This is a genomic window from Neobacillus niacini, assembly GCF_030817695.1.
In the GTDB taxonomy this organism is placed as follows: Bacteria; Bacillota; Bacilli; order Bacillales; family Cytobacillaceae; genus Neobacillus; species Neobacillus niacini_F.
The window spans coordinates 3195121-3656493 of record NZ_JAUSZQ010000002.1; the positions used below are offsets into that span (position 1 = coordinate 3195121).

Sequence of the window (461373 nt, forward strand, 5' to 3'; positions counted from 1 at the left end):
CAAGAGCGCAAAGACCTCTTAGAGAATAAGTAATCGCAGGAACTCCTCTATCCCACATGTCAGAATCTGAAATGATCACCACATCACAGGCAAGTTTTTCTTTATTTTCTGCTAAAAACTGTGGAAGATTGGGACTTCCGATTTCTTCTTCTCCTTCGATACAAAATTTAAGATTTACCGGTAGTTTATTTTCTACTTTCAGTAATGCTTCGACGGCCTTAATATGTAAGAACGTCTGACCTTTGTCGTCTGTGGCCCCTCTGGCAAAGATTTTTTCATCCCGGATGTCTGGTTCAAACGGAGGGGTTTCCCATAGGTGAATCGGGTCAACGGGCTGTACATCATAATGACCGTATACTAATACAGTGGGCGCATTTTCCTGATGAAGCCAGTCGGCATAAACAATTGGATGACCTTTTGTTTGTACGATTTCAACGTGTTCCATACCAATACTTTCTAACTTATTGGCGATCCAGGAAGCTGCTTTTTGAATGTCCTCTTTATGCTCAGACAAGGAACTTATGCTAGGAATACGAAGTAATTCTTTTAATTCCTCAACATTTTGATGATGATTCTGGGATACAAAATCGGATAATTGACTCATGTTCTCACCTATTCTTTTTTATTTTCAATTCTATTTTACACAAATTTTAGGAAAATAATAGAAAACCAGCACTAAAAAAGGAGAGAGTTTATTTGAATAGATTATAAATGCCTAGCCCTGCAAGATAGTATCAAGGATATTTATACCGGATTTTGGACCAAGCCTTTTCTAGAGAATTGATTAATTTCAAAAAAATGCAGCCAGTTTCCCAAGGCATGGGACTGACCGCGTTTACTGCTTCTTGTAAGAAAATCACCATTTAATATATTTTGCTAGGTTCCAGCAAGATTAAAAGCTTTTGTTCTGAATCCTTGTACTATCTTCATTTAGAATTCCCATTTTTCTAATATGTTCCCTGGTTTTTTCATCACCTAATTCATAAAGCGTCGTATAGATCCACAGCATTCGCTGGTCATATTCCTTATTTTGAGGCTGATGATGATATTCAAGATAAGGAATATGTGAACGAAAATAACTTTCCCAATCTGTTTCATCCATTCGATTAAAAAGTCGTTCAATGAAATTTATTTGAGATTCTGTCGCTTCAATTTTAAAATCCCACTCTCCCTCGAAAGGTCCTGTGAAAATTTCATTAGATTGAATATTGATATAGTAACTTTGTTTTTGTCCATCCATTCGATCATCTCCTATCTTTATGGATGTTTACCACAACTTTCAATCTTTTAAACATTTTCATACTTTTAAATATTACCAATGGTTATCAACCGTCCTTAACTATATGCTTTATATTTTATTATTTAGCTTTTGTTGGAGATTTCAAGTGGAAGGAAAATTATGTTCAAAATAAAAATAACCCGAAAAACAACATATTTAATGACGTTTTTCGGGTTATTCCTTCTATTTAGTCAGTTACAAGCAACCCATTATTCCTAAGGGTAACAACCACATCCATCTGGTAATTATGTACCTTTTCTTTTCCTCCAATCACTTCATTCCATAGGTGATTAATATCATCAGCTAACTTGGCATCTTTCCTGATCAGTTCAACAGCTTTCATTGCATATTCTTTATTTTTCGAATTACTTTTATAAGAGTATTTCCCTTCTGGTATACCTTGAATTAATCCTTCTTCACACAATCCAATAAATGCACCTCTTGGGCATCCTTTTACTTGACTAGAAGTTCCTTCTCCAAAAATTTCAATCGTGGCTTGATTCCATGCATTTAATGGTGAGGCCATTTTCTTCGAGTTTAATAATGTTACTGCACGGACTGCAGCTTGTCCATATTTCCCCATTTAATTTTCCACCTTTAAATTTAGTATCTCATTTCTTCTTCTGACTTTTCATATAATTTTAAACGATTTTGGATGGTGCTTTTTTGTATGTTAAAGCCACAGTAGAGACTGCACTTTTACCTGCTTGAATTCCAAGGAGTCAGGGTTTCACCTCAATTTTTGCCAATATAACCTTTGCTGCTTCTACAGCTCCTCCTGCATTTCGAAAGGTTCTAGAAAGTTTCTGTGCATTTTCCGGAAATGTTTGATCCTCTATTAAATCAGCGGCTGCTTTTGCTAAATGTTTTGGTCTGTTACCTTTTAGTTCTATACCTGCACCAAGTTCTGCCACTATCCTTTGTTCGCTATGTAACGGGAATAATACCATCGGAACTCCAAAATACAGGCTTTCATTGACACTATTCATACCGCAATGGGTAATAAATACATCCGCCTTCTGTAATATGGCAATCTGTTCTACATGGTTTCTAACTATAAAATTGTCAGGTATGCGGCCAAGCGAGGCAATGTCTGTCTTTTCCCCAACTGACATCACAACATCATAAGAACTGTCTGCAAATGCTTGGATGCAATTTTGATAGAAATCCTTATTTTGATTAAGCACCGTTCCCAATGAAATATAGATCAACTTTCTGCTCTTTTTTCCTTCGAGTACCTCGTGTGATTTTAGGATGCTAGGACCTATAAAGGCAAATTTATCAGAAAACGTTTCTGCCATGGGCTGGATTTGTTTAGATGTATAAACAATGGTATCCGTTTCATTATCATTTTGAATAACCGATAGGAAACTATCCACTTCATACCCATAAGATTATAGAATGCTAGCATGGTAGCTGCCATAATGACAGCTACATCACCCATCCGTTTTTTCATGAATCTCTCCTCTTTTCTATCAAACCTTCATCACCCCGTGAATAATATCCCGCAATGGCAGGAAAACTCTCGCATTCCCTCCTCATATCCCGAAACGAAATTACATCATTTCCTCTATAAAACTGGAAATCTAGTAAAGATTCATGACAGTTCCATGGTTTTTGATGAAATGTTTTTGTATAATACTGGATTGCCTCTTCCTCGCTGGGTGCAAAGATAAAAACAAAATCTTTTTGGTTCATCTTAAGTGAGTAGACTCGAACCTTATAAATACCTAATACATTGTTTCGAATCATTTCGGCAACTTTCTGGTGATTTGCTAGATCAAAATTTAATTTGGATAAGTCATCATCTAATGAAATTTTCTTCTCTGCCAGTAAATGGTGTATATAATGGGCTAATGAAGATTCTTCATATCGTAAACTATCACTGTAAGCTTCTTTTATTAACATATATACACCCTATTCTTCGTTTTTTTATCCTATTTGGTCTTCGTTCTTAACTGGGTGATGAAAGATTATATTCGGGGGAGACTGCCTTCCTTTTGGTCCTTTACTATTAAGATTTTTTTAAAATTTTTACAGTTAAAATATTGAATTTTCTATCGTTTTTTTATATATTAATATTGAAATTAGCACTCACCATGATCGAGTGCTAATAAAATAAATTAAGGGGGTGTGTTCTATTACACTTTTTTCTTAAAGGTTCAAAAGGACTAATAATGATTAAATACACTACAAGGAAGGTGTGTGATTAATGTCATTTGTCCATTATGACAAGGTCTATGAAATTTGTTGTGCTGCTTCTTGTATTGACTGGGAGATAGGACAGATAAAAACGCAGGAATGACATTGGAAAAACACATGAAACTTTCGTTAATATTTCACCATGATCTTTCGGAACATAACCTATGCCAATCCTTATGTGTGTTTCCAAAATATATTTGATGGTTATCATAGCTTATTTTCTGAACTGTTTTGGAAATTGTTTTGAAGGAGGAATTCTTTATGAAAATGTTGGACCTTGTGTGCATTTATTGTGGTGAACCACTTTTAAAATGGGAAAGTACTAGAAGTTATTGCTGGAATTGTAATGAATTAACGACATCTGAAGCTTTTCACGAAGAAGTTGACTAAAGTTGGTTTGACTTAATCTTCCAATAGTCTTAAGTCACAAATGAATGTTTTTCAGGAGAATTTTTTATGACTCACAAAACAACTGAGCCAAAAGGCACCATGCAAATGAAATACTAACACTAATACAACAGATACGTGGAGGTTTTCTATATGAAAATAAAAACAGGTTTATGGATAAAACTCCCACAACTTCTGCGATTACGTATGTTAGCTGCTGCGATAGAACAACAAAAAGAACGAAAAAAAATAACGCAGCTGTGCCTAAAGGGGTCGGGTGAGAAGGAGAAAACTAAAATAACATATTAAATAACAGCATGGTTTTTATATGTAAAAAGTTTACATTTTATAAAAATCGGAATAAAATACTTTTTGTTAGATTTATGCAAGAAAGGAAACAAAGCAGTCATTAAGGGAGAATATTGAACTACATGACTATTTTATAAATTAGATATATGAAACCAAGGTAAATTAATTCCTTAAGAAAAAGTGCCTGTCACTAGTCGAAATTGTCACATTCGACTAGTGACAGGCACTTTATTTAAAGGCTTCTAGTTGATGTGGAAAAGGTTGTTTACCGATAATTTCATGGGTTTTTTCTAGTTGAAAACTTGTGTATCCAGTCATTTTCTTACTCCATAGATGTGAGATTTGGACTATTTCCAATCAACTACTATATCCATAAAAGGAGCAAGATCCCCCTAACGGGTTCCGTTCCCTATCGCAAAACTTGAAAATGCAGGCGAAAATGTAACCCAATTTGTACTGTGTTTTGTATCTGTTTTCACAATAAAAGAAATGGCCTATTAAGAACATTTGCCCCTAAAACAATCTTTCTTCTGTCATTTGATACAGCAAAAACTTGCGCAGATTCCCCCTATAGCGTTTGGACAACTTTATAACTATAAGCATCTAAATTCAATAAAAAACTAGTGCCAAATTCATATACAATTTGGCACTCATTTTACGTTACATTTTTAATGTATGCGATAGGAAACGGAACCCGTTAAGACCCCCTGCTTCTTTTTATATGAATTGATTAAATAAATTTTAACTCTTCAGGATTTCAAAAAAGTGCCAGGCACCTTCCAAGTTTATAGATGGTGCCTGTTGCACTTAATAATCGGATGCTGCCATTTTCTCTTTAGTATTAGTGTAGGATGAACAAAGAAACCATACCTTGTTAGCTTATTTATTCAAAGAAGTTATGAAATACTCAGGTTGAATTAAGTATATTATCGAGGAGTTCCATTGGAGAGGTTTAATGGTTTTTTAGCTTATAAATTTCCCTAGAATGCTCTGAAATCATTTGATCATAGTATTCGAGGTCATGTTTTGTTGCCATTTTCGCCTTTATTTCTTTAACCTCATCGAAAACGGAATCTAGTTTTTTTTCAATTATAGCCACTCTTCCGTCCATTTCGGTAAGTTTTACATTTGTTGCTGCAACAGCATTAATTAATTGATGCAATAAATCACCTTGTCTTTTTTGTTCAGCCAAAATCAAATTGAGTGTTTTTTCCACTTTTTCTCACCACCTTTTTTTTCACTTATTATTATAGCAGATTTATGTTGAGAATTGTCGATGTGAACGACCATGGGGACGGCTCTATTCGCCAAACCTTTTGAACTAAAGTGGTAACAAGCCAAAGAGTTACTCTTTTTGTTTATGACAATGTAGGATTTGGCGGCTAATCTAGGCAGACACATAAAAAAGTCACTTGTAAACAATCTCTTGTACCATTAAACTCCCCGTTATCGTGTCAATAATTACAGAACCATCCATTATCAAGCTTAAAAATAGAGGTGGTTTAGTAAAACCATTTCCCTGTCCGTTAGATAAAGCTATAAACAGTATTACCATGTAATGATATTCACTAGGACTCTAATAAAAAGACCTCCTGAAGAAGCCCTAAACATCTTTATTCTCGTATAGCAAAACCAATGAAAATTGGATTAATACATTTTATTTCCCGCAGCATTTTTTATATTTTTTGCCGCTACCGCAAAGGCATGGATCATTTCGGCCGACTTTATTATCGTTACCTACCGGAGCAAGTGGGAGATCACTCCCCTTCTGTCTAAAGTCCAATTCTCTTTCCAGTGCGACTTGTCTCCAGTGAGCTAGTTCACGATGATCTAACCCCAGAATTGAAAAGTAGCTATAGACGGTCTGTTCAATATCCACAAGGCCAGAGGTGTAATCTAGCTTCATATGTGCGTTAATTTCAGGAAGAGCTTCTTCCGAAAGCTGGTGACAAAGTGCTTCGATTAGAATATCTTGATCATTCAGTTGTTTTGCAGCACGGTATGCTTCTCTTAGAACCTGGACCGAGAAGTCTGATTTAATGTTTTCAACAATGGAAGCGGCGTAAATGATCGAATTATCTTTCCTAAGATAAGGAGCTACTTCCCTTACCACTTCATCTGATTGGAAACTGATTAACGTTACAGACAGTTCTTCTAACAAACCGTCATCATCGTGGTCCAATAAGCGAACCAATAAAGGAATATATCTTTCTAGTTCCAACAATCCAATCATATAGACCGACAAGATTCCATTAAATGAGAACCATTGTTTCTTAATCTCTTCTTCTAGTATATATGACAAGATAAAAGGAGGAGGTTAAGTGGGTATTAGACCACCATTAAATAATGATGTAGTTGGTTTCCCAATAGAAGCAAGTCAAGTACCAACCGAACAATCCCCAGGTTTTTTGATTTTATTGGTGTTCAAGCTTAGTATTTACCTGGAGCAGAGACAACTCGAAATGGAAATGACCGCTTTACTGAAGACATAAGGGGTGCTACGGCGGTATGGGGATTCCCTATCGTTCCAAATAGTGCACCCATTACACTTACAGAGCCAACTTAGGTAGTAGCCTTTCTTTACATAATGATAAAAATGGTATGTATTGAAAAAGAGACACTTTTTTAACTTTCTCTAGTGTATCATAGCATTTTATATTTGTATTCTGACGATTATAAAGTTCCCGCTAAACCGCCATCAATATTCACAGAGGTACCTGTAACATAAGAGGCTGCATCTGAGACAAGGAATGTAATCACTTTCGCTGCTTCCTCCGTATTTCCGATGCGTCCAAGTGGAATTTGACGGTCATTCTGGGAGAATTCTTCCCATGAAAGTTCTGGTGCTTGTTTCTTCCACATTTTTTCGATTTGTTCGCTCCGTATTAAGCCAATGCAAACGGTGTTGACTCGAATATTGTCTGGACCAAGGTCCTTGCTCATTGCTTTTGTAAGAGCCATCCCCGCCGCTCTGCTGACGGAAGTAGGCAGTGAAGAAGCAGGGGGAGTTTTGCCAATAATCGCTGTCACATTGACAATCGCCCCTTTTCCCGCTTGGCGCATATACGGGACAGCGTAACGGGAACAATGAATCGCACCAAATAATTTTAAATCTAGATCTTGTTGCCAAAGTTCGGTTTCTACATTTTCAAACCTGTGCGCTTGGGATGTACCAGCATTGTTGACTAAAATATCTAAACGTCCATATTTTTCTATGGTCGCCTCAACTGCTTTTTTACATTGATCGTCCTGTGTAACATCGGTGACAATATATAATACTTCTTTTTCTGTTTGTTCAAAAATATAGGCAGCTGCTTCTTTTAAGCGATCCTCATTTCTGGCACAAATTGTGACTTCTGCTCCTTCTTTTACCAAATAAAGAGCCGTTTCTAATCCAATTCCCCTGCTCGACCCGGTGATTAATGCGACTTTTCCTTTTAAACCTAAATCCATGATAATCTCCTTCCTGGAACATACGAAACTTCAATCTTCTTGTTAATACTAGTATACCCATCACCGTACATTCTTTTGAAAGGAAAATGCTCAATAACTCTTCCAATTCCTCTTTCATCCCTCTCTCCTATAATATTGGCCATTTATTTTTAGAGGTTTAGCAACAAAAAGCTCCTTCTGTAATGACCAAACTAATAAGGATCTTTATCAAAAAGATCTCGGTGGGAAAACCATCTGCCTCCCCTACTACCGGGGCATGATTCTTCAATGTACAGCAGATAGAGGAATCGGTCCTGCTGCTATGCTTTATTCAAATCATGTAGATTCCATTACAGCGGCAGGAATCATCCTTGCTGATGTATGGAATAATAAAAAAATAATCGCGATTGATCAACTTGGCGATGAATTCTTAGACTATGTCCAAGATGGTCAAAATATTGAAGTTAAAGAAGATGGATCCGTTATCGTCCTTTAAGTAAATAGAGTAAGATGAGTATTTTGATGATTGGAGAAATCTATTCTGATGGAAATCTTGAACCATTTTTTTATTAAACATTTAACGGAGGGATTATGATGCCAAACGTAGAAGTTAACTGTACCGTATCCAATTGTACCTTTCATGCAGAAGGCAATATATGTGGAGCAAGTCAAATAACAGTGGACATGGATTATCAATCAAAGTATGATACCGAATTTTCTCAAGAATTTGACATTAGAAGCCGTAAGGAAGAGGCCAATCATTCAGGGGATACGGCCTGTAGAACATTTAAACCGAAGTCTTCTTAGTCAAATTTTGTGGCGACGTTTCCAACTAATATTTAAGAACTTGCTTTTTAAAGAGGCCATTTGAAATTCTTGTTTCATTTGAATTCTGAATGACCTCTTTTCTTTTAATAATACAGAAAAAACCTTTTGGCTAAGACAATTAATGCATTTTCAGCTTAACATGTTAATTTGCAATAATTCAATTTTATAATGTCCAATTGAAAAAAACTCTCTGGGTCCCTCATCTCTTGGATTAATCCTGTGGAATATAAAAGCGGTAAATTTAAGAATAAGGCATCGCTACTGAAAACCAGGTAAAAAATCCTCTACTCTACAAAGAATACAAGTCGAAAACGCATCTGCCAGCTTAATAGCTACTATCTGCCTCCGTGTTTCTGGATGTAAGATGTATATCGCTTAAATAATATGTCCTCAGTAAGGAAGGTCTCGTGACAGCCGGCGGATGGTGTTAGTGACGCGATGGTTTTTGCAGAGTACGGCCTCCCTTCTGTCAATCTATCCGCCGGTTACCAAAACATAAAGAAACGGAAACAGTAAATTACAAGTCGACCTTCGAAACAGTATTGCTAGTGGAGTCGGTTTTATTTCTTTCCTTCATGTCATTTCCTCCATTTGTTTTCATACATCTTTTTATTTTCTCGCACTAACCTGTTAGCGGAACAGAAAGTTCTATCGAAAACGTATGAATTTCAATCCTAGCCGATGACTATTTTGTTACAACATTGGGAGCTCAGGGCATAACACTTTGGTTAATAGGAAAAATAAAACAGGAAAAGATAAAAGAAAGGGAGATCGGTTTGTCCTACACATATAACTTATATAGTTCCGACCAATTGGGATTTTCAAAGTCCTACCACATCAAAACAGATTTACCGCCGCATAAGTTTCGTTCAATTATGATGGAGTTTCGGCGTGGCGGGAAACAAGACCCGCAAGCCTTTATCCACTATATGACCGAACAATTTCCAGGCAGTTTCCACTTATTTGACTATGACGATGTTGTCCAATTTGATGCCGATCAGGAAAATTCGGCTATTTTAGCCAACTTGTTGGATCAAACAGACCAAACCGTCTGATTGATATGTTTATGGGCTTTTTGCTACTTAGACCAATTCAATGACACAGACCTGGAATGAATCCCAGGTCTTTTTAAATTAAACAAAGTTATTTCGTTTCACCTTTTCAAAAAAGAAAACTGGTCCATTTTGCTGGTATACATTGTTGACATAAACGCCTAATCTTCCATAAAAATTCGTGCGTAGTATTCCGTTTCTTCGTCTAATTTGTTGTCTTTTCTCAATTCCTCAATCGTTTCTTTTCGGTTATCTTCAATCACTTGAAAACTTCCTGAGACATTTGGTGTTTTCTCTTTGTTTTTATCCATACTACCACTCCTACATTTATCTTATTTATATTACGGTATTTATTTCCCTTTTCATTTTGTGCTTAATTTATCACTTTATTCAGAGGACTCAGAAATTCGAAACTGGTTCTTCTTTTTACCTTCTGGTTCTGATTACAGTAAGAAATATAATGTTCAAAACCACAAAAAAATAGGACCTCCAAAAGAAGTCCTAATCTGTTAATAATCTATATTAAATTTTTCTTTGACCTCATAAACAATAAAGTTGTAATAACGTTTAACGTGAAGCTTTTGGCGGTTCGCATACGTCACATTTCCGTTGATTATTATTTTTGAATTTGGTAAAAGTTTTTTCAAAGTTGCTGCCACACGCGCATTTAAATTGTAATTTTTGAGAAAAACCTTGATATTCTGTCGTTAGCAACTTACTTTCAGAGTTGTTCTCAACAAATTCTTTAATTTTACCAATCGTCCATCGCTTATTCATTCTCTGACACCTCCATATTTTATCCTAGCGGAGGCTCTTTTTGGCTTCCGACAATTCCGAGTAAAAATCATTATTATCCAAGTTCTCCATTATAACATGAGCTGATATACAATTAAACTGTATTTAGCAATTAAATGCTACATAAATGGTATAAGGTTCGGTTGGGAGGTGCAAAACGCCAATTCGTAGCCGAATTCACATAGTAAACCGCATATATTTGACAATAAATTTGCAATAGAAAAAGCAGTTGAATTGGTGTCAAACTGCTTTTGTTTTTTGCTCTGTTAAATTCCATTGTTGATTTTTGTTCAAAGAAGACCGTCGATGAATGTTTTTTTCTGCTAATGTTCATTTCTAGCATTACCTAAAAGGTAGCATAACCGAATAGGTTCGCTAACGGAAAAACACCTATAATAACGAACAATATAAATAATACTAATCCTATAAAAAAATACATTTTATCCATTTAATTCCTTTTAAAGAAAAGCGTTATAAACCAAATAGGCATAATAATTATGCAATTGATTACATATATCCAAGAAACAAGTCCCATAAATAATGGCACAGTCTTTTCTAATGAATTATTGAAATTCACAATATAATCTGTTGCGGATAAAATAATAATCACTGTTAACAGAAATATATTATAACTAATCCAAAAGTTTTTGAAAAATCATCACCCACCACAACTGAAATATATCCCATTCTCATTCCTATTATAAATAAGTTTTTATAGAAGGGGGTATTATCCTTTATTATCGAGAAAGTATCAGAAAACCTTAACAGTTTGTTGCGAAAGTATATCAACACTATTTTTTACATCAACATTTTTAGCAGCCATTTATTATTTTAGGTAAAATACTTTGTTTTTTGAATGGAGGTATCATTCACACAGAAATTATCATATGAAATAACATCTATTTTCAACACTGTCTGTTGTCCAACAGACTGGGTGGCTAATTGATGTGTTAACTGAGTTGCTAATTAGCTGTATTTGGCAATTAAAAAATGCTGTTTATGGCAGAATGTTTTTTGAATGTAAAAAAGCCGAAAATATGCTAGAAATGAATAAAAACTTGCATATTTTCGTCTTATTAATAATTTGGGATATTGAACAAAAGCACCCAGTTCAACAAAAAGCTTCATTACTGAGGTCATGTATCTGAAAAAGCTGATTCCTTTTTTGTTTCTTGGACTTTCTGGGTACTAAGGACAAAACTAAGAATTGCTGCAATGCTACAAACATACGGAAGGAAAGTGTATCCCCAATTAGAAACAACAAAACCACCAATCATTGAACCGATAGTAATACCAATATACAAAGCCGTATTATTCCACGCCATAACAATTCCACGTTCGTTTGAATATTCGACCGCTAATCTTGCTTGGTATGATGTAAATCCTGCATACCCAACCAAAGCCCATATGAACAAGAAGAAATAAATCCAAGCACCAGATGAGAAGAATATACCTAAACAAATGAATATTAAAGTCAAGAAAATGAGCGTTACTTTCGAAATCTTCCTTTCTCCAAATCTATCTGTTAATTGTCCACTTATAAGACTTCCTAAAACAGCACCGATACCATAAAAGGTAATAGCTAATGCGATTTCTGATGATGAGAATCTATTTTCAGAATAAAGAGCCGCACCTAAGTAAACATAAAGAGCATACATTGAAATCGCCCAAGTGGTTGTAACACTTACCGAACCAAGTATTCTTAGCAGATTTCCTTCTAATAGATTCCTTGTTATATCGCTTTTAGGAACATTTTTCCATGTTTTGAAATTTACTACCGCCAATATACCCCCTATAATAGCCATTACAACAAATACTGAACGCCAACCAAGAAAATGCTCTAGTAACGTACCGAATGGCGCTCCCGCCCAAAGAGCTGTTAAGTGCCCTGAAACAACAATTGAAAGCCATGTCCCTCTCCGATTTGGTGGCGCAGTATCTCCAATGATTGCGTATATCAAAGGGGTAATTGAAGCAACGGACAAACCAGCTAAAATACGACTAACAATTAACAAAAAAAATGAAGGGGCAAAAGCAGTTAATATGTTAGAAATAACGAACAACAATAAGCCAAATGTAATAAATGTTCTCCGTCCATTTTTATCTGAAAGCCACCCAAAGAAAGGAGCGAAAAAAGCATATGTAACCCCAAAAACAGTTACCATCCATCCAGTCATCGCTGAACTAACATTATAGGCTTCCGAAATGAACGGTAGTAACGGAGACACTACAAATAAGTCAATACCCATAAGAAATAAAGTTATCCAACCAACACTTAAACTGAGTTTCCCTCGTAGTTCCATTAAATCCCCCCATATGATATGTATATTCTCAAAGGAGAAAGAGCAGGAGTTATGATTAAAAAAAATTACCACTATAAAACGACATTTCTTTCCAAATTTTTGAATTTACAATTGCGGGCATGTCTTAATTCCTGTATGATAGAAAAAAATAATATTCATAATATTTCGTTTTTTTATAAAAAGATACTTTTAGAGAGGAAGATTAAATATGTTGTTATACTTAGTAAAATATACTTTAAAAGGGAATGATAAAGGGGCACATTTAAAGCCTATTCATGTTGATTATTTAAAAAAACTATATGATGAAGGAACATTACTGACGGCAGGATTGTTTATAGGTAAGGTTGGAGGGTATCTTTTGTTTAGAACAGAGTCTTATGAAGAAACGCAAGCATTGATTGCGAAAGACCCTTATATCGTTAATGGGGTGAGAGACTTTGAAATTGAATCTTGGGATGTCTCGCCGTTTCCTCTTAAAGTTACTGAGTAACCATATTTTTGGAGCATGTGGATATAATGATAGTGTTACAGTACCTGCATCTATAACATGGTGGGGTATAGAGGTAACCAATTCCACCCCATACCCCTTTCTCAGACAAACCCATGATATTTCGTGTTCAAGTCACTAATGGAGTTGGAATGGCAAACAGCTATTGTATTAAGTTTAAGGTGAGTTGTAGACTCCTATAAAGGCTGACCGAGATGAACTTGCCAAGATAGACAAAAGGTAAGGGTTCCCTACTTTTTGTTACTCTGCCTTTATTCAACGAATCTGCCTTTTTACTTTAACAAGAATAGAGTTGCTGTCACCAGCAACTCTTGTTCCACTCTTGCCCCATTAGTTTAATAATCAACACTTTAATAATACGCGATTATCGTAGCATACTCTCCAATTTATTCTTCACTAGCACCCATTCTTTGTCAATTACACTGTAAAACACAGAGTCTCTTAAATAACCGTCAGGCATAACCATATGATTCCGAAGCACCCCTTCTTTTATCGCACCCACCCGTTCAATTGCCTGCTGAGACCGCACATTTCGACCATCTGTTTTCAACTGAACTCGAATTGTCCCAAGTGTCTCAAAGCAGTGTTTCAAAAGAAGATACTTACATTCTGTATTTATTCTAGTTCGCCAAACAGTTGGAGCCAGCCATGTCCAACCAATTTCTAAGTTACGGTTTGGTATCGATATATTAAGAAAACGAGTGCTTCCCACAATTTTCCCCGAATCCTTATCGAAGATAACAAAAGGAAATTCACTTCCTTGCTCTCTCGCTTGAAGCGCTCCATTCACAAGGTGCTTCATATCTTCAATCGATTGAACCTTCATCGGCATGTGTGCCCATATATCTGGATTGTTTCCCGCATCAAATAATTCCTGTATGTGATAAACTTCCATAGGTTGTATCTTTACTCTATCCCCTATTAATACTACTGGTGTTATCTCCATAATTCTTCTCTCCTTTTCTTCCATGGTAGAATTATTTAAACAAACTGTCCAGTATCAGGGTCAAATAAAAGAGGGAGGTAAAGCAACTCTTCTTCCACTAATCTGCTTCGTTAGTGCAGTAAGCAGCGCTTCACATAGATGAATAAATATTAGTGTTTATACAGGTTTACCCTTAAGTAATGATTCAAAAAGATTAATAAACATACTGCCAAAACATACATCAGTTAATTGCCAGAAACACTTATTCAACAACCGTAACCGTTTGTTTAGGTACAATATTTCACAAACTTTTTTTAATCTTGAAAAAAACTCCCTTCAAATTTTTTTATAACCACATTAGAATGCAGCTATCCACCTCTTTATAAAAAAAGCATGAAAATTCTAAGTGAATTACCATGCTTTTTTAGCTGTTATTTTCATTTGCTTTTGGATTATTTGAACCTCAACTTCAAGTTTTTGTTTTTGGTATGCCAAATCTTTTTTTTATATATTTCTCTTAATATTCTAACCAAGCTGATTATAAGTCATTAATCTGTGTATATGCACTGCAAGATAGGCTAATTCCTCTTTCGGGATTGTTTTTCCATTAACTTGTTCTATATATTCTTTAATTTTAAAAGCACCAGACATAGCCTGTGGATACAGGTTAGCTATCTGCTCGAATAATAGATTATCTTTATCATCTATCATCTTATCTGAGTAAAAACGTTCTACAAAAAATTTTACATGGGTTATAAACCGGGTATAATGTATGTTTTCATTATCCATGTTGATATTGAAAGTATATCGGACCAAGTTGACAATACTTCCAATCATTTTAGCATATCTCATACCATCCTTTGATGATTCTTTTTGTTCCCCATGAGCGTTAATTATATGGAATGCGATATTTGCGGCTTCTTCAATTGGTAAATCAATTTGGAGTTTTTCGTTCATTTGCTTTAGAGCGAATTCGCCAATTTTAAATTCTTCGGAATAATAATTTTTAATTTCCCAATATACTCGGTTGGTGATGTTGATATTTTTTTTATATCTTTCTACGGCGAAATTTAAATGGTCCATTAAGGTAAAATATATACCTGTATTGAGTTTAGTATTAAGTTTCTCTTCAGCATAAGTTACGATTTGCTGGGTGAGTTCTACAAATATAGGAGGAATAGCATCCAATAATCCTAGAAACTCTTTAACTTTTATATTTTCTATAGGTATAAACATTTGATCAACTTGGTGCTCCTCAATGATATTACCAGTTTTTTGACCGTAGCCAATTCCTTTACCAATAAGAATGAATTCTTTTTTTTGTTTATCTTCTACTAAAACAACGCTAGAATTAAGCACTTTTTTGATTTTTATCATCCTAATCACCTTTCTCTTAAGGGTCCATTCTAATCTAAATCTTTTCCAACAAACCTGTCTGTTAATAAAAATTACACAGGGAACCTCTTACCTAGTTTATGAATTAAATAATAAGAAAGAAAGATACATAAAAATCAAAAAAATAAGAAGCGAAAATAAAATAGAAACAAATATTATAGAATGATTAGACGGAATAAACAGCCCCTCCTGGATTTCCCTTCTTTTCCTTGTGTATTGAATCGTACACAAGACACCCGTTATAACACCAACAACACAAGCAAAAATACCTAGAAAAATTGCCAAAGTATTAATATTAGAATTTGAACTAATTTTAATCGTAAAGTGTAGCGAAGTAGTTAAAAAACCAACACCTGCAATAGATATAGCAGTCCGAATCCATGCAAGATAGGTTCTTTCATTTGCTAAGTGTTGCTGCGCATATTTTACACTATCATCTGGTAGTTCTCTTTTTATTTTTATAGCTTCCATGGTTAATTATATCTCCCTTTCAAGACATTTTTTCAGTCACAACAAGGAAAAATGTAGCTACCAGTATAGTTAATTTAACCCCTTACTAGTAGCTACATAGCCATTTTATTCTAAATTTTCCCCATTTGATTCAATAACCTTTTTATACCAATAGAAGGAGTCTTTTTTAATACGTCTAAATGTACCATTTCCGTTATCATCTATATCTACATAAATGAATCCATATCTTTTTTTCATTTCACCTGTACTAGCTGCGATGATATCCATTGGTCCCCACATGGTATAACCCATGACAGGAACTCCATCGATATCAATTGCCTTTTTCATTTCTCTAAGGTGATCTCTTAAATAATCAATACGATATGAATCATGGATGCTTCCATCTTCTTCAACTTTATCAACTGCTCCTAGACCATTTTCAACGATCATTAGAGGTATTTGATAACGGTCATATAAAAGATTTAATGAATAACGCAGACCCTTCGGATCAATTGCCCATCCCCAATCACTCGTTTGAAGATAAGGATTCTTGTAACCCGTTTTAACACCATTAAGTCCTTTAAAATCTAAGTTTGTATCCTTTCCAACCACATGAGTTAAATAATAACTATACGATAAGAAATCAACTTTTCCTTTCATTAGTTCTTGTAAATCACCGTCTTGAATAGGTAAAACGATTCCTTCACGTTCAAATTCTTTTAATTTATAGGCTGGATAATAACCTCGGCATTGAACATCACAATAAAACAGCATTTTATGCATAAAATCAACAATTGCCTGCATATCCTCCGGGTCACAGCTAGCTGGATAAGCAATGTGTCCGGCATACATCATACCAACCTTATTATTAGGGTCTATTTCATGAGCCATTTGTACAGCCTTAGCACTAGCTAAAAATTGATGATAGGCAGCGGTCATTCTTGTCTGCTCATCGTCAGAATTGATCCCACCAGCCATCCAAGGCTTTGTTGACATAACATTGATTTCATTAAAGGTAAGCCAATATTTAACTTTACCTTTGTATCTATTAAAAATCGTTTCGCAATACCGTATATAAAAATCTATCACTTCACGGTTTTCCCATGAGCCATATTTCAATAATCCTAGTGGTGTTTCAAAATGAGAGATAGTCACTAAAGGCTCTATTCCATATTGAAGGCATGTATCAAAGACTTCATCATAATGCTTTAAGCCTTCCTCTTTCGGTACCTCTTCATCTCCATTTGGAAATATCCTTGACCAGGCAATGGACATACGGTAACATTTAAATCCCATTTCAGCAAACAATGCTATGTCTTCTTTAAAAAGACGATAATGATCAACAGCATTATGGCTAGGATAATATTTATCTTCAACTACACCATCTGTAATTTCTCTAGGAACACCATGAACTCCTGCTGTCATCACATCGGCTGTACTTAGTCCTTTACCATTTGTCAAATAAGCACCTTCACATTGGTTAGCTGCTGTAGCCCCACCCCATAAAAAATTCTCTGGAAATTCTTTAGCCATATCTATTTTCCTCCCACTTAGTTTCCTAACGCGGTTACGAACATTAAAGTATCATCATTATTGCCCGTATGCTTTGATTCTGCCACTTTTACTGAGTATTTGTCTTTATTAGTTACTACCGCAATTGTGACGGGATCAAATCCTTCTTCAACTATCTTTTTAAGATCAAACTTTACTAGTAAATCCCCAGCCTTCACTTCATCTCCAACCCTTACTAGAGATTCAAAGTATTTTCCATCTAGTTGAACTGTATCGATACCTATATGGAATAATATTTCAGCTCCATTAGTTGTTTCCATTCCTAATGCATGGTTTGTATTAAATATCATTCTAATTTTCCCATCAACCGGTGCGTATAGTTCCCCTACTGAAGGAATGACTGCAATTCCTTCACCCATGACTTTGGTTGAAAAAACAGCATCCTTAACCTCAGTAAGAGGAATAACTTCTCCTTGAACTGGTTGTTTAATGTGAACGATCTCATCAATATTGACACACTTATTAACTGTATTTTCAATTTTCTCTTTATCTTCTTTCCATGAAATTAGAGTGATTATAAAGCCTGATACAAAAGAAATCACTAAACCTACAAGAGCGAAAATAATATTATTACTGTCTTTTGGATCTATAAACATTGAAATACTGGCAACACTAGGGCTTACAGGTGTAGATCCTGCTACAGTGAATAAGCCAAGACTTAAACCGCCTATTAAACATGATATTACAACACTGTATAGAACACGTTTTCTTTGCAATGTAATACCATAAAGTGCTGGTTCTGAGATACCAAATAATGCAGAAATTCCTGAAGATAATGCAATAGATTTAAGTTCTGTTTCCTTAGCACGTAAAGCAACTGCAAAAGAAGCACCACTTTCAGCCATATTATGCGCTAATAATGCTGGTAATAGAAGAAATTCCTTTCCAGTAGCAGAAATTGTATTTATTGCATATGGAGTTAATGCTTTGTGCATACCTGTAGCAATCATAAATGGAAGAATCGTTGCAAGAAGACCTACTGCAATCCATCCAGCTTTATCAAATACAAACAAAATAGCAGTCGTTAATAATGTTCCTGCCTCAAATCCAATTGGTCCTAAAACTAACAGTGTCATTGGAACTGTAAAAAGCAGTGACATCATCGGTATAAAGAAAACCCGAATAGGCTTTGGTGAAATCTTGGTGAAAAATCTTTCCATATAAGCATAGAAAATTACACCTAGAATAGATGGAAAAACCTGTGATGCATAGTTAACATTTGTTATTGGAATAGTGAATAGGCTTGCGCCCTCACCTAAAAGTTTGGTCAAATCAGGGAATAAAAGAATACTCATAGCTGCTGCCGCAACTAAATGATTTGTCTTCAACTTTGTTGCTGTAGTAATAGCAACCAATATTGGTAAAAAGTAAAATACTGCACCACTAATAGATGTTAGTATAATATAGGTCTGACCCTTCTCATCTATCAGATTAAGTACCGATAAAAGTAATAACATTGATTTTAATATTCCAGCACCCGCCATTGCAGGAATTAAAGGTTGGAATACACTAACTAAAAAGTCTAAAACTGTAGCACCTATTTTCTGCTTACCTTTTGCAGTGATTTTATTATTATTTTGCTGTCCAAACTTACCAAGTTTAAGCAATTCATCATACACTTCAATCACATTGTTTCCTATAATTACTTGGAATTGTGCTTTATTAACTACATCTAAAACCCCTGGAATTCTTTTAATCTCTTCTATGTTTACCTTACTATCGTCTGCAAGTGTAAAACGTAATCTTGTTGCACAATGTCCCAGGTGAACAACATTTTTCTCACCACCAACATATTTTAGAATGTCGGTTGCTATTTTTTTGTAATCCATTTAAAATTCTCCTTTACTAATTTAAATACGCTTACATTTTGCGCAAAATAATAAGCTAACAAAAAAAGACAGGACCCGTAAAAACAATATAATATCGTCTAGATAAAATATCGTCTTTATGGATCCTGCCTGCATTACCAGTAACATGTCCGGTTTGTTTTTATTTTGTTATCTTGATTATATTGCCTTAAAATAAAAAATACAAGGGGGGAAATAATTACCATTACAAACTTTTCTTAAAGAAGACTTCTACTGTTGGAGAATATAATAACATAATATAGTCTATGTATTAACTTAAGTCTTTAACTTTATCTGTTAAGCAAGTTTTAACAAGTTTATTCCACCCCATATGATCCTATGCTACTTACTTTCCTATTTAGGTTGCTTTTGGCATTTAGTCCACTATATTTTACTTTTTGTTTCCCTAATTGATTTTTCCATTATACTGAACTCCATATATTAAAATTGCAGTAAACAAACTAATAAAATACCACGTAATATTATTCATCCTTTTAAATTTAAATACTCCAACTACTTTTTGTGATATAAAGAAAAAAGGACCAACATTAATAATACCCAACACAATGTTTGTAAGTAAGTATTTGGGTAAATTTCCGTAAGTTTGTTTAAATACCCACAATGTGCCTACAAAATAAGGACCTAATATGTATGGAAAATCAACAGGAATTCCTGAAAATAAGGGTCTTTTAGTTATCCACCATTTTTTCTTATTAGCCATTGCACTAAATACAGTTAAGAATAAACTGGTAAAACTTGCTACAGGTAAAAACCTAAAAAATGATTGTTTTCTAATAAAAGGAACAGTTAGCCACGGAATGATTAACACTGCTAAATTGAATACCTTTTTTTATCCAGCATAAAACTCTCCTTAAATTGTATTTTAAGCTTATTATTAACTTTTTCCTTGTAATAATGTGTTGTCGGACAAAAACAGTTTCAATAAAACTGTCCTTTACCTTAATAAGGAAACGCGTCTCCACTTATTGTAGAAACACACCCATTTGTTTATGTCCAAAATTCATAAATCTTTTTAAAAAGGTAAAAGGCTGTTCCATCTAAGGAACAACCTTTTTTTGTATCAATCAGACTCCCATACAAAATATAGTCAATGGGGATAAATTACATCACTTTGGAGCATTTGTTTCACTTTGCTTTTGTGAACGGACAAACAATAGTGCTAATACTGCGCCTGCAAGAGCCACTATACCGGACCACAAGAACGCTTGTTGAAAGCCCTCGTTTAAAGCGACAATCGCATCTCCTGCGGTTCTGGACTCCGTTGTTGCTGCAGCAATGGCAACCATGATGGCTAATCCAACCGCTGAGCCAATCTGGTAAGTAGTATTGTATAATCCTGATGCAAGACCTGACTCCTCTGCTTTAACATTTGATACCGCTGCTGTGGTAGCCGGAAGATAGGCAAGTGCATTCCCAAGTGCAGCTAATAGCAAAGCCAATAGTACACTAGTCCAATAGTCTCCATTTACCGGTGTGTTTAAGGAAAACAAGAGCCCCGAACCACCGAGTATAAGGAATCCGATAACCATAGTAATTTTCAATCCAAGTTTCTCCATTGTTTTTCCAGCTACTGCAACCACGAATACTGCCATGAATATTGGTGCAGGCAATAAAGCCATTGCCGCCGAGAAAGGAGCAAATTTCAATACCAGTTGTAAATACAATACAAGAAAATAAATAATTGGAACCCACGCGGTTGATAGCAAGACGAGCGAAATGTTACCAATAGATAAGTTTCGGGTCTTGAATATACGAAGTGGCACAAGCGGCTCCTTTTTGATAGCCTGAATAACAATAAATATGATGAACAACATAGCCCCAACAGACAATGACCATACAGTCGAGGATGAACCCCAACCACTGTGTTCTGCGTTTGCAATACCATAAACCAATAGAACTAAAGCGGCTGTAACGGAAATAGCTCCAGCATAGTCAATACGTCCACTCAGACGCTTTCCTTTTTGCAGTAGTCCTGGTGACAAGAGCAAAATGATAATACCAATAGGAACGTAGATTAACAACGCCCATCTCCAACTTAAGAACTCTGTAAGGATTCCACCGAGGACAATACCAATTGAACCGCCCGCTGCACCTGAAAGTCCCCATAAAGCAAGTGCTTTACTTAGTTCTTTCGGATTTGCAGAAAACAGTATCATGACAATAGAAAGAGCAGCCGGTGCAATCAATGCGGAACCAACTCCTTGAACTGCTCGTGCGACGTTAAGCACTACATCATCCCATGCTAAACCTGCGAGCAAGGAAGCCACGGTCAAAATTGAAAACCCCCACATAAAGATGCGACGGTGCCCGAACAGATCGGATAGCCTCCCTCCCAATAACAGGAGCCCTCCGAAGAAGATAAGAAAGGCGGTCATTACCCATTGCAAATCTTGTTGTGTATAGCCCAGTGTCTCTTTGATAGCTGGCAAAGCAACCTGTATAATGGCGCTATCCATCATAACCATGAAATTCGCAAAACCTAACAAAGCAAGTGCTTTCCAGCGCTTTGGGTCGGCTTGCGCAATCGTTTGTGAATTTGTTGACATGATTCAATCCCCTCCAATTTTATAAAACACAAAATTTATATTAAACTAATTAATTGTTCTCTACCTATTCGCTTCAAAAATTTATAGAATGTCTCCCGCTTTTTACCCATTTGTGAATATACAGTAATAATCTTTTCTACCGTATCGTACAACTCATTCGGAGTAAAATTCTCCATCAGCAAGGAACCAACCTCAGCGTCTTTCCCTTTTGCTTTTCCTCCAACATATAAATTGTAATGTTCCCCAATTTTCATAATACCTATGTCACTTAACATGGGTTCACCGCAACCAATAGGGCAACCTGTATAAGCAACCTTTAAGGTAAACGGTACGGCTTTTCCTTCTATACGGCGATTAATCTCTTTTGCCACCAGCATTCCTTCCTCTTCTTCCCCTTTACAAAAATTACAGGTTCTCAAGCTCTTTACGAAATTTCCAACTGGATAACAGGCTAATCCAACCCTTTGAAATTCTTCTATGATTTCTTCTTTTTTATCTTCCGGGATTTCTATATAGAGTTGTTGGAATGTTGTTAATTCAATTTCCTCATCTTCATCCATATATTTTGAAATCGTCACAAGTTGTTTTGAATTGAGTTTAGCCCCAAAACCTATTCCTCCATTTATGGCGATCTTAATTTTTTTAACATCGTTCTCCATATTAAATCCCCTCTCTTTTTAACCATTACCTTACTAAGGTAAGGTATAAAACTAGCCAAAATTATACCTGCAACTAAATATAGCAACAGGTATTTTAGCTACTTATATTTAATATCTTCCTTATTTCATCTATATTTTGTTCAAATCCAATCAGAACTTTCGGTTTTCTCATTAATCCCAACATAGATTTATTCTTTAATACAAATGTTGGCACAATTCTAGTACCTATTATTTTAACTAAATCTTCTTCTTTAGAAGGCTGTTTCGTTAAATCAAATTCAATATACGATACGTTATTTTTGGAAAGAAACTCTTTCCCTGCCTGACAATCAGTTCAGGTAGGTCTCGTATAAAGCTCAAGTTGAACTTTTGCCATCATTATCGCCCCTTCGCCTTTCATTATTTAACTTCGATAACAAATGGGTAGGCATTGACCTGACCGTGAAACTTAAATTCAGCCCAAAGTTTATAAATACCCGGCTTATCAAATTGTGTTTGAAATACAGTTTTATCATTTGAAACTGGATGGACATGGATGAATTTTTCCCCATCTTCATCCAGGATTACAACGTGACCTAAAGCACCTAAATACTCTTCAGGTTTCTCACCCTTTACATCAAAATTAAGGGTAACCTCTTTGTTGACCTCGAATGAATGAGTGGTTAATTCAACCGCTTGACCATTGATGGTCTTGGTAAAATCCGTATCTGGAACGAGTTCATTACCGCCGTGTGCATGATGCGCTTCACCAGCATGCAACTCAATAGGTTTTATCGCATATTGAATCCCTTTTGGTTTGATATCAACGAAAGCTTTATAAGAATTATCTGCTAAATTTGCTTTCACTTGATATGTTCCTTCACCATTTTGTTCTGGGTGTAAATGATGATACTCTTTTAAATCTGAGCTTACGACAATTAAATGCATATATTTTTCATGAGAAACTTCCAGTTCCGGAGCATGATTATTTTTATCTTTTAATTCAATTGTGAGTTCTCCATTTGCATAGGATACTTTTGGTGTAACCTCACTGGTAGTGTTTGCACCATGATTCTCGTAATCTTGATGACTATGTTGATGATTCATGTTTTCTTCCCCCTGTTCAGTAGTTGTATGATTATTGCTTTCCTCTGATTTTGGATTAATACTTGCATACACACTGTAACCAGCTATGACGATCCCAAGGTACACGATAGCTGAAACCGCCCAAATCATTATACTTTTTTTCATATAAGAATCCTCCTCTCCATTCAAGCCTTTAGCTTAATCCTTTGAAGTCTTAGGGCGTTGAGAACAACTGATACAGAACTAAATGCCATTGCTGCACCGGCTAACCATGGTGCTAAGAAACCTACTGCTGCAATTGGAATTCCTATGACGTTATATGCAAGCGCCCAGAAAAGATTTTGCTTAATATTAGTTATAGTCTTCTTACTCATGAAAATCGCGTCCGCAATACTATTTAAATCTCCTTTAATAAGGGTAATATCTGCAGCTTCCATCGCTACATCGGTACCTGTACCGATTGCCATACCGATATCAGCTGTCGCAAGTGCCGGAGCGTCATTAATTCCATCTCCTACCATTGCTACTTTTTTACCTGCTTGCTGAAGCTTTTTCACTTCTTCAGCCTTACCTTCTGGTAATACTTCCGCTATGACTTTCTTAATTCCAACTTGATCCGCAATTGCCTGTGCGGTTTGGGTATTATCCCCTGTAATCATTACTACTTCTAAGCCCATTTTGTGTAATCGGGCAATAGCTTCTTTAGATGTATCCTTAATGGTATCGGCAACAGCAACAATACCTGCATAGCTCCCATCAATAGCTACTAACATGGCAGTTTTTCCTTGCTTCTCCAAGTTCTCCATTTTTGCTAATTCCTCTTGTACATTGATGTTATCTTTCGCCATGAGTCTGCGTGTACCGATTAATAACTGCTTACCACTCACCGTTGACTGGATCCCGAAACCAGGGATAGCTTCAAATGTATCAGATGACCCTAGGTTAATACCTTTTGCCTTTATGCCTTCCACAATCGCTTCTGCAAGTGGATGTTCCGAGTTTCTCTCAGCCGTACCAACTAACGTTAGAAATTCCTTTTCATCCATACCTTCTGCTAAAATAACATCGGTTAAAGATGGTTTTCCGTTTGTAACTGTACCTGTTTTATCAAGAATAATCGTATCTAAGCGATGGGTTGTTTCTAGATGTTCCCCGCCTTTAAATAAAATTCCAAATTCGGCAGCCCGACCAGAGCCAGCCATGATCGAAGTTGGTGTCGCCAAACCAAGTGCACAAGGACAAGCGATAACTAATACCGCAATAAACTTCTCAAGAGCATCCGCAAAATCGCCTGGATTCACAGCGAAATACCATACAAGGAAAGTAATAATTGCAATTCCTACAACAATCGGCACAAATATTCCTGAAATCACGTCAGCTAAACGTTGGATTGGTGCTTTTGAACCTTGTGCTTCTTCAACCACCTTAATAATATGAGCTAATGCTGTATCTTTACCAACTTTTGTTGCTTTAATTTTCAGGAAACCATTTTTATTAATGGTTGAACCAATAACGTTATCTCCAATTGTTTTATCAATCGGAATGCTTTCACCCGTTAACATCGATTCGTCAACAGCCGATTGACCTTCCACAATTTCACCATCGACCGGTACTTTTTCACCTGGTTTCACATAAACAATATCCCCTTCTAATACTTCTTCGATTGGGATAATCATTTCTTGACCATCACGAACAACCGTTGCATTTTTTGCCTGTAGTCCCATTAATTTCTTAATCGCCTCAGACGAACGTCCTTTAGCCTTTGCTTCAAACAGTTTCCCTAACAGAATCAAGGTAATAAGGACGGCACTTGTTTCATAATAAAGCTCAACCATATAAGCGCCGAAGCCAATCGACCTAATACTTAGATACAAACTATAAAAATAGGCAGCTGATGTACCTAGTGAAACCAGCACATCCATGTTTGCGCTCTTATTTCTTAACGCTTTATAAGCTCCGACATAAAACTGTTTTCCCACAATAAATTGAACAGGTGTTGCAAGGGCTAGTTGTACCCAAGGATTCATAAACATTTCAGGCAGCCAAATGAATGACGTAAATTCAAAGTGACTTACCATTGCCCACAATAGAGGGAATGATAAAATGGCAGAGAAAATAAACTTTCCTTGTTGCTTTTCAATTGCCATTTGTCGATGGTCAACTTGCTCTCCTGCACTATCTTTCTTTTGTTCTAAGATATAGCCTAATTTTTTGATTGACTCTTTCATTTCAGTGACAGAGACTTGCTCTGGATTATACTCGACAACGGCTGTTTCTAACGCTAAATTGACAGTCGCTTTTTCAACGCCATTTAATTTGTTTAGTCTTTTTTCAATTTTATTGGCACATGCTGCACAGGTCATTCCTGTTATATCAAATTCCACCTTTTCCTTTACAACATCATATCCTAAAGATTGAATTTTCTTTTGAAAATCCTGTTCAGATACAACTTCAGGATCATATTTTATGGTGGACTTTTCAAGTGCTAAATTAACATTCGCCTCTTTCACGCCCTCGATTTTTTTGAGTCCTTTTTCAATTCTTGTGGCACATGCCGCACAGGTCATTCCTGTGATTTGAAAATTTGTTTCTTTTATTTCATTACTCATCGATATTCACCTCTTTCATACGGGTAGGGGGTATATATTTTTGATTAAGATAACGTGCACTAAAATGCACGTTATCTTTACATCCTATTCAACATCATAGCCATGGTCATCAATTGTTTCTTTGATCTTGCTTAAGGGAACTTCAGCAGGGTTAAATTCTACATCTACTGTCCCTTCTGCTAAATTAACTTTAACAGAATTAACACCTTGTAACTCTCCGACGCTTCCTTCAATAGAATTTACACAATGACCACAAGACATTCCATTTACCTTTAATATAATTTTTTCCACCAATATTCACTCCTCGTTATTTTTTCATTAATCTTTCAATTGTTAAAAGAACTTCATCTAAAACCTCTGTATCACCTTCGTTTATTCGTTCCAATACACAAGTTTTTAAATGCCCTTCTAGAAGAATCTTTGCCACACTGTTTAAAGCAGACTGTGTAGCAGAAATTTGTGTAATGACATCATCACAATAAGTATCTTTTTCGATTAAACCTTTTATCCCGCGAATTTGTCCCTCAATTCGATTTAAACGAGTAACCAAGTTTTTCTTCACTTTATCGGAATGATGACTCTTTCTTTCTTCAGAAAGATGACAATCATGATTTATGTTTTCATCCATCTAACCTCACCTCCACACTTACAATTTACTATACCCCCCTATAGTATGTCAAGGAATTTTTAAAAATCCTTTTTACCATACAGTAGAGTTATTATGTAGGGAATTTACAGAGATTTATCCTTCATTTTGGTTTTTGCCCTACAAATTGTATGACATGGGATAAACCATTATGGAGCTTTCCTTCATGCCGGGTAACCTCCCCCGTAAAAAAGTGGATAATCCTCCAATCCGAAAAAACTTGCAAAAATTCTTCTGGATTATATAAAAAGTCCAAATCCTTAGGTCCGCCACTTGAATATGGTATTTGGTATATTGAATATACCTCTGTTACAAAATGACCACCTGGCTTAATCGTTTCTTTAACACCTTGGAGTGTTTTCTTGCGCAACTCTGTTGGAAAATGCTCGAAAATGCAAACAAGCTGATCCCACTTCTCTACCATACTCTTTTTGTTAACAACCCAAGAATAAAGCCACTTTAGGCAAGTACCTTTTATGATATTATAGGCTCACTAGAATCTTTATGGCTCCAACTCAAATAAAAAATTCATGTCCAATCTACAGTTTAATCCGTCACTCCGTGTTGTCTTATTATTATCCCTGATAACTTTGTTCTTCTTTTGGTATTTTTGTTCTCTCACCAACAAAAACGATTATCCCTAAAATCAAAAGAACTATTGAAGGCATTGTATCTCCAATACCCTGATCTGCATTTAAATGTGTAAACGCGGCACCTGCCATCAGTAACACTGCCCCTCCAGAAGCCAGTAAAGCGAATTGTGAGTTCCAAAACCCAATTAACAATCCAAGCGCTCCTAGAATTTCACATACGCCGACTATGTACATAAATTCTACTGAATAACCGAACGTTTCTGTAAACACATGAACTTGTTGTTGATTACCAGTTACCTTCTTAACACCAGCAAGAATAAATGCAACGGAATAAAATCCTTGAATAATACGTAACATCCATATCATATAAAATCCCCTTTATATCTAGCCTATTTCTTCAACGCTTAGGTTTAAAAAAATCAGCCAGGATTTTCTCTACCCATCTCGTTTCAATTCTATCGAGTTAGTTCGTCACGTCTTAATCCACATCTCCGATAACAAAAAGCTATATAACTGCTTACTGTTATTAACTACTTTAAACTTTTTCCTAAAAAATGTTTTATCAGATTAGCAATAACATCTAAGTCCTCCTCTAAAGTAAAATGCCCTGTATTTAATAAATGAACTTCGCAATCTTTTAGATCTGTCAGAGCCACACCCTATAGTTCTTTGATCATACCGGCACCGGCGATTGCAGGCAAGATTGATGTGAATACTCCAGAGATCACATCAAAAATCTATTTGATAACGTTTTTCTTTCTTCCTATTGTCTGTTATGTTAATTAATTTCATCTAGGCTGCTATTTTCTTGAATGGCTTTATACAGCTTTGACACATCATTTCTGATAATAATTTGGAACTGCTCGCCACTAATGTTTGTCCCCTGTGCTTTTTCAATCGCTTTACGATTTACCCTTCCTTGGTCTTGTAAAGTGAAGCGCATCCGGGTCATACAGTGAATATTTTGAACATTTTCTTCCCCGCCAATGCTCAAGAATGCCTTTAGCTGTTTTATAATAATCCATCAGTGTCTCCTCCCATTTTCATTTTGTAAGTATCACTACCCACCATAAAACCTATTATTCTTATATAACGTAATAAAGATTATTTTGGCTATACCTCACCTCCTCCAAGAAATCCACTCAGGCAATAAAAAAACCTAAATTACAGTCAACGTAAGAATACATAACTTCCCCTACACTTTCTGTAATTTAGGCTTTGCCTGCTTAACCAGTAACAATCCTAACTGGATATTTAGGTTTTGCCTGCTTAACCAGTAACAATCCTATTGGATATTTAATTTAATTACTTTGCCCCACCTATTTTAATCGTTTTCCTAAAAATTGCTTAATCAGATAAGCACTAGTTTCTAATTCTTCTTCTAAAGGAAAATGCCCGGTATTTAATAAATGAACCTCGCATTCTTTAAGATCGTTTTGGAAAGCTAACGCTCCTTCTGGTCCAAAGAAATCATCATTTTTCCCCCAGGCTACTAATGCAGGAGGCTGATAGGTTCTAAAGTATTCCTGCCAACTAGGATATTGTTTAATGTTGTTTCGATAATCATAAAGTAGAGCAAGTTGTATATCTTTATTACCGGGACTATCCAAAAAGAATTGATCCATATTCCATGTATCGGGATTAATTTGATCAGGATTACGAGTCCCATGCGTGTATTGATACTTTGTACCGTCTAATGATAAAAAGGATTTTAAATTATTCTTATTTTCCTCAGTGGGAACTTCCCAATAAGTGCGAATAGGATCCCAAGCAGGTAATAAACCTTCCTCATATGCATTTCCATTTTGAGTTATAATGGCTTGAATTCTTTCAGGATGTTTCGTTGCTAATCTAAATCCAACCGGAGCACCGTAATCGTGCACATAGATACTAAATTTCTCTAATTTTAATTTCTCTACAAATTTATTTATTAGAAGAGCTAAGCTATCAAAAGTATATTCAAATTCATCCATTCCGGGTTGATCGCTATTTCCGAAACCCGGATAATCTGGCGCGATAATGTGATATTCATCCATAAGTTTATTTATTAAATTTCGATACATATGAGAAGAAGAAGGGAAACCATGAAGCAATAAAATTGTGGGCTTGCTTGTATTACCAGCTTCTCGATAAAAGATATTAATGTTATTAATATTTATTGTTTTGTATTGTACTAACATAATTTTCACCCCATGTTATTGGAAATGCTATTTTTATCGTAGTGAACCCAATCTAAATTATAGCAATTAAACTCGGATCACTTTAAATTGTCCGCCACCGAATATGGTCTTTACATAGTCAATTTTTGTATTTTCAAAATAAACCTTATCTCTTTTATTAACTAGAAACTGGATCCCACTTTCTTCAGTAATTTCATCACTCTCTAAAGCCGACTCTTCCAGAGCCAGACGAAGTTGCGGTCCTCCTCAGCCAATCCCCATTGATAAACGGATTAATGGCTTCCTACCTTCATTAATAAGGTCTTTAACTTCTTTGGTAATTTCCGAAATTGCAGCCTGCGTTATTTTAACCATATATTTCCTCCAAAAGAATACTTATTTTATAGTTTTATCTGCCCTATTTTTTTATGTTATATAAGCTTAAAGTAAATCATTCAAATCTTTATAGCTGTTGCTAAAATTAGTAAGACTAATTCTATTCCAAGATCTTAGTGCCTACCAGATTATCCGGAATTATCCACGTATTAACTAACTACATTTTCCTTAGATAATAAAGAAACTTTGCCTTGAACACCTACTTGAACATCTGCTTTTTTCAACATGTTTCCGACTGCGCATCCTTTATCTGCGGCTACAATTGCTCTATTAGCTGATTGAATCTGCTCTTCTGTTGCATCAGCAGATAAAATAATATGAGGATAATGCATAATTTTGAATCCTTCTTCCTTTGAATTGGTTGCTTCCGAATCCATTGTCAAACCAGCTACAGGTAATTTTCTTGTTTCAAGCATAGCGGCAAGGGTCATCGTATAACAGGCTACAGCAGAAGTTACAAGTAATTCTTTAGGCTCTGTACCTTCCCCACTGCCACCCAATAATTCAGGTATCGCTATTTTTGTTTCAAGATAATTTGCTTTAATAATCCCATTACCTTTTGTGTTTCCATTCCATACAGTCTTTAAATTTATTTTTGCATCCAAGTAATTTCACTCCTTAACCACATCATTGACTTAGTTGACTAATTGATTAGTTAACTATATATTTAACTATAATTTTAATAATAATGTTTGTCAACTCTTTTTTATCAGTTGGTTACACGCATTTTTGCAGAACTTGATTTATTAAATTTTCTTCATTAAGCTAAACATATGTAGACTATTAGTTAACTAAGAAAGTTGGTTGTTTAAATATGGAACATTCAGGCTTACTTTTTAAAATCGATTCCGACTCTCCCATACCCATCAACGTACAGATCAAGGAACAGATTAAATGGTTAATCGGAAAAGATTTACTCAAACCTGGAGATACCCTTCCTTCGACTAATCAGTTAGCGGATCAACTATCCATTAACCGAAATACGATTCAAGGAGTCTATTCTCAACTAAAAGAAGAAGGTCTTTTGTCTATACAAAAGGGGCGGGGAACGCAAGTTGCCGGCGAGGAAGAAATTACGCGGTTTAAAATACAAAATCCCTATTTTTCTTTTGTGGAACAAACAATTAAGGATGCCTACGAATTAGGTTTCACTATCGAAAACGTGTTGTTGTCCGGATTTGCCTACATGCAGCTTTTCGGACAGCCTCTGAAACGGAAGTTGAGTTATCTCTTTATTGAATGCAAAGTAAGTTCGTGCATCTTTTATTTGGATGAAATAAAACGGATGACATCTGCAGACATTCATACGATTGATGTGTCATCGTCACCAGAAAATATCCTTATTGAGTCCATTCACAATGCGGATGTGATTGTGACGAGAGCTGATTTAGCTGAGAAGGTGAAGAGGTTTGCCGACGCTGCTCAAAAAACGGTTATCTCCGTTGGTTCCACCAACGATGTGTCGCTGTTACTCAACATGTTGAGCCCACAATGATATTTTGTGGGGATGTAAAAGTGAAAAGTCCAATTTTCACAGGATGAACGATGGATTGTTATTTTGGGTGCCCTTGTTTTTACATAAAAAAGTAGACGAGATACCCCGTCTACTTTTTCATTATTAAACTACCGAATTTTAGTAAATCTGAATTTAAAGGAATCCGGAAGCCATGATATGGCTTACTGGCGCAACAGTTACTTTGATTTATAATTGTTCACCATTAGTAGCGATAAAATTTTTATACCAAAAGAATGATTTTTTCTTTTTACGCTCAAGCGTTCAACTTCCATCGTCGTGTTTGTCAACATAAATAAAGCCATATCGTTTGGACATTTCTCCTGTTGAATAACTTACTAAGTCAATACATCCTCATGGTGTATATCCCATTAGGTGCACGCCATCTTCAATGGCTTATTCCATAGCTTTTATGTGTTCTCGTAAATATTCAATGCGAGAATCATCATTGATTGACCCATCTTGTTCTACTTTATCGTAAGCCCCTAATCCATTTTCAACAATAAATAATGGTTTTTGATAAGCAGCTGTTTTTGATTTTTTCTCTGTACGGGACATATAATAGCTGAAACCAAAATAATCAACCGTTCTGCCTCTTATAATTTCTAGATCACCCTCTAGGATTACGAGTTCGATATTATGTTCTTTAAAATACCGTTTAATATATGAAGGATATTCACCCCTCACTTGAACATCTGCACAAAAATAATTGAACACTCGTTCTTCCTCTAAGGCATACAATATGTTTTCTGTTTTGAATCATAAGAGTATGTTGGGGCAAAACAATCATATTTTAAAGTAACCTCCCGTTAGCCATCCATGCAGAGGAAAAATCGTCGATGGACCACAAAGATGAAAATTTAATCAAATTCGCAAATTTCTAAACCCCTGTTATATATGGAATTTACCGAGATTTATCCTTAATTTTGATTCAATGTTTTTGCCCTACAAATTGTATGACATGAGACAAACCATTATGGAGCTTTCCTTCATGCCGGGTAACCTCCCCCATAAAAAAGTGGATAATCCTCCAATCCGAGAAGACTTGTAAAAATTCTTCTGGTTTATATAAAAAGTCCAAATCCTTAGGTCCGCCACTTGTATATGGTATTTGGTATACTGAATATACCTCTGTTACAAAATATCCACCTGCCTTGATCGTTTCTTTAACGCCTTGGAGTGTTTTCTTGCGCAACTCTGTTGGAAAATGCCCGAAAATACATACAAGCTGATCCCACTTCTCTTTTTCCCAGTTTACATCATTTAAATCAACAAGCTCGGTACTAACCGTTACACCTCTGCTATCGGCAAGTTTTTTTGTTTTTGATAAGCCGGATTCCGCATAGTCCCAAGCGGTTACTTTCATTCCTTGTTCAGCTAAAAAAACTGCATTGCGCCCTTCACCTTCTGCGATTGCCAGAGTATCACCGGATAATTGTAGCTTTATCTGGATATCTGCTAAAAATACATTGGGTTCGCTTCCATAAACATAATCCTCATCCTGAAATCGAATATTCCATTGATTCATAATAATTCTCCTTTTTAATCAATAGTGTTTATTAATTCTGTCATCATTTCTTTATCCATTGGACCGATTATTTTTTTACGTATGATGCCTTTCGAATCGATAAAATAACTTGTTGGAATTGTAATAGCCTGATATCGGTCCCCTGTTTCTCCCTCTTGGTCAAGTAACACTGGAAAAGTTATGTGATTATCTTTAATAAATTTCTCAATATTTTTTATATTTTTTTCAGATGTGGTTAAATTTACGGCAAGTATTTCTACGATTTTGTTTTGTTCTTCATAAAAATCTTGCATGTGGGGCATTTCTGCTTTACATGGCGGACACCAAGTTGCCCAAAAATTTAATATTACTTTCTTTCCTTTTAAATCAGACAGCTTTATATATTCCCCTTCTATTGTTTTCATTTGAAAATCGGAAGCTTTATTACCTTCCTGAACTCCGATTTTTATATTTTCTTCACCTGTTGGCATTGTACTGGCTGAATTCTCCATTTTTACTTTCGGAGTTTTGCCGGAGGAATAAAAGATTCCCAAAGCTAACAATCCAGCCAAACTTATAATTAATAACCCTTTTTTCAATGAAGATACCGTCTTGGAAAGACTCAATATATATAGCAAAAGGGAAATTAATCCTACGAAGAGATGAAAAAGAATATTTTCCTTAATTAAGAAAAGTAATAATAAATGATACCCACACAATGTGGAAAAACTAAATATGAATGCCGATTGCAGCGTAATAAAAAAAGAAATGTTTAATTTCCTAGCTTTATAAAAGAAGTAAGTAAATGAGCCAATAATTCCTAAAATTAATCCTTTGTCCCCGCCTGTAAAATACAACAACGATAATGGACTTTTAACTATTAGTTTTAGTTCCAGCAACAGCAAACTGCCTTTCCATATAAGAAATCCTAAAAAAACACTATTTGATACTAAATCAAATAATGTTTTATCTAATTCATTTCTTTGAGATCGCAGCAACCATAGCTTTAGAAAAATAAATCCTATTAGAATTGCTATTCCAAGAACAATCCATTTCATCATGATGGTAAAAGATCCAATTTGTACTACGTCGATTCTCGGTTCCTCCCTTCATTTATCAAGAGTTACTAAAAAAGTAGTATTAACTCTCGCTTATTTTAAAGTATTTTTTGTATTAATATGATGACTCCTACCAGGAGCCAAATGAAAACCCCAGGTCATATGGGAGGTGAAAATTTCGAACGGGGTTTTTTATTATTTATTCCTCAAGTACCGTTACCACAATTCTTAGAGCTATTATTATTCATATTTTATCTCACCCTATGGATTTTTTAAAATTTATAAAAATCAAACTCTAAGCACTTTAAATTGTCCGCCTCCGAATAAGGACTTAACATAATCGATTTTTACATGTTCAAAATAAACTCTCTTTCATTCACTAAAAATTTTATTCCATCTTGTTCTGTTATTTCATCCGTTTCTAATGCTGACTCTTCCAGAGTCAGACGAAGCTGTGGTCCCCCTCAGCCAATTCCCATTGATAAACGGATAAAGGGATTTTTCCCTTCATCAATAAGATTTTGAACTTCCTTAGTAATTTTTACTATTGCAGCCTGTGTAACCTTAACCATGATAATCCCTCCATAAATTTATAAATGAAAAAATTCAACAAAAAACAGCTTGGTTTAAGCCCCATTTAATCGGTACTAGTACATCAGATACTAAAAATAGTTTTATCTTTTTTAAATATCGCTAAAAGTGTGACCTTCATTCTCTAATACGACTTTTGCCTTTTCAATTGAATTGCTTTTAATAAGCAGGTAATCCGTATTAAAGGTTGAAATAGCAAAGATACTGATTTTATTTTCGGCTAATGGATTCGCTAATGAAGATAATATTCCAGTTAAGCTAAAGTCTAAAACTCCCTCTACTTTTATACACTTCCAATCATTTTCAACATCTTTAAATACTTCGTTCATCGATAAACATTCGGAAGGACACACGATAGACAGTTCCTCATCTGTTCGGGTAATAGAAAATACATCGGAGTTTAATGCCCACAATGGTATTGTTTCAGTTGGTGGAAATTTCACAACGGAAAAAGTTGAATCTAAAATTTTTAATTTCATATTTTCAGCACTCCTTTTAGAAGTTATTATACCATTTTTTCTTTCAAACCTTGTTAAACTAACCTGCCACCACGTTAGCATTCCTGTAGATCCTTAAATTTCAGGTTTGAAAAAAATAGAACCCCTCAGTAAGATACGAGTATAGAGACCAATCTAACTCATATTCTTAAGGAGGAGTCCTACTATGAATTTTAAAATGCAAGACAAACAAAATCAACTAATTGAAAGAATTTCCGATACACATCTTATTGTTGGTGTTGATATCGCTCAACAATTACACGTTGCAAGAGCAGTTAACTTCCGTGGAATTGTAGTTGGAGACCCTATTACATTTGAAAATAATGAAGAGGGGTTCCTTAAACTATTAAACTGGATTCATGATTTAAAAAGATTAAAAAGCTTAGATGCCGCAATAGTAGGTATGGAGCCTACAGGCCATTACTGGATTAACCTTTCAAAATGGTTATATAACCAAAACATTGAGGTTGTAACAGTCAATCCCCACTTAGTAAAAAGGAATAAAGAGAATCGTGATAATACCCAATCTAAGAGTGATAAAAAAGATGCGCTCGTTATCGCGGATATGGTCAAAAACGGCTACTATTCCTTTATTCGTCCATCATCAGAATCATTTGAGAAGCTTAGAGTTCTAATGTCTAATCGTGATGTGATTGTTAAACGTCTCGTAATGTCTATTAATCAAATAAATCGATGGGTAGATGTTGTCTTCCCAGAGCTGCGACAAGTGTTTAAAGATGTTTCGTGCAAAGGAGCTATCGCAACCCTTCGCTTATTTCCAACTCCAGAGGAAATATCTTCAATGGAGCCATTAGATGTCATGAGGGGGTGGAAGTCATTAATGAAAAGACAACCAGGGTCTAAAAAAGCTCAATTACTGATCAATCTTGCAAAATCTTCTATTGGAACTGGACAAGCACTCGATGCTTATAAATTCCATCTAGAACAATTATTAGAAGAATATGACCTCGCTGTAAAACAACTCGAAAGAGTTGAACAACAAGTTAAAGAAGTTCTCAATAAAATACCATTTGCAAAAAAACTACTTTTGATTAAAGGAATAAGTGAAATTTCATTAGCTGGGATACTAGGTGAGTCAGGAGATTTAAGTGGATTCTCTCACGGAAACTCTCTATTACGTCATGCGGGATTACATCTAGCTGAAGCAAGTTCAGGCAAATGGAAAGGTCAGATTGTTATTTCAAAGCGTGGAAGGTCAAGACTACGACGCTTCCTCTACTTAGCAACTATGAGCCTTGTGATGAATAACCCTGAGTTTAAAGCCGTCCATTCCCATAATGTGAAAGTAAAGAAGATAAAGAAAATGAAGTCAATAATGAAACTGATAGGTAAACTTGCGAGGATTTTTGTAGGTATAGCACGACGAAACGAGACTTACTGTCCAAATAAAGTCCATGTATTAATCCCTTTAGCAGCATAGAAATAAAACATAAGTTATATATAATGTATGGTTTAAAATAGTAAAACTTTATTTTGAATGTTGTCTTATTCGTAGGATTTCAAATATGTACGGAGTACCAGGTTTATTGAACAAAAGGGCACTGTGACCCATCAGTTTAGCATAACTGGCCTCCACCCCTTGGATAGGCATGACGAAGGAATGATAGGGCAATTGACCCGTTGAGACATGGGAGGGAAAGCCTCCAGGGGCGGCGTGGAGATGTACATTATATGGTAAAATATGGAGTGGTAGCTGACTCCTTTATTTAACTATGCCTTCACGAAGCCAAAATGATCTGATCTCATTTCAATTACCCGGAAATCCAATAACAAGGGTTATGAAATCCTGCGAATAAGTGAGCATTCGAGAGATATTCGTATCAAACTGAGGGAGTTCAATAAGAAAAAAGCCAACTAGATTGAAGCCAGATTTTTATGGAAAGCTACCAGTAGTTAAGTACAATTCTTCAAATTTTTGCTGCTTCAGAAATAAGGGTATTAAAAGTACAGCTGTAATTACATATAATGGAGATTTTAATTCATAATTATATTAAGGAGGTTTAAATTTATGAATTTCAGCTGGCTGCTAGGGCTAATAATTTTATCTCAACAAGTGAATATGCCAGGAAGTTTATTAATTACGAATAACGGTCATCCTATCTCAGTTGTTAACCGTACTAACTTTTTGATACACCCTGTATTACCCATTATGGATACAGAAAAGTTTAAAAATTTTATGGACGAAATCGACCAGCAGTTAACTAAAAATCCTAAAAATGCAATTATAGATAAGTATGGGGAAATTATACCAGAACAAGTCGGTTACCGTTTAGATCGCCAAGTTTTCACAGAAAAATTTTTTTCCTTTTATTTTAATAATAATTCAACTAAATTAGAAGTCCCCTTACTAGCCATTTATCCAAGGGTCGACAGTGAATTACTTGGAAATATTAGAGCAGAAAAAATTGGGGAATATATAACATTCTTCAATTCAAATAACAAGGAAAGAAACAATAATATTTTTCTTGCTGCAAAAGCCATTGATAATTATGTTCTTTTTCCAGGTGAAATATTTTCTTTTAATAAAGTGGTTGGAAAAAGAACAGCAGGAAAAGGATATATGCCTGCTACTGTAATCGTTAATGGGGAACTTTCAGAAGACTTTGGCGGTGGAATTTGTCAAGTATCATCTACCCTATTTAATGCAGTTGATAATGCGGGTTTAAAAGTTGTACAGCGTTATTCACACAGTAGAGAGGTTTCATACGTTCCATCAAAGAGAGATGCCACCGTTAGTTGGGATGGACCTGATTTAATCTTTAAAAATGAATACAATCAACCTATACTCATTCTTGCAAAACCATTGGAAAACAAAATAAAAATTGAAATCTATTCTTCTGATGTAATCACATTTACACCTAAGGAAGTTCCATACCTTCCCTATGAACAACATCCCCCAAAGTAAAGATATTCTTTGGGGATTTTTCGTTTCCATAATGAAAGGGATAGGGTTTTTCTTCTTTCACTAACCTCCCCGTTAGTACCACAAGAATAAAGACCGCCGTAGCGATCCCCGTCTTAAACTCTTGCACCCGTTAGTTCAACAAATGCAGACTTCTTCCTATTTTTTTTCTGCTAATGCTTTTCGAACTGTGGCTTGAGGAGGTTGCTCCATCCACCCATTTTTTATCATAATATTAGCAGCATCTTCTAAATATTTGGCAGTTTCCGCCAATAAACGTGAAAAATGTAGCCCGATATCTCGTCTGTTACATAAACCCATTGCAGTACCGTACCTACCCATGAACACAGAACCTAGTGCCATAATGAAAAACATCATCATTTTATCGCTAAAAGGAGGTTTGGTTGAGGTCGTTACTTCAGATTCGTAAGTTGTTGGGGAAGGCAAATCATTTTCTCTTAGTAACGATGTAAATACCTCAATATGTTTATCATACATTTCCTTTCCTCTAACAAAAAATTCACGAAGCTCTTTTGATTTTGCTATTTGACTGTACGACATGAGCTTTGCTCCTGCGAAAGCTTCCCCTCTAATATTAAAAACTAGTTGATTGATTTCAATTGCATTTAAAGGTCTCCTATCGCCAAACCATCCCGTTAAAAATCCTTGATTATGTACAAAATCTGTTTTTTCGGGTATAGGAATCGTTGGTGCGGAATTTGCCAATCCTCTTTTTACCAATAAATCTTTACTTTGATTATAAAGTTTTGTCGTTAAAGAAACACAATGAGTAAAAAAGTCACGGACATCCAATCGAGTTGAATTCACTAACGAAAGACTGTAAAATCCTAATCCATTCTCAGCTAAAGCATTATATTGAATAAGAGCAAATTGGTCGGAATATAACCGAGGGGCATTTAAATCTACCTCTTCTTCAGTAAATCCGAACGGCAATGGAAAGTTTTCTTGTTTTAATATTTCTTCTACCTTGACAACAATCTCCTGCGAAATTTCTAATGCTAATTCTATAATGGAACGAATCTCTTCATCCTCACATTGTTTCATGTAATAAGGTATAGAAAAAATATACACTAAATTATTCATATACGTTGTCCAGAGATTTGCAATTTCTGAAGCATTTAATTGTAGTTTCATCATGAACCCTCCATCTGTATCAATCTATTTATTAATTTACCCATTTCTAAAAAATAAAAAACGAAGACAGGAAAATGTGTAGTTAAAGGGATGAAACATTTTTGTTTTTGGTCGTTTGGATATTATTGAAGTAATCTGCTTCGTTAGTGCAATAAAAAAAATAGCCGCCAAGAATGGCAGCTGGATTTTGAACTCTTGCATCCGTTAGAAGAATTTTTATTATTGATATGGATTTTTAAGTACCTTTTGCATAAAAAGTTCTGGATTAACAATCTGTTCAAAACCGTATTGGTTATATAATGAATGTGCATCATTAGTAGCTAACATACATCGACGAACTCCCTGTAATTCGGAATGGTTTGTGATAATACCCATTAACCATTTTGATAACCCTAATTTCCGATAATCTGACAATATAAACACATCACATAGATAGGCATAAGTTGCTAAATCAGAAATTACCCTTGCAAAACCAACTTGTTCAATAACGTCTTTACCTACTACACCTTTATAAACTCCATAACATAACGGAGAATTTTCAATTGCCTTTTTTACTATTTGCTGGGGTATCCCCTTTGACCAGTAGGCTTCTTGACTCAAGAAGTTATGTATTAATGTTAAATCTAAATACTCTTTATTTGTAGAAATTGAAAATCCTTTATTAATCCACATATCCAAATTAAGTCCCCCTGTTTTTTTGAATGTTCTGTAATAAATTAAACTAATGATTTAAATTTTGTTCAACAAAACTGCTTCGTTAGTGGAACAAGAAAAAGGGCTGCCTCAGCAACCCAATCTTTAACTATTGCACCCGTTAGCTATAATGAACGAAAAAGCTCCCATCGTTTAACGTAGGTTGACTTGGTTATAATAATGTTACTACACAAAAATAAAACCATGTGTAGAGCGACACACGACCAGGAGCCGTATATAGGAATGTACAAAAATTTGTTGATTTAGAAGTAGAAGCTAGAAAAAGAATTATGTACCATTTAATCCTTAATCATTGGTCTGAAGATACATTTGTGTTGCTTCAAAGATCTCCTGCTCAGTGGAATTTATTTTTTGCAGATAATACATATATTGTTGCTCACGTGTAAACCACATGTAATATTGATCATAATCTAAGAAAAACATGTACTCCCAATGATTTTCATTAAATAAATAGCCTTTTACTTTTTCAATTTTAGAATTTTCCTTCCGGTACTGAATCCGCTTGTTACCATCTACACAAATAAAAGGTTTATTATTTCCATACATTATTGTTAAAAAAGGAAGTCTTTGATCCTTAAATTTATCTCTTACAATTGGGGTCGTTGGATCAACGTCAATATCCTCTATAGGTATTTCCTCAATAGGGATTGTAACATTTTTATGGTGTTGAACATATTTCATTTTTTCAACATCAAAAGTGAGATAAATGGAACCGCCGGCAGTGCTGAACTCGTACGTGAAAATTTCATAACTAAATCCTACAGGGACACCAGGTCTTTTCATTCTTTCAATAGCAGGATTTGAACCGGGATACTTATTTATAAATTCAATAATTTGTTGGTCTTGATAACGAAAAATATCAATCCAAAATCGCTTCCAGTTTGAAAAAAATGATAATCTGCCAAATGTTTTTTCAAGATAGTTAAAATAAGCATCATAATTAAAATCTACAAATTTCATTGGCGTTTTAGATGTAAAGTATGCCGGCATTGTTATTTCTCTCCTTTAAAAAATTTTAAATTTCTCTCAAAGTTCATTTTCCCTATTGTAAGAAGACCAAACAATATTGTAAAAGTAGTGAGCTTATAGATTGGATTAATAAAATCATTTTCTTATTCAACTCTTCTGCCCCGTTAGTACAATAAGCATAGCTTCACAAATATGAATAAATATTAGTGTTTATACAGTTTTACCTTGATTAATGATTCATAATGATTAATAAACATACTACCAAAACATACATCAATTAATTGCCAGAAACAAATTAGCCTGTTACAACATTAAAAATCTTTATTTACCAACAAATAAATGGGAGTTTATTCATATGCGAATCAACCTCCCAATTTTAGTATTATTTAAGTTTTTGCACCTTTGCACCTTTGAACCGAACCCGTTACATAAATGGCAGTATCTTTTTTGAATGTAAGAAGAGCAAATACGAAAATAGTGTAAAAAAATTCCAACAACACCTGCAAATGAAGACTTATTCAGAGTGACAATAGTGAGTAAAACTACTTCAACTGGGTAGTATATATTTAGGATTGTGTATGTTCATATTTAGCATATTCCCTATAATTAAACGAGGAAGTGATTAGATGGATCACGGTAACGAACGCAATAACTTTGGTGAAAATGCAGAAGAAAGGGTCAACAACCAAGCTGGGAGTAATGCTAATCAAGGTACCGGTGACTTTGGTGAAACTGTTGGAACTGTTACTGATGCCGTTGCGGGTGCTATGATAGGTGCTCAATTTGGACTAATTGGTACTGTTATTGGCGGTGTATCAGGCGGTGTTATTGGTAACCAGATAGTGGAGACAGCTGAAGTAGATAATTATACAGATTCCAATAAACGTGATGTGAACAATAATAATAACCCTATAAATAAGTAGCTATTTTTCATAAGGATTCCAATCAATTTAACAAGGAAATGAAAATTCTCCGTTAACCTCAGATTAACGGATGAAATGTCTTGAGAAAGAACTCAATAATGGGTTCTTTTTCTTTTGATATTATATACACCAAGAACATTAAAAAAATAAAAATGCTTGGCCCCTAGTGAAAGAGAACCAAGCATTTAATAATTCTTACGCGGCGATAGCTGATTTTTGTCTTTTCCCTTTTCGTGCCCACGCAATAACAATCGCTATGTCCTTTTAATCCTTTTATGTATTTTTCATTATTTATAATCTTTTGTAACACCATGTAAATTTAATTTTTCCTCGCTAGCAATTGGATGCCTCTTTTCTTGCTTCAAAACCATGATATGTCAACAATATTGATTATCCAATAATAGGCGTTTTCCACTATTCGGACAGCCCATTATTTACCTCAGCTTTTATTATACAGAAAGACTGAAACAAATAATAAAACAATTGCGGTCATTTTTTAAACATCAATTGGAATTTGATGACCATTAAAAAGACCAAAATGATCTATAACAGCACCTAATACAATTTGCCCGGTAATGATCGCCATAAATGTCCCAACGACACCTAATTTTGGAATAACTAGAATGGTGGTGATGACATATATCGCCCCCAAAAATGCCCCGTTTAATTGCCATTTTGGAACAGTGATAGCAGCTAACAGATCACCTTTTCCAAAAAATAAAACAATTAAAAATAAAGCGATTGAACCAATTGAAAATGAGATAAATGATGCTTCAATTACGCCAACCTTTTTACCTAATTCACCATTAATTTGTCCTTGAATGGCTAGAGCTGCACCAGCAATTACGGCTATTAATGGAAGTAAAAGTTTTTCCACAAACTTAATTCCCCCTAAATTTCTAATAATTGTTTTTCACTTGGCACAGCTTTATAAATCTACTAATCTATAAATTATCTTTGTGTAACAATATTCTATACTTTTCCAAATATAAACAGCAATCTCGATACAGTCAACTACTCAATTTATTAACTTGACTCTTCCTTTTTTAGAATTGCACCTAAAAAAGGGCTTACAGGTATTGTCAGACGATTTTCATTTTTTTAAACCGCCAACTTTAGGTCTTTCAGCACATCCAGCAGTGGTGTTTTCGACAATGCTTGTTCATAAGAGTATACAACAAGCTGACCAAAATGGCCTTTTAGTATACTTAGAACGACATCGTCAATGGTTAGAGGGAGTTCCTATTGCCACTCTTGATGTTGGTACTCTAGCTAGTTATAGGTTAAGAACTTAATGCAACAAAAACGTTTCCCTTTTTGCATTGTGTATCGTCTACGATGAAAAGACAATTGCACGGGTATTGTCAGTTTATCCTATATTTTATACGAGTTCCCGATACTTACTAGGTGTAAGAATTGTTATCCTTTTAAAAACACTAATGAAATATTTCACATCGTTAAAACCAACAGTTTGACTAATTTCTTGAACTGTTAAATTAGAATTAAGAAGCATTTGTTGAGTTGTAAAATTAACACCCTACTCCTGTTTAAACATCGACGCAGTTAAACAAGCCACTCCTTTAGGACGTATTGCAGAACCTGAAGAAGTTTCATATTTAATCTTATATTTAATTTCAGATGAATCAACATTCTCGACTGGATCGGAATTTGTTGTAGACGGTGGATTTACAGCTCAATAATTTTAAAAATTTGGTGTAGGTTATGTTTTCTATCATAAGCAAAAGGGACGCGATTGTGGAACAACAAAGATCGTAAATAATCAAACTTTTTATTAAAATTATGCCACACATAGAAGGAATCCGTTTTAAATCTTTTCAAAACGGATTCCATTTATTTAACACAGCCTGTATGTTTACATGGGTTTTTTGATTAAATTTTTTACTTTTAAAATTGTTTTTCTTTTTCATTTTTTCTTTCGTCCCTTAAATAAAATTTCATATAGGATTGCTTATTCCTTTATCATCACTTGCACATATAGACAGTGTAACCGTCCCTCCAATTGTCTGAACATCACTTACAATGAGAGAAACCTGAATGCTGCCCAATTGTGGGGGTTGATTAATTGTCGGTGTGGAAGTGGTAAATTATTGTATTACTAGCTGCAGAAACATTTCCACTTGTATCACGTGCTTTAATGAAGAAGCTGTAGGAAGTATTAGGACTTAAATTTCCCACTAAATTAGACGTTGAGGAAGTATTTCCGAGATAGACCATGGTTCTTGTAAACTTTAGGGATTTGACCTTCTTACCAAAATATTCTAAGTTTACCTATTACTAACTTAGTAATACGGCGAAAAAAGGCAACGAATTTACCGCTGCCTCTAAATGACTCATACCACTAATATGAAAGATAATGCTTCATTCTATTTTTCAATATATAAAGCCTTTTTCCTTTTTCTATAGAAATAAATAAAAGCAATCGAAATAGAAACAATACCTAACCAAATAATCCCAAGTTTAAGATTTCGCTCTTTCCTGCCTTGTTTAAAATGTTTCCGGTATAGTTCTTCTCCACCGTTATCGTTTATCTCATTTTCTATTCCAGATAATTTGCCACAAGAAATCAGAGAAAGTGCACAAAAAAACTATGACCTTCGTTTCGAAAAGGAGATGCAGCCTCTTCCGGCATTTTATCCCATTTTTTCTTTTGACCCTTTAGAAAGGCATTTTCAAATAACTCTTGAACTTCCTTTGTTATTGTATATTTTTTTGGTATCACTTTCTCATCGGTACTTAGGCCTAAGTGATATCCTTCTACTTTTGCTTCATTTTGGACTATTTGTAATTTTCTTCGGTTATAATCACCGTTACTTAAGATTTCCTAAATGCTTCTTTCAGTAATTCATTGGTCCATTCTTCTGGCACATTCGGATAATCATGCAGAGCGTGCAGAACTACCTCTTGGATTAAAATATCATCCTAATCATGTGCGGCTTAATTTTTTCTAAAAATGTCATTATGTATCCTCTCATTCCATTTATCAGTACAATTATTGTACGTTATTGGCAAGACAAAGTAAAAAACGAGTAGAATTTGCCCTTTTTTTGTTTTTTAACAATAATTGGGCTTATTTATTAGAATCGAAACAGAATTTACCTCGTCAAAATAAATGAGGTGATTAGAAAACATGAAAAAATTTAAACGTTTCATGCAAGTTGTTCTCTGTACAGTGTTGTTGGGGTCGGTATTTTATTTCGGTAATGGCAAGGCATTTGCCGAGGATCAATATATAACAATAAAGAAAGGTGATACATTATATAGCATCTCTAAGAAATACAATATTTCTATTGAAGATTTAAAGGAATACAATCAATTAAAAAGCAACAAGATTATTGCTGGTCAAACGTTAATCATTCCAGACTTTGAACAAACCAAACCAATCTATGTTGCCGTCGCGGGTTCTTTTAGCAAGAAAAGTAATGCAGATAAGCGGATGGCTCTTTTGAAAAAGAATGGGATTGAAGCACTCGTCGTTAAAAAAGTTATAAATGGTAAAACGTATTATCGCGTTCAGACTGGTGCCTTTTCAAGTAAATCCAAAGCGGAGAAAATGATCAAGAAGTTAAAGAATAACGGGATAAAAGATGCTTTCTTTTTAACGGAGAAACCTCTTCATATTAATGGAGTCACAGTAGGGTCTTCTTACAATCAGCTTGTTCAAAAATTCGGGCAACCAACGAAAACAGAGGATGATAAGAATACAAGGTCTCTTTATTATAAAAATGAAGGTGCCGGAGTTCGTGTAACCATCAATCCAGCCAATGATTCCATTGAACAGTTGCAAGTGTACCCAGAATTTTTGAAAACAACTTCCATCCCAACTGAGAAAAACAAAATCCTCAATGCTTATGGAAACCCAAATGAAGTTAAAATCGTAAGCTGCTATGAAAGTGCCAGTTGTGAACAAATCATTTATCGATTTAATAAAAACAAATTAATCGTTCAGATTGATCGAGATGGAAAGACGGTTCAGTATTTAGATTTACAAAAAACGAAATAATATAATAATAAGAATTGCGTCGTTCATCCCCCTCCCTGAATCTGGATACTTCAACGTAATACAATCAAATCTAAAAAAAGCCGATTTTCAACGGCTTTTTTTAGATTTGATTTGTTAATTCATTTATCCCTAATTTCCCATTAAGTTTTCAAATATAACAGAGATATTCCATTCCATCATTCCAATATAAGAATCTCCATCTTCACCTGGTTTTCCAAGAGAGTCTGTAAATAATGTCCCACCAATTGGAACACCAGTTTCTGTTGAAACCATTTCCATACTGCGAGGGTCGATACTCGTTTCTACAAATAATACTGGAATTTTTTGTTCATTGATTAAATCAACAATTTGCTTTACTTGTTGGGGTGTTCCTTGATTTTCTGCATTGATTTCCCAAATGTATCCTGCCTGAAATTCGTATGCATCACTAAAATATTTAAAAGCTCCCTCGCTTGTAACTAAAAAACGCTTTTCCTTAGGAATTTTATTAAAGCTTTCTAACGCTTCTTGATGAAGTTTTTCTAATTTCAAAATATATTCTTTAGCGTTTTTTTCGTAAATATTTGCATTCGCTGAATCTATTTCAATCAGTGCATCTCTTGCATTTTCTGCATACTTAATACCGTTTCGGATATCAAGCCATGCATGTGGATCCTCTTCACCTTCATTTCCTTCTGATGTTAAAAATTTAGGATCTACTCCTTCACTAAGTCTAAATACAGGCGCATCCTCACCAGTCTTTCCCGCAGTTTGGATAAGTTTCTCAAACCAAGAGTTACCCGCTTCAAGATTTAAACCATTATAAAAAACGACATCTGCATCTGTTGTTTTTTGAATGTCTAATGGAAGTGGGTCATATTCATGCGGATTAGATCCTACTTTAGCTAAACTATGAATCTCTATTTGATCGCCACCAATATTTTTTACGATATCATAAAGAATTGAGTAAGTCGTAACCACCTTTAACTTATCATCTTTATGTTCTTTTCCTGCTTCACTACCGGTTTCCTTACTTACACTACATCCTGCAAGAATTACAATTGCCAAAAGGCTTGTTATTATTAATTTTAAAATATATTTCATTGCTATTCCTCCTAAGTTTTTATGAAAGGGCTTGTTTTTTCCTTCTTGCTTTTAAGAAACGCCATAAGATACCTTGTTTTGGTGAAAAACCAAAGGCTAATAGGAAGAGGGCAGTTGAAACTAAGACAATGGTTGCTCCTGAGGCTAAGTTATAAGTGAAGCTAAAGTATAAACCCACAACCGATGCAATCACTCCTAAACCAGCTGAAAGGTAAATCATTACCCATAATCGATTGGTTAATAAGTAGGCTGTTGCAGCTGGTGTGATTAGCATAGCCACTACCAGTATGATTCCCACCGTTTGTAGAGAAGCAACAGTTACCATTGTCAGTAGCGTCATTAAAAAATAATGGATGATTTTAATTGGTAGTCCGTACGCTTCTGCCATGGTTGGATCAAAAGAAGTTACAAGCAGTTCTTTGTAGAACAAATAAATAGAAATTAACACAAATATTCCTATTCCCAGTGTAGTCCACATATCTGATGGTCGGACTGCTAATACATTCCCAAACAAGATGTGATAAAGGTCAGTACTACTTTTCATAAGGGTGATCAGAATAATCCCTAATGCAAAAGCAGCCGTAAACATAATTCCAATGGAAATATCATTTTTAATACGACTATTTTGGCTAACAAAACCGATTGACATTGCGGTCAAAACACCTGAAATAACGGCTCCAGCAAAGAAATTAATTCCAAGCATGTAAGCAATTGCCACCCCTGGAAGAACAGCATGAGAAATCGCGTCACCCATTAGTGCCATTCCTCTTAAAATGATAAAACAGCCCACTACTCCACAAATAATTCCAACCATTATAGAGGTTAAAAGAGCTTTTTGTAAAAATCCGTATTGAAACAAAGCCTCAATAAAAGACATTTATACCTTCACCCCCAATTTATCAAGAAACGAAAACTCTCCAGAATACGCTTTAGCCAAAACTTCCGCATTTAAAACCTGATTTATATCTCCAAAACCAATAAGTTCTTTATTTAACAGAACAAGTTGGTCGAAATAATCACTGACTTTACTTAGATCATGATGAACAACAAGAATCGTTTTGCCACTATTCTTTAATTCTTTCAATATAGTAATAATGGTTTCTTCACTTGATACATCTATACCAACAAAAGGCTCATCCAGAAAGAGCATTTCAGATTCTTGAGCAAGTGCCCTTGCTAAAAAAACTCGTTGTTGCTGTCCCCCTGAAAGTTCTCCAATTTGACGCTTACTAAATTCTGCAATACCAACCCTTTGTAAACATTGTAGCGCCCATTCTTTTTCTGACTTTTTTGGTCTTTTGAATAAACCTAGTTTTGGATACGTTCCGAGTAAGACAGTGTCTAAAACAGTGATTGGAAAATCCCAGTCAATATTGCTCCTTTGCGGGACATAGGCAACGGATTTTCTTAGCTCATTAAAACTTTTTCCGTATATTTGAACTTCGCCGTTATCTTTCGGGATAAGGTTTAACAATGCCTTTAATAACGTTGATTTCCCAGCTCCATTCGGACCAATAATCCCAACTAATTTACCTTGTTCTATTGAAAAACTAACATTTTTCAACGCTTCATTACCATGGTAGGACACAAACAAACTTTTCACTGAAAGCGCTGGATTCATTAATAATCATCTCCTTCATATCTAATGTTTTCTTTGTATAAAAATGTTGACTTAGTGCAACTTTTAATTAAAAAAATAAAGTGGAAATTTACCACATCTCACTTTAACTATATATATGGCATAATCCATAAAAGTTTCCCTTAGTAAACATTTTAATCTACAGTAAAAACCATGTCAATTAAAAAGACTTTTCTTTTGTATTCTCATCGAAGAATTCAAAGATGAAGTAGATGTAACAAAAGAAAATCAACGAATAAACGAAGATATCATTCTACAATTTATTGTCACCTCTTACGTAGGGATAGTGGAATGGTTGTTGAAGAATGGATGCATTATTCACCCCGTGTCAGTTTTACAGATACCTCTTGCATTGGTTGCACATTTTATATCAAAATTAACTAAAAAAATCCCCTTATCCTTTTTGGATTTGGGGATTTTCTTTATTACGTTAAAAGTGATAATGAAGGCAGTGTATACGAATGCTTCATTTCAGGCTTATAAATGGATTGGTCCTTCAGGTCCAACTGGGATTCCCAATAGGTACCAGATGACAACAAGAATGATCCAAAAGATTCCAAAGAATAATGTGTATGGGAATAGTGCTGAAATTAATGTTCCTAGACCAATCTTATTATCAAATTTTTTGGCGAATGATAATAACAATACGAGGTATGGAAGCATTGGTGTAATAGGATTTGTAATCGAATCACCAACTCGATAGATGGCTTGTGTAAACGCAGGATGATAATCCAAATACATAAACATCGGCACGAATATCGGCGCTAGGATAGCCCATTTTGCTGAAGCACTGCCTATTAATAAATTGACAGAAGCGACAAAAATAATAAACAGGACAATTAATGGAACACCCGTAAATCCTATATTGTTAAGGAAATTAGCTCCTTTTATCGCAATGATTGGTCCTAAGTTACTAGACGCGAAGAAAGCAAGCAATTGAGCTGCAGCGAACACCAACACAATGTATGGACCCATTGTACTCATAGCCTTACCGACCATATCTCCGAAATCTTTCGAAGTTTTAATCGACTTGGAGCCAATTCCATAGAAAAGGCCTGGAATGAAGAAAAAGATTGTTAACAGTGGTACGATTCCAGTAATGAACGGTGAACCATCAATGATTGAACCTGTTTCTGGGTTGCGTAGAATGCCGTTTTCGGGAATAATCAATGCTAATATTACGATTAAGAACACGAGTGCAGAAATCCCTGCCCATTTTAAACCACGGTTTTCTTCAGGTGTGATTGATTCCATCTTCTCTATATCACCTGTATAAGTACCGAAGCGTGGGATCGTAAACTTATGCGTCACCCATAATGAAACAAATAATAACACAATGGTTGAAACTGCGATAAAGTAATAGTTCATAGCAGGGTTAGCTGTATATTCAGGATTTACTGTTTGGGCCGCAGGTTCTGTGAAGCCCGCTACAAGCGTATCTGACATTCCAATAATAAGGTTAGCTGCAAATGCCCCTAAGGTGGAAGCGTAAGCGACTACTAAACCAACTAGCGGATGATAACCAAAAGCCATTAATACCGATGCTGCAAGGGGCGGTAAGACAACAGGGCCGGCGTCACCTGCAGCATTCCCGACTATAGCAATTAATATAATAGTTGGTATGATGACTTTCTTAGGTGTTGTCATAACCGCGCGCTTCATTAATGTTGCAAAGAAGCCGCTTTGTTCAGCAAGCCCAATCCCAATCATCATGACAAGTACCATGCCAAGCGGTGGGAACGCACTGAAATTGGTGACCATTTTTGTTAGGATTTCCACTAATCCTTCACTGTCTAGAAGATTATTAACAACCACCTTTTCTCCTGTAACAGGGTGAATCGCTGATACATGAAATAATGACGCTATAAAAGATGTCAGTAACGTAATTCCGCAAAGTATAAAAAACAATACGATGGGATCAGGCAATTTATTACCCGCGTACTCAATGGAATCTAGCATTCTGTCAAAAAATGATCTTTTCTTTTTCTCTGTATGTTGTTTCATTTTACCCCTCCTCGTAGTTGACTAATCTTTTGTTAGTGTTAAGGCAGTAAGAACGTGAAATTTTAATCCATCCTTTAACGCATTTTCATCAATATCAAATTTTGGATGATGATGTGGATAAGTGATGCCTTTTTCTTTATTTCCAGCCCCAATCATGACATAACAACCTGGCTTTTCGTCACTGAAAGCAGAAAAATCTTCTCCTCCAAGCATAGGGTCCACCCAATCAAGATGATGTTCAGTAAAATGTTCCTCAATCATATTTGCTATCTCTTCAGTTACTTCGATGTCATTAACGACAGAATTATAGCCATATGTGTAATTAACTGTAGCAACAGCACCATTTGATTTAGCAATTCCTTCGGCGATGTCAGTTATTCGGTTTTTGATTAGTTCACGTGTCGACTGAGAAAAGACTCTTACTGAACCACCAATTTCAACACAATCCGGGATGACATTAAGCGCTTGTCCCCCAGCCTGAAATTTCGTAACCGAAACGACCGCTGCATCAAGAGGAGCGACAGAGCGAGAAACAATATGATTGAGTCCAGTCACAATTTGTGCACCTGTTGCAAGAGGATCGATTGTTAATTCAGGTGTTGAGGAATGACCACCTTTCCCCTGAACAGTGATTTCAAATATATCACTATTTGATGTGATCGCCCCTTTCCTTATACCAATCGACCCATATGGAATGGTCGTCATTAAATGAATGCCTACCACCTGGTCCACACCTTCAAGAACTCCTGCAGCAACCATTTCTATCGCTCCTCCAGGAGGCAATTCTTCTGCATGTTGAAAGATAAAAACAATCTCACCACTCAATGATTCTTTCTGTTCAATTAATAGTTTTGCCGCACCGAGCAGCATGGAAGTATGGCCATCATGCCCGCATGCATGCATAACTCCATCATTTTCTGACGCAAATGGCAATTCAGTCGCTTCCTTTATTGGCAGAGCATCCATATCGGCACGGATGGCAATGACCTTCCCTGGTTTAGCTCCCTTTAACCTTGCTACCACGCTGGTTTTTGTCGGTCTTGATAATTCTAAACTACCAAAACTCTCAAGTACATCATAGACATATTGGGCTGTATTATACTCTTGAAAAGATAATTCTGGATGTTGATGCAAGTATCGTCGCCATTCGATAACGTCTTGAAAAACTTCTTCTATGCGTTGCAATACAGTTACATTTTCCATCTATATCCACTCCTATTTAACGAATAATTAACGTCATTGCGTTAATGCTTTATTATACTATAATAAATTTATAGAAAATTTTCAATACAATAAAAAAAATAGCTATCAATTAGCTATTTTTAAGAATGAAAACGATATAGTTTCATAGGTCTCCCTTTATCACTACTTTTGGTTTCGCCCACTTCCTTGACCAGCCCAGCCTTCCTAAGACCAAGGAGAATCCGCTGGGAATTGCGGAAGCTCATGCCAAGCTCTATGGCAATATCTCGTGAAGTGAATGTATCCCAATGTTTTTGTTCAACATAACTTCTAATTTTATTGTATAGCTGAACGCTAAGTTGAAACTCACTGAGCTTATGGACTATTTCGGGCTCATCACTTTTACTTATATAAGACAAGATTTCTTGATTACTTCTGTATTCTTCCACTATACCCTGTTCATCAACAATCACAATCATGTTATGGTTTGCAGCCCTGGAACGCTGAACTGCCTTTCTGGCATTATATTCAGCCTTAAGAACCGAATCACCAAACCCTACTCCCGCAGCAATAGGCTGTTTCCATTGATCATGCATTTTTTGAATGGTTTCCTGAAGGATATTGATATGATTTGTTACATCTCCCCTGGAACTAAATATCATGTAATCGCCTTTGCCTGCTTTTTGAAAAGAACCATTCAGTTGGCGGCTAACACGAAGAAGAGCTTCTTCCATTTTCAAATCTGCATATTGGATATCATAGAGTAATTCTTCCTTCACCTGCTCTAAATCTGGTTTCTCGGCTTCAATAAAACAAATAGCAACCTGTGTATTTTGATAATATTGTGCTTTTGCTTTTTCAGAAAGGGATATTAAGGTTTGTTTGGTTCCAAGTCTTGTGGTTGTTATCCATGAGACCGGTATTTCCTTCTGCTCCAGCCGTTCCTTCACGTTCGGATAACATGTAAGTACACCGTCAATTTCTCCTTTTTCCCAAAGCTCGTGATGAAACCTATAGATGTCCTGTTCATTCACATCAGCCGGGAATTGTTTAATCAGCAGGTTTTTGATAGGTGCGTCTAGCTGTCTCACCTCTGCAGTACTGATCGCATCGGGAAGGTCAATGCTTATCTGTTTAAAACCCGCTTTCTTTTGTAAAAGGAGACTGATTAGCGAATTATATAATCCAGTCTCCCAAGATAATATGCCATGAAGGCTATCGTCTTCTCCGATTACACTCTTTGCAATCGCATAAGGAATGGGCCCAGAAAAAAGCCAGGCATCCACACCTTTTCTATGCTGTAACACAATCTCTTTCGTTTCAATGGCCTGTTTATAAGGAAATGGAAGAAACATGATATTTTTCTCAAACTCTTTGGCAACGTCTAAAATACGCTCAATCGAAAGTGCTGGTCCTACCACTCCTACCTTATACAATAATATCACCTTCCTCTGATAAAATAGGGTTTGTTAAAAATCATAGCACAAAAAAAGCCTTTAGCCCAAAAACTCGCAGACTTTTCTAGTAATGGTTTAAAATTTATCCGGACCCAAGCGAATATCCCTATTCGTACCTGTTATGCTAATTTAATAGATTTCAACTTTAAGTCACATGCGGTTTAGTAAGAAGATAATGGGAGAGTTGGTGACCACGTAATGGACATTTAAAAAAGACATATTGAAAGCAGGGATCTTCCTCGATCCCTGCTAATTTGTTTCGTTTTTTTATTGAATGTTTTATTTTAAATCATTACTTCAATAATAACACTCTATTGGGATCCTGGCTTAGCTCCCACATCTCCAGTCGAATACCGGACTCAGGTCTTAGAAGCTGCTTAAACTTTTTGTCTAACTTTATTGGGTCAGATCAGAATGGCCCTGCTTTTTAATTGACTATTACCTTTCCAACCATTCCTTCCTTGAAATGGTAACTACATATCAGCTCATATGTACCAGTCTTTTCCGGTTTCACGGTAATGGTTTTTTCTTTTCCCGGCTGGACTTCTTCGTCAATTCTAAGCTCTTTCACTGTAAAGGTGTGTTCTCTCTTACCAACGTTTTTCAATATCAACGTTGTCGTTCTTCCATTGGGAATAGTGATGACTTTTGGATTAAAGTAATCATCGTTCAACTCGACCTCAATCGCTTTCACCGTCTCCAAAGGCTGTGTTGCAACACGGGATTCGGCAAATACGCCTAGTGAGCCTGAAGTTGTCACAACCACAATCATTGCAAGTAAAAACACCAATCCTGTTAACCACTTTTTCACAGACATTCTTAATCCCTCCTTTCCTAATCCCTATTTTTTACCACTTCATTAAATATTATCAATGTAAATTGGGTTCCAGTGTGCATTCAAATAGTAACTCCTTTATCTGAAAGAGTTACAAGAGAAAAGGACCGACTCTAAAACGATCTTCTGAATCCATTCTTATTCAATTAACCTCCCTCTATATAGAAAGAAAAAGCCGCCAAAAGGCAGCTAGGTCTCCAAAACTTGCTTCCGTTAATTGAAGAAAACTATCAACCAATAAATTGCCTTAACAGCTGGTTAAACTTGTCACGTTCTTCCCAAAAAGAACCATGTCCGCTGTAACGAAACGGAACAAGCTGTGAATTACTTATTTTTTGGTTTAGTTCCTGAGCCTGTGTAAATGGAATAACTTTGTCGTGAATACCGTGAACTATTAAGGTAGGGACAAGTATTTTTTGCAAATCTGTATAAAGCTTCTCATCTCTTAGTGTAATTATGATTGCTGCCGTTGACCAACCTGCTGCTTGTAACCCTAATTGAAAAAACCATTCAGAGAATGTACTTGTGATATATTGAAAGAAAAAGTTGTCTGTCACTTCTCGCATCATCTTAGGACGGTCATTTAACGCTTGAATAAGGAATCTATTCGCAGTTTCAGTAGAAAACCCTATTGGAGCTGCAGCGTCTACTAGGACGAGGTTGGATACTCCGTAACCATTATGTCGGGACATATACCGAATTGAGATTGCTCCACCTGTAGAGTGACCTACAAGAGTGAAATTGTCTAATTGAAGTACATCAACTATTGTACGTATATCATCCGCCAATCGGTCAAAATTGTATCCACTTATTGGCTTATCCGAATTTCCAAATCCTCTCCAGTCAATTCCGATACAGCGGTAACCCATAAAGTGAAGAACATTAAATTGATACTCAAACTGTTTATGGCTTAACGGCCAACCATGTAAAAACACTACCGTCTTATTGCCCACGGGATTTATATCCTCTACAAATAAATTCACGCCTGATTCTACCGTAACATAGTATCCCACACCGATTCCCCCTAAAAATGGCTCTACCTATATGATATTCATTTAGGCAAAAATAGGTGAATGCCTATTACTTATTCAGCGTGCCGAGTCATCGGTGATAATTGACGGTTCTTATTGAACTATAAGTGGCAGTATAGTTGAATAAAAATTTTTCTAGGTTCCCAATGAATAAAACGGGCAATAATTCCTCTAAAAACAATAAATATTGGAGGCGTAAGGGATGCTAGAAGAGTCCTTTATCAAATAGCTTTAATCGTCTTAGCAAATGGACAAAAGCATCCCACCGTTTTTAAAGTTTACTATGACCGCAAGGTTAACGAAGGAATGAACAAGAAAAAAGCAATCGGGCATCTTTGCGGTAAAATAGCTGCTCTTATTTACACAGTTCTTAAAAACAAAGTGAAATACGATCCGATAGTCCACGCTAAGGCTTGTGGTATTGAAATAGATAATCTTTATATTAAAAATGGTGAAAGCGAACCCAAGTTATTAAATGAATAAAAGCTTAATCAAAATGGATTTTTATTCAACACTCCTAAGTATAATAAAAAGACCGAAATCACCTATTATTTTGTAAATTTTAGGTGATTTTAGTTTTTAAAACCATTTATTAATTTTAATAAAGCACTACACTACGTTTAAGTGTAATTTTTCACAAATTTTTTAGCCCCCTCCAATCTGTTATGCGTTGTATGCGAAGAAAATAGATCCAGTCCAGATAATTTAATTCTTTGTAATGATTGTAGTGAAAACTTAAAACAACGATGACAAGCATTGTTGCATAAATATGAAAAAATAGAAAATCAACTTTTAATTGAAGGAGGTTTTTATGATGGGTATTTTAGCGAAAATCATCTGTAAATTAAAAGATCACGTTTATGAAGAAACAAATCAGAGACCCGATGGATGGGGATATATTGCAACTTGGTTTATATGTAACCGATGTGGTCATGAAAAAGTAGTTACTATCCGAGAGGATGAAGTTTAATTTATGTCATCAAGTAACGGTGTCTACTACGGAAAAAGGGCAGGTTGGTTAGTTTAATCTGTCCTTCTGCCCTTTCATCCCTTCTTCAATTCTGCGCCGTTACTTGAATAAGGAAAAAGCCTTGCTGCTTTACAGCGTTAGCATATTAAGACAAAAGTAACCAAATGGCAGCAGTATCTTAGACTCTTCCACCCATTAATTAAAAAGCTCATTAATTTCACATTTGAATCGAAAGATGACGTAATAATAAATTTATGAATTTGGTTTAAACTACTAAAAACTGAAACAGGAGCACAAAATATGACTAACCGATTTGAAAAAAGGTTTTAAGGATATTATTTGTTTTTGGAATCGTCACATTTATAAATTTAGTTAGAAAGCCACCATTAAAAGATTGGTTGATTATTTTTTTATTAAAAAGCTACATTGCTTCAATATTTGATAATGTTCTAGTGAAAAAAGGCTACCTTAAATATCCAGTTAATTTATTTAAAACTTTTGACATTAGTGTTTTATTTAGTTACTTACTATTCCCTGTAAGCTGTATTTACTTTAATCAATTAACCAGAAAATCAAGTAACTTAGGAATTATTATTAAGGCGTTATTATTTAGTGCCCCATCTGCATTAGCAGAGGATTGGATTGAAAAAAACACAAAGTTAATTAGCTATAAAAAATCATGGACATCAATCCATAGTTTTTTTTCAATCGCCTCAACCTTTATTATGGTCAGGTATCTTATGGGGTTAATTAGGAAATTATCAATGAAACAAACTGAAAACACCCAATAGTTCACATCCGAAGCGTTATAAACGCTTCTTATTTATGTCATCTTTGGTGTCTAATGCGACATAATCACTTTAGATTCTTACAGAACTTACCTGTCCGTTAGTGGACCAAGAAAAAGGGAGGGGAAAATAAATACGGAGAAGCTAAAAAGCATAGAGGCCCCTATTTGAAGGGTTCCGTACACAACATGGATTGCCATTAATACAGTAACCATAATAAATAAAACGAAATCCTTACTCACTCCGTCGCCCCTCTTGTCTTCTCACATTCCCTTTTTTATTCATGACTCGTACGAAATACCTTGTTAGGGAAATTATAAAATCAATCAAATTACTGTATATTCCCTTACCAAAATTTAGGGTTACGATCATAAACAAAGAAAATCCCAGCCTTTTCTTAAAGATGGGATCCCGACTTGTTAAGGGTGAAACGTTCTTTAATTCAAGTCATTATAAATCTTCGACACTAACACTCTATTAGGATCTTGGCTTAGCTCCCACATCATCGCACCACCCAGGCTGTTTGCCTTGATAAAGGATGTTTTATATCCGATTGATTCTGTGTCATCATAACTGATAAATTGAGATCCATTAAACAGCCAAGGTACTTTGGAATCCGGTTCCCAGTATCGAATGAATCCATTTTTGTTAACATAGTTCGCTTCTAGATTCGCATAACTGATGGCAGATCCACCGCCCGCGAAGGACTGGTATAACCCGTTATTACTATTTGTTACCTGGTTATAGGCCCTGCCGTAGAAGGGAATTCCCATGATGAGTTTATTTGCAGGTACGGTTCCTAAATATAGACATTGGTGGATATTACTATCTATATGTTCTTATGGATACTATCTATCCATTTAGCACGCAAAACGAACAGAGCTTTTTGCGAATCACGTTAGGGAATCACGCCCTAATTCTAGAATGGAAACATCCGTCTTAAAAAGTCTTTCGACTCTTACAAACTTCAACGCTTCCGTCGCAATGCCATGTCTTCCATCCATTCGATAAAATCCACGTCACAGGATACCATTAGATACTCTAGACTGGCTGTTAGCCACGCTCTTTCTTACTTAAATAATCATAAATTGGAGTACGTGGTCCTATTCTTCCTTGCAGGTAAATAGGAAGCGTTGCTCCAATTTCTCTAAGGATTTTGTTAAATATCTGCCTTTAATAGTTCAATTTTATCTTTAAAGGTATATTGTTTCGTCAAATGTCTGGTGATCGTGCGCCAATTGCTAAAATTAGATTTTTTCTTATCAAATTTCTTTGGAAAAGATAGCACAGTATCATATTTTGGTTTTTCCGTTTTAAAATAATAGCCTCTTCTCGCAATCATACAGGCAGCCGAACTATGGGAACTTAGTCCATATCTCGCCATAAATTTCATCTGCCCAATTTGGCTCGTATAAGCAGGGTTCACCTTTCGAATTCTGACTCCCTCTTTTTTTCCTTTGGCTTCGATTAATTGATTAAATGAAGAATAGGTAAAACCCGAAAGCATTCGTGCATATTTAGGTCCCAGTTCACGTAATTTGGTTTTCTTCTTGGAAAAATCTAATTTTTCGATGACAACGTCTTTTTGTACCAAAACGGCATAACCAATAATCTGTTTAATCGCATCACTCAACGAAGCTTTTACCTGTTCTGTTCGCCGATTGTACATAGGAACATTTATGCGCCAACTTTTTATCGGGTTACCGAATCGATCTATTTCACAGATGGATAAAAAACCAGCATTGAGGTCGACTCCTATCAATCCATTTAGGTTTGATGTTCCTATTTTTGGAATATCTCTCTCCACTGTTGCGTTCACATACCAACCTTTTTTCTGTTTTAAGAAACGAAATGTGATGGCGGTGTAATATTTTTGAGGTTTACCGGTTCGGGTAACCCCCATATAAGAAACTTTCGCCTGATCAATCATTTCCTGCCCGTAGGGGAACTCCACCTCCGGAAAGGAGATATATTTTCCAAATTCCGAAATAAACTGATCCGCAACACGTAGACGTAACGTGTTATGCAAATCGTAGGTAGCTGTTTGATTCCCAAATGTTTCATCCTTTGAACCGATGACTAAAAACCGGGAGCTTCTTGCGGCAATCCAGTCCTCTTTCCATTGTCTATGGTCGGTATATTTATTTTCTTCTAAGTGAAATTGTTTATGGAATAGCTTCTTCGAACCGAAACAGAGACGAATCTTTTTAATTACTTCATCTGACTTCAGCTTTTCTAATTTTTGCTGTAAATTTCTAAGTTTTCGGTTTTTCTGATGAAGATAAAATTTGAGATTTTGATAGGTTTTAATTTTTTGGAGAAAAATAGTACTCGCTTGGGGAATTCGTAGGAGTTTTTGGTGTAGTTGTTCCTTTTGTGTGGTTTTCTTTCTGATGATTTTCTGTAAATATTCAGTTTTTGTTTCAAGTTCTTGAATTTCTTGTTTTCTTTTTTCTAAGATAGAAGAGACCTTCCCGTCCAATTGTATTCTAATAGAATTAAATTGCCGTGCCGTCAAGCCATTTTGTTTGGAAAAGTTCTTTTTTAATTGGGATGAGGAAACGCCTTGTATATGAGTTAGAACGAATAATTTCCGCTCTAACATTCCAAAAAATTTCCCATATTCAGAAAGATACATATCCGATGTACAATCCGTATTTAGAAAATGATTACTAAGTTTGGTCTGGTAAGTTTGGTCTGGTAAGTTTGTAACATCCCTTCAGATCCCTTCAATTATTAAATACATGAGAACAAAAAAAGAATCAGAATCATACTAAAAAGAGGAATCACCTGATGTAAGATTATCTTTTGTGGTAAACGCTTTACGAATAAATAATGTGGTAAAATAAGTAATAATACAAACATATGTTTCTATATAATAATACCACATAAGTCCCCTATTGTCTATCAATAGACACTTTTTTGGAAACTGCTAGTAACCCCTTTATTGAGATAAAGGTTGACTGTATCTTGTACACTCCACTCCCAAGTGAATCCAGACTCGGGATCCCGGTACAAAGGAGCATTCATCCCTGTCATACTCTCCCAGGATCCGTGAATATCATAGGTCATGAGTTGAATGTAATCGACATACTGGTGAATTACGTTTAGTTCTGTGTTTGCAGCATAGGAACTGCCTGCTCCAGCGGCAATGGTTAACAAATACGTTTTCCCATCCTTAGCACTTTGAGCATCCAATGTTTCTCTTATTTTTTTCAAAAGAAGCGTAAAAAATCTGCTTGTCCTCAGGACGGTTGATATTGTCTGCCTCTCCCCCGCCTACTGGATATTCCCAGTCCAAATCAATGCCATCAAATCCATATTTCAAAATGAATTGCAGGCAGCTTTCAGCGAAGATCGCTCTCGACTGCTCTGTCAAGGCTACATCCGAGAACTTTTCTGACCAAGTCCAGCCACCCACAGAAATTAATGTTTTCAAATATGGGTATTGCTGTTTAAGCTTGGTTAATTGATAAAAATTCCCCTTGGTAAGGCTGATCGGCTGTATCTCCTGGAAATGGCTTTTCAACATCGGCCCAAGAGTCGCCTAAGGCAATTTTTCCATCTGAAGAAATGTTGGCAAATGCGTAGTTAATGTGGGTAAGTTTACTTGCATCAATATCTGCTGCCTGAAAGTTTGAATACGTGGACCAGCCCGTATAATATCCGACTTTTTTATAGGCCGTTGGTTCAGGGGTAACTGCATTTTTGACAATGACTGTTTTGGAAACCTGCGTAGTTTGATTAGCAGTATCGTACACAATCACCTTTAATGTTTGACTGCCATCCGGGACCCATGGATCGGTAGCCCAATTCAAACTAAAGGGCGCTGACGTTCGCGTTCCAATTAAATATCCCCCATTATTGCTGTAAAACTCTACCTTGCTTATTCCTTTATCATCAATTGCATTTACAGACAATGTAACCGTCCCGCCTATAGTCTGACCATCACTCGCAATCGGAGAAACCTGAATGCTGCTAACTAGCGGTGGCTGGTCGACTGCCGGTGCGGAAGTCGTAACATTTATCGTATTACTAGCTGCAGAAACATTTCCACTTGCATCCCGCGCTTTTGACAAAGAAACTATAAGAAGTATTCGAAGCTAAATTCCCCACCGTATAAGCGGTTGAGGAAGTATTTCCGAGAGTACCGCGGGGACGGTTCTCACGGTCTTTTTTCAAAACTTCTACCAGGAGAACCGTCCCTCAGTCCCTCCCAGAGCTATATACCGCACTCACATTAACAGTTCACAATACTGTAACAACTTCTCACAAATCCCCCTGTCCTTTTGCCCTCCTGATTTATATATAGAGGGTAGAAAGGGTGGTGCATTTTTATGAATTTGAAATCTGGCAGAATTGAAGGGTTTGAAGGATATTCTCAGTTTAAGAGTGTGAAGGAGTTTAATACGCATATAGAGATGTGGTTAGCTGAGAAGAAGCAGGAGTTCTCAAAGGGAGAGCTTGTTGGATTGAAGCGTTTGGTTCGTTTTTCTGCAAAAGTCCCTGGGGTTTGTAATGCAAAGATTGGGACTGTGCTAAAAGCGATTAATGAACATTATCAAGGTAATGGGATCTCTCGCTCTACTTTTAAAAGGATGATCATCAAAGCTAAGGTGTTAGGAATCCTGACCATCTATGAAACGGAACGGAAAAATGGTTCACAATCTAGCAACCTTTATAGCTTTAATCGCTTCCCACAAAGTGAACCACCCAAAGCGAAAAAATTGGACCAGCCTAAAGAAACTAATAATCTTTTAAAGCTAATAATCAAAAGAATAATAAACGTAATGAAGCGCCGATTGAACTCGATCACACTTTTGTTAGTGATAAAGTTCCTCAAAACTTTGTTCAAGCCGTAAAATACTTCTTTTCTGATGCTAAAACAATTGAAGAATACTGGCATATGGTCCAAATCGCTGCTTTTAGATTTGAATTTGATCAACATTCAGAAGACATTCTCAGTATCGCGATTCAGTCCTTTAAGCAGTTAATCCGTAAACTGAAATCTACTAAATCGGTATTAAAACCAATCGCCTTCTTTTATGGAATTGTAAACAACAAATTAAAAGAACTGTTTCTCAATCAATTAACTGAAGTTCGTGAAAGTAAGCTGATACGCTATGTCCTCGAAACAGGTGAAGTCATGTACTTTGATTGGCTGCACAGTTAATCATAATATTTGGGTGTAAACCTTTTGGATTGTGCTTTTCCATTGAAAAATATTGATAAATTACTATCTGGTTTAAAAAAAGACATGGTATAGGCCGAAACCATTCCCACGTCTGCTTTGGTAGATTAATCAAGAGAACACAAACTACATAATTAAATACTTCTCCCCTTTTTCATCAAATGCTTGCTTAAAATCAAAAGCAAAAGAAGTGGGACCATGCTCTAAATAATAGTTATATCTTTTAAAAGCCTCCTGCCAAGAGACATCCTTTACCTTTTCTGTCCACCAGACGACATACGAAAGGTGTTTCTCTTGATAAGGCACCATCCATTTGCTCCTGTCTCTCATTGCTTGCCTGTGCTGACCCGCATAGGTGAAACGATGCAAGCCTTGAAGGCTTTTCCATACGGTTAGTGTAAGTACAGGGAACCCATCCCCTTTGGTGGCTTCTTCGGGGATTGGGACTCCATAAGGTGAAAACTCCTCAACTAGTTGCCCTGTTTTGGAAGCCTGTCGCATTACTTCGTATCCTACTTCAAAAAATTCACGAGAGGCAGGGTGGTCATAGGGGTAATTTAGCCTGCCCACAGTATAAATCGAAACGAAAGCCATATGTATCCCTCCAATTACAGTCTTTACCTAGATATATTCATGTATAGAGGGAGCATATTACTGCTAGTTACCACAAGAAAGATCGCTATATCTATGACTTTCAAAAATAGAAATCTTTCTTTTATTTATTCTCTGATAAAAGTATTCAATTTGCTGTTGGACTATTTTTTCAATTGCCATTTCTTCAACCTCTATTTATAAATGTGTATTTTTAACGCCTTTGAATTTTGAATACAGTTGACATAATATAATTATGTAAAAATGATTAGTAATGCATTCTTCAAGAGGATGAATTTTATTTGTTTGTTTCAATTTTTCTCTGACTTAGACCCATGCTTTATGACACTTCAAATGTCATTGCCCTAAAATCCTCAAATGCTCACACATTCAATGGTCTGCTTATCTACCATTACTCCTCAGATTATTGCGAAATCCAAGATTCATTTTCTCAATTTACTATTCTCCTAGTTCACATCTCCGAACTTTCTTCAATAGAATGGATGGTGCCTGGCACACGAAAAAGCCTCGCAGTTATACGAGGCACTTCAAAAGACAAATAATGATCAGTTCGGATCAAAATCAAATGCAGTAAAATTAGTGGGTTGACTAATCGCGGTATCCCATTCGCTGTGTTCTTCTTTGTCATAATAAATTGGATTTTTTATTCCTAATGCCTTTGCCAACGATTTAATTTTGCCCCTCTCTCAATTTCAAATGATTCGTGGTAATGAGTGAACTCCTGTTTCATCTCACCCCTCTTTTCACAAGATTCTGTTCGTTCTTGATAGATTTGCCATTTCAAATAGATTACCAATCGGAATGTTCAAATTCTTAAATCTTTCGTCGTCCGAGGCTCCTTTTTTCCACCGGTAATAGAGCTGTTGCAGGATAACCGCAAGCTTATAAAAACCAAATGCTACATAGTAGTGGATGTGCGGAATATCCCGACCACTCTCCTTTGCATACATTTCAGCCATTTCTCTTCTCGATAAGAAGCCAGGTTGGTTCGTTACCACCGAAATGCCGATGTTAGGATCACTTATTTCCCCCCAATAGGTTAAAACTGACCCGATATCGCTCATCGGGTCCCCAATGGTTGCCAATTCCCAGTCCAGTACTCCATTTACTATAGTTGGGTCAAACGGGTCTAGAACGATGTTATTAAGTTTAAAATCATTATGAACAATTGTTGTATCAAAGGTTGTTGGCATTTCACTTACTAGCCAAGCTTCTAATTCCACTACTCCTCTCATTTCATACGTTTTTGCCATCCTGTAACGCTTTATCCAGTTGTGAACCTGCCTATCTAAATAACCCTCCGGCTTTCCAATATCCACTAAGCCCGCATTCTTGTAATCGACATGTTGAAGTTCTATCAAACTTGTAATCATACTTTTTGATAGAGCTGGGCCAACCACCTCAGATGGTCCATATGAGTCAGGAAGAACCTCGTTAATCACAATCCCTTTCTTTTTTTCCATGAGGTAAAAATGTCTCCCCATTATCGCTGGGTCGTCACTGTAGAAATACGGTTTTGGCGCAAGGGGATAAACACAATGTAATCGATATAAAATCGTATATTCGCGTTTAATATCATGAGCTTTTGCAGGAATTTCACCAAATGGCGGTCTCCTTAACACAGTTTCCCAATCACCAAAGGATAGTAAATATGTGTGATTGGAATAGCCTTCGGAAAACTTTCTAACTTTCATTTCTTTATTAGGAATATTAGGAATCTGTTCTCATACAAGCGTTTCTAAACGATTCCAATTTATATGTTCGTGATCAATATATCGGTTGATTGCATTCATATTTTTATACCACCTCCAATCCAACTTAAGGGGTTTCACCTATGGGTCCGAACAACTAATTTCCCCCAGGTTTTCCGGCTGCCCAATTGATTTAATGCATTGGGGACTTCTTCGAAGGTACAGTTTTGATAAATTAGCGGCTTAATTTTTTCTGTTTTGTATAATTCCATTAACTTGACATGACTTGCTTTAACTTTTTCTGGAAATAGCTTTCGGAAATAGCCAAAATGTACACCGACAAGTGAGTAATTCTTAATTAATGCGTGGTTCATCGGTGCCTCAGGAATGGTTCCACCTGCAAACCCTATTAACAACAACCTGCCATCAAATGCTATACATTTTCGGGACTTATGGAAAACGTCTCCTCCAACTGGGTCAAAGATTACATCTGCTCCATGCCCAGCTGTTTCTTTCTTTACCAGTTGAACAAAGTCTTCTTCCTTGTATTTTATTACTACATCTGCACCCATCTCTTTACAGATTTTGATTTTTTCTGCAGATCCAGCAGTTGCAATCACCTTTGCCCCAAGTGCTTTCCCAATTTGTATTGCTGCAGACCCAACCCCTCCAGATCCAGCATGAACTAGAAGATTCTCGAAAGGTTGGAGTTTTGCCTTAGTAATTAGCCCATAATAAGCGGTATGGTAGGTGATGAACATGGCTGCTGCCTCTTCGTACGCCATCTCATCAGAAATTGGGAACACGTCCTCTTCTTTTACAACCACCGATTCGGAAAAGCCTCCGTTTGGAAGTAGAGGAAGCGCGAGGACTCGCTGGCCAATGGAAAAGGAGGTATTTTCACCGACTGCTTCAATTACTCCTGCTACTTCTGCACCCGGCGTAAATGGCAAGGCTGGTTTCTCCTGATATTTTCCTTGGCATTGCAAAATATCAAAGAAATTAAGGGCAAACGCTTTCACGTTTATAACTACTTCTCCTTTTGCAGGAACTTGCCTCTCGATTTCTTTCATTTCAAGAGCCTCATTCGGTTCTCCTATCCTTGTCACAAACCAAGACTTCATTTGATGCATCGTCCCCCTATATTTGTTCTCTAATTTCCATTCTGGCAATATCTCTTAAATAAACTTTGTCAGGTCCATCGACAATCCTAAGTGTCCTTGCATTGGCGTAGTGAGCAGCAAGAGGGAAATCATTGGTAACACCAGCACCGCCAAACACCTCAATAGCACGATCAATGACACGAATAGACACACGTGGCACTGCAACTTTTATCATTGCAATTTCTTTTCTTGCAGCCTTAGCCCCTTCTCGATCAATCTTGTTTGCAGCATGCAAGGTTAGAAGTCTAGCTTGCTCTATATCAATCCGGCTTTCAGCAATTTGCTCTCTTATGGTCTCCATATCAATTAATTTTGAAGAGAACGCTTCGCGGCTATTGGCACGTTTAATCATTAATTCAAGTGCCCGTTCTGCAGCTCCGATTGCTCGCATACAATGATGAATTCTACCAGGACCTAAGCGTCCTTGAGCTATTTCGAAACCTCTTCCTTCCCCTAGTAAAATATTAGAAATCGGAACACGTACATTTTTATAGTGGACTTCCGCGTGTCCATTGGGTGCATGATCATAACCAAACACCGGCAAATGCCTTATCACTTCAACTCCTGGTGAGTTAAATGGAACAAGAATCATCGATTGCTGCTTATGGCGTTCAGCACTTGGATCTGTTTTCCCCATAACGATGGCTATTTTACACCGTGGGTCTAAGGCCCCAGTAGACCACCATTTTTTTGCGTAAATGACATATTCATCACCATCCCTAAGAATGCTGCTTTGAATATTCGTTGCATCAGAGGATGCAACAGCTGTTCTGTCATGGAGAAAACTGAACGTATTTTCCCTTCTAAAAGCGGCTCAAGCCACTGCTTCTTCTGTTCTTCCGTCCCATATTTAAGGAGGACCTCCATGTTCCCTGGATCAGGAGGATTACAGTTGAAAATTTCAGGGGCCATCAGGGAACGGCCCATGATCTCACATAGTTGAGCATATTCATCATTTGATAGTCCTTTTCCGTATTCTTTATCGGGAATAAATAAATTCCATAACCCTTGAGCTTTTGCTTTTTCCTTCAATTCTTCAATTAAAGGCGGAACTACCCAACGATCTTCCTTACGGTTCAACTCCTGTTCCAATACCTTTTCATTCGGGTAAATATGATTCTCCATAAACTCAATTAATTGTGTTATTAAGTGCTTTGCTTGAATTGACAGTTCTTTAAACACGCATCCCCCTTCTTTCTATCAATGCATCTTCAAATTTACCTCGTGAAATTTGTGATTTTAGAAATAACGTTCCTTAAAGGTGTATAAATTTAGGACTGCGTTTCTCAAGAAAAGCTTGCACTCCCTCTCTAACATCTTCCGTTTGAAAAACATCTAGAAAGTGATTTAATTCAAGGTCGAGAGCAGCTTTAAACTCTAACTCCATACCATCATTTACAGACCTTTTGATTCGACTTAAAGCTTGTAAGGAATACCCGGATATTCTCTTAGCCATCATTTGAGCAGCGTTCAATCCCTCACCTGTTGGGACGACTTTATTTATTATGCCAATTTCCTTTCCTTCTTTTGTCGAAAGTGGCTCTCCCAAAAACATCAATTCTTTTGCTTTTGCCTCACCTACAAGCCTTGGTAAACGCTGTGTACCACCGCCTCCAGGAAAAAGTCCTAATTTGACCTCAGGTAATCCAATTTGCACATGTTCCTCAGCAATTCGAATATCGCATGCTAATGCCAGTTCACATCCACCGCCAAAGGTGATCCCGTTAAGCAAAGCAATGGTAGGTTTGGCGATTTCATCAATAAGATTGAAGACTCTATGAGATTGTAAAACAACTTTTTTTAATTCCTCTTTAAATGTAACCATTGTGGAAATTCTTTGATATCTGCTCCTGCCATAAACGCTCGTTGACCTGCACCTGTTAAAATAATAACAGTTACTTCCGAGTCATCTGAAATACTAGTAAAAACCTCTTCTAACTCTTTTACCACTTGATTGCTTAAGACATTCATAGGGGGATTATCAATTGTTACGGTAGCAATGCCATTTGCCCTTTCCATTTTTACTAAATTACCCATTTCCCCTTCCTCCTTTGGTTATGTTGATACTTTTTTATCTTTTAGCCATTCGAATAGCTCCATCTAAACGTATGGTTTCACCATTTAACATTGTATTTTCGAAGATAACTTGAACTAGTTGGGCATATTCAGACGGATATCCTAATCTAGAAAGAAATGGAACTCGTTTTTACCGAAACAGTATGTTTATGGTTATCTAAAATCTTGGTTTTACTGAAGGTCAAAAAATCGAATTATTATATCTCCCTTAAATCATGGTTATTCAACCATCTCCCACCATCCATTGTGATACATTCTCCATTAATGTATTCTGCATCAGGTGACAATAGAAAGTGTGCTAGTTTTGCTATCTCTTCGACTTTACCTAAACGTTTAAGGGGGACCTGATTGATTGCTTTTTGGTATCCATCCTTAGAGTCTATTAATCTAGTCACCCCTTCGGTATTTTCGATGGGTCCTGGGGCAATACAATTGGCTCTGATTCCATATTTACTTCCCCACTCAACTGCAAGGGTACGGGTCATTGCCAGAATTCCAGCTTTTGCACTGCAAGCATGCACATTTCCTGGTGCAGCACCCCATGCCATCGTAGCTACGATATTGAGAATGCTTCCGTTTTGGTTGTTTTGTATCCAATCTTTTGCAACTGCTTGAGAACAATACCATGTACCATTTAAATCAATATTAATAACGGTGTTCCAACCATTAACAGAAAGTTCCTCCGATGCACAGATAAAGTTTCCGGCTGCATTATTTACAAGTGCGTCGATTCTTCCAAATGTTTTCTTTGCGGTAGCAACCATGTCTTTGACATTCTCAGGTATTCTAACGTCCATTTGAAAGTCTAATACTTGACCTTCAAAGGTTTCAATTTCCATTTTTGCACTTTTTAAACGGTCAGCATTTCTTCCTGAAATGACAACATTTGCTCCTTCTTCAGCAAACTTCTTTGCCATTGCTTTCCCTATACCACTCCCACCACCTGTGACAATAATCGTTTTTCCATTCATAAGAACTTCCTCCCTGAAAATGTTTTTTTCAATACTTTTTCTAGTAGTTATTCTTATTTATCTCGGAGCCATACGAATTGCACCGTCTAAACGGATGGTTTCACCATTTAACATCGGATTTTCAATAATGGATTGAACTAGTTGGCCGTATTCAGATGGGTACCCTAATCTTGAAGGAAATGGAACTTGTTTACCAAGAGCCTCGATTACCTTTTCTGGCAATGTGCTAAACAATGGGGTTTCAAAAAGTCCTGGAGCAATGGTTAAAACTCTTATGCCATGGGTGGCTAAATCACGAGCAATAGGCAATGTCATTCCAACAATTCCACCTTTCGACGCACTATAAGACGCTTGACCCATTTGCCCATCAAATGCTGCAACGGAAGCGGTATTGATGATGACACCTCGCTCGCCTTTATCATTTGGAATATTCTCTACCATTTTTTCTGCAGCTAATCGAATAACATTAAATGATCCAATAAGGTTCACATTAATAACATGGATAAAACTTTCTAAATCGTGGGCTTTCCCTTTACTTACTGTTTTTTTGGAGTTACCAATTCCTGCACAGTTAACAACAGCATTAAAACCACTAAATTTAGCTGAAACTTCTTCTAATGCATTCTGGAGACTAAACTCATCTGTAACATTGGTCTTAACAAAGACAACATTTGGTCCTAGCTCCTCCACTAGTCGATTACCATTTTCCACTGATAAATCAAGAATTGCTGCTTTTCCTCCATTGGCTACAATATTCCGTACAGTTGCCTCGCCTAATCCAGATGCCCCACCCGTTACAATAGCAATACACTCTTGAATCTTCATCTATAAATCTCCTCCTATAAATTTATTAATTTGGATTTATTAAAAAATAGAAATCATAAAGATCGATATTCAATCGTAAGACCTGCCTAGTTGCTTCAAATGATCCAGTTACCATTAATGTTGGGTCTGACCTGATAAACTGAACGAGCAATCACTCAGAAGCGGGGAGAAGTCCCAACTCAATTGCTTTATCCTTTGACATTATTTGCCTGACCGCCACACCATCACTACTTCAGCATATTAATTCCCGTTTAATACTAGATACCCAAATTCTTAGAAATGATTTTTTTCATGATTTCATTCGTTCCCGCAAATATTGAGGTAACAGCAATATCCCTATAGCGCCTTGCTATTTTATATTCTTCCATGTATCCATATCCACCATGGAGCTGCATACATTTTCCTGCGCATCGTTTCGCCATATCCGTAATCCACCATTTAGCCATCGATACTTCTGTTACCACATCTTTTCCTTCAATATGTTTTACAACCAAGTCATCTACGAATGTTCTTCCTATTTGTATTTCTGTGGCCAGTTCTGCAAGGGTAAATTGTGTATGTTGAAACTGATTGATGGTTTTTCCAAATGCCTCCCGTTCTTTAACATAATTAATTGTTAACTGGAGCATGTCTTCTGCCGCCGTTTGTGCATTGAGGGCAGCAATAATCCGTTCTTGCTGAAGTTTTTGCATCATATAAACAAATCCTTTTCCTTCTTCACCCAGCAAATTTTCAGCCGGAACAATCATCTGATCAAAATAGAGTTCGGCTGTGTCAGAGCTGTGGTGACCAACTTTTTCAAGCTTTTGTCCTCTCGTAAATCCAGGTATTTCACTGTTAACCAAGAACAAGCTGATTCCTTTGTATGGAGGAGTTGCTTTCGGATCCGTTTTACAAGCAATTAAGAATAAATCTGCTTGAATACCATTTGTGATAAACGTTTTTGCACCATTAATAATATAGTGATCTCCTGTTTTCACAGCAGTTGTCTGAATACCTGACAAATCAGACCCTGCCCCAGGCTCAGTCATAGCTACTGCACTAATCATCTTTCCAGTAAGAAATTGAGGTAATAATTTCCTTTTCTGCTCCTCTGTTCCAAAAGAAGCAATATAAGGTGCAACGATATCCGTATGCAATGGGATCCCCATTAAGCCCGACCCCACTCTTTCCAATTCCTCTGTTAATATAATAGAAAAACCGAAATCAGCTCCCAATCCTCCGTATTGCTCGTCAATCCAAGCTCCTAAAAAGCCATTCTCCCCCAACTTCTCCCAAAAAGTTCGAGGGATTAACCGATTTTTCTCCCATTGATCATAAAAAGGGACTGCTTCTTTTTCTAAAAACTTTCGTAATGAATCTCGAAATAATAAGTGTTCTTCGGTAAAAAAAGGACGTTGATCAGCCATAGAAACCTTTTTGGAACTCTTAACTGTCATAATTTCACCACCCTAATCTACTTTTCATTTTTGTAAATGGCATTATAAAAAAAGAAAACAGTTTCATGTCTATTTCAAGTATAAAAATCATTTAGAAATATCCTTTATGACTATCTGTTTGGTTTTCTCTACATGATATTCCATTACTTTCATGGCTACTTCCACATCCTTATTCATCATTGCCTCAAGTATCGCTTGATGATGCTCCGTTGCTTCTGAAACTCGTTCACGGATTTTATCGATAATCAGAAATCCGAACCAACTGATTTGGGCATTAAGCGTTTCCATAATATTAATGATTCTTGAGTTATTTGAATAGTTGATAATGGCCTGATGAATGACACGATCTGAATCTAAAAAAGCTTGGAAATTGCCACTTTCTTGAAACTTTTTTTTCACTGCTTGATTTAATTCCAATAGCTTTTCCAATTCTGATTGTGGAATCTTGTCAATAGCAAGTTCAATTGATTGACGTTCAAGTGCCTTTCTCACATCATAAACTTCTCGAACATCCTTTATGTTTGGGATACTCACGAATGTTCCTGAGCGAGGTTTAATCTCCACTAGCCCTTCCTGTGATAGACGGTTGAATGCATCACGCAAAGGAGTTTTACTGATCCCCAGCTCTTCACTCAATTCATCATAGTTGATTCTACTTCCTGGTTTTAATTGATGGCTAATGATAAGTTGATGTAAATACCAATACGTTTGTTCATGTAGGTTTCGAATATCCGGTTTTAAAAGGTTTATGATCAACACTTCCCCGCTACTATTTCTCTATTTATATAATAATAGTAAACTTCACCATACCTCCACCCTTTATTGTAAATTTAATATATTACATAAGAATAAGCGAAGGTATAATCTCATGTTTATTAAAAACTGGAGCTTCATATATTACTCATTATGAAACAGTTTCAATGAAGCCCCAGGTGATAAAAGTTAAATTATTATTAGAAAGGAATTTCTATTCCTTCTTCTTGTAATAATTTTTTGAATTCTGCCATCATTTCTTCACCAGGATAGCCCTTTTCATTTGCCTCTTCTACCCATTTTTCCCAACTTTTCTCGGCAGGAGCCTTAAATTGTTTTACTTCCTCTGGAGAAAGCGTCGTTACTCCACCTGGAAATAATGAAAATCATCATAGCTGTAAATGTCCTTTTTTTCATTTATCCATCCCCCTCTAACCGTTAAATATTATTTAACTACCAGTGAACGGTCGAGACTTTTAATTGAATGGTAACCTGATAACCCTAATGATACTTCAGTTTCAGTAATTAAATTGCGAATTACCTGCTTTACACCTTCTTCTCCAGCTACAGCGAGACCATACGCAAATGGCCTTCCCAATAGTACAGCACTAGCTCCTAACGCAAGCGCTTTAATGACATCTGTACCTGTGCGAATCCCGCTGTCCATTAGGACAGGTATTTTACCTCCAATTACATAACAAACTTTTGGCAGAGCATCAATGGCAGCAATGGACCCATCTAATTGCCGGCCGCCATGGTTGGAAACGATGATACCATCCACCCCGTGGTCAAGTGCAAGTTTCGCATCTCTTGGGTCAACAATCCCTTTTAATAAAATCGGCAGCTTTGTATTCTCTCTTAAAAATTCAAGATCCTCCCAGGTTAAGGATGCACTCGTGTTAATTTTTGAAAAAATAGAGAATGCAGCAGCAAAATCCTCTGCTGGCGGTTTCACTAATTTAGAACAAAATGTTGAATCTGAAAAATAATTTGCCAAGCCTATTCCTAATCTAAAAGGAGAATAATTATTTTCTAGATCTTGAACGCGCCAGCCCATCACGGATGAATCTAAAGTAATCACAATGGCTGAATACCCACTTCTTTCAGCCCGTTTTATGAAGCTTTTAGTGATTTCTTTATCTTTACTGCAGTACAATTGAAACCAGCGTGGTGCATCTCCCATGACACTAGCAATCTCTTCCATGGAATAAGATGACATCGTACTTGCAATAAATGGAATCCTGCTGTCCGCTGCAGCACGAGCCGAAGCCAGTTCTCCCTCTGGATGCATAATCTTTTGAACCCCAATGGGGGCAAGTAAAATGGGTGTAGAGAATTTTTTTTCGAGTAATTCAATCGATAAATCACGTTTCTCAACGTCTCTGAATACCCTTGGAACAATCTTCCACTCCTTGATTGCGGCTCGGTTGGAATTTGCTGTTTCTCCCATGCCAGCATTTCCTGATATAAAAGAATACGGTCCGATTTCCAACTTTTCACGTGCACGTCTTTCCCACTCCCGATGGGTAAAGGGGAGCATAGCTTTTTCAGATTCAGGCAACACTTGATTATTCACTCAGCATCAAAACTCCTTTCATCCAAACCACTTATAAGGTTCCGGCCGTTCCGCCATCAATATTAACAGAGGTACCAGTGATATAAGAGGCCGCATCAGAAACAAGAAAGGCGATGACTTTTGCTGCTTCCTCTGCTTCGCCAATCCTGCCTAAAGGAATTTGATGTTTTGGATCATGCACAAATTGTTCAAAGGTTTGATGCGGCGAAGTTTTTTGCCAAATCTTTTCCATTTGATCACTCTTAATTAGACCGATACATACGGTATTTACCCGTATATTATCAGGACCAAGATCCTTACTCATTGCTTTAGTTAAAGCCATCCCTGCAGCCCTGCTCACTGTAGTAGGTAATGAGTTGGCGGGAGGCGTTTTAGCAATTGCCGCAGTTATGTTTACGATGGCTCCCCCTCCAATTTTCCGCATAAAGGGAATAGCGTTTCGAGAACAATGGATCGCACCGAATAATTTTGAATCCAGATCATATTTCCACAAGTCTGAATTGACTTTTTCAAAATGATGCCCGGCATGGGTTCCCGCATTATTAACTAAGATATCCAACCGGCCAAAGTGATCGACTGTTTGTAAAACAACCTTTTGACAATCTGCCTCTATAGACATATCGCCGGTTACTTGAAATGCACGAACACCTGTCTTGTGATGGATTTCCTCCGCCGCAGCTGCCAATGAATCTTCGTTCCTGGCAACCAACGCTATATTGGCCCCCTCTTGGGCAAGCTGAAGGGCAGTTGCGAACCCAATTCCCTTACTTCCACCAGTTACAATTGCCACTTTTTCTTTTAAACCCAAATCCATAAATATCTCCTCCTGAAATGATATAATTTAATGGTCTTAGAACATTTTACTAGGTAAATAAAGTGCGATTTCCGGGATAAAATACAGCAGAGTGACAAGTAATAGTATCGGAATGACAAATCGTAGTGCACCTTTAAAAATCTCCTCAATTTTTAATTCGGGTGCAACACCATTGAGTACAAAACAATTCATCCCTACAGGGGGTGTAATTAGCCCTGCTTCTACAACTAAGACTATAATGATCCCAAACCAAATTAAATCAAAACCCAATCCCTGAATAATTGGCAGTAAAATAGGGATGGTAATAACAATCATCGAAAGTGAATCCATAATCGCACCAAGAATCAGATACATGATAATAATTAATAGGAATATTACTCCTGGAGAAAGGCCAGAATCTGTAATAAAAGTAGCAATTAAATTTGGTAATCTAGTAATGACTAAAAAATAGTTTAAAACGAATGAACCCAAGACAATCGCAAACAAAAACCCAGTCGTTTTTAACGTATTGGAGAACACTAAAATCCCATGTCTCCAAGTCAATTTTTTTCTGATTAAAGCAATAATTAAAGCACCCAATGCCCCTATACCCGCTGCTTCAGTAGGGCTGAACCAGCCCAAGTACATTCCGCCAATAACGACTGCAAATAAAAGGATGATCCAAACTGTATGACGCAAAGAATAAATCCTTTCCTTCCATGTGCTCGATTCTCCAAGGGGAGCCAGGTTTGGATTGATTTTTACCGATATCGCAATCGTTAATATAAAAAAGAGAGTCAGTAATATTCCTGGAAAAATACCGGCGATTAATAGTTTCCCTATCGACTCTCCTGTTAACATCCCATAAAGAATAAGAATGGTACTGGGAGGAATTAAAATACCTAGGGTTCCTCCAGCAACAATGGAACCGCCTGTTAATGTCTTCGCATAGCCTGCCTGTAACATTTCTTTGGAGGTAATAACCCCCATCGTTCCAGTTGTGGCGATGCTCGAACCTGAAGCTGCAGCAAAACCGGCCGAAGCTGCAATGGTGGCCATTCCCAAACCGCCTCTTAATCTGCCAAACCACGCACGAAAAGTAGTGAATAATTCATTGGTAATCCCAGCTACAAATAGTAGTTCCCCCATTAGGATGAACATTGGAATGGTACTCAAGGCATAACTGGTGCTGTGCGTCCAAACGATCGATTCGATTGCTGCGGAGAGAGTCCCAAAGCCCTTTAAATAGATGATTCCAACTAGTGCAGGAACACCCATCGCTATGGCAATCGGTACCCTAAGTACCATTAGAAGAAACATTGCCAAAATAGCCAATAGACCAATCGTTTCTACAGCCATAGTTCTTCACCTCCCTTTTCCGTTTTACTTGCCTCAAAGGTACCTTTTATCAATTTTATAAAGGTTAAGATAATCTTAAACAAACTCTCCAGACCCCATAGAAATAATCCAATGGCAATAATATACTTAAAAGGATAGTGAGGAATACTTAGCAAGGTAGATTTAATAACCGTTCCTGTCATCTCATTAACCGCACCATGATAAAAAACGAAGCTGATCAGCCAAGAAAAAACAATGGTTAAGATTAAGGAGAAAATATCAAGGATGGTTTGCACCCGTGGTGATAACTTATCTACTAGAAGACCAATCGAAACATGAGCCTCTTCTTTTTGCGTATAAGCCAGGCCAAACATAATAAGGACGATCATCGCAAATTGCACCAGTTCAACATCACCCAATATTGGTTTCCCAAAGGCACGTACTATAACAGCTAAGGATATTAGCGCCATCATAACGAAAATAATGATCATTGCAATCCATCGAGTGGCTTGTGTAAGAGATTGTAAGGTTTTGGTTAGGATCCTCATGCTATACCCTCTTTTAATATTATTTTTTTGTGGTCTTGTAGAATGTTATCTAGAAGATAACAATCATAAACCCCCGCCTAAATTTCTCCAATGACGGTAATCAAGGCGGACGGCTCATGACCATTGTTGTTACTTAGTTTACTAGAATGGTAATTTAACTCCTTCCTCTTTTAAAATATCTTTAAAATCGTTCATCATAGCTTCTCCATCATAGCCTTTAGCATTGGCATCCTTCACCCAAGTATCCCAGATATTTTTACTATCCTTTTGGAATGGTTTTAGCTTTTCTTCAGAGAGGGTTATTACTCCACCTTTAGGATTTTTATCAAGATTATCTATTGCTTTGGCTGTATATTCCTGATAATGATCGGACCATAATTGAGCTAATGCAGGTCCAAGCTCCTCTTTAAACATTTTTTGTAAATCTTCTGGCAAACTATTAAACGCTTCTTTATTCATGGATGGCATAAATGTAGGAGTAGATACTGCTATATTCGTAATGAATGGTGCCACTTCTCCAAACTTCCAAGCTTCTCCGCCTACCATTGAGAATACAGCCCCGTCTAATGTCCCTTTTTGTAGTGATTCGTAGAGATCGGCCACAGGAATGGCTACTGGAGATGCACCCCAGCTTTTTACTAACTCTACATGGACATCACTGATTGCCCGAATTTTCTTCCCTTTCAAATCTTCTACACTTTCAATCGGAGAAGTACTCCAAATTACATAAGGATCGGCATTACCCGTTGCGAGTATTTCAATTTGTTTAGATGTATTATATTTTTCTAAGAATTTAGCCATAACCTTTGTTCCTGTTTCTGAATCTGGTAACGCAAAAGCTAAATTGGAAATGGTATACGGGAACATTTCAGTGTCATCGAAGAGAATCGGACTAATAGTTGCAATCTCAAACACTCCCCCAGCGAGATCCTGCAGCATAGTATCCGCGGTCCCTAATTGATTGGCGTGATAGCTTACGATTTTTACCCGTCCGTCCGTTTTCTCGCTTACAAGATCTTCCCACTTTCCGAAAACCTGCTTCACGAGTGGATCGTTTGTTGGATACCAAGAAGAAAAGCCTAATTCAATTACTTCTTTATTGTTAGAGGAATTGCCGTTTCTATCAGCTTTAGAACCATTCGTTTGATTAGCGGAACAGCCCGCCATAAAAACAACTAAAATGAATAACAAACTAATCATTTTTTTCATATTTAAACATCTCCTTAAATTTAAATAAAAAAGACTATTTCAATATGGCTCCTGTATTTGCTGATGTTACATTACGGGAATGTCAACGCCGCGTTTAATCATGTCACTTCTCATCGGTTTCATTTGAACACCTCATTTGTTATTTTTCCCGACCATCCGCCAAACAAGTTTTCATCCAGTAAGCCTGTTCGTTAATCAAGTTTTTCGGCCTCTCCCCTGTTAATCCTTGAATCAAGTTTTCGGCAGCTAGTTTCATCATGTTCAGCCTCGTCTTTTTAGTCGCACCGCCAATATGAGGCAGTGTTACTACATTGGGGAATTTTAACAAAGGATTGCCAAGGTCCACTGGTTCTTGTTCATATACATCAAGTCCGGCTGCCAGGATCCATTTGTTTTGCAAGGCAGAAATTAAGTCCTTTTCCCTGATGGTTTGACCGCGTGATACATTGATAAAAATAGCCGTCTCCTTCATTAATTTAAATTCTCTTTTACCAAGTAAGTATTTTGTCTCACTCGTAAGCGGTGTCATTAAGCAAACGAAATCCGATTTTTGTAATAATTCATCCAGGCTGCAATATTTGCAGGAATAAAGATTTTCTGCTTCTATGTTACAGCTGCGGTTATGGTAAAGAATGTTCATGTCAAAACCAAGATGTGCCCGCTTCGCAATGGCTGTTCCGATCCGCCCCATCCCGATAATCCCCAACGTTTTACCATATACATCGACACCAAACCATTCATCTTCAACCAATCCATGCCATTTTCCGGTTTTAACATATTGGTCCAATTCTGGGATCCGCCGGGCAGTTGCTAGCAGTAATGCCAGCGCCGCATCAGCGGTAGTATCATTCAATACTTCTGGTGTATTTGTTGCCATCACTCCACGACTAGTCATCTCCGCAAGATCAAAATTGTCATAGCCAACGGAAACGTTACTCACTATTTTTAGCTGTGGAGCGTGGTTTAAAAGGAATCGATCCACCTTTAATCCCATAGAAAAAATCCCTTTCGTATCCGATAACTGTTCTATAAAGGCGGGATAGGTTTCCTCATTTAATTCATTAAAATAAATAACCTCACAATTTTGATGCAAATACTCTAATACTTCATCATAAATTTTTGCCGTTACAATGACTTTTAGTTTCATTTAACACTCCTTTTCGAAAAGAAGTTCGAATTTAATGATGTTATCCAAAATATTCAGTTAATTCTGAACGTAAGCCAATGTTTGAGTTAGGTGCAGCGTTAGTAGTAGGCGTTTCCAAAGTTGTGTATTGGAAGGTTATTCGAAAATTTTCCCCGGGTTTAGAATGCCTTTTGGGTCCAATACCCTTTTGAAACTCTTCATTATATCTAATGCGTCTCCGTGTTCTCTCTTCTGATATTTCATTTTCCCTAAACCTACCCCGTGTTCTCCCGTACACGTCCCGCCATGAGTTAGAGCAAAATCAACTATTTGTTCGTTCACCCGATTAGCTCTTGCCATATCGAAAGGATTTTTTGGGTCAATAACAATGCCTGCATGGAAATTCCCGTCGCCAATGTGGCCGGCAACAGTTCCATCCAAACCTGATTCATCAATAAACTTGCGGCTTTGCTCCACTGCCTCTGCTAGTTTGGATAATGGAACACACACATCCGTATTCATCATTTTCTTCCCTGGATTACTATGAAGGTAGGCATAAAATAGATTGTGTCTTGCATCCCAAAGTCGTGCCCTTCCATTCGAGTCTGATTCAAATTCAAATTGATAGCATCCCGAATCGATGAATAATTCTTTCGTAAGATAAACCTCGTTTGCCAAACTGTCCTTTATTCCGTGGAATTCTAAGAATAATGTCACGTCTTCAACATATTTGCTGCCCGTTGCCATATTGATCTGTTTTATGGACCGAGCATCTAGTAATTCGATTCTGGCGATTGGCACCCCTAAGGAAAGAAGGGATACCGCTGCTTGAACTGCCTGTTTAACAGAAGGGAATACCGCACGTGCAGCAGTTATCATTTCCGAGATTCCATACACCTTTAATGTTATTTCTGTGAAGATCCCGAGAGTTCCTTCTGAACCAACAAATAGTTCTGTTAAGTGATACCCGGAGGACGACTTTTTCGCCTTTCCTCCGGTTTGGATGATCTTCCCTTCAGCCAAAACCACTTGAAGATTACGGACATTTTCCTTCATCGAACCATATCTTACAGCAGTTGTACCGCTTGCATTAGTAGCTGCCATCCCCCCTATACTGGCATCCGCTCCTGGGTCTACTGAGAAAAACAATCCATATTTCCCTAATTCTTTATTCAAATGTTTTCGCATGACACCTGGCTGTACTCGTACCAATAAGTCGACCGGACTTATTTCTACGATCTGGTTCATCAACTGAAAATCTAGAGAGATTCCCCCTTTAATTGGAATAACCTGCCCCTCCAAGCCAGAACCTACTCCAAAGGGAACAACAGGAATTTCATTTTCATTTGCAAATTTAAGGATGTTTACTACTTCTTCCGTATCTATTGGAAAAACAACAACATCTGGCTGACGCGGAGTATGAAAGGACTCATCTTTGCTGTGAAGGCTTAGTACGGTCTCATTCTTACTTACTCTGTCCTCTGAGACGAACCTCTTTAATTCCTTTGTAAGATTTATTTCCATTACCTCCATTTCAAATTAATCTATCACTCTACTTTTACTGATAGTTCTCCAACAAGATCATATACTACCCGGTAAACACCTTTTTCCAATACTTTCGGATTCGTAAAAGTACCTGATGAAATTATCATTCCTTTTTTCAATGTTTTCCCCTGCTCAGCCAATTTTCCACTTAACCAACAAACAGCATTTACTGGATTACCCATAACAACTGATGAATATCCTTCATCTATCTTGTCATCATTGAAATAAAGGGTACCTTTAATATTCATCCAATCAATTTTTTCGGGAATATTGATTGATTTCCCCGATACAATGTAACCAGCAAAGGTATTATCCGAAATGGTATCTGCAACAGTGTGAGTCTTGGAAGGAGGAAACCAATCGGCATATCTTCCTGTTGGGATTTCAATGCCGGCAGCGATTTTTGACTTTTCAACAATTTCTTCTGCAACAGCTCCTAAAGATACATCATCTGTTAATTCAAAGATTATCTCCGGTTCAAGCAAATATTGATATTTTGGATCCATTTGGATCGTTCCATTAGAGAGACTTAAAGATGTGAAGGTTCCATAAGCAGGTTCAGTCGATTTGCCAAGCTTTCTCATTTCTTCACTTGTCATACTGATTTTATATCCAATGATTTCTTCTTGGTTATCATGGATTTTTAAATTTGTTACCAGCTCTTGAAGCTTATATGCAGTTGGAACATCTATAAAAATTCCCCGATTACTTAAAAATTCAACATTCTTTTTTTCTTTGTAAGCCTGATAAAACTCCGATGCCAGCTCTTCAATATTCACACTTTTTCCTCCTTTTTTAATAGGCTAATAGTTTTTCAACACCACTTTTTACACGATGTTCATTCGGCAGCCAATCGTCCTCTACTGTTTGGACAGGATAAGGGGTATCATATCCGGTTACTCTTACCACAGGGGCAGCTAGTGAATACAAGGTTTCTTCACTAATTAACGCGATGATTTCTGCACCGACGCCTCCCGTCTTGACTGCTTCATGAACGATCATCAATCGCCCTGTTTTCTCTACTGACTCATTAATCGTATCGATATCAAGAGGGCTTATCGTTCTTAAGTCGATGACTTCCAAACAAACACCCTTAGCTTGGAATTCCTCCGCCACTTTCTTTACCATTGGAACGGTTCCGCCGTAGGTAACAATCGTCGCATCTTCTCCTTCTTTTATTACAGCCGCTTTTCCAATCGGAACTTCGTAGGATTCTTCCGGAACTTCCGCACGAAACGCCCTGTAAAGCTTCATCGGCTCAAAGAATAAAACTGGATCTTCGTCTCGGATTGCAGATATAAGAAGACCTTTTGCGTCATATGGATTGGAAGGTATGACTACCTTCAAACCTGGTGTATGCAGAAAAAGAGCTTCTAAACTATCAGAATGGAGCTCTGGTGACCTGACATTGCCGCTGAATGGACTGCGGATCACCATAGGTACGGTATATTTCCCACCAGTGCGGAATCTCATTCTAGCTGCCTGTGCACAAATTTGGTCCATCGTTTCATAGATAAAACCTAGAAATTGTATTTCTGCAACGGGACGGAGCCCATTAATCGCTAAACCGACTGATGAACCAATAATCCCTGATTCTGCAAGCGGCGTGTCAAATACACGATTTTCTCCAAACTGTGATTGAAGACCTTCGGTAGCTCGAAAAACACCACCATTCACACCCACATCTTCACCGAGAACAATTACGCGGTTATCACGTTCCATTTCTTGTTCCAGTGCCTGCCTGATTGCTTCAACCATGGTCAATTTAGGCATTATGATCCCTCCTTGTAGCCTCAATTCTGTTTTTTAGTTCTTCTTTTTGCTTGAGTAATTCTGGATGGGGGTGGTCGTAGACATGATCGAATACTTCGTAGGCTGGTGGTGGTGAGAGCTTTTCAAATGCTGCAATTTCTGCTTCTATCTCATCCTCAAACTGGGTAACTAATATTTCTATTTGCTGCTCTGTCAGTAAGCCACGTTTCTTGAGGAACTTTTCAAACCGGATAAATGGATCTCTATAATTAACCCAGACTTCCACTTCTTCTTTTTTTCGATATTTGGTCCAATCATCTGCTGTGGTGTGTGAGCCTTGACGATAAGTTACTGCCTCAATTAAGGTTGGACCTTCTCCTCTTTTTGCTCGTTCAACCGCTTCCTTCATTACTTGATAGCAAGCAATCACATCATTGCCATCCACTCGAATCCCGGTCATCCCGTAAGCAATGGCTTTTTGGGCAATCGTTTCACTGGCCATCTGTTTTTCAAAGGGCACGCTGATGGCCCATTGATTGTTCTGACAAAAGAAGACAGCTGGAACCTTCATAACAGAAGCAAAATTTAACCCTTCATGAAAGTCACCCTGTGACGTGGCTCCATCCCCAAAATAGCAGGCCGTAACTCGATTCTCTCCCTTTAATTTTGAAGCCCATGCAATCCCAACAGCTTGTGGAATCTGGCCGGCAATAATAACTTGTATAGGCATTAAGTTCATATCTTGAGGAGTACGATTTCCGCCAAAGTGACCTTTTAGATACATGAGAAAGGTTTTTAAATCTAAGCCATGTACCATCGAGACAACTGCTTCACGATAACTGGGGACAATCCAATCTTGTTTTTCCAGAGCTAAGGCGCTTCCAACCTGTGCTGCCTCTTGCCCTCGATATGAACCGTACGTTCCGATTCGTCCTTGCCGCTGTAAATTTAGAAATTTCTTATCAATGACTTTTCCTTTCAACATCCAGTGATACATTGTTTTTAACAGTTCATTATCAATTTTTAATTCCTTAAATCGGGATTCATCTACCTCGCCATTTTCATTGATAATTTGGATCATATCGGTTTTCATACCTAAGGTATTGGACATTTTTTCCTCCCCTTTTCAATTAGAAATTTACCAGATGGATTGCCTTCTTGAGCAATGCTTCCGATGCTTCGAGCAGCCCTTCCGTCAAGGTCGGATGCGGATGGATGGTCAAGCAAATATCCTCTACTTTTGCTCCCATTTCAATGGCAAGCGCTGCTTCTCCAATTAGATTGGAAGCTTGTGATCCAATCATCTGAACACCGATCACTCGCTCGTCTTGATCGGCGATGATTTTCACATAGCCTTCTGTTTCGTCCGAACTGAGTGCTTTACCATTTATGGAAAACGGAAATTTACCGACTTTAACTTCATAGCCTTGTTCTTTTGCTTGCTGTTCAGTCAGCCCGACACAGGCAATTTCCGGATCTGAGAAGATAACGCTTGGCATCGCTACATAATCGATAACCCGATCGATTCCAGCAATCACTTCTGCGGCCACTTTCCCTTCATAAGCTGCCTTATGGGCCAATGCAGACCCCTGTGTTATATCACCTATTGCAAAAATATTTTGAACATTCGTTTTACACTGCTGATCTGTTTCAATCAATCCTGTATCTGTTAGTGTAATCCCGATTGTTTCTAATCCTAGTTGCCTTGTATTTGGAGTCCTGCCGATGGTAACTAAGCAGTAATCAGCTGAAATGACTTCTTCTTTATCTCCAATTTGGATTGTGATATTTACCCCATCATCGGTCGCTTCACTCTGTCTAACTACTGATTTAGTATGGATGGTGACTCCCAATCGTTTAAGGTTTCTCTTAATCAATTCCACCATGCTTTTTTCAAAACTAGGCAGAATATTTGGTGCTGCTTCTAAAATAGTGACTTTTGATCCTAACTTTGCAAAAGCTGTTCCCATTTCGATCCCAATATATCCTCCGCCGACAATAATTAATTGTTTTGGAATCTCCGTAAGCTCTAATGCTTCTGAAGAAGATAGGATTCTCTCCCCAAAAGGCAGCATGGGAAGTTCCAATGGGCATGAGCCGGTTGCAAGAATGCATTGTTGAAAGTGGTAACGCTGAGAGCCGTGTTCTGTCATAATGCGAACTTCTTGATGGTCTGTAATAACAGCTTCTCCGTAAATTACATTGACTTTATTTTTATTGCATAAGGCAGCAACACCATTTGCCAGCTTTGAAACAACATCCGTCCGTTTCCATTTTTGGAATTTTCGGAAATTTAAACTTGCTTTCTGAACTTCAATTCCTCTATCTGCCAACTTTTTTAATTTATAAAATTGATCCGCTTGCGCAATCAATGCTTTGGATGGGATACAGCCTTCATTTAGGCAAACACCGCCAAGAGCCTTTTTCTCCACTAAGGTCACTTCTTTTCCTAATTGAGCAGCTCTAATAGCTGCAGTATACCCCCCGGGACCTCCACCAATTACTAGAACTTCTGTCTGATACAAAAAGTCTCCGACAACCATTTATCGTACCTCCAATAGCAAGCATTCAGGATTTTCTAGAATTTGAGTAACAGAATCCAAGAATAATCCTGAATCTTCACCATCAATCAAGCGGTGGTCAAATGATAATGAGGTTCCCATCATACTGCGAATCGCGATTTCCCCATTTACTACTGCTGGTTTCTCTTTGATTGCATGCACACCGAGAATCGCAGCCTCTGGGTGATTAATGATTGGTGTTGCAAAGGCTCCTCCAATTTTGCCAGTACTGCTAATCGTAAAAGTTCCATCTTGCAGACTCTTGGCATCTATTTTTCTTTGGCGTGTTTTCTCAGTCAAGATTTCCAATTCCTGAGCAATTTCCAGAATGGATTTTTGATCTGCATCTTTAACAACGGGAACAATTAAACCGTCTTTTGTCGCTGTGGCAATGCCGATATTGTAGTACTTTTTCAAAATGATTTTACCCCGTTCTTCATCAAGACTCGCATTTAGGTAAGGATATTTTTTTAAGCTCTTGGTAACAGCCTTGATTATAAAAGGCAGGTAGGTTAGTTTACAGCCTTGTTCTTCTGCAAAAGGTAAAAGACTTTTCCTTAGTTCAACCAATTTTGTTACATCCATTTCTGTCATACCAGTGGCATGAGGTATGGTATAAACCGATTTAATCATTTTTTCACTAATTTTTCTGCGAAGCCCGACAAATGGGACTTCTTCAACCTTATTCTCGCTTACTTGTTCTACCCTTTTTTCAGTAACAGGATCTTGAACTGTTGAGGAGGTTGATAGAGTTATAGTGTTATTGACTGTTCTAACATCTTCTTCCAAAACTCTTCCGCCAGGTCCGGTTCCTTCAATTTTTTCTAGGTTAACACCTAACTCACGTGCCAATTTTCGTACTGTCGGTGCAGCTAAGGCTCTTTTGGCGGGTTTCGTTAGAATTTGTGAAGCGCTTTCATTTATAACCGAATTCACTTTGCTAGCCATTGAAGTTCGATCTGGATGAGATTGATGAGCAGAATGAACATTCTGTTTATTCACTTGTTCAATCGTGATAAGGACCTCCCCAACTCGAATAATTGAACCTTCTTCTCCTGCAAGTGATACTACTTTTCCTGCAACAGGTGAGGGAATTTCGACAACCGATTTATCCGTTTGTACCTCTACCACAGGGTCATCTGCTTTAATGAATTGATTTTGACAAACAAGCCAGCGAACGATTTCTGCTTCATGTAATCCTTCGCCAACATCCGGAAACTTAAATTCATAATTCATTACTGAATTCACCGTCCTTATCTTTTAAAGAAAATTATGTTTATGATATCTGATATATCAGTTTTATAATTTAATATCTGATATATCAGTTTAAGCGCAAAAAAAATTTGGAGTCATTGATTAATACTTTCAACTTAGCTAGTATATTCCACTTTCTTAAAAGAAATTTTTAATAGCATTATCTGTGTTATGTAAATATCCCTTATTTACAGTAATAGATGACATTCCTAGCAAAAAAAACCTTTACTTATTGAATATGACATTAATTATCACAAAAAATGCATATCGAATAAACTTACAACTCTGGGTGGTGTTTCAGTTTATTGGATATGCAATTTTATTGCAAACGGTTATTTTATTTTGGTCATATAAGATCTTGAGTTTTATTCTACTATTTCACGTAAGTATCTCTAATATTAATTTAACATAATTTTCGGATAATTCAAATATTTTTTTGATTTTTAAAATCCTCTTAAAATTTTTATAGTTGTACATCACTAATTTGTTAATTTTATCCAATTAGTAGTTCGAGGATATATAATAAATGACCTTGTTTCCGACGATGGAACGATTCTTAATTTCAGCAAACATTTTCTTTTTGAAGGTTTCGGTATATCTTTCAATCAGTGCCTGCTTGCCACTTAAGGTGATGGTATTATCCGGGAAGGTGTAAACGGTAATATCATCGGCCATATGTACTCGCAAAGCCCTCTATATCTGACTTTTGTAGTATTCAATTTGCCGTTGGACTACTTTTTCAATGGACATCATCTACACCCCTATTTCCATTTTGCGAATGATTCTTTTCCACCTGCTCATTATCTGACATTTTGCTAACTTTATCCGTAATATAACTAAGCTATAGTGGAACAATAAATAGAGCTATATTCTTGAAAAGGAGGGGAAACATGAAAAAACAAAACATCTTATTTAACCTTGATGATACATTGTCGTATTGTAATCGGTATTTTAACCTAGTTATAGATGAATTCGCTGACCAAATGACGGCGTGGTTTGACTCGATTACTGAGGATGATATAAAAAAGAAGCAGCTTCAACTTGATGTTGCAGCGATTAGTCAGCATGGTCTAAAGTCAGATCGGTTTCCTGAGTCATTTGTTGGTACTTATCATTACTATTGCGATTTGACTGGGAGGGAAAAGAAAAAAGATGAAATCCACTATTTAAGAGAGTTGGGTTTTAAGGTATTCGAGATTCCTGTTGAGCCTATTCCATTCATGAATGAAACGCTACAACGTTTAAAAGAAGATGGACATGAACTGTATTTGCATACAGGAGGAGATGAAGCTAATCAGCGCAGAAAAATTACTCAGTTAGAATTGACTACATTTTTTGAACATCGCATTTTTATTTCAGAACATAAAGATACAACAGCCCTATCTGATATTTTAAAAACGATTAAAGCGGACCCTACTGTAACATGGATGGTGGGAAATTCATTAAGAACTGATATTGTCCCTGCATTGGAATTGGATATCCATGCCATTTACATTCCAGCAGAAAGTGAATGGCAATATAATATGGTTGAAGTTAACGTTGATCATAGAAGTGCTTTTTTAACGGTAGATTCACTTCACGAAGTTCCTGATGTAATTAATAAAAGTATCCAAAATCAAATAATTTAGGTTAAATAAATAGCCCAGTTTTTAAACTGAGCTTTTTAATTTTTAAAATTGTTCTCTTAGGGTGAATTCATTTCCCGTACTAATGACCTTGTTTCCACAAATCCTACGCTCTCTTTGGGAAGCTTTTTTTTCATCCTGTTGTTCAGTTTCGAACCCAGCTAGCTCCGTTAAAAATTCTATTTGTCCTTTGTTTTGGAAATATATCTGTCCTTATCGTAATTTTTCAGATAGATAGTATATACCATATCCTCAGTATGTTATTATGTAAAAAGAAAAAATAGAATGAGAGGCTTTAAGAATGCTTGTAAGTAAAGACCTGATTCATAAATTTATAAAATACAGTGTTGTAGGGTGTGTAAGCATACTCATCTATTATCTTTCTGTTTTCGTTTTAGTTGAGATTCTTGGCAAAAGTCCCCTTTTCGGAACAGCTGTCTCATTTGTCATCATGTCTTATTTTTCATTTCTACTTAACAGAAAGTATACCTTTGGCAGCGACTTCTCTTACGATAAATTGTTACGCTTTCTCGTTGTTTCAGCCGTTGGTTTCACATTGAATTTTTTAATTATGTATTTAGTCGTTACTATTCTGTCTCTTCATTATTCAATAGGAGAGATAGTGACAACATTGGTTATTCCTATCATCAATTTTATCTTAAATAATTATTGGACATTTAAAACAGTTGGAAACCAGGGGTCTTAATCGATCCCTGATTTTTACGTAAAATTTCTCTATCCCTTCCTTTATACTCTTGCTTAATGAATTAAAAAAGAGCAAGAAAAGTAATGCAGATAAGCGAGTCGCTTTTTTGAAAAAGATTAAGATTGAAGCGATCGTTGTGAAAAAAGTTATCAATGGTAAAACATATTATCGCGTTCAGTCAGGTGCCTTTTCTAGTAAATCCAAAGCGGAGAAAATGATCAAGAAGTTAAAGAATAACCAGATAAAAGTCGCTTTCTGTAACTGAGAAGCTTCTTCATATTAATGGAGTCACTGTAGGGTCTTCTTATGATCAGCTTGTTCAAAAATTCGGGGAACCAACTAAAACAGAGGATGATAAGAATACCAAGTCTCTTTATTATAAAAATGAAGGTACCGGAGATGCGTGTCACGATCAATGCAGACAAAGACTCCATTGAACAGCTGCAAGTGTATCCAGAATTTTTGAAAACACCTTCCAACCCAACTGAGAAAAATAAAATCCTCCATGCTTACGGAAACCCGAATGAAGTTAAAATCGTTAGCTGCTATGAAAGTGCCACTTGTGAACAAATCATTTATCGATTTAATAAAAACCAATTAATCGTTCAGATTGATCGAGATGGAAAGACCGTTCAGTATTTAGATTTACGAAAAATGAAATAATATCAATAACTTGTTGATAAAAGAAGTCCCAGGAATTCTAATTCCTTGGGACTTCTTTGGCTAAACCAACTTATGCAGTCACTGTTGTCGCGTATTTCAAGTCATTTCTTTTAATTATGTATTAGTGTGTGGTAAACCGACCTGAACTCTACATTTCTTTAAACATGTTATTGCTGAACTCCAAATTGTTCCTTTACTAGCTCGGCTTCTTCGCTTGGGCTCAAGATTCCATACGCTTTTCCAACAGAACCATCCTTCATTTTCCATATTGAGTTATGTTCAGCGACAATATTACTAAAATCATTATTTAACCAATCCGTGACGATAGCAAGCATTTCAATATTTTGACTAAATGTAGGATTCTCCCGAAGAACTTCTTTCACGGCTAAAAGGTTCACTTCTGACATATGAACAAATCCCCATTTTTCTTCTGAACGAACTTTTTGGTGAGTCATATTATGAAGGATCTCTAATACGTCTCCTTCTGACGGTGATTTATCTAAACCTAAAGAGATTATGGCTTGATTGATGTCGTCTTCTAATTCTGCCAAACGTGTTTCTTCTTTGACCTTTAGATTTTGATCAAACGCTTCTTTCACTATAGCTACCCTATCCAATAGCTCTCTTTTTTCCTCGCTTTCAGGCAATAAATGGACTGCTTCTTCAGCAGCTTCTATATTCTCTTGTATCGGATTCATTTCCGCACTAATAACCTTCGTTTCTGCAATTCCAATCCCTTCTTGGGAAGCTTCTTTTTCTACTCTTTGTTGAATTTTGATCCCAGTTTCATTCTTTTCTTCTTGGTAAAACTTATAACCTTTCATTCCTCCACCGGCTAACACTAAACCTGAAAGAACAATGATGGCAAACTTTTGCTTAGATATACCCATGATGAATCCTCCGTTATTTATTTAAAGACATACTTCCAAATCATTTTTTAATATAAGGAATTCATATATTCATAGTATTATTCATATATTCTAACCCAATTTTTCTTATTTCGTCTTGACTTCCTACATCCACTCCATCAGGTGCCAATTCGTGTTTCCATTACAATACTCGGAGTTTCAGGATTTTGTTTGAAGTCGAAACATATTAAATCCCCGGTAATTTTATATCAAAAGGAATAATTCCATCCGGTAAGCCATCCTTCACATAATAAATAATACTTATAAACTAGTTGGTTCATTCAAAAGAGTTAGTAAGCGATCCATTACGTATCCTTTTCTTTTAGTAGTATCAAACCTATTTGGCTCTGGATGTCCTCCATTATCTAACAGGACAACATCAACATACTCCTTTGGAAACTTATAGTTTAATAGACTCTCAATCTCTAGAACTACTCTTAGAATCATAGGAGTATCGGCCTCCGTTACACTACCATGATTTGCCGTATGTTAGTTGTTAAAGATAAAAAATCCATAGCTCCGCTAAAAATTCCATTCATTCTTTATTTTGAAATATATCTTAACTTATTGCAACTTTCCAGCTGGATCGCAATAACCATATCCTTAGAATCCTTCTTGTTTATACAAATTAGATTAATTTTCAATAAGATCAGTCTTCAGCAACGGGCCATTCTCCAAGAGGGTCCGCACTTATCGGTCGGGGATCATGTAAGATTAAGCATCCTCACTTATAAATAGACGGAAAAATTTCGCTTAATTGGTAATTATTATTTAAAAAGGCTTAAATAGACGGAGAGATTCCGTCTATTGGCTCAAAATATTCGAAAATAGGAGATTTAGCTTTGTATAGTCGGAAAACCTCCACTTATATCCCCCGAAACGAGCTCCATTCTGAATTTAACCGAAAAATCTCCGATTATTTTACTTTTTGCTAGAAACCATCGGGACGGTTCTTTTGGTCTACTTTTAGTCTAACTTGAACACAAGCGAACCTTCCCTATGGAGTTATTTAACCAAACATTTACAGTACCTTAACATCCACATAGCAGGCTCTTAACATTGATTTATTATTCTATTACTAGTGGGGATAGCATGTGTGGCTGTCATGGTATTTGGCGTAGGTGGAGCCAATACTTGTAAATTAATCTATTAAAGTTCCATTTAAAGGAGTGTTCTACTTGAAAAGAAAATTAGTTCGGTACAATGGTAAGAAATATATTCTTCTACACCATTACTCCTCAGATTATTGTGAAATCCAAGATTCAAATTTTCTATATAATGTTCTCCTAGTTCATTGCTCCGAGCTTTCTTTATCGGCAGATTAATTAGCAATGCTTATAAATTTGGAGCGTCGGGACGGTTCTTTTGGTCTACTTTTAGCCTAACTTGAACCAAGAGGTCCGTCCCTATGGAATCAATGGAATGCTTTTGCTCCTATATCTGTCCGGTAATGAGCACCCTTAAAAGATACCTTTTCAACTGACTGGTAAGCTAATTCCCGTGCTTCTTTAAGCGTTTCTCCGATCGCCGTAAGTCCTAAAACTCGGCCGCCATTTGTAATAATCTGGCCATCCTTCTCAGCAGTACCAGCATGGAAAATCATCGTTGGTTGCACGACTTGGTCCAATCCAGAAATCACTTCACCTTTTTCGTAAAGGCCCGGATATCCTGCTGAAGACATAATGACGCAAACCGCCGCGTTGTCCTTCCACTTCACCTCAACATTTTCTAATTCTCCAGTGAGACTTGCAGTTACAATTTCAAGTAAATCTGTTTCTAGTAAAGGCAGAACAACCTGGGTTTCCGGATCGCCAAAGCGTGCATTATATTCAATGACTTTTGGCCCTTCTTTCGTCAGCATCAACCCCGTATAGAGAATCCCCTCAAAAGGTACTCCCTCCTCTACCATCGCCTTGGCGGTAGGTTCGACGATTGTCTCAATAATCCGCTCAACCATTGAAGACTCAATATGCGGTAAAGGTGCATACGTTCCCATCCCGCCAGTATTTGGCCCTTTGTCACCATCATACACTGGCTTATGATCCTGAGAAGCTACCATTGGCTTCACGGTAGAACCATGGACAAAAGAGAGCAGGGTCAACTCTTCCCCCTCGAGAAATTCCTCAATCACCACCCTGACTCCTGCCGAACCCAATGTCACATCTTGCATCATACTTTTAAGGGCATCCTCAGCTTCTTCTAAACTTAACGCCACAACCACACCTTTTCCTGCAGCCAGTCCATCCGCTTTGATCACAATGGGTGCTCCTTCACTGCGTACATAGGCAAGTGCTTCCTCATAATTTGTAAAAGCCGCATATTTCGCAGTGGGGATTTGATATTTTATCATTATTTCTTTGGCGAATGCTTTACTCCCCTCAATCCGTGCGGCTTCCTTTGATGGACCATATACCGCTAACCCCTGTTCTTTAAAATAATTAACAATACCATTCGAAAGTGGCTCTTCTGGTCCCACAAAAGTAAGATCTATTTGTTCTTTTATAGCAAAATCCGCTAATTTCTCTATTTCTAAAACACCAATCGAAACGCACTCGGCTAATTGTGCAATTCCAGGATTACCAGGAGCGCAATACAATTTCCTTATTTTAGGACTTTGAGACAGTTTCCATACGATCGCATGCTCACGGCCGCCTCCTCCTACCACTAACACCTTCATTCCGTTTTACCCCCTAGTGTTTAAAATGCCTGATGCCCGTAAACACCATGGCGATTCCATGTTTATTTGCGGCTTCAATCGATTCATCATCCCGAATCGATCCACCTGGTTGAATAATCGCCGTAATACCTGCTTTCGCTGCTTCCTTAACGGTGTCAGCCATCGGAAAAAAGGCGTCGGAAGCAAGGAAGGAACCAACTGCTTTATCACTCGCTTGCTGAATAGCAATTTTCGCCGACCCCACTCGATTCATTTGGCCGGCACCAACGCCGATTGTTTGAAAATCCTTTGTTATCACAATGGCATTCGACTTTACATGTTTCACCACTTTCCAGGCAAAGAGAAGTTGTTCTACTTCTTCTTTGGTAGGCTTTCTTTCGGTTACTACTCGAAGATCCTCCGCACTAATTTGTTTTACATCATCTTCTTGTATTAACACCCCACCTGAAACAGAAGAAAGCAGCAATTCAGGTTCCGGTTCCATTTTCACATCACCGATTTTAAGCAAGCGAAGGTTTTTCTTTTCCTTCAATACAGCCAATGCCTCTTCATCAAAATCAGGTGCCATAATGATTTCAAGAAATATTTCCTTCATCTTCTCTGCTGTTGGTCGATCAATTTTACGATTGGCGGCAATAATCCCGCCAAAAATTGAAACAGGATCTGATTCATAAGCCTTTTGATAGGCATTAAAGATGGTGTCTCCGACACCTACTCCGCATGGATTTGTATGTTTCACCGCTACGACAGCTGGCTGCTCAAATTCTTTTACCAATTTTAAAGCGGCGTCTGCATCATTGATATTATTGTAAGACAATTCTTTTCCGTGCAATTGTTCAGCCGTGGACAATGTTCCGGACTTGGCTAATGGGTTTCGATAAAACGCCGCTTTCTGATGAGGGTTCTCTCCATACCGTAAATCTTGGGCTTTCTCGAAGGTAACGGTGTATTGGTCGGGCCATTCTTCCCCTATTTGCTTAGTTAAATAGTTAGAAATTAAGGAATCATAAGCAGCTGTATGGCGAAACACTTTCGCCGCTAACCGTCTTTTCGTTTCAAGGGTGACACCGCCATTTTTCATTTCGTTCAGAATGCCAGGATAATCCAAAGCATCTACTACAACCGTCACGAAAGCGTGATTTTTAGCGGCTGAACGCAGCATGGTTGGACCGCCAATATCAATGTTTTCAATCGCTTCTTCATAGGTAACATTCGGTTTTGAGATGGTTTCTCTAAAGGGATATAAATTCACAACCACTAAATCAATTGGCTGAATGCCCAGCTCTTCAATTTGCTGTAGATGTTCTTGCTTATCCCTTATGGCTAAAAGACCACTATGAATATTGGGATGAAGGGTTTTCACTCTTCCGTCTAATATTTCCGGGAAACCAGTAACCTCAGATATCCCTGTTACCTTTACTCCTTCTTCAGCCAGCATTTTGGCCGTGCCGCCTGTTGAGATAATTTCAACTCCAAGGGCTTGTAATTCCAGTGCAAATTCCAAGATTCCGGTTTTATCTGACACACTTATCAGGGCCCTTCTCATTTTGCTGCCTCCTTTTTCGCAAGACTTTGGATCACTTCTGGTAACAAGCTGTGCTCCTGCTCCTGAATCTTTTTTGTTAATGTTTCTCTTGTCTCATCCGGATCAATTGTAATCGCTCGCTGGGCAATAACCGCACCGGTATCCATTCCCTCATCCACATAATGAACGGTGACACCCGTCACCTTTACCCCATAATCGAGCGCTTGGCCGATGGCATCTTTGCCTGCAAATGCTGGTAATAAGGACGGGTGAACATTAATGATTTTTCTATCATAAGCCTCGAGTAAAACATGACCCAACAGTCTCATATAGCCAGCCAATACAATGAAATCAACCTCCAGTTGTGTTAGCTGTTTAAGAATGTCTTCTTCATAAGATTGTTTGTTGGGATAATCCTTGGCATTAAAAATAAACACTGGGATCAATTCATCCTTAGCTTTCTGGACTGCTAGGGCTTCAGGGCGGTCACTAACTAGTAAAACTACTTCAACGTTCGTAATTTTTTGGGATTGGATAGCTTGCAAAATTGCTGCAAAATTAGACCCCGTACCCGAAGCAAAAACAGCAATTTTCATATTTACCCCTTCTTGAATACGACTTCTTCGGTTCCTTTTTGCACTGAACCAATTTCAAACGCCTCTTCACCTATCGATTGTAGGTGCTCCAAAATTTCACGTGAGTCTGCAGAATCAACGACTAGAATCATCCCGATTCCCATATTAAAAGTTCGGAACATATCATAATCAGAAATTTTACCGACATCTTGGATAAAGGAAAAAACCGGAGGGACCTTCCAAGATCCATCCTTTATTTCAGCCTGTAAACCTTTGGGTAAAATTCGTGGAATGTTATCGTAAAAGCCCCCGCCTGTCACATGTACCAGACCAGACACATGATATTTCCGTACTGTAGAAAGGACCGATTTTACATAAATTTTAGTTGGTTCTAGTAATACCTCTCCCAATTTAGCTCCTAGTTCAGCTACATGATCATCTAACGAAAGCTTAGCGTCTTCTAATAGCACTTTTCGGACAAGCGAAAACCCATTGCTATGTACACCACTAGACGCTAACCCAATGAGGACCTGGCCTTCCTTTACTTTGGATCCATCAATGACATGTTTTTGATCCACCATTCCCACTGTAAAGCCGGCAATATCATATTCTTCTGCGTCATACATCCCCGGCATCTCGGCTGTCTCGCCGCCAATAAGTGAACATCCTGCCTGCAAGCAGCCATCTGCAATTCCTTTCACGATGGCTTCAATTTTTTCCGGGATGATTTTACCGCAGGCGAGATAGTCTAGAAAAAAAAGCGGCTCGGCCCCTTGGACGATGACATCATTTACACACATGGCAACCGCATCGATTCCAATGGTATCGTGTTTGTCCATCAGAAAGGCAATTTTCAATTTGGTCCCTACACCATCCGTTCCAGAAACAAACACTGGTTCTTCTATCCCCGTTAAGTCTGGTTTAAAAAGAGCTCCAAAACCTCCTAATCCAGTTAATACCTCGGGTCGGAAGGTTTTTTTGACATGTTTTTTCATTCTTTCAACTGCTTCATTTCCTGCGTCTATATTGACTCCTGCTTGGCGGTATGCGTCGCTCATCTTTTTCCCCTCCTTTACGGTAAACTTGCAGAGATTTCCTGCATGTTGAACTTTTTTAATAATCCCGAACGCATGATGTCTGGAATGGCATTCCTCCATGCTGCATCCAATTCAGAAACCGGCTGAGAAATGACGTTCTTACCATGATGTGTAATCAATAATTCCGTACCTTTAACGATGCCGATTTCTTTTATCGGTACCTGAAGCTCATTCGCCATTTCCTTTATCCTTTCCACATGTTCCGGTGAGACAGAAATAATAATACGAGATTGAGATTCGCTAAAAAGAGTAAAGTCTGATCGAAGTTCTTCCGTTAATTGAATGTCCGCTCCCAGTTTTCCGCCTATACAGCTTTCCGCTAGAGCCACTGCAATACCACCTTCGGCTGTATCATGGGCGGAATGTACCAATCCTTCTTGAATGATTTTTAGAGTGAAATCTTGAATTTTCTTTTCCAATTCAAGGTTGATCCCAGGTGGACGCCCTTCAATTTTTCCTGTCACGATTTTCTGGTATTCTGAACCGCCTAATTCTGATTTGGTTTCCCCAATGAGAAAGATTAAATCTCCTTCTTTTTTGAATTCTTGCGTCGTGATATGATCGATATCTTTAATTAACCCCACCATTCCAATCGTTGGTGTTGGAAAAATCGCTTCGCCTTTTGTCTCGTTATAGAGACTAACATTTCCGCCAATGACCGGGGTATTAAGCTGACGGCACGCTTCACTTATGCCATCTGCCGCCTTCTCAAACTGCCAGAAGATTTCCGGTTTTTCCGGACTGCCAAAGTTTAAGTTATCGGTAATCGCTAATGGCTCCGCACCGGAACACACGACATTACGGGCTGCTTCTGCTACCGCAATCGCTCCTCCAACGTATGGATCAAGATAAACATATCTTCCATTACAATCGGTCGTCATCGCCAATGCTTTCCTTGTTCCGCGGATGGCTACTACCGCAGCATCTGAACCCGGTATGACAGCTGTATTGGTTCTCACCATATAGTCATATTGTTGATACACCCACTCTTTGCTGGCAATTGTAGGTGATGATAGCAACTGCTTCAAGACGGTATTATAGTCATTTGGTTCTGCTATTGTTTGAGTCGGGTCTAATGATGAATATTGTGCGTAATAAGGAGCCTCTTTAGAGGGCTTACAATAGACCGGCGCGTCTTCTGCCAGCTTGTCTGCTGGGATTTCCGCCACCACCTCTCCTTTGTGAAGTAAACGGAGTTGGTTATCATCTGTTACCCGGCCAATCACAGCAGAGTGAAGTCCCCATTTGTCAAAAATCTTTTTTACCTCTTCTTCTTTTCCTTTTTTCGCAACCACCAGCATTCTTTCTTGTGATTCTGAGAGCATCATTTCATAGGCACTCATTCCTTTTTCGCGTTGTGGAACGAGATCAAGATCCAATTCAACGCCATTTCCCGCTTTACTTGCCATTTCGGAGCTGGAGCTGGTTAAGCCTGCTGCCCCCATGTCTTGTATCCCTACCACGTGACCAGAAGCAATCAATTCTAGAGTCGCTTCCAGCAGCAATTTTTCCATAAAAGGATCGCCCACTTGGACAGCGGGACGCTTTGCTTCGGAATTCTCGCTTAACTCTTCTGATGCAAAGGTCGCTCCATGAATGCCGTCTCTTCCAGTAGCCGCGCCAACATAAATAACTGGGTTACCAATCCCTTTCGCCACGCCTTTTTGAATTTGATTATGATCTATTAAACCTACACACATCGCATTAACAAGGGGATTTCCTTCATAAGAAGAATCAAAGTAGATCTCGCCGCCAACCGTAGGGATGCCCATACAATTCCCATATCCAGCAATACCGGCGACCACATTTTCAAATATATATTTGGTTTTTGGATTATCAAGTTCGCCAAATCTTAATGAGTTCAATAGCGCAATCGGGCGCGCACCCATGGAAAAAACATCACGAATAATACCTCCAACCCCTGTAGCAGCCCCTTGATAAGGTTCAATGGCCGATGGATGATTGTGGCTTTCAATTTTAAACACGACGGCTTGTTGATCTCCAATATCGACAATCCCCGCTCCTTCACCAGGACCTTGAAGAACGTGAGGGCCGGAAGTCGGAAAACGCTTGAGGACAACCTTCGAATTTTTATAGCTGCAATGCTCGGACCACATCACACTAAAGATGCCCGTTTCTGTATAATTCGGTTTCCGCCCGAGAATCTCGATTACTTTCTCAAACTCTTCGTCCGTCAAACCCATTTCCCGATAGACCTTCTGCTCCACGATTTGTTCAGGAGTTGGTTCTTTATGCTGTGCCATATCGTTTCCTCCAGTAACTTAAAATAGATGAAAACATCCGTTTTCCGTCATCTGTTCCCAGCCATTTATGAACGGCACGTTCCGGATGGGGCATTAATCCTAACACATTGCCTCGCTCATTGATTACCCCGGCAATTTCAGAAATCGAGCCATTTGGATTCGTCCCTTTATACCTGAATACGATTTGATTATTCTTTTCTAACTGATTCAGAGTCTCTTCATCACAATAATAATTTCCGTCACCATGGGCAATAGGAATGCGGATCGTTTCGCCTTCCTGATAGTCTAATGTGAACGGAGTTTGGTTGTTTTCTACTGTTAAATCAATCGTGTCACAATGAAATTTTAATCGTTGATTTCTTCTTAAAGCACCTGGCAGAAGATTCGCTTCGGTCAGAATTTGAAATCCATTGCAGACTCCCAGAACCAATTTCCCCTCCTCCGCTGCGATTTTGACCTGCTCCATGACAGGAGACAGACTCGCTACAGCCCCCGGCCGCAAATAATCGCCATAAGAGAATCCTCCAGGAACAAGGATCGCATCATATTTTGATAGGTCCGTTTCTAGATGCCATACATATTCAACAGGCTGTTCAATCGAATCTAAAATAGCTTTATACATATCTACATCACAGTTTGAACCAGGAAAAACCAGTACAGCAAAGTTCAACTTACTCCCCTCCTATCCTTCCAGCTTGGTAAGATCAAACCTAAAGTCTTCAATTACGGTATTGGCTAACAGCTTTTCACACATATCCCTGACCCGTTCTTCTGCTGCCTTTTGATCATCGCTTTGTATTTCAAGCTCCATGTATTTCCCGATTCGTACATCCCCAACCTCATCGTACCCAAGCGAATGCAGCGACTCGTGGACGGCATTCCCTTGTGGGTCTAACACGCTTTCTCTTAATGTTACATACACCGTTGCTTTAAACATTAACACTACCCCCAATTCTTCGTAGGATTTCCTGATAGGCTTCCTCTACATTTCCTAAATCCCGTCTAAACCGATCTTTATCTAATTTTTTCTTTGTATGGGCATCCCAAAAACGACACGTATCCGGGGAGATTTCATCCGCTAATATGATATCTCCAGCTGGACTTTTGCCAAACTCCAATTTAAAATCAACCAAGATTAGATCTTTGTTTAAAAGATATTCGTTTAAGATTTCATTGATTTTCAAAGCTTGGTTTCGAATGTCTGCTAATTCTTCCTCTGTTGCTAAGCCAAGAATGGCGATGTGATCTTGGTTAATCAAAGGGTCCCCTAGTTCATCATTTTTATAGTAGAATTCCATTATCGTTTGAGGGAGTTCCTTCCCTTCCTCCCATCCCAGCCTTTTTGCAAGTGATCCTGCCGTAATGTTTCGAACCACCACCTCAATGGGAATAATTTCCACCTGCTGTACAATCTGTTCGGTTGATGAGATTTTTTTTATAAAATGATTGTCCAACCCTTTTTCTTTCAACAAACTAAGAAAAATGGCACTAATCTCGTTATTTAACGTTCCTTTTCCGGCAATTTGCCCTTTTTTCTCGCCATTGAATGCAGTGGCGTCATCTTTATATTCAATCCAATACGTTCCTGACTCGGATGTTTTAAATACCTTTTTCGCTTTACCTTCATAAAGCATCTCTAATTTTTCCATTATTTTTCTCCTTTACTCAAGCCCAAGCCGGACGACTTCTTTTATGTCCAGATTTGAAGGTCATTGATTTGTTGGTTCACCTGTTCAAGAGTTGCACCCAAAAAATTAATATGGCCCATTTTCCTATTTTCCACGCTTTCCTTTTTACCGTATAAATGGATTTTGGCAGTTGGTGGAAGCTGGTCGATTTTATCTAGCACTTTACTTACATGCTGACCTAAAATATTCACCATAATAATCGGACTCAAAAGAGTAGTATCTCCTAAAGGCAGTCCACATATTGCCCTAATATGTTGTTCAAATTGAGACGTTATACAGGCATCCATTGAATAATGTCCAGAATTATGTGGTCTTGGTGCTAACTCATTCACGATGATTTTACCATCATTCGTTAGGAACATTTCTATTGCAATTAATCCTACTACTTGTAAGGACTCAGCTATTTTCAAAGCGATTGTTTCTGCTTGAATCGTTTGCTCATTTGTAATTCTGGCAGGAACGATGGACTGATGCAGGATATTATTAATATGTACATTTTCCGCTGCAGGGAAAGTCTTCGTTTGACCTTGTACATTACGGGCAACAATCACCGATAATTCTTTGCTAAACGGGATAAATTGTTCAATGATCATGTCCATACCCGATTTATTCCAAGCCTCAATCGCCACATTTATATTATCTTTACTTCTAATAACCCACTGCCCTTTCCCATCGTAGCCCCCTGTTGCGGTTTTCATTATACAAGGAAGTCCCAGACGTTCGGTAGCGGAGTAAATGTCTTTTTCGGTTTCAATGACCTTGAAAGGAGCAACAGGCACACCGAAGGACTGTAACGTTGTTTTTTCCCGAATTCTATTTTGTGTTATTTTAAGGAGTCCACTTCCTTGTGGTACGTAAGATGTTGTTTCTAAGATTGAGGCTACATCAGAATCAACATTCTCAAATTCGTACGTAATAACATCTGAGAGATCTGCTAATTCTTTTGCAGCATTTACATCGGAAAACGGAGCGAGCAGTTGACGATCTGCAACTTGTCCACAGGGAGAATCTGGTGTCGGGTCTAACGTGTTGAAGCGATATCCCATATTCCTCCCCGCAATTACAATCATTCTTCCTAGCTGTCCTCCCCCTAAAATACCAATGTTTGAGCCGGGTTTGATTACTTTCACAGCATTTTCCTCCTAAAATCAGACAAGCTAATAATCTTAAGTTATCCTGAATGACGTTCCTTTACTTTTAATACCTAATAAAAATTTTATCTTTACACGGTGATTACTTGAAAATAAATATAAAAGGATAGAAATTTTTCTTTCGCCAAAAATAAGGGAATGAACATCACGGGAGGCAGACAAAATGGATTCAGAAATGCAGGAGAAATGTGGGGTATTTGGAGTTTTTAATCACCCCAAAGCGGCCGATTTAACCTATTATGGACTTCATGCACTTCAACACCGAGGTCAGGAGAGTGCCGGAATTGTGGCGAGTAACGGGGAATCATTCAGGCACCACAGAGGAATGGGATTAGTTACCCAGGTATTTTCACGTGAGATTCTTGATGGATTAACCGGAAATATGGCCATTGGCCATGTCCGCTATTCCACATCTGGTGCTAGTTTATTACAAAACGCACAGCCCCTCGTCTTTAAATATAGTGAGGGTGATTTGGCCGTTGCCCATAACGGGAATCTTGTGAATGCCAATATCGAACGGAAAGTGCTCCAGCAACAAGGTGCCATTTTTCAGACAACAACGGATACAGAAATTATCGCCCACCTCATCGCACGGTCCAGTAAAAAATATTTTAATCAAGCTGGACCCGAAGTGCTTAAGCGGATTGACGGTTCCTTCGCTTTACTGATCATGACAGAAAAACAAATGCTCGTTGCCCTAGATCGTCATGGGTTACGCCCTCTTAGCCTCGGAAAAATAGGTGATTCCATTGTCGCGGCTTCCGAGACATGTGCATTAAATGCGGTAGACGCTAAGTTCTGGAGAGACGTTGAACCGGGTGAATGGCTTCTTATTGATGACAAGGGAATACAAACAGGAAGATTTGCGGAAAAAGGCGAGGTTTCCCTTTGTTCTTTTGAATTCGTTTATTTTGCTCGTCCAGATAGTGTGATTCATGGAAGAAGTGTTTTAGCGATCAGGAAAGAGTTGGGCCAAATTCTAGCAAAGGAACATCCGGCACCAGCGGATGTTGTAGTTGCCGTGCCAGAATCTAGTGTCCCTGCAGCGATGGGGTATGCCCAACAATCAGGAATTCCGTATGAAATGGGAATCATCAAAAACCCTTATGCAGGCCGTTCCTTTATTGAACCGACCCAGGAATTACGTGACTTGGCCGTCCGTCTAAAATTAAGTGCCGTACGGGAAATTCTCGAGGATAAGAGAGTCGTGCTTATCGATGATTCGATTGTTCGGGGAACGACAAGCAAACGCATTGTTCAATTGATTCGTCAAGCAGGCGCCAAAGAGGTCCACGTACGAATTAGCTCCCCTATGGTTAAAAATCCATGTTTTTATGGAGTGGACATGCCAACAAAAGATGAGCTTTTTGCCAACAAACATGAGCATGAACGAAAAATGGGAGAAGTGATTGGAGCAGATTCTTTAGCGTTTTTAAGTACAGAGGGGTTATTAGAGGCCGTAGATGTAGATTTAGCAGACACCAGCAGCCGCTGCATCGCCTGTTTTAGTGGGGCATATCCAACTAAATTGTATTTGAAGTGAAAGATGGCAATATAAGTGGTCTTTGACCAACCTGCTGTTCCGTTTGGACTGTAAGGAAATCTGTCTTATTTAACGTAACGGGGGATCTAATAAATTCCTAAACGACGAGAAAAGCCAATGATTCTAACACAATCATTGGCTTTTCCATTCTCTAATTAACAAACTTCTTAGTAACATTGAAATAGGTATTTACTTCAGAATTTTCTCATAAAAATTTAATCTTTGCAGCGCATTCTCTTTTATGATAATGTCGACACCGCTATCCACGAAGGGTTCGATATTTTCTCCTTTAATCACTTTCATGGCGGTTTCGACGCTTAAATAGCCCATATCATACGGGTTTTGGGCCATGGTACCAGGGAGGGTTTCGTCTGCAATAAACTTAAGCATTTCGGTGAGACCATCCGGGCCAATGACTGGTATTAAGAGCCCTTGTTTCTCTAATTCCTTGACAACGGGTAACGCAATCGTGTCATGTGAGGTTACCACACCCTTAATATCTGGATGGTCACGCAAAACCATTGAAATCGCCTTTTGGACTTCTTTGGGATCATCCGGTATTCCTGTTTTGGTATAGGCGATTTCCATTCCTGCATTTTTTAATGATTGGCTTGCACCATCCACCCGTTCCCTAAACACCGAGAATGAAATATCACCACCGATAATTGCAACCTTATCGCCTGGCTGCAGCTGGGAGGCTAAGAAGGCTCCTGCTTTTTTACCTAAGTCATTATTATCGGTTCCGATATAAGCGGTTTTGTTTTTTATGGTAAGGTTTGTATCTACTAGTAGAATAGGTATATCCGTGAATGTTTCTAGTATCGGTCCAACTGATGAATTGTAAGGAGCCGTTATGATTATATCGGGCTTTTCATTGTAGGTCTGTTTTAATAATTCTACTTGTTCTTTTGGTGAGGCTTCTTTGGGTACCAGTACCTTTCCATCAATCCCAAAGTCTTTAAACCCCTTTTCGATACCGGCCTTCATAATTTCCCAATATTGTGAGTCGGCTGCTTTTAACACAACGACCACCTTCGGCTTTTTATCAGCAAAAGATACGGATATAAAACTTAGAACAATGACAGAAATGACTGCAACAATAACCAAGATACTTTTCCCTTTCTTTAACACAGCATCCTCCCCCTCTCTCTTTGTTAAAGAATCAACCTAAGCGTTGGGTGAGCTGGGAATGAGCTGAAATACAACAGAGAAAGTGGTTCCCTTATCACCTGTTTCAATATCAATCTGGGCGTCATGTCGTTTGGCTACACTATAACAAATGGCTAACCCCAAACCTGTTCCTGTTTCCTTTGTTGTAAAAAAAGGTGTCCCTAATTTTAACAATACCTCTGGGTCGATTCCCTTGCCTTCATCTTTTATTTGCAGGACTACCGTCTCTTTGTCTTGATAGGTTTTAATGGTCAAAATTCCATTAGAGGTCATCGCATCTAATCCATTTAAGGCAATATTCAAGATGAGCTGGCGAATTTCTTTTTCGTCGAGCGAGATGTCAGGACATTCTCCTAATTCAAGCGAAAGCTGTTTATTCGAACGTAACGCTTCCGCTTGAATTAAAGGAGATAAAGCTTCAATTATGGCGTTCACGTTTTGCTTCTTTTTGACACTGATTTTATTTTTTGCTAGATTCAAAAATTCGGTAATAATCGAATTTGCTCTATTCAATTCCTCTAGCATTAAATCGATAAAATCAGGAGATAAGTGATCGGCTTTATTCCTTGATAACTGTAAAAATCCTTGAACAGTTGTCATCGGGTTTCTTATTTCATGAGCAATACCAGCTGCCATCTCGCCAATTAAATTTAATCGGTCCAACCGGTACATTTCATTCTCGAGATGGACCCTTTCTGTAATATCATTCAATACCACGAGCGTACATGGTTCAGAATCGATATCAATGATCTCAGTGGATAATAACCCTGAGCGGACTTCCCCGTCTTTCGTCCCATACTTTATTTTCTTGTTTCGAATCTTCTTATAGAAATCAATAGATTTCCCGGTTGTTTCATCAATAAAATGCTTACAATTAATTTTTTGATGGATCAACTCGTTACTTCTATAACCGGTGAAACTTGTCCAGCTGGCATTGATGTCGATGAATGTAAGATCCTTCTGTAAAAGAATCGCCTTTAATAAGGGGCTGGAATCAAAGATTTTTCGAAACCTTTGTTGTGAACGTAACAGATGGTCGGCCATTCTTTTTCGTTCATCAATTTCTTTTTGCAGTTTCTCATTTGACTTGGTTAGCTCAAGCGTCCGCTCTTCGACGATATGTTCTAGATTATGAAATTGCTGTTTTTTCACTTCTTCGATTTGCTTTCTTTCGGTTACATCTCGAATGGTACAAACAAAAATCTGTTCATCCTCAATGATGGTTGAAGCAATTAACAGATCCGCGAAGAAGCAGCCTTTATCCTTTCGGCAAGCCACTACTTCAACGATCTTTCCTACCGATTGTCTAATCACAGAAAGGAATGTGGATAGGTCACCTAACACTTCATCCTCCCATTTAGGAAAAAGCTTCATAACATGTTTTTCCAGCAATTCCTTTACCTCGTAGCCAAACATGCTAGTGACGGCCGGATTCACGGTAAGAATACAACCTTGATTATCAAACGTGACAATGGTATCGGTGATCGTTTCACTTATAGCCTTTGATAATGCCTCTGTCCGCCGTAAATTGAGAGTGGTTCTATCTAACCTTTTGTTGACCTTATTCAGCTCAAGCAAATGTCCTAGATCCGTCTGAATAATGGTTTCTTGATGATTCTGATGGATTTTCACAAACTGTTCAATTTTCTTTTTCAATGTTTCTGGCTGAAAAGGTTTAAAAATATAATCGATCGCACCTACGGAGTATCCTTGATGAACATGTTCCATCTCTTGACTTATCGCTGTAATAAAAATAATCGGGATATTTTTTGTTTTTTCTCTTGCCTTTATAAGCTTTGCCGTATCAAAGCCATTGAGTCCAGGCATTTGAACGTCTAGTAAAATGACCGCAAAATCATATTGAAGCATGCATTTTAATGCTTCTTTTCCTGAGTAGGCGCTAATAAGATTGTAGTTTGGTGAAGTGAGCACTGCTTCTAATGCCAGAAGATTTTCTGGATGGTCATCCACCATTAAAATATTCACCTTTTGAGGAGGTGTATTATTTAATTTTTCTATAAAGCCTTTCTGGTCCATCAAATTCTCTGTAACAGTCTTCATAACGTGTAAATTTTACCCCCTCTCTTTTTCCTAGGCCAAGAAAACCTGATGTGCTTAGGCTTTCATAGATTAATTGATGAACATCATTTTGAAGGTTCTTATTAAAATAGATAAGAACGTTTCGGCATATAATCATATCAAACTCATTAAAAGAATGATCGGATACCACATTATGCTGGGCAAAAACCATATTTTTCTGAAGAAATGGGTGGAAACAAACCTTATCGTCAATGGCTTTATAATATTCAGAAAAGGCCTGTTTTCCTCCTGCTTCAATATAGTTTTTTGTATAAAGCTTCATCCCTTCCAACGGAAAGGTACCCTGTTTTGCTTTGTCGAGAACATTCTTATTTATATCAGTTGCATAGATTCTTGTTTTATCGTATATGCCTTCTTCATGCAGGAGGATTGCCATTGAATACACTTCCTCACCTGAAGAACAGCCAACATGCCATATTTTTATCGAGGGAAAATCCTTTAATAAAGGCACCACTTTTGTCCGGATACTCTTAAAAAAGGAAGGATCCCGAAACATCTCCGTCACATTGATAGAAAAGTCGGAAAGTAACTTCGCTATCATACTTGGGTCACGAAGAATTTTTTCCTGTAGCGCGGATATACTTGATAGTCTTTCAATCTGAACGCGGTGATTAATCCTTCTTTGAATAAAATGAAAGGCATAGTTTCTAAAATCATACCCATATAAGCGAAAAACAGCCTCAAGTAATAACTCGATTTCAATCCTCTCAATTTCTTCAGTCTGAACTAGACTACTAGATTCTTTTAATTTTACCTGTGCGATTTTCTATTCCTCCTTTGTAAACAGCCAAACTTGCATCAATGAGAACAGCTGATCGAGGTTAATCGGCTTGCTAATATAATCGGTAGCTCCTGCTTCCAAGCATTCTTCTTTGCTATGTTTCATCGCCTTTGCGGTAAGTGCGATAATCGGTATTGTTTCAAAGAGCCTTATTTTACGTATATGTTGGATGGCTTCAAACCCATCCATCTCCGGCATCATAATATCCATTAGTATTAAGTCCGTATTGTGATGTTCCTTCAGAACTTCCAATGCTTCCCTGCCGTTTTCCGCAACTAAAATCTCCATATCATGATTTTCTAGCGCAATCGTTAAGGCATAAACATTACGGATATCATCATCAACAATAAGAATTTTCTTGTTTTTCAGGATTGATTTCCTATGATTAATCATTGGCTCTTCTTTTAAAACTTGAACATCACTGTTTAGTAAATAGTTCTCTTCCAAACTGACCACTGCTTCCGTTCTAGCGGTAGGCATTTTTACTATTTCATTATTCATTTGACGGTTTGGCAAATATAACGTAAATGTACTTCCCTTACCTATTTCACTTGAAACTTCGATAAACCCTCCTAATAACTGAGCAAGTTCCCTGCATATCGAAAGACCTAATCCCGTCCCGCCATATTTCCGACTTGTCGTCCCATCTGCTTGTTTGAAAGCCTCAAAAATGGTCCCTTGTTTTTCTTCCTCAATACCAATACCCGTATCCTTTACCGAGAAAGCAAACATTCGTTCCAATCGTTTTCCTTCTCCCCCATTCCCGGAGATGTTTTTCATGACACCACGGATTTGTAAGGAGACACCCCCGCTTACCGTAAATTTAAACGCATTGGCTAGTAGATTTTTTAGGATTTGCTGCAGTCGTTGTTCATCCGTAAAGAACGTCATTGGCAATGCTTTGTCCAATTCAATTGAAAAATGAACTTTCTTTTGATTTGCAATCGGTGCAAACTGACGATAGATAAAATCTCTCAACTGATTCAATTCTACTTCTTTTGATATTACATCTAGTTTACCAGATTCAACTTTGGCCAAATCTAAAATATCATTGATTAAATTCAATAAATCATTTCCCGAAGAGTAAATGGTTTTAATGTATTCCTGCTGTTTCGATGTAAGATTACCTTCTCCATTTTCAAAGAGGATTTGTGCTAGAATGAGCAAACTGTTCAGAGGTGTTCGTAGTTCATGAGACATATTTGCTAGAAACTCAGATTTATATTTAGAACTAAGTTCGAGCTGCTGGGCTTTTTCCTCAAGCGCTGCACTGACCTCCTGTATTTCGAAGTTCTTTTGTTTAGACGCTTCATACTGTTCCTCTAGTTTTTCATTTGTCGTCCTTAACTCCTCTTGCTGCATTTGGAGTTCTTCTGATTGGGATTGCAGTTCTTCAGTCAAGGCTTGTGATTCTTGCAATAATTGTTCAACCTTCATGTGGTTGATGATCGTATTGATTTTAATACCTAAATTGTCATTCACTTTTTCAAGCAGTTTTATTTGTATAGGGGTTAAGGTCTCAAAAGAGGCAATTTCAATTACCGCAAGTACTTGGTCTTCAAATAAAACAGGTAAAATCATAATCGTTTTAGGGGAAGCTTCTCCCAAACCTGAACCGATTTTCAAATAATCATCGGGAACCTGGTTTAAATGAATGGGACGCTTTAAAAGTGCACATTGCCCAATTAATCCCTCTCCTATACGAAATTGCTTTCTTTCTTGCTCACCACCCATTGAGGCAAAGGAAGACATTCTTGTTAAATATTCATCATTTTTGTTACCTTCCTTTAAATAGAAGACACCGTAACTCGCTCCGACCATGGGTACTAGCTTTGTGATAAGCAACTGTGCGAGCATCTGTACATTTTCTACTTCCGGATACAGTGTAGCAATTTTAGCAATTTGTCCATTCAACCAACTCAGTTCTTCTGCTTCTTCTTTTACATGTTTCTCCATTTTACTATGTTTCTCAAGTGCTTGGGCCATTTTATTAAAGGCCACTGCGATTTCACTCAGTTCCCCTTTTGTGGTAATCTCAATACGCGGCAATGTATCAAAATCACTTGCCGCTGCCTGTTTCATCACATCCGTTACCTTGTGAAGGTTCCTGCTGGTGCTTCTTATGATCCAAATGGTAAAACTAATACCAATGATTAAGCCGATGACTAAGTAGATATATATATTTTCAACTGCCCAATTATAGGTGTCTTTGGAACGTAACAGTTCATTCTTCATCCCTTGTTCTTGTAGGCCATGAAGCAGTTCTGCCATTTGATCCATCCTTTGACTGAATCGTTCCAAGTCAGTCAAAAAAGCAGGAGTAAGTTCGGCATTTGGATTAATTTTCCTTTCTAACAACGCTTGCTGACCCAAATTCCGATAGGATTCATGTAAGATTCTAAATTTACCAATAAGTTCCTGAGATTTCTCTTGGGTGTCCCTTTTCTCTAGTGCATCAATCGCCACTTGTAAATTTGAATTTGAATTTTCCCATGCATTCAACAGGTCTAGATTAATTGTCTCTCCACGATCTCTCAGCATGGTATTTAATACTCCTGATATGAGTGAAGTTTCTTCTTTTATCGTTGAGGCAATTTCAATTCTCTCATTTAATTCACTAATCACCACGTTCATTTTAACGGTCGATTGCTCAAGCATGTTCATAAGTATCACAACAATAATCGTAATGAACAACAATAATGACCCTATGCTCGTATAAAGCTTCGTTCGAAATTTCATACTTCCTCCCCATAAATACGATAAACTAGTAAAAATTTTCTCAATTTTAATCATACTTTATAACCCTTAGTACCGTCCATATGATATTTGTAGAAATCTGGGGACTTGGGGGACTGGGGGTCGGTTCTTGTGGTATTTTTTGTCAGTGTTCAACATTATTGAACCGTCGGAACCGTCCCATTGTCGTTCAATGTCGTTTTGGTTCGTCGTTTTAAAAACTAAAAAATACTCACAATAAGTATTTGTGAGTAATTAAGATTGTAGTATTTGTAATCTTTTCTTTTTGTTATTGTATGTTCATTTAGAAGTTTATCAACTTTTCTTCAGGTAGAATCTATCAGTTTCTCACTATTAACGGTCCTTTGATGACCTGCATGATGTCAGAAGCGGGTAGTTTATGTTCGAGTAATTGGACGATGACTTTCATGTATCGATGAATATGAGAGAAATATTTTTTATAACCCACACATAAATAATTTAATCCGGGCTCGCCATCATCAGAGAGAAGGAAGCGATGTTTTGGGCATTCACCATGACAAGCAAAGCGTACTTCACAGGTTTGACATTGCTTTGGCAAGGTATCTCTTTTAATGTTTCCAAATTCTTTCTGTTGTGGAGAACTCATCATTTTCTTTAAAGAATCTTCGGAGATATTTCCGAGTTTATATTCAGGGTACATAAAATGATCACATGAGTAAACGTCCCCAGTGTGTTCGATAATCCCTGCATTCCCGCACGTTTCTGAAAATAAACAGATGGGCGAAGGAAGACCAAGCCAAGACGCAAGTGCCCATTCAAAATTCATCACATGAACTTTCCCAACATCATTTCGAACCCATTCATCGAAGACCTCAATCAGAAAATCGCCGTATCGCTCGGAGCCTACCGTCCAAGGAGAAACGGCCTTCTGTACCTCCGATTGTGTCAAAGACGGGGGTGTTGCATGGCGAAGTCCTAATTTCAATGCTTTTGCATCTGGCAGTCGTTCTACAATCGGGATAAATTGAAGATATTGAACCCCTTTTTCTTTAAAATATCGATAGATTTCGAGTGCCCGCGGCGCAGAATCCTTTGTTATACAGGTGAGGACATTATAGCTAACATTGTATTTTTGCAAGAGCGATAGACCAAATAGCACCTGGTCTGATGTCGGTTTCCCCCCACGGTTTACCCGATAATGATCATGGATCTCAGGCGGTCCATCGATGCTGAGGCCGACAAGAAAATCATTCTCTGCTAGAAATTTACACCATTCATCATTGAGCAACATGCCATTTGTCTGTAAAGAGTTTAGTATTTTTTTGCCTCCGGCATATTTCTTCTGGAATTGGACGACCTTTTTATAAAAATCAAGACCCATTAAGGTTGGTTCTCCCCCTTGCCAAACAAAAGGGATTTCTGGGGCTTTTTGCGATTTTATGTAATTTCGGATAAAGTTTTCTAATGTTGCATCAGACATTTTATAGCTTGGTTGTCCTGGAAACAGGGCTTCCTTTTCTGTATAAAAACAATAATGGCAATCCAAATTACATAGTGGGCCGCTTGGTTTTGCGATGATATGAAAATTATCTTCTCGTTGTTTTAGCAGATTCATTCCTTGTCCCCCGCTTCTACTATTTCTCTAATGGATAAGGTACAGAGGCATTGCCTCTGTACCCCTAACATTCCTTCTATATTTATGGAATCGTAACCATGGCTGCTTCTTCAAACGTATAAACGACTTTCTCTATGCTCCCTGTATAAGGGAATGTCCCTAGGTTTTCATATTCTGGGCTCACCGGGTACAGCAAATCTTCCCCAATATCTAAGCCTTCAAAGGCCATTTTGAATGGAAGTGTTTTGATTTGAGTCTTCCCTACTTCCTCATCATTCATATACAGGGTGCCAATCCCTTCATTATTAGCCATTTTATCGAATTGGAAGCGAAGTGTCAGTTTTCCTTCGGTTAGCTCTTTGTCCGAAACAATGTTATAACGAGCAAATCCAGAATTATGTTCATAGATTAAATGATTGTCCTTAATATAGAATGTATATCCACTCTTATCATTTCCAAGGGCTAACAGTACCCCTTGATCACCTTGTTTATATTCGAACGGTATTATAATCTCGTATGAACGATTGACCGTAAAAGGTGCTGCCGATTCACTTACGTGTGTCATTTCTGGAAAAAACGTGAACGTTTTTCTTGCTCGTTGAGAATCTTCCGGCAGATTCGTAAATGAATTGAGAAAATGTTCGGTAAGCGGGAAGACATTATTCTCCTTGGCTTCCTTCTCCCATAATTTCACCAACGTTTCCAATTTCTTCGGTTCTCGGTCTGCAAGATTATTCATTTCTGAAAAATCTTCATCCACGTGGTAGAGTTCCCAAACATCGTCTTCAAAGTCCTGGCCTTTTTTATGGTAGGCAATCGCTTTCCAGCCCTTATGATAGATAGCGCGATTTCCACTCATTTCGAAGTATTGCGTTTTCTTTTTAGACTCGGCATTGCCGTCCTTGAAGGTATAGGCAAAGCTTGTCCCAGTGACTGGCAGTTGTTCGACTCCTTTTAAGGTTTTAGGCGACTCGACACCTAGTACATCATAAATCGTTGCCGTGATATCACTTACATGCGTAAACTGGGTTCTTACTTTTCCTTCTTCTTCGTCTTCAATTCCTTCAGGCCAGTGTACAATCATAGGTGTCCGAATTCCACCCGCATAGGTTGTATTTTTCACCATTTTAAATGGCGTGTTGCTCACTTGTGCCCAGCCGGCAGGATAATCTGCATTGGTTGATTCCCCGCCGATTTGATTAAGCTTTCCTTGCACCGTTTGGAACTCTTCTTGCAACGCGTTGTAAGCAATTGCTTGGCTAGTAGAACCATTGGGGCCACCAATTGAACTTGCACCGTTATCTGATATTAACACAATGATGGTATTGTCTAGTTCTCCGGTTTTCTCTAAAACATCCATCATTTTTCCAACTTGTTCATCCGTATGCGTTAAGAACCCGGCATACGTTTCCATGAAACGCGTATACACTTCCTTCTTATCCTTAGACAGCTCATCCCATGGTTGAACGCCTGGATTTGGCGGAGCTAATTCAGCAGCTTCTGGAATAAGACCGATTTCTTTTTGTCTTTCAAAACGCTCTTGTCGTACCTTTTCCCAGCCTTCATCATAAACGCCATCGTACTTGTCTATGTACTCTTGCGGTACTTGGTGTGGCATATGCTGCGCCCCAAATCCTAGGTACATAAAGAATGGCTTCTCAGGTTGAATAGAAACATGGTCAATAATATACTGATTGCCCTTTTCTACAATCGCTTTGGAATAATGAAAGTCTTTCTCAATAGGTGTTTCAATATGCGTATTGTCTTCGACAAGCTCTGGACGATATTGATCCGAGGAATCTTCTAGGTTTCCAAAATAACGATGGAAGCCCTTTCCTAATGGCCAGTTATGATACGGACCCGCAGGCGTCACTTCTGTTGTTGGAAGGATATGCCACTTCCCAAGGGCGTAGTTTGTAAAATCGTTTTCAGAGAGCACTTCGGCAACAGTTCCCGCTTCAGGGACAAGTTCTCCTCTTCGATTTGGAAAGCTTGGGCCAAGGTCAAAGTTGGAAACCTGGCCCATTCCTACCGCATGATTGTTCCTTCCAGTTAACAACGAGGCCCTTGTTGGCGAACAAAGCGGCGTCACATGAAAGTTATTGTACCGAAGTCCATTTTCAGCTAGCCGGTCAATGTTCGGTGTCTTAATCTCTGAACCATAAGCACCTAAATCTGAATAGCCAGAGTCATCCAAAACGATGTAGATGACATTTGGTTTTTCCCCTTGTGTTTCATCTTTAACGGACTTCTTATCATTAGATGATTTATCTGAATTCGAATCCGCCTTTACTACCTTTTCACCGGTAAAATTCGCCGAGCAGCCAGCTATCATCGATAAAGCTGAACCAAAAACGGTTGCTTTAAAGAGATTTGGAAATTTGGACTTAAAATCACCAATCATATAATCAACTTCCCTCCCCTTATATGAATCTATCTCTTTTTACGTAGGATCCGACTTGAGAATTATTCTAGAAAGCGATTACAAAATATGATTCTATGAATCCTCTTTTATTTACGAGGTTTACGAACAACGACAGATTACGCCAACTGTTCGTTACCTCATAAATGCACTTAACCAAAAGAAACCTCCACTTTTCCTAACTGGCTAAACTCAGCTGTAAAGACATCTCCCTTTTGAGCTGCAACAGCTGCAGAAAGGGCCCCAGATAAAATGACTTCCCCAGCTTTTAACGAAACATTATATTCTACTAGCTTATTTGCCAGCCAGGCAACACATGCTGCTGGGTGACCTAACACATCTGCGCCAGTCCCTTTATTCATGATCTCACCATTTTTATAAAGACTCATTTCGATTTTCGTTAAATCCATACCCTTTGGATTGAACCTTTGAGATCCTAACACGAAAAGGCCACAAGAAGCATTATCGGCCACTGTATCTTCTAATTTAATTTTCCAATCGGTAATGCGGCTGTCAACAATCTCTATAGAAGGAACAATATATTCGGTGGCTTCTAGGACATCTTCTACTGTAACAGTTGGGCCGTTTAAATCCTTTTTCAACACAAAAGCAAGTTCGCCCTCGACCTTAGGGTTAAAAAGGGTATCCATTGGAATGGTACCGCCATTCGGAACTTCCATACTATCCAATAAATGACCGTAATCAGGCTGGTCCACTCCTAATAGTTTTTGCATAGCAAATGAAGTTAACCCGATTTTCTTCCCGACTACATTTTGTCCATCCTTAACCTTCTGTTCAATACTTTTCATTTGAACTCGGTATGCCTCATGGATCGTGATTTCAGGATACAAATCTGTAAGTGGAGCGACCGACTTTCTGTCTTTTTCTGCTTGAAGTAAATGCTGATAGGCTTCAAGCACTCGATTCGTTTGTTGAATATTCATAAAAAACCTCCCCCGTTTGATCTCTTTCAGTCCTCATCTGCCGATTCCAGACGATGGTCAAGTTTCCTTCAAGCCATAATGGAACTTGATTTTTACTCGTAAGCATTACGCTTTTCTCGTTTACAACCACTTCGGTCTGCAAAGAGTTCCACTTATTTTTCAAGGTAACTTCATAGCGCCCAGGAGCAGGGAGTGTATAATTCGAATAGGGTGTTAAAACAAATCCAGCACATTCACATTTTATTTCATAAGAGTGCCCGATTAGATAGGGAAGCTCTTCGACCTTACCGTCTAACAGTTGTTGTCTGATACGAGTCGAACTGATTTTTTCCCCTTTATACTCCACCTTTTCGACCGTAGTTACATCAATCATATCTCCGGAATCTTGTTTCAATGTTTCCATATTCCCTGCTCCACGGCTGCCATACGAAAAGTCATAACCTGCTACTGCATGAGTAACACCCAGTTTGATTAGGTATTCCTTAATAAATGCTTGAGGTGACAATCCTGCAAAGTCTCTATCGAACTCCACAAGGTAAAACGTATCCACACCTAGTTCACAAAGCCTTTTTTCTTTTTCGGACTGCGGCATTAAATAGTGAAAACACTCCTTCCCCCCGATGACCGTTTTCGGATGAGGAAAAAAACTCATGACTGAAAGTGAGACTTTTCTTTCCTTTGCTACCTGCAATGCGGATTGAATCACTTTTACATGCCCACGATGGAGACCGTCAAAACATCCAAGTGCCAAAACATTTGAGCTTGCCATGTCCTGATAAGCAGCCAAATTCCTCTTATTCAAATAGATGGTTTCCATACAGTCTCCTTTCATGTTCCAATAATGAAGTCAGCTTATACCAGCCAATGCACGATATTTTCCGTTAACGAAAACTAGAGGTTCCTTTTCTTCAAGGTGAATATCGGTTACTTTTCCAATAAATAACGTATGATCTCCTTCAACATGCTCCGTCGATACTTCACAAGCCACCTGTGCGCAGGCGCCTGCTAACACTGGTTTCCCATCTAGCCGATCAAAAACAACTTCACGAGGTTCCTTGATTTGTCCCGCAAAAATCATCGATAGCTCTTGTTGATCCGCAGCCAAAATATTTACGCTAAAGATCTTGCCCTCTTTGATTTTATTTAAAATTTTTGCTTTTTCTCCAATTGAAATCACAACAAGCTTGGGATCAAGGGATACCGACATGAAGGCATTTGCCGTCATCCCATGTACATCTCCATCAAGTTCTGTGGTAATCACGGTTACACCTGTCGCGAATTTTCCCATTGCCGTTCGAAATTGACGATCATCCATTACTTTTACCTCCTAAGATTTTTTTAATAATGGCTCTGTTATTATTTATTGTTGATTTTCGTGTAGGGTTGAGAATTCATAGGCGGAGAATTTCCGGCTATTGTATATAAAGGAAGCTTAAGAAGCAGATATAAGCGGAGATATTCCGGTTAACTGCTTTAAATAAGACAAAACTCAAGGATTTGGATACAATAAGCGGAAAAACTCCGCCTATTTTTAAGGAAATATGGGTATTTCCTAATATAAACGGAAATTCTCCGCTTATTTCCAAACACAGTGAAATCAACATTCAGTTTTACCAGAGCCTTAATAATAGTAGATATATAGAAATTACACTTTGCGAGTGAAATTTTTAAATTCATCATTTAATAAATCTTAAGATATTCTCCACAAACGGCTCAGTTTTTTCAATTTGTGTCCAATGCCCGCACTCATTAAATACGTGTAGTTCTGCATGCGGAAGCAATTCAATAAGACGGTAGCTGGTATCTTTAATTGGAATAACCCTGTCATTCAAACCATGAAATAATAGTGTTTGGACATTAATGCTTTGTATTTGTTCATCACTTAACGCCAATTCATCCAGTTTTTGTTGGCGAGGCTCTGGGAACATTGCCGAAAATGCCTCTTTCACATCAGGTTCTATACTAGCTTCATAGCGAAGTCGGACTAATTCTTCATTTTTCGCTGCTTTTTCATCGTACGAAAATAATTCAATTAATTCGCGCATTGATTGCAAACTTGGCTCATACCCCCAAACACGGTCTAACCCTTCTGAAATTTGGTGCTTGATGCCAACACTGCCCATTAAAATTAATTTTTTAACCAGGTCCGGTCTTTGATAGGCAACATGGAGTGCTAATGCGCCGCCCATAGAGTTGCCGACTAAGTGAACAGGCTCATCAGACACAGATTCTATAAAGCTAATTAAATGTTGTACCCATAATGCAACGGGATATTGGTGATCGGGCAGTTTATCAGTTTTACCAAAACCGATAATATCTGGTGCAAATACATGGTAGGACTCACTTAATTTCGGGATAATTAAGCGCCAGTTTGCGAAGGCAGATACACCAGGTCCTGACCCATGTATTAAAATAATTTTTTCTGCCCCTGTCCCTTCTTCATGATAGTGTGTATTTATACCATTAACATCCATATATTTTGATTGAATCGTCATCACGCATTGCTCCTTCCATCTATTAGAAAAAGATAGAGGAAACTATTGAAAGCTTCCTCTGGCTTGTTTGTTTCCATTCATTGTGAGCTTGTACGTTAGTGGGCAGTCCATGTTTCCCATTTCAACAAGCTCACCTTTAATTAGTCACCAACGTTTATTTTATTGGTGCAACTTCCTTTTTCTTCACTGGTGTTCCATATTCAAAGAACTCTTGTGGTAAGTTAGAGCCGTACCAAATAATTGCATGCTCTAAATCTTTCCCTTTCCATTCAACTGTTTTCCAGTCTGGGTCAAAGATTTGATAACCCGTGTCTCCGAATAATTCAACACGATTACCCCCAGGTTCGATCACGTATAGGAAGTAAGCCTGAGATACACCGTGCTTGCCAGGACCTGCTTCAATTTTATAGCCGTGCTCCACCAATAATTCACTTACATCCATTAAATGTTGAGGATAGCCGTACCAGTAGCAAATATGGTGCAATCTTCCCTTTTCAGCTAATGCGTCTCCCATAATGGCAACTTCATGCACTAATGAGTTTGAACTTAACCATGCTGCTACATCTGTATTATCATCATTTAAAATACGTTCGCGCACTTTAAATCCAAGAGCATTTTCTAAAAACTCAACGTTTTTATTTGTTTCTTTCGCCAGTACATTTACATGGTCTAAGCGACGTACTGGTACACCGCGACGCGGTCGTTTTTGCGGACGACTTAGAAGTGGTGTTGCTTGCTCTTCAGTCGGTTTGAAATAGTCAACCTCCCAAAGAATTTCCATTTTGTGCCCATCTGGTGTTGTAAATTGATAGGCTGGTCCATGACCGACATCGCCTTCACTCCACCCGATTCCATAACCTGTCGCTTCAATTTCTCGTACACGACGCTCTAGCGCTTGCGGAGAAGTGGCCCGCCAGGCAACATGACCTAGACCTGCTTCATCATTTTTGGTAATAATCAAGGTATGATGATAAAAATCCTCGTACGCTCGCATATATACGGAATCACCTTGTCGGTGCGATTCTTCCATCCCTAAAATTTCTTTAAAAAACCACACAGACTCTTCTACTTTCGGACTATAAATTTCAATATGTGCTAAGTGTGCGACATCAAAAATAGGTTCTTTCATCATTTCCATTCCCTCCAAAGTTTTATTTACCAAATTGGGTTTCCTTTAAAGCCAAAGATCGACTTGCCGTATGAAGCCATTGCATCTTCGTAATGGTGCGTTGGATGAGAAGCCGCTGTCATAAGGTCACGTACAAACAATTCAGTTGGCTGCCCTTTAAATACGGAGTTTCCACCTAAAGTGAGCAAAATACGGAGCGCCATCTCTGAGGACGTCTTCGCGATATGCCCACGGATCCCGAACAACTTTTCACGTTCTTCTTCATCCAAGGTTGTCATGCCATTTTGCTCGTAATACGTTAACTTCTCACAATATTCATTTGCTAAGCCTTTTAAAGAACTTAGTTGTAGCTTTAATTCTGCCAGTACGCGCTGACTGCTAGCTGCTTCTTTTTCATTTGCATTATTGTTGAAAACACGAATCCTGTTTTCTGTTTTTTCTTGGAAAATTTCAATCAATCGTTCAACGCCGCCAATCTGAATAAATTGGAACCCCATTAAAAACCATGGGATATACGGTACATTGAAAATTTGATAGTCCGGTTCAAAATTGCCATCTACTGGACCTTCACCTTTAATAACACGAGTTGCATGGAAGATACGATTCGGCGGTATGTAAACGTTGTCAACTTTTACCGCGTTACTACCTGAGCCGCGCAAGCCCATGGCATCCCAGTTATGGATAATTTCCACTTCCTCTTTATTCAAAATAAACATGCAATATTCCGGCTCTGTGCCATCCTTTAACTTGGCAATTGCACCTAAACCAATCCAATCACTCCAAAGCACACCACTGCAGAAGTTCCATTGACCTGATAGGCGATAGCCTTCGCCATCATCTGTTACTTTCCCGACAGGAGCAAATACGTCTGCCATTAATCCCCCATGATTGTATAATTCATCACGGCTTTCTTTTGGTAAAAAAGCAACCCAGGTTTCATGAATCACAAAGAAGTAACTTAACCAGGCAGCAGCGACACTATGATTGGCGATGGTACGGATGATTTCTCCAAACGTAAAGTAATCCAAATATTGACCACCATAAGCTTTCGGCCGCATAAGCTTATGAAAACCAGCTTCTTTAATTTTTTCAATCACTTCATCTGGAAGCTTTGAATCTTGATCTGCCTTTAAAGCATATTTTTCTGCTAATAATCCTACCTCCTTTGCCTTCAAAAGAAGTTCTTGTTTGTTAGGAGTCTTTTTAACTTCTAATAGATTAACTGCCATATACCTTCCTCCTCTTAAGTAAACGTTTTCAAGTTATATGAAGCACCTGCTGTTGATTTAAATTATAATATTTGGAATATTTTAAATATACCTACATTAAATACTGTATTTGGATTGTTTTTAACACGTTTTCTATTAAATAGTTTTTTTATATAGTTAATTGGATTGCGTAAATTGGTTTTAAAAGAAAGGATGTAAGCTAGATTATTATTGTAAAATGATGAATCAAACTAACCATTTTTATTTTTAACTAAGAAAAGCCTTGTCCATTAAATGTAAAGGGTTCCGTTTTGAGGTACTTTTCTAAAAATAAGTGCCAAAATGGTAGTCGTTTTGACTTGGTTATTGGTATATAAAAAAACTCGCCAGTTGGCGAGTTTCTTTATTAGGAAGACCTAAACCTTATTTAACTAAACCCTATAGTTTTAGTACAATCCTTCTCAAACTCCATTGAATCATCCTTCTTGTATGTTTCATAATGCTTTCTTTTTTCGAGTGGTCATGGAAGGTTTTTTACGTCCATTTCCCCCTAATTCCCTATTCCCTTTATAGTTTCTCCTTGATTTCTCTTGTATTTTAGGCTTACTAGCATATCGCGGTGTCTCGGAAGTTAACTGAACAGGAATATCCCTCTGTTCCTTTGACAACAATTTCAAGGCAACTGAAACTAACGCGATCGAATCGTACTGATCGAGCAATTCGCCTGCAGCATGTTTAAACTGTGTATACTGCTCCTCTTCAACCAATTGAATCATCTTTTCTACTGCGGTTTGCTGTATAGACTCCCTTGCCTCTGCTACCGTCGGTATTGATTTGCGCTGGATATTTCCTTTCGATGCTTTTTCAATACTTTGGATCTGTCCGGTTTCCCTCGGTGTAGCAAATGTAATAGCTAACCCCGTCTTACCTGCTCTCCCCGTTCTGCCGATTCGGTGAACATAACTTTCCGGGTCTTGAGGAATGTCAAAATTGTAGACGTGTGTAACCCCTGAAACATCAATTCCCCTCGCAGCCACATCGGTCGCAACTAAAATATCAATGTTTCCCTCACGAAATTTATTCATCACAACATCTCGCTGTCGTTGATTTAAATCTCCGTGTAATCCATCAGCAAGATACCCTCTTTTATTCAATGCATCACTTAATTCATCCACGCGCCTTTTTGTTCTTCCAAAAATCACGGCTAATTCTGGGTTATCCACGTCCAGCAGACGGCAAAGCACTTCAAATTTATCCCGTTCATTAACCTCATAATATATTTGTTTTACATTTGGAGATGTAACTTCCTTCGCTTTCATCTTTACTAACTCTGGATCGTTCATAAACCTTTCCGCAAGATTTTGAATCGGTTTTGGCATGGTTGCGGAGAACAGCAAGGTTTGTTTTTCTTCAGGGGTCTCTTTTAGGATTCGTTCGATATCCTCCAGAAAACCCATATCTAACATTTCATCAGCTTCATCCAAAACCACCAATGAGATGCGGTCTAATTTTAGCGTTTTACGTTTAATGTGGTCCAAAAGTCTTCCGGGTGTTCCCGTAATAATGTGAGGTCCCTTTTTTAATGCCTTAATTTGGCGATCTATCGACTGCCCTCCATAAATAGGGAGAGAGGTTATGCCCATGTATTTCGCCAGTCGATTGATCTCTTCTGAAACCTGAATAGCTAATTCTCTCGTAGGTGCAATTGCAATCGCCTGAACAAATTTTTTGCTCGTATCCACTTTCTCCAAGATCGGTATGGCGAAGGCAGCCGTCTTTCCGGTCCCTGTTTGTGCTTGACCAATAATGTCCTTCCCCGACAAAGCTATGGGAATGGCTTTCTCTTGAATAGGAGATGCTTCTTCAAATCCCATATCCGTAATTGCTCTTTTAATCGGCTCACTAATGCCCATTTCCTGAAATGTTGTCATATTTAAAAACCCCTTCTATACGTTTACTATTTTTTATATTGGACTAAACTCCTTGATTGAATGCACATCTGTACTGATTTTTAAAAGCAAATTAGGAAAGTAAGGGATCCACCCCTCGGGTGCAAGGGAAATACAGACAAAAGGCATCACGGTGATATAAGTATCGAACCATCCCACTGTAAGTGATCTGCCAAAAAAGAATAATCTTTTCAGGACGACGTTTCATTCATTTAATAATCTTAAAAGGAATATCGAAGAAATTTATTAAGAAGATGATAATAAATAAAGAGATGATATAAGCTCGGAATGGTTTAAACTGATGTATTACAATTACCGAAAACATGACAATATCAAATAAAAAAGAATACCAAAATTTCCATCCATTTTGATAAGAGATTCTTCCGAAGTTATACAATATCCACTCAATAAAAATATAAATTCCAGACCAAAGCAATATGTAAAATGATCTTTTAAACCATCCCTCTGGAAAATAGGAAAGAAATAGTAAAATACTAATAGGCATCGTGATTAAAGCATATACAATTACGACCATTTCATGTCCGTATAAAAAATCTGGGTGGAACTTCCATAAGGTATTTTCTTTTACAATATATTCGTACAGTAATCCTCCTGTGGCAATAAAAAACATACTTGCATGGTATTTTCTCCAGTTTTTCCAGTTCCCCCACTTAAAGGAAGCTATAATGGTTAGCACCGCAATGGCAACGTGCATTCAAACACAAACCTTTCGTGTGTTTTTATAACAGTTTCCCCTTTTTCATTGTGAAATAATGTAATTTCATCAAACTATTTAATTTCCCTTACAATTTGGTAGTGAACATTGTACTCTTATTGCACTATTCATTTAATAGTCGAATAAAAAAAGGCAGTATTTTTAGGCAGCCAGATCTTTAATGAAAGCATCCGTTAGCTGAAAAGAAGAACAGCTAATACCTTTTAATTTAGAGAATTAAGGTTCACCTTTCTATCTTTAACTGTTACCCTTTTTCTGTATTTTAATAATTTTTAAAACTAACCCTTTAGAGAAAACTCCCATTAAGAAAAAACCGAAAAACGAATAAACATGGTTCCATTTAAGTGGTTTATAAAGGTTCAGCATTTCTGCAAGAGGTTCCCAGACGAAAGCAAAAATGAAAGACATAATCAGAAGAACTATAGAAAAGGATTTCCAGTTTGAAAAATATTGATAAACTAACATATAAAGTATTGGGAGTAACGTATAATCTATCGGTACTAAAGGAGTACAAAGTGGAAGCAGGGTATCGGAATAAACCCACATTGAAAAATTCCAACCCATGACATCAAGAAAAGTTGAAATAGAGATGATAAAAAATCCATATAATAAAATTTCTAAAATACGGCTTTTATCAACTATTTTCCACCAAAAAAACCACGGAACAATTGTCAAAGCAAGTAGAATCCACCATTTTAATGAAAAAACAAAATTATGTATCCAATAATCCATCATCATTTTATTTAACTCAATGGTATGTTGTTGTATTTCTATAGGTGTTGGAATTTTCTGCAAATATTACACCTCCTATTTACTGCAGTTAGTTTTATCCGAAATTTTTGTCATTAAACATACTTTCATCGTACGAATTTCTACATTCGTTTATATAAATATTATATAGCTATTAGTGTAATCCTCCCTAAACAATAATTGAGTCAAAGTTTAGTCCAATATGCCATCTTATTAGAAATACCAAGTCCTTACATTAAATGGACAAGGCATTATAGTTAAATCTCAATTTTCCCTTTTGCTTTTAAAATATTGATGGCTAGATAAAGTGTGAAGGCATATTGGGTGTCATTAAGATCATGGTTTAAAATCTCACTAATTTTAGCCAGCCGGTAGCGTAATCCGCTAATCGACATGGATAATTCCTTCGCCGTATTGTTAATACTGCTTCCATTATCTATATAAGTAAATAACGTTTTGATTAACTCAAATTCACTACTATCTGCTTCTAACAACCTGCCAATATGTTGGTTTACAAACCGCTCAATCAACACATCATCCTGTAATTGGAATAAAACGCTTTCAATTCCTAGTTCTTCAAAGTAATATACATTTTTTCGATTGTTGGTTGCACGTAATGCCGCCAATGTTTCATTGTATAGCGTGACCGTTTGTGAAAACTCCTGGATGACAGAACTAACACCGACAGAAATCCTATATTTTGGGAAGCGCCGTGAACAATGTCTTAGTAATTGCTCAATAAACGTGGACTGTGGTATATGCAGTCTTTCAAAACTAGGGTACTCAATTAATATAATAATTTTGTTGAGTTTTTGTGAAACGATTGAGTTGATCGACCGTTCTTTTAAAAACAGATGAAGATGACCAATCATTTCTTCATTAAATGCTAATTCATTTTCAATACTTAGTTCCTTTACAAATCGTTCAAGCGTCAGCATCCAATAGCTCGAAGAAGGATTGAAATCTAAATAATAGGCGATTTTATACATTTCTTCCTTTGCTAATCGACCTTCCAAAATATCATTTAAAAAGCTCCGTTTAATTGTTTGCTCCGTATTAACCTTGATGCTTTCATTGAATAATATCAGCGAAGACGTTATGGCTGCATTTTCAATAATCATATAATCAAGCTCATTAGGCTGATTGTCTCCTGTATAAATGAAAGAACAATAGCCTTTAATTTCTTGTCCATAATAAATTGGGGTCCTTAACAATGAAATTTTTTCGGAATAACGTATAAACGAAGTGTTCGAATCTCTAAATCTATTTAAAGTAAGCTGGTCCGGAAGGTTTCCTGATTTTACAATGATTTGATTATATTCATCTTCAATAAAGACTGTTAAACCTGTCGTTTCAAATAAAATATTAACGACTTTTTGTATTCCATGGTTCGACAGAAGTTCTTCAATTAAACGCCTGTGTATATCACTCGCTTTACTTAAATGGTCCCGCTCCATTTTTAATTTCGCTGTTATTTCATCAAGTTCCTTAATCATGCTATTTGCTTGATAGTAACTTAGGTCGCTCGTAATTTCTTCTCCCCATTTGTCAATTGGCATACAAATGCATTTACAATGCTCGTGTCCCATTGCACGGCATTCAACTTCCTTAACTAGGATAGGCTGCTGCAAAACTTTTGATAAGTAACCGCTAGCATAACCACATAGGGTGTGACAAACTGGCTCTTTACTGAGGCCTTTAGCTTTTAAATATTGAGATGCTTCAAACGTATTAATCCAGAGCACTTCTATAAAATTGCATTTCTTTTGCTCATCAAAGCTCATTTCTAAAATTTCCACTTTATCTAAGTAACCATGTAGCATGTGAAATTTAGGACCTGCCAATGCCAAATCTAACTCATCGTCCCATTCCAACGACATGGCTTTTTCCGCGTCACTCACACCACAATGCCAGCCGTAGCGAATAAACACGCCCCTCGTTCGTTCCTCGCCAATTACCGTAATGAGCTCATTTTTCAAATTTGTTCTTGCTTCAATCGGGATCGTAATAATTCGTTCATAAAATTGATTTACAACTTTTTCTCTCGGTAATTCAAAAGCATTCTTTATGTGCATTTGCATTATTTTTACTACACCCCTTTGTCTGTACTCAGTTGGAAAATCAAACATTTATCACATAACACTATGTAAATTCTATTCTATCATTTTAACATACTCTTCTGAAAATTCCCTTTACTTTCATCTTCATACTTTAATGATTTCTCTGAAATGGCCCATTATTCTTTTATGGCTGCTAATAAGAAAGCAGGCTGCTAGAATAGCAACCTGCCTTTTCTCTTACTTCTCGTTTTTCTTTAATACGCTAACAATCTCAGCCTCACTAACATTTCCAGCAGCGTCTGTTGCCGTCACGGTTAATAGATTCTTATGTTTTTGCTTTGGCACAGATATCGTAAACTTACCGTCAGTATCTGCTACAGCTGAGCCTAGTTCTACCTTATCCAACATGACCCTAACACTTGCACCAGCTTCCGTTGTTCCTGTGATAACCGTATCATTGTGAATGACAGGATATATTTTTGGTTGATCTGGTGGTGTTACGTCTACTACCTTCACTACCGTCGCATCACTGACATTGCCAGCACCATCTGTTGCAGTAACGGCAAGCTCCGTTCCAGCTGAATGCTTCGCTATTTCGACTACAAAACTACCATTTTCTAATGCCGTGCTTGAACCAATAATGGTTCCATTAATCGACACTTCAACTGTTGCACCTGATTCTGCCGTTCCAGTAACCTGTGTCGATTGGTCTGTTACTTCATTTACGGAAGGAGGAACTGGGGCTTCGTTATCCTCAACTTCTTGTACAATTCTACCTTCAACCACTGGAGAAACAGGGTTGACTTTTTCTAAATAGGAAGTAAACACTTCAAAGTCTACAATGTATAACTCTGCGATACGACCTTCGTCCTTCGCTGTTTTAAACATACTGTAGCCATCGCCGCCGTCGGCAGTGAAGGCATTCGTCGCTACGCGATACATTTTATCCAGTTGGAGTTCTTCATATCCCTCAGCCGTTAATGCCTGAACATGCCAGACACGTTCACCTATAGGTTTAGCTGGATCATACTTGAACTTTAAACCTGATACCTGCATGAATCCACCTGCACCAGGTGCGCTCACACTGTGCTCTAAGGCAGCAAGAATTTCTTCACCTGTTAGGTCTAGAGTCACTAAGTTGTTTCCAAATGGCAGAACCGTTAATACTTCTCCTAATGTGATATCTCCTTGATCAATGGAGGCACGAATTCCTCCTCCATTTTGCATCGCAATATAGGTTGGGATAAACTCATTTGCTTTAGCTGCCATCCCATCGGTAATTAAGTTTCCTAGATTGGTTTCCTTGCTGCGAACATCTTCACGGACTCCATTTAATGCAACCGATGTGCTGCCTACTACCTGTTTTTGTAGTTCTGTTAATGGAGCTTTGAATTCCTCCACCTTAACTTTAGCAGCAGCATCCTCCGTAAACTTACTTAAATCCTTTAGTTCGCCCGTGTAATTCGCTATTACACCATTTTCGTCAAATGTTACATCCAGAACACCAAGGTATTTTAAATACTCGTTTGCTTGGACGATTAATGTCGGCTCCGCTTTTTCTACAACAACTGGAGCGTCTAGTTTTGTATGGGAGTGACCGCCGACAATGACGTCAATGCCGTCTACCTTTTCAGCTAAATCCAAGTCGGGTTGATAGCCTAAGTGGGATAAGGCAATAATTTTGTCTACACCTTGTGCTTCAAGCCTATCAATTGTCTCATTGGCTTTTTCGACTGCATTTTCAAATACAATGCTGTCTCCAGGGTTCGCTAGAAAAGCTGTATCTTCCGTTGTTAATCCAAAGATCCCAACCTCTTCTCCATCCACTTCTTTAATAATCGCTGGGTAGATTTCTCCTTGTTCATTCGTTCCTCCAACCGAGGTATTGAATATTGGCCCTAGGTCAGGATCTTTAGCCATATTAACGTTAGAAGACACAATTGGGAACTCAGCCTGCTTAATAAAATTCGCTAGTGTCGCCGAATCCTTATCAAACTCATGATTTCCAAGGGTCATAGCGTCAAAGCCTAACTGATTCATAAAATACAAATCTGCTAGACCTGAATACTGTCTAAAATATAAGGTTCCTGAGAACACATCCCCTGCATTTAACAGCAGGCTGTTTTCCTTCTGGGAACGTAATTCGTTTACAGCTGTTATCAACTTAGGGAATTGCTCCACATAGGCATGGGTATCATTTGTATGAAGAAGTGACATTGTAAAGGGTCCTTCTTCTACAGCTAAATCTAATTGAGCCACAAGTGCATCATGATCACTAGTGCGTCCGTGGTCTTCCATATATGGAGAGTTAAAGTTTACTATATCTAGTGTCGCTGCTTCAGCTAAGTTATTGGAAACTAGAATATGATCCAACACTTGTGCGTTTCCTTGATAGTTGTATGTGTATCTTTCAGAAGCAGGCAATGTTTCAACTAAGTTCGTTAAATCATCACCTTTTAATGCCGCTAATGGTGCAGAAAACTCAAAATCGTTTAAATCGCCTAGTACCACTACATTTGCATCCTCGTTGTTTTCTTTTATGTCAGACACAAAGTTATTAACGATTGTGGCAATTTGCATACGTTGTGCTTCACTTTCAAGGTACGGCGGTTGATTTTTTCCAAATAAAGGCTCATCCCCGCCTTTTGAGTTGAAGTGATTGTTAATCACAATAACTTCTTCACCTTGGAAAGTAAACTCAGCTGCCAGTGGCTTACGGCTGCTGTTGAATGCTGCATTTGTTGGGTCAATGCGGCCAGGGTTTAAGGTTAGAGAACCATTTTCATATTGAACCGCACTTGTAGCATCGCCCTTTGGTGCCTCGTTTAACGTTACACGTTCAGGATTGTAGAGATAACCGACACGGATGTTTCCACCAGGAACTCCACCATCTTTACCGTCTACTGGAGCAATCTCTGTCCAGGCATAGGTAGGTCCACCAAAGCCTTGGATCGCATCACTTAATGCCTTGTAATTTGCATCGCCCTTTACAACACCATTATCCGTTTCTCCACTTTCGTCAAGCACTTCAACTAGATCAATGATATCTGGAGAGCCTAAGTTCTCAACCATTGATTTTGCCAGCTTATCGCGTTTGACAGTGTCTGAAGCTGCGAAGTTTTCGATATTGTAACCTGCGATGGTTAGTTTATCTTCTTCTTTTTGTATTGTCGTTACTTCATTCGTTCTTTCACGTTCTACTAGTTCAGGTAAATCAGCTGCTTTTGTTAGAATCTTAAAGTTACTAAACGTGTAGCTGACCACTCCTGTGACTGTACCATTAAATGAGTCACCCGCTTTTGTTACAAAGCTGCGATCATCAAGCTGCAGGAGCATTTTCTCAGGATTTTGATTTTCTTTTGTTAATAGAGGTGTTCCTTCTTTTGTATATGCTTTACCATCTACTTTACCCGTAATAACAGGTACTTCACCATATTTCTGTGGACCTGTTACTGTTGGACTTTCAATAGAAACAAGCATTCCTTCAAGGCTTTCATAAAAATCAATGCCATCTTCTGCTGGGTCAAATGTGGCGAATTGATCGTTATCAATGACTGACGTTGGAGCAATCACGTCCTTGCCGATGACAAGTGGAGTCGGAAGCTCAGTTCCACTTGAAATCTTTGTGATTTTTCCAGATTGGGCATTAATTTCTGTCATCGCTAAATCGGTTTGGAGTTTCTCGTCGTAACCATCTAGTACCCACTCTTTTACTAGTCCTGATACGGTTACACTATCGCCGACAGCAACACCGTGAGACGGCCTGTAAACAAGAATTCCTTCTGAAGTATTTGAATTGTCATCCGAATTAGGGTCTTGCATGTAGAAATTGCTGCTGTTTTCTACATAGGTTACTACCCCGGGTACATCGACTACATTTTTATCTTTATAAGGTGAGGTATGAGATTGACCTTGAATGTCGCGAATTTTTAATCCTGTTTCGCCCGTTACAGGAGGCTCATCTGGGGGCGGCGTTGTGCCATCAAACGACATGGCCGTTGGATTTTTTAGACCAGGTACTGAATAATATACTTCAAGTGAACCAGTAACAAAAACCTTTTTACCAACTATTGAAGGATTCGTTAATAATCCAAAATTCTGGCGAAAACCTGATGATAAAGGTATTTGGATGGGTAATATTTTCGTTGCGTCTCTTTCAGTAGGGCTATCTGCGATAGCGATGTTTGTATCATCTTTAAATGGAACTTCAAAATCATATGTAGCTTTACCATTCCCTCCACCAGTGGTATAACCTACAATATAACCTGCAACTGTGGCAGTCCCCGTATTGTTAGCAATTGCTTGGGCAACGGTAATTGGTTCAGCTGCCTGCGCCCGATATGGGAGAACCATCCCTATCAACATGACCAATATTGTCGATAGTGCAAAAAACTGTTTTGTAAGTTTCTTCAAGAGTATACCTCCTATTAATCTAGTATATCTATATAAGTAGTACTTCCACATAATCTTACAAATCTAATAAACCTATCCTCCTTTCTTATAGGGGGAAGCACCACAGATATATTCCTAACTTACCATTTCTCTTTGTTTTTTCGTTCTGTTTAACGAAAACTTTACTGACGTGATACAAATCATTAACAATATTTACATAATAAAATATGGAACTAACACTAGCACCTCTATCATACTATTTATTAATTTTTCTTAAACGAGAACAAATTCCTATAACCTTCCTCCTATTTTTTGGATAAATTCTAGATTAGAGGCTTCTACTGCTCACCCCGAATGAATCCAAATTAGCAGGTCCATAAAAAAACGCTCCTTACAAAATGTAAGGAACGTTTCATTCAATTGATAAAGTTCACGAGAGAAAACTTACCCATTACTCCTGGAGTTTCACTCGTACATTTCTTTGTCTTTTTCCATCTGCTTCACCCTCTGCCTGGCGTTTATGCTTAATGAAAAAGGAGAGAATTACCCCTATTAAGGAAAGAATCGAAACCACCATAAAGGCGATGTTCGCTCCGTGTATATCTGGATATGCAATGTCCGGTCGCTGTTTTGCCGTTTCCGCTGTTGTGGTCATAACAGTAACAAGAATGGCGGTTCCTACCGAAGCGGCAATCATTTTCATCGTATTATCCATGGCCGCACCATGGGGAATTAATCGTTTTGGTAACTGATTCAAGGCAGCTGTTGCGACCGGCATCATAACCATGGAAAGACCCAGCATTCGTATCCCATAGAGGACCGTAATATAGGTCAATGTGGTCGATGGACTTAAGGTCGTAAACGCAAATGAAGCAGCAGTCATGATTGTTAATCCAATCATCACGAGCCATCTTGCCCCAACTTTATCAAATATTCTTCCAACAATAGGTGACATAATCCCGCTAATCACTGCACCAGGTAATAAAGCAAGCCCGGCCTCAAAGGCAGAAAACTCTCTCATATTCTGCATAAACAGCGGGATGATTGTTTCTGCTCCAATTAAGCCCATAAAGCTGATCATTCCAATCGCTACGGCAAATGGGAAAATTGAAAACGTAAAAACACGAAATTCCAGCATTGGATGTTCTAGTCTTAATTGGCGGAAAATAAACACAATCAGTGATATACCGCCAATTGTAAGGGATAGCAAGGTTGCAGAATGTGACCAACCGTAATTTCCAGCGCTCGTAAAACCATAAAGCAGCCCGCCAAAACCAAATGACGATAATAAGATCGAAATGACATCAACTTTTGGCTTGGAAATCTCTGTGACATTTTTCAAGAAAAAGAATGCAACAACAATATCGATAAGAGCTATAGGCAAAATAATAAAAAATAACACTCTCCATGAAAATTGCGATGTCACCCATCCAGACAATGCTGGTCCGATGGCTGGTGCAAAGGATATCACAAGGCCGACAAGACCCATCGCTGCACCGCGCTTATTAACCGGGAAGATGAGTAAGAATACGGTTGTCATTAATGGCAGCATGACACCGGCCCCTACAGACTGAATGACTCTGCCTGCAAGAAGAATTTCAAAATTAGGAGCAATTCCACTAACAACCGTTCCTAACGCAAAAACACTCATTGCGGAGATAAATAACTGTCTTGTGGTAAATTTTTCTAATAAAAACGCACTGATGGGAATCATGATCCCATTCACCAACATAAAGACTGTGGTAAGCCACTGTGCACTATTTGCGGTAACGCTCATTTCATCCATAATTGGAGGAATTGCTGTTATCATCAGCGTTTGATTCAAAATCGCGATAAAAGCCCCTGCTAACAACAGGCCCACGATTAACGATTGCTTGTTCTCTGAACTCTTCATTCATCCAACTCCTTATTAAAAAATATACTGTTACAGATTACCTTGTTTTCCTTTTAAATTCCAATAAAATGTTCGAGAGAAGCTTAATGCTTATGAGAATACTATTTGACAAATTAATTTTGCGTTTGCCTTTTTTGTAGAAACTGTATGTTTTTTCGAAATGGAATTACTTAAAAAAAAAACAGCCATCGGATAGGATGACTGCTCTATTTCTAACCTATTAAAATAGCCTACTTATCAACCCTTTAATATTGCGCATAATAGCGTGTAATCGCTACTGCAAAATCCCCTCTTGTTACATTATTTACTGGGTTAAATTTAGCTGTTACCGTTGGCAATAGATCATAAGGGCCTTGTGTTATTTCGAAATAGGCATTTAAAATATTTAAGTCTAAAGCAAGCTGAACATGGCCGCGAAGGTGTGCCGGTACCAAAGAACTATCAGAAATGGCAATTCTTGAGTCACCATATTGCACTGTTAATGCCTCGTTCATCTTTGATTCTGCATCTGCTCCAAGCCCGAGATTTTGTACAAGGGTATATGCCAATTCAGCCCGTGTTACAGCTTGTTTTGGAGAGAATTTGCCAGCTGCAGTCGTAACCAGGACCCCTTTCCCTTTGTATGCTGGATCCCGTAGAGCAGCCCCTTTCGCTGCCACTGCTTCAGCAAATGCCAAGTCCTCCCCTTTAACATCAGAGAAAGTAGTGGTGCCTGTCACCGGCAAATACTGTCGCACACCCGCCCCCATCACCACATATTTAGCTAAATCGATACGTGTTAAGTTTTCATTTGGACGGAAGCTTCCGTCAGCATAACCATCTAGTAATCTCTCACTCACACCAATCTTGATGGCTGATTCGGCAGGGTGTCCTGTTATATCCGATAAACCTGTGAAACTGCCGGCTTTCTTGGTTGTTAATTCACCTTGCACTTCTTCATCAAGGGCAATTCCGTCTAATCCTTCAAGTTTCATTGTCCATTGGCCTGCTTTTGGTGAAGTAACCTGTACCGTACGATCGGTGTAAAGCGGGAAGAGCAAATAGATTCCGGAACTATATTCGTTTCCGTCTGGGTCAACTAATACAAGATTAATCGTGTTCCCAGTCTGACCTAGTAGTCCGGTTGCGTTAATCCGGGCAGTTAATTCGGTTACGCCTTGTTCAACATTAAAACTATGGATACTTCCATTCAGGTTTAGGTTGCTATAATTAAGCGTTATTGGTGTTCTTTCCACATTTAGATTAACATTCGAGTTAAATGCGCGATCTGCATTCACTGTCGTGCCATAAGCGCGGCCACTAAATGCCGCATCAACAGCAGCATAGGCATTTACATAGCCTGCTCCAACTTCCCATTCTTCATAGCCTGACATATTCGAAGCCGTTTTTTGTAAAATCTCTTTTACTTCCGCTGGTGATAATCTAGGATTCGCTTCTAGTAAAAGTGCCACAATACCTGCTGCATGCGGGGCAGCCATGGAGGTGCCGCTCATCGTTGTGTAATAAGGAAGATGCGCGGGCTCAATATTTTCGACATCGTCGGTTGCACCAAGACTTGAAACGGGTGCTACGACTCTAGTAGAAATAATTCCTTCTCCAGGTGCAGTGACCGTTGGACGATCCTCCCACTTAAAGGTTTCTCCATCTACAACAACTGTTCCGCCTTTACCGCTAACTCCACGGGATGAGAATTCGGCTAATTTCGCTTGTTTTGTACCTGCAGCAACCGTAATGACCCAAGGGGCTTTTTTATAATTTCCAGAAATGGTCGATTCACCTGGTCCTGAATTTCCAGCAGAGAATACCGTCACAATACCGCGGTCATATAACTTCTTCGTAGCAATATTTATCGGATCAAACGGGTCAAATTCCGTCCCCGCGTCGCTTGTTGTACCCCACGAATTCGTAATCACGCGAATGTTATATTCCGTTTGATGTGTTAACGCATAATCAAATCCGCCAATTGTATCGAGGATTGCTACAGCCGCGCCAGAACCATAGCCAATGATATTGGCACCAGGCGCTACGCCTTCATATTTTCCACTAGACATTTCTCCTGTCCCGCCAACAATACCGGCAACATGGGTTCCATGACCGCCAGTGCTGTCTGTATTTGGAACATTTTCAACGTATGAAATCGGCAGCAACTCACTTAGAGCATGTAAATTAGTGGAGGCCATGACATTCTGGACAACATGATTTCCAAATTCTAAATCAGGGTGTGTGCCATCTATTCCACTGTCGTTCACCACAACGCCAATCCCTTTACCTGAAACCGGCAGGCCTCCATTTAACTTACGGAAGGTGTCGTCTTTCCGCAATTGGTCGACCCCGGTTAACTCTGTTCCTGTTTCATTTTCATATGTTACTTTTTCATTATCATAGATGGACAATACTTCTGGGTTTGCTGCCAATGCGCTTATTTGCTCAGGCGTGGCAACAATACCTGTGATCGGTAAACTTTGAAATGACATCCCCTGCTTGATCCCTAGTTTTTCTAGCACATCTAACTGAGACGCAGTTGGTGCACTATCACCTTTGAAGGTAACAACCGCCTGGATTGAATCAACTGATTTTTGCAGCAGTTCCGTTAAATCTGGATCAATATGCGCTCCAGCCTGAGTGGTCGCGTTGGATACCGACGCCATTGAAAAAATAGGTGAGATTGCTAGTATACACGATAGTAAAAGTGCTTTCGTTTTCAAAATTAGACCCCCTAGTGAATGGTTATTTTCTTTCATTATCTATTAGAAATTGGAAGATAACTATTCTGCAAAAGGGGTATCTTGTATTGCCTTTATACCTATTTGTTCTAGTACATAAGTAGTAACCACTCTAAGGAAAAATTACAATTAAATTTTATTCCTTTTTATTCAGCAGTTTGACCAGGATTTTGGTAAAGGGATTGTACTTGATCTGCCGGAAGGGCTAATTCATCATAAACACGTACTTCATCCATTAATCCTTTAAAAGGAATATCCCAGTAGTTAACACCTAAACCAAATTCAGCATCAATGGAGGTGAATACATTCGGGAAGTTATCACCAGTATATTTCGCTTCACCATTGATATAAAATACAGCATGGCCTTCATTGACCGTAAAAGTAAGATTTGACCACTGACCTGCAGGTATGACTGTATTGGTTTTTGCGTCGTACCACTGGTCACCGTTATGTGACCATACCATTGTATTACCAAAAGGTGTTTTCGGTACGACACTAATCCAATTATTGGCTGTTTCAGTCCCAAAGAATGTTGTTGTAAAATCAGTAATTTGGTCTGGTTTTACCCACAGTGATACAGAGTAAGTATCACCCGTAATTAAGCCGTTCGCTAAACGCAGTCCAGAATTCCCGTCAAATTTAGCGGCTTGACCCACTTTACCTTCTTCAAACGTAATATGTCCGCCTGTATTATTTAATCGGTCTCCTGTCACGGTTGCGTCCGCTTTTTTTTCAGAAGTGTCTTTCAAACCATCATTAAAGTCGTATAACGCCGATAAGCCGCCTGGTTCCTTTTTGAGTACGGTAACACTAACTGTTAATGATTGAGTTGCTTCACCTAATGTAATGGTCGCGGTTAAGTCTACCACCGCATCTTCAGAATCTGAACTTGGTCTTGTAACCGTTCCCTCAACTGACACTACGTCTGTATTAGAAGATTCCCATGTAATTTGCGCTCCTCTTGTAGCTGTGGTTGGCAGCGTTACATCACTTATTACAGTAGATTGAAAACTAGTACCTAACTCTTGTTTGATCGCCTGTACTAATTCTTCATCTGACGAAGCGTCCACATGACTACCCCAAATGACGATTCCTTCATCGGACATAGCACTAAACGTCATCACCCATTGCTCCGAAGTTGGGTCATATTGGCGGATAAATACACCATCATACGTACCTTCACCATCAATGGTTAACTCTGCTCTATAATTCCCATAAAGCTTCCATGTTCCTGAAATGGCACCAGAAATGGTATGATCACTGTTTAATTTCACCCAAGTGGACTCTGTTAAGCTGCCAGTGATTTCTTTTCCATGGTTAATGTATTTATAGTCACCTGTTACATCACCTTCTGAAACCTGTTTAATGGTTTCACCAGCATAGCGGTACGGTGTTGGTACCGGCCATTGATCACGGTTCTTAAATGTTTGATGTACACGAACTTCGTGCATTTCCCCTTGCTGCGGGAAACGAGTATGCGTAACGATAAATTCCTTGCCTAATTCTTCGTCAATTAGATAAGAGTTATGACCTGGTGAAAGGTAGCCTGTCCCAATTCCTGTGCCCGCTTCGCCAAGATCTCTTTTAAATAAGAAATTACCAATCATTTTATTACCAATATCCTTATGATCGTCATTACCTGGGAAGTTTCCTACTCCTCTATCAAATGTCTCTGGGAATACTGCAGGGTTGCCCTCAGCATCCACATATGGACCATCAGGATTCTCTGATCTAAACTGTCTCATTTGATAACCGCCATCAGAAGCTAAACCGCCATAGGTAATGTATAGATAATAATAGCCCGTATCTTTATCATACACAGCATATGTTCCTTCAGCAGAACGGCCGTAGCCAGAAGCAATTTTTGTACCGAAATATCTATCGATCATTCGGCCATCTTCTGTTTTTCCATCTTTACCTGGATATTTTGGGAGTCCTGTTTTCTTATCTAATTCTAAAATGTAGGTACCGCCAGACCAGGAGCCGTATGTCATATATAACTTATTATTTTTAGACTGAAGAATATTGGCATCAATGGCGTTGGTGTACAGTTTATTATTGTAATCTCCATTTGCCGTAAACCAATCTGGATTTACTTCGTCAATCACACCATCTTCAATAAGCTCTGCGATATTCGTATTTTCCCAGTGTTTATTCACGACGCTGTTTCGATCATATACTTCTTTGTTGGTAAATCCTGAATACATAATGGTGTCGACATATTTAAATGGACCTTCAATATTCTTTGAAACTGCTATCCCGATTGCAGAACGGATATACGTGGAAGACACACTATAGTAAATCATGTAGGCACCCTTTGTACCATCTTCATTTACATAATGTTTATTCCAAAAAACATCCGGCGCCCAAACGGCAAAGCCGCCTCTTGAGTCTGAATCATTTTCTCCTGCCCATTTAAAGGACTCCGCAAGATTTGCTGATAAATCACCGTAAACTTTATTATTTGGGGTTGTATAGCCATTGGTAAATCTATCCCAATTTATTAAGTCTGTTGATTTAGCACCATCAATGTGTGAACCATACACATAGTAGGTACCCGTTTTTGGATCTTTAATGATTGAAGGGTCATGAACGGAGGCATTTCTAAACTCAATTGGCTCGGAATTACTAGTAATACTTGCTTTCTTTTTGCCAAGGACACCGCTTGGAATTAATAACAGCAATGCTAGAGAAATAAATATCAATTTTTTTAATCGAATCTTCATTTTCGTTTTCTCTCCTCCTGTGGTAACGCTACCATTATTGAACACGCTATCTACCAAATTCATAGACTAGCGTATAGACATCGACCTATAGATAATTTTACTTAATATTCTGATTATGGAAGGTATTTCTAACCTAGATATAAGTTAGTAGAGTAGAAAAAATACTATTTATGTAGATTCATAGATGATTAAATATACGTACCACTCATATTAAGAAACTTAACTCATCCTTATATTACCTCCTGTTCGTAAAAAGTTGTACTTACAATTGATAAACCACTTATAATTCACCATAGGTAAGTTACCTTCTACTAAACAATACTATAACTTTATAAGATTCTCAATAGTCTATTTCAAAGTTATCGAACAACTTTTAGTGGATTCTCCCACAAGATGAACGTACAAGCTGCAACGACTTGTTTAGAAACGAATTTTTTATATTTTCATACAAAAAACTCACCGCAAATTATTCGCAGTAGGTTTTTTAACAAAGCAATGCTTCCTAATGTATCTGTGGTACCATTTATTCCAACTATTTTTACCATAGATTGGATAGTTCTTGAAATTTTGTTGTAATAATAAACAAAGATTCCCTTTCACCAAATGACTTAACCACATGTTGAGTAAAGAAAATTAAACATTGTTTTATAAAATGCAATCTCCGTTTGAATAAATACAGGCGTGGTAATATTCAGTAATGTCATCATTTCATCTAATAAATCACCATTCCTGTAAAGACTTGAAGAATAATCTCTTAACAGTGGAATAGCGTTGAAATTTCGGATATTCACTAATAAAAGAATATAATCAAGTAAATATTAAAGTTGATACCTATATTTAACAGTCTCCTCATTTTCAATGCTTCAGTACTTATTATTTTAAGAAGGTGTATAGATGTGGACTTTCCGACGATACATACAAACTTTTGGGATGCCGTGATTGCAGTTCCTTTAGTAATGGTAATTACCCAATTGATAAAAGTTTTTTTAAAAGTTAAGAAAAAATATGTTCCAACAATAGCACTGATCCTCGGTTTAAGTATTTCCATTTTTATCAGTCATCGCCACCATTTTTTCGCTGGTCTTTTTATGGGTTGGTTTTATGGATATGCTGCAATTGGTTCTTATGCTTCATTAAAGACAACATTATTAGCATTTAGAAATAAAAGGTAAGTGAAAAAAGTAAAAATCTGGGGTGTCTAACCTGTCAAAAACATATAAAGAAAAAGTTATAGATTTGCTATTTATAATCATTCAGATCGTCTGTATAATTGCTCTTTTTAAAGATAAAAATTTCGACTATATGAGAATGGCCGCTGGCAATCTTTGCTTTTGGGTAATCTATATGATTCTGGAGAAAAAAGCAAACTGGAGTATTCCTCTTTACATTAGAACAATTACTTTACTTTCCATAACTTTTAATGACTACTTAGGGGAATATTTAAATCTGTATGTTACCTCTAGTCTATATGACCGATTGCAACATATTTTTGGGACCTATGCATTAACACTTTGGATATTTTTTGTCATTCAGCAATTTGCTCAATTTAAATTAACAAATCAAAGACTGACCATTTTATTTATTATAAGTCTGGCATTATCATTGGGAACCATTTATGAATTATTGGAGTTTATCGAAGATGAAGTTTTTAAACCGAAGATAAAAAATCAACCAAGCCTCTTAGACACGAACCTTGATTTAATTTCCGACTTGATAGGCGGAATTTTTGCCGAATTACATTATCGTTTTTCAAAGCAAATGAAAACATTTTTATTTCCATTTGAGCAACGTACTTCTATTAGATAATTTTTTTATCAGTCTAAAGAAAAGGTTTCCAATGTAAAAACTGCTACAATTGAATGCGATGGAGGATTAGGTTTTGAGTTAATGGAGGATGCTCAACCTATTACCCGTAAAGAATTATTAGAAAGTCTTCACGAATTTCAAAAAGGAAATATACAACTTAACCAAAGAATAGAGATGACAGTATATTTAAGAAGGTTCGGAAAACTAAATAATGTCCTTTTTAGACCTTTAAGTAAAATTCACTCAAAAAAAACGACCTACATTCCATGCAGGACGCCATCAAATTATCTATTCAATTGTTCCACTTTTATAGGCTTAGTCGCCTTACTTAGTTTGATGATTTCGCCGATTATACTAATGGCAATTTCTTCTGTCGTTTCCGCGCCAATTTCCAATCCGATCGGAGAATGAACCTGTTCCAGCTGTTCAGGTGTGACACCTTCAGCTTTTAGTTTATCAAATATGGTTATCACCTTACGCTTTGAGGCAACCATTCCTACATAAGCAATCGGAAATTGGAGTGCTGTTTTTAATACGATATCATCACGATCTTTCGTGACAATGATTACATAGGACTTTTCATTTAGATTGGCCGCGAGTAATGCCTCTTCAATATACTCATTAACAAAAAGGTTTGTCGCATTGGGAAAGCGATCCTTGGTTGCGTAACCCACCCGGTCATCGACAATGCAATAAGGAAGTTCAAGGGTATCAGCAAGCTTTGATAACGCGTGTGCTAAATGGCCTGCTCCAGCCAGAACGAGTTCAGGTCTGCTTGTATAGACCTCTATAAACACCCTCAAGGTACCGCCACAACTCATTTGAATGCCGTCTTTTGCGTGTCTATTCAATTTGTATTCAACAATTTTTGATTTACCGCTTTGGAGCGCTTTTACACTTTCTTCAATGATATAATGTTCTGCAAGTCCCCCGCCGACAGTTCCTTCAATGGTACCATCTCGGTAGACAATCATTTTTCCAACATGCCTGGGAGTTGAGCCTTTTGATTCTATAATCATAGCAAGAGCAAAAGTTTCGTTTTGTCGATTCAGCAATGCGACTTTTTCCATCAGTAGCAAGTATAGCTCCCCCCTTTTTTATAGAGTTTAATTGTGTTGATGTTGGTGTTTCAGGCTAAGAAAATATCGTAAAAGATTTAAGGCGACTGTTTTTCTGTATATAGCGGTGGAGCGTTGATCGTCGATTGGTTTGATGATTTTATCAAAAGCTGCCACAACCTGCATGATGTCTGCATCTGCTAATGGTATGGTCTTGCCAAGCAGCTTCTTCTCAATATCAATCGAACGAACCATGGTAGACCCTACCGCTCCGAAGGCAAAGCGAACATCCTCAATTACAGCACCATTTGTCCGGATATATCCCGCAAACCCTACTTTAGCAATGGCATCAGCGTTGCGGTTTCCGACTTTTTCAAAAACGACATGAGCACCTTCCTCTAATACTGACGGCAAAATAATTTCAGTCAGAATTTCATTCGGCTCACGTTGAACTCTGCGCACACCTTGGATAAAATCGCTAATCGCGACAATACGATCACCATTTAAAGAGCGCAGCAAAAGTTTTGCGTTGTAGACGTATAATAAGGGCAGTGTGTCACCAGCCGGCGAAGCGTTGCAAATATTTCCTCCCAATGTCCCTCTGTTTCGAATCGCCGGTGCTGCAATCGTTTTGATAGCTTTCTTTAAAGGTATTGGGATTAACGGGTCATCGAGTAATTCGCTATACGTGCAGCAGGCACCTATATGGACATCCTGTCCATTTTGATACACCTGTTTTAATTCAGAAAGATGATCGATAAAAATAATAGGTTTCGTGATTTTCGGGGGTACTCCCCTTCGACTTTTGTACATCACCATGACATCGGTGCCTCCAGCAATAATGGCACAGTTTTCTATATTCAATTGACTCAAGGTTTGGTCTAAACGATCAAATCGATAGGCGGTTATTTTTTCTGCCATACGCCGTCCCCTTTTTTAGCTGCTAGGTTAATCGCATCGACAATCATATTGTAGCCCGTACATCGGCATAGATTTCCGGATATCCCTTCACGAATTTCTGCTTCTGAAGGATGAGGGTTTTGAGATAATAAAGCTGCACTAGCCATGACCATCCCCGGAATGCAGTAACCGCATTGCACTCCTCCGGCTTCGGAATAGCAATCATCTAAAATCTTAAATTGTTCCGATTCCATGATTCCTTCTATCGTTACAACATCGTCTCCATCAATGGAGCCAATGGGAATTAGGCAGCTGTTTTGCAGGAGGTTATTGACAAAAACGCTGCAGGCTCCACATTCTCCTTCACCGCAGCCTTCCTTTGTACCAATTAAATTAAAATCCTCTCTTATTACATCTAGTAATCTTGCTGTCGGAGGGGCGTCGGTTTCTATTTTTCTTCCATTTAGGGTAAACTTTACCATCCTTCTTCACCTTCTTTCATCCATAGACTTTCTATAATGACTTCAGGTGTAATCGGAATTTGCTGAAAAGGAGTTTGCAATGCATCTTCGATTGCAGCTTGGACTGCCGGAGCGCCCCCAATTAACGTCAATTCACCTGCGCCCTTTGCCCCGTATGGACCATCCGCATAGGGATTATCAAACACCTTACTTTGTATAGAAACTACGTCCATGGAAGTCGGGGGTCCATAGTCCGTTATACTTTTTTGTTGGATTCTGCCTTCTTTTGACGTCATTTTTTCTAGATACCCGTACGCTAATCCCTGCACTAAACCACCGTCAATTTGCCCCTTCATCACCCGGTCATCGATGACTTTCCCTACTTCATAATTGGCATAGACTTTTTCCAGCTTTACATTTCCTGTTAAGGTATCCACTTCTACCTCAACAAAATTCACGCCCCATGAATAAGCAGGATAGGCATCTCCGGTGAAGGTTTTCTCGTCCCAAGGAATCATTTCACGATGAACATAGTCCTCCGTTACTTCCTGTTCCACTCCTGTCTGCCACTGAGCCTTTAGTTTTTTTGCAGCTCGTTCAAGCAATTTTCCAACAATCATGGTTGTCCTTGAGGCTACAGTCGGACCGGAATCGGGAACCTCTTTTGTATCGGGATAAGGGTACAAAACTTCGTCGTATGGGAGGTCTAGTTCTTTAGCGACAATTTTACTCAACGTCGTCAAAATGCCTTGTCCCATGTCAGAATTTGAGATTTTAAGTGACACCAGATTGTCTTTGGATTTATAGAGCTTGACCTTTGCTTTTATATGATCTCGTTCACCACTGCCTGTAAATCCACAGCCATGGAGGAACAACGACGTTCCAATACCTTTTTTATAGCGCTGATTTTGAACATTGAAGGTTTGAAACTCTGCCTTTTTCTTTTTGTAATCGGACGTCTTTAGCAAGTCCTCAATCATATCTTCCATTAATATTGGGTCGCGGAAATTTCCTTTGGTGATGGTGGGGTCTCCCTGCTTGACGAGGTATGTTCGTTTATATTCTAGTGGGTCGATGTTTGCTAGTTTACTAAGATGACCGATATGACTTTCGATTCCAGCAAAGCTTTGCGGCGCACCAAAGCCTCTGAAGGCACCGTTCGGTACGGTATTGGTTTTTAAGACATAACCTTTTGCATGAAAATGTGGGATTTTATACACACCGGCACTATTTAGTAAGGCACGCTGCAGCACGACTGAGCTCAATCCCACATTCGCTCCGCCATCGAGATATACCTCGACACACATGCTCAAGATACTCCCTTTCTTATCAATTGCTGTTCGATATTTGAGTTTGGCAGGATGTCTTTTCGTGGTAACGACCATATCCTCAGAACGGTCGAACACGAGCATGACAGATTTTTTTACTGCTTTTGCGGCAACGGCAACATGACACGCCATCATTGAAGGAAACTCTTCTTTGCCTCCAAACCCTCCGCCAGTTGGGCTTTGAACCACTCTGACGTCATCGTCGCCACAGGCTAAAGCGCTTAGCAAGGCATTTTTAATATAATAAAGACATTGCATCGAACCCTGAACGACAATTTCATCGTCCTTATAAATTCCAAGCATTCCCTGTGGTTCAAGGTAAACATGCTCTTGATAACCGGTATTATATTCTTCTTCAATAATTTGGTGGGCGCCCTGCTCTATAGCTGAAATATTATCAAGACTTTCTCCAAATTCATAGTTTGCCATCGTAACACCAGGTGCTGCCTTTTGTTTGATGGCTTCGTCCAGTGTATAAATAGCCTGATGTTCCTCCCATTCAATCTTGACTTTATCGAGTAGACTGTACAGGATATCAAGGTCTTTACCTACGAGCATGAGAATCGGTTCACCAATATAATTGACCCATTCATTGGCAAAAATCGGCTGATCTTCTTTGATAATTTTGACATAATTCGGTCCGGGGATATGCTCTGCACCAATCGCTTCATATCCTTCAGGAAGGTCTGGTAATTGTATAGATTTGATTTTTCCATAAGCAATGGGCGACCGATACAAAACGCCATAAACCATATTTTCCACTTTCACATCACTAATATAGGCCAACTGGCCAGATACCTTGCCTTTATGGTCCTTTTTGGGCACTGAGGTGCTTATGTCTCTTAGATTCATTCCAACAACACCCTCCGACTCTTTTTTAAAAGAATACAATAATAATAGAAACCTCTTCCTACGATTTTATAAATCAGCCTGATGTTTTATGATTAATTTCATTCAAGAAATTCGTTCTTTTCATTATATTTTAAAGTCGGAAGAATTTACCTTACTATGTAAGGTATCTAGACAAAGAATTTTGATTTAACGTGTCAGGTTCCAGTTAGCTACTAAGTCTAAATAGGTTTAACTTTTATTTTTCATTTCATAACCCTAAAAGTTAATAGTGAAAACGTTCACAAAATAATGTAGTAATCGCTTTCAAAATCGTATATAATTATATTGAAATTACAACTTATGAGGTGAACCAGCATGAAAGAATATATTTTTCTTCTAGAAGAACCGGTGGGTAACAAAGAAATAAAGATCATAGCATCAGGAATGACGGAAGCCTTCAAAAAAGCGAAGCAATTTCGAAAAAATATTGTCCAAGATACTAAATTAAAGGTCAATATGATCTTAAAAGGTGTTAGATATACGGATTAACCTTAAATAAAAATTTATTGAAAGGAAAATCCTATACTATATGTTCTTAAGATTAATAGGAGATAAATAAAGGAGAACACATTCACTTGTTACCGAAATGTGTTCTCCTTTATATTTAGGGACAGTTCTAGTGGACTACTTTTTGTCTAGCTTGTACCAACAGGGCCGTCCCTGTGAGTTAAGTTATATTATAATAAACAATCGCACGTTGGTAGTCCTCCTGTGTATCCACATCCATGAGGACTCCCGGGTCATCTACATTGATGTAGTCCTTTTTAAAACCACTCAAGACAACACGTAAATTACTCTCCGGGTCGGTTTCGAGAATTTTTTGTTTTACTACTTTTGATAATTTGATCGGGTGTCCACCTTTATAACGGAAGCTGGGAATCACTACGTCCCCTTTATGTTCTGCTAATAGATTAATTGTCTCTTTTTTCACAAGCGGACAATCCCCAGGTGTAATAAAGAAGCTTGAAGCTTTTACTTCGTTGCATCCCTTTTGGATCGAATTAAACATCCCCTGGTTAAAGTTTTCATTGTAAACAAACTTAATCTGAAATGAATAATTATTGAATTTTGCGATTTCCTCTTTGATGAGGTCCGCTTGAAACCCAGCAACGACGATGACCCTGCTGCATAATCCTTCAAATTTAGAAATTGTTTGCTCCAATACACTCATTTGCCCAAGTGGCAACGTCATTTTAAATACATTTGCTCGACTGGAATATCCAGCAGCTAAGACAATTGCTTCCAGTTTTATCACCCCTCTTAAGACTATGGGGACGGTTCTATTGGTCTACTATTTGTTTAAATTGAGCCAAGAGAACCGTCCCTGTAGAGTACCCTCTACATTATTCTATCATTTACAATTTTGACCTCCAAAAAATATAGTCGGCACCTGGCACTTGTTTCTAATTTGGGATACCTTGAGCTTTTTGCTATCATTGAATATAGGCATGGATCAAGGAGGACCCAGGAATGAACAACCTAAACGAACTATTCCGAAATAGAGTAGGTATATCTCAAGATGCAGTAATTACATTTCAATATTTAGATACGGTTCTTAAAAAGACTGCAGAAACCATTCCTTTTGAAAATTTATGTATTATTGAAAATCGAACAAAGGAAATTTCAAAAGAAAATTTAGCGAGTAAAATGCTTCAACAAAACGAGGGCGGGCTTTGTTACGAACTAAATACAATTCTTTACCTTTTCTTATATGAAAATGGCTTTATCCCCTCCTTAGTTCGCGGAGTCACTTATAATCATATGAATCAACAATGGAGTGGGACTGGAAATACTCATGTGGTCAATCTTATTACTCATAATGGGCAGGCCTATGTTGTTGATACCGGTTTCGGAGGGAATTTACCATTAAAGCCCGTTCCGTTAAGCGGAGAGACTGTTGCGTCAAGTAATGGAGAATTTAGAGTGGAACGTACAGACAGTGAACATGGGGATTATATGTTGTACATGAAATTAAATCGGAAAGACGAGGATTGGATAATAGATTACGCTTTTAATTCTAAAGAGCCGATTCAAAATATATCTGAATTAAATGAAGTGCAAAGAATTATCATGGAACACCCTGAATCTGCATTTAATAAGAAGCCTTTAATTACGAAGATAACAGATAAAGGGAACATAACATTAACCGACACTTCGTTTACACAATGGGTCGATCGCGCATTGAAAAAGGAAACCATTGATGAAAAACGATTCCATGAAATTCGAAAAGAATATTTTAACCTATAATGAAGAAACATGGGGAAGTTCTTTTGGTCTAACTTGAACCAAGAGAGCCGCCCCATTGGATTCCCTTATCTACCACAGCATTTTTTATACTTTTCCCCGCTTCCACAAGGACACGGCTGATTTCTGCCTATTTTCATAACCTTTTCGCTATCATTAGAGGTTGGCAGCGGTTTTAGATGTTTTTTCTCCAGTGCACTCAATTCAGTCGACGTATATCCTTTAAGAAACCATTCTCTCGTGTTATTCATCAAGAAAACAACTTTATCCATTAACGCCTTAATGGTTTCTAAACTATCAAATTCGTATTGATGACTTAAATACTTTAGAACATCATTAGGTCCATGACCAATCCTCGTTGCATACACACACTCTTCTACAATACTATCTGCTTTCACTTTATTTATTTCGAAGTTTTGCAAAAGAAAGTTCACTAATTGCGTATAGCTTATATTCCGGTCAACAAAACCTGGTTCACCCGCTATAAGGAGTTGTTGTTTGGTAAAAGGATAATATGGTACTGTTTTTCTCGCTCCCTGTTCCTGTATAACTTTTTTCGGATCAAATACTCTAATATTAGAGTAACCTTCCACATTACTATAGTTTTCCTTACGGAAAGAATTAGCTTCATATATTACGTCAAGGTATTCCCTAATGTTTATCTTTGTTTTTGTATAATCTTCTAGCATCTCTAGCAGTTTCGTTAAACTTAATGTCCCATAATAAAATAAAAGACCGTTTGTAAGCTTGATCCACTCAGTATTTCTAGTTATTTTCGACTTTATTTCTATATTATCTTTTATTGCTTTGATTGGGTCAATCAGTTCACTTGGGACAGCCATTATTTTCTTTCCTTCAAAAGTCCCCGTGTAAATCAAACCGCTATCACGAAAATACTCAATTTGCTCCCCTTCTATATTGGGTGCATTGATTTGCCCGCCATTATTGGCTATATTTGTCAAGATTTTAAACCGTTCCATATCCCAAAAAGATATAAGGTTTTCAAGATTCTCAGGTATCTTTTCTATCAACAAAGTAATTAAATCTGATTTTTTCAAACTACTAGCGTTTTTAATATCTAACTTTTTTCTAATATCGTCTAGGTCTGCTTTTGTAAAGGAACTTAGACCTTCAAATAGCGTAAAAGGAACCTTCCTTTCCACCCAATGTTTTTGGTATTGCTTCTCCTCCATATCTCTTTCCAATGTTTTTAGTCCATTTAACATTTTTACTAACCCTTTTTCCAATTGCTTATCCATTTTATCACTCATACTATACACCTACTCTAATACCTAATATATATAGTGAAGGATACACCAAATATAGTTACTCTACAACTGTCACTGTGGAATTACCGCATGATATACTTACATTAGATTATATTAAAAAGCAAAGGATTACTGATTATGGTGGTTGAAAAGAATATATACATAGATGATATACTTGCCCAGTACTTTCCGGCAGACAGCTGGGAAACATGGGTTGGGCAACGTGGTGCAAACAATACGACCCGATTTGTTCGTGTTGATGATAATCCATTTGTACTCCGCGTTTACGAAACCCATCAGGATGTAGATAAGGTAAAGTATGAGCATGCAATTCTAGCTGCATTAGCGGAAATGCCTCTAACTTTTTCTATACCCAAACCTATCCGAACAAGGGATGGAAAAACAATTGTCAGAACCAGAGATGGAAAGATTGCCGGTTTATTTCAGTACTTGGATGGAGTAAACCCTGCCCTGGACGAATTAGCAGAAATACAATCTTACGGGAGAACGGCTGGTCTATTATCAGCTTCGCTAGCACATGTACAAATCCAGCAGCGCCCTGCCTACAGACCATATTATGAGATTGAAAGTACTCATCCTAGTTGTTCTTTAGAGGATGTTTTGAGCTTTTGCAAAAAACCTCCAAGCGAATTTTCAGAACACACCACAGATTTATTTGTGATTTATGAACAGCTCACTTCCTTTACCGAGCAAGTTACAACATTAAGGCATTTGCCACATCAGCTTGTTCACGGCGATCTAAATGCGTCCAACATTCTCGTCAATAAAGATGGAATGGTGTCAGCTGTTCTTGACTTTGAATTTGTTACGAACGATTTACGGGTGATGGAACTGGCTGTTTGCTTATCAGACTTCATCCAACCTAGCGAAGAAGAAACCATTACCTGGGCAAAAATTGATGCATTTCTTTCCGGTTATGGTAAATCTCTAATATTGACTGAAGCTGAAATCGAAGCTGTTCCTGTCCTCATCCAACTAAGAAGTCTTGACGTTTTCATTCATTTTCTGGGTCGTTATTTGGATCAGGTTAGCTCCATTGATATCGTTAAAGAATATATTCAAAAGTCTGCGATACGCTGTAATTGGATTATAGATAATAAAAACAAGTTGATTACTTTTTGTACCACTAATTTGTTAGATGGCAATAGTTGAAAAACCATAATAGAGAAATAAAAGCAGAGACCCCACTTAACGGGTTTCTTTCCCTATCGTAAAACGTGATTGTATAATGTAAATAAAAAACATATCAAAAAGCACCACAATTTAAAACTGAGGTGCTTTTTGTTTTTAAAAAATAAATAGCCTATTCCAAATTGAACTGAGCTATTTACTGCATTTTTTGGCGCCTATTCAAAATACTCCTGGTCCACTAGAATCAACAATACATTTAATCCTGTTTTATATAATGTCTTTACCCCCTGAAATTCCTCAGCATTAATAAAACAACATAACAAAAGCCACTCAACAAATTGAGCAGCTTATAAATTAGGGATTTATATCATTAATAAAGCCTATGTTACCTAGTTCCTTACAGCTTTTATTATCTTAACAGTTAGAGATGTTCTTATTGCTGATCTAATACTCCAGTTGTCTCTTGTGAAGACATTTGTTTTTGCGCTTTGGCAACTAGATTGCGTTCATGGTTGAATTCGTTGACTTCACTGTATTTTTTAATGTTATCTTTTTTCTGTTCCTTTTTAGTAACAGCTTCCGACTTATTCATACTTATCCCTCCCTCTACTACCATAACTTTTTGAATTTGACCTGAAAAAAATCTAGTAATACTATGATTATTAGAGCAACTTTGTCCTAGAGTTAAAAAATGTAATCAATTGTGTATTGTCTTAGCTTCATCATAAAACCAAGCGAGCTGTTATGTACTTCGCATTGGTGTTGTTTGGAATCGAATGGTTTCAAGAACACGAAAGATCGCAACTGCTGTATCAAGTGAGGTTAAACATGGAATCCCATTTTCAACTGCTTCACGGCGAATTTTAAATCCATCACGAGCAGGCTGTTTGCCCTTTGTTAGGGTATTGATGACAAGCTGTGCTTTACCATTACGAATGACCTCTAACAAGTTCCCCTCTTCGGATTCGATTTTATTCACCACATTTACAGGAATTCCTTCTTCCTTAAATGCAGCGGCAGTTCCTGCTGTTGCCAGGACACGGTACCCAATGTTGTAGAAACGTTTAGCCAATTCAGCTGCTTCCGCCTTATCTTTGTCAGCAACGGTAAACAAAACATACCCATGGGGCTTGATGGAAGTACCGGAAGCAATAAATCCTTTATATAAAGCTTTCTCTAATGTCGTGTCTTGTCCCATCACTTCCCCGGTTGATTTCATTTCGGGTCCTAGTGTAATATCTACTTTTCTAAGCTTTGCGAATGAGAATACAGGGACTTTCACAAAAACATTGTTCTCCTCAGGATGAATGCCTGATTCATATCCAAGCTCTGGTAACGTTTTTCCCAGCATGATTTTCGTAGCAAGATTGGCCATTGGCACACGGGTAATTTTACTTAGGAAAGGTACAGTACGGCTAGCACGCGGGTTAACTTCCAATACGAACACTTTACCTTTTGATAAGACGAACTGAATATTAAGTAATCCTACAATATTTAAACCTTTTGCTATTCTTGTGGTATAGTCAATGATGGTCGCCTTTGTTTCTTCTGACAGGATTTGTGGCGGATACACACCAATCGAGTCACCTGAATGGACACCTGCACGCTCAATATGTTCCATGATTCCCGGAATAAAGACATTTTCCCCATCTGAAATAGCATCTACTTCCATTTCCTGCCCTGTTAAATAACGGTCAATCAATACCGGCTGATCCTCGTGTACTTGAAACGCATTTTTCATGTAATGAAGTAATTCATCTGTTTGATAGACAATTTCCATTGCTCTTCCGCCTAGGACAAAAGATGGCCGAATAAGTACAGGGAAGCCAATTTTCTCTGCAATTTTCACCGCTGCTTCTACAGACGTTGCAGTTTTCCCTAAAGGCTGTGGAATATCCAGAGCCGCTAAGGTTTTTTCAAATTTTTCACGGTCCTCTGCTGCCTCAAGACTCTCAAGCGATGTTCCTAAGATTTTCACACCTCGGCTCGCCAGTTCTGTGGCCAAGTTAATCCCTGTTTGCCCGCCAAATTGGACAACCACACCAAGTGGTTTTTCTAAATCGATAATATGCATAACATCTTCAATGGTTAATGGCTCGAAATAAAGCTTGTCTGAAATACTAAAATCGGTTGAAACGGTTTCGGGGTTATTGTTAATAATAATTGCCTCGTAACCGGCTTCACGAATAGCCCAGACAGAGTGAACCGTTGCATAGTCGAACTCCACTCCTTGTCCGATACGAATGGGTCCGGAACCGAGTACGATCACACTCTTCTTCTCAGTGACAACGGATTCGTTTTCCTCTTCATATGTACCATAAAAATATGGCGTTTCAGATTCAAATTCAGCTGCACATGTATCCACCATTTTATAAACAGGGATAATTCTATTCTTTTTCCTGTATTCATAAATGTCACGTTCTGTCATACCCCATAGTTTAGCAATTGTTTTATCTGAGAAACCGATTTTCTTTGCTTCAAGGAGAACTTCTTGATCACCTTTGCTTTCTTCCAAAACCTTTTCGAATTTGACTATATTGTCAAACTTCGCAAGAAAGAAAATATCAATTTTGCTCCACTCATGAATTTGCTCAATGGTTATTCCTCTGCGGAGTGCTTCACCTATGTAGAATAAGCGCTCATCCCCTGCTGTACGGATACGTTTTTCAAGCAATTCATCATTGATTTGATCGGCATCTTTTAATGCGAGATGATAAACTTTTAATTCAAGTGAACGAACGGCTTTTAATAAGGACTCTTCGAGCGTACGTCCGATTGCCATTACTTCACCCGTCGCTTTCATTTGTGTACCAAGCTTCCGATTGGCCGATTCAAATTTATCAAATGGCCAGCGCGGAATTTTGGTTACTACATAATCCAGGGCAGGTTCAAAAGATGCATAGGTTCTTTCTGTTACAGGATTCATCATTTCATCTAACGTCAAACCAACAGCAATTTTCGCCGAAAGTTTCGCAATCGGGTAACCTGTTGCTTTTGATGCCAGCGCGGATGAGCGGCTCACACGCGGGTTTACTTCAATAATATAGTATTGAAAGCTGAAGGGATCTAAGGCAAGCTGAACGTTGCATCCACCCTCAATCTTCAGGGCACGAATAATCTTTAAAGATGCATTACGCAATAATTGATACTCACGATCGCTTAATGTTTGACTCGGTGCTACAACAATTGAATCACCTGTATGGACACCAACAGGATCGATGTTTTCCATGTTACACACAACAATAGCATTATCGTTGCTGTCACGCATTACTTCGTACTCAATTTCTTTAAACCCGGCAATACTTCTCTCGAGCAGGCATTGGGTAACAGGACTGTATTTTAAGCCGCTCGTTACAGTTTCAATTAATTCTTCTTTATTGTGGCAAATACCGCCGCCCGTTCCTCCAAGTGTATAGGCCGGACGTACAATAACAGGGTAGCCAACTTGTTCCACGAATGCATATGCCTCTTCCAGCGTATGAATAATTTCACTGTCCGGAACTGGTTCATTCAGTTCGTTCATTAATGAACGGAACAATTCTCGGTCTTCTGCTTGTTCAATCGCACTTAATTTTGTTCCTAATATTTCAACGCCCAGCTCGTCTAAAATACCTGATTTGGCCAATTCTACAGTAAGATTTAACCCTGTTTGCCCACCTAGAGTCGGTAAAATGGCATCCGGGCGTTCTTTATGTATAATGGAGCTAACGAACTCAACAGTTAACGGTTCGATGTATACTTTATCTGCCATTTCCGTATCAGTCATAATGGTCGCTGGATTTGAGTTAACAAGAATGACTTTGTAGCCTTCTTCTCTTAATGCGATACATGCCTGCGTACCTGCATAATCAAACTCCGCCGCTTGTCCGATCACAATTGGTCCAGATCCAATTACTAAAATGGTTTCAATGTCTAAGCGTTTTGTCATCGTTCGTCCCTACCTTCTTCCTTGCTTCCATTAATTCAATGAAATGGTCGAATAAATAATTTGAATCTTCTGGTCCCGGGGATGCCTCCGGATGGTACTGGATAGTAAAAGCTGGATATTTATTATGCTTTAACCCCTCAACAGTCCCGTCATTTAAGGCAATATGTGTTACGGTTAAATCCGTTCCTTCTAAAGATTCCAAACGGACTGTATACCCATGGTTTTGCGAGGTAATTTCTACACGATTGGTTTCTAAATTTTTAACAGGATGGTTTGATCCGCGGTGGCCAAACTTCAATCTTTCAGTATCTGCTCCACATGCAAGTGCAACCAATTGATGACCTAAGCAAATGCCGAACAATGGTATTTTCCCAAGCACACCTTTAATCATTTCAATTCCTTCTGTTATTTCTTTCGGATCCCCAGGCCCGTTACTTAACATGATGCCGTCCGGGCTTAGGCTGAATATTTTTTCCGCCGTTGTATCATACGGAACGACTATAACATCACAGTTACGCAGCGTTAACTCACGTAATATACCGTGCTTCATTCCGTAGTCAACTAGCACGACTTTAAAACCTCTTCCAGGACTCGGATAGGAACGTTTTGTTGATACTTGTTTCACCTGGTCTCTCGTCCATTCTGCTTCCTTTAATTCTGCCACTACTTCTTCAACCATAACTTCCATGCTGCAGATTCTTCCTTTTAGAATCCCGTGCTCTCGGATTTTTCTTGTAAGCTTCCTTGTATCAATTCCCGCTAAACCTGGAATATCTTTGTCTTTTAAAAATTTATCAAGTGGAAATTGACTGCGGAAATTTGAAGGTATTTCACAAAATTCTTTTACAATCAAGCCATTAATTGTTGGTTCAATGGATTCAAAATCATCACGATTAATTCCATAGTTACCAATAAGCGGGTAAGTAAGTGTAACAATTTGACTGCAATAAGAAGGATCCGACAAAATTTCCTGATAGCCGGTCATCCCTGTGTTAAATACTACTTCACCTATCAATTCCTTTTCACTGCCAAATCCTTTTCCAACAAATACAGTACCGTCTTCTAAAATGAGTTGACGTTTCATACCATTACACTCCTTTCTTTCATACGTAATATCCTTCTACCCCGCAAGCGTTTGATCAACGCCTGTTGACCTTTTCTACCTCGTAAAAGGAGGATTCATTTTATAGTATCTGTAGGATATCACGAGCAATTCCAATGATTTACAAATTGAAGGATTTCCGCTAAAAAGGTTTTTATTTATTTTGTATTTTTACAGGTCATTCCCTATAATCCCCTTGTTTGCCACTATAATGTATTATATAAAAAAAGAAATATTGTCCATTATTATTGGGTTCATCTTTTATATACTGCCAATTTTCAGGGTTACCTATATAAGAAAATTAAAAGTACCAATGGACACTTAAACTTCTATACTCGCGTGTTGCCAAATATACAAATAGAAGCTGCCCAACATTTTGAGCAACTCATTAAGTACCAAAAGACGCAGGTCTTTTCCATAGTCACCTGCCATTTTAGATTAGGAAAAAATATAGATAAAGTGGTAAAAATACGGATGAAAAAGGATAAGAAACAGAATTGAAAGGAAAATGCAGAGTTTTTGGAGTTTAGTGTAAATATGGAAATACTGATTGAAAATTATATTATAACTAACTAGATTTTAAAAGCGCGAAGAATCATGATCCTAGTTCCCTAAAACTACCAACTATTGAACACTTCATATAGTGAATTAAGCAATATACCAACGGCAAAAAGCAGCAACATGATATGTATGTAGTTTACCGTACGCTTTCGTTTATTTTGAAGAAAAATCCATATCCAAAGAATAGCTAAAACGATATGAATAAAACCCAGTAAAAGTTCATTTCCTGCCAATAGCCTCATCTCCTATGATTTTCGTTTACATGTAGTTTCGAATATCCCCCTGATATCCCATCTTCCTTATCTTTTGAGCAAGCTTTAGGCTACTATCATCCTATACCGCATGATCATTCAAACAGGGTAACCACGAAAAGCAGCCATGGCTTTTGAAAAAGCGCTTGGCTGCTTTTGTATCATTCGTTTCATTTCATTAAGGAAAAAGCCAATCTTGTTCGCGAACCACCTTATGAAATCAACTCATGCAAATACAATCGTTTTATTACCATGAACGAGTACTTTATCTTCAACATGCCAGGAAACGGCTTCGGCGAGAACTCTCTTTTCCACATGACGTCCCGCTGTCTTTAAGTCCGCTGCTGTATAGCGATGATTAATACGCTGTACATCTTGCTCGATAATTGGTCCTTCATCAAGATCATTCGTTACATAATGTGCCGTTGCTCCTATTAACTTCACCCCTCGGTTAAATGCTCTTACATAAGGATTTGCCCCAACAAAAGCTGGTAAGAAAGAATGATGAATGTTAATGATTTGTTTCGGAAAATGGGAAATGAATTTAGGAGAAAGAATTTGCATATACCTGGCCAGAACGATAAAATCCACTTTATCTTTTAATAATTCTAAGGCTTTCTGTTCAGCTTCTTCTTTCGTATCTTGTGACAGCGGGATATGATAAAAAGGGATGCCGAAACCCTCAACCATTTCTTTTAAATCAGGATGATTACTGATTACCATAGGAATATCCACCGCTATTTCATTCGATTTCCACCGCCAAATAAGCTCAGTGAGACAATGGTCTGCTTTGGAAACAAAGATTGCCATTCGCTTTCTTCTTTCATTACTGCTTAACTGCCAATCCAACGCATAATCCCGTGCCAATACATTGAGATCATTTTCAATTTTTTCATAAGCAGAATCAAAATCTTCCAAATCAAACTCAATCCGCATAAAAAATATACCAGATTGTGGATCCGTTGTATGTTGGTCAAAATGGACAATATTGGCTTTGTGTTCTAATAAAAAATTCGTTACTGTCGAGATAATCCCTGGCTTTTCTGGACAAGAAATTAATAATTTTGCTCGTTTCGGCTTTACTTTTGTGTTCATTGCTCTGCCTCCATTGTTAGCGTTATGATTTATGAATGAATTGCCTTTCCATCTACCGCTAGGGCTGCTTCACCAATGGCTTCAGCCAATGTCGGGTGAGGATGGATTGTATGAGCAATATCCATGGCCGTTGCATTTAATACTCGAGCGAGGCCTACTTCTGTAATCATATCCGTTACATGCGGACCTACCATATGCGCTCCTAACAGCTTGTTCGTTCCTTCTTCCACCACTAGTTTGACAAAACCATCTGATTCACCAAAAACTAAAGCCTTACCGATGGCACGGAATGAAAACTTACCAGTTTTTACCTGATATCCTTTTTCCTTTGCTTCCACTTCTGTGAACCCCACACTCGCTACTTCCGGGCTGCTGTATACACATTTAGAAACAAGAGTCGAATCAAGTGATACTGGGTTTTCACCTGCCATATGTTCAATGGCGATTATTCCTTCGTGGGAAGCAACATGGGCAAGCTGCAAGCCGCCAATCACATCACCAATCGCGTATATGTTTGGTTCGTTCGTTTGATAAAACTCATTTGTTTTAATAAAACCACGATCGAAATCAATCGTCGTTTTTTCCAGACCAATGCCTTCTGTATTTGGCAGGCGTCCTACAGATACTAAAAGTTTATCAGCAGAAAACGACGTCTCTTTTCCTTTATGCTCCGCCTTAATTGAAACAACATCACCTTTTTCAAGTGTCTCAGGCAGCACCTTTGCACTCGTAACGATTTTTACACCTTTTTTCTTCATTAAACGCTGGATTTCTTTTGATACATCAAGATCTTCTGTTGGTAAAATTCGATCGGCATACTCAAGTACGGTCACCTGTAATCCGAAGTCCACGAGCATAGACGCCCATTCCATTCCAATCACTCCGCCACCAACAATGATAATTGAATTTGGAAGTGTCTCCATTTTCAATGCTTCATCCGATGTCATCACATAGCTTTCATCTACCTCAAGGCCTGGCAGTGTTCTTGGACGAGAGCCTGTAGCAATTAAAATATTGCGTGGGCTTAAAATGATTTCACCTTCATCATTGTTCAATTCTACTAAAACATCTTTTGACTGCAAGATACTGCCTTTCCCGTCATAAACATCGATCTTTCCTTTTTTCATTAAATGCTGGACACCTTTAAATAGCTGAGCTGTAATTTCTTCTTTCCGAGCCTGTACTTTTGAGAAATCAAGTCCCACTTCTGGAGCAATGACACCATACTTATCTACTTTTTTTGTTTGAGCGTACACTTCTGCGCTTCTTAATAAAGCCTTGCTAGGGATACAACCAGCATGAAGGCATGTTCCACCAAGTTTTCCTTTTTCAATCACTGCCGCCTTTAACCCTAACTGTGAAGCGCGAATGGCAGCAACGTACCCGCCTGTTCCGCCGCCGATAACCACAACATCATATTCTTTTGTCATGTTCCGAGTCCCCTTTATAAAAATATGTATATGTATCTATTAATCTATTTCAATTGCACATGCACTAGAGGCAAAGCTTTCTCCTACTAGAAAACCGTTTTCGTCATTATAATCAATATGTGTTTCTTCATCTAAATAACGTTTTGTAAAACGATCTAGTCGAATCTGAATCCCATCCATCTCAATGGTATAGTCGTTACGTCGTGGTTCATCAAATACAATGGAAAACTTAACAGTCACGCCGCATCCACCAGCCACTTCGGCGTCGATCCGGGGAGTCTGCTCTCCATTGACCACCATTTCCTGTAGCTTATTCTTCGCCGATTCTGTCATTTTTATCATCATAGGACTTCACTCCCCTAATTCGCCTATCTTAATGGGATTACGCATTCGCTTTTGCTGCATTGACCTGCTCATCAGCGTGATAAGAGGAACGAACGAGCGGACCTGCTTCACAGTGGCTAAAGCCTTTTGACATCGCAATGATTTTTAGTTCTTCAAATTCTTGTGGACTCCAATATTTTTCAACTTTTAAATGATGTTTGGTTGGCTGCAAGTATTGACCGATTGTCATAATATCTACATGGTTAGCACGAAGATCATCCATCGTTTCGATAATTTCTTCTTTCGTTTCTCCCAGCCCGATCATAATGCTTGATTTTGTTGGAATTTCAGGATTCATTTGTTTTGCACGTCTTAGAAATTCAAGGGAACGTTCATATGTTGCCCGAGCACGAACTTTGGGTGACAAACGTTTCACTGTCTCAATATTGTGATTTAAAATATCAGGCCGTGCATCCATCAGTGTTTTTAAGTTGTCGTATTCACCCTTCATATCTGACGGGAGGACTTCAATACTGCAAAATGGATTGCGGCGTCTTACTGCCCGTACGGTTTCGGCAAATACTCCTGCCCCGCCATCTTTTAAATCATCACGAGCAACTGCGGTAATGACGACATGCTTTAGTCCCATTTGTTCTACTGATTCCGCTACACGTTCTGGCTCATCCCAATCAAGCTCTGTCGGCAGCCCAGTTTGAACCGCACAGAAACGGCAGGCACGGGTGCATATACTTCCTAAAATCATAAAGGTTGCCGTTTTACGTACAGCCCAGCACTCATGGATGTTAGGACATTTCGCTTCTTCACAGACTGTATGAAGCTTTTTTTCGCGCATCATTTTTTTTAGGCCCGTATACTCTTCATTCGTATTTAATTTTATTTTTAGCCATTCTGGTTTGCGAACATAATCGATTGACATATTTACCACTCCTATGAACTGTCATGAAGCTTAGGCTATTTTGAACCACCAAGAATGATATAGTAAGAACATCTATTCATTCTTGATGGTTCATGTTTAAACATTCAGTTATGACATTACGGTTTCTTTATTTACTGCTTTTTCTTTTGTATAGCGCAAGATTGGTTGTCTAGCAGCCTGTACTTCATCTAACCGGCCAATTACTGTCGTATGTGGTGCGTCTAATACGACACCTGGATTTTCTTCCACTTCTTTTGCAATTTGAATCATGACATCCGCAAAAGCATCTAGTGTTTCTTTTGTCTCTGTTTCTGTTGGTTCAATCATCAAACATTCCTCTACATTTAGCGGGAAGTAGATGGTAGGTGGATGGTAGCCAAAATCTAGCAGGCGTTTGGCCATATCCAGTGTTCTGACACCAAGCTTTTTCTGTCTTGATCCAGATAACACAAATTCATGCTTACAAATTTGCGAATACGGTGCTTCAAAATATGGTTCTAGTTTTTTGCGCAGATAATTGGCATGAAGTACTGCACTTTCCGATACTTGACGTAACCCCTCTGCCCCCATAGTTCGAATATAGGTATACGCTCGTAATAGAATACCAAAGTTTCCATAGTATCCTTTTACACGGCCAATAGAAAGTGGCTGGTTAGAGTCTAGTACATATACTTCATTTACTTTCTCAACACGAGGTACTGGTAAAAACGGAATCAATTTCTCTTTCACACCGACCGGGCCTGCACCTGGGCCGCCCCCGCCATGAGGTGTTGTAAAGGTTTTATGAAGATTTAAATGCACGATGTCAAATCCCATTTGGCCAGGAGTTGTTTTCCCTAAGATGGCATTCGCATTGGCTCCATCATAGTATAGTAAGCCGCCTGCTTCATGAACAACCTTAGCAATCTCTACGATTTCTTTTTCAAATAGACCGAGAGTATTTGGGTTTGTCAGCATTAAAGCTGCTGTATTTTCATCGACATGTTTCTTTAATTCTTCTAAATCGACTAGCCCATGCTCATTGGATGGAATCGTTATCGTATCAAAGCCAGCAACCGTTGCACTTGCAGGGTTTGTTCCATGTGCGGAGTCTGGAACAAGGACTTTGGTTCTTACCTCACCTTTTTGCTTATGATAGGCTTTGACCATCATTAACCCGGTCCATTCTCCTTGAGCACCTGCTGAAGGTTGTAACGTCACGGCATCCATTCCTGTAATGACAGCTAATTCTTCCTGTAATTCATATAAAACTTCTAATGCGCCTTGGACCGTTTCAGTTGGCTGGTAGGGATGAATGCGGCTAAACCCTTCCAAACGTGCTACGTCCTCGTTTATTTTCGGATTATATTTCATCGTACAAGAACCAAGTGGATAGAAACCATTATCAATCCCATGGTTCTTATTCGAAAGCGCGGTGTAATGTCGAACAAGCTGTAACTCTGATACTTCTGGGAGTTCTGCCGGCAGATCACGAATCAAATGCTTCGGTAGTTTATCATTGAGATCAACATGATCAACATCACTCTCTGGAAGACTTGAACCAACACGTCCCTCACGACTAATTTCAAAAATTAGATCATTATATTCAACCATTTACAGCTGCCTCCAATACCTCGATAAATTGGTCAATCTCTTCTTTTGTCCGCTGCTCTGTTACTGCAATAAGCATTTGATCTTCTAAGCCGTAATCATTTCCTAAATCAAACCCGCCGATGATACCAGCTTCAAGGAGTTTTGAATTGACTTCCTTTACTGGACGAGGAAGCTTGACAACAAATTCATTAAAGAATGGAGCTTTATTCATAATAGTAAAGCCTTTTTTATCTAACGATTTTGCCATGTAATCTGCTTTTTCAACGTTTAGCTGCGCCATTTGACGAATTCCTTGCTTTCCAAGTGCACTCATACAAACCGCAGAAGCAAGTGCATTTAATGCTTGGTTTGAACAAATATTAGACGATGCTTTATCTCGGCGAATGTGCTGCTCACGTGCTTGCAGGGTTAATACAAATCCACGTTGTCCTTTTTCGTCACGCGTTTGCCCTACAATTCGTCCAGGGATTTTTCGCATAAATTTCTTACTTACTGAAAAATAACCGCAGTGCGGGCCGCCGAAGGACATCGGGATTCCTAATGGCTGCATATCCCCGATCACAATATCTGCTCCAAGTTTACCGGGAGATTGCAAGAGTGCTAGTGCCAATGGATTGGCGCTTACAATGAAAAGCGCTCCTTTTGAATCAGCGATATTCTTAATTTCTGCTAAATCCTCGATGGAACCGAAAAAGTTTGGGTATTGTACAATAACTGCAGCTGTGTTTTTATCAATTTGTCCTTGAAGCTGCACTAGACTTGTTTCATCATCAGTAAGATTGACGTCCTCAACGTTATAACCTTGGCCATCTGCTACCGTATTTAGGATGGCACGTGATTCAGGATGAACTCCCTTCGACACAAGAACTTTGGAACGTCGTGTCGACGCTACAGCAAGTGATGCAGCTTCTGCAAGTGAAGTAAAGCCGTCATACATGGAAGAATTAGCTACATCCATTCCTGTAAGCTCACAAACCATGGTTTGAAATTCAAAAATCGCTTGTAATTCACCTTGGCTGATTTCCGGTTGGTATGGTGTGTATGCTGTGTAAAATTCGGAACGTGATATCATATGATTGACCACACTTGGTATGTAATGATCATAGGTTCCCGCACCAAGAAACGTCGGGTAATGATTCGCATTTTTATTTTTAGAAGCAAGCTGATTCATTTTTTTCGAAAGAAGTGATTCAGGGACACCAGCTGGGATATTTAGCTCTGATTTCAGCTGGATTTCTTCTGGAATATCTTCAAATAACTCATCTATCGAAGAAATATTTAAAAAAGATAGCATTTCCTCTTGATCTTGTTTCGTATCAGGGAGGTAGCGATAAGTGGAAGTCATTTTATTCCTCTCCTTCATTAATAAATGCTTGGTACGCCTCTTCATTTAAAAGTGATTCCAATTCATCTGGATTCGACATTTCCACTTCTACTAACCATCCTGCTTCATATGGATGTTCATTGATCGTCTCAGGTGCATCTCCTAACTCTTCGTTTACCAGTACAACCGTTCCTGATACAGGAGAATATAGATCTGAAACTGCTTTAACTGATTCGATGGTGCCCATTGATTCATTTGCTGTTACTTCATCATCCAATTCTGGGGTTTCAACGAAGACAATATCTCCTAATTGCTTTTGTGCAAAATCAGAAATTCCAACGCGTACTCGATTTCCGTCTAATTGTAATACCCACTCATGTTCTTTGCTATATAGTAAAGTTGCTGTCGCTTTTGTCATTGTTTCTCTTCCTTCCAATTTTAAATTGATGTGAAATGCAAACTATAAATCTACTTTATTAACCCTTTTTATAAAAAGGTGCCTTAACCACTACGGCTTCAATCAACTTATTTCGAATTTCCACTTTCAATGGTGTCCCCACTTCTGCATGTTGTGCTGCAATGAGTGCAAGACCAATGCTTTTCTTTAAAGATGGTGATTGCGTTCCTGATGTCACTACACCAATAGCCTCTCCATCTTCTGAAACTACTTTATACCCATGACGAGGGATTCCCCGGCCAGTTACTTCAATTCCTACTAATTTTCGCTTTAATCCGGTTTCTTTTTCTGCTAAAAGTGCGTATTTACCGATAAAATCATTCGCTTTGTTCGTTTTTACTGCAAAGCCGATTCCTGCTTCAAGGGGACTTATATCAGGTAATAACTCTTGACCATAGAGCGCAAGACGTGCTTCTAAACGAAGGGTGTCCCGTGCACCGAGTCCACATGGCTTTAAGCCATCATTAGTTCCTGCTTCCAAAAGCTTTTCCCAAAGTGCCTCTGCTTGAGAAGCAGATAAATAAAGTTCAAAACCATCTTCCCCTGTATAACCAGTACGAGATACGAGCACATCAGTAATTCCGTCGAGGTTGACATGTTGAACAAATTTAAAAGAGCCAATTTCAGATAAATCGATTTCTGTTAACTTTTGTAAAACACCTTCAGCCTTGGGACCTTGGATGGCAATCTGAGCAACCTCATTCGAAATATTTTTTAGTGTCACATCACCTTTTACATGCTGCTTCATCCATTCGTAATCTTTCTCAATGTTTGAGGCATTAATAACCAGTAAATATTTTTCCTGATCTAATTTGTACACCAATAAATCATCAACCGTTCCGCCGTCAGGATAGCACATTGCGGTATATTGTGCTTGATTGATGCTAAGCTTTGTTACATCGTTCGTACAAAGGTAGTTGATGTAACTTTCTGCCTCTTTCCCTTCAACAAGTACTTCACCCATATGTGAAACATCAAAGAGGCCTGCTTTTGTACGAACTACCTCATGCTCATCTAAAATGCTAGAAAATTGTACAGGCAGTGCCCAGCCTCCAAAATCAATGACCTTTCCACCATACTTTCCATAAACCTCAAAAAGTGGTGTTTGCTTTAATGCTGCTGCTATCTCCATTTATAGATCCCCCTGCCTAAGATTTCCTACAAAATAATCGTTCTTTTACCTGTTTACCTGTTTCTGTTGTGGCTAGACCTCCAAGTGCTGTCTCCCGAAGTGTCCGAGGCATTTCTTTTCCGACCCTATACATCGCTTCAATTACTTCATCACACGGAATGCGACTTTCAATCCCAGCCAGCGACATATCCGCCGCTGAAAATGCAATGGAGGTTCCAATTACATTCCTCTTAATACATGGCACTTCAACAAGTCCTGCGACTGGATCACAAACTAAACCCAAGAGTGACTTCATGGCAATGGCCGTCGCATTCACTGCTTGCTGCGGCGTGCCCCCTTTTAACTCAACGATGGTTCCTGCGGCCATGGCGGTTGCAGATCCTACCTCTGCTTGACATCCTCCAGCGGCCCCTGATATGAATGAACGGTTCGCAATAACAAACCCGAGCATACTTGCTGTGAATAACCCCATAACTAAATCTTTATAAGGTGTGCCATCATTTTTATGAAGTGAAAACAATACACCAGGCAATATACCGGCTGCCCCAGCAGTTGGCGTAGCGACAATTACCCCCATCCGTGCATTGCTTTCAGAAGTTGCCAATGAAAAGCTCATTGCATTGCTTACATAATTTCCTGACAGCGATTTACCTTCTTGCACGTAATCATACATTTTCACCGCATCCCCGCCAGAAATTCCACTCGGTGCGGTTGAGGCATCGTTGATACCACTATCGACTGCTTCTTTCATCTTGATCAATCGCTCTTCCATCATGCTAATAATGGTTTCTTGGTCTCTTCCTGATTTTTCTGCTTCCATCATCAGCATGATTTCACCAATGGATTTTTGTTCTCTTTCACAAGCTTCAATCAGCTCTTTCATGGACTGAATCTTCATCCTATTGCCTCCATGAGTACTTTCCCTCTTGGTTGATAAGCACTTGCAAGGACTGTAAAGTCATCGCCTGCACTTAAACGAATATCTACCATCTTCTCATTAATCATAAAGATCTTGGATAAGCCGCCGCCAAGTGACGCACCGCCAACCTTTACTACACGATCACCATGTTTCACTGTTACAATTGTTGTATTCGGATGATCATAGTACTTACAGCTATCTTCAAATTCGAATTGGTACTGCATGCCAGCCTCGTTTGCCCACTCCAATGAATGTTTAATACGTGTATCATCGGTGTCCATTCCAAGCAATCCACCCAGTAGTGCTTTATCTGTTCCATGTCCTTGATAGGTTTCAGCAAAGGAATCATAAAAAACAATATTGACCTCTTGAGGACAATCTCCTACCAGTTCATAAATAAATTTCCCGATCGATACGACACCTGCTGTATGTGAACTCGACGGTCCCACCATAATAGGGCCAATAATGTCAAAACAACTCTGAAATTCCATCCTCATGCCCCCTTCTTACACTGTAATTGCCTGTTGAAATAACGGATAGGCACCACAAATTGCTTTAGTAGTTTCTTTTGCTTTTTCAAGAACGGCTTCGTCCCCTTTACTCTTCAGTACAGCTGCGATTACTTCCCCGATTTTCACCATTTCATCCCGCTTCATACCACGTGTCGTTAAAGCGGCAGTTCCCATACGGATACCACTTGTAACAAACGGCTTTTCAGGATCATAAGGAATCGTATTTTTATTGACCGTAATGCCCGCTTCTTCTAATAATTTTTCCGCTGCTTTTCCAGTTAAGTTCCATGGACGCAAATCTAGAAGGACTATATGATTATCTGTTCCACCAGAAACAAGGGCTGCACCATGGTTTTTTAATGTTTCTCCTAAAGCCGCCGCATTTTCAATGACTTGTTTCGCATAATCCTTAAAGCTAGGCTGTAATGCTTCGTTGAATGCAACCGCCTTCGCTGCAATGATATGCATGAGCGGCCCGCCTTGAATTCCTGGGAACACCGATTTATTCATGGCTTTTATGATCTCTTCATCATTCGTTAAAATAATGCCGCCGCGCGGTCCTCGGAGTGTCTTATGCGTAGTGCTTGTTACAACATCTGCATATGGAACCGGTGATGGATGAAGACCAGCTGCAACTAGTCCTGCAATATGTGCCATATCCACCATCAATTTCGCGCCAACTTGATCTGCAATTTGTCTAAACCGTGCAAAATCAATCGTTCTAGGGTAAGCACTGGTACCCGCGATGATTAATTTCGGTTTTTCTTTTTTCGCGATTGCTTCCAGTTCATCGTAATCAATCATTTGAGTATCTTCTCTGACACCGTAGGAAACTACCTCAAACCATTTTCCAGAAACACTAACAGGACTTCCATGTGTTAAGTGTCCGCCATGTGAGAGGTTCATCCCCATCACTTTATCACCAGGTTGAAGCAGAGCGAAAAATACAGCGAAGTTTGCCTGCGCACCTGAGTGAGGCTGAACATTGGCATATTTCGCACCAAACAACTGAGTAAGGCGGTCAATGGCAACTTGTTCTGCGACATCGACAAATTCACATCCACCATAGTAACGCTTCCCTGGATAGCCCTCCGCGTATTTATTCGTCAACACACTTCCCATTGCTTCTAATACATCTTGACTAACAAAATTTTCAGAGGCGATCAGTTCCAACGTTTGAAGCTGACGCTGTTTCTCTTTCTGAATTGCTTCAAAAATAGTGGAATCATTTTGTTGTAAACTCATTCCCGTTTCCCCCTTGATTGTTGGATTAGCTACCTTTATCTCTGATGAAATCAACTTTTTTGCACGCAAAAAAGGACAGAAAAGGGTAGCACTAAGCTTTCTTCTACCCTTCTCTGTCCTTTTACCTGAGAGTTTTAGTTCGATTAAGAACCTTCCCCTTTGGTGGCATATAACGTATATGCGCTCTCCAGAGTTGCGTCCAATTGTGGTTCCATCTACCTGAGAGATTTGTTCCAAGGGTCTTTTTGGAACTTGCTCCTTCGGTGGCGTGTAAACTTGCACTCTCCCACAACCATCTTCCGCTTATTCATTTTTTATTATTTTCAGAATAATAGTAAAAAGAATCTAAGTCAAGCTTTTTTTGAAAGCGGAAACATTATTTTTTAATAAAGATTATATTTTTGAGTTTCCACTTAATTCTGCTACTTGTTGATTCTCCTGATCCGAATACTTCGCTTTCGTTATTACCATTTTATAAATGGCAATCAGCATGATAAACCAAACAGGTGTGACGAACAAGGCGACACGAGTATCTTCCGCAAGTCCAAGTACGACAAGCACGAACGCTAGGAAAGCAAGGATCAAGTAATTTGCAAATGGGTAAAGCGGCATTTTAAACTTATTCACTTTCGCTAGATCTGGTCTGGTTTTGCGGTATTTCAAATGGCTGATGACAGTAATTCCCCAAATAAAGATGAAACATACTGTAGAAACGCTAGTTATCAGCGTAAATACTCCTTCTGGCATTATATAGTTTAAAACAACGCCAATTAAAACAACAACAGTTGAAAAGAACAATGCATTGGAAGGTACTTTACGGGTAGTAAGGTTAGCAAATGATTTAGGTGCATTTTGATTTTTTGCAAGTGAATATACCATGCGGCTTGTACTGAACATGGCACTGTTACATGCCGAAGCTGCGGATGTTAGAACAACAAAATTGACAATACCGGCAGCTGCTGCGATACCAACGGCCACGAATACTTGGACAAATGGACTTTCCGAAGGTTTGATGGCGTTCCACGGGTAAATACTCATAATGATAATTAGGGCGCCAATGTAGAAAATCAAAACCCGGATAGGAATATTATTGATTGCTTTCGGTATTACTTTTTCTGGGTCTTCAGTTTCACCTGCTGTAAGTCCGACAAGTTCAATGCCAACAAACGCAAAGACTACCATTTGAAAAGAGAGGATGAAACCATTCATGCCATTCGGGAACATACCTTCGTGGCTCCATAGATTCGTGAAACTAGAAGGGCCTGAATCTGTAGAAAAGCCTTTAATAATCATAAAGGTCCCTATTATAATTAGTCCTAGTATCGCGATGACTTTAATTAATGCGAACCAGAATTCCATTTCGCCAAAAAGTTTTACGGTTGCAAGATTCATCATCAGCAAAATAACAAGGGCAATTAATCCTGGCATCCACTGTGGCACATTTGGAAACCAATACTGGGTATAAATTCCAACTGCTGTTAAGTCTGCCATCGCAATCGTAATCCAGCAAAACCAGTAGGTCCATCCTGTAATAAAGGCTGCCATATTACCAAAATAATCTTGTACAAAGTCAACAAAAGAATGGTAGTCCAAATTACTTAAAAGTAGTTCTCCAAGTGCGCGCATGATTAAAAAGCAAATGACCCCTGTAATCAGGTAGGCAAATAAAATGGATGGTCCTGCTAGATGGATTGATTTTCCCGCTCCAAGAAATAATCCTGTTCCGATAGCCCCGCCAATAGCGATAAGTTGAACGTGCCTATTTTTTAAACCACGTGCCAATTTTTGTTCCTGCAAATGAATCCCCTCTTTCTTCTTTTCCAGGATAGGTAATATCCCTATAAAAGTTTAATTTACGATTAGTCAAAACGGCAGAAATAAGCGCTTACATTTTTTAACAGTAAATACCTTACCTGATCCACTTTATTGGAAACCGAAATATATGGACTCCCTAACTATTTGTTTTGTGTTTAATACCCTCCTTTTTCAGTTATTCTCTATTTTTCTCCACAAAAAAAGGCAGAGAAAAATAGGCGTATACCTATTTTTCTCTGTCCTTTTACCTGAGAGTTTAACTCCTTTGGTGGCACATGGCTCTCTCCAGAGACGCGTCCTATTGTGGTCCTTTTACCTGAGAGATTGAGCCCAATTTTGGGACTTGCTCCTTCGGTGCTAAACAATGCGTTTAGTCTCTCCCACAATACTCATCCGCTAGTATGAATATAAATATATACTAGTTTATCAACATCAAGATGTCAAACTAATTTTCAGAATTTAAATACTATTGTAAATTAACAGAAACAGCCAACTAGCTTTTTTCGGGATTATGACGCTACTTCAACTGTGTTAATCTCCGATTTTTCATTAGATTCTTTCAAGTATTCTAAAACTCGCTGGGCCATTAGTTTGTAGCCACTAGTGTTTGGGTGAAATTCATCTTCCGCCAACAAGTCCATGTTAGAATTACTGAATAGGTCTTTTGTAGGAATGTAACTTACATTTTCATACTCTTCTGAAAGTGATTTTCCAGCGTCGTTCCAACTGTCAATGATCATGCCTAATTCTTTTATTTCACCAAAATGCCGTTCAAATGGATTGTAAAAACCTATTAAATAAATTTGGGTACTTGGATTCAAATCCTTTAATTTGTTTACAATGGCCTTTAACCGGTCAATATATTTCACCCTTTCCTCTTGGAAGGGTTCCATCGTAACATTCATAAAATTAGATTTAAACACATTCATAATGTCATTTGCACCAATCGTGATTAGAACAATATCAGCCTCTTTAATGGCGGAAGCGACGTCTTCATTTTCCAGCCTTTTCAATAATTGATCTGTCCGGTTTCCTTTTTTACCAAAGTTTTCTACGGTGATATTTAGGTTATTGTCTTCAAACGTGTGATTCAGAATTCCCACATACCCGCCGTTCTCTGTTTCATCTCCACTACCTTCGGTGAGAGAGTCACCGATAGCCACAATCTTCTGATCTTTCTTAACAAAGTCTAGTGCAACTTCCACTACTTCCCTGACCTTATCCTTAATATTTTCCGTAATTGGCTTATCACTCGCGTCTATTTGTTCTGTTTGTACCTGTTCTTCAGCTTTAGTATCTTCAACCGACTTATCTTCTGTTGTTTGTTCTTTATTGACAGAAGCAATCGCCTTGACACTTTCCACCTTAGTTTGATTACGATCTGGCAGAAGTAAATATAGACAACCACTAAATACTAAGATACCAATTATAATACTCATCAGCGTTTTTTTTCTCTTCAAAATCCATCACACCTATTACTATAGTAAAATTATAATCTCAGAAATAAATATCTTGATAATATATAGTTATTCATTTTATCATGCATGGCAACATTCCGAAAGAAATCTAAGGTAGTTTATTCCTTCCAAATACCCTATAAAATGGATTGTTAAACATACATAACCCCGTTCTAAAAAAGAACGGGGTTCGATTACGTTTATAAAGTTGTATTTAGAAACATCTTTCGTATTGTATTACTCTTCCACTGATGGCATTTCGTTAAAGAATGCAACATCCTCGATTGGAAGGCGTGTCGTAGGATGTCCTGGTTTCGCTGCTTTTCCGATCGCAATAAGCATGACCGGCACAAACCGCTCAGAAATACCGAACGCTTCAACAAACTTCGCCTTATCGTATCCACCCATTGGTACAGTGTCGTACCCTTTGGAACGTGCGACAAGCATAAGCTGCATCGAGATTAGGCCGCCATCCGTAAATACAATTTGGCGAGCCACTTCAGGCGATAAGTTTGAATACATGCCAATTGTCCGTTCAATGAATGATTTAGCCGTATCTGCTGGCATAAAGCCTGCCTCAACAGCCTGTCCATATATTTTATCGGCTTTCTTGTAGCTTTCTACATCGCCAAGTACCGCAATCACGGCTGAAGCTTCGACTACTTGTTGCTGGTTAAATGCGATGGGTAAAAGCTTTTCCTTTAACTCCGGTTTATCAATGACTAGAAAACGCCATGGCTGCAGGTTTGAAGACGAAGGTGCCAACGTTGCCAGCTCAAGTATTTCAGTCATTTCCTCACGTGAAATCTGCACGGCGGGATCGTATGCACGAACAGATCGACGTTCACGAATAACATCTAAGAACATTTGCTGTTCGAGCTTATCTATAGTTTGAGAGTTTGACATTATAATTCCTCCTAGTACAACATGATAGTTTTGTTCAACTCTACTATGAACATTTTAAGAAATTCTTATAAAAAATACAAAAAGATTCTTCTGCCGCTAATCCAAGTACCTTCCTAGGTTACCTTACTCACATTGAAGAAAATTGTCAAAAGAAATGCATTCGTAACACTTTATCGTACCAAAGCATTATCTCCATATAACAAAATAAAAAATGAGTCAAACCATAGCAAGTTCTGGCATGACTCTATCAGGGTATGGTATTTGTACCTTTTCTAACACCTTACATATTTACGTTTGAAACCAAGCTTCCCTCTATCGATTTCCTTTTGAATATTTTCAGAAGCAATCAGAATATTAGTTTTTTTCTTGTCCCGTCTGATTTCGACTGGACCTACACTCTTTGCGATTTCAACTGCCTTTTCATGGAGCGGTAAATATGAAATGGCAACAGTGTAGATAAAATTATTCATTGCAGATTTTGTTCGTTCAGCACATGCGTGAATCGTATTATTCACCTGATTAAGGAAACTGGCTATCTTGTCTGTACTAAATTCACTGTCTGATCGGTTCCCTAAAAGCCAGCAATAACAACTCCACCCTGCAGACATTCTAAGTTCTTCACCGCTCGCAATCCATTTATCAGCAACCATTTGAGCAATATCGGCTTCTGCCAACGTTACGGCCACTACATAATCGGACAGCATATAAAAATACGCCCCATCCATCCAACGCTCAAAATCCGCCTCCGTCATAATCATCGGATCGGCAATAATACCGGCAAAGTACATGGCATCATAATTCCCAGTGGCATAAAGCTGCTCGGCCAAAGGCTGATTTTTCTTAATCTTCTTTGCAAGTGGTTTCATTGCACCTGTAGCCACGCCGAAAAGAGGTTCGTGTGCACCATTGCTTATGTAAGTCTTTTTTATTCGTTCTTTCCCTAGCGCTTCCAGTTCCTGCATTACTATATCAAAATCCATCGTTTTGCACTTCCTTCCTTTATCATCATATCAAAATCGCCGTGTTAGTTGCCACATAGCTAACAGTAAGACTTAAGTCGTAGAAAAAATTCAGTCTCCTCAAAACAAGATAAATATGGGATATTTAGGTAGCAGAATCGATGAAATAGCCAAATAGACCTACCAATGGAGGCGTGGTAATTAAATTTATTAAAAAATTGTTAAACTTTTGAAATTTTATGGTAAATAATGGCTGGTTTTACAAAAATGTGTTAAGATTCATTTTGGACTTTCTATCTATATCAAAAAGGGAGATGTACCTATGTCGATGTTTACGAAATGGGCTTTTCAAAATAAAGCCGCGGTCTCTTTGATAACGATATTTGTGTTACTCGTTGGGGTCGTTAGTTATTTTAGATTACCGATGGAGTTCCTGCCTTCCGCAGACAATCCGCAAGTAACCATTATTACGATGGGGCAAGGAACAGACTCAAAAACAATGGAAAGTGATGTTACTTCTCCTATTGAACGGGCTGTTTCCGGAATTAAAGGGAAAAATTCGATTTATAGCTCAACGGGAGACGGATTTTCCAAAGTAGATTTATTTTTTGAAGCTGGCTCAGACATGAAACAAGCAAAATTAAATGTTCAAGAAGCATTATCAAATGTGGCACTTCCAGCTTACATATCAAAGCCCATCATTTCGCAGCTAAATACCTCCATGATTCCTATCTCCAATATCGCTGTAACCTTTAAAGATGGCCTCACGACTGAAAACCTAGAATTGGTAAAAGAAAAAATTGAACCGTTATATAAAGACATTGACGGTGTTGCTCAAGTTCAAACCTATGGTTTAGTTGACCCTGTTATTTCGGTGAAAATTGATAATCAAAAGCTAGCCCAAAACCAGGTATCCTTGCAAAGTGTGATGGGGATTCTTCAAGGTCAAAACACCGCTATAGCAGTCGGTGAAAAAAATATTGATGGCAAAACCAGTAATATTAAGGTGATTGGTGACTTATCTAGTATCGATACATTGAAAAGCCTCCCTGTCGCACCTAATGTAACCCTTAAAGATATCGCCACGATTAAGGAAACGAATGAAACCAATTTTCTTAATCGCTTCGATGGGAATGAAGCATTAAGCATCAGTATTACAAAGGACAGTCATTCAAACGCTGTAACCATTAGTAAAGAAATTGAAAAAGTAACAAAAGAAATTAACAAAAAATATGATTCACAAGAATCTACCATTTATGTTGCTTCGGCTGATATGGTGGAAACCTCTGTGCAAACGATGATGAAAGAAGTGCTTCTAGGTGCTTTATTTGCAACGATAGTGATAATGATCTTTTTACGCAATATCAGAACAACGTTTATTACGATTGTTTCTATTCCGTTATCACTTTGTTTTACCTTGTTCTTATTGTCACGTTCCGGGGTTACGTTAAATATTTTAACACTTGGCGGTGTTGCCGTTGCGGTTGGACGGCTTGTAGATGACAGTATCGTCGTCATTGAAAATATTTACCGCAAAATGCAAACAGAGAAATTCTCCGTTCAAATGGTAATTGACTCAACGAAACAAGTAGGTGTTGCGATAACCGCCTCCACTTTAACCACGGTCGCGGTTTTCCTGCCAATGAGTTTATTAAACGGCGGACTGCAGGAATTCCTATTACCATTTGCCTTAACGGTTACCTATTCCCTGCTTGCCTCGTTATTGGTTGCCTTAACAGTGGTGCCGTTAATGAGTGCTGGTTTACTGAAAAATACGAAACTTCCAGAACATAAACCAGCGGTACGCTTTCCAAAAGCTGTTCAATGGTCTTTAAATCATAAATGGATTGTATTTACGATTAGCTTCCTATTATTTGCCGGATCGATTGGTGCTTACTTTGCCGTACCGAAGGGTGCCGTTGACAATTCTACTGCCGACTTTGTTACAGCCACCTTGAAATACCCAAATGAAACACCTTTTGAAACGGTCAAAGAAAAGGCTATTGAGCTTGAAAATTCAATAACTGAAATGGATGAGGTTGAATACGTTTTTAACCAAGTCGGTTCTTCGGCGGATAGCGCTCAGTTTGGCCAAATCGGTTCAGCAACCGAAGCGGTCATTAGTATTCTATTAAAAGATAAAGACGATACAGATAAGGTTTTAAAAGAAATTGAAAAGAAAAAGGAAGACTATAAGGATGCTGTATTGGAAGTTGCCACTGCTTCGTTTATGATGGGCGGCTCAGCAACGAACATTACCATCGATGTGGTTGGTGAGGATATCGATCAGCTTGAAAAAACAGCAAACAGTATTAAAGAAACCGTATCTGATATTGACGGTGTTGAAGAAGTTACAACGAATCAAGATGAAAAGAAAACCGTCTACTCTCTCGTCATAGATCCTGCAAAAGGTAATACACAGCAAATCGCTCAGCAGCTTGGGGTAATGCTTAATCAAACACCTCTTGGAACGATCACGGTAAATGAAAAACAAACCATGGTTGTTCTTGAACCTTTACTTGACACAGAATCGCAAGAAGATTTAAAGAACATTCCGATTGTGACAGAAAGCGGAATGGTGCCGGTTACTGAGGTTGCAGCCTTAAAAGTGGCTGAGAGTTCAACTAGCCAATTCCATAAAGATGGAGAAACCTATCTTCGGGTCACAGCAACCGTCGATCCTGCTAAGCTCTCGGAAATCTCGACCAAGATTAACCTAGAATTATTCGGAGATCAAAAAGACAAGGAAGGAATGGACCTTCCTGAGGATGTAGAAGTTCTCATTGGAGGAGCAAGTGCTCAGCAAATGGAGGATTTTACTGATTTATTCTTAACCATGCTTGTTTCCATCGGAATTGTGTTCTTGATCATGGTTATCACGTTTAAGTCGATTAAAGCACCAATCGCGATTTTAACGTCCCTGCCGCTTGCGGCCATCGGTGCTATATTAGGAATCTTGATAAGCCGGATATCCGTTGATATCACCGCATTACTTGGAGCGCTTATGCTGATTGGAATTGTCGTGACCAATGCGATTGTTCTAATTGACCGTGTGAGACAAAATGAAGAAAATATGACGATTCGTGAAGCACTTGTCGAAGCAACGGCTACTAGAATGAGACCGATTTTCATGACCGCCGTTGCAACCATATGTGCGATGATTCCGCTATTGCTTAAGGAACCTCAGTCCGGAAGCTTGGTTTCCCAGAGCTTGGCTGTTGTTGTCATTGGCGGGCTGGCCCTCGCTACCCTCTTGACGCTGATCGTCATCCCATGTGTGTACGAATTATTGTATTTTAAAAAATCAAAGAAACAAAGAATGGCAGAATCAACACAACAGCACATTCAAATGTAAAAAAAGTAGTCACCTTTTCAATAAGGTAAGTATTTTTCAATCTACAAAGCCGAAACCATGCAAGAGATCAATAAAAACTTGCATGGTTTCGGCTTGTTAATTTTAAAAGTAAACAAACCTAATAAAATTGAATGAATCGGTTATAGACAGCTCGTGCTTTTTTCGCTTCATTCGTACCGTGAATAATAGCACGGCCATCCTCAAAGAAAACGATTCGATAATCCTCAAATTTACATGAAAGCAAATATCCATTTAATACAGGATTAGTAACGTGATTATCTAATCTCTCCAACAAGTGAGAGAGGGAATACGTTTTCGGCATCAGCCCTGGACGAAGCTGAACAGCATCTCTTCCACATAATACATCTGTTTTCATCTGGTTTTCAAACTGTAAAAATGGATAGGATGGATGTTCTCCACATGTTGGACAAAGTTTATTTTTTAACTGAGTCACATTGATGTCCGCTTTTTCATTTTTCCAAATATCCATTGATTGAAGCATCGGAGAAAGTGTTTCACCTGAAAGAATCTTTAAAACCTGTGTAACTTGTAATGCCGCAGTAATTTGAACGATTGGACTTATCACGCCAACGGTATCGCATGTCAGCCCATCCATTGGCAGATGATTTAATAAACAGTGTAAACAAGGTGTTTCTCCCGGAATAATCGGATATGTAAGTCCATAGCTTCCAACACATGCTCCAAATAGAAATGGAATTCCATGTTTCACAGCTGCATCATTCACAATTAAACTAGTTTCAAAATTATCTGTAGCGTCCACGATCACAGAATGATCTTTTATCAATTCTTCAATATTCAGTCCGTTAACATCCTCTATGAAACTATTAATAATAATTTCGCTGTTGATTTGTTCGAGTCTTGTTTTGGCAGCAATGGCCTTTGGTAATTGATTTCTTACGTCTACTTCCGTATATAATTGCTGCCTTTGTAAATTTGTCAGATCCACATAATCTCGATCGACGATCGTCAGAACCCCGATCCCAGCTCTTACTAACATTTCAGCACTTGCAGATCCAAGAGCTCCAGCACCAATGATGATTACACTCGCCTCATTTATTGTGGCTTGTGCCTTACTTCCTAAAAATAACTCCTGTCTTGCATACCGATTTGTCAAGATGTCACCATCCCAGTTGTTGGACTGCTCGCTACCGCATACTCCTTTTCCTCTATTCTTCCAGCTTCAAATCCTAATCTCCCTGCTGTTACTGCCAGCTTCATTGCCTGAGCCATTTTAACAGGATCTTTCGCACCTGAAACGGCTGTATTTAGTAACACTCCGTCCGCACCAAGCTCCATCGCAAAGGCTGCATCTTTAGGAGAACCAATACCCGCATCAATAATCACCGGAATCGAAGACTGTTCAATAATAAACTTTAAGTAAAGTGGATTGATAATTCCCTTACCAGAACCAATCGGTGATGCAGCTGGCATAACAGCGTGTACCCCAAGTTCTTCAAGACGTCTTGCTAACACAACATCATCAGATGTATAAGGCAAAACAATAAATCCTTCTTCCAATAACATTTCTGAGGCTTTTAATGTTTCAACAGGATCTGGTAAAAGTGTTCGATCATCTCCAATTACTTCTACTTTAATCATGTCACATAATCCAGAGGCTTTTGCCAGTTTCGCAATCCGTACCGCCTCTTCAGCTGTTTTTGCGCCAGCCGTATTAGGAAGAAGCGTATATTTAGACAAATCTAGTTGTTCAAGAAAATTTGGCTGCTTATCTGAAAAAATATTCATTCTTCTAACAGCAAAGGTTAAAATTTCTGCTTCGGAAACTTCTACCGCCTTTTTTTGAATATCAAATGATGGATATTTACCAGTTCCTAATAAAAGTCTTGATTGAAACGTACGATCGGCTATTTTTAACATGTTTCATCCTCCTCCTACAAAATGAATAATTTCAACGACATCCCCATGTGAGAGACTCATTGTTTTATAGTTTTCTTTCATGACAATTTCCTTGTTGACCTCAACTATGACAATACGGTTTTCTAATTGATAGTGGGAAAGTAATTGTTCCACCGTATTGACTCCCTCTAGAAGGTCAACACTCTTTCCATTTAATGTAATGGACATTTTTTCACCTACTTAACAGCAATGGCTGATGGCGGTCGATTTTAAAGGCCTCCACCCATTCGCTTTTTATTTGTCTTTTAAGTATCAAATCACGAATCATTTGCCCCGTTGCAGGAGCAAGCAGGATTCCATTTCGATAATGCCCAGTAGCAAATAAAATCCCTTCTTCTTCAGGATGGTGCCCAATGAATGGTTTTTGATCAAACGTTTGCGGACGTAATCCAGCCCAAAATGAATCCATTTTCATATTTGCAACAGTCGGAAGCATCGTTTTTGCCTTCGCAATGATAGTCTCAATCCCACTGAGACTAACTCTTTCATTCCAGTCATTCTCAATCATGGTAGCTCCAATCACAAGCCTTCCGTTATTTCTCGGCACAATGTAACAGTGATCATGAAAGATTGTATGCTTTAAAGTTGCATTTTCATCTATTACAGAAAGGCATTCCCCTTTTACAGGAGTGACTTGATGGTCTAACCCAAGCTGTTTAAAAAATGTTGTACTCCAAACCCCGCTGGCAACCACAACATGCTTAGCTTCAACATGACTTGTTGCTGTTTGAATCAAGAAGCTATTATCTTTCTTTTGAATATCTAGTACAGGGGAAAATTCGAAAAGAGAAGCCCCCAGTTTTTGTGCACTTTTGGCAAATGCCTGGCAAACAGCTGTTGGCATAACATTGACATCTTCTTCAATGTAGGCTGCTCCTACTATATCGGAAGAAACATCAGGTTCCATCTCCCATACAGTCTCTTTATCGAGCCATTTTACAGTTGGTTGAGATAAGATAGACCGAAGCCCATTTGTATCAGGTTCATTATAAGCAAGCTTTAAAATCCCCCCTTTTCTGTACCCTATATCGAATCCGCTCAAATGATTTAATTCTTCTTTAAGTTGTGAATAGGCATACTGACTGCTTCTTGCAAAAGGGAAAAATACATCAAAATCCCCGTCACATTCAGAGTGAGCTCCAAGCATACCACCTGCAGCACTTGTCGATTTCGAACCAATTTGATTGCCCTCAAACAATGCTACATTCATCTTTTCCTTTGCTAAATAGTAAGCAATTGAGCAGCCAATAATTCCGCCGCCAATTATGGCTACTTCAAATTTTTGATTCATGATTTATCGCCTCATAATACTGTTTTGTTGAAGAGAATGGTTTTTCTTCGGAAAAAATTCCTGACATCACAGCTATACCATCTGCTTTCACTTGTTGCAAAGTTTCTATATTATTCAAAGTAATACCACCAATAGCGTAAACAGGAATCCTTAACTCCTCTTTCATTTCGTGAATAGGTTGAATTCCATTTGGAGTCTTTCCTTTTTTACTATTCGTCTCAAAGCAATGACCATATAAAACATAGTCCGCGCCGTCTCTTTCCGCTTTCTTTGCTCCCTCATAAGAATGAACAGAGCGTCCAACCCTTATAAGAGGAAAATTTTGTTTAACCATTTTTACAGGAAGACCTTTTTCTGGTAAATGAACACTTTTGATACCCATTAACAAAGCAATATCCAAACGGTCATTTAGGATGATTTTATCTTTTTCAACACCACCTTCCTCCATATATTGGAGCAAGGTGATGATTTCATGAGCTGTTTTTGTTTTTTCGCGTATTTGGACAAAATCAATCTTAGCTTTTATCTCAATGATCTTAGATGCCAGATCACGTACTGATTGCCTATCATCTGTTACAGCCATTAGCTTCACGTTATCTCTCCTTAAATCCAATTAAAAAAACGTCAGACACCTCCTTAAAAAAATCATATAGTATCAATCCTATTGGCATTTTTCTCAATAAAAAAACCACTTTCCTAAACAGAAAAGTGGTTTGGTTTGAAATTTGTTCACATGCAAACAAGTACAAACATTCACTACTTTCCTACGCAGGTTCTAACCTGTTCAGGTTTTGAGGGTTTAAAAGTAACTACTTTATTCTCAGCCCTTATCAAGGGATCCCCTAGCAATTGAATTATTCAGTTTATTTGATTATTCAGAGTACAAACGTAATTTTAATACATTAATTAGAATGTTTCAAGTGAATTCCATTCTATTTTAATCCAATTTTAAATAATATTTCCTCAGATTATTGTATATCGTTGATAAATCAACATAGAAAATCCTTATTAAATGCGATTATAGTTAATACAGAAGCTTACTCTCTTGAAATAACCTTACAGAGGAATATCTCCTGATTACCTAATAAACTTCACTTAATCTATACACTGAGTTTACTAAGCTTTAATATTGAAATGATATGATTGGCTTAACAACCAATGAGGGGGCCGTAAAAATGGATGTGCGTGCAATATTTATTGATATGGATGGTACATTACTTAAAGCCTCAAACTGCATTTCCCGCCGAAATATGCAAGCTATTTATGGGCTTATTAATCAGGGCGTCAAGGTATTTCTAGCCACTGGTCGACACTATGAAGTAACAGCTCCCTACCATAAAGAATTAGGATTACGAACTCCGATGATTTGTTTGAATGGTGCTGCCATACACGATGAAAAGACAGGAATAATTACTGAGATGAAAACTGTCCGATTGAACGAGGAACGATTTCACCATCTTACCGCTGAAAGTCCTTATAATGTTATGATCCATACAGCAAATGGGCTTTATTGTAAGGAAACAAATGAAGAAATCGATTATTGGACAAAAGTTGGGCAAATACCGCCGAGATATATTGGAGATTTAAGACAGGCGAATTATCAAGATGTTCTTAAATATAGTGTTCGAACTGGTGAACCTAGTCCCGAATTGTCCGCTTTATTTAAAAAGGAAGCTGAAGTGGTCGATTGGAATGACGGTTTTGAGTTACTTGCACCTAACGTTTCCAAATGGTCTGCTATTAAAAGCTTACTTACCGAATATCGAATTCGTCCCGATGAAGTCGCAGCCATTGGAGACGGACCCAATGATATAGAGATGCTTCGACATGTAGGTACAGGTGTGGCAATGGGCAACGCTAGCGAAAAAGTAAAAACTGCAGCTGATTTTGTTACAGGACACCATGAAAATGATGGATTAGCGGAGTTTATAGAACAATATCTTCTGCAGCCATATAAATCAAATGCGATTTAGATGGTTGTACTGAAAACGGATAGGTGTGATTCACACCTGTCCATTTTTCCTCAAAGGATGTTCTTCTTAGGCATTAACTTCCTTAACAAGCTGAGTCATTGAATTCAATTTGGCTGATAGCTCATTAAACCATTCTTCATCTCCGGTTGATAACGCCAAGTCAATTAGGAAAAGGATTTGTTCCTTATTGGATACATTTGCAGCAGGCAGACGTTTAAGCTGATTTGTTAATAGCGCTATTGTTTTGCCATTAATGTCTTTGTTATCACTAGTTACAATCGTGACCTTAGCCACTCCTTCTACATTGCTCAGTGATTCTACATAACCTATAATTAATTCCCCACTCAGCAAATTTCCCTTAACCCAATCACCTGTTTCTAACATTGGAAAATTATTAATACTAAACATAATATTTCACCTGCTTTGAAAAGTATAGTACTACTTTAAACATGCTTTATTTCAGTAAAATCCCCCTAAACTGTAATAGGTTTTATTACAGTTTAAATAGGAAGAGGCCTATTGCAAAAGCCCAACCAATTCTTCTTATTGTTTTTGATCGATAAGATCAACAATTTCTCTAATGGTGTAGTTCTTTAAATATTCACCCAGGTGGTCTTCAGCACCTAAGAAAATGGTAAACAAGACACTTTGCATATTTGCCCCAACAATGCACTGTTCATTTGATTCAGGACATTTAGGCTGAAGTGCACCATCAGAAGTTATCTTATAAATGTCCCAGAGATTAACCTCACTAAGATCCAAAGCAAAAATAAATCCGCCGCCCGTTCCTTCTTTTGATTTAATAAAACCATGTTTTTTTAATAAACTTAATACTTTTCGTATACGAACTGGGTGGACACCGGCACTTTCTGCTATATATTCACTTGTTGACATCCGGTCTGGCTGTAATGCAAGTAGAGTTAAACTGTGAATGGCAAGTGTAAAATCACTGTTCATAACCTGCCTCCTATACATTCATCATTTTTCTATTACAGATATTGCTACTTTTAACTATTATATCATTTACATACTGTAATGATAAACGATACAGATTGGATGCAACGTAACTTCAATTTATCTCCCTATTAATTAGCCGCTTCTTGAGATTCGATGTTTACAAATGTACGCAGCCTGCGTGGTAAAAACCTACTTATTTCGTCCTCGTTATATCCAACTTGTAATCTTTTTTCATCTATGATGATTGGCCGTCGCAACATTTTAGGGTTGTTGATGATTAATTTATATAATGCATTAAGTGGCAGGGATTCAATATCGACATTTAATTCCTGAAAAACTTTTGAGTTCGTTGAAATAATTTCGTCGGTCCCTTCCTCTGTCAGACGAAGAATCGATTTAATCTCATCGATCGTAAGCGGATTAGCTATTATGTTTCTTTCAATATAATCAATCTGATGTTCATCAAACCACGCCTTTGCTTTTCTACAAGAACCACAGCTTGGTGTTGTAAATACAGTTACCATACCTTTACACACTCCCTTTTATCATCCAACCATTGCTTAATACACTAAATGTAACAAAAAACATTACAGTTAAGAAGCAATAACACATGTTATTTACAAAGTAATTTAGTAAGCTAAATTCAATGACTATACTGTAATATTAATTTTTACAGTTGAATAAGTCAAATGTAATTTTATGGGTAAATGAATTAATTTTTTCATTAAATAAAATTTACGGGTCTAGCCATATTTCTTTCTGTTAGGCTAGACCGCTTTTCCATTATTTTATTATTTCCCATTTCTTATCATTGGCTAATTCTAAAAGACGGGGTTCCGGGTTAACAGCAACTGGATTTCCTACTAATTCGAGAACATTTAAATCCGTGTAACTGTCCCCATATGCAAAGCTGTTTTTCCAATCAACCTTCATGTTTGATAAATGGTTATTAATAAATTCGGTTTTTCGTTCACCGTATATATAATTTATTGAAGCATTCTTCCTCAGTTTTTCATTCTCATAAGGTATACTGCTTCCAATGATACAATCAAAGGTAACATCCTCCGTGACTGAATTCAGGAGCGGCTCATATGCACCTGAGACAAGCATGGTATAGTATCCATCTTTTTTATGTTGTTCCAGTCTATGTAACATCTGATTACTCAGGTTTTGACTCATCATCCCGCCAATTTGAGAAAAAAACTCATCAATCTCTGCTTTTGAAGAAGAACCGAAAGCAGAAATATATGACCACATAGAATACTCTTTCATTTTTTGTTCAGGGTAAAGTTTACATTTGTATGCTAAGTAGACCGGTAGAATTCTAAGGAAGAATTTCCGGTACTTTTGAAAATGGATAGGATGTTTCTTTAAATGACTCATCAAAAGCGGGAAAGTCTCCTCAGGAAATAGCGTTCCATCAAAATCAAAAATTGCAACCTTCATATCATCAGCCTTTCATTATATACGTTCTGCGTTTTTATCTTCTCCTCTACTATACATGAAAATGCTGGATAGACCACACAAATACAAAATTTGCTGCTTTTTACTCATTTTCATCATTTAGTATCCGTAAGAAAACTCCCTTTCACTTTAGGGAGTTTTCTGTATTGATCCCTTATAATGAATTAGAAATGGGTAACTCCTTTACTTTAGTTCAGATCCAACGTTAACCTCTTTTTGATTAGAATACGATTCGTCAAGTAGATTTTTCCACTGTTCATACAAGGTATTAGCTGTTTCATAGTCTTCGTATTCCAATGGCAGTTCTTCTTGTAATCTCTCTTTTAATTCGGAATACATTCCTTCCCAAATCTCTAAGGTTTCAGTATCAACAAGGTTTGAAAACCTGTGTTTACTTTTATTCCAATTTGTATATAGGTTATTACACCATTCTAACAAATTTTCTCGGTATTGGTTTAGTTCCTCCAAATCAATAGATTGTTCAGATTTAATCCCGATCTCCTCACGATGAGCGTTCGGTTGTAAATATTCTTCATCGTTTTGGATTCGTCCATCCTTTTCCACATGATTGTCAGAAACAACTTCAAACTCTTCTGGATAAGCAATTGATTCTCCGTATAGAAGTTCCCATTGTTCATATAAATTTTTTGCACTTTCATAGTCCTCGATGTTTGCATTTATTTCTTCCGATAACTTCGCTTTTAATTGGCGGCAAGATTCTTCCCATTCCGTTATAATTTTGTTGTCATAGAGTTTTGAAAACCTCGGTTTTAAACTATTCCAATTTTCCTCCACAGCATAACACCATTCCAACAAATCATCTCGGTAATGTTTTTGTTTATTCATTTTCATTCATTCCCCCACCTAATTTGTTTATTTCAATATTTTCATTCACGAATGAATTGGTTATTTGTCACTACTAAATAACTCACAATCTCATACTATGTACCTTGATTGTCCTAGGAATAGACAAATACCCATAGGATATATATGACTTCATTTAAAGGAAAAATAAGAAAACTCCCTTGATGAAGGGAGCTATGGCAACGACAATCTTTTTAAATTATTTTCGAAAGTGAAAGGCACTGGAAGATGCCTGGAACTTTTTTATTGGACTATTAGGACTTCATCATCATTGTCGCCTGTTCCCAAGTAATCCGTTCCTGACGGTTCGGATCATTTTCTACTGTACTTTCTAAATTAAAAATCATGGTTGATCGTTCATTAAGGTTATACATTGGCCATTCAGGAAGGTTTTCGGTGTTTGGATTACTCCTACGCGCAAAGTTTATCCAAGCTTGGTGCATTTGGTTGGCTAGCAATTGACGTTCTGGAGAAGATCCAGTGAAGTTTTCCGTATTTGGCGTATTTAGTGTATTGAAAACAAATGGAATCTCTAGAGCATGAGTGGATTTTAGTGCACCTCCAAACACCGGTGTTTCCCAATCAAAGCGATACATCCAAACAGGAGCACCTTGTTTTACCTGCAGTTCGGTTAATTTTTGTGCAGGATATGTAAAGATACTCATGGTTAGAAGTTTGTTATAAAGTTCTAGTGATAGTGGCTTGTTTCCTCCGAGGTAACTTGAAATAAGCGGCACCAGCGGGCCAAAAGTTTTTTCAAAAAGCTTCGTAACCCTAATCTCATCTGCGTTTTTCCATTCAGGGTCAAATGCACTAAAAATGTTGTATTCATCTTTATTTGTCCCAATTAGTATGGAGACATTTTTGGCGGAACCATCTGCTATTGCCTCTTCCGGGTGTCTTGGCAGTAAAATACCGTCAATCACTGGCCCTAAGCTCATTGAAGGAACGAGGTCTGATGCTTTAATTAGCTGTTCCACTGGCAATTCCTCTAATTTTGATAGATTCGCAGGCTCTACTTGTAAAGCAGCTAAAAGATGTCCCGCAATTTTTGTTGCTTTTGCCGAAGAGTGTACATTTGCTGCTGCACCACTTTGGAGGATTGCTTTATGGAAAAGACCTTGTGCTAAAGGGAATCCTAACAACACTCCAATGCTCATTGCCCCCGCTGATTCTCCAAATATTGTTACATTATTCGGATCCCCGCCAAACGCTGCGATGTTCTCCTGTACCCAGTGCAATGCCGCGACCTGATCCTGAATGCCGCAATTTCCTGAAGTCGCGTATTCCTCACCACCAATTTCCCCGAGATGAAGGAAACCCAAAATTCCTAATCGGTAATTAATCGTAACAACGACGACATCACCTTGCGCAGCAAACGAAGCACCGTCATACCAACTGCTAGATCCTGAACCAGAGACAAAAGCACCGCCGTGAATCCAAACCATTACTGGGCGCTTTTTATTATCTGCGCCTTTGGACCATACATTTAGGTACAAACAATCCTCGCTCATATTCGAAATGTCATTTCCGAAAAACTCCATTATTTCTCGTTGTGGTTGCGGGGCAACAGGTGAGAATAAGGTCGCATCCCGAATACCTTCCCAAGAATCTGGCCGCTCTGGAGCACGAAACCTACGTGATCCAATTGGAGGCTTCGCATAAGGAATCCCCTTCCATGCAAATACACCATCGATTTTCTCTCCTTGCAATTTACCATAAGTGCTTTCTACAATTGTGTTAGACATTACCCTTCTCCTTCCAAATTTAGAAGTTTCCGTACTAACTATGGTGTGCTAACTAAAAGTATTCGAGCAGGAGTAGGTATTTTCCTGTTATTTACAAAGAAGTATTTAATTAAACACTTTTCAGTTGTGCTTTATTTTAACTGTATAGTTAATTGTAGAACCTGTACGCTTTTTTGTATAAACTGTATGGTTTTTTGTAAAAGCTGTACACTTTTTTGTAAAAGCTGTTCTGTTTTTTCGTAGAAATGGTACATTTTTTTGTAAAAACTGTATTTAAAATAAATTAAAAGCCCCAAACTCGAATAAATGAGTTTGGGGCTTTAACTTAGTTTGCAACTGTATTTTTGCTCATGTTATTGGTTTGATGAATGATTAACGCTGCTATTCCTTGAATGATGGTTTTCACAATGACTTGACCTAGGATTGCTGCTGGAACAGCTTCCCATGGAAGAAAGTTTGCGCCTAATGGGCTCAGACCGAGAACCACGAAAATCGCTGAATCCAAAATTCCTCCGACTATTCCACTATAAAGAACACGTAAGCTCATTGGCAATTTTAGTCTTGAATAAATTTCTGTATCGGTTGTTTCTGCTATCGCGAAAGTAACGGCAGACGCCAAAACGATGATTAAAGTATCACCTAGGATAGATGAAACTACTGCCGATAATAGTAGTGCTATTCCAATAAACAAGTACGTCTTCTTTCTGCCGTACTTGTTTTGTACCAGGTCACGGAAGATAAATGTTGCCCCGATTAAAAATGTTCCCATTGGAACAATGAATATCCCCATAACTAATGGCGCGAATGCTGCAGTAACGACGTTGGCAGCAATAATTGAAACTAAATACAACAGTATCCTCACAAAAAACACTCTCCCTTTATACTCTAAGATGAACAACAAAAAAACAGCACCTCTAAGAGAAATGCTGCTTCATCTTAGTTTTTTTAACGAGGGGTGCTACAACCTCGACCACAGCACGTGGATTTTTATTTAGGATTCACTTATTTTACACTTTTCCAATCAATCTGTCGATAACTTTGTAGATATTAATTTAGTTGGAGTTAGAGATGTTTATATGGGTGAAATTTGCTGTTTTCTCTCCGTTCCAATCCAAACTAATCCAAGAACAATGACTAAACCACCAATGATTTGTGTAATCCAAATGGATTCATTAAAGAATAACGCACCTGCCACAGCCGCCGCAGCTGGAACGAAATAACGGAAGAAATTTGCTTTGGCTGCGCCTACCTGTTTCATACATATATTCCAAACAACAAAGGCAGCCACTGTGCATAGGAACACATTGTACGCAACAGCTCCCCATGTGACGATAGAAAGATTACCCCATTGGATACTACTCCATTTATCAACGGTAAACGGAAATAAAAATAGTGAACCAAATAAAACATACCAAGTGGTTACACGCAGAGGTGAGTACTTCTTCATCAGCGGCATGCAAGCTAAATTAAATAGTGCACCAATTAAGCTGATCGCTAAAGCAATGTAGTTTCCTATCATATACTTTGAACTAAGATCGAAGCCATCTTTTCCCCCAAGGATAATTAGGGTTACTCCCACTAAAGCAATAAAACCGCCAACTGCCACTCTGAAGCTTATTTTTTCTCGAGTGAATAAAGGTGCAAAAAGAGCAGCAAAAATTGGCCATGGGGCAACATTTAATAAAGATGCATTCGCAAGGGTTGTATATTTAATAGAGTACATAACCATGATTTCTAGTGCCGTCACACCAATCAAACCAATAACCGCTAATTTTACCAAATCACGTTTTTCCACGCGTACACTGCCTTCTGTCCATTTTAAAAAAAGAAATAAGACTGGCAACGCTAGTCCAAATCGAAGAAATACAAAAACCTCAGCAGGAAACACGTCCATTGCCCACCGTGAAACCCCAAAATTGATTCCCCAAATAATTGAAACCAATATTAATCCTAAATAATAAAACATATTTGATGTCATGTTTTCGCCATCCATTCGTTCTAATAATGAACACATGCAAATATTATCTCAAAACCCTCTGCCATGCACTAGTAAAATTTTTGATAACAGCAAAAAACATATAAGAATACATTTATTAGTTCCAAGTCAATCAGATTTTCCCTATTTCTAATATAAAATGACTTAATAATATGTAAAGTATGTACAACATGAAATCGCACAATTATTTTTTTCATTAAAAAAGTGCCAAACACTAAGTGATTGGCACTTACAATTCATAAATTTATGTGATAATCGCGGAAGTTACCAAGTCCAATTTGTAATGGATAGTAACATTAAAGCAGCTGCGGCTAATGCAATATTCTTTAGGAATTGATTCATTTCGCCTACTTTTGCATTCTGATCGTTTTCCTTCCAAAAATTATGCATCATAAAAGCGGAAACCACTAGGAATAATACCAATAAATAAAGTCCCCATTCAATCCAGTATGCCGTAAGGACGCTTAATCCTCCTGCTAGGAGTATTAATCCGGTTACCACTACCGATAATCCAGGTGCTGGAACCTTCTTATAGGCTGCATACTGCTTTAAACCTTGAAATTGGATGAAATGATTTAGACCAGAATAAGCAAAATAAAGACCAAATACCGCCCGACCAACCAGCCATAGCCAATCCATTCAGACATCATCCTTTCATTAGGTTAATAACTTTCTCTATACATATATACTTTTAATTCAAGAATATTCCACCTTTTTTAAAATCTTTATGGTTGTTCGGAGAACTAAGTTTTTTTGTATCAATACTTAGGCGAATGTCATAGGATGTATTCTTCCCAGAAAAAGGAGGTATTCAAATGAGTGAAGGATTCGAACTAAGTTTTCCGTTAATAGTCGTACTGTTCATCCTATTAATTATTATTTGTGCAGCTTGTTGTGATTTCGGTTACGGCGTTTATTATGGCGGCAGCGGTTATGGTGGTGGCAGCCCTTGGGGTGGCTGATTAAAGAAACAACTCCGGAAAGTAACCAGACAGTAAAAAAACCACGAAGCTACTTGGAGCTCGTGGTTTCTAATTTTAATCGTTACCTGACAATTCCGTGTTTGATTATTTCAGCTTCGACAATGGTATTAAATTTTATATTCTTAAAATATTCCTTTTTATCTTGAACTTCCCAGGTTTTGGGGTGAAACGCGATCAGTCTCCTTCCAATTCCAAATGCGTCACAATTCGCCTGCTGCATTTTTGCTATAACCTGTTTCGCGTCTTCAGTAAGCTCTTTTGATAATAACTTATTTAGACGTTCTATATCCTTTGGAACATCCCCCTTTGGGTACTCTTCAACGCTTATCTTTAAATCTAACTTTAACGAAACAAATACCTCTCTATCTTTAACTTGAACCTTTAATTTTCTTTTCATATCTTGGACATTAAAGGACATATAATCATTTACTACGTGCTGCTTATCATTATTTACTTGTTTTGTAAATCGTGCGTTTTTTCCTTTTTTGTTATTCAATAAAAGCAGGAGGGTTGATTCTTGTGGTGGTATATTTGCTTTATATTTTTTATCATCCATTAGGGCTAATCCTACAACCACTGCGCTTTTCTTTTTATTCATTTTAAGGAAAGGCAGGACGGTATCTTCTCCCGGATCAATCAATTCTGAAGCCAGGGTCTGGATCGTTTGATTTGGAATGACCGAGTTTTCTTCTGCGCTGGTGAGAGCGTCTTGTATATATTCGCTTACGTTTGTCTCATGTTTTGGTTTAATACCAAGTAGATCAACTGCCTCCCCTTCCACAACCCCTAGTGTAGCACCCAGTGAATTTCGTGGATCTCTCCAAATGACATCCAACGAGGAATAAATACCGGTACCAGCCATTCGTTCGCCGAACAGGATCAATTTATTTTTAGACGTATCTAATATTCCAGCAATTTCACGGTCGATTTTTAGACGGCTGTCCCTTGGTGTATGACCGCTAGCAGAAAATGTTTCACTTTTCACCATGGCTTGCGGACCCCCGGAGGACTCCTCAATGACAGGAATGGAGACCCCTAATAAAAGTTCTTCTTTCGGAGTTAAATCAAAACTTAAAATCTGAACCAATACCGCATTTTTCATCAGGTGCTGGTCCCAGCAGCCAGTAAGTAATAAACATATAACTACCAAGATAGGCTTTTTGCCTTTCATGTCTTATTCACCACTTCTTTTTTTGTCAAAATAAATGAAAGAATGAATAGAAGTACAGGTATAATGACAATAAAAATATAGTGCGAAGGCCCAAGTACCTGATTAAAACGTTCAAAGTCCTTTCCTTGATCGGGGATAAGGGCCAACACTAAATAGATCCCACCAACAATCGGGAGAAAACGAGTATAGTGTTTTTTTCGAACAAGGCTGGCCAGCCCCATTGAGGATAATAATAGCCAGTTTGCAATGGAAGTAGCAACGATGACAAGCCAGAGTGATAAGAAAAATAAATCTGTCCTTTCGAGAACCTGAAACGAATAAGCTTTAATCATATACAATAATGGCTCAGGAGTCAGTGCAATATCCACATTGGGTTCGAAATAGATAATACTTGCTATCACCATAAAGGTATAAAAGATTGTGACAAAGATATTTGCTGTCGTGATGGCGATTAGCTTCTCTTTTCCGGAAGAATGAACATAGGGATGGATAAAGAGAAAAAGTTCAAAGCCCAACATTGAAAAAGCCGCTTCTTTTGAACCTCTCAATATTGTTGGTATGCTATGTCCCCCTATTGGAAAGAGATACAGTAAGTTCGCATCTTTCATCGCATACGAAATCAACGCTACTAATACAATCAAAATTGGCGATACCAGTACGTAGAATCTTGCAATACTGGTTAAACCTGCACTGACGATGTAAATGCAGGTTAAGAGCATTAAAAGCATAGTGATCCAATTAGGGGTAAGCGGCAAAATCCATTTATCAATAATGTCACTATATCTCGCTAGAACTAAGCTCCCTGTTACCATAAAGTACAAGGAATAACTGAAAATCAGTATTTTCCCGAAAACTCTCCCTAGTAATTTCGGAAATATTTGATACAGTGAAAGATCAGGAAATTTCCTGCAAAGTCCCCAAAGGACAACAATAATCGCCTGGGACAAGACTCCTGCTATTATAGTTGAAATCCAGGCATCCTGTTTAGCTATTAATGCTACATCATGTGGCAATGATAATATTCCTACACCAATTTGCGCCTGAATAATCATAAATACTAGCTGTTTATTTGTGATTTTATTCGCGGTTCGTATCATTAGTCTTCCACCCTCTTGACAAGGATTGCTGTCTCAACATTTTCGGATTTGAATCGAGCGGACGCGTATTAAATTTCCACAGTGGTAAACGAATAAAAGTATCTTTTATATCTTTTAATCGAAATGGTGCCCAAGGTGCAAAATAAGGTGCACCAAATGACTCTAACCGGCATAAATGAGCTAGAGTAAACATAAATCCAAAAACAATCCCTACAAATCCAAAGGTTGAAGCAAGAACCATAAGGGGAAAACGCAAAAATCGAACAGCATCGCTCATTTCTGTTGAAGGGATGCTGTAGGCTGCAACCGCCGTAATCGCTACAACTACAATCATGGTATTCGAAACCAGTCCAGCACGGACAACCGCATCACCAATAACAAGCCCCCCTACAATACCAATTGTTTGGCCAATTCTAGCTGGCAGCCGTACCCCGGCTTCACGAATCAGCTCAATGGTCAACTCCATGACTAGTGCTTCAATTAATGGAGGAAATGGAATATTTCGAATAGAACTTACAACCGGGAGAACTAAATCATCCGGCAGTACTTCGAAATGAAAACCAATGACGGCAATGTAAATAGCAGGTAAATTAACAGCAATCGCAATACTCATAAGTCTCATGGAACGGATAAACGTTCCAATCATCCAACGTGAATTATAATCATCAGGTGAGTGAAAAAAGGCAAAAAATGTGACGGGTATTAGTAAACTAGAAGGACTTCCTTCCATAAATATCGCAACTCTTCCTTCATTCAAATGACCTATTACACGATCTACTCTCTCTGTACTTAAAATCTGTGGAAAAGGTGACCAGGTAGAATCTTCTATTAATTCCTGAAGAGATCCAATACTGGGTATATGATCCATAGAAATATAATTGATCCTGCGTTTAAATTCTTTAATTATTTCTTTATTTGCAAGGTTTTTCATATAAACCATGGTTAGTTTGGATTGAATATGCTCACCCACTGATAAATTTTCCATCACTAAGTCTGAAGTTCTTATCGATTTTCGAATTAAATGGAGATTGATCAATAGATTTTCGATAAAACCTTCATGAGATCCTTGTATCACTTGTTCATTATTAGGTTCTATGACTGCCCGATCTTTGGAAATAGCCACGTCCAACCTGTAAAATTCTTGGTCTTTATCAAAGAGGATGATACAGGATCCATTTAAAAGTTCTTCTTTCGCTTTGATTAAGTTATTTGATTTTAGAAATTTAGTTTTAAGTACACTTTCGAGCTTGTCAACATTCACTTCCAGAACAGGGCTTAAAATATTATTTTGAATCTTATCCGAATCTGTCATCGTATTTAAAAAGACAAGAATTCCCCGTTTATTTCTTACAATGAATTCCTTGATTATTAAATCATCTGAACAAGAAAATGTATTTTTAATAAATGAAATGTTTTCATCTATTGAAGCAAATACCCCTACAAAGGGTTTGGGCTTCTGATCAGAAGGAACCTGTTTCAAGTCTTTTTTTATGTGTCTCTTTATACCACGAAAAATAGATTTCATTTTTTTCTCCATTTGACCTTTTTTCCAATACTTTCTCCCAAATATGGTAAATCTATGTCAATCTCCTTTTTCTTTATGACTGCGTACCCTAATGGCAATAATATGGCATATTGATTACTAAGAAAGTTTTTGTCATTTAAACAACCCTTTATATTCCATCTCTGGAGCAGTTCTCCTAATGACCACTTTATCTTTCTTATGGTATATTGATTAACGTAGTCGATAACAAAAAAACATGAAATGGTGAGTAATCGCGGCTCATGTTTACATGAGTTGAGGAAAGTCCAGGCTCGCCCGGTGCTGAGATGCCCGGAGTGTTCGTGCCATCTGCAAAGGTGGGCAGCAGTCTTTATACTGCTGACGGCGGGGAAATTATGCTAAGTCCTTGATGGATATGCTGAGAGTACCCTGAAAGTGCCACAGTGACGAATTCTTCTGGAAACAGAAGAAATGGAACGGGTAAACCCCACGAGCGAGCAACCCAAACTTTGGTAGGGGCACCATCCTGAGGGAATTATGAACCAAACGGATGGATCAGTCTTCGTGACTGATAGTCATATGATTACACCTGATGTGCGAGATTGGCATCGTTTGAGCACGCAGGAACAGAACCTGGCTTACAGCCATTTCATGCGCCGGCACTACACAAACAAACATCCAAACATAAGCAATAGTCTAGCCGATACATACCGTGCTAGACGGGGAGTTGGCGGTGCCCTGTAACCCGCAATCCGCCATAGCGGGGTTGAACTCCTGCCCGAGGTTTGATTTGGTAAGGTCTGCCTTGTAAAAATAGTGTTGAAAAACTTGGTCCTGCGCAATGGTACCTATGAATCTGGTCAGGTCCGGAAGGAAGCAGCCATAAGTAGTCACTACTATGTGCCGCGGGGGAGCCTAGTTTGAGCTAACTTTTACAAGTAACGCTTGGTTGTTCGAATCAAAGGCAGGTGCACGGTGTTAACTTAATTAAAAATTTACTAATTAAAAAATAAAAAACAGTGCCAGGCACCATTCGTATTGAATGGTGCCTGGCACTGTTTTTATAGTTTTCGTACTTACATAAAAAAGACCTGTTTCTATAATGAATCAGGTCTTTTTATCTTGAAACAACTTTAATTAAACCGCCTTTTGATCTTCTACTTGTTTCATTGTATTTATAGATAGTTGGTGAAGTGTTATCTCAGGACGACTGCCAACTCTAATATTAACGGATGTTTGTCCTAATCCTTCACTAATATAAAAAGGTTTATCCTCATAATAATGCAGTCCTTTAATCATATCCATTTTCATCATCGATCTTCCTAGTTTCGCTAAATGATATGGCTTTGGCCAGTAGATTTGGCCACCATGGAAGTGTCCTGATAGAAGATAATCAAATGACCAATCTTTCATCTTGAGAACGATGTTAGGATCATGAGTTAAAACTAAATGATATCCCTCATTTAGCCCAGCGTATGATGATGACAGGTCGCTTCTTTTTGTGTGTAAGTCGTCAATTCCAATTATATGAAGGGGTTTTCCTTCTACAAAAATGGTCTTATTCTCATTTTGAAGCGTAATACAGCCATGCTCTTCCATTAAGCTCCTCAATGATATAAAGTCCGTTTGTTTTAATTTGTAATCATGATTTCCAAACACAGCATAAATACCATAACGTGGGTTCAAATCGTTAAATACCTTCAAGTATGGAATTAGTCTTGGAATACTGCGTCTTTTATCGAGATAGTCCCCAGTTAGAGCAATTAAATCTATCTTCTCTCCCGCGAGCTTTTTGTAAAGTTGTTCTGGTGAAATAGAAATTTTCTCCAAATGCATATCTGAGATTTGTAAGATATTTAATTTTGGTCCCTGTAAATGATTAAGATGAATAGTAGGTAAATTAACTTTATTTAAAGCGACTTTATGAGTATTTTTATAAGCTCGATTGAAAAGGAGCAAAGTACCTAAAAAAACTAGAATTAAAAAGAATAATAACAATAGTATCTCCTCCTCCGTTTCTATTATAAAGGAATAGAGAAGGAAATATTACCGGGAATTAATGGAGTTCTTGTTGGATGTAAATGGCAGACATAAAAAATCGTTATCCAACTTAACCTAAAATTGTTCTTTCAAAAAAGGAAGGATTAAAAGTAAAACTATAAAACAGACCGATAAACCTATCGAAAATAAAAGTGCAGGTGTAGCCGATTGCAATTATCACCAAGAATTTATCACTCATTGATTCGGCCTAAATGGCTGACAAAAATCTATATTCAAAATAACATTGAGCAGCATTTTAATTTTACAGATAAAAAAGTGCTGGATTTTGGTGCAGGAACCGGGGCAAATTGCACCCTATGTTCTCCTGATTATTACTTTGGGATCGACCCAGATTCGTATCGTATCGAATATGCTAAACGTTTGTACAATCAGTACCGCTTTGAAGCATTTAAAGGGAATGAACTTCCTGCAGAAAACAATAGCTTTGATTATATTTTAATTATTGCCGTACTTCACCATATACCTCCAGAAATGATCAAAGGCTATGTAAAAGAATTCAAACGTGTCTTAAAACCCGATGGCAGAATTGTAGTATTAGAACCTTGCTTTTTTGAAAAATCACCGGTCAGCAATTGGTTCATGAAATCAAATGATAAAGGTGAGTACATTCAATGTGAAAAGGAGTATCTTAATTACTTCACAAAGGAAAATTTTCGGTGCCAAATTCTAAAAAGATTTAAAAAATGTTTTTTTTACAACGAACTGTATTTTACGGCGACCCTTTAAATTTATTTATACATAAAAAAACACACCCTGAAAGCTAGATTTCACTCTAACTTTCGGGGTGCATCTCAAAATGGAGGGTGCCTGGCACTTTTCTTAATTTTATTACTGATCAAAATGAACGGATGTAACATTGTCTAATAACATGTCCGATAGCAAGCTCCCATATAAATACAACCTATGCATAGGTCTTGTCATGGCCACGTACAACAATTTGATATCTAACTCTTCTTCGGAATATGCTTCTTCCAAGGTGACAATAAGTACCGCATCAAATTCCAATCCCTTTGAAAGGTAAGATGGTACAATCACAACGCTCCCCTTTTTCATATCTTCTTTTTCTTCTAACAGCTGAATTGGCAGATTGCTATTTTCCAGCAGCTTATATATACTTAGGCATTCGCTGTCGTTTTTTCCAATAATTGCAATCGAGTTGAGTTCTTGTCCCTTGAGAAAATGAATATCTTGTTCTAATAATTCTTTTACATCTTGAAGGTTACTAGTGTCAATTTTTGTAAAGCGCGGTTTGTCACCATGCCGGATAACTGGTTGTACGATTGGCAAGTCTTTGCCCATAATCGCAAGAATGTCATTCGCTAAATGCATGATTTCAACGGTGGTTCGATAACTCTTTTGTAAAGCATGATAATTTGCATTTGGAAAAATTTCCGTGACTAATGGCTCCCAGCTGTTTAACCCTCGATAGGAATGAATCCCTTGGGCTAAATCCCCCACAATCGTAAACAAGTCTGTTTCGAACCCTTCTTTCATTGCAGCAAATTGGAAATAGCTGTAGTCCTGTGCCTCGTCGATGAATATACTTTTCATTTTAAATGGTTCATCAATGCCCTCTAGTTTCGACTTCATATAAAACAATGGAGCTAAGTCCTCGAGTTCGAGTGCTTTTTTGGCAAAAATCTTTTGACTATATAGGCTGAGTTTCTTGCATTCTTTTTCTGTGAGAGTGTGTGAGTATTTTTGTAAAAGTTCAGCTGATGTCATCAGTTCCTTATATAATATAAAAATATCTTTTCTTGCAAAAGGATCCATATACTTTTTTATCGCCGCCTTCGATTCCTGCTCTACGGTACGAATGCGTTTTTCCTTTATATCCATGATGGTGACGACTTTTTCTTTTCTTTTATCAGCATTCATCCTGGTGCTGTAAAGTGCCTTTTCTAAAGCCTCATCATATTTACTATTAATCTTGGTTAAGATGATGGATTTTTTTAATCGTAAATCATTTGCTAATAAATTTTTTATTTTATCTAGTCTTTTATAGATGGGTAAGTAGTTAAATTCCTTTAAAAATAGTTTATTGATTTTTTGCCCTCTCATCAGAAGCGATTTCTCAATAATAAAATCCTTTGTTGGTGCTAGATTATGTTCGATTTCTTTTACATAATTGTCGATCAGTTCTTTAAAATCCAGGGATCCTTTATAACCCGAAACCCACTGTAACCATTTTGATTTTTCTTCCCCTTTCATGAGGGCCATTAATTTTGAGTTTGGGGTTAATAATTTAATTTTCTTCCCGAGACAATTTCTCATAAAATCTATGTAGGTAGTTTGTTTAATCTTGTTTACACCTAAATCAGGGAGTACGGCGGAAATGTAATCAATAAATAATCGGTTTGGAGCAAGAATCATTAATTTTTCTGGAGGAAATCGATATCCGGAAGAATATAAAAAGTAAGAAATTCTATGGAGTGCGATCGTTGTTTTACCGCTGCCAGCAGCCCCTTGAACGATGATCGGATGTTTAAGAGAGGCTCGAATGACGTCATTTTGTTCATTTTGAATGGTCGCGACAATTTCGGTTAACCGGTTGTCCGCTTTACCAGATAAGGATTTCTGCAATAGTTCATCATGTGTGGTTAAATCAATATCACTTATCTCTTTTAGAAAACCGTCCTCGATTTCATATTGTCTCTTAAGAGATAAAAAACCACTTTGGGTTTCGCCATAGGCATCATAGGTAACTTCCCCTAGCCGGCCATCATAGTAAACATTAGCAATCGGAGACCGCCAATCCACTATAATAGGGATTTGATTGACACGGTCGAACAGTGAGGCTTTCCCAATATACAGAATTTCTTCATCGGTATCACCGCTGCTTTTAAAATTAATTCTCGAAAAGTACGGTTTCCCAATGACGCTCGCCAATCTTTCCAATTCACTCTGTGCCAATTCTAAATACTGAGCATTCGTTAGTAAGGTCATGTAACTTAAACTGCTGTCTGAAGTGTCCAGTTCGGCAAATGCTTCCTTCAAGTTTTCTACGAACTGTTCTTTATTACCCTTTGACATTTCCAAAACATTTTTTATGTATTCCTTGGTAAACTCTAAGCGCTCAATTTCTAATTGATAATCTTTATGGTCACGAACTGATTTTTGTTTTTCTGAACTCATTCTTTTAGACCGCCACCTCTCCAAATAAAAGTTTCCGACTATCGAACAGGCACAAAAAGAAACATCTACATTTTTTTTGCAGATGTTTTCTTTCACAATGGAGCTATATTCTACCATTTTAAAGTTATAAATTCAAATTATTTGTTAAATTCCTCATCCTTTGTAATATAGGAGGACAATCAGGAAAATGATCAATCCAATGACAAATATAGGACCAAGTCCTGTGCTGTACACAATATAAATTTTAATATGAAGAATCGCATGAACGATCAGAATAATGAGTAAGCAAAATAGAAGAAAAATAGTTAATTGAACATTTCTATTTCGATTCCGATTCAAAGACTTTACTCCCTTCTAGAATCTTACAGGGATGGACAGACTTACTTTTAATATAAATATTTACATTTTGCTTGAATTATTCCTTCGTAAATATCTGTATAAATGAAGGATGAAACTTTGTAAATGTTTTACCGTATATACAAAGGAACCTATTTACAATTATGAAGATGGAGTGGAAATATATTGAATCAGGTAGAATCGATAGATTATTTAAAGGATGAATTGAAAAAGATTGAAGCTTGGGAAAAGGAACAGAAGGATTTATGGTTTTGGGAAAGAATTGGCCGTTTGCCTTTCATGCTGCTTGATAAGCTAACCCCAAAATTCATTCAGGATAAAATCGGCTTGGCCATCGATGAAATCGGAAACTACATCCAGACAGGCGGGCAGTATTTAATTAAAGAAGAAAATATATTGAAGAAATTTGCACCTAATTCGTCATCCGATGAACTTCACATTGGTTTACTTGAACGGGTTCCCATTAGCAAAATGGATGAAATTGCGGATGAGCTAAGAAGTTCAAGAACGAAAATGGCAACGGTGCAAGGCGCAACAACTGGAATCGGCGGGCTTTTTACGCTGGCCATTGACATTCCCGTTTTATTAGGTTTATCGTTGAAAGTCCTACAAGAAATCTCCATTTGTTATGGATATGACCCTAAAGAAAAATCTGAAAGAATTTTTATTGTGAAATGTCTGCAATTTACTTCCTCGGATATTGTTGGGAAAAAGGCTATTTTAGAGGATCTTTCTTCCTTTAGAAAAGGGGGACAAAACCAACAAATGATCTCTCAATTGCAGGGATGGCGAGAAGTGGTTACAACTTACCGAGATTCCTTCGGATGGAAAAAGCTATTTCAAATGATTCCGATTGCTGGCATGATTTTTGGCGCGTTTATTAATCGTTCTTCCATTAATGATGTTGCCGAAGTAGGCAAAATGTTATTCCGAAAACGAAGAATATTAGAGCGACTTCATGACATCGAGCAGAGTTAACTCGAACAGTAGTGTCCGAGTGTCAGGCACCATCCAATGTATTGGACAGTACCTGGCACTACCTATTAACTTCTTCTATTATGGAACTTCCCTCAGCATTTTCAGTGTCAAGCCATATCCATTTTTCATATAGTCTAATTCTTCCATCAGGCAAGATACTAGGAGTAGATACACATTTTCCTCCTCTAATTTCATCCCTCGAATTCACATGATTGTATCTGAACTCTAAGCAACCATCTTCCCGAATCAATCCAATTAATGCACCCTGTATGATTTCTCCACCACTGTAGGTTGCTGAGATTATTTTTCCTTCCTGTTTATATTCAAAGACTGTTTGTGAAGAAACCTCTCCATTTTCTGTATTTTCAATCGAAACAAACTTACGGCCATTATAATTTATCAAGATTACGCACTTCTCCTATGATATATTTTTTACATCATACCATTTATTTCCTTGATTTACCTCTAGATACAAAAAAATAAACCGTTGCAGCACTATTTAGACATGATTTCCAGTATCTTGTCTCCAATAAAAACAAATAAAACACTACATATAATAAAATCACCTTCACCAGTTGAAGCTATTACTCTACCCTTTAACGTTGCTCTCTACGATTTCCAACTACCTTCTCCCCCCTTTTGATTTTATACTCATCTCCTATTTTATTTTTGAATAGACTGAAAACACATAGGTGCAGACTTGAATTGTCTGAAAATGGTTGATTTGTGTTAATCTAATAGGTGAAAAGGGGGAATTGAATGCAGAAACGTTGCCTTTTTGCTCTATATAGCTTCATTCTTATATTTCTCTTAAGTGGATGTGGCCAAGAACACCATGAATCAAAAGATATAGCGCAACGGAATGAAAACATTATAGAAAAGTCAGTTCCAAGGGAAAAAGATGAAACACCTGAAGAAGGTAAAGTAGCACCCTCCGAATTATCAGGACTTAAAGCTCACTTCATTGACGTCGGTCAAGGTGATTCAACTTTGTTTCAGTTTTCTGAGGGTAATGAAGACTTTACGATACTTATTGACGCAGGCAACTGGACTGGTGATGAGGTCATCCAATATCTCAGGTCACATAAGGTATCACAAATTGATATTGCGATAGGAACACATCCAGACGCCGATCATATTGGGCAATTAGATCAGGTCATTAACACCTTCAATGTTGGTGAGGTATGGTTATCAGGGAACACCAATCCTTCTCAAACGTTCCAAAGACTGTTAAAAGCGATTGATACGAAAAAAGTGGACTATTATGAGCCGAGAATGGGAGAACAGTTTGAAGTTGGTCCGCTCCACATTGATGTCTTATATCCTAAAACGATTAGTGAACAGGATAATGAAGAGTCGATTTCGTTAAAACTAACCTATGGTGACGTCAGATTTATTTTAACAGGGGACGCGACCACGGATGATGAGTTAAAAATGCTTCAAAGTGGTATCGATGTTAAAGCTGACATTCTGAAGCTTGGTCATCATGGTTCTTCTACATCGACGCACCCCAATTTTTTACGGGAAGTGCAGCCAGCTGTGGCGATTTACAGTGCCGGATTGAACAATACATATGGACACCCCAATGAAGAAGTGGTGAATCTTGTTCAAAATTCTACTATCCAGCTCTATGGGACAGATGTTCACGGGACTGTAATTGTAGAAACAGACGGAAAAGATTTTAAAATACTGACGAAAAAAGATGGAACCATTACACCTTCGAGCAGCGGAAGTGCAACAAAAGATGAGGTCAAAGTGGAACCTGCTCCGATTGCTGGCAATTGTATCGACATAAATACAGCATCCATCGAACAGTTGCAGGAAATCATGCATATTGGGCCAGCCCGTGCACAAGATATAATTAACTTAAGACCGTTTTCCTCGGTGGATGATTTAGGAAGAATTAAAGGAATTGGACCGGCAAGGATTGCAGATATAAAATCGCAAGGACTTGCTTGCGCAGGAGGTTAGGATCATTAAGGGCTACTTAGACAGAATCGAAGACAATCAATTTGCTGTTATTTTAGCAGAGGAAATCAAAAAAGAATTTATTGTTCCAGTCGAGGAATTGCCGGAAGGAAGCAAGGAAAAGTCCTATTTCGAGATTACCATCGAAAATAACAAAATTACATTGATGAAAATGGACGAGCAAACTACTCAGACAAAACAGGGGGAAGTAGATGATCTGATGACTAAGCTACGTTCCAAGAGTAACGGCAGCAAATTCAAAAAGAGCTAGTAACGTTTAATCGCAAACAAATTTATAAAAATGGAAAACTCACCACGATTTTTCAGGGAGTTTTCCTTATTTTCACTTTTAAACTTCTATCCCATGGATCAATCGAACCTCACTGTATCTACTCCATCTACAATATCCTCTAGTTCAGTAAGAAAATTAAGTTGTACAGGAGCTGGTATTCTTTCCATCCACTTTTTTATTTCAGGTAACTCTTCAGCCTCTTCAATATCTTTTGGCTTTGGATTAAGTGTGGTCCACCATTTCTTTAATTCATTGATAAATTCATAAAAGTAACGTTCAAATCTTTCTGCCCATTCTGCCCCTTCATCACCTGTAGTCTTTTGCATCATACTCCATGCCTCCATCGATGTTTCAAAGTGTTCATCAATCCTTTTCATGTCGCAACTCCTTTCACCCATTTATTACGATATATCGCCTACTTTTAAAGACAATTTCATTATCCCCTTATTAACATAACACTTTTCCTTAATATTACCATTTACCAATAGATATTGAACTACTTTATCTTTCATACATGCTGAAATTCCAAAAAGTAAACATAGAAATTAATCCTTTTCTGCTTTAAAATAATATAGAGAATTATTTAAATACTGAGGTGAGTCATCATTTTTGAATTATCCTACATCGAATGGTTTATAGTTATTTTAAGCACCGTGTTTATTGGATTTACAAAAACAGGTGTATCTAGCATGGGTATTCTAGTTGCCACAATTCTAATGTACGTATTTCCCGCAAAAGAATCTATAGGAATTTTATTACCTATGCTAATCGTCGGTGACCTGTTTGCAGTCATTTTTTACCGTCGAAATGTAGTTTGGAAATATCTTATTTCATTAATTCCCTGGGTATTGATTGGAATCGTTATCGGTTATTTTGTTCTAAATCAAATCAACAGTGATCAGTTAAAACCACTGATTGGTGTCATCGTACTAGCACTCATTATTTTGCATATCAGCCGTGAACGATTTGGCGAAAAGTTTACAAAGGCACTGCCGAAGTCCTTATGGTTTACTCTCTCCATGGGAATCTTGGCAGGATTTACAACGATGATCGGAAATGCTGCAGGCGGTGTAATGGCCATCTACTTGTTAATGAAAGGCTTGCCGAAAAAAGAGTTTGTTGGTACAGGGGCATGGTTTTTCATGTTCGTGAATTTGATTAAAATACCGTTTTATATCAGTTTAGGTTTAATTACGTTTGATTCGATTACCTTTAATATGTGGTTGATTCCTACTATTTTAATAGGTGCTGTGATTGGAATTAAAGTGGTCCCTCTCATCCCGCAAAAAGCCTTTCAAACACTTATTCTTGGATTTGCCTTAATTGGAGCTTTAAGACTTATATTAGTTTAATAGCTTAAAAAAGTAACCAGTCCTATTGCATTGGTTACTTTTTTTGCTACTTATTTATTTTAATTTCCATTCATAAAGAATATCAGGTAAACCTTCTTCGTTTTCATATCCTCTGCCGATCATCTTAAATCCATGTTTTTCATAAAAGTGTTGTGCTTTCTTATTCACTTCAAAAGTATATAGCGTTAATCGCCCAGTTGATTGTTCCTTAGCTCTTTCTAGTAAAGTTTGACCAATACGCATTCCTTGATAGTCTATATGAATATAAAGCTGGCTTATTTCTCTTTCATTATAAGCAATCATTCCAACTACTCTATCACCCATTAATGCTAATTCTACTTGAAATTGTTTTGCTAGGATTTGATTTAAAAAATCAACGTGATCATCAAAGCTATGTATTTCCTTCTGCCCCAGTGCCTGTTCTTTACTATTCCGCCACATTTCAACGGTTTGATCAGCATAAATAGGGTGATACGGAATGATTTCCATTTTGCTTTGGTTCATACCACTACACCTGCCAAGTTAAAGATAATAGTTCTTTACCATTTCTCCCATGACCCAGTTGGTTCTGGAACCTGTATATCCTGTGCTAGGACATTTCCTGCTTCCACTGGTTAAGTCAGATATAATGGTTTCTACTAGGGGTTGATGAACATGCTTTGGCGGTTCGAAACTCCACTCTTCTGTTCCCTGAGAGGTTGTCAATCTAACTGGTTCATTTCCAAAAGTTGAAAAAGTAATTTTCCCTTTGCTTCCTACAATTTCATTTAAATCCTTATTCTCAAATGCAGTAAAACACCATTTGCCTATACCATGTACACCAGATTCAAATAAATATGTACCTGAAACAATATCTTCAGCAGAATAATAACCCGCTTGATTTGCTGCAAAGCCCTGTACATTCTTTATCGGTCCCAGTAAAAAGTCAAATATATCTAGGGTATGACTTGCTAAATCAAAAAATAATCCTCCACCCGCTAATTCAGGTTGAACACGCCATGAGAGCTGTTCAGGTTTTTTTCCGGCTTCCAAATCTTTTTGATACTGTGTGGCAGATATAAAACGAATATCACCGATAGCCTCATTTTCCAACAACTCTTTTATTTTTAAAAATCGTGGTTGTGCTCTGCGGTAATATGCCACATATAAAGGGACTCCTGCTCGTTCGCATGCAGCCATCATTTCTTGGCATTCAGCGAAATTGCGTGCCATCGGCTTTTCTACATAAACAGGTTTCCCTGCCTTAGCTGCCTTTAGAGTATATTCCATATGCGAACCAGGAGGCGTAGCAATATAGATGGCATTTACATCAGGATCGTTTATGAGTTGGTCTGCATCGTCATACCATTTGGGAACATGATGGCGTTCCGCATAGTCTTTCGCAAGCTCCCCTGTTCTACGCATTACCGCAACAAGCTCAGAGTTGTTAACTTTTTGAAATGCCGGGCCGCTTTTTACTTCTGTTACATCCCCGCACCCGATAATGCCCCAACGAACTTTGTCTAACTTCATGACGTTTCCCCCCACTCTACCACCACGATTATTCTACTTCTCTATAAATGTTAATTTCAGTACTCTCCCGCATTTCTCTAAGCCCCGGCACAATTCTTTTTACATGATCTCCTAAATTATGTTGATTTAGAGCTTCTTCATCTACCCATTCTTCAAGCATAGTAACGATTGAAGGGTCATTGATATCCTGATGAAGCGCATAAGTGATACAACCCTCTTCTTTCCTGGTTTCTGCCACTAATTCTCTTGCCTGAAGTAAATATTCCTCAACCGTTACACCTGGTTTCAATTTGGCTTTTGCTACTACTTTTATCATTTCAATTACCCCTCTCGTTTTTAGGAAAACTTTTCATATCCTATTTTGAACAATTTTCTCACAATTAACAACTTCTTTGACTAAAAAAGGGAAAGCGGTGGATTAGTTTTGCCATCCACTGCTTTCCCTTTCTTACATTTTATGTTTTCAAAGTTAACTTAATTTTTCTTGAAAATTCATATATTGATTTTTTGTTGCCTTATAGGTCTGATGAGTATAATATACTTTTGCAGATGCGCTTTTTTCACATAGCGAGCATTTAATTTTATAGGGAGCTTTTCTAATATGTGGTAGATCTAATCTTGTCAACACTTCTTTCATATGCGTGCTACAGACCCACATGTTCTCACCTCAAGTGATATAATCGAGTTTTATTATTATCCTTACTTATTCGCAGCCACTTCTTGCTTTAGTTTATCTGGTTTTCTCATTTTTACTTGATTGGTAATTTCATCATCCCATGAGATTTCAATATCCCCATTTGTAACAAAGGTCTGGCACCCTAAGCGATACCCTTTCTCTAGCCATTCCTCGCCCAACTTCCTTCTTTCTTGAATTTTAACATTGTCAAGGAATTCAGCACCTTCCTCCGCCTTAAAAACGCAGGTGCCGCAAATCCCTCCTCCACATCGATTCGGGAGCTCTCCATCATAGCGAAGTGACATTCTTAAAATATTGGAATCCTCCGGAACGTCTAACTGCTTATTACTATTAATAAATCGAATTTGTGGCATCTATGAATTCCTCCTTTAAATGTTCTTCTTGGTATACAATATACCATAAATTTAATTTTCAGACAATGTGTAAATTTAAAATATTCTAAATATTTGTTTTGTATTTTTTATGATCCTATTAAAAATGCTAAAAATAAAACAGGCTGCATAAAAATTTAGCCGCCTGCCTTAACTTTTATTTCTTAGAAGTTTCTGTTGGATACTATCCATATACGTGATATATGCCTTTTTAGAGTTTTCAATATGAATCCTCATCAAGTATTCTGCCAATTCCGTTTCTTGATTACGTAACGCCTTCATAATATCTATATGTTCCCTTAAAGATACTTTCCTTCTTCCTGGTGTCTCATAGCCCATATTCGCTGCCATATGGATATAGTCGATTAAACCTGAAAGTATCTCTAGTAATTTAGGACTCTTCGATGCTTTGTTTATTAAATGATTCATTTTAATATGTTCAAAATTAAAATTTTCTTCTTCATTCTCTTCAATTTCTATCAGTTCTTTTATTTTTTGATCTAATTCATCCTTAGTTTTCTGATCCATTCTTTGGGATGCTAATTTTACTGCAAGAACCTCTAACGAAGCAAGAATTGTAAACACCTCAATGACCTCATTTACCGATATATCAGAGAGTACGACCCCCTTCCTCGGTACTGTTTTCACAAACCCTTGTGATTCTAACCGGAACAAGGCCTCCCGTATCGGGGTACGGCTTATTTTCAATTTACCAGCAAGTTCTCTTTCAATTAGACGGTCGCCAGCTTTAAATTCACCTTCAAGGATCATCTTTTTTAAGTATAAATAGGCATGTTCTCTAATCGATAAAAGATTATTTTCCTCCCATTTGACTTCCATCTATACCACCTGCTAATTTAATTTAATTTATTTATAGAATTATTGCATGAATTCCTAGATTAAGATAAAAAGATACCGCCATAAAGTAGTGCACCAATAATCACAAGAGATGGATGGATTTTCAATTTGCTTAAGGTGAAAAAGCTGAGTAACGTTAAAAGTACAAGGTGAAATATTCCGCTATTTTCAAAGGCTGTTAAAAAGAATTGGTACGCCATCACAGCAAGTAAGATCGCGATGATTGGCTGAACAGACTTTGTCATTAGTTTAACTTTTGGTGAATCCTTGAATAAATTTACAAACTTAAACAACAAAATAACTGCGATAGCCGATGGAAGAATCGTAGCGGCAAGTGCAACTATCGAGCCTACAACACCACCTATTTCATACCCGATAAAGCCTGCCATCTTCGTTGCAATTGGTCCTGGTAAAGCATTGGCGATTGCTAACAGGTCGCCGAACTCTGATAGAGTCATCCAGTCTCTTTCGTTTACTACTTCGATTTGTATTAATGGGATAGTAGCCGGCCCGCCTCCGTACCCCAACAGATTAGCAATAAAAAACGACCAAAATATTTCTAAATAAATCATGAGCTTTTCTCCTTTAGTTCAACCACATCTTTTGGAGTAGTGTTTGCAGCCTTTTCTTTTCGGCTAGCAATAAAAAAAGCAGAAATTAAAAAAGTGGCGATTAGGATTCCTGGGTGAAGTCCAACCAATTGAATAAGGATAAAAGAAATGGCAGAGAACAAAATCATCTTCGACAAACCCAAACCTTTTTTGCCATTTTGGAAAAAACGATACGCCATTTCCGCTAGCATAAACCCTATAACAGGTGTAACCCCTTGAACCATACCACCTACAATAGGCGAATGACTAAAGGAATAAAGAACTCCTAGCAAACCAAGCATGGCAATGACGGATGGAAGAACGTGGGTTAGAATTGCTACCACAGCACCAATGTTACCTTTCACTTTATAACCGATATAGGCAGCCATTTTTGTCGCAATCGGACCTGGGAGCGTATTTGCTAGTGCTAAAACCTCACCAAACTCTTCTTCTGACATCCATTTATATTTTTTCACAGCCTCGAATTCAATTAACGGGATGGTAGAAGGTCCTCCACCATAACCTGTAACTCCTGTGCGCGCAAATCCAATGGCTAATTCCAAATATTTATTCAATTGATTCCCCATCCTTCCTTTGTTGCTAGCCTTTGAAGTGTTAAGCTTAATAAGGACCCCATATAGTTCCTAGTCTTACACTATATGAGGTCCCTATTTTCTTAAATTTTAATATCGGCTTGTGTTAAAACGGAAAGGCCTTCACTTTCTACATGCTTTTGTAATGCTTCAAGCGCTGCTGTTCCAACGGCTATATCCTGCTCTCCATTCCCCCCGCTTACGCCAACGCCTCCTACAACTTCACCATTCACAACAATGGGGAATCCTCCCACAAAAATGGCAAATTTTCCAGGAAGCATCTGTTGAATACCAAATGCTTCGTTTCCAGGCAATGCAGGACCATTTGGCTCTTTATTAAATAAATGAGTAGAACGTTTATGACCAGAGGCAGTGTAAGCTTTAGCAATCGCAATTTCAGGACCGGTAATTCTTGCTCCATTCATTCTTTCAAGGGCGATTAAATTCCCTCCGTCATCCACGATCGCGATGGTTTCAAGTACATTGATGTCTTGAGATTTTTTCTTTGCTGCTTCAATCATTAATTTTGCTTCTTCTAGTTCTAATTTTAATATGGTCTTCATTTATTTATTCTCCTCAAACTTTCTATTTTAATATCCGATATACACGGTCTTTAATTGAGTGAAAAATTCCAAACCAACCCGTCCGGATTCACGGAATGTGGATGTACTTGATTTTTTTAGCCCGCCAAATGGTGCATTCATTAAATTCCCGGTGGTGGTTCGATTGACCTTTACGGTTCCGGCTTGAATATCTTTTGTAAATTTATTAGCAATCTTCAGACTATCTGTAACAATCGCTGCTGATAAACCATACTCAACGTCATTTGCAACCTGAATGGCCTCTTCATATGTATCTACTTCAATGACCGCCACTACAGGACCGAAAATCTCTTCTTTTGCAATTCGATGATCAGGTTTTACATTGGTAAAGATAGCTGGCTGAACATAATAACCCTGTTGAAATTTGCCTTCTGTAAGTTGTTCTCCGCCATAAACCAATGATGCTCCATCTTCTTTCCCATATTCAATGTACTTCAGGACATTTTTCAATTGCTTTTCATTTGCCAGAGGTCCGATTTTCACACCCTCCTCAAAGCCATTTCCTATTTTCAACGCACTCGTTTTTTCAATTAATTTTTCCACAAATTGCTCTCTTACATTTTTCAAAACGATTACTCTGCTTGTTCCCGTACACGCCTGCCCCGTTAAGGAGAAACCACCGTTAATCGTTAATGTAGCGGCTAGTTCAGTATCTGCATCATCCATGACGATTAAAGGATTTTTTCCACCTAGCTCCATTTGTGTTCGAGTGGTAAAAGAGGATTTTTTATGGATATCTTCCCCCGCCGCAGTCGAACCAGTAAAGGTAATAGCCTTTATGTCAGGATGGGTAACCAAAAGATCTCCAATCTCTGAAGCTTTTCCTGTCACAAAATTTATAACACCTTTAGGTATACCTGCCTGTTGTAATGCTTCAACAAGACGTAAAGCGATTAATGGGGTATCGGATGAAGGTTTAAAAACCACCGTGTTACCCGTGATTAATGCAGGTGCAATCTTTCTTGCAGGAATGGAAAGCGGAAAATTCCATGGCGTAATGACACTAATAACCCCAAGTGGTTCTCTTTCCGACGAAACTTTCATATCTGGATCATCATTCGGATAAGTTTCTCCAGTAATCGTCTGACCTTCTACGGCATAAAATCGAAGAGTTTGTGCAGACCTTATCACTTCATTCTTAGCATCCGTAACATGCTTTCCTTCTTCCCTTGTCAACTCTTCTGCGTATTGATCAGCATTCTGCTCCAATATGCTTGCTGCTTTATTTAAGATCGCTGCACGTTTTGATGGAGATGTCTTTGCCCAATTTGGAAAAGCATCTTGGGCTGTTTCTATGGCTGCACGGACATCTTGTTCATTGGAAGCTTGGAATGCGCCAACAATATCTTCTGTATTTGCAGGATTCACACTTAAGAACTGTTTTTTGCTTACTGATTCCTGCCATTCACCATTAATATAGTTATTGAACGTTTTCACTTTTGTTGTTAACAAACGATCACCTTTTTCTTTTTTAATAGAAAATGGCCGTCATTTAGAACCTCGATTTTACAAGATTAATATGACGGCCTGGAAAGATTGATTCTATCAAAGGAGTGTTATCCCTAAGGAATCCCATCTATTTGTATGAAACTAAGTATTTTAGTTGGTTTGAACTAAAGACCCTAAGTCCTGCTCAAGATACTCTCTCCATAAACCATCCATGTACATACGGCGCATTTTAGCACCCACTCTAACAATTTCAAGACAGCGTTGTTGTAATTCTGGAGTATCAGCGTGGTCAAGAACAATCTTATAACCACGTTCACCATGAATTTCATCTGATACAATGTGTAAGTCGAAGAATTCAATTTCTTCATCTGTAAATCCGTATTGTGCACGTAATGCTGGTGTTTGCTTTCTATAGATATCAGGTACTTGAGATTCTAAACCTACTACTAGTGCAGCTGTGGCAACAACGAAGTGTTCACGTGCCGCTACTGCGAAGCACCAGCTTTGAAGACCTAATGTGGTTGGTGCCATATTATCTGGGTTAATGACTCGTTCTGCAGTGGTGCCACATGCTTCCGCAAAACGAATCAATAAATCTGTATGACGATCTGCTGCAATCTCTTCTTCATACATGTTTTGTAAAGTGAAGTCTTTTGCAGCTGCAAATTTTGGATCGCTTGGAGTATTGTGATAGATATACGCAAGGTAATCTGCGAAAGGTCCTACATAGTGGTAATGATTTTCTGCCCATCTTGCAAAGTGTTTTCTTTCAAGTTTTCCTTCAGCCCAAGCGACTGTAAATGGAGCCTTCTGGCTATGGTTTCCTTTAATTGCTTCTTCTAGTTCTTTACGAAATTCATCTTTTGATAATAATTCTGTCATTTTTACTCCTCCTGTTTCTTGGGCATTCTTTGCCTTTTTTTGTATTTGATATTTTGTATACCAAATCAAGAATAAAAAAATATAGATGTAATCATTTACACGCTATAAAATTTATTTTTTTGTATTTGGTATACCTTAATAAAAATATTAACCTATTATTTTTTAATTGTAAATACAATTTTTAGAATTTTTTAAAATATCAATCAACTAAACATTAAAATAAGGTTTTATATATAAACATCCATATTTAGATTTAATATACTGTTTAGTTCCTTAGAGAGATTCTCCAATGCTTCCTCAACGATCTGCCGACCCAATTCCCAACTTGCCTTTGTAGCATCTCCAATACAACCATTTTTGGTCATTTCTTCATAAAAATAAAAGCCTTGAATTGCCTTTCCAGGTCTAAGCTGCTTCCACCTTCCAGTTTCTTGAATATCACCTTTCTCAAGTTGATCTAGCCTTACAATTTCTGGAGCTAAATACAAGGCTTCTGAAACTTCTCTTTCACAACTGTGCCCAAACAAAGGTGAAGTGATGAAATTTCCGATTGTTTCTTTAGCTGACGCTGTGGTTTTAGCGTAGTAAATGTCTACATTCAACTCTTTTGTCAGGGTCATAGATGCAACATTTAAGGTAGTTTGGTTTCCACCATGGGAATTTAGCAATAAAAAATTTTTTATTCCATGATGACTTAGGGACGAGATTATATCCCTTAGTATTGCAATCAATGTATTGGGCTGGAGCGAAATGGTCCCTGGAAAGTTTAAATGATGCGGCGAAACTCCCATATTAATGGTAGGAGCAACCCATGCATGCGGAAACATTTTTTGACCAAGCTTTTCGGCCATCTTTTCAGCTAGTACTGCATCACAGCTTTCTGCCATATGAGGACCATGCTGCTCATGGGCTCCAATGGGAATAATCGCAAACTTAACAGTCTTTAATGATTCTTCTACTTCCTGCCACGTCATTTTTGTTAGATGATAACAATCCAATAAAATCCCCTCACAATCACTTTATTCCACTAGGTTTTTTGTATACCAAATAATTGTATAAAAATGATCTGCTATACTTGTGTAGCAGATTGCTTCTTTGGCGGCTGAATCGAAATATTTTCTTGAGAAATTTCAATATCCTGTGCAATGGTTAATTGGCAGGTTAAGCGATATCCTTCCTCTACCTTGTCACCTAACATTTTAATTTCTTTCCAATTTGGAGGTGCGATGGATTCTCCACCGCGGATCACTCGGCACGTGCACTTCGTACATCGACCCATTCCACAACCATACTTTAATTGAGGAAATTGACGTATACCCGCTAAAACTACTAGATTCGCATTATCCTTTACTTGCTGTTCGACAACAGTCCCATCGACATGAAGAATTACTTTCGGCATAACATTACCCCTTTCAGTATGTGCAACATTTTGATACTTTTCTGAATTATACAACCTTTTTAGGTGAGAAGAAAAGAAGTTTTTATAATTTTTCAAAAAATTAGAATATACCATTGAACAATTTGACAACTTGAGATAAACTACTCATAAGATATTTTGTATACAATATATCAAGTTGAGAGGTGATCATTCGAACCATTTTTTCCTACGAAACTATTTTATATCAAGAAGAAAAGAATAATTAGAGGGAGTGTCGCAAATGGGGAACTATATTGTATTAACGAATAAAGATACTTTTCAAACCATCCTTGAAAACGAAGGGTTACAGATAGTTGAAACCTATGACTTTTATTTCTTTGAAAAATTAAAGGCCAAATACACCATTGCAAAAGTTATCGATGAAACTATTAAGATTCAATTATTCGAAGAATATGAAGGAAAAGAATATGTGAACCACATTGCTGTGAAGTTTTTCGAAAGATTTGAAACGATAGAAGCTGCACGAGAAGAATTAAATGAAATTGTAAAAGCCTCAGGGAATAGTGAAGATTCGATTCACTCGAAGCTGGTAAAAACAGCAGAAGTAGTTTTATAAGCTAGATGAATATCATATATTGATCATGTAAAAACCGGAGCACACCCATCTCACCTCCGGTTTTTTATTTTGAGTATTTTTCAATACGTCAAAAACCGCCACTATGGAGTGACGGTTATTTTTATTCATATGGGAAAGTTAAAAATTTAATGTTTTTCTAAGCCGCGCTAACTTCTTTTCAGCTTTTTCCATAGCTTTCTTTGAGCCAAATAGAAATTTAAACATCCCCATTACCTCCTATTTTTGTATTGCTTACTCTTATTCTATTACGGTATTGAAAAAATCACAACAACATTGTATACCAAATACCAAAAAAATAGTGTATAATATGTATAAATGATGAACAAATCACATGGAAACTTAGATTTGGTATACCGAAATAGTATCGATTAAATGATTAGTAAGCTGAACAAATTCTATAAAAGCAGGGTGTTGCTATGTTGAGATTCTTATTTTTATTGGTTATTTTTATGTATTTACTATCTACCTTACTACCTCAACAAGACTTTAGCGTCCTGCTATCGATTCTATGTTTTATTATTGTATTATCTACATTTTTTCTTGCTAAACACTCTGTTCAACTACTGGGTAGCGCTTTTCTGCTCCTTGGTGTAGTGCTGCTTTGGAAAAGTGGATCACATTGGCACCATTACATATTATCTTTTGGTCCCATGCTGGACTTGATTACTTTGTTTACTTTAGTTCCCATATTAGGTATTCCCATTAAAATAGGCGGGTATAGGTGGGGGCATTCAATCTATTATTCAAAAAAAGATAAAAAATTCTGGTCAGTTATATATGATAACTTCAGGTATTTCCTATTTCTTTAGTATTTTTATGAATCTTGCAACTTTGCCAATGGCGTATTATTCCATTCGTCCAGCTTTGAACATGTTTTCAGTCGGGAATAAAGAACGATTCATGAGTAGAGCCATTTCCAGAGGTTTTGCAATGCCATTACTGTGGGCTCCTGTTACCCCTATAGTCGGGATTGTTATTTCTGTAACCGACGTAAGCTGGGTATCCATTATACCCTATGTTGTACCACTAAGCTTCTTGGGCTTGGGGATGGATTGGTTATTAGGAGCACACAAATCTAAAAAAATGCTCGATCCCGTTCAAAACGTATCTGTTCATGAAACAGCAGCAACGATTGAAGCAGGACAACTAAATTCTCCTGGCAGAGTAATACAAATTTTCTTGGCAATCATTATTTTTATCGTGGCCATTTCCATTGCTGAGTCCCTGTTTCATTATTCCTTTTTAATACTCGTTTCATTAATTGTCATTCCATTTGCATTTGCTTGGTCCCTCTTCCTAAAAAAAGGAGGGGAATTTGGCAGTCAATTACTGAAGCATTTTCAAATGTTCTCAGTGAGTATGAAAGATCAATTTTTCATTTATCTATCAGCAGGTTTTTTTATTTCTACAATCAATATCTCCAACACAAATCAACTATTGTATGATTGGATTATGAAGTTTATTGGAGTGGCAGGCGTGGAAACCTTTTTGATTCTACTTCCCTTGGTTCCTTTAGCTTTTGCGTTTTTAGGTCTTCATCCTGCCGTTACCCTGGCATTGATGACAGAAGGATTAGATTTATCGGCAATTGGAATTAATCCTCACATTCTGACAGTGGCCATGTTAGCTGGAGCAGTCTCTGCCTTCCTAGTAGGTCCTTATAATGCGACACTCGGTCTCATGGCAAACCTAGTAAAAAACACTTCTTATAAAGTATCAAATTGGAATATTACATTTACGGCATTCTATATCAGCATCGTTATGGGTTACTTGTTTCTTTTGCAAGTATTTACAGGTTAATGAGGATATAGAATATATAAAAACCAGGAGTTGTTTTTTCATCTCCTGGTTTTTTACTATACTTTTACTCCGTTGACTTTTTTCCCGTCTCTGCCTCTATTTCTTTTATGATTTCCTTTGCAAAGTGTCCAAGGGTCCCATTACTATAGGAACGGATGACTTCAGGCGCAAGTGATGTTAATGCCCTTTCAACATATTCATCTGAAAATTGTTTTTTAGCAAATTCCTTCTCAATTCCCATAGCTGTTTTCAATGCGTAATAGGTTGCCAATCTATTTACTTTTATCAAATGATCCTCATGATCTATTATTACTTTTCCTAAAGGTAGAAATAATTCCTCTATATGGTTTGGCAAAGAAGCTTCTGTAATAAATAGGCCATTGCCATTCTCCAGTAAATCGGTCGAATGCCCCATATATTTGACACCTACTACATTTAAGGATGGAAAATTATTTTTTATCTCTTGTGTATTTAAAGCTGTTGCCATATTAATCATATATATAGAAGATAAAGAATGCGTTTTTACTATTTCATTTGAAATAAATGGGATGATTTCTTTTGCCGGAAGGGCTAAAATGAATACATTTATTTCTTTGAATCCTTTTTGGGGCACGATATGACTATTTTGATAGTGCAAAACGAATTGTTCCGCTTTCGCTAATGTAGGATGATAAACTCCTATTGGAATGTTCGTTTTGTTCCAGTGTTCCATCAATGCTTTACCCAATTTACCAATACCCACTAAACACACTTTCGCTTGCTTCACTAAATTCACCTCTCTTTATTATACATACAAAAAAAGCGCTTACTACAAAACACATAGTTTTCACGCTCATAAAAAATAAGGTCCATCAGCATGTCTGTTTTGACTTCGCTGATAGCCCCCCCATTTTTAACAATCAAAACTTTCTGGATCTGTAGTTGAGGCTATTTATTACCAAATTAATAGAGCTATTAATGTTGCAATGAAAAGACCAGTCATAACCGGGATAAAGTTCTTTCTGGCGAGCTCGATTGGTGATAATTGCAAGAACCCAGCCACCGCAACAAGAGAAGACCAAGCAACAATCGTTCCTCCACCCCAAACTGCGCCCATTTGACCTATTGCAGCCATAGTCGATGGATCAATACTACTTCCGTTAGCTAAAGCTCCAGACAAAGCGCCCGTCAAAGGAAGCCCTGAAAACCCTGAACCGTCTAAGCCAGTTATTAATCCAACGATTAAAATTCCAAATCCAGCAATAAAAGAGTTTTGAGGTATGAAAGACTGTCCTGCCTGAATCATATCAAATAGAAATGCCGGTTTAGCAGCGTTTGCGTCCAGTGAAAGAATGCTTGGTGTGAAATCTCCACTACCCATGAAGAAGAAACCTGCAATTGGGATAACTGGGGCCATCGCTCTGAATGCGAATACAAACCCTTCAGTAATATGATCACTAATCTTATCTAAAGCATGGATGCGGTTAAATGCAATCGTTGCTAAAATTAATAGAACGGCAGCCACTCCACCAACAAAAGCTGCACCATCTGTTCCCTCAAATCCAGCGCCACCTGAAAATTTGGATTGGAACATATAAATCATTACAGCCAACATGGATAATGGTACTAAAACTGCAAATCTCTTACTCCATTTATTTTTTCTATTTACCATCTCAACACTTTCTTCAGCAGTAGCAGCAAGTTCATCCGCTACATTAAAAAACCCATTATCGGTTGAAAAATTCATATTAGAGTCTAAATCGGTACTTTTCACGATCGATTTACGATGTGCAATATAGACCATTCCTAATGCACTGATCCCTGTTATCAATGAAAGAATTAATCCTTTATCGGTAACGAATCCTTTATCTATTCCTGCTGCTTTTGCACTTAGCATAGGTGCAACTTGCATAATATAGTCGGATGAGAGTGCCATCCCTTGACCAGCAATAACAACTACCATAGCCGCTGTCATGACCGGTAAACCTGCACGGACTGCAGCAGGTACTAACAAAGCACAAATAAGAGGAACAGCTGGTGTTGGCCAGAAAAATAACGAAATCACATATGTCACGAGCATTAATACAAAATAAGAGACATGCCCGTTTACCATTATTTTTTGAATTGGAATTATTAGCTTTTTATCTGCTCCTAAATCTCTTAAAGAATTAAGTAGTGCAATCATAAGGGAAATAATTAAGAAAATGCTGAATAGCTCCTTAGCAGCAACAAGGTTTGCATTAAATACAGCCTGGAATCCTGAAATCAAGTTCCCTTTATATACTACCGCTACTAAAAATGTACCTATAATGACAGGTAATACTACACCTTTTCTAAACAGCATCGTAGCAATTACAGAAACAGTGACAAGTGCATACACCCAATGAGCTAATGTTAATTCCATATATTCCCCTCCGACTCTCCGCATTTTTAAGATCTAGGATCCTTTTATAAACATCAAGAAATATGATTTTTTCAAAAAGACTTGTAGATGAGGTATTTAGTAAGTGGGCTAACAAATTTATGTATTTCCTCATTTACAATAGATTCATTGAACTATTGGCATTTACAAGTTTTGTATATTGTGTATTGTAGATTGTATACCAAAGTAAATTAAAATTTTTTCTTCTTTTATAAAGAATATGAGTCCCTACTTAAAACTGCTGATTTCTAACGAAAGATCCCCAAAATACTCTAAGATAACGCTTTCATACTTTATTTAGAAGCTATCCCACCTCCTCATTTGCATTACACACACCTTATAAACCATATTACCATTATCACATTAAACATGCAAATAATTTTAAATATTTTGATATTTTTGTATTTTAAAAATACTACCTTGCTAATCATGATAGACTTCGGTAAAATAGAGTAAAAATTGTATATCGTATACCAAGAAAATCAATTTGTTTCATCACTCCCTTCCATTTTGTAGTTTTACTCTCTATCTACCTTTATATTATGTTTACAATATCATGTATTAATGGTTCGTACTAGAAAGTTGTGAGGAAGTCTGTCAAAGTTTTTACTATGTTGGTTATTAATTGCCTCATTCTAAACAAAAGAGAGTAAAATTGAAGATTCTTATGTAGTGCTGCTCGACTTTGAATCAACTATGAATTAGCAACTTTTGCTTAAAAAAACAAATAAATCTGAGGTGGTTTTAAGTATGCTTAAAGCTGGAATTATTGGTTATGGAACAATTGGAAAGAGTATTGCGGAGTTAATACAATCACAACAAGCTGGAAACATTGAACTTAAAAGCGTTCTGGTCAGGAACCTAGATCGAACTGAGGAGCTGACGAAGAACAGTTTTTCTATCACTAACGATGAAGAGGTTTTTTTTCATCAAGATTTAGACATTGTTATCGAAGCAGCTGGTCATCATGCCTTACAATTATACGGGAAAAAGGCCTTGGCAAGAGGTAGTCATTTGATGATTATCTCAGTAGGAGCGTTATCCGACAATGAGTTTCTGGATACCTTACAAAAAGCAGCTCTGGAAAATAATAAACAAATTTTGATTCCTTCTGCTGCTATTGGTGGTTTAGATCGAATTGCTGCTGGGGCTTTAGGTGAAATTGAAGGGATTACCCTTATTACGAGGAAGCCTGTTAAAAGTTGGTACGGAACCATTGCGGAAGATAAAGTTAATCTTGAAACGATTACTGAGCCCTATTGTATTTTTGAAGGGAATGCTCGAAATGCAGCCAAATTATTCCCTGAAAATGTAAACGTTTCAGCCACATTAAGTCTTGCCGGAATCGGATTCGAAAAAACCACGGTTCAAGTTTACGTAGATCCTACCATTAAGCGTAATATTCATACTATTAAGGCTAAAGGCTATTTTGGAGAAATCGAGATATCTGTTCAAAATGAACCATACAAACAAAATCCTAAATCCAGTCCAATTGTTGCGATGAGCGTCGCAAAAGTATTAAAAAACTTAACATCTTCCATCGTAATCGGAGTTTAAATGATAAGGAGAAAGAGTTGGAGTCAGCTCTTTCTCCTTAGTATAATCATTCTTTTTCTCCCTTTTTAACAGATTCAATGTAGGCTTTTCTAGAATTTTCTATATGAATTTTTGTTAGAAATTCTGCCATCTCTGTTTCTTGATTCACTATGGCTTCCATAATTTTTATATGCTCTTCCATAGACTGTTCTGCTCTTCCCGTTTGTTTATATCCTAGCTTTGCAAAGGCTTTTATATAATCTGATAAACCACTAAGTATTTCAAAAAGCTTAGAATTTTTTGCAGAACTGTATAGTAAATAATTCATCTCGAAGTGTAAATCTGAGTAATCAGATTCCCTTTTATCTTTCAAGCAAGCTTCCACTTTTTTAATACAAGAAATAAATTTACTTTTTGTTTCATCGTCTAACTTTTGAACAGCTAATTTTGCTGCCAATACCTCAAGGGATGAAAGAATCGTAAATACCTCAATGATTTCTTTCTCAGAGATGTCTGCAACAATAACACCTTTTCTAGGCACGGTTTTAACAAACCCTTGTGATTCTAAGCGAAATAATGCTTCACGAATAGGTGTTCGACTTATGTTTAACCTTTCTGCCAGTTCCCTTTCCAATAATCGATCGCCTGCTTTGAATTCCCCTTCTAATATTAGATCTTTAATGTGGATATAAACCCTTTCTCTTAACGAGATAAGATTATCCTCAGTCCAGTTACTCATTATTTTTTCTCCCTCTTCCTACACGTAAACGGTATACTATATACCAATTATAACGTATCCTTTTTCATAACATCAATTTTTTAGGTATATTTCACCAGCAGGGAAATTTCAGATAACTCTTCTTACTTTAAGAATCATTATGCTCATCGGTCATTTTATGGGTTCTCTAACATCAAATGCAACCCTAGTGATAATTTCGGTTATTATTTCTGCAAGAATTGTAACTGTATACAAACGAGTGCTATTTAACGACTGTACCGGTGAGAATGGATCAAGATAATTTACGATTGCCTTCATATGGTAATTACCCACACTTGGCAAAACCTTGTTAACAGCATTTCCTGGAATAAATGGCCCCTCTCTTATAAAAATATACCCTATTTGACCTTCATCCCCCAAGGAGGCATCGATTCCAAAAATGAATGCTTCCCCATATTTTTTATGGATTTCTTTCAACACATTCTTTATATTTAATGCATGAACAGGCTCCTCCAATGTTCCATAGACTGGAAATGGAATATTCTTTCCCTTTATCATGGTCCCAACTAACGGCCCGAGTGAATCACCTGTAGACCTGTCTGATCCAACGCACAAAAAGATTATTTCCTTAGGCGTTTGACTAAGAACTTCCTTAAGTTTATTTGATATTTTTTCAATTTCTGATTCTTTGGAGTATTTTTGAAGGGACAACATTTTTGTACTATCTAACTCGTCTTTACTCTTCTTATTACGAAAGAAAGACCACATCTTAATCCAACTCCTCAATTATTATTGCATAGAGAGTCGAAATTCAATAGGTATATATTAATAAATAAATCTGTGACTTTTCCCGTTTTGATAATGAAATCAGTTAAATTTAAAATGATTTAGATAGTATTTTATACCAATAAATTTATTATTATTTGGTTCTAGATGAGATAGATACGAAATACGGAATTCCCATCATAAAGTTTCAAAAAAAATATTAGAATATTTGCCTAAAGAAACCTTTTAGTTCTTTTTCAGATAGAATGATTTTGCCGTCTAAATTCTTGGTTTGTAAAACATACTCTTTTACACCAATAAACTCAGATTCGGATATTAGAAAGAAAATGGTTCCCTTATTATATATATCTCTGTAATCTTTTATTAATCTATACCTTTTCATAACCATACCTCAATCTATGTGATTGATAGTAATTTTACAGCCCGTTCTCAAAACATACAAGAAAAGAGCAGTAGCCAACTGCTCTTTTCTCAGAAATGTTTCTCATTTTCCAGCTTCAAATTGGGGAGGCTGCTCCATCCATTTTCTTTCAATCATCAAATTCATTCCGTCTTCCCCGAAAGTACCCGTTTTGGTTAAAAAATTTGCGTACATGGCGCTGATATCTCTGCGCATGGTAGTTCCTAAACCAGCACCATATGCTGCCATTCCTAGATTTGAAAGCATTCCAATGACATATAGCATTTACTGTTGCGAGAACGGAGCAACCGTTGAATTCGTCACACCGTGATCCCATGAATTGGCCGCGGGGACTTCACTTTCTTGCAATACATCATGAATGGAGCTGACGATATGTTTACACAAGTTCTTTCCCCGAAGGAAATATTCACGAAGTTCACGATCCTGTGTAACTTGTGAAAAAGCGGTGCATATTTGCATCCCCATTTCATTTTGCATGGCATTAATTAATAAATGTGTGACCTCGATACCTAACAACGAACGTCTACGTCCTAACCAACCTGTCAGAAAATTTTCTTTGTTAACAAAATCAACTTCCGATGGATAATTCATGTAAGGCAATCTAACATATATCCCTTTTTCCTGCATTTTGCTTACTACATGATGGTATAACTGAGCCACATCATCCATAAGGGTATTAAATAACTTTCGCACGTCTTCCCTTGAGGACACGGTTAAACCCGTAGTATGCGAAGCAACTCCAAATTTACTCATTTGAATGACACACTGTATGTAATAGAGATCAGAAAAAAGTTTAGTTGCTTTAGGGATCACATGTTTCTCCGTTTTGAAACCTTCAGGTACAACGATTTTCTCCTTTATAAATAACTGTTCAATCTGACTCTTATGCTTTTCAGCTAAATGCTTCGTTTCTTCTAATAGCGTTAGAATCTCAGGATCCGCGCAGGTTTCTATAAAGTGAGTCATCATGCAGATTACTACACTAATATTTATATTTGCTGCCCATAATGCTGATATCTCAGCACTTGTTAATTTAACAATCTCTGCTTTATTCGTCATTAAATATCCCTCCATAACTCTAGATTTCCCAATTAGAGTTAGATATTTAATGTTCAATTTCATAATTCCAAAAAAAGACATACTGTCCGCCTGAGGCGGACAGTGTCCACGAGCGGTGCCTGTCACCGAGCCTTCCTATTTTCCGCCCCTTTTACTGTTTTTGTAAAACATGCTCTTTACCTTCTGCATATAATAATATTGAACTTCCATAGTGAGGGGGTGAATTACATGAGTAATGGTCATTCTTCCTGTGGGATTTTGGGACTTTTCCTTGGATTTTTAACAGGTGTTTTTTGGTTGCTGCTTGTTACTTTAAATATTATTACTGATTTGCTTGCGCTCCTGACTTTAGGCACCCTTGCCCCTATTTTAAACATCCTAATTGGATTAATCGGCTTCCTAGTTGTTATAATTTTTGGTTTACTCATTTTCAAAAAAGTATGGCGCTGGTACTTTAAAAAGTGAAGTACGCACCACTTTTAATAAACCAAACTTTGTTCTTCAAACAGTCTCTTTAAAGGGGCTGTTTTTTGTTTTACACCTTCCTTAACACTTTGCAACAATAATAGCTATTCATGCCATTTCTGTGGATATATGGTAGAATAGAACTAATATCTTCCAACAGGTAAAGAGGTTTCGTCCTCTTTATTGTACAGGAATACGGATAACGCCACTTTTTAATGTGAGTTATCTTATTTTCTGTAAGGAAGGTTTATTTTTTATATTTAGGAGGAGTTATAAATGAAACATTCAATGAAGTTTTGCAAACAGTTCAATCCAAGTTTGGGGGTTATCTACTATGAACCATAGTCTACACCTCACTAAGGATTACTACGTTCAACAGTTAAATTATATTGACGAAAACATTAAGGAATTAACCAATCTCTATTTTTCTTCCACCCCTGTACAAGAACGATTAAAACACTTTTTTAATCTATATGTATTAGAAGTTGAGGACTTATTAAAAAGAAATAAAAAACATGACATGATTTCATTTTTCCCAAAAGTGTATATCGGTACAAAGGTTACCGTATTATACGATGAGGAAGATGAAACAGAGGATTATGTTATTTGTTACCCAGAACAATCAGATCCGGATTTGGGCTATATCTCCTTTTTATCTCCCGTAGGCAGGCAGCTTCTTTTTAAAAGTCTTGGTGATAAGGTATCCATAAAAATTCCAACCGGAGAACTTTTGGTAACGATTAAAGAAATTTCATTTGTCGGCCAACTTTTAAATGATGAGATCAAGACAAAAGAGGCTTAAGAAATGAGAACAAACCTTCCACCAAACTAGTGGAAGGTTTTAGTTTATTTAAGTTCTACTGAGACTAGCCTCAAACATTTCTATGATTTCGATGAATCTTGAAGCTTCCCTAAATGTATGGTCGGCTAAGAGAGGATGAATAATGCTCTTAATCCGACATTCTTCTATTAAGTCTCTTGCCGTTTTCTTAAAATCCCTCAATGAAGCAACGGATACTTTATTTTGGTTTAAAAACTGGCCGAGTAATGGTTTGGTTTCGGATTGTGGTCGCATATAGTCTAAGTCAACTGCCTGAAACAATAATTGGTCAAAATCATGACTAAACTCTCTCGCCTGGTCCACTAATTTTCTTTCCGAAGGGTCTAATAGATGCCCGATGAACTTAGCATGGTCAGCCATAATTTTTAGAAAAAAAACATTTTCTTCTATTACTGCATCTGGTGTTGGGGCTAATTTTCCTTCATTTAGTTCTTTTAACCGATTGGCAAAATAGGCCGCTTCTCTGCTAACATGGTCAATTAATAAAGGGAAATTGTTATGCCTAATTTGACACCGAAGTGTTAAATCTAATATCTTCCTTTTATACCCATAAATAGCTGCTGCTGCTTGATATACCTCGGTATTAAAAGCTTGAACCTGACGTAAATCCGAATTTACCGTAAATCTTGATAACTTTTCCTCAATTCTCTCAAATAAAGAAATGAAACCATTTGCTTCATCAATAAGCTGTTTTTGCTCATAAGTGAAGCCAAGACTTAAAAATAAGGCATGTTCCTTCATAATCCTAGACCAAAATTTAATTTCGTCCAATGATCTAGCAACAATCTGATTCGTTGCCATGTTGTCCCTCCTTTCATATCCACTCCTTCCCATGTATATGATATGAATGTCAGTCCCTATTACCTAGTTCTCCTTAAGTAAGATTAATAAAGGATTTAACATCATTAAGGTAATAAAAAAAGCTAAGGCAATTCACCTTAGCTGTAATAAATCATTTTATTAATATGTTAGTCCATGACCAAGTTTATAGACATTTCCATCACTATCTTTATAAGCATAAGAAAGTCCTTCAGGCATATATTTGTCCTTGTCATAACCTGGTACATCATTTGGTGATACACAATCACCATTTTCATCGACAGCAATTACCTCTTCACTCGCTGGCAATGTAATTGGTAATACACCAACTGTTTGGAACTGACCAGCAATCACTTCAAATTGTGGTTTAAAGAAGGTATCGTAACCAGCAACCAATGCATCTGCTAAAGGTTCAACATTTCCAAGAATCCATGGCAATGTGACATTCACACTAACAACAACTTTCCCACCACGATTACGGATGGTATTACTCACTTCTTTTAGGTGTTCAATTTTACTTAAAGTGGTTTCTTGGTACTCACTACCATCTAAAGCTTTTATCGTTTTATTCTCGCATAATTCAAGTTCTAAAAGTCCAGGTGTCGCATTGAAATAGGATCCGGATTTTGGCTGCAAGAACAAAATAGCTACATCTGCTTCCTCATGGTTCTCTGTTAAAGTGAAGGTTCCAAGTTCTTTACATTCTTTTCTAGCTTGTTCGGTATAAGTAGTTGCAAGTTTTTCATCCTTATGGAAAACTTCAACATAAACTTTCTTATTTGCAAGCTTTTCAGCACTTAATGGTAATGTCGCATTTGAATTTTTAAGAACGGTTACCGATTTCTTGTGTGCTTCATACGCCGCTTCCCAGTGTGATGGGGTACTAACAACCTTAGTCGCATTTTCAGGTGAAACATACGTACGATCATCAAATATTCCTAATGTAAACATTTCAGTAAGAAGTCGTACATTTGCTTCATTAATACGTTTTTCACTAATCCAACCTTTTTCGATTGCCATTTTCAGGTTTTCAATATCATTGGTATCAGCAACAAGATCAGTCCCGGCATTGATTGCTTTAGCAAAACGTTCTGCTTCACTCTTATCTTCAACGCCCCAGCTCATTTTATTTGTGATGCCGCTATCACTATTGATATAACCTTTAAACCCTAATCCTTCTCGAAGGATACGTTGTAAGAAATAATGATTAAACGTAAAGCCGACCTCTTCGAATGGAATGTCTTCACCCTCGAATTCTTGTACGACACTCTTACTTATACTTGGTATAGAATAATATGGCATAATCGAGGAAGTTCCGTGTTCAACCGCTGCTCTAAATGGCGGTAAGTGATATTTTTCTAAACTTCCTGGGGTTGGATAAAGATTCCATTTTCCTTCTGCATAATGAGGATCAAATCCATTTTCCCTTGCACCACCGCCTGGGAAATGCTTTGTTGTCATAGCAATACTGTCTTTCCCTAACTCTTTTCCTTGGAATCCGTCTATGATACGGCCAATTGCGTCTGAAATAAATTCCGGATCTTCCCCAAATGTACCATAGGTACGCTGCCATCTAGGATCTGTAGCGGTATCAGCCATATACATATAACCTTTTCTGATTCCGGTAGCTTCCCACTCATCGTGTGCAATTTTAGCAAATTCGCTGATAAGTGACGCGTCACCGCCATTTTTGATATCACCTTTCGCTGCAGCAGCAAGCCCTAAAGTCCCTGGCCAGGTTGAAAAAATCCCAACTGCATCGTTCATACCAAAGATAGATTCACCATTTTCATTTCGTGAATTGGATGTGATTAAACAAGGAATGCCAAGACGAGTTCCCTCAGCTACTTCATTCATCTTATTGATCCACTCTGCCATTTCAGCAGGACTGTGGTTGTCTCTATGTATGAAGTGACGTAAATGCATATTTTCAATCGTATGCGTAGTTCCATATATTTTGGAAACCGCAAAAATGTTTTCACCTTTTTCAACGATTGCTTCATCAAGTACTCCATCATGACTTGTCTTACTCTTATCTTCTTGGGATAAACCCATCTTACGTGTATTAATCAGCATCATGCCGACCTTTTCATCGATATTCATCAATGAAACTAGATTCTCTGCACGTTCTTTAGGACTTAAACGCCAATCTTTGTAAGGTTCTAGTTTCCCGCTATTATTTAAATCTTTAAATTTTAACCCATCGACCTCAATAATGTTTTTAACTCTGACTTCTAATTTCGGTTGTTTATGATTACTTTCCAATTTATTGCCTCCTAAAAACATGTGTAAATCCCCTACTGTTAATATTAGCAATTTGATGAGGCTTTCACACCCAATATTGTTGTCTTTTATACAAAATTGCAACAATGGTTGAAAAAATTTTTTCATATAAAAAGTCAATGATCTTATTTCTAAAAAAATGAAAAGAGGCAATGCCTTATTATGCATGTGCCTCTTTTTCCACTTGTTTGCTGCGTTTATACTCCGTAGCTGTCATTCCTGTTATTTCTTTAAATACTTTACAAAAATAATTATAACTGGTAAAACCCACCTCTAAACCAATTTCTGTTATCGATAACCGACCAAGATTAATTAGAAACTTTGCTTCATCAATACGCTTTCTTTGTATATAATCAATCACCGAAAGATTCATTTCTGTTTTAAATTTTTTCGCGAGATATGTACGATTAAATCCTATTTCATCTGCAACGGATTGCAAATTAATTGATTCATTAAAATGCAGGTTTATAAACATTAACGCTTTCTTTACAACCGGACTATACCCTTTGATAGCGAAATTTTTTACACCTTCACAATATTCATCTATCATACTAACGTCAATCGTATTTAATTCAGACATTGTCACCGCTGCTTCAATCATAAGTGCAAATTTTTCCGAAATGGCATGTAAATATTGTGGTTCAACCCCGCCTCTTCCAGCCGCGATTCTATACATAGTATTACCTGAAAAAGTAATATTTTTTCTCGCCCGTAACGGATTCCCAGGCACTCGATATAAAAAATCACCAGTATGATGATCAAGCATGGCTTTCATTGCATTTTCTTTATCACCGATTTCAATGTAGTGCAATAATTTCTCTTCTGCCTCATACCTTTGTTTTATTACAATTCCACTTTGATCATAGTCCTCAGGCTCGACATCAAGACGATATTGCTCACCACTGTTATAAGAGGCAATGATTTGAGCTTTAACAAGTGGATGAATAACGATATTTACTACCAAATCGCCGATAGCTAAAAAGGATTTTGCTAATAATGGTAATGATTTATAATAGGTTTCTAAAGGCCTCACCCAATTATTCTCAAGATTGTTGTCCATTATAACGTTCCAAATCATCTGGTCAGTGACCCGTTCATTCAGGAATGGTCCAACAACCACCATTCCGTTATAGCGTTCATCCTTGTGTATAGGTACTGCCAAATAAGAAAGTTGAAAAGGATCGGTTTGATAACAAAAACTATCTTTATTTGCGTGTCTTAGTTCTTTTTGCATGTCTACTAACATTTTCTTGCGGGCTTCAATTACCATCAAGGGTTCATTATCATCGGCAATATGTATGATGGTCTTCAATTCATCATCTACTGCTTGTACACCTATATCAAACGCTTTAGTAATTTGCCAACATTTGCTTATCAGCTCTTCCATCTTAATCACCTAAACAAATGATATCAAATCAGCAACTCAGCTAACAAGTGGAACCTTATTAAACAAAAAAAGTTGGTTCCTACCACTAGTAGAAAACCAACTTCAAGTATCCCGTGCAATACTCCTTAGACTATTTCAGATTCTAATGTGAATCCTTCCACCACTACATCATCATCAATTTCCAACATTAAACAACGTTTTCCTTGAAACATAATATATTTTACATGTTTCAGGTCTTTTGGGCTAAGTGATAAATTTGCAACCTTTGTTTCAATTTTTATAGTTTTAGGAAGTAAACTGCTCGCTTTAAGTTCATGTTTTTCATCATCCAAGATAGCTTTGAAAGCATGTTCCACTTTAGCAGTATTTACATTTTCAACCCCGCTGACCGTTAATATGCGTTCGATATCCCGAGAATCCAACATCGGAGCTTCACTTTCTTCATTTTCTTTGCTCTCCTGGACCACCCTGTCAATTTCCTCATAAACATTCGATATGATCTGCGACTCTACTTTGTCACCGATTACTTTATTGAGGATGATTTCAAAGCTGTCCTTTTCTTCTAATGCAGTAATAATTTCCTCGCAATTAAGTACTTCTTCCATAAAAGTCTCATCTGGTTGATTCGCTTTACCTGCACAATAAAGAATATGGTTCACATCGGCAGCATTGTCATTGAAAGCAGGAAACAAAAATCCTGACATCGGAGAAGCTAAATTAATGATTGGATCAAAGGCATTATTAGATCTAAATTCTCTTTCCACATAATCGAACACTAAGGCTCTTTTCGGCTGATCCGTTTTATTAAGGCTGCAGAGGATAAATTCATTTGAATAAACTTCATCATCCCCGCCTTCTTCAGATTCTTGATCTCGTTTCTTTGTTGCTTTTCTATACTCACCGCGTATGAACGTCACCACTGTATCAAATTCATACACCGTATGAGCGAACATCTTACCGACGATTTGGTGCATGCTGTCAATCCAATCATCGGTGGTTGCTGCCTGTAATCCGTCGAAGAGGATGATTTGGGTGCTGTCTTCCACATCCCGTTTAAATTTCAATTCAAATAGTTTTGCATCGAGTTGTCCCGTTAAAACCTTTTTGAAATTCATTAAAAATAATTCTTGTGACTCTTGGTCTAACATTTCGAAGGGTGAAATGACGGAATGATAGATTTCACCTGATTCTTTCTGAACATACACATTTAAAATCTCTCGAATTTGCATGAGATTGTTGTTTAACTTAAATTGCTTTCGGATATTTGCGATATCTTTTGCATTCATATTCTCAACTCCCATCCCTGATTATACTGTTCAAAAAGAAAAATAGTAATACTTGACAATTGTACACTTTATATCATTCTCTCGAAGTAACTATTCTGCTTTAGCTGATTAAAGATTATTAGCCTTATACGCCAAATTGACACAATTTTTTATTTAAGGATATCTATTTATTTGTGCTAAGATAGTAGTAACAAAAGAATGTATACGATTGCAACATGAAAAGAGGGACCTATAATGCAGGTAAGAGATTGCATGATTACAAAAGTTTTTACTGTAAAACCTTCAAATACTGTCAAGGAATTGTTGCATATTCTCAATTCAAATCGAATTGGCGGTGTACCCGTTGTTGATGATAAAAATCATTTGGTAGGTATGGTATCCGATGGCGACGTATTACGCTACCTTGCTCCAAAACCGCTTGGCATTGCTGGTCTAGTATACATAATAGAGGATGAAGAACTCGAGGAAATCATTCATTTAAAATTAGATACACCCGTTAAAGATATTATGACTAAAAGGAATATTCTCTACGTTTCACCTGATGAAGAGTTTGATAAGACAATCAGTTTACTATCCAGACATCATTTAAAAAAACTTCCTGTTGTGAATAGAGCTGGTCGTGTCATAGGTGTTCTTAGCAGAGGAGATATTATCAATAATATTTCAAAAAAAATTATTTCCTCATAAAAAAACCATTCGTAAAACTTTTACGAATGGTTTCTCTATTTATATTTAATAGATATCTACCTGTAGAATTATTGGCGTACAGGTTCTGTTGATTTGACTACAGCTGGAGTTTTTTCCGTTACTTCGCTTGGTTTTTTCACAAAGAAAGAACCTATTAAACCTACTACTGATATCCCTGTAGTAAAGTAAAATGCATATTTAATTCCAGCAGCTAATATTTCAGGCTGGGAGGCATTTGGAAAATCCGTGACATAACTGCTTTGGCCACTTGTAAATACCGTAATCGCGATCGCTGTACCAGCTGCCCCTGCTACTTGATTCAATGTATTCATAGCTGCTGAACCATCGGCATATAACTCGCGTGGTAATTGATTCATTGCATTTGTTTGGGCTGGCATCATTACCAACGTTAATCCAAAGAATAAAATCATAAACGCTACAACGACTTGCCATGCAGGTGTTTCGCTTGAAATTGTGGCTACAAAAACGATATTTCCAATCAATACAAGGATAAAGCCAACAATGGTGAAACGACGTGCTCCGACTTTATCAAAAAGCGCTCCTACAATCGGTGACAGAACAAAATTGACGGCATTACCAGGAAGTAATATTAAACCAGCCATTGCAGCACTAAGTAATAAAGCGCCTTTTAAATACATTGGTAATAAAATACCTGTTGATAAAATGATTAATATACCAAGAAACATCGTTAATGTTCCTAATGTGAACATTGGATATTTAAAGACACGTAAATTAACCATAGGTTGAGCCATATTATTTTGACGAATACCAAATAAAATAAGTGCAATAATCCCCACAAGTAATGGTGCCCACACTTTTGGCGATGTAATAGCTACTTCAGCCATCGTACTTAATGCAAAAATTAATCCTCCAAAACCGATGGTTGATAATAGAATGGAAGAAAGATCAATTTTAGGTTTCGAAATTTCCGAAACATTGGCAATTTTAGCCACAGCAACCAGAATCAATAACACATAGGCGATGGCGCTGAACCAGAAAATGTAAGGCCAGCTTAAGGTACTAATAATGACCCCTGAAAGTGTTGGTCCTAAGGCTGGAGCTAAAGTAATAACAAGACCCATAAGTCCCATTACCACTCCACGTTTCTGAATAGGGAAAATAAGAAGCATTACACTTAACATGACCGGTAATAAAAGACCTGTTCCAATCGCTTGAACAACACGCCCAAGCATTAAAATAGTAAAATTGAAATTTAACGCTGCTAATATTGCTCCAAATAGCGATATAATCAGTCCCCCAATCACTAATTGTCTTGTCGTAAACCATTTCATTAATAATGCCGAGACTGGCACTAAAATCGCTAATACTAATAAATATCCCGTTGTCAGCCACTGCGCAGTCGCAGCTGTAACTGAAAATTGTTCCATAATGTTTGATAATGCCATATTTAATGCTGTTTCCCCGAAGAGTCCAAGAAACGCTCCTAACATTAAGATAAATGCCATTGTTTTAGGACTCTTAACCTGAATTTGTGTACTCATAAAAATCTCCTTTTTAATAAATTTGTTTCGTCTTTGGAAATACAAGAGAAATAGAATTAGCAGCTCACTTAGTATTGATTTGATTTTCAAATTACATTTACCCCTACTTTTTATTCCTTTAGCTGTAATGATTTATCGTGATTTCCATTATCAGCGATTATCCGATACCCGTTGTACACCCCCACTTACGAACGAACATTTTAACTATATCAAGATTTTTTTCTTAATGTCAACCTGGTTGACAAAATATTTTTTTCGCGTTATTATCAACTTAGTTGACGAAAAATCAGGAGTGAATACATGTATAATATTGGAGATTTGGTTATTTATTCTGCACATGGCATTTGTGAAATTGATGATATTTGCGATAAAACCGTTTCGGGTATTACAAGAAGCTATTATGTATTACATCCAATGGATAATAAACATCATTTAACCATAAGTATTCCTGTTGATAATGAATTAGTAGCCATCCTCGATCTGATTCAAAAAGAGGAAGCCCAGGAAATACTAGAATCCTTTAAATATCCAGGAGTAGAATGGAATGAAAAACCAAACCTGCGTCTCCATTTGTATTCCGATCTTTTAAATACAGGAGAAAGAAAAGAGATTGCTAAAGTAATCAACACACTTATGAGAAAAAAAATTGAAGCGGAGCTTCGTGGAAAAAAACAAAATGAACAGGACCGCAAACTTTTAACCAATCCACAAAATATATTATTTAAAGAATTAGCCTTATCATTGAACACCACTTATGAGGTTATAAATGAAATGGTCATTAAGTTGATAAAGGAAAACTCCTAGAAATTTCATTCCCTTCACCATAAAAAAACCCCTGCTTCGATCATAAGAAGCGGGGGTTTTAGATATGTATTATTTGATGTCCCAATCTAACTTTAATAAATCCTTAAGAAGTTTTACTTGCTCAAAACCTATTTTTTCGGCAATTTTATTCTCAAGTTGGGCTTTAAGAGATTCGTTTTTTTCGTAGCATTCTTCACCTAATGCGGTTAACTGAATACACTTTTCCTTCTTGTTGTTTTCAACATTATTGATTTCGACTAATCCCTTTTCGGCAAGTTTATTGATAAACTTATGTATTGCTTGGCGAGAAATTTCTACATTTTTTGTGATATACGAAATGGTTGGCTTCTTTTTATAAATTCTAGCCATGATATACCATTCAGAATTAGAAATATGAATCTCACTTTGATTGTTCCATGCTTTCTCCGAGATTCTTCTGACCAAAGTATGACGTTCGCTCAATAGGTCAATCAGATCTAAATTTTGTAATTCAGAAGTCGGGATCAACTGATTCACTCCAATCATAATTTACATCCCCTACTATACAAAATCCCATATTAGAAGTCAATTTGGTTGACATTAAACACCTTAATATAGACGCATGTTCATGAAAAAATAAGAGTATTTCCTTAGCTAGAAATGCTCCTATGTCTTCCATCATTTTATTATTATCTTGATAACGTCTTTTTACTGCAATTGGGATGAAACTGATTTCTTAAACGGTAATCATTCAAATCGAATGATTACCGTCCTCCATTTATTGTGGAGTGGCTGATTCTATTTTATGAGAGCTACTTGTGCTAAGGGCTTTCCACCAGGAATTAGATACTGGGAATCTTCCATTTAACATAACAGTTTCCCCAATTTTTGGCGTGATTAAATTTACCTCTTTCGTATTGGCAGTACGTATCGCTCTTTCCACTGGATCTGTCCAGCTATGATAAGCTAATGTAAAAGCTCCCCAGTGAATCAGCATCATGTTTTTACCTCTTACATCAATATGAGCCTGAACAGATTCTTCTGGCTGCATATGAATCGCCGACCACCGGTTATCATATTGGCCGCCTTCCATTAACGTGAGGTCAAAAGGACCATATTTTTCACCGATTTGCTTAAAATGCGGTCCATATCCGCCATCTCCACTCGTATAAATTCTCTGATTTTCAAAAAGAATGACCCAGCCGTTCCATAAGGTACTATTTCGATTGAACAATCCTCTGCCGGAAAAATGCTGTGACGGAACAGAAACGATTGTTAATCCATCCCGCTGTTTCTCATCCCACCAATTACATTCTGTTATTCGTTCTTCTTTTACGCCCCACTTGATTAAATGAGCTGCTACACCAAGTGGGACAAAAAAGTGCCCGACTTTATCTTTTAACTTGATGATGGATGGATAGTCCAAATGATCATAATGATCATGTGTGATTAACACGACATCGATTTGTGGTAATTTCTCAATCACATATAATAAATCCTCACTGTACCGCTTGCTTCCAACAAACGAGACAGGTGATGGAGAAGGTCCAAACATTGGATCAATCAGGATTTTCTTTTTGTTTAATGTGAGCAGCATCGTTGAATGACCAAACCACGTTAGACTATCTTCAGTACTGTTAAGCTTGTTCCAATCGATAGAAATCGGTATAGGGTTAGTGGGACTACGGTCCTTTTTCCCTGTTACGGAATCTCTCATTAAAGAGAGAATCGTAGATACACCTATCTTCATTTCCGTTGGGTTTTGATTGATAAATGCACTATTTTTATAATGGTCGAAATTACGATATCGCTCACGTTCCTGCTTACTTGGGCTTCCCCCAAACGTCTGGTGTATGGTAATAATAAGTATAATTCCAATTCCTAGAACACCCAAAATGATAAGTAGATATATCATAATGATTTTTGGTCCCCCTTTAAATACGCTAACCTCTTAAAAAACGATACTTCCTTCCTATCATATCTAACTAGGTTATATCTATCAAATTTGTCGATAGTTAGTGTTAAAAAATAAAAACACCGCCAAATTTTTCTGGCGATGTTTAGGATTTTACTTTATTTCTGTGACTGCAAAATAATTTTCTTCATTATCTGCAAAGTTAAACACTCTTCCGCCAGGAATATTTACGATTTCTCCGACGGTTATGTTTTTATCATTGAAGTCCTTGTATAGTTGATCTAGATCTTTTGTAAAAAACATCAGTGACGGGGTTCCAAAATTAAGTTCTGGTGAGAACTTAGCAACCACTTCCTTGTTATGTAGGACGATACTTGTTTGAGCGTCCTTCGATGGTGCAATAACAAACCATTTCATGGCACCGTTATCATTTTCAGAAAGTACAGTAAACCCCGCTTTCTCTGTCCAAAACTTTACGGACTCCTCCTGGTTATTCACATAAAGCATAATTTGTCCTACTATATTAATCATTGTTCTCTCCCTTTATACTATTCATATATTAACTACTTTACATTTTAATCAATTTTTCACTATATATTCATGGCTTTTGTCACCAAAGAAAATTATTTAACCATTCCTCTAGCATCGACTTTCCAAACGTCGATTACCCGTCCATTTTCATGAACCACATACTCTTCAAACTGATTTACGACCGTACAGGCATGGTTTGGAATGATTTGTACTCTATCATTTAACTTAATATGCGTTTCTTGTACGAAAACTCCAACTCCGTGCTCTTCAGATAAACGTTCGATGATTACCTCAGGGTGCCCGATGATCTGGCCGAACCCGCTAACCGTCTGGTTACCGTGTGCACCTTTGTCTAAACATAAAGACTTACTGCCTGTATCTAAAATAATTCTATTTTTGTAGACTCCGACAACCGAGGCTAGTAGCGTTACGGCACAATTTTCTATGTCCGTTACACCAAGACCTGCTTGAATTCCATCGAAAAACACCGCATTACCTGGCCTGATTTCTGTTACGCCGGGTACTTTTCCAGCAAACTTGAAAGTTGGTGTAGAACCAACACTTCGAACTGAAATCGGAATGCCAGCTTGTTCACATTCCGCTGCACTTTCTGCTACTGCCAAACCTTCCTGCAGTCCTATGGCTTCAATTTCTTCATAGTTTTTTGCACCAAACGAATGTCCAGCATGTGTAAAAATACCACCGAGTTTAAGCTTGGAATGAGTCATAATGGTCTTTGCTAAACGAACAGCTTCCTCCCCAGGTTCCACTCCACATCGATTGAGTCCAGAATTTACTTTTATCCATACTTCTAGAGTAAATGGTGTATGTTCTAGTCCTCTTTGCAGATAATCTAAGGATTCAGGATTGTCTACGGATACTTTCAGTCGAATCCCTTTTTGTAATAGCTTTATTAATCTATTAATTTTGTCTGGATTTGAAATAGGATAGGCAATTAATATATCTTTAATTCCTCCGTCCGCCATTACTTCTGCTTCACTAATTTTAGCCGTTGTTACTCCCACTGCTCCTGCTTCTACTTGCATTTTGGCTATTTTCACAGATTTATGTGTTTTAATATGAGGGCGATAAGATAAACCTTGTTGATTTGCAAAGTTAGCTATATCACTTATATTCTTTAACAGCTTTTGATAGTCCAGCAGCAAGGTTGGAGTGTCTAATGTTTGTATGTTGGTCATGATTCATTCATCCTTTAGTAAATACTTTTCCATTCGGATATCAAACCACATTTTATCCGCCCAGTAAGTGAAATTTTCAATTCGGCCAATCTCTTTGTATCCTAACTTTTCATATAGCTTTCTAGCATGTGTGTTAAATTCAAATACACCCAATTCTACACGAATTAATCCAGCCTTCTTAATTTCTTCCTCTAAAAATTGAATCGCCTGGTATCCAATCCCTTTCCCTCTGCCTGCAGGCTCTCCAATGGTAATGCCAATCCAAGCAGTTCCCTCTTCTTTCTTGTAAAGGTGATCGGGGTCAACCATATAGTTCATTTCACCGACCAACTGGTCATCAAGATAAATCAGATAAGTGTGATGGTGTTCTAGTCTTTGTTTCAAATCATCAAGTGTCATCGTGTCATGTCGTTCCAATGCTGCTTGGTTAAGGTTGGGGCGGGTTAACGGGATTAAATCAGGATTGTTTTCCCAACGGTTAAATACGTCAACCAGCCACTGGGTTGGTTCTGTTAATTTGGAGAAATTAATCCTCATGATGGTCTCCTCTTCTGGTATTCAGTATAAATATATTTATAACTGAAATCTCTCTTTTATGACTTTCGCTGCTTCTTCCGCACTCAAGTTTGTATTATTAATTCTGATATAGTCTGGTTTGGTAATTTCGCCTTCTAGAGAATTCAACCGGTATTTTTCCATCGACCTCTTTAGATTATTTTCAGACCATTCAACATTTCTTTTGGTCGGTTTATGCTCTAGACGGTGAGGACTCTTATTGCGCTCCAGTCTTTCATTCAAATCTGCTTCCAATTCGACAAAATAAACATTGCCTCCTCTTGACTCAAATATCTGGCAGACTTTATTTACATATTCCCAATCAGATGGATGATTGAATGCCCAAACATAGGTAAAGATTAAACCTTCCAAATCACTTTTTGCTACTGCCTCGAATATTTCCTCTCGAAACAAGGTTACTAATCTTTGACCCTCTTTGGTACCGAAATCAAAAATCGGCGTAACCAGTTCAATGGTCATATGATTATGAAAAAGCTTTAGACCCGTAATTTTAGCTAGTTCTTGCCCAACTGTCATTTTTCCAACAGCCTGTGGACCAAATATCAATACGAAGTTCATAAACTCCCCCTAAAAATACCTATTACTTTGAAGATATTAAATTCTCTCTTTTTGTCAAAATTCCTTCTTTTACTACTCACAAACATAAAGTAATTCAGTTGTTTTGTGAAAATTAAATAAAATAGCTGTTGACGTTCCTTTTAGAAGAGCTTTTCTAAAATACAGTTGTATTGGCATCGTTGAATAACCGGAAATTTTCCGGTTATATTTAGAATGGGAATTTCGGGCTAAATAGGCGGAGCTTTTCCGCTTATGCAAAGCAAAATCCCCCTTTTTTTATAATATTTACCAATTAACCGGAATTTTTCCGTCTATTTATTCTCGGATGCATAATCTAACCTAATTCCCCAACCGATACGTGTGCGGACCCTATTAGATCCACTTGATTGGAGATTCCATGTTGATTATTACAATCCATTAATTAGTATGTCTTTTCACTTTTTGCAGACATTAAAAGTAGTGTTGTTTTTAACACTCAATAACTCATGTAGAGGTGACTGTTATGAAAAAAGATAACTATTCAAAAGGGGAACCCACACTTGCAGAGGGCATTAATACAGAGGATGTCTTAAATCAAGATGCCACACAGGAAGAAATTGAAAAAGGTGAATCCACGAATGTAACGGTTTTGACATTAGATGAAAACGACCCTAGCTAAAGGTAACATTATCCAACCCGAGCGAAAGCGATGCGCATTTAAGCATCGCTGTTTTTTTTCCTCAAATCAAATAAAATACCGAAAAGTATCTTAAATTTTCCTAATCGTTCAGTGGTTTCAACAAATGAATTAATAAATGAAAAAGTATACAATAGTTTGTAAGAGACCTAATTTAAAGGATGTATCAAATGGATTGGAAACCAGATAGAGACTCGACAATACCTATTTATAAACAACTTGCTTTATATATTGAGACCGGAATTGCTGACGGTACTTTTTCACATGATAAACCTTTGCCTTCTGAAAGAGGTTTGGCTAAGGAACTTGGTGTAAATAGAAGCACCGTTATTGCTGCCTATAATGAATTAGAATCAAATGGGCTGATTGATCGAACTAGAGGAAGCGGCACAACAATCAGTAAAGACATTTGGGGAATTTCGAAGAAACGGATTCCTAGCTGGAACCGTTACATAGAGGCTGGTTCATTTTTGCCCAATTTGCCTGTAATGCAACGAATACATAAAGAAATGGCGGAGCAAAACCTTATTAATTTAGCCAGTGGTGAATTGTCTCAGGATCTTTTTCCTGTAAAATCACTTAGAGAGATTACTTCCAACAGATCGTTTATTGGATCATTAGGATATGACCATCCACAGGGTAATGTTGTCCTTAGGGAAACCCTTACGAATCATGTCAAACAGTATCGTGGTATAGAAACGAACCCAACCTCCATATTGATAACGTCAGGTGCACAACAAGCTTTGCATCTCGTGGTTCAATGTTTGTTAAAGCCTGGAGACGCTGTAGCTATCGAAAACCCTTCCTATCATTATAATTTGCCTGTTTTTAAATCGGCGGGAATCAAAACGTATTATTTAAACGGCGATGAAGAAGGAATAAACCCAAATGATATCACTACATTGTATAAAAAACACAGAATTAGAATGATTTTTTTAAATCCTATTTTTCAAAACCCAACAGGTACCTTATTGTCTGTAGAAAGGCGCAAGAAGGTTCTAGAAATTTCATCTGAATATGGAATTCCAATTGTCGAGGATGATCCGTATAGTTTAACCGCGTTTACCGGAGAAAAAATTCAAACCCTTAAATCATTGGATCAATATGGGAATGTGCTGTATATTAGCTCTTTAACAAAAATCGTTGCTTCAGGCTTAAGAATCGGCTGGATTATTGGACCTAAAGCAGTAATCGAAAGGTTATCAGATGCCAAGCAACAGGTTGATTTTGGCCATGCGAGCTACACACAATGGATGGCAAATGATTTTTTAGAATCCAAAGATTTTGAGTCCCATATCCATCATTTAAGAAAACAATTAGGTAGTAGAAGAGATCAAATTGTCGAAAGCCTTCAGTACTTTTTAAAAGAACAAGTAGAGTTTTATATTCCTGAAGGTGGGATTCATATATGGTGCAGGATAAAAAGGGAATTTAATGAAATTCAATTATTAGAAGAATCGATTAGAAGAGGCGTAATCTATGTACCTGGGTCTACAATGGGTTCTGAGAAAGGATTTGTCCGTTTTACCTTTTCACGAGAGAAAGAAAAAGATATTCATGAAGGCATTAGAAGATTTGCTGAGGCTTTTCATGCTGTTTCAAAATAAAGGATCAGATTTTATTCTGATCCTTTACCATTAGGTTAACCAAATGTAGATACCTAGGGCAACCAATGCAAAAAAAATAATCACTACATATATTAAGGTCAAGTTTGTTGTATTCCTTTTGGTAGAACTCCTGTAGTTTTCATCCGGCTTCCCCGTTAACGAAAGGGTTGAGACTACCGCAATGATTAAGATTACTATTACTAAGATTGATAATATCTTCATGCTGCACCTCGTCTTTTTATTTAGTGCTATTAACAACTTCTATCATAGCGCAACTGGAACCATCTTTAACCATCCAATCCAACTAAAAAATAACCATCCACTTTAAACATTTAACCTAGCCATTAAAATGGTATGATAGTACTTTCCGTCTGATAACCTTTTATCAAACTTTAACGAACCTTCCACTTCGAAGCCATATTTTTGATATAACTTTATTGCTTTGTCATTGGTTTCTAATACTTTCAAGGAGATTTTCTTTATCCCACTCTCATCTGCCCACTGAATAGATTGTTCAAGTAACTTTCCTCCAATCCCATATCCCCAGTAGTCTTTCAAGACACAAACTCCAAATTCCACTTTATGAGAGGACCGTTTTAATTGGTTCCCCTCACATCGGGAAAAACCTACAATTCTATCATTCACCTCAGCAATCAAAAATAGGTGATTAGACCGTTCGGTATCCTCATTAATTACCTTTTTAAAACCTGATTCATCTATGTATGCCTCGCCCTGTTCTCTATCCAAATTCTCTGTTTCACCGTCAACCTGGACTCGGACTTGAGACAAGCCTTTTGCATCTTTCTCCATTGCCGACCTGATCATATATCGCAAACCATTTATTGTAAATTCTTTCGAATCAATAAGCACTAAAAGGTTCCTCCCTATGTAAAAATAAAGAAAACTCATTCATTTATTCTAATATTCTGTAGCAGACTGTAAATTAAAAAGCGCAATGGACGACACTTCATCCATTGCACTTGATTTATTTTAAATACTTACAGATTCAGGCTGTAGTTGCAACGCTTTTTTCAATGCTTGAACATACTGATTTTTTGCTTTCTTCCCTATTTCGGAAGTTGGATTCAATAGTTCAAAACCATGGTAAGCACCTGGATACAGGTGGAATTCCACAGGAACTCCTGCTTGCGCCAATTTTGCTACATATTCTATGGTTTCATCACGGAAAGGATCTAACTGACCTACACATGTATAGGTTGGCGGCAGATTAGAAAGACTTTTTGCACGGGCAGGTGCAGCATAGGGTGAAATTTCTCCGTTTGCATGTTCACCCAAATACATCCTCCAACCCGCTAGATTATTTCCACGGTTCCAGATTGCACGTTCATCCGTAATTTCGTAACTGGAAGGTGTTGCATTACGATCATCAATCATTGGGTATAATGGCATTTGGAAAGATATCGCCGGACCTTTTCGATCACGAGCTAACAAACATAAAGCTGCAGTCAAGCCTCCGCCTGCACTTTGACCCGCAACGGCCACACGCGTTACATCAATATTCAACTCATCCGCTGCCTGTGTCATCCAAACCAATGCAGCATAACAATCTTCGAGTGGTGCCGGATACGGATGTTCAGGTGCAAGACGGTAATCCACGGAAACGACGACACACTGTGCTTCCTGTGCAAACTCTTGGCAGTCACCGTCCGAACCATCTATATCTCCTAATATGTAACCTCCTCCATGGATAAATAACAGAGCTGGAAGCTTTGTCCCATTTCGAGGTACAGGTTCATAAATTTTAACCTTCATTGCTTGGCCGTCACCGCCAGGTATGCTGCGAGTGGCAATGTTAACGCTTTCAAGCTTTTCAATCGGAATGGCTGGTGCTTGTCTTGCTGCCTCTAATCCCTCTGGCAGACGAAGGGGTGGGAAAACCGTAAGTATTTCTTTTAATTCTGGTGCTACTCTGTTCATAAAATCCATTCAAAAGCCTCCTATACAAATCTCTATTTCTATGAATAATCATAGCTTGTACATTAATCTATGCACTTACATATTTGGTTATAACACTATTCGACGGTTAATTGTTATTTCCCTTCTTTTCTTAATGAAGTGAATCTACTTGATAAGTATCGCTGGATATCCCTTTGCTTTCAACTCTTCTACCAAGCCCTTAGCATTTTTGATATCTGCAAATGCTCCCACTTGGACACGATAAAGTACATTCGTGGATGGGTGCTCAACTGGTTTCTTTTTTAGACCATACTGAGAAACAAGTCCCTCCACCACCGCTCTCACTGCTTTTTTCTGGTACTCCGTTGTCCTCATCTTCATGGCTTCATTATAGTTTGTCATAAAGGCAAATTCGATTATTATTGCCGTCATGTTTGTTTCTCTTAATATCTGAAAATTTGCCGCTTTAACTCCACGATTTCTGAACCCTAATTCTCTCACTAAATTGGCTTGTATCTTTTCGGCGAGTGCCGATGTCTCTTTTGGCCACGTCGCATATATATACGTTTCAGTGCCACCCGCATTGTTCCAATCAGATTCGTAAGCATTCAGATGGTAGTCGATATGGACATTAGCTCCCCAGGTATTTATGGCATCGACACGTCTATTTAGTGTTATATCACTTCTCCCAGTCGGGTCATCAATCCGCTTTTGCGAGACTCCTTCATAATTATCTAGTTCCTTCATTACCAGCTCCACAATTTTATTCGTAACCTGCCATTCTTTATATCCATCGGGTGACTGCTTTCCTGGTGTGACAAGTGCATGTCCTGCAGCGTGAGATATTTTCAACATAAAGTACCCTCCTTTTTTTTGAAAAAGGAACTTTTTCTAGCTTATTGGACAATCACAGCCCATCTATTAGTTCCCTTTCATACACCCTTTATATATGGATAAGAAACCAAAATGGACAGGGTCAAAAAGTCCACTAAAGCAAAATATTATATTATGTAACAAAATTTAATAGCGAAATCCTTTATAACCTGTTATTTTTATCACACCTTCCTCTTTCTCACGAATGTAAAATGATATTGAATCAAAATTTAAAGGAGGGCATGTATTGTTAAAGTTATTTATTTTCGTATTAATCCTTATTACTTTGGTCGTGTTAAGTATGTTTATTGATGGTGTGCTTGAGTTACATAAGCAAGAAAAGGAAGACAAAAAGAATATCATCAGAGACGGAATGGAAGGATATTTGGACAAGACGTTTGGATTTGGAAATGTAACCATCTTCAAATTGATCCTTGATGCGGATGGCAATACTAGATATTTAGTGTATTTGCCTAAATATGAATGGTTTAAATCTCCCCAATACGAATGGTATGAAGTCTACGCCACACAGAACGGTTTCAAACATGAAGCAATAAAAGGATAATGCAATAGAGCACCTCCATTTTCTCGAGGTGCTCACTTTTAATCGAATCCTTTAGTTATTATCTATCTATAGCCATTCTTCATCTATTGTACTATTGTCGGCGAGTGAGAATGCTGCATTGGTTATCGCTTGTGCTAAGGTTTTACCACTCGCGCAAACATCATTAAAACAAACCTCATGTTCACCTGCTGCTGAATATGTATAGCCGAAACTTTTTAATCGCTCAACAATTAAAAGTGCATGTTCAAGGTATTCATCCGGCTGAAAATCATAAATAAATACCTCTTTTTCTGCGTCATACCATCTGTCATACCGATTTAATTTCCACCCAAGTATTCTACGTGCAATAACCTCTGTTTTGTTCATATCTGACTGACCTCTTTTATACTCTAGATTATTATATTTTACCATTCATAAATACAACCATCTGTTTCAATATTGTGTCACAGGTTTTCTCATAGGTGCAAAAAAAGGACCAATATGGCCCTTTCAATTTAAAAATTATTTTAGTAACTTCTCAATATCATTTTCCATCTCTTCAGGCAGGGTACTTGGGAAATAGCGTTTAACAACATTTCCATTTTGATCAATTAAAAACTTAGTAAAATTCCATTTAATATCAGAGCTGTCTAGAATCTGAGGGAAATTGTTACTCAGATGCTGGTATAATCTACTATCGGTATCCATGTTACGATCCTCTGGTGCCTGCTCACGTAAATACCGATAAAGCGGATGTGCATGCTCGCCGTTTACATCAATTTTTTTAAACACTGGAAAACTTACATCATAGTTGACCGAACAAAATGCTTGGATTTCTTCATCCGTACCAGGTTCCTGCCCTCCAAATTGATTACAAGGATAGGCTAGAACAGAGAATCCCTGATCTTTGTAAGTCCTAAATACTTTCTCTAAACCTTCATATTGCGGGGTTAAACCACATTTACTTGCAGTATTAACAATGAGCAATACTTTTCCCTTAAAGTCCTCTAAGCTAATACTTTCACCATTTGAAAGCTCAGCTTGAAAAGCATAAATTGACATATGTATACCTCCAACTTTTCCTTCGTAAATTTTGATAAAACTCCATACTACTATTCCACAATAAACTGTAAGAAACCTGCTAAAAACACAATTTTATACTAGACGAACCTCTTTCCATTTACGGACACTATTAATAAACCAGACTTTTGTAGCTTTATTTAAATCAGCGTGTGTGAGCGTTTTTTCGTGTATTTCTCCCTCATGGATTAATCTGTTACGAAAAGTTCCAGCTAATAAACCGCTGCTTACTGGTGGGGTCCACTGTACACCGTCAATATCCAAGACAACGTTGCCATTTGTAAACTCGGTTAATTCACCGTCTTGATTCCAAAGCAAGACATCAAAAGCTTCTGCCGGCTTCTGTTTTTGAAACTTTTCGTAGATCTCGCGATTGGTGGTTTTATGATATAGAAATGGACTGGTTTTATCGACTGGCTCATTCGATATGACTACCTTTAATACTGTATCCTGTTTGGTGATAGGTTGTCCTTCAATCATTAACTCTCCATCTTTGGCCAATAGTAATCGAACCTTAATCATCCCGTTACCATTTTTTTCTCCAAACTCCTTTAAAGATTCTTTTATTCTCTCAACCTGGTTTGGAAATCCAAAATACCGAGCTGAATTCGCTAGTCGTTCAAGGTGCTCTTCAAGCAAAAAATAATCCCCATTGTCTAGTAACAAACTCTCTAATAGTTGGAAATCTAATGGTTTTTCCTCTAACAGCTTTGCTTTAGCCAGAATCTCATGGTATTCCCCTTCCGATGTGGAATCCCATGTAACGCCTCCGCCTACACCGTAAACGGCGTGGTTTGTTGAATGGTCAATCAGGACTGTTCTGATAGGCACATTAAAAATAGCTTCTTTATTTGGTGTAATATAGCCAATGGCACCGCAGTAAACCTCACGTGGCTCATTTTCTAAGTCTGCAATGATATTCATCGTACTAATCTTTGGTGCTCCGGTAATCGACCCGCATGGAAAAATAGCCTTAAAGATATCTACTAAGGTCGTTGTATCCGATACCTTTGCAGTTATAGTAGAGGTCATTTGATGGACCGTTGGGTATTGTTCAATTTCAAATAATTTCTTAACCGCAACCGTGCCAGATTGGGCAACCATCCCAAGATCATTTCGCAGCAAATCAACAATCATAAGGTTTTCTGCACGATTTTTCTCAGAATGAAGCAGCCAGTTTGCGTTAGCAGCATCCTCTTCAAATGACGCCCCTCTTTTAAACGTCCCTTTCATTGGCCGAGTTGTGATTTCCCCATTTTCCAAGTGGAAAAACAACTCTGGTGAAGCAGACAAAATACTATGTTCGCCAGTATATATGTAAGCACAATAATTAGAGCTTTGTGCTTTTTTTAGCCTTGTATAAAAAGCAAGACCATCACCGCTAAAATGTGAATGGAGCCGAATGGTATAATTCGTTTGGTATGTATTTCCGTACTGAATAGATTTTTTAATTGAGGCTATTGCTTGATTGTACTCCTCCATCGTAATGGTTGGTTCCCATTTAGAAACGGAAAAATCTCCATCACTGCTTATTTGTGCAGGCTCGGGTTTTGAAAAAATACCAAACCAGAGTAAAGGAAAAGAACCCCCGCTCTTGACATTAAAAGCTGAATCAAATGAGGGAGCACTCTCGTATGATAAAAATCCTGCAGCGTAATACCCTTGTTCCACAGCTTCTTGAACAAGCTCAAAGCACGGCAGGACATCCTCCACCTTGTGTGCGGCAATCACTCTGACTGGATGTTGAAATGTTAATGGTTGTATTTTTCCGTTTGAATCGGCAAATTCAAATGCTAAAAGAGGTTCTTTTTGATTCATGATCTATGCTTTCACCCTTAAGTTTTCTGATTTTTATAAAGAAAGGAAACCTCTTTTAGTTTATTTATCCTTGTTTCTTTCGTCAACTCTTTCGGATAATTCTCTTGCTAACTCGGTGGCGTAGTTTGGCCGGAATTTTCTAGGTGATACATCTTCTTTGGCTGTTTTATTTGCTCTTGTACCCCGCAGGTTGCTCATGACGAAATAAATGAGGGAGTAAATGACCACCATACTACTTCCTGTGATGAGCCCAGCTGTCTGACCTGGAATCAAAGGCATACATAATAAAACAATGATTAAGCTTATTAATGCAATCCAAGAAGTGAGAGGGAACCCCGGCATTTGACAGACCCCACCTGGTGGACACCCTTCCCTTTTACGAAAGCGGATATGACTTGCCATAATTACAGCATAGGTAAAGATTAGAGCGAATCCGCCTGATGTAATTAAAACAAGATAGGCTCTCGGAAATAAAAGACCGAAGAACAATCCAATCAGCATGGACAGCCCTGAAAATAAAATACCTTTGTATGGAACATCACTTTTGTCCTTTAACCAATTGGGTGCATGACCTTCATCAGAAAGGGAGCGGATCATTCTTCCTAATCCAAAAATACATGCCAGCATCGCTGAGAGAATGGCTGAAATCAATACCAAATTTAATGCCGTTCCTGCCCAGCCAATCCCCCATCGATTTAATGAAGCAACCATCGGACTGACGTTTTCACTAAGTTCTGCTGTAGGAATAAGTGGCAGCAGCACTGCCGCATACAGGATATATAATCCGACCAATGAAAATACAGTATAACGAATCGCTTTCGGAATCGTTTCAGTTGGATTATCTGCTTCAGTTGCCGCTAATCCTATGATTTCAAACCCTGCATAGGCAAAAATAACCAGGAGCATACTTCCGGCAATCCCCTGTATCCCACCAGGCATTAAGGGTTCCCTAGCCAGCTCTCCGGCACCAATTGCCGGAGTTCCGGGCATTAATCCTGCAATTAATACCAATGCCGTTAGGATAAAAAAGATAATCGCAAAAATTTTAACCGCAGACAACCCGCTTGCGAGCTTACCTATTTTATCTGCACCTAATAAATTCAGCAGGGTAACAGCTAAAATAATCGATCCACCTAACCAAGCAATTGATACATTCGGAACCCATTGACGAATTAATAATGAAATCGCTGTTGCCTCACTCGACATCGAAAGAACCGTTCCTGTCCAATAAAGCCAGCCCACAACAAATCCTGTTCCTCGTCCAAGTTCCCTTGCTGCAAATGTACTAAAGGAACCTACAGTTGGTGCACCTACCGTCATCTCTGACAAGGCATAAAGGATTAGATACACAAGCCCGCCAGCCAAAATATACGATAATAAAATCGCCGGTCCAGCTGCATTAATCGCCACTGATGATCCAAGGAAAAAAGAACCCCCAATAACGCTTCCTAACGCCATCATCGTTAACTGCCATGCAGACAACCCTTTTCGTTTGCTTTTCATTACATTATCAGCCATTTTACATATTCACCCATTTTCTAAAATAATCTAACGTTATTGTTTACTTTATTTAGAAAAGGATTCGATGGGATATCCTGCTAGTATTGTAAACACAATTCGAGTCGAGAGGGACCACACAATTGACAAATAATTTACAATACAACAACTGTGTCTTAACAATTCTCTCCTATAATTAATGTAACTAGTATGATTTCAAGAAGGAGGAAGTTGCATGCGTGAGTTCATGTTTAGAATCGTCATTTTGATTCCGATTTGTACTTTTATGTAACCTTTATTAAAACTCTACCTATCCTACTAGAACCTACAAAAATACTCCTCCAATTTCATTCCAAAGAACTTGGCAGCTGTTTATAAGCTAATTTCATAATGATTTCCTTGTGTTGCGGGTAAACCTTCAACAGTTCATCTTGTGTAAACAGTTCAAAGTCTTGAAATTCAAATCCCGGGGAAACCATACATCCCACTAGTGAACAAGTATCCTTCTCTGAAACGGAAGACCCAAATATTGAATTTTTCTTCACTAAGACTTGAGGTACTTCGCCTGCATCTAGATTCATTCCTACCTTTATTTCTTTATATTCACCACTTTCATCAATCACATGGATACTCAAAGAGCTGCCACCATGATAGTACCATAGTTCATCTGATTTAAGACGGTGGAAATGGGAAACATCTTCAGAGGGTAAAAGGAAATAAATACTGGTATAAAGCTTACGTTTCCCCTCATAATTTACCGATAGTTCGTTATCACTAATTTGTTCTTCTGACTTAAAAGTTTCTTTGTAATAACCGCCTTCAGGGTGAGGTGTAAGGCCAAGTTTCGAAACCAGGTTATTCAAATCATAAATTTGCATGATATAATCCCACCTTTTCTTACATCTTTAACTTACTATCCTTCTTTACACAACAATAAAAGCTGCCTTCATGGCAGCATATTTTCACTAGATTTGCCTTTGACTTCAGCCACTTAATTAAAAAACTTTCTAAACAAAAAGATAACATTATTTTTTTTCTAACTTTTCAAAGGAATTTAAGCGGCTAAACCAGTGAGCCAGTAAATAGAACGAGGTTAGGATTAAGAAAGAATATGTATAAGACCAATCAATTTTCTTGTATAAATCAAATTTAGCCAATACTGGCATACCCACATATGCACCTAGGACTCCGAAAAAAACTGCTTTTAGATATGGATTAAAGTTAGGTTTATATTGCAACAATAGCATGACAAACACTGGTAAAACAGAAAGTCTGTACGAAAAATTTATTGTGGCTACGGGGACTACCTTCACCGGATAAGCCCACTTTCCAAAACTAACTCCAAGCGTATCAAGGATTTCTGATAATACCATCACCAATAAACCTGCAGAAAATAAACGAGCTGAGCTTTCACGATTACGGAATATCCCCCAAAAAATCCAAGGTGCCACGATCATAGCTAATGCAGCCCACCATTGCCCAGTAAATAAAAAAGCATTCATGACTGTTTCAACAATTAATTGGTTTGCTTCCGTTATCATTTGAGTTGCTTTATCTACTTGTTTCAATCCATCTTGGTAAGTCATACTGCCCACCTCATCATGTTTCTATCTCCTATTATTTTATACTATAGATACTTTAGCTATTCTCTTCCATAGTTAAATCAGTTTTTGCACAAAGTGCAAAAAAAGCACCCATTTAAGAGTGCTTACTGAACTATAACAGTTGTATTAGACCGACACATTATTATTGCTTATCTTATAGTTTTTAATGCTTTACTCCATTGCTCTACTTCACCAAGCATGGCATTGACATTATCAAGGTGTAGGTCCTGCGGTTTGAATTCAGACCCATTCACAAAATCGGTAAATAAGCTCAATGTTGGATGTGTACGAACGTCCGCAATTTTTAATTCACCGCAAATTCCGCGTAAATGCTCAGCAGCACGGGCCCCGCCAGTAGAACCATAACTTACAATACCAGCTGCTTTGTTGTTCCAAGCTTCACGAGCAAAATCAAGAGCATTTTTTAAGGCTCCTGTAATACTGTGATTGTATTCTTGAACGATGAAAACAAATCCATCTAGTTCTGCAAGTTTCCCATTCCAAGCAGCAATTCCTGGTTCTGATCCATCGGTAGTTCCTAAAAACGGTAAATTGAAATCAGCGATATCAACGATTTCATAATTTGCGTCAGTGCGTTTGTCGGCAATTCCTTTTACCCATTCACCTACTTGTGGACTAACGCGCCCTTGACGTGTGCTTCCTAGAATAATTCCAATGTTTACTTTTTCATTTGTCACTGTTTCTTCCTCCTTCATTTGTTTCCCAAATAGGTTGTCTAAAAAACCCATCAATCACACCTCCTATACTATTATCATGGTACTTTTTACCCCTAAAAATTCTTCATTCGTTCAATCCTAAAAATTTCTTCTATATTTATACATGGATTTGTTCAAAAAAAAAAAGATACATTCAGGCTAGACCTTTACCTGATTTGTATCCCTTTTTTTCTTTGTTATCTTACAAGAGCTTTTTCAGATCCGCAATAAGACTGTTTACCTCTCCCTCTTTTGTTGCCCATGATGTGACGAGCCGAATAGCAGATGAATCAGAATCTACCTTCTCCCAGATATGAAAAGCATATTTGGTTTGCAGCTCCGTGATGACAGCATTCAGCAGTATCGGAAAAATTTGATTGGACGGTGAGTGAGTTAGAAACTTTACATTCGCCTTTTCGAGCTCGTTTCTAATCCTACCAGCCAGCTTATTCGCATGGATAGCCAGATCAAAGAACAAATTATCACGGAAAAGTTCTAAGAACTGTATGCCCATCAATCTTCCTTTTGCAAGCAGCGCCCCCTTTTGTTTAATATGATAACGAAAATCTTCCTTTAAAGATTCACGGCAAATCACTAAAGCCTCACCAATCAGAGCTCCATTCTTTGTTCCACCAATGTAAAATGCATCCACTAGGGTAGGGAGATCACTCAACTGCAGGTCATTCTCTTCCGAACATAACGCAGAACCAAGCCTCGCACCATCCATATACAATATAAGTTGATTACGTTGGCAAAAGTTATGTAACTCCTGAAGTTCGCTCTTAGAATATATGGAGCCAATTTCAGTAGAATTTGATATGTATACTAATTTCGGCTTCACCATGTGTTCATCTGGATGAATATCAAGGACTCCTTGCAAATCTGATGGTGAAAGTTTTCCATCTTTGCCCTCAACTGATAGTATTTTATGACCGGTTGCCTCGATGGCACCTGTTTCATGCCCAAGGATATGTCCACTGCTAACCGCAATTGCCGCTTCATGTGGTCTAAGAAAGGCTGAAATTGCGATAATATTTGTTTGTGTTCCGCCTGAAATGAAGTGAATATCTGCGTTTTCGCTTCCGATTTTTTCCTTTATCCTTTCAATTGCTTTTTTCGAATAACGATCCAGGCCGTACCCCTCATCCTGCTCCTGGTTGGTTTCTAATAGTGTATTCAGTATTTTAGGATGTGCCCCTTCACTGTAATCGTTCTTAAAACTGTACATTTTATTGCCCCCGTTTATCACTTTTTCTAATTATACCTATATATCTTACCAAGATTTTTTATAACCCGCCAAAATAAAGAAATATGTCTTAACAAAAAAAGAAGGAAGATATTCACTACCACTCACTTGACTCTTTTTGATATTATTACCATTAACAGAATTTCATTATGGATTATTAAGGGAGACTAAAAAAGTGAAGACCTATAAAAGGAAAGGAAATTTAATTACCTTGCACCCTGCCCAAATCCTAGTTCTCGGCTTCGGTGGTCTAATTTTATTGGGGTAAAATATGCAGAAGAAAAAATATTAATTGGATGATAGAAAACACACCGTTTATGCTTTAAACGGTGTGTTTTGCTGGTTTATCGCTTATCTTTCTAGGATTTCCTTGATTTTTTTCAAATCTTTCATGTTCGCTTTTTTCATCATAGTAGACATGAACGGCGAGATTATTTTTGAAAAGCCAGTTGGATTCCCTTTATTTCTTAAAGTCATACGTGTTTGATTATCATTAATAACTTGCCATGTATAAATAGTCTCCATTGTAAAAGGTCCTTGGGCGGTTTTCATCACTAACTTCTTACCTGGAACAAACTCTACAATCTCATACACATAGGCAAGTTCTCGCCCTATAAACTTCGCCTTAAAAGCAATTTGAGAACCAACCGCGAGTGGTTTTGGCGATCTCCACTCTGCTGAATGAATATTTACATACCATTCTGGTGCATGATCAGGGTTTGATGCATACTCAGATACTTGTGATATAGGACGATTAATCATTATTTCTGTAACTACATCTACCATTGTCAATTTACTCCACTTTTTTTGGAATTTCTTATAGATAAGTTACCCATATTTTGTTCCGTTTAAGCAATAAAACCTTTACCTATTAAATTAATGTGAGCTTTTTGTCTTAGTAATCTGATCTTTTGATTTTTGGTTAATCTTCTCCAAATCCTTACCTTGAAATACATAAAAAGCCCTCCTAACTATGAATGGAGTTACTCCGAATACTTCTACACAATTCTACTTTTTTATCTAATGAACACTTATTTTATATTTTTATGATTATGTTTTCATTTTATCAAACATATTGTTGATTGGAAATTTAAAAAGGTCGACCAATTCTAACGTAATATTACAAAATTCACTGTTAATTTCATGGTATTCCCTCTTTGAAAAAGAATATTACAAGAAATCATCCAATCCATGTCGAAAAGTATTTTGAATATTATGAAAATATATGTCAATTTTGTGAACTTGTAAAATAAGAGAATAGCCCTCAGGGAAGTAACTGAGGGCTTCTAGTTCATGATTGTTGATTACAAGAAGGAAAAACTTTGTCCATTCGTGCGGAAGGTTTCCTTAACAGGCTAAGCCGCAGGTACATTTATTTTTTCCAAAATACAATGAATAAGCCGCCGGAAATTCCTGGTTCACTCGCTGTACCTCTTTTGCAAATTCTGCCTCCGTTTTTGGGACAGTTGCTAATGAATTCGCCTTATCCCGGGTGTCGATGTTAGCTCCAGGTGGTACAAAGCTGTTCGGTTTCAACTCTACTCCATTGGTAACCACAGATCCAGAGGAAATAAAGCTTCCCTCCCCAATAATTGCATTATACACGATTGACTTAAAGCCGATAAAAACGTCGTCATCCACTTGGCATGGGCCATGTACCAGGGCACCATGCGCAACAGAAACCCTGTTCCCAATATAAATGGAATACTTTTTATTGTTCTTTTCAAAATACTTGTTTTTTAAGCCGTGAAGGATAACACCGTCTTGAAGATTACTATTGCTTCCAATATAAAAAGGAGTTCCTTCATCCGCTCTGATACTTACAAATGGACCGACGAAGGTATTATTTTGAATGGTTACATCACCAACCACATACGTAAAAGGACTTAAAAATGCTTGATTATGAATAATTGGAAACCGAGGATATGGATTTACCGAAGTTGCTGGATTATAACCCACATAGTAACTATAAAGATTGAATGGTCCATTATGATATCCTTGATGATTCCACATTGCTACCTCTCCTTTCATATATTCTAAGCACCTTTAAATTTTATGTTTTCACTTATAAAAAAGACCGTTGAATAAATTAGAAGAAATATAGGGAGTAAACATCATCAAAAAAAAAATACAAAAATGCTGCATAATCGGCTATTTATGTATAAATGGTGCCTGTCACCGAAACAGCCAGATGCCTATTCGGCCTCTGGCTGTTTCGGTTTAGGTTCTCCGTTGTTGGTTTGCTGCTGATTGGTTTTGAAGATATCCTTTGATAGAGCGTTTAGTTTGTTTACGAAGCGGTTGAATCCAAATCCTACGAAGAAGGCTAAGCTTATTTGTGCATAAGGGGTGTCTTTAAAGTCGACGAATTCGATTAGTAGGATTCCGCTTTGGATTAAGGTAACTGCCACGATAGCTGTACCGGTTGCGAATATCGGGTAGAAAATGTACATAATCCATTCCCTATAGTCGTTTAATTCATCTTTCATGTAATGAGAACAAAACATATATAAATGTCGCAGTGAGCCCCCAATGGATCCAGCGAAGAAGTAATATAAAAAGATTTTAATATCATCAATAAATGGCAGTGATTCATCAAGTGCTCCAGTCCATACGATACCTATTGCTATAAAACTCCCAAAAAACAGCAGTGAAAGATATAGTAAAATACCGGCTTTTAACCAATTATTCACCCAAATCACCCCGCTTGTGATACTCCATCCTATGTGGTAACAGCTAAGGGGGTGACTAATATAGTGTACATAAGCCCAATAATTTGTTATTTTACTAAATACGAATGGCTGGAAAGTGCAGGATTACTTACCTTCCACTACTTCTTTAAATATTTCATAAGAACGTTTTTGTTTCTCAACATCGTAGATATATGACACTGCCATAATTTCATCAACACCGTAGTAGTCTTGGAAGCTTGTCAACTGCTGTCGGATGGTTTCTTTGCTTCCGATTAAGGTCACGCTGGACATGGATTTTGCCATCTCTTCCTCCATCGGGGTCCAAATTCCATCCATGCTTTCAACTGGCGGTTGCAATGGATTTCGTGAACCACGGACAACGTTTAGGAAAAACTGATGCATTGTAGTTTGTAAGATTTTAGCCTCTTCATCCGTTTCTGCTCCTATGACATTTAAACATACCATCATATATGGTTTATCTAGGTACTCAGAAGGCTGGAATCGCTCACGATAAATTTTAATTGCTTCTCCCATGAATTTTGGTGCAAAATGTGATGCAAATACATATGGCAGACCTAAGCTTGCAGCTAAATATGCAGAATCGGTGGATGATCCTAGAATATAAATTGGTACGTTGGTATCCACACCCGGATAGGCTTTGACATACCCTTGATGCTCTTCTGGCCCAAAATAAGTAAGGAGTGCCTGAACATCCTCTGGAAAGGTATAAACGGAATCATTTTTTGAGCGGCGCAATGCATTAGCAGTCATCATATCTGTTCCAGGTGCACGTCCGAGTCCAAGTTCCACTCGATTAGGAAATATAGTTGCCATTGTCCCGAATTGTTCGGCTACGACAAGCGGCGAATGGTTTGGCAGCATAATTCCACCAGAACCTACCTTGATTGTTTTGGTATGCTCCAATGTATGTTTGATTAGTATGGCTGTTGCTGAACTAACAAGTGTTGGAGTATTGTGGTGCTCAGCAATCCAGTACCGTTCATAACCCATTGCCTCAGTTGCTTGCGCTAGATCAATCATTTCCTCAATCGCTTGCTGCGAAGTCCGTCCTTCGCGGATCGGAGCTAGATTTAAGACTGATACAGGTATATTAAAAGTTCCCATTATATTTATTAGTCCTTTCTTTTTAAAGGTATATTTCTATAGTAACAATAGAAATACAAGAAACAAACTTATATGCTTTCGTTAATAATTCTAAAATTATCCTTTGTCACTTCCAATAAAATGATTCATTACATGATTCAATTACCACCCCATGTTTTAACTCCTCCACTAACACCCTATCTACTAAATTGGAAGATACCCCCATAACATTCATAGACTTCAAATTGTCCTCTCTATGTAATTTAACTGTAATACTATTCTATTTTTTCTATTCATAGTAATAGTTTTAAATACATTAAACCAACTTGGAGGACTAGAATAATGAAAAAACTTATCACTTTAGTAACAATCGCCGCTTCACTACTTTTTGCTTCCCCCGCTTTTGCTTATACAGTAAAACCTGGAGACACGATGTCAAAAATTGCTAGAGAGCATCATTTAACACTTCAGGAATTAGCTGATGATAATCCTCAAATTTCCAATCTAAATCTCATTTATCCTGGTCAAGAGATCAATACAAATAAAACTATTAGATCTAATGAACCGAAAATAGCAGAACCCGTGAACGTAAATCTATCAAGCGAAGAAATAGATTTGCTGGCGCGATTAGTAAGAGCAGAGGCGCAAACGGAATCCTTAGAGGGCAAGATTGCCGTCGCTTGTGTAGTACTTAACAGAGTCGAAAGTCCCCAATTTCCAGACACCATTAAGGAGGTTATCTATGCCCCTGGCCAGTTCCAACCAGTCGCAAATGGAGAAATTAATAAGCCAGCCGATGAGGAATCTATTCAGGCCGTAAAAGCCGCTCTAACAGAACAACGCCAAATAGCTCCTGGTGCTTTATTCTTTTATAATCCTGCTATCGCCACCAGCAGATGGCTCGATTCAAGAACCACCACACTTGTCATTGGACAACATGTCTTTAAAAAATAAAAAAGGATCAGCTTTGGTCCTTTTCTCGTATTATTTATCTTTTTCCCTAAATTATGAAATCTAGAATAAAAAGGCCTATCATCGTCTCAAAATAGATAGGAAGGATGTGAGTGCATGTCGAAAGAAGTAATTATTGAGGAGTTAAATACTTTATTAAGAGGTACATATATGGGTATTCGTTCTTTTGAACACTATATCCAAAAGGCAGAAGAAAATGAATTAAAGAAGGTCTTTCAATCCATGCAGCAAGAGGTTAAGCTGAATGCTCAGAAACTTGCTGTGCGGATTCAAAATCTTGGCGGTGTTCCAGCAGATGGTGAAGGTTTCTCTGGTTCAATCCACAGTTTTATGCACAAAGCCATGCATCCGGATGATACAAAGGAAATGATTGAAGACGCTTTGAAGAGCTTAGATCATTATGGAGTTCATTATTCTGAAGAGCTTGTCAGGGGTGACCTCGACTCTGAAAGCAGGCAGCTTGCCGAAGATGTCATTGACACGAGCCGTAGACAAATCGAACAACTGAAACAATTACTTCATTAATAGTAATCAAAAAAAATGACGTGCGCATACACACGTCATTTTCATGTTATTTTTTCTATGTTGTTTCTTAGAACCATATCCTTTTATAATAATCATACTCATATAAATCCATGTTCTCATCATTATCTTTTTTTGGGGCACACTCTTCACAAGGTTCTTCTGACTTGGTATGTTCACATTGTTCTAATAAAAGTTCCATGGTTTGTTTCCCCTCCCCTAGTTCTTACTATTATTATAATGTAAACGGTTACAAATGTCTCCTATTAAATACTGGAAAATAAATATTTTAGTAGTATATAGTGTCAGATGGGCTTGATGCACCCCACACTATTAAAAATTCATTTTATAGTAATCTTGGGAATGATAGCTCCTGAATCCACAGAATTCATATAGTCTTAATGCGTGGGCATTTTTAGCTTCGACCTCTAGAAAAATTGATAACCCTTTTTCGTCCTCCATTTGAACCACTTCTGTTAATGCTTTTCTGCCGATCCCTTTTCCCTGGAGTTCTGGAAAAACAGCAAATCCATAAATCCAGGCTTCACCATTCATTTCGGAGAGTCGCATTTTCCCTGCAATTTTTCCATCTGTTTCTATAATTAATCTTAGATCCGTTTCAAGGTCTTTATTTTCTTGCTTATACTGGCGTGCTTCCTTTTCATTTAACCCAAAACATTGTACATCAAGTTGAATTTCCGCCTCCGTATCTTCATCCGAAATAGACGGTCTTACAGTAACGGAGTGATTTTTAGGGAACTCCATTTTCTGCCATTTCATTTGATACTCCACCATAGATAATTCGCAAGGGATATTCTTTAAAAACCCCTTTGCAGATTGAGATTCGGATGGTGCATTTAACAAAATAATCCTCGCTTCACGTTTCATGGCTTCCTCAAGTGCTTCTACAAGTAACTTCGAAAAGATTCCTCTCCTTCGGTAATTCGGGTGCACCATTCCGCAAATTTCTACCTTATTTCCAAAATAATAGCTTCCAAGGAAACCAACAAGCTTCCCCTCATTATAATGGAAAAAATCTTCCTTACGATTTTCAGACCTGCTTTCAAGCATATCAAAATTAAGCTTCAGCTGAAGCTGTCCTTCTTCCTCGCAAATTGCCTGAAGCACTTTTATATTTTTCAATTCTTCTTTCGTCAGCATTTTTTTGCTCCTTTTAAATGTAAAATTTGGGATCAAACAAAAATTGCCTTGAATTCAAGCCTAATTACCATTAAAAACTAAATAAAATATCCCAGCCAACGGTGATTGAATTGGATAAGTCAGAAAAATGGAAGAAATTATCTAAACCTATTATAATTGTTTTATTCTAAATAATGAAACAAAATATCCACAAAAAAAGGATAGATTTGGAATCTACCCTCCTTAACTAATTTACTTTTCCTGTTTGTTATTTTCAATACCTTCTTTTTTTCCTTTTGTTAAGGTTCTTCTGTCGCTTGCTTTTGGCGGTTCTTCCATCCAGCCATTTTCAATCATGAGATTGGCACCGTCTTCAGCATATCTGACGAGTTCTGTCGTCATTGCCATATATTTTTCTGCAATGTCTGCCCTTGATGTAACACTCAAAGCCGTGCCATAAAAGGCAATTGCAATCTGTGACGACAGTTGGACTTGATACATCAGCCATTTATCTGAAAAAGGAGAAGTGGTAGAGCTTGTAACATGGGATTGCCAGGATACAGGAGAATTGAGCATTTCCTCACGAAAAATTCTTTCAAAAGCCGTGATATGTTTAGTGGAAATTTCCATGCCCCTATTAATATATTGTCGGACTTTTTTGGATGCAGCCACTTGGCAAAAACCAACTTTTAATGCAACATGCATATGCATCTTGTTCATATTAAAGGTAATATCCCCTATTTCAATCCCAGTTAATGGTCGACGCTCCCCAAACCAGCCAGTCAAAAAACTTTGATGTTTTACAAAGTCAATATTTTCAGGTGCTGGAAGGACTGGCGGCCGCGAGAAAAGCCCTTTAGTGAGAAGTGCTTCAATGTTTTTTTCAAATAGCGACATCGTTTCTGTATTACAGTTAATATAATATTGCCGTAGATCAGCGCGAATAGAAGTACTCAGAGAAAGAGAATAACCTGTTAGCCCCTGAAGAGTCATTATGTACATATAGTATAAATAGAAAGGATCTTGGAAGAGACGTGGTGCATGGATGTTTACATCCTCCTCTGTAAAGCCCTTTGGTATTGGATAACCTTCCCCTTCAAAAAACTCCTTCACCTTTTGAACATGACTTTCTGAAAGCTCAAGTGACTTTTTATAAATCTTTATAATATCTGGGTCTTCCAAGTGTTCAAGTGCATATCGAATAAAACATATAGACATGGTTTCAAACATAAATTGAGTCCATAAACTGGAAATCTCTGGAGCCGTTAAAGATATTCGGGTTGGTTGCATAACACCCTTCCTTTACGTTAAAAGATCATCCAAGATATCAAATCAGACTATTTAGATGACAATTCATCACGATCAATGGCTTTTGGAGGCTGTTCCATCCACCCATGATCAATCATAATATTTGCCCCGTCCTCCACAAATAAAGAAACCTCAGAAAGTGCTTTCAAATACATTAAACCAATATCTCTACGTCCATTTACGGCCATTGAGTTTGCGAATGACCGAATTTTAATCGAAAACATATCTACTTTGTGAAATACCATAAGTCTATCTGAAAATGGCGAAAAAGTAGACGCAGTCACCAAATGGTCAATCTGGGATGGAAACGGCAAATTTTCCTTATGTAGTTTATCTTGAAAATTCTGAACTTCCCGATCGGTAATCGCTTTTCCTCTTATAAAAAATTGTCTTACTTTCTCCTTTTTTGCAACTTGGCTAAAACCAATTAATAGAGCTTTACTTGTAATATTGTTCTCAATATTATCATAAAGATGAGTGATTTCGAGCGCATGTAATTGTCGAACATCACCGAAGAAACCATTCAAATAGTTTTCCTTTTTAATAAAGTCCACTTTTTTGGGCACTGGAATGGTTGGCGGTCTCATGATATAACCTTTCTCAATCAAAACGTTGTTAATCTGCCCCAACAGAATGGTGGTCGTTTCATTACAATGGATGAAAAATTCTCGTACGTCCTCTCTCATCATCATAGGAATGGCAATCGCATATAAACTAAGTCCCGCTTTGGCAGCATATTTCAAATAATGCACATAAAATTGGTCTTCGAATAAGCGAGGGGCACCTAGATTTACGTCCTCTTGTGTAAATCCTACAGGAATTGGGAAGTCATCTTTTTTTAAAAACTTCTCAATTGTTTGCATAAAGTCAACAGTGAGTGCAAGACCATTCTCTAGTAGTGTTTTGATATGCTCATCTTCAACATGCTTTAGAAAATACTGTAATATCTTATGAGACATACTATTCCCTACATAGGTAGCCCATAGCTTTCCCATTTCGACAGCCGTAAACGGGTTTTCTGGAGCTAATTTATCTGAGCTAATGTTAATTGGCTTCATTAAATCCATGTTTATACCCCTTAACCTTATTTTCCCTTTAGTTTTTTCTACATTGCGTAATATATTCTCATTTCTGTTAATAAATCGGTACTTTAAAAAATATGACAAAGAATAAAATGATTGGAATGGAGATGATCAATGCTGCAATGGGACGTTTATAATGTAAAAGCAGCATAGAAAAAATGATCAAATTGAATAAAACGGACCATGCCATTGTCCAGCCGTTGTGATGCATAACTAAATCAAAGTAACGCAAATTTATGTATTCTACTAGTGAAAATAGAGCGACCCAGAAAAGTAACCACAAAACCACTTTTATTGTCTTTTCTGGTAAATTTCCCAGATAAATTAACACCGATGCTGGATAAGCAACAAACATGATTAATAATGAAACAGTAAGATGATTAGGTAAGAAATTTTGACCAAAGATCGTCTCCTTGTACTCCCACATAAGATGATTTTTACATAGAACATTATAAAGTAAGTCACCAAACCAAAAGAATAATATGGTGGCATGGTATTTAGACCAGTTCCTCCAATCACCCCATTTCAATCCGGCAATGAGAAACAAGCTATTCAAAAATAAGTGCACCTCATCAGCTCCGTTTTTTCTATTTACATTAATTATTTCGGTATAACATATTATTTACTGGAAATAAATTGGATATTCCGTAATTATTTCAGTCACCATATAGTCAAACAATGGACAAAGAAAAAACGTCTCTGCTTTGCACAGAGACGTTCCATTCACTATTAAGAAATTATTTGATTAACATATATAAGTTCGTCTGCCTCTTCACAAAAACCAGTTTAAGAAACAATTAGACTGATATCTTCATTTCTTCTGGTTGAATGCTATCCTTTCCTAATTGCACCTTCTACATTGACAATAAACATTGATTTTATCCCCTCTTATCATTTTAATATTTCATGTAGAACGGTGCGCCCTAATAATTTCTAGATATTGTACATCGCCTAATCCATACTCTTTGAAATTTTCTAAGAGGGCATATACAAGTTCTTTTTCCGTCATAAGTTGGTTATTTTTAATATACATCATTAGGTTACTGTCCTCATGAAGATAAGTTAAATACAACTCAACGCCCCTCCTTAAGGGGACTAGATGGATTGATTCAGGGAGCGTTTTATGTACCAATACTTCCATAAAAAGTTCATAATAACCTGCTGCCATTAAAGTGTAATTTTCAATAGGTTCAAACTTATCGCCAACAATATGCAGGTCAATGGGCTTACTGTGACCCTTTTTGTCAAGCCAAGCAAGAATCGTGAGGATATTGATTTGACAAAACATATCCATGTCAAACCAGAGTTCTATGTGGGTAAAACCATTACTAAAGAGTGGCTTTAATGGGTTTAACGTAATATCAGTATATTTTTCTGGAGATACGTGATGAACCTTTGCACGTTTTTCGACGAATTCCGGTGTGAATAGGTCTTCTGTTGTTTCCCCAAAACACATTGCTTCGTTAAAAGGAATCATCTTTTGACCCTGCAGGAAACTCTTCTTTTTAAAAATATCGTACATTGCTCGTCCATTTAATATATGTAATGTTGTTTCTTGAACCATCGCTACCAAACCTGCCCTTTCTTTAACCCTTAACTAAGCACTCCTTTTTGAACATCAGTTATTGCTCTAATAGTTTTTCCATCACAACTATGCTCACTGGGAATTTATCAGGATTCGTAACCATTTCCTCTTCCGTAACGGTATAACCAATAGATTGATATAAAAGCACATTATGAGTCAGGCTGCTTCTAACTTTACATTGTAGTTTATGAATTCCCTCTTTTTTAGTATAATCCTCGAGCCAAGAAAGCATTGATTTTGCTATTCCTCTTCCTCTCGCATAAGGTGGAACCGATACTCTAGAAAAATATAAAGTTTGACCTTTCGTTTTAAATCGTAAAGACCCAAGTGGATTCCCATCTATGTAACATAATATAAATTTTTCTGAACCATTACGAAAAGAATTCCTCAAAGAATCGACAGGTTCATTAATCGCACTTGAAGGTACTTCAAGAAATCGATACTCTTCAAATGCCTCTTGCATTAGTTTGTGCGCAATGACAATTTCCGCTTCATTTCCCAGTTTTATCATTAAGTTTAACCCCCGTTAAGTAAGAAATTTCTCTTTAAATATTGGGCTAAGTTCACTCCACACATCGAATTTATTACCATCAGGATCATAGAAAACAAAGTTTCTTCCGCTATGTCCTCTATTCTCAATAACTCCCACTTTAATTTCTTTTTCTTTAAACTCCCGATGAATGTCTTCAAGAACATTTAGTCCATTCACTTCGAATGTCATGGAGAAACACTCTTCACCGTAGGAATTATAGAAGTTAGCGCTTTGATTTTCCTGTGCCTTTACGAGAAAAATACTTTGATTGGCAAAATCAAGTATAGCTTTGTCTTTATCTTTATAGTTTAATACTGCACCTAAATTGGTTACATACCATTCAGATGAAAGGTCTACATTACTGACTGGTAAATAAGTAGTACCAACTCTAAGTAATTTTTGTTTCATTGCATATTTTCCTTTCAATCTTCCTCATTAATATAAAGTTTTTTTATATCGTAAAAATCTTTTGGTTTCAGTTCAACCAGTACGCAACTTCCTGTTTTAAGCAAAAGCATTGTTCTCCTTTAATATGTTTTAATAGTTATAGCCTATTTTAAATAAAGTTTGACAGTTCATGATCCTCAGACTATTTACTGTTTTGTCTCTTTTGATAAGACTCTCCAATAAAAAAAGTGACTAAAAAAAACAAAATTAACAAACAACAATACTCCAATCAAAAGATGTTACAAACATAGGAAGAAGTATTTCCAGAACATTCTACCCCCTTTTTTGCCTAATCTTATTCTTATTCGCTTTTTAATTAAAATTTTCCTTTTTCCACCATTTAAAGAATAGACAAAAGGTATTTAAACTTGGTAAGATGTCTAGTAACATAATTCATTTATTGAAAAAGGAGCTACACATAATGTTTTTGACAAAGCTTCAACAAGAGGAGAAAGAAGCGTTTCTTGAGTTAGCATATCTAATGGCCACCATTGATGGGAAATTCTCGGTATTTGAAAATCCTGTTATCGCGAAGTATAAAAAGGAAATGGATCTTGATGATTATAAAATCAAAGGCTTAGCGATTGATGATATTCTTAAGGTTTTTAAAGAGGAACGCTCCAAACATATTGTTCTAACTGAAATCCTTCGCTTAGTATATTCAGACGGAATTGTTCATGAAACTGAACTTGAATCCATTACTTTAATTAAAGAGCACTTTGGTTTTGATGCAAACAAATATGCTAATTTCAAGGATTGGATTGAAGGAATCAAAGAATTAGCTGATTACCCAGAGCATGAATAAATAATGAGAAAAAGCAACGCTCAATGACGTTGCTCTTTCTCATTTTCGACCTTTTCGCAAAAGATAAAGGTTTTTCTTTATTTCTTTTTCTACACTCAGAAAAAATTTCTCTATTCCCTTGTTTGCTCCTCCACTTATGACTCGCTCTGCTGCACCAGACAGGGTTCCTGAGACTTTCACTTCGGCACGTATATTGAGCTGTGTGCTTCCCTGTTGGTCATTGAAAAATATCTCCCCGTTGCCGCTGATCTCCCCTAAATTACCTCTACCTTTCAGAAGCAATTGAAAATATGACGGGACCTGTTCCTTTTCCAAACTAACCTCGAGTGTAAAAACATCCTTTAATGGACCTATGTTAACATCAATTTCAGCTTGGTAAAATCCCTTTGAGCTTTGAACAAACGTTCTGCAGCTAGGGATTGCACTTCCTAGAACCTTTTCATCCTTGATGTACTTCCAGACAACCTTTCTCGGCAAACCAAAAGTATGCTGGTATTCAATTTTCAAAGGATCCCCTCCATTTTGAAGGTCTTTAAGTTAAAATACCTACTTAACTAATATTCATTTTACAAATGAATATTCAAAATTTATTTTTAGTGTGAAGGGACCCTTTAAACTAAAAAAGACGATAACCAAAGTCATCGCTATTTTAACGATATTCAATTTCTTCGTCTGATCGATACATGATATAAAATGGATAAGTTCCATCATAATAGTAGCCTGTTTCATTATGATACCTTTTGGTTTGTATCATGGATGGAAATCCTTGCTGCATTAATTTCCGACGCAGTCTCCCCACATTTGTAATATACGTGTTTGGAATAATCGTATCGACAACTGATAAATCATGCCTTGTGGCTGGCACCGCTTCTGAACTATTTAATAGAAAGTAACTCAGCATGTTTCCTTGATCCTGAGTGAGTGAAGCTTCCTTCCCGTTAAAAAAAGCCATAATCGTCCGATCACTAAAATAAACTAGCAGGGTATCATGCGGCGGCCTGGAAATTAGTTTCTCACATTCTGCTTTAGAACAAGTCGTTCTTCCATCTTTATTCACCTTATAAAACGCATGGCGCATTAAATATTGTTCATTTTCTATTAAACTGCTGAACAATGGAGATAACTCCTGTTTCGGTATTTCCTGCGTCTTCGCAAGTGGTAATTGATTCATTTTTTCATACGTTTCCTTGGCAATATGCAACGCACAATTGGTTAAGTACAAATGGGCATTTAACTGCTGCTGTTCATTTAATTGATAGAGATGCTGTTTATGGTAATGATCATTATCCAATGCATTTCGGAAATATTGAATCGCTTTTGTATAATCATTAAATTTATAAGACAAGAAACCTAGTCGATAGGCTGCCAATGGATTTGTTTTATCGTACTTTAACGCTTCCTCCAAGCAGCGAGTCGCCAAGTAATCATCTTTTTGATATTCGGTCTTCAAATACGTTCCATAATGAATGAGGCAGTAAATCAATTTTCGTTTTACATAATCAAGCGAGCTTTGAACATCCTCATTGTGTTGCCGGACAAGCAGGGAGAGTTTTCGGTACATTTCCTTGTACACATCAATTTTCATTGAATAATTAGTATAACCGTGCTCCTCTTCCTGCTCATTCAGTTCCTCTTCTATCTCTTCTAATTCTTCAATCGTTTTATCTCTTAAACTCATTATTGTCCCTCCCCCAAAGTTTTATGATATACGTTTTTCGCCACATCTTGATAAATTCCTTCTATTCCCTACATGAAAACATTTTGCAATTATCCCAAATAATCCTATTCTCAAACTATCTTATGAGCGACTTGAAAATCAAATTAGCCAAACTCACAGAATCAGTTACATACACCTTAACTCATACATAGACTAATGAGGAATTTACTAATTAATTATTAGGGAGATGACTGTAATTTGTATAACCCTTATCAATACAATCCTTATCACTTTAATCAAGCTCATCAATATGCCCCAAACCCAAATAAACACACGGTACTAAGAACTGTCGAGCCTTTTGTACAATATGGATTACATGAAGCAAAACACACTTCTTATGCTCATGCATTAAGAGAGGTTGCAGCTATTACCTACCTTATGGGTATGGGCTATAATCCTAACATTGCCCACAGGATAGTTGAGTCTTGGGAGATCAACGAGGTATTTTATCCGGGGCAAAGATTTAATTCCTAACCTTTCAAAAGGTAATAAACAAGACCAAATCGGATGTGATTTGGTCTTTCAATTAATAAATACAAAAGATGTTACACCGCAAAAGAGGAACTACTCCAGCACAGCCTTTTAAACCACTAATTAACTTTTATTCATCCTCATCTTCTTCATTTTCATCTTCTTCATCTTTATCTTTATCCTTTTTCCCCTTGTTCTTTTCCTTATTGCCCTTTCCCTTTCCATTGTTTTTCTCTTGCTTTTCTTTTTCCTTTTCCTGCTCTTTCCTTGCTTTTTCTTCTTTTTCTTTCATCTTTTTGATTTCATTTTTGTATTTTTTTTCAATGCTTGTTAAGGCAAATTTTTCATTAGATAGCTCTGATTTTGCTTTTGATAGTATTTCTTTAAAAATAACTGGTGTGGTACCACTGCTGGATGTGGCTAAGTAGTGATTTTCATCGGTTTGATCATAACCGAGCCAAACTGCTCCGACGATGTCAGGCGTATATCCAACAAACCAATGATCCTTTGTTCCCGCGTCGATTGCAAATGGCAGCTGTGTGGATCCTGTTTTACCGGCAACATCAAAACCATCTAAGAAAGCATTCTTCCCAGTACCTTCTTCAACAACACCTTTTAGCATGTAGGTGATTTTTTGAGCGATTTCTGGTTTTATCACTGTAGTTGATTTGCTCTTCCATTTAGCAATAACCTTGCCTTCTGCGTCTACAATTTTTTGGATAGAGTGTGCTTCCACCATGTTTCCATTATTAGCAAAAGCACTGTAGGCTTGTGCCATTGCTAACGGTGAGGTTCCATCGTGCATACCACCTAGGGCAATCCCAAGTGCTCGATCTTCTTCTTGTAAAGGTATACCGAATTTTTCCACAGCCTTCGTGCCCTTTTCCAAGCCAATCTCATTTAATAACCAAACAGGAGGAACATTGTACGAATTTACGACCGCATCATACATTGTTACCTGACCTCGATATTGCTTATCATAATTCTGAGGCTGGTATCCGCCAATATCCAATGGTTTATCTTCCAACAGATCAAATATTTCATAACCTTGCTCTAACGCAGGTGTGTATACAGCTAATGGTTTCATAGTCGAACCTGGCTGTCGAATTAATTGGGTAGCCCTGTTGAATCCTAAAAAGGTATGCTCACCTCTTCCTCCAACTAGTGCTTGAATACCGCCATTCTCAGGATCAATTAGTATCGCCCCGCTTTGAAGGAGTTGATCCTCTGGACTCTCTGGGAAAAGATTACCATTCTGATAAACTTCCTCTGTGGCCTTCTGAATTGCAGGATTTAATTCTGTATAAATATGAAGCCCGCCTGACAGAACTTCATTTTTGGTCAGCTGATATTTCTTCATGGCTTCTTCGATAATATGGTCAACATAATAAGGATACTTGCCATCATACTCGTCTTCCACTTTATCTTCATTTAACACAACAGGCTGTTCCTTTGCTTTTTCAACATCGTCTTGGCTAATATATCCTTCCTTTTCCATCAAGGCTAATACAAGATCTCGACGCTCAACAGACTTTTCCATATTTTTAAATGGTGATAGTATAGAAGGTGCTTTAATTAGCCCCGCGAGCATGGCAGATTCGCTTAAGGTTAGTTCACTTGCTTCTTTTCCGAAGTAGGTTTTAGCCGCACGTTGTATCCCCCATGCTCCCTCGCCAAAATAGATTTGATTTAAATACCTCTCCATGATTTCATCTTTTGAGTAGGTACGTTCAATTTTCTTCGTAATAATAACTTCTTTGACCTTCCTTGTATAGGTACGTTCATGCGTCAAAAATGCATTCTTGGCCAGCTGCTGTGTAACGGTACTCCCTCCGGCAACAATGTCACCGCTCAACATATTTTTGAAAAAAGCCTTCATAATCGCAAAATAATTAATTCCATTATGCTTGTAAAAACGTTGATCCTCTGTTGCAACAACAGCATGAATCATTTCTTTTGGTATTTGTTTAATCCCCACACCTTCAATACTCGAATTGGAAATCTTACTAGCAATCTTCCCATTCTGATCATAAATAATCGTCGGCTGTGGAGCTGGTTTGTTTAATTTACTTACATCACTGGTCCAAATAAAGATATTTACGATGAGAAATCCGCATAAAGCAGCAACAATCCCTGCAATGAGCAACTTCTTAACTAAATCCTTTTTTAAGAACTTACTCCAATCCCTTTGTTTAGACGCCCTTCTTTGCTGTCTTTGTTCCATTCGTCCCACGTCTTAACCACCTTTAATTCTACTAACTTACATTATCTTTTTACGTATTGCTCTATTTTAAAACGAAATTTATGAAAGTTAATGAGAAATAAGCCTTACATTCTATAGGACTAAACTATCATTAAAAATTAGAGCACCTGCCTCTCTTATGGTTTTCTGCTCAAAAAAGTAACAATTTTTTTGCAGAAACAATCATACATATATTTGTTATTAAAGGAAATGATGGAAGTAGGTATCCGATAATTGGAGGTGGAATAATGGAAATAGATAAGAAAGTAATGATTACAGCTGCAGAACTTGCTCAGCTTTGGGCTCAATACATGAATGACAGCGGCAGCGCTTGTGTCCTTACCTTTTTCTTAGAAAAGGTGGAAGACCCAGAAATTAAACCTATAATTGAATTTGCATTGCAGTTATCAACGAAACATATTGAAAAATTAACGGTCTTTTTTAATGAGGAGGATTTTCCTGTCCCTTATGGTTTTAAAATAGAAGAGGATGTTGATTTAACGGCTCCGAAGTTGTATACCGACAGTTATGTTCTTCAATTTATCCACCAAATGGCAAAGATTGGTCTAACCACCTATTCAGCAAGCGTCGCATCAGCGGTACGATCCGATATTACTGATTATTACATGGAATGTCTTTCTGAAACGATGCAATTGTACAAAGTTTCAAAGGATCTTTTATTGGAAAAAGGGCTGTATGTAAGGTCTCCTCATTTACCAATGGAGAAGGTGGAATTTGTCAATAAGCAAGCCTTTCTTTGGGATGCAATCGGTGAAAAAAGACCATTAATTGTCGCGGAAGTAGGCAATCTATATGCAAATGTCGAGCGCAACATTTTAGGAGTGGCCACATTAATTGGATTTAGCCAGGTCGCACAGGACAAGGATGTTATACAATTTTTGTTAAGAGGGATCGACATTGGTAAGAAACATATAAAATTATTTGGAAAAAAATTAGAGGAATGTAACCTCCCCGTTCCGGCAAGCTTATCCGCTGAAGTAACAACAAGTACAGCGTACACATTTTCCGATAAACTAATGATGTTTTTTACTACTGGGTTAATTGGCTTAAGTATCGGTTATTACGGTACTGGTGTTGCTCAAAGTCCTCGAATAGATTTGGGAGTCATGTATAACAGACTATCATTAGAAATTCAATTGTATTCAGAGGATGGCGCTAATATCATGATTAATAATAAATGGATGGAACAACCGCCAATGGCTGCAGATCGTGGTGAGTTAGGTACCGAAAAAACGTAAATTCATATGGAAATGGCCGGTCATGTAACCGGCCTTGTTTGTGTTTATCTAAGTATATAAACATTATTGTTGTAGTTGGTTATCTTGGTCCATCTTTCCCTTTGCCAGACTGCTTGTTTCAATATACCTGAATTCTTCCTCTAGGTCACTTAAGGTCCATTCATACAGATGTCGATCTTCTTTTTTGAACACACCCACTTTAAGCAGTTTATCTATAAGAAATTGCCTTCTTTGCTGGACTGCGGTTCGAAGAATGTTCTTCATACCATGTCACCTCCAGTTTTTTTATTGCTCCTAAGTTACCTATCCGATTGTAAACTTTTCCTGGGTGGGTGTGTGTCGATTTTTAGTATTTTTACCTACTCTTAAAGCAAACTTCATCTTAACTTAATAAAAGAAAATAAACTGTATTTTTATTAATGGTCTACGGTGTTAGCCTAGCAGTAGTTAATAACATGCTGATAAAAACACATAATAAAATAAGCGGAGATTTTCCGGTTAGAGGCAGAGTGGAGCTCGTTTCGGGGTAAATAAGGGGAGGTTTTCCGCTTAATCAAAGGAAAATCTCCCATTTTCAAATTTTTCAAGTCAATAGGCGGAATTTTTCCGCCTATTTTTCAGCTCAGGTGCTTAACCTGATCCCTCAACCAATAAGTGCGGACCCTACCGCTAACCTAGAGGCGGGAATCAGTAGCTTTTTATCGACCAGCCCATAAAGATCAATAAAATTGGTACTCAAAGGCTTTTCGATTATACACCGCGTTTATTACCCCATAGCAGGGCATGCAGTTGAGGCAGTACTTTGACATTGTTTAGCTGACTGTCTTCGACTACCCGATTGACGAGCCACTCATATTTATTAAGCAGCTTTTGAATTAGTTCTTGATTATTTCCATTCGTAATGTCGTCATTCCCTACCTGTAAATAAAAAGGTATGCCTACATAACGCTTATGAACCATTCTTGCATATTCGAGATCAGCTTCATCGAAAATAACGACTTTTAAACTAACATTATTTTTAAATTGGTTATCATCTAAATTTATAAAAATAGAATCTAAAATTTCAAAATTAGTTTCCATTTTTGAACTTGGAGGTTTTGGCGAGATGGTGAGTTCATCAATCTTTAAGAACCAATCCTGCCATCTGCTCCCCTGTGTTTCAATTCCAATATTAATCTTGTTTTCTTTTACATAAATCAATTAGGGAATCTAGGTTTTTTAAAAGTGCAGGATTCCCCCCTGAGATGGTAACAAAGGAGAAATTGTCCCCGCCAAGGCCCTTTAGTTCTGTCCAAATTTCTTCTGCGGTCATCTGTCTGATATCATCTTTGGCGCTGCCGTCCCACGTAAAGGCTGAATCACACCAGCTGCAGGAGTAATCGCAGCCGGCTGTTCGAACAAACATGGTAACCTGACCAACCACCATTCCTTCGCCTTGAATCGTGGGTCCGAAAATCTCTAGTACAGGAATTTTGTTCATTCCTCCATCCACTCCCTTCTTGCTTCTGCATAGCTCGTTGGCGTTTCAAAAAGGCGGACAAATTCTACTCTAGCTCCAATGTAACGACCCTTGTTTTCTTCTTTGGCTAATTCTTCTTTCATTTTTTCATAAATCCAAACTACGATATTTTCAGCCGTAGTATTCATTGGTGGAAGGGTTTCATTTAAATAACGGTGATCAAGGTGAATTTCAATTTCATTTTTCCAAATTTCCTTGATATCGCCAAAATCCATCAGTAATCCTCTTTCATCTACATAGCCGCTAATTCCGAAGACTACTTTATAGGTGTGGCCGTGCAGGTTCTTGCATTTACCTTCATAGCAGTGCAGGTGATGGGACGCGTCAAAAGTAAATTCCTTGCTGACTAATACACGCTTATTATGATACTTCAACTCTGTGCGCTGAATATCTTCATCTATTTTTTGTAGTTTATCGACGATTCTAAAGCCGTACATATCTTAAAACCTCCTACTAAGAAAGTCATCGAGTCCGCGTTTTCTTAATACACAGGCAGGACATTCGCCGCAGCCGTCAGAAATAACACCATTGTAGCAGGTTAATGTTTTTTCACGTACAAATTCAAATGCATTTAATTCATCCGCTAATGCCCATGTTTCCGCTTTATTGAGCCACATTAATGGTGTGTGGATGACAAAGTTATCATCCATGGAAAGATTCAAGGTAACATTTAAAGATTTAATAAAAATATCGCGGCAATCCGGGTAGCCGCTGAAATCTGTTTCACAAACACCTGTGACTAAATGCTTTGCTCCAACCTGACGGGCTAGTACTCCGGCAAAGGTAAGGAACAAAAGGTTTCTTCCTGGAACAAACGTTGAAGGAAGTTCACCCTCTTCTCCGTCTTTGACTTCAATATCAGAGCGTGTTAACGCATTGGGTGCGAGCTGATTCAATAAAGACATATCTAAAATATGGTGTTTTACACCTAGTTCATTAGCTATATTTTTGGCACATTCAATTTCTAAACTATGCCGTTGATTGTAGTCGAATGTGACGGCTTCCACCTCTTTAAATTGTTGTAATGCCCAAAATAAACAAGTAGTGCTGTCCTGCCCGCCGCTAAATACGACAATGGCTTTTTCATCTTTTAACATGTTTAAGGAAACTCCTTCCAAAATAGAAAAAGCAGTACCCCAAGATAGAAGTACTGCTTCATCTTAGTTTTTTTAACGAGGGGTGCTAGAACCTCTATTATTTTCTATTTGTATGATACCATAATAAAAGTAAAAGGTTAATCTTTTAAATATTGGGATTATTTTATGTCCAACATTTTTCAATTGACGTTTAGCAAAGTGTCCTTTATCATATGGAGAAGATAATACCCGTACTTACACGGGAGAGGTTCATAGCTGATACCCTCTATAAAAAACTATGGATACATGACTCTATGCCATGTCCATACCGGACATGGCTTTTTGTTTTTATCACATTAGTTGTTATAGATTGATTGCTTGGACTTACTGGAATATACATTACTACTGGAGGTTTTTTTATGTCTGGCCGCACCCACGAAGAAGGATTAAAGGATTTAACACTACTAGGAAATCAAAATACACAATACTCATTTGAATATGCACCTGAGGTGTTGGAGGCAGTCGATAATCTCCACCCAGAGCGTGATTATTTCGTAAAATTTAATTGCCCGGAATTCACTAGTCTTTGCCCACTTACTCATCAACCCGATTTTGCAACGATGTATATCTCATACATTCCAGATAAAAAGATAGTTGAGAGTAAATCTCTAAAACTCTATTTATTCAGCTTCAGAAATCATGGTGATTTCCATGAGGATTGCGTTAATATCATTATGAACGATTTAATTAAGCTTTTGGATCCCCGCTATATTGAGGTTTGGGGTAAATTCACGCCACGCGGCGGTATTTCCATTGATCCGTGGTGCAACTATGGCAAGCCAGGTACCAAGTTCGAGGAAATGGCTACTTTCCGCTTGATGAACCATGACCTTTATCCTGAAAAAGTCGATAATCGTTAATGAAAACTTTTTTTAACATAAATTAAATAGTCTTGTAAACCTGTAACATTTACCATGTGATACATTTGTTTAGTAGACACTAGACGAATGTAGAATGAGTTGATTTGATGTTAAATGTTAAAGAGGTTACCGAACAGCTTCGAGCGGAGGGTATTACTGACAGTGAACAAGTTGTCATTCGTTGGATACTCGATGGAAAAATTAAAGCTAGAAGAACGAAGCACCTAAATCTCGAATACTCGATAACTCCCATTGATTTAGCTTCTTTTATTTTGGAAAAAAAGATTGAGAAGAAAACGAAGCAGTTTGGAGTCGACTATCACGAATGGGAAAAAACGTTCCGTGACAACCAAAAGTTGAAAGAAGAAATTGAGCAGCTAAAAACAACGATACGAATTGAACAAGCAAAAAATCGCTCCTTAAAAAGAATGCTTAAAGCCGAGTATGAGCTTACCGATACTCCGCCATTGACCTTATCCTCGATATTAGGATTAGCTCCTGGGGCAGATAGTGACACTATCAAAAAAGAATTGAAGAAACTATTAAAAGCCCTTCATCCTGATCGAGGCGGAGACGAACGACTATTTAAAGTATTTTATGATCACTATGACAAAGTAAGGGATTCAGCCAAAAGCTGAATCCCCTTTTTTATAATACTTGATTTCCTTTTACCCCATTAATAGAATAACTTGCAACGATGTTTGCGCTTAATGAATGGGATACGGAGCAGTATTTGTCTTTTGACAATTGGATAGCACGGACTACCTTGTCTTCTGTCAGATCCCCTTCGACTGAATAGTGAATATGAAAATCAGTAAATTTCTTCGGTTCTGTGTCGGCACGTGCTCCCTCTACTTCCATAGCAAAACCCGTTAACTCTAAGCGCATTTTCTTTAATATCATCACAATATCAATTCCTGTACAGCCTGCAAGCGAATAAAGCAGCAGTTCTGTCGGTCTCGGACCGCTATTTTGACCTCCAACCTCTGGTGCAGCGTCCATCCTTAATTCATGTCCCGACGGTGTTGTACCCGTAAAAGCCATATCTCCTGTCCATGTAATCGTTGATTTCATTTCTACCATCCCTTCCTATATGTATTCCACCCTATTTTACCTTAAAAAAAGGTTTTGAACCCATAATGGAGTTCAAAACCTTTCGTATTACTTCAATAATGACAAGTCGATTAAGCCTTTAATATCACTGCTTGGAATATATCCAGCTTCTTTGCTGATATCTGCCATTTCTTGAATGACTTTCTCATTAACATCTGTTGTGACTGCTAAACGAGAGAATGCAGCATCTACTTCATCTTTATTTAGCTCTTTACCTGTAAGATTTTTCAAATGTTTCATGACAACTTCTTTGCTCTCTTCAGGATTGTCCTGAATAAATTTTACCGCCTTTTTATGAGCATCTACATACTGCTTTGCTATGTCTTTATTTTTCAAAAAGTCTGCCCTAGCAGCAACGACTGTATTGGTAGATTCCTTACCCCATGCAAATTCATCCCAGTCTAAAAGGAGTTTACCATTTGCTTGGTTTTCTAGAACATACCCCCAAGGCTCTTGTGTTGCAGCTGCGTCCACTTGCTTTTGAACAAATAGAGAAGCTGTATCAGCAGGAGCTGCCGCAAATAAATCCACTGTACCACCGCTAGTTTTCGCTTTTAAATCTGCTTCTTTTAGTGCTTTACGTAACATTACATCCTGTGTGCTTCCTATTACCGGTATTGCTACTTTTTTGCCATCTAAATCTGCTAATTTTTCAACTCCGCTGCCTTCTGCAGCTACTAGAACAGCACCGCCATTTACGGCACCTGAGATGAGGTGATATTCTTTGTTTTTTACATAAAAGTTAAGTAATGGACCAGGTCCGACTGTACCAACATCAATTGCTTTGGTTGCCATTGCTTCCATAAATAGTCCGCCATTTGCAACAGTTTTTGTTTCAATTGTAACATCCTTACCGAAAGCTTCTTCAAAATAGCCGTTTTCAAGTGCCACGATTGTTGCGATATGAGTTAGGTTTGGAAAATAACCAATCTTAACGGTTTTCACTTCTCCACCATCGCCATCGCCTTTATCTTCGTTGGAAGATTGGGCACAGCCGCTTAAAAGCCCTACAAATAAAATCGTGATAAATAGATAAAGCATAGATTTTTTTAACATTTTTTTCTCTCCTGGCTTATTATATTTTATTAAGCTCTTTTTCGAATACCCCATTTTACTTCAACATTTCGTTCAAGTCTTGAAAAAACAACATTATCGACAATAGTCCCAATTATCGCAATGATGATCATGACAGAAATAACTAAATCCATTTGACCGAGTGAACGACCCATTTCAAGCAGCTGTCCAAGTCCGCCTCCGCCGCCAAGAAGTTCACCGGCCATTAGGGCCCGCCATGAAAATGCCCATGCAATCCGCAGACCTGAAATAATTTGCGGTACTGATGCCGGAAGGATAACAGTCCGAAGGAAATGAAAACCACTTGAACCATACACCTTGGCAACTCGCTGATAAAGCTGAGGTACATTCTTAAAACCGCTCGTTGCATTAACCGTCATGGTCCACGTGGCACCAATCGTTACAATAAACAAGATGGAAAAATCATTTAAACCAAACCAGATAATGGCCAGCGGAAACCAAACAATACTTGGAATCGATTGAAGAGCCGTCACCACAAAACCAAGTGTATCTTCGACCAGTTTGTATCTCCAGATGAAGTACCCTAATATTAATCCCACAACAATTGCAATCGTAAACCCGAGGAGAATCCGTCCCATACTTTTTCCAATTGCCAATGTGATTTGACCACTAATTAAGCCGTTAAAAAGGGTTTCGAGTACTTGGGATAGGCTGGGAAACATAAAATCCGGAAGGGAGGAAAATCTAGATGTGACTTCCCATATCACCGCTATCGCCGCGATGAAGATGATCCGTCTTAAAGCTGTAGTCATCACCCATTTCCTCCTTTAATACTTTTTCGATTTCTTCTTGCAAGATGGATAAGATTCTTTGCTCCGTATTTAACGTTACACTATCAGGTGTAACTCCATCCTTCATGGTTGGAACAGGAATGATTTCCTTGATTCTTCCGGGACGTGTGGCAAAAACAACCACTTCTTCTGATAGAAGAACTGCTTCCCTAATATTGTGAGTAATAAAGAAGATGGTAACTTTCGTCTTTCTCCAAATTTCTAGCAGTTCCTTATGGAGGACCATTCTTGTTTGTTCATCTAGTGCTGAAAAAGGCTCATCCATTAACAGGATATCAGGCTCCATAACTAACGCTCTAGCAATGGAAACCCTTTGCTTCATCCCGCCCGATAGTTCGTGAGGATAGGAATTCACATACTTACTGAGGTGAACCATTTTTAAAACATCAAGTGCCTTAGCTTGCGCTTCTTCTTTTGGCATTTTTTTTAGTAACAGCCCGTAGGTTACATTTTCTAAAACAGTCAGCCAAGGAAATAAACCCGCTTCTTGAAATACTACTACTCTTTCAGGGCCAGGTTTTGATACCAAGTCTCCATCGACACGGATTTCGCCGTTATCTGCTTTGTCAAGTCCCGCCACAAGGTATAGTAAAGTTGACTTGCCACATCCTGATGGTCCAACGATCGAAACAAAGCTTCCTTTTTTAACATTCAAATTTATTCCATCAAGTACTTTCACTTTTTCTTTTCTATCATTAACAAAACTTTTCTGGATATTTTCTATCGTTAAATACATCGTTATTTCACCTCTTTTTAATCCCTAGTAAATACATTGGTTTTATTATATTACAACCATTCCTTAAGTCAACTATTATTCTTTGATTCTGAATACTTTTTATTCATTCCTTTCCTCTTTGTTAAGATAAGGATAGCATAAATAGTTTTTTATAGAGGTTGATTGTGGTATCAGTTTTATATTAACTGAATTTTCTTTAAATATTTTTCTACAAAGGTCTAGCAGTCTTGATGGATTCCCGTCGTTATTTGCTAGAACGTTGCTGTTTCTAAAAGAATCTGGTGATTCATGTAGACAAGTTTTTTACAGTCATGGCAGGAGAAACAACCTTCTGCCTCAAACTATTAAAGTAGACGAAAAGCCAGTCTAATGAATAAGTTGAAAGGTGGTCATTGCTATGAGCCAAGATATTACCCTACAACAAATCGCTGAAGGAGTTCCAAAGACACTTTTATATGCATCTGATAGAGATATTGAAGGATTCCAAAAAATCATCGAAGAAACAATTAAACTAAGAGAAGCACATCGAAACCTGCAGAAAATGGTAAAAAGCTTCTCTTCCTCTACGATCCAGCGTACGTAAGATTTTTTGCAAAAAAAAGACCCATCATGGTCAAATGGGTGGGTCTAAACATACCTTTATTAGCATACATATTAACTTAGAAGAACCTATTACTCTTATAAGGAAGTAATAGTTTGTACGGTCTCATCATTAATTTTTGCAAGTTGTGAATAAAGGTTAAAAGTTCTTCTCGAAATAAAGGAATATTAGACCGTCCTTGCATGGCTGTTAACCTTCTATAGTCATTGAGCAATCTATCTAGTTCCTGGCTGCATAGTACCGTTTCTTCACTAGACAGGCCTTTTGCCATCCCTAATTCTATCATCTCAGCTCTCTTCTCGTTTATTGCCTCTTCTAAATCTACTATCCTCATTACAAAATACACCTCTGAAAAAAATAAAATTACCAAGATGCTTTAATCTTTTAATGTCATGAAATGAATTATAGCATTTTTTTTATTCTATTAAATCGTTTCGATAAAACAAGTTAAAAAGTGACAAAACTAGACGAAATTCAAAAATTCAGAAAAATAGCCATAAAAAAAAGAGACAGGAAATCTGTCTCTTTTCGTCGTTAATTATGAAAATTAGTACCGTCTGTTGTTGCTTTGATAATACCTGCACGGATAACAAAATCACCAAAGTGCTCGTCTTGCTCACGTTCTTTCGCATAATGGGAAAGAACGACACCTAGTTCACTCAATATTTCTTCTTCACCAATGTTTTCTCGGTACATTTTACTTAAGCGGCTGCCATCATGAGCGGCTCCTAAGTACATATTATATTTGCCAGGCGCCTTCCCAATAAAGCCAATTTCCCCTAGTGCATGTCGTGCACAGCCGTTCGGGCATCCTGTCATACGAATGGTTATTTCTTTATCTCGAAGACCGTTTTCGTCCACAATATCCTCGATTTTGTCGATTAGACGTGGCAAATAACGTTCAGCTTCTGCCATTGCTAAACCGCATGTTGGCAGAGCAACACAGGCAATCGAGCTGCGACGGAGTGCTGATATATGCTCACCATCCGTTAAACCATATTGTTCAACCAATTCATTAATTTTCTTCTTTTTCTGGTCTGATACATTGGCAATGATTATATTTTGATTGGAAGTCAGACGGATATCACCTGTATGTATCTTGGCAATTTCCCGTAGGCCTGTCTTCAGTTTATAATCATCAAAATCAGCCACACGTCCACCTTCAATAAAAAGTGTTAAATGCCATTTTCCATTAATGCCCTTCACCCAGCCATAGCGATCGCCATTGTTATCAAAATGATAAGGCTTTGCTTCACCAAGACTCCAGCCAAGGCGCTCTTCTAGTTCTTCCTTTACAGTCTCTAGTCCTAATCTGTCGACAGTGTACTTGAAACGTGCGTTTTTACGTTCTGAGCGGTTTCCGTAATCACGTTGAATGGTAATCACTTTTTCAGCCACATCATAGATTTGCTCTGGCTTAACAAAGCCTATTACCTTGGCAAGCTGCGGATAGGTCTCTTTGTCTCCATGAGACATACCCATTCCGCCGCCAATTGCCACGTTAAAGCCTACAAGTTTATCCTCTTCAACAATCGCAATTAACCCAAGATCCTGTGAGAAAACGTCAATATCATTTGATGGCGGTACAGCGATACCGATCTTAAATTTACGCGGCAGATAAAGCGGTCCATACATTGGTTCTACATCTTCTACGTCCGGTGTTCCAGCCACTTTTTCTTCATCCAGCCAAATTTCATGGTAAGCTCTTGTACGCGGCAATAGGTCATCACTCAATTTTTTCGACCATTCGTAGACTTCCGCGTGAACCTCAGACTGAAAGGGGTTTGAGGCACACATTACATTACGGTTTACATCTCCGCAAGCCGCAATCGTGTCTAGAAGAGCTGCATGAATTTCCTGAATGGTGCTTTTCATATTCCATTTCAAAATGCCATGCATTTGGAATGTTTCACGCGTAGTTAATTTTAAAGTTCCATTTCCATACTTTTCTGCTAAGTCATCCATGACAAGCCATTGTTCCGGAGTAGCTACACCACCTGGCATACGAACACGAAGCATAAACTGGTATGCAGGCTCTAACTTTTGCTTTTGTCGCTCGTTGCGGAGATCACGGTCATCCTGTAAGTAGCTGCCATGGTGCTTCATTAGGCGGTTATCATCGTCTGGAATTCCTGCACTGATTCGGTCGAGCATTACTTCTTTCAATGTTCCGCGTAAAAAGTTACTTTCTCTTTTTATACGCTCTACATCACTTGGCGCGCCTTCAGGTGCCTTTAATTTTTGCTTCACCATTTATGAAAAATCTCCTTCCACTACTGTATCAATAGGGCTCTTTTCTTATACTTTGTTTCTATATGGAACAAAGTATAATGATTATGCTAAGTTTCCGCAGAAAATAGAATACCTCCAATAAGAAAAGAGCCTGCACACTATATTCTAAAGCGCAAAATAACTATTTCCACGTTAAAATCGGCTTTAAGATTTTAACAACAATCTTTACGAAATCAACCTCAATAGACATCGCGCTGGTATCGTTTTTGCTGCTGCATATCTGCTAAGTAGGCTTCTGCCTCTTCTCGGCTCAAGCTTCCTTCTTTTTCGATAATTGCAATAAGTGTTTGATGGACGTCATGTGCCATATGTTTCTCATCACCGCAAATGTAAACGTGAGCACCTTCTTGAAGCCATTGGAACAATTCTTTGCTTTGTTCAAGCATACGGTGCTGAACATAAACTTTTTCAGCAGTATCACGTGAAAAAGCAACATCCATCCTAGTTAATACACCGTCTTTCAACCATTTTTGCCATTCAGTTTGATATAGGAAATCCGTCACGAAATGCTGATCTCCAAAGAACATCCAAGACTTACCTTCTGCCCCAGTTTCTTCACGCTCTTGCATAAAGGAGCGGAACGGTGCCACACCTGTTCCTGGTCCAACCATAATGATTGGGGTTTCAGGATTCGCTGGGAGTTTAAAGTTTTCGTTGTGTTGAATGTAGATTGGCACAGTGTCACCCGGCTGTAAACGTTCTGCAGTAAAAATAGAGCAGACACCTTTACGGTCACGTCCGTGCGCGTTGTAACGGACAGCACCTATTGTTAAATGAACTTCATCCGGATTTGCATTTAAGCTGCTTGCAATCGAGTAGAGTCGTGCAGGCATTTTTCTAAGAATCGCTAAAAACTCTTCAGGAGAGCTATTCACCGGTCCAAAATCGCGAACCACATCAAGCAAATCATGTCCTTCAAGATAGGATTTTACTTTTTCGCTATCATTAAGCAGTTCCTGTAAGTCGCTGTTTAACGTAAGTTTTGCTGCTTTTTCAAGCAGTGGTTTTGTTAATGTTGTAATCTCATAATAAGATTTTAGCGCGTCTTTCAAGGAAAGTACTTCACCTTGTTTATTAATGGTTACACTTTCTTCTGGGTTCCATTTCAATTCTTCTAAAAGAAGGTCAACTAGTTCAGGATCATTTTCTGGATAGATTCCAAGCGCGTCCCCTGGTTCGAAACTAAGGCCAGACCCTTCTAGCGATAACTCGAGATGGCGTGTTTCTTTATTTGATCCGCGGCCGTTTAAATTGAGATTATCAAGTACTTCTGCTCTAAACGGATTGGTTCTTGAGTAAGTTGATTCTACAGATTGCGTAGATGTTACCTGAGTTAATGCAGGTATTCCAGCCTTTGCTTCTCCTAGGCTGCTGATAACTCCTTCAAGCCATTCCGCTGCTGGTTCATCGTAATCAAGATCACAGTCGAAACGCGGATAAAGTCGAGTACCTCCTAGTTCCTCCAAGCGTGCGTCAAATTGTTTTCCCGTTTGACAGAAGAATTCATAAGAGCTATCTCCGAGCGATAAGACTGAAAAGTTTAAGTCCTCAAGCTTCGGAGCCCGCTTGCCATGTAGAAACTCATGGAATGTTAAAGCATTATCCGGTGGATCGCCTTCTCCATGCGTACTAACTATAATAAGTAGATTTTTAACTTTCTTAATATTGTTTGGCTTAAAATCACTCATGGCGGAAACACTTACTTGGAACCCTTTCCCCTCAAGTGTCGTGCTTGCCTTTTTTGCTAAGCCTCGTGCATTACCTGTTTGTGATCCGTACAGAATGGTCACTTCTTTTGAAGCTGTCCCCTCTGTCGTTCCTTGCTGGCTTGGTACTCCTAGGACTGAAGCCAATGGCGCTGAAGCTGCTCCAGCAAGATACCCACTCAACCATACTTTTTGAGATTCAGTAAAAGTAGGTAAAAGACGATTTAGGAGTTCCGCCTGCTCCTGATTAAACGGACTGTTCATTACCTGAAGTTGCAACGTTGTCCACCTCACTATAGAATATAAACTTTATCATACTGTATTTTTTTAGAGGCTGTTAGTTTTAAATTAGTCTTTTTAGTGACCCAGTTCTCTATAAAACAAAATTTACTCACCTATTGCACGTTCAATTACGATATCTTCAATCACGCCATGGTTGCTTAAAGCTGCGGTACAAAGGATTCTCTGCCCTTCTTTTTGGCGCGATCGTACCGTTTTGTTCAGATCTGCAAGGAGGAGACCAGTAAAAAGCATATATGGCACGATGATTACTCGGCCTTTAGCTCCTTCAGATATGGTCTCCAACCCCTCACTTAACTTTGGTTGTGTTGCTGCTAAAAAGCAAACGGACACCATTTCAGGTCCAAGCCGCTTTCTGATGCCCTCTGCAATCTTAGCAAAGTTTACATGAACATCGGGGTCACTGCTGCCCACACCGACGATTAATAGCCTATCTGCCGGGGCAACTTCACCTGCTGAATCCTTAATTAACTCAGCAACCGCATCCAAAATAACTTCCTGTACGCCAAATGGATTCTTTATTTTTACCGGAATAGTAGGATATTTGGCACTCAAGGGTGACAAGGCTTCAGGGATATCCCGCTTGATATGTCCCGCTGCCAAAAGAAACAGAGGAACTACATCGATTTCCGTGGCACCTTGTTCAACACATGTTTCAAAGCCTTCTTCAATCAGCGGCTCTGTCAACTCTAGGAAACTGAGTTCCTGTATCGGTACATCAATTCGTGCCTTAACCTTGTCGATAAAGGCTCTGATCTCGACCGCACCTTTTTTTGAGCGAGTACCGTGGCCGATATAAAGAATTGCTTTCATACAATGTGCTCCCTTCTGCTTTTACCGGTTGGCTACTGGTATATTTGGTACAATTTCTTCTTGAAACCAATTCAGTTTTTTATGCAAAGTCACAACCTCGCCAATCACAATCATACTCGGATTAGTGATTTGTTCCCTTTTCACCACTTCTTCAATATTCTCAAGCGTTCCAACGACTATCCTCTGATCATTTAGTGTGCCCCAATGAATCAGAGCAATCGGAGTCTGTGGTGATTTACCATTTATGATTAAATGTTGGGTTATCGTTGGTAGATGCGCTACTCCCATATACACACAAATCGTATCTACACCCTTTGCCAAATGTGCCCACTGTTGTTCTGCTTCCACATCACCAGCCTGATGTCCAGTGATAAATGCGAAGCTTTTACTCAAGGACCGATGGGTAACAGGTATTCCTGCATAAGCTGAAGCAGCGATTCCAGCCGTAATGCCTGGAACAATTTCAAAGGGAACGTTATGCTTCGCGCATTCTTCCGCTTCTTCGCCGCCGCGTCCGAAAACAAAAGGGTCTCCACCTTTTAAGCGAACAACCTGATACCCCATTTTGGCGTATTTAACCAAGAAATGATTAATGGTCTCCTGCTTCATTGTATGATAATGTGGAAGCTTGCCGCAATAGACAAGTTGAGCTCCCTTTTTCGCATTCTCCAAAAGTTCAGGATTTACCAGCCGATCATAGAGGATGACATCAGCTTGCTTGAGGCAGCGCAATCCTTTTACTGTAATTAATTCTGGATCTCCAGGACCCGCACCTACTAAATAAACCTTGCCAACCATTGATCAACCATCCTTTCTTATCAACTCATGTTAGAGAATGTTCTTTTCTTGGAGGTAACTTAAAATTTGGTTCACTGCCTCTTCCACTGTTAAAAGGTCGGAACGTACTGTAATTTCTGGAAACTCCGGTGCTTCATACGGGGAATCAATCCCGGTGAAATCCTTTATTTCTCCGCGGCGAGCCTTTGCATATAACTGCTTCGGATCTCGCTTTTCACACTCATCAATAGGACAGTCAACAAAAACTTCAATAAACTCGCCTTCTTCAAAAATAGCCCGGACCTGGTCGCGGTCGGAACGGAATGGCGAGATAAATGCCGTCGTTACAACGGCACCGCTATCTACAAATAATTTGGCAACTTCGCCAATTCTTCTGATATTCTCTGTCCGGTCATGGTCTGAAAAACCGAGATCCTTGTTTAATCCGTGGCGGATATTATCACCATCTAGAACATATTCATTAATCCCCTGACGGTACAATGCGCTCGATACGGCGTTTGCTATCGTCGATTTACCAGAACCAGAAAGTCCTGTAAACCATAGTACACAGCTTCCATGACCATTTTGAGCATGACGGTCGGACTTTGAAACGGTACTAGCATGCCAAGTGATATTCGTTGCTTTTGTCATGATTTCTCCTCCTCAAACCGTCGTTTCTTCTTTCATTCCTTCAATTAACACTTCGACAACCTCTTTACGGCTGAAAGTGGATGGTGGAAGCTGTCCTGCGCGAAGCAATTCTCTTACTTTTGTTCCAGAAAGGATCACTCTGTCTTCATTGCTATGCGGGCAAGTTTTATCAGAAGCCATTCCTTCACACTTTGTGCAATAGAAGCTATGTTCAAAGAATAATGGTTTAATGCCTAGTTCCCCTTCAGGGAATTCATTAAAAATTAATTGAGCATCGTACGTACCATAATAATTACCGACACCTGCGTGGTCACGTCCAACAATAAAATGCGTGCAGCCAAAGTTTTTGCGGGCAATTGCATGGAAAATCGCTTCTCTCGGTCCTGCATATCTCATCGCAGCTGGGTAAACACCAAGCTGTACACGTTCTGCTGGGTAGTAATTTTCAAGAAGGACACGATAACTTTTTAGACGAACATCAGCTGGTATATCGTCAGACTTTGTTTCCCCAACAAGCGGGTTCACGAAAAGTCCATCAACTGTTTCAAGTGCTGCTTTTTGAATGTACTCATGTGCACGGTGAATCGGATTTCTAGTTTGGAAACCGACAACTGTTTTCCAGCCTTTTTCTTCAAACAATGCACGTGTTTCTTTCGGCTCGAACCAAACATCGCCAAAGATTCCTTTTTCCGGCTTTTTTACTAACACTACTTCACCAGCCACATAGACAGGTCCTCTTTCATACAGACGCTTTACTCCTGGATGAGCGGTTTCAAGTGTTTTATATACTTCGACTGCTTCTCTGTCTAAATTCGGTTCATACCATTCTGAAACGGTAATAACTCCATATACCTCTTTATTGTAAGCAAGCTTGATTTTCTCCCCAACTTCAAGTGTTGCTGCTGTTTCATAGGAAACAGGAAGTGTAACAGGAATTGACCAAATTGTATTGTCTGCAAGGCGCATGTTTTCTACGACATTTTCGTAATCGGCTTTCCCTAGGAAACCAGTTAAGGGACTAAATAACCCAACCCCAATTAACTCAAGATCACTTAAGGCAATGGCGTCAATTTCGAGTTCCTTTACAATAGATGTTACGTCATAGTTTGGATCAAATGCTTGGATAAGTTTACCTCCATGAGGTGCTGGTAAAAATGACAACAGAATCATACCTTTCTTCATTTAATTTGCGTTTTAGTATCCTCTTAACAGAGATTTATATCAACGATAAATACTATTTATCGGTGAATAGAAAATGGTTTATTGCGAAACTTTCAAACTACTTTTCCGCTGCTTCAGCAACGGGTTGATTGGACTTTTTCATTAATGACGACACGCCGAATACGGAGATTAAAACGCCTGCCATCGCAACAATCGGATAGAAGTTATGTTCAATGAGCATTTGGATAAGGGTGTAAGAAAGTACCATTGATAAAACAGGTGACACGATCCATACCGTAAGCAATTGAACTACTATATCCTTTTTTAAGACTGACTTGCCATGCTTTGCAAAACCGATTCCGATAATCGAAGATGTTGTAATCTGTGTCAGTGGTACAGGAATGCCGAAAACAGAGGCTACAGTAACGATTGCTGCTCCCGTTCCAGAAATGACACAGCCTTCTTCGAGCCGAAGAGTAGTAATTTTCTTTCCATTTGTTTCAAGAACACGATGTCCTAACAGAACGGCACCGGCTGCGACAAAAAGCCCGCCCCAGAAAATACCAGCACTTGTTGACATGATGTCAGCCCCGACTAGCGGTCCAACCGCATTAGCGACATTGTTCATCCCTGCTGAGAAAGCTTCAAATAACCCCATACATACGACAAGAACGGAAAGGACCGGAATGGCTTTCGGTGCTTCCATCAAACGTTTCAACGGTTTTATTTTTAATAGATTAGCAGCTAGTATGGCAATCACGAAAGCCGCAAAAGGAGTAAGCAGCCAAAAGAGCATAATCCAGGCAAGGTTACTTACAAACACAGATTGATAAACAATTCCGGCCCCTACTACTGAGCCTACTGCTACTTCACTTGTCGAAAGTGGTATCCCGAATATATTCGCTAAGAATAAAGACAGTGCAGCTGAAGCTAACACGATTAGAGCGATGGGTACCGTAAAAGTACTATTTGGAACAATTCCGCTTCCAATCGTTTTAACGACTTCACCGCCTCCAAGCCAGGCTCCAAAAAACACGGTAATACCGCATAGTAACAGTGCAAGCTTTTTCTTCACCACTCCTGCTCCGTAGGATATTCCCATCGAAGCAGCTGCACCGCTTGCACCAATATTAACTGCAAAAAATAGCCCTATCGTAACTGCTATAATTGTGAGCAAACTAAAAGCCCCCTTTTAGGATGTGTGTAAGCCACACTCCGTCTTGCCGCTTCCCGCCCATCGTCCTGCACGCGAATCTCCATCTGCCGTAACTGGCTGTGTACAAGGAAAACAGCCGATACTAGGATAATTTTGATCATGCAAGGTATTGTACGGGAGATCCTTTTCCTTGATATAGGCCCAAACTTCGTCCCATGTCCAGTGAATAAGCGGACAGATTTTAATGTTCTGAAATTTATCATCTTTATTAAGAAATTGTGTGTTTGCTCTCGTTGGTGATTGCTCTCGGCGAAGCCCCGAAATCCACGCTTGTTTTGCCGTCAACGTCTCTTTTAATGGAATGACTTTGCGGATATTACAGCATTGGTTAGGTTCCCTCTTCCACAGTGCTGACCCATATTGTTCGCGTTGTTCATCTAATGTTAGCTTTGGCAGTTTTCGCTCAATTTTTAATGAAGGAAAACGCTCTTCAATTTTGTTAATAACCTCATATGTTTCCGGAAAGTGTAAACCAGTATCTAAGAAAACGATATGAGCGTCTGGCTTAACCTGTTGGATGAGATCGATTAAAACAATCGCTTCAGCACCAAAGCTCGAAGCATACACAATTTGATCTTCTGGATAAGAGCTATAAGCCCATCTCAATACCGAAATTGCCCCCTTCGTTTTATCCTCAAATGGAAAAGTATCGGATATTTGAATCCAGTTTTCATACGTTACCGGTGTAGTCATTACTGTAAACCCCCTCTGTTCATTAAAAAAGCCTTCCTAAAAAGGAAAGGCATTTCACGATTGTTTAACGCCTTATCTCCCAAAATGAAGATCATTTTGCTGGAATTAGCACCTTGCTCAGCAGGTTGCCGGGCTTCATAGGACCAGTCCCTCAGCCTCTCTTGATAAGCTATGGTTATTGTTGAGATTAATCCTACCATACCAATAGGTTTTATGTAAATAAGAAAAACAAAAATTTAGAAAAATAATTTTACCGCCATTTTCCCATTAAAAAAAACGCTCTAGACGCTTATACCCGCCCAGAACGTATTTGTTAGGAAATAATATATTTATCCTGACTTCGTTTCCATTTTTCCAATTGACTTAAACCTCGTTGTTCCATTAGTTGTTGTTTCGCGATCTCTATACCTTCACCAATGTCTTTGACGGCACCAAACAGGTAATACCTAATACCCGTATTAAATAGCACTTGATTGTAATAGGGCTGCAGTGATTTAGATTGTTCCCCGCTGAGAATCGCCTGCGTAATTTCAGACTGTTCTTGTGCTGCCAGTTTGACATCTTTATCTAACTCTGGTACCAATAGACCATATTCCTCTGGTTTTACAATGAAAGATTCGATTTCATTGTCGGTTATTTTAAAAATAAAGCTGTTACGGTGAACGGGCAAGTCCTCCGAACCTTCCATTCCTTGCACCACATAAACATTTTTATAGGATAGCCCTTTAAAGATAGGTGCAATTTTGTTTATCGCTGTCCGATGATAAGCACCCATCATTAGTGATTCTGCATTCGCTAGATTTAATAACTTCTCTACTGTATTAAAGAGAGTTCTGACCCCCAGCTCTTTACGAATCCCGCGCAGCATACCTAGACTATGGCAGTATTCCTCAGTATTTGCGAAAGCAATCCCTGCTTCTCCGATTGTTTTTGTCAGCCCTTGCGGCGTCTGAGAAACATTCAGACCTAATTGTAAAAGAATTTCCTTGATCGCAGTTCCATATTTCGGCGGCAGTGAATCACTTCCATGTAAAAATACGGGCAACCCGTATTCAGACATCAAAATTGCCGTTGGAATACTTCCTGTAAAAGAATTCCTTCCATTATACGGACTGGCTAGATCAATAATAGAACGGTTTGACCGTTCTAATTTATTACTAACATCCTGATAGGCATGAACAAATGCCAGCAATTCCTCCGGCGATTCCGTTTTTAAGCGGAGGGCAATCAAATACGCTGCAATTTGGGCATCTGTTGCCTTGCCGCTAATAATGGTTTGAGCGACTTCTTTTGTTTGTTGATAGTCTAAGTCTTTCGACCCTCTTTTTCCCCTTGCGACTTCTTTAAGCCATTGTTGCATAGCTTTCCAACTTCCCTCCTGTTTCTAGTAAATTTATTCTATCACGGAAGGTGACTACTTCTCCAACAACAATCATAGCAGGATTTTGAATTCCTTCTTTTTCCACCATACTAACAATTGAACTTAGTGTTCCTGTAACCGTTCGCTGATGCCTAGTTGTTCCTTGCTGAATGACGGCAACAGGGGTATTTTCCCTTTTTCCATGCTTGATTAGTTCCCCACAAATATACGAGAGGTTCGTGATTCCCATATAAATTGCCAGCGTGTCAACACCTGCAGCCAGGCTCTTCCAATTAATATCGGTTGGTTTCCCCTTCGGCTTATGCCCCGTGACGACTGCAAAAGAGCTGCCTAATTCTCGATGTGTAATCGGGATTCCAGCATAGGCTGGAGCAGCAATTCCTGCTGTTATCCCTGGAACCACTTCAACTTGAAGCCCTTTTGCGACCAAGGCTTCGACCTCCTCCGCTCCCCGTCCAAATACGAAGGGATCACCGCCTTTTAATCGGACAACGTTTTTACCCTGTTTGGTGTACTTGACTAATAGATGGTTGATCGTTTCTTGCTGTAATGTATGATAATTTGGTTGTTTCCCACAATAAATGAGATGGCAATCCCGTTTTGCCTCTTTTAATAGCTCCGGATTAACCAGACGGTCATAAAGAATAACATCTGCCCTCTGGATACATCTTAATGCCTTTACCGTTATTAATTCCGGGTCACCTGGACCCGCTCCAACTATATACGCTTTCCCCATAACCATCGCTCCTTCTTATCGCTGTGTACTCGGTACCGCGGTTCTTGTTTTTGGCAGCTCCAAAACCATTTTCGCTTCTTTTTTCCCATGTGTGTAATAGAGCGCAAATCCGGTAAAAAGAACCCCGCTGACTAAATTGCCAATTAGCACAGGAATTTGATTCCAAAGCCACCAATCAGCGATACTGATATCGGCGCCAAGAATGATGCCAGCTGGGATGACAAACATATTAACCACAGCGTGCTCAAAGCCCTGGGCAAAGAAGATTAATATCGGCAGCCACATGGCAGCAATTTTTCCGATTACTGACTTTGTCGTCATCGCCATGACAGCACCAAGTGTCACCATCCAATTACAGAGCAGCGCTTTTACAAAAACGACGAGTAAACCCTCTGAACCAAGACTTTTGTACCCTAGCGTTTTGGCTTCCGCCACAGCAAGAATCTTTGCTGCAACTGCATGATTGGTGACCTGTCCAAGCTGCGTGACTGCTGCAATATATAGAATAGCGTAAAAAACAGCTCCTATAATATGACCAATAATGACCCAAAACCAATTCTTTAACATCTGGGCTACTGAAGCTTTTTTCGCCAGTACCGCAACGGGAATCAGTGCGAAACTACCAGTTACTAATTCTAATCCAAGGAGAATAATAATAACAAATGCAGCTGGAAATAGTAATGCCCCGACAATCCCTAGTCCTGTTTGAACCTCAGCTGTAAAAGCTAATGTCGTTCCAAACCCGAGCAACGCGCCGCCTAGTGCTCCCCTGATAAGTAAATCCTTTACAGGTAATTTCGCCTTCACTTCTCCTGCTTGTATCATACTTTCCACTACTTGATTGGGACTCACAATCGCCATCTTGTCACTCCCTAATTCTACTAAATTTCTTTATTCGTTCACTTTGTACTTTTATTAGTGACCTAACTAGAGAGATTTCATAGTGACCGAGACCACGACAGCTGCCCTGACTCGGTTACTATGAATCTATCGAAAGAGACAAACATCCTCCAACTATTCTCTAATTAAGATATAGACTTGCTCTTCCTTAATTTCTACAGGATAAGTCTGAACGCACCCTACATCCGGTGCCTGAACCTTACCGTCTTTTACGCTGATCTTCCAATCGTGCATTGGGCAAAATACATATTCCCCGCTTAGTATACCTTCCGCAAGGACGCCGCCTTTATGGGGACAGCGGTTCTCAATGGCTCGGATATCGCCATTTTCCGTTTTAAAAACGGCGATTTCTTTATTGCCGACTATGACTGTTTTTCCCAACTTTTGTGGTAATTCTGCTAATTCCCCGATGAAGACGCTTCGTATTGTTTTTTCCATCAGATCCACTCCCCCCATTATTTCGTTTCCACTGGAATCTTTACATTTTGATATAAGTCTTTTAAAAGGTTTTTATTATTAATCGCTTCCTTCCATGGGTCTTGAACCACAGACAAAGCCTCATCGATTCGATTATTGTATTCCTTTACCATTAATTCATCCGATAGCACTTCTCTGATATGGTCGATTCCTAAGCGCTCTACCCAAGCTGAAGTTCTTTCTAGGTATTTCGCACTTTCACGATAATATTGAAGGAATGCTCCAATCATCTCGACCAACTCGTCACCTGTTTTGAACTTAAACAACAAATCCGCTTCCCGTAGATGAGTCCCGCCATTGCCGCCGACATACATTTCCCAAGCACCTTCCACACCGACTACTCCAACATCTTTAATTCCGCTTTCTGCACAGTTACGCGGACATGCTGACACAGCCATTTTTACTTTATGTGGAGTGTTTAAGCCTTCGAACTTCCTTTCTAGTCGGATTCCCATTCCAATTGAATCCTGTGTTCCAAATCGGCAGTAATTTTCACCCACACAAGTTTTAACTGTTCGAAGTCCTTTTGAGTAAGCAGATCCAGACGGCATATCAAGTTCTGCCCACATTTTCGGCAGATCTTCTTTATTTACACCAAGTAAATCGATTCTCTGACCACCGGTAACCTTAATCATGCCAACCTTATATTTATCGGCAACATCGGCTATTTTTCGTAAGTCATCTGAAGTTGTAACGCCTCCATACATTCTTGGAACAACCGAATAGGTCCCGTCTTTTTGGATATTCGCGTGCATTCTTTCATTAACATATCTGGCTTCGTGCTCGTCTTGATATTTCAGTGGATCAATCATTCCTAGGTAATAATTTAAAGCTGGCTTACATTTTGAACAGCCATCCGTTTTCCACTCCAGCACGTTCATTACCTCACGAATATGTGTCAAACCCTTATCACGAATTTCTGCTAGCACTTCATCTCTTGATAAAGTGGTACACCCGCAGATCGCTTCCTTTTGGTCCGTCTGATATTGGTCACCAAGTGTACAAGCGAGTAAATCAGAGACAAGTGATTTACAGCCCCCGCATGAACGGGAAGCGTTCGTACAGCCTTTCACCTGGTCAACTGTCGTTAATCCATTTGCTTTAATTGCCTCTACAATACTTCCTTTAGTGACACCATTACAGCCACAAATAATCTCCTCATCAGACATGCTGGCAACTAAATTTACCTCTGAATTATCACCTTGAGAGGATTCTAAATATTCCTCTATCAGTGCCCCCTTTTTTAATAAAGTCAAATAACTTATTTCCATCCTTTGTATCACCAAACAGTACAGCACCTGCAATCTTTCCGTCTTCAATGAGTACTTTTTTATAAACACCATTCCAATCGTCATACATTTTAAATACTTTTGTACTTTCATCCTCATTGATTTTTCCTGCTGAGAAAACATCGACACCAGATACCTTTAATTGGGTCGATAATACAGAACCTTGGTAGCCTTCATCGTTTATCCCACAGAGTCTTTTCGCTAATACTTGTCCTTGCTGATAGAGTGGCGCCACTAATCCGTATGCAATACCGCGGTGCTCGGCACATTCCCCAACCGCAAACACATTCGGGATGTCTGTCTCTAAATAATCATTCACAAGGATTCCTCGGTTAACGGGTATACCTGCTTCTTGCGCCAACGCGACATTCGGTTTAATCCCGACCGCCATCACGACTAAATCTGCTTTAATTCTGCTGCCATCCGTAAACTTTAATCCTGTAACATGTTTTTCGGCCGGTAATTTCTGCAGTATTTTTTTGTAAAATAAAATTCATGCCCTGTTTCTCTAACTCTGTTTGCAGCAATTTCCCTGCCGTTCGATCTAACTGACGCTCCATTAAGTAATCGAAAATATGAATGACATCCACCTCCATCCCAAGGTTAAGAAGTCCTCTTGCTGCTTCCAATCCAAGTAAACCTCCGCCAATGACCGCTGCCTTCTTATGCTTTTTCGAGTATTCAATCATTTCTTCGCAGTCTTTTATATTCCGAAATGCCTTAACCCCTTCCTTATCTGCTCCTGGTAATGGAAGCATGAATGGATTAGAGCCTGTGGCAATAATTAATTGGTCATAGGATTCTATTCGCCCTTTATCGGTACTGACAGTTTGTTCTTTTGTATTAATTGAGGTTACTGTCTCTCCTGGATAAAAACGGATCTTATTATCTTCGTACCATTCCCAATCATTTAGGGTAATGTCACTCACTGAAGTACCACCCTGCAGGACCTTTGATAACTGAATTCGGTTATAGTTCGGATAGGGCTCAGTGCCAAAAATCGTAATTTCAAATCCATTTGGGTTTATTTTCAACACTTCTTCAATCGCTCTAACCCCTGCCATTCCATTTCCTATGAGAACTAGCTTTTGTTTTATCATGTGAACACCTTCCTTGGTTGGTTTTAAATTATCTGAATTATTTATAACATTATGGCAACTTTATTAACATGATTTTGGAAGGTTATCTTACACACTATTTCATTGCTTTAACCTGTTAAAGTGTCTTACAAACCCATATTTAACAAGTGTGATAACGGATACATTTTTCATCGAAATTCATAAAAAAATTGGACCTCAAAATAGAAGTCCAATAACCAAATTACCACATGAAATGTAAGTATATGAAATTCGTAGTAATTAACCCAAAGCCAATTGAAATATTGACCCATCCTAAAAATTTTGACACCTTATGTTCTTTTTTGAGAGAAGCATTTTTGTATGCTTTTACATCGGTAAGTAAGATTAATCCCCCTGTCACCCAGCAGATTAAGATTACATATGTTAAATAGCCGATATACATGATTAGACTCCTGCCTTCCAACTATTTCGATTTCATGCCAACTCGGTGAATATGGGCATCAACCTTTACATCAAATGTAACATTTTGATAGATTTCATCCCATTTAGCTTTTGTTTTTACATTTTTGTTCCAATATTGCGGTAATTTAGCTCGAAAATGTTCACCAAATCCAAATATATCAGCCTTCTTTTTTTGAGTGCTTGCTATAAATTTTTCAACCATCCCTTTGATCTTTTTAGATGTTTCCTTTTCAATTATTTTCAATATAGCTGAGTCTGATAGCTGTATTTTTACACTTTCCTTTTCATCAATCTCACTTTCATACTGAATCTTGATGGAGATAAGTGGTTTTTCTTTTCCGATTAAATGTTCAGGTTCATACATGAGAGGCTTCAGTATATCCTTATTTAGAGAATCCTTATCAACTAAGCTAGAAAAATACACGCAAGCTGCTGAGAATTGCCCGAAAATTTTAAAGTGCTTTATTCTTAGATCTTCATTGTTACCAAGAATTTCTTTTATTTGTTTCTCTGTCTCCGTTAATGAGCTAGAAGTTGGTGTGTTTTCCTTTTGTGAAACCAATTTACTCGGAGTTAACAATTGTGGTTTTTTAAGGGCTCGTTTCTTTTTTCGAAATAAGGACACACTCCCACCTCCTAACTAATAATTTTTACCAATTCCACAATTTTATTCCTCCATAACCATTGCATATAGCGATAAAAAAACAGAGATCTAAGCGACCTCTGTTTGAATGTATTATTTTAATCTGATGAAGAACGGACACACGCATATCACTAAACCTATTATGGTTATACCGAAAGCACCTAGTTTATTTTTATCCCTAAGAAGGAAATAAACATGTGCGAAACTGTAAAGCCCACCAAAAAGCACCACTGTCCATAAAATGACTTTCACTACTAATCCCTCACCTTTTCCATTTCAGATTCCTTCATCTGCTTACCGAATCCGATTATCTCCACCTGGACATTTACATCAATGTCTGAAAATGGATAATTTTTATTTGCCCAGTCCCACTCCTCGTATTCTTTTGTGGAGTTGAAAAGAGGCCGAACATATAACGACCAGTAGAAGGGTTCAGACTTGTATTCCTTTTTTGTTTTTTCTATCAGTGGTACCATTTTTTTCTCTATTTCATTGGCGATCCAATTTTTTAAAATCTTTTGCCTTTTTAAATCACCCGCATAATCAATCATACTGGGAACAGATAAAAGTTCAATTTCAATTGGTACCTTCACATCAATTTTCGGCGGACCCTTTCTCTTCTTGATTTTTACATCCGTGGTTATAGAGTAATATTTTTTTGTTTCAACTTTGTTTACATAATATATTTATGTGATTTTTCAATTTTTCAAGATAAGCTTCACTTAAAAACCCGGTCCCGCCTCTAATGATTTCCTCTGAATAATGTTTAGGCGGCGCTGTTTCTGCTTCCTTACTGACAACAGTAAAAGTCAAGACATCTTTGTATAAGGATCCATTTATGAAGAGGTCCACAAATGTAGGCCGATATAGACATGAACCTACTCCTTCTCTTCTATAAAGATAGGTAACACAATCCGGTGGAATCTCATATACCTTTCCTTCTACTATACCGCCTTCCTCGACAATGTCCGCACGACCGCCATCCGCCACCTTCACAGAGTATCGTAAAGTATAGCCATGGAGGATGCCAGTGCCTGTCACCTTTTGAAAATATTGATCCACTTTTGCGAGTTTAAAACGAGCATCATCCATGCAGCTTCCATATGCAAAATAAAGGATTGGGTCTTGTTTGCGAAGGTGAAGGTTATATTCCTTCCAATCACCGCTCACGATTGGAGTTTTCAACATATGATTATTGGGTTTTGCAATCGTATACACAAATGCTTCAGTTTTACCAGTATCATGGAAGATCAGTTGTTTCTTACGATTATATAAATTATCTTGCCCCTCTACACTATACCCTTCCAACTCATCTAATCTATAAAGCTGACCCTCTGTAACGAGATACAATTCTCCATAAACGACATCACTACTGGACTCTTGTAAAGCAGGATACCCAAAACCCGTATCAAATAACTTCCCTTCCGTCCAAGCCTGCTCCGCAACAAGCTCCGCTTCCTTCAATAAATAATAATTTCGCTCATGCCTCCTAAGCGTCCCATAAACAAAAACAAAAAACCGCTCCATCCTTATCCCTTCTCTCTAATTAAGATTACAGCCATTATCCCATAATCCCGATGACAACACTGTCATCGCGATGCTCCATTACGGTGCTCCATTGCGGTGCCTGTCACCGCTCGTGGACACTGTCCACCTCAGGCGGACAGTTGGTTTAGAAAAGTCCCCATCACCTTACGAGAGTGATGAGGACTTTTGGTTGCTTGTTAAACTGTTTCTAATTTTTGTGTGTCTATGAATTTTCGTTTTTGGATGTAGATTAGCCTCCATGATAATGCTATTCCAGCTGCTAACAATCCTACGGTAAGACCAAGCCAATATCCTGTCGCACCGAGACTGGTAAAGTGGGCCAGCACATATCCAACTGGAAGACAAATCAACCAGTAAGCAATTAAGGTCATGATAAAGGCAAGATTAACATCCTTATAACCTCTTAATGCTGCTTGTGCCGTTACTTGAATGGCATCGCTTATTTGAAAGAACAACGCATAAATTAAGAAATGTGCTGTTAAATTAATAACTTCTACTTCGTTTGAATAAAGTCCTGCCACTTGATAACGAAAAAGAACTACTAACACCCCGGTAATGAGAGCAATTAAGATAGCGATATAAACTCCTATCCAGCTGTAGCTCTTTGCGTCTTTGTATCTTCGCGCCCCTACTTCATACCCTACTAGCACCGTTTGCGCCATTGAAATACTTATCGGAATCATATAGAGGAAAGAAACGATGTTTAGTGCCGATTGATAAGCTGCAATGGTTGTAACATTAAATTTACTTAATAGAATGGTTACCACTGCAAACATACTTGTTTCGAAAAAGGTTGACAGACCCATTGGGACACCAATCTTTAAAATTTCTTTACATTCAGCGAACGAAAATTGTTTCAGATTCTCAAACACTGAAAAACTTGAAAAAGGATTCTGTGTTTTTACAACAAACACGGTCATTGCGGTTATCACCCATTCTGTGATGGAGGTGGCAAATCCAGCCCCTGCACCGCCAAGTTCCGGGAAACCCCAATGTCCAAATATTAGTACATAATTCAAAAAGAAATTGATGGGTAAAGACAAGAGCAAGATATACATCACTACCCTTGTTTTTCCTAACGCGTAGATAAATGACCTAAGCACGTTAAAGATAAATAACGGAAGAATTCCATAGCTAAGGCCAACCAAGTAGTCAAAAGCGGTTCTTTCTACTTCACTCGGTAGATTCATTTTATCTAATAGTGGATTTAAAAAGATTACACCAAAAATAATCACCACTATGGTGATCATAACGGATATGTAGAGTCCGTGTCTGACAACCGAAGCCACTTCACTGCTCCTTTTTTCTCCAAAACGCTGAGCTGCAATCGGAGATACCGCTAGTAGTATTCCGCTTATTCCGGTAAATATCGGGCTCCAAATCGATGACCCAATGGCAACAGCTGCAAGGTCGGTTGAGCTATATTTTCCAGACATAATGGTATTGAAAAACACCATTGAAAACATCCCTAGCTGAGTGATTAATATTGGTATTAACAAGACAAAAATTTGTTTTGTCTTGTCTTTTAATGTAAATGTCTGATTCATATAAAAACTCCTAGAAAAAACTGAAATATAAAAGCCAAAGATTCATTATACTGGATTTTGGCTGACTTGCGTAATATTTGTTACTCTAACAGTCTATTTTTTGTTAAATAATTTTCAAAAGTATTCTATAGAAATTTCGGATACCGTAGTATAATAGTATCGTTATTGATTAATAGAGAAACTGGTGACAAACGTGCGCACATATAATGAAAAAATTAGTATCTATCATGGAATGGTTTCTACCATTGCTATCAACCTTGCAGGCAACTTTTATCCCATCTTTGCAATTTCAATTCTTGGAGCAACCAATTATCAAGTTGGGTTAATCAGTTCTCTTCCACCTTTAATTGCCCTCCTGATGACCATTCCTGCTGCCATTCTGTTGAATCGATTGCAAACGCAGAAAAAAACGGTTGCTATGTCAGTTTTGTGGGCTCGACTATTATTTTTGCTGCTTATAGGAGTTGTTTATATCTCCTCTCCATACCAGGCGTGGGTATTTTTAATCATTATTGCATTCATGAATGTACCGGCTACTATTTCTAATGTAGGTTGGCAAACATTGATTAGCGGCATGATTAAGGATGAACGAAGAGGTTCTTTTTTTAGTGATCGTAACCGGTTATTGACGATAGCTGGAATGATTTCCACACTTATTATCGGGATCATTATGAAGAACCAAACAAATAACGCAAGTGCCTATCAGTGGTTATTTTTCACAGCCTTGCTTTTTGGATTACTTGAAGTATTTTTCTTAATGAAACATAAAGAGACAGTCCAGGCCGTAACAACTACAAAAAAATCGTCAATGGATTGGTCCATTTTTAAAGATCATGGTTACAAGTGGTTCCTGATTGCGGCTCTCTGTTTTAATTTCACGTGGCAGATGTCCTGGGGGATATTCAATATTTATCATGTTAGAATCGCAGAAGCCACTATCCTTTGGATTAGTATCTTTTCTGTGGCATGTCAATTGGTGCAGATTTTCACTTTCCCTTTGTGGAAAAAATGGGCAGAGGCAAAATCTAATACCCTCATGCTGGTATGGGCCGCGCTGGGAATGGCGCTCGTCCCTTTTCTAACCGTTCTGTCTACCAATCTTTTTTATTTAACTTGCGTCCAAGCACTATCCGGATTTTTCATTTCCGGAGTTGTGCTCCTATTGTTCAACCCTTTTGCTGGAACAATCACCAGAAGAAACAAGAACGTATTGTATCACTACCTATAATGTACTCCTTTCATTTGTCGCCTTTATAGCTCCTCAGATTGGTATTTTGCTCTTAGAAGGACTAGGAGTCCAATTATCAATGGAGTTGAATTCAATGATGAGAGTAGGCAGCGCCTTTGTATTTCTTCTCATGTATTCTCGTACCAGGAAATCCGCGAAAATCTTGTTATTAAAAAACTAGCAATAGCACGAAAAAAATGTAATGGACATCATTTCCATTACATTTTTTTCGTGCCTGTCACCATTTATGCATTTATTCATAGTTTTGCTGCATATCTCTCTCTTCCTTTAAAGTACACCCATTCTTTGAAGCCTATTTCTTTGAGGCGTGCTTGGACGATTTCGAATTCGTCTCCGACTCGTGCTGGGTCATGGGCGTCTGATCCAAAGGTGACTTTTACTCCGTGATGGAGTGCCATTTCTAAAATGTCATCGGCTGGATACCAGCCCCCCACGTATTTGGTTTTTCCTGAAGTGTTAATTTCAATAGCAACATCGCATTCCGCTATGACCTTTAGAGTGTGTTCAACTGCAGCAGTTTGAATCTTTGAAAAGTCAGGATAGAAGCCTTTCATAGCATCAATATGACCAAGAATTTGATACATGCCGCTGCGCGCTGATTGTTCAATTAATGAATAATAGGTTTCTTTCGTACGTATTTGTTCTTTAGAACTCAGCCCTTCCCAGCGGTCCTTCTTAAAAATGCTCACCCCATCTACATGATGAACAGACCCTATAATATAATCAAATGGATATCGTTCAAAGTACGGACGATATTTGTCTACATCTTCAGGAAAAAAATCTGCCTCAATTCCTAACAGAACATCAATTTTTCCAGAGTACTCTTGTTTTAACTTCAGGACTTCCTCCACATATTCCGGAAATTGACTTGTTGCCATAGTTATGTGAGGAAAGGGATGGTCTTCTTTACTAGAAAAATACGGGGTATGGTCCGAGATTCCGATAATATTTAACCCCTTTTCTATACCGGCTTCGATATAATCCCGAATGCCTCCCCTTGCATGACCACACCGCTCATGATGTGTATGTAAATCAAATTTCAACATAATATTTATCACCTCGCCATATTTTCCCATACTATCGTACTTTCAATCAAATCCACATTACTAAAAGTTTAATTCTAATAATGGTATTAATTGTATTTTCCATTTTACTCCATTACTATCCAAACCAAAAGACAAGCTATTACATATATATAAGGAAAAGTGTGAATAAGAGGTGTTTTATGGAAAGTTGTAATTGTCGTGCAAAAGTAACCGCTACCGCTGTACCGGTCGAAACCTTAATCGATCGTTTTACATCCAGCGGCATAATTACTGTATCTGCACGAATTTGTGATGTTAATTGTACAGCCAATAACAGTTTTATTTCCATTCTTTATGGTGACAATATGAATCAAAATAATAGCTTTGTTTTTAAATCCGCTGCACACGATTTACCAACATATGAACCTGTATCCGGAGGCGGTATGGGTATGATTGTAACAGCGGAAGGACAAGCCTCTGGAGTAAACTTTCATGATAATGCCGTTCTATCAAACATCCATTTTCTTCATGAGACCATCATCGGCACTGCCATCTGTTCCATCTCTTTAACTGCAAATTGTCGGACTTTTGAAGTTCCCGGATGTATCTTCACTAATCCTGAAAACAAAAAATGAGCAGCTTCTATAATGGAAGCTGCTCTTGGTTATTTTTTTAAATGATATGGTACTGTTGTGATGATAACGTTTCTTTTATATAAAAGGTATGCTTTAATTAATAAGCTTGATTGGTTGTGAAGGATATTGTGCCAGCCTTTTTTCGGTATGAACTGTGGAATAATCACCGTTACCCTGTAGTTGGCTTCACTTGCTTTGTGCTGCACCGTATCAACAAATTTAGTTAAAGGTTGAATAATACTCCTGTAATGAGAATGAAGGGTTACAAGTCTTATATCAGGCTGCCATTTATTCCATTTTTCTTCGAATTTTTTCTCATCATCACGCTCAAAGGAAACATAAACTGCAAGGACTTGATCCGCTCCAAGCGATTTTGCATAGTTAATTGAGTTTTCTACCACTTGCGTAATCCCTGCAACAGGAACAATAATTACGTTCCCTTCAATTGGCACTGCAGGCTCGTCGCAATTTAATCTAAGCTGCTCCCCCACTGCTTCATAATGCTTTCTGATTCGGTAAAACACGAACACAATCACTGGTAAGAACACTAAGACTGGCCAAACTTGCGCAAACTTAGTTAAAAAGAACATGATCGTTACAACAAAGCAGATAACAGCACCTATCGTATTAATGATAAGCTTAGACATCCAGCCCTGCGGCTTTTCACGAAGCCATTTTAACATCATCCCCGTTTGGGACAAGGTAAACGGAATAAAGACTCCTACCGCATATAGTGGAATTAAGTGCTCCGTTTGTCCTTTGAAAAAAATGATTAGCAAGATTGAAGCTAAACCTAATGTTATAATTCCATTAGAATACCCTAATCGGTCACCTCTTATTTTGAACATTCTAGGTATAAACTTATCATTCGCTAGATTTACTGCCAGCAATGGAAAAGCTGTGTATCCTGTGTTTGCAGCAAGAATTAAGATTAAAGCAGTTGTTCCTTGTATAAAGAAATACATAAAGTTTCGTCCAAATGTTTGCTCCGCAATTTGAGAAACCACTGTAACCTTTTCATTCGGAGTAATACCATAGTAATAGGCTAACAATACAATTCCCGAAAATAATATCGCCAGTAATCCTCCCATTGCGGCTAAAGTTTTAGCAGCGTTATTTGGAGCTGGATCTTTAAAGTTAGGAATTGCATTCGAAATTGCCTCAACTCCGGTAAGAGCTGAACTGCCTGAAGCAAATGCCCTTAAGAGCAAAAATAAAGATATCCCTGCAATAGGAGTTCCAATTGGTGTATGCAATTCTGGCGGAACCTGCCCGGTTACAATATTAAATATTCCTACGCCAATTAAAATAAATAAAGCGAGAACGAATAAATAGACAGGATATGCTAAAATAGAAGCAGACTCCGTTACACCTCTTAAGTTTAAAGTAGTGATTAATATGACAAAAATAATCGCAATACCCACATTATGGTCATGAAGTGCAGGAAAGGCTGATGTTATCGCATCTGTTCCGGCTGACACACTAACTGCCACCGTTAAGATATAGTCAACAAGTAGTGAACCTCCCGATATTAGCCCATAATTCACACCCAAATTTTCCTTTGACACCACATAAGCTCCTCCGCCATGCGGGTAAGCAAATATTATTTGTCGATAGGATAAAATTAAGGCTACTAATAAAACTAAAACACCGAATGCGATCGGAATAGAATACCAAAATGCCGCAGCACTAACTGTTACGAGCACGATCAGTATCTGTTCCGGACCATACGCCACCGACGATAATGCGTCTGACGAGAGAATTGCCAGCGCCTTTGTTTTATTGAGCTTTTGTTCCCCTAATTCTGTTGACTTTAAAGGTCTGCCAATTAATAATCTTTTGACCGAAGAAACCATTGTTTGCACCACCGAATTTTCTATAAATTTATGTAATTCAACTAAAAGGCACAAAAAAAATGCCCACAAGTCAAAGTTTAATAGACCTGTAGACATTTAAAAATCAGTCTCACAAGCTCCACTTTTTCCTTCTCATTAACGCTTACGAGGTTAGCTGTCGGATTCGGGCCATTGAGTAGCCCTACCTATTAAAGGATTCACCCCTTGGATATACTTATCCATATGAATGGTTCCCCCGCACCAATTTGGTCTCAGCGATTTAGAAATATGAAACTGTGATTATCATACTCCTGTGTTTCTTAAATGTAAATCAAAATTTTTTTAAAAATAAAGATTGGAGAATTATATATGTCTAAAAAGAAAAAGCCGCTATTATCAGATGAATTTTTAGATGAATTAGCTAATGAAATCAATGAGCTATATGGACGCCCTGCTGAAGAAAACGAAGATATAAATAAACATCAACAAGATGATTAAGCATCCCGAACATATTTCGCAATAACAATGGTGCACTTGTCCAAATTGTAAAAAACCCCCCATTTCTAAGACAACCTTAATGATTTGTACATATAATAACTTATCCAATATTATGGTTGGGGGGAATAAAAATGGATAATGTTATTCTGCTATCAAGAAACACCTCTAACAGAGGGATTTTAACGTTACATCCCAAGTTAGCAGAATCAATGGGAATTACTCAAATTACGGCTAGAAAAATCAGATTTGGAGCAAACACCTATCAATCTATTGTAGACATTTCTGATGAACTGCCTCTAAATGGGGCAAGCCTATCTGAAGATATTTTGGACATGCTGAATATACCACAGCATTGCAGCCTTGAAATCAAGCAGAATGGCAACGAACTACAAATTGGTCCCTTTATCGGTTTACTTGCAGGTTATTATCAAAGCTCGATTAAGAAATATCTCGATCATCTTCGTGACTATGTTTTACTTTATCGTGAAATTAAGGGTGCCATCCTTGTCTTTTCTCTTGACCATGTTGATAAAGTCAACCATCTCGTGAAAGGCTATCTGTATAATCCTCAAACAAAACAATGGGAAGAAGGAACCTATCCATATCCAGCCTCTATTTTTGTGATGACTTCTTCGGTGAGCACTGCCTGGATTCAACATTTTAAATCGATTATCGGGAATGCCATTTTTAATGATTCCTTTCTTAACAGATGGAGTATTCATAAGAAATTGGTAAATTCTATCGGGGTAAAATGTTATCTTCCCGATACAAATCTTTATGGATCACCACAAGATCTATACTACTTTTTAAAGAAATTTCCTAATTTAACGGTGAAGCCTATAAACAGCGCCAACCGACAGACATATAGAGTATTACTAAAAGATTCAAACTCTCTCGTTATAACGAATTTAGCAAATATGGAATCAAAGAATTATAGATTTAATAATCGGGACCAAGCCTATTCTATCTTTAGTAAATATTTTAAAGAGGGAGAAAACATCATCCAAGAATCCATTGATGTAACAGGCTATCGAACCATCACTATAAGGTTTATTACGGTTAAAAATCACTCAGGTGAATGGCAGGTAATGGGTTCGTTTACGAGAGGCGACCAATCGGTAAAAAATGATGGCAGATTACTGCCATTGGTGAAATTTGAAAAAGAAATCGTAAGAGATTTCTTGCAGCAAAGTGATTTGCATGCTTCTTTAACCTATGAGGAACTGCACCATATTGCCATTGATTGTGTAAAAGAAATTGAAGGTATGGACGTACATTTTGCAAACGCAGCTGTTGATATTACGGTAGGAGAATTAGGTGATATTTGGCTTACAGAAATTGACCATTGCAACCCATCACACGATATTGCGTTAGTAGCAGGATATCCGGGGCTTTACTATGAAATTTTAAAAACCAATATGCTTTATGGTAAAAAACTAGCCGGTTTTTAACCGTTAAAAAAAGAGCTAATTTAGCTCTTTTTTACTGTTTCGATAATTTCCTTTAATTTATTCGTAAATCCCTTTACAGCTTTATTTCCTAACACCGTTACTGGAACGCCTAGATAGCCGTACTTTTCCACTTCTTGTTGATATTCCGCGTTAATTGATATATCTCTAACTTGAAAAGGAATGCCTTCCTCAGTAAGTACTTTTTTGACCATCGTACACTCGATACAGTCGTTTGTCGTATAGACAATAACTCCTTTATCCATTGGTTCCTCTCCTTCCAACCGTTACTGCTGTTCATTAAAAAAAATGTGTTCTGCCGTTATTTTATCACTTAAGCTAATTACCCCAAAGGAAAATAACTTTTGTCTTCTTTTGTCGGTTGGCGAACCGGGGTTAAAAATTAATAGATCCTCTTCATACCTCTTGACAGGAATATGAGAATGTCCAAAAATTATACAGTCTACTTTCTCCCCTTCAAATGCCGCAATGGCACGTTTCTCAGTTGTTTTTCCCTTCCCATGTCCATGTGTAATACCAAATCTAAAACCGCCCGCTTCCACAATCTTTTTTGGTGGTAATAATCCGATTATTTCCTCATCATCCACGTTCCCATAAACACCCTCAACGCTTGCATACGACAGCAGCTCATGATAGATATCAATTATTTGCCAGTCTCCCGCATGTATGATGAGTTCGACATCCTTTAATTCTTCTAATAACCTAGCAGGCAATCCTTTTTTTCTTTTTGGAAGATGTGTATCCGAAATTACGACAATTTTCATACCTATTCCTCTCTATTTTCGAAAAACACTCAATTCTTCTTGGCGGTATCGATGAAAATCGCTTTTTCCCGCCTTTATTACGACAACAACAATTGACAACACAGCACAAGAAATGTCTGTTCTTGCGCTTTCCCAAGAAATAGAAAAATTTCTCGAATTTTGTAATAATTAAATCAGACTCTCTGTTTAACCGAGCCAATTAACTACGGAACAGAAATCACGTTTTTACAAACTCACATTAGGTCTTATACTGTCCATCTTTGCTTTCCTAGCAGAGCTATCACATATTTGGATGGGACAGCATTATCCTTCAGATATTATAGGCAGTACTTTAATAGGAAGTATAGTTGCTACAGGTGTTAACCTATCTTCGAACCTTTGGAATCCTTTAATAACCCGAGTTATCCATGCCAACGATCGTTTCATATTTTTAAAATAATTTTAGGATTCAACTCTTATTGTGTAAGTGCACAAAATCTATTATTAATTGATTCAATTGTGGCGTTGCTTTTGTGGGTATTTGATGTTTTTCATTAGATAAAAACTTTAATTCATTATATCGCAATTTTTCGTGCAAAAGTTTAGCATATTGATGAAATGATTTGTCTTTCTCACCATAGATCAATAATACGGGTAGTTCAATATTTTCTAGCTGTTCCGTACAATTATATTCCAAACTATATTGAAAATATTGATTAATATTTTTGACGTCACCTTTTTCGGCTGCCCAGTACAATGTTTTAAATGTCTCCATTGAATCAGCATTACCAATAGTAATCGCTTTAGCCAGGATAGAAAAAGTAGCTGGATTTGCGAGTTTGATGGATAAAGAAATCCTCTTACGATTGTAAAAATCACTTGCTTCCGACATTCCGCTGACTAAGATACTTCCAAATGCTCTGTCTGGATAAGTCAGCATAAACTCCAAAGCCACGGAGGAACCAGTTGAATAACCGCAAAGAAATGCTTTTTCTATTCCTAAATAATCTAAAAGATGAGTTATATCCTCTGCAATTAAGTGATAAGTAATTGGCTTGAGAGAATACTGGCTCCTTCCATGTCCTCTTATATCAAAAGAAATAACTTTAAAATACTGAGAAAGTTCTTCCATTTGATATCTGAAATTTTCGCAGGTAAGTAAAGGAGGATGAATAAAAACTATGGGCAATCCATTTCCTTTAACATTATAATATAAGCTGACACCTTTCAAATCCAGCATTGGCATTGATTAGTTCACCTCAAAAAAACATGATGAATAACTTAACTTGTAGTCGAAAAATTATTCCTTTTGTTATTATGTATCTTTTCATAATAAAAAACTGTTCCCCCAATTAAAAAGGAACAGTTATTTTATCCTAAAGAATTAAATAAGCAATAGGTGCTGTAAGGAGAATGGTGAAAACTACCCTTTCGAACCAAATGACGACGAGCTTTCCGATCGTTAGTGGAATTTCTGTCGATAAGATACATGGTACTACGGCAGAGAAGAAGATAATGGATGATACTGAAACAACAGCGATCACAAATTTGGTAACAATAGCTGCCTTGGTAACTAACAACGCCGGCAAGAACATTTCTGCAATTGAGACAGCGCTTGCTTTTGCAGCAAGCATTGGATCTGGTAATTGAACGAGTGCTGTGAAAGGATAAAAAATATAACCCAGCCAATCAAATACAGGTGTAAATTCAGCCAATATTAGTCCAAGTAACCCAACAGACATGATGGATGGCAATATTCCCATCGTCATGATAAAACCATCTTTAAGGTTGTCCCAGATATTTTTGCCTAAGCTTGAAGATTGGTCAGCAGTAATCATTGCTTCTTTCCATGCTGTTTTAATACGATCCTTCTTGATAATGACCTCTTCGTCACCCTCCATATCCTGGTAGTAAGAGTCGCTCATTTTATTCAGCGGCCAGATTCTAACAGTAATAGCCGTTACGAGGAAAGTCACTACAAAGGTAACCCAAAAATATGCGTTCCAAACCTCCATAAGATTCAAAGTTTTCGCGACAACGATCATAAAGGTTGCCGAAACAGTTGAAAAACCCGTTGCAATTATTGCAGCTTCTTTAATTGTATATTTACCTTCTTTAAAAACCCTGTTAGTAATTAAAAGACCTATGGAGTAGCTGCCTACGAAGGAGGCTACCGCATCAATGGCTGATCTTCCTGGTGTTTTCCAAATCGGTCTCATCACAGGCTGCATGAATATTCCAATAAATTCGAGCAAACCGTAACCTACTAGGAGAGCAAGAAAAACCGAGCCAATTGGTACTAACAGGCCAACAGAAATCACGAGTTTGTTAAACAGGAATGGTGCCATATTAGGATCAAAAAACCATTTAGGACCAAAATTAAAGACGAGCATGATAGCAGCAACTAATCCAAACAATTTCAAAATTGAAAAAACAGTAGTTACAACATCCTTATTCCAGGACCTCGTCACAAAGGGATATACAGCACCTAACAAAATCACCAATAATGCATAATATGGTAAGACACTAGGTACAGCAAGTTGAATATATGAAACAAAATGATCCAGCATAATCGAAGACTTTCCATTCAAAGTAACAGGAATAAAAAATACAAAAATACCAATCGCACTAAAAACAAAAAATTTCATAACATTCAACAAATTACTATTCTGCAATTCTGGCTGCTGCACCTGTTGTAACGGTCGATTTTCCATACCCAATCCCCCTTGTTCAAATTAATTCCCTTAGCTCATTATTCGCACCCTCCGTTTGTCCACCCAGGGTGGACAAATGTATTTTAGCGGTGCCTGTCACCATTGCTAGCAATTTAGTATCACCTGCTATCTAGTTGCTAGCACGTTGTCGAAGCATGACTCCTGTTAGGAAAGTAAGGAATACGTGGGTTCCTAGTTTAACTGTTGCCTGGGCATTTGTGTCTTTTAATGGATCAAGACAAACGATGTCCATTGCTTTGACTTTTGGATGCTTCGCTACTTCTAGTACCCCTTCTAGAAGTTCTGCGGTCGTCATGCCCCCCGGTGTTGAGGCCGGTACGCCTGGAGCATAGGCAATATCCAGAACATCCATATCTACAGTCAAATATATGGTATCCACCTTCGAAGATAACTCGTCTAAACATTGTAGAACTGTCTCTTCTATCCCCTTTTTTCTTGCCTGACGAAGTGTAAAATAGTTGACTCCTTTTTCATCTGCATACTGTTTTAAATCCTTCGTATTAAAAAAACCATGCAGACCAATGTTGTACATATTCCTGCCTTCTACTACACCGCTCTCGATTAAATTGCGCATAGGAGTCCCATTTGAAGGTCCATTATCGGACATGTCTCTCAAGTCAAAATGAGTATCAAATTGCAGGATTCCTATTCTTTCAGACGGATTGGCCTTGTGCATTCCTTTCACCATCATCGCTGTAATCGAATGATCGCCGCCAATGGCACACACCTTCGAATTTCGGAAATCACCATGAATAGCAGCTGAAGCCTCGACAATATTTTCATGGCATTTACGAATATCTGTGACGTGCATTGGAACATCTCCAGTGTCAAGAACCGACATTTCAGACAAATCAATATCATCATCTAGATTATAAGTAGCAAAGCTCCGCCAAGAACGTCTAAAGGCTTCGGGAAATTCAGATGCACCTGAGGCGCTAATAGATGACCGAGATAAGGGAACACCGAGGATTACCACCTCGGCGTTTTTAGCTTCTTCGGGGTCAGTTATAGCTGTTATGGGCTGTATCCATTCATGAACTTTACTCATTACCCCGTTTTCTGGTTGTACCCACATAAAACTAGGAGGGTTAATTTTTGGATAAAGAAAGCTCTTCAAGTAATTGACCTCCCTTTACTACTACCTTTCCGGACTTCACGACGGTATGCGTATGATTCACTCCGTAGGAGTATTGAAGTTTCATATAATTATCCACATTAAAAATTGTAATATCTGCCTTTTTTCCAACTTCTAAACTACCTATTTCTCGACCTCGATTGATTGCATGTGCAGCATTGATTGTTGCAGCGGTAATAACCTCAGCTGGCGTCATTCCCATTTTCAAGCAGCCCAGATTCATAATAAACGGTAATGACACTGTTGGTGAGGAACCAGGATTACAATCGGTCGACAATGCGACAGGCACCCCAAGGTCAATCATTTTACGGCCATTTGCGGACTCAGCCATTAAAAAGTATGCCGTCCCCGGAAGTAATACACCTACCACACCTTTTTCAGCCATTGCTTTCATCCCTTTTTCAGAGGCCCTTAATAAATGATCAGCTGATATCGCTCCAACCTCGGCTGCTAGCTCAGCTCCTTCATACGGTTCAATTTCATCCGCATGAATTTTCGGTATCAGCCCGTGTCTCTTACCTGCCTCCAGAATTCGCCTTGATTGCTCTGGGGTAAAAACACCATGCTCACAAAAAACATCATTGAATTCTGCTAATTCCATCTCAGCTACCTTTGGAATCATTTCATCAATCAGCAAATCAACAAACACATCAGGATTCTCTTTATACTCTTTTGGTACAGCGTGAGCGCCCATAAAGGTAGGAACTATATCAATGACATGCTTTTCGTTTAGCAATTTGGCAACTTCAAGCTGTTTAAGCTCCGTTTCCCACTCCATACCATAGCCGCTTTTGGCTTCGACTGTTGTCACACCGTGGCGTAAAAATTGATTTAAGCGTTCAAAGCTTTCTTTGAAAAGCTCTTCATGAGAGGCAGTCTTTGTCCTTCTAGTCGTGGCATGAATGCCGCCGCCGCTATTCATAATTTCCATGTAAGTGGCACCTTGAAGCCTCATATTAAACTCATTTTCCCTGCTTCCTGCAAAAACAAGGTGGGTATGAGGATCGACGAGACCTGGTGTGACAAGCTTCCCACTTGCATCCACTACTTCTACCTCACCCAGGCGCTCTTTATATTTCTCAAAAAGGACCTCATCTTTTCCAACAGCACAAATGACTCCGCTTTCAATCCAAACACTTCCATTTTCAATAATACCAAGTTCAGACATCGCTTCCTTGACAAGGGGAGCATGAGAACTCCCCTGTAAAGTCACGAGCTGAGAAGCATTTCTTATAAAAATTGGTTTAACCAACCCTATCACCTCTTAGTCTTGATTCAACATTGGCATTTTGATGCCTTTTTCCCTTGCAGTCTTAATTGCAAGCTCATACCCTGCGTCGGCATGTCGAACAACGCCCATACCAGGATCTGTTGTTAATACTCGTTGCAAACGGATGTCTGCGTCCTTTGTACCATCTGCTACAATAACCATTCCGGAATGCTGAGAATACCCCATTCCTACACCGCCGCCGTGGTGAAGTGACACCCAGCTGGCACCGCCGACTGCATTGATCATGGCATTAAGAATTGGCCAGTCAGAAACCGCGTCACTCCCATCCTTCATTCCTTCTGTTTCCCGATTTGGAGAGGCTACCGAACCCGCATCTAAGTGATCACGTCCAATTACAATCGGTGCCGATACTTCACCTGAAGCAACCATGTCATTGATAATTTTACCTAAGCGGGCACGATCTCCATATCCAAGCCAACATATACGAGCGGGAAGCCCTTGGAAGCTGATTTTTTCCTGTGCCATTCTTACCCACTTACACAGGTGCTCATCATCCTTAAATTCACGAAGCAGGACTTCATCAATTTTCCGAATATCCTCAGGGTCCCCTGACAATGCCGCCCAGCGGAAAGGTCCTTTTCCTTCGCAGAATAATGGACGGATATAAGCTGGAACGAAGCCGGGGAAATCAAACGCATTTTCTATTCCCTCATCCTTCGCCACCTGACGTATGTTGTTGCCATAATCAAAGGTTATGGCACCTTTTTGCTGCATGGTCAGCATTGCCTTTACGTGGATTGCCATGCTTTGTTTTGAAAGTTTTACATATTTAGAAGGATTTTCTTTTCTAAGAGTGGCTGCCTCTTCTAAACTAAAGCCTATAGGAACATAACCATTTAACGGATCATGAGCAGAGGTTTGGTCTGTTAGGACATCCGGGTTAAACCCTTTTTCAATCATAATTGGTAAAATTTCAGCTGCGTTTCCAATAAGACCAATGGAGAGCGGCCTTCCGGCTTTCTTTGCTTCCTTTGCAAGATTAATAGCCTCTTCTAAATTGCTCGTTTTCACATCAAGGTAGGCGGTTTCAATCCGGCGGTCAATTCTTGTTTCATCGACGTCAATTGCTAGACAAACACCATCATTCATTGTCACAGCTAAAGGCTGTGCTCCTCCCATTCCCCCAAGTCCAGCAGTTAAGGTAATGGTATGCTTTAATGAACCGCTGAATTCCTGACGAGCCAACTCTGCAAATGTTTCATAGGTTCCTTGGACAATTCCCTGCGTTCCAATATAAATCCAGCTGCCTGCGGTCATTTGTCCGTACATCATTAATCCCTTTTTATCTAACTCGTGGAAATGCTCCCAGTTCGCCCAAGCAGGTACTAAATTCGAGTTTGCCAGTAATACCCGTGGTGCGTCCTTATGGGATTTAAAAATAGCCACAGGTTTCCCAGACTGAATTAACAGTGTTTCATCATTTTCTAGTTCAAGCAGTGATTTGACAATCGCGTCATAAGATTCCCAGTTCCGTGCAGCCTTTCCGATTCCTCCGTAAACCACTAGATCCTCTGGCCGCTCCGCTACTTCTTGGTCAAGATTGTTCATCAGCATCCGAAGTGCGGCCTCTTGAATCCAGCCTTTAGCATGTAATTCAGTCCCTTTATAATTGTTAATTACTCTTGATTTTGATGTACTAGCTTTCATACTATTCACTCCTCTATGTCTTTTTATCTCCCCTTTATTATAAAATTAAAATCTTTTGAAAAATACAAATCATTCATTAGAAAAGTAGCACTATATATTTGTATAACTCGGTTATTTTTAGCCTAAAACTAGAATATTTTTAGAAAATGGTAATTTTTTTAGAAAAAAATAAGATTCAGCTAACACTGAATCTCTTCAACTTATCCTTTTTTTATCCGAAACTCTCTTGGCGAAACCCCGACTATTTCCTTAAAAGTTCTACTAAAGTAGTTCGGATTATGATAACCAACTAAGTGGGAAATTTCCTTTACCGGCTTACTTGTCTCAAGAAGGTATTTTTTCGCTTCTTTTATTCTTATACCTGACAGGATTTCCGTAAAACTGCGGCCTGTTTTTGTTATTAGCAAATGACTAAAATAGGAGGGATTCCTGTCGACGTATTTAGCAACATCCTCTAGCTTTAGGTCATGGTTTGAAAAATGGGACTCAATATAGGAAATACCACGCTCGATTGAATCCTGTTTCCCCATCTGTTGGCTGGAGTCAGCACCTAAAAATATCTTTTGGATAAACAAGATTAGATTTTGTACGGACCGATATAGAACACTATCATACAAAATCGAATGAAAGATATCTCTGTACTCTTTTTCATAGCTATGTTGTTCATCTAAATCATAGGTTTTCATGAATCGTCTTATTTGGGCGAGAATACTCGTCAGCCGAATTCTTACCAATCCCGGATCGGGATACGGATCCTCTAATTGGAGAAATTCATTGTATAACCATGTTTTTATCCCTTCTATGTCATGATTTGCGAGCATGTCCACCCAAGCTCTTTGTTCCGGAGGAGTCAAAAAAGGATCAATATGTACCCAGTCGGCCGTAAACGTAAACTCAACAATTTGCCGATAACCATGATAATAGGTAAACTCTAGCATTTTCTTCGTTTCTAGAAACTTTTTATTGAGACTGATGTGTGGTGACTTTTCGTTCCTGATAACAATTGCAAGCGGATCAGAGAACTCATCTTCCCATTTTCTCATCGCCTTTTGACATTGCTCTTTACTATTTTGGCAGGTTTTCTTAAATAGAAGAACCACCCTATCGCTTAAAGGGTAAATACCATGTAGTTCCTTGAAAGGAAAGTCTGCTAAGAAGGAAAATAACATTCCAACATTCTTACTATTTTCTACTTTAATCGCAGCGATGATAAAGTCTTCATCTAAAAAGGCCGAATCGGAAATAAACAGTGACTCATATGTTGAATGGCTGTGAAATTCAGGAATGGCTCTCTCTTTAGAATCATGTTTTTTATCAAGTGCTTTTGTCGCTTTTTGATAAGCAGATTTTACCTTAGTTGCAGAAAACGGTTTGATCATCAACTCCAAAGCTTGAAGGTCAATCGCCATCCTAGCCTTTTCAAAAGTAGACTCTGCACTCGTTAACAACAGAATAGGCTGATAAATCTGCATTAATTCTCGGAAGGTAGTCCAATTCTCCCGGCTAACCATATCCAGTTCTAAAAGGATGATATCTGGGGTTTCTTTTTCAAAGGTAACGATAAAATCCTGGAAATTAGAGGCTAGTAGAATCCTCGTTACAGGAATGGAGGATGATTTTAATAGCCATTTTAGTCCTTCTCGTTCATTTAAATCACGATCCGCAATCATCCATTTCCCTTCCATGATACTCTCCCCCAACTAAAAATAGTGCTACTAATATAATAAAAGTATACATCCTATGCAGGAATCTTCAAGCATCATTACTTCTTATATCTTATTCATGAATTACAATAAATTTAAATCGAATTCATAGGTTCATTATGAGCATAATAATTTTTGTGACTATTGAAGAGAGGGGAAGATACAGACGTGAAATGGCACAAAAATTTGCTTAAAATTATACAGGACCGCAAAGGTAAAAAACTTGCTTTAATCGTAGATACCTCAACAACTGAAACAAAAACTGACCTCATCGCAAACATTGTAACTTTTTTCAAAGAACTTACTCCTGAAACAACTCTTGTTCAAGCTGATTTCAAAATCCGCAGTACGAATCTGATTACAGAAGGAACGGAAATTAAATATCACACACACGGTAAAGCTTCCTACACCTTGGCATTGGAATGGGCGGAAGAGGAGAACATCGAAACGGTTTTCTATATCACCGATCTGACTGGCTTTTTACCGGAAGACATGCAGGTGCCTTATGAGGTGTATTGGCTTGTGCCGACTGAATTCGTTCCAAAAGCGCCATTTGGAAAGGTTATGAAAATTGTGTAAGCCTAAAAAAAGAAACTCCTCACTTGTATGTTGAGGAGTTCCTTACATTAACCTTTTACAATTTTTGATGGGTTGTTTACTTTATATAAAACTGCGGTGTCAACAATGAACTCTTCTTCTACATCTTTGCCTTTGGCCAGTTTCTTCTTGGCTACTTTTCCGTCGAACTCAAGCGTATCTCCTGGTTGCAGCTCAAACTTCTTTAGTGTTTTACTGTGACTGCACCAAGCTAGTCCTAACTCAATCGGCGGCTCTTGTACGATAACCACATTTTCAAGGACCACTACTTCATCGTTTTCTTCATTAAATGGATTGTATGTAAGGGCAAACTGTTTAACACATGCTGTAAAGTGAACTTTATCTGCTGGAAGTTCAATTTTCGGCTCTTTCTCTTTTTTCGGTTTGGCAGCTTTAGGCTTTTTCGGTTCAGGATTTGCTTCCAATTTTGGCTCTGGTTTTTCTTCCTGCGCTTCAGTCTCTGTACCCTGTTCTGCAGTACTGAAATCCTTTTCCTCTACCTGCAGCATGCTCTCCTTGCCAAAGCTTGAAGCCTGCATTTCTTTTAGAAAAGCAGGGTGGATGCAGCACAAATTTCCATCCTGAAACTCTATCACAAGTGTATTAAATTCTTCTGACTTCCCGTACGTTTCAAATCCCTTAATCGTAACCACACGCTGGTAGTTCCGTTCCTTAAACAAAAACTCCCGCTTGGCCCCCTTCCCCGCAGAAAGCCCCCACTCCTTCAATTTCTCCTTATAATGATCCTCATCACGAAACCCGATAAAGTCCCCTTTAGGTGGAACATAACGAGTCAAACTGCTCCGTTCTAACTGCTCATGCTCAATAGCCATATTTTCACACCTTCCTGTGGTGTTATGTATTTTGTGTTGATACCTTTTTTATTGTATCAAAGTTTTCCGCTAATGAAAAAATCAAAGGCATGATTTTTGCAGTGAAACATTACTGCAAAAGTTCATGCCTAGTGTTAGATGATGATCGGTGGTTTTCCAATCGGATAGTATTCTACTGAGCTGCATGCTCGGATTTTCTCTTCTGGAAGACAGTTTCTGCCGTCAAAGATGATTGGTTCTTTCATTTTCTCTACCATCTTTGATACATCCATACCTTTGATTTCGTTCCACTCTGTTACAATCAACACGGCGTCTGCTTCAAAAATCGCTTGATCAATTGATCCTGCATATTTAATCTTATCGCCAATAATTTTTCTCGCGTTCTCAGTGGCAACAGGGTCATAGGCGACCACTTCTGCCTCGAATTTGGTTAATTCCTCCGCAATCGGAATAGATGGGGCTTCTCTCATATCATCCGTTTCTGGTTTAAAAGCTAGTCCAAGCATCGCAATTTTCTTCCCTTTTAATCCTCCAAACCGTTTTACTGCCTTTGTTACCAACAATTTTCGTTGATATTCGTTGATGGCAATGGTTTCTTTTAATAACGGAAATTCTACTCCATTTAATCCTGCAGTGTGGAGCAACGCTTTGACATCCTTTGGAAAACATGAGCCGCCATAGCCAATGCCAGCATTCAAAAATGCCTCGCCAATTCTTTTATCCTTCCCCATTCCTTTTGCAACATCAGTTACATCTGCGCCTACCGCTTCGCATAAATTGGCTATTTCATTGATATAACTAATCTTCGTAGCTAAAAACGCATTGGAGGCATATTTAATCATTTCAGCACTTCTTGTACTAGTTAAAATTACAGGCACATTTAATGGCTGATACATGTCCCTAATTTTCCCTGCTGCCTCTGCATTTTCGGAACCAATAATAATCCGGTCCGCCTTCATCGTATCCTCAATGGCAGATCCCTGACGGAGAAACTCGGGATTCGAAACCATTTTAACCGGAAACCCACATTGGTCTTCAATCATTTTTCTAACAAAATCGTTCGTGCCGACTGGCACCGTACTCTTAATCACAACAATCGTATCACTCGTAATATAGGCGGATATATCTTTAGCAGCTTGTACCAAATAAGAAAGGTCAGCTGCCCCATCATCACCCTGTGGCGTTCCAACTGCTACCACAATAATTTCTGTACCAGCTAACGCCTCATTTAGTGAGGTGGTAAAATGCAGCCGGCCTGCTTCCATATTCGCAGTTAGTAAATCTTCAAGACCTGGTTCATATATAGGAGAAATTCCTTGAAGTAATTGGTTAATCTTTTGTTCATTAATATCGATGCATGTGACATGATGACCGATTTGTGATAAACAAACTCCTGTCGACAGCCCTACATAACCTGTACCTAAAACAGCAATCTTCATATCAATCAATCTCTCTCTTACTATTTTGAAGGGTTTCTTTCGTCGTAACTTCTTGCAAATAGGCTAACACTGATTCTCTAATATCCTCGCGGCTTAATGCGAAATCAATTGTTGCCTTAATAAAACCAATTTTATCTCCGATATCATAACGGCTGCCATCAAAGTTATAGGCAAAGACAGCCTGGTGTTTATTCAATTCATTAATGGCATCTGTCAGTTGTAGCTCATCCCCTCGACCTACTGGAATTCTCTCCAAAATTTCAAATATTTTCGGACTGAGGACGTAACGGCCCATAATGGCATATCTAGAAGGTGCCTCTTCTAAACTTGGTTTTTCTATTAACGAATCAATATGGAATAAATCAGACTCAATCATCGTTCCTTTAGGTTTAATAATTCCATATTTGCTGACTTCTTCATCTGATACTGTCTGTACAGCAACAACCGAACTATTATAATATTCGAAAACATCCATAACCTGCTTTAGGCAGGGAATTTCCGACATGACGATATCATCACCTAGTAAAACAGCAAATGGTTCGTCACCAATGACGCTCTTTGCACAGAGAATAGCATGGCCCAGCCCTTTCGGCTCTTTCTGACGAACATAAACGATATTTACTAAGTTTGATATCTTTTGAACATCTGCTAACATATCAAGTTTGTTTTTTCTAAAAAGTGTATCTTCAAGCTCATACGATTTATCGAAATGGTCCTCAATGGACCTTTTTCCTCTGCCGATGATGATGATAATCTCTTCAATACCAGAAGCAACAGCTTCTTCCACGATATATTGAATGGTTGGCTTATCAACAATCGGCAGCATTTCTTTTGGCTGGGCTTTCGTTGCTGGCAAAAATCGAGTACCGAGGCCAGCTGCTGGAATAATGGCCTTTCGGATTTTCATATGCTGCCTCCTTTCCTTTTCCCCTTTATCCTTTATATGCAGAGGGACAGCCTCCGGTCACGTTAGTAACCTATTAAAATCGTTTATTTAAAGGACATTTTCGATAAAATAAAACTCCCTTCACAAAGATAGCCAAGGGAGTCATTCGTCACGTTCATGTATTGGCCGGTAAACTCGTTTAATAAACCTTTCCATTAATTTTCTTAGTATTCTTTTCCGCCGCATTACTAACGTACTGACGATGGCTTTTCTTTCTTCACTGGTAACGTGCCAATCTTCTGGAATGACTGCGACAATTTCTTCTATTAAATGAATGGGCAGCGTTTGAATGATTTCTAGCTGCTCGTAGAACGCCTGCTCATCCTCGATAAAACTGGCCATAATTTGATGGGTTGCACTTTTTAGAATTGTGATCGGCAGTGATTCAATATCCTCTAGTGTCCAATTATAGGAAGCGAACACTTCGGCATGATCGATGATCCACAAGTGATAGGAATGTGCTGTGTCGTCGCATAGAATAATATTTTTCCTAGTTCGATCACGATTGCACAGCCAGTAATCAAATAAAATAATACCTGCTAGATTTTCTTTGTTTGTAATAGCTGGAACTTCGGTCACTTGATGTCCATCAAAACAGTCTGGCACGTATAGACTTGCAAATTGAAACTGTGTTTGTGCCATTTGAGAGAGTTCAGGGTAATGTGAGGAAAACTCCTGGGGAATTTCTACTAATTGTGCAAAAGGTATTGGCAGTCCAAGGTAGCGTGCAAGGCAATAGCCGACCCATTCATTGGCCAGTGTTTTTTCAAATCCAGGCTGGAAATATTTCACAGCATAGTCCCGGCCATCATTAAATGTTATTAAGTGAGCATTCGATTTTCCTTCTAGTGTTTTCTTGTATGCGACTGGTTTAATCATTCCCTATCACCTCATTGGAGTCGCCATTCTGCCTATTTTTTTCAAAAGATGGACATATTGTTCTGCCACAACCTCTATCGCAAATTTCTCATGGACGCGTTCGATTGCTGCCGTTGACATTTGTTCATGAAGGATTGGATCATCCAAAATAGTACGAAGCTGTTTTACAGCATCCTCTACGTTTTGACCGCGAAAAAGCAGCCCGTGTTCGCCGTGGACGACCAACTCTGTGACCGGCATCATATTAGAAGCCACTACAGGTACACCGCAAACCATTGATTCAATAAAGGTATTTCCAAACGATTCGGTTTTAGTTGTTGCCAGTGTACAACCTCCTGACTGGCGAATTTTCGCATAAACATGCGGCATTTGTTGATAGGGGATTACAGGAAACCACTTGACTATGTCTGTAAGCTGCTCCTCCTGCCATTTTGCTGCAAATTCCTCGCGCTGCACACTTTGTGCACCTCCGATGACCCAAAATTCTATATCATCACGCTGATTTTTCATGAGTTTTGCTACTTCCAATAACATTTGCCAGTTTTTACGTTTGTCCAATCTGCCAATCCAGCCAATAATTTTTTTACCGTTAGGGAGGATCGGATCACTATTCAAATTTATCTCTTCGTATGCCAATGCACGGTAAAATGACGTATCGATGCCGTTGTAAATGACATGGATTGGGATTCCGTCCGTTAGAATCGATACTAACCGTTTTTGATAGTGGGAGGGAACAATGATGGCTTTCGGCTCGATTCCTCTAAAGGATTTTAAATGTGGCCTAAGCTTAATCAGTTCCGGGGTGCGTGCCTCTACCAATACTGGTCCTTGATATTTTGCTTTCTTAATCCATTTAAAGGCAGCACCCGTATCAACGACAATGATGGCGTCATAGTTATTGTATTGGATGATTTTGATAATTTCCTGTTCATCCTTTGTCAAATAAACCGGAGCAACATCTTCCATAATATGGAGCCCGCCGTGATCGGTCGTATACAAAAACTCTGTATCAATTCCATGCTTTTTAAAATAAATTGAGCGATTGCGCCAGCCGGCATTCACCCCGCCTACTGTCAGCAGACGCCAGATTACTAATACTTTCATAATATTTCCCCTCGTTTTCATTCTGGCTCCTCCCCAGCCTTGTTGGGTCTCTTTATTCAACCTTATAGCAGCTTAACGTCCTTTTTTATTTTTATCCTTGTCTTTCTTCTTGTCTTTCTTTTTGTCTCGCTTCTCATCATAGCGGTCTTGGGTCTCGTATCTATCTCCTGTGAAGTGTCTGCCGCCTTTTGCGCCTTTTGCGCCTTTAGCACCTTTGCTGCGTCGATCTCTATCTCCCTCAAAGTGTTTTCCTCCACGGTATTCACGATCACCTTTAGAGTGTCTATCACCTTCAAAACGTTTAACCCCGCCATAGTCGCTCTCGCCTTCTGGGTATCTTTCAGCATAATTTTGTTCGAGTTGGTCCCAATGCTCATCGATTTTGGCCATGACCTCCTCCGGATCTACGCCTCTTGCAAGCATTGCTTTTACCCATTCTTCCTTGAAAACCTTATGCACCAACCCTTGCAGCTTGGTCACATAATTTTTCTCATCTGCTGTTGTCAATAGGGTGTTACTTATATTTTTTATCTTATTCCTATCCGGTTCCTGCGGAAGAAGTAACGCGGTGATTTGTCTGGATATTTCCTCCATGTGGATATAGTGAAGCCATTCCGCATATAATTCCGGTGCCAATTCTTGTACATGTGCCAAAAAGATTGCTTTATTTTTTTCCCCTAAAGAAGTTAATAATTTACGCGGATATGGATAAACACGATCACGCCAAATGGTTCTCGCTACATCAATTACCTTTAAACTGCCGTCAGGCTGAAGGTAAATTTGCCGTTTATGATGGTCAATTCTCTCGTATCCAATTTTTTTAAATGTAAATAACATTTCAATTAATTTTGCAGATAGTGCCTTTGTTAGGGGCTGTGATTGTAAATATTCACGCAGGTCAACACCCCGGATAATTTCCATCACAATATAGAGTGGCCCTTTTCCGTAGAGCTTTGGAAAAAGAGTGGTCTGCTGGCCAAGCGATAAAGCATAATATTCACGGTCACAATCCTCTGTATTCCCAAACACCTTCACACAGATGTCATTCGTTAATTGGAAGACTGCACCTTGGCGTCCTTTTCCCATCATCACCAATGGTGAGTTATTGACTACTTCCACATCTGCATTGACCATATTTGTCACTTTAATATTTTTCATCCATTTTTCTAAATTTTTAATATTCATATATTCCCTCCTTCCTTTTTAAGTTTGGCAGCTTCATTCAGTTAATAACTTGGCAGTATTTTATAAGTCTGCTTGTCTGATGATAAAATCTTGGAAATACCGCCTACTATAATAGATTCAATTCGGTCATAAAGTGTACGGGCACCTGTCTGCAAAAATAAAATATAAATCGTCGAATAAATGGCCCTTCAGAGATGACTGTGTTTGATTTACGAAAACTGTGAAAAAATTAACAATTACGTCCTTTTTTTATTGTAAAATTGAAATAGCTAGGGAAAATTATTGCTGCCTTAGATAAATAATTGAAAGGCCTATTGTAAAAGTTGTGATGGCTCCGCATATATTTATGTAAAAGACAGAAATCATTAAGTAACTTTGTAAAACTAAGTAGGAGGAACCTCTATGAGTCGTTTGACGAAGCAAGAAAAGAGCTGGGTTTTTTATGATTGGGCGAATTCTGCATACTCCATCTTAATTACAACCGCTATTTTTCCTTTATATTTCAAAGCGGCTGCTGATGGTGCAGGTCTTGCTGGTTCTACCTCTACTGCATATTTGGGGTATGCGAATTCCTTTGGGACTCTGCTTGTATCCATTTGTGCACCAATTTTAGGAACCATTGGTGATTTTAGAGGATTAAAAAAGAGATTATTTACCTTTTTTGTCATTCTGGGGATTGCTTTTACTGCACTGCTGGCAGTTGTCCCAAGTAATCAATGGCTTATTCTCTTAATCTGTTATGTTATTACCGTCATTGGTTTTGGAGGGGCCAATATATTTTATGACGCCTTTCTGGTGGATGTTACGAGTGAAGAACGAATGAATAAGATATCCGCCCGCGGGTTTGCAATGGGTTATATCGGAAGTACGATACCTTTCATCATTGGCATTGCTCTTATTCTATTATCACAGCAAGAGATACTGCCCTTGTCTGTAACCGTCGCAACGCAAATAGCCTTTGCTATCACTGCAATTTGGTGGGGAACCTTTACGATTCCAATGTTAAAAAATGTTCAACAGGTCTATTATGTCGAGCGTGTGGCAAACCCGATTTCTACCAGCTTTAAAAAGGTTTTCCAAACACTTAAACGAATTAAAGCTTACCGTCCTTTATTTCTATTTCTTATCGCTTATTTCTTTTATATTGATGGGGTCCATACGATTATTACCATGTCTACTGCGTACGGAACAGATCTTGGTATTTCATCAACAAACCTATTAATCATTCTATTTGCCACCCAGGTAATCGCTGCCCCGTTTGCGCTTCTTTATGGTAAATTAGCAGATAAATTCACAGGTAAAAGAATGTTATTAGTTGGCATTTTTATTTATATCATAATCTGTATTTATGCATATTTTATGAAAACTACCTTAGATTTCTGGATTTTAGCTATGCTTGTTGGTTCCTCCCAAGGCGGGATTCAGGCTCTTAGCCGTTCTTATTTTGCTAAGTTAGTACCAAAGGAGAATGCAAATGAGTTTTTTGGATTCTATAATATTTTTTATAAATTCGCGTCAATCCTTGGACCAGCTTTAGTCGGTATCACCGCCCAAATCACTGGTAATACAAACGCTGGCGTATTTAGCTTAGTTATATTATTTATACTAGGCGGGGCTGTTTTAATGCGTGTTCCAGAAACAACTGATAAAATCCAAGTAATTCATAAATAACAAACATAACAAACAACGCCTTGGGAATTCCCCAAGGCGTTATTTGCTATCATGCAAAAAGATCTTTATCCAGTATCATTTCCTTCTCGAGATGACTCGCTCGAATACCAAATCTAGGCTTTAATTGGCCAATTTCTTCACCCAGCAAAAGTTTAATTCCCAGGTATGGAAGGTTAAGACCTGTTAAGCAGCTAAAATGCATTCCTCCGCTCATTCGCGGATTAATTTCAAGCAGCTTAGGGACACCTTGATTATATTTCACCTGAATATTAAAGAGATACGGTATTTGATAGTGTTGATGAAACCTCTGGGCAAGTTGAATAAGTTCATGATGATTGATGATTTCTCTTATTCTTCCTTCCCCTTTCATCCTTGGAATTGCCGCATACAGCTGCTCAGCCGATGACACACAGTCAATACTGAATTCAGGTCCTTCTAAATACTCTAACACCATTAAATCAGGGAAAACCTCTTGCTGGCTTAAAATCTCACATGCATAATGATAAGGGAGACGGCGGCTGCTAGCCCTTCCAAAAAGCTGGTCAATACTCTCTATTTCGTCCTCAATAACGCGGAAACCAGTGGCGCCTTCACCTACAACGGGTTTAAAACAAACCTTGTGTCCTTTCGCCCGTAAACTTTCATATGCTGATTTGAAATCATAAATATTATTGACGACGTAAAAATCTGGTATCGCTACAAGTTCTGCCCCATCCTCTTCCTTCTGCAGGATAGAGTGATAGGCAGCTGCTTTATTGTCTAGTGTCTCCATTAATTCGGAATCTGGACATACAAGCACTTTAACACCTATGTTTTCAAAATCGGCCAGCCTTTTCGAAATGAGGACATTTTCTTTCCTTGGGATAAAAATATTTATCTTATGCTTCCGACAAAACTCAAGACAAAACTCAATATATTCCTCACCCGATACGGTGGGTTCTGTAAAGGCATAATCACAATACTGCAAATAGAGAGCGTCCTTATTTGAATGCGTGCCAAAAATTTCAAACCGCCGCCCCTCGTCATTCGAACGAATCATCTCCATAAAATGCGTAACCGTCGTAAACCACCTATTAAACCAAATTCTCATAAGCAACCTCCTTCTCGTTGAAATTTCCAAACTAAAAAACCTTAACCAGTATTAACCTAAAAATTCCACTTTATACATTTTTCCTGCTGTAACGATGCATAAATTGGGGTAAAATGAATAAATAGTGACAGGCACCAAAAGGAGGTATCCAGATGTGCGGTAGGTTTACGTTAACTGCCACGGTTGATCAGTTGATTGATCGGTTTGATGTTGAGTTTTTTCTGCAGGAGGAGGAGTATAATCCTAGTTATAATGTGGCTCCTTCTCAGTCGGTGTTAGCGGTGATTAATGATGGTACTCGTAATAAGATGGGGTTTTTACGCTGGGGGTTAATTCCGCCGTGGGCGAGGGATATGTCGATTGGTTATAAAATGATTAATGCTCGAGCCGAGACCTTAACAGACAAGCCCAGTTATCGAAATGCTTATAAGAAAAAACGCTGTTTGATTGTCGCAGATAGTTTTTATGAATGGAAGAGGATTGATAGTAAAACCAAGATTCCAATGCGGATAAAACTTAAATCCGATGATTTATTTGCGATGGCCGGACTTTGGGAGAACTGGAAATCTCCTGATGGAAAATCGATTTACTCCTGCTCTGTGATCACCACCAGTCCTAATGAGCTAGTTCAAGACATTCACGACCGGATGCCAGTGATATTAAAACCAGAAGATGAAAGATATTGGCTCGACCCTGCCATCACAGACACTACTCAGTTCAGCCCCTTACTTAAGCCGTTGGACCATGCTTTGATGGAAGCCTATGAAGTGAGCCCACTGGTTAATTCACCGAAAAACAATTCGATTGAATTGATACAAAAAATCTGTTAACTCTAGAAGAAAGGCCTGACCCGCAACGGTAAGGCCTTTTCTACTTTTCTATACATGTGCAATTGTTGCATTAATTTTCATAACAAAGGTCATGATGGCCGTCGTATCTAAATTCGATGTGTCCACTGTAATTCCATTTACTTTTTTAACAATTTGCCTTTCAATAAAGTTCATTTTACTGACTAAAAATTCTCCGCCAAAAATACCATTAGCCATGGATATTTTCCTTAATTCCTCAGGGAAGGCAGCGTCAAATTGTTCAAGAGCAGTTTGTCCGTCGTGCCAGCAGCAAAGGAAAAGACCCAGTTTTTTTGTTAATAGTTCATCATAATGTTTTGCGATAAAATGCTTAATTTTCCTTTGAATACTTCCGGCATGGATGGAGCCTCCGATAATTACGAAGTCAAAATCGCGTACTTCAAAAGTAATTTTATCTCGTTTTAAATCAACCGCAAGGACTTCTCCTTCCATCCACTCACTCACCAATTGGACAGCTTTTTCTGTTGTGCCATGAGATGAGCAATAAACAATCAATGTCTTCATAAATCATCCTACCCTCCATGGGAAAATTTTTTCGCAATCATTAATCAAAAGTTACTGTCGTCTTTTTGTTGTCTTACCATCATTATAAAGAAACAATTATCATTATCACGTTAAAATTTTGGCAATATTTCTACAATTTAACAACCTTCACAAGTATCGCATTGTCAACACCAATTTCTAGACTCATGAGTACGAGGAGAATATAAAAATAGTGCTCCACCATAGGTGGCAGCACTATTTTTCAATGATTTCGCCTTTTTCCGTAATAAAGAAGACCTTCGCCCGTTCATTCATTTCATCTTGATAATAGCGTACTTTCATTAGAACCGGAAAATTTGCTTGCTGCAGAAATTGACTAAGCTTCTTCATGTTCTGTATCTCGTTTTTTTGATCCACTTGTGTCCAATTTGCTTTAATATCGATGGGTATAGAGGTTGAAAGAATCGAAATGTTTGTTTCTTCATAGGTAGGTATATTAGGACCAAAGATTTCTCCTTTGTCCTTAATTTGCAGGGCTTTAAACGTTCCTTCATCCAATTCCGGAAAAAGGTCTTTTATTTGTGCTTTAAGGTTCGAAGCTAACTCACTACCTCCCACATAACTTTCGGATAATTATCGGAATAGCCAAGAGGGGTATCACGATCTTGCTCGATGATAAATAAGAGGTTCGGGTGCTCTTTGGGATAGGCATATCCTTGGTACGTTTCACTTAGAAAATTGTAGCTAATTTTAGTTAGGACAAAATCCGTCTGATATTTTTCAGAAATGTAGTTGTCCATCTTTATTTCATGTTTTTGTTTTCCCCATGGTGTCCCGTAAAAAACAGTATAAGCATACACACTAAAAGAAAGTATAACTCCAGCAAATACGATTAGGATTATTTTCGTCGCCTTTATATTCCTCACCTCTTATAGTTTTCAGAATATTATAACTATAATATTCTTCGTACTATTTTCTTATTCCTGCTAGAAAAGAACTATATTAGAAATAAAAGAGTGATGGCAATCTCCTAAAGCAACAAATCAGCCTAAAAAAAAGACGTACTAATAGTACGACTTGATAAATGCTGCTATTTCTTCATTAACTTTTGTATGGTTACGAGGACCTCGTCTAAAACTTCATGGTCCCCTTCTTGAATTCTGTCAATTACACATGTTTTCAAATGACCTTCCAACAAAAGTTTTGCAACACTATTCAATGCAGATTGCGTTGCGGAAATCTGCGTGATTACATCATCACAATAGGCATCCTTTTCAATCATCCCTTTTATTCCGCGAATTTGTCCTTCAATTCGGTTGAGTCTTGTTACAAGATTACTCTTCACCTTATCCGAATGATGGCTTTTTCGGTGGCTGCCTGAAGTCACGCAGCAGGAGTCATCATTCATTTCTTCCTCAAATTCTTGTTCAAAAGACATTCCATCACCTCATTTTTTGTTATTATATCATACCCCCCTATGTAAAGCGATAGACCATCTTTGAAAGTAAAAAAGAAACTGACAAGCATGCTGTCAGTTTCCTCCCTTTTTTAAGTTAACCTATTTTTTCAACCGATTCAGCTTCAGGATACTTATATTCATGTTCCCAGAAATCAGCATCTTTAATACCTAATTTTACCGGATCAAATACAGGATCTTTTCCGTCTTTTAACTGAGCTTCATAGTCCTTTAGAACTTTCAAGGCTGGTTTCGTTAAAAGAAGTATTGCAATCAGGTTTAGCCAAGCCATTGCACCAACACCAACATCTCCCAGTGCCCAAGCGAGACCTGCTTCTTTAACGCATCCGTAGTAGACCATTCCTAAGATAACAAATTTAAGAACATATTCCGTCCACTGATTCTTATTTTTTCTAATATAGGCAAGATTCGTTTCCGCCATATAATAGTACGCCATAATCGTTGTAAAGGCGAAGAACAACAGTGCAATCGCTACAAATGGTGCACCAAATCCTGGTAAAACCGATTCAACGGCTGCTTGAGTATAGCCAGGACCTGCTTCGACATCTGTTAGATTTGTAACGATAGGTTCTTTTCCTTCAGGTGTTACATTATACATCCCCGTCATAAGAATCATAAAGGCTGTTGCCGTACAAACAAACCAAGTATCAATATATACTGAGAATGCCTGGACAATTCCTTGCTTGGCAGGATGTGATACTTCCGCAGCTGCTGCAGCATGTGGTCCAGTACCCTGTCCTGCTTCATTGGAATAAATACCTCGTTTTACTCCCCAAGATATAGCAGCACCTAAAATTCCCCCATATGCTGCATTTCCGCCAAATGCACTTGAAAAAATTAAAGAAAGGACATCAGGTATTTGAGAGAAATTTGCAATAGTAATGATTAGAGCCACAATAATATAACCAACAGCCATAAATGGTACAACAAATTCGGCTGTTCGTGCTATACGTTTTACTCCACCAAAAATAATAGCTGCTAAGGCTAAAATTAATACGATACCTGTAATACTTGTATTGATCCCGAAAGCATTATCAATACTGACAGCGATACTATTTGCTTGTACCCCAGGTAAAAGGGCTCCAGTCGCAATAACAGTTACAATCGCAAATAATACGGCATACCATTTCAGCTTCAGCCCTTTTTCTATGTAGTAAGCTGGACCGCCGCGAAATTGACCGTCTTGTTTTGACTTATATACCTGACCAAGAGTGGATTCAATGAAAGCTGAACCTGCTCCTAGAAACGCGATTAACCACATCCAGAACACAGCACCTGGTCCCCCGAAAGCTATCGCGGTCGCAACACCAGCAATGTTACCTGTACCAACCCTTCCGGACAAGGCAAGGTTTAATGCCTGAAAGGATGAAATTCCGGCTTCTGATTTTTGACCTTTAAACGTTAGCCTAAAAATATCCTTCATATGCCTGATTTGAAGAAACCGAGTTGATAACGTGTAAAATAAACCTACTCCTAAACATAAATAAATAAGTGCCTGGCTCCAAATAATTCCATTCAACCAATTTACAACTTGTTCCAAGTAAATCCCCCTTTTACTCTTTGATGTTTTCTATTATATAACAGCTTATCTATAAAGTGAAAGAATTTTTTGAATACTTTGTTAGAAATCCTTACATAAAAAAGTAAAAAACCTATTACCAAAATAAGTAATAGGCATTTCTTTCTTATTTGATCCCCAGTTTTTCTTCAATAAAAGCCTCTAAGGATTTAAGTTTGTTGTTTCCGACTCCAAGTGGCAGAAGGAACTCACCAGCTTCATCGTCTTTCTTCATTTTATCCATATCTAAATGCAGTTTCTCCATTTTCCGGTCCAAAAGCGCTGCCATCTCAGCACTTGCTTTTAATTCATCAAGCATTTTTTGGGGAATTTCTTTGTTGTACTTATAATAAATTTTATGTTCTAAGCTTGCCCAGAAATCCATCGCAATCGAACGGATTTGAATCTCAACCATAATTAGTTCCTCACGGTCGGACATAAAAATCGGTATTTCCACAATCATATGCAGACTTTGATAACCATTCGGTTTTGAATTTTTTATATAATCCTTATATTCTGTAATTCGAATATCTTTTTGATTCGCAATCATCCTGCTTATTTCATAAATATCGGAAATAAATGAGCAGGTAATCCTCATTCCGGCAATATCTCTAATATTTGTTTTAATACTATCTAATGTAAAGTCACAATCTTTTCTTTGTACTTATCTAAAAATACTCTCAGGTGTTTTTAACCGTGAATTAACGTGTTCTATTGGGTTATAATTATGAATATAATTAAACTCATCTTTAAGTATATTAATTTTTGTTGTCATTTCATCGAGGGCAAATTTATAGTCCATCATAAAACGAGTCAGTTCAATTTTCATTGCCTTTAATTTTTTAAAATCAAGGGTCTTTTCTATTCCCGGCGTTTACATCCTTTCAAAGATCATTCCTATTCTTCTGCCTCGGACTTATCTAATTGTAATTTTTTAATCACTTCTGGTGGAAAAACGAAGCGGCAAATGACTTTTGCTACTTCACGATAATCTGTCACATTCCCACATAGTTTCATTTTTTCGGGTGCATGCTCCGCCAAAGTCATCAGCGACCATGTAACCGTATTTAAATCTAAATCTTTCCAAGTTAGTCCCTTCTCATAGGCCATTGTTAAGCCTAAAAGAATACGAGTAAATATTTTTCGTTTTGCTGCTGCAAGTACCTCAACAAATTCTTTATCCTTAGCCAATAATTCAGGAAGCACTCGCTGCATTCCCATCTCCTTAATACGCTTATCATATGCTTCTAAGAGGGCAGTCAGCGTGCTTTCTGGGTCTGAGACACCCCATTTTGGTTCAGGCGGCATTAACATTTCAATTTGATCCTCTAACAGAGACATTAGTAGCTGTCGTTTATCCGAAAAGTACCGATAAAAAGTACCGGTCGCTACCCCTGCATGTGCTGCGATTTCCTTTGCCGTTGTATGCTCATATCCTTTTAAGATAAATAATTCATGACCACTTTTCAGGAGCAAATCTCTTTTAAGCTGAGCGCGTTCCTGCTTAGGTATTAATGGAAACTCACCCACCAGATGGTCTTCTCGGTCTGACATTTTTCTCACCTCAACCCTATTATAACACAAATCACAAATATTGAACCCTAGTTCATGTTTCTATTGACAGAATCTCTTAATCATGTAATACTTGAACTATAGTTCATGTTATTTTCAATTAATGTTTACACCCCTTGGCATTGATTGTAAATAACATGAACAAATTATTTATTTTTGGTTTTTTTGAGACTTTTTACTCGCTTTTTTTGCTTTTATTCATATATAATATTTTATAATTAACTTTGGAAGGTGTTGATTAATAATGGCAAACCAATCTGATAAAAAGGATATCTCAATCAACTCAAGCGTTTCACTAAAGGGAATTGTAAAAGCCATTTTCAACGATACCGTACACGTGCAAATTGGCGGCAAGATTATTACTTTGCCAAAAGCTGATTTCCTGTTAGATAAATCTATGAATTAAAAAAGATATTATATAGAAAGCCCATTGCTGCATAAGCAATGGGCTTTCTTTTTGTATGTTTAAAATACATTACAAGCTCTTAATCAAAGGATATGGCTTCTATTTTAAGAACGTGTGAGTTATTTTCACGAGTATCCATGTCAGCAAAGCTGACAGCTTGATAAGACGTTTTTTCGACTTTGTATGGAAAAATTTACAGTGTTATCATTAATTCTGTATTAACCATAAAGCCGAATTAACGGTAAAAAACCGGAGGGATTCATTATCCATTATTTGAAACTGAAGTACACAAATGAAATGGAAAAAGCGTTGCTTGGTGCACATGGGGTATGTTATGAAGTCTATAAACGTAAATTAAATGTGAGAATGGAAGTTGAAAAACAGCGTGAGCGGGAACATCTTTTATGTAAACAGCTGTACGCCAATTTTGTTGGAAGACTGAACCGTTGATATATAAGAGGAGCCTCTGTAATGGAAGCTCCTTTTTTTTTACCGTAACAAGCTAATGATTTTATAATTTGGTCTTGTGATCATACGCATAAGGTAGGCAGATTCATCAGCGTTTTCTTTTCTCTTTCCGTTTAAAAAATTTATAATTGCCTTAGAATCTCTAATTCCAATCCCATGCCCATAGAATTTATCATTGCCAAAAAAGATTGCATTTTCAGCCCGCCACCACGGCTGCCTCGGGTCAAAATCTGGATTTTTAAAATGTAAAACATCCCCAATAAGAAAATCCTCACCATCTTTTTGATACACCGGGAGATCCTCGTCAAATTGCCAATCCATTAAGTATAGACGCCTAAAATACGTATTAAATGCCCTCGGTCCAATCGTATACAGGACAGCGATGTATAAAACGATAGCAATTGCAGTTGCACATTCAAAAGCATAGAGCTCCCCATTTTTTACGATATCTTCGATTCCTTCGGAAGGATTCACTCCCTCACGTAAAAGAAACCCTCCGTTTGGCAATCGATACCAGTATTTTCGGTTAGGAAAGGAATAAGCGAAAGTCGTAAACTTTGCACCACTTTTGTCTAATGCAGTTGCTGCTTTAACAGTATTTACTCTGAATAGTAATTCAAACTTTAGTTGCTGTATGGATTCATAGTGATAAATCATAGGGTAACTCACCATTTGTTTTATAATCACCTTTTGTTCGGTGCTTGTAATGTCTTTACTAAGTTCCTCAGGCTTAACAATTTGGCTATTTAAACTAATCATTTGATACCTCCTTTTTTACACCATATGACTCTATTCCTAGTTACATGCAGATAGGAATCAAGAAAAAAGCCAGAATCCCTGCTGTGGACCTGACACCGTAATTAAGGTTATTTATTTTCTGAAAAAATGTACGATTAGTGCACCAACAATCGAGCCAATCGCGATCAATCCAAAAATGATAAAGTAAAGACGCTCCGCCAAATCAGCCATTCCCTCTCCTGGAAAAAACGCTGACTTTCCATAAATAAAAATGGCAGCTATAAATAACACAAATGATGGTACCCAAACAATCCAGCTCGGCTTAACCTTTATTAATAAAAATGGAATGAGCAACCCGATAAGAAATACCACTAAGAATAGCATATCTTCAACCCTTTCAGGACCTTTTATTCATTAGACGTATAAACGGCGGCTTCCGTTCCGTTAAACAGACGGAGATTAAGCCCATTTTTCTACAAGTATTTTTACAGACAAAAAAACCTCTTGTCGTATAAACAAGAGGGGTAGGTTTAGGCTATAGATTCGTGTTTCATTAGTCTTACAATTTCTAATAATTTAATATGGTACCCATCAATTTCAAGGACCTTAAATTCATAATCACCATAGTTAATTTTATCACCCTCGACGACATCCATTTTTTCAGAGAGGATCCATCCGCCAATGGTATCCATTTCATCATCATGAATATCTAGACCGAATAAATCATTTACTTCATCGATTAATACTTTACCGTCCACCACGGTTTTATTTTCGCTGATTTTGTTGATTTCTGGTACTTCGTCTTCGTCAAATTCATCGCGAATTTCCCCAACAATTTCTTCCAGAATATCTTCAACTGTAACTAATCCTGCTGTACCACCATATTCATCCATTAAAATGGCCATATGAACACGTTCTTTCTGCATTTTAAGTAATAAATCATGGATGGCAATTGATTCGATAACTTGAATTACCGGTCGAGTATATTCTTCAATGGATGTATCAAGGTTTTTACCGCTGATATAATCTGTTAAAACTTCCTTCATGTTCAACATACCAACAATGTTATCCTTTTCACCATCAATGACTGGATATCTAGTGTAATTTTCTACCTTTACAATCTCTAAACATTCTTGTAATGTTTGCGATTTGTCAAAAGCGACGATTTCAGTTCGTGGAACCATGATTTCTTTTGCAATCCGATCGTCAAATTCAAAGATATTGTTTACATATTTGTATTCAGACTGATTAATTTCACCGCTTTTGTAGCTTTCAGAGATAATTAATTGAAGTTCTTCCTCTGAGTGAGCCTCTTCATGTTCCGAAGCAGGTTTTAAGCCAAAGATTCCGACAATAATACGAGCCGAACCATTTAAAGTTTTAATAAAAGGGTACATTAATTTATAAAAAAGGATCATTGGTTTTGCAAAAAGTAACGTTACAGCCTCGGCCTTATGGATGGCGATCGTTTTAGGCGCTAGTTCCCCAACTACAACATGAATAAAGGTTACAGATGCAAAAGCGATAATAAAGGACAAGATTCCTGCTGCGGATTCAGGAATGTTAAAATGAGTAAATAATGGATGAAGTAAGTGTTCAACGGTTGGTTCACCTAACCAACCTAAGCCTAACGCAGTAACTGTAATACCTAGTTGACAGGCTGATAAATACTCATCTAAATTTGATACAATTTTCTTAGCTGCAATTGCTTTTTTATTGCCTTCTGCTACAAGCTGATCAATTCGTGTACTGCGGATTTTTACGATGGCAAATTCGAAAGACACGAAGAATGCCGTAAAAGCAATCAAAATTGCAATTACAATCAAGTTTATAATGGTCAATGGTCTCCTTACTTTAAGTGAAAAGTAAGGAATACACCTCCTGGTTTTTGTAAATGTAAGTTAACTCAGTAATAATAATAAGGTTTGAGCTAAAGGTACACCTTGCGAAGAAAGTTTATTTTTCACCATTTCTTTCTGACCGCTGTTTAGTTTATCAAGAATTGGCTCGATTGCTTCTATTTCTTCTTTTAAGTGACGCATTAGGATCCCAATCTGTTCAAAATGCTTTTCTACCTTTTGTTTATCCACACAGTTTTCCGTCTTAATTAACTCAATCGAAGATTTAATCTCCTCAAGCGGCATATTAAGATTTTTATAGTGTTCAATTAAATGCATAATTTGAATACAGTCTTCTCCATACAATCGATAATTAGAATCCGTCCGAATAGGGTTTAGTAAGCCTATTTGGGTGTAATAATCGATTGTTCTTTTGGAGATGTTCATTAACTTAGCTATTTCGCCGATACGATACAACTTCCCAACTTACTCACCCCTTCCTATTATTATATAATATTAGCATATCCGAAACTGTACAGTCAACGTAATAGTTTTGATTACAAGAATAGGCTGTTGATTTGTGCTCCAGGCACTTCGCTTTCCACAGGCGGTTCGGGAAGCCTCCTCGGCGCTAAAGCGCCTGCGGGGTCTCCCCTGTCCCGTCCTCCTGCAGGAGTCTCGCGCCTTCCGCACAAATCAACAGGTTCTATAATCAACATTTTTCCTTTAATTCAGCTAAAAAACCGTTCCTATAATATAAGAACGGTTTCCTTTGATATTAAATCCCTTGATTAAAAATATCAGTCAGAACTGGGACGATTTGTTTCTTACGGGAAACGACGCCCTTTAGGACTGCTGTATTATTCTCTAAGGTAACATTGTACGCTTTTTCAACTGCATGGGTTTTACTGCCTAATGCTAAACCAACAGAGTCATTTGTTAAGATATCCGTAACGACAAATAAGAATAGGTCCAGGTTCTTTTCTGCAATATTTTTTGAAATCGCAGCTTCTAATTCTTCCTGGCGGGCTAAAACCTCAGCAGTATCAACTGCGTTTACTTGAGCGATTTCTACCTTGCTTGAACCCATTTCGAATTCTTTTGCATCTAAGCTGATTAATTCTTCTATGGTCTTGTCACTTAGATCTGCTCCAGCTTTTAGCATTTCCAGGCCGTAGCTTTCTGCGTCAACACCTGCAATTTCAGCTAGTTCTTTTGCAGCTGCAACGTCTTCAGCTGTACAAGTTGGCGATTTAAACAGCAATGAGTCTGAAATAATGGCTGATAACATTAGACCGGCAATTTCCTTTTTGATTTCCTTGCCATTTTCTTTGTACATTTTATTTAGGATGGTTGCTGTACATCCAACTGGCTCACAACGATAGTACAAAGGATCACTGGTTTCGAAGTTAGCGATACGGTGATGATCGATTACTTCTAATACACGAACGTCCGCGATATCATTGGCACTTTGCTGGCGCTCATTGTGGTCAACTAAAATAACTGAATTCACTTCAGAAGCTACGTTTTCAACTAAACGCGGCACCTCTCGTTTAAACGTGTCTAACGCATATTGTGTTTCACCATTCACGCTTCCTAAACGGACTGGTTCTACATCCATTCCAAGCTGTTTTTTCAAATCTGCATAGGCAATTGCAGAACAAATCGTATCTGTGTCAGGGTTTTTGTGGCCGAAAATAAGTACTTTTTCCATTGTAATAACTCCTAATCGTATTAATATATGTAGACAAGCTCCATTACTCGAGTTTGACCCTAACAAAAATTATATATGATTCTCTCCTAGTATTCAAAAAAAAAATAAAAACCTAGCCAACGAATATCCGTTCGCAGGCTAGGCAACAAAGTTATTTTACTCCAAGTGGAACAACTCTTTGCCCAATGGCTTCGATTAATTCCTTTGGCATTGCGAAGCTCAGTGCAGCTGGGTCTTTCATGACGGCTGGTACAGTTTGTGCTAGATTTTCTTCCGTGATATTGTACTGAGTGAAATCAGCAGGAAGGCCGACTTTATGCTGCAGCAAACGGACTTTTTCTACTACCTTTGCTAAAGCCGCTTCAGCAGTATCACCTTTCACGTCAACATTTAATGCTTCTCCTAACTCTTTTACCTTTGGCAAATATATTGACATCACGAGTCCAAACACCTGCCGCCAATCCATAGATACTATCATTGGCCATCTTAATGGCTTCGTCTAACTCAGCATAGCGAATCAAACATAAAACAGGTCCGAAAATTTCTTCCTGTGCAATTTTCATATCATTTGTTACGTTGGTAAAAATCGTTGGTTCTACAAAGTATCCATCTTCACAGCCCGCTACCTTAACTTCCTTTCCACCGCAAACAAGGGTTGCCCCCTCTTGTTTACCAGCTTCAATATAAGAAAGAATCATTTCTTTCTGTTTCTTAGAAATAGCTGGTCCTACATCTGTCAAAGGTTTCTTGATTGCTTGCAGGCTCCCACTTTCCATTAATAAACAGCGGAAAACTTTGAGCTTCGACTTTTACTGTCATTTTCCTTCCTCCTTTTTATAAAGACCTTTATAATACGCCTAATTCACTTTCTGAGAATCTATAAATCTCTTCAATTTTTTTGCCTTTTGCACGTGCTAGAATTTAGACCACCCATGAATTCCCCCTTGTGCTAACCACACGAGGGAGCTTTATATAGATATGCCCTGCTCTACTAAACTATCGCTATTAATCTACTTTGATTGGAACAATTTTGCCATCTTCAACTGCGGCTACTGATAAATCAAATTCAAATCCGCCATCTTCACCAATTTTGTCAATCGTATAGATCTTTTTATCGTCTGCTAAATTGTCTAATCCAGCCTGCATATTAGCACGGATTTTTTCAACATCATCCACCGAACCAGCAGCTTTCATGGCTTCAACAAATACATGCATGCCAATATAGTTGAGACCCGCTTCAGAACCAGGATTTTCCCCATACTTATCATTATATCGTTTCACAAAATCAGGAATCGCAGCTTCTTGTGAATCTACTAGCGGCATAACACCAATCGAACCATTCAATAAGTCATAGGATCCAGTTACTGACTTCATTTCATCAAATTTCGCCTGGTCCATAACGATAAAGCCGCCTTTGAAGCCAAGCTCACGAGCTTGTTTTGCTACTTTCGCAGTAGGCTCAGAGGCACCACCGATGAACAATACATCTGGCTTCTCTTTTAGCGAATTCGTTAAAATCGTGAAGAAATCTGTTTCTTTGGTAAAATCGATCGCAGAGTCATAAACCACTTTACCGCCTTCTTTTTCCCAGTAAGTCTTTAGGTTGGCTGCCCAGTCCTTACCATACTGAGAAGCAGTTGGCAGGAATGCAACATTCTTACCAAAGTTGTCCATTGCATACTCGGTGAAAGGCTGCAAATACCCGTCATAACGCGGCGGGATTCGAACCGTTAATTTATTTCCAACTTCAGTAATTTGCGGTTCACTTGAATAAGCGCCAATTATAAATTTATCCAGCTGATTAAATACCTGTAATGCGAAAATTCCGCCGCTGTGCGGTGTAAAAATAATCGGCGGTTTATTTTCTTGAACTAATCTCTTGGCGTTTGCTCCGGCTTCATTTGGCAGGTATTTATCGTCTAAGGAAACGATATTTAATTTGTACTTCTTTCCGTTCACTTCAAAGCCGCCAGCCGCATTTACTTCATCAGCCGCCATTTTCACACCATTTAATGTTCGCTCTCCATAAAAGGCAGCTGGGCCGCTTAATGGACCTGTATAGCCGATGTTAACGGTTCCTACTTCCTCTGAATTATTGTCATCTTCCTTTTGATCATTATCTCCGGATGTATTGGTTGAACTATTGCAGGCTGCAAGGCTGAAAATTAATACGAATACCATACTGAACATAAAAAGCCACTTCATTTTTTTCATGTTTTCCCCCTTGTATTTTCATAGAATTTTCAGTTGCACTACGTGGTGAATGTGAACCATCACCCCCTTAGAAGGCAAACAAATTTTAAGCTCCTATGTACGCCTTCCTAACCTCATCATTAGCAAATAATTCTAGTGATGTACCTTGAAGGACAATGGAGCCATTTTCAAACACATAGCCTTTATCTGCAATTTTTAATGCAGCGTTGGCATTTTGCTCTGCCAGGAGAATCGTCGTCCCCTCACGATTTATTTGCTGGATGACCTCAAACATCTGCTCGACAATCAATGGCGCTAGACCAACCGATGGTTCATCGAGGAGCATCAATTTTGGTTTCGACATTAACGCCCTGCCGATGGCAAGCATTTGCTGCTGCCCACCGCTCAATGAACCAGCAGCATCTTCCTTTTTATCATGGAGTATCGGAAAAAGTTCGTAGACGTGCTGTAAAGACTTTTTAATTTCATCCTTCTTCCTTCTGTGAACAAATGCTCCCATTCTTAAGTTTTCCTGTACAGACATCGCTGGGAAGAGCTTTCTACCTTCTGGACATTGACCAATCCCTAATTGAACAATTTTGTCCGCAGACACCTTGTTTAAAGATTTTCCTTCAAAAAGAATTTCACCTTCTGCAGGCTTGTTTAATCCGCTAATCGTACGAAAGGTAGTGCTTTTGCCGGCACCGTTTGAACCTAATAGGACGACGATCTCTCCCTCATTCACTTCGATGTTTATGTCATGAACCGCGGCAAAACTGCCATATTTGACAGAGATGTTTTTCAAACTAAGCAATTTCCCCACCTCCCAAATAAGCCTTTATGACAGCCTGATTATTCTGGATTTCTTCAGGTTTCCCCTCGGCAATCTTTTCTCCATAATTCAATACCATGATTTTGTCAGCTAGTTTCATAATCATTTGCATTTTGTGTTCAATCAGACAAACGGTAATTCCCTTAGCAGCCATTTTTTTCATTAAAACCGCTAAACCCTCGGTCTCATCGGGATTGACTCCTGCCGCAGGTTCATCAAGAAAGACGATTTCAGGGTTAGTGGCCAGTGCCAATGCAAACGCTGTTCGTTTTTTCTCCTCCTGTGTTAAACCTGCAACAGGTTTATGTGCTACTTTTTGTAGATCAACAAACTCAATTACCTCCATAGCTTTTTCACGGCAAAGATCTTCTTCTAATTTAAGCCGCTTTGTCCGGAAAATCGCATCAAACAAATTAGACTTTGTCCGTAACCTATGCCCGACAATGATATTATCCAACACACTGGATTGCTCAAATAGATTCGTAGTTTGGAAGGTCCTCGCAACCCCTAGCTGTGCGATTTTATTAGAAGGTAATTTAGTAACATCCTTCCCTTTAAAGATAACCTGTCCCGAACTTGGAGGATGAAAGCCGCTGATTAAGTTAAAAAAAGTAGACTTACCAGCACCATTCGGACCAATGATGGCGTTAATTTTTCCTTGTTCAATCGTAAAGTCAACATTGTTAACAGCCACTAATCCACCAAATTTTTTTGTTAACTTCTTCGTTTCCAAAAAAATCATCCTTACCCCTCCTTTACTTGTTCTTCAGGCAGTTTCTTAGCACTCATGATTGATTGGTGAACCGAGGTTTTTCGTTTTTGAGTCCAGCTTGCGACGGCTCCGACAATTCCGCGCGGATAGAAAATAATTAACAGAGTTAACACGGGTCCGAAAACGAGCATCCGATAATCCTGTAAAAACTGAAGCCGCTGCGATAGGACAACAATCAGGATCGTACCAACAATGGGTCCACTTAAGGTGCCAATCCCTCCAACAAGTAAATAGGTTAGAAAATCAAACACAATCATAATTGAGCCGATATCAGGTCCAATAAAACGGACAAAAGCTGCATACAGTGCGCCGGATAGCCCCGCTATCACCGCGGAAATGACAAATACTGTTAGTTTATTTTTCATCGTGGAGATCCCGATGGTTTGCGCCAAATCTTCGCTATTTCGAATGGCGATATAGGTTCTGCCTGAAAGTGAGTGAACAATACGATACATGATGAGGACGACAAGGAGCAGGAAGAACAAAACTAAGTAGTAGTGGCTTTGTAAGGTTTCAAAAGAAAGTGGTCCGATGTTTGCCGGTGCAGGAATACCTATCAGCCCCCGAACTCCTTCGGTTAAGCTGTCCCATTTATCAATGACAAGATAGATAATATAGCCGACACAGAGCGTATAAATCGCAAAAAAATGCTCTTTTGTTCTAAGAGAGATGAGGCCGACAAAGAATCCTATGACACCTGTAATAACCAGGGATAGAAGAAGTGCTGGCCAGAAATTCATTTCTGCTTTGGTGGTTAATAAACCTAGTGAATAGGCTCCTATTGCAAAAAAACCGGCATGTGCCAAGGAAAGATAACCAGTATAACCCGCAAGCAGATTAAGGCCGTATACACCAATCATCCAAATAAAGGAGAGAGTCATCACGTGGATGAAATAATCATTTTGACTGATTAATGGAAAGACAATGGCTAGTAAGATAAGAAGTAGAATAACAATTCTTTGAATTTTTGACATTAATGTCCCCCCTTTGAAAAAAGACCTGTAGGTTTAACAGATAAAATTAGAACGAGGAGGACAAAGGCAATAATGTCCTTATAGTCATTGGAAATATAGGTCGCCCCTAAGCTTTCACTAAATCCTAAAATATAGCCTCCTAAAATGGCTCCCGGTACACTTCCCATACCGCCAAGAATGATAATTACAAATGCTTTTAAAATGACTAACTGCCCCATTGCAGGGAAAACGAGATTAATAGGTGCACTTAACGACGCAGCTATTGCCGCTAAACCACCAGATATCATGAAGGTAAGCATAGCGACTTTATTCGTGTTGATTCCAACAAGGTTTGCTCCTTCACGATTTTGTGACATCGCAATAATAGTTGAACCGGTAAAGGTTTTTTTCAAGAATAATGTTAATAGAATCATAACGACGATAGCTGATATGACTATAAGCAAGCGCTGCATTGTAAAGGTCAATCCCAAGATTTCAACCACCTGACCATATGGAGTTGGCATACTCTGGAATTCGGCCCCCCAGACAAATTGAGCGAACGCTTCTAAGAATAAGAGAATACCAATGGCAGCAATTTTATCATGGATTGGAGGTGCTTCTCTAAGAGGATGGAATACGAATCTTTCCATTAAAACACCGAGAATACCAACAACCAAAATCGATACAAAAATAGCAATCCAATAATGTAATCCATACTTGGTCATCATCATTAACGTTATGTATCCCCCCATCATGTAAAGTGCACCATGTGCGAAATTAGGAATGTGCAGGATCCCATAAACAAGCGTTAAACCTAAAGCTACTAGACTGTAAACGCTTCCAATTGTTAAACCATTAAATAATTGCTGAATAAGAATCTCCATTGGTTCCCTCCTTTGATTATCTAACGATTTTACAAGGGAGCAAACGTGAGATTGGCTGCTCCCTTGAGCGCGTTACTGAACCTGATTAACTATTTTTAAATACATGTTATACTTTACATTGCGTGTGCGCCGCCATCCACAACAACAATGTCCCCTGTGATAAAATCAGATGCGGGTGCTGCTAGGAAAAGTGCAACTCCTTTTAGGTCGGTATCTGAACCAAACTTACGCAATGGAGTGCCTTGTAGAATACCTTCGCCGCCTTTCTCTAGCAGTCCTTTTGACATTTTCGTAGGGAAAAACCCTGGCGCGATTGCATTAACATAAATACCGTGCGGACCCCATTTAACTGCTAGATCCTTTGTAAAAGTAATTACCGCTCCTTTGGAAGTGTTGTAGCCAATCGCATTCATAAAATTAGGATTACTTCCCTTAAGACCCGCTACCGAGGCAATGTTTATGATCTTTCCTGATTTCTGCTCTAACATAACTTTTCCCACAGTCTGTGACATAAGGAATGTTCCTGTAACATTGACGTCGATTACTTTCTTCCAAGCCTCGAGTGGCATATCTTCTGCCAGGGCCCCCCAAGTAGCGCCGCTATTATTTACTAGGATATCGATTCTTCCAAACCTTTCTAACGTAAGGTCAACTACATTCTTTACATCCTCTGGATTGGTTACATCACATTTTATGGCAAGGCTCTCGACACCGATTTTCTTTAACCCTTCACTTACTTCCTCACACGCCTCAAGTTTCCTTGAACAAACTACTACATTAGCACCAGCTTCCGCAAATCCTTCAGCAATTTGCTGACCTAGACCTCGTCCACCTCCTGTAACGATTGCGACCTTTCCAGTTAAATCAAATAACTCTTTCACATGCATTGCCGTTTCCTCCCATTGTGAATTTACTCTATCTATTTAAAAATTTTACATACTAACTGGTTGGTATGTTGCTAAAGACATAGTATACAAAATATTTATAATATTCAATACTATTTTTTCACCAAATTTCTCTTTTCTACATAACCCGCTTTCGAATAGTAATTAACCCAGCCAATAGATAGAGCGCTCTTTTGGCCGGGTTATCGGTGATTAGTATTGGGTAAACAAAACTTCCCCTTTTAAAACTTCATTTCCATTTTGGTTAACAGCCTGAACTTGAAATCGAAGATTAGTTCCATTTATTTCCTTCAATGTTGCATTTAGTGTAATTACATCATTTAAGAAAACCATTCCTTTAAAGCGGATGGAATAATCCTTAACGAATCCTTCTTCAAAATATCGCGTAAAAAGCTTAGCAAGATTGCCCATTGTCCACATACCATGTGCAATAATCCCTGGCAGGCCCGCTTTTTTCGCTTCCTCGTCGATCGTATGGATGGGATTAAAGTCGCCGGAGGCACCTGCATATTTTATTAAATCAATCCGTGAGACCGGGTCTAACTGGATTTCTTTAAGTGATTCACCAACTTGTAATTGCGTAAGAGTACTCATTTTGTCAGCACCTTCCTCACAGCTTCAGAAATAACAATGGTTGATGTTGAACTAAAAATCACGTTACCAGCCAAATCTTCACCAAAGCTTTCTAAGACAAGAAAACCCATTTCGCCAAAATTTCCTTTTTTCTCAAAGTATCGCTTCATTTCGGAATAACAATGAAGTTCCTCACCAACAACTAAGGGACGCTGGTAATGAAAAGTTTGCTCCCCATGGATTAATCCTTTATTCGGCAGATGTAATCCCTCAATCTCCCCATAATCAAACGTTCTTGGGAATGTTGGTGGAGCAATGTTGTTTTGATAGCGTGAATTTTTTCCTATTTCTTCATCAAAATAGATAGGATGAAGGTCTCCAATTGATTCCGCAAATTTCTTTACGGCACCTCTTTCCACCACGTTTTTCACTTTCGTGGAACGTTTACCAACCTGTTCACTGAACAATTTATCTTCCCCTCGCTTTTAACGTTAATTTTTTGGTCCACCGGCCACATAAATAACCTGACCGCTCACAAAAGAAGATTTTTCATCGGCAAAGAAAACAACCGCATTGGCAATATCTGCAGGCTTTCCACTTCTTCCAACAGGGATATTGGCTACACTGTGCTGGATTAATTGCTCAAATGGAACACCAATTCTTTCAGCTGTTTCCATAGTCATTTCAGTCTCAATAAACCCTGGTGCAACAGAGTTTGCCGTAATTCCATATCTACCCAGCTCAATCGCAAGCGTCTTTGTGAAGCCCTGTAATCCTGCTTTTGCAGCAGCATAATTCGCTTGACCGCGATTCCCAAGTGCTGAAGTAGAAGATATGTTAATAATTCGGCCGTATTTGTTTTCAACCATGTATTTTTGGGCCGCACGTGCCGCATTAAACGATCCTTTTAAATGAACGTCCATGACAGTCTGCCAATCAGAGTCTGTCATTTTGAATAGTAAGTTATCTCGGATTACTCCTGCATTATTAACGAGAATATCAAGCGATCCAAATGCTTCGTATGCCTCCTTGATCGCACCTTCTACCTGATCAGCGTCAACTACATTCGCAACCTTTGAAAAAACTTCATACCCTTTTTCTCTCAGTTCATTTGTTGTCTCTGCTAATGCTTCTTCATTTAAATCTATAAACGCTACCTTTGCGCCTTCTTCCGCAAAACGTTCAACAATTCCTTTTCCAATCCCACGACTTCCGCCGGTTACAAATGCAACTCTTCCTGTAAATCTACCTGCCATATCAACTTCCTCCTAAACAAAATCAATTAATCTAGTATTTTTTAGATAACGCTTTCAGAATTAATTATACGTATTGCCCAACTTTAACATGTCCTTTAATTAGATTTCTTGCGATAATCATCCGCTGAATTTCATCGGTACCATCATAAATCCTCCAGAGTCTTGCTTCACGGTACCAGCGCTCGATTGGTAATTCCTTTGTATAACCCATTCCACCATGAATTTGCAGAACACGGTCGACAACATTATTCCCCATATTCGCTCCATAAAGCTTTGCCATCGAAGCTAGGTGGCGATTATCTTCTCCGTTGTCAAGCGTGAAGGCTGCATTTAATACCAGCCATTTGGCTGCTTCTATTTCAACTGCAGAGTCAGCAATTTGCCACTGAATGGCTTGTCTTTCTGCAATTGGTTTCCCAAAGGTAATTCGTTCCTTTGAATAATCAATGGCCATTTGTAATAATCGCTCCGCTGCACCTACGGCTCTGGCACCGACTACCCATCGGGCAAATCCTATCCATTCCAATCCTAGATTATAACCCTTGTGTAATTCACCAAGAATATTCTCTTCTGGTACTCGAACATTTTCAAATACAAGGCCGGCTGGTCCCCATTCTCCCATGGTATGTATATACTCCGATTTCCAGCCCATATCTCGGTCGACAATAAAACAGGTAACCCCTTCTCGCCCCTGTGTTGATTGGTGAAGGTTTTTATCTGTGATAGCAATCGCCATAACAAAGTCTGCTTCATTACCACCTGTAATAAATGTTTTTTCGCCATTCAACACCCAGTCATTTCCATCTTTAACTGCTGTCATTTTAATATTTCTCGTATCGGACCCTGCACCTGGCTCCGTCATCGCAAAGCAAGATTTTTTCTCACCATTAATAGTTGGAATTAGATATTTCTTCTTTTGTTCTTCGTTACCGTAATAAAGGATATTGTCCGCCGATCCGCCAAAGCTAAATGGAACAAAGGTCTTTGAAACCTCCATCAAAACGATGGCCATCATCATTTGCCCTAAGTCCGCTCCACCATACTCCTCTGGTGTATTTATGCCCCAGAAGCCAGCTTCCTTTGCTTTTAATTGGAGTTCTTTAAGTATTCCTGGAGAAAGACTTGGCTTTCCTTCTCTCTCATTTCTTAACACATCATTCTCTAGGGGGATTAATTCTTTTTCTACAAATCTTCTAATTGTTTTTTGAACCATTTTTTGCTCATCTGTCAGACGTAAATGCATACCTTTCACTCCATTCATTTTTTAGAATTTAGGATAGTAGCCGCTAAATATAATTATGCTGGCAAAACCGGATACATACCTACCGGTTGGTATGTCTATTTAATTTTATTCTGAACTTTCAGATAAAACAAGTTTTTTATTCATAAATTTGATTTACTTTTTTCAACATTAGACAACCAAAGCTAATATGGATAAATTCAAAAGAATTCGTCCCACGTGAATGTTACCAGTTTTATAACCTTTTTATTGTGATTATGCAGATTTCCAGGTTTCTGATATTCCATATTACCTAAATTTTTAGTAGTATAGAATATGCAATTAATTTTTTTGAAAATCTAGGAAACTTTCCTTCCAAGAGAGGATAGGAGAAATAAATGAAGAAAACAAAATTAGTAATTCTGTTCTTGATTACTAGCTTAATTTGGATTTACGCAAGTAACTATATACTGGCACATTATATCCCTTCATCCCTTGTAAATTATGTCGAAAGAGGGAAAGAAATATTCTATATTCTTGTAACGGGTGGAATCTTTTATTTTTTTATCCTAAAAAAAGAAGAACTTGATACGACGAAAGAACAAGAAAAACGCTTATCTACCCTCATCAACTCAATGGTAGATTTTGTAAACTTCAAAGACGGTGAAGGGCGCTGGATACAAGCCAATGATTTTGGTTTGAAATTATTTCAGCTTGAGCATGTTGATTACCTAGGAAAAAAAGACTCCGAATTAGCAGAATACACTGAGTTCTATGCGGAAGCACTGAGATACTGTGAAGTATCCGATGAGGAAACATGGGAAAAGGGTACCATCACACGCTGCGAAGAGGTCGTTCCGCAGCCAGATGGAACACCGAAAATTTTTGATACGATTAAAGTCCCCTTATTTCATGAAGATGGAACTAGGGAAGGTTTAGTTATAATCGGACGTGATATTACGACCCTAAGGCAAACAGAAGAACGTCTTAGCAGAACAGAAAAGCTATCCGTTGTCGGTGAGTTATCTGCAAGCGTCGCCCACGAGATTAGAAATCCACTAACCTCATTAAAAGGATTTGTTCAATTATTACAAATGGAAGATAATAAACACCAAGATTATTATCAAATTATGCTAGATGAATTAAATCGAATTAATCATATTGTAGGCGAACTCCTACTCTTAGCGAAACCGCAGCATTTAAAATATACAAAATTAGCGATTCAAAAAATTCTAAATGATGTTATTTCATTATTAGCTGTCGAAGCTACCCTATACAATGTACAGATTGAATCAAATTTTCCAAAAGAGGATATCATCATTGAGTGTGAGCCAAATCAGTTAAAACAGTTATTTATTAATTTAATCAAGAATTCAATTGAAGCTTCGAATAGTGACAGTAAAATATCGATTTGTCTTGGTCTAATTGAAGATAACCGATTAGCCATTACCGTCAAAGACCATGGCTGTGGTATTTCAAAAGAACGACTCCAAAAGATTGGTGAACCCTTCTATTCATCAAAAGAAAAAGGGACAGGCTTAGGATTAACCGTCAGCTATAAAATTGTTCAATCACACAAAGGAAATATCGTTTTTGACAGTGAAATGGGTATCGGAACAACCGTTAACATAACTCTGCCACTGGTACAAAATTCTTCAGCTGACACTAGACAGTCAAAAGTAACTGCATAAAAAAAGTTCCTTTACGGATTGTAAAGGAACTTTTTTATGCAGATTGTTTACCTAGACTTCCTTTTTGTGTATGTTTTCTTCTGATTTCTATTATGTGCAATTGAATGATAAAGGCGATTCCTAAAATAATATTTTTCCAACGTCTTGCTTTTCGCTCTTTTGGTTCGTAGACATAGCGATTCCAAAAGTAACAAACAGACTCCTCAAGGATAATAAATAGCATATATATTCCTGCTGCCATCGAAATCCAGTACCACATATCAAGAACCCCTTTCTCAGGAATTACTCCTTATCTGTCCTTGTTCCCAACTTCATTATACCGCCTAGCCCTTCGACAATTCAGAAGTTTCAATCTCCTTATAACGACAAAATTCTACCTGAATAAAAAAACACTCGAACTTTGCCATTATTTAGGCATTTAAGCGTTTCTTCACTCTATATGATTAGTTTGGTTCTTTATATGTTTTTGCGCGTTCACTGTCACTCATACCTTTAGTGGTAGGATCCTGAACGATACCCATCAATGATAATAAAATAAATACTGCATTTACAAAGGTAAGAATGGATTGCTGAACCGCATCTGTAAGTTGAAAATCGGTAACCCCTAATGCGTTTAATCCTTGCAAAAGCATTTGCGCCACGATCATCAACTGAGCAACAAACGCCATTACCCAGCTTCTGTTCTTAAAGCGGACTTTCCAGTTGATCATTCTCACATCCCCTTTCTTTGTTTTAGACCGGTCTTTCTATTAACATATGCTTGGAATGAAAATGGTTGTCCGCCAATATCACAGAATTACAATTAAACTTCTCTATTCCTTTGTTTTTGACCATAAAAGGCTATTATTGGTGTTTTTTTGCTAAAAATTTTATAATGAATAAAACAGAAAACCTTTTGAAGGAAAGGAGACACAATGGAAAAATTACGCCCATATTGGGAAATGATTGTCCGTTTCTGGAAAAAGAAGCACATCACACAGCTATTATTATTAGTCATTTTAATTGTTGTTCTCGTAACGATTGTTTACTTCGGCTGGCTTGCAACAAGAGCAAATGTCCAGACATTAAAGGAAGGTCTTAGTCAACCGACCGTCATTTATGATCGTAATGACAGTGTCGCTACAAATGTCGCGACTAATCGGACTCAGGGGGTTAAGATTGAAGATCTCCCGAAATATGTTCATGGTGCAGTGGTGGCCATTGAAGATGAACGCTTTTATGAACATAATGGATTTGATATTAAAGGCATTACGAGGGCTTTCTTCAACAATTTATTTGCAGGAGATATTACCGGCGGCGGCAGCACTCTTACACAGCAATTAGCGAAAAACGCTTTGCTTTCCCCTGAACAAACCTATAAACGGAAAGCGGAAGAGTTATTTTTAGCCGTAAAGATAGAGAAAGTCTATAAAAAAGATGAAATCCTACAAATGTACTTAAACCAAGTATATTTTGGCGGTGGTGCATGGGGAATCAGTAATGCGTCAAAAAGATATTTTAATAAAGAGATTACGGATGTTACGATCAGCGAGGCAGCATTGCTCGCTGGGCTGCTGCAATCACCGAGTTACCTTGACCCGACCAAAAACTATGACGTAGCGATAAAACGAAGAAATGTCGTTCTTAGTAAGATGAATGAACTTGGGATGATTACGAAGGAACAATACACTGCGGCAAAGGACGAAAAGATAAAAATTAATAGCGGCAGTGGAAGTGTTGTTGAGCGTAAGTATCCTTATTATGTGGATGCGGTCCTAAACGAGGCAATCAATAAATACGGATTAACCCAGGAAGAAATTTTAACTAGAGGTTATCGGATATATACTGAATTAGACCAAAACCTGCAAGCAGGCCTCGAAAAGGTAAACAATAATAAATCACTATTCCCGAGAGGTTCTGGTGAACGTATTGTTCAAAGTGGTTCTGTTCTGATGGACCCGGCTTCAGGAGGTGTCCTCGCTCTTGTTGGCGGCCGAGGTGAACATGTGTTTAGAGGCTTTAACCGCGCTACCCAATTAAAGGCTCAGCCAGGTTCAACCATTAAGCCGCTCGCGGTTTATACACCTGCTCTTGAGGAAGGCTACACATTCGACTCAGAGCTCGTTGATGAGCCTACTTCTTTTGGGGAATACAAACCTGAAAATTTCTCAAAAACGTATCAGGGAAAGGTTCAGATGTACAAAGCCCTAGAGGAATCATTAAATGTCCCAGCGGTTTGGCTCCTAAATGAGATTGGTCTTGAAAAAGGATTAGACAAGCTCAAAACATTTGGGTTGCCTGTCGAAAACGAGGATAAACACCTTGCTATTGCATTAGGCGGAATGAGCAAAGGAATATCTCCGCTTCAATTAGCAAATGCATTCTCTGCCTTTCCAAATGGTGGCAAGCGTCAAGACAGCCATCTCATTACTAAAATTGTTGGTCCTACTGGAAATATCATTGCTGAACGTGAACCGGAAACCACAAAGGTAACTTCAAAAGGGAATGCCGACAAGATTACAGCCATGCTTTTGAATGTGGTAGAATCTGGTACCGGAAAAAACGCACGAATTCCTGATGTTCAGATAGCCGGGAAAACAGGTTCAACCCAGCTTCCCTTTACTGATATAAACGGGACGAAAGATCAATGGATGGTTGGTTACACACCTAACTTAGTAGCAGCGATATGGATCGGCTATGACCAAACCGATCGACAGCATTATCTCCCAAGCAGCGGTTCTGGTAATGTCGTTCCGATTTTCAAAGAAATTATGAAATCATCGATCCCTCATATACAAAAAGAAACGTTTGATGTCGTTTCGATTAATGACCAATTAGCTGGTAAAGCACAGACAAGCGAAGAGATAAAGGAGCAGGCAGAGAAAATCAAAGAGGAATTAAATCAAAATGCCCAAAAACTAGGTGAAAAGATTCAGGAACAAGCTCCCGTTTGGAAAAAGAGTTTAGAGGAGACAATGTTTTCAATCGGAAAAGGCATTGATACGATTATCCAAAAAATTCAAGGTTTAAACGAATAGCACGCCGTAAAGGCGTGCTATTTTATTTAACAGTAATGAAATGATAAAACCCAGCTGCGATTTTTTTCAATTTCTCTTCTTGATCTTGTTCAAACGCAATAATAAAACAGGTTGCAGGTCCAGATGATTTTATTACGTCAAGTTTCGTATGAAGCATTTCTTTCGTAAATTCTTTATTTGTAAACATCTGATTCAACTCATACAGGATTCCTTTTGAGCCAACAGGCCAAACGATTATTTCTTCAAGTTTATTGACTTCTCTAAAAACTGATAAAGGTACGACCTGATTAGCATGGTCCAAGACTTCATTCCCTACTAATGGGCTGCCAATAACGGCGAACATCAGATGATTAGAAAAAATATTCTCCGATTTTTTAGATAAAGACCTTTTACCGAGAACAATTAATCCAACCGCGGATTGTTGTAAATGAAAATTACTCTCTGTACTGCCAGTTATCGGGACATTCTCTAGATTTAATTCTGCTAAACCTTTTTGAATTCCCTTTACAAGCTCACTCCATGTGTTATCTCCACAAAAATTATGAAGAACAACTGAAAATGGAACTCCTCCTGCTGCCATACATTCCATTGCTGCTACTCTAAATGAATAATAGGCTACCGTTTCGTATGAAACCTGTACATGATCTTCTGTTTTCATACCAATACCGCCGCTATTATCACTTGCGATGATAAGCGACTCGGTACTAGTTATCGGGATGGTAATGATATCCCTCATAATTTAACATCTTTATTAATTAAATTTTGTTTAAATAAAGCCCTTAGCCGCCGGATTGCCACAATAGCGATGAGTGTATTAATCATAGAACCGATTAATAATGATGGCACTAATGCAACATAAAATGCTTTACTCATTAAAATAATAAACGGCAATGGTGCTGCAAAAGTATTCATAAGAATAAAGAGAATACCAGCAGTGATTTTTTTATTTTTCTTATAAAGAACACCAAAAAGAAAGACAAGAAGTGCCATTTCGATTGCAATTAATACATGCAGCGGTCCTAATGGAAAACCTGAAATTAGGGCAGATAACAAATGCCCTAACGCACCGACCATTGCTCCTGCCCCGCTGCCTAACAAGGCTGCAGCAAGCAGCGCTGGAAACACATCAAAAGCAACACTGCCTACGATAGCAGGAATCTTAATCGCAGCGCCAACTGCGGATAGTGCTGAAAACAATGCTAGTAAACTTAGCATTCTACTTTTCATCTTTGCGTTTCCCATCCCTGAATACTTTTGCACTTCGAACATACTCTACATCTTTTACGTTGAGTCGAAAATTTACCACTCTTGCTAATGCAAAGAAATAATCGGAAAGACGATTTAAATATTTTAATGCTAGTTCAGGAGTTTTCTCGTCGGTCTTCATTAAGGAAACCACTAATCTCTCTGCTCTTCTCGTCACTGTTCTAGCAATATGAATCGAAGCTGCAGGTTTCGTTCCACCTGGTAAAATGAACCTTTCCAGCTCTGGAGCTTCTTGAATATATTCATCAATTTTGGTTTCTAAATAGTCAATGGCGTCCTTCTGCAGCTTATACTCAATCTTGTCTGAAATATTGGCTAAATCCCCGCCACAATCAAATAATTCATGCTGTACTTTTTCAAGATCTGCCAAAACATCCTTAAAAATTTCCACATCTAGCTCGGTCATAACCTGGCCGACAAAGCAATTTACTTCATCAACTGTTCCATAAGCTTCCACTCGAATATCATCCTTGTCGACTCTTCCTCCAATAATACTTGTCTTTCCTTTGTCACCAGTTCTTGTATAAAGTCTCATAGCTTCCCATCCCCCGTTTTTTTGATTGTTTGATTTAATCCATACCAAATAACATCTACTGTATCTGCTTTTGCGGCAAGATCTTGATAAGCCCAGCCTGTTACATCCCGCCATAGTCGATTTTCTTTCTCCAACGGGACAATTCCCTTCGTAATATCCGTCCCAATCACCACAAGCTTCCGGTTAGAGTCTGTTTTTTCCCAGAAAAGCCAATCGTTCATGGTACTATTCCAGATTTCACGACATCTATAAGGATCTTGGGATTTAGTTAAATTCTTTAACCAAACTTCGATACCTTCTAATACGAGCAAATTACCTTCTATTTGGTTACTTTCAGCAATCATATGATGGTCCTGATAGGCTGAAAGCCAAGTACCACTTAGCCCATAATTTTCCTTTACCCAAGCCCTTTTGCCGTTAAAGGCACCTCCCGTAATAAAGTGCAACGGTCACGCCTCCTTAATGCTTCTTTTTCAAAAACAAGTTCATATCCTTGATGATGTGGTACTTGCCACTTCCAAAAATCCCTGTGCTGAGGTGCAAATTCTGACAATAAATATCGAATGACACCGCCATGAGTAATCATTGCACATCGTTGAAAATTTTGAGAAAGAATGTGTTCAGTAATCTTTTCCCATCCAATAGAAACCCTTCTAGTGAACTCCAAAAATGACTCTCCTTCTGGAGGACTATAAGATATAGGATCCGAAAGCCAACGCTGGTAAAGAGAGACTTCTTTTAAGTCTTCATAAGTCTTTCCTTCCCATTTGCCGAAATTCATTTCTCGTAAATGACTAAGAAGGTGCAACTCTTTATTTGGAAATAGTATATTTGCAGTGCTTATACATCTGGGTAAGTCGCTAGAAAAATAGCCATCATAATCGCATTTTGAGCTCGACTCCCTTGACTCAGGACATAAAGGGGAATCATTCCACCCTAAATAGGCTTTCCGTTTATTCTCCTCCGTTAGGCCATGACGAAATAATGCAACAACCACAGTGTCATCCATAGAAATAACTCAGTCCCTTCAACGGCTGCCCCTAAAATGTCGCCCGTAATTCCACCAAACCACTTTAAAGCTTTTCTGCGGCAAAGAAGCAAACTTATGAATGCTATAACAAGCAATATGGAGACATAATAGAAACCACCATCAAACGATATCACAAGAGCTAGGAATCCTATTATATATACAGCATAGATCCATAAATCCTTTAGTGTGGCCGCACTTTGAAAAAGTGCTCCAAGTCCTTCTTTTTTTGCAGTCTTTACTGTTAATAACAACAAACCCATAACGCTTTTACTTAATAGAGGGATTTCAGCAATCATCAGATAGGAAGCAGCATGTACATCTACGGTTATCTCATATATAAAAAGAAAACGGCTGCTTAACAAAACAATAACCGAGATAACCCCAAATGCACCGGTTCTAGGGTCGTTCATAACCTCCAGTCTCTTTTGTTGATCTTTGTAAGAAAAGTAGCCGTCACTAGCGTCCATCCAGCCATCCAAGTGTATTCCGCCTGTTAATAGAATACTCACCAGCCAAAGCAAGAATGCCGCTGCGAAGTTCGATAAAGGAGTATATTCTAGCAATAGATAAAATAACCCAGCATATATTCCCCCTTGAAGAAGACCTAGGATCGGGAAAACTTGAACAGCGCTTTTTAGATGTGGTTTGTCCATTGGTATTTCAAGATGTACGGGAATGGCAGTGAAAAATTGCAGATTGATTAAGAATCCCTTTAGAAGTTTTCTCATTTCGAACACCACTTGTTAATGATGTCATTTAGCAGCTCAAAGTTTAAATGTTCCTTCATTCGAGCGGCAAGCTCATCATATCTTTTATCTAAGTGTTCTCTTATATTAGTTGTGTCTTTCCTATGAATCCCTTTGCTTTTCCGAATCAGGTTTAACCAAGTATTTCTCCATTCGTCATTGTGGAAAAGGTGATGTAGATACGTCCCGATGATTTGACCATTCCTGCCAAAATAACCTTCTACTTTACCATTTTCAAGCGATAAAAATGAGCTTCCTTCCTCGTGTAATGCCGTTTTTCCTAAATGAATTTCAAATCCTTCCAGCTTTTTATCAGCGGCCAAACCTGTATTTTCATGGTACACTCCAGCCGCTCTTACCGTTTCTTTTTCTTCATAAAAGATTGTCCTCCCAGGAATACAACCCAAGCCTCTCATGGTATTGTTCACTATCCCTGTATCTGAACCAGCCTCATCAATAATTTCTTCCCCAAGTATTTGATATCCGCCGCAAATTCCGACAACATAGCCGCCATTTTCAATATGAGCTTGTATCAATAAGTCTAACTTTCTATCTCTTATACTTTTCAAATCATTGATTGTACTCTTTGTCCCTGGAATAATAACTGCGTCGGGATTTCCAAATTCAGAAGCCTGTTTCACCCAGCGGATCGACACATCTTCTTCATATAAAAACGGTTCTAAATCACTATAATTTGAGATAAATGGAAGCTGAATTACTGCAATATCCAGATTACCCTTTTTGCCGACTGCAAACTTATCGTTTAATGACAAAGAATCCTCACCATCAATCATATGATTCTCTACAAATGGTAAAACACCTAAAACTGGAATCCCCGTTTTCTTTTCCAGCCAGTGAATACCATCCTCAAATAAGCTGATATCCCCGCGGAATTTATTTATGATTACTCCAGCCACTCTTTGTCTTTCTTCTGGCTCCAAAAGCTCAAGTGTACCAACAATACTGGCAAAAACCCCGCCTCTATCAATATCGGCTACAAGAACGACTGGAACATTCGCCAGTTCGGCAACCTTCATATTCACCAGTTCTCGATCCTTCAAATTGATTTCAACCGGACTTCCAGCCCCCTCAATGACTATTAGATCGTATTCATTTGATAACTGGTCTAAAGACTTCTTTATCACATCGAGTCCATTTTCGTAGAAGGTATCCCGATACCCTCTTCCCGAAAGAGTTTTTAACGACTTTCCTAAATAGACAATCTCTGAATCTTGATTCGAGCGAGGCTTTAATAATAGCGGATTCATCCATACAGTGGCCTCAATTTTTGCAGCCTCCGCCTGAATTCCTTGTGCCCTGCCAATTTCTTTTCCATCTTTTGTCACATAAGAGTTATTGGACATATTTTGAGATTTAAAGGGTACAACTTTTCTGCCATCGTTCGCGAACATGCGGCAAAGAGCTGTTACAATAAGGCTTTTACCGACATCGGATGAGGTTCCTTGTATCATAACTCCTTTCATTTCCTAACCCCCTTCATGTTGATGGGTATACCTGCTTCAACCAAAAAGGCTTGATCAGCCTCCTTCACCAGCTGTTGATGGATTTTTCCAAGAATTCGTGAATAGGAGAAAACAAGATCATTCTCTGCGATTGACTCATAGAAAACTTCATTACTCACAACAATTAACACTTGTGATCTTTCTCGTAATTTATTTATACCTGTTATTATCATTTCGATTACATGTGCTAAAAAGGACTCATCCCATTCCTGTTTGGAAGAAAACAGTTCATTATTTAAAAGAGTCGTCACGCAATCGACTAGAATAATATCTTCTTTGTTAAAATAATCTGCACTCTCACCAATATTTTGTGACTGTTCAATGGTTCTCCAACGTGACTTTCCAGATTCCCGGTCGTTCTGGTGTTTTGCAATTCGTTCCCTCATTTCTGAGTCAGAAGCCAAACCGGTCGCTAAATAGGTTAATTGCCCGCCATTTTCCTTTGCGTGTTCTACAGCCATTTTTTCGGCAAAATAGCTCTTCCCGCTCCTTACTCCGCCCGTAATAAAAACTAATGAAGCTGCCGCCATTCCAACAATACCTCCATTAATTTACTATTTTCTTGCTTGTTTTTTATAGCAAAACGCAGCCATTTTCCTTCCAAACCAGGGAAGTTATAGGTATGGCGGGGAATGATTCCCTTGAGTAATAGAAATTCAAAAAAGTTATTCTGTTCCTTTTGATCTGAATCTCGTAACAAATAAAAATTAACCTGTGACGTAGTCATCACAAAATTATGCTTCTTAAAAAACGCTAACAATCTCTCCCGTTCTTCCGAAATATAGACTTGAGTCATATTAATAAATTCTTCATCTTGTAAAAATAGTTCCCCTGCCAATAAGGCAATACTATTGATACTCCAATGAGGCTGGTACTTGCTAATTTCTGCAATTAAGGCTGGAGCTGCAGCCAAATACCCTAGTCGAATCCCCGGGATAGCATACATTTTTGTCATCGACCGTATAATGATTAAATTTGAAAACTTATTTAAATACGGGATAAAAGATTCGTAGTTTATTAAAAAATCATAAAAAGCTTCATCTAGAACCACAAAGCAATTTTGTTTTTCACATTCCTGTATAATTGAAAGTACCGTTGACACTGGATATTGAATACCAGTAGGATTGTTCGGATTACATAAAAATAAAGCATCTGCACTCGATAAGCTTGGAAGTAACTGTTCCATACTTAATTCAAAATGAGGTTCCAGTAATTGATGGTACTGTATTTCACAATCTGTTGCACGACAGGCTTTTTCATATTCAGAAAAAGATGGCTCTACCACTACAACCTTTTTTCCAGAAAGAAATCTGGCAACAAGTGTAATAAGTTCGGCTCCTCCGTTTCCAATGAGAATATAATCAACTGGTATTTGCTCCCGGTGAGCAATCCTTTGCCTTAGTTTTTCAGCGAATGGATCTGGATACACGGTTATTTCCTGATAAAAATCATTCCATTTCTCTTTCAGGGCACGAGGTGGGCCAAGTGGATTAATATTTGCACTAAAATCAATATACTTCTCTGGGAACGAAAGTCCCAGCGATTTAAAAAGGTGCTGCGGATTTGAACCATGTGAAGGCAAATTCAACCATCATCCCACCTATCCATAACAATAGTAAAAATAAAAAAACCGTTCTATCCAAGATTTTATTGGCTGATAAAATATGATTTGCTTGGATGGGGACTAATGGATCCCCCATCTTTGCCCGGTTTGAAACGATTCCTTTGTAATAGTTGATGCCGCCAAGCTGAATCCCCAAAATAGCAGCAACCGCCGCTTCTCCCCAGCCGCTATTGGGGCTCGGGTGCTTCTTTGCATCACGGAATAATATTTTCCATGCCCTCGGATACTTTATTCTAAAAGGCTTTGTTCCTATTAGCATTATGATTCCTGTTATCCTGCTGGGAATCCAATTCATCACATCATCCCATTTAGCAGAAGCCCAGCCAAAATCTTTAAATCTTTCATTCCTATAACCTACCATCGAATCACAGGTATTTGTTGCCCGATAGACCATTGCCAGCGGAGCACCGCCTATAAGCGCCCAAAACAAGGGTGCTGTTACCCCATCACTGGTATTTTCTGCAACCGTTTCGATTGCACCGCGTGCGATTTCACTTTCATTTAATGTAACTGTATCTCTGCCTACAATGTAAGATAGTTTGATTCTTGCGTCTGCCAAGTCTCCTTTTTCTAATGGAACATACACATTTAAAGAAGCTTCCTTTAAACTTCTTTGAGCAATGGTTGTCGCAATAATCATACTTTCAACGACAATCCCAGCAATTGGGTGAACCCGATAACTAATTACTACAATTAACATTACGATAAAAAGTACTATTAATAAAACAAAAAGGAGCATTGCGATCCCTTTTAATCTTGTATTTTTTCCATGATTTAAGCGTGTTTCAAAGAATGAAATCATTGTTCCTATCCATCTAACTGGATGTGGCCAATGGGGTGGATCTCCTACAACCTTATCAATGAAATACGCTACGGTTATGGCAGCTAAGTGATAGATAATCATACTACTTTCCTTTTTTGAGATTTTCGAATACCCTCTAACGTGCATTCATATACAGCTTTTCCAATTAGTTTACCTAAGTCTGTTATCGTCCCAGCATACTCCAGCCTTTCACCAGCTTGGGTAGCAGCTATTAGAATACTATCGGTAGAAGTACCCGTCGCAATGGTGCCTGTCACCGAATCCATAATGTTTAAATCATGCAGCGCTTTTGCTTTTGCCTCAGTAGCCGTCATAATACTTTGAATAAAGGCCTCCTCGGTTAATTCACCATTAACGAAGATCCATGTATTGATGGTGCCAGGCACCTGTTCAAAGGTATGCTGTACACTTTTGGAAGCATCTATCGCGTTTCCAACACCTGCAGTTACCACAACAAATAATGAGAATCCTGTTCCTTCAACGTACGTAAATGTAACATCATTAAGGAAGACTGCGGTCATCATTCCAACTGTTTCTGAAGGTTCAAAGCCGTTTACTTTTAAAAAGGAGGCCATTTCCTTTCGATGATCGCTGCAGTTATAGTCCTTTCTAACATGTCGATTAACAAAAGTTTGGTGCCAGCCTGTCCCTGATCCAACGACTCCCGAAGACATCGTCCTTAATGGAGCAGGTGATCTTAATTCAATAAACTCATTTGTGACGCGTAACAAACCTTCATCTATTTTAATTTTCTCCTTATCCTGCCTCTCATCTGGTATTAACACCATTTGAGGTGCTGGTACTCTTGGATGAGGAAGCTTCTGAATATCGGTATGGTAAACATCTCGTATTCTTTCTTCTCTAAGCACTTCGTTCGGGATATGGTTGATATTAATGGTGCCATTTTCAAGCAAAAGTAATCGATCGCAATATAAGCCTGCAAGATTTAAATCATGAAAAATAGATACGACAGTTAGACCTGTTTCAGATGTCCAATTCTTTAATAAATCCAATAATTCTTTTTGATAGGATAAATCTAAATGGTTCGTTGGTTCATCTAATAGAAGAATTTCAGGTTCTTGAGCGAGTGCCTGAGCTAAAAATACTCTTTGTTTTTCCCCTCCGGATAACTCTTGTATCGTTTTATTTTGTAATGACGTAATGCCTGTTTGCTTCATAACCCGTTGTACAATTTTTTCATCCTTTTCTCCCCAGGTCTGAAACCAGCCGGTTTGATGGGCATACCGACCAAGAGAAACCGTTTCTTTTACGGTATAGGAAAATGATTGCGAAGAATGCTGCGACAAAACAGCTACGATTTGAGCAAGTTGTTTTGTATTATATTCCTGCAGCGCTTTACCTTTTATAAAAATATCACCTTTTACAATCGGCAAGATTCCGCTTATCATTTTCAATAAGGTGGTCTTACCGCTTCCATTCGGTCCCAAGATACCGAATAATTCACCTTTTTGAACTTCAAAAGAAATATCCTTCAGGACATGTTCATCTGAATATCCGCCTGCAACATGTTGAATGTTAAGCATCCCTTTATCCACTTCTTTCCATTCTTCTTCTCTGTATTAGGATTAATGCAAATACCGGGGCACCAATTAATGCAGTTATGACTCCTATTGGTAACTCAGTTGGAGAAATAATCGTTCTTGAGATTAAATCTGCTAAAATTAAAAATCCACTTCCAGTAAGGATTGATAACGGGAGCAGGTGTCTATGGTCCGGTCCCCACAATAATCTTGAAAGGTGTGGTATGACTAATCCAACAAAACCAATCGTTCCTGAAACAGCAACCGCCGCACCAGTTAAGATTGACCCAGCCGTTAAGATGATTAGTTTCCTTTTTTGAACGTTTACTCCTAAATGGTGGGCACGTTCCTCACCAAAGGACATGGCATTTAATTCTTTGGCATTGAAAATAAGGATGATGGAACCTAGCACAAAAAAAGGTAAAATAATTCTTATGTATTCCCAGCCTCTCATTGATACACTTCCCAATAGCCAGCCTATAATTTGTCTAAGCTCATCGCCTGTTAAAGCAATCATAAGTGAAATGAATGCACCGAGAAATGAACTAAAAATGATTCCCGTTAAGATAATGGTTTCCACTCTCATTGAGCGTTCAATTTTCCTTGCGAACGCCAGCACGAATAAAATGGTAGCCCAAGAAAACAAAATGCTGAGTAATGGAAGGGTAAAGTTGCCGATGTGGGGAATAGATAATTGAAAAAATAAAGTGAGTACTGCCCCAACGGACGCACCGGATGATACGCCTAAGGTATATGGATCTGCTAAAGGATTTCTTAATAATCCTTGAAAGGCTGCTCCTGCGATCGCGAGAGAAGCCCCTACTAAACCAGCTAAAATAACTCGTGGCAACCGGATATTCAAAACAATACTCGAAAACATGGGGTCAATATGATCCAATGAAGTAGACCCAGAAAGCTTCCACATTATAATTTCAATAATGGTAAAGATAGGAACCGAAACGGTTCCTATCGAAATTCCTAACAAAACTGAAAAGAGAAGAAAACTTCCCGCAAGTAAGTAGGCTATTATTTTATTATTTAAAAACTTCTGGATAGACAGCCTTTGCAAGTTCCTCTACTCCTTCAACAATCCTAGGGCCAGAGCGGGTCACACGATCAGAGTCTACATCGATGACTTGCTTATTCTTAATGGCATTGACATTTTCCCATCCTTGTCTGGCTAACACTTGTTCAGCAGCATTTTCCGTATAAAAACCATATGTAGTAATGATGACATCTGGATTTCGCTCAATCATCACTTCTTGATCGATTTTAATCCAGCCCTCTTGGTCATCTGCAATATTTTCAGCATTAATCAAACTAATCATTTCGTCCATAAATGTGTTTTTTCCGGTTGTGAACACTTCAGGAGCAGGAGATACCTCTACAAACACTTTTTTCTTTTCTTTAATTTCTCCGGCCTTGGCTTTAATATCTGCTAGTTTATCTCGCATACTCTTAATTAGTTCTTCAGCCTTCTTGTTTTCACCTGTCGCCTTTCCAATCATAGCAATCGAATCATATATCTGCTCAAAATTTTGGGCTTCATTTACAACTAAAACTGTCAGCCCGGCATCCCTTAATTGTTGCAGGCCTTCTGTCCCATTCATTGCGGAAGCATGTGCTAACACTAAATTGGGCTGCAATGAAATTATTTTTTCAATATTAATTTCCATTCCGCCGATTTTCTCTTTTGTTGTGGCTTCTTCAGGATAATTATCAAAATCAGAAACACCTACCACTTGTTCTCCAAGTCCGAGGGCAAAAGCGATCTCTGTATTGCTTGGAATCAATGAAACGATTTTTTCTGGCTTTGCCTTAATCGTTACCTCATTGTCTAATGCGTCTTTAATCGTTACAGGATATACCGTTTCCTCTCCTTTTTGCTCAGTGCTGCTGTTTCCTTCATCCTTTACCGTATCTTTTTGTTCACCACATGCTGCTAGCGCACCAATTGTTAACAAAAGAATTAATAATAACGCTGATAATTTTTTCAAATTTCTTCCCCCTATGACTTCTGTCAAAATACATCACAAAAAAATGCATCCTCAAAAAAAATTCAAACAAAAAACATCTCTACGTAAGGTAGAGATGTTGGTTTGATTAAATGTCATTAAAAATGACTCTAGTCGTCCACACCTCCCTATCCTCGTAGGTTCTTTTTGGGGCACTAGAATAAGGCAGGTTTCCTGGCTCATGGTCATCGCTTCCTGCGTCTTCCCATCAAATTGACAGTGACATTTTGCAGGTTGCTCCCATTTACAGTGGCGGGACCGCGTTGGACTTTAACCAACTTCCCTTTTAAGCTAAAAACGGTTAAGATTTTCAGCACCTATTCTTCGATAATTTTTTTATGATAGACTTATTATATAGTAAATGAAAATGAAAGCTATGTTTTTTTAGCAAATTTCGCCAGAATACTTCTTTTATTCGAAACTTCTCAATAAATTCGCCATTTCAATAGCACCGTTTGCAACATCCCAGCCTTTATTTCCAGCCTTTGTTCCTGCACGTTCAATTGCCTGTTCAATCGATTCTGTAGTCAAAACTCCAAAAATAACAGGAATGCCGGTATCTAGATTAAGTCTTGAAACACCCTTGGCAACCTCATTACATACATAGTCGAAATGTGGTGTAGACCCACGAATTACGGTTCCTAAGGTAATAACAGCGTCATATTTTTTACTAATGGCCATTTTTTGAGCCACTAACGGAATTTCAAAGGCACCTGGAACCCATGCAATATCCACATCATCTTCGCTTACACCATGTCTTTTAAGGGCATCCTGCGCTCCGCTCAATAATTTACTGGTTATAAACTCGTTAAAACGTCCTACAACAATTCCTATCTTTAAACCTGAACCTACTAAATTACCTTCATAAATATGTCCCATAATAATACCTCCAACAATTTTTGTAATACATGTAGTATTTATTTCACCTTTTCCTCGTTGATCTCCATTTGTAATGGAACACTTTCAACGACTTCAAGATCAAATCCCTTAATTCCTTTTATTTTTCGCGGATTATTGGTTAACAATTTCATTTTGCTAATCCCTAGATCCTTTAATATTTGAGCACCAATACCAAATTCACGTAAATCTGATTCAACAGCATTGTGACCATCCTCTAGTTGCTCGTGTGCCCGCAATTTATTGACTAAACCATTGCTCTGACGCATATAAAGAAGAACTCCGTTTCCGGCTTTTTCAATTTGACTTAATGCGGCATGCAGCTGCGGCCTGCATTCACAGCGGTAAGAACCGAAAACATCACCGGTTAAACACTCGGAATGAACACGAACAAGGATTGGATTCTCAGGATTAATTTCCCCTTTTATTAATGCTAAATGCTCTTTCCCATCAATAACGTTTGAGTATCCTGCAGCCTTAAATTCACCAAATTCTGTGGGCAAATTGATTTCTATTTCACGTTTGACCAGCTTATCTTTTTTGTTGCGATATTCAATCAAATCTTTAATGGTGATCATCTTGACGTCAAGTTCATCGGCAATTTTCCGCAACTGGGGAACACGTGCCATGGTTCCATCCTCATTCATAATTTCACAAATGACTCCTGCAGGCTTAGAACCACATAGTCTAGCTAAATCCACTGCCGCTTCAGTGTGTCCAGTTCTCCGTAAAACTCCTCCTTTTTTGGCAATCAAAGGGAAAATATGCCCTGGACGCTTGAAATCAGAAGGCTTTGATTCCGGGTCGAGCATACTCAGTACGGTTGCGGAACGCTCAAATGCTGATATCCCTGTCGTTGTAAATTTATGGTCAATACTGACGGTAAATGCCGTTCCATGCGAATCCGTATTGTTTGCGACCATTGGAAAAAGTTCTAATTTCTGTGCTAATTCCTCGTCAATAGGAACACAGATTAAGCCTCTTCCATGTGTAGCCATTAAATTTATTACCTCTGGCGTAGTTTTTTCAGCAATTGAGACAAAATCTCCTTCATTTTCTCTGTCTTCGTCATCACAAACAATAATAACTTTTCCGTTTTGTAAATCAACCAAGGCTGCTTCAATTTTATCAAACACGTGTAATCTCTCCCTTCTATCTAATTAAGCAAATCCATGCTCTTCTAAAAAGCTCGTACTAATTCTGGATGAACTTTTTTTGTTACCATTATTTTGTCTGCTCGTTAAGAAATGCCCCACATACTTTCCAATCATGTCGCATTCTAAATTAACAATATCACCTGAGTCTTTAAGACCAATAATACTTTCAGTCAAGGTATGGGGGATTAGCGATAGAGTAAAAGCTTCATCTGTTACACCAAACACTGTAAGGCTTGTTCCATCAACCGCAATGGAACCTCTTTCAATCACATACTTTAGGATCTCTGGTGAGGCTTCAATTTCATAATAAACGGCATTTTCAACAGGTCTCTTACTTTTTATCCGGCCTGTACCATCGATATGTCCGGAAACAAAGTGACCGCCAAATCTTCCACCAGCTGCCATTGCTCTTTCTAAATTCACTTTTGAACCGCGCTTCAAAGACTGTAAGCTTGAAGCTTTGACTGTTTCTGGCATAACATCTACCGTAAACTGGCTGCTAGTAAAGGTAGTGACGGTAAGACATACGCCATTAACTGCGATACTGTCACCTAGATGAACATCCTTAAGTATTTCTTTAGCTTGAATGGTCAGAACAAATGATTCTCCAGTTCGCTGGATATTTGCTATTTCTCCTAATTCTTCAATAATACCGGTAAACATAGCTTTTGTTCTCCTTACCTATTTTTTGCAAGGTCATGAAAAATTTTTTCATACCTTGCAATCATAAAAGAATAAAAAGGACCCTGAAGAGTTGAAACACTTCAGGGTCCTTGGAAAAGGCAATAAGAAAATAGGGCTTAAAAAAGGGTAGACTGCTCCCTTGGTTAAACCGAATTTTTTCCTTCTCCCATCCAGACTTTAACTGTCGGCTCTGGAGTTTCACCAGATCCACCGTTTAACAAACGTTAAACGGGTCACGGACTAAGAAGCTGCGCTTCATCACCGCCGGTTAGGAATTTCACCTTACCCCGAAGGAATTATTCAATTATATATTTTTTAGTATACCTTATACTTGTAAGAATTGCTAAAAAAAAGAGCGGAAGATTAAATTCTTCTCCTTCAGTTCATGATTAATAATCGTTTCCATATGTTTTTACAGGCAGATAAAGGTCAAATTGAATACTTCCGTCGTTATCGAAATCATTTTGTTTAAAGATTTCTAAGCTCAAGGCATGGTTATCCAAATCATAGCCATACTCCTGCATCCACGCTAACGTTTGTCTATATGTATGTTCCACTTCTTCCAGGCTGCCTTTGTGCGAAGTACAAACATAATTTTTACGAGGGATCGTAAACCCTACCATTCCCTCTGGGATATTTTCCAGTTTTTCCACTGGTGTAGTTACATAATAGGTAAATTCAGTTTCTCTGCTATGAAAAGGAGCAATTAAGATAGAAGTATTCGTTTGATTAGGTACCTCATCAATCCGCTCTTTCATCACATCAAATAATTCAGGAATGGTATTCAGTTGCGAATAGGTACCGCTCCACGAAATTCCAACTACCTTCATTTCTTCTTTTTCAAGCACTTGGATATCCAAACATATCCCTCCTCACATGTTGTTCATATATCTATTATTCTCACTGTAACCCTGAAATTCCTTCCTAAAAACGACAACTTCATGAATACTTTACAATGGACGCTGCTTAACTAATACTATTTTTTGAACAGTTTACTTATGATAATTTTTTCCCATATTCTCCATGGTAATAAAACCTTCAAAAATATAGAAGTTTTAACACCACGGCCAATGGGGTACCTCATGCCGGGTTTTTCCATTTCCGCAATTTCGGCTATTTTTCTTGCAACTTCCAGAGGGTCTCCGAAGCTGTTTTCACCTTTTGCAATATATCTTTCAATGCTTTGCAAATAATCTTGATAAGGAGAATTTGACTGCAATGATTCAACTGCAATCTGTTTACCACTTGACCAAATATTTGTTTTGTAGGAACCAGGTTCAATCAATACCACCTTCACTCCAAATGGCTGCATTTCTAAACGAAGACTCTCACTCCAGCCCTCAATGGCATGTTTTGAGGCAATATACGGTGACAGTCCGGGGAACGCTACCTTACCGCTTATACTGCTGACATTTATAATACATCCATGCCTTTGTTTCCTCATTACAGGTAAAAAGGCCTTAGTGACGGCAATAACCCCAAAGACATTTGTTTCAAATTGACTACGGTATTCATCCATCGATATTTCTTCAACAAAGCCTGCACCTGCATATCCAGCATTATTAATCAAAACATCTACTCTTCCATACTCATCGAGGACTTGCGTCTGGAATGCTAGAATTGAATCTTCATCCGTAACATCTAATTCAAAAACAAAGATTCGGGATTCTACTCCATGCTTTCTTGCCTCTTCCAACAAGCTGCTGCTTTTACGGCTGTTCCTCATAGCAGCAATAACGGTAAAACCCTTTCGTGCTAATTCAACAGAGGTACTCAATCCAAATCCGCTGGATGTACCGGTTACTATAGCTGTTTTGTTATTCATGCATTAATCTCGTCCTTTCACTACTGCAAGAATTAGTTTAATACGGGGAATCAGGAAAAGCTGTCGAAACTGATTCTTTTTTAGAATTATTAAGAAATAACAAAAGGACTTTCAATTGACCAGTGCATTTTTTACCATTTGAAACTTTTTCGAAAAAGAATATTCTGTGAATTAACTCTCTAGTATCTATCCGGATTAGATTGTTAATTTAAATGTAAATAGATTATACTGAGGGTATGAAAGTACATTTTTTCAGGAGGATCCAAATGTCAGAAAACAATCAAACAAACCAGAATGAAGAACCAAAAAAGAAAATGAGTTTGCAGGAAGCTATGAAGCAGCAGTTAGCGAATAAGAAGAACAAAGCGGCAGCGGCGAATAACAACCAGGGCGGTCTTCAAAATAGCCAAAAAATGAAAAGCCAGCAGACAAAAAAAGTGAGTAATACACGCAGGAAAATGGGTGTTTAATGAACGGACAAAATAGAAAAGACATCACTGCCGGTACAGAGGTTAAAATTGTACTTAAGGCTGATCAAAGAACTGGAAAACTTACAAGTGGTGTTGTAAAGGATATTTTAACCAACTCAAGCTTCCATCCTCATGGAATAAAGGTAAGGTTAATGGATGGTCAAGTTGGCAGAGTGCAAGAAATAGTGAATTCAAAGTCCACCTAACAGGTATTAAATTCTACCCTTAGGTATGAATTTTATATATTAACCCCATACTATAAATAACCATTTTACTTATCACATATTGAACTCCACTTGTTGTGGAGTTTTTTTTATGATCCCTTACAGGAAAATAAAAAACAGACCCACAATTGGAGTCTGTTTTGTTTAGAAGGTTTATTATGCTTTACGAACGTTAACCGCTTGTGGACCACGTTGTCCATTTTCGATTTCAAACGTCACTTCTTGACCTTCATCTAAGGTTTTGTAACCTTCGCCTTGAATAGCTGAGAAATGAACGAAAACATCGTCTCCACCTTCACGCTCAATAAATCCAAAGCCTTTTTCACCGTTAAACCATTTTACTTTACCTTGTTCCATTTTTGTAGCTCCTCCTAGCATGTAACAATTACATGAAATTGCAATATAGTCTTGCCCAATTATTATACCCAAGAGAAATCATTTTTAAACAATTTCATCTTGTATATAAAGTATTTCACAATGGGTTCCATTTTATTTCAGAAAATATATATTTCCAGCTGAATAATGATTAAGCGTCCGTAAATGATACTATTACAACACCCATTTCTGAATTGCCTTGGCAACACCATCTTCATTATTAGTAGATGTAACCCAAGCAGCCGCTTCTTTTACGGTATCCTGAGCATTTCTCATTGCAACGCCTAAGCCGGCTTCTTTTATCATCGCCAAATCATTAAGACTGTCTCCAACGGCCATGACATTTTTCATATGTATTCCGAGACGCTCACAAACTAATTTCAGTCCTTTGGCTTTATTAATCCCAGCGGGGTTTACTTCTATATTAGTTGGAGTAGAGTTGCTTAATTCAAACTCTCCACGTGTCTGCAGCTCATTTAAAATTTTGTCTCTGGTAGGGACATCTTTAATGTTAAACCCAAATTTCAGCCATTCCTCTCCATGAATATCCTCCGGCATTTCATCAAACCAGTTTCGGCTCGTACTGATTGCCCAGTAACGGATCTTGTGCTTTTGGGTAAGTTCTACCATCCATTGAATGGAATCAGTATTCACAAGATTCCTTTCCACTAGCCCTCTTTTGTCATCCCAAATTTCACTGCCATTTACCGTCACCAAATAGGATGTTAATGCTAGAGAATCCGCATACTTTTCACATTTTCTAAGTGAACGTCCAGTGCTGAGGACTACATAAATTCCTTTTTCCTGAGCTTCCTTAATTGCCTGACGGTTTGCTTCTGATATCTCATGATGATCATCCAAAAGTGTTCCATCCATATCAAGAGCAATTAATTTGATTTCAATATCACTATTGAGTTTTTCCATCTCTAATCAACTCCTTTAATACCATACTATTATTAGAGTACACCATCATTCGTTTATCCTCAAATATCGTTACAAACAAAAAAATCCATACGATGATTCGTAAGGATTTCTCGTTTTTCTAATGATGGTGATGATGTCCGCCTTTTGTTGGGTTGGTAATTACCCATTCTTCTTTTGGAACATGGAACAGTTGAATCCACACTCCATCTAGATATTCATCACGGGTATCAAGGATAAAATCAATTTCTTTATCCGTTTTAACGACTTCATCATGCTCTGTTGGAGTATCTAGCATTAAATCATAATGGGCATGGTCGCCATGTATATTGGTAACGTACACTCGGTACAATTTCCCCTCTGCTTCTGGTCCTTCCAACATTTTTTTCAATGCTTTTGCTGCGTGGCGATTGATTTTGACTTTCATGGCTGTCTCTCCTATTCCAGTAGTTTACATATACATTATCCCATTAATATGCAATAATAGACAAATTATTTAGTACTGGTGTGGTCTTCCCTTGCCAACCCATTTTATCTTGGAATATTAAACCTTAACAAATTTGTCACAAATTTTTCAAAAAACGTATACAAACATCACAACTATGTTGTTAATATTGTGGTAGGGAAAATAATTACACTAATTATTATTAGTTAGTAATTAATTTATTTAAGAACACATGTACATCCGTTTTAGATTGTGAACAAATTCACGAACAACCACAATAGTTTTAATGAGAGGAGAATTTAAACATGCACAAAAAGGGCTTAAAAGTGGCTTTATACTCAGTGATTCTCTCGATAATCACCTTTTTATCTGGATGTGAGCCATTACTAGTTCTGGACCCTAAAGGTCCTCAAGCAGAAAGACAGGCAAGTGACATTCTATTATCGATAGGAGTCATGGCTGTAATTGTCATTGTTGTTTTTGCAATGTTAGTCTATATGTTAGTAAAATATCGTGCTTCTAAACAAAGAGCAGATTATGAACCGCCTCATATTGAAGGAAACCTTTGGGTTGAGGTCATTATGGTAGGTATTCCAGTATTAATCGTTGCTTTTCTATCTTATGTATCCGTTCAAAGTAACTATATTGTTGAGGCAAAACCAAAAGGATACGAAGATAAGGAACCATTGGTCGTTTATGCTTCATCTTCAAACTGGAAGTGGCACTTTAGTTACCCAGAAGAAGGTATTGAAACAGTAAATTACTTATATATCCCAACAGACCGACCACTGGAATTTAAACTATATTCATATGGACCGATTACTAGTTTTTGGATTCCACAACTTGGGGGACAAAAATATGCAATGGGTGACCATGTAACAACTTTACATTTAGCCGCAGATGTCCCTGGTGAATTCATGGGCCGAAATGCTAACTTCTCGGGTAAAGGATTTGCTGAGAATACATTCAATGTTACTGCCATGTCCCAAGAGGATTTTGACGACTGGGTAAAAGAAGTAAAAGAAACTGCAAAACCGATTACAGAGGAAAAATTCGAAGAATTATTAGAACCTGGTCATCTTGGGCACCAAACATACACTGGGACTCACCTAGAATTTTCACCGCCGCCAAGCGGACATGATCATAGTGAAGAAACACCTGAATCAGAAACTGACACAGAATCCCATACCGGACATGAAGGTATGAGTCATTAATATTAAAAGTAATCTTCCCTTGAAAGGAGATAGTATAAATGGATTTCTTTGATCGATTTGCCGTTCCACATCCAAGTCTTGCGATTTATGCTTCGATGGCTGCCATCGGACTTACAATCATCGCCGTCATTGCCGGATTAACTTATTTTAAAAAATGGGGCTACCTATGGCGTGAGTGGTTGACAACTGTTGACCACAAACGAATTGGTATTATGTATCTGCTCTCTGCCCTCCTTATGCTTTTCCGAGGCGGAGTTGACGCCATCATGATGCGTGCTCAGCTGGCAGTACCTGAAAACACCCTGCTTGACGCACAGCATTATAACGAGATTTTCACGACACACGGGATTGTTATGATTCTCTTCATGGCCATGCCATTCATCATGTTTTTTATGAACTTTGTTGTTCCACTACAAATTGGAGCACGTGATGTCGCATTCCCACGTTTGAACGCATTAAGCTTCTGGTTATTCTTTATGGGTGCCATGTTATTCAATATTTCATTCGTTGTCGGCGGCTCACCTGACGCAGGCTGGACATCTTATTTCCCGCTTGCAGGCAATGAATTCAGCACATCTGTCGGTACCAATTATTATATGATTGCGATCCAGATTGCTGGTATTGGTACATTAATGACCGGTATTAACTTTATTACTACCATTCTAAAAATGAGAGCACCCGGGATGACATTAATGAAAATGCCAATGTTTACGTGGTCTGCTTTAATTGCCAACGTCATCATCGTTTTCGCATTCCCAGTTTTAGCCGTATTACTTGCAATGGGAACACTGGATCGTCAATTTGGAACACATTTCTTTACCATGGATAATGGTGGGATGGATATGCTTTGGGCAAACCTTTTCTGGGTTTGGGGACATCCCGAAGTTTATATTTTAATATTGCCGGCATTTGGTATTTATAGTGAGATTATCTCAACCTTTGCACGCCGTAACCTTTATGGCTATACATCTATGGTCGGTTCGATGGTTATTATCTCGCTGCTTTCCTTCTTAGTATGGGCGCACCATTTCTTTACCATGGGGCAAGGTGCTTTAACAAACAGTATCTTCTCGATTACAACTATGGCGATAGCCGTTCCGACTGGAGTTAAGATTTTCAACTGGCTGCTGACGCTGAGAAAAGGAAAAATTGTTTTTACGACGCCAATGCTTTATAGCTTACTCTTTATTCCGTTATTTACACTTGGCGGAGTTACCGGGGTAATGCTTGCGATGTCTGCTGCAGACTATCAATATCATAATACAATGTTCTTAGTTGCTCACTTCCACAACGTTATTATTCCTGGTGTTGTCTATGCAATGCTTGCAGGACTGCATTATTATTGGCCAAAAATGTTTGGTTTCATGTTAAATGAGAAACTTGGTAAATGGACAGCATGGCTGCTTTCAATCGGCTTCATCTTAGCCTTCATGCCTATGTATATTTCAGGATTAGATGGCCAGGCACGCCGGATGTACACATACTCTGAGGCTGCTGGGTTTGGCTTAATGAATATGATTTCGTTCGTCGGAGCGGCAATTATGGCTATTGGTTTTGTGTTAATCGTCTACAATATCTACTATAGTACTCGATATGAATCAAGAGATATCAGTAATGATCCATGGGACGCCCGTACACTTGAGTGGTCTACACATACACCCGTACCAGAATATAATTTTGCAATTTTACCAGATGTACGTTCCAATGAAGCATTATGGGACGCGAAGAAAAATGGCCATGTACTATTTAAAGGCGAATACGAGAAAATTCACATGCCAAATAATAGCGGTATACCATTTATCATGAGCTGTATTTTCTTTGTTTGGGGATTCTCGTTTATTTTCAGCTTGTGGATTCCTGTCATTGTGACTACTCTAGGAATTTTCGGATGTATGGCTCTAAGGTCATTTGAACAAGACCATGGACGTTATATCTCTGTAAAAGAAATTGAAGAAACAGAAACAAATTTGCGAGGTGCTTAAAAAATGAAAATAGATAACTCGCTTCCATTAGAATATAGTACCGAGGAAAACAGCTTAAAAATCTTAGGATTTTGGATCTTCCTTGGGGCCGAGATAATGCTTTTTGCCACTCTTTTTGCCTCATATTTCACATTAGTGGATCGCACGGGTAATGGTCCTACGGGAGCAGAAATTTTTGAAATTACACCAGTGTTAATTGAAACGATTTTACTTTTAACCAGCAGTTTTACCATTGGTCTAGGTATTCATGCCATGCGAATCGGTAACAAAAGAGCAATGATGGCATTTTTTGCGATTACCTTAGTACTTGGACTTGGATTCTTAAGTGTTGAGATTTATGAGTTTATGCACTATGTACATGTTGGGGCCGGACTTCAAACCAGTGCATTTACATCGATCCTTTTAACAACATTAGGCACACATGGAGCGCACGTTACAGTTGGCCTTTTTTGGGGATTATTCATAATGTTGCAAGTTAAAAAACGTGGACTAACTCCACAAACAACCAATAAAGCATTTATCTTTTCCCTTTATTGGCATTTCTTAGATGTCGTTTGGATTTTCATCTTCAGCTTCATCTATTTGAAAGGAATGATGTAATATGAGCCAATTATTTCCGATGAAACAAGTACTTGGTTTTGTATTCTCTTTACTCCTTACAACTGTTGCATTAGCAGTTTACTTCCTAGATATGTCCTTTGCAGCAGGCATGACAATCCTTCTTGTCACAGCATTCATTCAAGCGGGACCTCCAGTTAGTTGTCTTTATGCATGCCGGAGAAACAAAGGATAAAGGTGCCATCTACACAAATGTGTTTTACGGTTTAATCATAGCACTCGTAACAGTATTCGGAACATTACTGGCTATGATTTGGGATATGTAATGAAGAAAGGAGTACCTATTGAATAGGTGCTCCTTTTTTTGATTTAATCGGATCTACTTTCGTCCCTATAAATGATTTTTCTAACATTTCATCTGTTACAACTAAGAATACACCAATTAGAAAAATAAATACGGCACCAACGGATGTTCCAATACCAACAGGAATCAAAATGCTGTAACCGTTTACAAATAACCCTGCAATAAAAGCCAATATTCCAATAGATAAAACAGTTAGGCCAACATACTTAACAGCATTAAGTATTTTCTCTCTTCCCCTCATAACAACGTATCCCCTTTCTATATATTAATTATTGACTGTGTTCACAAAATTGTCAAACTTTTTTTCAAGAATTAACACACTATTCTTGACATTGTTGAAAAAGCAATTCCCCAATAGGCGGAATTGCTTGTTTATGTTTTTTGTTCTGCCGTAAAAACCTTTCTTGCTTCTATTAATAGGATATGATGTCCTTGAATTTCTTTTACAGTGAAGATGATACCTTCTTCCTCAATCTGGTCGCCCTTTTTTGCATCAAAGTTTCGAGTGAGGAACCAACCGCCAATTGTATCCACTTCCTCGACCGATAGATTGGTACCTAAGATGTCATTTACTTCACCCACTAATACTTTGGCATTGAATAAATAGTGATCCGGATTGATTTTTCGAATTTCTGCTACTTCATCGGTATCGTATTCATCACGAATTTCACCGACGATTTCCTCTAATATATCCTCAACGGTTACCAATCCTGAAGTCCCTCCATATTCATCTAGCAGAATGGCCATATGGGATCGTTCCTTTTGCATTTTAACCAGCAAATCATGAATAGGAATGGATTCAATGACGCGAATTACAGGTTTTAACATTTGCTGCAAGGTGCTTTCCTTCAGGATTTCTTCCCTCTTAATTTCTTCCGTTAAGATTTCTTTAATATTTATAAGTCCTAATATATGATCCTTATCTCCATCAACCACGACAGGGTATCGTGTATATTTCTCTCGTTTTATAACATCCCTCACCGTTTCAATACTGTCATTCATATTCAAAGTAACCATTTCTGTTCTTGGAACCATGATTTCTTTGGCAATTCTTTCATCAAATTCAAAAATATTGTTCACGTACTCCAGTTCGCTTTTGTTGATTTCTCCACTTTCATAGCTTTCAGACAATAGAATTCGAAGTTCTTCCTCTGAAAGTCCTAATTCATTTTCAGAAACGGATTTGAACCCAAACCAGCCCACCAAGACACGTGCGGAATTATTTAATACCCAAATAAATGGATACATGATTTTATAAAACCATATCAATGGCTTAGACGTCCAAAGTGTAATTTGTTCTGCTCTTTGGATAGCAACTGTTTTAGGAGCAAGCTCCCCAATTACGACATGCAAAAACGTAACCGAAGCAAATGCTAAACCAAATGATAAAACATGGGAAATCGCCTCATTTAACTCCAGCCGCTTAAATAAAGGAAACAACAGACTCTCAACAGTAGGTTCTCCCAGCCAGCCAAGACCTAAAGCTGTAACTGTGATTCCAAGCTGACAGGCTGATAAATATTCATCAAGATGGGTGGTTACATGTTTAGCTGCTTCAGCCCCTTTTTTCCCTTCTGCGATTAATTGTTCGATCCTAGATCCCCGTACCTTCACGATAGCAAATTCAGTCGCGACAAAATATCCAGTTAACGCAATTAATAATGCAATTAATAGAAGATTTATGATTGTCAATGGCTCACCTTACATGGTGTAAGGCTTACACCTCCATAAAAATATATGTATACCTTATTCATACCCATAATCAGCTTTTTTTACTGAAAAAAAAAGCTGCACTCGATTTGAATGCAGCTTCCTTTCGAATCTTATTATTCTAAGTTTCCTTTATCACGAGTAAATTATGAGGCTTTCGAATCTAATTTTGCCTTCTCTGCAACTTCATCCTTTGAAAAGAACCAGCCAGCTGCTGCAATTCCCACTAACACGGCATAAAACGTTATTTTCCATTCTGTAGAATGGGCAAATTCTTCACTTAATACAGCGAGCGACGGATGTGAAAGTGTGTAAACAGCAAGCTTAACACCAACCCAGCCTACGATACCAAATGCCGCTATTTCAAGACCCGGTCTTCTTTCTAATAATTTAACAAATTGATTTGCTGCAAAACGCATGATCACAAGACCGATGATTCCACCGGCAAATATAACCAAGAATTTGCCACCATCTAAACCGCCAATATTAGGAAGCGGTGTGTCTGGAAGTACGACTGCAAGTGCAACAGCTGCTAAAATGGAATCTACTGCAAAGGCAATATCTGCTAATTCAACCTTAAAAACAGTTGACCAAAATCCACTTTTCTTAACTGCCTTCTCTTTTTGGGTACTTTCTGATTTTCCTTTGACAACCAATTTTCTGACAATATGATTAACTGCCATAAACAAAAGGTAAAGTGCTCCAATGGCTTGAACCTGCCATACATCGACGAGGAAAGAAATAATAAATAGTGACGCAAATCGAAATACAAACGCTCCGGCTAATCCATAAAACAGTGCTTTTTTACGATCTTCCTCCGGTAAATGCTTAACCATGATGGCAAGCACTAAGGCATTGTCTGCTGCTAATAATCCTTCAAGTGCCACTAACACCAACAATACCCATCCGTATTCCAGCAAAAGAGAAAAGTCCATTAATAAATCCTCCTATAAAGTAAGTTTTTTTCTAAAATATCCCTTTGCTGCAATAAAAAAGCCTTTACCTACGATAAAAGCGAATTTCGCTTTTATCCCGGTAAAGGCCTCATAAACACAAAAAGACCTTTACCGTTTTGCAGTAAAGGTCTTGCTAACAACGTCACGTTGCCAATAAAGCCGGAGAAAATTACTTCTCGGAATGACGACTTTATTGTCCAGCTACTCCCCTTTAAAAGGAAATATTTTATTACTAATACTATATGATATATCCACTCAATCGTCAATACTAAATTTTTTCTATAAACCATAAGCCTCGGAATGTTTCTTATCAATTTTACATAATTAGCATTTCAAATCCTCTGTATTATGAGAGGTCACAATCGAGGAGGAAATCCTTTACATTTCTTCAAATATAACCGTAAAATAATAAATAATTACCAATTCTCTTATGAGGACATACTAACCAAAAAGTATCCAAGGATGTGAAAAAATTTGGAGAAAAAGAAAAGGAAGAAATCTCATTTTCCAATCCGCCTCAATCTGCTATTTTTCAGTGTATTTTTGTTATTTTCCATCCTCATTTTGCGTCTGGGATTTGTTCAAATTGTGTACGGGGAAAATTTCAAACGAGAGTTGGAGCGAAAAGAAGATATTACGATTAACAACCCAGTACCCCGGGGAAAAATGTTTGATAGTAATTACCGAGTCATCGTTGACAATGTTCCAAAACGAGCAATTACATACACAAATATGGGAGCCAGCCAGAAAGAGATGCTGGATAGTGCTGAAAAATTAGCACAATTAATTGTTAAGAATCATGATAAGATGACACAGCGAGAAAAAAAGGATCTTTGGATTCTCAAAAATCCGGAAAAAGCCGATGCAAAAATCACCAAAAAAGAAGTAGATTTATTTAAAGAAAAAAAATTAAAAGATAATGATTTATATAAATTAAAGATTGAACGAATTACCGAGGAAGAATTAAGTACATTAACCCCAGAAGAGTTAGAAGTCTGGTCTATCTATCTTGAATTTTCGAGCGGTTATAAATTCACCCCGCAAATCGTTAAAAATGAAGATGTCACACCTGAGGAATTCGCAATTGTCAGTGAAAATCTACAATCTCTTCCGGGTGTTGACACTACGACAGACTGGGATCGTTCCTATACTTTTGATCAAACATTGAAATCAATCCTGGGGAACGTCACGAAAACCGAGGAAGGTCTGCCTGCGGACCGGCTGGATCATTTTTTATCATTAGGGTACAACCGGAATGACAGAGTTGGAAAAAGCCAGCTCGAACTGCAATACGAAGATGTCCTCCATGGACACAAATCAAAGGTTAAAACGATAACAGATAAGCAAGGGAATGTGATTGAAACTGAAGTGGTTACGGATGGGAAAAGAGGAAAGGACCTTGTCCTGACCGTTGACATGGATTTACAAAGAGCGGTAGAAAAAATCATTGAAGAAGAACTTTGGGGACTGAAAAGAACACCTAATACCTCACTTTTGGACCGCGCCTATGTCGTGTTAATGAATCCGAATAATGGCGCCGTTTTAACCATGGCGGGAAAAAGAATCGTTAAGAATCCAGAGACCGGACAATTAGAAATGCAGGACGACGCATTAGGCACCATTACCACTACCTATAATGTAGGTTCTGCTGTCAAAGGTGCTACGGTTTTAACAGGTTTTAAGACAGGTGTTCTTAAACCAGGAACTCGTATTAATGACACAGGTATTAAAATCAAGGACACTCCACTGAAAAAGTCTTATTCCTATTTAGGGACGCTGAATGATGTCGATGCGTTAAAATTATCATCAAACGTTTATATGTTCCATACTGCCATTAAAATTGGTAAAGGGAATTACCAATATGAGCAGCCTTTAAGTCTTGATCCAAATACGGTTGAAATCATACGAAATTCTTTTGCAAGCTTTGGACTTGGTTCTAGAACAGGTATTGATTTACCAAATGAATCTAGTGGACTAAAGGGGCCAAGCCGGCTCCCTGGTCATATAATGGACTTAGTTATTGGACAATATGACACGTATTCTCCTATGCAGTTAGCACAATATATTTCAACGATTGCAAATGGCGGAAAACGGATGAAACCGCATATTGTAAAGGAAATACGTGAGCCTATTGATAATAATACAGATGAAATCGGTCCAGTTTTTTCAAGAAATTAAACCGACTGTCCTCAATACCATTGATGCTGAACCTGAATGGATGGAGCGGGTCCAATTAGGCTTTAAAAAGGTATTCCAGGAGCCAGGAGGAACAGCCTTTAAACGGTTTGCCGGCGTCCCTTATTCTCCTGCTGGTAAAACTGGTACGGCTGAGGCATTTTACGATGGGCCAGAACGCGCAAAGTTTGGAAAGGAGCCGCCTCCGGTTATGAATTTAAGCTTAGTTACTTATGCACCAAGCACCAATCCCGAAGTAGCAATGGCTGTAATCGTCCCTTGGGCTTATCAAGGAACAACCGATAACGGAGCAAACTTCCTGATCGGGAGAAGAGTGATGGATACCTACTTTGCGATGAAGAAAAATTAATGAGAAAAAGGCGTCGGATCATTTTAGTAAAGTGTTACAATTTCGGGTGCATTCTTATTAATAGGCACTAGAAAAGACGTATGAATTGGCATACGTCTTTTTCTTTATGCTGAGGGATCAGGTAAAAACACCCGAGCTGATAAATAGACGGAAAAATTCCGCTTAATAAGTAAATATTATTAAAAAAAGCATAAATAGACGGAGAGATTCCGCCTATTGACTCGAAAGATTCGAAAATGGGAGATTTTTCTTTGAATAAGCGGAAAACCTCCGCTTATATCCCCCGAAACAAGCTCCATTTTGCATTTAACCGGAATATCTCCGCTTATTATACTTTTGCTAGTTACTCAATTAAGAACAAGATATCACAACTAAAAGAAAAAGTACCTCATAACGGAACCATTATACATTTAACCAGACGCCTTTTTGAATCCACTATTTTATTGGTAATACATAAAACAATACGCAGAAAAAGTGAAGCACTGTACCTGCGATGACGAATAAATGCCAAATTGCTTGGTGATAGCGGAAGCCGCGCCATACATAAAAAATGGCCCCAAATGTGTACAGGAGACCGCCAATCATTAAAAATATCACCCCCTCAGAAGGAAGCCTAGCTGCTAATGGATTCCACGCAAACACCATCATCCAGCCCATTACCACATAAAGAATGGTCGAGGTAAATAAGTATTTCTTTGCAAAGAAACATTTAAAAATGGTACCGGCAATTGCCAGTCCCCAGACTACCCCAAACAATGACCAGCCTAAAGGACCTCTGATCACAACGAGCAAGAATGGGGTATACGTTCCTGCAATAAAAAAGTAGATAGAGGAATGGTCAAAGATTTCAAATATGTCTTTGGCTTTACCTTCTGGAAAACCATGTACCAATGTAGAGGATATATATAAGATGAACATGGACGCTCCATAGATTGTAAAGCTTACAATATGCCAAGCCGTTCCATACAGGGAGGAAAAGACTATTAGTATGACCAAAGCAGCAATACTTAGCATTGCACCAATGCCGTGCGTAATCGAATTAGCAACCTCCTCTTTACGTGAAAATACGTGTGTATTTGCCATTTCGCAAAACCCCTTTTTCAACTCTTCTTTAATTTCTCCATTAACTCTATTATGCTCTTTTTTGGACTCCAGCAGTTAAATTTATAATTTGTTTTCGTTTCATATCCTAAACGACTACAATAATAAAACATTGAATTTGATTTTCTTTCAGCTTTAAAATGTCTGCAGGTAGCACAGCAATGGAAATCTTTCATTGTTTTCTCCTCCACAGATTTACGAATCTATTCATTTTTCCTTCATAATTTGTTCATATTTTCCCCCTATTATAGTAATAGGTTCAGTAACAGAACCAATCCTCCCCCCTTTTATTTTATAGATTATTTCCATCACCCGGCAGTTTGCCGGGTAAAATTTTTTAAAACGAAAACATTAGATACACTGCAGTTCCCCACATGATTACTGCAGATATTTTATTTAACGTATTAATGAATTTGCCACTTTGATCCAGTTTTCCTGCCAATCTACCTACTATCGATAATCCAATAAACCATAACCAAGAAACGAAAATACACACAATCGTAAAAATTGTCTTTTCTATCCCTGTGTACGTTAGTGAACTAGTTCCGATTACACCAATCGTATCCATAATGGCATGTGGATTTAACAATGAAACAGACACGGCAAAGGTAACTTGTTTCCGCGCTGAAAATAATTGAACGTTATTTTCCTCTGAATTAGGTATACTTTTCCATGTTACATAGCCCATATAAAGTAAAAAAGCAATTCCAATGATACTCAACGCTACTTTTAAGAAGCTGATTTCTAGCACCACTGCAGAAATTCCTAGGACCGCCAATGAAATTAAGAGTGTATCACATAGTGCAGCTGTTAACACCACTGGTAATGCGTTTGTCCATTTCGACTGTAGCGCTCCCTGATTAAATACAAAAACATTTTGTACCCCTAAAGGTAAAATCAGCCCAAAGGCTAAAATAAATCCATGAATTGCGGCACTTAACATTTTGTCTCTCCTAATCATAATAATACTGGCTGTCTACCAATTAGCAGACAGCCGTTTTTACGATATCCTATATTTTTCTTTGCATAAAAATTTCTGGGTCATCGAGTGTCTGAAAACCATATTGTTCATATAATCCATGTGCGTCGTAGGTACATAACATCATTTTCCGAACATCTTTTAGTTCGGATTGCTCGACCATGGTTTCCATCATCCATTTTGATAAGCCTCTTCCCCTATATTCGGGGAGGACAAACACATCCATTATCCAAGCAAATCGTACAAAATCGGTAACCGCCCGGACAAAACCAATTTGCTTTGCCTCCCCTGTTGCAGGGTCTCCCTCATACATTCCAAAGCATATCGAGGATTTCTCAATCGCTTTCTTTACTTTTTCCATCGTAATCCCTTTGGCCCAGTATGAATCAACACTTAAAAAATGGTGAATCACATCGGTATCAAGATATTGCTTATTAGTACTAAGAGTAAAACCATCTTTTTCCCAACTAGACATGTTCCATCACCTTCCAAAATTAGGAATAAACTACTATCTTATTGGTCCTGAAGTATACTTCGCTTCAACCCTGTCAATAACAATACCAAACACTAGAAGAAAGAGGTGTCATGGTATGAAGGGAATATATTTTATTAATGATAGGATCAGTTTAAATGGGCTGTCGAAGGAAGAAAGCTTTAAACTTCAAGAACAATCTATTTTACCTTACATTCAACAACATAAAATTGAAGTCGTAAAGTTAAATCCTTACCAACTTTATGACTACTACACCATTCCGCATGCACTATTACATGATCTGAAAAAGCATAGAAACTATCTTGATTGTTTGATTCATTACTCACCAATAGTAATGGAAGATTTTATTAATACCTATCCAGCACGATGGTTCATTTTAAAAAGCTTTTTTAAAGAAGTCATTACGATTGAAGAAAAAGAGCTTCCAGTAAAATACATTGTTTAGTCCACAGATTTCATTTTACGATACATGATGATAAAGTTAACGATGAAAATGATCAGAATATAACCTCCATATAACGCAACAGAGAATATTTTATTGCTGCTAAAAGACGCACCAGCATAGGACAAGATTAGGATGTTTGGAATTTTTCCAATCGTGGAGGAAGTAAAAAACGTTACCCAATTCACCTTGCTTAATCCGCAAATGATGTTAACAACAGGCGATGGGATAATGGGAATCAAACGGCAGGTTAGAATCGCAACAAAAGAATTTCGATTAAGAAACTCTTCGTATTCCTGGACTTTCGGATAGTTGATTATCTTAGATTGTGCGTAATCCCGGAAACCGTACCTGCTTAAAAAGAAGAAAGCCATTGTTCCCGCCATGGCTCCCGTCAAGGAAACGATTACTCCTTGAGTGGTTCCAAAAACGCCTCCGATGACCCCTGCTAAGACAGGGAAAGGTATGACAGGAAAAAACACACATATGGCTACAAACAGCATGCTAATGAAAATAGAAAGCATTCCGCCTTCCTTGATTAATATAAGTAATTCATCTTTTTGTAAAAAGCCAATTGCAATGACTATCAATAATAATGATATGCTTAGGATTCTTTTAGACATTGATTTCTCCTAATCTAATTTACTCTACATTTAAGTATAAAGGTAAATGCACCTTTCATAAACCATAAATATTCAGATATTTTGACAAAAAAAGACCTTTATCGCTTGATAAAGGTTAATGTAGATTCTATTAAAATGCTGTTCTAGCTCCTAGGTATCTAGGTTTCCAATATGGATTATTCATGTCGGTAATCGTTACGCCTGTTGATGTACCAGCATGGATAAATTTGTTATCTCCAATATAAATTCCTAGATGAGACGGACCAGGTGCATATGTGGTAAAGAAAACAAGGTCACCAGGGCTCGGGCTGCTAACAGGTTTTAGGCCTGAAAATTGTGTTGCTGCTGTCCTAGGAAGAGAAATTCCTACTTTTTCAAAAACGTATCTTGAGAAGCCGCTGCAATCAAAACCAGCTGGAGTAATTCCACCCCACAGGTAAGGCGTGCCAATATATTTCTTAGCTTCTGTAATGACCATTTGCGCTTTTGAAACAGTAGAAATTGGCGCTGGAGCTGGAGTTGCAGCTGCACCAGAAACTTTAAGGACTTGTCCTGCATAAATGGTATCACTAGTCATGTTATTTAAGAGTTTAAGCTGTGTCACTGTCAGCTTATGCCGCGTGGAAATCCCCCATAAAGTATCCCCTAATTGTACCGTGTAAGTAGAAGCAGATTGAGTTTCATGCGAGTGAGGTGCCAATAATGATAGTGTTTGATTCACATAGATGCTGTCGCTAGAAAGTTTATTCCAAGCTTTTAGATTTGAAACTGATATATTATTATTTTGCGAGATTCTCCAAAGCGAGTCCCCTGATTTAACTGTATAGACATTCTCATGTGCACTTACAGATCCACCAAAAGTTGTAAACATAATGCCGGCAGCTGCCGCGACTGTCAGTAAATGTTTTTTCATTGTTGCACTCCTCTATTTGTTGATAAATTTATCATAAAGGAGAGAACCTATTTGTTAATATCCTCAACATATGGATATCTAGGAAGTATATCCCTGATATGGAAATGAAAACCCTCTCGTAACAAACAATAGAAATGCTTCTAGCCCTTATACACCAAGGATTTCCGTACACTTTACCAATTAAAAACAAAATAGATAGTAAGAGTTTGGTGTTTTTTTGAAAGTGAGAATGTAGAAAAATTGTAACAAACCATATGAAATATTGTAACAATCCTTTCATGCACAACGAAAAGTCAAATTTATAATAAACCTATAGAAACATTTTTAATGGTTTTTAATTGGTTTTAAAAATATTATGAATTTTGGTGATAACTATGCAAGGAATAAGTAAAGGACATCCTCATGCAATGGGGCATCCGCATGGAATGAAAAAAATTGATTATGACGTTAACCCATTTATTGTAATCTGGGAAGTAACACGTGCATGCCAATTAAAATGTGTTCATTGCCGCGCTGATGCCCAGCTGACTCCAGATCCCCGTGAATTAACGCATGAAGAGGGAATTAACTTAATCGATCAAATCTATGAAATGGATAATCCGATGCTTGTATTCTCAGGCGGAGATTGTATGATGCGAGAAGACCTTTTTGAACTTGCTGACTATGCAGTGAAAAAAGGGATGCGCGTTAGTATGACTCCTAGTGCAACTCCGAATGTTACGAAGGGAAAAATGCAGCGTGCAAAGGAAGTTGGTCTTTCACGCTGGGGCTTAAGTCTTGATGCACCGACAGCAGAGATTCATGACAAGTTCCGCGGAGTACCAGGTTCCTTCGATCTGACGATTGAAAAAATTAAGTACTTAAACGAATTGGGAATGCCTTTGCAAATCAATACTGTTATCTCTCGTTACAATTTTGACCATCTTCAACAAATGTCTAAACTAGTAGAAGACCTTGGTGCGGTCATGTGGTACATATTCTTACTAGTTCCAACAGGACGCGGTCAAATGGATGCGTGTATCACACCTGCAGAGCACGAAAAAGTTTTCCGTTGGTTATATGAGCTAAGCAAAACGGCTCCGTATGATATTAAAACAACGGCTGCTCAGCATTATCGCCGTGTCGTTTTACAGGAAAAAGCACGTGATCAATTGATCAATAGAGGTGAAATTCACTACGAAGATTCCATCACAACGGATTTTGCTTCAATGCACGATGGCTTAAAACGTGCACCTAAGGGTGTAAATGATGGAAATGGCTTTGTATTCGTTAACCATATTGGGGATGTAATGCCAAGCGGCTTGCTTCCTATTGTTGGCGGTAATATCCGTGAAACTCCTTTGGCTGAGATTTATCGTGAAGCAAAAGTCTTTAAAGACCTAAGACAGCCAGACAACTATAAAGGTAAATGCGGAGTCTGCGAATTCAACAAAATCTGCGGCGGGTCTCGTTCAAGGACATTTGCAGTAACCGGTGACTATATGGAAAGTGAACCATTCTGCGTTTATATCCCGAAGACTATGAGAAAAAAATCTGAACAGACAGTATAGAAATACTTATGGCATTCCAATTAAGGAATGCCTTTATTATTGCACTAATCCTGTGTCTGATATATTAATGTCGATATTAACTTTAAATTTTATGGTTGGGTATAATTTCTGCCAAGTTTTCCAATCATCATTTCCCATATTCCTGCTGCGGTAGCGCAATCCAAAACCGATGGGATCAACATTTTCCTTTTGCATTTTTAAATATAAAAAATATCGATTCATACCCACCATCCAATTCCGATAAGAGCCTGTACTATACTTTTTCCTCTCTAAAGGTTAATCCTATCTTTGAAAAAAGCGCCATATATCGTTATGATTATGTAATGGAATACTATACAATCGAAAATGAAATAAGGTGTTTAACATGATTAAAACCATTGCCGTCGATCGAGATTTTCAATTAATACACGGCCTAGAACCAACAGAATTAATACAGGGAGATTATTTATGGTATTGGATTGATTTTCAACAACCAGAGGAAAGTGAAATTAAGGTTCTTCATGATCCCCTTCACTTCCATCCACTAGCTATTGAAGATTGTATCTTCACCCTTCAGCGGCCAAAGTTAGACTACTATGAGGATTATACTTTTTTTGTTACACAAGCTTTAAATCCACGCACCTTAACAAAAGAAGAAATTGACTTTTTCCTTGCAGAAGATTTTATTGTTACCTTTCACCACCACCCATCTCCTGAAATTGATGAAGTATGGGACAGACTATCTCTTTCAACAAAGCCTAAAAAGTGGAGTCCTTCTCAAGTGTTATACCATGTTTTAGACAAAATGGTGGACAATTACTTCCCACTTGTCTATCAAGTGGAAGATACCTTAAATGAAATAGATGAGAATTCTAAGGGGAGATCAATGGAAGCCTTGTTAGAGAATCTTTTTGATACAAGACATGATCTCCTATCATTAAGACATACAGTGACTCCAATGAGAGATCTGATTTATCGAATCATAAACTCGCAGCGGATGACAGGCATGAAAATAAAAATTGAATACTTCTCTGACATTCATGATCATCTTTTAAAGCTAACGGAAATGGTTGAAGCCAATCGAGAACTAGCAACAGATATCCGTGACAGCTATATTTCTTTAAATGCACATCAAACAAATCGTGTGATGAAGGTCCTTACTGTTATTACTACCATTTTTATGCCCCTTACCTTTATCGCAGGCATTTATGGGATGAACTTTAACTATATGCCTGAATTAACATGGAAGTATGGTTACTTTGTTACCTTATTCTTAATGTTCCTTGTCGGTTTGGGGATGGCGCTGTGGTTTAAGAAAAAAGGCTGGTTCAAATAAACAAAAAAGACTAGGCTCCTAGTCTTTTTTGTTATTCCCAATTTTCATACGTAACTGTTCCTCCAGTTAAATCAATCGTGTTACGCTCTCCCTTATAGTAAGTCCTTCCGTCCTTTTCAAATATATAATTTTCATAAGTAAAAACCTCTTTTCCGTCTGGAAGATGGACAACCACTTTGGAACCTAGATTTTCCTCTGGCGATTCAATTTTGATTGAACTTTGATAATAATATCGAAACACGAAGAAGCCCATTGTCACTATGAGAAAAGTAAGAATGAAAAAAAATGGTCCCTTCCAAGGAAATTGCTTCGTCTTTTTGTGATACAGTTCAAGCCTGGTCATATTTCTCCCCCACAACCCTTTAATTATTTGATAATTTAGAAACATCCCTTATATTCCCAGTTCCCTAGGTTTCTAACCATACTTCCAGGGAATAATCCATCACTTTCAAAACTATGCAGAACGAACGAAAAAGTTGACGGTTTTTGTTTTTTAGATTGATTTTTAAATATGATGTTATAATAGGTAAGAGTGTTAACCAGAAAGGGGATTTAGCTTTGACAAATAAAAACACAGAAGAAACAATGAAATTGCTTGTGGATTTAGTATCAATCCCGAGTCCATCAGGAAATACCAATGAAGTGATTTCCTACGTAGAAAAATACCTCGCAGAATTAAAAGTTGAAACAAAAAGAAACCGCAAAGGCGGTCTAATCGCAACATTAGATGGAAATGATTCAAGTCAACACCGCATGCTTACTGCACATGTGGATACACTTGGTGCCATGGTCAAGGAAATAAAGTCAAACGGACGATTAAAAATCGACTTAATCGGCGGATTTAAATACAACTCAATCGAGGGTGAATATTGCCAAATCGAAACGAGCAGCGGTAAAAAATTCACTGGAACGATCCTTATGCGCCAGACCTCTGTCCACGTTTATAAGGACGCTGGAAAAGCAGAGCGCAACCAAGAAAATATGGAAGTCCGAATTGATGAAAAAGTACATAATGCGGCTGATGTTAGAGCCCTAGGAATTGAGGTTGGCGATTTCGTTTCTTTTGATCCACGGGTAGAGGTTACTCCAAGCGGATTTATTAAATCACGTCACTTAGATGATAAAGCCAGCGTGGCGATTCTTTTACAATTAATCAAACAATTAAAGGAGGAAAATATCCAATTACCATACACAACACATTTCTTAATCTCAAACAATGAGGAGATTGGATATGGCGGAAACTCTAATATCACCCCTGAAACGGTTGAGTACTTAGCGGTTGATATGGGGGCTATGGGTGATGGCCAAGCAACCGATGAATACACGGTTTCTATCTGTGTGAAGGACGCCAGCGGACCATACCATTACGGACTACGTAAAAACTTAGTACGGCTTGCAGAAGAAAACAATATTGAATACAAACTCGATATCTATCCTTTCTATGGGTCCGACGCCTCAGCAGCGATTCGTTCTGGACATGATATTGTACACGGCCTAATTGGTCCAGGGATTGATTCTTCACATGCTTTTGAACGCACACATGAATCATCGATTGAAAATACCGCAAAGCTTTTGTACCATTATGTTCAATCTAATTTAGTTATATAAAAAGGAGAACTCGTTATGCTTTCAAACATTGGTGTACCCGGATTAATCTTAATCCTAGTCCTTGCTTTAATTATCTTTGGACCGAATAAACTGCCTGAGATTGGTCGTGCTGTCGGTAAGTCGATCCGTGAATTCAAGCGTGCAACAGAAGGAATTACAAATGACATCAAAGAAGAGTTTCAGGATGACTTGAAAGAAGCACAAAAAGAAAAATTGACCTAAAAAAATAAGTGCAAGCTGCATGGGCAGCTTGCATTTTTTATCTCCGCGACTTATCAGCAAATGCTTGAAGTTGATTGACTAACTTCTTCCTCGTTTTATCATTTCTAAGTAAATAAGCTGCCCCTAAAGCGGCTGTTGTCAAAAGCATGCGATTTCTTGCCACCCGCAAATCCCTCCTTTATTACATCACTCCTTAAATGTTCCCTTAGATTTATCTTTTTAACAGGAATTAATTATTTCAATTTACGATACCAAGAATTTATAGTATTCTAAATATATAGACAATTATAAAAATACACCATTCCATCCCCATAAAAAGAAGGTGTTCTTAAATGTATGTTCATTTATTTGCTGCCCTTTTATTTTTCGGAATTTCCATTTCGATTCCCACCATCCCTGAAACCTACATGGTGGCAGTAATACTCTCCGGCTTTATTGCACTGCTAATCTTTTTAAGAAATTTATTTCAACAGGTAAATAACAAATTCCTTCTTCAAGCAAGAAAAGCAGAAAACGAAAATATCAAGAATCTCTCCTCATTCAAAGGAAAGTTTGTAAGTATTCGGAGTGAAGAATCTCCTTTATCCAATGAATTTACTTTTATGATCTTTCATGACGGCTCGATAGATATTCCCCTTTTTTGCTGTAACCATAGCGTTATCCAAAAAGCTGTACACTCCACGAATGAGTTAATCGTGTATTATAAGGATTATATCCTAGTGAATGTAGAGGAAATTGAAAAGACACCAAATCGATAAAGGGTTTGGTGTCTTACTTTGCTATCCAGATTATTCTGCTAACATTGCTTTTATCTTCTCGTTATGTTGTTTGGATTGTTCTAGCAATTGATTTAATAGCTCAGCAGCCTGTTTATCGTTCCTCGCCTCAACAGCAGCCTTAAGTTCATGGAAGGTTTTCCAATGCCCCATAGCCTTACCGCCATGTGCTTTTTGAACAAATTCCTCTTTTGTGATTTTTCCCTCATCTAATTGTTTCTTTAACTCCTGGATTTTGGCCATTTTCTCTTGCTTCCACTTTTCGCGCTTCTGTGCATTTTCTGGACTCAGCCACTTCGTTCTTAATTCTTTTTTCTCTGCTAAAACCTTTGTCCATTCTGCTTTTTTATCCGGAGTATATTGGTCCACCCACCCTAGCAATTTTTGTTCACGCTCAGCCATTTTTGCTTGCCAGTGTTTGTGACTATGCTCTTGTTTTTCACAGTCACATTCTTCTGAATCCTTGTCCCCTTCTTTTTCCTGTGAGCCTGGTACAGGTCTTTTTTCAGCTGGTTTTTCACTGATATCCGGCGTCTGAACATTGGCTGATGTAAAACCTGGCATAGCGAGTAACAATCCTAGCATCATGATTAACAATCTAAATTTCATTTCAATCTCCTACTTTCTTTACTTTATTCGTTCAAAATTTAACCAGTAATTAAATTTGCACGAATATATCATTCCCTTATGTCGAAAAAAAATTTACCAATTCGACAAATTTTAATTAAATAACCTACTTGTTTATTCCTTTATTGTATCGTATTCTATGAATATAGCAGGTATGTGAAAGATTTCACAATGTATTGAGCAGAAGTGCTCTATATTTTTTAAAATCAAATGTGAAGGATTTCACAATATGAATCGTAGAGAATTTTTTTATTGTTGGGAGAGGGATTAATATGAATAAGCCAAAAATCGTAATCTTAGGAGCCGGATACGGAGGTATCATCACTAGTAAGAAGCTTGAGAAACTTCTAAAATCTGGAGAAGCAGACGTTACTTTAATTAATAAACATGAATACCACTATATTACGACACAGTTACATAAAACTGGAGCTGGTACTGCAGCCGATCGTCAAATTGCGATGGAAATACCAGAGTTGATTAATCCTGAAAAAACCAACTTTATTAAGGGCAGTGTAACGGGTGTTGATGTTAAGAAGCAAGCCGTACACCTTGAGGACGGCCAGACTGTAAAATATGATTACCTCTTAATTGCATTAGGTTTTGATATTGAAACCTTTGGTATCCCTGGTATTGAGGAACATGCCTTTGCTATCCGAAGCTTTAGAAGCACGAAAGCCATTTATAATCAAATCATAAGACAATTAAATCAATATAAAGAGGACAAGGATTCTTCACGTCTAACCTTTGTAGTCGCTGGCGGTGGATTTACAGGAGTTGAAATTCTAGGTGAACTAGCTGAAGGACTTCCAAAGCTTTGTAAAAAGTACGATGTCCCATTCGAAGAAGTAAAAATTGTTGCTGTCGAGGCAGCTCCATCGGTTATACCGTTTTTCCCTAAAGAATCTATCAAATATACAACCGAAGTATTAGAAAAGTTTAATATTGACATGTATATGTCTACAAAAATAGTAGAGTGTACCCCTCGGAAAGTGGTTCTGGAAAATGATATCGAGATTCCAACATGTACTTTAATTTGGTCATGTGGTGTGAAAGGTAATCCAATTATTCAAAACTGTGGTTTACCAGTTGAAAAAGGTAAACTCCCAATTGATTCGTATCTCCGCGTTAAAGGTATGAAAAACATCTTTAGTATCGGTGACTGTTCCTTATTTATGAAGGATGAAAAAAATACACTGCCTCCAACTGCACAAGTTGCTCTGCATGAAGCTGATGTGTGTGCAAAAAATATTGTTGCTGCCCTGAGAGGAGGAAGCTTAAAAGCTTTTGAATATCATCACAAAGGTTCTGTTGCCTCAATTGGAAACTTTGCAGCTGTAGGCAAAGTTGGTAATTTTAGATTATCTGGATTATTTGCTGCTTTTATGAAACAAGTAATTGAGGCCCGTTATTTATTAAACCTTGGCGGTCCTTCCCTTATTATTAAACAACACTTTGGTGTTAGTAAAGAGCCAGTGAAAATGACTGCTAATCAGTAATTTAGTTTGAAACAATGGAGCAGGATTCCCTCCCTTTTCCCATTGAAAAGAACATCCCTAACTTATAAACTTGCCTGTATCCCCCAATGTCAGGCAGCAAACCACCTTTCAATGTGAAAGGTGGTTTTGCATTTACAAGTATATTCCATTGAAACCCGAATGCGTGATTCTGGTATTTATACCAGTAACCAATTTAATAGACATCCTTTGTTGTAAATACATAAAAAGAAACAAATAATCCGGCAGCCCACCAGACGAGAAGAACCATCATTGAAAAGGACAATGTCATCCCTTCGATTGGAGGTGGATTGCCATTCATGTAGTTTGTTAATTTTAAATTTACCATAAAGAAATATTTGGCTGACTCCCAAGAAGATACCATATTGCTAAGAATAGCACCTGAAATTAGAGCTGCTAACATCACGCCCATGCCGGCCGCTGTACTTCGAATGAGAACGGATAACATGAATGAAAGTGTCCCGACTACGATGGCCACTAGCCAAACGAGTCCAAAATCCATTAATAAAAACTGCCATTGATCGATTAACTTCACGCTTGCAGTATCTAAACCCGAATCACTTACACTAAACCCAGTCAATACCGGCGCTCCCCAGCCTTTATAGCCAAAAACCAGCCCCGAAATACTATAGGACAACAGTCCAGCAATGGCAACAATTAACGAAATCGCTAGAATTAGGGTTATGTACTTACTTAGAAGGACCTTCCACCTCTTAACTGGTCTCGTCAACAGGAGCTTAATAGAGCCTTGACTGTGCTCAGAAGACACGATATCACTGGCAATTACCATAACCATTAAAGGAATGAATAATTCAATGGAATTCTCTAAAAAGATCCTCATAAACGTAGGAGCACCTGGCTCTGATGGGTTTATATCGTGATCTAGATAATATTGATTTTGCTGTAAGGCAATTTGGAGCTGTTGTTTCCATTCATCAGAAATCCTTGGGCTGCTGATTCGGTTTTGCTGATCTATAATCGTTTGTTGTATGATGGTCCGCCAATCGTCGGTTCCTAACTTTTCTCTTTGCCGTTCAGTCTCTTTATATTGTGCATACGTAAATAATGCCACCAAAATACCGATGATAATTGCAATGACAACTAAACGCTTTTTAGCAATCAGTTTCATCATTTCATTTTGAATGAGTTTACTCAATCGAGTCACCCCCGGTTAGTTCGAGGAACAAATCTTCTAATACTGGCATTTTGCGGTGCATCTCCGTCACGGATACTCCCGCTTCCACCAGCATTTTATTCCACTCAGATGTCTTCCTATCATTGTATTCCGTCGATATCGTACCATCATCCCTTTCTTCAATGGTTGTGACGGAACGTAACACCTCTTTCCCCTTTTCAAGCGGATGGAAACGCCAAACTACCCGTTCACGATTGGATAACAAGTTATGAACTGTATCGGTCTTAATCACGGTTCCTCTAGATATGATTGCCACTCGGTCACATAATAATTGAATTTCACTTAATAGATGGCTTGAAACAAGAACGCTCATTCCTTCCTCTTCCGCAAGAAAACGAATAAATTCCCTCATTTCTCTAATTCCAGCAGGATCTAATCCATTCGTAGGTTCATCAAGTATTAATACCTTAGGTCTTCCTAAAAGGGCCTGTGCAATCCCAAGTCTCTGTCTCATCCCTAAGCTATAGGTTTTAACTTTATCATGAATTCGATCTCTTAGACCTACTAGTTCGGTCACCTCACGGATTCGCTCTTCACCTATTCCATCAAGCATACGTGCAAAATGGAGGAGATTGTCATAACCAGACAAATAAGGATATAGTTCAGGGTTTTCAACGATACAGCCAAGATGCTTTATTGCTTCCTCAAAGTGCTCGACAATATTATAGCCGTCAATATGAATACTTCCGTATGTGGGTTTAATTAATCCGACCAGCATTCGGATGGTTGTCGTTTTCCCTGCACCATTAGGACCTAAGAAACCAAATACCTCGCCTTCCTTTAACTCAAAACTAATTCCTTTAATGATTTCTTTTTTGCCAATGACTTTTTTTAAATTATGTACAGATAACGTAATATTCTCCATATAGCCGGTCTCCTTACCAGGTTAGCAATGAAGCCACTCGTTCAGCAATTAAACGGTACCCTTTTGTATTCGGATGGAACTTGTCAGTATACAGATAATCATTTACCTTTAACTCAAAAAGATCAAATGTTGGTACAAAGACGATCTTCGGAAAGGCTGCACTTAATTCAGCACTTTGATAGTTCCAGTGTCGAACAACTGCTGACATCTCTTTTCCCTGCTCTAATTCAATAAAGGGATTATATAAACCGATGAAGAAGACATTCGCTTCTCTATTGCTTGCACGGATCTGTTGAAAAATAAAATTCATATTCTCGAGGAATTTTTTTTCAATATCCGCAATATCAGCAGTTTCAAACTCTAGTAAAGCTTGTCCACCTCTAAATAAATCATTGCCGCCCATTGTTACTAAAATCATATCAGCACTTTGCAGCTGCCGCTTCACTTCGGTTTGCTGAATTTGCTCCTTAAGTTGGTCAGACCGTTGACCGCTTACGCCGAGATTGGTCAGCCGGACATCCTGCTTTGATTTTTCCTTTATTTCGTCCATAAGGACACCTACATAGCCCTTTCCGGATTCATCACCAGTTCCTCTAGTTAAGGAATCACCTAAAGCAACAATATGCAAGCCATCCTTTTTCTCTGCTGTCTTTTCTATAGTGGGTTTCTCAGGGATTCTATCCGGTTTCCCTGCATAATATTCGGCTACAGCCCAGCCAAGTCCCACCAGCCAGAGGAGGCAAAAAAATACTGATACCATGGTTACAGATCTTATGACATTTTTATTCACACAAGCTTCATCCTTTCTGGCTATTTCTACCTTTTATTTAATCACAATTACCGAATGAGTCAAATTTTCAAGACAGAAAAAAAACGATTTCCTAAACGGAAACCGGTTCTATCATCACGCTTTCTTCTAAACTGCCTTTTGGTCCAAAAAATTCAAAGTGAATTCTTTCTTCCACAACTCCTAAATTCTTTAAAGAAGAATTAATTGATTTCATAAATGGCACGGGACCACAGAAGTAGAAGTCTGCTTCTATTGTAGGAATGTTCTTAACAAGCCAGTCCTGAGTTACATATCCTTCAACATCAAAGTTGTTGTTCCTACGGTCTTCTTCTGTTGGTGAATCATAAAAGAAGTAAGAGTTTACATTTTCAACAGAAGTTAGGGATTCAACTTCCTCTCTTAGTGCATGAACATTACCATTGGCTGCAGCGTGAATGAACGTTACGTTTCTTTGCGGCTGGACTTCAACCACCGTTTTTAACATACTCAACATGGGTGTTAATCCAACACCTCCGCTTAATAACACAACAGGAGTATTTTTTTTGGTATCGAGAACAAAATCCCCAGCGGGAGCACTTACCTGTAATACTTCTCCCTCTGTAACTGTGTCATGAAGATAATTAGATACCATTCCGTCTGGGTTTACTGGCCCTGCCTCACGTTTTACGCTAATACGGTAATAATCTTTTCCTGGAGCATCTGACAGACTGTATTGACGAATGTGTGTATATTCCTGACCCTCAATTTCAAGTTTAATACTAATATACTGACCTGGAAGAAAATGAGCAATTTCTTTATTGTCCGCGGGTTTTAGGTAGAAGGATGTAATTACATCGCTTTCTTTCACTTTCCGATCAACAATAAAGCTCCGGAAATCATCCCATCCGCCTTGTTGTGTGGAAGCTTCCTCATACATTTCAGCTTCAACACTGATAAATACATCTGCAATGACGCCATATGCCTTACCCCACGCATCAATAATTTCATCGGTAGCCGCCTCACCAAGTACATCTTTAATCGCTAATAAAAGGTGCTTTCCTACAATCGGATAATGTTCGGCTTTAATTCCAAGACTTCTGTGCTTATGAGCAATTTGATTCACCACAGGAAGGATTGCTTCAAGATTATCAATATATTGTGCTGCAGCATAGACCGTACCAGCAAGCGCTTTTTGTTGTTTCCCTTGTTTTTGGTTGGCATGGTTAAAGATATTTAATAGTTCAGGATGATTACCAAACATCAATTGATAAAAACGTGTTGTAATGGTTTCCCCGTGTTTTTCAAGTACCGGAACCGTGGATTTAATGATTTCAATTGTATTATGATCTAACAAAACTATCACTCCTTATGTAATTATCACTGTTTATATAGTGATTATATGAGAAATCACACTTAGAGTAAGTGATGCAAATCACACACCATTAAATTTGGTTAATTCGAACCAGAACTTCATTAACACAGCCACAAAAAACTCACTCTCTTTTAGTTAAGATGTCTTGTCCTTAATCGAGTAACCGGCAAAAGTAATATAAGCGGAGATTTTCCGGTTAAATGCAAAATGGAGCTCGTTTCGGGGTAAATAAGCGGTGGTTTTCCGCTTAATGCAAAGCAAAATCCCCCATTTTCGAATTTTCCGAGCCAATAGGCGGAATCTCTTCGTCTAATTAAGCTTTTTTTAATACTAATTACTAATTTACCGGAATTTCTCCGCTTATTTATAAACTCAGGTGCTTTACCTGATTCCTCACCGGTAAGTGCGTACCCTATTATACCTACGTGTATCAATCCAATAACCGATTTCAAACCTCGGAATGTCCCATTTAATTCTATGTAAGCCGGATGAGCCGATAAATTCACCTGTATCTTTCTTGTAGAGGTGCAGTCGTAAGTCTTCTCGGGTTAAAAACTTAGCATGTGCATCACGCATATTTGCTTCCATATCTTCTGCCGTTTGGGTTTTATGAGCCCAAGGCATCTATCGTTTTAGTTCATTCAAAGAAGTTTGAACTGCCTCATAGACTGCTGTGCCATCTCCTGGTAACGGTTTACGGATAAACAATCTTTCTGTCTCGAATTCTTCTGGAAACTCTAGTAAAATCGGATTTATTTTTGCTCCCCATTAAATAAATTATTTGTCTATACCTAGAACTAATGGTATAGCAAATCAAAGTATTCCCTTGCTTTTAGCTTCGGTTAACCACGCTGGGAATTCATTTAGGAGATTGTTATACAATTCTTCATCTGAAACTTTTTCAATATCTTTGATATGAAAGAAATTAGCGTTGTCTAATTTGTCATGGTGTATCCCCTTTCAAAAATTCTATTACTTCCATAATTATACTATACTGGATAAATATAAGTATTAATTGATATGTACTTTAAAGCTCTCATATAAAAAAAGAGTTTCCAAGACCTTAAACTCCCGGAATCCTCTCTTATTAAATAGTATTATTTTGTTTTTGCAAAAACACATGTATCTCTTGGTTCCTTACTTTCTACTGAGATACCATCATTTTTTAAGATTCCCTCAAGAGTAAAACCTAATTTTTCTGGAATTGCACGACTTTTGGTATTTCGTGAATCACAACGAATCTCAACGCGTTTAGCATTAAGTTCGGTAAAGGCAAATTTCGTAATAGCTTCTGTCGATTCCGTTATATATCCTTTTCCAGAAAACCGAGTATCTATCCAATAGCCGATCTCAAACTTTGGTATATCCCAATTAATTCTATGAAGCCCTGATGAACCAATAAATTCACCGGTTTTCTTATTGAATAGATGTAATCTTAAATCTTCACGGGTTATAAACTTTGCAATACTATCTCTTATATTCGCTTCTACATCTTGCTCTGTTTGATTCATATGTGCCCATGGCATCCACGGTTTTAGTTCCTTCAGTGAGGCTTGTATTGCCTCATATACAAATTTTCCATCTCCAGGCAAAGGCTTGCGGATTAGTAATCTCTCTGAAGTAAACTCCTCTGGAAATTCTAGTAATATTGGTTTCACTTTTTCTCCCCCTTTATTGTAATCATGAGGACTATTTTCTCTTTTCTTTTTCGACTTTGGTTTCATGAATCCTTCATGAAGACCACTTTTTCATTTTCCCTTAGATTTTGGGCTTCATGAAAGTCTATTAATAAAGACTCTTCCAAAAAGGAAGAGCCTCCACGAACTTATTAGTATGCTTTTGCCCAGTAAACCATTTTATCTGCTTCTTTTCCGCAGCATACACAAGTTTCAGAAACTTGTTCTTGTTCAAAAGGAATACATCTAGATGTTGCTGTCGTTTCTTCTTTGATTTTCTCCTCACACGCAAGCTCTCCGCACCACATAGCTTTAATGAAGCCTGGTTTGGCTTCAAGCTTTTCCTTTAATTCAGGCAGCGTTACAGCTACAGATGTTCTTTCTTCACGGTGCGTCAAAGCTTTATTATATAAATTCGATTGGATATCATCGAGTAATTCCACAAGCTTGGTTTCTAATTGATCCAAAGGAACGAATACTTTTTCTAATGTATCTCTTCTTACCAATACTACCTGTTTGTTCTCAATGTCTTTTGGTCCAACTTCTAATCGAACTGGAATTCCCTTCATTTCGTATTCATTGAATTTCCAGCCTGGCTTTTTATCGCTTGCATCGATGTCTACACGAGCAACACCGGATAGTGACTTCTTCAAATCATAAGCGAAATCAAGAACTCCTTCTTTGTGCTGTGCGATTGGCACTATCATTACCTGAGTTGGCGCCGCTTTTGGAGGAATAACTAAACCACGGTCGTCGCCATGGACCATGATTAAAGCTCCAATAATTCTTGTTGTGAAGCCCCATGATGTTTGATGGACATATTGCAATTTGCCCTCTTTGTCCGTGTATTGAATTCCAAACGCTTCTGCAAAACCTGTTCCAAAGTGGTGAGAAGTTCCGGATTGAAGGGCTTTACCATCATGCATTAAGCTTTCTATCGTAAAAGTAGCTTTTGCCCCAGCAAACTTTTCCTTTTCCGTCTTCTGACCTTTTACTACAGGAATAGCAAGAATTTCTTCACAAATTGCAGCATAGACATTCAGCATTTTGATGGTTTCTTCCATCGCTTCTTCATCGGTCGCATGTGCAGTATGACCTTCCTGCCATAAAAACTCTAATGTACGTAGGAAAGGACGGGTTGTCTTTTCCCAGCGGACAACGTTTGCCCATTGATTATAAAGCTTTGGTAAATCTCTATATGAATGAATGATATTGCTATAATGCTCGCAAAAAAGAACTTCAGATGTTGGGCGCACGACTAAACGCTCAGCAAGTTCCTCAGAACCGCCGTGTGTAACCCACGCCACTTCAGGTGCAAAGCCTTCAACATGATCCTTTTCTTTTTGGAGCAAGCTTTCAGGGATAAATAATGGCATATAGACATTTTCATGCCCAGTTTCTTTAATACGGCGGTCTAGTTCATTTTTTATATTATCCCAAAGTGCATACCCATAAGGGCGGATAATCATTGATCCACGTACACTTGAATAATCAATTAAGTCTGCTTTTGTTACAACATCGGTATACCATTGGGCGAAATCCTCGTCCATGCTGGTAACATCTTTTACAAATTCCTTAGCCATGTTGACACCTCATTATTTTTTTAAAATATGGCTGTGTTAAACTGGACTGTTGATTTGCGCTCCACTAAGGATTGCTTCTTGGAATAATCATCGCAGGGACAGGCGGTTCGGGAAGCCTCCTCGACGCTAAAGCGTCTGCGGGGTCTCCCCTGTCCCGTCCTCCTGCAGGAGTCTTCGTGCCTTCCGCCCAAATCAACAGGGTGTATATCAATGATCTACTTTTTAACACAGCTTTAAATATAAAAAGGCCTTGGCCCCAAAAAGGGACCAAGACCTGGCGATACCACCCTAAATTCATAAAGCAATTGCTTTATACTCTCGACATGATAACGGATTTTATCCGCATGTATCTTCAAAAAAGAATCCGATACAGAACTCCGAGGCAGGTTCAAATGTCTGTCTTAAGAAACCTTCCACCAATGGTTTCCTCTCTTTGTAAGACACCTTACATTTTACTAATCCTCATCACAGTTTCAAATAGTATTTTTGAAAAAATTATATATTTCTAATACGTAAATGTCAAATATTATTATGGAAAAATATTCTGATTCCATTACTTTATTCCCCCTAAAGTTTTCATTAAACGTTCATAAACATCACCAAAAAGACAATCCATATTTTAATTAATGCATTTATAATGTACGTATATTGTTTATTAATAGTTAGAGGAGATTGTCTAATGTTTATATTATCGATTTTCACAATAGTTATAATGAGTTTATTGACTGGATATTCCGTTTTCCTTTTACATCGGAAGAAAAATAAACTAGCCAACTTTTCAGGTACGATTGTCGTCATTGTCCTAACCATGATGGGAGGACTATTATCTGGATACATCAGTGGAATTCTTTCGGGAGAGTTATTTTTCCCTGTTAGCTTAGGTACTTTAATCGGTTTTGTCCTAGGTTTTATTGCAGGTCAGCCTGTTGGGATATTGGCGATTTTATGCGGGTCTGTTTTTGGAATCATAAGTGGAATTATCGGTGCCCTCCTTGGTGCAATTCTTCAGTTCGATAACCCAACGATTATGCTTGGAATTTTACAAGGTTTGTATGTTATTATTCTAGGTCTTGTTATCTTATATATAATCGTTGATACAAATGGTAAGCTTTCACTCGATACGCAAGGAATTTCACCATTTAATATTTTTTCAGCAGGACTGGTTCTAATTGCCTTATTTTTATTTTTATACAGCAGTGATTTTGTTAAAATTCCTGGTCAGGCGGCGGCTGCTCAAACACAGGAGACAAATACTCCTCCAGCACAAACAGAACTTGATATTACGGATGAAACCAATCCTAAAATAGACATGATGGTAACACCAACTGGCTATTCTCCAAATGTGATTAAAGTTAAAAAAGGTGTACCAGTGGAATTAAACATTACAAATCCAGGTGACAATAGCTGTTTTTCAACCTTTATGATGCCGGATTTCAATTTAAATAATGTAAATCTAAAGGCTGGTACGACAAAATTAACCTTTACCCCTGACAAAGAAGGAGAATATACCTTTACTTGTGGGATGAATATGTTTAAAGGAACTGTGATTGTTGAGTAGATAGAGAAAGCACGCTGAAATTTATCAGCGTGCTTCTTTTATTACATCTGTGTTGCTACTTTATCCTTTTGGATAAAGAATCTCATCGATAATTCCATATTCTTTGGCTTCTTCTGCACTCATAAAGTAGTCGCGGTCGGTATCTTTGGCTACTTTTTCAACACTTTGACCTGTTCTTTCGGAAATGATTTGATTAATATGTTCTCGTAATTTTAAGATACGTTTTGCAGAGATTTCTATTTCTGTCGCCTGCCCCCTGACGCCTCCAAGCGGCTGATGAATCATGATTTCACTATTTGGCAATGCATAGCGTTTACCCTTCGTCCCAGCTAACAGTAACATAGCACCAAATGATGCTGCCATTCCAGTACATATTGTTCTGACATCAGGCTTAATATATTGCATCGTATCAAAGATGGCAAACCCCGCTGAGGTCGAACCGCCTGGACTGTTGATATAGAGAGAAATTTCTTTATCGGGTGCGTCGGCTGCTAAAAATAATAATTGCGCAACAACGCTGTTCGCGGTATGGTCATTAATCTCTTCACCAATTATGATGATTCGATCCTTTAATAGACGAGAATATATATCATAAGAACGTTCACCGCGGTTGGACTGTTCAATAACATATGGTATTGTACTCATAGTAAATCCTCCTTAAAAGCAAGTAATTGGCTATGCAGCCATACAGAGAGTGCTTAAAGGAGCTGAAGCTTTGAATGGTATTGTATTTCTAGAAACTGCCTTAGGGACATCAATCAACCTATTAATAGACGGTATGGCTTCAATCAGGACTGTTGGGTCTTGCTCGACGAGTGAATCATGGAAAAGATTCCAAAGCTTTTCTCGTTCCTCCTCTTCCCAAAAGGAATCCAGGGAAAAATGTTCTCTTCTATTTTCAATACGTTTTTTTGCCCTGTTTAGACTTGCCTTTACAGCCATTTCTGTCGTATTTAATATTTCTGCAATTTCCTTCGACCGATAATGAAACGCTTCTTTTAAAAGAAAAATAATTGCTTGCCGCGGAGTAAAGGTGTCAATTAATAAATCCACTGAAGCAATAGTATCTCCGACGGAGGAATAATTCTCCTCACGCATTGCTTCATCACCGAATTGTTCGTTTTTTCTTTTACGAAGAGTATCCAGCCATTGATTGTGGGCTATTTTATTTAATAACGCCGGAGTTATTCTCTCTTGGCTGTAATAGGATATAGCTTTTATCATAGCCTCTTGGGCTACATCGTCCCCATCCCATTTGCTTTGGGTAAGAAAATAACAATATTTCTGTAGTTTTAAATAATATTCATTCCAAGTGGAGTCCTCAGACCCTTCATCATGCTGCACAGCACCTAAGGTGTACAGGCTAAGTTTGTTGGACATTATTTTCACTCCCTTAACACTCTCTACACTATAAACGTTTCAACGGAATAAAAAGATACGGGCAGAAAAACTTTTTCTTATTTTCTACTATATACAATTTTGAAACTTTTTCGCCAAGTTTTGCGTAAAGATAAGCTGTAGGAAATTTATTGCTGTAGAATTCGTTCTTCTACATTGCTTGCTTTATAATAAAATAAGACTAGTAAACATGATTAGGAGTGAAATACGTGGGAGTTACACTTAGTAAAGGACAAAAAGTTGATTTAACAAAGTCACATCCTGGTCTGCAAAATGTGGTTGTTGGTTTAGGATGGGATATTGCACATAATGGTTCTAACTTTGATTTAGATGCCTCGACGTTTTTATTAGGAGCTTCTGGAAAGGTTCAAAGCGACCAGGATCTTATTTTTTATAATAATCCATCTGGCGGTAATGGCTCGATTAATTATAGCGGTGATAACCGAAGTGGCGCTGGCGAACGCGATGATGAACAAATCCGAATTAATTTACAAACAGTGCCAAGCCATATCCATCGAATTGCATTCACCATTACGATACATGACGCTCAAATGAAACAGCAGAATTTTGGACAAATCTCTAATTCATACGTGCGCATTTTCAATGAACAAACAAATGAGGAACTGCTTCGTTTTAACCTAGGCAGAGATTTTACTGTTGAAACGGCCATTGTTGCAGCCGAACTTTACCGCCATAACGGGGAATGGAAATTTAATGCGATTGCCAGTGGTTTTCAAGGCGGACTAGCTGCTTTATGCCGCAATTTTGGCGTAAGTGTGGATGAACCGGCACCAACAAACACACCGCCTGTTCAACAAAATTTATTTAACAACAATCAAAATCAATTTAATAATCAGAACCAATACAATAACCAAAATTCATACAATCAAAATCAATTTAACAATCAAAATCAATATAGTTCTAACCCATATCAGCAAAACCAACAGCCGCAGCGAATCCATTTACAGCCGGAATCATCCTATTCACAGCAGCCAGCTTTTGGCTATCCGACCCAAACCTCACACGGAAGCACAAATCGTACATATGGGGACGATATTCATTGCCCGCGCTGTCATTCATCAAATGTTCGCACAGGACAAAAGGGATTTGGATTGGGTAAAGCGGCGATTGGAGGTTTAATTCTTGGTCCTGTCGGATTGCTGGGCGGTTTTATCGGTAAAAATCAGCTGAAATTTACATGTAACAGCTGCGGCAACTCATGGTCCCCAAATCAAAAGGACTATGCGGAATGGGCAAATCAATCAAAACGAAAAGCGCAGGAATTGTTTAATCGTTACAAGAGTCAGGATGTATTAGAAGCAGTCGTAGCCGCCTGCGCATTGGTTTCCATGGCAGATGGGTACCTGGATGCAACGGAACGACAAAAAATGGTTGAATTTATTAATTCCAGCGAAGAGTTACGCGTGTTTGACAGTAATAAAGTCCTCCAGAGATTTAATTACTTTGTATCCCGGATCGAAGCTGATCGTATGATTGGCAGAGCAGAAGCTTTCCGTGCGCTTGGTAAATTAAGATCGAAGCCTGAAATTGCCCGTTTAGTGGCTCGTTACTGTATTGCGATTGGCTATGCAGACGGCAATTTTGACCACAATGAAATGCAAATGGTCAGCGATATTTGCCGCGAACTCGGCTTAAATCCTGGTGAGTTTCTTTCATAATAAAGTAAAAACCTCAATCCGCTCATTTGGATTGAGGTTTTTGCGATTATTTTTGCCAGATTCGCTTGTTTTCTACTCGTTTTGTTATACCCTTGGAGTCTAACCTTTCTAAAAATGGAATCATATATTTGCGTGAAAGGTCTAGAATTTCTTTCGCGTTGCCCACTTCAAACTCTTCACCTGTACCTATTCGGAGTTTTTCAACTGCTTCTTTAAAGACGTCCCCGTGATAAGCAAATTGCTCGTCCAAATGAACCACTAATTCCTGTTCTTCCAGAAAACGTCTTAAATCAGCCTCAAGAGAGTCAGGTATACCAGAATCTGAAAAATAATCCTTATAATAACGAACTTTTAGCCCGTCCTTCTTAAGGTCACTCAACATGTTTTCCGCACGCTTTTGCCAGCTTTTTGGTACATTCGGTACAAAGCCTGTTAACGAAACAAACTGCTCTTTTCGATAAAACGTGCCATTTGCAATTGCGTTTTCCACCACAAAATCAAGGAGTGATTTTGGGAATCTTTTTTGCATGGATTGCAAAAGCTCAGCCTTATTCAAACCAAGTTTCATGGAATGCGTTTGATGAAATTCTTGCAAACGGTCATAGATGTCTTCCTCAATCGAATTAATTAACATTTTGAGTGTATACTCTTTACCGTTATATAAAACAAAAGCATCATCTTCTAGAAACTCTTTTAATGTTTCTTCATCCAGCGCGGTGCGTTTTATTAATTCACCCAGCGTTAAGCTTTTCGCTTCAAAGATGGCAGCGGAAATCCGTTCCTTTGGAGATCCTGCTTTTTTCTTCTCCAACTCTTCAATCGTTTGATTTCCGAATCGGTATTTATTTCCTCTTGGGTCAATCACCCAGCCGCCGCCAATTGTTTCTTGCGGGCTTGGACGTCGTAAAATAAACCGATCACCCCGTTTAGTAAGAATTTCTTCCTCCAAACGAAGCTGACATAGTATTTCACCATTTTCTTCTTTAAGCTCATTCCTGTCAAAAAAGACGATACGTCCCATTACCTCCGTTGTTCCAATATGGAGTTTAATCGGCATCCTCTGTTTAACCATATGTTCAAGGTCTTCAACCACACGTATGGCAACATCCACTGTTTTGGTCACAATAAAATGCTCCGACGAAACCAAAACATCACCGCGTTCTAGGTCATCTTTCGAAATCCCTGAAAGATTAATGGCCGTCCTCTGCCCGGCATATGCCTTTTGCGCTTGCTTATGATGAACCTGAATCTGCCTTGCTTTTACTTCCAGACCTTGTGGCATGATCGTAAGCGTTTGTCCCTCTTCTACCGTTCCTTCGTAGACTGTTCCACGAACAACAGTCCCCTGACCCTTTACGGTAAACACCTGGTCAATCGGCAGGCGGAAAGCCCCTTTTGCATCTCTCATTTCTTGCTCTTTCAGCGTTGTAATGATTAAATCTTTTAATTCCTCAATACCCTTTTTGGATAGGCTGTCCACTAACACAAACGGGTCACCCTCAAATACGCTCCCTTTGAGTTCTTCTAAAATATCATCCTTCACAAGCTCAATAAATTCTTCATCGACCCGGTCAATTTTTGAAATTGCAACCAGCCCGTTTTTCACGCCTAAGAATTTTAAAATATCCAGATGCTCTCGCGTTTGCGGCATGACACCTTCATCTGCTGCAACAACCAGTACAACTAAGTCTATACCCGCAACCCCTGCGATCATTTGCCGAATAAAGCGCTCATGTCCTGGAACGTCGATGACTGAAATTTGTATTTCCTGATCCTCGTATAATGGTGCAAATCCGAGTTCAATCGAGATTTGTCGTTCTTTTTCTTCTTTCAATCGGTCCGTATCCACATTGGTCAAGGCTTTTGTCAAAGAAGTTTTACCATGATCAATATGTCCCGCCATGCCAATTGTAAAATATCGTTTTTCCAAAGTTGCCACCTGCTTTTTTACGTCTTCCTATTTACTTTATCTTTAACGAACTAATAGTTCAAGAGAACATTTTTAGACAGATATATGTGCTCCAATTGCACCGCAATATTCTCCTTTTTCTAAAAATACTAAGGTTACACCTACCATATTCATATAAGACTTAAGAGCCTGTCTTAATGGATTATTGCCAACAGTAGCACTGCCTATGATGACAGCGCTTTTAACCTGATGAATAGTTGCTGCCTGTGATGTTAACAACACAATCGTTTCTGCTATCATATTGGATAATGAAGCCAGCCGGTCAGCGTCTGAATGTTTCAACCGATTGCCTTTTGCAAAGTTTGCAGCCGTTAATTCTTCATTAATGGGACCTTCAGCTGATTCATAAATATCTTTTACAAGCATGTCGATATGCCCCTTATTTCCTTCTTCCGCGAGGCATGTGAGTTGATGGTAGCCTCGTACTTTTGTTAATAGAGACCCAAGTCCTGTAAATGTTCCCCCTCCAATTCCGCTGCCGAGAATCCGCTCCGCCTTATCGCCTTTTACTACATGCCAAGAGGTTCCGGTTCCAATGTTTACGATTAAATAGTTATCTTCAATAGTTTTATTTTCAGCTTCTAATAAAAAACGTGTACCCTCACAGGTTGCTTGAAACTCAGGAATGATTTGACTTTCGGGAAAATACTTCTTCTGTATGACACTTGCTTTCCCGCCAGTTAAGGAAACTTTTAAAGATGGCACAGACATTTTTAGCCATGAAATGGCTGAATCCTGTTCGTTAATGGGGAATTTTTTAAAGTGCATTCTTCCATTTTCCTGATAAACCATTTTGATTAATGAACCGCCAGCATCAATTCCTGCAGTATTCCGCAGCATCCTTCCCACTCCTTTAAAACGACTATTATAATTACTAATTTGACAATTGTCCTCATTTTCCTGCTTTTCATTTCACCATTCCTCCACATTCATTCCGTTCCAACTGTCTAGTAATGTGCTATGGTGAATAAAAGTACTTTTACAACGAAGGAAGATTCTAAATGAAGAGAATATCTTGGCCAATTTTATTAGGAATGACCCTGTTAGTGGGATGTCAAAATGCTGAAACGAGGGTAGAAACTAAGTTATCAACTGAACAAACGGAGCAAAAAGCACCAACAAGTAAGAATACGAATACCACTTTCCCTTATCCAAATCTATTATCTAAAAGCGAACAATCGTTTGCACTTTTAGTTGTTGGGGATCAGGAAACCCCCATTGAAAATGACAAAAAGATTACCGATAAAGTACAAGATATTTTAATCTTACCTGAGCTTGAAATGGCTCAGAAGGCATATCCTGTGCTAAACATTAAGACAGAACCAGCTTATATCCTCTTTGACCGGGCTGGGGTAATCCATCAATCAAAGGATATAAATGAGCTGACAACTTATCTAGAACAAAATAATCCAAAATAAAAGCCAGAATTTTTTTCTGGTTTTTTATTGCTTTGTTTCAATCATTCGAAAAGTAAAATAAGCGGAGTTTTTCCGGTTAAATGCAGAATGGAGCTAGTTTCGGGGGAAATAAGCGGAGGTTTTCCGCCTATGCAATGCAAAATCTCCTATTTTCGAATTTTTCGAGCCAATAGGCGGAATCTCTCCGTCTATTTAAGCCCTTTTTAATAATAATTTCTAATTAAGCGGAATTTTTCCGTCTATTTATCAGCACAGGTATTTAATCTAACCTGATTCCCAGCCCATAAGTGCGGACCCTCTTAGTCAAAGTTAATGAAATTTCGTGGAAACCTTGATAAATAAAGAAAAAGACGTATGCCAATTCATACGTCAATCTTTTAATAAGGAAGCACCCGAAAACGAAGCCCTTTATTTAAACTTTCGTGTTTTTTTGAGAGACTATAAGCACTTATTTAATTTGTAAAAACAAATTCTGTCCGGCTTCCGGTTTGTCCTGCGATAACTTCTAGTCTAATATCGATTCGTTCTTTCAGTTCTGGGACGTGCGATATGATTCCAACCAAGCGTCCGCTGCTTTGTATGTCCATTAATGCTTCAATTGCTTGATCGAGGGATTCAGGGTCAAGGGTGCCAAAACCTTCGTCAATAAACATCGTTTCTAATGAAACACCGCCTGCATAGTTTTGGACTACATCGGCAAGCCCAAGGGCTAGTGATAGTGAAGCTTTAAAGCTTTCCCCGCCTGATAAAGTCTTTACATGACGCTCTTGGCCAGTATATTGGTCAAAAACTAGAAGCTCTAAACCACTTTGAACATTCCCTTTTGAACGGTCCGTTTTCCTTAAAAGTTCGAATCTTCCTGCCGTCATTTTTCTTAGCCGGACATTTGCTTCCCGTAAGATATCATCTAAGAATGCCGCAAGAACATAACGTTCGAATGTAATTCGATACGTATTTTGTCCTTTAGCAATTTCGTGCAGATGTCCAATCAGCTTATACCGTTCCTCTAAGACCTTCATTTGCTCATTAATTCTTTCAACATTGTTATAGATTTCAAGGTTATCCCGTCGCTTAACAAACAAGTCCGTCCGTTGGTTGGTTAGCTCTACAATTTCAAGTGCAAGCTTCTCTACTAATGCCTTTAACCCCTCAACATCAGGCGTCTTTACATCTTGTAAAAGCTCAGTTAGTTCTTTTAAGCGATCTGAAACAGAGCGTAACTCTTCACGATAACTGCGAATTTCACCTTCAATAGTGCGGATTTCATTCTCAGTTTTCTTAGATAAATGATAGAGAGTGTAATTTTCAAATCCTTGTTCAGCAAGTTTAGTAACAAAGATTTCCTTCTCTGCTTTAAGCTCTACCTCTTTGCTCGAATGGTGTTTAACTGCGTCTTGCAATCTGGCAGTCTCAGCAGATAGTTTCTCTTTCACTGCTTGTAATAGCTTTTGTGCCTCTTCAAGCCTTTTCACCAACATTTCATGACGCTTTTTTGAGGTTGTCAGCGCCTCTTCGTATGCAGCCTGTGTTCGAAGATTCTCTGGGATAACCTTCATCATCCTAGTTAGGTTCGTTTTCTTTTCTGTAACTTGTACAGTCAGCTGTGTTACATGAGCTGAAAGCTGTTGGATAGCATTTTTTAATGCCGTTTTTTCAGAATCACTATTCTCTAAGTGTTGGTTAATTTGACCAAGCATTTTGATTTGTTCTTTTAGCGTTTTTTGGGCATTCTGGAGATGATTTTTACCAACAAGTATCTCTGATTTTGTTGCATGTAAATCGGTATCCTTAAAGTCTGCCCGATAAGAGCGTATTTCTTTTAAAAGCTCTTCACAGTTTTCCCATTGTGTTTTTTCAATAGATTGAGCCTCAAAAAAGAGTGATTCCGCTGCTGCTTTTTCTTTTTCCAAAAGTACTGCCTGCTGCTTGGCAGCTTTAAGGTCTTCTTCATTTGGGATAAGCGCCTCATCTGCTGACGCCGGTGCAGGATGATGCTCAGAACCGCAAACTGGACATGCTTCACCTGTTGAAAGTCGAGCTGCTAAGAGTGACGCTTGTCCATGCAGCCATTTATTCTCCAATTCTTCTACAAATGCTTTTGCATCCAGATACCTCGCACTTGTATTTTCGAATTTTCCAGCTTTCACTTTAAGGTCCTTTACAGCATTTTGATGGCGTCCAAGATATTGTTCATATTTTTCCAAGCGGTCTAGCTCGGATTGCATTTTTTCCAGCTTTCGTTCATTTTCTAAAAATTCCAGCTTGCCCTTCTCAATTTCTGCTTTTTTGTCCTGCAGTTTTTTCACCTTGTCTTCCAAACTCTGAAGATTATTTTCAGCTGCTGCTTGCTTTTCCTTCGCACTTTTGAGAGAAGCTTCAACTGACGCTGACTCCTTTACTAAAGCAGCAAAAGAATAAACATCGTCCTTCATATTGATTAGTTGATTAACGACTTCAAGTGCTTCCTGGCGCTCCCCTTCACGCTCTTGTTCTGTCTGCCATTGTTGTTCGTACTGTTTTGAGAGGACATGCAGTTTCTCTATTTCACTTTGTATAGAAGTAACATTTCCCTTTAGTAGATCCAAATCCCGCTTTAATCGGTGGCATAGCTCTTCTTGCTGTGCCAATAGTGCGGCTTTATGTGCAAGCTCCACCTGTTTTTCCTTTTCTGCAAAAAGATCTGCTTGTGAGTCGAGCTTAATTTTTTCTTCTTTTAACGCTTCTCTTGTTTGGATTTGTTTTAATATCGTTTCAGCTTCAAACAGCTTGCCTTTTAAGATATCTTGTTCCTGCTCCTTTTCTTTCAAGGCAATGATTAATTTTTCAAGCTGACTTTCCATACCATTGATTTCTTCCTGTAAAAGCGGCATGAGTATCACATCATTTACACTGTCTGCTTCTAAATAACCTATAAGCTCTTCGTTCGTTACCGCTTGAATCCGCCTGAGGTTTTCACTTCTAGTCTGAACCTGCATTTCTACTGAATTTTTTAACTCCGTAGACTCCGTCTTCAGCCTTTCTTCGACCATCTTATAAATCTGAGTATGGAACAAGCGCTGTAAAATAACTTCTTTATCCTTACTATCAGACGTTAACAGCTTTCGAAATTCCCCTTGAGGAATCATTAAAATTTGGCGGAACTGATTGCTGTCAATCAGCATAATTTCTTTAATTTTTTCCTCAACATCATTGATTTTTGAAGCTAGTAATTTCTTTTCCCCGTTCTCATCCCAGCTGTATAATTCCGCTTTTGCCGGTAAAGTTGTGAATCCTTCACCCTTTTCCTTTTTTTTAGGCTGCTGCGGAAGGCGGGTAATCGAATAAACTTTGTTACGGATCGCGAAGTCGAGTGAGACCTCTGTTACCAAATCTGCTCTTGCAAATTGGCTTCTGAGTTCGGGTCCGTTACGGTCCTCACCGCTTGCTTTTCCATATATCGCATAACTAATCGCATCAAATATGGTTGTCTTACCGGACCCTGTCTTCCCTGAGATCACAAACATGGTGCGATTACCCAGCTCTGTAAAATCAATGGTTTCGACATCTGCATATGGACCAAAAGCCTGCATAGTTAATTTTAATGGTCTCACTTAACTGCCTCCTCTCTTAACACCTTTTCAATCACGTCTGCCATAACTTCCTTTTTATCGGAGGAGAATTCAGAGGTTGTCATTTCCGTATAAAATTGCTCAAATAGGTCGAGCTCAGACTTTTTCTCATTTCGTGTGATATTAAATGACTGCTTTTTCTTCATATCCGTTATATCTATTTTGCGTTCTAGATGTAAGACGTTCGGATATACTTGACGTAATTTATTGATTGGGTCAAGCAGTGCACCCTCATCAAGTAAGGTGATTTTCAAGTAATCATGCAAACGTTGTTTTTCATAAAAGAAAGGATCTAGTAATTCCTCTAGATGTCCCTCAAGTTCACGCATGTCATGTGTTGGATTCAACGAGCGGTATCGATGAGAAAAGTTTCCTTTTTCGTCCATCTCGATAATAGAAATTGATTTATTTTGTTTCGCTTCTGAAAACGAATATTTTAATAGAGATCCTGAATATTTGACCTTGTCATGTTTAATGGCGTCTGGGCTGTGGAGATGACCAAGGGCTGTGTAGGAAAAAGGTTCGAATAGCTCAGCACCTACACATCCAGAACCTCCAACGGATAGAACACGCTCGGAGTCTGATGTCTGTCCCCCAAGCACGAAAGCATGTCCTACCAAAACGTTTGGTTCATTAGGATTCAAGTGTTCCTCCATTTTTCCAATCAGTGCCTTCATCGCGTCCTGGTGGGAATGAATAGAATCATCCTCTAGCAGCTGACGTACCACCCCGGGTTCTGCAAACGGAACTAAATAAAAATTAACGCCGTTAACCTGTACGGGCTTAAAACTTTTCGTTAGCTTGCCAGATAAGTAGAATTGGCTGTGCTTATACCATGAGCTGCCAAATGACAATCTTTCAGCACTGTCATGGTTTCCAGCAATCGCAACCACTGGGGTACTAAGTTCTACATTGATTTTAAATAATATTTCATCTAATAGATCAACGGCATCGGTTGGCGGTACGGAACGGTCATATAAATCACCGGCAATGACGACGGCGTCCGGCTTTTCTTCGGCAACAATTTCTATGAATTGATTTAGTGCTTCCCTCTGGTTTTCTGTCATGTACACACCATGTACTAACTTACCTAAGTGCCAGTCAGCTGTATGGATAAATTTCATATATTTTCACCCCATCTTTATTCACTCATAAATACTATTATAGCAAAATACCATCTTTTGTGAGGTTGGAAATCGTAGAAATAACAGGTAATACTGGGTGGAGTTTTTTTCGTTTAAACGCAAAAAACAGCCCGACGCTTTGGTCGGGCTGTTAAATCATTGGCTTCATTAATTACTTTTTAGTTACGTTAGCAGCTTGTGGTCCACGAGCACCTTCAACAACTTCGAAAGATACTTCTTGACCTTCTTCTAGAGTTTTGAAACCTTCTGTTTGGATAGCAGAATAGTGAACGAATACGTCGTTACCGTCTTCAGCTTCGATAAATCCGAAACCTTTTTCAGAGTTGAACCATTTTACTTTACCGTTTTTCATGTAAAAAAATCCTCCTATTGGCTTAGAAGTAGCCATGTGTAAAATTCACCAAATTACAACGTGATAGCTTTACTTCCACTTTCTTATCCAAACTTCAGTTTAAAACTTGAACAAGCTTTGTAACATAAATCTAATCTCGTGCAACGGCTGTCTAAAATTTAACATTTTTTTAGGTGAACGTCAATAAAGTACGATAGACAAAAGTCTACAAGATTCGAGGTTTGTAAAGGGTTTCAGACTCACACTTAAAAACCGAAGAATGTTATTTCTTCGGCATGGTCATGACTTCTTCTTCCTCGTCTCGAAACTTATCTAAAATAGTAATCGTGTCAACTAAATGATTATTAAAAATTTGACGAGCTACGGCTAAAAGTTCGACAATCATAGGGTCTTTAAGCGTATAAATGACTTTATTTCCTTCCTTTGTACCAGAGACAATGTTTTTTGCCCTCAAAACTTTTTTAAAAATTTTCCAGTTGTGTTGTCCGGCCTTCCTGTGTTATATTAACTAAGCGATGAGCTGAATTGTGTAAGTCGAGAAACATTCCTTTATGGAACGCACTATGTGGAGTGTGGTTTTTCGCCTCAATACGCAAAAAGACGTCTTGCTATATGCAGGCGTCTTTTTTATTTGCTTTTGATAAAAGCACTTTTTTCCTATTTCTATTAAAATAGACTTATAAAGGATTAGGAGGGATATTGCAGTGAATAACCATGAAATTGATTACAAAATTTATGGGGATGATATGCAGTGGTTATTTTTTGCGACTCTAAGAGGTCCTGGAACGGTTTGGATTCAGTCCCTTCCATTTAGCCGACTTGCCGCCGAGTCTTTGCAGCTGCACCAAACCGTGGTGGAGGAAAAGATGAAGGCAGCAGCGCAAGAGGTATTTTTGATATGTTCAATGGCGATTAACTTCATAAAAAGAAAGGGGCATATCGATTGTGCCCTTTTCCTTTTAGATCGTATTTCCCCCAAGGTAATCAGATAGTGCCACCTGTAAGGTTCCCTTTAACTCCGCAACGTGCTCGAAAGTAGTCCCCGAGTTAATGATGAGTTTTACAATTTCTGGTCGTAGTCCAGTAATAACCGTCTTACAGCCCATCATCGAGACACCATTAATAATCCTGATGAGGTGCTGGATGACATCGATCTCCATCACCGCTGCACCAGAAAGATCTAATATTAACGTATGAATATGTGAATTACCAATTTCCGTGATCAATTTATCTTCTATCGTACTTGCTCTAAAACAATCAATTGCCCCAATTAATGGCAGGATACTGATATCGGGTGAGATTGGAATAATCGGAACAGACAGATTCTCCAAAAGTTTTCTCTGTGCATCTAACAATTCATCCTTGTACCTGCTATATTGGATAAAAAATGAATTCAAAAATTGGTCAAATTGTCGGTTGATATTTTTTTCCAAAGTAAAATAAAACTCTGAAGAATGATCATTATTTTTAGTAACATCAAAATTATAGAGGAAATCCCATACCGTTCTTCTTATCGCTTGAATCCACTCCAATTTAAATGCAATGGTTAATGAGTATTTAGCCCAAGCACTCCCTTCCTGTTTTGCGAAAGAGATTAATTCATGTTCACGTTCCTCCACTATCAGTACCACGAGTTTATGTGCGTTGCTTAATAGATTAATATTTCCAATTCTATGTATCTCATCAATTTTATCTTTCACATTTATGGCTTCTTCTAGTAGTCTATCCTCAAAAGTATCCTTATTTGCTAGAAAATATTCCTTTATCGATAACGTTTCCTCATAGGTCAAATTCAACTTTTTTCCACCTCTATTTTTCGAGTCATTTCGAACAGGTATTCTTAAGGTAAATTTTGTTCCTTTATTGACTTCACTCTCAACATTTATTCTGCCGCCATGCTGATATACAGTAGAAAAAACTTGGGTTAACCCCATCCCTGTACCGAGATCTTTGGTTGAAAAAAACGGTGTACCCAGTAACGATAATTTTTCATTTGGGATTCCGACTCCCGTATCTTCTATACATACCACTACTTCATTTCCTTCAGCAAAATGGCTGATAGTCAATGAACCAGTTTCATTCATAGATTCCAATGCATTCTTTATTAGATTAAAAAATGCCTTTTTAAACTGATTTTTTTTAGCATAAATTGCTGAATTTGTATCATAATAACTCGTATTTATTTGAATATCATATATTTTATCTTGAAATAAATTTAAGATAGATTCCAGTTCCACTGCTATAAGAAACGATTGAGGCTCCTCATTTTCCTGCTCTGGTTTAGAAACCTGGAGAAGATCATTCAATGTTGTTAAAGCATTTTCTAATTCTAACTGAGCAATGTTAATGTACTCAGGATTACTTTCATGCTCTAGTAATTGCAAAAAACCTTTAACAGCGGTTAATGGATTACGAACTTCATGAGCAATACCTGCTGCAATTTGGCCAACTGAAGCCAATTGCGTTAAATGTTTTTCGCTTTGACAAGGTATGGGATCTAATACTTTCAACGTAACAGTTCCCCTCTCTAATAAGATTTTCTAGCAGTTTGCTAGTTGAAATTATTATTTCGTCTCTCTAAGCACAAATATTACCAAAATATTCGAAAAATTAACAGGTTACAAATGACTAGAATATTCCCTTAAAAAGGATATTACCTTCTGTTTTGGAAGATACAAAGAACTATTTTACAAATACTTTACAGTATTAAAAAAGCGCAGCCCGTTTGACTGCACTTTTTTCAACTTAAACCTTGTTCTTTGCTCCAGGATCCTTGCATCTTTCGGATGGTCACGATTTGTCCAATATGATAAGCGTTATGAAGTGTGATACTAGATATTGATTCTAACCATGTTTCTTTCGATTGTTCGCTAATATACTCATCAAACTTCTCATCTTCACTTTGCTCAAGTAATACATCTTTGCGATTCATCGGCATTTCTCCCCCAAAAAAATTTATTATACCCCTAATTTTCGACCAAATCTCTCAGAACCCTTTATTCTAAATCACAAAAATAAAAAAAGTGACGATAATATCATCATCGCCACCATTGATCCCTATTTCTTTATCTTTTTCTGTTTTTGGATAAACTCGTCACGTTCCCCGCCATCGGATAGCTCCTCTGAAAACTCATGGTTAACACTTTGATCACGGTGCTCAAAGGGTCTAACAATTCTCGCAGGGATATTATTATTAGGTGCAGCTTGTTCATTCCAATCACTCATTATTCTCACCTCTTGAATTAGTTTTTGAACTATGAGAAAAATCATACCGATTAGTAACTTGTATAATTATTCCATTTTTTCATCATAATAAATAAAAAAAACGAGGTGAAAAACATGGGTTTAATTAACTCCTTTAACCAGTGGAGGGAAACAAGATATCAAAATCATGTTTCTCATATGAAGAATCAGGAGAAATGTCCCGATTGCTACGGGAGAGGCTTTACTGTTTATCCATATAATGAATTTGCTTATTATAACTCCGTGGAATGCCCAGGCTGCCAAGGCAGTGGAGCTTACTCAGATTGGGACCAATTAAGGTAACGACAGAATCCCTTCACCGAAGTAAATGGTGGAGGGATTTTTTTCTAAACTTGTGGTAAGGTAATCGCAACTTTGTTATAATTTCAGAATATTCATTTCGAGTGTTGTTGAATGTATAAATAATCATTATTCATTTTTAAGTTTTTTTACTGGAGGTTTATTTTTATGTCGAATTCACTACCTACAAAACAAGGTTACTCTTCAAGATTAGATCTTTTACAAACGGAAATAGCCATTAAACAAACGAAGGATTTCTTTGAAAATTCCTTAGCGCATGCGCTAAATTTAACACGTGTATCTGCCCCAATCCTTTTAAAATCAGGAAAGGGTTTAAATGATGACTTAAATGGTGTGGAAAGAATGGTATCCTTTGAGGCTATAGATATTAAGAATGCCAATATTGAAATCGTTCAATCATTAGCAAAATGGAAAAGGATGGCATTAGCAAGGTATGGCTTTTCCTTAGGTGCCGGCCTTTATACGGATATGAATGCCATTAGAAGAGATGAAGTTTTAGATCATTTGCATTCCATCTATGTCGATCAATGGGATTGGGAAAAAATTATTTCAAAAGAACAACGCAACATTGAGACGTTAAAATCCGAAGTTCAGAAAATATATCAAGTCTTTAAAAACACAGAAAAACATCTACACGAGCTCCATCCTGGTCTTGAGCCAGTTCTGCCTGAAGAGATTCATTTTATTACAACGCAGGAACTTGAAAATATGTACCCGGAGCTCTCCCCAAAAGAACGAGAAGACAGTATTGCCAAAGAGTATGGTGCCGTGTTTATCATGCAAATTGGCGGTCAGTTAATTTCTGGAGAAAAACATGATGGACGTTCTCCAGATTATGATGATTGGTCCTTAAACGGTGATATTATTTTTTGGTATCCTACTTTAGAACAAGCAATCGAGGTTTCTTCAATGGGTATCCGTGTTGATGAAGAGGCGCTGAAAAAACAATTAAAGATTTCTAACACTGAAGACAGAATGTCCTTAGATTATCATCAAGCAATTCTAAATGGTGAACTTCCATATACCATTGGGGGAGGCATTGGCCAATCAAGGATATGTATGTTTTTTCTTAAAAAGGTTCATATCGGTGAGGTTCAGGTTTCTGTGTGGAATGATCAAATTATTGAGGATTGTTCAAAAGCGAACATTACTCTATTGTAACTTTTCTTATCTCGAATAATAAACAGACTTTCTGGAGATTTATAAAGATAGTATGTTTGTATCTTTCTCTGGGGGTGCTTTAATGTCTGTTTTCGTATACCAGACGTTTACTATTAAGCAGGAAAAGTTTAAAGAGGCAATCGACAATTTAAGAGAGATAAAAAAATTCAGAAATGAAAATTATAACCATCATGTTGAAATTCTCACACCTATTTCTGGTGAAGATCACACCTACGCATTACTTTCAACCTATGATGGATTGGGTGAAATGGAATTAGAAAACAAAAGGCTATTTGATGATGATGAATATTTAGAACTTATTGGTCCATTTTTCCTTGAAAACATCAAAGAAGGAAGCATGTATACAAAGATATACAGAGGATTAAGTGATAAAAAGAGTGACAAACAGGATGATAAGAAGAAAAGCGAGAAATAACATAAATAACCGCACGGTGAATATCACTGTGCGGTTATAATGTTTTTCTATGGAGCATCTTTTTAGCTCTTGTTACGATTAGTCCCTATCTAATAGTTCTTCTCCAGCAATCCCGGGTTTTGTCATTTCATAGACATTCAAAATAATATCTAATTCTTCTTCTGTTAACACATCATACTGTAAGCATAATTCACGTACAGATTTCCCGGTAATGACAGCTTCCCTGGCAATTCGTGCTGCCACTTCATATCCAAGGTGTGGATTGACTGCAGTTATAATCCCCACACTTTTGTCTACATATTCTTTTAAACGCTCTTCATTGGCTTCAATGCCAGCTAAGCAATGATCCGTAAAGACACGGAACCCATTGTTCATAATACTGATGGATTGAAGCAGGTTAAACACTAATACAGGCTCCATTACATTTAACTCCAATTGACCGGCCTCAGAGGCAAGGCAAATGGTATGGTCATTCCCAATTACCTGAAAGGCAATTTGATTGATTAGTTCAGGCATTACTGGATTGACCTTTCCAGGCATAATCGATGAACCCGGCTGACGAGCAGGCAGCCGTATTTCGCCCAGCCCTGCACGTGGACCTGAAGCCATTAATCGAAGGTCATTGGCTATTTTCGACATATTCATCATACATACTTTAAGTGCAGCTGAGACTTCTGTATAGGCATCTGTATTTTGAGTCGCATCTACAAGATGCTCCGCATTTACGAGCGGGAAACCACTAATTTCAGCAAGCTGTTTGACTACATCTTTAATATATTTAGGGTCTGCATTTAATCCTGTCCCTACTGCAGTTGCTCCCATATTCACTTCCAATAAATGCTCCCGTGTATGTTTAATCCGATTAATATCGCGGGTAAGCACCCGAGAGTATGCTTCAAATTCTTGCCCTAGTCGGATAGGAACAGCATCTTGAAGATGAGTACGGCCCATCTTGATGACCTTCTCAAACTGGACAGCTTTTAGTTTAAAGACTTTTTGCATATCTTCCATTGTTACGAGGAGGTTCTCTAATAATGTTAAAGTGGAAATATGGATAGCCGTTGGGAAAACATCATTTGTTGATTGGGACATATTTACATGTGTGTTTGGACTTAAATAGAAGTAATCTCCTTTAGCGTGACCAAGTAATTCGAGTCCCCGGTTGGCGATGACTTCATTCATATTCATGTTCATAGATGTACCCGCACCGCCTTGGATTGGATCTACGATAAATTGATCATTCCACTTTCCTACAATAATTTCATCGGCCGCCTTGATGATGACATTTGCAAGATCTTTGTACAACCGTGTGGTGTTCATATTGGCGATAGCTGCTGCTTTTTTTACCATTGCAAGCGCTTTAATTAGAGACTCATGAATACGATATCCTGTAATAGGGAAATTCTCCACAGCTCTTATGGTTTGTATCCCATAGTACGCATCAAACGGTATTTCTTTTTGTCCTAGGAAATCCTTCTCAATTCTTTTCTTGTCAGTTGACATCCCATTCATCCTTTTCTCGTAAACTATCAGTTACATATCAAATGTAACATAAAAACTATAGCAAGGGGACAAAAAAATCCCAGGGACCCCGCCCCTGAGATTTTACTAAATCGTATAAAACTAATGGATGTCCCTCTTCTTAAAACGTCCGCCCCGAACTTCAGAAATGTCAGCTATTGACAAAAAGGCATTAGGATCAATTTCTTCAACAATTGTTGTCAATTTCGATTCCTCTAAACGAGTGATGACACTAAAAATGACCTTTTTATCGTCACCAGTATAGGCACCTTGTCCCTTTAGATAGGTAACGCCACGTCCTAAACGGGCATTAACGGCATTCCCTATTTCTTCGGCTTCATCACTGATAATCCAAACAGATTTTGATTCCTCGAAACCATCAACTACCGTATCAATTGCTTTAGCAGCAATTACGTAAGCTAGCAAGGAATACATCGCTCTGTCCCAACTAAAAACAAATCCTGCTGTTCCTAAAATAAAGAGGTTGATAAACATTATAATTTGTCCAACTGAGAATGGTACTTTCTTGGTTATCACAAGCGATAGTATTTCTGTACCATCCAATGCCCCGCCGAAACGAATAACAATTCCAACTCCAATTCCTAATATCATGCCGCCAAATATGGTCGCAAGTAGAATGTCGTCTGTAAAGGCAGGAATTGGGTGAAATAATGTTGTAAAAACAGATAACACAATAATTCCATAAACAGTAGAAATCGCAAAGGTTTTGCCCATCTGCTTGTATCCTAAATAAACAAATGGCAGGTTCAACAGGAATAGAAAAATACCAAGTTCAATACCCGTTATATGAGATAACATAATCGAAATACCTGTTACGCCGCCATCTATTACCTTGTTTGGGACTAAAAAGATCTCTAGACCAGTAGCCATTAGTATTGCTCCAAGAGTAATGGCTATCGCTCGAAAGATTTTTTTACTAAGAGGTAGTTTTCGATGTTGTAATTTTCCGTTTACTAATTCTGTCACATAATCACACCTTATGAGAAATTTATTTAATAAAACCAAATTGAGAATAATCATCACTATTCATTCTCTGACTAGGTTATTATTACCAATATATGTAGCCTTCATGAATAAAATATTATTACTATCATTATATCATAAATCTATTAAAAAATGAATTGAGGTTCATATAATAGAGGATATTACCTTGATAATCTGTATAAATAGTTCAGTCTTCTTTTACTATCAATTAGCAGGTCTTGGGCAGTTTGCAGTGCAATCTCCTTGAATCTTACCTTTGTTCCCGGCTGTGCTTGAGCAAGGCGCGGGATATCAGCAGAAATCACAGTTCCTATTCTAGAATAACCTCCCGTTGTTTGGTGTTCAGCCATAAGTATGATTGGCTGTCCGCTTGCAGGGACTTGAATTCCACCCAAAGGGATGGCGTCAGATATAATATCAGCTGTACTGCTATGTTCCAGTTTCGGACCCGTTAATTGATATCCCATTCGATTTGATTGAGGGGATATGGTATATTCTTCAGTTAGAAATGTTTCGAGTCCTACTGATGTAAATTTACCATTATGCGAACCAACTATTACTCTGACTGTTAAGGGATTCGTATATTTTGGTATGAATTTAGTGTGCAGAAATCTATTTCTTCTGGTATAGGGATTTCCAAAAAGAATATCCCCATCTTTTAAAGCTCTACCCTTTAAACCCCCAAATTTTCCTGTTAAATAAGTTGATTTACTGTTAAGTACAAAAGGAACATCAATTCCACCTGCAATGCTTATATACGCTCTAGTGCCCTCTTTTAGCTCTCCAAATGAAAGGATTTGCCCTTTCTTGATCACAATGCTTTTCCAATGCGGAATCTCTTGCTCATTAATTTTGGGTGATAGATTCCCGCCACAAATAGCAATAGAGACATCATGTAAAGCCATTAAGACAGGTCCAATAAGCGGAACTTCAAGTCCAGCCTCGCCTAAGTCGTTACCAACTAATAAATTTCCCATTTGTAATGAATAAGGATCCATCGCCCCTGAAGGGCTAACCCCAAATTCACGAAATCCATACCTTCCAAGGTCTTGTATTGTGGTTTGCAATCCTGCCTTCATCACCTTAAAGATTGGGGTCCTCATCTTTCAGACCAACTCTTTCTTATCGCTATTTTTTCATTAGTTAAAGCATATTTCAATTCCAATATAAAGTCTAATGCAACAGGTTCATCACCATGGATACACACCGTATCTGCATTAATAGAAATATCAGTTCCATCCGTTGTGGTAACTTTTCCTTCTCTTATCATCCGTATTATTCTTTTGGCTGCGAATTTCAAATCATGAATCATGCTGTTAGGATCTTTTCTCGATGTCAACGTTCCATCAGGTTGATAGGTTCGGTCAGCAAACACTTCCTGTGCTGTCACTAGCCCCTTTTCATTTCCAGCATTGATAAGTTCACTTCCGGACAGCCCAAAAAGGATTAATCCAGAATCATAATCTGCAACAGCCTGTGCGATAGCGTCCGCAATTAGCCGAGATTTAGCCGCCATATTATACAAGGCTCCATGGGGTTTCACATGGACGAGCTTTACTCCTTCGACCTTCGTAAATGCACTTAAAGCACCGATTTGATAGAGTGTAAGATTATAAATTTCTCTAGTCGATATGTTCATTTCCCTACGCCCAAACCCCGATAAATCAGGAAATCCAGGATGAGCACCAATATTAACATGATATTTTTTGGCCATTTGTATGGTTTCCATCATTACATTATGATCCCCCGCATGATAGCCACATGCAATATTTGCTGATGAAATGTGCTTCAAAACCTCTTTATCATTACCAATTTTAAATACCCCATAACTTTCTCCAAGATCACAATTAATGTCAATGTAACTCATGTTATTTGCCCTCCCTTCTTGTAAGTCAAAACATCATACTTTTTTTTAGCAGCCAGTTCTTTAATGGCAAGAAACTCTTCATGCTCCACAGGGAAAAAGGAAACATAATTTCCTGCAGACAAAAGCGAAGGTTTGTCATCCTCAATGTCAAATAGTGTTAATGGAGTTATACCAATTATTCTCCACCCTGAAGGGACCTCAGCAGGATAAATTCCTGTTTGGTCACCGCCAATTCCCACAGAGCCTGCTGCTATCTTTGCTCTTGGTCTTTCTAGTCGGGGAGACGAAATTCTTTTATTTAAACCACCCAGATAGGGGAAGCCTGGTACAAAACCAATCATATGTACCAAATATTCTTTGTTTGAATGCAGGTGAATAACTTCTTTTTCACTTAAGTTATTGTACTCTGCAACATATTGTAAATCTGGTCCAGTCTTCCCCCCATAATATACGGGAATATTGTAAACAATAGGGCTTATTGGTTTCAACCCCGTGGCTGATTCCAAAATGCAATAAACCATTTTCTCTATTTTACTATATCTTATTTTTGCGGGATCATAAAAGATTCCAATAGAAGTATACGCCGGGACACACTCGATAACACCGGCAATCTTTTGACGCCTGAAATTTTGTAAAAATCGATTGATTTGGTAATGAGCACTCACATCAATTTCATTACCAAATGAAATTCTAATCGCTGAATCCCCTAGTGGAACGATTTCAATACTCATTTTACTCACCTATTTATTTTTAATTTGTTGATTATATCTTATTGAATAAAACATGACAATATAATAAACGCTCTGATCATCCTAGACCAGAACGCAATCAAAAACTAATGTACTTGTTTTCTACTTTTCTGTTTTTTCTTAACACGATATAAAACAACAATTCCTGCCAGTACAAGTGCTATCCCGAGGAGGATATTTTGCTCCATATTTCCCTCCATTAACCCCGCCGGGATCAGTGATAATACAAAAAAGAAGATGAAATTTCCAAATATGGTGCCAACCATAAAATGTTTAAACTTAATCGAACTTAAGCCACTGAGAATATTGATTAAGCTTGTTGGAACGAAGGGAAAAATTCGCGCTTGGAAAACAAAGAGCAACCCATTTTGCTCCATCTTTGATAATAATTCGGGGTTCGTTTTTTTCCGCACCCAATCATTAAAAAAATACCGGCTTCCCAAAAACCAAATTCCTGCTGCAATAATACTTGTAAACCAACTCCAGATTAGACCATTAAAAAAGCCAAACAATGCATAATTTATTGTGATAATAATAATGAGAGGAATAATGGTAAATGAATTTTGGATCACCATGATGATAAAAGTAAAGAAGAATTTAGAAAATGTAGTATCTTTTAAAGACATTATGATTGAATCCAAATCCCCGTTTCTAAGCAGCCGGAAGGTTTCGGTATTATGAATCACTAAAAAAATGATCAATATTATCCCAATAAAGGAAATGACCTTTTTCCAAATATTAATCACCTAATTTCATAGTAAGGTAATCTTGTAAGAGTAAATATATTCCTATACCTATCATACCATGCAGAAATAATCTGTAATTAAAAAAGATGTCACAAATATTTTGCGACATCTCTTTTACCACATTAGGCTGTGTTTAAAAGGTCTGTTGATTTGCGCTCCGGGCACTTCGCTTTCCGCAGGCGTTGCGGTGAGCCTCCTCGGCGCGAGCGCCTGTGGGGTCTCACTTGCTCCGTAATCCTGCAGGAGTCTTCGTGCCCTCCGCGTAAATCAACAGAGTGCAAAAATTAACATTTTGCTTTAACACAGCCATTATTATAGAATTGAAAATTCTTCTACCAGTTCGCTAAATTTTTTCATGGCGTTTTCTATTGGCACTGGTGTGGTTAAATCGACGCCTGTTTTCTTTAACAGCTCAAGCGGATAATCACTGCTTCCACTTCTTAAGAAGTTTAGATAGGAATGTAGTGTTTCTTTATCACCTTCCAGTATTTTCGTTGCCAAATGGATTGCCGAGGCAAATCCAGTAGCATACTTATAAACGTAAAATGGACGATAGAAATGAGGAATTCTTGACCAGCCAAACTTCACTTCTTCGTCAAACACCACAACATCCCCATTGTATTCCCTAAACAATGCTTCATAGGTTTGATTAAATACCTCCACATTTAATGGTGTACCCTTCTCTGCAAGCTCGTGTGTGATTTTCTCAAATTCTGCAAACATTACCTGCGTGAAGAAAGTACCCTTAAATTGGTCAATAAAATGATTCAATAAATGCTTCCTTACCTCAAGGTTCTTTTCAGTATGAAGCAAATAATTAATCAATAAAATTTCATTGACTGTAGAAGCCACTTCCGCGACAAATATACTGTACCGCGCAGTAATTTGAGGCTGGTGCTGTGAGCTTAATTTACTATGAACACCATGGCCGCACTCATGGGCGAGGGTAAATAAACTGTCTAAATCATCTTGATGATTTAATAAGATAAAGGGATGAACTCCGTATATACCCAAATTATAGGCGCCAGACCGCTTGCCAGGAGTCTCACGAACATCAATATACCGAGCTTCCTTGAATTCTTTTAGAATCGATACATATTCTTCCCCAAGAGGTGCCAAGGCCTTTATCATCGTTTCATAGGCTTCCTCATACGGTATTACTTGTTTCACACCCTGTACTAAAGGAACGGACATATCATACTGACGGAGCTCATCTAACTGCAGTTTTGCCTTCCGAATCTCGGAGTACCTGTGAAGAGGTGCGATATTTTCTTTCGTTGCTGTAATCAGGTTCTCATAAACTTCCTTTGGCACCATATCGCCGAATAATGCTTTTTCTAATGCAGAAGGATATTTTCTAATTCTTGCCATCGTAACGTTATTTTTAATCGCTGCCGACAGTGTGCTCGCTATGGAATTTTTCAATTCGATATAAGGTTTATAGTAGGCTTTGTATGCCTCTCTTCGCTTCTCACGGTCTTCGTCCTCAATTAATTTAGAGTACATTCCTCTTGTCAGCTGAACCTTCTCACCGTTGTTATTGGTTACATCACCGAACTTAATATCTGCATTATTAATCATTCCAAAGGTTGTACTTGGAGCAGACAGAGCTTCCCCTAATTGTGATAATACTTCTTCCTGATCTTTGCTAAGGACATGAGTTTTGTAGCGAAAGGATTCATATAAATCCTCCTCAAAGTACTTAAGACCCTCTTCATCTGCAATATAGCTACTTAGGGTTTCTTTATCTAATCCTAATAAGTACGGCATAAAAAAGGAAGTTGAAGCACTTACCTTCACACTTAGTCCTTTTGCGCGTTCTAATAAGGATTGTGCACTTGCATCTCTTGTATCCTCATCCACCTTTAGCATGCTGTAGGCATAGACATGATTAAAGGTATAGGATAACTCTTCTCTTTGTTTTAAGTATTGATATAGACTTTTACCGTCATTTATCGCTCCATCAAATTTCTTAAGCGTTTCCGCCATGTTTTCAACGAGTTGAAGATCATTTTCCCATTTGGATATATCGGAATAAATATCTTCAAGGTTCCATTTTTCATTTATGGGTACATCTTGTCGGGAAGTATATGTAGTCATAGCGCCCTCCTTATTGGCTAGCATTATTAGTAAATATTCAAGTCATTCTGGTTCTAGACCTTTCAAATTTAACAACGTACTAACATTAAAAGCACCTTGTTAGGTGCTTTTACTTTATCTTATTCTTCCCTAAATTTCCATTGTAAAGAAATGCATTCGACATTCAAAAGAGCGTTTCCTTCTAAAATTTTATGTCATCAAGAAAATTCATATTTTGGACAAGATTAAAAAAATCTAAAAAAGGGCTGTTTAGGATTCCCTAAACAGCCCTGCAGATTAAAGCTTATTCTTCACTATCTTGAGTTGTATTGTAATTGTATTGTGTTCTATCTATTGGTGTAAAGTTTTCAGGAGTATAGAAACGTAATAAGTCCCCGTTTACCACTTTATCCGAAAGAGCTAGCTTATTTTCGACGATATTCTGAAGGTTCACTGCCTCTTCCATCCTCGTTTCATCTATTTCCAATCCTGTAGCGGAGTCATAGAACTTACCATCTACTGATGAAATGGTTGGACTCATAAAGCTGCCATCACGGAAAGGTACAAGGTCATCATGCTGTTCAGATAATAGGTCAGTACCGAACTGAACAAAATCCTTTGTATCAATTCCTAACAAGTGAAGAATTGTAGGCAGGATGTCAATTTGTCCACCGTATTCGTGGTTAACTCCACCCTCAATTCCAGGTACGCGAATAAAGAAAGGTACACGTTGTAATCCTGCACTATCAAAATCGGTAATTTCTTTACCTAGAACTTTTTCCATTGCTTTATTATGATTTTCTGAAATACCATAATGGTCACCATACATAACAATAATTGAATTATCATATAGTCCAGATGCCTTTAAATAATCAAAGAATTGTTTTAATGCCTCGTCCGCATAACGTGCTGTTTGGAAGTACGTATCAACAGATTTATCGCCCGTAGTATGTGGTGCAATCGTTGCTTCTTCTTCAGCAAGCGGGTAAGGATAATGATTTGTAACAGTTATAAACTTTGTATAAAAAGGCTGTGGTAATGATTCCAACATTGGAATGGATTCTTCAAAGAATGGCTTATCCATCAGTCCATACTCTGCTAGGTCCTCTGGATTCATACTATAGAAATTTTCATCAAAAAAGTGGTTATATCCAAATGATTTATAAATTTCATCACGATTCCAAAAGCTTCCTGAATTTCCGTGGAAGACAGCAGACGTATAGCCATGAGTCGCTAAAATCGCTGGTGCTGCTTGATACGTATTTAAACCTTTTGTAGTAAAAGCAGAACCCTGCGGTAATCCGTATAATGAATTTTCAAGGATAAATTCAGCATCAGCCGTTTTACCTTGGGCAGTTTGATGGAAGAAATTATCAAAATAAAGAGTGTTTTGATCCTTAGTTAACGAATTAAGGAACGGTGTTACTTCTTCACCATTTAACTTGTAATCGATAAGGAAGTTCTGCATAGACTCAAGGTGTAAATAAATCACGTTCATACCTTTTCCAGTACCAAAGTATGCAGGATTCGGCTCAGCGTAGTTAGATTTTGTATAGTTAATCACTTCAGTCATATCATCGCTATTAGCCATTACTCGTTGTGCTGAAGCTTTTGTACTTTTAACTGCATCATAAATGGTGTAGTTATACATCCCTAAATATTTGACGATATAATTACGGTCAAATCCTCTTGTCAACAATTGAGGACGATCACTTTCAGCTAGTCCAAGATTTCCACAAGAAATAGCCAATGATAAAGAGAATACAGCAGCCACTTTCCTGCGATTCATATCTTTAAATTCAACTTTCACAATTCGGAAAGCAAGTAAAACAACTAAAAGAATGATATCGGTAAAGAATAAGAAATCATAAGGTCTTAAAAGTGTTACGACACTTCCGCTTACATCCCCAAAGTTTTGGGTCTGAGTTAAGGTTGGTAACGTAATAAAGTCATTAAAGAATCTGTAATAAACCACATTTGCAAATAAAAGAAAAGATAATAAGAAATCAATCACAAGTAAGGCAATATATTTCTTGCGTCCTTTAAATAATGAAGCTAATCCTAAAAACAGTATAGATGATCCCAGTGGATTAATAAATAGAAGGAATTTTTGTAAAGTATTTTCGATTCCTAAATCAAATTGAGTTAATTGAGCTAAATATGTTTTCATCCAAAGGAAGAAAACAGCCAAAAAGAAAAAGCCAATATATTTATTGAAAATACCCTGACTCTTTTGAGCTAAGTTATTCATTTTGTTGCACCTACCTTTTAGCAAAAATATCATTTGAATTTTTATGAGTTTATAGAATCCATTAATCTATCTTTTATGTTAACAATTAAATATGAACAAATTATGAACAAAATCGAAATAAAATAATTCAACACAAATGAGTATTATACGCATAATTTTTAAAAAGTCAAGTTTCATACTACAGCAGAAAAAGACATGTCAGCGTACATGTCTTTTTTGGTCTACAGAAGCGCATTTATCCCTTGATATCCAAAATATAAACCAAACAGTACGAGGGAAGCACCCGAAACAATGGAGATGGCAATTAAACTCTTAACAGTCAATAATTTTCGGAATCCAGTAGTGAGTCCTGCTACAAAAACATCCCATATGGTCAACCCAAGAAAAATCATGCTGCTATAAATTAAAAGAGATTCTGTTCCATTTGTTTGGGCGGTTTTTGCTAAGACAGAGCCATATATCGCGAGCCAAAATAACACGGATAATGGACTTGTAATCGACATAATAAACCCTGTAAAGAAACACTTTATTAATGATTCTTTCTCTCTGCTATATTTTAGGGTAATAGTATTTGCATTCTTGATACTTTCTACTCCTGAATAGATCAATATAAACCCGCCGAATAGCCAAAGAAATATTTGAATTATTGGAATCCCTAAAAATTGAACCATTCCTAAATAAACGAGCAGCATAAAAAATCCATCTGCCACCATCGAGCCAGCACCAACCACCCATGCATGCCAAAAACCATTCTTTATCCCCTTATCTAATCGAGCAGAATTTACAGGACCTATTGGAGCCGCCAGCGTAAAGCCCAAGATGATGTAACTCACTAAAATGCTAATACTCAAAAAAACCACTCCACTCCAACTTTATTCCAACTTGTACATTTTATGAAAAAAGTACGGACACATGTCCAAAAAATGATAAATGTTCAAAGTGTATTAAATAGACGGAAACGATAAAAAATTAATGAGAGTGTCTCGAAATGGACACCCTATTGATGTGCTTCAAGGAAAGGTGGCACTGGTAATGAATAAATTTTCATACAAACTAAGGAGGGCAACGATGGGAATTTTAAGTGGCAACCCTAAAGAAGAGCCTTTACACTATGGCGAGGCATTTGATTTATGGTCGTCTTTACTAGCAGGTAATGGTAGGATAGCGGGATATCAAACCATGTTAAACCATGCAGGTGATGAAGACTTAAAGAAGTTATTAATGGAAGCAACTGAACTTTGCCAGCAGGAAAAAAAGCAAGTGGAAGAACTTTTAAAAGAAAACGGAATTGGTTTACCGCCTGCACAGCCAGAGCCGCCCGAAGCTTGTTTAGAGGATATTCCAGTTGGTGCACGTATTCCAGACCCAGCTATTGCTGCAGGACTTTCTGCAGATATCGCTGCTGGACTAGTGTTATGCAGTCAAGTAATTGGTAAATCCATTAGAGAAGATGTAGCGATGATGTATGCGCAATTCCATGCTCAAAAAGCTGCACTTGGAGCAAAAGTACTTCGTTTAAATAAAGAAAAAGGCTGGCTCATTCCTCCACCGTTACATCTAAATAAGCATGGTGATTGTTAATTTCACCACGAAAAAAGGATGAACACGTCAGTGTCTCATCCTTTTTTACATTATCGATTTAAATCGCTGATGCCAGGGCTATGCTCATTCGGCATTTCAGGTATTACTGGAACTGGATAACCTTGTGGCGGTGGTACCACTTGTAATGTTCCAGAATCCCTGCTTGGTGATTCACCTTGGAATATCGTACCAATTAGCGTTTCATCAAGTCTAAAATTAAACTGAGCATTATGGAAGCCCATTTCTACATATTTACGACATTCTGGATATTTATTTATGTCATAGTTCGGCACTGGGAAGATCTTACCCCAATCCACACCCAACGTTTCTAGAGCTTTTGCAAATGCATTTTGGTGTGCATTATCGCGGACAATTAAGAAAGCTAATGTTTCTCTAAACGTTTTATTTGAGCTCATCTCATAAATCCGTGTCTTTTGAAGGACACCTGTCGATTCTAATACCACATTATCCAATAAATCGCTGATTAAGTTTCCATGGCTGTATACATAGTTACCATTCCATGGATTTCCTGCAGCATCTACTGGAAGTGAGCTTTGAGCACCGACAATAAAGTGATGAGGGTTTGCATGTTCTTTTACCGCTTCTTCTAAAGGAGCACCAATAGTTCCTCCTGCCCCAACTGCCTCTTCCCCCGAACCATTCAGGAGCTGATTGATGGTTGTTTGAACAAGTTCAACATGGCTAATTTCTTCGAGGAAAACCCCTCTGATTAAGTCGCGGTATTGCTTTTGATTACCTCTGAAGTTTGAGCTTTGGAAGAAAAACTGCATCATCGTACGCATTTCGCCAAATCTTCCGCCCAAAGTCTCCTGAAGAACTTTAGCCGCTGCAGGATCTGGTTTATCGGGAACAATCATATTGATTAGGTCTTCTCTATAGAAATACAATCTATTACCTCCTACTATTGAAATATTACCAAGGTAGCTTTACCCGAATGTCATTCACTTATTCGAACTCTCCTTCTTTAGGATCCTCTTGATAATGTTCATTTAAATATGGATTTTCAGTTGTAGCGAAGCTGACTGATAACAAACTCATTTCCGGATCTAGCCCATATAAACCTTTTAAAGACTTTTTAACATTCTCTCCGCTTTGAAACTGAGGTTCTTTATCTTGTTCCTTCATTACTATCACCTTTTTCTTATTCACTTAATGCCTGCTCTAAATCCTCTATTAATGCATTCGCATTTTCAAGCCCTACAGCAAGGCGTATCGTACATGGATCGATATGTTCTTTTACCAATTTCCCTTCATTATTCCCTAGGCTAGGCGATATTATTAGACTTTCAAAAGACCCCCAGGAAACACCTATTTTAAAAACCTTCATCTTATTAATTACTCCTTTTACATCATTAAAAGAAGCTTCATTTAACTCGAAGCTCATCAATCCGCTATAGCCTGATAATTGGCTTTTTCCTAAATGATAATCTGGGTGTGTTTCAAGTCCAGGGAAATTTACCTGCTTCACCTTGGGATGGTTATGTAAGAATTTCGCAACCTTTATAGCATTTTCTTCGTGTCCTTGTATTCGAAAAGGTAACGTCCTAAGACCTCGGAGCAATAGAGAAGCTTCATTGGGAGTCATAGCAGCACCCATAAGCAAATATTCCTTCCTGAAAATGGTTTTCATATTCTCTTTACTAGTAACGATAGCACCCCCTAGGACATCACTATGCCCCCCAAGATACTTTGAAGCAGAATGAACAACCACATCTATCCCCTTTGTAAGGGGCTTTTGAAATAGCGGGGTTGCCCATGTGTTGTCAATGATGGTACGAATGCCCTTTGTCCTTGCCAAGTCTGCAACTTCATCTAGATTAATCAATCTGAACGTCATATCCGTAGGACTTTCTAAGAATATTACCTTGGTATTCGGTTGCAGTGCCTGCTTAATTGCTTCTGTTTCGGTCGAGTAAATAACAGAATGGCTGACATTAAATTTCCCCAAATATTTCAACAGTTCCATGGTTGAAAAATAAAGATTACTCACGCACAAAACATGATCGCCACTTTTTACACTGTTGATTAGTGCGGCACTAATAGCAGCCATACCACTAGAAAAGAGTTTACAGGCCTGACCGCGTTCTAGTGCAGCGAGCTTCTTTTCTACGATTTCAACTGTTGGATTTGTTCCTCTCCCGTAAACATAAAATGAATGTTCACTTTGGAGTGCGTCATTTAAGACGTCCACTGTTTCATAGGTGAATAATGTATTATGGAATATCGGCGGAACAACAGCACCTTCAAAACGTTCCCTATCATCCTCAAAGTGCATGCAGATCTTTTTATCCGTCTCGAATGTATCAAGATTTTTCAAAGGAATTTCCACCTCATGTGCAAAATGCTTAATAGTAATCTGAAAAATATGGTGTCTGCATTTCAATAATATTCTCTAATATCGTCACAGCCGCTACATCGCCCTTCAAACGGGAAATAGAAGCTAAATATGATGGTCTCTTATAATTTAATAACATGGTTGTTAGTGTCTGTATATCAAGCGAAACAGCAGGTATCTCCTGACTTTGGATAAATTCTCCTTTACCACCTCCCGAAACATAAAGCGTGAAAACCCCTTGGTTCCATTCCAGCATTGGATCCTCCAGCTTAACCGTTACTTTATGGTCTGTTCCACTAGCTTTAAATGGATACTGGTCAATAAATTGTTTGGCATCTACGATCCGTGCCATAAAGTAAGGAGAAATGGTTTCTTTGATATCCCCATCTTCGAGCCAAAAGGCTAACGGCTCATTCATGAAAATATTCCCAACCACCTTTGATACCATAGAAAAATGGGCCCCTATAAAATTCCAGAGCCCAATACGAGCCTCTTGATCCATATAAACCATTTCTTTAATATGGAGAATATCCTCAGATATCCAGTATAGCAAGTACCCATGCGGCTGGTGTGTGTGATCATAATAAACAGCAGCCGTTAACTCATCTACATCCCATCTCCAATATTCATCCCATGCTAAATCATTGCGTATCATTGCAGCATGCATTTTACTAGCAAAAAGTTTATAGACTGTTCTTACATCTGTATGCTCAATATGCAGCCTTTCTACATAGCCAGGAACTTTCTTTATCTTTGGTAATTGGACATCTCTCACTTCAAAGGTCATTTTATCCGAAATAATTTCCCATCCTCTTTGGCGGTAGTATGGAATGGAATAGGGAAATAAATAGGAAATAGATTGTTTTCTTTGTTGCATATCCGCAAGGGCTTGCCGCAGTAACTTATACATAAGTCCCATATTAGCGTATTCTGGATAGGTACCGACTCCGGTCAATCCGCCCATTTCAAATGTCCGCCCAAAAATATTTACCTGAAATGGATAAACAGCCAGCTGTGAGACAAGTTTTTCTCCATCAAACCAGCCAATCACATCCGCCTGATCCAATACCGGTTTTTTCGCTAAAGCGATTTCGCGTTCTTCCCATCCTACCATTTGAAGATCTTTTTTAGTTACTTGAAATACATATCGTAATAACTCATTAAACTGTTGGAAGTGTTTTGTATCCACTTTCCCCATTTTGAGCCTGTCTAGTCGACTCATACCTATACCTCCAAAAATAACTTAATTCATCTCAATTCTAGTGTTTGCTTAACAATGATTTAGAATTCCAAAAAAGAAGCTGCTCATCTTTGTTAGCATTGAATTTTCTTCTAGAATTTTTGTCAATGACCTTTTTAATTTTTTTAAATTGACGTTAAAGCCGACTTGACATATCGGAATTATAGGTATATTGTAAAGTTAATAAATAGTAATTTGCCGATTTGACAGCAAAAGGCACCTCTCTTTAACTAGGAGGTGTTTTTTTAATACTTACTTCTAATAATTAACGGAAGGAGTTTTACAAATGATTGAACAATACCCAGTATTACCAGGAGCTGGATCGTTTTTCTTTAAAGGAAATGAAACTGGAATTTTAATATCACACGGTTTTGTTGGTACCCCACAGAGTGTCAGATATCTAGGTGAATACCTTGCCTCTGAAGGATTCACTGTCTATGGGGTAAGATTACGAGGTCATGGAACACATTATGAGGATATGGAAAGGTGCAGTTACCAAGATTGGATTAAAAGTTTAGAAGAGGGTTACAATTTTTTACAAAAGCATTGTCGTGACATCTTTGTCATTGGACAGTCGATGGGTGGTACTCTAACACTCAATCTTTCTCAAAAGTATAAGAATATTAAAGGTATTATGTTAATAAATGCAGCCATCAACTCCATTCCTCCAATGGAAAGGTATAAAAACAACTACACCCTCCGTTTTGTTGACGAAGGGGAGCCAGATATAAAGGCAAAAAACGTCCATGAAATTACGTATTTAAAAGCACCGGTACGATCCATTCAGCAATTATTTGCTTTAATGGCTGAAACAAGAGATAAGCTTCCAATTGTTACTTGCCCTGTTCTGGCATTTCGTTCAGAAGAGGACCACGTTGTTCCGCCAGAAAACACGAATTATATTTTGTCATCCATTCAATCAGATATAAAAGAAGTGATTCACTTATATAATTCTTATCATGTTGCCAGCATGGACAATGATAAAGAGTTTATCGCTGAACAATGCAGTTTATTTATTGATAAACTTTTAAGCAATGTAACCACAAGTATAAAATAACCTCACCATTAAAAAAGGCGAGGTTTTCGTTAACGGATTCCGTTGACTATCGCAAACATTAAAAATGTAATGCAAAATGACCTTCAAATTGTATGGTAATTGGGAGGCTATTTTTGTTGATATTAAGAAAAATAAACGGAAAAATTCCGGCTAAATTGGGAAATACCCATATTTCCTTAAAAATAAGGGAAGTTTTTCCGTTTATATCATCCAAATCTTTGGATTTTGTCTTATTTAAAGCAGTTAATCGGAATATCTCCGCTTATATCCGCTTCTTAAGTTTCCCTTATATACATTAGCAGGAAATTCTCCGCCTATGAATTCTCAATATTGGAGACTATTTTCGGATGTGGTGGTTGATCCAATAACTCTTTGTCTACTTTTAAACCTGACCCTAGTATTCCCTTTTCCTCCTACAGTTCTTTAAGGAATACTAGATAGGTTAGACTATCAGCACTTCATTATAGGTGCTTTTTGTATTGGTTATTGTTTAATGCATTTTTCTATAACTTCGTTCTTAAGCTCCAAAGTTCGGGAAAGAAGTGCTGGTCTAGAACTCTTTTTAAATAAGTTACTCCAGATGATCCTCCTGTACCCTGCTTATGTCCAATGATTCTTTCTACTGTACTCATGTGATTGAACCGCCATAACTGCTGTTGATTTCCAATATCGACTAATTTCTCAGCCAGCTCGTATAAATCCCAATATTGGTCGACATTACGGTAAACTTTCAGCCATGCCTCTTCAACACTTTCATTAGGTTCATAGTTTTTAGACAAATCGCGATGTAAGACCTCGTCATCAACAGGAATTCCACGTGCAACAAGTGCATGGATCGCCGCATCATAAATACTAGGTTTGTGAAGAGCTTCCTGCATTTTTTCATAAAGATCTTTTTGATGCTGATATACTGCTAGGGTATGAGCATTTTTGTTGCCTAATGCAAATTCAATCATTCGGTTCTGATAGGACTGGAACCCTGATGATTGACCAAGTTTATCCCTAAACTCAAGATACTCTGAAGGTGTCAAAGTAGAAAGAACACTCCAGGATTGAATCAATTGCTGCTGAATTCTCGATACACGAGATAGAATTTTAAAAGAAGGTTCTAAATCATTCTGGCGGATATACATAATCGCTTCTGATAATTCATGAATAATTAATTTCATCCATAATTCACTTGCTTGGTGGATAATAATAAATAACATTTCATCATGGTGGTCAGATAACCGGTGCTGACTATCTAAAATCTTATCAAGATGCAGATAATCACCATATGACATAGCTTTTTGGAAATCTGTTTGAATTGTTTTTTCTAATCCTTGGCTTGTGTTTTTTTCTGGTGTATTCATGTAAAACTCTCCCCTGTTCTTAAGTTGTATAGATTTAAAATTAATTTATATTCTTATTTAAAATTTCATTGGTATCATTTTCTACTTTGTGAGTGTTGGATCCTTTTTTAAAAAAGAAATAGGCAGCCGTTAAAAACAGTAACCACGGAATTCCGAATTGAATCATAATCTTAAAATCGGTAAACCATGTTGTGATCATCAAACTTAACAGAAGTACAGCCCCTGCGATCGTTAAATAAGGATAGCCAATCATTCTTACCGGTAATTTCCGGCCATTTGACTTCTCCCACTTTCTTCTGAAAAATAAATGGGATACAAACACCATAAACCATGTGAAAATTGCACCGAACATTGATATTCCCATCATAAACGCATAAGAGGAGCCTGGTAATAGTGCATTTACTGCAGCTGCCAGGAATATTCCTAAAGTAGAAACACCAAGAGCCTTTAAAGGTACTCCTTTTTTGTTTAATTTACTTAGAAATGAAGGAGCATCTTTTCCCTGTGATAAAGAAAACATCATTCGGGTAGATGCATAAAGTTGACTGTTCATTGCAGATAAAGCAGCAGTTAATATAATAAAATTCATAATACCGGAAGCACCGGGGATATTTAAGAGCTCCATTACCTTTACAAAAGGACTTTGTTCCACACCGGCGGATTTCCAAGGAACAATCATTAACATAATTCCAATAGTAATAATATAGAAGGTAGATAGTCGGAATACCGTTGCTTTCAGAGCTTTTGGCACCGCAACGTCGGGATCTTGTGCTTCTCCAGCCGTAACCGCTATCATTTCTGTTCCTAAAAAGCTAAATAATGAAATAAAGATCGCGACCCACATCCCCCACCAACCAAAAGGCAGGAAACCTCCGTCATTTACAATATTCTCAGGTCCCATATTCGGCTGAGCTGAATTACCAAATAAAACATATGATCCTAAAAGTATGAAACCAACTATTGCACTAATTTTGATCATGGAGAACCAATACTCAAACGTAGCAAAGGTATTTACGCTTGTTGCATTTACATAAATTAATACACCTGCAAACAACAAAATCCAGACGAATCCAGGAACATCAGGGAACCAGTACTTCATATAGACAGCAATGGCACTCACTTCTACCCCAACCGCAAGAACGTTTGCTATCCAATAGGAATAGCGGACAAGAAAACCAGCCAGCGGGCTGACATACTTTTCTGAAATGGTGCCAAAGGACCCAGACGTTGGATGAGCAACCGTCATTTCGGATAAGCACCCCATTAATAGTAATACAATAAATGCGCCAATTGCATAACTTAGTATTACACCCGGTCCAGCAGTGCTAATGGCAAGGCCGCTTCCCAGGAATAAACCCGTACCAATTGCACACCCCATTGCAATCATGGTTAGCTGCTTGGTTTTTAATTCACGCTTCAATCCATTTCCGGATTCATTCCCTTTATTTAAATGAGTAAGTTTGTTCCCCATATAGTTCCTCCTACTATTAGTAATTTTATGCTACGACCTCTCGTTCATTTGCGAACTTTTCATATTGTCTTTCTTTCATAATTTTCTTTAGTATTTGTACTACTTCCCATACCTCACTATAAGAGGTATAAAGAGCCACTGGAGCTAGACGAATAATATTAGGTGCACGGAAATCAGGAATAATACCATTTTCTTTTAATGCCTTGCAAATCCGTGCTGCTTCTTTATGCTCTAGACTCACATGACCTCCACGGCGTACATCTTCTTGAGGGTTACCTATGTTAAATCCCATATCGGATAACTCTTGGTCCAACAAATCCATCAAGAACCGATTTATTTTCAATGACTTTTGTCGGATATTTTCAATTCCTGCTTCTGCAAAAATCTCCAAGGCACCTAGTAACGGTGCAAGACTTAACACATGTGGTGTCCCAATTTGATAGGCTCCGGCAGACTCAGCAGGTGTTAATGAATGTTCCATATCAAATTGTTTCTCTTTTTTAGAACCAAACCAGCCAGCAAGACCAGGAGCAGTTCCAAAGTGTTTTTTGTTTACATATAATCCGCCAACACTTCCTGGACCACCATTTAAATGCTTATAATTGCACCAATAGGCAAAGTCAACACCCCATTCACTAAACGAATGTGGTATGGCACCGATGGAATGGCAGCCATCAAAACCGATTAAGATCCCTCTTTTATTCGCCTCAGCTGTTAGACGCTTCATGTCCAAGATTTGACCGCTTCGGTAAAGTACAGTCGGTAAAATGATCAGTGCAATATCTTCGGTCATTGCCTCGATAATATCCTCTTCATCCAGGAAACGGCCATCCCGGCTTTTTACACGAATCAGGTGTGTATCCGGATCAAATCCATGTATGCGAAGCTGGCTTTGAAGAGCATAAATATCAGATGGAAAGGTTAATTCATCAGCTAGAATTTTTGATTTCTTTCCTTCTGGCTTATAAAAAGTAGCGACAAGTTGGTGCAAATTCACCGTGGTCGAACCCGTAACAATAACTTCATTAGCGGAAGCTCCAACTAACGGTGCCATCATCTCTCCTAATTTTTCTGATAAAAAAAACCATGGGTGTTTCCCTTTTGTCCAGCCATCAATTCCATGCTCTTTCCAATCATTTAATGATTCTAAAAGAGTACGTTCCGCTCTTTTTGAAAGAAGGCCCAATGAATTCCCATCCATATAAATGGTATTTGGTTTTATGTAAAATTCCTCTCTATACCTGTTTAAGCTGTCAGTTTGGTCTAATTGTTTGGCATACTCTAATGTTAATTCCATTTGTATCCTCTCCTCTACATTTATTTCTATTTACATTCTATATTATTATTTACAAGAGAATGATACACTGCCCAGTTCTGCAAAATCTACTAAAATGGTATCTTCAGCTTGAAAGCTAATCGCTTCCGTAATGGCACCACTAAGAACGATATCACCTTTTTTTAAGCCGCGTCCTGTTTCTCCAAGCTTATTTACTGCCCAAGCTACCGCTGCAGCAGGATTTCCTAATACTGCAGCGCTTGTGCCGACAGTGGCCACTTCTGAATTTTTGGACATATACACACCAATTTCTTTCAGGTTAAGAGATTCAGGATACTTCCATTTGTTTCCGACGATAAATTTTGAAGATGAACAGTTATCAGCCACAACATCAACCAGGGTAAACTTGAAATCTAAATAACGACTATCAATAATCTCAATAGCTGGTGCCACATATTTTGTAACACTTAAAATATCCTCCTCTGTAACAGAAGTCCCTTTGATGTCTTCATCAATGAAGAAGGCAATTTCAGGTTCTGCCTTTGGGTGGATGAAACTGCTATAAGGTACTGGCTCCCATTCTGTGGCAAGCATATCATCCATTAAATATCCATAAATCGCTTCATGGACCCCCATCATTTCTTGCTTCGCTTTACTTGTTAACCCGAGTTTCACACCTATTCGTCGAAGTCCTTCCTGTTCTTTTTGCTCAATCAATTTTTGTTGGATTTTATATGCCTGCTCAAATGTTAAGTCCGGATTTTTTGTCGTAATTTTTTCGACTTCCCGTTTTTCCTTTTCTGCGTCTAAAAGGTATTTTACAATTTCTTCTTCTGTCCCTTGCATCAGTTTCATGTATAAAAAAACCTCCTATTTGTTTACTCGAATGTTACAGAAACAGTTCCCAATAAACCGAAATGTGCTGAAATCTTATCTTCCTCTTTTACAGGAACTGCACCAGAAAGTGCTCCTGGAAGAATCAACTCACCTGCTTTTAAATGGATGCCAAATTCATGTAATTTATTCGCCAACCAGGCAACTGCTTTTGCAGGGTGTCCTAACGCCGCTGTTCCAGCTCCTGTTGCAACCATTTCATCATTTTTATAAAGGACCATTCCCTGGGTTCGTAAATTAAATCCTTCTATTGTACTAAATTTATTCCCAACAACTACTCTTGCAGATGATCCATTATCCGCCACAGTATCTACTAATCTAATTTTCCAATCAGATATACGGCTATCAATTATCTCAATGGTCGGCACTACATATTTTGTAGCCATTAACACATCTAAATAATTCACATTTGGTCCTACTAAGTCCTTATCTAAAATAAATCCAATTTCCGCCTCGACTTTTGGACTGATGAATTCACTGAATTTGACCTTTTCACCATCAGAAATCCTCATATTATCTAATAGGTGGCCGTAATCAGGCTCATCAACTCCGAGCATCTGCTGCATTGCAGCGCTAGTTAGACCCACCTTCTTCCCAATAATCTTATGCCCTTCTTCTTTCTTTTTCTCAATTATTTTAAGCTGTATTTGGTATGCGTCATGAACATTAAGGGTGGAAACCCTCTCGGATAGCGGAGTTACTGGCATTTGACTTGTCTCTGCCCTAATTAATTCAGTTGTAATCAAATCTAAGAAATTACTCACTATACATTCACCTGCCTGATAATCATATCTATAGAGGAAAAAGTGGCCATGCAGCCACTCTTTCCCTAAGCCCTTACAATTTCATGGTAATCGTTTTAGCCTCCGTGTAGAATTCGAAACTATGACGTCCGCCTTCCCTGCCAATACCACTTGCCTTCGACCCGCCAAAAGGCGTTCTTAAATCTCGGTAGTACCAGCAGTTGATCCAGAATAAACCAGAATTTATTTGATCTGCAACACGGTGGGCACGCCTTAAATCATTAGACCATACAACTCCAGCCAACCCGTAAATCGAATCATTCGCAATTTGAATCGCTTCCTCTTCTGTTTTAAAAGGAATAACCACTAAAACCGGTCCAAAAATTTCTTCCTGCGCTACTCTCATTTTATTATCTACATCATAGAGTACGGTTGGCTCGTAAAAATTACCATCTGTTAAACCTTCTACGCGCTTTCCGCCAGTTGCAAGCTTTGCACCCTCTTCTAATCCAATCTGCACATATCTGTCGACAGTCTCCAAATGATTTGTGGAAATAAGGGCACCCATATCCGTATTTTCATCTAGTGGGTCTCCAACTTTTATTTTCTTAACCGCTGTTACCAATTTAGCTAGGAATTGTTCATAAACTGTTTCCTGCACCAACAGCCTTGAACCTGCAAGACAGATTTCACCTTGATTCCTAAAAATCGCTTCAATCGAGCCTTGGACTGCTTCATCCAAGTCAGCATCATCGAACACAATATTCGCTGATTTTCCGCCCAATTCCAGTGAAACTGGGATTAACTGTGAGGCTGCATTTCTCATTACTGTTTTACCAGTTGTACTTTCACCGACAAAAGAGATCCTGCGTACAAATGGATGAGTGGTCATTGCTGTCCCTACCGTTGAGCCTGGTCCGGTAAGAATATTCAATACACCTGGAGGAAGTCCTGCTTCATTGGCAATTTCACCTAACATGACAGCACTTAACGGTGTATAAGATGCTGGTTTCACAATAACCGTATTGCCTGCAGCTAAAGCTGCAGATGCTTTCCAAGTCATTTGCATGAAAGGCAGATTCCACGGAATGATTAAGCTTGTAACTCCAGCTGGAGCATACTGCGTATAGCTCATATGCTTGGATTGAGGATAATGCTCATGATGAATATACTTTGCCATTTCAGCAAAGAATCGTAAATTTGAAGCCGCTCTTGGGATATCAAAATCTCTGCTTTCTTTTATCGGCTTTCCCACATCTAATGTTTCAATCAACGCCAGCTCATCAACACGTGCCATAACGAGATCGGACATTCGACAAAGAATCTTTGCTCTCTCTTCAACTGCCATTTTGCTCCAGATACCACTTTCAAAAGATGTTTGAGCAACTTGAATCGCACTTTCAACATCATGCACACTGGCACTTGCGACTGAAGCTAACTTTTGATTCGTTGCGGGATTAATAGCGTCAAAGGTTTCACCTGAACTAGCGTTTACATATTCTCCATTAATAAATAGCTTAGCGTCGTTAATCTTAAGCTGTTTTTCAAGCAACTTACTCATTTTGATCACCATCCTCAACTTCTAAAATCAACTCAACCTCTACTGCATTATTGTGTGGCAGTTGTGCCATCCCTACAGCTGACCTGCCGTGTCTGCCTTTTTCTCCAAATAGCTCAACCAACAAGTCTGAGGAGCCATTCATTACTTTTGGCTGGTCGGTAAAATCAGGGGTACTGTTGACAAAACCTAGGATCTTGACCACTCTTTTCACTTTGCTAAGATCGCCGAGTTCATGTTTAATAACGGCTAAAAGATTGAGCATGCACTGTCTAGCTGCCTGATATCCTACTTCTATTGATACATCTTTACCCAATTTCCCTCGGAATTCATCTGTACCCTGACCCGATGTAAATAGAAGGTTCCCTGTTCGGACACAGCTTACATAATTTCCAGCTGCAGGGCGCAGAGGCGGAAGCTCCAAGCCCATTTGCTGTAATCTTTCTTCTGGCGTTATCACTTTTTCTACCATCTACTCATCTCTTTTCATACTAAATTAGTTGATTAACCGGTATATTTAAGAATCTTAGTGCATTTTCACCTAACATTGCTCTTTTTTGGTCAGCAGTAAGGGATAGAGTATCATCAATAATCTTCCCAGGAGGTGTTTCCCTGAGCAGGAAAGGGTAATCAGATCCCATGATGACTTGTTCTGCACCAAATTTTTCAACTAGGAATTTAATATTTACCGGATCATTTACGATAGAATCATAGAAAAATTTCTTGGCATAAAAACTTGGAGGCTGCTCCGTCAGCTGAAGATGCGGCCATACATTCCACCCATGATCAAGGCGGGGAAGGATATAAGGCAGTGAGCCGCCGCCATGGGAAAAACAAATTTTCAATCCCGGAAACTTGTCAATGACACCACCTAGAATTAAACTTGAAGCAGCTAAAGCTGTCTCACTTGGCATCCCAACTGTGTACATTAGGTTATGTTTTGTAAACCGATCGCTGCCCAATGTTTCCCATGGATGAACGAATATAGGAACATTCCACTTCTCACACATTGCAAAGAAGTCTGTTAACGATTCATCATCTAAATTTTTCCCATTAATGTTCGTGCCGATTTCAATACCCTTTAATCCAAGCTTATGAACACAATGGTCTAGTTCACGAATAGCTGATTCCACATTTTGTACCGGAACTGTCCCAAGTCCAATAAACTTTGTTGGATGTTGAGCCACCGTCTCTGCGATAAAATCATTCTGAAATCTTGCCATGATTTCAGCTTCTTCTATCGGTGCCCAGTAAGAAAACGTTACTGGAATTGGCGAGAGAACCTGTAAGTCTACATTTTCTTTTTCCATATCAATAATCCGCTTCTCGGGACTCCAAACCTGGTTTGTCACTTCACGAAATACCTTTCCTGCAACCATAATATTGGCGCCGCATGAGCAAGTTGGCTGAAGAATTGGCCATTTGTCATTTTGGTATTTAGTCGAAAAGTCCGGAAAATTTTCAGGAATGATATGTGTGTGAAAATCTACTCGCATTTCCATTCACTCGCTTCTTCTGGCATTACATGACCACAATTCTTACAAGTACGAAGGTCTTCATTACTGTTAAATCCATTAATTGCCTCTTTTACCTGTACTTCAATATTTGACAATTGGACAGTAACACGGTGCATCTCAGAATCACATTTATCACAGAACCAAACAAAATCCTCTAATTCGCCGTCTGCTCTATCACGCTCAATTACAATTCCGATTGTATCAGCGACACGATGCGGAGAGTGAGGTACATTTGGAGGTAAATGGAATACCTCTCCTTCCTTTACTGTAATTACTTCTCTTTTACCCTCTGCATTGATAATTTCAACATAACAATTACCTTTTAATTGATAAAAAATCTCTTCGGATGGATCAACGTGAAAATCACGTCGTTTGTTAGGCCCGCCAAGAATCATAAACATTAGCTCCGAATCCTTCCAAATGACTTTATTATTAACCGGCGGCTTTAATTGTTCCTTATGTTCTTCGATAAATCCCCATAGGTTTATTGGTTTTAATGAATTTGTCATGAATATCTGTCCCCTCTCGAATTTTATTGACCCCACTTATAACTGAATAAAAATTTAGTCTGTTAAATTACGGTTTCTAATTTTTCCTCTGATGATTTTAATGCTTCTTGCATGAAAACTACTTCTTTTGCTAAGTCTGAAATTCTGTTTAATACATCCTGATCTATAATCTCATTATCTTTATTGAAATGATCGTTATTAACGTACACATAACCTGGCGCTACGAATGCCCTGAAAAATCCCGCAATTGGTTTCAATTGATTTTCAATGACCAGGTAGTGCTGGTAAGTACCGCCGGTAGCGACAAATCCCATTACTTTATGACGAATATCCTTTGGATTGATTAAATCAAATAAATTCTTAAGTGGTCCTGATAAAGAGCCTTGAAAAATTGGCGTTCCGATAATATAAAAATCAGCAGATTGAATGATATCTAGAACTTTTTTTGTATCACCTGTGTAGGTCGAAGGGTTTCGACCATCACAAAACTGCAGCTCATATTTTCTTAAATCCAACAATTCAATTTCCACATTTGGATGGTGTTTCTTTACTTCTTCAAGGACCTTTTGGACAACAATACTCGTCTTTGCTCCAATGATAGTGCCTGAAATTCCTAAAAGTTTCATATTTTTATGACTCCTTTTGTTTCTATATAGGCAATCCTCAGATCTTTTACCACCCTAATAAAGAGTAAGACTGTTGAAAATCTCCCTCTGAAATTAGCTGACGAATTCTCGATGATGAAATAAGTTCCCCGCCATTACAATAAACCGGTAACGTCTCATTAATCTGAAAATATTTTTTTAATAGTTCAACATCGCCTTCTCTACTTTTTCCAAAACGAAAATCGGAACCAATAGACACTTCTACCGGGTTAAGCATCGATAATTCACAGATAAAATCTTTAGGAGGACGTGTTGCATACCATTCATCAAAACTGGCAACAATCACATAATCTACACCTAACTTATAGAGCCTGCTTAACTTTTCCTGAATGGTTGTCAAGATTTGAGCACCTTTAAAAAAATGACGAGGAGGCGGGTCGAAAGTATATACGACGCTTGGAACCTGATGAACAAGACTCTTTTCCACAGCCTGCCTAATGACAGCTTGATGTCCTTTATGTACCCCATCAAATGCACCAATCGCAATAACAGAACCTTTAAGTGTGAGAGCACCATCTTTTAACGTTTGCATCGATCACACCTCCTCGAAATAGTGTAATAGTTTAAAGACTAGGAACCTTTTTATTTTGATCAAAAATCTCCAACGCTTCTTCAACCAGCTTAAATGAATTATTTCTTTTGTGGTTGTTATAGAAAATGGCTCTCTTGCGGATTGGATCTCCTGTGTAATAACGTTCGTATTGAAGGATCCTTTGCCCAAATGCCTCACCGCATAAATCCCATGCCAGCTTAAAGAGATGAACCCGCTCTTCTGCAGTTATGCCTTCTCTTCCCACGTAATATCGATCTAAATCTTCTCGTAGATCTGGATTTTCAAAATCGGCATCCGTTGGTGACATTAATAGCCCTCCAGCACCGATGATTTGCATGACTTCAATGGCACGTGGATACATTTTCGGCAGCAATCCTCGAATGGTTTCAAGAGGCGCATAGGCTGGCATTACTTCACCAGTCTCTGTTACTTCGTATTCATATTCAGCAATTCGGAGCAAGGCCCTAATGGATTCAACAGATTGGATTAATTCACCTAAATCGTTTTGAACATTTAGATAACAATCAACACCAATGGAGTCTGCTAATTTACAAGCCACTTCCGTAGCAAATTGCAGCTTTATTAAACCTCTTACTCCTGATTGATGTGCGGGCTGGATCCCAATTCCTGTTTTTGGATACAGTAGATTTGCTGCCTCAACATTGTTATAAAGGAATACACGATCCCATGGTACTAGTACATCATTAAATACCAAGACTGCATCCATTTCTTCAAATCTTGATGCTAATGGGTGGTCATAAACAGAACGCTTTCCATCCTGCATAGCTTCACGGCATAAAATACGAAGTCCTGGCGTATCAAGTGGCAATGCAAAAGCAAGAGCATAACGTTCATCTCCCGGTTTAAATCCAGGGAAAGAATAAACAATTACTTCATCAGTAATTGGTGCAAGGGTTGCCAGCATTTTAGCCCCTCTTACAACCAAGCCATCTGGCGTTTCTTTCACAGCACCTAAATGGGTAAACATATCCTGTTGTTCATGTGATGATTTACTGCGATCATTTTGTGGATTAATAATCGCGTGTGTTAAAAATAGGTCATTGTCGCGAACATACTTATAATAGGCCCGAATGTTTTTTCCCCATTCAGGATTGTATTTGTCCAAGAACTCGGAATTACTAGCCATTGAAGTTACCACTACATTTAGAAAATCGGGAGTTCTTCCCATCAAACCAAAGGTAGCCTTAGCAAAAACCTCAAACGTTTTTCTTCGAGCTTCTAGATCTTGATAGCTTTTTGGTACGGTGAATGCATTTGAAATTCTTTCACCGGTTTCTTCACAAATATGAGTAATCTCTCCTTGATACTCTGGGTCATGCTGCAAATCATACAGCTTTGCCATCTCCAAAATTGGTTGATGAAAAACAGGTTCTTCAAAAATATTTGTTACTTTTTTCCCCGATAACCAAACTTCTGGATTACGTGATTTTAATGCATTGATATACTGTGTTCCTGTACGAATTCCCATTTGCATCCTCCTCATCTTTCATAGTGTCATTATAAAACTGAATTTTCTGAGACATTGTAGTCTGGTTAACACTTTTTTCGAAAAAGTTAAATTACTTTTTTTTCAAAAAATAAAAGCCGCACTCTTCTTTTGATGGAAGAGAGCGGCTTTTAACTTTACAAATTATATATTTCCTTTTTTAGGGATAAACAAGATGGTAATGGAAGCTAAGACTCCTGCAACAGCAAAAAGATAAAAATTAAGGGAGAAGTCAAAATTTGAGCTCATAAAGAAACCTATTAGAATTGGACCTGAAATAGCTCCAATTCGACCAAATCCAAGTGCCCATCCTAGGGCAGTTGCCCGATTGTCCGCTTCAAAATATTTGGAAATGTAGGCATTTAGAATAAGTGTAGTTCCAATCGTTCCAAAACCAGCAATTCCTACTAATCCATACACAACGAACATCGAGGATTTTATGCTTAAAAGAGCGATTGAAATTCCTGCTAGGAAATAAGAAAGGCTAATAATTTTTCTTGAGCCCCACCGGTCTGCAGCCGTTCCTGCTACTAAAGCACCAATCGCCGCGGATAGGTTTAACATCAATAAAAATCCTAAACTAGGTCCGAGCGGATATCCTGCCTCACGCATCATTTTAGGCAGCCATGTACTTAATCCATAAATCATTAGTAGCCCTAGAAAGAAAGTAACCCAAAAAAACATGGTTGCCCGAATATTTGTCCGTGAGAATAGACTCGCAATAGCCGCAAATTTATTCGATTTTCCTTTGGTCTCATCCATCATACTGCTTTGGATAAAATCATTAGGAAGTTGATATTTTTTTGCCAAACTTTCAGCTTTATCAAACTTTTTCTTAGCAAGTAGAAAACTAATTGACTCGGGAAGAAATTTAATAATAAATGGAATAACTAAAAGTGGAATGACACCAATCCAAAACATTAATCTCCATCCATAGTCCTCTAAAAGAAACATCGAAAATAAAGCCCCAAGGACTCCTCCAATTGGATAACCTGTATACATAATAGCGTACATTTTTGATCGGTGCTGGATAGGAGAATACTCGATTGTTAAAGCAGATGCTGTAGGAATTACTCCACCAAGTCCAAGACCGCCAATAAAGCGAAAGATCCCAAACATTTCTGGTGATGTTGAAAGTGCAACGAGACACATTGAAACAGAAAATACGGTAACGCAAAAAATTAAGGTCAGTTTACGGCCAATTATATCCGTAACTGTTCCAACACAGATGGCACCGATCAGCATACCCATTAGTGCATAGCTTCCTATTGCACCTGCTTGAGCTGGAGTCATACTCCAATCTTTATATTCCATTAAGGATGGCAATACTGCACCATAGATTCCTAAATCATATCCGTCTGCCAGCATCGCAAACCAGCAAAGTATAACAACAACAAACGTTGCTTTTGGCATACTTTTAATAGAAAGTTTAGTAGTATTTAATCCGATATTCTTTTTCGTTAAATCTTCCGTAACGACAGATTGTACTTCCCTGTTCATCCAACCATCTCCCTTTTAGAAATTTGTTCCAATAGGCATTGGTGTTTATTCGTGGATGAATATCTTAAGGTTCCCCCCTTTTTCAATGGTTTCATGATTTTCTTCCTTCATATCTATTTAAGTGGAAGTTTCATGAATTGGCTGATTATTTTGAAAATAATTTACCTATATTGATTTTATATTTTTAATCTTTTACACTATTGTTAAGTGGTTAACATTATTAAACTTTTTTTCATGCCTTTGTTATGTGAATTTAACAATACATATCTATTAATCTGAAGTAGAATGTAAGCGTTAACAAATAATGCGAATGAGCACGTTATTTATACTTAAACACTTAAATTTCACTTAGGAGTTGGTAGGGTGGCAATCCTTTTTGATAGTGATATTAATTGGGAAATGTGTTTGCAATTTGGGACCAGACAATTTTTCAAGGAAAAAAAATGTATTTACCAACAAGGGACAATGGGAGAAGGATTTTATTATATCCAAAAGGGATTAGTAAAAGTGATGACAAATACCACAAATGGGAAAGAGCGCCTGCTAAACATCGCAATTCCTGGGCAATTATTAGGGATTCAAGCTATGGATCGGAAGCCACATTTTACTACAGCAATAGCTGTAAATGACACCGTTCTCTACTATTTCTCGTGTGAACATTTTCAAAAGCTAATAACCTATCAACCTTCAATCCTTCACATGGTAATAAGAACCGTCATCCATAAAATGCATATTTTAGCCGATAAAATTTACTTGGACACACTTACTCCAGAACAGCAGTTGTCCGTGATTCTTTTGAATATCTGTTATGAATTTAAGAATTATGAAGTTCCTCTATCACAACAAGAACTAACAAAATGCACAGGTTTAACAAGAATTACCATTTATAAAATTCTAAAGCAATGGAAGGAAAATGAGATCATAGAGGTTCACGGGAAAAAGATCATCATAAAAAATCCCGATGAATTAAAAAGGATTAAAGGCAGGGTGATTTCATGAAAAATCTTCGAAATGCTTGGAGTCCTTATTTACAATATGGTAATAAACTTGTGTTAGAGGAAAATTCAGTTGTTTACCGTCAGGGATGTGAAGGAAAAGGATTTTTCTTCTTATCTGAAGGAGGAATTAAAATCACCCTCCTTTCAAAAGAAGGTGTGGAACGCACAGTTAATTATGTTCCAGAAGGAATGTTATTCGGAGAGCACGGCTCAAGAAAGGAAGCTTATCTAACCTCTGCTTTAACTACCTGTTCAACGGTTGTCTATCAGTTTTCTGATGAAGCGTTAGAAAAAGTTTGTGAAAATCATCCTGAAGCAGCATGTATTTTTACCAATTCACTAATCTATAAATTTAGAATTCTGGCAGAGATAATAGCCTTTTTAAACTCCCCGGTTGAACAACAAATGGCGCATTATCTATTAAAACTAATAAATGAAAATGGCAGTTTCTCCATTGATCAAACTTCATTTGCCCGTTACATAGGTACCTCAAGAATTACAGTTAATAAAATACTTAATAAGTGGAAGACTCAAAAAATCATCGACCTATCTAATAGGACGATTGAAATCCTGGATATTAATCTTTTAAAGGAACTCCGTGAATCTGGTGGTATTCACATTGAAAACTTGGATTTATTAATGTTGACCAAAGTGGATTGAGTATCCCCATAACTAAAGCTAAGGGTATTACCCCGCTTTTTTATAAAAAGGTGCCTAACTCTGTTGTTAGGCACTAGAACATTTAAGTGTGTACTATAGAGATGTCAATTATTCTTTGATACTATTCCTAAAATAATCATAGTCTGTTTTAATATAATGGAAGGCTGATGCGTTGCCGCCCTGATCTGGATGGGTAACTTTTAATAATTTTTTATACCCTGAAAAAACTTCTTTATGGCTGGCCGTTTTTGAGAGTCCTAATTTTCGACGGATATCATTCATTTTAGAAGGAATTGTTTCTGGAACCTTGTCAGGTTCTTTTTTGTTTCCTTTAGAAAGTTCTTCCTTTAATTCTAACAATTGGTTTCGTAATTCAATATTCTCTTTTAGTAACTTCTTAGTTTCCTTTTGCAGGTCACTATTTTCATGCTCTAGGTTGATAATTTCTTTGCTTAAATTTTCTCTTTGTTGAATTAATGTACCGATAGATGTCTTATGCAGTTGTTCCATCCCTTTTATAAGCTCATCCTGTGTATTAATTTTTACTTTTAATTGGCCAATGATCTTTTCCTGATCTGTATCGTTATTTAAATACATTTCTGAAAGAGTTTCATTTGGAAGATATTCACTTCTCCCTTTCCCCACGTTTTGAATCTTACCTTCCCTAAGCCATCGTCGGACAATTTGAATACCAATACGATCGGAAACACCTGCATCCTTTAACAAGTTCAGTGCTTCGTCTGTATCATCAAGTATGTATCCAGAATTCCGAGGAAAAGTGCCCACGTATTTTATTTTTCTTTCACGCAGCCATCTTCTAACTGTTTGAATACTAATTTCTTCATTTACTCCTGCAGCAGTTAACAATTCATAAGCTTGATCTGTGTTCACTATTTTCCACCTTTCCCACATAATAAGCCCTCAGATGTAAAACTTACATAATCAGGCGAACTCGGTATGTAATATAAATAATAATAAATAAGTATAAGATTAATGTGAATGGACAAAAAAGACTATCCTTTCCACTTAGTCAATTAGCACTAATAATATAGTTTTGCTAAATTTGGTCAATTAGAAAACAGCCGCCTTTTTAGGACTAAGCGGCTGTTTTCTGGTTAAATAAATTAACTTTATTCAAGGACCAAAAAGTATTGAATTTGATTAGGGGAAATAGCTGTAATAGCATGAATACGATAGCCGATACTTAGCAGTTGTGATAATGTTTCCGCACAGTTTTCACGAGGAGGCTCAATGGGTGCGTGGTAGCTTTTATATAAATGAATAAGTTGATTATTTGTTGTGCAATGAAGCAAGACTACATGTCTCCCAGTCCACGCTTGCCCAATCATGGGTTGTACTTGTCTTGTCCTTTTCATGGTATGACACCCTTTTATATTGATACAATAGTCTATGCTTCCTATATCTGCACGTTCTATTTCATCATGAATTTAAAATATTCAAATTATTATAAATCAAGGTGTGATTCCAAGTAAATTCACGCAGTAACTTTTACCCTTTTTGAATTCGACCATATTAACACCGGTATTAGGAAGAGTGAAAGAATGCCTCCTGCAATGGATAGTGTTGCGTAACTGGTATTAGCAACAACGACTCCCGAAAGTACGCCTCCTGAAGCTCCTGATAATGCAACCAAAACATCTACTGTTCCTTGCATCTTTGCACGATTGGCCGTATTAGTTGAATCTACAAGAATAGCGGTTCCACTTATTAATCCGAAGTTCCAGCCTAGACCAAGCAATATGAGTGCCAACGTAAGTAAAGTCATCGATTCACCTGGAGCCATGGCAGCGAGTACGCCCGCTGCAAGCAAGGTGACACCGGCTGCCATTGCCATGTAAATGCGTCCAATCCTATCAACGAGGACCCCTGTTAGGAGAGATGGAAGATACATAGCGCCAACATGGAATCCAATAATCATTCCAACCTCGCTTAATCCATGACCGTGCTCGCCCATATGTACAGGTGTCATCGTCATGATTGCAACCATAACCAATTGGGTTAACACCATTAATGTTGCTGAGGCAACAATTCCTCTTTTATTAAACGTTAGTGAATTTGTATTACTATCTAAAAGTATGTTCTTGTTGTTTCTCTTCTCATCCGCAATTGCTTTAGCCACGATGAGCGGGTCTGGACGCAGTAACACAAGAAGCACCAAACTAGCGAGAATATAGGTTGCTGCCGCTAAGATAAATGGTCCCGATAGTGCCGGGACACCAATCCGCATTGCAAATTCTCCCATAACATCAACCAAGTTCGGACCGGCAACCGCACCAAATGTCGTAGATACCATCGCAATACTAATGGCTGTTGCTCTCTGTTTAGGGCTTGCCAAGTCAGTTCCTGCATAGCGGGCTTGTAAGTTCGTTGCGCTCCCTGAGCCATAAATTAGTAGTGAGACAAAAAGTAGAAAAATATTATTTGTGATAGCTGAAACTACTACTCCGATTGCGCCAATCCCTCCAGCGAGAAAACCAGCAGCCAGCCCTAATCGGCGGCCAAAACGCTCCGATAACCGTCCCACAAGAAGTGCTGCTCCTGCAGAACCAAGTGTGAATAATGCGGTTGGGACTCCAGTAAAACTATCTGTCCCCAGCATATCTTGCGCCAGAAGTGCTCCAACCGTAATACCTGCTGCCAGTCCGGCACCGCCGAAAATTTGCGATAGAACCACGATAACCAAGGTCCGTCGATATAATGCCCGCTGCTTTTCTGGGGAGTTAATGTAAGACTGCAAATTATTAATAGAATTCTCCTTTTTATGTGACACCGCTACACCTCCCTTATTGATTTAAATATAATCAATACCTGATTACTAAATAATACCATCTAGGTCGAGTAACGAAAACATATTTATATCCACTTATCACTTAAGGTGTTCATGAACCCCTTCATAACAAATGTTGCAGAAAAAAAACGAGAAACCTCAAATTTATCGGTTTCTCGTTTTTTAAACAATACTATGGATTTGTTCTTGTTACAGGTGTTGAACCTCTTAACCAACCTAAAATATATCCAACGACTAATCCTATAAGTGCAGGGATGAGCCACCCTAGCCCTTCAATATAATAAGGGAGAATTTCAAATGCCCCACTCCAATTACTACCTAAAAATATTTTGTTAATGGTGTCTAAAACACTAAAAATAGTAACAAAACCGATTACAGATCTATATATATACGGATTTCTTTTTATTATTTCATCCAGTAGACCTAAGAAAATTAGGACAATGGCAATTGGGTAGATCATTCCAAGGATAGGCACTGAAATTTGAAGGATTTGTGTTAATCCTAAATTAGCAATTGCAGTACTAAGTACAGCTAAAATGATTACCCACACTTTATATTTCACTTTTGGAATCGCAGTAGAGAAAAATTGACTGCATGATGTAATTAAACCAATGGAAACACAGAAACATGCCAGTGTAAAGACAATCCCTAAAATAAGAGTTCCGCTTTGTCCAAACAGGTATGTCATGATGTTAGACAAAATAATGGCCCCATTCTCTGCTTGTCCTAAAGAAGAGCTCGTTGCTCCTAAATATCCTAAAATAAGATAAATCACTGCTAATAATAGCCCAGCACCCAAACCAGCGTACATCATATAGCGTGATTTCTTTTTGGAATCGATTACGCCTTGCGCTGTCAACGTGTTAGCAATTACAATTCCGAATGCCAGGGCTGCCAAGGCATCCATTGTTAAATACCCTTCTAAAATTCCTTGGAACATAGGATTCTCACGATAATTCCCTATCGGTGATTTAAATGAACCAATAGGATCCATTAAGCTCTTTATAAAAATAACCGTAATTAGCGCTAAAAGGATTGGGGTTAATAACTTCCCAAAAAGACTAATCAATTTTGAAGGATACATACTTAACCATGCGGCTAATCCAAAAAAGACGATAGTATAGATCAACAAAGAGACCGGGCTTTCAACAAAATTTTCTGGCAAGAAAGGCGCTGCACCCATTTCAAATGCGAGGCTCCCTGCCCGAGGAATCGCTAGTCCTGGACCGATTGCAATGTAAATTAAAAATGGAAAAACTAGTGCAAAAATAGGGTGAACTCTAAGATTTAGCTCATTTAAACTACCTGCCTTAGCTACGGCAATTACTCCTAATATCGGCAGTCCAACAGCAGATACGATAAAACCAGCAAGAGCAGCCCATAACTGGTCACCCGCTGATTGACCTAGGAATGGGGGAAATATTAGGTTGCCTGCTCCAAAAAACATAGAAAATAACATAAAACTAATAAAGACAACTTGTTTTGCAGAAAAATTCATGATGTTATATCTCCTTGTGATGTAAAAATATTATTGTATTATATCATAATCATTCTCAATTCTTTAAGAGTTCTTCCATATTTTCATATAAAAATCGTTACTTTTATGTTTTTTCCTCCAACCTTTACATAACCAAAAATAAAAGCATACTATGGTTTCATTTTGCAAAATATAAAAATGTTGGAAGTTAAATGAAAGGAGTATTTCAATGCAAAATAATCAACCACCGATTCCAAACCCACCGAGGGCAATAACAACTAAGGATGTGCTTTACATAAAGGATGCCTTATCATGGGAGCTTTTAGCATTTAAGAAATTCCATTTTATGGCGAATCAGCTTCAAAACCCGCAATTAAAGGAAGCACTTAATAAGGCTGGTCAAATGCATCAAAATCATTATCAACGCATACTTACTCACCTTCAGGTGGATAACAATACTGCATTAGCCAATCTTCCGAATACACAGCAGCAACAGCAGCAGTAATTATTAGTAATGAACGGAGGAAGAATAATGTCAAATCAGCAGAATCAAAACAGCAACAAAATTGCGAACCCGCAGACAGGAGAATTGCCTAAGGTAAAAACCCCCGACATGAATGACCGTGATTTTCTTAATGACGCACTTAGTACATGTAAATATTTAACCGACAGCCTTAACATTGCGGTAAGAGAAGCGAGTCACGAACAACTTTTTACTGATATTTTGCAAATTCTGACTGAAACACATCAAAGCTGCAGGGAACTTTATAATCTCATGTTCCAGCATGGATGGTACAAATTAGAAGCAGAAGAACAGCAAAAATTAGATCAAGCTTATCAACAATTCAATAACTATTCATCGCAATTTCCATATTAACGTTATCCATTGGGGGTCAAGCAATTTTGAAAAAGGACGAAAGAGTTAAAGTTACAAGGCTCATGAAATCTAATAAAACAAATAAGTCTACAGATAGCCTTAATAGAACTGACAATGACAATATAAAAGACTATGATAGGGCATGGGAAGATGACCGTCTCTAGAAAATAAAAAACAGACCTGTGTTTGTAATGTCCCATTTGACAGATAGATACTGTTTCTGTTGGACGTTATTTGCATTAAAAACTTTTCCTTATAGAAAAAGGAGATCTTTCCAAGTTGAAAGGATCTCCTTTTATATTCTATTGAGAAACTAATGTGAAAAATTTATTGATATTCTTTAAATTTTTCGATGTACTTGGGACACAAAATACCTTGTTTTCATCTAGTTCTAGTGGAGCCAGAAGTTGAATATCAGAGGTGCTTATACCATAAACTTTTTCATCAGATGTTAACAGTTTATCAATTCCCTTGAAATCATTTAATGCTACTAGCGAAGATGGCTGTGAGGATATTTCCTCAAATAAATCTTTCTCAATGATCAATATATCAATTGCTCCTAGCGTAATCTCAGCTGACATTTTCTGTATTCCCGCACGAGAAGCCTGGTCCATACTTGATTTACTATAGGTTAAATGTTGAACGGAAACTTCTTGATCCCCTTTGTCATGTACGAGCTTGTCCGTTAAATGTTCTTGTAATTCAGTCATACCTTCTGAGTTTACCCCTTGTCCAATAATGGTCATATTTAGGACTACTTCTTTTTTCTCACCGATACTACTAATAAATGAGATTAATAGGATAATGGCAGCCATTGTCCCAATGATATGAAACTTATAATAGTCCCATATATAAGCGATTCTTTCTTTTGGACTCATGGGTGCAAGAATTGCTTTGATGTTTAGCTTCAATTGTAGATTCTCCCTTCCATGACTGAGGCTGTTTTAAGAAAATTTTCAATATAATAATTTTTATCATACCACTACCTTCTCTTCTATATCTATAAGCCTGTCGAAAAAAATCAGGAATCTCAACAAAGGTTAGCATTAATCCAGCGATTTCGTTTTAGAGGTAACCAAAACGAATCTTTGGTGGATGTTCTTCGATATTGACACCAATAGGTTAATTGTGCACATAAAATAATTCTTGTTTATAAACAATGACATCAATACAGGTTTTTTTTCATACTATATTTTTGGGGTGAGAAAATGCCAAGAATAAATTACCGAAGTTCGGACGTTGACTTAATGGCAAGGATGATGAGAGCAGAAGCCGAGGGTGAAGGAAAACAGGGAATGTTAATGGTTGGAAATGTCATTGTTAATCGTGTTAAAGCAGATTGTTTAGACTTTAAAGATTTAAGAAACGTTAACGATGCCATTTTTCAAGTACAAGGAGGAAATTTTTCTTTTGAAGCTGTTCAAAAAGGGAATGTATTTTATCAAAGAGCGAGATCAGCTGAAAAAAGATTAGCAAAACAGAATTTGGATTATTGGAGAGAACACCCATCAAAATACTCCCTTTGGTATTTTAATCCGTATGCTCCATGCCCGCCAACATGGTACGGTCAACCTCAGTCAGGCCAATATAAACAGCATTGTTATTATGAACCAAAAGCCGGAACATGCGAGAGTGTTTATACGGGAGCTTAAGCTTACTCATTGAGTAAGCTTTTTTCATATCCCACAATTTGTATGCAGGTGTGTTAATGTATCTAAGCTATAACGGCATTGGCTGCCCTTCATAGGTGATAAAAACATTACTGCTTCCAATTTCTCGTTTTCCTTCAATAATATCAAATATACCCTTTGCAGTATCAATTGGGTTCCCTGGTGCTCTATCACCACCCATGTCTGTCTTAATCCAACCGGGATGGACGGAGTATACGTTAATATTCTTATTTTTTACATACTGATTCAATTGCAGTGTGAACATGTTCAATGCTGTTTTTGAAGAAGCATATGCATAATCACCGCCAAAAGCATTGGACATACTTCCGGATTCTGAGGAAATGTTGATGATAGATGAACGATCACCCATCATTAAAAGAGGCAGAAAATGTTTTACTACCTTAATCGGACCAAAAAAATTGACATCGAACGTTACTTTTACTTGGTCAAGATCCAAGTCCTCAATTTGTTTATCACGTTCTAACAATACACCTGCATTATTAATGATTACATCAATGGTTCCAAAGTTTTCTTTCACTGCATTAGCGGCAGAAGAAACTGATTCTTCATCTGTTACATCTAAAGGCAGCAGTGATATTGATTTATACACTTCGGATTGCATTAACCTTTCTGTGCTTGTTTGGAGATCTCTGACTCCAGCAAGTATTTGGTGGCCTCTTTCTGCCCCTGCTTGTGATAATGCTAACCCTAGACCTCTATTTGCTCCCGTTATCAAAATCCGCATTCTTTAATCCCACCTATTATTCAACTAACATACTCAAAACAATTTTAAAAACGGAGGAGCACGTGTATGTATCTCCTCCCGATGCTGTTCACCTTTTTCCAACGAAGAATTATCTATGCAGATTTTCCTTATCTGGATAGATCATAATTTTAATACTAGTTTCTTTTTCTGTTCTTGCCATCTCAACAGCTTCTCTAATATCACTTAAGGAATATTTATGGGTAATGACTTTTTCAATATCAACATTGGAGCTGCTTAATGCCTGAATAGCTGCCTGGTATGTATTGGCATACCTAAACAGTCCATAAACATCAATTTCTCCATCAATTAATTGATTAATATCAAGTGGAATATCATTTGTAACCGGCATTCCTACAAGAACAATTCTTCCTCCGCGATTAATAATCTTCACTGTGTCTGAGATTGCTCTTTGATTTCCAGAGGATTCTATAACAACTGTAATGCCTTTTCCTCCAGTTAATTCCTTAATTCGTTCCTCCACCTGTTCATTTAACGGGTCAATGACAGCCGTTAGTCCCATTTCAAGGGCTAGCTGCCTGCGAAATGGTACAACATCGCTGGCATAAATTTCTGTTACACCAAACATCTTTGCTGCCTGAATCGCCAGAAGACCAATTGGACCTAGCCCACTGACAAATACCCGGTCGGCTTGGGTAACTTTCCCCCGATTCATGGCATGAAATCCTACTGAAAGCGGCTCAAGTAAGGCTCCTTCCTCATAACTCATTGATTCCGGTAATTTGAATAGCATATCGCTACGGATAGTTACATAATCGGCCCATGCTCCATCGACTGGCGGAGTAGCCATAAACACTACATCGGGACATAAATTATACCGGCCAGATTTACAATATTCACAACGTCCGCATGTAACTCCAGGTTCTACCGCTACTCGGTCACCTGGTAAAACATTCGTTACACTTACACCGACTTTTACAACTTCACCTGCTAACTCATGACCTAAAATAATAGGTTCTTTGACAACATATCTTCCAATTTTTCCATGCTCGTAATAATGAACATCTGAACCACATACTCCAATACAATAAACCTTTACAAGAACCTCATCATCTTTCGGTTCTGGAATGCTAACCTTTTTTACTTCAATGTCTAATGGCTTATTCAATACAGCCGCATCCATAAGGGCTATGGTGGTCATTTGGTTCACTCCCTGAATAATATAAGTATTCTTTAATGACGTTCAATGTAGGTAAAATAATCAAAATCTGCATATTTCCCCTGACCGCTTAGATCCTGTACACATACACCGATGAAGGCTCCTGTGAACCCTTGATCTAATAAAATACCGTCTGCTTTTAATTCCACATTATCATCTGATATCTTACTTGCATCTAAGACAGGCCCGATAGCAGTCCAAATCTCTCTATCCTTAGATAAATAGAATTGCATTTAACTACCAACTTTTGGTTATTAATAGATTTTTCTGTTTTTCTCATCCTTTATTCCTGATTTTCTATAAAAATAAGTATTGATAATATCCCGCCATTCCTTCGAATGGTTTGCCTGTTCCTGTAATCTTTTTAAAATATCTTCGAAGCGCTCTTGATCAATCTTTTCTTTAAGCTGTGACCAAGTTTCGACCAATCCCTCAGCCTCTTCAACCCCTTCAAAATGGGTATTATAGATATGTTGGATCACGGTTACATTTGATTTAAGCTTGTGTGTATATGGAACATTATGGAAAAATAACAACAATTCGTCTGGACAGGTTTTAAGGTCTTCGTACAAGTCAGTATTTTCTTTAAAATACTGCGAAGTATAGCCGGTACCTGTTTTTTCGGTCCGGTCCACACCAATTCCTTTCCAATCTGCAAAGTGGTAAGTTCCCCAAACGTCATATTCATAACCATCCACATTTGGCCCATAATGATGATGTGGGTTTACCATCCAGCCAACACCCAGTGGTGACGTATATTTTTCATAAATACTCCAAGACTTTAACAACATCTTGGTAACCAGTTCTTTAACTAATTCATCATGGCCAAAGGTTTGCCCGATCCATTCATCTGTAATTGTTTCAGCTGAAAGATCTGGGTTCCATGTTAAGCGGCCAAAACCGTAAAGATTAGCCTGCGCCAGTGTATGCCCGGTCCAATTATAATCATTTCCGATATTGGATACTGCCGTAATCCCGCTATACTTGTATTGGAACAGGGAGCCATCTACTACCTTTTTGACTTCTGACCCCTTGCCTTTTGCAAACGTATCAAAATCAAGTACTTCCTTCCATTGCGGAACTAGGTAACAAAGATGTCTTTGTTGTCCTGTATATTCCTGTGTGACTTGGAATTCCAACATTTGATTGGTGTTTTCCATTGCACCGAATAACGGAGAAACACCTTCACGTACTTGGAAATCCATTGGACCATTCTTAATTTGTAAAATAACATTGTCATGAAAGTGGCCATCTAATGGTTTAAAATGGTCATATGCAGCTCTTGCTCGATCCGTAGTGCGGTCACGCCAATCCTGAAGGCAGTTATATACGAAACATCTCCAAAGGACAACTCCATTAAAAGGCTGGAGTGCTTCCGCGAGCATGTTTGCACCATCAGCATGATTTCGTCCATATGTAAATGGTCCAGGGCGGTGTTCTGAATCGGCTTTCACTAGGAATCCACCAAAATCAGGGATATAGCTGTAAATTTCTTCAGCCTTATCTTTCCACCATTGTCTAACCTTAGGGTCAAGCGGGTCTGCTGTTGATAAATTTCCAATTGTGATTGTACTAGCATAGTTCACACTAAGGAAGGTTGTGATTCCATACGCCCTAAAAATTCCGGCCACTTCTGCGACTTTAGGTAGCAACCTGCTTGTAATTAAATCTGTTTCAACCTTATGAACATTTACATTATTGATCGCAATTCCATTAATCCCTACTGAAGAAAGAAGTCTTGCATAGTCTTCAATTCTATTAAGTTCATCTGAGAATTCATTTTCTTTATAAAAAATTGAGTTGCCTGCATAACCACGCTCAATACTGCCATCCATATTATCCCATTGGTTAAGCATTCGTAATTGGTTTTTAGGATTCTCAAGGATATCCAGCTGCTGTAAGTTTTTCCTATTTTGCATTAAGCGCAATAGATGAAAAGCAGCATATAAGACACCTGAATCGTTTTTCCCCACTAGGAAAATAGTATTCTTTCCTCCAGATGTAACAGTTTTTATGACATATCCGTCATCATTTAATTGATCAAAATCAACATCTACTAAATCAACTATAGAAGCATTTGTTGCTAACACAAGACTAGCTTGCATAGGTTCAGAACTACAATCAGGCTCAATTCCCAACATCGAAGAAATTCCGAGTAAAAGTTCTTTCTTAGCAGACTCAATTACTACAGAAGCTCCTAGAATACTAATGCGGCCACACCATTGTTTATAATTATTTACTAAAGTTTGATCATCAATATTTTTATACTGAAGCCAGGCGGCATAACTTTCTTTGTGTTCTACCTTGAGCAAATCAGTCGTATTTTGTGAAATATTTTCAACAATGCTCCCATGCCATCTAAAATCCATTTTCATCGGTTATTCCTCCGTTATAAAAAATTCTAAATGTACGTTTGTTTAAACAGACTTACTTCATCTAAAGAGCTAACCTTAGGGGTTAACTCGGAATGTTTTGTGAATCACAAAATTTTAACTGAATATCTTCAAGTAATCCTTTGCTATTTAGCAAAAATGCATAGCAAATGAGACTTGCAATAAATAAGAGTAAAAATTTCGAGGTTACTGAAATTAGAAACAAAGTGATAATGACAATACTAATATTTCCAAAGGTAATTTTTACTTTTATAAAACTATAATAAACGGACAATTTCCATAGATCCCTATATCGGAATTTAAAGCCTGCAATAATTAAAAATGCACTCATGGATATAACAATTGTCAAGATAATTCCAATTAAAAAAACGATTGATAACACGCTGTTAATTATAGAAGGAGTTGAATTAAAATATTGTAAATCAACAATGAGAATGTATAAGACCAATAGCAAAGGCAGCCAATATTTCATTGTGTCTTTAAAATTTATTCTATATCCGTGGATAAAGTCATGTAACGGTGACAGTTCTTTTTCACGAATCAATTTTCCAATTGAATAAAATAGTGCAGTGATCGCTGGACCTGTCGGTATAAGTGCCAGGAAATAAATCGAGATATTTGAAAAAGTAGGTTCTAATGTCATGAAAAAAAATAAACAAATGATATTACTTATCACAAAATAAATATTTGTCATGAAAAGAGCATAGATATGATTTGTTACACTGAATAAAATCCCTTCTCCAAATGCATTTTTTTGATTCATTACACTCTTCCTTTTATCATTTAGTTGATAGTAAAACTGCCTGCAACTGTTATTTGATTAATCATTGCAGGCAGTTCCACTTAAATATTGTTCTATTTCTTCATTTTCTTTTGATAATCTTTATAAGCTTTGTTAACTAAGTCTAAATATTTATCCATACCTTTAGCATTTAATTCAGTTACGTAAGCATCCCATTCAGATAATGGACGTGAGCCTAAAATGAACTCAGCTGTATTTTTTCTTACCGTATCCATTAATGGAGTTGCAAGTAGTGTTGCTTGTTCCTGATCCAATGCTTCCATTGGATATGGAGGGTTTACTGGTGCTGCTTTCTTGGTTGCGTGCATTTCATCTTGGAATTTAACTTCTTCTTCGCTCATTGTGGAATGAAGTAAGTCAGTTGTTCCGCCGTAAGCAAATGTACCAGTTCCCATTCCAAAATCAACACGTAAATCCTTTGTTCCAGCCGGATTTAAACCAAGGAAGTTAATATCTGAAGTAAGAACGCGTTTACCATTTTCCTTTGTATAAGTTGTTCCTTCAACGCCCCATTTAGCTAGTTCTTGTCCTTCATCGCTATACCATAACCAGTCAACAAATTGAAGTAAAGCTATAAAATTCGGATCATCCTTTGCTTTCGCATTGATCATAATACCATTTTCCAATCTAGAACCAGCCATAACGTGACCTTCAGGTCCACCAGGAACGGCAATTTTTGCAATAGAGAAGTTCCCTTCCCCAAGTTCTTTATTCATTGTATCGCGCATAACTACGAGTTCTTGAGAATTTGTACTAATAACGAATGATTTACCAGATACGAACTTTTGTTTGGCCGCTTCATCAGTTTGTGATAAGCTTTCTTTGTCCATCAAACCTTGTTTAATCAATCCGTTGAAGTAAGTTAGCATCTCTTTGTATTCTTTTGTTGCACCTGCGTAAACAAACTTTTTCTTATCTTGGTCAAATGTAATATAGTTTTGTGTACCAAATCCGCCAACAGTTCCGAAAGATGGAGCTGCATAGTTCAATAATGCACCTAATGCGCCACCGTTTCCTGTTGTGCTCCAGCGGTCAGAGAATGGGGTAACATCAGGATAAATTTCCTTTAATTTCTTTAATGCTGATTCGAACTCGTCCCATGTTTTAGGAATGGCAATATTATTCTTTTCGAAAATATCTGTTCGAACAGCTAAAGTGTAATCTGGCCATACTTCTTCATGTAATCCAGGGAGCAGATAATATTTACCGTCTGCTTGTCGTAAATTATCGATTTCAGGTTGTAGGTTCCACTTTTTAACTTTATCTAAAAAGTTTGGCATATGTTCTACATAATCACTAATTGGCAAAATTGCACCAGAAGCAACAAATGGAGTTTCTTGACCCGGATACGTTTTAGGGATGATTAACGGAGCATCCCCAGAACTAATTAATAAGCTTCTTTTTTGGTTGTAATCACTCATTGGAACAATTGTCTTTTCAAAGCTAACATTGGTTCTTTTGGTGATTTCGCTCCATAGCAGCCAATTCTCTTTATGTGCATACCATGCAGCATCTTGGTACATGGTTGAAAATGTAACTGGTTTTGTTGCTTTAAATGTTTTTCCAACACCATAATCTTTCATGGCTACTCCCTGTACTTCTTCTTTAGAAGAAGAGTCAGTTGAGCTTGAGCTTTCCTTACTGCTGCAGGCAGCTAATAAACTACCAAGAACTGTGACAATTGCAACAAAAAATGTTAACTTCTTTAAAATCTTTGCCATTCCCCATTTTCCCCCATTTTTCATTTTAGAAGTTTTATAATGAACTTATTTTTATAAGTTGCATCCAAGTTATTGTTTAACCGATCCTAGCATAATACCTGAAACAAAGTATTTCTGAACGAATGGATAAACACATAATATTGGCAAAACGGTTAAGACCATCGTTACTGCTTTGATATTTGCAGCAATTTGGGTCAAATCATCTGCAGAAGTGGCGCCGGCAGATTGGCCAGTTGTCGCTCCCGCCAAAAGATTTCTCAAGTAAAGAGTTACTGGATACATATCAGCCTTATCCAAATATAGGAATGCTCCAAACCAGGAATTCCAGCTTCCTACCGCATAGAACAAAAACATGGTAGCCAAAATTGGTTTTGATAAAGGTAATATGATTTTTAAAAATGTTCCATAAGTAGAGGATCCGTCAATCGATGCTGCTTCTTCAAGTTCCTCTGGCATTCCCTCAAAAAATGATTTCATGATCAACATATTAAAAATACTGATGGCACCAGGGATAACGATTGCCCAAATTGAATTTGTCCATCCCAGTTGTTTAATAAGGATGTAGTTCGGAATCAATCCTCCATGGAAAAACATCGTGAAAACAGCAAAGGATGTGAAAAATTTACGACCCATCAGACGTTTCTTCGATAATACATAGGCAAACATTGTTGTCATTACCATTGAGATCGCTGTTCCAACAACCGTGTAAACAATGGTATTTTTATAGCTAGTCCAGAAGGTCGTGTCTTTAAGAATCGTTTTATAGGTTTCGATGTTAAATCCCTTTGGTATCAAATTTACTTTTCCTGCGTTAATTTCCGCCTGGCCACTGAATGACTGGGCAACAACATTCAAAAAAGGAAATAATGTTATATAAACCACAAGCAATAATATAATGACATTAATTACTCTAAATACTTTGTATTGTAAGGACTCTTTCATCATCCAATCCTCCCTTACCACAATCCATTATCAGTGAATTTCTTTGAAAAATAATTGGCAGAATAGACTAAAACCAATCCAACTATTGCTTCAAATAAACCAATTGCGGTAGCATAACTAAAGTTGCTTGATTGTAAACCTACTCGGAAAAGATAAGTAGAAATAACATCCGATGTTTCATAGTTTAATGGGTTATAGATTAATAGGATCTTTTCAAATCCAACCGCCAACAAGTTTCCGATATTTAGGATCAGCAATACAATAATGGTAGGAAGAATTCCCGGTATCGTAATATGAATGGTTTGTTTCCATCTGTTAGCTCCATCCATCCTGGCAGCTTCGTATAATGATTCATCTATATTTGTAAGAGCAGCTAAATATAGAATGGCTCCCCACCCCATCGTTTGCCAAACCTCTGAAGCGATATAAATCGGTCGAAACCATTTTGGGTCTTGCATAAAAAGGATCGGTTCCCCACCAAAGAATTGAATTAAAGCGTTAATCGCACCATTTGAGGCTGATAATTGTAATATCATTCCGCTTATAATAACCATTGATAGGAAGTGCGGCAAATAAGATGTAGTTTGAACAAACTTCTTAAATTTAGTAGATCTTATTTCATTCAATAATAAAGCGATAATAATAGGAGCAGGGAAAACAAAAAGTAAAGTCAAGCTGCTCAACATAAGGGTATTTTTAAAGACATGCCAAAACGTTGCATCGTGAACAAACATCTTAAAGTAATGAAGACCAACCCATTCTTCACCAAAAATACTTCCACCAGGCATGAATCTTCTAAACGCAATAATATTCCCTATCATCGGAATGTATTTGAAAATAACCAGATAAATGATAGGTAAAAGGAGCAGGGAATATAATTGCCAATCTTTTCTAACCAATTTTAATTTTAGTGTCCACTGTTTTCTTTTTTCCTGCGGAACACTAATCTCTTGCGGGATATGCTTTGAAACCTCAGCAAGTGGTTTCATTTGATCGCCTCCTTATTTGTTTTTTAAAAATCCTTTATGGCAGCTAAATGGAATTCCTTAAATGACTCAATTTCTCAATTTTTAAATTTTTCAACTTTGTTTGTTCATTAAATAAACTATGCAGGTTTATTTTAACACTTTATTGCAAACGGTTTCAACTAAAATATTTAATTTTCTAACAAATAAAAAATTAAGAGCTAATACTACTTGTAATACAGTTAAATTACCTGAAATAATGGTTTTTCCTGAATATAAAAAACAGGAAGATAAGATAATATTTCTTTCACCCCTTCAGCTAGATTCTTCATACCAGATTCCTCACTTTCTGCATGACCCAATACAATTAAAGCCTTTTGCTTTCCTTGGTGTATAGCATCCCGTACATATACTGGAGTTTCCCATTCCGCACCTTCACCATAAATAATTAAATCTAGCTTTTCTTTTTCAAATAACGGAATGGACAAAGTACCTCCGCCTCTATATCCTGCTAACAACCCGATTCGCGTGCATGGTAATGAAACATTTCCTACGACTCTAACAAAGCTAATGTCCAACTTTCTTTTAATGTATTCCGCAATTTCCCTTACAGTCATGACTGGGAGAGAAAGAACAGACGCAGCCTGCTGATGTTCTACTACATAGGACTCCCAGTCCAAAGCTTGAATCAATCCTGCAGTTATACCGTCAGGACGATATCGATGAATATAATCATGTAGTCGAAAAATGGCAATTCCAGACTCTTCGATAAGTTTGCGCTTGTTTTGGTAGACTGAGTCATTTTCTATCGTTTCTGTATTATCATGGTGGCTGTAATATAAACCTTCATGGGTGATAAGCAGATTTACTCCCTTGGCTAATGCTTGTTGTATCACCCCATATGTCGGCATAAATGCAATGGCAATACCTTTTACCTCCATATCTGGATCCCCCGATTTAAGGGTATCCACCGTGTTTTGAAGTCGCCCGACTGGTTCCATTAACAGATCCATTACATTCTGAACAGTTATCTTCATTCCTTTTTTCATTCCTTTCAAAGGAATAGTATAAATACTTTAAATCTGAATTTCCTTGAAAGAGCAACTCAACTTGCGAAATTAAGTTACTCTTCTATCTTAAAAAATTGGATTCACACTTAGCTTTTTAAAACGAAGGAGTTCTCCGCTGTTTCAACCCAGATTGCATTTTCCTGTGCCTCAATACATAATTCTGCTGCTCTAAAAGCATGCTCCTGTGTCATCGCAATTTCTGTTCCATTCAAGCAGTCAAGGATAAACTCTCCAAAGAATGGACAACCCACTTTACCTGATAATTGAAAATGTTTCTCCCCTTGATGATTAACTAAATACAATTGATCACCGCGAGAATCTCTGGCAATATCAATATATTTACGTACTTCGATATAGCCATTTGTTCCTAGTATCGTTACCCTGCCATCTCCCCAAGTACCAAGTCCATCAGGTGTAAACCAGTCAACACGGAAATAGAACGTTGCACCATTATCTGCTACAAGTGTTGCGTCACCAAAGTCTTGAAACTTTGGATACTGTTTGAAATGATAATTTCCAATTTTACTATGAAGTACTTTTGCATCCTTAGCACCGGCAAAATGTAAAAACTGTTCAATTTGATGGCTGCCAATATCACATAAAATACCACCATAATATTCAGGATCAAAAAACCAATCTGGACGGCTTTTTGGATTCGCACGATGAGGGCCAGTACCCAAGACTTGAACGACTCGCCCTATAGCACCTTGTTCAATCAATTGTCCTGCAAAAATTGAACTTTCAGAGTGTAACCGTTCGCCGTAATAAATTCCCCATCTCAGCCCAGTCTCCGCTACTTTTTGTCTTGCAAGTTTTACTTGATCCAAGGTAGTAAACGCCGGCTTATCAGTAAAATAATGTTTTCCATGATCGAGTACACGAAGACCTAGTGGTCCGCGGTCACACGGAATATTGGCACTTGCAACAAGCTTAATTTCTGGATTCGTCAAAATTTCCTCTTCTGAAGAGGCAACCTCCGCTTCAGGATATCTTTTAATAAATCCTTCCACCTTTTTTGGATCGGGATCATAAACCGCAACTAATTTGCCTCCCGCTTCTATTAAGCCATTACACATCCCGTATATATGACCATGGTCAAGACCAATCGCTGCAAATTGAAATACACCTGGTTCAACAACTACAGTTTTCACTAATCCTTTTGGTGCATAATTCATTCCATCATTTCTGTCCATGTTTTGGCCTCCTCTTAATAAAAGTCCAATTATTACTCATATTTTGAGCCTAGTGTAATCGAATTTTCTGTAAAGTTCTCTATATGCTTCTTTTTTTCATAAAAATGAACAGCATTATTTAAGACACCATCTCTAGTATATAAAGGACTGTTTTCATTTAATGGCAGTTTTACAGTTTGACCTGAACTAGCAGATTGGTAGATAGCTGTTATTAATTCCACAGTTTTTCTTCCTTCAATGCCATCAACAAGAACTTTCCTTTTCCCTTTAATTGCGGATAATACATCCTCAATTTGTGCTGTATGACCCTCAAACTCGAGATCATTTACCTGTTCATAAACTTCGTGCAACTTAGCCTCTAGCTCCTCATCCTTTTCCGGGAAACCGTTCGGCTTAGACTTGGAGGCTTTAACCTTCCACGGTACAGACACACGGGCATTTTTCCCTTGGAAAATCAATTGTTGTTCTTCCCCATGATGGACAACTGAACTTGTAATTTGTGCTAAACTGCCATTAGGATAACGACAGATTGCCACTGAAAGGTCCTCTACCTCAGCATTGTCATGTGATGTATTTGTTGCCACTGCAGTAACTTCAGAAGGCATTCCATTCATCCAATGGAAAATATCAATATGGTGCACCGCATGATTTAAAGTACATCCGCCTCCTTCTTTTTCCCATGTACCACGCCACCATAAATCATAGTAACAATGCCCTCTCCACCAAAACGAATCTACCTGTGTATGTACGATAGGTCCCATAAGTTTTGTATCAAGGACTGACTTTAGCTTCATCATGGGATTGGTAAAGCGGTTCTGAGAAATAATGGATAAAATCTTCCCACTACTTTTTTGTGCAAGATTCATAGCATCACATTCTTCTAAAGAAGAAGCCATCGGTTTTTCTACAACAACATGCTTCCCTGTATAAAGACAAGCAATTGCTAGTTCTGCATGAGTATAAGGCGGAGTACAAACTGACACTAAATGGATGTCGGAGATTTTTAACATTTCTTTATAATCACTGTAAATTTCAACATCCAGGTTAAAATTTGCTGCCATTTTTTCAGCTTTTTCTGGAAAAATGTCGCAAATAGCGACAATCTTACATCTGTCATCAAAAAGTTGATAAGCTTTTATATGTGCAGGTGCAATCGCTCCTGCCCCAATAATAGCAACATTAATCATTCTCTTCCCTCCTTTAACCATTTATATGATTTTATATTTGTCTTTTCACTACTACTCTCATGGTCTTAAAATTGGACCACCTTCCAAAAAGAGTCCTTAGGTTGATGATTTTCGTCAAAGAGAAACGGCCAATTTTTTCTTGCTTTAACAGGAAAATCACTTAACCAAGAATAATCATCAGCAGCACCCCAAAACGTTACAGAAGTGATAGAATCTCGATATTCTCTAAGTAAATGAAATACTTGATAATATCTCTCAGCCTGCAATTCTAACATTTCAGGAGTTGGTTCCGTAAGGTCAGTCCGCTTATCTTCATGGTTGAAAACGGATACATCTAACTCTGTCAGATGCAACTTCAAGCCAAGTGATGCGTATCGTTCAATCGCTGCACGAATATCCTCCAGACTAGGATTTACTAGATTCCAATGAGCTTGAAGCCCTACACCGTGAATTGGAACACCCTTATCAACTAATGATTTAACAAGCTTATAGATTTTTTCTCGTTTTTGAGGATTAGACTCATTATAATCATTGTAAAAAAGCAGGGCATCAGGGTCAGCTTGATGAGCAAATTCAAAAGCCTTCTCTATATAATCCTCGCCGATAATATCTAACCATTTTGTCGCTCTATACAATTCTGGTCCCTCATCTGTTACTGCTTCGTTTACGACATCCCAGCAAAAAATTGTCCCTTTATATCTTTTCATTATCGCGTTAATATGTTCTTTCATCCGCTGTAATAGGGTTTCTCTATCAACCTGCTCACCATTAACATCTTGAAATACCCAATCTGGAGTCTGATTATGCCAGACTAATGTATGTCCTCGCATTTTCATACCATTTTTCTGTGCAAAGGCTGCCAATTGATCGGCTTTCTCAAATGTAAACTGTCCCTGAACAGGCTGAATTTCTATAAATTTCATATCATTTTCAGCTGTAATACTATTAAAATGTTTTACTAATAAATTCTGCTGTGATTCAATTGTTCTTAAATTAACCGCGGCTCCAATATTAAAAAATTCTTGATACACTCTTGATAAGGAAGGAATTTCTACTGCCATTTTCATAACTTATCTCTCCTTAAATAACATAGTCTTCATCACTTTGTTTATACAAGCAACAAACTAACTATATCTATAATATTAAATTATTTGATTCTTTACAATAAAATGTCGTAATTGTTTGAATTATTTTTTACCTATTAATTTAAGACGAAAAAAAGCAGGACTAATTAGTCCTACCTAAAGTCTATTGCTCAAATCGAAACCAGCCAAAATCAAAGTTGCTTCCCGGCAGGAATATGAAGGTTACTTTCTGCATTCCTATTATTTTTTCCAAGTTAAAGGTCTGTTCTTGGTATCCCTCGGAGTACGTAAATTCTACAAGTTGGTTATTTTCGCCTTCCTGATTAGTGAATCGCACGTGAATCGTATTTTTATCAATAGGAGACCTGCCAAAAATAATAAGTTTCGTTGCACCCTCATCTGCAAAGTTCATTTGTTCAAACTCTAACGAAACGTTATTCCCAATCCTTTCAACACCGTGATTAGTTATTTCAAACGTATCTCCGTATATGGAGTCACTTTCCGACACCAGATTTTGTTCAAAAGCTCTGTTATTCTTTTCGAAAGAAAATCCTTTAATGTGAACTTTTTTCTGAAGTACAAAACAAATGGATGTTATACCGCGTAGTCTTTTTGATAACCGATAGGTTTCTTCTTGATACACATTCCACTTCGATTCTTTTTGATAGATTACATCAGCCAGTAGTTCACTTCCCTCTTCATCTGGCATGCCTTCCCATATTTGTAGTGAATATTCTTCACTTGATAAGGCGAAAATGGGAATTGTGATGGTATCGGAACCATAAGGTCCAAAGTCGATATCACGAAAGCCAACTTGAGTTTCGCCATCTCTAGCCGTCGCTACACCGCGCTCATTTCCATTCCCCACTTCACCTTTACTATAATCATAGAGACCTGCAGAAATAAAACCATAAGGATTTTTGTAGAATGTGCCAAGTCCCTCTGCCCTAAATTCTAATTCCGAAATAAGTTTCGTTTTGTCTGTACCATTCTTACTTGTACAACGAACTCGGAAATTGCCATCGCCTAAGGCAATAATCCTCGCTTCATGACCATTAGGTTCAATCTTGGCATTATTGGAAGCGATACCTCCAGCAGTTACAATACTCCACTCAACCTCTTGATAAGACGTATTCTCTGGGTATAATCTCGCTTTTATGTACATCTCTTTCTTTGTATCATCAAACAGTTGACCTGACTCGCTAATAATTTCTATCTTGCGAACAGGGATTTCTTCTACTATTCCCATTACACATGGCAATTCTTGATTCTGAGTTTGTGCAGCGATTCCCTCAAAAAGTTGAATCTCAGCAGGCAGAGATTCAATCGTTAAAGTCTGACTTTCCAAACCTTTGGAGGATACTTCAATCTTAATCTTTCCAGGATCTAATGTTGCCCCTACAATAGCCATTAACTTTCCACTGAACAGTCTCCTGCTTGTCCCTTTGTACTGGTCATAATCAGTGCTGTCTCCATTATCTAAGCCAAGCAAACGCCCTGCTCCTGTAACCTTTACATGCACTCGATTATTCGCATTTTCAACAGGATTGCCGTTTTCATCTTCCATGCTGATTTCTACAAAAATTAAATCGGTACCATCTGCATGAAGAGTTTCTTTATCCATATGGAGACCAATCTTCTTTACATCTCCAAAGGATCGTTTTACATCTGTTGCAATTACTTTCCCTTTTTCGTCATAAGCGATTGCTTTTAACTCGCCCTCTTCATACGGTATTTTCCACCAGCCAACAAGCTCTGTTCCGTTTTCATGATCAATTTTGTGAGTTCCAATCGTAACCCCATTTAATTGCAGCTCAATTTTGGGGGCATTGGAGCAAACCCTGACATCAATTATCTGCCCTCTATTAAAATCCCAATATGGGAAAATATGCACCATGGGGCTTTTTTTGTAATCTGTCCACTCTGCTTGATAGATGTAATACGAATCTTTTTTAAATGT

At 38.0% G+C, this 461373-nt stretch carries 449 protein-coding genes, 2 other RNA genes, 18 pseudogenes, 9 riboswitches and 1 other annotated feature (2 of these 479 cut by a window edge); of the genes and pseudogenes, 96 read left to right on the forward strand and 373 right to left on the reverse strand.

The annotated features are described in order from the left end of the window. The 5 genes from QFZ28_RS16250 to QFZ28_RS16270 all read right to left on the reverse strand — a co-directional run. On the reverse strand, nucleotides 1–604 hold the start of the coding sequence (locus QFZ28_RS16250; RefSeq protein ID WP_307195600.1) for a dipeptidase. Its footprint begins 764 nt before the window's first position; 604 of the gene's 1368 nt are visible here — the first part of the coding sequence; the start codon lies at nucleotides 602–604; its stop codon lies off the left edge, out of view. Nucleotides 605–892: 288 nt separating this feature from the next. Then, the gene (locus QFZ28_RS16255) at nucleotides 893–1240 is read right to left on the reverse strand and encodes a hydrolase (RefSeq protein ID WP_307195601.1); all 348 of its coding nucleotides are present in this window, start codon (nucleotides 1238–1240) and stop codon (nucleotides 893–895) included. Between the two features lie 226 nt (nucleotides 1241–1466). Then, nucleotides 1467–1862 (reverse strand): DUF6979 family protein, encoded by a 396-nt coding sequence (locus QFZ28_RS16260; protein ID WP_307195602.1) that lies wholly within the window; start codon nucleotides 1860–1862, stop codon nucleotides 1467–1469. Nucleotides 1863–2001: 139 nt separating this feature from the next. Next, nucleotides 2002–2658, reverse strand: a complete 657-nt coding sequence (locus QFZ28_RS16265) for a nucleotide disphospho-sugar-binding domain-containing protein (RefSeq protein WP_307195603.1) — start codon at nucleotides 2656–2658, stop codon at nucleotides 2002–2004. A 73-nt stretch (nucleotides 2659–2731) separates the two neighbouring features. Beyond that, nucleotides 2732–3187 (reverse strand): hypothetical protein, encoded by a 456-nt coding sequence (locus QFZ28_RS16270; protein ID WP_307195604.1) that lies wholly within the window; start codon nucleotides 3185–3187, stop codon nucleotides 2732–2734. 555 nt (nucleotides 3188–3742) lie between these two features. On the opposite strand from QFZ28_RS16270, the gene QFZ28_RS16275 reads away from it, so the two are divergent. Both QFZ28_RS16275 and QFZ28_RS16280 read left to right on the forward strand, forming a co-directional pair. Further along, nucleotides 3743–3871, forward strand: a complete 129-nt coding sequence (locus QFZ28_RS16275) for a hypothetical protein (RefSeq protein WP_307195605.1) — start codon at nucleotides 3743–3745, stop codon at nucleotides 3869–3871. Nucleotides 3872–4021: 150 nt separating this feature from the next. Next, on the forward strand, nucleotides 4022–4177 hold the full coding sequence (locus QFZ28_RS16280) for a hypothetical protein (RefSeq protein ID WP_307195606.1): 156 nt from the start codon (nucleotides 4022–4024) through the stop codon (nucleotides 4175–4177). Nucleotides 4178–5129: 952 nt separating this feature from the next. Here the strand turns inward: QFZ28_RS16280 and QFZ28_RS16285 are convergent. Both QFZ28_RS16285 and QFZ28_RS16290 read right to left on the reverse strand, forming a co-directional pair. Beyond that, a complete protein-coding gene (locus tag QFZ28_RS16285; RefSeq protein ID WP_307195607.1) occupies nucleotides 5130–5393 on the reverse strand; it encodes a hypothetical protein in 264 nt (87 codons plus the stop codon). Nucleotides 5394–5834: 441 nt separating this feature from the next. Further along, nucleotides 5835–6479 carry an SEC-C metal-binding domain-containing protein gene (locus QFZ28_RS16290; RefSeq protein WP_307195608.1) on the reverse strand — a complete coding sequence of 215 codons (645 nt, stop codon included), beginning with the start codon at nucleotides 6477–6479 and terminating at the stop codon, nucleotides 5835–5837. A gap of 19 nt (nucleotides 6480–6498) precedes the next feature. Between QFZ28_RS16290 and QFZ28_RS16295 the strand changes: the two genes are divergently transcribed. Further along, nucleotides 6499–6669, forward strand: coding sequence for a hypothetical protein (locus QFZ28_RS16295; RefSeq protein ID WP_307195609.1), 171 nt, complete (start codon nucleotides 6499–6501; stop codon nucleotides 6667–6669). A 181-nt stretch (nucleotides 6670–6850) separates the two neighbouring features. On the opposite strand, the gene QFZ28_RS16300 is transcribed toward QFZ28_RS16295, so the two are convergent. Further along, nucleotides 6851–7630, reverse strand: a complete 780-nt coding sequence (locus QFZ28_RS16300; RefSeq protein WP_307195610.1) for an SDR family NAD(P)-dependent oxidoreductase — start codon at nucleotides 7628–7630, stop codon at nucleotides 6851–6853. Beyond that, entirely contained in the window at nucleotides 7621–7773 is a 153-nt protein-coding gene (locus QFZ28_RS16305) for a hypothetical protein (protein ID WP_307195611.1), read from the reverse strand. The genes QFZ28_RS16300 and QFZ28_RS16305 overlap by 10 nt, the downstream gene beginning before the upstream one ends. Before the next feature lie 113 nt (nucleotides 7774–7886). Between QFZ28_RS16305 and QFZ28_RS16310 the strand changes: the two genes are divergently transcribed. From QFZ28_RS16310 to QFZ28_RS16320, 3 genes are all read left to right on the forward strand, one after another. After that, nucleotides 7887–8105: a hypothetical protein gene (locus tag QFZ28_RS16310; protein ID WP_307195612.1), complete on the forward strand. Its 219-nt coding sequence runs from the start codon at nucleotides 7887–7889 to the stop codon at nucleotides 8103–8105. Nucleotides 8106–8203: 98 nt separating this feature from the next. Further along, entirely contained in the window at nucleotides 8204–8416 is a 213-nt protein-coding gene (locus QFZ28_RS16315; RefSeq protein ID WP_307195613.1) for a DUF1540 domain-containing protein, read from the forward strand. A gap of 797 nt (nucleotides 8417–9213) precedes the next feature. Continuing rightward, nucleotides 9214–9492 carry a hypothetical protein gene (locus QFZ28_RS16320; RefSeq protein WP_307195614.1) on the forward strand — a complete coding sequence of 93 codons (279 nt, stop codon included), beginning with the start codon at nucleotides 9214–9216 and terminating at the stop codon, nucleotides 9490–9492. A gap of 158 nt (nucleotides 9493–9650) precedes the next feature. Here the strand turns inward: QFZ28_RS16320 and QFZ28_RS16325 are convergent, their stop codons facing one another. The 3 genes from QFZ28_RS16325 to QFZ28_RS16335 all read right to left on the reverse strand — a co-directional run bounded on the left by QFZ28_RS16325 (nucleotide 9651) and on the right by QFZ28_RS16335 (nucleotide 12533). Continuing rightward, nucleotides 9651–9800: a hypothetical protein gene (locus tag QFZ28_RS16325; protein WP_307195615.1), complete on the reverse strand. Its 150-nt coding sequence runs from the start codon at nucleotides 9798–9800 to the stop codon at nucleotides 9651–9653. A 256-nt stretch (nucleotides 9801–10056) separates the two neighbouring features. Continuing rightward, the gene (locus tag QFZ28_RS16330) at nucleotides 10057–10266 is read right to left on the reverse strand and encodes a hypothetical protein (protein ID WP_307195616.1); all 210 of its coding nucleotides are present in this window, start codon (nucleotides 10264–10266) and stop codon (nucleotides 10057–10059) included. Nucleotides 10267–11420: 1154 nt separating this feature from the next. After that, nucleotides 11421–12533, reverse strand: coding sequence for an MFS transporter (locus QFZ28_RS16335; protein ID WP_307195617.1), 1113 nt, complete (start codon nucleotides 12531–12533; stop codon nucleotides 11421–11423). 262 nt (nucleotides 12534–12795) lie between these two features. On the opposite strand from QFZ28_RS16335, the gene QFZ28_RS16340 reads away from it, so the two are divergent. Next, nucleotides 12796–13077, forward strand: a complete 282-nt coding sequence (locus QFZ28_RS16340; protein WP_307195618.1) for a YciI family protein — start codon at nucleotides 12796–12798, stop codon at nucleotides 13075–13077. Nucleotides 13078–13459: 382 nt separating this feature from the next. Here QFZ28_RS16340 and QFZ28_RS16345 read toward each other — a convergent pair whose 3' ends face one another. The 18 genes and pseudogenes from QFZ28_RS16345 to QFZ28_RS16430 form a co-directional block, all read right to left on the reverse strand. Beyond that, nucleotides 13460–14041, reverse strand: a complete 582-nt coding sequence (locus tag QFZ28_RS16345) for a GNAT family N-acetyltransferase (RefSeq protein WP_307195619.1) — start codon at nucleotides 14039–14041, stop codon at nucleotides 13460–13462. 504 nt (nucleotides 14042–14545) lie between these two features. Next, on the reverse strand, nucleotides 14546–15397 hold the full coding sequence (locus QFZ28_RS16350; protein ID WP_307195620.1) for a PRD domain-containing protein: 852 nt from the start codon (nucleotides 15395–15397) through the stop codon (nucleotides 14546–14548). Between the two features lie 96 nt (nucleotides 15398–15493). Then, entirely contained in the window at nucleotides 15494–15886 is a 393-nt protein-coding gene (locus QFZ28_RS16355) for a YidH family protein (protein WP_307195621.1), read from the reverse strand. Between the two features lie 105 nt (nucleotides 15887–15991). Further along, nucleotides 15992–17398 (reverse strand): glycoside hydrolase family 1 protein, encoded by a 1407-nt coding sequence (locus QFZ28_RS16360; RefSeq protein ID WP_307195622.1) that lies wholly within the window; start codon nucleotides 17396–17398, stop codon nucleotides 15992–15994. 17 nt (nucleotides 17399–17415) lie between these two features. Further along, the gene (locus QFZ28_RS16365) at nucleotides 17416–19266 is read right to left on the reverse strand and encodes a beta-glucoside-specific PTS transporter subunit IIABC (protein ID WP_307195623.1); all 1851 of its coding nucleotides are present in this window, start codon (nucleotides 19264–19266) and stop codon (nucleotides 17416–17418) included. Nucleotides 19267–19690: 424 nt separating this feature from the next. Further along, a complete protein-coding gene (locus tag QFZ28_RS16370; RefSeq protein ID WP_307195624.1) occupies nucleotides 19691–20113 on the reverse strand; it encodes a hypothetical protein in 423 nt (140 codons plus the stop codon). A gap of 298 nt (nucleotides 20114–20411) precedes the next feature. Next, on the reverse strand, nucleotides 20412–21851 hold the full coding sequence (locus tag QFZ28_RS16375) for a DHA2 family efflux MFS transporter permease subunit (protein WP_307195625.1): 1440 nt from the start codon (nucleotides 21849–21851) through the stop codon (nucleotides 20412–20414). A gap of 35 nt (nucleotides 21852–21886) precedes the next feature. Continuing rightward, entirely contained in the window at nucleotides 21887–22510 is a 624-nt protein-coding gene (locus QFZ28_RS16380) for a nitrite reductase (RefSeq protein WP_307195626.1), read from the reverse strand. 94 nt (nucleotides 22511–22604) lie between these two features. After that, a pseudogene (locus QFZ28_RS16385) lies at nucleotides 22605–22829 on the reverse strand (NrdH-redoxin); the annotation flags it as partial. An 80-nt stretch (nucleotides 22830–22909) separates the two neighbouring features. Then, nucleotides 22910–23740 (reverse strand): hypothetical protein, encoded by an 831-nt coding sequence (locus QFZ28_RS16390; RefSeq protein ID WP_307195627.1) that lies wholly within the window; start codon nucleotides 23738–23740, stop codon nucleotides 22910–22912. Between the two features lie 20 nt (nucleotides 23741–23760). Beyond that, nucleotides 23761–26184, reverse strand: a complete 2424-nt coding sequence (locus tag QFZ28_RS16395) for a heavy metal translocating P-type ATPase (protein WP_307195628.1) — start codon at nucleotides 26182–26184, stop codon at nucleotides 23761–23763. 84 nt (nucleotides 26185–26268) lie between these two features. Continuing rightward, entirely contained in the window at nucleotides 26269–26475 is a 207-nt protein-coding gene (copZ, locus tag QFZ28_RS16400) for a copper chaperone CopZ (protein WP_307195629.1), read from the reverse strand. A gap of 16 nt (nucleotides 26476–26491) precedes the next feature. Continuing rightward, entirely contained in the window at nucleotides 26492–26812 is a 321-nt protein-coding gene (locus QFZ28_RS16405) for a metal-sensitive transcriptional regulator (protein ID WP_307195630.1), read from the reverse strand. A 121-nt stretch (nucleotides 26813–26933) separates the two neighbouring features. Beyond that, nucleotides 26934–27248, reverse strand: a pseudogene (locus tag QFZ28_RS16410) (SAM-dependent methyltransferase); the annotation flags it as partial. A 157-nt stretch (nucleotides 27249–27405) separates the two neighbouring features. Then, on the reverse strand, nucleotides 27406–27789 hold the full coding sequence (locus QFZ28_RS16415) for a DoxX family protein (RefSeq protein ID WP_307195631.1): 384 nt from the start codon (nucleotides 27787–27789) through the stop codon (nucleotides 27406–27408). 412 nt (nucleotides 27790–28201) lie between these two features. Beyond that, nucleotides 28202–28366 (reverse strand): hypothetical protein, encoded by a 165-nt coding sequence (locus QFZ28_RS16420; protein WP_307197108.1) that lies wholly within the window; start codon nucleotides 28364–28366, stop codon nucleotides 28202–28204. A 376-nt stretch (nucleotides 28367–28742) separates the two neighbouring features. Then, the gene (locus tag QFZ28_RS16425) at nucleotides 28743–29603 is read right to left on the reverse strand and encodes an alpha/beta fold hydrolase (RefSeq protein WP_307195632.1); all 861 of its coding nucleotides are present in this window, start codon (nucleotides 29601–29603) and stop codon (nucleotides 28743–28745) included. A 524-nt stretch (nucleotides 29604–30127) separates the two neighbouring features. After that, nucleotides 30128–30583 (reverse strand): OsmC family protein, encoded by a 456-nt coding sequence (locus QFZ28_RS16430; protein WP_307195633.1) that lies wholly within the window; start codon nucleotides 30581–30583, stop codon nucleotides 30128–30130. Nucleotides 30584–30792: 209 nt separating this feature from the next. Between QFZ28_RS16430 and QFZ28_RS16435 the strand changes: the two genes are divergently transcribed. Next, on the forward strand, nucleotides 30793–31473 hold the full coding sequence (locus tag QFZ28_RS16435; RefSeq protein ID WP_307195634.1) for a GntR family transcriptional regulator: 681 nt from the start codon (nucleotides 30793–30795) through the stop codon (nucleotides 31471–31473). A gap of 207 nt (nucleotides 31474–31680) precedes the next feature. Here the strand turns inward: QFZ28_RS16435 and QFZ28_RS16440 are convergent. From QFZ28_RS16440 to QFZ28_RS16455, 4 genes and pseudogenes are all read right to left on the reverse strand, one after another. Beyond that, nucleotides 31681–32270: pseudogene (locus tag QFZ28_RS16440) on the reverse strand (family 1 glycosylhydrolase); the annotation flags it as partial. A gap of 152 nt (nucleotides 32271–32422) precedes the next feature. Continuing rightward, nucleotides 32423–33019 (reverse strand): SAM-dependent methyltransferase, encoded by a 597-nt coding sequence (locus QFZ28_RS16445; protein WP_307195635.1) that lies wholly within the window; start codon nucleotides 33017–33019, stop codon nucleotides 32423–32425. A gap of 14 nt (nucleotides 33020–33033) precedes the next feature. Beyond that, a complete protein-coding gene (locus QFZ28_RS16450) occupies nucleotides 33034–34059 on the reverse strand; it encodes a TlpA disulfide reductase family protein (RefSeq protein ID WP_307195636.1) in 1026 nt (341 codons plus the stop codon). Nucleotides 34060–34739: 680 nt separating this feature from the next. Further along, nucleotides 34740–35126 carry an ACT domain-containing protein gene (locus tag QFZ28_RS16455; RefSeq protein ID WP_307195637.1) on the reverse strand — a complete coding sequence of 129 codons (387 nt, stop codon included), beginning with the start codon at nucleotides 35124–35126 and terminating at the stop codon, nucleotides 34740–34742. A 184-nt stretch (nucleotides 35127–35310) separates the two neighbouring features. On the opposite strand from QFZ28_RS16455, the gene QFZ28_RS16460 reads away from it, so the two are divergent. Then, nucleotides 35311–36585 (forward strand): IS110 family transposase, encoded by a 1275-nt coding sequence (locus QFZ28_RS16460; RefSeq protein ID WP_307193541.1) that lies wholly within the window; start codon nucleotides 35311–35313, stop codon nucleotides 36583–36585. 639 nt (nucleotides 36586–37224) lie between these two features. Then, nucleotides 37225–38070 carry a VanW family protein gene (locus QFZ28_RS16465; RefSeq protein WP_373428145.1) on the forward strand — a complete coding sequence of 282 codons (846 nt, stop codon included), beginning with the start codon at nucleotides 37225–37227 and terminating at the stop codon, nucleotides 38068–38070. Between the two features lie 156 nt (nucleotides 38071–38226). Here QFZ28_RS16465 and QFZ28_RS16470 read toward each other — a convergent pair whose 3' ends face one another. The 3 genes from QFZ28_RS16470 to QFZ28_RS16480 all read right to left on the reverse strand — a co-directional run bounded on the left by QFZ28_RS16470 (nucleotide 38227) and on the right by QFZ28_RS16480 (nucleotide 40926). Then, nucleotides 38227–39222, reverse strand: a complete 996-nt coding sequence (locus tag QFZ28_RS16470) for a DUF3231 family protein (RefSeq protein ID WP_307195639.1) — start codon at nucleotides 39220–39222, stop codon at nucleotides 38227–38229. 219 nt (nucleotides 39223–39441) lie between these two features. Then, a complete protein-coding gene (locus QFZ28_RS16475) occupies nucleotides 39442–39894 on the reverse strand; it encodes a GNAT family N-acetyltransferase (protein ID WP_307197047.1) in 453 nt (150 codons plus the stop codon). Nucleotides 39895–40221: 327 nt separating this feature from the next. After that, nucleotides 40222–40926, reverse strand: a complete 705-nt coding sequence (locus QFZ28_RS16480; protein ID WP_307195640.1) for a hypothetical protein — start codon at nucleotides 40924–40926, stop codon at nucleotides 40222–40224. 605 nt (nucleotides 40927–41531) lie between these two features. Here QFZ28_RS16480 and QFZ28_RS16485 point away from each other — a divergent pair. Then, nucleotides 41532–41828, forward strand: a complete 297-nt coding sequence (locus tag QFZ28_RS16485) for a hypothetical protein (RefSeq protein ID WP_307195641.1) — start codon at nucleotides 41532–41534, stop codon at nucleotides 41826–41828. 496 nt (nucleotides 41829–42324) lie between these two features. On the opposite strand, the gene QFZ28_RS16490 is transcribed toward QFZ28_RS16485, so the two are convergent. Continuing rightward, nucleotides 42325–42705 (reverse strand): DMT family transporter, encoded by a 381-nt coding sequence (locus tag QFZ28_RS16490; protein ID WP_307195642.1) that lies wholly within the window; start codon nucleotides 42703–42705, stop codon nucleotides 42325–42327. Between the two features lie 202 nt (nucleotides 42706–42907). Here QFZ28_RS16490 and QFZ28_RS16495 point away from each other — a divergent pair, with 202 nt between their 5' ends. Beyond that, nucleotides 42908–43123 carry a hypothetical protein gene (locus QFZ28_RS16495; protein ID WP_307195643.1) on the forward strand — a complete coding sequence of 72 codons (216 nt, stop codon included), beginning with the start codon at nucleotides 42908–42910 and terminating at the stop codon, nucleotides 43121–43123. An 86-nt stretch (nucleotides 43124–43209) separates the two neighbouring features. On the opposite strand, the gene QFZ28_RS29825 is transcribed toward QFZ28_RS16495, so the two are convergent. Next, a complete protein-coding gene (locus tag QFZ28_RS29825) occupies nucleotides 43210–43341 on the reverse strand; it encodes a helix-turn-helix domain-containing protein (protein ID WP_373428082.1) in 132 nt (43 codons plus the stop codon). Between the two features lie 40 nt (nucleotides 43342–43381). On the opposite strand from QFZ28_RS29825, the gene QFZ28_RS16500 reads away from it, so the two are divergent. Both QFZ28_RS16500 and QFZ28_RS16505 read left to right on the forward strand, forming a co-directional pair. Next, nucleotides 43382–43528, forward strand: coding sequence for an SDR family oxidoreductase (locus tag QFZ28_RS16500; RefSeq protein ID WP_307197048.1), 147 nt, complete (start codon nucleotides 43382–43384; stop codon nucleotides 43526–43528). Between the two features lie 1448 nt (nucleotides 43529–44976). After that, nucleotides 44977–45849, forward strand: a complete 873-nt coding sequence (locus QFZ28_RS16505) for a LysM peptidoglycan-binding domain-containing protein (RefSeq protein WP_307195644.1) — start codon at nucleotides 44977–44979, stop codon at nucleotides 45847–45849. A gap of 129 nt (nucleotides 45850–45978) precedes the next feature. Here QFZ28_RS16505 and QFZ28_RS16510 read toward each other — a convergent pair whose 3' ends face one another. The 8 genes from QFZ28_RS16510 to QFZ28_RS16545 form a co-directional block, all read right to left on the reverse strand. Further along, nucleotides 45979–46932 carry a metal ABC transporter substrate-binding protein gene (locus tag QFZ28_RS16510; protein WP_307195645.1) on the reverse strand — a complete coding sequence of 318 codons (954 nt, stop codon included), beginning with the start codon at nucleotides 46930–46932 and terminating at the stop codon, nucleotides 45979–45981. A gap of 19 nt (nucleotides 46933–46951) precedes the next feature. Next, nucleotides 46952–47809: a metal ABC transporter permease gene (locus QFZ28_RS16515; protein ID WP_307195646.1), complete on the reverse strand. Its 858-nt coding sequence runs from the start codon at nucleotides 47807–47809 to the stop codon at nucleotides 46952–46954. Then, nucleotides 47810–48553 carry a metal ABC transporter ATP-binding protein gene (locus QFZ28_RS16520; protein ID WP_307195647.1) on the reverse strand — a complete coding sequence of 248 codons (744 nt, stop codon included), beginning with the start codon at nucleotides 48551–48553 and terminating at the stop codon, nucleotides 47810–47812. It abuts the gene before it with no gap. Nucleotides 48554–49048: 495 nt separating this feature from the next. After that, nucleotides 49049–50575 carry an AbgT family transporter gene (locus tag QFZ28_RS16525; RefSeq protein ID WP_307195648.1) on the reverse strand — a complete coding sequence of 509 codons (1527 nt, stop codon included), beginning with the start codon at nucleotides 50573–50575 and terminating at the stop codon, nucleotides 49049–49051. A gap of 21 nt (nucleotides 50576–50596) precedes the next feature. Beyond that, the gene (locus QFZ28_RS16530; protein WP_307195649.1) at nucleotides 50597–51778 is read right to left on the reverse strand and encodes an amidohydrolase; all 1182 of its coding nucleotides are present in this window, start codon (nucleotides 51776–51778) and stop codon (nucleotides 50597–50599) included. Nucleotides 51779–51897: 119 nt separating this feature from the next. Continuing rightward, a complete protein-coding gene (locus tag QFZ28_RS16535) occupies nucleotides 51898–53193 on the reverse strand; it encodes a hypothetical protein (protein WP_307195650.1) in 1296 nt (431 codons plus the stop codon). Nucleotides 53194–53641: 448 nt separating this feature from the next. After that, entirely contained in the window at nucleotides 53642–54031 is a 390-nt protein-coding gene (locus QFZ28_RS16540; protein WP_307195651.1) for a cupredoxin domain-containing protein, read from the reverse strand. A 248-nt stretch (nucleotides 54032–54279) separates the two neighbouring features. Next, a complete protein-coding gene (locus tag QFZ28_RS16545) occupies nucleotides 54280–55062 on the reverse strand; it encodes an alpha/beta fold hydrolase (RefSeq protein WP_307195652.1) in 783 nt (260 codons plus the stop codon). Between the two features lie 210 nt (nucleotides 55063–55272). On the opposite strand from QFZ28_RS16545, the pseudogene QFZ28_RS29965 reads away from it, so the two are divergent. The 3 genes and pseudogenes from QFZ28_RS29965 to QFZ28_RS16560 all read left to right on the forward strand — a co-directional run. Next, a pseudogene (locus QFZ28_RS29965) lies at nucleotides 55273–55563 on the forward strand (IS110 family transposase); the annotation flags it as partial. Nucleotides 55564–55894: 331 nt separating this feature from the next. Then, nucleotides 55895–56050: a hypothetical protein gene (locus QFZ28_RS16555; protein ID WP_307195654.1), complete on the forward strand. Its 156-nt coding sequence runs from the start codon at nucleotides 55895–55897 to the stop codon at nucleotides 56048–56050. 398 nt (nucleotides 56051–56448) lie between these two features. Continuing rightward, entirely contained in the window at nucleotides 56449–56841 is a 393-nt protein-coding gene (locus QFZ28_RS16560; protein ID WP_307195655.1) for a CBO0543 family protein, read from the forward strand. Between the two features lie 434 nt (nucleotides 56842–57275). On the opposite strand, the gene QFZ28_RS16565 is transcribed toward QFZ28_RS16560, so the two are convergent. The 5 genes from QFZ28_RS16565 to QFZ28_RS16585 all read right to left on the reverse strand — a co-directional run bounded on the left by QFZ28_RS16565 (nucleotide 57276) and on the right by QFZ28_RS16585 (nucleotide 60917). Further along, nucleotides 57276–57671 (reverse strand): glycosyl hydrolase family 18 protein, encoded by a 396-nt coding sequence (locus tag QFZ28_RS16565; protein ID WP_307197049.1) that lies wholly within the window; start codon nucleotides 57669–57671, stop codon nucleotides 57276–57278. 326 nt (nucleotides 57672–57997) lie between these two features. Next, a complete protein-coding gene (locus QFZ28_RS16570; RefSeq protein WP_307195656.1) occupies nucleotides 57998–59443 on the reverse strand; it encodes an IS200/IS605 family accessory protein TnpB-related protein in 1446 nt (481 codons plus the stop codon). A gap of 302 nt (nucleotides 59444–59745) precedes the next feature. Then, on the reverse strand, nucleotides 59746–60057 hold the full coding sequence (locus QFZ28_RS16575) for a glycosyl hydrolase family 18 protein (RefSeq protein WP_307195657.1): 312 nt from the start codon (nucleotides 60055–60057) through the stop codon (nucleotides 59746–59748). Then, complete coding sequence (locus QFZ28_RS16580) at nucleotides 60017–60277, reverse strand: glycosyl hydrolase family 18 protein (RefSeq protein WP_307195658.1); 261 nt, start codon at nucleotides 60275–60277, stop codon at nucleotides 60017–60019. The genes QFZ28_RS16575 and QFZ28_RS16580 overlap by 41 nt, the downstream gene beginning before the upstream one ends. 16 nt (nucleotides 60278–60293) lie before the next feature. Further along, nucleotides 60294–60917: an Ig-like domain-containing protein gene (locus QFZ28_RS16585; protein WP_307195659.1), complete on the reverse strand. Its 624-nt coding sequence runs from the start codon at nucleotides 60915–60917 to the stop codon at nucleotides 60294–60296. A gap of 258 nt (nucleotides 60918–61175) precedes the next feature. Between QFZ28_RS16585 and QFZ28_RS16590 the strand changes: the two genes are divergently transcribed. After that, nucleotides 61176–61700, forward strand: coding sequence for a hypothetical protein (locus QFZ28_RS16590; protein WP_307195660.1), 525 nt, complete (start codon nucleotides 61176–61178; stop codon nucleotides 61698–61700). Nucleotides 61701–61744: 44 nt separating this feature from the next. Then, nucleotides 61745–62011, forward strand: a complete 267-nt coding sequence (locus QFZ28_RS16595; protein ID WP_307195661.1) for a hypothetical protein — start codon at nucleotides 61745–61747, stop codon at nucleotides 62009–62011. 144 nt (nucleotides 62012–62155) lie between these two features. Here QFZ28_RS16595 and QFZ28_RS16600 read toward each other — a convergent pair whose 3' ends face one another. The 23 genes and pseudogenes from QFZ28_RS16600 to QFZ28_RS16710 all read right to left on the reverse strand — a co-directional run bounded on the left by QFZ28_RS16600 (nucleotide 62156) and on the right by QFZ28_RS16710 (nucleotide 85948). Next, nucleotides 62156–62623, reverse strand: coding sequence for a DUF3291 domain-containing protein (locus QFZ28_RS16600; RefSeq protein ID WP_307195662.1), 468 nt, complete (start codon nucleotides 62621–62623; stop codon nucleotides 62156–62158). Nucleotides 62624–63384: 761 nt separating this feature from the next. After that, the gene (locus QFZ28_RS16605; protein ID WP_307195663.1) at nucleotides 63385–64335 is read right to left on the reverse strand and encodes a phosphotransferase family protein; all 951 of its coding nucleotides are present in this window, start codon (nucleotides 64333–64335) and stop codon (nucleotides 63385–63387) included. Between the two features lie 134 nt (nucleotides 64336–64469). Beyond that, nucleotides 64470–65456: an NADPH:quinone oxidoreductase family protein gene (locus QFZ28_RS16610; protein WP_307195664.1), complete on the reverse strand. Its 987-nt coding sequence runs from the start codon at nucleotides 65454–65456 to the stop codon at nucleotides 64470–64472. A gap of 16 nt (nucleotides 65457–65472) precedes the next feature. Beyond that, a pseudogene (locus tag QFZ28_RS16615) lies at nucleotides 65473–66620 on the reverse strand (acyl-CoA dehydrogenase family protein). Between the two features lie 130 nt (nucleotides 66621–66750). After that, nucleotides 66751–67532, reverse strand: a pseudogene (locus QFZ28_RS16620) (enoyl-CoA hydratase). Between the two features lie 34 nt (nucleotides 67533–67566). After that, nucleotides 67567–67701: pseudogene (locus QFZ28_RS16625) on the reverse strand (3-hydroxyacyl-CoA dehydrogenase); the annotation flags it as partial. A gap of 67 nt (nucleotides 67702–67768) precedes the next feature. Further along, complete coding sequence (gene fadH / locus QFZ28_RS16630; protein ID WP_307195665.1) at nucleotides 67769–68542, reverse strand: 2,4-dienoyl-CoA reductase; 774 nt, start codon at nucleotides 68540–68542, stop codon at nucleotides 67769–67771. A 57-nt stretch (nucleotides 68543–68599) separates the two neighbouring features. After that, entirely contained in the window at nucleotides 68600–69367 is a 768-nt protein-coding gene (locus QFZ28_RS16635; protein WP_307195666.1) for a 3-hydroxyacyl-CoA dehydrogenase, read from the reverse strand. Between the two features lie 257 nt (nucleotides 69368–69624). Then, nucleotides 69625–70806 (reverse strand): acyl-CoA dehydrogenase family protein, encoded by a 1182-nt coding sequence (locus QFZ28_RS16640; RefSeq protein WP_307195667.1) that lies wholly within the window; start codon nucleotides 70804–70806, stop codon nucleotides 69625–69627. 87 nt (nucleotides 70807–70893) lie between these two features. Then, nucleotides 70894–71562 (reverse strand): GntR family transcriptional regulator, encoded by a 669-nt coding sequence (locus tag QFZ28_RS16645; RefSeq protein WP_307195668.1) that lies wholly within the window; start codon nucleotides 71560–71562, stop codon nucleotides 70894–70896. A 442-nt stretch (nucleotides 71563–72004) separates the two neighbouring features. Then, a complete protein-coding gene (locus QFZ28_RS16650; RefSeq protein ID WP_307195669.1) occupies nucleotides 72005–73135 on the reverse strand; it encodes an alpha-hydroxy-acid oxidizing protein in 1131 nt (376 codons plus the stop codon). 31 nt (nucleotides 73136–73166) lie between these two features. After that, nucleotides 73167–73949, reverse strand: a complete 783-nt coding sequence (locus tag QFZ28_RS16655; RefSeq protein WP_307195670.1) for an SDR family NAD(P)-dependent oxidoreductase — start codon at nucleotides 73947–73949, stop codon at nucleotides 73167–73169. Nucleotides 73950–73985: 36 nt separating this feature from the next. Then, complete coding sequence (locus QFZ28_RS16660) at nucleotides 73986–75287, reverse strand: TRAP transporter large permease (protein ID WP_307195671.1); 1302 nt, start codon at nucleotides 75285–75287, stop codon at nucleotides 73986–73988. Next, nucleotides 75278–75814, reverse strand: a complete 537-nt coding sequence (locus QFZ28_RS16665; protein ID WP_307195672.1) for a TRAP transporter small permease — start codon at nucleotides 75812–75814, stop codon at nucleotides 75278–75280. The genes QFZ28_RS16660 and QFZ28_RS16665 overlap by 10 nt, the downstream gene beginning before the upstream one ends. Before the next feature lie 141 nt (nucleotides 75815–75955). Continuing rightward, entirely contained in the window at nucleotides 75956–77023 is a 1068-nt protein-coding gene (locus QFZ28_RS16670; protein WP_307195673.1) for a TRAP transporter substrate-binding protein, read from the reverse strand. A gap of 139 nt (nucleotides 77024–77162) precedes the next feature. After that, nucleotides 77163–78170, reverse strand: a complete 1008-nt coding sequence (locus QFZ28_RS16675; protein WP_307195674.1) for a 2-hydroxyacid dehydrogenase — start codon at nucleotides 78168–78170, stop codon at nucleotides 77163–77165. 135 nt (nucleotides 78171–78305) lie between these two features. After that, nucleotides 78306–79667, reverse strand: a complete 1362-nt coding sequence (locus QFZ28_RS16680; protein ID WP_373428146.1) for an FAD-binding oxidoreductase — start codon at nucleotides 79665–79667, stop codon at nucleotides 78306–78308. 29 nt (nucleotides 79668–79696) lie between these two features. Continuing rightward, nucleotides 79697–80473: a 2-keto-4-pentenoate hydratase gene (locus QFZ28_RS16685; protein ID WP_307195676.1), complete on the reverse strand. Its 777-nt coding sequence runs from the start codon at nucleotides 80471–80473 to the stop codon at nucleotides 79697–79699. A gap of 16 nt (nucleotides 80474–80489) precedes the next feature. Further along, complete coding sequence (locus tag QFZ28_RS16690; RefSeq protein ID WP_307195677.1) at nucleotides 80490–81467, reverse strand: alpha-ketoacid dehydrogenase subunit beta; 978 nt, start codon at nucleotides 81465–81467, stop codon at nucleotides 80490–80492. Further along, a complete protein-coding gene (gene pdhA, locus QFZ28_RS16695; protein ID WP_307195678.1) occupies nucleotides 81460–82557 on the reverse strand; it encodes a pyruvate dehydrogenase (acetyl-transferring) E1 component subunit alpha in 1098 nt (365 codons plus the stop codon). Before pdhA ends, QFZ28_RS16690 begins: the two co-directional genes overlap by 8 nt. 19 nt (nucleotides 82558–82576) lie before the next feature. Then, a complete protein-coding gene (gene lpdA / locus QFZ28_RS16700; RefSeq protein ID WP_307195679.1) occupies nucleotides 82577–83989 on the reverse strand; it encodes a dihydrolipoyl dehydrogenase in 1413 nt (470 codons plus the stop codon). Further along, nucleotides 83990–85243, reverse strand: a complete 1254-nt coding sequence (locus QFZ28_RS16705) for a dihydrolipoamide acetyltransferase family protein (protein WP_307195680.1) — start codon at nucleotides 85241–85243, stop codon at nucleotides 83990–83992. A 519-nt stretch (nucleotides 85244–85762) separates the two neighbouring features. Next, complete coding sequence (locus QFZ28_RS16710) at nucleotides 85763–85948, reverse strand: hypothetical protein (protein WP_307195681.1); 186 nt, start codon at nucleotides 85946–85948, stop codon at nucleotides 85763–85765. Nucleotides 85949–86151: 203 nt separating this feature from the next. On the opposite strand from QFZ28_RS16710, the gene QFZ28_RS16715 reads away from it, so the two are divergent. The 4 genes from QFZ28_RS16715 (at nucleotide 86152) to QFZ28_RS16730 (ending at nucleotide 88255) form a co-directional block, all read left to right on the forward strand. Continuing rightward, on the forward strand, nucleotides 86152–86889 hold the full coding sequence (locus QFZ28_RS16715) for an HAD family hydrolase (protein WP_307195682.1): 738 nt from the start codon (nucleotides 86152–86154) through the stop codon (nucleotides 86887–86889). Between the two features lie 298 nt (nucleotides 86890–87187). Beyond that, the gene (locus QFZ28_RS16720; protein WP_307195683.1) at nucleotides 87188–87592 is read left to right on the forward strand and encodes a GtrA family protein; all 405 of its coding nucleotides are present in this window, start codon (nucleotides 87188–87190) and stop codon (nucleotides 87590–87592) included. A gap of 49 nt (nucleotides 87593–87641) precedes the next feature. After that, a complete protein-coding gene (locus QFZ28_RS16725) occupies nucleotides 87642–87857 on the forward strand; it encodes an SPOR domain-containing protein (protein ID WP_307195684.1) in 216 nt (71 codons plus the stop codon). A 119-nt stretch (nucleotides 87858–87976) separates the two neighbouring features. Next, the gene (locus QFZ28_RS16730; RefSeq protein ID WP_307195685.1) at nucleotides 87977–88255 is read left to right on the forward strand and encodes a hypothetical protein; all 279 of its coding nucleotides are present in this window, start codon (nucleotides 87977–87979) and stop codon (nucleotides 88253–88255) included. 167 nt (nucleotides 88256–88422) lie between these two features. Here the strand turns inward: QFZ28_RS16730 and QFZ28_RS16735 are convergent, their stop codons facing one another. The 11 genes from QFZ28_RS16735 to purK all read right to left on the reverse strand — a co-directional run bounded on the left by QFZ28_RS16735 (nucleotide 88423) and on the right by purK (nucleotide 100119). Then, complete coding sequence (locus QFZ28_RS16735) at nucleotides 88423–89145, reverse strand: DUF6241 domain-containing protein (protein WP_307195686.1); 723 nt, start codon at nucleotides 89143–89145, stop codon at nucleotides 88423–88425. A 279-nt stretch (nucleotides 89146–89424) separates the two neighbouring features. Then, complete coding sequence (locus QFZ28_RS16740) at nucleotides 89425–89610, reverse strand: SMI1/KNR4 family protein (protein WP_307195687.1); 186 nt, start codon at nucleotides 89608–89610, stop codon at nucleotides 89425–89427. A 967-nt stretch (nucleotides 89611–90577) separates the two neighbouring features. Further along, the gene (gene purD, locus QFZ28_RS16745; protein ID WP_307195688.1) at nucleotides 90578–91840 is read right to left on the reverse strand and encodes a phosphoribosylamine--glycine ligase; all 1263 of its coding nucleotides are present in this window, start codon (nucleotides 91838–91840) and stop codon (nucleotides 90578–90580) included. Nucleotides 91841–91853: 13 nt separating this feature from the next. Continuing rightward, nucleotides 91854–93386: a bifunctional phosphoribosylaminoimidazolecarboxamide formyltransferase/IMP cyclohydrolase gene (purH, locus tag QFZ28_RS16750; RefSeq protein ID WP_307195689.1), complete on the reverse strand. Its 1533-nt coding sequence runs from the start codon at nucleotides 93384–93386 to the stop codon at nucleotides 91854–91856. Continuing rightward, on the reverse strand, nucleotides 93383–93961 hold the full coding sequence (gene purN, locus QFZ28_RS16755) for a phosphoribosylglycinamide formyltransferase (protein WP_307195690.1): 579 nt from the start codon (nucleotides 93959–93961) through the stop codon (nucleotides 93383–93385). Before purN ends, purH begins: the two co-directional genes overlap by 4 nt. 2 nt (nucleotides 93962–93963) lie before the next feature. Continuing rightward, a complete protein-coding gene (gene purM, locus QFZ28_RS16760) occupies nucleotides 93964–94998 on the reverse strand; it encodes a phosphoribosylformylglycinamidine cyclo-ligase (RefSeq protein ID WP_307195691.1) in 1035 nt (344 codons plus the stop codon). A gap of 14 nt (nucleotides 94999–95012) precedes the next feature. After that, complete coding sequence (gene purL, locus QFZ28_RS16765; RefSeq protein ID WP_307195692.1) at nucleotides 95013–97301, reverse strand: phosphoribosylformylglycinamidine synthase subunit PurL; 2289 nt, start codon at nucleotides 97299–97301, stop codon at nucleotides 95013–95015. Further along, on the reverse strand, nucleotides 97288–97971 hold the full coding sequence (gene purQ, locus QFZ28_RS16770) for a phosphoribosylformylglycinamidine synthase subunit PurQ (protein WP_307195693.1): 684 nt from the start codon (nucleotides 97969–97971) through the stop codon (nucleotides 97288–97290). The genes purL and purQ overlap by 14 nt, the downstream gene beginning before the upstream one ends. 12 nt (nucleotides 97972–97983) lie before the next feature. Beyond that, on the reverse strand, nucleotides 97984–98238 hold the full coding sequence (gene purS, locus QFZ28_RS16775) for a phosphoribosylformylglycinamidine synthase subunit PurS (RefSeq protein WP_307195694.1): 255 nt from the start codon (nucleotides 98236–98238) through the stop codon (nucleotides 97984–97986). Then, nucleotides 98231–98950 carry a phosphoribosylaminoimidazolesuccinocarboxamide synthase gene (purC, locus tag QFZ28_RS16780; RefSeq protein WP_307195695.1) on the reverse strand — a complete coding sequence of 240 codons (720 nt, stop codon included), beginning with the start codon at nucleotides 98948–98950 and terminating at the stop codon, nucleotides 98231–98233. The genes purS and purC overlap by 8 nt, the downstream gene beginning before the upstream one ends. Before the next feature lie 41 nt (nucleotides 98951–98991). Next, nucleotides 98992–100119, reverse strand: a complete 1128-nt coding sequence (gene purK, locus QFZ28_RS16785) for a 5-(carboxyamino)imidazole ribonucleotide synthase (protein WP_307195696.1) — start codon at nucleotides 100117–100119, stop codon at nucleotides 98992–98994. A 184-nt stretch (nucleotides 100120–100303) separates the two neighbouring features. Between purK and purF the strand changes: the two genes are divergently transcribed. Further along, nucleotides 100304–101683, forward strand: a complete 1380-nt coding sequence (purF, locus tag QFZ28_RS16790) for an amidophosphoribosyltransferase (RefSeq protein WP_307195697.1) — start codon at nucleotides 100304–100306, stop codon at nucleotides 101681–101683. A 189-nt stretch (nucleotides 101684–101872) separates the two neighbouring features. Here purF and QFZ28_RS16795 read toward each other — a convergent pair whose 3' ends face one another. From QFZ28_RS16795 to QFZ28_RS16890, 20 genes are all read right to left on the reverse strand, one after another. Then, complete coding sequence (locus tag QFZ28_RS16795; RefSeq protein ID WP_307195698.1) at nucleotides 101873–102814, reverse strand: sugar ABC transporter substrate-binding protein; 942 nt, start codon at nucleotides 102812–102814, stop codon at nucleotides 101873–101875. Nucleotides 102815–102850: 36 nt separating this feature from the next. After that, nucleotides 102851–104914, reverse strand: coding sequence for a PAS domain S-box protein (locus tag QFZ28_RS16800; RefSeq protein ID WP_307195699.1), 2064 nt, complete (start codon nucleotides 104912–104914; stop codon nucleotides 102851–102853). Further along, on the reverse strand, nucleotides 104856–105716 hold the full coding sequence (locus QFZ28_RS16805) for a CheR family methyltransferase (RefSeq protein WP_307197050.1): 861 nt from the start codon (nucleotides 105714–105716) through the stop codon (nucleotides 104856–104858). Before QFZ28_RS16805 ends, QFZ28_RS16800 begins: the two co-directional genes overlap by 59 nt. Before the next feature lie 3 nt (nucleotides 105717–105719). Further along, the gene (locus QFZ28_RS16810; RefSeq protein WP_307195700.1) at nucleotides 105720–108473 is read right to left on the reverse strand and encodes a response regulator; all 2754 of its coding nucleotides are present in this window, start codon (nucleotides 108471–108473) and stop codon (nucleotides 105720–105722) included. Nucleotides 108474–108810: 337 nt separating this feature from the next. Beyond that, on the reverse strand, nucleotides 108811–110067 hold the full coding sequence (locus tag QFZ28_RS16815) for an anaerobic sulfatase maturase (RefSeq protein ID WP_307195701.1): 1257 nt from the start codon (nucleotides 110065–110067) through the stop codon (nucleotides 108811–108813). Nucleotides 110068–110149: 82 nt separating this feature from the next. Further along, the gene (locus QFZ28_RS16820; RefSeq protein ID WP_307195702.1) at nucleotides 110150–112471 is read right to left on the reverse strand and encodes an arylsulfatase; all 2322 of its coding nucleotides are present in this window, start codon (nucleotides 112469–112471) and stop codon (nucleotides 110150–110152) included. 170 nt (nucleotides 112472–112641) lie between these two features. Further along, entirely contained in the window at nucleotides 112642–113433 is a 792-nt protein-coding gene (locus QFZ28_RS16825) for a 2-keto-4-pentenoate hydratase (protein ID WP_307195703.1), read from the reverse strand. Then, on the reverse strand, nucleotides 113402–114250 hold the full coding sequence (locus QFZ28_RS16830; RefSeq protein WP_307195704.1) for an FAD synthetase family protein: 849 nt from the start codon (nucleotides 114248–114250) through the stop codon (nucleotides 113402–113404). The genes QFZ28_RS16825 and QFZ28_RS16830 overlap by 32 nt, the downstream gene beginning before the upstream one ends. A gap of 30 nt (nucleotides 114251–114280) precedes the next feature. Continuing rightward, nucleotides 114281–114748 carry a flavin reductase family protein gene (locus QFZ28_RS16835; RefSeq protein WP_307195705.1) on the reverse strand — a complete coding sequence of 156 codons (468 nt, stop codon included), beginning with the start codon at nucleotides 114746–114748 and terminating at the stop codon, nucleotides 114281–114283. A 361-nt stretch (nucleotides 114749–115109) separates the two neighbouring features. Beyond that, nucleotides 115110–115928 carry an alpha/beta fold hydrolase gene (locus QFZ28_RS16840; protein WP_307195706.1) on the reverse strand — a complete coding sequence of 273 codons (819 nt, stop codon included), beginning with the start codon at nucleotides 115926–115928 and terminating at the stop codon, nucleotides 115110–115112. 154 nt (nucleotides 115929–116082) lie between these two features. Further along, entirely contained in the window at nucleotides 116083–117060 is a 978-nt protein-coding gene (locus QFZ28_RS16845) for a catechol 2,3-dioxygenase (RefSeq protein ID WP_307195707.1), read from the reverse strand. A 23-nt stretch (nucleotides 117061–117083) separates the two neighbouring features. Beyond that, nucleotides 117084–118286, reverse strand: coding sequence for an acyl-CoA dehydrogenase family protein (locus tag QFZ28_RS16850; protein WP_307195708.1), 1203 nt, complete (start codon nucleotides 118284–118286; stop codon nucleotides 117084–117086). Nucleotides 118287–118759: 473 nt separating this feature from the next. Then, nucleotides 118760–120196 carry a DEAD/DEAH box helicase gene (locus tag QFZ28_RS16855; RefSeq protein WP_307195709.1) on the reverse strand — a complete coding sequence of 479 codons (1437 nt, stop codon included), beginning with the start codon at nucleotides 120194–120196 and terminating at the stop codon, nucleotides 118760–118762. 226 nt (nucleotides 120197–120422) lie between these two features. Then, nucleotides 120423–120929, reverse strand: a complete 507-nt coding sequence (locus QFZ28_RS16860) for a CBO0543 family protein (RefSeq protein WP_307195710.1) — start codon at nucleotides 120927–120929, stop codon at nucleotides 120423–120425. A gap of 258 nt (nucleotides 120930–121187) precedes the next feature. After that, complete coding sequence (locus tag QFZ28_RS16865) at nucleotides 121188–121745, reverse strand: CBO0543 family protein (protein WP_307195711.1); 558 nt, start codon at nucleotides 121743–121745, stop codon at nucleotides 121188–121190. A 212-nt stretch (nucleotides 121746–121957) separates the two neighbouring features. Beyond that, nucleotides 121958–123775 (reverse strand): XylR N-terminal domain-containing protein, encoded by a 1818-nt coding sequence (locus QFZ28_RS16870; protein WP_307195712.1) that lies wholly within the window; start codon nucleotides 123773–123775, stop codon nucleotides 121958–121960. 222 nt (nucleotides 123776–123997) lie between these two features. Next, entirely contained in the window at nucleotides 123998–128173 is a 4176-nt protein-coding gene (locus QFZ28_RS16875) for a 5'-nucleotidase C-terminal domain-containing protein (protein WP_307195713.1), read from the reverse strand. 430 nt (nucleotides 128174–128603) lie between these two features. Next, nucleotides 128604–130046, reverse strand: coding sequence for a DHA2 family efflux MFS transporter permease subunit (locus QFZ28_RS16880; RefSeq protein WP_307195714.1), 1443 nt, complete (start codon nucleotides 130044–130046; stop codon nucleotides 128604–128606). 245 nt (nucleotides 130047–130291) lie between these two features. Then, entirely contained in the window at nucleotides 130292–132751 is a 2460-nt protein-coding gene (locus QFZ28_RS16885; RefSeq protein ID WP_307195715.1) for a S8 family serine peptidase, read from the reverse strand. Between the two features lie 164 nt (nucleotides 132752–132915). Beyond that, nucleotides 132916–135495: a lipocalin-like domain-containing protein gene (locus tag QFZ28_RS16890; RefSeq protein WP_307195716.1), complete on the reverse strand. Its 2580-nt coding sequence runs from the start codon at nucleotides 135493–135495 to the stop codon at nucleotides 132916–132918. Nucleotides 135496–136391: 896 nt separating this feature from the next. On the opposite strand from QFZ28_RS16890, the gene QFZ28_RS16895 reads away from it, so the two are divergent. Beyond that, the gene (locus QFZ28_RS16895) at nucleotides 136392–136667 is read left to right on the forward strand and encodes a hypothetical protein (RefSeq protein ID WP_307195717.1); all 276 of its coding nucleotides are present in this window, start codon (nucleotides 136392–136394) and stop codon (nucleotides 136665–136667) included. Between the two features lie 22 nt (nucleotides 136668–136689). Next, nucleotides 136690–137301, forward strand: coding sequence for a hypothetical protein (locus QFZ28_RS16900; RefSeq protein ID WP_307195718.1), 612 nt, complete (start codon nucleotides 136690–136692; stop codon nucleotides 137299–137301). Between the two features lie 284 nt (nucleotides 137302–137585). On the opposite strand, the gene QFZ28_RS16905 is transcribed toward QFZ28_RS16900, so the two are convergent. The 4 genes from QFZ28_RS16905 to QFZ28_RS16920 are packed head-to-tail and all read right to left on the reverse strand — an operon-like array spanning nucleotide 137586 to nucleotide 141900. Next, nucleotides 137586–138371: an XdhC family protein gene (locus QFZ28_RS16905; protein WP_307197051.1), complete on the reverse strand. Its 786-nt coding sequence runs from the start codon at nucleotides 138369–138371 to the stop codon at nucleotides 137586–137588. Nucleotides 138372–138407: 36 nt separating this feature from the next. Then, nucleotides 138408–139280 carry an FAD binding domain-containing protein gene (locus QFZ28_RS16910; RefSeq protein WP_307195719.1) on the reverse strand — a complete coding sequence of 291 codons (873 nt, stop codon included), beginning with the start codon at nucleotides 139278–139280 and terminating at the stop codon, nucleotides 138408–138410. Continuing rightward, entirely contained in the window at nucleotides 139265–139741 is a 477-nt protein-coding gene (locus tag QFZ28_RS16915) for a (2Fe-2S)-binding protein (RefSeq protein ID WP_307195720.1), read from the reverse strand. Before QFZ28_RS16915 ends, QFZ28_RS16910 begins: the two co-directional genes overlap by 16 nt. Then, complete coding sequence (locus QFZ28_RS16920) at nucleotides 139735–141900, reverse strand: xanthine dehydrogenase family protein molybdopterin-binding subunit (protein WP_307195721.1); 2166 nt, start codon at nucleotides 141898–141900, stop codon at nucleotides 139735–139737. The genes QFZ28_RS16915 and QFZ28_RS16920 overlap by 7 nt, the downstream gene beginning before the upstream one ends. Nucleotides 141901–142254: 354 nt before the next feature. Here QFZ28_RS16920 and QFZ28_RS16925 point away from each other — a divergent pair, with 354 nt between their 5' ends. Beyond that, complete coding sequence (locus QFZ28_RS16925) at nucleotides 142255–142428, forward strand: hypothetical protein (RefSeq protein WP_307195722.1); 174 nt, start codon at nucleotides 142255–142257, stop codon at nucleotides 142426–142428. A gap of 178 nt (nucleotides 142429–142606) precedes the next feature. Here the strand turns inward: QFZ28_RS16925 and QFZ28_RS16930 are convergent, their stop codons facing one another. Beyond that, a complete protein-coding gene (locus tag QFZ28_RS16930) occupies nucleotides 142607–143194 on the reverse strand; it encodes a nucleotidyltransferase family protein (RefSeq protein ID WP_307195723.1) in 588 nt (195 codons plus the stop codon). 215 nt (nucleotides 143195–143409) lie between these two features. On the opposite strand from QFZ28_RS16930, the gene QFZ28_RS16935 reads away from it, so the two are divergent. Next, on the forward strand, nucleotides 143410–144186 hold the full coding sequence (locus QFZ28_RS16935) for an arylamine N-acetyltransferase family protein (RefSeq protein WP_307195724.1): 777 nt from the start codon (nucleotides 143410–143412) through the stop codon (nucleotides 144184–144186). A 65-nt stretch (nucleotides 144187–144251) separates the two neighbouring features. Here the strand turns inward: QFZ28_RS16935 and QFZ28_RS16940 are convergent, their stop codons facing one another. Beyond that, complete coding sequence (locus QFZ28_RS16940) at nucleotides 144252–145454, reverse strand: Rho termination factor N-terminal domain-containing protein (RefSeq protein WP_307195725.1); 1203 nt, start codon at nucleotides 145452–145454, stop codon at nucleotides 144252–144254. Between the two features lie 135 nt (nucleotides 145455–145589). Between QFZ28_RS16940 and QFZ28_RS16945 the strand changes: the two genes are divergently transcribed. Next, nucleotides 145590–146624, forward strand: coding sequence for a phosphotransferase (locus QFZ28_RS16945; protein WP_307195726.1), 1035 nt, complete (start codon nucleotides 145590–145592; stop codon nucleotides 146622–146624). Between the two features lie 412 nt (nucleotides 146625–147036). On the opposite strand, the gene QFZ28_RS16950 is transcribed toward QFZ28_RS16945, so the two are convergent. The 19 genes from QFZ28_RS16950 to QFZ28_RS17040 form a co-directional block, all read right to left on the reverse strand. Then, nucleotides 147037–147195: a hypothetical protein gene (locus QFZ28_RS16950; protein WP_307195727.1), complete on the reverse strand. Its 159-nt coding sequence runs from the start codon at nucleotides 147193–147195 to the stop codon at nucleotides 147037–147039. A 150-nt stretch (nucleotides 147196–147345) separates the two neighbouring features. After that, nucleotides 147346–150531 carry a carbamoyl-phosphate synthase large subunit gene (gene carB / locus QFZ28_RS16955; RefSeq protein ID WP_307195728.1) on the reverse strand — a complete coding sequence of 1062 codons (3186 nt, stop codon included), beginning with the start codon at nucleotides 150529–150531 and terminating at the stop codon, nucleotides 147346–147348. Further along, the gene (locus tag QFZ28_RS16960) at nucleotides 150509–151615 is read right to left on the reverse strand and encodes a carbamoyl phosphate synthase small subunit (protein WP_307195729.1); all 1107 of its coding nucleotides are present in this window, start codon (nucleotides 151613–151615) and stop codon (nucleotides 150509–150511) included. The genes carB and QFZ28_RS16960 overlap by 23 nt, the downstream gene beginning before the upstream one ends. Before the next feature lie 635 nt (nucleotides 151616–152250). Next, complete coding sequence (locus QFZ28_RS16965) at nucleotides 152251–152427, reverse strand: hypothetical protein (protein WP_307195730.1); 177 nt, start codon at nucleotides 152425–152427, stop codon at nucleotides 152251–152253. A gap of 243 nt (nucleotides 152428–152670) precedes the next feature. Next, nucleotides 152671–153540 carry a formyltetrahydrofolate deformylase gene (gene purU, locus QFZ28_RS16970; protein WP_307195731.1) on the reverse strand — a complete coding sequence of 290 codons (870 nt, stop codon included), beginning with the start codon at nucleotides 153538–153540 and terminating at the stop codon, nucleotides 152671–152673. A 29-nt stretch (nucleotides 153541–153569) separates the two neighbouring features. Beyond that, a complete protein-coding gene (gene lpdA, locus QFZ28_RS16975) occupies nucleotides 153570–154970 on the reverse strand; it encodes a dihydrolipoyl dehydrogenase (protein WP_307195732.1) in 1401 nt (466 codons plus the stop codon). A gap of 39 nt (nucleotides 154971–155009) precedes the next feature. Further along, the gene (locus QFZ28_RS16980) at nucleotides 155010–155315 is read right to left on the reverse strand and encodes an iron-sulfur cluster biosynthesis family protein (RefSeq protein ID WP_307195733.1); all 306 of its coding nucleotides are present in this window, start codon (nucleotides 155313–155315) and stop codon (nucleotides 155010–155012) included. Between the two features lie 37 nt (nucleotides 155316–155352). Beyond that, complete coding sequence (gene lipA / locus QFZ28_RS16985; RefSeq protein ID WP_307195734.1) at nucleotides 155353–156231, reverse strand: lipoyl synthase; 879 nt, start codon at nucleotides 156229–156231, stop codon at nucleotides 155353–155355. Nucleotides 156232–156339: 108 nt separating this feature from the next. Next, nucleotides 156340–157824, reverse strand: a complete 1485-nt coding sequence (gene gcvPB / locus QFZ28_RS16990) for an aminomethyl-transferring glycine dehydrogenase subunit GcvPB (RefSeq protein ID WP_307195735.1) — start codon at nucleotides 157822–157824, stop codon at nucleotides 156340–156342. Then, entirely contained in the window at nucleotides 157817–159169 is a 1353-nt protein-coding gene (gene gcvPA, locus QFZ28_RS16995; RefSeq protein ID WP_307195736.1) for an aminomethyl-transferring glycine dehydrogenase subunit GcvPA, read from the reverse strand. The genes gcvPB and gcvPA overlap by 8 nt, the downstream gene beginning before the upstream one ends. A gap of 1 nt (nucleotide 159170) precedes the next feature. Beyond that, on the reverse strand, nucleotides 159171–159566 hold the full coding sequence (gene gcvH / locus QFZ28_RS17000) for a glycine cleavage system protein GcvH (protein ID WP_307195737.1): 396 nt from the start codon (nucleotides 159564–159566) through the stop codon (nucleotides 159171–159173). Between the two features lie 58 nt (nucleotides 159567–159624). Beyond that, the gene (gene gcvT, locus QFZ28_RS17005) at nucleotides 159625–160737 is read right to left on the reverse strand and encodes a glycine cleavage system aminomethyltransferase GcvT (RefSeq protein WP_307195738.1); all 1113 of its coding nucleotides are present in this window, start codon (nucleotides 160735–160737) and stop codon (nucleotides 159625–159627) included. Nucleotides 160738–160753: 16 nt separating this feature from the next. Then, complete coding sequence (sdaAA, locus tag QFZ28_RS17010) at nucleotides 160754–161635, reverse strand: L-serine ammonia-lyase, iron-sulfur-dependent, subunit alpha (protein ID WP_307195739.1); 882 nt, start codon at nucleotides 161633–161635, stop codon at nucleotides 160754–160756. Beyond that, nucleotides 161632–162147, reverse strand: a complete 516-nt coding sequence (locus QFZ28_RS17015; RefSeq protein WP_307195740.1) for a serine dehydratase beta chain — start codon at nucleotides 162145–162147, stop codon at nucleotides 161632–161634. The genes sdaAA and QFZ28_RS17015 overlap by 4 nt, the downstream gene beginning before the upstream one ends. A 15-nt stretch (nucleotides 162148–162162) precedes the next feature. Further along, the gene (gene glyA, locus QFZ28_RS17020; protein WP_307195741.1) at nucleotides 162163–163413 is read right to left on the reverse strand and encodes a serine hydroxymethyltransferase; all 1251 of its coding nucleotides are present in this window, start codon (nucleotides 163411–163413) and stop codon (nucleotides 162163–162165) included. A 196-nt stretch (nucleotides 163414–163609) separates the two neighbouring features. Further along, nucleotides 163610–163712: riboswitch (glycine riboswitch) on the reverse strand. A 94-nt stretch (nucleotides 163713–163806) separates the two neighbouring features. Further along, on the reverse strand, nucleotides 163807–165210 hold the full coding sequence (locus QFZ28_RS17025; RefSeq protein ID WP_307195742.1) for an amino acid permease: 1404 nt from the start codon (nucleotides 165208–165210) through the stop codon (nucleotides 163807–163809). Between the two features lie 251 nt (nucleotides 165211–165461). After that, a riboswitch (glycine riboswitch) is annotated at nucleotides 165462–165520 on the reverse strand. Between the two features lie 2 nt (nucleotides 165521–165522). After that, nucleotides 165523–165621: riboswitch (glycine riboswitch) on the reverse strand. Between the two features lie 116 nt (nucleotides 165622–165737). Beyond that, the gene (locus QFZ28_RS17030; RefSeq protein ID WP_307195743.1) at nucleotides 165738–166688 is read right to left on the reverse strand and encodes an SGNH/GDSL hydrolase family protein; all 951 of its coding nucleotides are present in this window, start codon (nucleotides 166686–166688) and stop codon (nucleotides 165738–165740) included. A gap of 234 nt (nucleotides 166689–166922) precedes the next feature. After that, nucleotides 166923–167591 carry a nitroreductase family protein gene (locus tag QFZ28_RS17035; RefSeq protein WP_307195744.1) on the reverse strand — a complete coding sequence of 223 codons (669 nt, stop codon included), beginning with the start codon at nucleotides 167589–167591 and terminating at the stop codon, nucleotides 166923–166925. 272 nt (nucleotides 167592–167863) lie between these two features. After that, nucleotides 167864–168571 (reverse strand): DNA alkylation repair protein, encoded by a 708-nt coding sequence (locus QFZ28_RS17040; RefSeq protein ID WP_307195745.1) that lies wholly within the window; start codon nucleotides 168569–168571, stop codon nucleotides 167864–167866. A 301-nt stretch (nucleotides 168572–168872) separates the two neighbouring features. Between QFZ28_RS17040 and QFZ28_RS17045 the strand changes: the two genes are divergently transcribed. Beyond that, nucleotides 168873–171905, forward strand: coding sequence for an efflux RND transporter permease subunit (locus QFZ28_RS17045; RefSeq protein ID WP_307195746.1), 3033 nt, complete (start codon nucleotides 168873–168875; stop codon nucleotides 171903–171905). A gap of 118 nt (nucleotides 171906–172023) precedes the next feature. Here QFZ28_RS17045 and QFZ28_RS17050 read toward each other — a convergent pair whose 3' ends face one another. Genes QFZ28_RS17050 through QFZ28_RS17070 form a run of 5 tightly spaced genes read right to left on the reverse strand, consistent with a single transcriptional unit; the run spans nucleotide 172024 to nucleotide 175726 of the window. Further along, nucleotides 172024–173040 (reverse strand): ThiF family adenylyltransferase, encoded by a 1017-nt coding sequence (locus QFZ28_RS17050; protein ID WP_307195747.1) that lies wholly within the window; start codon nucleotides 173038–173040, stop codon nucleotides 172024–172026. After that, a complete protein-coding gene (locus tag QFZ28_RS17055) occupies nucleotides 173037–173804 on the reverse strand; it encodes a thiazole synthase (protein WP_307195748.1) in 768 nt (255 codons plus the stop codon). The genes QFZ28_RS17050 and QFZ28_RS17055 overlap by 4 nt, the downstream gene beginning before the upstream one ends. 3 nt (nucleotides 173805–173807) lie before the next feature. After that, nucleotides 173808–174011: a sulfur carrier protein ThiS gene (gene thiS / locus QFZ28_RS17060; RefSeq protein WP_307195749.1), complete on the reverse strand. Its 204-nt coding sequence runs from the start codon at nucleotides 174009–174011 to the stop codon at nucleotides 173808–173810. A gap of 4 nt (nucleotides 174012–174015) precedes the next feature. Then, entirely contained in the window at nucleotides 174016–175134 is a 1119-nt protein-coding gene (thiO, locus tag QFZ28_RS17065) for a glycine oxidase ThiO (RefSeq protein ID WP_307195750.1), read from the reverse strand. After that, on the reverse strand, nucleotides 175118–175726 hold the full coding sequence (locus tag QFZ28_RS17070; protein WP_373428083.1) for a thiamine phosphate synthase: 609 nt from the start codon (nucleotides 175724–175726) through the stop codon (nucleotides 175118–175120). The genes thiO and QFZ28_RS17070 overlap by 17 nt, the downstream gene beginning before the upstream one ends. A gap of 152 nt (nucleotides 175727–175878) precedes the next feature. Further along, nucleotides 175879–175988, reverse strand: a riboswitch (TPP riboswitch). A 321-nt stretch (nucleotides 175989–176309) separates the two neighbouring features. Here QFZ28_RS17070 and QFZ28_RS17075 point away from each other — a divergent pair. Continuing rightward, nucleotides 176310–177107, forward strand: coding sequence for an HAD family hydrolase (locus QFZ28_RS17075; protein WP_307195751.1), 798 nt, complete (start codon nucleotides 176310–176312; stop codon nucleotides 177105–177107). Between the two features lie 66 nt (nucleotides 177108–177173). On the opposite strand, the gene QFZ28_RS17080 is transcribed toward QFZ28_RS17075, so the two are convergent. From QFZ28_RS17080 to QFZ28_RS17120, 9 genes are all read right to left on the reverse strand, one after another. Next, nucleotides 177174–177515: an IDEAL domain-containing protein gene (locus QFZ28_RS17080; protein WP_307195752.1), complete on the reverse strand. Its 342-nt coding sequence runs from the start codon at nucleotides 177513–177515 to the stop codon at nucleotides 177174–177176. Between the two features lie 135 nt (nucleotides 177516–177650). Continuing rightward, the gene (locus tag QFZ28_RS17085) at nucleotides 177651–178064 is read right to left on the reverse strand and encodes an RrF2 family transcriptional regulator (RefSeq protein ID WP_307195753.1); all 414 of its coding nucleotides are present in this window, start codon (nucleotides 178062–178064) and stop codon (nucleotides 177651–177653) included. A 128-nt stretch (nucleotides 178065–178192) separates the two neighbouring features. After that, the gene (gene spxA, locus QFZ28_RS17090; protein ID WP_307195754.1) at nucleotides 178193–178588 is read right to left on the reverse strand and encodes a transcriptional regulator SpxA; all 396 of its coding nucleotides are present in this window, start codon (nucleotides 178586–178588) and stop codon (nucleotides 178193–178195) included. Nucleotides 178589–178847: 259 nt separating this feature from the next. Further along, entirely contained in the window at nucleotides 178848–179510 is a 663-nt protein-coding gene (locus QFZ28_RS17095) for an HAD family hydrolase (protein ID WP_307195755.1), read from the reverse strand. A 201-nt stretch (nucleotides 179511–179711) separates the two neighbouring features. After that, a complete protein-coding gene (locus QFZ28_RS17100) occupies nucleotides 179712–180380 on the reverse strand; it encodes a hypothetical protein (RefSeq protein WP_307195756.1) in 669 nt (222 codons plus the stop codon). Nucleotides 180381–180646: 266 nt separating this feature from the next. After that, nucleotides 180647–182140 carry a carboxylesterase/lipase family protein gene (locus QFZ28_RS17105; protein WP_307195757.1) on the reverse strand — a complete coding sequence of 498 codons (1494 nt, stop codon included), beginning with the start codon at nucleotides 182138–182140 and terminating at the stop codon, nucleotides 180647–180649. A 325-nt stretch (nucleotides 182141–182465) separates the two neighbouring features. After that, complete coding sequence (locus tag QFZ28_RS17110; RefSeq protein WP_307195758.1) at nucleotides 182466–183002, reverse strand: VUT family protein; 537 nt, start codon at nucleotides 183000–183002, stop codon at nucleotides 182466–182468. A 210-nt stretch (nucleotides 183003–183212) separates the two neighbouring features. Beyond that, nucleotides 183213–184154, reverse strand: a complete 942-nt coding sequence (locus QFZ28_RS17115; protein WP_307195759.1) for a DMT family transporter — start codon at nucleotides 184152–184154, stop codon at nucleotides 183213–183215. A gap of 246 nt (nucleotides 184155–184400) precedes the next feature. Beyond that, nucleotides 184401–184775, reverse strand: a complete 375-nt coding sequence (locus tag QFZ28_RS17120; protein WP_307195760.1) for a DoxX family protein — start codon at nucleotides 184773–184775, stop codon at nucleotides 184401–184403. A gap of 176 nt (nucleotides 184776–184951) precedes the next feature. Here QFZ28_RS17120 and QFZ28_RS17125 point away from each other — a divergent pair, with 176 nt between their 5' ends. Beyond that, nucleotides 184952–185098 (forward strand): YjcZ family sporulation protein, encoded by a 147-nt coding sequence (locus QFZ28_RS17125; protein ID WP_307195761.1) that lies wholly within the window; start codon nucleotides 184952–184954, stop codon nucleotides 185096–185098. A gap of 82 nt (nucleotides 185099–185180) precedes the next feature. Here the strand turns inward: QFZ28_RS17125 and QFZ28_RS17130 are convergent, their stop codons facing one another. From QFZ28_RS17130 to QFZ28_RS17140, 3 genes are read right to left on the reverse strand one after another with little or no spacing between them, the layout of a single operon-like run. Continuing rightward, nucleotides 185181–186290: a Ger(x)C family spore germination protein gene (locus QFZ28_RS17130; protein WP_307195762.1), complete on the reverse strand. Its 1110-nt coding sequence runs from the start codon at nucleotides 186288–186290 to the stop codon at nucleotides 185181–185183. Continuing rightward, nucleotides 186287–187387, reverse strand: a complete 1101-nt coding sequence (locus QFZ28_RS17135) for a GerAB/ArcD/ProY family transporter (protein ID WP_307195763.1) — start codon at nucleotides 187385–187387, stop codon at nucleotides 186287–186289. The genes QFZ28_RS17130 and QFZ28_RS17135 overlap by 4 nt, the downstream gene beginning before the upstream one ends. Then, complete coding sequence (locus tag QFZ28_RS17140) at nucleotides 187368–188924, reverse strand: spore germination protein (RefSeq protein WP_307195764.1); 1557 nt, start codon at nucleotides 188922–188924, stop codon at nucleotides 187368–187370. The genes QFZ28_RS17135 and QFZ28_RS17140 overlap by 20 nt, the downstream gene beginning before the upstream one ends. A 227-nt stretch (nucleotides 188925–189151) precedes the next feature. Between QFZ28_RS17140 and rnpB the strand changes: the two genes are divergently transcribed. Next, nucleotides 189152–189537: RNase P RNA component class B (gene rnpB, locus QFZ28_RS17145), an RNA gene on the forward strand. 64 nt (nucleotides 189538–189601) lie between these two features. Then, nucleotides 189602–189867, forward strand: an RNA gene (ffs, locus tag QFZ28_RS17150) — signal recognition particle sRNA large type. A 161-nt stretch (nucleotides 189868–190028) separates the two neighbouring features. Here the strand turns inward: ffs and QFZ28_RS17155 are convergent. Next, nucleotides 190029–190889 (reverse strand): metallophosphoesterase, encoded by an 861-nt coding sequence (locus QFZ28_RS17155; protein WP_307195765.1) that lies wholly within the window; start codon nucleotides 190887–190889, stop codon nucleotides 190029–190031. A gap of 210 nt (nucleotides 190890–191099) precedes the next feature. Between QFZ28_RS17155 and QFZ28_RS17160 the strand changes: the two genes are divergently transcribed. Next, entirely contained in the window at nucleotides 191100–191678 is a 579-nt protein-coding gene (locus QFZ28_RS17160; protein ID WP_307195766.1) for a class I SAM-dependent methyltransferase, read from the forward strand. A gap of 102 nt (nucleotides 191679–191780) precedes the next feature. On the opposite strand, the gene helD is transcribed toward QFZ28_RS17160, so the two are convergent. Next, nucleotides 191781–194087, reverse strand: a complete 2307-nt coding sequence (gene helD / locus QFZ28_RS17165) for an RNA polymerase recycling motor HelD (protein ID WP_307195767.1) — start codon at nucleotides 194085–194087, stop codon at nucleotides 191781–191783. 522 nt (nucleotides 194088–194609) lie between these two features. Between helD and QFZ28_RS17170 the strand changes: the two genes are divergently transcribed. Then, nucleotides 194610–195422 carry an EcsC family protein gene (locus QFZ28_RS17170; protein WP_307195768.1) on the forward strand — a complete coding sequence of 271 codons (813 nt, stop codon included), beginning with the start codon at nucleotides 194610–194612 and terminating at the stop codon, nucleotides 195420–195422. Nucleotides 195423–195480: 58 nt separating this feature from the next. Here the strand turns inward: QFZ28_RS17170 and QFZ28_RS17175 are convergent, their stop codons facing one another. Continuing rightward, nucleotides 195481–195825, reverse strand: coding sequence for a n-acetylglutamate synthase (locus QFZ28_RS17175; RefSeq protein WP_307195769.1), 345 nt, complete (start codon nucleotides 195823–195825; stop codon nucleotides 195481–195483). Nucleotides 195826–196181: 356 nt separating this feature from the next. On the opposite strand from QFZ28_RS17175, the gene QFZ28_RS17180 reads away from it, so the two are divergent. Together QFZ28_RS17180 and QFZ28_RS17185 are read left to right on the forward strand one after the other, a co-directional pair. Then, the gene (locus QFZ28_RS17180; RefSeq protein WP_307195770.1) at nucleotides 196182–197393 is read left to right on the forward strand and encodes an MBL fold metallo-hydrolase; all 1212 of its coding nucleotides are present in this window, start codon (nucleotides 196182–196184) and stop codon (nucleotides 197391–197393) included. Further along, the gene (locus QFZ28_RS17185) at nucleotides 197374–197661 is read left to right on the forward strand and encodes a DUF3006 family protein (protein WP_307195771.1); all 288 of its coding nucleotides are present in this window, start codon (nucleotides 197374–197376) and stop codon (nucleotides 197659–197661) included. Before QFZ28_RS17180 ends, QFZ28_RS17185 begins: the two co-directional genes overlap by 20 nt. 98 nt (nucleotides 197662–197759) lie before the next feature. Here QFZ28_RS17185 and QFZ28_RS17190 read toward each other — a convergent pair whose 3' ends face one another. Further along, a complete protein-coding gene (locus QFZ28_RS17190) occupies nucleotides 197760–198059 on the reverse strand; it encodes a hypothetical protein (RefSeq protein ID WP_307195772.1) in 300 nt (99 codons plus the stop codon). Between the two features lie 276 nt (nucleotides 198060–198335). Between QFZ28_RS17190 and QFZ28_RS17195 the strand changes: the two genes are divergently transcribed. Then, the gene (locus QFZ28_RS17195; protein ID WP_307195773.1) at nucleotides 198336–199034 is read left to right on the forward strand and encodes a sulfite exporter TauE/SafE family protein; all 699 of its coding nucleotides are present in this window, start codon (nucleotides 198336–198338) and stop codon (nucleotides 199032–199034) included. Nucleotides 199035–199088: 54 nt separating this feature from the next. On the opposite strand, the gene QFZ28_RS17200 is transcribed toward QFZ28_RS17195, so the two are convergent. The 12 genes from QFZ28_RS17200 to QFZ28_RS17255 form a co-directional block, all read right to left on the reverse strand. Next, the gene (locus tag QFZ28_RS17200; RefSeq protein ID WP_307195774.1) at nucleotides 199089–199538 is read right to left on the reverse strand and encodes a GNAT family N-acetyltransferase; all 450 of its coding nucleotides are present in this window, start codon (nucleotides 199536–199538) and stop codon (nucleotides 199089–199091) included. 18 nt (nucleotides 199539–199556) lie between these two features. Then, entirely contained in the window at nucleotides 199557–200546 is a 990-nt protein-coding gene (locus QFZ28_RS17205) for a Gfo/Idh/MocA family protein (RefSeq protein ID WP_307195775.1), read from the reverse strand. A gap of 28 nt (nucleotides 200547–200574) precedes the next feature. Further along, on the reverse strand, nucleotides 200575–200862 hold the full coding sequence (locus QFZ28_RS17210) for a putative quinol monooxygenase (RefSeq protein ID WP_307195776.1): 288 nt from the start codon (nucleotides 200860–200862) through the stop codon (nucleotides 200575–200577). Between the two features lie 383 nt (nucleotides 200863–201245). Beyond that, complete coding sequence (locus tag QFZ28_RS17215) at nucleotides 201246–201596, reverse strand: 2Fe-2S iron-sulfur cluster-binding protein (protein WP_307195777.1); 351 nt, start codon at nucleotides 201594–201596, stop codon at nucleotides 201246–201248. A gap of 168 nt (nucleotides 201597–201764) precedes the next feature. Beyond that, on the reverse strand, nucleotides 201765–202454 hold the full coding sequence (locus QFZ28_RS17220) for a GntR family transcriptional regulator (RefSeq protein WP_307195778.1): 690 nt from the start codon (nucleotides 202452–202454) through the stop codon (nucleotides 201765–201767). Between the two features lie 59 nt (nucleotides 202455–202513). Further along, nucleotides 202514–203044 carry a chromate transporter gene (locus QFZ28_RS17225; RefSeq protein ID WP_307195779.1) on the reverse strand — a complete coding sequence of 177 codons (531 nt, stop codon included), beginning with the start codon at nucleotides 203042–203044 and terminating at the stop codon, nucleotides 202514–202516. After that, nucleotides 203041–203637 (reverse strand): chromate transporter, encoded by a 597-nt coding sequence (locus QFZ28_RS17230; RefSeq protein WP_307195780.1) that lies wholly within the window; start codon nucleotides 203635–203637, stop codon nucleotides 203041–203043. The genes QFZ28_RS17225 and QFZ28_RS17230 overlap by 4 nt, the downstream gene beginning before the upstream one ends. 101 nt (nucleotides 203638–203738) lie before the next feature. Further along, on the reverse strand, nucleotides 203739–204218 hold the full coding sequence (locus tag QFZ28_RS17235; RefSeq protein ID WP_307195781.1) for a GlcG/HbpS family heme-binding protein: 480 nt from the start codon (nucleotides 204216–204218) through the stop codon (nucleotides 203739–203741). A gap of 27 nt (nucleotides 204219–204245) precedes the next feature. Then, nucleotides 204246–205709 carry an aldehyde dehydrogenase family protein gene (locus QFZ28_RS17240; protein WP_307195782.1) on the reverse strand — a complete coding sequence of 488 codons (1464 nt, stop codon included), beginning with the start codon at nucleotides 205707–205709 and terminating at the stop codon, nucleotides 204246–204248. Between the two features lie 147 nt (nucleotides 205710–205856). Beyond that, nucleotides 205857–206588 (reverse strand): TenA family transcriptional regulator, encoded by a 732-nt coding sequence (locus tag QFZ28_RS17245; RefSeq protein ID WP_221827065.1) that lies wholly within the window; start codon nucleotides 206586–206588, stop codon nucleotides 205857–205859. A 227-nt stretch (nucleotides 206589–206815) separates the two neighbouring features. Further along, nucleotides 206816–207562: a creatininase family protein gene (locus tag QFZ28_RS17250; RefSeq protein ID WP_307195783.1), complete on the reverse strand. Its 747-nt coding sequence runs from the start codon at nucleotides 207560–207562 to the stop codon at nucleotides 206816–206818. Nucleotides 207563–207657: 95 nt separating this feature from the next. Beyond that, entirely contained in the window at nucleotides 207658–207987 is a 330-nt protein-coding gene (locus tag QFZ28_RS17255; protein ID WP_307195784.1) for a 2Fe-2S iron-sulfur cluster-binding protein, read from the reverse strand. A 259-nt stretch (nucleotides 207988–208246) separates the two neighbouring features. Between QFZ28_RS17255 and QFZ28_RS17260 the strand changes: the two genes are divergently transcribed. Together QFZ28_RS17260 and QFZ28_RS17265 are read left to right on the forward strand one after the other, a co-directional pair. Beyond that, complete coding sequence (locus tag QFZ28_RS17260) at nucleotides 208247–208582, forward strand: hypothetical protein (RefSeq protein ID WP_307195785.1); 336 nt, start codon at nucleotides 208247–208249, stop codon at nucleotides 208580–208582. Nucleotides 208583–209419: 837 nt separating this feature from the next. Further along, complete coding sequence (locus tag QFZ28_RS17265) at nucleotides 209420–210403, forward strand: hypothetical protein (RefSeq protein ID WP_307195786.1); 984 nt, start codon at nucleotides 209420–209422, stop codon at nucleotides 210401–210403. A gap of 64 nt (nucleotides 210404–210467) precedes the next feature. On the opposite strand, the gene QFZ28_RS17270 is transcribed toward QFZ28_RS17265, so the two are convergent. Together QFZ28_RS17270 and QFZ28_RS17275 are read right to left on the reverse strand one after the other, a co-directional pair. Then, nucleotides 210468–211169, reverse strand: a complete 702-nt coding sequence (locus QFZ28_RS17270; protein WP_307195787.1) for an NAD(P)-binding domain-containing protein — start codon at nucleotides 211167–211169, stop codon at nucleotides 210468–210470. A 168-nt stretch (nucleotides 211170–211337) separates the two neighbouring features. Further along, on the reverse strand, nucleotides 211338–212786 hold the full coding sequence (locus QFZ28_RS17275) for a hypothetical protein (protein WP_307195788.1): 1449 nt from the start codon (nucleotides 212784–212786) through the stop codon (nucleotides 211338–211340). Nucleotides 212787–213554: 768 nt separating this feature from the next. Between QFZ28_RS17275 and QFZ28_RS17280 the strand changes: the two genes are divergently transcribed. Further along, a complete protein-coding gene (locus tag QFZ28_RS17280; RefSeq protein WP_307195789.1) occupies nucleotides 213555–214361 on the forward strand; it encodes an aspartate dehydrogenase in 807 nt (268 codons plus the stop codon). A 46-nt stretch (nucleotides 214362–214407) separates the two neighbouring features. Here the strand turns inward: QFZ28_RS17280 and QFZ28_RS17285 are convergent, their stop codons facing one another. The 4 genes and pseudogenes from QFZ28_RS17285 to QFZ28_RS17300 all read right to left on the reverse strand — a co-directional run bounded on the left by QFZ28_RS17285 (nucleotide 214408) and on the right by QFZ28_RS17300 (nucleotide 217405). Continuing rightward, nucleotides 214408–215079 carry a GntR family transcriptional regulator gene (locus tag QFZ28_RS17285; RefSeq protein ID WP_307195790.1) on the reverse strand — a complete coding sequence of 224 codons (672 nt, stop codon included), beginning with the start codon at nucleotides 215077–215079 and terminating at the stop codon, nucleotides 214408–214410. A gap of 150 nt (nucleotides 215080–215229) precedes the next feature. Then, complete coding sequence (gene yyaC / locus QFZ28_RS17290) at nucleotides 215230–215772, reverse strand: spore protease YyaC (protein WP_307197053.1); 543 nt, start codon at nucleotides 215770–215772, stop codon at nucleotides 215230–215232. Nucleotides 215773–216043: 271 nt separating this feature from the next. Then, nucleotides 216044–216226: a hypothetical protein gene (locus tag QFZ28_RS17295; protein ID WP_307195791.1), complete on the reverse strand. Its 183-nt coding sequence runs from the start codon at nucleotides 216224–216226 to the stop codon at nucleotides 216044–216046. A gap of 102 nt (nucleotides 216227–216328) precedes the next feature. After that, nucleotides 216329–217405: pseudogene (locus QFZ28_RS17300) on the reverse strand (DUF3231 family protein). Nucleotides 217406–217552: 147 nt separating this feature from the next. Here QFZ28_RS17300 and QFZ28_RS17305 point away from each other — a divergent pair. Together QFZ28_RS17305 and QFZ28_RS17310 are read left to right on the forward strand one after the other, a co-directional pair. Continuing rightward, nucleotides 217553–217789, forward strand: a complete 237-nt coding sequence (locus QFZ28_RS17305) for an ABC transporter (protein ID WP_307195792.1) — start codon at nucleotides 217553–217555, stop codon at nucleotides 217787–217789. A 334-nt stretch (nucleotides 217790–218123) separates the two neighbouring features. Beyond that, nucleotides 218124–218591 carry a GreA/GreB family elongation factor gene (locus QFZ28_RS17310; RefSeq protein ID WP_307195793.1) on the forward strand — a complete coding sequence of 156 codons (468 nt, stop codon included), beginning with the start codon at nucleotides 218124–218126 and terminating at the stop codon, nucleotides 218589–218591. Nucleotides 218592–218639: 48 nt separating this feature from the next. On the opposite strand, the gene QFZ28_RS17315 is transcribed toward QFZ28_RS17310, so the two are convergent. The 4 genes from QFZ28_RS17315 to QFZ28_RS17330 all read right to left on the reverse strand — a co-directional run bounded on the left by QFZ28_RS17315 (nucleotide 218640) and on the right by QFZ28_RS17330 (nucleotide 224405). Further along, a complete protein-coding gene (locus QFZ28_RS17315; protein WP_307195794.1) occupies nucleotides 218640–219431 on the reverse strand; it encodes a DUF2935 domain-containing protein in 792 nt (263 codons plus the stop codon). Nucleotides 219432–219590: 159 nt separating this feature from the next. Then, the gene (locus QFZ28_RS17320) at nucleotides 219591–221714 is read right to left on the reverse strand and encodes a glycoside hydrolase family 3 protein (RefSeq protein WP_307195795.1); all 2124 of its coding nucleotides are present in this window, start codon (nucleotides 221712–221714) and stop codon (nucleotides 219591–219593) included. Nucleotides 221715–221892: 178 nt separating this feature from the next. Then, nucleotides 221893–223119, reverse strand: a complete 1227-nt coding sequence (locus QFZ28_RS17325) for a helix-turn-helix domain-containing protein (protein ID WP_307195796.1) — start codon at nucleotides 223117–223119, stop codon at nucleotides 221893–221895. Between the two features lie 125 nt (nucleotides 223120–223244). After that, nucleotides 223245–224405 (reverse strand): DUF4317 domain-containing protein, encoded by a 1161-nt coding sequence (locus tag QFZ28_RS17330; protein ID WP_307195797.1) that lies wholly within the window; start codon nucleotides 224403–224405, stop codon nucleotides 223245–223247. Between the two features lie 234 nt (nucleotides 224406–224639). On the opposite strand from QFZ28_RS17330, the gene QFZ28_RS17335 reads away from it, so the two are divergent. After that, nucleotides 224640–225092 (forward strand): CBS domain-containing protein, encoded by a 453-nt coding sequence (locus QFZ28_RS17335; RefSeq protein WP_307195798.1) that lies wholly within the window; start codon nucleotides 224640–224642, stop codon nucleotides 225090–225092. A gap of 68 nt (nucleotides 225093–225160) precedes the next feature. Here QFZ28_RS17335 and QFZ28_RS17340 read toward each other — a convergent pair whose 3' ends face one another. Further along, complete coding sequence (locus QFZ28_RS17340) at nucleotides 225161–226615, reverse strand: DHA2 family efflux MFS transporter permease subunit (protein WP_307195799.1); 1455 nt, start codon at nucleotides 226613–226615, stop codon at nucleotides 225161–225163. 300 nt (nucleotides 226616–226915) lie between these two features. On the opposite strand from QFZ28_RS17340, the gene QFZ28_RS17345 reads away from it, so the two are divergent. Next, complete coding sequence (locus QFZ28_RS17345) at nucleotides 226916–227419, forward strand: CarD family transcriptional regulator (protein WP_307195800.1); 504 nt, start codon at nucleotides 226916–226918, stop codon at nucleotides 227417–227419. A 69-nt stretch (nucleotides 227420–227488) separates the two neighbouring features. On the opposite strand, the gene QFZ28_RS17350 is transcribed toward QFZ28_RS17345, so the two are convergent. The 6 genes from QFZ28_RS17350 to QFZ28_RS17375 form a co-directional block, all read right to left on the reverse strand. Beyond that, on the reverse strand, nucleotides 227489–227944 hold the full coding sequence (locus QFZ28_RS17350; protein ID WP_307195801.1) for a MarR family winged helix-turn-helix transcriptional regulator: 456 nt from the start codon (nucleotides 227942–227944) through the stop codon (nucleotides 227489–227491). Nucleotides 227945–228176: 232 nt separating this feature from the next. Next, the gene (locus tag QFZ28_RS17355) at nucleotides 228177–229313 is read right to left on the reverse strand and encodes an MBL fold metallo-hydrolase (RefSeq protein WP_307195802.1); all 1137 of its coding nucleotides are present in this window, start codon (nucleotides 229311–229313) and stop codon (nucleotides 228177–228179) included. 153 nt (nucleotides 229314–229466) lie between these two features. Continuing rightward, nucleotides 229467–229844, reverse strand: a complete 378-nt coding sequence (locus tag QFZ28_RS17360) for a VOC family protein (protein ID WP_307195803.1) — start codon at nucleotides 229842–229844, stop codon at nucleotides 229467–229469. A gap of 92 nt (nucleotides 229845–229936) precedes the next feature. Then, complete coding sequence (locus tag QFZ28_RS17365) at nucleotides 229937–231043, reverse strand: D-TA family PLP-dependent enzyme (RefSeq protein WP_307195804.1); 1107 nt, start codon at nucleotides 231041–231043, stop codon at nucleotides 229937–229939. A gap of 3 nt (nucleotides 231044–231046) precedes the next feature. Then, complete coding sequence (locus QFZ28_RS17370) at nucleotides 231047–231580, reverse strand: GNAT family N-acetyltransferase (protein WP_307195805.1); 534 nt, start codon at nucleotides 231578–231580, stop codon at nucleotides 231047–231049. A gap of 36 nt (nucleotides 231581–231616) precedes the next feature. Next, nucleotides 231617–232177 carry an AAA family ATPase gene (locus tag QFZ28_RS17375; RefSeq protein WP_307195806.1) on the reverse strand — a complete coding sequence of 187 codons (561 nt, stop codon included), beginning with the start codon at nucleotides 232175–232177 and terminating at the stop codon, nucleotides 231617–231619. A 502-nt stretch (nucleotides 232178–232679) separates the two neighbouring features. Between QFZ28_RS17375 and QFZ28_RS17380 the strand changes: the two genes are divergently transcribed. The 3 genes from QFZ28_RS17380 (at nucleotide 232680) to QFZ28_RS17390 (ending at nucleotide 234788) form a co-directional block, all read left to right on the forward strand. Further along, on the forward strand, nucleotides 232680–232835 hold the full coding sequence (locus QFZ28_RS17380) for a hypothetical protein (protein ID WP_307195807.1): 156 nt from the start codon (nucleotides 232680–232682) through the stop codon (nucleotides 232833–232835). A gap of 188 nt (nucleotides 232836–233023) precedes the next feature. Further along, nucleotides 233024–234460 (forward strand): MocR-like pyridoxine biosynthesis transcription factor PdxR, encoded by a 1437-nt coding sequence (gene pdxR, locus QFZ28_RS17385; RefSeq protein WP_307195808.1) that lies wholly within the window; start codon nucleotides 233024–233026, stop codon nucleotides 234458–234460. A gap of 181 nt (nucleotides 234461–234641) precedes the next feature. After that, nucleotides 234642–234788, forward strand: coding sequence for a hypothetical protein (locus QFZ28_RS17390; RefSeq protein ID WP_307195809.1), 147 nt, complete (start codon nucleotides 234642–234644; stop codon nucleotides 234786–234788). On the opposite strand, the gene QFZ28_RS17395 is transcribed toward QFZ28_RS17390, so the two are convergent. From QFZ28_RS17395 to QFZ28_RS17405, 3 genes are all read right to left on the reverse strand, one after another. Then, nucleotides 234785–235285 (reverse strand): GNAT family N-acetyltransferase, encoded by a 501-nt coding sequence (locus QFZ28_RS17395; protein WP_373428147.1) that lies wholly within the window; start codon nucleotides 235283–235285, stop codon nucleotides 234785–234787. The two genes, QFZ28_RS17390 and QFZ28_RS17395, sit on opposite strands and share 4 nt — an antisense overlap. A 165-nt stretch (nucleotides 235286–235450) precedes the next feature. Further along, nucleotides 235451–236407, reverse strand: a complete 957-nt coding sequence (locus QFZ28_RS17400; protein WP_307195811.1) for an alpha/beta hydrolase — start codon at nucleotides 236405–236407, stop codon at nucleotides 235451–235453. Between the two features lie 135 nt (nucleotides 236408–236542). Then, nucleotides 236543–237232, reverse strand: a complete 690-nt coding sequence (locus QFZ28_RS17405; RefSeq protein WP_307195812.1) for an N-acetylmuramoyl-L-alanine amidase — start codon at nucleotides 237230–237232, stop codon at nucleotides 236543–236545. Between the two features lie 265 nt (nucleotides 237233–237497). Between QFZ28_RS17405 and QFZ28_RS17410 the strand changes: the two genes are divergently transcribed. After that, entirely contained in the window at nucleotides 237498–237815 is a 318-nt protein-coding gene (locus QFZ28_RS17410; protein ID WP_307195813.1) for a hypothetical protein, read from the forward strand. A 66-nt stretch (nucleotides 237816–237881) separates the two neighbouring features. Here QFZ28_RS17410 and QFZ28_RS17415 read toward each other — a convergent pair whose 3' ends face one another. From QFZ28_RS17415 to QFZ28_RS17470, 12 genes are all read right to left on the reverse strand, one after another. Then, a complete protein-coding gene (locus tag QFZ28_RS17415; protein ID WP_307195814.1) occupies nucleotides 237882–238181 on the reverse strand; it encodes a BC1872 family protein in 300 nt (99 codons plus the stop codon). 135 nt (nucleotides 238182–238316) lie between these two features. Beyond that, complete coding sequence (locus QFZ28_RS17420; RefSeq protein ID WP_307195815.1) at nucleotides 238317–238856, reverse strand: glutathione peroxidase; 540 nt, start codon at nucleotides 238854–238856, stop codon at nucleotides 238317–238319. 93 nt (nucleotides 238857–238949) lie between these two features. After that, the gene (gene pabB, locus QFZ28_RS17425) at nucleotides 238950–240692 is read right to left on the reverse strand and encodes an aminodeoxychorismate synthase component I (protein WP_307195816.1); all 1743 of its coding nucleotides are present in this window, start codon (nucleotides 240690–240692) and stop codon (nucleotides 238950–238952) included. Between the two features lie 60 nt (nucleotides 240693–240752). Next, complete coding sequence (locus tag QFZ28_RS17430; RefSeq protein ID WP_307195817.1) at nucleotides 240753–242210, reverse strand: amino acid permease; 1458 nt, start codon at nucleotides 242208–242210, stop codon at nucleotides 240753–240755. 326 nt (nucleotides 242211–242536) lie between these two features. Beyond that, complete coding sequence (locus tag QFZ28_RS17435) at nucleotides 242537–243067, reverse strand: cupin domain-containing protein (protein ID WP_307195818.1); 531 nt, start codon at nucleotides 243065–243067, stop codon at nucleotides 242537–242539. Nucleotides 243068–243214: 147 nt separating this feature from the next. Further along, entirely contained in the window at nucleotides 243215–243775 is a 561-nt protein-coding gene (locus QFZ28_RS17440) for a CBO0543 family protein (RefSeq protein ID WP_307195819.1), read from the reverse strand. A 167-nt stretch (nucleotides 243776–243942) separates the two neighbouring features. Further along, complete coding sequence (locus QFZ28_RS17445) at nucleotides 243943–244542, reverse strand: NADPH-dependent FMN reductase (RefSeq protein ID WP_307195820.1); 600 nt, start codon at nucleotides 244540–244542, stop codon at nucleotides 243943–243945. Nucleotides 244543–244711: 169 nt separating this feature from the next. Further along, the gene (locus QFZ28_RS17450; protein ID WP_307195821.1) at nucleotides 244712–245737 is read right to left on the reverse strand and encodes a threonine aldolase family protein; all 1026 of its coding nucleotides are present in this window, start codon (nucleotides 245735–245737) and stop codon (nucleotides 244712–244714) included. A 369-nt stretch (nucleotides 245738–246106) separates the two neighbouring features. Beyond that, nucleotides 246107–246541: an SRPBCC family protein gene (locus QFZ28_RS17455; protein ID WP_307195822.1), complete on the reverse strand. Its 435-nt coding sequence runs from the start codon at nucleotides 246539–246541 to the stop codon at nucleotides 246107–246109. A gap of 561 nt (nucleotides 246542–247102) precedes the next feature. Further along, nucleotides 247103–247768 (reverse strand): carbonate dehydratase, encoded by a 666-nt coding sequence (locus QFZ28_RS17460; protein WP_307195823.1) that lies wholly within the window; start codon nucleotides 247766–247768, stop codon nucleotides 247103–247105. A gap of 182 nt (nucleotides 247769–247950) precedes the next feature. Next, the gene (locus QFZ28_RS17465) at nucleotides 247951–248448 is read right to left on the reverse strand and encodes a hypothetical protein (RefSeq protein ID WP_307195824.1); all 498 of its coding nucleotides are present in this window, start codon (nucleotides 248446–248448) and stop codon (nucleotides 247951–247953) included. A 123-nt stretch (nucleotides 248449–248571) separates the two neighbouring features. After that, nucleotides 248572–249573, reverse strand: coding sequence for an LLM class flavin-dependent oxidoreductase (locus QFZ28_RS17470; protein ID WP_307195825.1), 1002 nt, complete (start codon nucleotides 249571–249573; stop codon nucleotides 248572–248574). A gap of 321 nt (nucleotides 249574–249894) precedes the next feature. Here QFZ28_RS17470 and QFZ28_RS17475 point away from each other — a divergent pair, with 321 nt between their 5' ends. Further along, nucleotides 249895–250506, forward strand: a complete 612-nt coding sequence (locus QFZ28_RS17475; RefSeq protein WP_307195826.1) for a cell wall hydrolase — start codon at nucleotides 249895–249897, stop codon at nucleotides 250504–250506. 114 nt (nucleotides 250507–250620) lie between these two features. Further along, nucleotides 250621–251049: a DUF2383 domain-containing protein gene (locus tag QFZ28_RS17480; protein WP_307195827.1), complete on the forward strand. Its 429-nt coding sequence runs from the start codon at nucleotides 250621–250623 to the stop codon at nucleotides 251047–251049. Nucleotides 251050–251116: 67 nt separating this feature from the next. Here the strand turns inward: QFZ28_RS17480 and QFZ28_RS17485 are convergent, their stop codons facing one another. From QFZ28_RS17485 to QFZ28_RS17520, 8 genes are all read right to left on the reverse strand, one after another. After that, complete coding sequence (locus tag QFZ28_RS17485; RefSeq protein WP_307195828.1) at nucleotides 251117–251248, reverse strand: hypothetical protein; 132 nt, start codon at nucleotides 251246–251248, stop codon at nucleotides 251117–251119. A gap of 131 nt (nucleotides 251249–251379) precedes the next feature. After that, nucleotides 251380–252207 carry a GNAT family N-acetyltransferase gene (locus QFZ28_RS17490; RefSeq protein ID WP_307195829.1) on the reverse strand — a complete coding sequence of 276 codons (828 nt, stop codon included), beginning with the start codon at nucleotides 252205–252207 and terminating at the stop codon, nucleotides 251380–251382. Between the two features lie 231 nt (nucleotides 252208–252438). Beyond that, complete coding sequence (locus QFZ28_RS17495; RefSeq protein ID WP_307195830.1) at nucleotides 252439–253476, reverse strand: DUF3231 family protein; 1038 nt, start codon at nucleotides 253474–253476, stop codon at nucleotides 252439–252441. A gap of 47 nt (nucleotides 253477–253523) precedes the next feature. Continuing rightward, complete coding sequence (locus QFZ28_RS17500) at nucleotides 253524–254561, reverse strand: DUF3231 family protein (protein ID WP_307195831.1); 1038 nt, start codon at nucleotides 254559–254561, stop codon at nucleotides 253524–253526. A 67-nt stretch (nucleotides 254562–254628) separates the two neighbouring features. Next, nucleotides 254629–255132 carry a CBO0543 family protein gene (locus QFZ28_RS17505; protein WP_307195832.1) on the reverse strand — a complete coding sequence of 168 codons (504 nt, stop codon included), beginning with the start codon at nucleotides 255130–255132 and terminating at the stop codon, nucleotides 254629–254631. A gap of 348 nt (nucleotides 255133–255480) precedes the next feature. Then, nucleotides 255481–256149, reverse strand: a complete 669-nt coding sequence (locus QFZ28_RS17510; protein ID WP_307195833.1) for an AraC family transcriptional regulator — start codon at nucleotides 256147–256149, stop codon at nucleotides 255481–255483. A 49-nt stretch (nucleotides 256150–256198) separates the two neighbouring features. Beyond that, on the reverse strand, nucleotides 256199–256672 hold the full coding sequence (locus QFZ28_RS17515) for a GNAT family N-acetyltransferase (RefSeq protein WP_307195834.1): 474 nt from the start codon (nucleotides 256670–256672) through the stop codon (nucleotides 256199–256201). 15 nt (nucleotides 256673–256687) lie between these two features. Beyond that, nucleotides 256688–257101 (reverse strand): VOC family protein, encoded by a 414-nt coding sequence (locus tag QFZ28_RS17520; RefSeq protein WP_307195835.1) that lies wholly within the window; start codon nucleotides 257099–257101, stop codon nucleotides 256688–256690. Between the two features lie 460 nt (nucleotides 257102–257561). Here QFZ28_RS17520 and QFZ28_RS17525 point away from each other — a divergent pair, with 460 nt between their 5' ends. Beyond that, complete coding sequence (locus QFZ28_RS17525; RefSeq protein ID WP_307195836.1) at nucleotides 257562–257945, forward strand: hypothetical protein; 384 nt, start codon at nucleotides 257562–257564, stop codon at nucleotides 257943–257945. Between the two features lie 39 nt (nucleotides 257946–257984). Here the strand turns inward: QFZ28_RS17525 and QFZ28_RS17530 are convergent, their stop codons facing one another. From QFZ28_RS17530 to QFZ28_RS17540, 3 genes are all read right to left on the reverse strand, one after another. Beyond that, nucleotides 257985–258452 (reverse strand): CoxG family protein, encoded by a 468-nt coding sequence (locus QFZ28_RS17530; protein ID WP_307195837.1) that lies wholly within the window; start codon nucleotides 258450–258452, stop codon nucleotides 257985–257987. A 142-nt stretch (nucleotides 258453–258594) separates the two neighbouring features. Next, nucleotides 258595–259623: a hypothetical protein gene (locus QFZ28_RS17535; RefSeq protein ID WP_307195838.1), complete on the reverse strand. Its 1029-nt coding sequence runs from the start codon at nucleotides 259621–259623 to the stop codon at nucleotides 258595–258597. A gap of 640 nt (nucleotides 259624–260263) precedes the next feature. Continuing rightward, complete coding sequence (locus tag QFZ28_RS17540) at nucleotides 260264–262357, reverse strand: transglycosylase domain-containing protein (protein WP_307197054.1); 2094 nt, start codon at nucleotides 262355–262357, stop codon at nucleotides 260264–260266. 266 nt (nucleotides 262358–262623) lie between these two features. On the opposite strand from QFZ28_RS17540, the gene QFZ28_RS17545 reads away from it, so the two are divergent. Then, nucleotides 262624–263634 carry a DUF3231 family protein gene (locus tag QFZ28_RS17545; protein ID WP_307195839.1) on the forward strand — a complete coding sequence of 337 codons (1011 nt, stop codon included), beginning with the start codon at nucleotides 262624–262626 and terminating at the stop codon, nucleotides 263632–263634. Between the two features lie 63 nt (nucleotides 263635–263697). On the opposite strand, the gene QFZ28_RS17550 is transcribed toward QFZ28_RS17545, so the two are convergent. The 4 genes and pseudogenes from QFZ28_RS17550 to queC form a co-directional block, all read right to left on the reverse strand. After that, nucleotides 263698–263898, reverse strand: a complete 201-nt coding sequence (locus tag QFZ28_RS17550; RefSeq protein WP_307195840.1) for a Fur-regulated basic protein FbpA — start codon at nucleotides 263896–263898, stop codon at nucleotides 263698–263700. A gap of 486 nt (nucleotides 263899–264384) precedes the next feature. Next, a pseudogene (queE, locus tag QFZ28_RS17555) lies at nucleotides 264385–265114 on the reverse strand (7-carboxy-7-deazaguanine synthase QueE). Further along, on the reverse strand, nucleotides 265111–265590 hold the full coding sequence (queD, locus tag QFZ28_RS17560; RefSeq protein ID WP_307195841.1) for a 6-carboxytetrahydropterin synthase QueD: 480 nt from the start codon (nucleotides 265588–265590) through the stop codon (nucleotides 265111–265113). The pseudogene queE and the gene queD overlap by 4 nt, the downstream one beginning before the upstream one ends. A 3-nt stretch (nucleotides 265591–265593) precedes the next feature. Then, on the reverse strand, nucleotides 265594–266250 hold the full coding sequence (gene queC, locus QFZ28_RS17565; RefSeq protein ID WP_307195842.1) for a 7-cyano-7-deazaguanine synthase QueC: 657 nt from the start codon (nucleotides 266248–266250) through the stop codon (nucleotides 265594–265596). Between the two features lie 238 nt (nucleotides 266251–266488). Then, a riboswitch (PreQ1 riboswitch) is annotated at nucleotides 266489–266535 on the forward strand. A 113-nt stretch (nucleotides 266536–266648) separates the two neighbouring features. Here queC and queF point away from each other — a divergent pair. Then, the gene (queF, locus tag QFZ28_RS17570; RefSeq protein ID WP_307195843.1) at nucleotides 266649–267149 is read left to right on the forward strand and encodes a preQ(1) synthase; all 501 of its coding nucleotides are present in this window, start codon (nucleotides 266649–266651) and stop codon (nucleotides 267147–267149) included. Nucleotides 267150–267256: 107 nt separating this feature from the next. Beyond that, complete coding sequence (locus tag QFZ28_RS17575) at nucleotides 267257–267787, forward strand: J domain-containing protein (protein WP_307195844.1); 531 nt, start codon at nucleotides 267257–267259, stop codon at nucleotides 267785–267787. Nucleotides 267788–267797: 10 nt separating this feature from the next. On the opposite strand, the gene QFZ28_RS17580 is transcribed toward QFZ28_RS17575, so the two are convergent. From QFZ28_RS17580 to QFZ28_RS17595, 4 genes are all read right to left on the reverse strand, one after another. Then, nucleotides 267798–268223, reverse strand: coding sequence for an OsmC family protein (locus QFZ28_RS17580; protein ID WP_307195845.1), 426 nt, complete (start codon nucleotides 268221–268223; stop codon nucleotides 267798–267800). A gap of 87 nt (nucleotides 268224–268310) precedes the next feature. Further along, nucleotides 268311–269318, reverse strand: coding sequence for an aliphatic sulfonate ABC transporter substrate-binding protein (locus QFZ28_RS17585; protein ID WP_307195846.1), 1008 nt, complete (start codon nucleotides 269316–269318; stop codon nucleotides 268311–268313). A 29-nt stretch (nucleotides 269319–269347) separates the two neighbouring features. Then, complete coding sequence (locus QFZ28_RS17590; protein WP_307195847.1) at nucleotides 269348–270109, reverse strand: ABC transporter permease; 762 nt, start codon at nucleotides 270107–270109, stop codon at nucleotides 269348–269350. After that, nucleotides 270042–270884 carry an ABC transporter ATP-binding protein gene (locus QFZ28_RS17595; RefSeq protein ID WP_307195848.1) on the reverse strand — a complete coding sequence of 281 codons (843 nt, stop codon included), beginning with the start codon at nucleotides 270882–270884 and terminating at the stop codon, nucleotides 270042–270044. Before QFZ28_RS17595 ends, QFZ28_RS17590 begins: the two co-directional genes overlap by 68 nt. Nucleotides 270885–271281: 397 nt before the next feature. On the opposite strand from QFZ28_RS17595, the gene QFZ28_RS17600 reads away from it, so the two are divergent. Continuing rightward, nucleotides 271282–271467 carry a hypothetical protein gene (locus QFZ28_RS17600; RefSeq protein ID WP_307195849.1) on the forward strand — a complete coding sequence of 62 codons (186 nt, stop codon included), beginning with the start codon at nucleotides 271282–271284 and terminating at the stop codon, nucleotides 271465–271467. Between the two features lie 76 nt (nucleotides 271468–271543). Here the strand turns inward: QFZ28_RS17600 and QFZ28_RS17605 are convergent, their stop codons facing one another. The 19 genes and pseudogenes from QFZ28_RS17605 to QFZ28_RS17695 all read right to left on the reverse strand — a co-directional run bounded on the left by QFZ28_RS17605 (nucleotide 271544) and on the right by QFZ28_RS17695 (nucleotide 291156). Then, entirely contained in the window at nucleotides 271544–271819 is a 276-nt protein-coding gene (locus tag QFZ28_RS17605; protein WP_307195850.1) for an aspartyl-phosphate phosphatase Spo0E family protein, read from the reverse strand. Nucleotides 271820–272019: 200 nt separating this feature from the next. After that, complete coding sequence (cysI, locus tag QFZ28_RS17610; protein ID WP_307195851.1) at nucleotides 272020–273738, reverse strand: assimilatory sulfite reductase (NADPH) hemoprotein subunit; 1719 nt, start codon at nucleotides 273736–273738, stop codon at nucleotides 272020–272022. Between the two features lie 218 nt (nucleotides 273739–273956). Next, nucleotides 273957–275762, reverse strand: a complete 1806-nt coding sequence (locus QFZ28_RS17615; RefSeq protein ID WP_307195852.1) for an assimilatory sulfite reductase (NADPH) flavoprotein subunit — start codon at nucleotides 275760–275762, stop codon at nucleotides 273957–273959. 108 nt (nucleotides 275763–275870) lie between these two features. Then, nucleotides 275871–276596, reverse strand: a complete 726-nt coding sequence (locus tag QFZ28_RS17620) for a sirohydrochlorin chelatase (RefSeq protein WP_307195853.1) — start codon at nucleotides 276594–276596, stop codon at nucleotides 275871–275873. A gap of 21 nt (nucleotides 276597–276617) precedes the next feature. Beyond that, nucleotides 276618–277394 (reverse strand): uroporphyrinogen-III C-methyltransferase, encoded by a 777-nt coding sequence (cobA, locus tag QFZ28_RS17625; RefSeq protein ID WP_307195854.1) that lies wholly within the window; start codon nucleotides 277392–277394, stop codon nucleotides 276618–276620. Between the two features lie 30 nt (nucleotides 277395–277424). Beyond that, entirely contained in the window at nucleotides 277425–278024 is a 600-nt protein-coding gene (cysC, locus tag QFZ28_RS17630) for an adenylyl-sulfate kinase (protein WP_307195855.1), read from the reverse strand. Nucleotides 278025–278036: 12 nt separating this feature from the next. Continuing rightward, nucleotides 278037–279206, reverse strand: a complete 1170-nt coding sequence (gene sat, locus QFZ28_RS17635; protein ID WP_307195856.1) for a sulfate adenylyltransferase — start codon at nucleotides 279204–279206, stop codon at nucleotides 278037–278039. A gap of 97 nt (nucleotides 279207–279303) precedes the next feature. After that, nucleotides 279304–280362, reverse strand: a complete 1059-nt coding sequence (locus QFZ28_RS17640) for an inorganic phosphate transporter (RefSeq protein ID WP_307195857.1) — start codon at nucleotides 280360–280362, stop codon at nucleotides 279304–279306. Nucleotides 280363–280377: 15 nt separating this feature from the next. Continuing rightward, nucleotides 280378–281094, reverse strand: a complete 717-nt coding sequence (locus QFZ28_RS17645) for a phosphoadenylyl-sulfate reductase (RefSeq protein WP_307195858.1) — start codon at nucleotides 281092–281094, stop codon at nucleotides 280378–280380. Between the two features lie 69 nt (nucleotides 281095–281163). Continuing rightward, nucleotides 281164–281265, reverse strand: a riboswitch (SAM riboswitch). 142 nt (nucleotides 281266–281407) lie between these two features. Further along, a complete protein-coding gene (locus tag QFZ28_RS17650; protein WP_307195859.1) occupies nucleotides 281408–282454 on the reverse strand; it encodes an anthranilate phosphoribosyltransferase in 1047 nt (348 codons plus the stop codon). Continuing rightward, nucleotides 282438–283211 (reverse strand): uroporphyrinogen-III C-methyltransferase, encoded by a 774-nt coding sequence (cobA, locus tag QFZ28_RS17655; protein ID WP_307195860.1) that lies wholly within the window; start codon nucleotides 283209–283211, stop codon nucleotides 282438–282440. Before cobA (QFZ28_RS17655) ends, QFZ28_RS17650 begins: the two co-directional genes overlap by 17 nt. A 15-nt stretch (nucleotides 283212–283226) precedes the next feature. Further along, a complete protein-coding gene (locus QFZ28_RS17660; RefSeq protein WP_307195861.1) occupies nucleotides 283227–284072 on the reverse strand; it encodes a formate/nitrite transporter family protein in 846 nt (281 codons plus the stop codon). A gap of 153 nt (nucleotides 284073–284225) precedes the next feature. Next, nucleotides 284226–284549 (reverse strand): nitrite reductase small subunit NirD, encoded by a 324-nt coding sequence (gene nirD / locus QFZ28_RS17665; protein WP_373428084.1) that lies wholly within the window; start codon nucleotides 284547–284549, stop codon nucleotides 284226–284228. A gap of 17 nt (nucleotides 284550–284566) precedes the next feature. Beyond that, nucleotides 284567–286977 (reverse strand): annotated as a pseudogene (gene nirB, locus QFZ28_RS17670) (nitrite reductase large subunit NirB). A gap of 220 nt (nucleotides 286978–287197) precedes the next feature. Beyond that, nucleotides 287198–287398: a CLC_0170 family protein gene (locus QFZ28_RS17675; RefSeq protein ID WP_307195862.1), complete on the reverse strand. Its 201-nt coding sequence runs from the start codon at nucleotides 287396–287398 to the stop codon at nucleotides 287198–287200. Nucleotides 287399–287419: 21 nt separating this feature from the next. Further along, nucleotides 287420–288043 (reverse strand): Ger(x)C family spore germination C-terminal domain-containing protein, encoded by a 624-nt coding sequence (locus QFZ28_RS17680; protein ID WP_307195863.1) that lies wholly within the window; start codon nucleotides 288041–288043, stop codon nucleotides 287420–287422. Between the two features lie 272 nt (nucleotides 288044–288315). Continuing rightward, the gene (locus QFZ28_RS17685; protein ID WP_307197056.1) at nucleotides 288316–288747 is read right to left on the reverse strand and encodes a Ger(x)C family spore germination C-terminal domain-containing protein; all 432 of its coding nucleotides are present in this window, start codon (nucleotides 288745–288747) and stop codon (nucleotides 288316–288318) included. After that, complete coding sequence (locus QFZ28_RS17690) at nucleotides 288725–289588, reverse strand: gamma-glutamylcyclotransferase (RefSeq protein ID WP_307195864.1); 864 nt, start codon at nucleotides 289586–289588, stop codon at nucleotides 288725–288727. Before QFZ28_RS17690 ends, QFZ28_RS17685 begins: the two co-directional genes overlap by 23 nt. Before the next feature lie 197 nt (nucleotides 289589–289785). Continuing rightward, a complete protein-coding gene (locus QFZ28_RS17695) occupies nucleotides 289786–291156 on the reverse strand; it encodes an MATE family efflux transporter (protein ID WP_307195865.1) in 1371 nt (456 codons plus the stop codon). Nucleotides 291157–291349: 193 nt separating this feature from the next. On the opposite strand from QFZ28_RS17695, the gene QFZ28_RS17700 reads away from it, so the two are divergent. Continuing rightward, nucleotides 291350–292384, forward strand: coding sequence for an MFS transporter (locus tag QFZ28_RS17700; protein WP_307195866.1), 1035 nt, complete (start codon nucleotides 291350–291352; stop codon nucleotides 292382–292384). Between the two features lie 257 nt (nucleotides 292385–292641). On the opposite strand, the gene QFZ28_RS17705 is transcribed toward QFZ28_RS17700, so the two are convergent. Continuing rightward, nucleotides 292642–293448 carry a histidinol-phosphatase gene (locus tag QFZ28_RS17705; RefSeq protein WP_307197057.1) on the reverse strand — a complete coding sequence of 269 codons (807 nt, stop codon included), beginning with the start codon at nucleotides 293446–293448 and terminating at the stop codon, nucleotides 292642–292644. Nucleotides 293449–293630: 182 nt separating this feature from the next. Between QFZ28_RS17705 and QFZ28_RS17710 the strand changes: the two genes are divergently transcribed. Beyond that, a complete protein-coding gene (locus QFZ28_RS17710; protein ID WP_307195867.1) occupies nucleotides 293631–294065 on the forward strand; it encodes a hypothetical protein in 435 nt (144 codons plus the stop codon). A 29-nt stretch (nucleotides 294066–294094) separates the two neighbouring features. Here the strand turns inward: QFZ28_RS17710 and QFZ28_RS17715 are convergent, their stop codons facing one another. Beyond that, nucleotides 294095–295921: an APC family permease gene (locus tag QFZ28_RS17715; RefSeq protein ID WP_307195868.1), complete on the reverse strand. Its 1827-nt coding sequence runs from the start codon at nucleotides 295919–295921 to the stop codon at nucleotides 294095–294097. 124 nt (nucleotides 295922–296045) lie between these two features. Further along, a riboswitch (cyclic di-AMP (ydaO/yuaA leader) is annotated at nucleotides 296046–296188 on the reverse strand. Nucleotides 296189–296269: 81 nt separating this feature from the next. Here QFZ28_RS17715 and QFZ28_RS17720 point away from each other — a divergent pair. Together QFZ28_RS17720 and QFZ28_RS17725 are read left to right on the forward strand one after the other, a co-directional pair. After that, on the forward strand, nucleotides 296270–296398 hold the full coding sequence (locus tag QFZ28_RS17720; protein WP_307195869.1) for a bacitracin ABC transporter ATP-binding protein: 129 nt from the start codon (nucleotides 296270–296272) through the stop codon (nucleotides 296396–296398). A gap of 131 nt (nucleotides 296399–296529) precedes the next feature. Next, nucleotides 296530–297849 carry a YheC/YheD family protein gene (locus QFZ28_RS17725; RefSeq protein ID WP_307195870.1) on the forward strand — a complete coding sequence of 440 codons (1320 nt, stop codon included), beginning with the start codon at nucleotides 296530–296532 and terminating at the stop codon, nucleotides 297847–297849. 20 nt (nucleotides 297850–297869) lie between these two features. Here QFZ28_RS17725 and QFZ28_RS17730 read toward each other — a convergent pair whose 3' ends face one another. Continuing rightward, nucleotides 297870–298112 (reverse strand): glutaredoxin family protein, encoded by a 243-nt coding sequence (locus tag QFZ28_RS17730; protein ID WP_307195871.1) that lies wholly within the window; start codon nucleotides 298110–298112, stop codon nucleotides 297870–297872. 21 nt (nucleotides 298113–298133) lie between these two features. Continuing rightward, complete coding sequence (locus tag QFZ28_RS17735) at nucleotides 298134–298631, reverse strand: metallophosphoesterase family protein (protein ID WP_307195872.1); 498 nt, start codon at nucleotides 298629–298631, stop codon at nucleotides 298134–298136. A gap of 226 nt (nucleotides 298632–298857) precedes the next feature. Here QFZ28_RS17735 and QFZ28_RS29830 point away from each other — a divergent pair. Beyond that, a pseudogene (locus tag QFZ28_RS29830) lies at nucleotides 298858–299070 on the forward strand (phosphatase PAP2 family protein); the annotation flags it as partial. A 9-nt stretch (nucleotides 299071–299079) separates the two neighbouring features. Here the strand turns inward: QFZ28_RS29830 and QFZ28_RS17740 are convergent. The 6 genes from QFZ28_RS17740 to QFZ28_RS17765 form a co-directional block, all read right to left on the reverse strand. Continuing rightward, a complete protein-coding gene (locus QFZ28_RS17740) occupies nucleotides 299080–299856 on the reverse strand; it encodes an alpha/beta fold hydrolase (RefSeq protein WP_307195873.1) in 777 nt (258 codons plus the stop codon). Nucleotides 299857–299986: 130 nt separating this feature from the next. Continuing rightward, entirely contained in the window at nucleotides 299987–301324 is a 1338-nt protein-coding gene (locus tag QFZ28_RS17745; RefSeq protein WP_373428085.1) for a YjiH family protein, read from the reverse strand. A 130-nt stretch (nucleotides 301325–301454) separates the two neighbouring features. Beyond that, nucleotides 301455–302462, reverse strand: coding sequence for an agmatinase family protein (locus QFZ28_RS17750; RefSeq protein WP_307195874.1), 1008 nt, complete (start codon nucleotides 302460–302462; stop codon nucleotides 301455–301457). Further along, on the reverse strand, nucleotides 302434–303732 hold the full coding sequence (gene hutI / locus QFZ28_RS17755) for an imidazolonepropionase (RefSeq protein ID WP_307195875.1): 1299 nt from the start codon (nucleotides 303730–303732) through the stop codon (nucleotides 302434–302436). The genes QFZ28_RS17750 and hutI overlap by 29 nt, the downstream gene beginning before the upstream one ends. Before the next feature lie 12 nt (nucleotides 303733–303744). Next, nucleotides 303745–305418 (reverse strand): urocanate hydratase, encoded by a 1674-nt coding sequence (hutU, locus tag QFZ28_RS17760; protein ID WP_307195876.1) that lies wholly within the window; start codon nucleotides 305416–305418, stop codon nucleotides 303745–303747. A gap of 200 nt (nucleotides 305419–305618) precedes the next feature. Continuing rightward, complete coding sequence (locus QFZ28_RS17765) at nucleotides 305619–307103, reverse strand: helix-turn-helix domain-containing protein (protein ID WP_307195877.1); 1485 nt, start codon at nucleotides 307101–307103, stop codon at nucleotides 305619–305621. Between the two features lie 204 nt (nucleotides 307104–307307). Between QFZ28_RS17765 and QFZ28_RS17770 the strand changes: the two genes are divergently transcribed. Further along, on the forward strand, nucleotides 307308–307700 hold the full coding sequence (locus QFZ28_RS17770; protein ID WP_307195878.1) for a VWA-like domain-containing protein: 393 nt from the start codon (nucleotides 307308–307310) through the stop codon (nucleotides 307698–307700). Between the two features lie 47 nt (nucleotides 307701–307747). Here QFZ28_RS17770 and QFZ28_RS17775 read toward each other — a convergent pair whose 3' ends face one another. From QFZ28_RS17775 to QFZ28_RS17800, 6 genes are all read right to left on the reverse strand, one after another. Beyond that, complete coding sequence (locus tag QFZ28_RS17775) at nucleotides 307748–308551, reverse strand: hypothetical protein (RefSeq protein ID WP_307195879.1); 804 nt, start codon at nucleotides 308549–308551, stop codon at nucleotides 307748–307750. A 134-nt stretch (nucleotides 308552–308685) separates the two neighbouring features. Next, the gene (locus QFZ28_RS17780; RefSeq protein ID WP_307195880.1) at nucleotides 308686–309990 is read right to left on the reverse strand and encodes a UDP-glucose dehydrogenase family protein; all 1305 of its coding nucleotides are present in this window, start codon (nucleotides 309988–309990) and stop codon (nucleotides 308686–308688) included. 1 nt (nucleotide 309991) lies between these two features. Continuing rightward, a complete protein-coding gene (gene galU, locus QFZ28_RS17785) occupies nucleotides 309992–310897 on the reverse strand; it encodes a UTP--glucose-1-phosphate uridylyltransferase GalU (protein ID WP_307195881.1) in 906 nt (301 codons plus the stop codon). A 141-nt stretch (nucleotides 310898–311038) separates the two neighbouring features. Then, on the reverse strand, nucleotides 311039–311815 hold the full coding sequence (locus QFZ28_RS17790) for a HipA family kinase (protein ID WP_307195882.1): 777 nt from the start codon (nucleotides 311813–311815) through the stop codon (nucleotides 311039–311041). A 6-nt stretch (nucleotides 311816–311821) separates the two neighbouring features. After that, nucleotides 311822–312919: a glycosyltransferase family 4 protein gene (locus tag QFZ28_RS17795; RefSeq protein ID WP_307197059.1), complete on the reverse strand. Its 1098-nt coding sequence runs from the start codon at nucleotides 312917–312919 to the stop codon at nucleotides 311822–311824. Nucleotides 312920–312991: 72 nt separating this feature from the next. Next, entirely contained in the window at nucleotides 312992–314104 is a 1113-nt protein-coding gene (locus tag QFZ28_RS17800) for a hypothetical protein (protein WP_307195883.1), read from the reverse strand. Between the two features lie 402 nt (nucleotides 314105–314506). On the opposite strand from QFZ28_RS17800, the gene QFZ28_RS17805 reads away from it, so the two are divergent. Beyond that, a complete protein-coding gene (locus QFZ28_RS17805) occupies nucleotides 314507–315775 on the forward strand; it encodes an MFS transporter (protein ID WP_307195884.1) in 1269 nt (422 codons plus the stop codon). A gap of 49 nt (nucleotides 315776–315824) precedes the next feature. Here QFZ28_RS17805 and QFZ28_RS17810 read toward each other — a convergent pair whose 3' ends face one another. Then, a complete protein-coding gene (locus QFZ28_RS17810; RefSeq protein WP_307195885.1) occupies nucleotides 315825–316865 on the reverse strand; it encodes an ATP-grasp domain-containing protein in 1041 nt (346 codons plus the stop codon). A 152-nt stretch (nucleotides 316866–317017) separates the two neighbouring features. Between QFZ28_RS17810 and QFZ28_RS17815 the strand changes: the two genes are divergently transcribed. After that, nucleotides 317018–317695, forward strand: coding sequence for an SOS response-associated peptidase (locus QFZ28_RS17815; protein ID WP_307195886.1), 678 nt, complete (start codon nucleotides 317018–317020; stop codon nucleotides 317693–317695). 48 nt (nucleotides 317696–317743) lie between these two features. Here QFZ28_RS17815 and QFZ28_RS17820 read toward each other — a convergent pair whose 3' ends face one another. The 7 genes and pseudogenes from QFZ28_RS17820 to QFZ28_RS17850 form a co-directional block, all read right to left on the reverse strand. After that, on the reverse strand, nucleotides 317744–318238 hold the full coding sequence (locus QFZ28_RS17820; protein ID WP_307195887.1) for a flavodoxin domain-containing protein: 495 nt from the start codon (nucleotides 318236–318238) through the stop codon (nucleotides 317744–317746). Nucleotides 318239–318472: 234 nt separating this feature from the next. Next, a complete protein-coding gene (locus tag QFZ28_RS17825) occupies nucleotides 318473–318775 on the reverse strand; it encodes a hypothetical protein (protein ID WP_307195888.1) in 303 nt (100 codons plus the stop codon). 41 nt (nucleotides 318776–318816) lie between these two features. After that, a complete protein-coding gene (locus QFZ28_RS17830) occupies nucleotides 318817–319143 on the reverse strand; it encodes a YfjL-like protein (RefSeq protein WP_307195889.1) in 327 nt (108 codons plus the stop codon). A 164-nt stretch (nucleotides 319144–319307) separates the two neighbouring features. Then, nucleotides 319308–319655, reverse strand: a complete 348-nt coding sequence (locus tag QFZ28_RS17835; protein WP_307195890.1) for a metal-sensitive transcriptional regulator — start codon at nucleotides 319653–319655, stop codon at nucleotides 319308–319310. 115 nt (nucleotides 319656–319770) lie between these two features. Further along, nucleotides 319771–321234, reverse strand: coding sequence for an alanine/glycine:cation symporter family protein (locus QFZ28_RS17840; protein ID WP_307195891.1), 1464 nt, complete (start codon nucleotides 321232–321234; stop codon nucleotides 319771–319773). Nucleotides 321235–321379: 145 nt separating this feature from the next. Continuing rightward, nucleotides 321380–322081, reverse strand: a pseudogene (locus tag QFZ28_RS17845) (GTP pyrophosphokinase). 68 nt (nucleotides 322082–322149) lie between these two features. Beyond that, on the reverse strand, nucleotides 322150–322806 hold the full coding sequence (locus tag QFZ28_RS17850) for a TetR/AcrR family transcriptional regulator (protein WP_307195892.1): 657 nt from the start codon (nucleotides 322804–322806) through the stop codon (nucleotides 322150–322152). Between the two features lie 262 nt (nucleotides 322807–323068). Between QFZ28_RS17850 and QFZ28_RS17855 the strand changes: the two genes are divergently transcribed. Then, on the forward strand, nucleotides 323069–323230 hold the full coding sequence (locus tag QFZ28_RS17855; protein WP_169803660.1) for a hypothetical protein: 162 nt from the start codon (nucleotides 323069–323071) through the stop codon (nucleotides 323228–323230). A gap of 273 nt (nucleotides 323231–323503) precedes the next feature. Beyond that, on the forward strand, nucleotides 323504–323680 hold the full coding sequence (locus tag QFZ28_RS17860) for a hypothetical protein (protein ID WP_307195893.1): 177 nt from the start codon (nucleotides 323504–323506) through the stop codon (nucleotides 323678–323680). A 39-nt stretch (nucleotides 323681–323719) separates the two neighbouring features. Here QFZ28_RS17860 and QFZ28_RS17865 read toward each other — a convergent pair whose 3' ends face one another. From QFZ28_RS17865 to QFZ28_RS17945, 17 genes are all read right to left on the reverse strand, one after another. After that, nucleotides 323720–324457, reverse strand: coding sequence for a protein-glutamine gamma-glutamyltransferase (locus QFZ28_RS17865; protein WP_307195894.1), 738 nt, complete (start codon nucleotides 324455–324457; stop codon nucleotides 323720–323722). 111 nt (nucleotides 324458–324568) lie between these two features. Continuing rightward, on the reverse strand, nucleotides 324569–324820 hold the full coding sequence (locus QFZ28_RS17870) for a hypothetical protein (RefSeq protein ID WP_307195895.1): 252 nt from the start codon (nucleotides 324818–324820) through the stop codon (nucleotides 324569–324571). Between the two features lie 146 nt (nucleotides 324821–324966). After that, nucleotides 324967–326277 (reverse strand): hemolysin family protein, encoded by a 1311-nt coding sequence (locus QFZ28_RS17875; RefSeq protein ID WP_307195896.1) that lies wholly within the window; start codon nucleotides 326275–326277, stop codon nucleotides 324967–324969. Between the two features lie 60 nt (nucleotides 326278–326337). Then, nucleotides 326338–326751, reverse strand: coding sequence for a MerR family transcriptional regulator (locus tag QFZ28_RS17880; protein WP_307195897.1), 414 nt, complete (start codon nucleotides 326749–326751; stop codon nucleotides 326338–326340). A 301-nt stretch (nucleotides 326752–327052) separates the two neighbouring features. Next, nucleotides 327053–327988 (reverse strand): manganese-dependent inorganic pyrophosphatase, encoded by a 936-nt coding sequence (locus QFZ28_RS17885; RefSeq protein ID WP_307195898.1) that lies wholly within the window; start codon nucleotides 327986–327988, stop codon nucleotides 327053–327055. A gap of 151 nt (nucleotides 327989–328139) precedes the next feature. Then, nucleotides 328140–328412 carry a hypothetical protein gene (locus tag QFZ28_RS17890; protein ID WP_307195899.1) on the reverse strand — a complete coding sequence of 91 codons (273 nt, stop codon included), beginning with the start codon at nucleotides 328410–328412 and terminating at the stop codon, nucleotides 328140–328142. Then, nucleotides 328372–328728: an aldehyde dehydrogenase family protein gene (locus QFZ28_RS17895; RefSeq protein ID WP_307195900.1), complete on the reverse strand. Its 357-nt coding sequence runs from the start codon at nucleotides 328726–328728 to the stop codon at nucleotides 328372–328374. The genes QFZ28_RS17890 and QFZ28_RS17895 overlap by 41 nt, the downstream gene beginning before the upstream one ends. A gap of 265 nt (nucleotides 328729–328993) precedes the next feature. After that, nucleotides 328994–330202: an ABC transporter substrate-binding protein gene (locus tag QFZ28_RS17900; protein ID WP_307195901.1), complete on the reverse strand. Its 1209-nt coding sequence runs from the start codon at nucleotides 330200–330202 to the stop codon at nucleotides 328994–328996. A gap of 85 nt (nucleotides 330203–330287) precedes the next feature. Next, a complete protein-coding gene (locus QFZ28_RS17905) occupies nucleotides 330288–330995 on the reverse strand; it encodes an ABC transporter ATP-binding protein (protein WP_307195902.1) in 708 nt (235 codons plus the stop codon). Next, nucleotides 330988–331755 (reverse strand): ABC transporter ATP-binding protein, encoded by a 768-nt coding sequence (locus QFZ28_RS17910; protein ID WP_373428086.1) that lies wholly within the window; start codon nucleotides 331753–331755, stop codon nucleotides 330988–330990. Before QFZ28_RS17910 ends, QFZ28_RS17905 begins: the two co-directional genes overlap by 8 nt. A 2-nt stretch (nucleotides 331756–331757) precedes the next feature. Continuing rightward, the gene (locus QFZ28_RS17915) at nucleotides 331758–332759 is read right to left on the reverse strand and encodes a branched-chain amino acid ABC transporter permease (RefSeq protein WP_307195903.1); all 1002 of its coding nucleotides are present in this window, start codon (nucleotides 332757–332759) and stop codon (nucleotides 331758–331760) included. Next, nucleotides 332759–333622 carry a branched-chain amino acid ABC transporter permease gene (locus tag QFZ28_RS17920; RefSeq protein WP_307195904.1) on the reverse strand — a complete coding sequence of 288 codons (864 nt, stop codon included), beginning with the start codon at nucleotides 333620–333622 and terminating at the stop codon, nucleotides 332759–332761. The genes QFZ28_RS17915 and QFZ28_RS17920 overlap by 1 nt, the downstream gene beginning before the upstream one ends. A 113-nt stretch (nucleotides 333623–333735) precedes the next feature. Continuing rightward, a complete protein-coding gene (locus QFZ28_RS17925) occupies nucleotides 333736–334509 on the reverse strand; it encodes an SDR family oxidoreductase (RefSeq protein ID WP_307195905.1) in 774 nt (257 codons plus the stop codon). Nucleotides 334510–334719: 210 nt separating this feature from the next. Then, a complete protein-coding gene (locus QFZ28_RS17930) occupies nucleotides 334720–335121 on the reverse strand; it encodes a MaoC/PaaZ C-terminal domain-containing protein (protein WP_307195906.1) in 402 nt (133 codons plus the stop codon). Further along, nucleotides 335118–335567 (reverse strand): MaoC family dehydratase N-terminal domain-containing protein, encoded by a 450-nt coding sequence (locus tag QFZ28_RS17935; RefSeq protein WP_307195907.1) that lies wholly within the window; start codon nucleotides 335565–335567, stop codon nucleotides 335118–335120. The genes QFZ28_RS17930 and QFZ28_RS17935 overlap by 4 nt, the downstream gene beginning before the upstream one ends. A 24-nt stretch (nucleotides 335568–335591) precedes the next feature. Then, on the reverse strand, nucleotides 335592–336356 hold the full coding sequence (gene fabG / locus QFZ28_RS17940; protein WP_307195908.1) for a 3-oxoacyl-ACP reductase FabG: 765 nt from the start codon (nucleotides 336354–336356) through the stop codon (nucleotides 335592–335594). 64 nt (nucleotides 336357–336420) lie between these two features. Continuing rightward, nucleotides 336421–337599 (reverse strand): acyl-CoA dehydrogenase family protein, encoded by a 1179-nt coding sequence (locus QFZ28_RS17945; RefSeq protein ID WP_307195909.1) that lies wholly within the window; start codon nucleotides 337597–337599, stop codon nucleotides 336421–336423. 374 nt (nucleotides 337600–337973) lie between these two features. Between QFZ28_RS17945 and QFZ28_RS17950 the strand changes: the two genes are divergently transcribed. Further along, complete coding sequence (locus QFZ28_RS17950) at nucleotides 337974–339266, forward strand: ATP-binding protein (RefSeq protein WP_307195910.1); 1293 nt, start codon at nucleotides 337974–337976, stop codon at nucleotides 339264–339266. A gap of 34 nt (nucleotides 339267–339300) precedes the next feature. Here QFZ28_RS17950 and QFZ28_RS17955 read toward each other — a convergent pair whose 3' ends face one another. Together QFZ28_RS17955 and QFZ28_RS17960 are read right to left on the reverse strand one after the other, a co-directional pair. Continuing rightward, complete coding sequence (locus QFZ28_RS17955; protein WP_307195911.1) at nucleotides 339301–339525, reverse strand: hypothetical protein; 225 nt, start codon at nucleotides 339523–339525, stop codon at nucleotides 339301–339303. 184 nt (nucleotides 339526–339709) lie between these two features. After that, nucleotides 339710–339976: a phage holin gene (locus QFZ28_RS17960; RefSeq protein WP_307195912.1), complete on the reverse strand. Its 267-nt coding sequence runs from the start codon at nucleotides 339974–339976 to the stop codon at nucleotides 339710–339712. 204 nt (nucleotides 339977–340180) lie between these two features. Between QFZ28_RS17960 and QFZ28_RS17965 the strand changes: the two genes are divergently transcribed. Continuing rightward, nucleotides 340181–342283: a transglycosylase domain-containing protein gene (locus QFZ28_RS17965; protein ID WP_307195913.1), complete on the forward strand. Its 2103-nt coding sequence runs from the start codon at nucleotides 340181–340183 to the stop codon at nucleotides 342281–342283. A gap of 22 nt (nucleotides 342284–342305) precedes the next feature. Here QFZ28_RS17965 and QFZ28_RS17970 read toward each other — a convergent pair whose 3' ends face one another. The 18 genes from QFZ28_RS17970 to QFZ28_RS18055 all read right to left on the reverse strand — a co-directional run bounded on the left by QFZ28_RS17970 (nucleotide 342306) and on the right by QFZ28_RS18055 (nucleotide 357949). Next, nucleotides 342306–343019 (reverse strand): ATP-binding protein, encoded by a 714-nt coding sequence (locus QFZ28_RS17970; protein WP_307195914.1) that lies wholly within the window; start codon nucleotides 343017–343019, stop codon nucleotides 342306–342308. Further along, nucleotides 343016–343498, reverse strand: coding sequence for an ECF transporter S component (locus tag QFZ28_RS17975; RefSeq protein WP_307195915.1), 483 nt, complete (start codon nucleotides 343496–343498; stop codon nucleotides 343016–343018). The genes QFZ28_RS17970 and QFZ28_RS17975 overlap by 4 nt, the downstream gene beginning before the upstream one ends. 1 nt (nucleotide 343499) lies before the next feature. Further along, nucleotides 343500–344084, reverse strand: a complete 585-nt coding sequence (locus QFZ28_RS17980; RefSeq protein ID WP_307195916.1) for a cob(I)yrinic acid a,c-diamide adenosyltransferase — start codon at nucleotides 344082–344084, stop codon at nucleotides 343500–343502. Then, on the reverse strand, nucleotides 344081–344530 hold the full coding sequence (locus tag QFZ28_RS17985) for a bifunctional adenosylcobinamide kinase/adenosylcobinamide-phosphate guanylyltransferase (protein ID WP_307195917.1): 450 nt from the start codon (nucleotides 344528–344530) through the stop codon (nucleotides 344081–344083). Before QFZ28_RS17985 ends, QFZ28_RS17980 begins: the two co-directional genes overlap by 4 nt. Beyond that, nucleotides 344482–345081 carry a histidine phosphatase family protein gene (locus QFZ28_RS17990; RefSeq protein WP_307195918.1) on the reverse strand — a complete coding sequence of 200 codons (600 nt, stop codon included), beginning with the start codon at nucleotides 345079–345081 and terminating at the stop codon, nucleotides 344482–344484. Before QFZ28_RS17990 ends, QFZ28_RS17985 begins: the two co-directional genes overlap by 49 nt. Then, nucleotides 345051–345842, reverse strand: coding sequence for an adenosylcobinamide-GDP ribazoletransferase (gene cobS / locus QFZ28_RS17995; RefSeq protein WP_307195919.1), 792 nt, complete (start codon nucleotides 345840–345842; stop codon nucleotides 345051–345053). The genes QFZ28_RS17990 and cobS overlap by 31 nt, the downstream gene beginning before the upstream one ends. Beyond that, on the reverse strand, nucleotides 345839–347344 hold the full coding sequence (locus tag QFZ28_RS18000) for a cobyric acid synthase (protein ID WP_307195920.1): 1506 nt from the start codon (nucleotides 347342–347344) through the stop codon (nucleotides 345839–345841). The genes cobS and QFZ28_RS18000 overlap by 4 nt, the downstream gene beginning before the upstream one ends. Further along, complete coding sequence (locus QFZ28_RS18005) at nucleotides 347341–347913, reverse strand: bifunctional adenosylcobinamide kinase/adenosylcobinamide-phosphate guanylyltransferase (RefSeq protein WP_307195921.1); 573 nt, start codon at nucleotides 347911–347913, stop codon at nucleotides 347341–347343. Before QFZ28_RS18005 ends, QFZ28_RS18000 begins: the two co-directional genes overlap by 4 nt. Beyond that, nucleotides 347895–348971, reverse strand: a complete 1077-nt coding sequence (cobD, locus tag QFZ28_RS18010) for a threonine-phosphate decarboxylase CobD (protein ID WP_307195922.1) — start codon at nucleotides 348969–348971, stop codon at nucleotides 347895–347897. The genes QFZ28_RS18005 and cobD overlap by 19 nt, the downstream gene beginning before the upstream one ends. Next, nucleotides 348928–349911, reverse strand: coding sequence for an adenosylcobinamide-phosphate synthase CbiB (gene cbiB, locus QFZ28_RS18015; protein ID WP_307195923.1), 984 nt, complete (start codon nucleotides 349909–349911; stop codon nucleotides 348928–348930). The genes cobD and cbiB overlap by 44 nt, the downstream gene beginning before the upstream one ends. Then, entirely contained in the window at nucleotides 349908–351374 is a 1467-nt protein-coding gene (locus QFZ28_RS18020; RefSeq protein ID WP_307195924.1) for an adenosylcobinamide amidohydrolase, read from the reverse strand. The genes cbiB and QFZ28_RS18020 overlap by 4 nt, the downstream gene beginning before the upstream one ends. A gap of 4 nt (nucleotides 351375–351378) precedes the next feature. Beyond that, nucleotides 351379–352440 (reverse strand): FecCD family ABC transporter permease, encoded by a 1062-nt coding sequence (locus QFZ28_RS18025; RefSeq protein WP_307195925.1) that lies wholly within the window; start codon nucleotides 352438–352440, stop codon nucleotides 351379–351381. Then, complete coding sequence (locus QFZ28_RS18030; RefSeq protein ID WP_307195926.1) at nucleotides 352406–353368, reverse strand: ABC transporter substrate-binding protein; 963 nt, start codon at nucleotides 353366–353368, stop codon at nucleotides 352406–352408. The genes QFZ28_RS18025 and QFZ28_RS18030 overlap by 35 nt, the downstream gene beginning before the upstream one ends. Before the next feature lie 165 nt (nucleotides 353369–353533). Beyond that, nucleotides 353534–353722: riboswitch (cobalamin riboswitch) on the reverse strand. Between the two features lie 75 nt (nucleotides 353723–353797). Then, nucleotides 353798–354265, reverse strand: coding sequence for a 6,7-dimethyl-8-ribityllumazine synthase (gene ribH, locus QFZ28_RS18035; RefSeq protein WP_307195927.1), 468 nt, complete (start codon nucleotides 354263–354265; stop codon nucleotides 353798–353800). 38 nt (nucleotides 354266–354303) lie between these two features. Then, on the reverse strand, nucleotides 354304–355419 hold the full coding sequence (gene ribB / locus QFZ28_RS18040) for a 3,4-dihydroxy-2-butanone-4-phosphate synthase (protein WP_307195928.1): 1116 nt from the start codon (nucleotides 355417–355419) through the stop codon (nucleotides 354304–354306). Nucleotides 355420–355443: 24 nt separating this feature from the next. After that, the gene (ribE, locus tag QFZ28_RS18045; protein ID WP_307195929.1) at nucleotides 355444–356103 is read right to left on the reverse strand and encodes a riboflavin synthase; all 660 of its coding nucleotides are present in this window, start codon (nucleotides 356101–356103) and stop codon (nucleotides 355444–355446) included. Nucleotides 356104–356278: 175 nt separating this feature from the next. Continuing rightward, nucleotides 356279–356423, reverse strand: a riboswitch (FMN riboswitch). A gap of 90 nt (nucleotides 356424–356513) precedes the next feature. Next, the gene (locus QFZ28_RS18050; protein WP_307195930.1) at nucleotides 356514–356984 is read right to left on the reverse strand and encodes a GyrI-like domain-containing protein; all 471 of its coding nucleotides are present in this window, start codon (nucleotides 356982–356984) and stop codon (nucleotides 356514–356516) included. A gap of 116 nt (nucleotides 356985–357100) precedes the next feature. Beyond that, entirely contained in the window at nucleotides 357101–357949 is an 849-nt protein-coding gene (locus QFZ28_RS18055) for an oxidoreductase (RefSeq protein WP_307195931.1), read from the reverse strand. A 266-nt stretch (nucleotides 357950–358215) separates the two neighbouring features. On the opposite strand from QFZ28_RS18055, the gene QFZ28_RS18060 reads away from it, so the two are divergent. Continuing rightward, entirely contained in the window at nucleotides 358216–358419 is a 204-nt protein-coding gene (locus tag QFZ28_RS18060; protein WP_307195932.1) for a hypothetical protein, read from the forward strand. Further along, the gene (locus tag QFZ28_RS18065) at nucleotides 358419–358625 is read left to right on the forward strand and encodes a YwbE family protein (RefSeq protein ID WP_307195933.1); all 207 of its coding nucleotides are present in this window, start codon (nucleotides 358419–358421) and stop codon (nucleotides 358623–358625) included. The genes QFZ28_RS18060 and QFZ28_RS18065 overlap by 1 nt, the downstream gene beginning before the upstream one ends. A 174-nt stretch (nucleotides 358626–358799) precedes the next feature. Here QFZ28_RS18065 and QFZ28_RS18070 read toward each other — a convergent pair whose 3' ends face one another. The 3 genes from QFZ28_RS18070 to QFZ28_RS18080 form a co-directional block, all read right to left on the reverse strand. Beyond that, nucleotides 358800–359000: a cold-shock protein gene (locus tag QFZ28_RS18070; RefSeq protein WP_307195934.1), complete on the reverse strand. Its 201-nt coding sequence runs from the start codon at nucleotides 358998–359000 to the stop codon at nucleotides 358800–358802. A gap of 192 nt (nucleotides 359001–359192) precedes the next feature. Further along, complete coding sequence (locus tag QFZ28_RS18075) at nucleotides 359193–359942, reverse strand: Cof-type HAD-IIB family hydrolase (RefSeq protein WP_307195935.1); 750 nt, start codon at nucleotides 359940–359942, stop codon at nucleotides 359193–359195. 118 nt (nucleotides 359943–360060) lie between these two features. Beyond that, nucleotides 360061–360366: an iron-sulfur cluster assembly accessory protein gene (locus QFZ28_RS18080; protein WP_307195936.1), complete on the reverse strand. Its 306-nt coding sequence runs from the start codon at nucleotides 360364–360366 to the stop codon at nucleotides 360061–360063. A 323-nt stretch (nucleotides 360367–360689) separates the two neighbouring features. Here QFZ28_RS18080 and qoxA point away from each other — a divergent pair, with 323 nt between their 5' ends. The 4 genes and pseudogenes from qoxA to qoxD all read left to right on the forward strand — a co-directional run bounded on the left by qoxA (nucleotide 360690) and on the right by qoxD (nucleotide 364464). Beyond that, on the forward strand, nucleotides 360690–361598 hold the full coding sequence (qoxA, locus tag QFZ28_RS18085; protein ID WP_307195937.1) for a cytochrome aa3 quinol oxidase subunit II: 909 nt from the start codon (nucleotides 360690–360692) through the stop codon (nucleotides 361596–361598). A gap of 38 nt (nucleotides 361599–361636) precedes the next feature. Next, a complete protein-coding gene (gene qoxB / locus QFZ28_RS18090) occupies nucleotides 361637–363580 on the forward strand; it encodes a cytochrome aa3 quinol oxidase subunit I (protein WP_307195938.1) in 1944 nt (647 codons plus the stop codon). Nucleotides 363581–363583: 3 nt separating this feature from the next. Continuing rightward, nucleotides 363584–364180 (forward strand): cytochrome aa3 quinol oxidase subunit III, encoded by a 597-nt coding sequence (gene qoxC / locus QFZ28_RS18095; RefSeq protein ID WP_307195939.1) that lies wholly within the window; start codon nucleotides 363584–363586, stop codon nucleotides 364178–364180. A 1-nt stretch (nucleotide 364181) separates the two neighbouring features. Beyond that, nucleotides 364182–364464: pseudogene (qoxD, locus tag QFZ28_RS18100) on the forward strand (cytochrome aa3 quinol oxidase subunit IV). A gap of 15 nt (nucleotides 364465–364479) precedes the next feature. Here the strand turns inward: qoxD and QFZ28_RS18105 are convergent. From QFZ28_RS18105 to QFZ28_RS18115, 3 genes are all read right to left on the reverse strand, one after another. Beyond that, nucleotides 364480–364743, reverse strand: a complete 264-nt coding sequence (locus QFZ28_RS18105; protein WP_307195940.1) for a hypothetical protein — start codon at nucleotides 364741–364743, stop codon at nucleotides 364480–364482. Between the two features lie 131 nt (nucleotides 364744–364874). Next, nucleotides 364875–366194 (reverse strand): hemolysin family protein, encoded by a 1320-nt coding sequence (locus tag QFZ28_RS18110; protein WP_307195941.1) that lies wholly within the window; start codon nucleotides 366192–366194, stop codon nucleotides 364875–364877. A gap of 164 nt (nucleotides 366195–366358) precedes the next feature. Further along, entirely contained in the window at nucleotides 366359–367147 is a 789-nt protein-coding gene (locus QFZ28_RS18115) for a TerC family protein (protein WP_307195942.1), read from the reverse strand. Between the two features lie 495 nt (nucleotides 367148–367642). Between QFZ28_RS18115 and QFZ28_RS18120 the strand changes: the two are divergent. After that, a pseudogene (locus QFZ28_RS18120) lies at nucleotides 367643–369713 on the forward strand (peptidoglycan D,D-transpeptidase FtsI family protein). A 435-nt stretch (nucleotides 369714–370148) separates the two neighbouring features. Here the strand turns inward: QFZ28_RS18120 and trhA are convergent. The 3 genes from trhA to QFZ28_RS18135 form a co-directional block, all read right to left on the reverse strand. Continuing rightward, nucleotides 370149–370796, reverse strand: coding sequence for a PAQR family membrane homeostasis protein TrhA (gene trhA / locus QFZ28_RS18125; RefSeq protein ID WP_307195943.1), 648 nt, complete (start codon nucleotides 370794–370796; stop codon nucleotides 370149–370151). Between the two features lie 355 nt (nucleotides 370797–371151). Next, nucleotides 371152–371757 carry a LysE/ArgO family amino acid transporter gene (locus QFZ28_RS18130; protein ID WP_307195944.1) on the reverse strand — a complete coding sequence of 202 codons (606 nt, stop codon included), beginning with the start codon at nucleotides 371755–371757 and terminating at the stop codon, nucleotides 371152–371154. 67 nt (nucleotides 371758–371824) lie between these two features. Then, nucleotides 371825–372268, reverse strand: a complete 444-nt coding sequence (locus QFZ28_RS18135; RefSeq protein ID WP_307195945.1) for a GNAT family N-acetyltransferase — start codon at nucleotides 372266–372268, stop codon at nucleotides 371825–371827. Between the two features lie 115 nt (nucleotides 372269–372383). On the opposite strand from QFZ28_RS18135, the gene QFZ28_RS18140 reads away from it, so the two are divergent. Continuing rightward, nucleotides 372384–372731: a hypothetical protein gene (locus tag QFZ28_RS18140; RefSeq protein ID WP_307195946.1), complete on the forward strand. Its 348-nt coding sequence runs from the start codon at nucleotides 372384–372386 to the stop codon at nucleotides 372729–372731. Here the strand turns inward: QFZ28_RS18140 and QFZ28_RS18145 are convergent. Then, a complete protein-coding gene (locus tag QFZ28_RS18145) occupies nucleotides 372728–373351 on the reverse strand; it encodes a TVP38/TMEM64 family protein (RefSeq protein ID WP_307195947.1) in 624 nt (207 codons plus the stop codon). The two genes, QFZ28_RS18140 and QFZ28_RS18145, sit on opposite strands and share 4 nt — an antisense overlap. A gap of 130 nt (nucleotides 373352–373481) precedes the next feature. After that, the gene (locus tag QFZ28_RS18150) at nucleotides 373482–374264 is read right to left on the reverse strand and encodes a C40 family peptidase (RefSeq protein WP_307195948.1); all 783 of its coding nucleotides are present in this window, start codon (nucleotides 374262–374264) and stop codon (nucleotides 373482–373484) included. 407 nt (nucleotides 374265–374671) lie between these two features. Between QFZ28_RS18150 and QFZ28_RS18155 the strand changes: the two genes are divergently transcribed. Further along, nucleotides 374672–375814 (forward strand): TIGR04053 family radical SAM/SPASM domain-containing protein, encoded by a 1143-nt coding sequence (locus QFZ28_RS18155; protein WP_373428148.1) that lies wholly within the window; start codon nucleotides 374672–374674, stop codon nucleotides 375812–375814. Nucleotides 375815–375850: 36 nt separating this feature from the next. Here the strand turns inward: QFZ28_RS18155 and QFZ28_RS18160 are convergent, their stop codons facing one another. Then, entirely contained in the window at nucleotides 375851–376009 is a 159-nt protein-coding gene (locus tag QFZ28_RS18160) for a Ger(x)C family spore germination C-terminal domain-containing protein (protein WP_307195950.1), read from the reverse strand. Nucleotides 376010–376178: 169 nt separating this feature from the next. On the opposite strand from QFZ28_RS18160, the gene corA reads away from it, so the two are divergent. Next, the gene (gene corA / locus QFZ28_RS18165; RefSeq protein WP_307195951.1) at nucleotides 376179–377129 is read left to right on the forward strand and encodes a magnesium/cobalt transporter CorA; all 951 of its coding nucleotides are present in this window, start codon (nucleotides 376179–376181) and stop codon (nucleotides 377127–377129) included. Nucleotides 377130–377160: 31 nt separating this feature from the next. Here corA and QFZ28_RS18170 read toward each other — a convergent pair whose 3' ends face one another. Continuing rightward, nucleotides 377161–377472 (reverse strand): hypothetical protein, encoded by a 312-nt coding sequence (locus QFZ28_RS18170; RefSeq protein ID WP_307195952.1) that lies wholly within the window; start codon nucleotides 377470–377472, stop codon nucleotides 377161–377163. A gap of 242 nt (nucleotides 377473–377714) precedes the next feature. On the opposite strand from QFZ28_RS18170, the gene QFZ28_RS18175 reads away from it, so the two are divergent. Further along, the gene (locus QFZ28_RS18175; RefSeq protein ID WP_373428149.1) at nucleotides 377715–378737 is read left to right on the forward strand and encodes a M42 family metallopeptidase; all 1023 of its coding nucleotides are present in this window, start codon (nucleotides 377715–377717) and stop codon (nucleotides 378735–378737) included. A 15-nt stretch (nucleotides 378738–378752) separates the two neighbouring features. Beyond that, nucleotides 378753–378959, forward strand: a complete 207-nt coding sequence (gene tatA, locus QFZ28_RS18180; protein ID WP_307195954.1) for a twin-arginine translocase TatA/TatE family subunit — start codon at nucleotides 378753–378755, stop codon at nucleotides 378957–378959. A gap of 37 nt (nucleotides 378960–378996) precedes the next feature. Here tatA and QFZ28_RS18185 read toward each other — a convergent pair whose 3' ends face one another. Continuing rightward, nucleotides 378997–379122, reverse strand: coding sequence for a hypothetical protein (locus tag QFZ28_RS18185; RefSeq protein WP_307195955.1), 126 nt, complete (start codon nucleotides 379120–379122; stop codon nucleotides 378997–378999). 169 nt (nucleotides 379123–379291) lie between these two features. Here QFZ28_RS18185 and QFZ28_RS18190 point away from each other — a divergent pair, with 169 nt between their 5' ends. After that, the gene (locus QFZ28_RS18190) at nucleotides 379292–379717 is read left to right on the forward strand and encodes a hypothetical protein (RefSeq protein ID WP_307195956.1); all 426 of its coding nucleotides are present in this window, start codon (nucleotides 379292–379294) and stop codon (nucleotides 379715–379717) included. Nucleotides 379718–379747: 30 nt separating this feature from the next. Here QFZ28_RS18190 and QFZ28_RS18195 read toward each other — a convergent pair whose 3' ends face one another. After that, the gene (locus QFZ28_RS18195) at nucleotides 379748–380344 is read right to left on the reverse strand and encodes a hypothetical protein (RefSeq protein ID WP_307195957.1); all 597 of its coding nucleotides are present in this window, start codon (nucleotides 380342–380344) and stop codon (nucleotides 379748–379750) included. A 290-nt stretch (nucleotides 380345–380634) separates the two neighbouring features. Here QFZ28_RS18195 and QFZ28_RS18200 point away from each other — a divergent pair, with 290 nt between their 5' ends. Next, nucleotides 380635–381858, forward strand: coding sequence for an NAD(P)/FAD-dependent oxidoreductase (locus QFZ28_RS18200; RefSeq protein WP_307195958.1), 1224 nt, complete (start codon nucleotides 380635–380637; stop codon nucleotides 381856–381858). Between the two features lie 193 nt (nucleotides 381859–382051). On the opposite strand, the gene QFZ28_RS18205 is transcribed toward QFZ28_RS18200, so the two are convergent. From QFZ28_RS18205 to proS, 8 genes and pseudogenes are all read right to left on the reverse strand, one after another. Beyond that, the gene (locus tag QFZ28_RS18205) at nucleotides 382052–383032 is read right to left on the reverse strand and encodes an ABC transporter permease (RefSeq protein WP_307195959.1); all 981 of its coding nucleotides are present in this window, start codon (nucleotides 383030–383032) and stop codon (nucleotides 382052–382054) included. Further along, nucleotides 383025–383936, reverse strand: a complete 912-nt coding sequence (locus QFZ28_RS18210) for an ABC transporter ATP-binding protein (protein WP_307195960.1) — start codon at nucleotides 383934–383936, stop codon at nucleotides 383025–383027. Before QFZ28_RS18210 ends, QFZ28_RS18205 begins: the two co-directional genes overlap by 8 nt. Before the next feature lie 13 nt (nucleotides 383937–383949). Next, nucleotides 383950–384696, reverse strand: a complete 747-nt coding sequence (locus QFZ28_RS18215) for an SGNH/GDSL hydrolase family protein (RefSeq protein WP_307195961.1) — start codon at nucleotides 384694–384696, stop codon at nucleotides 383950–383952. Nucleotides 384697–384817: 121 nt separating this feature from the next. Beyond that, nucleotides 384818–386059, reverse strand: coding sequence for an NO-inducible flavohemoprotein (hmpA, locus tag QFZ28_RS18220; RefSeq protein ID WP_307195962.1), 1242 nt, complete (start codon nucleotides 386057–386059; stop codon nucleotides 384818–384820). 441 nt (nucleotides 386060–386500) lie between these two features. Continuing rightward, nucleotides 386501–386833 (reverse strand): annotated as a pseudogene (locus tag QFZ28_RS18225) (GNAT family N-acetyltransferase); the annotation flags it as partial. Between the two features lie 57 nt (nucleotides 386834–386890). Beyond that, a pseudogene (locus QFZ28_RS18230) lies at nucleotides 386891–387016 on the reverse strand (VWA domain-containing protein); the annotation flags it as partial. A gap of 158 nt (nucleotides 387017–387174) precedes the next feature. Then, nucleotides 387175–387735, reverse strand: a complete 561-nt coding sequence (locus tag QFZ28_RS18235; protein ID WP_307195963.1) for a GNAT family N-acetyltransferase — start codon at nucleotides 387733–387735, stop codon at nucleotides 387175–387177. A gap of 170 nt (nucleotides 387736–387905) precedes the next feature. Continuing rightward, nucleotides 387906–389336, reverse strand: a complete 1431-nt coding sequence (gene proS / locus QFZ28_RS18240; RefSeq protein WP_307195964.1) for a proline--tRNA ligase — start codon at nucleotides 389334–389336, stop codon at nucleotides 387906–387908. A 259-nt stretch (nucleotides 389337–389595) separates the two neighbouring features. Next, nucleotides 389596–389814: a binding site (T-box leader), on the reverse strand. A 201-nt stretch (nucleotides 389815–390015) separates the two neighbouring features. On the opposite strand from proS, the gene QFZ28_RS18245 reads away from it, so the two are divergent. After that, a complete protein-coding gene (locus QFZ28_RS18245) occupies nucleotides 390016–390894 on the forward strand; it encodes a cupredoxin domain-containing protein (RefSeq protein ID WP_307195965.1) in 879 nt (292 codons plus the stop codon). Between the two features lie 60 nt (nucleotides 390895–390954). Here QFZ28_RS18245 and clpP read toward each other — a convergent pair whose 3' ends face one another. Further along, complete coding sequence (gene clpP / locus QFZ28_RS18250; protein WP_307195966.1) at nucleotides 390955–391539, reverse strand: ATP-dependent Clp endopeptidase proteolytic subunit ClpP; 585 nt, start codon at nucleotides 391537–391539, stop codon at nucleotides 390955–390957. Nucleotides 391540–391569: 30 nt separating this feature from the next. Further along, nucleotides 391570–392274: a sigma factor-like helix-turn-helix DNA-binding protein gene (locus QFZ28_RS18255; protein ID WP_307195967.1), complete on the reverse strand. Its 705-nt coding sequence runs from the start codon at nucleotides 392272–392274 to the stop codon at nucleotides 391570–391572. Nucleotides 392275–392501: 227 nt separating this feature from the next. Between QFZ28_RS18255 and QFZ28_RS18260 the strand changes: the two genes are divergently transcribed. Next, nucleotides 392502–393971: a TerD family protein gene (locus tag QFZ28_RS18260; RefSeq protein WP_307195968.1), complete on the forward strand. Its 1470-nt coding sequence runs from the start codon at nucleotides 392502–392504 to the stop codon at nucleotides 393969–393971. Between the two features lie 46 nt (nucleotides 393972–394017). Here the strand turns inward: QFZ28_RS18260 and selB are convergent, their stop codons facing one another. Both selB and coaW read right to left on the reverse strand, forming a co-directional pair. Continuing rightward, nucleotides 394018–395901 (reverse strand): selenocysteine-specific translation elongation factor, encoded by a 1884-nt coding sequence (gene selB, locus QFZ28_RS18265; RefSeq protein ID WP_307195969.1) that lies wholly within the window; start codon nucleotides 395899–395901, stop codon nucleotides 394018–394020. A 72-nt stretch (nucleotides 395902–395973) separates the two neighbouring features. Then, on the reverse strand, nucleotides 395974–396780 hold the full coding sequence (gene coaW, locus QFZ28_RS18270; protein ID WP_307195970.1) for a type II pantothenate kinase: 807 nt from the start codon (nucleotides 396778–396780) through the stop codon (nucleotides 395974–395976). Nucleotides 396781–396941: 161 nt separating this feature from the next. Between coaW and QFZ28_RS18275 the strand changes: the two genes are divergently transcribed. Beyond that, on the forward strand, nucleotides 396942–397358 hold the full coding sequence (locus tag QFZ28_RS18275) for a hypothetical protein (protein WP_307195971.1): 417 nt from the start codon (nucleotides 396942–396944) through the stop codon (nucleotides 397356–397358). Nucleotides 397359–397810: 452 nt separating this feature from the next. On the opposite strand, the gene QFZ28_RS18280 is transcribed toward QFZ28_RS18275, so the two are convergent. From QFZ28_RS18280 to QFZ28_RS18295, 4 genes and pseudogenes are all read right to left on the reverse strand, one after another. Next, a complete protein-coding gene (locus QFZ28_RS18280) occupies nucleotides 397811–400948 on the reverse strand; it encodes an SbcC/MukB-like Walker B domain-containing protein (RefSeq protein ID WP_307195972.1) in 3138 nt (1045 codons plus the stop codon). Beyond that, nucleotides 400945–402090 carry an exonuclease SbcCD subunit D gene (locus QFZ28_RS18285; RefSeq protein ID WP_307195973.1) on the reverse strand — a complete coding sequence of 382 codons (1146 nt, stop codon included), beginning with the start codon at nucleotides 402088–402090 and terminating at the stop codon, nucleotides 400945–400947. The genes QFZ28_RS18280 and QFZ28_RS18285 overlap by 4 nt, the downstream gene beginning before the upstream one ends. A 172-nt stretch (nucleotides 402091–402262) precedes the next feature. Continuing rightward, on the reverse strand, nucleotides 402263–402463 hold the full coding sequence (locus QFZ28_RS18290; RefSeq protein WP_007083969.1) for a cold-shock protein: 201 nt from the start codon (nucleotides 402461–402463) through the stop codon (nucleotides 402263–402265). A 262-nt stretch (nucleotides 402464–402725) separates the two neighbouring features. Further along, nucleotides 402726–402920, reverse strand: a pseudogene (locus QFZ28_RS18295) (transcriptional regulator); the annotation flags it as partial. A 298-nt stretch (nucleotides 402921–403218) separates the two neighbouring features. On the opposite strand from QFZ28_RS18295, the pseudogene QFZ28_RS18300 reads away from it, so the two are divergent. Then, nucleotides 403219–403379: pseudogene (locus QFZ28_RS18300) on the forward strand (TIGR00266 family protein); the annotation flags it as partial. A 43-nt stretch (nucleotides 403380–403422) separates the two neighbouring features. Here the strand turns inward: QFZ28_RS18300 and QFZ28_RS18305 are convergent. The 3 genes from QFZ28_RS18305 to QFZ28_RS18315 form a co-directional block, all read right to left on the reverse strand. Continuing rightward, a complete protein-coding gene (locus QFZ28_RS18305; protein WP_307195974.1) occupies nucleotides 403423–404973 on the reverse strand; it encodes an ATP-binding protein in 1551 nt (516 codons plus the stop codon). Between the two features lie 230 nt (nucleotides 404974–405203). After that, the gene (locus QFZ28_RS18310) at nucleotides 405204–405395 is read right to left on the reverse strand and encodes a hypothetical protein (RefSeq protein WP_307195975.1); all 192 of its coding nucleotides are present in this window, start codon (nucleotides 405393–405395) and stop codon (nucleotides 405204–405206) included. A 125-nt stretch (nucleotides 405396–405520) separates the two neighbouring features. Further along, nucleotides 405521–405688: a hypothetical protein gene (locus tag QFZ28_RS18315; protein ID WP_307195976.1), complete on the reverse strand. Its 168-nt coding sequence runs from the start codon at nucleotides 405686–405688 to the stop codon at nucleotides 405521–405523. 486 nt (nucleotides 405689–406174) lie between these two features. Here QFZ28_RS18315 and asnA point away from each other — a divergent pair, with 486 nt between their 5' ends. Both asnA and QFZ28_RS18325 read left to right on the forward strand, forming a co-directional pair. Continuing rightward, nucleotides 406175–407188: an aspartate--ammonia ligase gene (gene asnA / locus QFZ28_RS18320; RefSeq protein ID WP_307195977.1), complete on the forward strand. Its 1014-nt coding sequence runs from the start codon at nucleotides 406175–406177 to the stop codon at nucleotides 407186–407188. An 82-nt stretch (nucleotides 407189–407270) separates the two neighbouring features. Then, the gene (locus QFZ28_RS18325; RefSeq protein WP_307195978.1) at nucleotides 407271–407624 is read left to right on the forward strand and encodes a hypothetical protein; all 354 of its coding nucleotides are present in this window, start codon (nucleotides 407271–407273) and stop codon (nucleotides 407622–407624) included. 78 nt (nucleotides 407625–407702) lie between these two features. On the opposite strand, the gene aspA is transcribed toward QFZ28_RS18325, so the two are convergent. From aspA to QFZ28_RS18370, 9 genes are all read right to left on the reverse strand, one after another. Then, nucleotides 407703–409127 carry an aspartate ammonia-lyase gene (gene aspA, locus QFZ28_RS18330; protein ID WP_307195979.1) on the reverse strand — a complete coding sequence of 475 codons (1425 nt, stop codon included), beginning with the start codon at nucleotides 409125–409127 and terminating at the stop codon, nucleotides 407703–407705. Between the two features lie 120 nt (nucleotides 409128–409247). After that, nucleotides 409248–410132, reverse strand: a complete 885-nt coding sequence (locus QFZ28_RS18335; protein WP_307195980.1) for a YitT family protein — start codon at nucleotides 410130–410132, stop codon at nucleotides 409248–409250. 179 nt (nucleotides 410133–410311) lie between these two features. Further along, nucleotides 410312–411229, reverse strand: coding sequence for a 5-oxoprolinase subunit C family protein (locus QFZ28_RS18340; protein ID WP_307197061.1), 918 nt, complete (start codon nucleotides 411227–411229; stop codon nucleotides 410312–410314). Between the two features lie 20 nt (nucleotides 411230–411249). Further along, complete coding sequence (locus QFZ28_RS18345; RefSeq protein WP_307195981.1) at nucleotides 411250–412017, reverse strand: LamB/YcsF family protein; 768 nt, start codon at nucleotides 412015–412017, stop codon at nucleotides 411250–411252. Further along, nucleotides 412014–412748 (reverse strand): 5-oxoprolinase subunit PxpB, encoded by a 735-nt coding sequence (pxpB, locus tag QFZ28_RS18350; RefSeq protein WP_307195982.1) that lies wholly within the window; start codon nucleotides 412746–412748, stop codon nucleotides 412014–412016. Before pxpB ends, QFZ28_RS18345 begins: the two co-directional genes overlap by 4 nt. A 104-nt stretch (nucleotides 412749–412852) precedes the next feature. After that, on the reverse strand, nucleotides 412853–413392 hold the full coding sequence (locus QFZ28_RS18355) for a TVP38/TMEM64 family protein (RefSeq protein WP_307195983.1): 540 nt from the start codon (nucleotides 413390–413392) through the stop codon (nucleotides 412853–412855). Between the two features lie 432 nt (nucleotides 413393–413824). Further along, nucleotides 413825–415612 (reverse strand): oligoendopeptidase F, encoded by a 1788-nt coding sequence (gene pepF / locus QFZ28_RS18360; RefSeq protein WP_307195984.1) that lies wholly within the window; start codon nucleotides 415610–415612, stop codon nucleotides 413825–413827. A 283-nt stretch (nucleotides 415613–415895) separates the two neighbouring features. After that, the gene (locus QFZ28_RS18365) at nucleotides 415896–417842 is read right to left on the reverse strand and encodes an LTA synthase family protein (protein WP_307195985.1); all 1947 of its coding nucleotides are present in this window, start codon (nucleotides 417840–417842) and stop codon (nucleotides 415896–415898) included. 221 nt (nucleotides 417843–418063) lie between these two features. Beyond that, complete coding sequence (locus tag QFZ28_RS18370; protein WP_307195986.1) at nucleotides 418064–418693, reverse strand: LysE family transporter; 630 nt, start codon at nucleotides 418691–418693, stop codon at nucleotides 418064–418066. A gap of 217 nt (nucleotides 418694–418910) precedes the next feature. On the opposite strand from QFZ28_RS18370, the gene QFZ28_RS18375 reads away from it, so the two are divergent. After that, nucleotides 418911–419423, forward strand: a complete 513-nt coding sequence (locus QFZ28_RS18375; RefSeq protein WP_307197062.1) for a DUF3231 family protein — start codon at nucleotides 418911–418913, stop codon at nucleotides 419421–419423. A 50-nt stretch (nucleotides 419424–419473) separates the two neighbouring features. Here the strand turns inward: QFZ28_RS18375 and QFZ28_RS18380 are convergent, their stop codons facing one another. From QFZ28_RS18380 to QFZ28_RS18395, 4 genes are read right to left on the reverse strand one after another with little or no spacing between them, the layout of a single operon-like run. Then, nucleotides 419474–420331 carry a manganese catalase family protein gene (locus QFZ28_RS18380; RefSeq protein WP_307195987.1) on the reverse strand — a complete coding sequence of 286 codons (858 nt, stop codon included), beginning with the start codon at nucleotides 420329–420331 and terminating at the stop codon, nucleotides 419474–419476. 58 nt (nucleotides 420332–420389) lie between these two features. After that, nucleotides 420390–420593 (reverse strand): hypothetical protein, encoded by a 204-nt coding sequence (locus tag QFZ28_RS18385; RefSeq protein ID WP_307195988.1) that lies wholly within the window; start codon nucleotides 420591–420593, stop codon nucleotides 420390–420392. Further along, nucleotides 420586–421761 (reverse strand): trans-sulfuration enzyme family protein, encoded by a 1176-nt coding sequence (locus QFZ28_RS18390; protein WP_307195989.1) that lies wholly within the window; start codon nucleotides 421759–421761, stop codon nucleotides 420586–420588. The genes QFZ28_RS18385 and QFZ28_RS18390 overlap by 8 nt, the downstream gene beginning before the upstream one ends. Before the next feature lie 28 nt (nucleotides 421762–421789). Beyond that, on the reverse strand, nucleotides 421790–423001 hold the full coding sequence (locus QFZ28_RS18395) for a GNAT family N-acetyltransferase (RefSeq protein WP_307195990.1): 1212 nt from the start codon (nucleotides 422999–423001) through the stop codon (nucleotides 421790–421792). A 304-nt stretch (nucleotides 423002–423305) separates the two neighbouring features. Here QFZ28_RS18395 and QFZ28_RS18400 point away from each other — a divergent pair, with 304 nt between their 5' ends. After that, nucleotides 423306–424076 carry an alpha/beta hydrolase gene (locus QFZ28_RS18400; protein ID WP_307195991.1) on the forward strand — a complete coding sequence of 257 codons (771 nt, stop codon included), beginning with the start codon at nucleotides 423306–423308 and terminating at the stop codon, nucleotides 424074–424076. A 503-nt stretch (nucleotides 424077–424579) separates the two neighbouring features. Here the strand turns inward: QFZ28_RS18400 and kynA are convergent. From kynA to QFZ28_RS18465, 13 genes are all read right to left on the reverse strand, one after another. Next, nucleotides 424580–425428 carry a tryptophan 2,3-dioxygenase gene (gene kynA, locus QFZ28_RS18405; protein WP_307195992.1) on the reverse strand — a complete coding sequence of 283 codons (849 nt, stop codon included), beginning with the start codon at nucleotides 425426–425428 and terminating at the stop codon, nucleotides 424580–424582. A gap of 40 nt (nucleotides 425429–425468) precedes the next feature. Next, on the reverse strand, nucleotides 425469–426899 hold the full coding sequence (locus QFZ28_RS18410; protein WP_307195993.1) for an amino acid permease: 1431 nt from the start codon (nucleotides 426897–426899) through the stop codon (nucleotides 425469–425471). A gap of 25 nt (nucleotides 426900–426924) precedes the next feature. Next, nucleotides 426925–428196 carry a kynureninase gene (kynU, locus tag QFZ28_RS18415; RefSeq protein WP_307195994.1) on the reverse strand — a complete coding sequence of 424 codons (1272 nt, stop codon included), beginning with the start codon at nucleotides 428194–428196 and terminating at the stop codon, nucleotides 426925–426927. 45 nt (nucleotides 428197–428241) lie between these two features. Continuing rightward, a complete protein-coding gene (locus tag QFZ28_RS18420; protein ID WP_307195995.1) occupies nucleotides 428242–429030 on the reverse strand; it encodes a 2-keto-4-pentenoate hydratase in 789 nt (262 codons plus the stop codon). Between the two features lie 23 nt (nucleotides 429031–429053). Further along, entirely contained in the window at nucleotides 429054–429776 is a 723-nt protein-coding gene (locus tag QFZ28_RS18425; protein WP_307197063.1) for a 2-keto-4-pentenoate hydratase, read from the reverse strand. Between the two features lie 130 nt (nucleotides 429777–429906). After that, on the reverse strand, nucleotides 429907–431373 hold the full coding sequence (locus tag QFZ28_RS18430; protein ID WP_307195996.1) for an aldehyde dehydrogenase: 1467 nt from the start codon (nucleotides 431371–431373) through the stop codon (nucleotides 429907–429909). Then, nucleotides 431366–431842 (reverse strand): RidA family protein, encoded by a 477-nt coding sequence (locus QFZ28_RS18435; protein ID WP_307195997.1) that lies wholly within the window; start codon nucleotides 431840–431842, stop codon nucleotides 431366–431368. The genes QFZ28_RS18430 and QFZ28_RS18435 overlap by 8 nt, the downstream gene beginning before the upstream one ends. Nucleotides 431843–431861: 19 nt before the next feature. Next, the gene (locus tag QFZ28_RS18440) at nucleotides 431862–432872 is read right to left on the reverse strand and encodes an amidohydrolase family protein (protein WP_307195998.1); all 1011 of its coding nucleotides are present in this window, start codon (nucleotides 432870–432872) and stop codon (nucleotides 431862–431864) included. Then, nucleotides 432857–433396, reverse strand: a complete 540-nt coding sequence (locus tag QFZ28_RS18445; RefSeq protein WP_307195999.1) for a 3-hydroxyanthranilate 3,4-dioxygenase — start codon at nucleotides 433394–433396, stop codon at nucleotides 432857–432859. The genes QFZ28_RS18440 and QFZ28_RS18445 overlap by 16 nt, the downstream gene beginning before the upstream one ends. A 62-nt stretch (nucleotides 433397–433458) precedes the next feature. Then, nucleotides 433459–434022 (reverse strand): NADPH-dependent FMN reductase, encoded by a 564-nt coding sequence (locus QFZ28_RS18450; protein WP_307196000.1) that lies wholly within the window; start codon nucleotides 434020–434022, stop codon nucleotides 433459–433461. A gap of 46 nt (nucleotides 434023–434068) precedes the next feature. Beyond that, nucleotides 434069–434593, reverse strand: a complete 525-nt coding sequence (locus QFZ28_RS18455) for an FAD synthetase family protein (RefSeq protein WP_307196001.1) — start codon at nucleotides 434591–434593, stop codon at nucleotides 434069–434071. Between the two features lie 31 nt (nucleotides 434594–434624). Beyond that, entirely contained in the window at nucleotides 434625–436103 is a 1479-nt protein-coding gene (locus QFZ28_RS18460) for a 4-hydroxyphenylacetate 3-hydroxylase family protein (protein WP_307196002.1), read from the reverse strand. Nucleotides 436104–436265: 162 nt separating this feature from the next. Continuing rightward, nucleotides 436266–437534, reverse strand: coding sequence for an MFS transporter (locus QFZ28_RS18465; protein WP_307197064.1), 1269 nt, complete (start codon nucleotides 437532–437534; stop codon nucleotides 436266–436268). 450 nt (nucleotides 437535–437984) lie between these two features. Here QFZ28_RS18465 and QFZ28_RS18470 point away from each other — a divergent pair, with 450 nt between their 5' ends. Both QFZ28_RS18470 and QFZ28_RS18475 read left to right on the forward strand, forming a co-directional pair. After that, on the forward strand, nucleotides 437985–438620 hold the full coding sequence (locus tag QFZ28_RS18470; RefSeq protein ID WP_307196003.1) for a Crp/Fnr family transcriptional regulator: 636 nt from the start codon (nucleotides 437985–437987) through the stop codon (nucleotides 438618–438620). Further along, nucleotides 438617–439279: a Crp/Fnr family transcriptional regulator gene (locus tag QFZ28_RS18475; protein WP_307196004.1), complete on the forward strand. Its 663-nt coding sequence runs from the start codon at nucleotides 438617–438619 to the stop codon at nucleotides 439277–439279. Before QFZ28_RS18470 ends, QFZ28_RS18475 begins: the two co-directional genes overlap by 4 nt. A gap of 108 nt (nucleotides 439280–439387) precedes the next feature. Here QFZ28_RS18475 and QFZ28_RS18480 read toward each other — a convergent pair whose 3' ends face one another. The 4 genes from QFZ28_RS18480 to brnQ all read right to left on the reverse strand — a co-directional run bounded on the left by QFZ28_RS18480 (nucleotide 439388) and on the right by brnQ (nucleotide 443589). After that, nucleotides 439388–440170, reverse strand: coding sequence for a hypothetical protein (locus QFZ28_RS18480; RefSeq protein WP_307196005.1), 783 nt, complete (start codon nucleotides 440168–440170; stop codon nucleotides 439388–439390). Nucleotides 440171–440409: 239 nt separating this feature from the next. After that, nucleotides 440410–440655: a hypothetical protein gene (locus tag QFZ28_RS18485; protein WP_307196006.1), complete on the reverse strand. Its 246-nt coding sequence runs from the start codon at nucleotides 440653–440655 to the stop codon at nucleotides 440410–440412. Between the two features lie 119 nt (nucleotides 440656–440774). Further along, the gene (locus tag QFZ28_RS18490; RefSeq protein ID WP_307196007.1) at nucleotides 440775–442070 is read right to left on the reverse strand and encodes an MFS transporter; all 1296 of its coding nucleotides are present in this window, start codon (nucleotides 442068–442070) and stop codon (nucleotides 440775–440777) included. A gap of 190 nt (nucleotides 442071–442260) precedes the next feature. Then, nucleotides 442261–443589, reverse strand: a complete 1329-nt coding sequence (brnQ, locus tag QFZ28_RS18495; protein WP_444875323.1) for a branched-chain amino acid transport system II carrier protein — start codon at nucleotides 443587–443589, stop codon at nucleotides 442261–442263. Between the two features lie 205 nt (nucleotides 443590–443794). Between brnQ and QFZ28_RS18500 the strand changes: the two genes are divergently transcribed. Further along, nucleotides 443795–444070: a ferritin-like domain-containing protein gene (locus QFZ28_RS18500; protein ID WP_307196009.1), complete on the forward strand. Its 276-nt coding sequence runs from the start codon at nucleotides 443795–443797 to the stop codon at nucleotides 444068–444070. Nucleotides 444071–444097: 27 nt separating this feature from the next. Next, entirely contained in the window at nucleotides 444098–444442 is a 345-nt protein-coding gene (locus QFZ28_RS18505; RefSeq protein ID WP_307196010.1) for a spore coat protein, read from the forward strand. A 302-nt stretch (nucleotides 444443–444744) separates the two neighbouring features. Here the strand turns inward: QFZ28_RS18505 and QFZ28_RS18510 are convergent, their stop codons facing one another. Further along, on the reverse strand, nucleotides 444745–445353 hold the full coding sequence (locus tag QFZ28_RS18510; protein ID WP_307196011.1) for a hypothetical protein: 609 nt from the start codon (nucleotides 445351–445353) through the stop codon (nucleotides 444745–444747). A 297-nt stretch (nucleotides 445354–445650) separates the two neighbouring features. Between QFZ28_RS18510 and QFZ28_RS18515 the strand changes: the two genes are divergently transcribed. Then, nucleotides 445651–446094 (forward strand): cell wall hydrolase, encoded by a 444-nt coding sequence (locus QFZ28_RS18515; protein ID WP_307196012.1) that lies wholly within the window; start codon nucleotides 445651–445653, stop codon nucleotides 446092–446094. A 67-nt stretch (nucleotides 446095–446161) separates the two neighbouring features. Here the strand turns inward: QFZ28_RS18515 and QFZ28_RS18520 are convergent, their stop codons facing one another. The 13 genes from QFZ28_RS18520 to QFZ28_RS18580 form a co-directional block, all read right to left on the reverse strand. Further along, nucleotides 446162–446857 (reverse strand): SDR family NAD(P)-dependent oxidoreductase, encoded by a 696-nt coding sequence (locus tag QFZ28_RS18520; RefSeq protein WP_307196013.1) that lies wholly within the window; start codon nucleotides 446855–446857, stop codon nucleotides 446162–446164. A gap of 109 nt (nucleotides 446858–446966) precedes the next feature. Further along, nucleotides 446967–448037, reverse strand: a complete 1071-nt coding sequence (locus tag QFZ28_RS18525) for an NAD(P)-dependent alcohol dehydrogenase (RefSeq protein ID WP_307196014.1) — start codon at nucleotides 448035–448037, stop codon at nucleotides 446967–446969. A 32-nt stretch (nucleotides 448038–448069) separates the two neighbouring features. Then, entirely contained in the window at nucleotides 448070–448288 is a 219-nt protein-coding gene (locus QFZ28_RS18530; RefSeq protein WP_307196015.1) for a hypothetical protein, read from the reverse strand. Between the two features lie 21 nt (nucleotides 448289–448309). Beyond that, a complete protein-coding gene (locus QFZ28_RS18535) occupies nucleotides 448310–450424 on the reverse strand; it encodes an alpha-glucuronidase family glycosyl hydrolase (protein ID WP_307197065.1) in 2115 nt (704 codons plus the stop codon). Between the two features lie 88 nt (nucleotides 450425–450512). Then, nucleotides 450513–451211, reverse strand: a complete 699-nt coding sequence (locus QFZ28_RS18540) for a DUF624 domain-containing protein (RefSeq protein ID WP_307196016.1) — start codon at nucleotides 451209–451211, stop codon at nucleotides 450513–450515. 92 nt (nucleotides 451212–451303) lie between these two features. Then, a complete protein-coding gene (locus tag QFZ28_RS18545) occupies nucleotides 451304–452971 on the reverse strand; it encodes an ABC transporter substrate-binding protein (RefSeq protein WP_307196017.1) in 1668 nt (555 codons plus the stop codon). Between the two features lie 69 nt (nucleotides 452972–453040). Beyond that, nucleotides 453041–453913 carry a carbohydrate ABC transporter permease gene (locus QFZ28_RS18550; protein WP_307196018.1) on the reverse strand — a complete coding sequence of 291 codons (873 nt, stop codon included), beginning with the start codon at nucleotides 453911–453913 and terminating at the stop codon, nucleotides 453041–453043. A gap of 14 nt (nucleotides 453914–453927) precedes the next feature. After that, a complete protein-coding gene (locus QFZ28_RS18555) occupies nucleotides 453928–454902 on the reverse strand; it encodes an ABC transporter permease (protein ID WP_307196019.1) in 975 nt (324 codons plus the stop codon). 218 nt (nucleotides 454903–455120) lie between these two features. Continuing rightward, nucleotides 455121–455915 carry a Nif3-like dinuclear metal center hexameric protein gene (locus tag QFZ28_RS18560; RefSeq protein WP_307197066.1) on the reverse strand — a complete coding sequence of 265 codons (795 nt, stop codon included), beginning with the start codon at nucleotides 455913–455915 and terminating at the stop codon, nucleotides 455121–455123. 119 nt (nucleotides 455916–456034) lie between these two features. Further along, nucleotides 456035–457141: a Gfo/Idh/MocA family protein gene (locus QFZ28_RS18565; protein ID WP_307196020.1), complete on the reverse strand. Its 1107-nt coding sequence runs from the start codon at nucleotides 457139–457141 to the stop codon at nucleotides 456035–456037. Nucleotides 457142–457173: 32 nt separating this feature from the next. Then, a complete protein-coding gene (locus QFZ28_RS18570) occupies nucleotides 457174–458328 on the reverse strand; it encodes a Gfo/Idh/MocA family protein (protein ID WP_307196021.1) in 1155 nt (384 codons plus the stop codon). Between the two features lie 65 nt (nucleotides 458329–458393). Further along, entirely contained in the window at nucleotides 458394–459395 is a 1002-nt protein-coding gene (locus QFZ28_RS18575) for an endo-1,4-beta-xylanase (RefSeq protein WP_307196022.1), read from the reverse strand. A 181-nt stretch (nucleotides 459396–459576) separates the two neighbouring features. Beyond that, a protein-coding gene (locus tag QFZ28_RS18580; RefSeq protein ID WP_307196023.1) for a glycoside hydrolase family 2 TIM barrel-domain containing protein crosses the window boundary here: on the reverse strand, nucleotides 459577–461373 show its 3' portion. 1626 nt of this gene lie beyond the right edge of the window; only the last 1797 of its 3423 coding nucleotides appear in the window; the start codon falls outside the window, past its right edge — the gene reads right to left on this strand; its stop codon occupies nucleotides 459577–459579.

What these genes read in the sequence shown, in the direction of transcription:
- QFZ28_RS16255 (WP_307195601.1), bottom strand. Translation starts at nt 1,240, where the DNA reads ATGGATGGACAAAAACAAAGTTACTATATCAATATTCAATCTAATGAA.
- QFZ28_RS16260 (WP_307195602.1), bottom strand. Translation starts at nt 1,862, where the DNA reads ATGGGGAAATATGGACAAGCTGCAGTCCGTGCAGTAACATTATTAAAC.
- QFZ28_RS16270 (WP_307195604.1), bottom strand. Translation starts at nt 3,187, where the DNA reads ATGTTAATAAAAGAAGCTTACAGTGATAGTTTACGATATGAAGAATCT.
- QFZ28_RS16275 (WP_307195605.1), top strand. Translation starts at nt 3,743, where the DNA reads ATGAAAATGTTGGACCTTGTGTGCATTTATTGTGGTGAACCACTTTTA.
- QFZ28_RS16280 (WP_307195606.1), top strand. Translation starts at nt 4,022, where the DNA reads ATGAAAATAAAAACAGGTTTATGGATAAAACTCCCACAACTTCTGCGA.
- QFZ28_RS16300 (WP_307195610.1), bottom strand. Translation starts at nt 7,630, where the DNA reads ATGGATTTAGGTTTAAAAGGAAAAGTCGCATTAATCACCGGGTCGAGC.
- QFZ28_RS16305 (WP_307195611.1), bottom strand. Translation starts at nt 7,773, where the DNA reads ATGGCCAATATTATAGGAGAGAGGGATGAAAGAGGAATTGGAAGAGTT.
- QFZ28_RS16310 (WP_307195612.1), top strand. Translation starts at nt 7,887, where the DNA reads ATGATTCTTCAATGTACAGCAGATAGAGGAATCGGTCCTGCTGCTATG.
- QFZ28_RS16315 (WP_307195613.1), top strand. Translation starts at nt 8,204, where the DNA reads ATGCCAAACGTAGAAGTTAACTGTACCGTATCCAATTGTACCTTTCAT.
- QFZ28_RS16325 (WP_307195615.1), bottom strand. Translation starts at nt 9,800, where the DNA reads ATGGATAAAAACAAAGAGAAAACACCAAATGTCTCAGGAAGTTTTCAA.
- QFZ28_RS16330 (WP_307195616.1), bottom strand. Translation starts at nt 10,266, where the DNA reads ATGAATAAGCGATGGACGATTGGTAAAATTAAAGAATTTGTTGAGAAC.
- QFZ28_RS16335 (WP_307195617.1), bottom strand. Translation starts at nt 12,533, where the DNA reads ATGGGTATTGACTTATTTGTAGTGTCTCCGTTACTACCGTTCATTTCG.
- QFZ28_RS16340 (WP_307195618.1), top strand. Translation starts at nt 12,796, where the DNA reads ATGTTGTTATACTTAGTAAAATATACTTTAAAAGGGAATGATAAAGGG.
- QFZ28_RS16345 (WP_307195619.1), bottom strand. Translation starts at nt 14,041, where the DNA reads ATGGAGATAACACCAGTAGTATTAATAGGGGATAGAGTAAAGATACAA.
- QFZ28_RS16350 (WP_307195620.1), bottom strand. Translation starts at nt 15,397, where the DNA reads ATGATAAAAATCAAAAAAGTGCTTAATTCTAGCGTTGTTTTAGTAGAA.
- QFZ28_RS16355 (WP_307195621.1), bottom strand. Translation starts at nt 15,886, where the DNA reads ATGGAAGCTATAAAAATAAAAAGAGAACTACCAGATGATAGTGTAAAA.
- QFZ28_RS16360 (WP_307195622.1), bottom strand. Translation starts at nt 17,398, where the DNA reads ATGGCTAAAGAATTTCCAGAGAATTTTTTATGGGGTGGGGCTACAGCA.
- QFZ28_RS16365 (WP_307195623.1), bottom strand. Translation starts at nt 19,266, where the DNA reads ATGGATTACAAAAAAATAGCAACCGACATTCTAAAATATGTTGGTGGT.
- QFZ28_RS16375 (WP_307195625.1), bottom strand. Translation starts at nt 21,851, where the DNA reads ATGTCAACAAATTCACAAACGATTGCGCAAGCCGACCCAAAGCGCTGG.
- QFZ28_RS16380 (WP_307195626.1), bottom strand. Translation starts at nt 22,510, where the DNA reads ATGGAGAACGATGTTAAAAAAATTAAGATCGCCATAAATGGAGGAATA.
- QFZ28_RS16390 (WP_307195627.1), bottom strand. Translation starts at nt 23,740, where the DNA reads ATGAAAAAAAGTATAATGATTTGGGCGGTTTCAGCTATCGTGTACCTT.
- QFZ28_RS16395 (WP_307195628.1), bottom strand. Translation starts at nt 26,184, where the DNA reads ATGAGTAATGAAATAAAAGAAACAAATTTTCAAATCACAGGAATGACC.
- QFZ28_RS16405 (WP_307195630.1), bottom strand. Translation starts at nt 26,812, where the DNA reads ATGGATGAAAACATAAATCATGATTGTCATCTTTCTGAAGAAAGAAAG.
- QFZ28_RS16415 (WP_307195631.1), bottom strand. Translation starts at nt 27,789, where the DNA reads ATGATATGGATGTTACGTATTATTCAAGGATTTTATTCCGTTGCATTT.
- QFZ28_RS16420 (WP_307197108.1), bottom strand. Translation starts at nt 28,366, where the DNA reads ATGCGCTTCACTTTACAAGACCAAGGAAGGGTAAATCGTAAAGCGATT.
- QFZ28_RS16425 (WP_307195632.1), bottom strand. Translation starts at nt 29,603, where the DNA reads ATGTTAGTACAATACAAAACAATAAATATTAATAACATTAATATCTTT.
- QFZ28_RS16435 (WP_307195634.1), top strand. Translation starts at nt 30,793, where the DNA reads ATGGAACATTCAGGCTTACTTTTTAAAATCGATTCCGACTCTCCCATA.
- QFZ28_RS16445 (WP_307195635.1), bottom strand. Translation starts at nt 33,019, where the DNA reads ATGAATCAATGGAATATTCGATTTCAGGATGAGGATTATGTTTATGGA.
- QFZ28_RS16450 (WP_307195636.1), bottom strand. Translation starts at nt 34,059, where the DNA reads ATGATGAAATGGATTGTTCTTGGAATAGCAATTCTAATAGGATTTATT.
- QFZ28_RS16455 (WP_307195637.1), bottom strand. Translation starts at nt 35,126, where the DNA reads ATGAAATTAAAAATTTTAGATTCAACTTTTTCCGTTGTGAAATTTCCA.
- QFZ28_RS16460 (WP_307193541.1), top strand. Translation starts at nt 35,311, where the DNA reads ATGAATTTTAAAATGCAAGACAAACAAAATCAACTAATTGAAAGAATT.
- QFZ28_RS16465 (WP_373428145.1), top strand. Translation starts at nt 37,225, where the DNA reads ATGCCAGGAAGTTTATTAATTACGAATAACGGTCATCCTATCTCAGTT.
- QFZ28_RS16470 (WP_307195639.1), bottom strand. Translation starts at nt 39,222, where the DNA reads ATGAAACTACAATTAAATGCTTCAGAAATTGCAAATCTCTGGACAACG.
- QFZ28_RS16475 (WP_307197047.1), bottom strand. Translation starts at nt 39,894, where the DNA reads ATGTGGATTAATAAAGGATTTTCAATTTCTACAAATAAAGAGTATTTA.
- QFZ28_RS16480 (WP_307195640.1), bottom strand. Translation starts at nt 40,926, where the DNA reads ATGCCGGCATACTTTACATCTAAAACGCCAATGAAATTTGTAGATTTT.
- QFZ28_RS16485 (WP_307195641.1), top strand. Translation starts at nt 41,532, where the DNA reads ATGGATCACGGTAACGAACGCAATAACTTTGGTGAAAATGCAGAAGAA.
- QFZ28_RS29825 (WP_373428082.1), bottom strand. Translation starts at nt 43,341, where the DNA reads ATGCTTCTTAATTCTAATTTAACAGTTCAAGAAATTAGTCAAACTGTT.
- QFZ28_RS16505 (WP_307195644.1), top strand. Translation starts at nt 44,977, where the DNA reads ATGAAAAAATTTAAACGTTTCATGCAAGTTGTTCTCTGTACAGTGTTG.
- QFZ28_RS16510 (WP_307195645.1), bottom strand. Translation starts at nt 46,932, where the DNA reads ATGAAATATATTTTAAAATTAATAATAACAAGCCTTTTGGCAATTGTA.
- QFZ28_RS16515 (WP_307195646.1), bottom strand. Translation starts at nt 47,809, where the DNA reads ATGTCTTTTATTGAGGCTTTGTTTCAATACGGATTTTTACAAAAAGCT.
- QFZ28_RS16520 (WP_307195647.1), bottom strand. Translation starts at nt 48,553, where the DNA reads ATGAATCCAGCGCTTTCAGTGAAAAGTTTGTTTGTGTCCTACCATGGT.
- QFZ28_RS16525 (WP_307195648.1), bottom strand. Translation starts at nt 50,575, where the DNA reads ATGAAACAACATACAGAGAAAAAGAAAAGATCATTTTTTGACAGAATG.
- QFZ28_RS16530 (WP_307195649.1), bottom strand. Translation starts at nt 51,778, where the DNA reads ATGGAAAATGTAACTGTATTGCAACGCATAGAAGAAGTTTTTCAAGAC.
- QFZ28_RS16540 (WP_307195651.1), bottom strand. Translation starts at nt 54,031, where the DNA reads ATGTCTGTGAAAAAGTGGTTAACAGGATTGGTGTTTTTACTTGCAATG.
- QFZ28_RS16555 (WP_307195654.1), top strand. Translation starts at nt 55,895, where the DNA reads ATGGGTATTTTAGCGAAAATCATCTGTAAATTAAAAGATCACGTTTAT.
- QFZ28_RS16570 (WP_307195656.1), bottom strand. Translation starts at nt 59,443, where the DNA reads ATGTTAGAGCGGAAATTATTCGTTCTAACTCATATACAAGGCGTTTCC.
- QFZ28_RS16590 (WP_307195660.1), top strand. Translation starts at nt 61,176, where the DNA reads ATGAATTTGAAATCTGGCAGAATTGAAGGGTTTGAAGGATATTCTCAG.
- QFZ28_RS16595 (WP_307195661.1), top strand. Translation starts at nt 61,745, where the DNA reads ATGGTCCAAATCGCTGCTTTTAGATTTGAATTTGATCAACATTCAGAA.
- QFZ28_RS16600 (WP_307195662.1), bottom strand. Translation starts at nt 62,623, where the DNA reads ATGGCTTTCGTTTCGATTTATACTGTGGGCAGGCTAAATTACCCCTAT.
- QFZ28_RS16605 (WP_307195663.1), bottom strand. Translation starts at nt 64,335, where the DNA reads ATGAAAGTTAGAAAGTTTTCCGAAGGCTATTCCAATCACACATATTTA.
- QFZ28_RS16610 (WP_307195664.1), bottom strand. Translation starts at nt 65,456, where the DNA reads ATGAAGTCTTGGTTTGTGACAAGGATAGGAGAACCGAATGAGGCTCTT.
- fadH (WP_307195665.1), bottom strand. Translation starts at nt 68,542, where the DNA reads ATGAATGGAAAAACGATTATTGTCACAGGTGGTGGGAGTGGTATAGGG.
- QFZ28_RS16635 (WP_307195666.1), bottom strand. Translation starts at nt 69,367, where the DNA reads ATGAAGATTCAAGAGTGTATTGCTATTGTAACGGGTGGGGCATCTGGA.
- QFZ28_RS16640 (WP_307195667.1), bottom strand. Translation starts at nt 70,806, where the DNA reads ATGACAGTTAAGAGTTCCAAAAAGGTTTCTATGGCTGATCAACGTCCT.
- QFZ28_RS16655 (WP_307195670.1), bottom strand. Translation starts at nt 73,949, where the DNA reads ATGGATTTGGGTTTAAAAGAAAAAGTGGCAATTGTAACTGGTGGAAGT.
- QFZ28_RS16660 (WP_307195671.1), bottom strand. Translation starts at nt 75,287, where the DNA reads ATGGCTGTAGAAACGATTGGTCTATTGGCTATTTTGGCAATGTTTCTT.
- QFZ28_RS16665 (WP_307195672.1), bottom strand. Translation starts at nt 75,814, where the DNA reads ATGAGGATCCTAACCAAAACCTTACAATCTCTTACACAAGCCACTCGA.
- QFZ28_RS16670 (WP_307195673.1), bottom strand. Translation starts at nt 77,023, where the DNA reads ATGAAAAAAATGATTAGTTTGTTATTCATTTTAGTTGTTTTTATGGCG.
- QFZ28_RS16675 (WP_307195674.1), bottom strand. Translation starts at nt 78,170, where the DNA reads ATGAAACTAAAAGTCATTGTAACGGCAAAAATTTATGATGAAGTATTA.
- QFZ28_RS16690 (WP_307195677.1), bottom strand. Translation starts at nt 81,467, where the DNA reads ATGCCTAAATTGACCATGGTTGAAGCAATCAGGCAGGCACTGGAACAA.
- pdhA (WP_307195678.1), bottom strand. Translation starts at nt 82,557, where the DNA reads ATGTCCAATACCTTAGGTATGAAAACCGATATGATCCAAATTATCAAT.
- lpdA (WP_307195679.1), bottom strand. Translation starts at nt 83,989, where the DNA reads ATGGTTGTCGGAGACTTTTTGTATCAGACAGAAGTTCTAGTAATTGGT.
- QFZ28_RS16705 (WP_307195680.1), bottom strand. Translation starts at nt 85,243, where the DNA reads ATGAATTATGAATTTAAGTTTCCGGATGTTGGCGAAGGATTACATGAA.
- QFZ28_RS16715 (WP_307195682.1), top strand. Translation starts at nt 86,152, where the DNA reads ATGAAAAAACAAAACATCTTATTTAACCTTGATGATACATTGTCGTAT.
- QFZ28_RS16720 (WP_307195683.1), top strand. Translation starts at nt 87,188, where the DNA reads ATGCTTGTAAGTAAAGACCTGATTCATAAATTTATAAAATACAGTGTT.
- QFZ28_RS16730 (WP_307195685.1), top strand. Translation starts at nt 87,977, where the DNA reads ATGAAGGTACCGGAGATGCGTGTCACGATCAATGCAGACAAAGACTCC.
- QFZ28_RS16735 (WP_307195686.1), bottom strand. Translation starts at nt 89,145, where the DNA reads ATGGGTATATCTAAGCAAAAGTTTGCCATCATTGTTCTTTCAGGTTTA.
- QFZ28_RS16740 (WP_307195687.1), bottom strand. Translation starts at nt 89,610, where the DNA reads ATGATTCTAAGAGTAGTTCTAGAGATTGAGAGTCTATTAAACTATAAG.
- purD (WP_307195688.1), bottom strand. Translation starts at nt 91,840, where the DNA reads ATGAAGGTGTTAGTGGTAGGAGGAGGCGGCCGTGAGCATGCGATCGTA.
- purH (WP_307195689.1), bottom strand. Translation starts at nt 93,386, where the DNA reads ATGAGAAGGGCCCTGATAAGTGTGTCAGATAAAACCGGAATCTTGGAA.
- purN (WP_307195690.1), bottom strand. Translation starts at nt 93,961, where the DNA reads ATGAAAATTGCTGTTTTTGCTTCGGGTACGGGGTCTAATTTTGCAGCA.
- purM (WP_307195691.1), bottom strand. Translation starts at nt 94,998, where the DNA reads ATGAGCGACGCATACCGCCAAGCAGGAGTCAATATAGACGCAGGAAAT.
- purL (WP_307195692.1), bottom strand. Translation starts at nt 97,301, where the DNA reads ATGGCACAGCATAAAGAACCAACTCCTGAACAAATCGTGGAGCAGAAG.
- purS (WP_307195694.1), bottom strand. Translation starts at nt 98,238, where the DNA reads ATGTTTAAAGCAACGGTGTATGTAACATTAAGAGAAAGCGTGTTAGAC.
- purC (WP_307195695.1), bottom strand. Translation starts at nt 98,950, where the DNA reads ATGGAAAAATTAGAGATGCTTTATGAAGGTAAAGCGAAAAAGGTATTT.
- purF (WP_307195697.1), top strand. Translation starts at nt 100,304, where the DNA reads ATGGATTCAGAAATGCAGGAGAAATGTGGGGTATTTGGAGTTTTTAAT.
- QFZ28_RS16800 (WP_307195699.1), bottom strand. Translation starts at nt 104,914, where the DNA reads ATGAAGACTGTTACAGAGAATTTGATGGACCAGAAAGGCTTTATAGAA.
- QFZ28_RS16810 (WP_307195700.1), bottom strand. Translation starts at nt 108,473, where the DNA reads ATGAAATTTCGAACGAAGCTTTATACGAGCATAGGGTCATTATTGTTG.
- QFZ28_RS16815 (WP_307195701.1), bottom strand. Translation starts at nt 110,067, where the DNA reads ATGAATCTGCTAAAACAACGAGAAGATAATTTTCATATCATCGCAAAA.
- QFZ28_RS16820 (WP_307195702.1), bottom strand. Translation starts at nt 112,471, where the DNA reads ATGATTGGTGATTTTAAGTCCAAATTTCCAAATCTCTTTAAAGCAACC.
- QFZ28_RS16825 (WP_307195703.1), bottom strand. Translation starts at nt 113,433, where the DNA reads ATGAATATTCAACAAACGAATCGAGTGCTTGAAGCCTATCAGCATTTA.
- QFZ28_RS16830 (WP_307195704.1), bottom strand. Translation starts at nt 114,250, where the DNA reads ATGGAAACCATCTATTTGAATAAGAGGAATTTGGCTGCTTATCAGGAC.
- QFZ28_RS16835 (WP_307195705.1), bottom strand. Translation starts at nt 114,748, where the DNA reads ATGGATGATCGTCAATTTCGAACGGCAATGGGAAAATTCGCGACAGGT.
- QFZ28_RS16840 (WP_307195706.1), bottom strand. Translation starts at nt 115,928, where the DNA reads ATGACGATTCAATCAAAATATATGGATGTTAATGGTATAAATACACAC.
- QFZ28_RS16845 (WP_307195707.1), bottom strand. Translation starts at nt 117,060, where the DNA reads ATGATGAAAGAACCTATTTTTGATGTCGCACACTTAGCACATATTGAA.
- QFZ28_RS16850 (WP_307195708.1), bottom strand. Translation starts at nt 118,286, where the DNA reads ATGGCAGTTAATCTATTAGAAGTTAAAAAGACTCCTAACAAACAAGAA.
- QFZ28_RS16855 (WP_307195709.1), bottom strand. Translation starts at nt 120,196, where the DNA reads ATGACAACATTTCAGGAAATGGGCATTAGTGAGCCGATTAAAAGAGCA.
- QFZ28_RS16860 (WP_307195710.1), bottom strand. Translation starts at nt 120,929, where the DNA reads ATGCACGTTGCCATTGCGGTGCTAACCATTATAGCTTCCTTTAAGTGG.
- QFZ28_RS16870 (WP_307195712.1), bottom strand. Translation starts at nt 123,775, where the DNA reads ATGCACATAAAGAATGCTTTTGAATTACCGAGAGAAAAAGTTGTAAAT.
- QFZ28_RS16880 (WP_307195714.1), bottom strand. Translation starts at nt 130,046, where the DNA reads ATGAAGAGTTCAGAGAACAAGCAATCGTTAATCGTGGGCCTGTTGTTA.
- QFZ28_RS16890 (WP_307195716.1), bottom strand. Translation starts at nt 135,495, where the DNA reads ATGAAGATTCGATTAAAAAAATTGATATTTATTTCTCTAGCATTGCTG.
- QFZ28_RS16905 (WP_307197051.1), bottom strand. Translation starts at nt 138,371, where the DNA reads ATGGAAAAAGTCGCATTGCTGAATCGACAAAACGAAACTTTTGCTCTT.
- QFZ28_RS16910 (WP_307195719.1), bottom strand. Translation starts at nt 139,280, where the DNA reads ATGGCAGAAAAAATAACCGCCTATCGATTTGATCGTTTAGACCAAACC.
- QFZ28_RS16915 (WP_307195720.1), bottom strand. Translation starts at nt 139,741, where the DNA reads ATGGTAAAGTTTACCCTAAATGGAAGAAAAATAGAAACCGACGCCCCT.
- QFZ28_RS16920 (WP_307195721.1), bottom strand. Translation starts at nt 141,900, where the DNA reads ATGAATCTAAGAGACATAAGCACCTCAGTGCCCAAAAAGGACCATAAA.
- QFZ28_RS16925 (WP_307195722.1), top strand. Translation starts at nt 142,255, where the DNA reads ATGAAAGAATATATTTTTCTTCTAGAAGAACCGGTGGGTAACAAAGAA.
- QFZ28_RS16935 (WP_307195724.1), top strand. Translation starts at nt 143,410, where the DNA reads ATGAACAACCTAAACGAACTATTCCGAAATAGAGTAGGTATATCTCAA.
- QFZ28_RS16940 (WP_307195725.1), bottom strand. Translation starts at nt 145,454, where the DNA reads ATGAGTGATAAAATGGATAAGCAATTGGAAAAAGGGTTAGTAAAAATG.
- QFZ28_RS16945 (WP_307195726.1), top strand. Translation starts at nt 145,590, where the DNA reads ATGGTGGTTGAAAAGAATATATACATAGATGATATACTTGCCCAGTAC.
- QFZ28_RS16950 (WP_307195727.1), bottom strand. Translation starts at nt 147,195, where the DNA reads ATGAATAAGTCGGAAGCTGTTACTAAAAAGGAACAGAAAAAAGATAAC.
- carB (WP_307195728.1), bottom strand. Translation starts at nt 150,531, where the DNA reads ATGACAAAACGCTTAGACATTGAAACCATTTTAGTAATTGGATCTGGA.
- QFZ28_RS16960 (WP_307195729.1), bottom strand. Translation starts at nt 151,615, where the DNA reads ATGAAACGTCAACTCATTTTAGAAGACGGTACTGTATTTGTTGGAAAA.
- purU (WP_307195731.1), bottom strand. Translation starts at nt 153,540, where the DNA reads ATGAACACAAAAGTAAAGCCGAAACGAGCAAAATTATTAATTTCTTGT.
- lpdA (WP_307195732.1), bottom strand. Translation starts at nt 154,970, where the DNA reads ATGACAAAAGAATATGATGTTGTGGTTATCGGCGGCGGAACAGGCGGG.
- QFZ28_RS16980 (WP_307195733.1), bottom strand. Translation starts at nt 155,315, where the DNA reads ATGATGATAAAAATGACAGAATCGGCGAAGAATAAGCTACAGGAAATG.
- lipA (WP_307195734.1), bottom strand. Translation starts at nt 156,231, where the DNA reads ATGTCAATCGATTATGTTCGCAAACCAGAATGGCTAAAAATAAAATTA.
- gcvPB (WP_307195735.1), bottom strand. Translation starts at nt 157,824, where the DNA reads ATGGTTGAATATAATGATCTAATTTTTGAAATTAGTCGTGAGGGACGT.
- gcvPA (WP_307195736.1), bottom strand. Translation starts at nt 159,169, where the DNA reads ATGACTTCCACTTATCGCTACCTCCCTGATACGAAACAAGATCAAGAG.
- gcvH (WP_307195737.1), bottom strand. Translation starts at nt 159,566, where the DNA reads ATGACAAAAGCGACAGCAACTTTACTATATAGCAAAGAACATGAGTGG.
- gcvT (WP_307195738.1), bottom strand. Translation starts at nt 160,737, where the DNA reads ATGGAGATAGCAGCAGCATTAAAGCAAACACCACTTTTTGAGGTTTAT.
- sdaAA (WP_307195739.1), bottom strand. Translation starts at nt 161,635, where the DNA reads ATGAAGATTCAGTCCATGAAAGAGCTGATTGAAGCTTGTGAAAGAGAA.
- QFZ28_RS17015 (WP_307195740.1), bottom strand. Translation starts at nt 162,147, where the DNA reads ATGGAATTTCAGAGTTGTTTTGACATTATTGGCCCTATTATGGTGGGA.
- glyA (WP_307195741.1), bottom strand. Translation starts at nt 163,413, where the DNA reads ATGAGTTTACAACAAAATGATTCCACTATTTTTGAAGCAATTCAGAAA.
- QFZ28_RS17035 (WP_307195744.1), bottom strand. Translation starts at nt 167,591, where the DNA reads ATGTCAAACTCTCAAACTATAGATAAGCTCGAACAGCAAATGTTCTTA.
- QFZ28_RS17040 (WP_307195745.1), bottom strand. Translation starts at nt 168,571, where the DNA reads ATGGATTTTGATATAGTAATGCAGGAACTGGAAGCGCTAGGGAAAGAA.
- QFZ28_RS17045 (WP_307195746.1), top strand. Translation starts at nt 168,873, where the DNA reads ATGTCGATGTTTACGAAATGGGCTTTTCAAAATAAAGCCGCGGTCTCT.
- QFZ28_RS17055 (WP_307195748.1), bottom strand. Translation starts at nt 173,804, where the DNA reads ATGTTAAAAATAGCCGATCGTACGTTTCAATCAAGACTTTTATTAGGA.
- thiS (WP_307195749.1), bottom strand. Translation starts at nt 174,011, where the DNA reads ATGTCCATTACATTAAATGGAAAGAGTGTTGACCTTCTAGAGGGAGTC.
- thiO (WP_307195750.1), bottom strand. Translation starts at nt 175,134, where the DNA reads ATGAATCAAAAATTTGAAGTAGCCATAATTGGCGGCGGAATTATTGGC.
- QFZ28_RS17075 (WP_307195751.1), top strand. Translation starts at nt 176,310, where the DNA reads ATGGATGTGCGTGCAATATTTATTGATATGGATGGTACATTACTTAAA.
- QFZ28_RS17080 (WP_307195752.1), bottom strand. Translation starts at nt 177,515, where the DNA reads ATGTTTAGTATTAATAATTTTCCAATGTTAGAAACAGGTGATTGGGTT.
- QFZ28_RS17085 (WP_307195753.1), bottom strand. Translation starts at nt 178,064, where the DNA reads ATGAACAGTGATTTTACACTTGCCATTCACAGTTTAACTCTACTTGCA.
- spxA (WP_307195754.1), bottom strand. Translation starts at nt 178,588, where the DNA reads ATGGTAACTGTATTTACAACACCAAGCTGTGGTTCTTGTAGAAAAGCA.
- QFZ28_RS17095 (WP_307195755.1), bottom strand. Translation starts at nt 179,510, where the DNA reads ATGAAGGTTGCAATTTTTGATTTTGATGGAACGCTATTTCCTGAGGAG.
- QFZ28_RS17100 (WP_307195756.1), bottom strand. Translation starts at nt 180,380, where the DNA reads ATGAAAATGAATAAACAAAAACATTACCGAGATGATTTGTTGGAATGG.
- QFZ28_RS17105 (WP_307195757.1), bottom strand. Translation starts at nt 182,140, where the DNA reads ATGTCTAACACAATTGTAGAAAGCACTTATGGTAAATTGCAAGGAGAG.
- QFZ28_RS17115 (WP_307195759.1), bottom strand. Translation starts at nt 184,154, where the DNA reads ATGTGTTCATTATTAGAACGAATGGATGGCGAAAACATGACATCAAAT.
- QFZ28_RS17120 (WP_307195760.1), bottom strand. Translation starts at nt 184,775, where the DNA reads ATGGATTGGCTATGGCTGGTTGGTCGGGCGGTATTTGGTCTTTATTTT.
- QFZ28_RS17125 (WP_307195761.1), top strand. Translation starts at nt 184,952, where the DNA reads ATGAGTGAAGGATTCGAACTAAGTTTTCCGTTAATAGTCGTACTGTTC.
- QFZ28_RS17130 (WP_307195762.1), bottom strand. Translation starts at nt 186,290, where the DNA reads ATGAAAGGCAAAAAGCCTATCTTGGTAGTTATATGTTTATTACTTACT.
- QFZ28_RS17135 (WP_307195763.1), bottom strand. Translation starts at nt 187,387, where the DNA reads ATGATACGAACCGCGAATAAAATCACAAATAAACAGCTAGTATTTATG.
- QFZ28_RS17140 (WP_307195764.1), bottom strand. Translation starts at nt 188,924, where the DNA reads ATGGAGAAAAAAATGAAATCTATTTTTCGTGGTATAAAGAGACACATA.
- helD (WP_307195767.1), bottom strand. Translation starts at nt 194,087, where the DNA reads ATGAGTTCAGAAAAACAAAAATCAGTTCGTGACCATAAAGATTATCAA.
- QFZ28_RS17180 (WP_307195770.1), top strand. Translation starts at nt 196,182, where the DNA reads ATGCAGAAACGTTGCCTTTTTGCTCTATATAGCTTCATTCTTATATTT.
- QFZ28_RS17190 (WP_307195772.1), bottom strand. Translation starts at nt 198,059, where the DNA reads ATGAAAAGGATTGATGAACACTTTGAAACATCGATGGAGGCATGGAGT.
- QFZ28_RS17200 (WP_307195774.1), bottom strand. Translation starts at nt 199,538, where the DNA reads ATGAACCAAAGCAAAATGGAAATCATTCCGTATCACCCTATTTATGCT.
- QFZ28_RS17205 (WP_307195775.1), bottom strand. Translation starts at nt 200,546, where the DNA reads ATGAAGTTAGACAAAGTTCGTTGGGGCATTATCGGGTGCGGGGATGTA.
- QFZ28_RS17210 (WP_307195776.1), bottom strand. Translation starts at nt 200,862, where the DNA reads ATGATAAAAGTAGTAGCAAAAGCCAAATTGAAACCAGGTGTAACGGTT.
- QFZ28_RS17215 (WP_307195777.1), bottom strand. Translation starts at nt 201,596, where the DNA reads ATGCCACAAATTCGATTTATTAATAGTAATAAGCAGTTAGACGTTCCG.
- QFZ28_RS17220 (WP_307195778.1), bottom strand. Translation starts at nt 202,454, where the DNA reads ATGGAAGTCAAATGGGAGGAAAATAATCTTTTATCGATTAGAGAACAT.
- QFZ28_RS17225 (WP_307195779.1), bottom strand. Translation starts at nt 203,044, where the DNA reads ATGATTTATTTAGAAATATTTTGGTCGTTTTTTATTGCTAATCTGTTG.
- QFZ28_RS17235 (WP_307195781.1), bottom strand. Translation starts at nt 204,218, where the DNA reads ATGAAGACCATATTAAAATTAGAACTAGAAGAAGCAAAATTAATGATT.
- QFZ28_RS17245 (WP_221827065.1), bottom strand. Translation starts at nt 206,588, where the DNA reads ATGACAGAATTATTATCAAAAGATGAATTTCGTAAAGAACTAGAAGAA.
- QFZ28_RS17250 (WP_307195783.1), bottom strand. Translation starts at nt 207,562, where the DNA reads ATGACGTGGCAGGAAGTAGAAGAATCATTAAAGACTGTTAAGTTTGCG.
- QFZ28_RS17255 (WP_307195784.1), bottom strand. Translation starts at nt 207,987, where the DNA reads ATGCCGAAAGTAATTCTTCATGTCGATGGGACTGTTGTCGAACAGCAA.
- QFZ28_RS17260 (WP_307195785.1), top strand. Translation starts at nt 208,247, where the DNA reads ATGGGGAACTATATTGTATTAACGAATAAAGATACTTTTCAAACCATC.
- QFZ28_RS17265 (WP_307195786.1), top strand. Translation starts at nt 209,420, where the DNA reads ATGAATCTTGCAACTTTGCCAATGGCGTATTATTCCATTCGTCCAGCT.
- QFZ28_RS17275 (WP_307195788.1), bottom strand. Translation starts at nt 212,786, where the DNA reads ATGGAATTAACATTAGCTCATTGGGTGTATGCACTTGTCACTGTTTCT.
- QFZ28_RS17280 (WP_307195789.1), top strand. Translation starts at nt 213,555, where the DNA reads ATGCTTAAAGCTGGAATTATTGGTTATGGAACAATTGGAAAGAGTATT.
- QFZ28_RS17285 (WP_307195790.1), bottom strand. Translation starts at nt 215,079, where the DNA reads ATGAGTAACTGGACTGAGGATAATCTTATCTCGTTAAGAGAAAGGGTT.
- yyaC (WP_307197053.1), bottom strand. Translation starts at nt 215,772, where the DNA reads ATGTTGTCCCTTCAAAAATACTCCAAAGAATCAGAAATTGAAAAAATA.
- QFZ28_RS17295 (WP_307195791.1), bottom strand. Translation starts at nt 216,226, where the DNA reads ATGAAAAGGTATAGATTAATAAAAGATTACAGAGATATATATAATAAG.
- QFZ28_RS17305 (WP_307195792.1), top strand. Translation starts at nt 217,553, where the DNA reads ATGAGTAATGGTCATTCTTCCTGTGGGATTTTGGGACTTTTCCTTGGA.
- QFZ28_RS17310 (WP_307195793.1), top strand. Translation starts at nt 218,124, where the DNA reads ATGAACCATAGTCTACACCTCACTAAGGATTACTACGTTCAACAGTTA.
- QFZ28_RS17315 (WP_307195794.1), bottom strand. Translation starts at nt 219,431, where the DNA reads ATGGCAACGAATCAGATTGTTGCTAGATCATTGGACGAAATTAAATTT.
- QFZ28_RS17325 (WP_307195796.1), bottom strand. Translation starts at nt 223,119, where the DNA reads ATGGAAGAGCTGATAAGCAAATGTTGGCAAATTACTAAAGCGTTTGAT.
- QFZ28_RS17330 (WP_307195797.1), bottom strand. Translation starts at nt 224,405, where the DNA reads ATGAATGCAAAAGATATCGCAAATATCCGAAAGCAATTTAAGTTAAAC.
- QFZ28_RS17335 (WP_307195798.1), top strand. Translation starts at nt 224,640, where the DNA reads ATGCAGGTAAGAGATTGCATGATTACAAAAGTTTTTACTGTAAAACCT.
- QFZ28_RS17340 (WP_307195799.1), bottom strand. Translation starts at nt 226,615, where the DNA reads ATGAGTACACAAATTCAGGTTAAGAGTCCTAAAACAATGGCATTTATC.
- QFZ28_RS17345 (WP_307195800.1), top strand. Translation starts at nt 226,916, where the DNA reads ATGTATAATATTGGAGATTTGGTTATTTATTCTGCACATGGCATTTGT.
- QFZ28_RS17350 (WP_307195801.1), bottom strand. Translation starts at nt 227,944, where the DNA reads ATGATTGGAGTGAATCAGTTGATCCCGACTTCTGAATTACAAAATTTA.
- QFZ28_RS17355 (WP_307195802.1), bottom strand. Translation starts at nt 229,313, where the DNA reads ATGATATATCTACTTATCATTTTGGGTGTTCTAGGAATTGGAATTATA.
- QFZ28_RS17360 (WP_307195803.1), bottom strand. Translation starts at nt 229,844, where the DNA reads ATGATTAATATAGTAGGACAAATTATGCTTTATGTGAATAACCAGGAG.
- QFZ28_RS17365 (WP_307195804.1), bottom strand. Translation starts at nt 231,043, where the DNA reads ATGACCAACATACAAACATTAGACACTCCAACCTTGCTGCTGGACTAT.
- QFZ28_RS17370 (WP_307195805.1), bottom strand. Translation starts at nt 231,580, where the DNA reads ATGAGGATTAATTTCTCCAAATTAACAGAACCAACCCAGTGGCTGGTT.
- QFZ28_RS17375 (WP_307195806.1), bottom strand. Translation starts at nt 232,177, where the DNA reads ATGAACTTCGTATTGATATTTGGTCCACAGGCTGTTGGAAAAATGACA.
- QFZ28_RS17380 (WP_307195807.1), top strand. Translation starts at nt 232,680, where the DNA reads ATGAAAAAAGATAACTATTCAAAAGGGGAACCCACACTTGCAGAGGGC.
- pdxR (WP_307195808.1), top strand. Translation starts at nt 233,024, where the DNA reads ATGGATTGGAAACCAGATAGAGACTCGACAATACCTATTTATAAACAA.
- QFZ28_RS17390 (WP_307195809.1), top strand. Translation starts at nt 234,642, where the DNA reads ATGATTAAGATTACTATTACTAAGATTGATAATATCTTCATGCTGCAC.
- QFZ28_RS17395 (WP_373428147.1), bottom strand. Translation starts at nt 235,285, where the DNA reads ATGATCAGGTCGGCAATGGAGAAAGATGCAAAAGGCTTGTCTCAAGTC.
- QFZ28_RS17400 (WP_307195811.1), bottom strand. Translation starts at nt 236,407, where the DNA reads ATGGATTTTATGAACAGAGTAGCACCAGAATTAAAAGAAATACTTACG.
- QFZ28_RS17405 (WP_307195812.1), bottom strand. Translation starts at nt 237,232, where the DNA reads ATGTTGAAAATATCTCACGCTGCAGGACATGCACTTGTCACACCAGGA.
- QFZ28_RS17415 (WP_307195814.1), bottom strand. Translation starts at nt 238,181, where the DNA reads ATGAACAAAACAGAGGTTATTGCACGTAGAATACTTGGGTGGAAATTA.
- QFZ28_RS17420 (WP_307195815.1), bottom strand. Translation starts at nt 238,856, where the DNA reads ATGTCAATTTATGCTTTTCAAGCTGAGCTTTCAAATGGTGAAAGTATT.
- pabB (WP_307195816.1), bottom strand. Translation starts at nt 240,692, where the DNA reads ATGAATCAAAAAGAACCTCTTTTAGCATTTGAATTTGCCGATTCAAAC.
- QFZ28_RS17430 (WP_307195817.1), bottom strand. Translation starts at nt 242,210, where the DNA reads ATGGCTGATAATGTAATGAAAAGCAAACGAAAAGGGTTGTCTGCATGG.
- QFZ28_RS17435 (WP_307195818.1), bottom strand. Translation starts at nt 243,067, where the DNA reads ATGCAAATTTATGATTTGAATAACCTGGTTTCGAAACTTGGCCTTACA.
- QFZ28_RS17440 (WP_307195819.1), bottom strand. Translation starts at nt 243,775, where the DNA reads ATGACTTACCAAGATGGATTGAAACAAGTAGATAAAGCAACTCAAATG.
- QFZ28_RS17445 (WP_307195820.1), bottom strand. Translation starts at nt 244,542, where the DNA reads ATGGGTTTTTTAGACAACCTATTTGGGAAACAAATGAAGGAGGAAGAA.
- QFZ28_RS17450 (WP_307195821.1), bottom strand. Translation starts at nt 245,737, where the DNA reads ATGTACAGTTTTAAGAACGATTACAGTGAAGGGGCACATCCTAAAATA.
- QFZ28_RS17455 (WP_307195822.1), bottom strand. Translation starts at nt 246,541, where the DNA reads ATGGTAGATGTAGTTACAGAAATAATGATTAATCGTCCTATATCACAA.
- QFZ28_RS17460 (WP_307195823.1), bottom strand. Translation starts at nt 247,768, where the DNA reads ATGTGGAATCATCAAGGATATCATAATGGACCATTCAATCTTTATAGT.
- QFZ28_RS17470 (WP_307195825.1), bottom strand. Translation starts at nt 249,573, where the DNA reads ATGGGAACTTTTAATATACCTGTATCAGTCTTAAATCTAGCTCCGATC.
- QFZ28_RS17475 (WP_307195826.1), top strand. Translation starts at nt 249,895, where the DNA reads ATGAAAAAACTTATCACTTTAGTAACAATCGCCGCTTCACTACTTTTT.
- QFZ28_RS17480 (WP_307195827.1), top strand. Translation starts at nt 250,621, where the DNA reads ATGTCGAAAGAAGTAATTATTGAGGAGTTAAATACTTTATTAAGAGGT.
- QFZ28_RS17485 (WP_307195828.1), bottom strand. Translation starts at nt 251,248, where the DNA reads ATGGAACTTTTATTAGAACAATGTGAACATACCAAGTCAGAAGAACCT.
- QFZ28_RS17490 (WP_307195829.1), bottom strand. Translation starts at nt 252,207, where the DNA reads ATGCTGACGAAAGAAGAATTGAAAAATATAAAAGTGCTTCAGGCAATT.
- QFZ28_RS17495 (WP_307195830.1), bottom strand. Translation starts at nt 253,476, where the DNA reads ATGCAACCAACCCGAATATCTTTAACGGCTCCAGAGATTTCCAGTTTA.
- QFZ28_RS17500 (WP_307195831.1), bottom strand. Translation starts at nt 254,561, where the DNA reads ATGGATTTAATGAAGCCAATTAACATTAGCTCAGATAAATTAGCTCCA.
- QFZ28_RS17515 (WP_307195834.1), bottom strand. Translation starts at nt 256,672, where the DNA reads ATGATAAAACTGGGAAATGAAGCGGAAATTGTCATTGCGCACAAACTA.
- QFZ28_RS17520 (WP_307195835.1), bottom strand. Translation starts at nt 257,101, where the DNA reads ATGAAACAAAAATTACTTAGAGTTGGTACTACTTATTTACCAGTCAGT.
- QFZ28_RS17525 (WP_307195836.1), top strand. Translation starts at nt 257,562, where the DNA reads ATGTTTTTGACAAAGCTTCAACAAGAGGAGAAAGAAGCGTTTCTTGAG.
- QFZ28_RS17535 (WP_307195838.1), bottom strand. Translation starts at nt 259,623, where the DNA reads ATGAGTTTAAGAGATAAAACGATTGAAGAATTAGAAGAGATAGAAGAG.
- QFZ28_RS17540 (WP_307197054.1), bottom strand. Translation starts at nt 262,357, where the DNA reads ATGGAACAAAGACAGCAAAGAAGGGCGTCTAAACAAAGGGATTGGAGT.
- QFZ28_RS17545 (WP_307195839.1), top strand. Translation starts at nt 262,624, where the DNA reads ATGGAAATAGATAAGAAAGTAATGATTACAGCTGCAGAACTTGCTCAG.
- QFZ28_RS17550 (WP_307195840.1), bottom strand. Translation starts at nt 263,898, where the DNA reads ATGAAGAACATTCTTCGAACCGCAGTCCAGCAAAGAAGGCAATTTCTT.
- queD (WP_307195841.1), bottom strand. Translation starts at nt 265,590, where the DNA reads ATGTACGGCTTTAGAATCGTCGATAAACTACAAAAAATAGATGAAGAT.
- queC (WP_307195842.1), bottom strand. Translation starts at nt 266,250, where the DNA reads ATGTTAAAAGATGAAAAAGCCATTGTCGTATTTAGCGGCGGGCAGGAC.
- queF (WP_307195843.1), top strand. Translation starts at nt 266,649, where the DNA reads ATGTCTGGCCGCACCCACGAAGAAGGATTAAAGGATTTAACACTACTA.
- QFZ28_RS17575 (WP_307195844.1), top strand. Translation starts at nt 267,257, where the DNA reads ATGTTAAATGTTAAAGAGGTTACCGAACAGCTTCGAGCGGAGGGTATT.
- QFZ28_RS17580 (WP_307195845.1), bottom strand. Translation starts at nt 268,223, where the DNA reads ATGAAATCAACGATTACATGGACAGGAGATATGGCTTTTACGGGTACA.
- QFZ28_RS17585 (WP_307195846.1), bottom strand. Translation starts at nt 269,318, where the DNA reads ATGTTAAAAAAATCTATGCTTTATCTATTTATCACGATTTTATTTGTA.
- QFZ28_RS17590 (WP_307195847.1), bottom strand. Translation starts at nt 270,109, where the DNA reads ATGACTACAGCTTTAAGACGGATCATCTTCATCGCGGCGATAGCGGTG.
- QFZ28_RS17595 (WP_307195848.1), bottom strand. Translation starts at nt 270,884, where the DNA reads ATGTATTTAACGATAGAAAATATCCAGAAAAGTTTTGTTAATGATAGA.
- QFZ28_RS17600 (WP_307195849.1), top strand. Translation starts at nt 271,282, where the DNA reads ATGAGCCAAGATATTACCCTACAACAAATCGCTGAAGGAGTTCCAAAG.
- QFZ28_RS17605 (WP_307195850.1), bottom strand. Translation starts at nt 271,819, where the DNA reads ATGAGGATAGTAGATTTAGAAGAGGCAATAAACGAGAAGAGAGCTGAG.
- cysI (WP_307195851.1), bottom strand. Translation starts at nt 273,738, where the DNA reads ATGGTGAAGCAAAAATTAAAGGCACCTGAAGGCGCGCCAAGTGATGTA.
- QFZ28_RS17620 (WP_307195853.1), bottom strand. Translation starts at nt 276,596, where the DNA reads ATGAAAGCAATTCTTTATATCGGCCACGGTACTCGCTCAAAAAAAGGT.
- cobA (WP_307195854.1), bottom strand. Translation starts at nt 277,394, where the DNA reads ATGGTTGGCAAGGTTTATTTAGTAGGTGCGGGTCCTGGAGATCCAGAA.
- cysC (WP_307195855.1), bottom strand. Translation starts at nt 278,024, where the DNA reads ATGACAAAAGCAACGAATATCACTTGGCATGCTAGTACCGTTTCAAAG.
- sat (WP_307195856.1), bottom strand. Translation starts at nt 279,206, where the DNA reads ATGAAGAAAGGTATGATTCTGTTGTCATTTTTACCAGCACCTCATGGA.
- QFZ28_RS17645 (WP_307195858.1), bottom strand. Translation starts at nt 281,094, where the DNA reads ATGACTACACCGGTAACGTATGAAAACTGGATTCAAATATCCGATACT.
- QFZ28_RS17650 (WP_307195859.1), bottom strand. Translation starts at nt 282,454, where the DNA reads ATGCAACAATGGCTTAAAGAAGTCGCAAGGGGAAAAAGAGGGTCGAAA.
- cobA (WP_307195860.1), bottom strand. Translation starts at nt 283,211, where the DNA reads ATGGGGAAAGCGTATATAGTTGGAGCGGGTCCAGGTGACCCGGAATTA.
- QFZ28_RS17660 (WP_307195861.1), bottom strand. Translation starts at nt 284,072, where the DNA reads ATGGCGATTGTGAGTCCCAATCAAGTAGTGGAAAGTATGATACAAGCA.
- nirD (WP_373428084.1), bottom strand. Translation starts at nt 284,549, where the DNA reads ATGGAAAAAACAATACGAAGCGTCTTCATCGGGGAATTAGCAGAATTA.
- QFZ28_RS17675 (WP_307195862.1), bottom strand. Translation starts at nt 287,398, where the DNA reads ATGTATATCGGCTATTTAACATATGTAATCTTAATCTGCTGGGTGACA.
- QFZ28_RS17690 (WP_307195864.1), bottom strand. Translation starts at nt 289,588, where the DNA reads ATGGAGCGGTTTTTTGTTTTTGTTTATGGGACGCTTAGGAGGCATGAG.
- QFZ28_RS17695 (WP_307195865.1), bottom strand. Translation starts at nt 291,156, where the DNA reads ATGAATCAGACATTTACATTAAAAGACAAGACAAAACAAATTTTTGTC.
- QFZ28_RS17710 (WP_307195867.1), top strand. Translation starts at nt 293,631, where the DNA reads ATGGAAAGTTGTAATTGTCGTGCAAAAGTAACCGCTACCGCTGTACCG.
- QFZ28_RS17715 (WP_307195868.1), bottom strand. Translation starts at nt 295,921, where the DNA reads ATGGTTTCTTCGGTCAAAAGATTATTAATTGGCAGACCTTTAAAGTCA.
- QFZ28_RS17720 (WP_307195869.1), top strand. Translation starts at nt 296,270, where the DNA reads ATGTCTAAAAAGAAAAAGCCGCTATTATCAGATGAATTTTTAGATGAA.
- QFZ28_RS17725 (WP_307195870.1), top strand. Translation starts at nt 296,530, where the DNA reads ATGGATAATGTTATTCTGCTATCAAGAAACACCTCTAACAGAGGGATT.
- QFZ28_RS17730 (WP_307195871.1), bottom strand. Translation starts at nt 298,112, where the DNA reads ATGGATAAAGGAGTTATTGTCTATACGACAAACGACTGTATCGAGTGT.
- QFZ28_RS17735 (WP_307195872.1), bottom strand. Translation starts at nt 298,631, where the DNA reads ATGAAAATTGTCGTAATTTCGGATACACATCTTCCAAAAAGAAAAAAA.
- QFZ28_RS17740 (WP_307195873.1), bottom strand. Translation starts at nt 299,856, where the DNA reads ATGCCAATGCTGGATTTGAAAGGTGTCAGCTTATATTATAATGTTAAA.
- QFZ28_RS17745 (WP_373428085.1), bottom strand. Translation starts at nt 301,324, where the DNA reads ATGGAAAATCGACCGTTACAACAGGTGCAGCAGCCAGAATTGCAGAAT.
- hutU (WP_307195876.1), bottom strand. Translation starts at nt 305,418, where the DNA reads ATGAAAGCTAGTACATCAAAATCAAGAGTAATTAACAATTATAAAGGG.
- QFZ28_RS17765 (WP_307195877.1), bottom strand. Translation starts at nt 307,103, where the DNA reads ATGGAAGGGAAATGGATGATTGCGGATCGTGATTTAAATGAACGAGAA.
- QFZ28_RS17775 (WP_307195879.1), bottom strand. Translation starts at nt 308,551, where the DNA reads ATGGCTATTGAGCATGAGCAGTTAGAACGGAGCAGTTTGACTCGTTAT.
- QFZ28_RS17780 (WP_307195880.1), bottom strand. Translation starts at nt 309,990, where the DNA reads ATGAAGATTGCTGTTTTAGGTACAGGTTATGTAGGGCTGTCGACAGGA.
- galU (WP_307195881.1), bottom strand. Translation starts at nt 310,897, where the DNA reads ATGAAAATCCGAAAGGCCATTATTCCAGCAGCTGGCCTCGGTACTCGA.
- QFZ28_RS17790 (WP_307195882.1), bottom strand. Translation starts at nt 311,815, where the DNA reads ATGATTAAACCAGTCGCATACAAGAAAACACTAGAAGGAAAATCGAAT.
- QFZ28_RS17795 (WP_307197059.1), bottom strand. Translation starts at nt 312,919, where the DNA reads ATGAAAGTATTAGTAATCTGGCGTCTGCTGACAGTAGGCGGGGTGAAT.
- QFZ28_RS17800 (WP_307195883.1), bottom strand. Translation starts at nt 314,104, where the DNA reads ATGAATATTAAAAATTTAGAAAAATGGATGAAAAATATTAAAGTGACA.
- QFZ28_RS17805 (WP_307195884.1), top strand. Translation starts at nt 314,507, where the DNA reads ATGAGTCGTTTGACGAAGCAAGAAAAGAGCTGGGTTTTTTATGATTGG.
- QFZ28_RS17810 (WP_307195885.1), bottom strand. Translation starts at nt 316,865, where the DNA reads ATGAGAATTTGGTTTAATAGGTGGTTTACGACGGTTACGCATTTTATG.
- QFZ28_RS17815 (WP_307195886.1), top strand. Translation starts at nt 317,018, where the DNA reads ATGTGCGGTAGGTTTACGTTAACTGCCACGGTTGATCAGTTGATTGAT.
- QFZ28_RS17820 (WP_307195887.1), bottom strand. Translation starts at nt 318,238, where the DNA reads ATGAAGACATTGATTGTTTATTGCTCATCTCATGGCACAACAGAAAAA.
- QFZ28_RS17835 (WP_307195890.1), bottom strand. Translation starts at nt 319,655, where the DNA reads ATGTCTTTTGAACAAGAATTTGAGGAAGAAATGAATGATGACTCCTGC.
- QFZ28_RS17850 (WP_307195892.1), bottom strand. Translation starts at nt 322,806, where the DNA reads ATGTCAGACCGAGAAGACCATCTGGTGGGTGAGTTTCCATTAATACCT.
- QFZ28_RS17855 (WP_169803660.1), top strand. Translation starts at nt 323,069, where the DNA reads ATGGCAAACCAATCTGATAAAAAGGATATCTCAATCAACTCAAGCGTT.
- QFZ28_RS17865 (WP_307195894.1), bottom strand. Translation starts at nt 324,457, where the DNA reads ATGATTAGTTTAAATAGCCAAATTGTTAAGCCTGAGGAACTTAGTAAA.
- QFZ28_RS17870 (WP_307195895.1), bottom strand. Translation starts at nt 324,820, where the DNA reads ATGCTATTCTTAGTGGTATTTCTTATCGGGTTGCTCATTCCATTTTTA.
- QFZ28_RS17885 (WP_307195898.1), bottom strand. Translation starts at nt 327,988, where the DNA reads ATGGAAAAAGTACTTATTTTCGGCCACAAAAACCCTGACACAGATACG.
- QFZ28_RS17900 (WP_307195901.1), bottom strand. Translation starts at nt 330,202, where the DNA reads ATGAAAAAAATGAAGTGGCTTTTTATGTTCAGTATGGTATTCGTATTA.
- QFZ28_RS17910 (WP_373428086.1), bottom strand. Translation starts at nt 331,755, where the DNA reads ATGATTTTTTTGGAAACGAAGAAGTTAACAAAAAAATTTGGTGGATTA.
- QFZ28_RS17915 (WP_307195903.1), bottom strand. Translation starts at nt 332,759, where the DNA reads ATGTCAAAAATTCAAAGAATTGTTATTCTACTTCTTATCTTACTAGCC.
- QFZ28_RS17920 (WP_307195904.1), bottom strand. Translation starts at nt 333,622, where the DNA reads ATGGAGATTCTTATTCAGCAATTATTTAATGGTTTAACAATTGGAAGC.
- QFZ28_RS17925 (WP_307195905.1), bottom strand. Translation starts at nt 334,509, where the DNA reads ATGCATGTGAAAGAGTTATTTGATTTAACTGGAAAGGTCGCAATCGTT.
- QFZ28_RS17930 (WP_307195906.1), bottom strand. Translation starts at nt 335,121, where the DNA reads ATGAGTACTCTTACGCAATTACAAGTTGGTGAATCACTTAAAGAAATC.
- fabG (WP_307195908.1), bottom strand. Translation starts at nt 336,356, where the DNA reads ATGGCAGGTAGATTTACAGGAAGAGTTGCATTTGTAACCGGCGGAAGT.
- QFZ28_RS17945 (WP_307195909.1), bottom strand. Translation starts at nt 337,599, where the DNA reads ATGCATTTACGTCTGACAGATGAGCAAAAAATGGTTCAAAAAACAATT.
- QFZ28_RS17950 (WP_307195910.1), top strand. Translation starts at nt 337,974, where the DNA reads ATGAAGAAAACAAAATTAGTAATTCTGTTCTTGATTACTAGCTTAATT.
- QFZ28_RS17955 (WP_307195911.1), bottom strand. Translation starts at nt 339,525, where the DNA reads ATGTGGTACTGGATTTCGATGGCAGCAGGAATATATATGCTATTTATT.
- QFZ28_RS17960 (WP_307195912.1), bottom strand. Translation starts at nt 339,976, where the DNA reads ATGATCAACTGGAAAGTCCGCTTTAAGAACAGAAGCTGGGTAATGGCG.
- QFZ28_RS17965 (WP_307195913.1), top strand. Translation starts at nt 340,181, where the DNA reads ATGGAAAAATTACGCCCATATTGGGAAATGATTGTCCGTTTCTGGAAA.
- QFZ28_RS17970 (WP_307195914.1), bottom strand. Translation starts at nt 343,019, where the DNA reads ATGAGGGATATCATTACCATCCCGATAACTAGTACCGAGTCGCTTATC.
- QFZ28_RS17975 (WP_307195915.1), bottom strand. Translation starts at nt 343,498, where the DNA reads ATGCTAAGTTTACTAGCATTGTTTTCAGCACTATCCGCAGTTGGCGCT.
- QFZ28_RS17980 (WP_307195916.1), bottom strand. Translation starts at nt 344,084, where the DNA reads ATGAGACTTTATACAAGAACTGGTGACAAAGGAAAGACAAGTATTATT.
- cobS (WP_307195919.1), bottom strand. Translation starts at nt 345,842, where the DNA reads ATGAGAAAACTTCTAAAGGGATTCTTAATCAATCTGCAATTTTTCACT.
- QFZ28_RS18000 (WP_307195920.1), bottom strand. Translation starts at nt 347,344, where the DNA reads ATGAAAGGAGTTATGATACAAGGAACCTCATCCGATGTCGGTAAAAGC.
- QFZ28_RS18005 (WP_307195921.1), bottom strand. Translation starts at nt 347,913, where the DNA reads ATGGCGGCAGCTTCATTAGTTTTTATTACGGGCGGAGTAAGGAGCGGG.
- cbiB (WP_307195923.1), bottom strand. Translation starts at nt 349,911, where the DNA reads ATGATTATCTATCACTTAGCTGCCATAACCGTAGCGTATTTCATTGAT.
- QFZ28_RS18020 (WP_307195924.1), bottom strand. Translation starts at nt 351,374, where the DNA reads ATGCTTAACATTCAACATGTTGCAGGCGGATATTCAGATGAACATGTC.
- ribH (WP_307195927.1), bottom strand. Translation starts at nt 354,265, where the DNA reads ATGGGACATATTTATGAAGGTAATTTAGTAGGTTCAGGTTTAAAGATA.
- ribE (WP_307195929.1), bottom strand. Translation starts at nt 356,103, where the DNA reads ATGTTTACCGGTATTATTGAAGAATTAGGAGAAATAGCAAATATCCAG.
- QFZ28_RS18055 (WP_307195931.1), bottom strand. Translation starts at nt 357,949, where the DNA reads ATGAATAACAAAACAGCTATAGTAACCGGTACATCCAGCGGATTTGGA.
- QFZ28_RS18060 (WP_307195932.1), top strand. Translation starts at nt 358,216, where the DNA reads ATGTCAGAAAACAATCAAACAAACCAGAATGAAGAACCAAAAAAGAAA.
- QFZ28_RS18065 (WP_307195933.1), top strand. Translation starts at nt 358,419, where the DNA reads ATGAACGGACAAAATAGAAAAGACATCACTGCCGGTACAGAGGTTAAA.
- QFZ28_RS18070 (WP_307195934.1), bottom strand. Translation starts at nt 359,000, where the DNA reads ATGGAACAAGGTAAAGTAAAATGGTTTAACGGTGAAAAAGGCTTTGGA.
- QFZ28_RS18075 (WP_307195935.1), bottom strand. Translation starts at nt 359,942, where the DNA reads ATGGAAAAACTCAATAGTGATATTGAAATCAAATTAATTGCTCTTGAT.
- QFZ28_RS18080 (WP_307195936.1), bottom strand. Translation starts at nt 360,366, where the DNA reads ATGAAAGTCAAAATCAATCGCCACGCAGCAAAAGCATTGAAAAAAATG.
- qoxA (WP_307195937.1), top strand. Translation starts at nt 360,690, where the DNA reads ATGCACAAAAAGGGCTTAAAAGTGGCTTTATACTCAGTGATTCTCTCG.
- qoxB (WP_307195938.1), top strand. Translation starts at nt 361,637, where the DNA reads ATGGATTTCTTTGATCGATTTGCCGTTCCACATCCAAGTCTTGCGATT.
- qoxC (WP_307195939.1), top strand. Translation starts at nt 363,584, where the DNA reads ATGAAAATAGATAACTCGCTTCCATTAGAATATAGTACCGAGGAAAAC.
- QFZ28_RS18105 (WP_307195940.1), bottom strand. Translation starts at nt 364,743, where the DNA reads ATGAGGGGAAGAGAGAAAATACTTAATGCTGTTAAGTATGTTGGCCTA.
- QFZ28_RS18115 (WP_307195942.1), bottom strand. Translation starts at nt 367,147, where the DNA reads ATGGACTTTTCTCTTTTGCTGGAATACGGATGGGTATTGTTGGTGTTA.
- trhA (WP_307195943.1), bottom strand. Translation starts at nt 370,796, where the DNA reads ATGGCAAATACACACGTATTTTCACGTAAAGAGGAGGTTGCTAATTCG.
- QFZ28_RS18130 (WP_307195944.1), bottom strand. Translation starts at nt 371,757, where the DNA reads ATGTTAAGTGCCGCAATTCATGGATTTATTTTAGCCTTTGGGCTGATT.
- QFZ28_RS18135 (WP_307195945.1), bottom strand. Translation starts at nt 372,268, where the DNA reads ATGTCTAGTTGGGAAAAAGATGGTTTTACTCTTAGTACTAATAAGCAA.
- QFZ28_RS18140 (WP_307195946.1), top strand. Translation starts at nt 372,384, where the DNA reads ATGAAGGGAATATATTTTATTAATGATAGGATCAGTTTAAATGGGCTG.
- QFZ28_RS18145 (WP_307195947.1), bottom strand. Translation starts at nt 373,351, where the DNA reads ATGTCTAAAAGAATCCTAAGCATATCATTATTATTGATAGTCATTGCA.
- QFZ28_RS18150 (WP_307195948.1), bottom strand. Translation starts at nt 374,264, where the DNA reads ATGAAAAAACATTTACTGACAGTCGCGGCAGCTGCCGGCATTATGTTT.
- QFZ28_RS18155 (WP_373428148.1), top strand. Translation starts at nt 374,672, where the DNA reads ATGGGGCATCCGCATGGAATGAAAAAAATTGATTATGACGTTAACCCA.
- QFZ28_RS18160 (WP_307195950.1), bottom strand. Translation starts at nt 376,009, where the DNA reads ATGCAAAAGGAAAATGTTGATCCCATCGGTTTTGGATTGCGCTACCGC.
- corA (WP_307195951.1), top strand. Translation starts at nt 376,179, where the DNA reads ATGATTAAAACCATTGCCGTCGATCGAGATTTTCAATTAATACACGGC.
- QFZ28_RS18170 (WP_307195952.1), bottom strand. Translation starts at nt 377,472, where the DNA reads ATGACCAGGCTTGAACTGTATCACAAAAAGACGAAGCAATTTCCTTGG.
- QFZ28_RS18175 (WP_373428149.1), top strand. Translation starts at nt 377,715, where the DNA reads ATGAAATTGCTTGTGGATTTAGTATCAATCCCGAGTCCATCAGGAAAT.
- tatA (WP_307195954.1), top strand. Translation starts at nt 378,753, where the DNA reads ATGCTTTCAAACATTGGTGTACCCGGATTAATCTTAATCCTAGTCCTT.
- QFZ28_RS18190 (WP_307195956.1), top strand. Translation starts at nt 379,292, where the DNA reads ATGTATGTTCATTTATTTGCTGCCCTTTTATTTTTCGGAATTTCCATT.
- QFZ28_RS18195 (WP_307195957.1), bottom strand. Translation starts at nt 380,344, where the DNA reads ATGAAATTTAGATTGTTAATCATGATGCTAGGATTGTTACTCGCTATG.
- QFZ28_RS18200 (WP_307195958.1), top strand. Translation starts at nt 380,635, where the DNA reads ATGAATAAGCCAAAAATCGTAATCTTAGGAGCCGGATACGGAGGTATC.
- QFZ28_RS18210 (WP_307195960.1), bottom strand. Translation starts at nt 383,936, where the DNA reads ATGGAGAATATTACGTTATCTGTACATAATTTAAAAAAAGTCATTGGC.
- QFZ28_RS18215 (WP_307195961.1), bottom strand. Translation starts at nt 384,696, where the DNA reads ATGGTATCAGTATTTTTTTGCCTCCTCTGGCTGGTGGGACTTGGCTGG.
- proS (WP_307195964.1), bottom strand. Translation starts at nt 389,336, where the DNA reads ATGGCTAAGGAATTTGTAAAAGATGTTACCAGCATGGACGAGGATTTC.
- QFZ28_RS18245 (WP_307195965.1), top strand. Translation starts at nt 390,016, where the DNA reads ATGTTTATATTATCGATTTTCACAATAGTTATAATGAGTTTATTGACT.
- clpP (WP_307195966.1), bottom strand. Translation starts at nt 391,539, where the DNA reads ATGAGTACAATACCATATGTTATTGAACAGTCCAACCGCGGTGAACGT.
- QFZ28_RS18255 (WP_307195967.1), bottom strand. Translation starts at nt 392,274, where the DNA reads ATGTCCAACAAACTTAGCCTGTACACCTTAGGTGCTGTGCAGCATGAT.
- coaW (WP_307195970.1), bottom strand. Translation starts at nt 396,780, where the DNA reads ATGCTGCGGAATACTGCAGGAATTGATGCTGGCGGTTCATTAATCAAA.
- QFZ28_RS18275 (WP_307195971.1), top strand. Translation starts at nt 396,942, where the DNA reads ATGAAGAGAATATCTTGGCCAATTTTATTAGGAATGACCCTGTTAGTG.
- QFZ28_RS18285 (WP_307195973.1), bottom strand. Translation starts at nt 402,090, where the DNA reads ATGAAATTTATCCATACAGCTGACTGGCACTTAGGTAAGTTAGTACAT.
- QFZ28_RS18290 (WP_007083969.1), bottom strand. Translation starts at nt 402,463, where the DNA reads ATGAAAAACGGTAAAGTAAAATGGTTCAACTCTGAAAAAGGTTTCGGA.
- QFZ28_RS18310 (WP_307195975.1), bottom strand. Translation starts at nt 405,395, where the DNA reads ATGAATCGCAAAGATGTATTACTTGAGCAAAGTGAAGATGAGAAGTTT.
- QFZ28_RS18315 (WP_307195976.1), bottom strand. Translation starts at nt 405,688, where the DNA reads ATGAGTGATTGGAATGAACAAGCTGCACCTAATAATAATATCCCTGCG.
- asnA (WP_307195977.1), top strand. Translation starts at nt 406,175, where the DNA reads ATGTCGAATTCACTACCTACAAAACAAGGTTACTCTTCAAGATTAGAT.
- QFZ28_RS18325 (WP_307195978.1), top strand. Translation starts at nt 407,271, where the DNA reads ATGTCTGTTTTCGTATACCAGACGTTTACTATTAAGCAGGAAAAGTTT.
- aspA (WP_307195979.1), bottom strand. Translation starts at nt 409,127, where the DNA reads ATGTCAACTGACAAGAAAAGAATTGAGAAGGATTTCCTAGGACAAAAA.
- QFZ28_RS18340 (WP_307197061.1), bottom strand. Translation starts at nt 411,229, where the DNA reads ATGAAGGCAGGATTGCAAACCACAATACAAGACCTTGGAAGGTATGGA.
- QFZ28_RS18345 (WP_307195981.1), bottom strand. Translation starts at nt 412,017, where the DNA reads ATGAGTTACATTGACATTAATTGTGATCTTGGAGAAAGTTATGGGGTA.
- pxpB (WP_307195982.1), bottom strand. Translation starts at nt 412,748, where the DNA reads ATGAGTATTGAAATCGTTCCACTAGGGGATTCAGCGATTAGAATTTCA.
- QFZ28_RS18355 (WP_307195983.1), bottom strand. Translation starts at nt 413,392, where the DNA reads ATGTCTTTAAAAGATACTACATTTTCTAAATTCTTCTTTACTTTTATC.
- pepF (WP_307195984.1), bottom strand. Translation starts at nt 415,612, where the DNA reads ATGACTACATATACTTCCCGACAAGATGTACCCATAAATGAAAAATGG.
- QFZ28_RS18365 (WP_307195985.1), bottom strand. Translation starts at nt 417,842, where the DNA reads ATGAATAACTTAGCTCAAAAGAGTCAGGGTATTTTCAATAAATATATT.
- QFZ28_RS18375 (WP_307197062.1), top strand. Translation starts at nt 418,911, where the DNA reads ATGGGAATTTTAAGTGGCAACCCTAAAGAAGAGCCTTTACACTATGGC.
- QFZ28_RS18395 (WP_307195990.1), bottom strand. Translation starts at nt 423,001, where the DNA reads ATGAGTCGACTAGACAGGCTCAAAATGGGGAAAGTGGATACAAAACAC.
- QFZ28_RS18400 (WP_307195991.1), top strand. Translation starts at nt 423,306, where the DNA reads ATGATTGAACAATACCCAGTATTACCAGGAGCTGGATCGTTTTTCTTT.
- kynA (WP_307195992.1), bottom strand. Translation starts at nt 425,428, where the DNA reads ATGAATACACCAGAAAAAAACACAAGCCAAGGATTAGAAAAAACAATT.
- QFZ28_RS18410 (WP_307195993.1), bottom strand. Translation starts at nt 426,899, where the DNA reads ATGGGGAACAAACTTACTCATTTAAATAAAGGGAATGAATCCGGAAAT.
- kynU (WP_307195994.1), bottom strand. Translation starts at nt 428,196, where the DNA reads ATGGAATTAACATTAGAGTATGCCAAACAATTAGACCAAACTGACAGC.
- QFZ28_RS18420 (WP_307195995.1), bottom strand. Translation starts at nt 429,030, where the DNA reads ATGAAACTGATGCAAGGGACAGAAGAAGAAATTGTAAAATACCTTTTA.
- QFZ28_RS18425 (WP_307197063.1), bottom strand. Translation starts at nt 429,776, where the DNA reads ATGCCAGTAACTCCGCTATCCGAGAGGGTTTCCACCCTTAATGTTCAT.
- QFZ28_RS18430 (WP_307195996.1), bottom strand. Translation starts at nt 431,373, where the DNA reads ATGAGTAAGTTGCTTGAAAAACAGCTTAAGATTAACGACGCTAAGCTA.
- QFZ28_RS18435 (WP_307195997.1), bottom strand. Translation starts at nt 431,842, where the DNA reads ATGGTAGAAAAAGTGATAACGCCAGAAGAAAGATTACAGCAAATGGGC.
- QFZ28_RS18440 (WP_307195998.1), bottom strand. Translation starts at nt 432,872, where the DNA reads ATGGAAATGCGAGTAGATTTTCACACACATATCATTCCTGAAAATTTT.
- QFZ28_RS18445 (WP_307195999.1), bottom strand. Translation starts at nt 433,396, where the DNA reads ATGACAAATTCATTAAAACCAATAAACCTATGGGGATTTATCGAAGAA.
- QFZ28_RS18450 (WP_307196000.1), bottom strand. Translation starts at nt 434,022, where the DNA reads ATGAAACTTTTAGGAATTTCAGGCACTATCATTGGAGCAAAGACGAGT.
- QFZ28_RS18455 (WP_307196001.1), bottom strand. Translation starts at nt 434,593, where the DNA reads ATGCAAACGTTAAAAGATGGTGCTCTCACACTTAAAGGTTCTGTTATT.
- QFZ28_RS18460 (WP_307196002.1), bottom strand. Translation starts at nt 436,103, where the DNA reads ATGGGAATTCGTACAGGAACACAGTATATCAATGCATTAAAATCACGT.
- QFZ28_RS18465 (WP_307197064.1), bottom strand. Translation starts at nt 437,534, where the DNA reads ATGCCAAAAGCAACGTTTGTTGTTGTTATACTTTGCTGGTTTGCGATG.
- QFZ28_RS18475 (WP_307196004.1), top strand. Translation starts at nt 438,617, where the DNA reads ATGAAAAATCTTCGAAATGCTTGGAGTCCTTATTTACAATATGGTAAT.
- QFZ28_RS18485 (WP_307196006.1), bottom strand. Translation starts at nt 440,655, where the DNA reads ATGAAAAGGACAAGACAAGTACAACCCATGATTGGGCAAGCGTGGACT.
- QFZ28_RS18500 (WP_307196009.1), top strand. Translation starts at nt 443,795, where the DNA reads ATGCAAAATAATCAACCACCGATTCCAAACCCACCGAGGGCAATAACA.
- QFZ28_RS18505 (WP_307196010.1), top strand. Translation starts at nt 444,098, where the DNA reads ATGTCAAATCAGCAGAATCAAAACAGCAACAAAATTGCGAACCCGCAG.
- QFZ28_RS18515 (WP_307196012.1), top strand. Translation starts at nt 445,651, where the DNA reads ATGCCAAGAATAAATTACCGAAGTTCGGACGTTGACTTAATGGCAAGG.
- QFZ28_RS18520 (WP_307196013.1), bottom strand. Translation starts at nt 446,857, where the DNA reads ATGCGGATTTTGATAACGGGAGCAAATAGAGGTCTAGGGTTAGCATTA.
- QFZ28_RS18525 (WP_307196014.1), bottom strand. Translation starts at nt 448,037, where the DNA reads ATGACCACCATAGCCCTTATGGATGCGGCTGTATTGAATAAGCCATTA.
- QFZ28_RS18530 (WP_307196015.1), bottom strand. Translation starts at nt 448,288, where the DNA reads ATGCAATTCTATTTATCTAAGGATAGAGAGATTTGGACTGCTATCGGG.
- QFZ28_RS18535 (WP_307197065.1), bottom strand. Translation starts at nt 450,424, where the DNA reads ATGGATTTTAGATGGCATGGGAGCATTGTTGAAAATATTTCACAAAAT.
- QFZ28_RS18540 (WP_307196016.1), bottom strand. Translation starts at nt 451,211, where the DNA reads ATGAATCAAAAAAATGCATTTGGAGAAGGGATTTTATTCAGTGTAACA.
- QFZ28_RS18545 (WP_307196017.1), bottom strand. Translation starts at nt 452,971, where the DNA reads ATGGCAAAGATTTTAAAGAAGTTAACATTTTTTGTTGCAATTGTCACA.
- QFZ28_RS18550 (WP_307196018.1), bottom strand. Translation starts at nt 453,913, where the DNA reads ATGAAAGAGTCCTTACAATACAAAGTATTTAGAGTAATTAATGTCATT.
- QFZ28_RS18555 (WP_307196019.1), bottom strand. Translation starts at nt 454,902, where the DNA reads ATGAAACCACTTGCTGAGGTTTCAAAGCATATCCCGCAAGAGATTAGT.
- QFZ28_RS18560 (WP_307197066.1), bottom strand. Translation starts at nt 455,915, where the DNA reads ATGAAGATAACTGTTCAGAATGTAATGGATCTGTTAATGGAACCAGTC.
- QFZ28_RS18565 (WP_307196020.1), bottom strand. Translation starts at nt 457,141, where the DNA reads ATGGACAGAAATGATGGAATGAATTATGCACCAAAAGGATTAGTGAAA.
- QFZ28_RS18570 (WP_307196021.1), bottom strand. Translation starts at nt 458,328, where the DNA reads ATGATTAATGTTGCTATTATTGGGGCAGGAGCGATTGCACCTGCACAT.
- QFZ28_RS18575 (WP_307196022.1), bottom strand. Translation starts at nt 459,395, where the DNA reads ATGAAAATGGCAGTAGAAATTCCTTCCTTATCAAGAGTGTATCAAGAA.